The 461373-nt window shown below is 38.2% G+C and carries 433 protein-coding genes, 1 tRNA gene, 8 pseudogenes and 1 riboswitch (1 of these 443 only partly in view); of the genes and pseudogenes, 264 read left to right on the forward strand and 178 right to left on the reverse strand.

Going from position 1 to position 461373, the window contains the following annotated elements; translation table 11 throughout:
• Positions 1-34 precede the first annotated feature (34 nt).
• Complete coding sequence (locus J690_RS24785) at positions 35-904, reverse strand: IS3 family transposase (protein WP_106405999.1); 870 nt, start codon at positions 902-904, stop codon at positions 35-37.
• 5 nt (positions 905-909) lie between these two features.
• Positions 910-1419, reverse strand: a complete 510-nt coding sequence (locus tag J690_RS24790; RefSeq protein ID WP_002120495.1) for a helix-turn-helix domain-containing protein — start codon at positions 1417-1419, stop codon at positions 910-912.
• A 437-nt stretch (positions 1420-1856) separates the two neighbouring features.
• Here J690_RS24790 and J690_RS04890 point away from each other — a divergent pair, with 437 nt between their 5' ends.
• Positions 1857-2423, forward strand: a complete 567-nt coding sequence (locus tag J690_RS04890; protein ID WP_032034451.1) for a TetR/AcrR family transcriptional regulator — start codon at positions 1857-1859, stop codon at positions 2421-2423.
• A 51-nt stretch (positions 2424-2474) separates the two neighbouring features.
• On the opposite strand, the gene J690_RS04895 is transcribed toward J690_RS04890, so the two are convergent.
• Positions 2475-2906, reverse strand: a complete 432-nt coding sequence (locus tag J690_RS04895; protein ID WP_017481476.1) for an SRPBCC family protein — start codon at positions 2904-2906, stop codon at positions 2475-2477.
• Between the two features lie 128 nt (positions 2907-3034).
• A complete protein-coding gene (yddG, locus tag J690_RS04900) occupies positions 3035-3967 on the reverse strand; it encodes an aromatic amino acid DMT transporter YddG (protein ID WP_032034454.1) in 933 nt (310 codons plus the stop codon).
• A gap of 203 nt (positions 3968-4170) precedes the next feature.
• On the opposite strand from yddG, the gene J690_RS04905 reads away from it, so the two are divergent.
• The 5 genes from J690_RS04905 to uca all read left to right on the forward strand — a co-directional run bounded on the left by J690_RS04905 (position 4171) and on the right by uca (position 11854).
• Entirely contained in the window at positions 4171-5121 is a 951-nt protein-coding gene (locus J690_RS04905) for a 3-hydroxyacyl-CoA dehydrogenase NAD-binding domain-containing protein (protein WP_032034456.1), read from the forward strand.
• Between the two features lie 238 nt (positions 5122-5359).
• Positions 5360-6523, forward strand: a complete 1164-nt coding sequence (locus tag J690_RS04910) for a zinc-dependent alcohol dehydrogenase (RefSeq protein WP_032034458.1) — start codon at positions 5360-5362, stop codon at positions 6521-6523.
• Positions 6524-6712: 189 nt separating this feature from the next.
• Positions 6713-6808: riboswitch (guanidine-I (ykkC/yxkD leader) on the forward strand.
• Between the two features lie 28 nt (positions 6809-6836).
• Positions 6837-7577 (forward strand): urea amidolyase associated protein UAAP1, encoded by a 741-nt coding sequence (locus tag J690_RS04915; protein WP_032034460.1) that lies wholly within the window; start codon positions 6837-6839, stop codon positions 7575-7577.
• A 15-nt stretch (positions 7578-7592) separates the two neighbouring features.
• Positions 7593-8246: an urea amidolyase associated protein UAAP2 gene (locus J690_RS04920; protein WP_013198314.1), complete on the forward strand. Its 654-nt coding sequence runs from the start codon at positions 7593-7595 to the stop codon at positions 8244-8246.
• Between the two features lie 2 nt (positions 8247-8248).
• Entirely contained in the window at positions 8249-11854 is a 3606-nt protein-coding gene (uca, locus tag J690_RS04925) for an urea carboxylase (protein WP_032034462.1), read from the forward strand.
• A gap of 39 nt (positions 11855-11893) precedes the next feature.
• Here uca and J690_RS04930 read toward each other — a convergent pair whose 3' ends face one another.
• Positions 11894-12430, reverse strand: a complete 537-nt coding sequence (locus J690_RS04930) for an NAD(P)H-dependent oxidoreductase (RefSeq protein WP_032034465.1) — start codon at positions 12428-12430, stop codon at positions 11894-11896.
• A gap of 92 nt (positions 12431-12522) precedes the next feature.
• Between J690_RS04930 and J690_RS04935 the strand changes: the two genes are divergently transcribed.
• The 5 genes from J690_RS04935 (at position 12523) to J690_RS04955 (ending at position 16516) form a co-directional block, all read left to right on the forward strand.
• Positions 12523-12888, forward strand: coding sequence for a winged helix-turn-helix transcriptional regulator (locus tag J690_RS04935; protein WP_032034467.1), 366 nt, complete (start codon positions 12523-12525; stop codon positions 12886-12888).
• A gap of 220 nt (positions 12889-13108) precedes the next feature.
• The gene (locus J690_RS23575; protein ID WP_016144832.1) at positions 13109-13234 is read left to right on the forward strand and encodes a hypothetical protein; all 126 of its coding nucleotides are present in this window, start codon (positions 13109-13111) and stop codon (positions 13232-13234) included.
• 4 nt (positions 13235-13238) lie between these two features.
• Entirely contained in the window at positions 13239-13673 is a 435-nt protein-coding gene (locus tag J690_RS04945; protein WP_032034471.1) for a CopG family ribbon-helix-helix protein, read from the forward strand.
• Between the two features lie 12 nt (positions 13674-13685).
• Complete coding sequence (gene atzF, locus J690_RS04950; protein WP_032034472.1) at positions 13686-15497, forward strand: allophanate hydrolase; 1812 nt, start codon at positions 13686-13688, stop codon at positions 15495-15497.
• The gene (locus J690_RS04955) at positions 15494-16516 is read left to right on the forward strand and encodes an ABC transporter substrate-binding protein (protein ID WP_032034475.1); all 1023 of its coding nucleotides are present in this window, start codon (positions 15494-15496) and stop codon (positions 16514-16516) included. The genes atzF and J690_RS04955 overlap by 4 nt, the downstream gene beginning before the upstream one ends.
• Positions 16517-16567: 51 nt before the next feature.
• Here J690_RS04955 and J690_RS04960 read toward each other — a convergent pair whose 3' ends face one another.
• The 3 genes from J690_RS04960 to J690_RS04970 form a co-directional block, all read right to left on the reverse strand.
• Positions 16568-17449 (reverse strand): ABC transporter ATP-binding protein, encoded by an 882-nt coding sequence (locus tag J690_RS04960; protein ID WP_001000088.1) that lies wholly within the window; start codon positions 17447-17449, stop codon positions 16568-16570.
• Positions 17449-18393: an ABC transporter permease gene (locus J690_RS04965; RefSeq protein WP_009389057.1), complete on the reverse strand. Its 945-nt coding sequence runs from the start codon at positions 18391-18393 to the stop codon at positions 17449-17451. The genes J690_RS04960 and J690_RS04965 overlap by 1 nt, the downstream gene beginning before the upstream one ends.
• A 95-nt stretch (positions 18394-18488) precedes the next feature.
• Positions 18489-18887 (reverse strand): hypothetical protein, encoded by a 399-nt coding sequence (locus tag J690_RS04970; protein WP_032034477.1) that lies wholly within the window; start codon positions 18885-18887, stop codon positions 18489-18491.
• Positions 18888-19031: 144 nt separating this feature from the next.
• On the opposite strand from J690_RS04970, the gene J690_RS04975 reads away from it, so the two are divergent.
• From J690_RS04975 to J690_RS05010, 10 genes and pseudogenes are all read left to right on the forward strand, one after another.
• Entirely contained in the window at positions 19032-21866 is a 2835-nt protein-coding gene (locus J690_RS04975) for a type VI secretion system Vgr family protein (protein ID WP_370425423.1), read from the forward strand.
• Positions 21866-23554, forward strand: coding sequence for a polymorphic toxin type 15 domain-containing protein (locus tag J690_RS23540; RefSeq protein ID WP_068906684.1), 1689 nt, complete (start codon positions 21866-21868; stop codon positions 23552-23554). Before J690_RS04975 ends, J690_RS23540 begins: the two co-directional genes overlap by 1 nt.
• Entirely contained in the window at positions 23554-24258 is a 705-nt protein-coding gene (locus J690_RS04980; RefSeq protein ID WP_032034483.1) for a GAD-like domain-containing protein, read from the forward strand. The genes J690_RS23540 and J690_RS04980 overlap by 1 nt, the downstream gene beginning before the upstream one ends.
• Positions 24259-24484: 226 nt before the next feature.
• Positions 24485-25189, forward strand: coding sequence for a GAD-like domain-containing protein (locus tag J690_RS04985; protein WP_032034485.1), 705 nt, complete (start codon positions 24485-24487; stop codon positions 25187-25189).
• Positions 25190-25267: 78 nt separating this feature from the next.
• Positions 25268-25492 (forward strand): annotated as a pseudogene (locus tag J690_RS23580) (PoNe immunity protein domain-containing protein); the annotation flags it as partial.
• Between the two features lie 68 nt (positions 25493-25560).
• A pseudogene (locus tag J690_RS04990) lies at positions 25561-27360 on the forward strand (RHS repeat-associated core domain-containing protein); the annotation flags it as partial.
• A gap of 16 nt (positions 27361-27376) precedes the next feature.
• Positions 27377-27907: a hypothetical protein gene (locus tag J690_RS04995; RefSeq protein WP_032034488.1), complete on the forward strand. Its 531-nt coding sequence runs from the start codon at positions 27377-27379 to the stop codon at positions 27905-27907.
• A gap of 88 nt (positions 27908-27995) precedes the next feature.
• Positions 27996-28334, forward strand: a pseudogene (locus tag J690_RS05000) (hypothetical protein); the annotation flags it as partial.
• Between the two features lie 345 nt (positions 28335-28679).
• A complete protein-coding gene (locus tag J690_RS05005) occupies positions 28680-31466 on the forward strand; it encodes a type VI secretion system Vgr family protein (RefSeq protein ID WP_032034491.1) in 2787 nt (928 codons plus the stop codon).
• A complete protein-coding gene (locus J690_RS05010) occupies positions 31467-34436 on the forward strand; it encodes a hypothetical protein (RefSeq protein ID WP_032034493.1) in 2970 nt (989 codons plus the stop codon). It abuts the gene before it with no gap.
• 1 nt (position 34437) lies between these two features.
• Here J690_RS05010 and J690_RS05015 read toward each other — a convergent pair whose 3' ends face one another.
• Positions 34438-35442, reverse strand: coding sequence for a formylglycine-generating enzyme family protein (locus J690_RS05015; RefSeq protein WP_032034495.1), 1005 nt, complete (start codon positions 35440-35442; stop codon positions 34438-34440).
• A gap of 822 nt (positions 35443-36264) precedes the next feature.
• Here J690_RS05015 and J690_RS05020 point away from each other — a divergent pair.
• The 18 genes from J690_RS05020 (at position 36265) to J690_RS05105 (ending at position 57900) form a co-directional block, all read left to right on the forward strand.
• Positions 36265-36954: a hypothetical protein gene (locus J690_RS05020; protein WP_032034497.1), complete on the forward strand. Its 690-nt coding sequence runs from the start codon at positions 36265-36267 to the stop codon at positions 36952-36954.
• 16 nt (positions 36955-36970) lie between these two features.
• Complete coding sequence (gene tssB, locus J690_RS05025; RefSeq protein WP_005041656.1) at positions 36971-37474, forward strand: type VI secretion system contractile sheath small subunit; 504 nt, start codon at positions 36971-36973, stop codon at positions 37472-37474.
• Entirely contained in the window at positions 37467-38948 is a 1482-nt protein-coding gene (gene tssC / locus J690_RS05030) for a type VI secretion system contractile sheath large subunit (protein ID WP_032003316.1), read from the forward strand. The genes tssB and tssC overlap by 8 nt, the downstream gene beginning before the upstream one ends.
• A gap of 49 nt (positions 38949-38997) precedes the next feature.
• Positions 38998-39501, forward strand: coding sequence for an Hcp family type VI secretion system effector (locus tag J690_RS05035; RefSeq protein ID WP_000653195.1), 504 nt, complete (start codon positions 38998-39000; stop codon positions 39499-39501).
• Positions 39502-39579: 78 nt separating this feature from the next.
• Complete coding sequence (gene tssE / locus J690_RS05040; protein WP_002048404.1) at positions 39580-40056, forward strand: type VI secretion system baseplate subunit TssE; 477 nt, start codon at positions 39580-39582, stop codon at positions 40054-40056.
• A gap of 16 nt (positions 40057-40072) precedes the next feature.
• The gene (tssF, locus tag J690_RS05045) at positions 40073-41884 is read left to right on the forward strand and encodes a type VI secretion system baseplate subunit TssF (RefSeq protein ID WP_032034500.1); all 1812 of its coding nucleotides are present in this window, start codon (positions 40073-40075) and stop codon (positions 41882-41884) included.
• Positions 41848-42846: a type VI secretion system baseplate subunit TssG gene (gene tssG / locus J690_RS05050; protein WP_032034501.1), complete on the forward strand. Its 999-nt coding sequence runs from the start codon at positions 41848-41850 to the stop codon at positions 42844-42846. Before tssF ends, tssG begins: the two co-directional genes overlap by 37 nt.
• Entirely contained in the window at positions 42843-44252 is a 1410-nt protein-coding gene (locus tag J690_RS05055; protein ID WP_032034503.1) for a hypothetical protein, read from the forward strand. Before tssG ends, J690_RS05055 begins: the two co-directional genes overlap by 4 nt.
• A gap of 30 nt (positions 44253-44282) precedes the next feature.
• Positions 44283-48104 (forward strand): type VI secretion system membrane subunit TssM, encoded by a 3822-nt coding sequence (gene tssM / locus J690_RS05060; protein ID WP_032034505.1) that lies wholly within the window; start codon positions 44283-44285, stop codon positions 48102-48104.
• Between the two features lie 37 nt (positions 48105-48141).
• Positions 48142-49101, forward strand: a complete 960-nt coding sequence (gene tagF, locus J690_RS05065) for a type VI secretion system-associated protein TagF (RefSeq protein ID WP_014206363.1) — start codon at positions 48142-48144, stop codon at positions 49099-49101.
• A gap of 2 nt (positions 49102-49103) precedes the next feature.
• Entirely contained in the window at positions 49104-49871 is a 768-nt protein-coding gene (locus J690_RS05070) for an OmpA family protein (protein WP_017402891.1), read from the forward strand.
• A gap of 16 nt (positions 49872-49887) precedes the next feature.
• Positions 49888-50151, forward strand: coding sequence for a PAAR domain-containing protein (locus J690_RS05075; RefSeq protein WP_004793184.1), 264 nt, complete (start codon positions 49888-49890; stop codon positions 50149-50151).
• A gap of 148 nt (positions 50152-50299) precedes the next feature.
• Entirely contained in the window at positions 50300-52981 is a 2682-nt protein-coding gene (gene tssH, locus J690_RS05080) for a type VI secretion system ATPase TssH (protein WP_081311096.1), read from the forward strand.
• A 22-nt stretch (positions 52982-53003) separates the two neighbouring features.
• Complete coding sequence (gene tssA / locus J690_RS05085; RefSeq protein ID WP_017481494.1) at positions 53004-54098, forward strand: type VI secretion system protein TssA; 1095 nt, start codon at positions 53004-53006, stop codon at positions 54096-54098.
• A 16-nt stretch (positions 54099-54114) separates the two neighbouring features.
• Entirely contained in the window at positions 54115-55479 is a 1365-nt protein-coding gene (gene tssK / locus J690_RS05090) for a type VI secretion system baseplate subunit TssK (protein ID WP_005076735.1), read from the forward strand.
• Between the two features lie 17 nt (positions 55480-55496).
• Complete coding sequence (gene icmH / locus J690_RS05095) at positions 55497-56303, forward strand: type IVB secretion system protein IcmH/DotU (RefSeq protein WP_017481495.1); 807 nt, start codon at positions 55497-55499, stop codon at positions 56301-56303.
• A 12-nt stretch (positions 56304-56315) separates the two neighbouring features.
• Positions 56316-56939: a hypothetical protein gene (locus J690_RS05100; protein WP_032034510.1), complete on the forward strand. Its 624-nt coding sequence runs from the start codon at positions 56316-56318 to the stop codon at positions 56937-56939.
• 7 nt (positions 56940-56946) lie between these two features.
• Positions 56947-57900 carry a M15 family metallopeptidase gene (locus J690_RS05105; RefSeq protein WP_031945052.1) on the forward strand — a complete coding sequence of 318 codons (954 nt, stop codon included), beginning with the start codon at positions 56947-56949 and terminating at the stop codon, positions 57898-57900.
• On the opposite strand, the gene J690_RS05110 is transcribed toward J690_RS05105, so the two are convergent.
• A complete protein-coding gene (locus J690_RS05110; RefSeq protein WP_017481498.1) occupies positions 57897-58754 on the reverse strand; it encodes a LysR family transcriptional regulator in 858 nt (285 codons plus the stop codon). The genes J690_RS05105 and J690_RS05110 overlap by 4 nt on opposite strands.
• A gap of 147 nt (positions 58755-58901) precedes the next feature.
• Between J690_RS05110 and J690_RS05115 the strand changes: the two genes are divergently transcribed.
• From J690_RS05115 to J690_RS05130, 4 genes are all read left to right on the forward strand, one after another.
• Positions 58902-59570 (forward strand): ankyrin repeat domain-containing protein, encoded by a 669-nt coding sequence (locus tag J690_RS05115; protein WP_017481499.1) that lies wholly within the window; start codon positions 58902-58904, stop codon positions 59568-59570.
• Positions 59571-59586: 16 nt separating this feature from the next.
• Entirely contained in the window at positions 59587-60069 is a 483-nt protein-coding gene (locus J690_RS05120) for a nucleoside deaminase (RefSeq protein WP_017481500.1), read from the forward strand.
• The gene (locus J690_RS05125; protein ID WP_017481501.1) at positions 60069-61250 is read left to right on the forward strand and encodes a cyanate transporter; all 1182 of its coding nucleotides are present in this window, start codon (positions 60069-60071) and stop codon (positions 61248-61250) included. Before J690_RS05120 ends, J690_RS05125 begins: the two co-directional genes overlap by 1 nt.
• A 129-nt stretch (positions 61251-61379) precedes the next feature.
• Complete coding sequence (locus J690_RS05130; RefSeq protein ID WP_017481502.1) at positions 61380-62537, forward strand: winged helix-turn-helix domain-containing protein; 1158 nt, start codon at positions 61380-61382, stop codon at positions 62535-62537.
• Between the two features lie 38 nt (positions 62538-62575).
• On the opposite strand, the gene J690_RS05135 is transcribed toward J690_RS05130, so the two are convergent.
• Complete coding sequence (locus tag J690_RS05135; protein ID WP_032034511.1) at positions 62576-63031, reverse strand: GNAT family N-acetyltransferase; 456 nt, start codon at positions 63029-63031, stop codon at positions 62576-62578.
• Between the two features lie 112 nt (positions 63032-63143).
• On the opposite strand from J690_RS05135, the gene pdxR (J690_RS05140) reads away from it, so the two are divergent.
• The gene (gene pdxR / locus J690_RS05140) at positions 63144-64619 is read left to right on the forward strand and encodes a MocR-like pyridoxine biosynthesis transcription factor PdxR (protein WP_017481504.1); all 1476 of its coding nucleotides are present in this window, start codon (positions 63144-63146) and stop codon (positions 64617-64619) included.
• 274 nt (positions 64620-64893) lie between these two features.
• Here the strand turns inward: pdxR (J690_RS05140) and J690_RS05145 are convergent, their stop codons facing one another.
• Positions 64894-65553, reverse strand: a complete 660-nt coding sequence (locus tag J690_RS05145; protein ID WP_005070032.1) for an epoxyqueuosine reductase QueH — start codon at positions 65551-65553, stop codon at positions 64894-64896.
• Between the two features lie 453 nt (positions 65554-66006).
• On the opposite strand from J690_RS05145, the gene J690_RS0103950 reads away from it, so the two are divergent.
• The 3 genes from J690_RS0103950 to J690_RS05155 all read left to right on the forward strand — a co-directional run bounded on the left by J690_RS0103950 (position 66007) and on the right by J690_RS05155 (position 67557).
• Positions 66007-66300, forward strand: coding sequence for a hypothetical protein (locus J690_RS0103950; RefSeq protein WP_005070027.1), 294 nt, complete (start codon positions 66007-66009; stop codon positions 66298-66300).
• A gap of 194 nt (positions 66301-66494) precedes the next feature.
• The gene (gene soxR / locus J690_RS05150) at positions 66495-66959 is read left to right on the forward strand and encodes a redox-sensitive transcriptional activator SoxR (RefSeq protein ID WP_017385517.1); all 465 of its coding nucleotides are present in this window, start codon (positions 66495-66497) and stop codon (positions 66957-66959) included.
• A 163-nt stretch (positions 66960-67122) separates the two neighbouring features.
• Positions 67123-67557: an I78 family peptidase inhibitor gene (locus J690_RS05155; RefSeq protein ID WP_032034512.1), complete on the forward strand. Its 435-nt coding sequence runs from the start codon at positions 67123-67125 to the stop codon at positions 67555-67557.
• A gap of 71 nt (positions 67558-67628) precedes the next feature.
• Here the strand turns inward: J690_RS05155 and J690_RS05160 are convergent, their stop codons facing one another.
• Positions 67629-68252, reverse strand: coding sequence for a hypothetical protein (locus tag J690_RS05160; RefSeq protein ID WP_017481505.1), 624 nt, complete (start codon positions 68250-68252; stop codon positions 67629-67631).
• 470 nt (positions 68253-68722) lie between these two features.
• Here J690_RS05160 and J690_RS05165 point away from each other — a divergent pair, with 470 nt between their 5' ends.
• Positions 68723-70102 carry an L-serine ammonia-lyase gene (locus J690_RS05165; RefSeq protein ID WP_017481506.1) on the forward strand — a complete coding sequence of 460 codons (1380 nt, stop codon included), beginning with the start codon at positions 68723-68725 and terminating at the stop codon, positions 70100-70102.
• 43 nt (positions 70103-70145) lie between these two features.
• On the opposite strand, the gene paaZ is transcribed toward J690_RS05165, so the two are convergent.
• Positions 70146-72248 (reverse strand): phenylacetic acid degradation bifunctional protein PaaZ, encoded by a 2103-nt coding sequence (gene paaZ, locus J690_RS05170; RefSeq protein WP_032034513.1) that lies wholly within the window; start codon positions 72246-72248, stop codon positions 70146-70148.
• A 265-nt stretch (positions 72249-72513) separates the two neighbouring features.
• Between paaZ and paaA the strand changes: the two genes are divergently transcribed.
• The 13 genes from paaA to J690_RS05235 all read left to right on the forward strand — a co-directional run bounded on the left by paaA (position 72514) and on the right by J690_RS05235 (position 83882).
• The gene (gene paaA / locus J690_RS05175) at positions 72514-73452 is read left to right on the forward strand and encodes a 1,2-phenylacetyl-CoA epoxidase subunit PaaA (protein WP_014206395.1); all 939 of its coding nucleotides are present in this window, start codon (positions 72514-72516) and stop codon (positions 73450-73452) included.
• A 32-nt stretch (positions 73453-73484) separates the two neighbouring features.
• On the forward strand, positions 73485-73775 hold the full coding sequence (gene paaB / locus J690_RS05180; protein WP_000389648.1) for a 1,2-phenylacetyl-CoA epoxidase subunit PaaB: 291 nt from the start codon (positions 73485-73487) through the stop codon (positions 73773-73775).
• A 12-nt stretch (positions 73776-73787) separates the two neighbouring features.
• The gene (gene paaC / locus J690_RS05185) at positions 73788-74543 is read left to right on the forward strand and encodes a 1,2-phenylacetyl-CoA epoxidase subunit PaaC (protein WP_032034515.1); all 756 of its coding nucleotides are present in this window, start codon (positions 73788-73790) and stop codon (positions 74541-74543) included.
• A 16-nt stretch (positions 74544-74559) separates the two neighbouring features.
• Positions 74560-75060, forward strand: coding sequence for a 1,2-phenylacetyl-CoA epoxidase subunit PaaD (gene paaD, locus J690_RS05190; protein ID WP_001177938.1), 501 nt, complete (start codon positions 74560-74562; stop codon positions 75058-75060).
• A 23-nt stretch (positions 75061-75083) separates the two neighbouring features.
• Complete coding sequence (gene paaE / locus J690_RS05195; RefSeq protein ID WP_004709490.1) at positions 75084-76145, forward strand: 1,2-phenylacetyl-CoA epoxidase subunit PaaE; 1062 nt, start codon at positions 75084-75086, stop codon at positions 76143-76145.
• 8 nt (positions 76146-76153) lie between these two features.
• The gene (locus J690_RS05200; protein WP_032034517.1) at positions 76154-76927 is read left to right on the forward strand and encodes an enoyl-CoA hydratase-related protein; all 774 of its coding nucleotides are present in this window, start codon (positions 76154-76156) and stop codon (positions 76925-76927) included.
• Positions 76927-77718 (forward strand): 2-(1,2-epoxy-1,2-dihydrophenyl)acetyl-CoA isomerase PaaG, encoded by a 792-nt coding sequence (paaG, locus tag J690_RS05205; protein WP_032034519.1) that lies wholly within the window; start codon positions 76927-76929, stop codon positions 77716-77718. Before J690_RS05200 ends, paaG begins: the two co-directional genes overlap by 1 nt.
• Positions 77719-77720: 2 nt before the next feature.
• The gene (locus tag J690_RS05210; RefSeq protein ID WP_032034521.1) at positions 77721-79259 is read left to right on the forward strand and encodes a 3-hydroxyacyl-CoA dehydrogenase; all 1539 of its coding nucleotides are present in this window, start codon (positions 77721-77723) and stop codon (positions 79257-79259) included.
• A gap of 12 nt (positions 79260-79271) precedes the next feature.
• Positions 79272-80480 carry a 3-oxoadipyl-CoA thiolase gene (gene pcaF / locus J690_RS05215; RefSeq protein ID WP_000390396.1) on the forward strand — a complete coding sequence of 403 codons (1209 nt, stop codon included), beginning with the start codon at positions 79272-79274 and terminating at the stop codon, positions 80478-80480.
• A gap of 40 nt (positions 80481-80520) precedes the next feature.
• Positions 80521-81810 carry a phenylacetate--CoA ligase PaaK gene (gene paaK, locus J690_RS05220; RefSeq protein ID WP_017481515.1) on the forward strand — a complete coding sequence of 430 codons (1290 nt, stop codon included), beginning with the start codon at positions 80521-80523 and terminating at the stop codon, positions 81808-81810.
• A gap of 53 nt (positions 81811-81863) precedes the next feature.
• The gene (gene paaX / locus J690_RS05225) at positions 81864-82829 is read left to right on the forward strand and encodes a phenylacetic acid degradation operon negative regulatory protein PaaX (RefSeq protein ID WP_081404535.1); all 966 of its coding nucleotides are present in this window, start codon (positions 81864-81866) and stop codon (positions 82827-82829) included.
• Positions 82816-83421: a DapH/DapD/GlmU-related protein gene (locus J690_RS05230; RefSeq protein WP_032034523.1), complete on the forward strand. Its 606-nt coding sequence runs from the start codon at positions 82816-82818 to the stop codon at positions 83419-83421. The genes paaX and J690_RS05230 overlap by 14 nt, the downstream gene beginning before the upstream one ends.
• Positions 83422-83498: 77 nt before the next feature.
• Entirely contained in the window at positions 83499-83882 is a 384-nt protein-coding gene (locus J690_RS05235; RefSeq protein WP_032034525.1) for a PaaI family thioesterase, read from the forward strand.
• Positions 83883-84071: 189 nt separating this feature from the next.
• On the opposite strand, the gene J690_RS05240 is transcribed toward J690_RS05235, so the two are convergent.
• From J690_RS05240 to J690_RS05250, 4 genes and pseudogenes are all read right to left on the reverse strand, one after another.
• Complete coding sequence (locus J690_RS05240) at positions 84072-84506, reverse strand: hypothetical protein (RefSeq protein ID WP_032034527.1); 435 nt, start codon at positions 84504-84506, stop codon at positions 84072-84074.
• 1151 nt (positions 84507-85657) lie between these two features.
• Positions 85658-85954: pseudogene (locus J690_RS0103955) on the reverse strand (PAAR domain-containing protein); the annotation flags it as partial.
• Entirely contained in the window at positions 85947-86399 is a 453-nt protein-coding gene (locus J690_RS05245; protein WP_155762586.1) for a PAAR domain-containing protein, read from the reverse strand. The pseudogene J690_RS0103955 and the gene J690_RS05245, both read right to left, overlap by 8 nt.
• Positions 86400-86819: 420 nt before the next feature.
• Positions 86820-87293 carry a histidine phosphatase family protein gene (locus tag J690_RS05250; protein ID WP_228132991.1) on the reverse strand — a complete coding sequence of 158 codons (474 nt, stop codon included), beginning with the start codon at positions 87291-87293 and terminating at the stop codon, positions 86820-86822.
• A 248-nt stretch (positions 87294-87541) separates the two neighbouring features.
• Between J690_RS05250 and J690_RS0103960 the strand changes: the two genes are divergently transcribed.
• The 3 genes from J690_RS0103960 (at position 87542) to J690_RS05260 (ending at position 91072) form a co-directional block, all read left to right on the forward strand.
• Positions 87542-88990, forward strand: a complete 1449-nt coding sequence (locus tag J690_RS0103960) for a PIN-like domain-containing protein (protein ID WP_050688031.1) — start codon at positions 87542-87544, stop codon at positions 88988-88990.
• A gap of 662 nt (positions 88991-89652) precedes the next feature.
• Entirely contained in the window at positions 89653-90201 is a 549-nt protein-coding gene (locus tag J690_RS05255) for a TetR/AcrR family transcriptional regulator (RefSeq protein WP_032034537.1), read from the forward strand.
• Positions 90202-90427: 226 nt separating this feature from the next.
• Positions 90428-91072, forward strand: a complete 645-nt coding sequence (locus J690_RS05260) for a glutathione S-transferase family protein (protein ID WP_032034538.1) — start codon at positions 90428-90430, stop codon at positions 91070-91072.
• Positions 91073-91139: 67 nt separating this feature from the next.
• Here the strand turns inward: J690_RS05260 and J690_RS05265 are convergent, their stop codons facing one another.
• Positions 91140-91424, reverse strand: coding sequence for a DUF1330 domain-containing protein (locus tag J690_RS05265; RefSeq protein ID WP_001277474.1), 285 nt, complete (start codon positions 91422-91424; stop codon positions 91140-91142).
• 62 nt (positions 91425-91486) lie between these two features.
• The gene (locus tag J690_RS05270; protein WP_032034542.1) at positions 91487-92149 is read right to left on the reverse strand and encodes a GntR family transcriptional regulator; all 663 of its coding nucleotides are present in this window, start codon (positions 92147-92149) and stop codon (positions 91487-91489) included.
• A 152-nt stretch (positions 92150-92301) separates the two neighbouring features.
• Between J690_RS05270 and J690_RS05275 the strand changes: the two genes are divergently transcribed.
• The 10 genes from J690_RS05275 to J690_RS05315 all read left to right on the forward strand — a co-directional run bounded on the left by J690_RS05275 (position 92302) and on the right by J690_RS05315 (position 102030).
• Positions 92302-92904 carry an amino acid synthesis family protein gene (locus J690_RS05275; RefSeq protein WP_000420415.1) on the forward strand — a complete coding sequence of 201 codons (603 nt, stop codon included), beginning with the start codon at positions 92302-92304 and terminating at the stop codon, positions 92902-92904.
• On the forward strand, positions 92873-93664 hold the full coding sequence (locus J690_RS05280) for an alpha/beta fold hydrolase (protein ID WP_032034545.1): 792 nt from the start codon (positions 92873-92875) through the stop codon (positions 93662-93664). Before J690_RS05275 ends, J690_RS05280 begins: the two co-directional genes overlap by 32 nt.
• A gap of 30 nt (positions 93665-93694) precedes the next feature.
• Positions 93695-94627: a flavin-dependent trigonelline monooxygenase reductase component gene (gene tgnA / locus J690_RS05285; RefSeq protein ID WP_014206412.1), complete on the forward strand. Its 933-nt coding sequence runs from the start codon at positions 93695-93697 to the stop codon at positions 94625-94627.
• Between the two features lie 2 nt (positions 94628-94629).
• A complete protein-coding gene (tgnB, locus tag J690_RS05290) occupies positions 94630-95667 on the forward strand; it encodes a flavin-dependent trigonelline monooxygenase oxygenase component (protein WP_017385538.1) in 1038 nt (345 codons plus the stop codon).
• 11 nt (positions 95668-95678) lie between these two features.
• Complete coding sequence (tgnC, locus tag J690_RS05295) at positions 95679-97148, forward strand: (Z)-2-((N-methylformamido)methylene)-5-hydroxybutyrolactone dehydrogenase (protein ID WP_032034547.1); 1470 nt, start codon at positions 95679-95681, stop codon at positions 97146-97148.
• 122 nt (positions 97149-97270) lie between these two features.
• Positions 97271-97414, forward strand: coding sequence for a hypothetical protein (locus J690_RS23590; protein WP_080759758.1), 144 nt, complete (start codon positions 97271-97273; stop codon positions 97412-97414).
• 38 nt (positions 97415-97452) lie between these two features.
• A complete protein-coding gene (locus tag J690_RS05300) occupies positions 97453-98859 on the forward strand; it encodes a purine-cytosine permease family protein (RefSeq protein ID WP_032034549.1) in 1407 nt (468 codons plus the stop codon).
• 25 nt (positions 98860-98884) lie between these two features.
• Positions 98885-100054 carry a hypothetical protein gene (locus J690_RS05305; RefSeq protein WP_032034552.1) on the forward strand — a complete coding sequence of 390 codons (1170 nt, stop codon included), beginning with the start codon at positions 98885-98887 and terminating at the stop codon, positions 100052-100054.
• 138 nt (positions 100055-100192) lie between these two features.
• A complete protein-coding gene (locus tag J690_RS05310) occupies positions 100193-101650 on the forward strand; it encodes an NAD-dependent succinate-semialdehyde dehydrogenase (protein ID WP_032034553.1) in 1458 nt (485 codons plus the stop codon).
• The gene (locus tag J690_RS05315; protein WP_000064100.1) at positions 101647-102030 is read left to right on the forward strand and encodes a carboxymuconolactone decarboxylase family protein; all 384 of its coding nucleotides are present in this window, start codon (positions 101647-101649) and stop codon (positions 102028-102030) included. Before J690_RS05310 ends, J690_RS05315 begins: the two co-directional genes overlap by 4 nt.
• A 57-nt stretch (positions 102031-102087) precedes the next feature.
• On the opposite strand, the gene J690_RS05320 is transcribed toward J690_RS05315, so the two are convergent.
• Positions 102088-102999, reverse strand: coding sequence for a LysR family transcriptional regulator (locus J690_RS05320; protein WP_032034554.1), 912 nt, complete (start codon positions 102997-102999; stop codon positions 102088-102090).
• 98 nt (positions 103000-103097) lie between these two features.
• On the opposite strand from J690_RS05320, the gene J690_RS05325 reads away from it, so the two are divergent.
• Positions 103098-103694: an NAD(P)H-dependent oxidoreductase gene (locus J690_RS05325; protein WP_032034555.1), complete on the forward strand. Its 597-nt coding sequence runs from the start codon at positions 103098-103100 to the stop codon at positions 103692-103694.
• A 57-nt stretch (positions 103695-103751) separates the two neighbouring features.
• Here the strand turns inward: J690_RS05325 and pobR are convergent, their stop codons facing one another.
• Positions 103752-104567: an IclR family transcriptional regulator PobR gene (gene pobR, locus J690_RS05330; protein ID WP_005076648.1), complete on the reverse strand. Its 816-nt coding sequence runs from the start codon at positions 104565-104567 to the stop codon at positions 103752-103754.
• Positions 104568-104708: 141 nt separating this feature from the next.
• Between pobR and pobA the strand changes: the two genes are divergently transcribed.
• Positions 104709-105923 carry a 4-hydroxybenzoate 3-monooxygenase gene (pobA, locus tag J690_RS05335; RefSeq protein WP_016144900.1) on the forward strand — a complete coding sequence of 405 codons (1215 nt, stop codon included), beginning with the start codon at positions 104709-104711 and terminating at the stop codon, positions 105921-105923.
• A 148-nt stretch (positions 105924-106071) separates the two neighbouring features.
• Here the strand turns inward: pobA and alr are convergent, their stop codons facing one another.
• A complete protein-coding gene (gene alr / locus J690_RS05340; protein ID WP_032034557.1) occupies positions 106072-107364 on the reverse strand; it encodes an alanine racemase in 1293 nt (430 codons plus the stop codon).
• A gap of 1247 nt (positions 107365-108611) precedes the next feature.
• Between alr and J690_RS05345 the strand changes: the two genes are divergently transcribed.
• The 7 genes from J690_RS05345 (at position 108612) to phnX (ending at position 116711) form a co-directional block, all read left to right on the forward strand.
• Positions 108612-109334: a UTRA domain-containing protein gene (locus J690_RS05345; protein ID WP_032034559.1), complete on the forward strand. Its 723-nt coding sequence runs from the start codon at positions 108612-108614 to the stop codon at positions 109332-109334.
• Positions 109335-109425: 91 nt separating this feature from the next.
• Complete coding sequence (locus J690_RS05350) at positions 109426-110463, forward strand: putative 2-aminoethylphosphonate ABC transporter substrate-binding protein (RefSeq protein WP_032034562.1); 1038 nt, start codon at positions 109426-109428, stop codon at positions 110461-110463.
• Positions 110464-110485: 22 nt separating this feature from the next.
• Complete coding sequence (locus J690_RS05355) at positions 110486-111685, forward strand: ABC transporter ATP-binding protein (RefSeq protein WP_032034564.1); 1200 nt, start codon at positions 110486-110488, stop codon at positions 111683-111685.
• The gene (locus tag J690_RS05360) at positions 111679-113388 is read left to right on the forward strand and encodes a putative 2-aminoethylphosphonate ABC transporter permease subunit (protein ID WP_032034566.1); all 1710 of its coding nucleotides are present in this window, start codon (positions 111679-111681) and stop codon (positions 113386-113388) included. The genes J690_RS05355 and J690_RS05360 overlap by 7 nt, the downstream gene beginning before the upstream one ends.
• A gap of 102 nt (positions 113389-113490) precedes the next feature.
• Positions 113491-114645 (forward strand): TIGR03364 family FAD-dependent oxidoreductase, encoded by a 1155-nt coding sequence (locus J690_RS05365; RefSeq protein WP_032034568.1) that lies wholly within the window; start codon positions 113491-113493, stop codon positions 114643-114645.
• Positions 114646-114671: 26 nt separating this feature from the next.
• On the forward strand, positions 114672-115859 hold the full coding sequence (gene phnW, locus J690_RS05370) for a 2-aminoethylphosphonate--pyruvate transaminase (RefSeq protein ID WP_032034569.1): 1188 nt from the start codon (positions 114672-114674) through the stop codon (positions 115857-115859).
• Between the two features lie 36 nt (positions 115860-115895).
• Positions 115896-116711, forward strand: coding sequence for a phosphonoacetaldehyde hydrolase (phnX, locus tag J690_RS05375; RefSeq protein ID WP_032034571.1), 816 nt, complete (start codon positions 115896-115898; stop codon positions 116709-116711).
• 215 nt (positions 116712-116926) lie between these two features.
• Here phnX and J690_RS05380 read toward each other — a convergent pair whose 3' ends face one another.
• Together J690_RS05380 and J690_RS05385 are read right to left on the reverse strand one after the other, a co-directional pair.
• Positions 116927-118177, reverse strand: a complete 1251-nt coding sequence (locus tag J690_RS05380) for an MFS transporter (protein WP_032034574.1) — start codon at positions 118175-118177, stop codon at positions 116927-116929.
• Between the two features lie 61 nt (positions 118178-118238).
• Entirely contained in the window at positions 118239-119390 is a 1152-nt protein-coding gene (locus J690_RS05385; RefSeq protein WP_032034576.1) for an acyl-CoA dehydrogenase family protein, read from the reverse strand.
• A 331-nt stretch (positions 119391-119721) separates the two neighbouring features.
• Here J690_RS05385 and J690_RS05390 point away from each other — a divergent pair, with 331 nt between their 5' ends.
• Complete coding sequence (locus tag J690_RS05390) at positions 119722-120939, forward strand: CaiB/BaiF CoA transferase family protein (RefSeq protein WP_032034578.1); 1218 nt, start codon at positions 119722-119724, stop codon at positions 120937-120939.
• Between the two features lie 186 nt (positions 120940-121125).
• Positions 121126-121971 (forward strand): IclR family transcriptional regulator, encoded by an 846-nt coding sequence (locus J690_RS05395; protein WP_000996082.1) that lies wholly within the window; start codon positions 121126-121128, stop codon positions 121969-121971.
• Positions 121972-122035: 64 nt separating this feature from the next.
• Here the strand turns inward: J690_RS05395 and J690_RS05400 are convergent, their stop codons facing one another.
• The gene (locus tag J690_RS05400; RefSeq protein ID WP_032034581.1) at positions 122036-122845 is read right to left on the reverse strand and encodes an enoyl-CoA hydratase; all 810 of its coding nucleotides are present in this window, start codon (positions 122843-122845) and stop codon (positions 122036-122038) included.
• A 230-nt stretch (positions 122846-123075) separates the two neighbouring features.
• Here J690_RS05400 and J690_RS05405 point away from each other — a divergent pair, with 230 nt between their 5' ends.
• Positions 123076-124047, forward strand: a complete 972-nt coding sequence (locus tag J690_RS05405; RefSeq protein WP_005304164.1) for an NAD(P)H-dependent flavin oxidoreductase — start codon at positions 123076-123078, stop codon at positions 124045-124047.
• Between the two features lie 39 nt (positions 124048-124086).
• Here J690_RS05405 and J690_RS05410 read toward each other — a convergent pair whose 3' ends face one another.
• From J690_RS05410 to J690_RS05435, 6 genes are all read right to left on the reverse strand, one after another.
• The gene (locus tag J690_RS05410) at positions 124087-125259 is read right to left on the reverse strand and encodes an MFS transporter (RefSeq protein WP_032034584.1); all 1173 of its coding nucleotides are present in this window, start codon (positions 125257-125259) and stop codon (positions 124087-124089) included.
• A gap of 63 nt (positions 125260-125322) precedes the next feature.
• Complete coding sequence (locus tag J690_RS05415) at positions 125323-126165, reverse strand: IclR family transcriptional regulator (protein WP_032034586.1); 843 nt, start codon at positions 126163-126165, stop codon at positions 125323-125325.
• A 109-nt stretch (positions 126166-126274) separates the two neighbouring features.
• Positions 126275-127480, reverse strand: coding sequence for a 3-oxoadipyl-CoA thiolase (locus J690_RS05420; protein WP_032034588.1), 1206 nt, complete (start codon positions 127478-127480; stop codon positions 126275-126277).
• A 14-nt stretch (positions 127481-127494) separates the two neighbouring features.
• On the reverse strand, positions 127495-129018 hold the full coding sequence (locus tag J690_RS05425) for a 3-hydroxyacyl-CoA dehydrogenase (protein ID WP_032034590.1): 1524 nt from the start codon (positions 129016-129018) through the stop codon (positions 127495-127497).
• A 61-nt stretch (positions 129019-129079) separates the two neighbouring features.
• Positions 129080-129841 carry an SDR family oxidoreductase gene (locus J690_RS05430; protein ID WP_032034592.1) on the reverse strand — a complete coding sequence of 254 codons (762 nt, stop codon included), beginning with the start codon at positions 129839-129841 and terminating at the stop codon, positions 129080-129082.
• Positions 129842-129870: 29 nt separating this feature from the next.
• A complete protein-coding gene (locus J690_RS05435; protein WP_032034593.1) occupies positions 129871-130659 on the reverse strand; it encodes an enoyl-CoA hydratase in 789 nt (262 codons plus the stop codon).
• A 311-nt stretch (positions 130660-130970) separates the two neighbouring features.
• Between J690_RS05435 and J690_RS05440 the strand changes: the two genes are divergently transcribed.
• Genes J690_RS05440 through J690_RS05465 form a run of 6 tightly spaced genes read left to right on the forward strand, consistent with a single transcriptional unit; the run spans position 130971 to position 137425 of the window.
• Positions 130971-132125: an acyl-CoA dehydrogenase family protein gene (locus tag J690_RS05440; protein ID WP_000617391.1), complete on the forward strand. Its 1155-nt coding sequence runs from the start codon at positions 130971-130973 to the stop codon at positions 132123-132125.
• A 58-nt stretch (positions 132126-132183) separates the two neighbouring features.
• On the forward strand, positions 132184-133467 hold the full coding sequence (locus J690_RS05445; RefSeq protein WP_017481548.1) for an MFS transporter: 1284 nt from the start codon (positions 132184-132186) through the stop codon (positions 133465-133467).
• Positions 133468-133514: 47 nt separating this feature from the next.
• The gene (locus J690_RS05450; protein ID WP_032034595.1) at positions 133515-134183 is read left to right on the forward strand and encodes a 3-oxoacid CoA-transferase subunit A; all 669 of its coding nucleotides are present in this window, start codon (positions 133515-133517) and stop codon (positions 134181-134183) included.
• Complete coding sequence (locus J690_RS05455) at positions 134183-134836, forward strand: 3-oxoacid CoA-transferase subunit B (protein ID WP_021510325.1); 654 nt, start codon at positions 134183-134185, stop codon at positions 134834-134836. Before J690_RS05450 ends, J690_RS05455 begins: the two co-directional genes overlap by 1 nt.
• Positions 134837-134872: 36 nt before the next feature.
• Complete coding sequence (dcaP, locus tag J690_RS05460) at positions 134873-136189, forward strand: outer membrane trimeric porin-like protein DcaP (protein ID WP_031947998.1); 1317 nt, start codon at positions 134873-134875, stop codon at positions 136187-136189.
• A gap of 18 nt (positions 136190-136207) precedes the next feature.
• A complete protein-coding gene (locus J690_RS05465) occupies positions 136208-137425 on the forward strand; it encodes an MFS transporter (RefSeq protein ID WP_032034599.1) in 1218 nt (405 codons plus the stop codon).
• 20 nt (positions 137426-137445) lie between these two features.
• On the opposite strand, the gene J690_RS05470 is transcribed toward J690_RS05465, so the two are convergent.
• Entirely contained in the window at positions 137446-137895 is a 450-nt protein-coding gene (locus J690_RS05470; RefSeq protein WP_079284144.1) for a PaaI family thioesterase, read from the reverse strand.
• A 305-nt stretch (positions 137896-138200) separates the two neighbouring features.
• On the opposite strand from J690_RS05470, the gene J690_RS05475 reads away from it, so the two are divergent.
• Complete coding sequence (locus J690_RS05475; RefSeq protein ID WP_032034602.1) at positions 138201-140003, forward strand: acyl-CoA dehydrogenase C-terminal domain-containing protein; 1803 nt, start codon at positions 138201-138203, stop codon at positions 140001-140003.
• A gap of 196 nt (positions 140004-140199) precedes the next feature.
• Positions 140200-141003 (forward strand): thioesterase family protein, encoded by an 804-nt coding sequence (locus J690_RS05480; RefSeq protein ID WP_032034604.1) that lies wholly within the window; start codon positions 140200-140202, stop codon positions 141001-141003.
• Between the two features lie 59 nt (positions 141004-141062).
• Here J690_RS05480 and J690_RS05485 read toward each other — a convergent pair whose 3' ends face one another.
• Positions 141063-144545 carry an indolepyruvate ferredoxin oxidoreductase family protein gene (locus J690_RS05485; protein ID WP_032034606.1) on the reverse strand — a complete coding sequence of 1161 codons (3483 nt, stop codon included), beginning with the start codon at positions 144543-144545 and terminating at the stop codon, positions 141063-141065.
• Positions 144546-144749: 204 nt separating this feature from the next.
• Between J690_RS05485 and J690_RS05490 the strand changes: the two genes are divergently transcribed.
• Entirely contained in the window at positions 144750-145691 is a 942-nt protein-coding gene (locus J690_RS05490; RefSeq protein WP_005069913.1) for a LysR family transcriptional regulator, read from the forward strand.
• Positions 145692-145940: 249 nt separating this feature from the next.
• Here J690_RS05490 and J690_RS05495 read toward each other — a convergent pair whose 3' ends face one another.
• Genes J690_RS05495 through J690_RS05515 form a run of 5 tightly spaced genes read right to left on the reverse strand, consistent with a single transcriptional unit; the run spans position 145941 to position 152454 of the window.
• A complete protein-coding gene (locus J690_RS05495; protein WP_032034609.1) occupies positions 145941-146843 on the reverse strand; it encodes a hydroxymethylglutaryl-CoA lyase in 903 nt (300 codons plus the stop codon).
• Positions 146840-148831, reverse strand: coding sequence for an acetyl/propionyl/methylcrotonyl-CoA carboxylase subunit alpha (locus J690_RS05500; protein WP_032034610.1), 1992 nt, complete (start codon positions 148829-148831; stop codon positions 146840-146842). Before J690_RS05500 ends, J690_RS05495 begins: the two co-directional genes overlap by 4 nt.
• Before the next feature lie 11 nt (positions 148832-148842).
• On the reverse strand, positions 148843-149646 hold the full coding sequence (locus J690_RS05505) for an enoyl-CoA hydratase/isomerase family protein (protein WP_032034612.1): 804 nt from the start codon (positions 149644-149646) through the stop codon (positions 148843-148845).
• 9 nt (positions 149647-149655) lie between these two features.
• Positions 149656-151257, reverse strand: a complete 1602-nt coding sequence (locus tag J690_RS05510) for a carboxyl transferase domain-containing protein (protein ID WP_032034615.1) — start codon at positions 151255-151257, stop codon at positions 149656-149658.
• Between the two features lie 24 nt (positions 151258-151281).
• Positions 151282-152454, reverse strand: coding sequence for an isovaleryl-CoA dehydrogenase (locus J690_RS05515; RefSeq protein WP_029424157.1), 1173 nt, complete (start codon positions 152452-152454; stop codon positions 151282-151284).
• A gap of 144 nt (positions 152455-152598) precedes the next feature.
• Between J690_RS05515 and J690_RS05520 the strand changes: the two genes are divergently transcribed.
• The 5 genes from J690_RS05520 to J690_RS05540 all read left to right on the forward strand — a co-directional run bounded on the left by J690_RS05520 (position 152599) and on the right by J690_RS05540 (position 158780).
• On the forward strand, positions 152599-153216 hold the full coding sequence (locus J690_RS05520; RefSeq protein WP_032034619.1) for a TetR/AcrR family transcriptional regulator: 618 nt from the start codon (positions 152599-152601) through the stop codon (positions 153214-153216).
• A gap of 110 nt (positions 153217-153326) precedes the next feature.
• Positions 153327-155021 carry an AMP-binding protein gene (locus J690_RS05525; protein ID WP_032034620.1) on the forward strand — a complete coding sequence of 565 codons (1695 nt, stop codon included), beginning with the start codon at positions 153327-153329 and terminating at the stop codon, positions 155019-155021.
• Between the two features lie 71 nt (positions 155022-155092).
• Complete coding sequence (locus J690_RS05530) at positions 155093-155764, forward strand: class I SAM-dependent methyltransferase (protein ID WP_032034622.1); 672 nt, start codon at positions 155093-155095, stop codon at positions 155762-155764.
• Between the two features lie 276 nt (positions 155765-156040).
• The gene (locus J690_RS05535; RefSeq protein WP_081405091.1) at positions 156041-157324 is read left to right on the forward strand and encodes a DcaP family trimeric outer membrane transporter; all 1284 of its coding nucleotides are present in this window, start codon (positions 156041-156043) and stop codon (positions 157322-157324) included.
• A gap of 100 nt (positions 157325-157424) precedes the next feature.
• Positions 157425-158780: an MFS transporter gene (locus J690_RS05540; RefSeq protein WP_032034627.1), complete on the forward strand. Its 1356-nt coding sequence runs from the start codon at positions 157425-157427 to the stop codon at positions 158778-158780.
• Between the two features lie 49 nt (positions 158781-158829).
• On the opposite strand, the gene J690_RS05545 is transcribed toward J690_RS05540, so the two are convergent.
• Positions 158830-160068, reverse strand: coding sequence for an SGNH/GDSL hydrolase family protein (locus tag J690_RS05545; RefSeq protein ID WP_032034629.1), 1239 nt, complete (start codon positions 160066-160068; stop codon positions 158830-158832).
• 111 nt (positions 160069-160179) lie between these two features.
• Here J690_RS05545 and J690_RS05550 point away from each other — a divergent pair, with 111 nt between their 5' ends.
• Positions 160180-161085, forward strand: coding sequence for a LysR family transcriptional regulator (locus J690_RS05550; RefSeq protein ID WP_032034631.1), 906 nt, complete (start codon positions 160180-160182; stop codon positions 161083-161085).
• Here the strand turns inward: J690_RS05550 and J690_RS24530 are convergent.
• Complete coding sequence (locus tag J690_RS24530) at positions 161078-161380, reverse strand: hypothetical protein (protein WP_016806122.1); 303 nt, start codon at positions 161378-161380, stop codon at positions 161078-161080. The two genes, J690_RS05550 and J690_RS24530, sit on opposite strands and share 8 nt — an antisense overlap.
• Before the next feature lie 905 nt (positions 161381-162285).
• Here J690_RS24530 and J690_RS24365 point away from each other — a divergent pair.
• The 3 genes from J690_RS24365 (at position 162286) to J690_RS23605 (ending at position 163442) form a co-directional block, all read left to right on the forward strand.
• Positions 162286-162432, forward strand: a complete 147-nt coding sequence (locus tag J690_RS24365) for a hypothetical protein (protein ID WP_002114459.1) — start codon at positions 162286-162288, stop codon at positions 162430-162432.
• A 264-nt stretch (positions 162433-162696) separates the two neighbouring features.
• A complete protein-coding gene (locus tag J690_RS05560; RefSeq protein ID WP_032034632.1) occupies positions 162697-163125 on the forward strand; it encodes a hypothetical protein in 429 nt (142 codons plus the stop codon).
• Between the two features lie 95 nt (positions 163126-163220).
• The gene (locus tag J690_RS23605; RefSeq protein ID WP_002114549.1) at positions 163221-163442 is read left to right on the forward strand and encodes a hypothetical protein; all 222 of its coding nucleotides are present in this window, start codon (positions 163221-163223) and stop codon (positions 163440-163442) included.
• A gap of 84 nt (positions 163443-163526) precedes the next feature.
• Here the strand turns inward: J690_RS23605 and surA1 are convergent, their stop codons facing one another.
• From surA1 to J690_RS05575, 3 genes are all read right to left on the reverse strand, one after another.
• Positions 163527-163844 (reverse strand): surface antigen protein 1, encoded by a 318-nt coding sequence (gene surA1, locus J690_RS05565; RefSeq protein ID WP_000132045.1) that lies wholly within the window; start codon positions 163842-163844, stop codon positions 163527-163529.
• 115 nt (positions 163845-163959) lie between these two features.
• The gene (locus J690_RS05570; protein ID WP_016141364.1) at positions 163960-164187 is read right to left on the reverse strand and encodes a hypothetical protein; all 228 of its coding nucleotides are present in this window, start codon (positions 164185-164187) and stop codon (positions 163960-163962) included.
• Positions 164188-164466: 279 nt separating this feature from the next.
• Positions 164467-164943, reverse strand: coding sequence for a CinA family protein (locus tag J690_RS05575; protein WP_032034634.1), 477 nt, complete (start codon positions 164941-164943; stop codon positions 164467-164469).
• Positions 164944-165259: 316 nt separating this feature from the next.
• Here J690_RS05575 and J690_RS05580 point away from each other — a divergent pair, with 316 nt between their 5' ends.
• Both J690_RS05580 and katE read left to right on the forward strand, forming a co-directional pair.
• On the forward strand, positions 165260-166678 hold the full coding sequence (locus J690_RS05580; RefSeq protein WP_032034636.1) for an iron-containing redox enzyme family protein: 1419 nt from the start codon (positions 165260-165262) through the stop codon (positions 166676-166678).
• Between the two features lie 41 nt (positions 166679-166719).
• Positions 166720-168864, forward strand: a complete 2145-nt coding sequence (katE, locus tag J690_RS05585) for a catalase HPII (protein WP_081405069.1) — start codon at positions 166720-166722, stop codon at positions 168862-168864.
• A gap of 54 nt (positions 168865-168918) precedes the next feature.
• Here the strand turns inward: katE and J690_RS05590 are convergent, their stop codons facing one another.
• Together J690_RS05590 and J690_RS05595 are read right to left on the reverse strand one after the other, a co-directional pair.
• The gene (locus tag J690_RS05590) at positions 168919-169797 is read right to left on the reverse strand and encodes an SDR family oxidoreductase (RefSeq protein WP_032034641.1); all 879 of its coding nucleotides are present in this window, start codon (positions 169795-169797) and stop codon (positions 168919-168921) included.
• A 138-nt stretch (positions 169798-169935) separates the two neighbouring features.
• A complete protein-coding gene (locus J690_RS05595; protein WP_032034643.1) occupies positions 169936-170337 on the reverse strand; it encodes a DUF6367 family protein in 402 nt (133 codons plus the stop codon).
• 474 nt (positions 170338-170811) lie between these two features.
• Here J690_RS05595 and J690_RS24660 point away from each other — a divergent pair, with 474 nt between their 5' ends.
• A complete protein-coding gene (locus J690_RS24660) occupies positions 170812-172257 on the forward strand; it encodes a KGG domain-containing protein (protein WP_032034644.1) in 1446 nt (481 codons plus the stop codon).
• A 53-nt stretch (positions 172258-172310) separates the two neighbouring features.
• On the opposite strand, the gene J690_RS05605 is transcribed toward J690_RS24660, so the two are convergent.
• Positions 172311-172544 (reverse strand): hypothetical protein, encoded by a 234-nt coding sequence (locus J690_RS05605; RefSeq protein ID WP_002114518.1) that lies wholly within the window; start codon positions 172542-172544, stop codon positions 172311-172313.
• A 286-nt stretch (positions 172545-172830) separates the two neighbouring features.
• Here J690_RS05605 and J690_RS05610 point away from each other — a divergent pair, with 286 nt between their 5' ends.
• Positions 172831-173442 carry a LexA family protein gene (locus J690_RS05610; RefSeq protein WP_005069871.1) on the forward strand — a complete coding sequence of 204 codons (612 nt, stop codon included), beginning with the start codon at positions 172831-172833 and terminating at the stop codon, positions 173440-173442.
• 70 nt (positions 173443-173512) lie between these two features.
• On the opposite strand, the gene J690_RS05615 is transcribed toward J690_RS05610, so the two are convergent.
• The gene (locus J690_RS05615) at positions 173513-174124 is read right to left on the reverse strand and encodes a LysE family translocator (RefSeq protein ID WP_000885232.1); all 612 of its coding nucleotides are present in this window, start codon (positions 174122-174124) and stop codon (positions 173513-173515) included.
• Positions 174125-174280: 156 nt separating this feature from the next.
• On the opposite strand from J690_RS05615, the gene J690_RS05620 reads away from it, so the two are divergent.
• Positions 174281-174736: an Lrp/AsnC family transcriptional regulator gene (locus J690_RS05620; protein ID WP_032034647.1), complete on the forward strand. Its 456-nt coding sequence runs from the start codon at positions 174281-174283 to the stop codon at positions 174734-174736.
• Positions 174737-174793: 57 nt separating this feature from the next.
• On the opposite strand, the gene J690_RS05625 is transcribed toward J690_RS05620, so the two are convergent.
• Positions 174794-176410, reverse strand: coding sequence for a purine-cytosine permease family protein (locus tag J690_RS05625; RefSeq protein WP_032034649.1), 1617 nt, complete (start codon positions 176408-176410; stop codon positions 174794-174796).
• Positions 176411-176605: 195 nt separating this feature from the next.
• Between J690_RS05625 and J690_RS05630 the strand changes: the two genes are divergently transcribed.
• The 3 genes from J690_RS05630 (at position 176606) to J690_RS05640 (ending at position 181453) form a co-directional block, all read left to right on the forward strand.
• Positions 176606-180070, forward strand: a complete 3465-nt coding sequence (locus J690_RS05630; protein WP_032034651.1) for a hybrid sensor histidine kinase/response regulator — start codon at positions 176606-176608, stop codon at positions 180068-180070.
• Entirely contained in the window at positions 180067-181026 is a 960-nt protein-coding gene (locus J690_RS05635; RefSeq protein WP_032034652.1) for a response regulator transcription factor, read from the forward strand. Before J690_RS05630 ends, J690_RS05635 begins: the two co-directional genes overlap by 4 nt.
• A 142-nt stretch (positions 181027-181168) precedes the next feature.
• On the forward strand, positions 181169-181453 hold the full coding sequence (locus J690_RS05640; RefSeq protein ID WP_032034655.1) for a GNAT family N-acetyltransferase: 285 nt from the start codon (positions 181169-181171) through the stop codon (positions 181451-181453).
• 95 nt (positions 181454-181548) lie between these two features.
• On the opposite strand, the gene J690_RS23610 is transcribed toward J690_RS05640, so the two are convergent.
• A complete protein-coding gene (locus tag J690_RS23610) occupies positions 181549-181662 on the reverse strand; it encodes a hypothetical protein (RefSeq protein WP_080759637.1) in 114 nt (37 codons plus the stop codon).
• Between the two features lie 65 nt (positions 181663-181727).
• Between J690_RS23610 and J690_RS05645 the strand changes: the two genes are divergently transcribed.
• The 5 genes from J690_RS05645 to J690_RS05665 all read left to right on the forward strand — a co-directional run bounded on the left by J690_RS05645 (position 181728) and on the right by J690_RS05665 (position 185616).
• Positions 181728-182387: an amino acid ABC transporter permease gene (locus J690_RS05645; protein WP_002114214.1), complete on the forward strand. Its 660-nt coding sequence runs from the start codon at positions 181728-181730 to the stop codon at positions 182385-182387.
• Positions 182377-183042 (forward strand): amino acid ABC transporter permease, encoded by a 666-nt coding sequence (locus J690_RS05650; RefSeq protein WP_032034657.1) that lies wholly within the window; start codon positions 182377-182379, stop codon positions 183040-183042. The genes J690_RS05645 and J690_RS05650 overlap by 11 nt, the downstream gene beginning before the upstream one ends.
• A gap of 2 nt (positions 183043-183044) precedes the next feature.
• Entirely contained in the window at positions 183045-183776 is a 732-nt protein-coding gene (locus J690_RS05655; protein WP_001130360.1) for an amino acid ABC transporter ATP-binding protein, read from the forward strand.
• Between the two features lie 30 nt (positions 183777-183806).
• Complete coding sequence (locus J690_RS05660) at positions 183807-184667, forward strand: transporter substrate-binding domain-containing protein (protein ID WP_032034658.1); 861 nt, start codon at positions 183807-183809, stop codon at positions 184665-184667.
• 82 nt (positions 184668-184749) lie between these two features.
• Positions 184750-185616: a cysteine ABC transporter substrate-binding protein gene (locus J690_RS05665; RefSeq protein ID WP_032034661.1), complete on the forward strand. Its 867-nt coding sequence runs from the start codon at positions 184750-184752 to the stop codon at positions 185614-185616.
• Between the two features lie 48 nt (positions 185617-185664).
• Here J690_RS05665 and J690_RS05670 read toward each other — a convergent pair whose 3' ends face one another.
• Complete coding sequence (locus J690_RS05670; RefSeq protein ID WP_032018083.1) at positions 185665-186594, reverse strand: LysR family transcriptional regulator; 930 nt, start codon at positions 186592-186594, stop codon at positions 185665-185667.
• 91 nt (positions 186595-186685) lie between these two features.
• Between J690_RS05670 and J690_RS05675 the strand changes: the two genes are divergently transcribed.
• Complete coding sequence (locus J690_RS05675; protein WP_032034663.1) at positions 186686-187324, forward strand: LysE family translocator; 639 nt, start codon at positions 186686-186688, stop codon at positions 187322-187324.
• A 606-nt stretch (positions 187325-187930) separates the two neighbouring features.
• Here the strand turns inward: J690_RS05675 and J690_RS05680 are convergent.
• The 5 genes from J690_RS05680 to J690_RS05700 form a co-directional block, all read right to left on the reverse strand.
• Positions 187931-189892, reverse strand: coding sequence for a family 2A encapsulin nanocompartment cargo protein cysteine desulfurase (locus tag J690_RS05680; RefSeq protein ID WP_032034665.1), 1962 nt, complete (start codon positions 189890-189892; stop codon positions 187931-187933).
• The gene (locus J690_RS05685; RefSeq protein WP_001107594.1) at positions 189867-190799 is read right to left on the reverse strand and encodes a family 2A encapsulin nanocompartment shell protein; all 933 of its coding nucleotides are present in this window, start codon (positions 190797-190799) and stop codon (positions 189867-189869) included. Before J690_RS05685 ends, J690_RS05680 begins: the two co-directional genes overlap by 26 nt.
• Positions 190800-191039: 240 nt before the next feature.
• Complete coding sequence (gene epsC / locus J690_RS05690) at positions 191040-191981, reverse strand: serine O-acetyltransferase EpsC (RefSeq protein ID WP_081405070.1); 942 nt, start codon at positions 191979-191981, stop codon at positions 191040-191042.
• A gap of 18 nt (positions 191982-191999) precedes the next feature.
• Entirely contained in the window at positions 192000-192509 is a 510-nt protein-coding gene (locus J690_RS05695; RefSeq protein ID WP_032034668.1) for a rhodanese-like domain-containing protein, read from the reverse strand.
• Between the two features lie 237 nt (positions 192510-192746).
• Positions 192747-193484: an SDR family oxidoreductase gene (locus J690_RS05700; RefSeq protein WP_032034669.1), complete on the reverse strand. Its 738-nt coding sequence runs from the start codon at positions 193482-193484 to the stop codon at positions 192747-192749.
• A gap of 125 nt (positions 193485-193609) precedes the next feature.
• On the opposite strand from J690_RS05700, the gene J690_RS05705 reads away from it, so the two are divergent.
• Positions 193610-194512: a LysR family transcriptional regulator gene (locus J690_RS05705; RefSeq protein WP_032034671.1), complete on the forward strand. Its 903-nt coding sequence runs from the start codon at positions 193610-193612 to the stop codon at positions 194510-194512.
• Positions 194513-194571: 59 nt separating this feature from the next.
• On the forward strand, positions 194572-195390 hold the full coding sequence (locus J690_RS05710; protein WP_002114483.1) for an AraC family transcriptional regulator: 819 nt from the start codon (positions 194572-194574) through the stop codon (positions 195388-195390).
• Between the two features lie 38 nt (positions 195391-195428).
• Here the strand turns inward: J690_RS05710 and J690_RS05715 are convergent, their stop codons facing one another.
• Complete coding sequence (locus tag J690_RS05715; protein WP_002114301.1) at positions 195429-196031, reverse strand: LysE family translocator; 603 nt, start codon at positions 196029-196031, stop codon at positions 195429-195431.
• A gap of 155 nt (positions 196032-196186) precedes the next feature.
• Between J690_RS05715 and J690_RS05720 the strand changes: the two genes are divergently transcribed.
• The gene (locus tag J690_RS05720) at positions 196187-196594 is read left to right on the forward strand and encodes a DUF2000 domain-containing protein (protein WP_000460598.1); all 408 of its coding nucleotides are present in this window, start codon (positions 196187-196189) and stop codon (positions 196592-196594) included.
• Between the two features lie 67 nt (positions 196595-196661).
• On the opposite strand, the gene yghU is transcribed toward J690_RS05720, so the two are convergent.
• The 3 genes from yghU to J690_RS05735 all read right to left on the reverse strand — a co-directional run bounded on the left by yghU (position 196662) and on the right by J690_RS05735 (position 199188).
• Positions 196662-197510, reverse strand: coding sequence for a glutathione-dependent disulfide-bond oxidoreductase (gene yghU / locus J690_RS05725; RefSeq protein WP_005069831.1), 849 nt, complete (start codon positions 197508-197510; stop codon positions 196662-196664).
• Positions 197511-197542: 32 nt separating this feature from the next.
• On the reverse strand, positions 197543-198169 hold the full coding sequence (yfcF, locus tag J690_RS05730; RefSeq protein WP_032034672.1) for a glutathione transferase: 627 nt from the start codon (positions 198167-198169) through the stop codon (positions 197543-197545).
• A gap of 113 nt (positions 198170-198282) precedes the next feature.
• A complete protein-coding gene (locus tag J690_RS05735; RefSeq protein WP_032034675.1) occupies positions 198283-199188 on the reverse strand; it encodes a LysR family transcriptional regulator in 906 nt (301 codons plus the stop codon).
• Between the two features lie 110 nt (positions 199189-199298).
• Between J690_RS05735 and J690_RS05740 the strand changes: the two genes are divergently transcribed.
• Positions 199299-199730 (forward strand): CidA/LrgA family protein, encoded by a 432-nt coding sequence (locus J690_RS05740; protein ID WP_002114274.1) that lies wholly within the window; start codon positions 199299-199301, stop codon positions 199728-199730.
• A 13-nt stretch (positions 199731-199743) separates the two neighbouring features.
• Positions 199744-200433 (forward strand): LrgB family protein, encoded by a 690-nt coding sequence (locus J690_RS05745; RefSeq protein ID WP_002157453.1) that lies wholly within the window; start codon positions 199744-199746, stop codon positions 200431-200433.
• Between the two features lie 7 nt (positions 200434-200440).
• Here J690_RS05745 and pdxR (J690_RS05750) read toward each other — a convergent pair whose 3' ends face one another.
• Positions 200441-201931, reverse strand: coding sequence for a MocR-like pyridoxine biosynthesis transcription factor PdxR (pdxR, locus tag J690_RS05750; RefSeq protein ID WP_032034677.1), 1491 nt, complete (start codon positions 201929-201931; stop codon positions 200441-200443).
• Between the two features lie 115 nt (positions 201932-202046).
• Between pdxR (J690_RS05750) and J690_RS05755 the strand changes: the two genes are divergently transcribed.
• Positions 202047-202682: an FMN-binding negative transcriptional regulator gene (locus J690_RS05755; RefSeq protein ID WP_032034679.1), complete on the forward strand. Its 636-nt coding sequence runs from the start codon at positions 202047-202049 to the stop codon at positions 202680-202682.
• A gap of 42 nt (positions 202683-202724) precedes the next feature.
• Positions 202725-203318: a GNAT family N-acetyltransferase gene (locus J690_RS05760; RefSeq protein ID WP_032034682.1), complete on the forward strand. Its 594-nt coding sequence runs from the start codon at positions 202725-202727 to the stop codon at positions 203316-203318.
• 3 nt (positions 203319-203321) lie between these two features.
• Here the strand turns inward: J690_RS05760 and J690_RS05765 are convergent, their stop codons facing one another.
• Together J690_RS05765 and J690_RS05770 are read right to left on the reverse strand one after the other, a co-directional pair.
• The gene (locus tag J690_RS05765) at positions 203322-204314 is read right to left on the reverse strand and encodes an AraC family transcriptional regulator (protein WP_032034684.1); all 993 of its coding nucleotides are present in this window, start codon (positions 204312-204314) and stop codon (positions 203322-203324) included.
• 39 nt (positions 204315-204353) lie between these two features.
• The gene (locus J690_RS05770) at positions 204354-205184 is read right to left on the reverse strand and encodes an oxidoreductase (RefSeq protein ID WP_032034686.1); all 831 of its coding nucleotides are present in this window, start codon (positions 205182-205184) and stop codon (positions 204354-204356) included.
• 350 nt (positions 205185-205534) lie between these two features.
• On the opposite strand from J690_RS05770, the gene mdcA reads away from it, so the two are divergent.
• Genes mdcA through madM form a run of 9 tightly spaced genes read left to right on the forward strand, consistent with a single transcriptional unit; the run spans position 205535 to position 212876 of the window.
• Positions 205535-207214, forward strand: a complete 1680-nt coding sequence (gene mdcA / locus J690_RS05775) for a malonate decarboxylase subunit alpha (RefSeq protein ID WP_032034689.1) — start codon at positions 205535-205537, stop codon at positions 207212-207214.
• Positions 207214-208098, forward strand: coding sequence for a triphosphoribosyl-dephospho-CoA synthase (locus J690_RS05780; RefSeq protein ID WP_032034691.1), 885 nt, complete (start codon positions 207214-207216; stop codon positions 208096-208098). Before mdcA ends, J690_RS05780 begins: the two co-directional genes overlap by 1 nt.
• Positions 208099-208100: 2 nt before the next feature.
• Entirely contained in the window at positions 208101-208400 is a 300-nt protein-coding gene (locus J690_RS05785) for a malonate decarboxylase subunit delta (protein ID WP_005076487.1), read from the forward strand.
• Positions 208393-209238, forward strand: coding sequence for a biotin-independent malonate decarboxylase subunit beta (locus J690_RS05790; RefSeq protein ID WP_032034693.1), 846 nt, complete (start codon positions 208393-208395; stop codon positions 209236-209238). The genes J690_RS05785 and J690_RS05790 overlap by 8 nt, the downstream gene beginning before the upstream one ends.
• A gap of 2 nt (positions 209239-209240) precedes the next feature.
• A complete protein-coding gene (gene mdcE / locus J690_RS05795) occupies positions 209241-210068 on the forward strand; it encodes a biotin-independent malonate decarboxylase subunit gamma (RefSeq protein ID WP_032034696.1) in 828 nt (275 codons plus the stop codon).
• Positions 210059-210667 carry a malonate decarboxylase holo-ACP synthase gene (locus J690_RS05800; RefSeq protein WP_081405071.1) on the forward strand — a complete coding sequence of 203 codons (609 nt, stop codon included), beginning with the start codon at positions 210059-210061 and terminating at the stop codon, positions 210665-210667. The genes mdcE and J690_RS05800 overlap by 10 nt, the downstream gene beginning before the upstream one ends.
• A gap of 13 nt (positions 210668-210680) precedes the next feature.
• Complete coding sequence (gene mdcH / locus J690_RS05805; RefSeq protein ID WP_032034700.1) at positions 210681-211613, forward strand: malonate decarboxylase subunit epsilon; 933 nt, start codon at positions 210681-210683, stop codon at positions 211611-211613.
• A gap of 53 nt (positions 211614-211666) precedes the next feature.
• On the forward strand, positions 211667-212068 hold the full coding sequence (gene madL, locus J690_RS05810; RefSeq protein ID WP_000587901.1) for a malonate transporter subunit MadL: 402 nt from the start codon (positions 211667-211669) through the stop codon (positions 212066-212068).
• Positions 212069-212114: 46 nt separating this feature from the next.
• Positions 212115-212876: a malonate transporter subunit MadM gene (gene madM, locus J690_RS05815; RefSeq protein ID WP_000338775.1), complete on the forward strand. Its 762-nt coding sequence runs from the start codon at positions 212115-212117 to the stop codon at positions 212874-212876.
• A 54-nt stretch (positions 212877-212930) separates the two neighbouring features.
• Here madM and J690_RS05820 read toward each other — a convergent pair whose 3' ends face one another.
• From J690_RS05820 to J690_RS05835, 5 genes and pseudogenes are all read right to left on the reverse strand, one after another.
• Positions 212931-213848, reverse strand: a complete 918-nt coding sequence (locus tag J690_RS05820) for a LysR family transcriptional regulator (RefSeq protein ID WP_002114202.1) — start codon at positions 213846-213848, stop codon at positions 212931-212933.
• Between the two features lie 100 nt (positions 213849-213948).
• Positions 213949-215367 (reverse strand): aminotransferase-like domain-containing protein, encoded by a 1419-nt coding sequence (locus J690_RS05825; protein WP_032034702.1) that lies wholly within the window; start codon positions 215365-215367, stop codon positions 213949-213951.
• Between the two features lie 98 nt (positions 215368-215465).
• Positions 215466-215601, reverse strand: a pseudogene (locus tag J690_RS23615) (DUF2474 domain-containing protein).
• A 14-nt stretch (positions 215602-215615) separates the two neighbouring features.
• Positions 215616-216623 (reverse strand): cytochrome d ubiquinol oxidase subunit II, encoded by a 1008-nt coding sequence (cydB, locus tag J690_RS05830; protein WP_005076463.1) that lies wholly within the window; start codon positions 216621-216623, stop codon positions 215616-215618.
• The gene (locus J690_RS05835; protein WP_017386136.1) at positions 216616-218061 is read right to left on the reverse strand and encodes a cytochrome ubiquinol oxidase subunit I; all 1446 of its coding nucleotides are present in this window, start codon (positions 218059-218061) and stop codon (positions 216616-216618) included. The genes cydB and J690_RS05835 overlap by 8 nt, the downstream gene beginning before the upstream one ends.
• A gap of 644 nt (positions 218062-218705) precedes the next feature.
• Between J690_RS05835 and J690_RS05840 the strand changes: the two genes are divergently transcribed.
• The 4 genes from J690_RS05840 to J690_RS05855 all read left to right on the forward strand — a co-directional run bounded on the left by J690_RS05840 (position 218706) and on the right by J690_RS05855 (position 224183).
• Complete coding sequence (locus J690_RS05840) at positions 218706-219524, forward strand: hypothetical protein (RefSeq protein WP_032034704.1); 819 nt, start codon at positions 218706-218708, stop codon at positions 219522-219524.
• A gap of 134 nt (positions 219525-219658) precedes the next feature.
• Positions 219659-220954 carry an acyl-CoA dehydrogenase family protein gene (locus J690_RS05845; protein ID WP_032034706.1) on the forward strand — a complete coding sequence of 432 codons (1296 nt, stop codon included), beginning with the start codon at positions 219659-219661 and terminating at the stop codon, positions 220952-220954.
• 176 nt (positions 220955-221130) lie between these two features.
• On the forward strand, positions 221131-222522 hold the full coding sequence (locus tag J690_RS05850) for an LLM class flavin-dependent oxidoreductase (protein WP_000162425.1): 1392 nt from the start codon (positions 221131-221133) through the stop codon (positions 222520-222522).
• A gap of 194 nt (positions 222523-222716) precedes the next feature.
• Positions 222717-224183 carry an MFS transporter gene (locus tag J690_RS05855; RefSeq protein WP_005304407.1) on the forward strand — a complete coding sequence of 489 codons (1467 nt, stop codon included), beginning with the start codon at positions 222717-222719 and terminating at the stop codon, positions 224181-224183.
• 61 nt (positions 224184-224244) lie between these two features.
• On the opposite strand, the gene J690_RS05860 is transcribed toward J690_RS05855, so the two are convergent.
• Positions 224245-225429, reverse strand: a complete 1185-nt coding sequence (locus tag J690_RS05860; RefSeq protein WP_032034710.1) for a hypothetical protein — start codon at positions 225427-225429, stop codon at positions 224245-224247.
• A 441-nt stretch (positions 225430-225870) separates the two neighbouring features.
• Here J690_RS05860 and tauA point away from each other — a divergent pair, with 441 nt between their 5' ends.
• The 4 genes from tauA to tauD are packed head-to-tail and all read left to right on the forward strand — an operon-like array spanning position 225871 to position 229471.
• Positions 225871-226911 (forward strand): taurine ABC transporter substrate-binding protein, encoded by a 1041-nt coding sequence (gene tauA / locus J690_RS05865; protein WP_081405072.1) that lies wholly within the window; start codon positions 225871-225873, stop codon positions 226909-226911.
• 9 nt (positions 226912-226920) lie between these two features.
• The gene (locus J690_RS05870; RefSeq protein WP_032034715.1) at positions 226921-227715 is read left to right on the forward strand and encodes a taurine ABC transporter ATP-binding protein; all 795 of its coding nucleotides are present in this window, start codon (positions 226921-226923) and stop codon (positions 227713-227715) included.
• Positions 227712-228581 carry a taurine ABC transporter permease TauC gene (gene tauC / locus J690_RS05875; protein WP_017399075.1) on the forward strand — a complete coding sequence of 290 codons (870 nt, stop codon included), beginning with the start codon at positions 227712-227714 and terminating at the stop codon, positions 228579-228581. Before J690_RS05870 ends, tauC begins: the two co-directional genes overlap by 4 nt.
• 8 nt (positions 228582-228589) lie before the next feature.
• The gene (gene tauD / locus J690_RS05880) at positions 228590-229471 is read left to right on the forward strand and encodes a taurine dioxygenase (RefSeq protein WP_032034716.1); all 882 of its coding nucleotides are present in this window, start codon (positions 228590-228592) and stop codon (positions 229469-229471) included.
• Positions 229472-229541: 70 nt separating this feature from the next.
• Here tauD and J690_RS05885 read toward each other — a convergent pair whose 3' ends face one another.
• The gene (locus J690_RS05885) at positions 229542-230276 is read right to left on the reverse strand and encodes an aspartate/glutamate racemase family protein (protein WP_032034717.1); all 735 of its coding nucleotides are present in this window, start codon (positions 230274-230276) and stop codon (positions 229542-229544) included.
• Entirely contained in the window at positions 230273-231742 is a 1470-nt protein-coding gene (locus tag J690_RS05890; RefSeq protein WP_032034719.1) for an NCS1 family nucleobase:cation symporter-1, read from the reverse strand. Before J690_RS05890 ends, J690_RS05885 begins: the two co-directional genes overlap by 4 nt.
• 401 nt (positions 231743-232143) lie before the next feature.
• Here J690_RS05890 and J690_RS05895 point away from each other — a divergent pair, with 401 nt between their 5' ends.
• Positions 232144-232893, forward strand: a complete 750-nt coding sequence (locus J690_RS05895) for a GntR family transcriptional regulator (protein ID WP_081405073.1) — start codon at positions 232144-232146, stop codon at positions 232891-232893.
• Between the two features lie 40 nt (positions 232894-232933).
• Here J690_RS05895 and J690_RS05900 read toward each other — a convergent pair whose 3' ends face one another.
• Entirely contained in the window at positions 232934-233824 is an 891-nt protein-coding gene (locus J690_RS05900) for a LysR family transcriptional regulator (protein ID WP_005802433.1), read from the reverse strand.
• A 196-nt stretch (positions 233825-234020) separates the two neighbouring features.
• On the opposite strand from J690_RS05900, the gene J690_RS05905 reads away from it, so the two are divergent.
• From J690_RS05905 to J690_RS23625, 3 genes are all read left to right on the forward strand, one after another.
• Entirely contained in the window at positions 234021-234707 is a 687-nt protein-coding gene (locus J690_RS05905; RefSeq protein WP_001043290.1) for a hydrolase, read from the forward strand.
• 109 nt (positions 234708-234816) lie between these two features.
• Complete coding sequence (locus tag J690_RS05910) at positions 234817-236691, forward strand: amidohydrolase (RefSeq protein WP_032034722.1); 1875 nt, start codon at positions 234817-234819, stop codon at positions 236689-236691.
• A gap of 56 nt (positions 236692-236747) precedes the next feature.
• Positions 236748-236909 carry a DUF1427 family protein gene (locus J690_RS23625; protein ID WP_000784879.1) on the forward strand — a complete coding sequence of 54 codons (162 nt, stop codon included), beginning with the start codon at positions 236748-236750 and terminating at the stop codon, positions 236907-236909.
• A gap of 68 nt (positions 236910-236977) precedes the next feature.
• On the opposite strand, the gene arsC is transcribed toward J690_RS23625, so the two are convergent.
• Positions 236978-237406 carry an arsenate reductase (glutaredoxin) gene (arsC, locus tag J690_RS05920; RefSeq protein WP_032034724.1) on the reverse strand — a complete coding sequence of 143 codons (429 nt, stop codon included), beginning with the start codon at positions 237404-237406 and terminating at the stop codon, positions 236978-236980.
• Positions 237407-237490: 84 nt separating this feature from the next.
• Here arsC and J690_RS05925 point away from each other — a divergent pair, with 84 nt between their 5' ends.
• From J690_RS05925 to arsH, 4 genes are read left to right on the forward strand one after another with little or no spacing between them, the layout of a single operon-like run.
• A complete protein-coding gene (locus J690_RS05925) occupies positions 237491-237820 on the forward strand; it encodes a metalloregulator ArsR/SmtB family transcription factor (RefSeq protein WP_032034726.1) in 330 nt (109 codons plus the stop codon).
• Positions 237821-237824: 4 nt separating this feature from the next.
• Complete coding sequence (locus tag J690_RS05930) at positions 237825-238298, forward strand: arsenate reductase ArsC (RefSeq protein ID WP_032034728.1); 474 nt, start codon at positions 237825-237827, stop codon at positions 238296-238298.
• Positions 238299-238308: 10 nt separating this feature from the next.
• On the forward strand, positions 238309-239355 hold the full coding sequence (gene arsB / locus J690_RS05935; protein WP_032034731.1) for an ACR3 family arsenite efflux transporter: 1047 nt from the start codon (positions 238309-238311) through the stop codon (positions 239353-239355).
• Positions 239342-240055 (forward strand): arsenical resistance protein ArsH, encoded by a 714-nt coding sequence (gene arsH / locus J690_RS05940; RefSeq protein WP_032034734.1) that lies wholly within the window; start codon positions 239342-239344, stop codon positions 240053-240055. Before arsB ends, arsH begins: the two co-directional genes overlap by 14 nt.
• Positions 240056-240112: 57 nt before the next feature.
• Here arsH and J690_RS05945 read toward each other — a convergent pair whose 3' ends face one another.
• The gene (locus J690_RS05945) at positions 240113-241015 is read right to left on the reverse strand and encodes a LysR family transcriptional regulator (RefSeq protein ID WP_032034736.1); all 903 of its coding nucleotides are present in this window, start codon (positions 241013-241015) and stop codon (positions 240113-240115) included.
• A gap of 101 nt (positions 241016-241116) precedes the next feature.
• Between J690_RS05945 and J690_RS05950 the strand changes: the two genes are divergently transcribed.
• The 3 genes from J690_RS05950 (at position 241117) to ahpF (ending at position 243943) form a co-directional block, all read left to right on the forward strand.
• Complete coding sequence (locus J690_RS05950) at positions 241117-241677, forward strand: chromate transporter (RefSeq protein WP_013198158.1); 561 nt, start codon at positions 241117-241119, stop codon at positions 241675-241677.
• Positions 241677-242198 carry a chromate transporter gene (locus J690_RS05955; protein ID WP_009388239.1) on the forward strand — a complete coding sequence of 174 codons (522 nt, stop codon included), beginning with the start codon at positions 241677-241679 and terminating at the stop codon, positions 242196-242198. Before J690_RS05950 ends, J690_RS05955 begins: the two co-directional genes overlap by 1 nt.
• Before the next feature lie 179 nt (positions 242199-242377).
• Positions 242378-243943, forward strand: a complete 1566-nt coding sequence (ahpF, locus tag J690_RS05960; RefSeq protein WP_032034740.1) for an alkyl hydroperoxide reductase subunit F — start codon at positions 242378-242380, stop codon at positions 243941-243943.
• A gap of 53 nt (positions 243944-243996) precedes the next feature.
• Here the strand turns inward: ahpF and J690_RS05965 are convergent, their stop codons facing one another.
• The 8 genes from J690_RS05965 to J690_RS06000 form a co-directional block, all read right to left on the reverse strand.
• Positions 243997-246003 carry an esterase/lipase family protein gene (locus tag J690_RS05965; RefSeq protein WP_032034742.1) on the reverse strand — a complete coding sequence of 669 codons (2007 nt, stop codon included), beginning with the start codon at positions 246001-246003 and terminating at the stop codon, positions 243997-243999.
• Between the two features lie 116 nt (positions 246004-246119).
• Positions 246120-247058 carry an ABUW_2363 family tetratricopeptide repeat lipoprotein gene (locus J690_RS05970; RefSeq protein WP_032034744.1) on the reverse strand — a complete coding sequence of 313 codons (939 nt, stop codon included), beginning with the start codon at positions 247056-247058 and terminating at the stop codon, positions 246120-246122.
• A 105-nt stretch (positions 247059-247163) separates the two neighbouring features.
• Positions 247164-247976, reverse strand: a complete 813-nt coding sequence (gene cysE / locus J690_RS05975) for a serine O-acetyltransferase (protein WP_014206521.1) — start codon at positions 247974-247976, stop codon at positions 247164-247166.
• On the reverse strand, positions 247969-248808 hold the full coding sequence (locus J690_RS05980; RefSeq protein WP_005076414.1) for an RNA methyltransferase: 840 nt from the start codon (positions 248806-248808) through the stop codon (positions 247969-247971). Before J690_RS05980 ends, cysE begins: the two co-directional genes overlap by 8 nt.
• 14 nt (positions 248809-248822) lie before the next feature.
• Positions 248823-252386, reverse strand: a complete 3564-nt coding sequence (gene dnaE / locus J690_RS05985; protein ID WP_032034746.1) for a DNA polymerase III subunit alpha — start codon at positions 252384-252386, stop codon at positions 248823-248825.
• A gap of 198 nt (positions 252387-252584) precedes the next feature.
• Complete coding sequence (locus tag J690_RS05990) at positions 252585-253652, reverse strand: type II asparaginase (protein WP_014206524.1); 1068 nt, start codon at positions 253650-253652, stop codon at positions 252585-252587.
• Between the two features lie 670 nt (positions 253653-254322).
• Positions 254323-255630 (reverse strand): dicarboxylate/amino acid:cation symporter, encoded by a 1308-nt coding sequence (locus tag J690_RS05995; RefSeq protein WP_032034748.1) that lies wholly within the window; start codon positions 255628-255630, stop codon positions 254323-254325.
• A gap of 474 nt (positions 255631-256104) precedes the next feature.
• A complete protein-coding gene (locus J690_RS06000) occupies positions 256105-257535 on the reverse strand; it encodes a pyridoxal phosphate-dependent aminotransferase (RefSeq protein WP_014206525.1) in 1431 nt (476 codons plus the stop codon).
• 239 nt (positions 257536-257774) lie between these two features.
• Here J690_RS06000 and msrB point away from each other — a divergent pair, with 239 nt between their 5' ends.
• From msrB to J690_RS06015, 4 genes are all read left to right on the forward strand, one after another.
• Positions 257775-258194 (forward strand): peptide-methionine (R)-S-oxide reductase MsrB, encoded by a 420-nt coding sequence (gene msrB, locus J690_RS06005; protein ID WP_002114184.1) that lies wholly within the window; start codon positions 257775-257777, stop codon positions 258192-258194.
• Positions 258191-258676: a glutathione peroxidase gene (locus J690_RS06010; RefSeq protein WP_002114194.1), complete on the forward strand. Its 486-nt coding sequence runs from the start codon at positions 258191-258193 to the stop codon at positions 258674-258676. The genes msrB and J690_RS06010 overlap by 4 nt, the downstream gene beginning before the upstream one ends.
• 8 nt (positions 258677-258684) lie before the next feature.
• Complete coding sequence (locus J690_RS0103990; RefSeq protein ID WP_032034750.1) at positions 258685-259521, forward strand: AraC family transcriptional regulator; 837 nt, start codon at positions 258685-258687, stop codon at positions 259519-259521.
• A gap of 64 nt (positions 259522-259585) precedes the next feature.
• Positions 259586-260218, forward strand: a complete 633-nt coding sequence (locus J690_RS06015) for a LysE family translocator (protein WP_032034752.1) — start codon at positions 259586-259588, stop codon at positions 260216-260218.
• A gap of 54 nt (positions 260219-260272) precedes the next feature.
• Here J690_RS06015 and dapC read toward each other — a convergent pair whose 3' ends face one another.
• From dapC to J690_RS06045, 6 genes are all read right to left on the reverse strand, one after another.
• Complete coding sequence (dapC, locus tag J690_RS06020; RefSeq protein ID WP_032034754.1) at positions 260273-261442, reverse strand: succinyldiaminopimelate transaminase; 1170 nt, start codon at positions 261440-261442, stop codon at positions 260273-260275.
• A gap of 25 nt (positions 261443-261467) precedes the next feature.
• Entirely contained in the window at positions 261468-264131 is a 2664-nt protein-coding gene (gene glnD, locus J690_RS06025) for a [protein-PII] uridylyltransferase (protein ID WP_000608324.1), read from the reverse strand.
• Between the two features lie 27 nt (positions 264132-264158).
• Entirely contained in the window at positions 264159-265376 is a 1218-nt protein-coding gene (gene purT / locus J690_RS06030) for a formate-dependent phosphoribosylglycinamide formyltransferase (RefSeq protein WP_081405074.1), read from the reverse strand.
• Between the two features lie 103 nt (positions 265377-265479).
• Complete coding sequence (locus tag J690_RS06035) at positions 265480-265869, reverse strand: tautomerase family protein (protein WP_032034760.1); 390 nt, start codon at positions 265867-265869, stop codon at positions 265480-265482.
• A 131-nt stretch (positions 265870-266000) separates the two neighbouring features.
• Positions 266001-266342, reverse strand: coding sequence for an L-valine transporter subunit YgaH (gene ygaH, locus J690_RS06040; protein ID WP_001047275.1), 342 nt, complete (start codon positions 266340-266342; stop codon positions 266001-266003).
• 1 nt (position 266343) lies between these two features.
• Positions 266344-267066, reverse strand: coding sequence for an AzlC family ABC transporter permease (locus tag J690_RS06045; RefSeq protein ID WP_068906686.1), 723 nt, complete (start codon positions 267064-267066; stop codon positions 266344-266346).
• Between the two features lie 121 nt (positions 267067-267187).
• On the opposite strand from J690_RS06045, the gene J690_RS06050 reads away from it, so the two are divergent.
• Positions 267188-267658, forward strand: a complete 471-nt coding sequence (locus tag J690_RS06050) for a hypothetical protein (RefSeq protein WP_197672326.1) — start codon at positions 267188-267190, stop codon at positions 267656-267658.
• A gap of 75 nt (positions 267659-267733) precedes the next feature.
• Here J690_RS06050 and J690_RS06055 read toward each other — a convergent pair whose 3' ends face one another.
• The gene (locus J690_RS06055; protein WP_032006686.1) at positions 267734-268069 is read right to left on the reverse strand and encodes a hypothetical protein; all 336 of its coding nucleotides are present in this window, start codon (positions 268067-268069) and stop codon (positions 267734-267736) included.
• A 171-nt stretch (positions 268070-268240) separates the two neighbouring features.
• Entirely contained in the window at positions 268241-268948 is a 708-nt protein-coding gene (locus tag J690_RS06060) for a Crp/Fnr family transcriptional regulator (RefSeq protein WP_032034764.1), read from the reverse strand.
• A gap of 92 nt (positions 268949-269040) precedes the next feature.
• On the opposite strand from J690_RS06060, the gene J690_RS06065 reads away from it, so the two are divergent.
• Positions 269041-269562 (forward strand): Mpo1 family 2-hydroxy fatty acid dioxygenase, encoded by a 522-nt coding sequence (locus J690_RS06065; protein WP_032034766.1) that lies wholly within the window; start codon positions 269041-269043, stop codon positions 269560-269562.
• A 46-nt stretch (positions 269563-269608) separates the two neighbouring features.
• Here J690_RS06065 and ychF read toward each other — a convergent pair whose 3' ends face one another.
• The 8 genes and pseudogenes from ychF to J690_RS06105 all read right to left on the reverse strand — a co-directional run bounded on the left by ychF (position 269609) and on the right by J690_RS06105 (position 278091).
• A complete protein-coding gene (gene ychF / locus J690_RS06070) occupies positions 269609-270700 on the reverse strand; it encodes a redox-regulated ATPase YchF (RefSeq protein WP_004642544.1) in 1092 nt (363 codons plus the stop codon).
• A gap of 93 nt (positions 270701-270793) precedes the next feature.
• Positions 270794-271453, reverse strand: coding sequence for a methionine ABC transporter permease (locus tag J690_RS06075; protein WP_005069679.1), 660 nt, complete (start codon positions 271451-271453; stop codon positions 270794-270796).
• Positions 271434-272510 (reverse strand): methionine ABC transporter ATP-binding protein, encoded by a 1077-nt coding sequence (locus tag J690_RS06080; RefSeq protein WP_078220705.1) that lies wholly within the window; start codon positions 272508-272510, stop codon positions 271434-271436. The genes J690_RS06075 and J690_RS06080 overlap by 20 nt, the downstream gene beginning before the upstream one ends.
• A 5-nt stretch (positions 272511-272515) precedes the next feature.
• Positions 272516-273349 (reverse strand): MetQ/NlpA family ABC transporter substrate-binding protein, encoded by an 834-nt coding sequence (locus J690_RS06085; RefSeq protein ID WP_032034771.1) that lies wholly within the window; start codon positions 273347-273349, stop codon positions 272516-272518.
• A 13-nt stretch (positions 273350-273362) separates the two neighbouring features.
• Positions 273363-274193, reverse strand: a complete 831-nt coding sequence (locus J690_RS06090) for a MetQ/NlpA family ABC transporter substrate-binding protein (RefSeq protein WP_032034774.1) — start codon at positions 274191-274193, stop codon at positions 273363-273365.
• A 14-nt stretch (positions 274194-274207) separates the two neighbouring features.
• On the reverse strand, positions 274208-275620 hold the full coding sequence (locus J690_RS06095; RefSeq protein WP_032034776.1) for an LLM class flavin-dependent oxidoreductase: 1413 nt from the start codon (positions 275618-275620) through the stop codon (positions 274208-274210).
• Positions 275620-276843, reverse strand: a complete 1224-nt coding sequence (locus J690_RS06100; protein WP_032034778.1) for an SfnB family sulfur acquisition oxidoreductase — start codon at positions 276841-276843, stop codon at positions 275620-275622. Before J690_RS06100 ends, J690_RS06095 begins: the two co-directional genes overlap by 1 nt.
• 12 nt (positions 276844-276855) lie before the next feature.
• Positions 276856-278091, reverse strand: a pseudogene (locus J690_RS06105) (SfnB family sulfur acquisition oxidoreductase).
• Between the two features lie 345 nt (positions 278092-278436).
• Between J690_RS06105 and J690_RS06110 the strand changes: the two are divergent.
• The 5 genes from J690_RS06110 (at position 278437) to J690_RS06130 (ending at position 283002) form a co-directional block, all read left to right on the forward strand.
• A complete protein-coding gene (locus tag J690_RS06110; protein ID WP_005076380.1) occupies positions 278437-279201 on the forward strand; it encodes a glutathione S-transferase family protein in 765 nt (254 codons plus the stop codon).
• 533 nt (positions 279202-279734) lie between these two features.
• Complete coding sequence (locus tag J690_RS06115) at positions 279735-280628, forward strand: amino acid ABC transporter substrate-binding protein (protein WP_005076378.1); 894 nt, start codon at positions 279735-279737, stop codon at positions 280626-280628.
• 94 nt (positions 280629-280722) lie between these two features.
• Positions 280723-281565, forward strand: coding sequence for an amino acid ABC transporter permease (locus J690_RS06120; protein ID WP_002114400.1), 843 nt, complete (start codon positions 280723-280725; stop codon positions 281563-281565).
• Between the two features lie 2 nt (positions 281566-281567).
• Complete coding sequence (locus J690_RS06125; RefSeq protein ID WP_016145033.1) at positions 281568-282245, forward strand: amino acid ABC transporter permease; 678 nt, start codon at positions 281568-281570, stop codon at positions 282243-282245.
• Positions 282246-282258: 13 nt separating this feature from the next.
• On the forward strand, positions 282259-283002 hold the full coding sequence (locus J690_RS06130; protein WP_002114298.1) for an amino acid ABC transporter ATP-binding protein: 744 nt from the start codon (positions 282259-282261) through the stop codon (positions 283000-283002).
• A gap of 51 nt (positions 283003-283053) precedes the next feature.
• Here the strand turns inward: J690_RS06130 and J690_RS06135 are convergent, their stop codons facing one another.
• Positions 283054-284367 carry a DcaP family trimeric outer membrane transporter gene (locus tag J690_RS06135; RefSeq protein WP_212771360.1) on the reverse strand — a complete coding sequence of 438 codons (1314 nt, stop codon included), beginning with the start codon at positions 284365-284367 and terminating at the stop codon, positions 283054-283056.
• A 344-nt stretch (positions 284368-284711) separates the two neighbouring features.
• Here J690_RS06135 and J690_RS06140 point away from each other — a divergent pair, with 344 nt between their 5' ends.
• Positions 284712-285182 (forward strand): Lrp/AsnC family transcriptional regulator, encoded by a 471-nt coding sequence (locus J690_RS06140; protein ID WP_002050132.1) that lies wholly within the window; start codon positions 284712-284714, stop codon positions 285180-285182.
• 45 nt (positions 285183-285227) lie between these two features.
• Here J690_RS06140 and J690_RS06145 read toward each other — a convergent pair whose 3' ends face one another.
• From J690_RS06145 to J690_RS06155, 3 genes are all read right to left on the reverse strand, one after another.
• Positions 285228-285977: a YebC/PmpR family DNA-binding transcriptional regulator gene (locus J690_RS06145; RefSeq protein WP_002114471.1), complete on the reverse strand. Its 750-nt coding sequence runs from the start codon at positions 285975-285977 to the stop codon at positions 285228-285230.
• Positions 285978-286138: 161 nt separating this feature from the next.
• Positions 286139-286684: a 1-acyl-sn-glycerol-3-phosphate acyltransferase gene (locus J690_RS06150; RefSeq protein ID WP_032034782.1), complete on the reverse strand. Its 546-nt coding sequence runs from the start codon at positions 286682-286684 to the stop codon at positions 286139-286141.
• A gap of 186 nt (positions 286685-286870) precedes the next feature.
• Positions 286871-287443, reverse strand: coding sequence for a TetR/AcrR family transcriptional regulator (locus tag J690_RS06155; RefSeq protein ID WP_005076373.1), 573 nt, complete (start codon positions 287441-287443; stop codon positions 286871-286873).
• 278 nt (positions 287444-287721) lie between these two features.
• Here J690_RS06155 and J690_RS06160 point away from each other — a divergent pair, with 278 nt between their 5' ends.
• Positions 287722-288585, forward strand: a complete 864-nt coding sequence (locus J690_RS06160) for a heme oxygenase-like domain-containing protein (RefSeq protein WP_017481649.1) — start codon at positions 287722-287724, stop codon at positions 288583-288585.
• A 169-nt stretch (positions 288586-288754) separates the two neighbouring features.
• Here J690_RS06160 and J690_RS06165 read toward each other — a convergent pair.
• A tRNA-Ile gene (locus tag J690_RS06165) sits at positions 288755-288831 on the reverse strand.
• Positions 288832-289939: 1108 nt separating this feature from the next.
• On the reverse strand, positions 289940-290824 hold the full coding sequence (locus J690_RS06170; RefSeq protein WP_032034786.1) for a LysR family transcriptional regulator: 885 nt from the start codon (positions 290822-290824) through the stop codon (positions 289940-289942).
• An 89-nt stretch (positions 290825-290913) separates the two neighbouring features.
• Here J690_RS06170 and J690_RS06175 point away from each other — a divergent pair, with 89 nt between their 5' ends.
• Positions 290914-291351 (forward strand): PACE efflux transporter, encoded by a 438-nt coding sequence (locus J690_RS06175; RefSeq protein ID WP_032003483.1) that lies wholly within the window; start codon positions 290914-290916, stop codon positions 291349-291351.
• Between the two features lie 49 nt (positions 291352-291400).
• Here J690_RS06175 and J690_RS06180 read toward each other — a convergent pair whose 3' ends face one another.
• From J690_RS06180 to J690_RS06190, 3 genes are all read right to left on the reverse strand, one after another.
• A complete protein-coding gene (locus tag J690_RS06180; protein WP_032034789.1) occupies positions 291401-292816 on the reverse strand; it encodes a purine-cytosine permease family protein in 1416 nt (471 codons plus the stop codon).
• 241 nt (positions 292817-293057) lie between these two features.
• Positions 293058-293522, reverse strand: a complete 465-nt coding sequence (locus J690_RS06185) for a hypothetical protein (protein ID WP_014206549.1) — start codon at positions 293520-293522, stop codon at positions 293058-293060.
• Between the two features lie 234 nt (positions 293523-293756).
• The gene (locus J690_RS06190; RefSeq protein WP_032034791.1) at positions 293757-294677 is read right to left on the reverse strand and encodes a DMT family transporter; all 921 of its coding nucleotides are present in this window, start codon (positions 294675-294677) and stop codon (positions 293757-293759) included.
• Positions 294678-294771: 94 nt separating this feature from the next.
• Between J690_RS06190 and J690_RS06195 the strand changes: the two genes are divergently transcribed.
• Positions 294772-295623: a LysR family transcriptional regulator gene (locus tag J690_RS06195; protein ID WP_032034793.1), complete on the forward strand. Its 852-nt coding sequence runs from the start codon at positions 294772-294774 to the stop codon at positions 295621-295623.
• Between the two features lie 65 nt (positions 295624-295688).
• Here J690_RS06195 and J690_RS06200 read toward each other — a convergent pair whose 3' ends face one another.
• The 7 genes from J690_RS06200 to J690_RS06230 form a co-directional block, all read right to left on the reverse strand.
• A complete protein-coding gene (locus J690_RS06200) occupies positions 295689-296315 on the reverse strand; it encodes a sterol desaturase family protein (RefSeq protein WP_032034795.1) in 627 nt (208 codons plus the stop codon).
• 103 nt (positions 296316-296418) lie between these two features.
• A complete protein-coding gene (locus J690_RS06205) occupies positions 296419-297417 on the reverse strand; it encodes an AraC family transcriptional regulator (protein ID WP_032034797.1) in 999 nt (332 codons plus the stop codon).
• Between the two features lie 81 nt (positions 297418-297498).
• Positions 297499-297678 carry a hypothetical protein gene (locus J690_RS24440; RefSeq protein ID WP_002115975.1) on the reverse strand — a complete coding sequence of 60 codons (180 nt, stop codon included), beginning with the start codon at positions 297676-297678 and terminating at the stop codon, positions 297499-297501.
• A gap of 558 nt (positions 297679-298236) precedes the next feature.
• Positions 298237-299256, reverse strand: a complete 1020-nt coding sequence (locus J690_RS06215) for a fimbrial protein (RefSeq protein ID WP_032034798.1) — start codon at positions 299254-299256, stop codon at positions 298237-298239.
• Positions 299253-301793, reverse strand: a complete 2541-nt coding sequence (locus tag J690_RS06220) for a fimbria/pilus outer membrane usher protein (protein WP_032034799.1) — start codon at positions 301791-301793, stop codon at positions 299253-299255. The genes J690_RS06215 and J690_RS06220 overlap by 4 nt, the downstream gene beginning before the upstream one ends.
• Before the next feature lie 55 nt (positions 301794-301848).
• Positions 301849-302592 (reverse strand): fimbrial biogenesis chaperone, encoded by a 744-nt coding sequence (locus tag J690_RS06225; protein WP_032034801.1) that lies wholly within the window; start codon positions 302590-302592, stop codon positions 301849-301851.
• 73 nt (positions 302593-302665) lie between these two features.
• Positions 302666-303202 carry a fimbrial protein gene (locus tag J690_RS06230; protein WP_005802369.1) on the reverse strand — a complete coding sequence of 179 codons (537 nt, stop codon included), beginning with the start codon at positions 303200-303202 and terminating at the stop codon, positions 302666-302668.
• A 445-nt stretch (positions 303203-303647) separates the two neighbouring features.
• On the opposite strand from J690_RS06230, the gene J690_RS06235 reads away from it, so the two are divergent.
• Together J690_RS06235 and J690_RS06240 are read left to right on the forward strand one after the other, a co-directional pair.
• Complete coding sequence (locus J690_RS06235) at positions 303648-303998, forward strand: hypothetical protein (protein ID WP_017386793.1); 351 nt, start codon at positions 303648-303650, stop codon at positions 303996-303998.
• Positions 303999-304061: 63 nt separating this feature from the next.
• Positions 304062-304274 carry a hypothetical protein gene (locus tag J690_RS06240; protein ID WP_032034803.1) on the forward strand — a complete coding sequence of 71 codons (213 nt, stop codon included), beginning with the start codon at positions 304062-304064 and terminating at the stop codon, positions 304272-304274.
• Positions 304275-304322: 48 nt separating this feature from the next.
• On the opposite strand, the gene bioB is transcribed toward J690_RS06240, so the two are convergent.
• Entirely contained in the window at positions 304323-305312 is a 990-nt protein-coding gene (gene bioB, locus J690_RS06245; RefSeq protein WP_017386794.1) for a biotin synthase BioB, read from the reverse strand.
• 87 nt (positions 305313-305399) lie between these two features.
• Positions 305400-306500: a tRNA epoxyqueuosine(34) reductase QueG gene (queG, locus tag J690_RS06250; RefSeq protein WP_005069621.1), complete on the reverse strand. Its 1101-nt coding sequence runs from the start codon at positions 306498-306500 to the stop codon at positions 305400-305402.
• Positions 306501-306526: 26 nt separating this feature from the next.
• On the opposite strand from queG, the gene J690_RS06255 reads away from it, so the two are divergent.
• On the forward strand, positions 306527-307987 hold the full coding sequence (locus J690_RS06255) for a bifunctional ADP-dependent NAD(P)H-hydrate dehydratase/NAD(P)H-hydrate epimerase (protein WP_032034806.1): 1461 nt from the start codon (positions 306527-306529) through the stop codon (positions 307985-307987).
• Between the two features lie 4 nt (positions 307988-307991).
• On the opposite strand, the gene ruvC is transcribed toward J690_RS06255, so the two are convergent.
• Positions 307992-308537, reverse strand: coding sequence for a crossover junction endodeoxyribonuclease RuvC (gene ruvC / locus J690_RS06260; RefSeq protein ID WP_002121356.1), 546 nt, complete (start codon positions 308535-308537; stop codon positions 307992-307994).
• Positions 308538-308734: 197 nt separating this feature from the next.
• Between ruvC and J690_RS06265 the strand changes: the two genes are divergently transcribed.
• Both J690_RS06265 and J690_RS06270 read left to right on the forward strand, forming a co-directional pair.
• Positions 308735-309328 carry a helix-turn-helix domain-containing protein gene (locus J690_RS06265; RefSeq protein WP_017482298.1) on the forward strand — a complete coding sequence of 198 codons (594 nt, stop codon included), beginning with the start codon at positions 308735-308737 and terminating at the stop codon, positions 309326-309328.
• On the forward strand, positions 309325-309870 hold the full coding sequence (locus tag J690_RS06270) for a GNAT family N-acetyltransferase (protein ID WP_017482297.1): 546 nt from the start codon (positions 309325-309327) through the stop codon (positions 309868-309870). Before J690_RS06265 ends, J690_RS06270 begins: the two co-directional genes overlap by 4 nt.
• Positions 309871-309950: 80 nt before the next feature.
• Here the strand turns inward: J690_RS06270 and J690_RS06275 are convergent, their stop codons facing one another.
• On the reverse strand, positions 309951-310772 hold the full coding sequence (locus J690_RS06275) for an OXA-213 family carbapenem-hydrolyzing class D beta-lactamase OXA-1222 (protein ID WP_032034809.1): 822 nt from the start codon (positions 310770-310772) through the stop codon (positions 309951-309953).
• A gap of 416 nt (positions 310773-311188) precedes the next feature.
• Between J690_RS06275 and J690_RS06280 the strand changes: the two genes are divergently transcribed.
• Positions 311189-311755, forward strand: coding sequence for an FxsA family protein (locus J690_RS06280; protein WP_002121432.1), 567 nt, complete (start codon positions 311189-311191; stop codon positions 311753-311755).
• A gap of 66 nt (positions 311756-311821) precedes the next feature.
• On the opposite strand, the gene J690_RS06285 is transcribed toward J690_RS06280, so the two are convergent.
• Positions 311822-312013, reverse strand: coding sequence for a hypothetical protein (locus tag J690_RS06285; protein WP_032034812.1), 192 nt, complete (start codon positions 312011-312013; stop codon positions 311822-311824).
• A gap of 259 nt (positions 312014-312272) precedes the next feature.
• On the opposite strand from J690_RS06285, the gene J690_RS24445 reads away from it, so the two are divergent.
• Positions 312273-312521, forward strand: a complete 249-nt coding sequence (locus J690_RS24445) for a hypothetical protein (protein ID WP_002121448.1) — start codon at positions 312273-312275, stop codon at positions 312519-312521.
• A gap of 128 nt (positions 312522-312649) precedes the next feature.
• On the opposite strand, the gene metK is transcribed toward J690_RS24445, so the two are convergent.
• Complete coding sequence (metK, locus tag J690_RS06290) at positions 312650-313816, reverse strand: methionine adenosyltransferase (RefSeq protein ID WP_005069601.1); 1167 nt, start codon at positions 313814-313816, stop codon at positions 312650-312652.
• Between the two features lie 536 nt (positions 313817-314352).
• On the opposite strand from metK, the gene tkt reads away from it, so the two are divergent.
• Positions 314353-316341 (forward strand): transketolase, encoded by a 1989-nt coding sequence (tkt, locus tag J690_RS06295; RefSeq protein WP_005069597.1) that lies wholly within the window; start codon positions 314353-314355, stop codon positions 316339-316341.
• Between the two features lie 56 nt (positions 316342-316397).
• On the opposite strand, the gene J690_RS06300 is transcribed toward tkt, so the two are convergent.
• Complete coding sequence (locus J690_RS06300) at positions 316398-316805, reverse strand: OsmC family protein (protein ID WP_032034815.1); 408 nt, start codon at positions 316803-316805, stop codon at positions 316398-316400.
• Positions 316806-317018: 213 nt separating this feature from the next.
• On the opposite strand from J690_RS06300, the gene J690_RS06305 reads away from it, so the two are divergent.
• Positions 317019-317609, forward strand: coding sequence for a YceI family protein (locus J690_RS06305; RefSeq protein ID WP_002121395.1), 591 nt, complete (start codon positions 317019-317021; stop codon positions 317607-317609).
• A 45-nt stretch (positions 317610-317654) separates the two neighbouring features.
• On the opposite strand, the gene J690_RS06310 is transcribed toward J690_RS06305, so the two are convergent.
• Positions 317655-318245, reverse strand: a complete 591-nt coding sequence (locus J690_RS06310) for a lecithin retinol acyltransferase family protein (RefSeq protein WP_032034818.1) — start codon at positions 318243-318245, stop codon at positions 317655-317657.
• 193 nt (positions 318246-318438) lie between these two features.
• On the opposite strand from J690_RS06310, the gene J690_RS06315 reads away from it, so the two are divergent.
• Positions 318439-319185 (forward strand): phosphodiester glycosidase family protein, encoded by a 747-nt coding sequence (locus J690_RS06315; protein ID WP_032034820.1) that lies wholly within the window; start codon positions 318439-318441, stop codon positions 319183-319185.
• A 35-nt stretch (positions 319186-319220) separates the two neighbouring features.
• Here J690_RS06315 and J690_RS06320 read toward each other — a convergent pair whose 3' ends face one another.
• The 4 genes from J690_RS06320 to putA all read right to left on the reverse strand — a co-directional run bounded on the left by J690_RS06320 (position 319221) and on the right by putA (position 325224).
• Complete coding sequence (locus J690_RS06320; protein WP_000011679.1) at positions 319221-319451, reverse strand: hypothetical protein; 231 nt, start codon at positions 319449-319451, stop codon at positions 319221-319223.
• 248 nt (positions 319452-319699) lie between these two features.
• Positions 319700-320785, reverse strand: coding sequence for a tRNA (uridine(54)-C5)-methyltransferase TrmA (gene trmA, locus J690_RS06325; protein WP_032034823.1), 1086 nt, complete (start codon positions 320783-320785; stop codon positions 319700-319702).
• 107 nt (positions 320786-320892) lie between these two features.
• Positions 320893-321366 carry a GrpB family protein gene (locus J690_RS06330; RefSeq protein WP_032034825.1) on the reverse strand — a complete coding sequence of 158 codons (474 nt, stop codon included), beginning with the start codon at positions 321364-321366 and terminating at the stop codon, positions 320893-320895.
• A 105-nt stretch (positions 321367-321471) separates the two neighbouring features.
• Positions 321472-325224 (reverse strand): trifunctional transcriptional regulator/proline dehydrogenase/L-glutamate gamma-semialdehyde dehydrogenase, encoded by a 3753-nt coding sequence (gene putA / locus J690_RS06335; RefSeq protein WP_032034827.1) that lies wholly within the window; start codon positions 325222-325224, stop codon positions 321472-321474.
• Between the two features lie 124 nt (positions 325225-325348).
• Here putA and J690_RS06340 point away from each other — a divergent pair, with 124 nt between their 5' ends.
• A complete protein-coding gene (locus J690_RS06340; RefSeq protein ID WP_014206578.1) occupies positions 325349-325837 on the forward strand; it encodes an Lrp/AsnC ligand binding domain-containing protein in 489 nt (162 codons plus the stop codon).
• A 34-nt stretch (positions 325838-325871) separates the two neighbouring features.
• On the opposite strand, the gene putP is transcribed toward J690_RS06340, so the two are convergent.
• From putP to J690_RS06410, 14 genes are all read right to left on the reverse strand, one after another.
• Positions 325872-327362 carry a sodium/proline symporter PutP gene (gene putP / locus J690_RS06345; RefSeq protein WP_032034828.1) on the reverse strand — a complete coding sequence of 497 codons (1491 nt, stop codon included), beginning with the start codon at positions 327360-327362 and terminating at the stop codon, positions 325872-325874.
• 412 nt (positions 327363-327774) lie between these two features.
• On the reverse strand, positions 327775-328482 hold the full coding sequence (locus J690_RS06350) for an SIR2 family NAD-dependent protein deacylase (protein ID WP_081405077.1): 708 nt from the start codon (positions 328480-328482) through the stop codon (positions 327775-327777).
• Positions 328483-328584: 102 nt separating this feature from the next.
• Entirely contained in the window at positions 328585-328959 is a 375-nt protein-coding gene (gcvH, locus tag J690_RS06355; protein WP_032034831.1) for a glycine cleavage system protein GcvH, read from the reverse strand.
• A 37-nt stretch (positions 328960-328996) separates the two neighbouring features.
• The gene (locus J690_RS06360; protein ID WP_002121430.1) at positions 328997-330022 is read right to left on the reverse strand and encodes an AraC family transcriptional regulator; all 1026 of its coding nucleotides are present in this window, start codon (positions 330020-330022) and stop codon (positions 328997-328999) included.
• 108 nt (positions 330023-330130) lie between these two features.
• Positions 330131-330571 (reverse strand): MaoC family dehydratase, encoded by a 441-nt coding sequence (locus tag J690_RS06365; RefSeq protein WP_032034833.1) that lies wholly within the window; start codon positions 330569-330571, stop codon positions 330131-330133.
• The gene (locus J690_RS06370; protein ID WP_032034836.1) at positions 330571-332418 is read right to left on the reverse strand and encodes an ABC transporter ATP-binding protein; all 1848 of its coding nucleotides are present in this window, start codon (positions 332416-332418) and stop codon (positions 330571-330573) included. Before J690_RS06370 ends, J690_RS06365 begins: the two co-directional genes overlap by 1 nt.
• A 361-nt stretch (positions 332419-332779) precedes the next feature.
• Positions 332780-333316, reverse strand: a complete 537-nt coding sequence (locus tag J690_RS06375; RefSeq protein ID WP_002121466.1) for a DUF2058 domain-containing protein — start codon at positions 333314-333316, stop codon at positions 332780-332782.
• 3 nt (positions 333317-333319) lie between these two features.
• On the reverse strand, positions 333320-334000 hold the full coding sequence (locus J690_RS06380; RefSeq protein WP_002121399.1) for a YoaK family protein: 681 nt from the start codon (positions 333998-334000) through the stop codon (positions 333320-333322).
• 5 nt (positions 334001-334005) lie between these two features.
• Positions 334006-335208 carry a serine/threonine transporter SstT gene (sstT, locus tag J690_RS06385; RefSeq protein ID WP_032034838.1) on the reverse strand — a complete coding sequence of 401 codons (1203 nt, stop codon included), beginning with the start codon at positions 335206-335208 and terminating at the stop codon, positions 334006-334008.
• Between the two features lie 407 nt (positions 335209-335615).
• Positions 335616-335927, reverse strand: coding sequence for an ArsR/SmtB family transcription factor (locus J690_RS06390; RefSeq protein WP_002121379.1), 312 nt, complete (start codon positions 335925-335927; stop codon positions 335616-335618).
• 468 nt (positions 335928-336395) lie between these two features.
• Complete coding sequence (locus tag J690_RS06395; protein WP_002121343.1) at positions 336396-336959, reverse strand: TetR/AcrR family transcriptional regulator; 564 nt, start codon at positions 336957-336959, stop codon at positions 336396-336398.
• Between the two features lie 354 nt (positions 336960-337313).
• Positions 337314-338477: a ribosomal protein uL16 3-hydroxylase gene (locus J690_RS06400; protein ID WP_032034841.1), complete on the reverse strand. Its 1164-nt coding sequence runs from the start codon at positions 338475-338477 to the stop codon at positions 337314-337316.
• 30 nt (positions 338478-338507) lie between these two features.
• Complete coding sequence (locus J690_RS06405) at positions 338508-339101, reverse strand: Maf family protein (RefSeq protein WP_032003513.1); 594 nt, start codon at positions 339099-339101, stop codon at positions 338508-338510.
• Positions 339101-339484 carry a DUF2237 family protein gene (locus J690_RS06410; RefSeq protein ID WP_002121396.1) on the reverse strand — a complete coding sequence of 128 codons (384 nt, stop codon included), beginning with the start codon at positions 339482-339484 and terminating at the stop codon, positions 339101-339103. The genes J690_RS06405 and J690_RS06410 overlap by 1 nt, the downstream gene beginning before the upstream one ends.
• Before the next feature lie 138 nt (positions 339485-339622).
• On the opposite strand from J690_RS06410, the gene J690_RS06415 reads away from it, so the two are divergent.
• From J690_RS06415 to fba, 3 genes are all read left to right on the forward strand, one after another.
• The gene (locus tag J690_RS06415) at positions 339623-340810 is read left to right on the forward strand and encodes a phosphoglycerate kinase (RefSeq protein WP_032034844.1); all 1188 of its coding nucleotides are present in this window, start codon (positions 339623-339625) and stop codon (positions 340808-340810) included.
• A 123-nt stretch (positions 340811-340933) separates the two neighbouring features.
• Positions 340934-341179, forward strand: coding sequence for a hypothetical protein (locus J690_RS06420; protein ID WP_002121463.1), 246 nt, complete (start codon positions 340934-340936; stop codon positions 341177-341179).
• A gap of 121 nt (positions 341180-341300) precedes the next feature.
• Positions 341301-342338: a class II fructose-bisphosphate aldolase gene (gene fba / locus J690_RS06425; RefSeq protein WP_002121428.1), complete on the forward strand. Its 1038-nt coding sequence runs from the start codon at positions 341301-341303 to the stop codon at positions 342336-342338.
• A gap of 118 nt (positions 342339-342456) precedes the next feature.
• Here fba and J690_RS06430 read toward each other — a convergent pair whose 3' ends face one another.
• Positions 342457-343767 (reverse strand): peptidylprolyl isomerase, encoded by a 1311-nt coding sequence (locus J690_RS06430; RefSeq protein WP_032034845.1) that lies wholly within the window; start codon positions 343765-343767, stop codon positions 342457-342459.
• Positions 343767-346208 carry an LPS-assembly protein LptD gene (locus J690_RS06435; protein WP_017386818.1) on the reverse strand — a complete coding sequence of 814 codons (2442 nt, stop codon included), beginning with the start codon at positions 346206-346208 and terminating at the stop codon, positions 343767-343769. Before J690_RS06435 ends, J690_RS06430 begins: the two co-directional genes overlap by 1 nt.
• A gap of 120 nt (positions 346209-346328) precedes the next feature.
• Between J690_RS06435 and J690_RS06440 the strand changes: the two genes are divergently transcribed.
• The 28 genes and pseudogenes from J690_RS06440 (at position 346329) to pyrF (ending at position 368498) form a co-directional block, all read left to right on the forward strand.
• Positions 346329-347342, forward strand: coding sequence for an aminoglycoside phosphotransferase family protein (locus J690_RS06440; RefSeq protein ID WP_032034847.1), 1014 nt, complete (start codon positions 346329-346331; stop codon positions 347340-347342).
• Entirely contained in the window at positions 347342-348031 is a 690-nt protein-coding gene (murU, locus tag J690_RS06445) for an N-acetylmuramate alpha-1-phosphate uridylyltransferase MurU (RefSeq protein ID WP_032034848.1), read from the forward strand. Before J690_RS06440 ends, murU begins: the two co-directional genes overlap by 1 nt.
• 87 nt (positions 348032-348118) lie before the next feature.
• Positions 348119-348751 carry a 16S rRNA (guanine(527)-N(7))-methyltransferase RsmG gene (gene rsmG, locus J690_RS06450; RefSeq protein WP_002121443.1) on the forward strand — a complete coding sequence of 211 codons (633 nt, stop codon included), beginning with the start codon at positions 348119-348121 and terminating at the stop codon, positions 348749-348751.
• Between the two features lie 21 nt (positions 348752-348772).
• Positions 348773-349555, forward strand: a complete 783-nt coding sequence (locus J690_RS06455) for a ParA family protein (protein WP_002121458.1) — start codon at positions 348773-348775, stop codon at positions 349553-349555.
• Positions 349552-350439, forward strand: a complete 888-nt coding sequence (locus J690_RS06460) for a ParB/RepB/Spo0J family partition protein (protein ID WP_032034851.1) — start codon at positions 349552-349554, stop codon at positions 350437-350439. Before J690_RS06455 ends, J690_RS06460 begins: the two co-directional genes overlap by 4 nt.
• A gap of 50 nt (positions 350440-350489) precedes the next feature.
• Entirely contained in the window at positions 350490-351125 is a 636-nt protein-coding gene (locus J690_RS06465; protein ID WP_032034854.1) for a MotA/TolQ/ExbB proton channel family protein, read from the forward strand.
• A gap of 15 nt (positions 351126-351140) precedes the next feature.
• The gene (locus J690_RS06470) at positions 351141-351569 is read left to right on the forward strand and encodes an ExbD/TolR family protein (RefSeq protein ID WP_005069548.1); all 429 of its coding nucleotides are present in this window, start codon (positions 351141-351143) and stop codon (positions 351567-351569) included.
• A complete protein-coding gene (gene msbA, locus J690_RS06475; RefSeq protein ID WP_032034856.1) occupies positions 351566-353293 on the forward strand; it encodes a lipid A export permease/ATP-binding protein MsbA in 1728 nt (575 codons plus the stop codon). Before J690_RS06470 ends, msbA begins: the two co-directional genes overlap by 4 nt.
• A 2-nt stretch (positions 353294-353295) precedes the next feature.
• Positions 353296-354306: a tetraacyldisaccharide 4'-kinase gene (gene lpxK / locus J690_RS06480; RefSeq protein ID WP_032034859.1), complete on the forward strand. Its 1011-nt coding sequence runs from the start codon at positions 353296-353298 to the stop codon at positions 354304-354306.
• A 9-nt stretch (positions 354307-354315) separates the two neighbouring features.
• On the forward strand, positions 354316-355077 hold the full coding sequence (gene kdsB, locus J690_RS06485; RefSeq protein ID WP_032034862.1) for a 3-deoxy-manno-octulosonate cytidylyltransferase: 762 nt from the start codon (positions 354316-354318) through the stop codon (positions 355075-355077).
• A gap of 13 nt (positions 355078-355090) precedes the next feature.
• Positions 355091-356071, forward strand: a complete 981-nt coding sequence (locus J690_RS06490) for a DNA polymerase III subunit delta' (protein WP_032034864.1) — start codon at positions 355091-355093, stop codon at positions 356069-356071.
• Between the two features lie 10 nt (positions 356072-356081).
• Positions 356082-356423: a PilZ domain-containing protein gene (locus J690_RS06495; RefSeq protein WP_002121335.1), complete on the forward strand. Its 342-nt coding sequence runs from the start codon at positions 356082-356084 to the stop codon at positions 356421-356423.
• A gap of 17 nt (positions 356424-356440) precedes the next feature.
• Positions 356441-357214 (forward strand): TatD family hydrolase, encoded by a 774-nt coding sequence (locus tag J690_RS06500; RefSeq protein WP_032034866.1) that lies wholly within the window; start codon positions 356441-356443, stop codon positions 357212-357214.
• 36 nt (positions 357215-357250) lie between these two features.
• Positions 357251-357859 (forward strand): TetR/AcrR family transcriptional regulator, encoded by a 609-nt coding sequence (locus tag J690_RS06505; RefSeq protein ID WP_005069536.1) that lies wholly within the window; start codon positions 357251-357253, stop codon positions 357857-357859.
• Between the two features lie 6 nt (positions 357860-357865).
• Positions 357866-358420: a type II secretion system protein gene (locus tag J690_RS06510; protein ID WP_002121405.1), complete on the forward strand. Its 555-nt coding sequence runs from the start codon at positions 357866-357868 to the stop codon at positions 358418-358420.
• Positions 358410-358790, forward strand: a complete 381-nt coding sequence (gspI, locus tag J690_RS06515) for a type II secretion system minor pseudopilin GspI (RefSeq protein WP_002121425.1) — start codon at positions 358410-358412, stop codon at positions 358788-358790. The genes J690_RS06510 and gspI overlap by 11 nt, the downstream gene beginning before the upstream one ends.
• Positions 358790-359605, forward strand: coding sequence for a type II secretion system minor pseudopilin GspJ (gene gspJ / locus J690_RS06520; RefSeq protein ID WP_032034869.1), 816 nt, complete (start codon positions 358790-358792; stop codon positions 359603-359605). Before gspI ends, gspJ begins: the two co-directional genes overlap by 1 nt.
• Entirely contained in the window at positions 359606-360565 is a 960-nt protein-coding gene (gene gspK, locus J690_RS06525; RefSeq protein WP_032034871.1) for a type II secretion system minor pseudopilin GspK, read from the forward strand.
• A gap of 228 nt (positions 360566-360793) precedes the next feature.
• A complete protein-coding gene (locus J690_RS06530; protein ID WP_002121363.1) occupies positions 360794-361390 on the forward strand; it encodes a 6-pyruvoyl trahydropterin synthase family protein in 597 nt (198 codons plus the stop codon).
• A 53-nt stretch (positions 361391-361443) separates the two neighbouring features.
• Positions 361444-362157 (forward strand): uracil-DNA glycosylase, encoded by a 714-nt coding sequence (ung, locus tag J690_RS06535; RefSeq protein WP_005069527.1) that lies wholly within the window; start codon positions 361444-361446, stop codon positions 362155-362157.
• Positions 362154-363278 (forward strand): enoyl-CoA hydratase/isomerase family protein, encoded by a 1125-nt coding sequence (locus J690_RS06540; RefSeq protein WP_081405078.1) that lies wholly within the window; start codon positions 362154-362156, stop codon positions 363276-363278. Before ung ends, J690_RS06540 begins: the two co-directional genes overlap by 4 nt.
• A gap of 5 nt (positions 363279-363283) precedes the next feature.
• Positions 363284-363785: pseudogene (gene tadA / locus J690_RS06545) on the forward strand (tRNA adenosine(34) deaminase TadA).
• A 70-nt stretch (positions 363786-363855) separates the two neighbouring features.
• The gene (locus tag J690_RS06550; RefSeq protein ID WP_014206600.1) at positions 363856-364296 is read left to right on the forward strand and encodes an SRPBCC family protein; all 441 of its coding nucleotides are present in this window, start codon (positions 363856-363858) and stop codon (positions 364294-364296) included.
• Positions 364297-364306: 10 nt separating this feature from the next.
• Positions 364307-364987 carry a (d)CMP kinase gene (cmk, locus tag J690_RS06555; protein ID WP_032034876.1) on the forward strand — a complete coding sequence of 227 codons (681 nt, stop codon included), beginning with the start codon at positions 364307-364309 and terminating at the stop codon, positions 364985-364987.
• 111 nt (positions 364988-365098) lie between these two features.
• Complete coding sequence (gene rpsA, locus J690_RS06560) at positions 365099-366772, forward strand: 30S ribosomal protein S1 (RefSeq protein WP_002121348.1); 1674 nt, start codon at positions 365099-365101, stop codon at positions 366770-366772.
• 156 nt (positions 366773-366928) lie between these two features.
• Entirely contained in the window at positions 366929-367231 is a 303-nt protein-coding gene (locus J690_RS06565) for an integration host factor subunit beta (RefSeq protein WP_002121337.1), read from the forward strand.
• 25 nt (positions 367232-367256) lie between these two features.
• Entirely contained in the window at positions 367257-367622 is a 366-nt protein-coding gene (locus J690_RS06570) for a lipopolysaccharide assembly protein LapA domain-containing protein (RefSeq protein ID WP_002121360.1), read from the forward strand.
• Positions 367623-367799: 177 nt separating this feature from the next.
• The gene (gene pyrF / locus J690_RS06575) at positions 367800-368498 is read left to right on the forward strand and encodes an orotidine-5'-phosphate decarboxylase (protein ID WP_032034878.1); all 699 of its coding nucleotides are present in this window, start codon (positions 367800-367802) and stop codon (positions 368496-368498) included.
• On the opposite strand, the gene J690_RS06580 is transcribed toward pyrF, so the two are convergent.
• On the reverse strand, positions 368495-369406 hold the full coding sequence (locus J690_RS06580) for a LysO family transporter (RefSeq protein WP_032034880.1): 912 nt from the start codon (positions 369404-369406) through the stop codon (positions 368495-368497). The two genes, pyrF and J690_RS06580, sit on opposite strands and share 4 nt — an antisense overlap.
• Positions 369407-369467: 61 nt before the next feature.
• Entirely contained in the window at positions 369468-371000 is a 1533-nt protein-coding gene (locus tag J690_RS06585) for a flavin-containing monooxygenase (RefSeq protein WP_081405079.1), read from the reverse strand.
• Between the two features lie 121 nt (positions 371001-371121).
• On the opposite strand from J690_RS06585, the gene J690_RS06590 reads away from it, so the two are divergent.
• The 4 genes from J690_RS06590 to J690_RS06605 all read left to right on the forward strand — a co-directional run bounded on the left by J690_RS06590 (position 371122) and on the right by J690_RS06605 (position 376458).
• Positions 371122-372144: an AraC family transcriptional regulator gene (locus tag J690_RS06590; protein WP_032034887.1), complete on the forward strand. Its 1023-nt coding sequence runs from the start codon at positions 371122-371124 to the stop codon at positions 372142-372144.
• Between the two features lie 77 nt (positions 372145-372221).
• Positions 372222-373364 carry a cell division protein ZapE gene (zapE, locus tag J690_RS06595; RefSeq protein WP_002117902.1) on the forward strand — a complete coding sequence of 381 codons (1143 nt, stop codon included), beginning with the start codon at positions 372222-372224 and terminating at the stop codon, positions 373362-373364.
• Positions 373365-373732: 368 nt separating this feature from the next.
• Positions 373733-375898: a malate synthase G gene (locus tag J690_RS06600; RefSeq protein ID WP_002117981.1), complete on the forward strand. Its 2166-nt coding sequence runs from the start codon at positions 373733-373735 to the stop codon at positions 375896-375898.
• Between the two features lie 98 nt (positions 375899-375996).
• A complete protein-coding gene (locus tag J690_RS06605; protein WP_032034890.1) occupies positions 375997-376458 on the forward strand; it encodes a GNAT family N-acetyltransferase in 462 nt (153 codons plus the stop codon).
• Between the two features lie 56 nt (positions 376459-376514).
• Here the strand turns inward: J690_RS06605 and J690_RS06610 are convergent, their stop codons facing one another.
• From J690_RS06610 to J690_RS24240, 6 genes and pseudogenes are all read right to left on the reverse strand, one after another.
• Positions 376515-376928, reverse strand: coding sequence for an ExbD/TolR family protein (locus J690_RS06610; RefSeq protein ID WP_002117898.1), 414 nt, complete (start codon positions 376926-376928; stop codon positions 376515-376517).
• Between the two features lie 19 nt (positions 376929-376947).
• Positions 376948-377370, reverse strand: coding sequence for an ExbD/TolR family protein (locus J690_RS06615; protein ID WP_032034893.1), 423 nt, complete (start codon positions 377368-377370; stop codon positions 376948-376950).
• 15 nt (positions 377371-377385) lie between these two features.
• Positions 377386-378267, reverse strand: coding sequence for a MotA/TolQ/ExbB proton channel family protein (locus J690_RS06620; RefSeq protein ID WP_075382891.1), 882 nt, complete (start codon positions 378265-378267; stop codon positions 377386-377388).
• Between the two features lie 40 nt (positions 378268-378307).
• On the reverse strand, positions 378308-379021 hold the full coding sequence (locus J690_RS06625; RefSeq protein WP_005069504.1) for an energy transducer TonB: 714 nt from the start codon (positions 379019-379021) through the stop codon (positions 378308-378310).
• Between the two features lie 109 nt (positions 379022-379130).
• Positions 379131-381818, reverse strand: coding sequence for a TonB-dependent receptor (locus J690_RS06630; RefSeq protein WP_032034895.1), 2688 nt, complete (start codon positions 381816-381818; stop codon positions 379131-379133).
• A gap of 520 nt (positions 381819-382338) precedes the next feature.
• A pseudogene (locus tag J690_RS24240) lies at positions 382339-382460 on the reverse strand (hypothetical protein).
• A 131-nt stretch (positions 382461-382591) separates the two neighbouring features.
• Between J690_RS24240 and J690_RS06635 the strand changes: the two are divergent.
• From J690_RS06635 to J690_RS06665, 7 genes are all read left to right on the forward strand, one after another.
• Entirely contained in the window at positions 382592-384382 is a 1791-nt protein-coding gene (locus J690_RS06635; protein ID WP_081309145.1) for an ABC transporter substrate-binding protein, read from the forward strand.
• A gap of 15 nt (positions 384383-384397) precedes the next feature.
• On the forward strand, positions 384398-386221 hold the full coding sequence (locus J690_RS06640; RefSeq protein WP_081405080.1) for an ABC transporter substrate-binding protein: 1824 nt from the start codon (positions 384398-384400) through the stop codon (positions 386219-386221).
• Positions 386222-388255 carry a M3 family metallopeptidase gene (locus J690_RS06645; RefSeq protein ID WP_081405081.1) on the forward strand — a complete coding sequence of 678 codons (2034 nt, stop codon included), beginning with the start codon at positions 386222-386224 and terminating at the stop codon, positions 388253-388255.
• A gap of 12 nt (positions 388256-388267) precedes the next feature.
• On the forward strand, positions 388268-389206 hold the full coding sequence (locus tag J690_RS06650) for an ABC transporter permease (protein ID WP_000881922.1): 939 nt from the start codon (positions 388268-388270) through the stop codon (positions 389204-389206).
• 7 nt (positions 389207-389213) lie between these two features.
• The gene (locus tag J690_RS06655; RefSeq protein WP_032034902.1) at positions 389214-390356 is read left to right on the forward strand and encodes an ABC transporter permease; all 1143 of its coding nucleotides are present in this window, start codon (positions 389214-389216) and stop codon (positions 390354-390356) included.
• Positions 390357-390368: 12 nt separating this feature from the next.
• Positions 390369-392102 carry an ABC transporter ATP-binding protein gene (locus J690_RS06660; protein ID WP_032034904.1) on the forward strand — a complete coding sequence of 578 codons (1734 nt, stop codon included), beginning with the start codon at positions 390369-390371 and terminating at the stop codon, positions 392100-392102.
• 107 nt (positions 392103-392209) lie between these two features.
• The gene (locus tag J690_RS06665; RefSeq protein WP_032034906.1) at positions 392210-392869 is read left to right on the forward strand and encodes an SOS response-associated peptidase family protein; all 660 of its coding nucleotides are present in this window, start codon (positions 392210-392212) and stop codon (positions 392867-392869) included.
• A gap of 59 nt (positions 392870-392928) precedes the next feature.
• Here the strand turns inward: J690_RS06665 and J690_RS06670 are convergent, their stop codons facing one another.
• The gene (locus tag J690_RS06670) at positions 392929-393297 is read right to left on the reverse strand and encodes a hypothetical protein (RefSeq protein ID WP_017399519.1); all 369 of its coding nucleotides are present in this window, start codon (positions 393295-393297) and stop codon (positions 392929-392931) included.
• 294 nt (positions 393298-393591) lie between these two features.
• On the opposite strand from J690_RS06670, the gene J690_RS06675 reads away from it, so the two are divergent.
• Positions 393592-394449, forward strand: a complete 858-nt coding sequence (locus J690_RS06675) for a 3'(2'),5'-bisphosphate nucleotidase CysQ family protein (protein ID WP_032034908.1) — start codon at positions 393592-393594, stop codon at positions 394447-394449.
• Between the two features lie 57 nt (positions 394450-394506).
• Positions 394507-395241, forward strand: a complete 735-nt coding sequence (locus J690_RS06680) for a histidine phosphatase family protein (protein WP_002117975.1) — start codon at positions 394507-394509, stop codon at positions 395239-395241.
• A gap of 57 nt (positions 395242-395298) precedes the next feature.
• Here the strand turns inward: J690_RS06680 and rpsT are convergent, their stop codons facing one another.
• Positions 395299-395565, reverse strand: a complete 267-nt coding sequence (rpsT, locus tag J690_RS06685) for a 30S ribosomal protein S20 (RefSeq protein WP_002117906.1) — start codon at positions 395563-395565, stop codon at positions 395299-395301.
• Positions 395566-395777: 212 nt separating this feature from the next.
• Here rpsT and J690_RS06690 point away from each other — a divergent pair, with 212 nt between their 5' ends.
• The 8 genes from J690_RS06690 (at position 395778) to J690_RS06725 (ending at position 405035) form a co-directional block, all read left to right on the forward strand.
• Entirely contained in the window at positions 395778-396443 is a 666-nt protein-coding gene (locus J690_RS06690; protein WP_032034910.1) for an NAD(P)H-binding protein, read from the forward strand.
• Between the two features lie 12 nt (positions 396444-396455).
• Positions 396456-396962, forward strand: a complete 507-nt coding sequence (rraA, locus tag J690_RS06695) for a ribonuclease E activity regulator RraA (RefSeq protein WP_032034912.1) — start codon at positions 396456-396458, stop codon at positions 396960-396962.
• A gap of 24 nt (positions 396963-396986) precedes the next feature.
• Complete coding sequence (locus tag J690_RS06700) at positions 396987-397766, forward strand: glutathione S-transferase N-terminal domain-containing protein (RefSeq protein ID WP_032034915.1); 780 nt, start codon at positions 396987-396989, stop codon at positions 397764-397766.
• 143 nt (positions 397767-397909) lie between these two features.
• Positions 397910-398842 carry a Dyp-type peroxidase gene (locus J690_RS06705; RefSeq protein ID WP_081405093.1) on the forward strand — a complete coding sequence of 311 codons (933 nt, stop codon included), beginning with the start codon at positions 397910-397912 and terminating at the stop codon, positions 398840-398842.
• A gap of 81 nt (positions 398843-398923) precedes the next feature.
• Positions 398924-399280 (forward strand): hypothetical protein, encoded by a 357-nt coding sequence (locus J690_RS06710; RefSeq protein WP_005076223.1) that lies wholly within the window; start codon positions 398924-398926, stop codon positions 399278-399280.
• 134 nt (positions 399281-399414) lie between these two features.
• Positions 399415-402876, forward strand: a complete 3462-nt coding sequence (gene mfd, locus J690_RS06715; RefSeq protein WP_032034920.1) for a transcription-repair coupling factor — start codon at positions 399415-399417, stop codon at positions 402874-402876.
• Positions 402877-403077: 201 nt separating this feature from the next.
• Positions 403078-403512, forward strand: coding sequence for an HIT domain-containing protein (locus J690_RS06720; RefSeq protein ID WP_002117900.1), 435 nt, complete (start codon positions 403078-403080; stop codon positions 403510-403512).
• Between the two features lie 56 nt (positions 403513-403568).
• Positions 403569-405035 carry an adenylate/guanylate cyclase domain-containing protein gene (locus J690_RS06725; protein WP_005076219.1) on the forward strand — a complete coding sequence of 489 codons (1467 nt, stop codon included), beginning with the start codon at positions 403569-403571 and terminating at the stop codon, positions 405033-405035.
• A 54-nt stretch (positions 405036-405089) separates the two neighbouring features.
• Here the strand turns inward: J690_RS06725 and fdx are convergent, their stop codons facing one another.
• The 8 genes from fdx to J690_RS06765 all read right to left on the reverse strand — a co-directional run bounded on the left by fdx (position 405090) and on the right by J690_RS06765 (position 411205).
• On the reverse strand, positions 405090-405428 hold the full coding sequence (gene fdx / locus J690_RS06730) for an ISC system 2Fe-2S type ferredoxin (RefSeq protein WP_002117947.1): 339 nt from the start codon (positions 405426-405428) through the stop codon (positions 405090-405092).
• 17 nt (positions 405429-405445) lie between these two features.
• Entirely contained in the window at positions 405446-407305 is a 1860-nt protein-coding gene (gene hscA / locus J690_RS06735; RefSeq protein WP_032034922.1) for a Fe-S protein assembly chaperone HscA, read from the reverse strand.
• A 37-nt stretch (positions 407306-407342) separates the two neighbouring features.
• Entirely contained in the window at positions 407343-407861 is a 519-nt protein-coding gene (gene hscB / locus J690_RS06740; protein WP_002117921.1) for a Fe-S protein assembly co-chaperone HscB, read from the reverse strand.
• 90 nt (positions 407862-407951) lie between these two features.
• Complete coding sequence (gene iscA, locus J690_RS06745) at positions 407952-408272, reverse strand: iron-sulfur cluster assembly protein IscA (protein WP_002117986.1); 321 nt, start codon at positions 408270-408272, stop codon at positions 407952-407954.
• A 30-nt stretch (positions 408273-408302) separates the two neighbouring features.
• On the reverse strand, positions 408303-408689 hold the full coding sequence (iscU, locus tag J690_RS06750) for a Fe-S cluster assembly scaffold IscU (protein WP_002117907.1): 387 nt from the start codon (positions 408687-408689) through the stop codon (positions 408303-408305).
• A 66-nt stretch (positions 408690-408755) separates the two neighbouring features.
• A complete protein-coding gene (locus J690_RS06755) occupies positions 408756-409973 on the reverse strand; it encodes an IscS subfamily cysteine desulfurase (protein WP_032034924.1) in 1218 nt (405 codons plus the stop codon).
• Position 409974: 1 nt separating this feature from the next.
• Positions 409975-410448 carry an Rrf2 family transcriptional regulator gene (locus J690_RS06760; protein WP_002117915.1) on the reverse strand — a complete coding sequence of 158 codons (474 nt, stop codon included), beginning with the start codon at positions 410446-410448 and terminating at the stop codon, positions 409975-409977.
• A 109-nt stretch (positions 410449-410557) separates the two neighbouring features.
• On the reverse strand, positions 410558-411205 hold the full coding sequence (locus tag J690_RS06765; protein WP_005076210.1) for a hypothetical protein: 648 nt from the start codon (positions 411203-411205) through the stop codon (positions 410558-410560).
• Positions 411206-411413: 208 nt separating this feature from the next.
• On the opposite strand from J690_RS06765, the gene J690_RS06770 reads away from it, so the two are divergent.
• The 3 genes from J690_RS06770 to J690_RS06780 all read left to right on the forward strand — a co-directional run bounded on the left by J690_RS06770 (position 411414) and on the right by J690_RS06780 (position 414308).
• On the forward strand, positions 411414-411869 hold the full coding sequence (locus J690_RS06770) for a phasin family protein (protein WP_005069443.1): 456 nt from the start codon (positions 411414-411416) through the stop codon (positions 411867-411869).
• 169 nt (positions 411870-412038) lie between these two features.
• Positions 412039-412311 carry an HU family DNA-binding protein gene (locus tag J690_RS06775; RefSeq protein WP_001043034.1) on the forward strand — a complete coding sequence of 91 codons (273 nt, stop codon included), beginning with the start codon at positions 412039-412041 and terminating at the stop codon, positions 412309-412311.
• A gap of 131 nt (positions 412312-412442) precedes the next feature.
• Positions 412443-414308, forward strand: a complete 1866-nt coding sequence (locus tag J690_RS06780) for a SurA N-terminal domain-containing protein (protein ID WP_032034927.1) — start codon at positions 412443-412445, stop codon at positions 414306-414308.
• Between the two features lie 48 nt (positions 414309-414356).
• Here the strand turns inward: J690_RS06780 and J690_RS06785 are convergent, their stop codons facing one another.
• On the reverse strand, positions 414357-415301 hold the full coding sequence (locus J690_RS06785; RefSeq protein ID WP_016803370.1) for an AraC family transcriptional regulator: 945 nt from the start codon (positions 415299-415301) through the stop codon (positions 414357-414359).
• Between the two features lie 189 nt (positions 415302-415490).
• Between J690_RS06785 and J690_RS06790 the strand changes: the two genes are divergently transcribed.
• Entirely contained in the window at positions 415491-416702 is a 1212-nt protein-coding gene (locus J690_RS06790) for an alkane 1-monooxygenase (RefSeq protein ID WP_032034929.1), read from the forward strand.
• A gap of 125 nt (positions 416703-416827) precedes the next feature.
• Here the strand turns inward: J690_RS06790 and J690_RS06795 are convergent, their stop codons facing one another.
• From J690_RS06795 to J690_RS06810, 4 genes are all read right to left on the reverse strand, one after another.
• Complete coding sequence (locus J690_RS06795; RefSeq protein WP_032034931.1) at positions 416828-418033, reverse strand: acyl-CoA dehydrogenase family protein; 1206 nt, start codon at positions 418031-418033, stop codon at positions 416828-416830.
• Positions 418034-418056: 23 nt separating this feature from the next.
• Positions 418057-419340 (reverse strand): acyl-CoA dehydrogenase family protein, encoded by a 1284-nt coding sequence (locus J690_RS06800; RefSeq protein WP_171073722.1) that lies wholly within the window; start codon positions 419338-419340, stop codon positions 418057-418059.
• A gap of 229 nt (positions 419341-419569) precedes the next feature.
• The gene (locus J690_RS06805; RefSeq protein WP_032034936.1) at positions 419570-420943 is read right to left on the reverse strand and encodes an ABC1 kinase family protein; all 1374 of its coding nucleotides are present in this window, start codon (positions 420941-420943) and stop codon (positions 419570-419572) included.
• Between the two features lie 234 nt (positions 420944-421177).
• Positions 421178-421480: a hypothetical protein gene (locus tag J690_RS06810; RefSeq protein ID WP_005076193.1), complete on the reverse strand. Its 303-nt coding sequence runs from the start codon at positions 421478-421480 to the stop codon at positions 421178-421180.
• Positions 421481-421669: 189 nt separating this feature from the next.
• Between J690_RS06810 and ybaK the strand changes: the two genes are divergently transcribed.
• The 9 genes from ybaK to J690_RS06850 all read left to right on the forward strand — a co-directional run bounded on the left by ybaK (position 421670) and on the right by J690_RS06850 (position 432666).
• Positions 421670-422137, forward strand: a complete 468-nt coding sequence (gene ybaK / locus J690_RS06815) for a Cys-tRNA(Pro) deacylase (protein WP_005069426.1) — start codon at positions 421670-421672, stop codon at positions 422135-422137.
• 158 nt (positions 422138-422295) lie between these two features.
• Complete coding sequence (locus J690_RS06820; RefSeq protein WP_032034938.1) at positions 422296-424527, forward strand: TonB-dependent receptor; 2232 nt, start codon at positions 422296-422298, stop codon at positions 424525-424527.
• A 565-nt stretch (positions 424528-425092) separates the two neighbouring features.
• A complete protein-coding gene (mtlD, locus tag J690_RS0104005; RefSeq protein WP_032034942.1) occupies positions 425093-427240 on the forward strand; it encodes a bifunctional mannitol-1-phosphate dehydrogenase/phosphatase in 2148 nt (715 codons plus the stop codon).
• Between the two features lie 100 nt (positions 427241-427340).
• Positions 427341-427967 carry a 2'-5' RNA ligase family protein gene (locus J690_RS06825; protein ID WP_032034944.1) on the forward strand — a complete coding sequence of 209 codons (627 nt, stop codon included), beginning with the start codon at positions 427341-427343 and terminating at the stop codon, positions 427965-427967.
• Positions 427955-428473, forward strand: a complete 519-nt coding sequence (cobU, locus tag J690_RS06830; RefSeq protein ID WP_032034946.1) for a bifunctional adenosylcobinamide kinase/adenosylcobinamide-phosphate guanylyltransferase — start codon at positions 427955-427957, stop codon at positions 428471-428473. Before J690_RS06825 ends, cobU begins: the two co-directional genes overlap by 13 nt.
• 1 nt (position 428474) lies before the next feature.
• A complete protein-coding gene (gene cobT, locus J690_RS06835) occupies positions 428475-429530 on the forward strand; it encodes a nicotinate-nucleotide--dimethylbenzimidazole phosphoribosyltransferase (protein ID WP_032034947.1) in 1056 nt (351 codons plus the stop codon).
• Positions 429523-430122, forward strand: coding sequence for a histidine phosphatase family protein (locus J690_RS06840; protein WP_032034949.1), 600 nt, complete (start codon positions 429523-429525; stop codon positions 430120-430122). Before cobT ends, J690_RS06840 begins: the two co-directional genes overlap by 8 nt.
• 124 nt (positions 430123-430246) lie before the next feature.
• Entirely contained in the window at positions 430247-431815 is a 1569-nt protein-coding gene (locus J690_RS06845; protein ID WP_032034950.1) for a histidine-type phosphatase, read from the forward strand.
• 107 nt (positions 431816-431922) lie between these two features.
• Positions 431923-432666, forward strand: coding sequence for an adenosylcobinamide-GDP ribazoletransferase (locus J690_RS06850; RefSeq protein ID WP_032034953.1), 744 nt, complete (start codon positions 431923-431925; stop codon positions 432664-432666).
• Between the two features lie 71 nt (positions 432667-432737).
• Here J690_RS06850 and J690_RS06855 read toward each other — a convergent pair whose 3' ends face one another.
• Together J690_RS06855 and J690_RS06860 are read right to left on the reverse strand one after the other, a co-directional pair.
• A complete protein-coding gene (locus J690_RS06855) occupies positions 432738-433847 on the reverse strand; it encodes a 3-deoxy-7-phosphoheptulonate synthase (protein ID WP_079748383.1) in 1110 nt (369 codons plus the stop codon).
• A 96-nt stretch (positions 433848-433943) separates the two neighbouring features.
• Positions 433944-434831, reverse strand: a complete 888-nt coding sequence (locus J690_RS06860; protein ID WP_017386877.1) for a sulfite exporter TauE/SafE family protein — start codon at positions 434829-434831, stop codon at positions 433944-433946.
• A 61-nt stretch (positions 434832-434892) separates the two neighbouring features.
• Between J690_RS06860 and J690_RS23635 the strand changes: the two genes are divergently transcribed.
• Complete coding sequence (locus J690_RS23635) at positions 434893-435009, forward strand: hypothetical protein (protein WP_002122212.1); 117 nt, start codon at positions 434893-434895, stop codon at positions 435007-435009.
• On the opposite strand, the gene J690_RS0104010 is transcribed toward J690_RS23635, so the two are convergent.
• The 4 genes from J690_RS0104010 to J690_RS06875 form a co-directional block, all read right to left on the reverse strand.
• The gene (locus J690_RS0104010) at positions 434984-435265 is read right to left on the reverse strand and encodes a hypothetical protein (protein ID WP_032034956.1); all 282 of its coding nucleotides are present in this window, start codon (positions 435263-435265) and stop codon (positions 434984-434986) included. The genes J690_RS23635 and J690_RS0104010 overlap by 26 nt on opposite strands.
• Positions 435262-436818 carry a PepSY-associated TM helix domain-containing protein gene (locus J690_RS06865; RefSeq protein ID WP_032034959.1) on the reverse strand — a complete coding sequence of 519 codons (1557 nt, stop codon included), beginning with the start codon at positions 436816-436818 and terminating at the stop codon, positions 435262-435264. Before J690_RS06865 ends, J690_RS0104010 begins: the two co-directional genes overlap by 4 nt.
• Positions 436811-437110 carry a hypothetical protein gene (locus tag J690_RS06870; RefSeq protein WP_005802273.1) on the reverse strand — a complete coding sequence of 100 codons (300 nt, stop codon included), beginning with the start codon at positions 437108-437110 and terminating at the stop codon, positions 436811-436813. Before J690_RS06870 ends, J690_RS06865 begins: the two co-directional genes overlap by 8 nt.
• A 66-nt stretch (positions 437111-437176) precedes the next feature.
• A complete protein-coding gene (locus tag J690_RS06875) occupies positions 437177-439276 on the reverse strand; it encodes a TonB-dependent siderophore receptor (protein ID WP_032034961.1) in 2100 nt (699 codons plus the stop codon).
• A 220-nt stretch (positions 439277-439496) separates the two neighbouring features.
• On the opposite strand from J690_RS06875, the gene lpxB reads away from it, so the two are divergent.
• Complete coding sequence (gene lpxB, locus J690_RS06880) at positions 439497-440672, forward strand: lipid-A-disaccharide synthase (RefSeq protein ID WP_032034963.1); 1176 nt, start codon at positions 439497-439499, stop codon at positions 440670-440672.
• A gap of 34 nt (positions 440673-440706) precedes the next feature.
• Here lpxB and J690_RS06885 read toward each other — a convergent pair whose 3' ends face one another.
• Positions 440707-441576, reverse strand: coding sequence for a DUF2797 domain-containing protein (locus J690_RS06885; RefSeq protein WP_002049907.1), 870 nt, complete (start codon positions 441574-441576; stop codon positions 440707-440709).
• Positions 441577-441615: 39 nt separating this feature from the next.
• Here J690_RS06885 and J690_RS06890 point away from each other — a divergent pair, with 39 nt between their 5' ends.
• Both J690_RS06890 and J690_RS06895 read left to right on the forward strand, forming a co-directional pair.
• Positions 441616-442077, forward strand: a complete 462-nt coding sequence (locus J690_RS06890) for a DUF6231 family protein (RefSeq protein WP_005069394.1) — start codon at positions 441616-441618, stop codon at positions 442075-442077.
• Between the two features lie 99 nt (positions 442078-442176).
• Positions 442177-442767 carry a YidB family protein gene (locus J690_RS06895; RefSeq protein ID WP_032034966.1) on the forward strand — a complete coding sequence of 197 codons (591 nt, stop codon included), beginning with the start codon at positions 442177-442179 and terminating at the stop codon, positions 442765-442767.
• Between the two features lie 110 nt (positions 442768-442877).
• Here J690_RS06895 and J690_RS06900 read toward each other — a convergent pair whose 3' ends face one another.
• The 3 genes from J690_RS06900 to J690_RS06910 form a co-directional block, all read right to left on the reverse strand.
• The gene (locus J690_RS06900) at positions 442878-443984 is read right to left on the reverse strand and encodes a porin (protein WP_014206653.1); all 1107 of its coding nucleotides are present in this window, start codon (positions 443982-443984) and stop codon (positions 442878-442880) included.
• 255 nt (positions 443985-444239) lie between these two features.
• On the reverse strand, positions 444240-444653 hold the full coding sequence (locus tag J690_RS06905) for an HIT family protein (RefSeq protein ID WP_005069390.1): 414 nt from the start codon (positions 444651-444653) through the stop codon (positions 444240-444242).
• 17 nt (positions 444654-444670) lie between these two features.
• Complete coding sequence (locus J690_RS06910) at positions 444671-444940, reverse strand: YARHG domain-containing protein (protein ID WP_002122146.1); 270 nt, start codon at positions 444938-444940, stop codon at positions 444671-444673.
• Between the two features lie 861 nt (positions 444941-445801).
• Here J690_RS06910 and J690_RS06915 point away from each other — a divergent pair.
• Positions 445802-446266, forward strand: coding sequence for a hypothetical protein (locus tag J690_RS06915; protein ID WP_005076167.1), 465 nt, complete (start codon positions 445802-445804; stop codon positions 446264-446266).
• 113 nt (positions 446267-446379) lie between these two features.
• Here the strand turns inward: J690_RS06915 and J690_RS06920 are convergent, their stop codons facing one another.
• A complete protein-coding gene (locus J690_RS06920; RefSeq protein WP_032034968.1) occupies positions 446380-447465 on the reverse strand; it encodes an alpha/beta fold hydrolase in 1086 nt (361 codons plus the stop codon).
• A gap of 136 nt (positions 447466-447601) precedes the next feature.
• Between J690_RS06920 and J690_RS06925 the strand changes: the two genes are divergently transcribed.
• The 5 genes from J690_RS06925 (at position 447602) to J690_RS06945 (ending at position 451851) form a co-directional block, all read left to right on the forward strand.
• Complete coding sequence (locus J690_RS06925; protein WP_005069382.1) at positions 447602-448789, forward strand: O-succinylhomoserine sulfhydrylase; 1188 nt, start codon at positions 447602-447604, stop codon at positions 448787-448789.
• Between the two features lie 168 nt (positions 448790-448957).
• Entirely contained in the window at positions 448958-449194 is a 237-nt protein-coding gene (locus tag J690_RS06930; protein ID WP_005069381.1) for a hypothetical protein, read from the forward strand.
• A 264-nt stretch (positions 449195-449458) separates the two neighbouring features.
• Positions 449459-449788: a YbaB/EbfC family nucleoid-associated protein gene (locus J690_RS06935; protein WP_002113538.1), complete on the forward strand. Its 330-nt coding sequence runs from the start codon at positions 449459-449461 to the stop codon at positions 449786-449788.
• A 9-nt stretch (positions 449789-449797) separates the two neighbouring features.
• The gene (gene recR / locus J690_RS06940) at positions 449798-450394 is read left to right on the forward strand and encodes a recombination mediator RecR (protein WP_002113756.1); all 597 of its coding nucleotides are present in this window, start codon (positions 449798-449800) and stop codon (positions 450392-450394) included.
• 332 nt (positions 450395-450726) lie between these two features.
• Entirely contained in the window at positions 450727-451851 is a 1125-nt protein-coding gene (locus tag J690_RS06945) for a ribonuclease D (RefSeq protein ID WP_032034970.1), read from the forward strand.
• 458 nt (positions 451852-452309) lie between these two features.
• On the opposite strand, the gene J690_RS06950 is transcribed toward J690_RS06945, so the two are convergent.
• On the reverse strand, positions 452310-452984 hold the full coding sequence (locus tag J690_RS06950; protein WP_081405083.1) for an FMN-dependent NADH-azoreductase: 675 nt from the start codon (positions 452982-452984) through the stop codon (positions 452310-452312).
• A 118-nt stretch (positions 452985-453102) separates the two neighbouring features.
• Here J690_RS06950 and J690_RS06955 point away from each other — a divergent pair, with 118 nt between their 5' ends.
• The 3 genes from J690_RS06955 to J690_RS06965 all read left to right on the forward strand — a co-directional run bounded on the left by J690_RS06955 (position 453103) and on the right by J690_RS06965 (position 454832).
• Positions 453103-453954, forward strand: coding sequence for a LysR family transcriptional regulator (locus J690_RS06955; RefSeq protein ID WP_032034975.1), 852 nt, complete (start codon positions 453103-453105; stop codon positions 453952-453954).
• Between the two features lie 97 nt (positions 453955-454051).
• Positions 454052-454318 carry a hypothetical protein gene (locus J690_RS06960; RefSeq protein WP_005076149.1) on the forward strand — a complete coding sequence of 89 codons (267 nt, stop codon included), beginning with the start codon at positions 454052-454054 and terminating at the stop codon, positions 454316-454318.
• Between the two features lie 178 nt (positions 454319-454496).
• Entirely contained in the window at positions 454497-454832 is a 336-nt protein-coding gene (locus J690_RS06965; RefSeq protein ID WP_005076147.1) for a hypothetical protein, read from the forward strand.
• Positions 454833-454904: 72 nt separating this feature from the next.
• Here J690_RS06965 and J690_RS23640 read toward each other — a convergent pair whose 3' ends face one another.
• Positions 454905-455069 (reverse strand): hypothetical protein, encoded by a 165-nt coding sequence (locus tag J690_RS23640; RefSeq protein WP_002113596.1) that lies wholly within the window; start codon positions 455067-455069, stop codon positions 454905-454907.
• Positions 455070-455535: 466 nt separating this feature from the next.
• Between J690_RS23640 and J690_RS06975 the strand changes: the two genes are divergently transcribed.
• The 7 genes from J690_RS06975 to aroC all read left to right on the forward strand — a co-directional run.
• Positions 455536-455841, forward strand: a complete 306-nt coding sequence (locus J690_RS06975; RefSeq protein ID WP_005069366.1) for a YcgL domain-containing protein — start codon at positions 455536-455538, stop codon at positions 455839-455841.
• Positions 455834-456220 (forward strand): hypothetical protein, encoded by a 387-nt coding sequence (locus J690_RS06980; RefSeq protein WP_032034978.1) that lies wholly within the window; start codon positions 455834-455836, stop codon positions 456218-456220. Before J690_RS06975 ends, J690_RS06980 begins: the two co-directional genes overlap by 8 nt.
• A 29-nt stretch (positions 456221-456249) precedes the next feature.
• The gene (locus J690_RS06985; protein WP_032034980.1) at positions 456250-457101 is read left to right on the forward strand and encodes an AAA family ATPase; all 852 of its coding nucleotides are present in this window, start codon (positions 456250-456252) and stop codon (positions 457099-457101) included.
• Between the two features lie 15 nt (positions 457102-457116).
• A complete protein-coding gene (locus J690_RS06990; protein WP_002113937.1) occupies positions 457117-458304 on the forward strand; it encodes a vWA domain-containing protein in 1188 nt (395 codons plus the stop codon).
• 36 nt (positions 458305-458340) lie between these two features.
• A complete protein-coding gene (gene trpB / locus J690_RS06995; RefSeq protein WP_032034982.1) occupies positions 458341-459546 on the forward strand; it encodes a tryptophan synthase subunit beta in 1206 nt (401 codons plus the stop codon).
• Positions 459547-459782: 236 nt separating this feature from the next.
• The gene (gene prmB / locus J690_RS07000) at positions 459783-460790 is read left to right on the forward strand and encodes a 50S ribosomal protein L3 N(5)-glutamine methyltransferase (protein ID WP_002113580.1); all 1008 of its coding nucleotides are present in this window, start codon (positions 459783-459785) and stop codon (positions 460788-460790) included.
• A gap of 12 nt (positions 460791-460802) precedes the next feature.
• On the forward strand, positions 460803-461373 hold the 5' portion of the coding sequence (gene aroC, locus J690_RS07005) for a chorismate synthase (protein ID WP_032034983.1). It continues 521 nt past the right edge of the window; the window shows 571 of its 1092 coding nt (coding positions 1-571); the start codon lies at positions 460803-460805; its stop codon lies off the right edge, out of view.

The raw sequence follows: 461373 nt of genomic DNA on the forward strand, positions 1-461373 counted from the left end.
GGAATGATCTGACCCCATAAAGTTGGACAGTTAGTTAAGCAGTTTTTAAAAACTGGTTTCTATATTGTACAGGGGATAAACCTTGTAGCTTCACCTTGATTCTCTCATGATTATAATAATGAATGTACTCTCGTATAGTTTTCTCTAACTCATCAGTTGATTGAAATTTTTCACCATGAAAGCACTCCGATTTTAATATTCCAAAGAAGCTTTCTATTACAGCATTATCTAAGCAATTTCCTTTACGAGACATACTTTGAATTAAACCATGTTGCTTTAATTGCTGTTGATAATGAGCCATTTGATATTGCCATCCTTGATCTGAATGGAGAATTGGTTTCTCATGTCGCTTAAGTTTAGCTAAAGCATGAATGAGCATATCTTTCACTAACTCATAATTGAGTTTACGTTGGATCCGGAAGGTAATAATTTCCCCATTAAATAAATCTATAATTGGTGATAGATAAAGTTTTTCACCGTTAACATTAAATTCCGTCACATCAGTTGCCCATTTCTGGTTGGGACGGTTCGCTTTAAATTGCCGTTGCATAATGTTATCGGCCACCATCCCGACACAACCACTTTTATATGAGCGATATTTTAGTGCTCTGATACGTGATTTAAGTCCCATAGTTTTCATAAGACGATATACACATTTATGGTTGATTATTATTCCTGTACTTTTCAGAGCAAGAGTAATTCTACGATAGCCATAGCATCCCTTATGCTTGTGATATATGGACTTGATCTGCTGTTTTAACTCAGTATATTTATCCTTAGAGCGTACAGCTTTCATGTGATAGAAATAAGTACTACGAGCGATCTTGGCAATACTGAGTAAGAGCTTTAATGGATAAATTTGCCTTAATTCTGAAATAACTTGAACACTGTCTGCAGTAGAAATTGAATTTAGGTACGTTGCTTCAGTTTTAAGGCTTTTAGCTTTTTTAAAAAGGCAACCTCTGCTCGTAAAGCGGTCACTTCATCAATGAGCTCCTGCTGAGATTTATCTTTGTCATCTTTTACAGACTTGGTTATTTTAGTTTTATCTTGTTTAAGCATATTGGTATAAATCCTCGTGGTATTAAACCCAGCAATCCCTTCTTTATGATACTGAGCTAGCCACCTTCTTAAAATTGACGTCCCGCTCAGATTTAACCGTCTTCTAACTTCTCTTACCGGTATCTTATCAAGAAGCATTTGTACAGCCTTGATTTTAAATTCGGAAGAGTAGTAGGTTTTTTTAGTTTTAACATTCAGGCCATCTTCACCTTGTGCCTTATAGTTTTCAATCCATAAGCGGATGGTTTGGAGATCTACATTAAATTCTTGTGAAAGGATTTTATATCCTTTACTTCCCTCTAAATAAGCTTGAATGACTTTTAATTTTAACTCTTTTGAATGCTTCGGAATTGGCATAGAGCACACCTCATAAGTTTTAAAAGTCTAACTTATGGGGTGCAGTTCAGAACGGGAGGGGGACACCTCCGGGTGTGCTGATCTTTTGGGTATCAGTCTGTCAACCTTCTCTCGTTTCGCCACCATTATTTGACAGTAATGTGGTGAAGCTTCTTTATTACCCAAAGGAGTTCGCACATGCGTACTATTTCTTATTTATTGGCCTTCGCCAAATTCTCTCTATTTATACCGTTTAAACAATCTGTAAATCGGTTTAATCGACTCTAGGTTTTTACGCCTAAACATCGTTACGACTAAAACATAGCAACAATAAACCCGAGATAGGCGAGCACACCATTTTGTGCCGCTTTTGTATGCCTGTTTTTAGCACTCAATTTAAGAGTGACGGCATTTCTATCTCTTTTACATACAACAAAAAATTATTTTAAGCGGTATATATGAAAAATTTAGAATCTTCATTCAGAGCACTACGAGTGCTGCACACAGCAAAAGACTTATTTACTCAAAATGGGTTTAACAAGGTCGGAGTTGACCGAATTATTGCTGAGGCCAAAATTCCCAAAGCGACTTTCTATAACATCTTTCATTCAAAAGCACGACTGATCGAGATGTGTTTAACTTTTCAAACGGATGCGCTCAAAGTAAAAGTCCTTTCAATTATCAATTCATACAGCGAACTTATGGTGTTCGATAAACTCAAGCAAATTTACTTTTTACATGCCAATTTAGAAGGATTTTACCGTTTACCATTTAAAGCAATTTTTGAAATTGAAAAGTGTTATGCAACGGCTTATCGAGTGGTTGTTGATTATAGAAACTGGTTTATAAATGAGCTTTATAAGCTGCTTCTTACTGTCAAAACTACCGCTTCAATAAAAGATGCCCACATGTTTCTATTTGCAATTGATGGAGCAATGGTTCAGCTGTTAAGTGCCAATAGCGTAGATGAACGAGATAAATTATTAGCTTACTTTTTATTTATGCTATCTGAGCATTCAACTTAAATCTTAAAAACAAAAAGCCCGTGATTGGGCTTTTTCTTTTAGATGCGGCGATTAAAACTTAAGTTTTTTAAGCCCACGACTTACACCATTTTGTAGAGCGGCTTTAATGATAGGGCCAATAAATGGTACGCGACCTTTAAAGCTAATGGTGTAATCCAAACGACTACGATTATTTCCCAAGTCAGTAAATTTCATGACACCACGGTGGCCCTTAATTGGGCTAATCCCGCTCGTAATTGCATATTCGATCAGTTCATTTTCTTTGTAGACTAAATTGGTTTCTACAAATGAAGGGGTCAATGGAATAGACATTTTGCGCGCAGAGCCAACACCATTACGAGCGTCTTTTCCATTGCTAATGCGAGTCACTTTAGCAGGAGCGAAAAGTTTACTTAGGTTTTCATGCTCACTTAAAGTCGCAAAGACCTTGTCTACGGGTGCATCAAATTCTTGTACGATGTTGATTTTTTGAGTTTTTAACATCTTATTCCCTCTAGAAATTATTTTGACATTGGTAATTGTCAGAATTTGGATGTTAGCACGCTTTGGGCAATGGGGGAATTCTTCTTCGTCGGAGTTATCGCATACTTAAAAAATTCACTTTGGTACATCTACAATGCTTTTTGGTCTTTTCTTAATTTTTTAAAGAAAGGCTGAATCACAGACCAGTTGGTTGAAACCCAGCAAATAAAGGAACCCGCCGTCACCATTGCTGTTCCTTGCCAAAAGCTCATTGAAAGTTGAGTTTGTAAAACAAACATCGCCAAAATAGACGAAATGATCGGGGTGAAATAAGAGGCCACCACAAGCACGGTAATGTTTCCATGAATGATGCCAATATTCCACGCGGCATAACCAAAACCCATGGCAGCAGAAGCAACTAAAAGTGTCATGACTGTTGGAATATCCATTGAAGGAATAGCAAAGTGCCCCGATACAAGCAGCTTGAGCCAGAGAGTGAGCGCGACACCAACAAAAAAAATGGAAATTGGATTTTGCCCATTACTTAATTTTTTGGTGAGTACACAGTAAAAAGCCCAAATAATGGCACCTGCAAATGCCAAAATATAGCTCAGAGGGTTACTATGAAAATTATCGACAAGACTATTTAAACTAAAATCGCCGCTTCCAATTTGAATAAAAATAATGCCGAAAATTGAAAGCATTAGCCCTAAAATAATAAGGAAATTAAACTTTAATTCCTTAAAAATAACAAAAGCTAAAACCGTTAAACTCGGCCACAGATAGTTAACAATACTAATTTCAATTGCTTGCAGTGCTGTCTGAGAATAAGCAATCGCAAATGAAAAGCACACCTCATAAGCAACGAATAGAATTGTGCCAAATATTAAGTATTTTTTAGAGATCTGCTTAAAATCTGGAACTTTGAAAATAGCAAGCAACAATAGCGCACTTAAAGAATAAATAAAGGTAACACCTAGCTCAGGCCCAATGGCGGCACTGACTTGTTTCATTAAGCCCACCAGAGATGCCCACATGAGAATGGCGCTTAAACCAATCAATGTTGCTAGATTTTTTGACATAAAATTCAGTAAATAACGGTTAAAAAATGGTAAAAGATGAAGATATATGGATGAAAGGAATCAATTTTCAAGCTAAGGAATATAGGACAAATTATATAAAATATAAACAATTAAATTTATTGATTGGTTGAATCTGCTATGTTTATTTAGCATTCAATTGATTAACGAAATTTCGAATAAAACAACATTTGTACGAGGAAAATATGGAAGTCATTAAAACAGTTGGTGTTGTTGGAGCAGGTGTAATAGGTGCAAGTTGGACGGCCTTATTTTTATATAAAGGATTTAAAGTTAAGGTCTATGACCCATATCCTATAGATGAAGCGGTCTTTAAAAATAGAATATCTGCAAATTTAAATGATTTATTGGCTTTAGATCAAAATGCTGAACACAGTTATTCTCCGCAAGATGTACTGCTTCATCTGGAAATTTTTAATAATTTAAAAGATGCAGTTTCAGATGTAGATTTTATTCAAGAAAATGCCCCTGAACGTCTCGAGGTGAAACAAAAGCTATATCAAGAAATCACAGCATATTGTCCTGAACATACCATTATTGCTTCAAGCTCATCGGGCTTAAAAGTGTCTGATTTTCAAAAAGAGGCGCAACACCCAGAACGTATTTTATTAGGACATCCTTTTAATCCACCTCATCTTTTACCTTTGGTCGAGATCGTTGGTGGTAATTTGACAGATCCTCAAATTTTAAAACAGGCTTCTGAGTTCTATAAACAACTGGGTAAGAATCCAATTATTTTAAATAAAGAAGTAAAAGGGCATGTCGCAAACCGTTTGCAGGCTGCGCTATGGCGAGAAGCTTTTTCATTGGTTGAACAAGGCGTGTGCTCTGCCGAAGATGTCGATGTCGCGATTACCAGTGGGCCGGGTTTAAGATGGGCTCTCTTTGGCCCCTACATTAATATGCAGCTTGCCAACCAAAAGGGCTTTAAAGAAGCAATTCATCATTTAGGCCCACCAATGACAGAATGGTGGAATGATATGCACGCATTTCAACATTCAGACGAGACCACAGAGTTGTTGGAAGCACAAACCAACCAGCTACTAACACAATATAAAGATATCGATTTATACCAAACCAGAGATAAAGGTCTGGTCGATATCTTAAAGCTCAGACAGCAACTCAAGTTAGATTGAGTCAAATTTTGAAGACAAAGCCAGTCATTTTATTGCAGAGATGATTGGCTTTTTTTGTTGGAGCAAATAATAAAAACGTTCTTAGCCAAAATTATTGTGTATTCATTAAATGTTACTGAAATTCCTATCGCGTTGCATTTGAACTATATGCCTTACGTGAAAAGTAAGAATCGTTGCAAACCGTAAAGAAAGCCTCCTCATAATCAAAGGACATGATAGAAAATAGAGGAATAACAATATGCGCGCTTTAACTTACCACGGTGCAGAAGACGTTCGAGTAGAAACAGTAGCAGACCCTATTATTCAAGAACCAGATGACATTATTTTACGCGTGACTGCCACAGCGATATGTGGCTCTGATTTACATTTATACCGAGGCAAAATCCCTAGAACCGAACAGGGCGATATCTTTGGGCATGAATTTATGGGTGTGGTTGAAGAGGTCGGTCCAGCTGTCACCACAGTCAAAAAGGGTGATCGTGTCATTGTTCCTTTTGTGATTGCCTGTGGCGAATGTTTCTTTTGCCAACTTGACCTAACTGCTGCCTGCGAAACCACGAATACAGGGCGCGGCGCAATTATTAATAAAAAGCAGATTCCACCAGGCGCAGCTTTGTTTGGTTATAGCCATCTTTACGGTGGTGTACCGGGCGGACAAGCAGAATATGTGCGTGTACCAAAAGCCAATAAAGGCCCTTTTAAAGTGCCAACTTCACTGTCAGATGAAAAAGTACTTTTCTTGACTGATATTTTACCCACCGCTTGGCAAGCCGTGACCAATGCTCAGGTGAAACATGGCTCAACCGTTGCAATTTATGGTGCTGGTCCAGTCGGACTGTTAAGCGCTGCTTGTGCCAAGATGCTCGGTGCTGAAAAGATATTTATGGTCGATCACAATGACTATAGATTGAACTATGCAGCGGCAACATACGGTGCTATTCCGGTTAATTTTGATGAAGTCGATGCTGCCGAATTTATTATTCAACATACCGACAATTACCGCGGTGTCGATGCTGTGATTGATGCGATTGGCTTCGAGGCAAAAGGCAGTGTGATTGAAACAGTCCTGACCAATTTAAAGCTTGAAGGTTCAAGTGGTGCAGCACTGCGTCAATGTATTGCCGCGGTTCGCCGTGGTGGTGTGGTCAGCGTACCGGGTGTCTATGCAGGCCCGATTCATGGTTTCTTATTTGGCGATGCTTTTGATAAAGGACTAACTTTTAAAATGGGCCAAACCCATGTGCATCAATATTTACCGCAACTCTTAGAATTGATTGAGCGTGGTGAATTAACACCTGAAACGATTATTACCCACCGAATGAAATTAGAAGATGCCGCAGAGGGATATCGCATTTTTAATGAAAGAGAAGAGGACTGCCGTAAGGTGATTCTACTTCCTTAAGATTCTCAATCTTATAATTTAGTTTCAAGCCTCTTCGTAAAAGGGGCTTTTTTATTTTCAAGATGCGCAATTTTTAGTGCAGCTTTTTATTTTTGAACTTAAATCGCACCTAAACGGCTCAAGTTTAGTATTACTTTTAACCAAAACCGTAATACTAAGCTGGCATGTCCTTTGCATAGTCTTAAGTAATTAAAAGTGATCTAGGGTTCCGATACTTCATGTATGACTGGACCGAGAGTTCACGGTTCCTAGCGAACTACACGGAGGGATAAAAGCCCGGGAGGAAGTCTAAAACTATCCGACAGGAGTAGCTATGAACACTGCAAGTTATCATAACCATCAGGCGATTTGGACCGAACTTTTACCCGGCGGACATCACTGGTCGGGTCGTATTCAAAAAGGAACTATTCTTAGATTTACATCGCTTGGCGCTCAGGCAAATGTTTCTTTGTTTTGTGTAAATGCTGCCGATGTGCTTGAACGTTTTAACATGCCCGACAGTTTAAAAGGACAACATACCGCTTATTTAAAAGCTTCCAATGTGCTCTATTCAGACCTAGGCCGTGTGATGGCTTCCATTGTTCATGACGATCATGGTTGGAACGATGCACTTTGTGGTCCAAGTCGACCAGAACAAATTGAGAAGCAATTCGGCAATCGCACATTTCAAGATGCCCGCAATGATATGTACCAAAACGGCTTAGACAGTTTACTCATTGAAATGTGTAAATACGGACTTGCCAGCCAAGACCTGAGTGCCGCGGTTAACCTATTTTCTAAAGTTGTACCAGATGAAAACGGTGCTTTGTCATATGTCAGTTCTGACAATACTGATCAAACCATTGAACTGCGTTTTGAAATGGACTGCTTGATATTTTTATCTGCCGCGCCGCATGGTTTAGACACCAGCCCAAGCTATCAACCTGCTGATATTCAACTCAGTTTATTTAAAGCCAATTCACTAACAGACAGCGATATTTGTCGTGATGCGTGTTCGCAAAATCAGCGTGCGTTTCAAAACACAGCCCGCTACTACGCGCTTAGCAATATTTAAATCAGGAGAAGCATCATGACAGTTTTACAATCATTTGAAAAAGCAGTTTTAAATGAAGTTTGTCCTGCGGGCGAAGCGTGGATGTGCGAGGTTAAAAAGGGCCAATATTTTCGAATTATTGATCTTGAGGGAAACCAAGCGGTCGATACTTTGTTTATGAGTGCCGAAAATCCAACTGAGCGTTATAGCGCAATGGACACTTTGGCCATCAACCAACAAATATATCTAGAAAAGGGCACCAAGCTCTATAGCAACTTTGGCCGTCCAATTGCCGTTATTCATGATGATAACTGCGGGCGCCATGACACCATTGGCGGCGCCTGTTCATGTGAAAGTAATACGGTTCGTTATGCACATGAAACGTATCCCATGCATAGTTGCCGTAACAACTTTATGTATGCCTTGGCAAAACACCCTATTGCAAAAAAGCATGGATTAAATGTCCGTCATATCGGCCCAAACATTAATTTTTTTATGAATGTGCCTGTTACGTCAGATGGTCAGCTTAAATTTGATGACGGAATTTCAGCGCCGGGTAAATATGTTGAAGTTCGTGCAGAAATGGATTTAATTGTTTTAATTTCCAATTGTCCGCAGCTCAATAACCCATGTAACGCCTATAACCCAACCAAAATTCAGTTGGTTGTCCGTGAAGCGGAAGGGGTGTAAGCATGTTTAAAAAAGTTCTGATTGCTAACCGTGGTGCAATTGCCTGTCGCGTCATTCGCACTCTTAAAAAACTCGGGATCGCTTCGGTGGCAGTTTACTCCGAAGCCGACCGTGATTCTTTACACGTGACTTTGGCCGATGAAGCTTTCTTGATTGGACCTGCACCTGCGCATCAAAGTTATTTAAATATTGAAAAAATCCTTGAGGTTGCAAAACAGTCTGGCGCAGAAGCCATTCATCCCGGTTATGGTTTTTTGTCTGAAAATGCCGAGTTTTGTGATCTGTGCGAAAGCCAAGGTATTGCGTTTATTGGGCCAACTTCAAGCCAAATGCTCGATTTTGGTTTAAAACATACTGCACGTGAGCTGGCTATTAAAAGCAATGTACCTTTACTTCCGGGCAGTTCGCTACTTGCCGATGAAGCTGAGGCCTTAACTGAAGCGGCCCGTATTGGTTATCCAGTCATGCTGAAAAGTACCGCGGGCGGTGGTGGTATTGGCATGCGTTTGGTCTGGAATGAAACAGAGTTAAAAGATGCCTATCAAACAGTGTCTTATTTAGCGCAAGTCAATTTTAAAGATGCAGGTTTATATTTAGAAAAATTTGTACAACATGCACGCCACATCGAAGTGCAAATTTTTGGTGATGGAAAAGGGCAAGTTTTAGCGTTGGGTGAGCGAGATTGTTCGGTGCAACGCCGTAATCAGAAGGTGATTGAAGAAACACCCGCACCACACCTAAATGAACAGCAACGTGAGTATTTGCAAAAAGTTGCGGTTCAACTGATGCAGTCGGTGAACTACCGCTCGGCAGGCACAGTTGAGTTTGTCATGGACACCGAAACCCAAGAATTTTATTTCTTAGAGGTTAACACGCGCTTGCAAGTCGAGCACGGTGTGACCGAACAAGTGTTTGGTGTCGACTTGGTCGAGTGGATGGTTACCTTGGCAAGCGGTGACTGGTCAGCACCGACTGAAAAGTTAGAGCCAACAGGACATTCCATTCAGGTTCGTCTTTATGCTGAAGATCCGATTAAACAGTTCCAACCAAGTGCGGGCTTACTTACCCATGTTAAATTTGACCCGCAAGCACGAGTCGAAACATGGGTAGAAACAGGGTCAACGGTGTCGTCTTTTTATGACCCAATGATTGCCAAAATCATTGTGACTGCTGCAACACGGGACCAAGCCATACAGGCAATGAGTGCTAGTCTTGCCAACACGCAAGTCGCAGGCATTGAAACCAATTTAGAATATTTACAAAACATTATTGCTTGCGATGTGTTTGCTTTAGGTACTCAAACCACTCGATTTTTAAATACGTTTGAATGGAAAACTCAAAAAATTGAGGTGTTGCAGGCTGGTATTCAAACTGCCATTCAAGACGTAACAGGTCGATTAGGTTATTGGGATGTCGGTGTACCGCCATCTGGTGCGATCGATCCGCTCAGTTTAACTGTGGCAAACCAGCTTTTGGCCAATGAACCAAATACCGCAGGGCTTGAATGTACCTTGCAAGGGCCAACTTTAAAGTTTCACTGCGATAGCCAAATTGTGATTACTGGCGGCGATATGCCGTCAAAACTTGATGGTGAACTTGTGCCGATGTGGCAAACCATCAATGTAAAAAAAGGCCAAGTTTTAAAATGTGGCATCATTCGTTTAGGTTGCCGTAGCTATATAGGCGTGAAAGGTGGTTTCGATGTTCCTGAGTATTTAGGGTCACAGGCGACTTTCACTTTAGGGCAGTTTGGTGGGCATGCAGGCCGTAATTTATTAATTGGCGATATGCTGCCGATTACTGAATATTCCGCTCAATCGACTACAGCTTTAGCTCAAGCACAAATTCCTAGCTTTACCCAAAACTGGGAAATTGCAGTCATGTATGGCCCACATGGCGCACCAGATTTTTTCACCAAACAAGATATTGATACCTTCTTTTCCAACGAGTTTGAAATTCACTATAACTCAAGCCGTACAGGCATTCGCTTAATTGGTCCAAAACCTGAGTGGGCACGTGAAGATGGCGGTGAGGCAGGCTTACATCCATCTAATATTCACGACAACGCTTATGCGATTGGGGCAATTGATTTTACGGGTGATATGCCAATTATTTTGGGTCCAGATGGTCCGAGCTTAGGTGGCTTTGTCTGTCCTGCGGTAGTGATTCATTCCGAGCTTTGGAAAATTGGACAACTTAAAGCAGGCGATAAAGTCAAATTTGTACCAGTCAGTTATGCGCAAGCAAAAGCACTTGATCAAAAATATCATCAAAGCTTAACTGCGACCGATACAACTCAGATCAATTTTAATCCAGCTATTCAAGCAGAACCCGACACTTTAAAAGATGCCGTTTTAGCCACTTTAGATGGTGAAGCTGACTTACCAAGCGTGACCTATCGACCAGCAGGAAATAGCTATTTGTTGGTGGAATATGGTGAGTTAGTCCTCGACCTAAATTTACGTTTCCGTATTCATGCGCTCATGCAATGGGTCAAAGATCAAAACATTCAGGGTATTATCGACTTAACACCGGGTATTCGTTCACTACAAATTCATTTTGATTCAATTCAATTCGATCAACTGGAGCTTCTACAGAAACTTCAGCAAGCAGAAGCCGAGTTACCCGATATTCAAAATATGCAGGTACCTTCACGCACTGTCTATTTGCCTTTGGCTTGGGAAGATTCGCAGACTCAACTTGCAACTGAGCGCTACACACAAATTGTTCGACCAGATGCACCGTGGTGCCCAGATAACGTCGAGTTTATTCGCCGTATTAATGGCTTAGCTTCAAAGCAAGCGGTTAAAGATGTGGTCTATAGTGCGAACTATTTGGTGATGGGGTTAGGTGATGTGTATTTAGGTGCACCCGTTGCGACGCCGCTCGATCCACGCCAACGTTTAGTCACCACAAAATATAACCCTGCGCGAACTTGGACACCTGAAAATGCGGTCGGCATTGGCGGTGCGTATATGTGTGTGTACGGTATGGAAGGGCCGGGCGGCTATCAATTCGTTGGTCGTACCACTCAAATGTGGAGTCGTTACCGTAAAAATGCCGACTTCGAAGAAGGTAAACCATGGTTACTGCGCTTTTTTGACCAAGTTAAGTTTTATGAAGTTTCTGAGGCTGAACTTCTGCAAATGCGTGAAGACTTTAAGGCGGGTCGGCTACAACTTCGTATTGAAGATGGTGTGCTTAACTTAAAAGAATACAACGAGTTTTTAAAGACGCATCAAGACAGCATTCAAGCCTTTAAAGATACACAGCAAGCTAACTTTGAGGCTGAACGCCGCCGTTGGCACGAAGCGGGCCTGCAAGAATATATTTCTGAAAGCCTGGATGCTGTAGATGATGGCGAAACCGTGGTGATCCCTGAAGGAGGCTGTACAGTCGAATCACACATGCCGGGGTCAATCTGGAAAATTGAATGTGCATCGGGTGATATTGTTGAAGAAGGTGCAACCCTTGCGGTAATTGAGGCAATGAAAATTGAAATTCCAATTATTGCGCCGGAACGTATGAAGGTAGAAACCATTACCATTGAAAAAGGGCAAACCGTAAAAACAGGACAAGTGCTATTTACCTTAGCACCTGTCGCTTAAACCAAAAGAGGGCATCAATATTGATGCTCTCTTTTTTTATTATGCTTCGGTCAAATGCTTTAATACTTTATGACCATGTTCAACAGCTTCTAATTTAATTTTCGACTCTGGATTACCTGATAAAGGCGAAACGTTATAAAGCAAGTAAGTGGCGCTTAACTGCATTTGTGTATATTGAATTGAATATTGAACCGCTTTTAAAAAACTATTCGCTAAGTTTTCTCGGTCGTTCACCATATCGGCTTCTTTTTGCCCGACCGTCATACTAATAATGACTTTTTTATCTTTTAATTTGTCGCCTTGAGAGCCATAAGCAAACTGATAAGTAAAAACTTCATCAAACCATAACTTCAAAATTGCCGGCATATTAAACCAGAACATAGGATATTGCAGAATGATGGTGTCATGGCGTAGCAACGCTTCTTGTTCAGCACTTACATCAATTTTATAGTCTGGATAAAGCTGAAAAATATCTCGGACTTCAAGGTCCGGATAGGTTTTTATAAGTTCATTCACTATCGTTTTATTTGCAATTGATTGAGCGTAGTAGGGATGGGCCAAAATAAGTAAAGCCATAATAATGCCTTGTAGCTATAAAAATCATAGTCACTATAATTTTTATAGTATATGTGTACAATAACTATCAAAATTGATAGGTGGCATGAAAAATGGCAAATACTGAAAATAAATGTGAAATCACCATGAATGGAAAAACCTATCCATGTCATATCAGTATGGCTATGGATTTGGTGGGTGGAAAATGGAAAGGTGTTATTTTGTATTATCTAAAAGATGGGCCAAAACGTTTTAATGAAATCAATCAATTAATGCCCACCATCACAGAAATGACCTTAAGCCTTCAACTTAAACAATTAGAGCAAAGTGGCTTAATTTCTCGAACCGTTTATGGTGAAAAAGCACCAATTAAAGTGGTTTATGAAATGACAGATTTTGGAAAAACTTTTAGGCCAGTTTTAGATTCTTTATATGTCTGGGCTCATAGTTTGATTAATTTATCTGAGGTTTCAGAATAAAATTTCGATTCACAATTATTATAATTAATATAAAAGATTGATTTTTTAATGCTCGCTTCAATTAGCCCTATCCCTGTGCATAGGGCTTTTTTTTGCCCAAAAATCACTCATAAATTCCTACCAAGCCCATCAAAATCCTGCTTAAAAACTGGCACATTTTCTGCATCTCATATCAGTAATACAAAAATTGAATTTGGTAATACCAAGCTAGAGGTGCGATATGAACGATGTAAAACCTGTGGTTCAACCAAAGCCAACTTTAAAAGCCTTTTTAGTCGAATTGCTTAGCGTACGTGCAGGCGTATATATCAAACAAAACAAACAGGCGCCTAAAACAAAAGGATAAGACTGTGGCAAAACAAAAGTTAGCTCGAATCAGTATTACCGTACCTGAAACGACCCTTAACGCACTCGACCAAAAAATTGTCGAGCAGAACTATGAAAGTCGCTCGCAAGCCATTGTCGACATGATTAATAAACACCTGATTGCAGAGCAAGCACAGGCCAATGAAGTCATGGTGGGCACTTTGACGCTACTTTATGACGCTAGCCAAATGACCTTACGCAATCAATTGGTCGATTTACAACAACAGTTTTTAGCACAGGTGATTAGTTCACTTCATATTCAGCTCGACCAGCAAAAGATATTGCAAGTCATGTTAATGCAGGGTGCGAGTTCTGAACTCAGACAAATTAGCCAGCAATTTATTGTGCTGAAAGGGGTGATTAAAGGGCATTTAGAACTGATGGATGCCGCCATGCCGCCTATACAGCAAAATGACTAAATGAGGAGTAGCGTGTTGAAAAAATTATGGACTATCCAAGACTGGAAAACAGCATATCAAAATGGGCAAATCCATCTTGAAGATTTGATAGGTTACGTTGCAGAAATTAAAAATGATGACCATGCATGGATTGAAATTGCATCGAATAAACAGATTCAGGCACAAATTGATGTTTTCAAAGACCAGAATATTGCTGACTTACCACTATACGGTGTGCCATTTGCAGTTAAAGATAACATTGATGTTGCTGGTTTTCACACTACTGCCGCCTGTAAAGAAGTTGAATATTTAGCGACTCAAGATGCTGCCGTAGTTGCCAAACTAAAAAAAGCAGGGGCGATTGTGGTCGGTAAAACTAACCTCGATCAGTTTGCGACTGGGCTGGTTGGCGTTCGCTCTCCATACGGTGCAGTAAAAAATAGTTTTAACCCTGAATATATCAGTGGTGGTTCAAGCTCAGGTTCATCAGTGGTGGTTGCCAACGGTATTGTGCCTTTTAGTTTGGGGACAGACACGGCGGGGGCAGGGCGTGTACCTGCGGGCCATAACAATATTGTGGGCCTTAAACCGACAAAGGGCTGGTTTTCTACCACAGGTTTAATTCCTGCATGTCGGACTATTGATGTGATTTCTATTTTTGCACTGCATATTGATGACGCTTGGACCATTGCCAATTTAATGCAGGGCTACGATGAAACAGATGAATATTCACGAGTACATCCAGCCAATGTACCGACTCAGTTTTCTAAACAAAAAATTGCTATTCCAGCTCAGCTTGAGTTTTATGGTGATCTTGAATCTGAAAAAGCTTTTTTAGTTGCAGTCGAGCGCGTAAAAAAACTGGGTTATGAAATTGAGAATATTGATTTCAGTGCATTTAATGAGCTTGCTGCCGCACTGTATAACGATGCATGGGTGGCAGAAAGAACAGTCGCCGTTGAACGCATGACCACACGTGAAAAGGCTCATCCAGTCATTGCTCAAATTATTGCGCAGGCAGATAAATTCAAGGCAACAGATGCACTTCAAGCCGAATATAACCGTGCCGTTCTGGCTCGAAAAATTAATTTGGCATTACAACCTTTTGATGCATTGATGGTTCCGACAGCACCAACCATTTATACCATTGCCGAAGTTGAAGCCGACCCGTTGACTAAAAATGCACACATGGGGGCATATACCAACTTTGTCAATTTTGCTGATCTTTCGGCTTTAGCTTTACCTAACGTACTCCGTGAAGACGGCCTACCAAGCGGCGTAACCTTTATTGCACCAGCTTGGCACGATCAGGCACTCGTCAATTTTGCGCAGCTCTGGCAAACCGAAACATCGCTGAGTTTAGGTAAATCAACTCGACATTATCAAAAAAGTCTAGAGATTCAATTAAATCATTCAGTACAGCTAGCAGTTGTGGGAGCACATTTAACAGGCATGCCCCTTAATTTTCAGCTGACTAGTCGCAATGCCACTTTGCTTAAGAAAACCCAGACCGCAGAGACTTATAAGCTCTTTGCCTTAAAAAATACCACGCCGCCAAAGCCGGGGCTGCAATGTGATGCAGCAGGGACATCAATTGAAGTGGAAGTGTGGGATGTTCCTTTAGCAAATTTTGGAGCCATTGTGGCTGAAGTACCTGCACCACTTGGTATTGGGAACTTGAAACTAAAAGATGGAACATGGGTTAAAGGCTTTATTTGCGAAGCGTATGCCATTCAAGATGCAACCGATATTAGCCATTTTGGAGGCTGGCGAGCTTACATACAGTCACTCAATCAAACCGCTCAAAGTGTTGTTAGTAAAAATGTTGGGGAAGTTTCTATATGATTAAAAAAGCGTTGTTATCCGTATCTATTTTATCGGCAGTTGTATTGGGTGGGTGTGACAATACAGCTAAAGTGCCCGAGGCTAAACAAGATGCTCAGGCAGCCACCAATACAAAACCAATTACCATTGGCTATAGCGATTGGCCGGGCTGGGTGGCTTGGCAAGTAGCCATTGAAAAAGGCTGGTTAAAAGAAGCAGGGCTAAATGTAGAGTTTAAATGGTTTGATTATTCGGCTTCGCTTTCAGCCTTTTCGGCAAATCAGCTCGACGCTGTTTTGGTCACCAATGGCGATAACTTGGTAACTGCTTCGGGCGGTACGCAAGGCATGATGATCATGGCAACAGATTATTCTGCGGGCAATGATGCCATTATTGCAAAAGAGGGTATTAATACCATTCAAGACTTAAAAGGAAAATCAATCGGTGTCGAAAAAGGCTTGGTTGATCATCTTTTACTAGCAACAGCTTTAACTGACCATAACATTAAAGCGAATGAGGTAAAGCTGGTAAATTCAGCGACAAACCAATTACCTCAAGTGTTTAATAGCCCAGATATTTCTGCAATCGCTGTTTGGCAACCTGTTGCAGGTCAAGCATTAAAAGCAGTGGCAGGCTCTAAAATTATCTATACCTCTAAAGACAAGCCGGGTTTAATTTATGACACCTTAACAGTCAACATGAGCCACTTAACTGCTCATCAAGAAGAATGGAAAAAGATCATTCAGGTGTGGGACAAAACAGTTAAATATATTAATGACCCCGCAACACATGCCGATGCAGTTAAAATCATGGCAAACCGTTCAGGGGTCGACCCAAAACAATATGAATTAATGGTCAGTGGTACACATCTATTAGATATCAATGCCAATAAAAAAGTATTTGCTAAATCTCAAGGCTTTGACTCAATTTATGGCTCTAGCTATCACGTCAATAAATTTAATGTCGAAACTGGTATTTATAAAACTGAACAAAATGTAGATGGGCTGATTTATCCAACACTCATAGAACAACTTAAATAAACCCCATAAATAAAAAAGCCCAAGTTTAACTTGGGCTTTTTAATGTCTTTCTTATTTTTCTGTACTGACCTGAGTCATACGGGGGATTTTTGGTAAGTCTTGTAAAGCTGGGTCAAGCTCATCTTCTTCGGCGTGAACTAAATAATCAACCCGTGAACGGAGTTGTTTAAACTCAGGTGTGCTCATCAAGTCGAGTGAGCGTGGACGCGGCAAATTAACTTCAATAATTTCTTTAATTTCACCTGGGTTGGCTTTAAGTGCCACAATTCGGTCTGCCAGTAAAATAGCCTCATCCATATCGTGAGTGACAAAAATAATGGTGATATCAATGTTTTGCCATAAATCCATCAAGTGCTTTTGCATTTTTTGACGGGTGTGTGGGTCGAGTGCACCAAAAGGTTCATCCATGAGTAAAATTTTAGGTTGATTAACTAAAGCTCTAGCAATCGCAACGCGCTGTTTCATACCACCAGAAAGTTGGTGTGGATACTGATTTTCATATTTTTCTAAACCAATAATATTGATCCATTCGCGTGCTTGAGCTTCGGCTGTCATTTGACTAGCGCCGCGCATTTGCGGACCAAACATCACATTTTCTTTTACAGTTTTCCAAGGAAAAAGGGTATAACCCTGAAACACCATGCCGCGTTCAGGGCATGGACCCGTAATGCATTCGCCGTCTACTAAAACTTCTCCACTATGGTACGGGTCTAAACCTGCGATAACACGGCTCAGTGTCGATTTACCGCAGCCAGAAGGGCCAATTACACAAATAAATTCTCTTTTATGAATTTTTAAATCGAGCTTATTTAAAACGGTGCGTTCGCTTTGACCATGCTTAAAGACTTGGCTCAGTTGTTTAGCTTCTAAAATAACAGGACGTTCATAAATTTTTTGAAAGTATTCATGCGCGTTAAATGTTGAATCGTTCATTATTTTGCTCCTACTTTCCAAGTGAACATCCGCTCACCTAACTTCATTAATAACCAATCACAGACCAGACCAATCACACCAATAATCAAAATAGCCGCATAGACATTGTCAAAGTTTTGATAGCGTGCCTGTTGGGTGATAAACCATGTAATACCCGAGGTCGTACCAATCAACTCTGAAACAATTAAATAGGTCCAAGCCCAACCTAATAGCACGCGTAAATCACGGTAAATATCAGGTAAAGCTGCAGGAATCACCACGTGAAATAAACTTTTGAGCTTATTGGTACCAAGCGTATAGCCAGCTTCAATTAAGCTTCGATCTACCATTCGGGTGGTATTGGCAATAATGAGAATTTGCTGAAATAGCGTACCAATCACAATAATCGCAATTTTAGGCGCATCATTAATCCCTAAAATTGCTACTGCAAGTGCACCAAAGGCGGGAGCGGGTAAGTAACGGAAAAATTCGACAAACGGTTCTGTTAATAGGGATATCCGCTTAGAAAAACCACACAAAATACCCAGTGGAATTCCAATCAATGAAGAGATAAAAAAAGCTGAAAAAACCAGTTTGATACTGTGCCATAAACTTTGATGAAACCACGGTGAATCGGGTTGCTCTGGTGGCGTGGTAAATGCGGTGACCAAAGCCTTAGCGACTTCATGGGGAGCAGGTAAATAAATCGGATTGACCAAAATACCTTGTGGTGGTGCAGAATTTCGATTGACTGCATTTTGTGCTTCGAGATAGAACACATTTTTATCAATGCGACTTCCTACTTGTAAGTAAGAAACACTGCCTGAACTTGTGATTTGTACTTGAGGATGCCAAACAAAAGGTAAATAACTGATTGCGCACCAAAGACATATTGGAATCACGAAAGAACAAATACTGAGAATCAGCTTGTTCTTTCGCGTAAATTCCTTTGCAACATAACCCATATCGAGAGCTCCCCATTTTTATCAGTATTACGATTTTCATAAAACGTAATATTGTTAAGCAAAATAGGTGCCATCTTTAAAGTGCTCTAGATGACTTAAGACGAGGGAATTAAAGTTTCATGTAAATACACCCAATAACACTTTTTATCTTCTACTTTGATGCAGGCTGTGGATGTACGTACTGTCTCGGTTTCATCAGTTTGCTGATGTTCTTGGTATTGCACCCAGCAATAATTTTCAAATTCGTATAAAGCTGTACTCTTAATAATGGTGATTTTTAAAGAGGATTTCTTTCCAATATTTTGACTAAATAAGTTTTTAACTTCGGCTAAACCAATACTTTGACCTTGAACCGTAACCATCTTAAAATTTTGATCAAAGCTATCTAAAAGGGGACTCAGACTTTGTTCTGCATTTCGACCTGTAAATACATTTTCTATTAAAACATGTAAGTCAATGACACTTTGAATGGCCTGATCCATTTGATTAGACATGATTTTTCTCCTTTAATACCTTATCTTTCTTTTAGATAAACTAAAAAGTATGTAAGTTAGGGGAAGATAAGCTATTTTATATAAATAGACAATTCTGTCTGTTTTTTATAAAATATCGATGATTATGACTCAGTTTTTATAATAATGATGTCCCATAAAATATTTCAAATTTTAGATAGTTTAGGGTTGGTCGCACAGAACCGCGTTCTTCATGTGCAATTTTCCAACGCATCATTAAACAATCAAGTCTTCTTGCAACGCATTGAGGGTGAACATACGCTCAACCAAGGTAGCGTTGCTGAGTTACTGTGTCTGTCGACAAACGCGCACATTGCATTAAAACAATTTATTGGCTGTCAGGTTGCTGTCGATCAGGTCACCGATACAGGCCAGTTTTTTAGAACTACGGGCATTATTACAGAAGCGAGCCAAGGGCAAAGCGACGGCTCACTCACCATTTATAACCTCACCTTAAAAGATCCAACTGCACTCTGGCATAAACGTCGTAATAGTCGCGTATTTATGAACAAAAGCGTGCGCGATATTAGCGAAATTCTGTTTAAAGAATGGCAGGGTAAAAGCCCGTTATTTGCCGCAAGCTTAACCCTCGACACATCTGGGTTAACCAAAGACTACGATGTACGTCCATTTGTGATGCAGTCAAACGAAAGCGATTATGACTTTTTAACTCGTCTGTGGCGTAGTGAAGGAATTAACTGGCTGGTCGATGAATCACAGCTTTTTGTCGCTGACCCGAATGCGTCCATTCAGCCGCAAGTCTTACGTTTAATTGACGATAACCAAAATTATCAGGCGCTTGAACGCCGTAGCCTCCGCTACCAACGTAGCAGTGCCACAGAACAGTTTGATACCATTACCCAAGTCAAGGCAGAACGCCGCTTACAACCGACTTCGGTTCATGTGCAACGCTGGCAAGCTGATGCGCTGCAACAAGAAGAAGGTAGCGGTAGCGTACAAGGTAAGCAGCAGCACAGCGAACACTATGATAATGCGAGCCTAAACCTTGAAGATGCATGGCATGTTAGCCCAGCGTGGATGCAAGACTTAAAAGGCGAAGACCAAGCCACAGCTTCAGGCAATAGCCAGATTGAACAGCTTAACCAACATATTAATGCTTACCATCACCTGAGCTCGAAACAGTTTACCGTTTCGGGCAACGTCCGTGATGCACAGGTCGGTTACTGGTTTGAACTCAATGAACACCCAGAACTCGACCAACATGATAGTGCCGACAAAGAGTTCTTAATCTTAAGCAAGCACTACTACAACCAGAATAATTTACCGAAAGAATTACAACAGCAACTTGAGCGACTATTACCAAAAGACAAGCTCAAGGCAGCCGAACTCGACAGCCAAAATACTGAGCAGCGCCACTATGCTGAACTCAATGTCGTTCGACGCAACATACAAGCTGTACCTGAGTATAATCCGCTAGAGCACCGACCAGCCGCTTACCCGCAGCGTGCTAAAGTGGTGGGGTTAGAGGGCGAAAGCATTCATGTCGACCAGTGGGGACGTATTAAGGTCCGCTTCCTGTTTACCAGAACTGACGACCATAGCCATGACGGTGGAGCGGGAAGTAACGACAATGACACCGACTCGGCTTGGGTGGATGTGCTGACTCCGTGGGCAGGTGCAGGTTATGGCGCACGCTTCTTGCCACGTGTGGGAGAGATCGTGGTGATCGATTTCTTTGACGGCAACATTGACCGTCCATTTGTGGTGGGACGCATTCACGAAGCTGAACGTCACCCAACCCAGTTCGACCAGAAAGGTCATTTCCCCGACACTAAAAAACTCAGTGGTATCCGTTCAGAAGAAGTCGACGGTAAAGGCTTTAACCAGCTACGTTTTGATGACACCACAGGACAAATCAGTGCCCAGCTACAAAGTAGCCATGCGGCAAGCCAGCTCAACTTGGGTAACTTAAGCCATCCAAAAGACAAAGCTGAAAGTGATGGTCGTGGTGAAGGCTTCGAACTCAGAACTGACCAGTGGGGAGCGGTGCGAGCTGGCAGTGGTTTACTCGTTAGTACCCATAAACAGGACCAAGCCCAAGGCGTACACCTCGATGCAAATGAGGCCAAACAACAAATCGAAGGCGGTCTCGACAATGCCAAGGCACTCAGTGAAGTTGCCAAAAATCAGCAAACTGACCCATTGGAAATGCTTGAGAACCTAAAAACGTTCATAGAGCAAATTGAAGAAAAAGATCAAGACAAAGCTGCCGCTTTTAAGCAAGCCTTGATGATATTAACTGCACCTAACAGTATCGCTTTAGCCAGTAATGAAGACATTCACTTAAGTGCAGATGACCAGCTAAACCAAACTGCTGGAGACAGCATTAATCTGTCTACCCAAAAGAATTTAATCGCGCATGCCCAAAATAAAATTAGCCTTTTTGCAGCTCAAGAAGGGGCAAGACTTTATGCAGGCAAAGGCAAAGTCGAAATACAAGCGCAAGGCGATGGAGCCGATTTAATTGCCCGTAAAGCTGTTCAGATTATTTCAACAGAAGACAAAATTGAAATTAGTGCTTCTAAAGAAATCGTTATCACGGCAGGGGGGTCTCAAATCAAGATTAATGGCTCGGGAATTTTCCCTGTCACTGGTGGCAAGTTTGAGGTAAAAGCTGGGCAGCATTTATTTATGGGGGGAGGGAGCGTTCAGCCTAGCTTACCATCATTACCTGTTTTTGAACCCCAGCCGCAGGATTTATTTTTAGAATATTTTCATGCTGATGGTACGCCCGCAAAAGGTTCTAATTATACGGTAACACTCTCTGATGGTTCTAAAAGAACTGGATTTTTAGATGAAAAAGGGCAAGCTTTTATTCGAGATGTTCCTGTTGGAAAGGCACAAGTTCTTTATGAAACTGTATTTAGTGAAAATGAGAAATCAGATGCGGTTGATGACAGTTGGTTTTCTAACTTTATTCAAACCAAAGGTGTTAAGTAATGGTTGAGCAAAATAAAACACCTGAAACAGGAAATGAACAGTTTTGGCAAGGTTTAAGTGGTAAATCAGGATATATTCAACAAGAATTTATCCAATCTTCTGAGTTTCTAAGTCTTGCATTAGGTGAGTCTGAATATGGCGTAGCGAGACATGCACCTTTAGAAAAAAAAGATCAAACCCAATATGCTTATGTATCTAGTCATTTTTCAATTGAAGCATTACCTGAATCTGCAGGTTTTTTAGATAAGTTTCAACATGCGATACAACTTGCATTTGCTGTAAAAGTACAAACAGATATTAATCTTGCAAATAATATTAATAAGATAATTGATGAAAATATAGACGATATTCAATATATTTTTGGATTTATTAGTGGCGATTTTAATAAAGATCCTACAGTTGCCCAAGTGATTGTGGGTGGCCTCATCAGTATGATCCCTGTTGCTGATCAGATATGTGATATCCGGGATTTATTGGCCAGTGTTATTATTTTATCAGATGAAAAAGAAAGAACACCTGAAAACTGGATGAGTTTAGCCTTAGTAGGAATTGGTGTAATTCCATTTTTTGGTTCAGTTTTTAAAACGATTGCCAAGTTGATTACTAGTAAAGTTATTAAAACAAAAGATGAGTTATTTAAGGCAATTGAGCAGTTGGAATCTTATTGTCGAAAGCTTGGTTATAAACCATTTTGGGGAGATAACCCTGAAAGGTGGCTGAAAACCAAACCTTGGATAGAAATAGGTACAAATGCAAAACTAGTCCTTAATCAATATCTTGCAAAACTACAATCACTTTTACAAATGTATGGTAGTCGTAATACTGCTAAAATGACTGGGTTTGATGCTCTGGCAGATAAATATGCGGCTGCACTTAAAAGTATCATGGCTCAGATTGGGCGGTATATTGATGATCTATGTCGTCAGGTTGAGAATGCCTGTCATGAGATTATGGGACAACCAAAACTGAGTGTGGCTGGTGGACATGGTAATGGGATGGATATCCATATTGGTGGGAGTCCCAGTCAACCGACTCGAGCTAGCCATACACAGCCATCTAATAAAATTGCTTTTGCCAAGATGAAAGAGCATAAAGTCGGATGTTTTGATCCAGTAAATACTCCTAAAGCTCGAGCCAATGCACGTAAAAATATTGATTTAGGACATCCGCCACAAGCCAAGCGTGAAAATTGGTCAGAAGATCAATATTTAAAGTGGGAAACCGATCGCCAGTTAGAAATGCAACAGAATGCTTTAAATAGTATGACGGCAAAAGATTATGAGAAAGGTCGGGATCTTTTTAAGCAAAATGGGCGAGGGAATGGTCTGGATCAGGTGCAGACTAGAACCAAATATGAAAAAGACTTGAGAGAAAAGTATTTTAATGAATACAAAAACACCATGGATCCAATTGATGCTGATATTAAGGCAACAAAAGATGCTAAAAGTGTGATGACAACTATGGCAGCCTTACATAATCCTGATCAAATTACTGGAGGGATTGAAAGTAATGCAGCGATGGATATGGGTTTAAAAAATGTCAACTCCTCGATAGGGAGCGGTTGGGGAAATGTAGCAAAAAATGAAAAAGTCAGCCGTGTCCAATCAATTGATGATGCAGTCAGTGGAGTGGGGTTAAATGCCAAAGAAACAACTAAACTTAATGTGAAATTAGAGAGATGTAAATAATGTTGCCGATTAGCCAACAGGAAGAGATACAAAAGTACTTTGATTACTTTAATGTTAAGTTTTCTAAGATTGAAATAGGTAAAAAACCAACGCCTGAATTCATTGCTCAGCATCAACATACTTTTCCTGAATATCTATTTTATATTTGGGAAAAACTTGGTTTTGCATCGTTTGAAAATGGCGGCTTTTGGCTAGTCAATCCAGTAGATTATGAAGATATTTTAGAACTTTGTCTCAAAGATACTGACTTTCCTGAATATGATGAATTCTATATTCTTGGAAGAAGTGCTTTTGGAGAATTGCATGCTATAGGTAAAAATACGAGTTCAAAGTTGACAATAGATATGATCAATTTAAGAATTTACCCATCAATTAAAGATATCCAAGATACTGAAAATAATGATTTATTAGGCTCATTTTTATCTATGATTGTTACTAGAGCCAAGAATGAAGACATAGATGTTTATGATCAAAATGGCAAATTACTTTTTGATCGCTGCTTAACAAACTTAGGTGAACTTACCGAAGATCAAATCTATGCCTTTGAACCACCAGCAGTATTAGGTGGGCCACAAGTTATTGAGAATATGAAAAAAGTAGATTTATTCCAATACATTCCTTTTGTAGCTCAACTAGATAAGTTTCAAGTGATGTTGGATATTGCCAAAGAGGTTGATCGTTTAGGGATTAAGCCAAATCATTAAAAAGTAGTAAGTTATCAATTTTTTGAGTGGGAGTTTAACTCCTACTTTTTTATTGATCAAAAATAGCAATTAACAATATCTTTTGATTCATTAGGTTTAGTTGTGGCAATAAAGCAATTAGTGATTCTATAAGCCATGTAGGATCTACTGATGATGCTGTTAAAGGAATTGATCCACGTGTGAAAGATGCAACTAAACTTAATGTGAAATTAGAGAGATGTAAATAATGTTATCGGAAGTTGTGTTAAAGAAAATAAATGATCATCTAGACTTTTTTAATATTCGATTTGAAAATATTAAAATAGGTAAAAAGCCAACGCCTGAATTTATTGCTCAGCATCAACATACTTATCCTGAATATTTATTTTATATTTGGGAAAAATTAGGTTTCGCATCCTTTGAAAATGGCGGATTTTGGCTTGTTAATCCCTTGGATTATGAAGATATTTTAGAGCTTTGTTTAAAAGATACTGATTTCCCCCAATATGATGAATTTTATGTCATTGGTAGAAGTGCTTTTGGTGATTTACATGTAATAGGTAAAAGTACGAGTTCAAAGTTGACAATAGATATTATTAATTTAAGAATTTACCCATCAATTAAAGATATTCCAAACGTAGAAGATATAGACCATTTAATTTCATTTTTATCTACCATTGTCATGAAGGCGAAGAATGAAGATATAGATATTTATGATAAAAATGGCAAGTTTCTTTTTGATCGTTGCTTAACAAATTTAGGTGAAGTCAACGATAATGAAATCTATGCCTTTGAACCTCCAGTGGTATTGGGTGGACCACAAGTTATTGAGAATATGAAAAAAGTAGATTTATTCCAATATATTCCTTTTATAGCTCAGCTAGATAAGTTTCAAGTGATGTTGGATATTGCCAAAGAGGTTGATCGTTTGGGTATCAAACCGAAAGATTAATCTTGCCTAACAAAATATATGCTATGAGAGTAATTAGAAAAGGGAGCTAGGCTCCTTTTTCTATATATAAATTCTTCAAATTATGCTCGAAGCCAGTATACGGTTTTAGATGAACATGTAAATATAGAAGGAGAAGCTAATCGTTTACGTTGTGAAGCTGGTCAGCTTTGTCTACAAACCAGCGAATGGTATAGTCCAGCCAATGGCATGCAAAAGCGTCATTTTAATCAGAGCGAAATTATGCCAGAAATTAAAGATAACACTTGGGGTGAAACCATTTGGTATTTAGATCTAGAAAATTAATAATATTTTTATCTCTTTAATTCATTCTATTAGTATAAGAGGCCTATCCATTTGATAGGTTTTTTCATGTCTGGCAACATGTTTATGATGAATTAAATAATCGAACTACAACCATCCGACCTGATGGACAGAAAATAGATTGGCTGACTTATGGAAGTGGACATGTCTATGGTGTGGCTTTAAATAGTGAAGATGTTGTTAGCTTTGAACGTGATGATTTACATAGAGAGACATTACGCCACTATGCAAATGGTCTTAGCCAACAACAACGTTATGATGAAGTCGGGCGCTTAACTCAGCAATTAATGTTGAATGGGCATGACAAAGGCTATCAAGCCCAAACTCAAAATAATGCTATCCAGCATACCAATCAATTGATTGAACGCTTATATCACTACGATAAAACAGGTGAGTTAACGCTCATTAAGGATACTCGTCGTGGGGCTATTCATTATAAATATGATCCTGTTGGGCGTTTATTAGAAGCGACCAGTAAACTTGGGAAAGAGACTTTTAATTTTGACCCGGCAAGTAATATTTTAGATCGATATAACAGTACCAAAGAGCAATCCTCACAGCACAATGCCACTGAAAAGGGTCTTGGTTATAATCGCTTAGTAAATAACATCGTGCAGGAATATCTTGACCAACAATATCAATATGATGCTTTTGGACAGCTGATTCGACAAAAGTCATCACAAGGTGATTTAAATCTTGAGTGGGATGTATTGGGACGTCTTGTCCGTAGCCGAAATAATCAATATACGGCAGAATATCGCTATGATGCTTTAGGTCGATGTATTCAAAAAAGAAGTAAGCATCACCATACAGGTCAAAAGCAGAACACTATTTATGGGTGGGATGGTGATACTTTAGCGTATGAATCTAGTGCTGATTTAACAAAACACTATTTCTACGAAAAAGATAGTTTCGTGCCTTTGTTACAAGCGGGGTATCATCACCCCATTGAGCTACATCAAACCCAAGACTGGACAGAAAAAACATATAGCATTTATAAAGACCCTCTTTGGAATACTGCAAAACAAAGCCAAGGTTTTGATGATGTATGGTTCTATCACTGCGACCATTTAGGCACACCGCAAGAAATGAGTAACCAGACAGGCGCCATTATCTGGAAAGCTCAATATAAAGCTTGGGGTGAATGTAAGCTAGAACAGGCTAACTCAGATTTCTTTGAAAAGTCAGAAATTATTAGCAATAATATCCGTTTCCAAGGTCAATATTTTGATGAGGAAACAGGACTTCATTACAACCGTTATCGTTATTATTCGCCGTATGTAGGTCGATTTATTAGTAAAGACCCGATTGGATTATTGGGTGGGTTTAATGTTTATGCTTATACTGCGAACCCCGTACAATGGATCGATCCATATGGATTAGCACCATGTAGTCTAGTTAGATATAAGCCAGATAAGGTAACACCTCAAGCTGGAAGTCGACAAGATGCTATTGATAGAGCTTGGTCTCTTGAGAAGCAGCTAATACAAACAACTGGAACAGGTACTAGGGATTGGAGTCAAGCTGAACTGGATACGATTCTTAGAACGCCAAGTGGTAGTGGTAAAGGTCAGCTCTCATCTGTTATGTCAAATCTTGGCTATACTGGTCATCACATTAACAGTGTTAAAAATAATGGAGCATTAGGCGAAAGTTGGAAAGGAGATCCGCGGAATATTGTTTTCTTGGAAAACCCTAAACATCCAAATAGTAGTCCTATGCCTAATGCATATAATGAGCATTTTCATTCAAAGCAAGGTCATCGAGGAAGTACGACTAATGTCTCCAGAGGAAGATTGATTGATAGACAAGCAATGATTAATCAGTTTAATAAAGGTTGTAGTATCTAATATTAGGATAGGTATCATGAATTTTAATGATTTATTAAAGAAAGTTGATGAATGTAATGAAATAATTTATGGTGAAAGATTCCTTATTAATCAGGTTAATTCTGTTAATGATGATCTGTTTAAAAGCTATTTAAGTTGTATTCCTGAAAATGATTTTAATATTGATTTAGGAGGGAATATAAATGATTTTTTAGGAAAAGATTCGTTAGATAATATTCAATATATGTTTGAAGATATATTCGAGGGGGAAAGTGCTACAGTATTCTTAACGCAACATGATGTAAATATCGTATACATAAATCATAATAGTGGCGAGATAGGGGCATGTATTTCAGGCGATGAATTACATATCATTGCTAAAAATTTATTTGATTTTTTTTCACAAATTAATATTGTGCAGAATTTAATTATTGACCTATATGACTCTAACCCTAGAGGTGAAAATGGAGGGTATAAAATAGGTTTTTTAGAAGAGTTAAAGAAAATTCTTATAAATGAAAAAGTATTGTTAGATGTAGAGTATTTTATAGAATTTTTTTATGGTTAAAGTGTAAGTAATATTCAAAAATAAGTAGTATTTCTAGATGTTTGTTTAGAAGTACTACTTTGAAATAAGATGTTTTAAAGGTTGGTCTGTGAATTTTTATACAATTTATCCGTCTGAATATATTGATAGATATTTTTCTTTTGACTTGAAAGGGAAGCAAGAAATTATTGTTGATTATTTTAAATTTGATTTAAGTGATAAGTTTTTAAAAAATCCTAGAATAAGTTTAGATTGTGATAATATTTTTTCTGATCGATTAAATGAGATGTTAGAAACTGATTTTTATTATTCATCTTCTGGAATTTTACTATTTTCAAAAAGATTTTTTAATGAAGTGAAAGAAATTCTTGAAGATGATTGTGATTTCTATAAGTGCTCTGTGAGGAATGAAGAGGTAGATATTTATGCTATGTATATTAAGAGAAAAAACAATTTATTAGATGAGTATGACTTCATAAAAAAAGATCTTGTAACAGATGACTTTTTTATTGCTAGAGATACGGATAAACCTTATATCTATGTAGTAAGTCAAAAATTTGTGGATGCTATTAATAAATTTAAATTAAAAATGAATTTCTTAGAATACTAAAATATTAACAATTTTTAAAAGTGAATTAATAGCGTAAGTTTTTATTTCACTTTATATCTTTATTACGTTCATTATCATCATCCATTCTTGTATTCATATGGTTAAGTTTTCCTTTACAAAATAGACAGATGTTTCTGTATTTTATAAAATAATGCCAATCCTGACAAAGTTTTCATAAAAAAGATGTTATCTCATATACATAGAATTCTAGAAGATTTGGGTATCAGCTCGCAAAAGCGCGTGCTTCATGTTCAGTTTTCTAATCCATCGTTGAATACTCAAGTCTTTTTACAAAGTATTGAAGGACAGCATCAGCTAAATGAAGGACTGACTGCCGATTTATTTTGTCTTTCTACCAATGCCCATATTTCATTAAAACAATTTATTGGTTGTCAGGTTGCAGTCGATCAAGTCACTGATCAGGGGCAGCTATTTAGAACTACAGGAATTATTACAGAAGCCAGTCAGGGGCAGAGTGATGGTTCATTAACATTGTATAAACTGAGATTGCAAGATCCAACCGCACTATGGCATAAACGCCGCAATAGTCGTGTGTTTATGAATAAGAGTGTACGGGACATTACTGAAATTCTATTTACAGAATGGCAGAACAAAAGCCCCTTGTTTACTTCTGGTTTAACATTGGATTTAAAAGGTCTAACCGAAGACTACGATGTTCGACCTTTTATCATGCAAAGTAATGAAACGGATTATGAATTTTTAACCCGACTTTGGCGTAGTGAAGGTATTAACTGGTTAGTTGATGAAGCTCAGTTGTTTGTCACTAATAGCTCTGATGAGATTCAATCACAAAAGTTACGTCTAATTGATAATAATGAATCATATTTAGCATTAGACCGAAGAAATATCCGTTATCATCGCAGTAGCGCAGTTGAACAACAAGACAGTATGGCGAGTCTTGTGCCAACTCGAAGCTTGCAACCTACAGCCGTGTATGTGCAACGCTGGCAAGCTGATGTTTTAAGTCAAGAAGAAGGCATGGGCAGTGTTCAGTCAAAGCATGGTCATAGTGCTAATCAGGATAATGCGAGTTTAAGTCTAGAGCAGGCATGGCATGTCAGCCCTGCTTGGATGCAAGATTTAAAGGGTGAAGACCAAGCCACTGCATCGGGTCACCAGCAGCTAGAAAAACTCAACAATAATCTATCTGATTATTATGCGTCTCAATCAAAATATTTCCGTGCACAAACTACGGTACGTGATACGCAAGTTGGCTATTGGTTTGAATTGGATGAACATCCTGAAATAGATACCCATAGCGGATCAGACAAAGAATTTCTGATTATTGGTAAAAGCTTCTATTTACAAAATAATTTGCCCAAAGATTTACAACAGCAAATCAATCAACTTTTTAGCCAAAGCCAATGGCAAAAAGATCAATCCGAGTTAAATGATCAAACCGAGCGTCAGGGTAATGAGCTCATCTTATCGCGTAGAAATATAAAAACTGTTCCTGAGTATAACCCGTTTGAACATCGACCAGCCGCTTACCCGCAGCGCGCTAGAGTGGTTGGATTAGAGGGTGAAAGTATTCATGTTGACCAGTGGGGACGCATAAAAGTCCGCTTCCTGTTTACCCGAACAGATGACCACAGCCATGATGGTGGAGCAGGCAGTAATGACAATGACACTGACTCAGCTTGGGTTGATGTGCTGACCCCGTGGGCAGGTGAGGGTTATGGCGCACGTTTCTTGCCTCGCGTGGGCGAGATCGTGGTGATTGACTTCTTTGATGGCAACATTGACCGTCCATTTGTGGTGGGTCGTATTCATGAGGCTGAACGTCACCCAACGCAATTCGACCAAAAAGGCCAGTTACCCGACACTAAAAAACTCAGCGGCATCCGCTCAGAAGAAGTCGACGGTAAGGGCTTTAACCAGCTACGCTTTGATGACACCACAGGACAAATCAGTGCCCAGCTCCAAAGTAGTCATGCGGCCAGCCAACTAAACTTAGGTAACTTAAGCCATCCAAAAGACAAAGCAGAGAGTGAAGGTCGTGGAGAAGGGTTTGAACTTAGAACAGATCAGTGGGGCGCGGTTCGAGCTGGTAGTGGCTTACTCGTTAGTACTCACAAACAGGATCAGGCTCAAGGCGGACACCTTGATGCAAATGAGGCTAAACAGCAAATAGAAGGCAGCCTAAATAATGCTAAGGCACTTACTGAAGTAGCTAAAAATCAGCAAACTGACCCCTTAGATATGCTTGAGAATATTCAGACTTTTTTAGAAGTTCTTAAACAAGAAGACCCTAAAAAGGCTGCTGAGTTTCAATCAGCAGTGATGCTGCTAGCATCTCCAAAAAGTATTGCTGTAAGTAGTAATGAAGATATACACCTCAGTGCAAATGGTCAGCTCACTCAAAGTGCTGGAGATAGCATTAATATTAGTACGCAAAAGAATATAGTAAGTCATGCGAGTCAAAAAATAAGTCTATTTGCCGCCCAAGAAGGTGCTCGGATTTTTGCTGGCCAAGGCAAAGTAGAAATTCAGGCTCAAGGTGATGGCTTGGATGTCATTGCTCGAAAAGGCGTACAGATTACTTCAACCGAAGACACAGTTTATATTACTAGCCCAACTGAAATTAATCTGACAGCAAACGGATCTCAAGTTAAGTTGAATGGTTCAGGTATTTTCCCTGTTACGGGCGGTAAGCTTGAGGTGAAAGCAGGACAGCATTTGTTTATGGGGGGGGCTAAGGTGGCAACGCAAAGTCCTGAGTTGGCGATGTTACCTGACTACCATTTAACTTATATAGCGAAAGATTTGGATGGAAATCCTTTGAAAAATAAGAAGTATTTGATGATTTTACAAAATGGAGAAATGGTTAGTGGTGTAACGGATGATCAGGGTAAAACTCAGAAAATCACAACCAAAGGACCTCAGAAAATCCAGATTAGCTTAGAAGATCATGTTCATGATGGTTTTGTAACTTTTGAAGAAGAATAAATGATGAATAAGATTAAATTAAAACTATTTATTAACGTGTTGCCTGATAATGATGCGATTGCTTGTCATGGCATGCTTTATTCTGTAACGGAAAAGGGTAGAAGACCTGGTGAGGCAAATAAACTAGCTATAGCAATAGCGAGTACAAAAAGTCCTAAGCCTCTTGTGCAGCCATTGGATATGAAATCCATATATAAGAAGAACACTCCGATTTCTGGCCAGACAATAGCGCAAAATATGGCAAAGTATAAAGATACACAAGAAAGTATAACCCTCGTTCATAACAGAGAAGACAGAACTGATATGAAGGGTTTTACCAAAGAAATGTATTTGCCAGTTGGAGAATATGATCTTTGGATTAAGCGAAATGATTCTGAATGGGAAAAGGCAATCAATATAAATGGTGCGTCAGGCATTCAGATAAAACAAGAAAAGCAAGGAATAACCACGATAGAGTATCAGATTAAGCAATATTACCGCTATAAAATAGAAGGTTTTAGAGGCTCTAAATTATCTGATAATATTTCATTTGAAACTTTCACTTTTGACAAAGAGGGTAAAGAAAAGAAAATTAGTTTACCGAATGTCAAAGTGAAAATCGTAGATAAAAATGGTTTTACACCACCCCTGTATTCACCAAAAGGTGAAGTTATATTTGTAAAGTTTAAGTTTATAAATATGGATGTCCAGCCAGATAAAAAAGATATACAACATTTCACCACAATTAGTAAAAATAATTATGTCACCGTTCAATTAAAATCTGTCGCTAAAACCACTAAGCAAAAAGAGAATACGACAGTAATATTACAGGGAAATGGAAAACCTCCTGTTATTTTAAACATGCATAGAGAGGAAATGATTGTTCTTTCGGCAGAGGACTATGCTGAGTTTGAAAAAGAAAGTTCGAAATTAGATAAATTATTTGGTAATTCTTTTGATGCTAAAAATAAATTAGCAGAGGCAATAAAATCTGGTAGCGTTTCTAGTGTTAAAAAAGCAGAAGATGAAATAAAAGAAGCAGAGAAGAAAATTGAAGAGGAGCTAAATAAAAACTTCAAAAAAGCGGCTGACTTGACAGAGGTTATTACTTTTGAGGCACGCCAAAAGAAAAATCCAAGTGGTAACACGCAAGAGTTTGATTTCAGACGTCGATATTTACGTACTGATAGATATATGCAATTACAACAAAAGAAAAAGAATAAAGAAAGTTTTAAGGTTACAGTCTTAGGATCTGAATTAAAGAAGCTTAAAGATATAAAGCAAGACTTTAAGAAAATTAATGAACAGGCTATTCACAATGAGTTTAAAAAAGTCAGTCTAGATTTAGCTAAATATTCCAAGCAAACTGGAACAAAGGTTTGGGACTTCTCTGCTTTTAGTGCAGGTTTTGTTGAACAAATTAAACTTTCAGATAGTTTAACGGTAGATATTCAATCTCAATGGTTAAGATGTGTTGGTGGTGCTGGTTTCTCATCAAGTGCGAGTTGGAAACCTGAAAGTGGAGAAGTGAATGCTAAGGCAAATGTGAATGCCCAAGGTAAGCTGGTTTTATTTGAGGGGAAAGCAAAAACTACTTATGTTATTCCATGTGATAAAGGTTGGATGCTGAACTTTGAAGATATTGATTTAGGGGCATTCCGGTTTATTGTTGGCATGGAGCTCTATGGTTTTGCTGGTGCAAAAGTGGCCGCAGGAATTGGTTTAGAGATCAGCTACAGTAAAGATGGTCAACAACAATTAGCTGCCAATGGTAGGCGAAACCGAAATCCTTCACTCGCCAATAATATGGGAGAAAACCGTCCAAGATTTGTTCCAATGGATCGAGATGAAACCATCATTCCTGGTAGTGGTGCAAGTTCTGAGGGGCAAATTGAAGCTTTTGCTGGTGCAGAAGCGGGAATCAAACCATCTGGAGAGCTCCAGTGGCTTTCACCTGAAGCTAAAGATTTTAAACCTTTAGCGAGCTTAGCTGTCGATTTTGCTATAAGTGCAGGCTTGGGGGCGGGGGTAAATTTTAAATTATTTTACTGGGCTCAAAAGAGTCAATTTCGTTTTAGAGCAAAAGCTGCTTTATGTGTTGGATTGGGCGCAAAAGGGGCGCTAGATTTTGTAATTGATTTTAGCCAAGTTCTTGAAGTACTAAGATGGGTACATTATCAACTTACTCGTGCTCAATTTAAATTGTTGGGCTTTATTGCAGAGGGTGCTTTTAGAAATTTAAGCCGGTTAGCTGTAATTGCTTTAGGTAATGATTCAAGGATAACGCAGACTTTAAATGATATTACGGGCGAGTTTCAGAAATTTAATATGAAATATTCCATTGCAGAAAATGCAGTTGATTTAGCAAATAAAATTAAACGTCAACCAGAATGGTTGAAGTCCGCTACACCAGATGCGAAAGGAATGTTAATCTATCAAATGACTAGACATAACAGAGTTACACACTGGGTGGATAAACCATCTTCTCCAATTTCGCCATATTTACCGACTCATAAGCAGGCTGTGATTGCAATTTTTGAAACCATTGCAACAGAAGGAGAGTGGTTTAATGTACTCCAAAGAATTTCAATTGATGGTGCAAAGTCAGAAGTAAGTATTAAGTATTTAGAAAAACAACTTTTAGTTTTTTTACATGATGGGGCGTGGCAACAATTAACTGATATTGTAAAAGAATATACTTTTAATTCAGATACTGTTGGTCGTGGAAGTGAATATGTTGATCAATATGAAAAATTACGCTCTAAAATTGTAAAAACTATTCCTCTTCATGAAAAAGCACCAATGAATAATCCAAGGGAGTTGAAAAAGTTAAGAGAGAAAATGGCTGAAGACCCAAGTATTATTAATGCTGATAATTTAATTGCATTAAATACTGAAATAGTACCAACCATTGAAGTGGATGGTACTGATGCGGAACTGTTTATTGCTGCAAATTATGAACACGGCTCAGATGATTCGCATATGGCCTAAACTATTTTATAGGTTGTTGGATATTGGCGACACAACGTACTCCATACATACGGTAAGTCATTTTATTCTCTTCATTGGATTTGGGTTGAGCTTGTGCTCTTGCTATATTGAGTCCATCAGCCATCATTAAATCATCTGCACTCATTGCAGTTGTGCTACGCAAAACTTTTTGAGTCCCTGACTTAGGTCCCGTTGGGTTATCAGTAGGTGAGTGTTTATAATAATCTTTATCATACCAGTCATTCATCCATTCATAATTATTGGTTACCAGATCATAAAAACCCAATGGATTTGGAGGAGTTTTACCAAGTACTGGAATATCAAGTACTGAGTCAGGATTGTTAGTGTGCCTGTACGTATCGTATTGGTTTAATTTCCATAGATTTTTTTTGGGTTCTACTTTACCTGTATCTGTTGCAAAAACAACATATTGACCTCTATTTCGAGCAACATATTCCCATTGCGCTTCAGTGGGTAAGTCCATAGGGGTACCCACTTGTTGCCCTAGCCATTGACAGTAGTCTTTGGCTTGTTGCCAATCCATTCCTGTAGCAACTTCATGAATGATTTCTGGTGTATATAATCCATTGTAATAGCTTTTAGGTTGGCTTGTTGCCTCAGTAAAAGTATTAAAGTCTTCTAATGTTGTTTTATAAGCATTCATATTAAAGCTGCTCAGTGTAACTTTATGTAGAGTCTTATTATCATTTCCAGGTGAGAGAGGTTGGTTATCAGGATTTTCAGTATTACCCTTCGGGTTCTTCACTGCCATACTGTTTGGAACCATTTTTTCTAATTCTGGAGTTACTAGTCCAAAGTCACCCATTAGGTAGCTACCACCTTCAACAAAGATCATATTCTTTTTGGTTTTCTCAACCAATTTCTGAATTTTTTGTTGAAGTTCTGGTGAGGGCTTTGATGACTTATGATTTGTTTCAGTAGATTTAGCACAAGCGCTTAAAGCAAAACTTGAAAATAAAACAACAGCTATATTCCGTTTCATCATTTTTTAGGAAATCATTAGGTTGAATATTGATGAAGCTATTTTAGTGAGAGACTTGAAAGATATAAAGAGCGGTTTTGTTATTCAACTTAGCGAATAATCCTTATAGTTTATGAAGAATCAAAATGAACTTAGATATTTTATAACTGAAATGTAGATTAGATGCCCTTGGAGTAGAATTAAGCATGAAACTATTGGCTATTTAAAAGAGGAGTTTATAATTTTTTATCATACTTTTACAAAAAACAAACTTAATTTTTTTATTCTATTTTTTTGATAATTTGTCGAAAAGGCTTGCTTAGGGCAGGGTGTGGCAGTTTTAACCTTTAGCTAGAAAATTAAATTCATAGAAATAAGTATAATAGATAGACCGATTAGTCTTGACAATTTTATTTTTATTAATGTTGAGTTTCTACTTTCATAAATTAGAAATGTATCTTTTACAATCATTTAATTCGTTTATCTTTTAAATTAAATAAAATCTTTTTAAGAAAATGTTTCGTAAATCTTAACTAAGTGATATTTATGATAATTTTTAATTTAGTTTTAATTTTTATTTAATTTTTAAAATTCAATAACTTATTTTTAATTACAAAAAATAACAATATTATGTTTTTATAAGAATAACTTTATTAAGCTATATTTTATAAGCATCTTAACTATTTACTTTTAGTTTAAGTTGATATGATTTTTATATAAAATATGTTTGTTTATATGATAAACTGTACCTAAATTTTTTGAATATAAGGTTTTTAGACTGATTTTTTAATGTTTTAAGAATATTAACTTTTCGGTAAGGCCTTGAATAAATAAGAAAACAGAGGAATGAAAGTTGTGTTGAAACGAAGTATTTTGATACTTTTTTTGACTGGAAACATTATCGGTCTATCATATGCTCAAGCAGCAGAACTAGAGCCTGTAAAACTTAAAAAAAGTTGTATTAAGAAGAATCCTTTAGCGGAAGGTCAAAATGATCCTGAGCTATTGAATATTTTTAAACAAGTTTGTGATAGCGATAATACAACTCAAAAAAATGATTTATTAGCTAAAGCTGCTATGCGGTTTTATCAAACCAATCAACCAGTTAAAGCATTGAATTTAGCAAGTCAATTGCAAAGTCAAAATATACGCGGTTCATTAATAACAGATGTCTTGTTTTTATCTGGTGTGAGCATTGCAAATAACTCTTTACAGCAAATGCGTACTCAGGAACTGAGATATTTAAGCAATGATGTGACTTATCCCCCTGCAAAGCAGTTAATTGAAAATATTCATACTGCTATGCCTGCTCCTAATCCATCGAGCTTTAAAGCGAGTTCAGAAAGTAGCTCAGATGATAACGAAAAAAGAAGTTATAAAAAACAGTATGTAACGCGTAATAAAGCGAGTACTTCTAGAACGTCAAATAAACGAGTATCAAGCCCAGCAAAGACGACTACAGTAAAACCTAAAACTGCACCTGCAGCCACTGTTAATAAATCAAAAAGTTCGCCTTTTGACCCTTTAATTAAATAATCCGGAATAGAATCTTATGGCTAAGAGAGAGAGCGTACAAAAGAAGCTTCAGCGAATTCGACCTCCACGTGTTCAGCTTACATATGATGTCGAAATTGGTGATGCAAAAGAAGCGAAAGAACTACCATTCGTTGTGGGTGTGATGGGTGATTTTTCGGCTGCATCTGAGCTTGAGCGTACAAAATTAAAAGATAAAAAATTCATTAATGTTGATTTAGATAATATTGATGAAGTTATGGAGTCATTATCTCCAAGAGCTGCTTTCCAAGTAGACAATACCTTGACAGAAGAGGGCGGTAAGATCGCTGTTGATTTAACATTTAAGTCAATGGAAGATTTTCGTCCAGAAAATGTGGTTCAACAGGTTGATCCATTAAAGAAACTTGTTGAAGCTCGTGAGCGTTTAACTGACTTAAGAAACAAAATTTCTAACAGTGAACGTTTAGAAGACTTACTTGATGAAGTTCTTAAAAATACAGATCAGATTCGTAAATTAAGTGCGGAGGCTGATCATGAATAATACTCAATCTGCAGCAATGCCTCTTGTTGAAAATGAACAGGTTAATCTCTTAGACTCGATTGTTGAAGAAAGCCGTATTGCCCGAAATGAAGAAGAACATTCACGTGCAAAAAGCTTAATCGGTGAGCTTGCTAAAGAAGTAATGGCAGGAACAATTACCGTTTCTGAAAATATGACTTTATCAATTGATAAGCGTATTGCAGAAATTGATGCGCTGATTTCAAGTCAATTAAGTCAGATCATGCACAATGAACAATTCCAAAAAATTGAGTCAACTTGGCGTGGTCTTTATTATTTCTGTCAAGAGACACCATCTAACCCTCTTATTAAAATTCGTATGTTAAATACGACTAAGAAAGAGTTGGTAAAAGATTTCCAAGGCGCTACAGACTTCGATCAAAGCACCTTATTCAAAAAAATCTATGAGGAAGAATACGGATCTTTTGGTGGTGCACCATATTCAGCGCTTATTGGTGATTTTGAATTTGACCGTACGCCTTCTGATATGTATTTGCTTGAGCAAATCTCTCATGTTGCTGCAGCTGCTCATGCGCCATTTATTTCGGCCGCTAGCCCAAGCATTCTTGGTCTAGAGTCATTTACTGATATTGACCGTCCTAGAGATGTTTCAAAAATCTTTGAAACAGCTGAGTATGTTCAATGGCGTTCTTTCCGTGACAGTGAAGATGCTCGTTATGTCGCTTTAACATTGCCACATGTGCTAGGTCGTCTTCCTTATCATCCAAAGGAAGGAACAGCTACTGAAGGCTTCAACTTTGCTGAAGATGTTTCAGGCGCAAACCACAATGAATATTTGTGGATGAACGCTGCTTATGCTTTCGGTACTCGTTTAACAAATGCATTTGATATGCATGGTTGGTGTGCTGCAATTCGTGGTGTTGAGGGTGGTGGTTTAGTTGAAGGCTTGCCTGTACACACTTTTAAAACACAAGATGGTGAAGTGGTATTCAAATGCCCAACAGAAATTGCAATCACTGATCGTCGTGAAAAAGAATTAAGCGATTTAGGCTTTATTCCTTTGGTTCATTGTAAAAATACTGATTACGCTGCTTTCTTTGGCGCGCAATCAACTCAAAAACCTAAAAAATATGACAATGATACAGCAAATGCTAACTCTGCTTTATCGAGTCAAATTCAGTACATCATGGCCGTTTCACGCATTGCTCATTATTTAAAAGCAATGATGAGAGATAAAGTGGGTAGCTTTGCTTCTGCAGGAAATGTTGAAGCATTCTTAAATGAGTGGTTGTCACAGTATGTATTACTTGACGATGGCGCTTCTCAAGAAGCAAAAGCTCAATACCCTCTACGTGAAGCGTCTGTAAAAGTTGTAGAAGATCCTGCTCAACCAGGTCACTACAAATCTGTGGTTTTCTTGCGACCACACTTCCAGCTGGACGAGTTGTCAGTTTCTTTACGACTTGTCACTGAGTTACCTCAGTCCTCAAATTAATAAAGGTCAGCGAAAGAATAACTTTAAATTACAAATAGGAAAGTTCTAAATGAAAGATATATACGTTGAGTTTCGCGGTAAATATAAAGTTGATGGAGAGTCTCGTGACTCTGAGCACAAAGGCTGGTTAGAAGTTAACTCTTGGTCTCATAACATTCGTCAACCTAAATCTGCTACTTCAAGTAGTGTTGGTGGTCATACTGCTGAACGTGTTGAACATTCAGATATGGTTTTTGTTAAAGATCTAGATGCAACTAGCCCGAAATTATGGGAAGCATGTTCAGCTGGTTATACATTTGATGAAGTGCAAATCGACTTCTACCGTGCAAATGGTGATAAGCGCATCAAGTACTTACAAATCAAATTGAAGCATGTTCTAGTTTCTAGTGTAACTCCAACAGTTAATGAAGAAGGTGTTCCAACAGAAGCGTTTGGTTTGAAATACGCAGCTGTTGAATGGACTTACAATCAACAAGATATTAACGGTACTGCTAAAGGTGCTGTTACTAAGAAATGGTCACTTTCTAACAATACTGCTTCTTACGCAGCGTAATTGTTTAAGTGAATATTTGGTGGAGGCTGACTTAAAGTTAGCCTCTGCTGTCTTTAAGCATGCTTGTTGTGAACTCGAATGAATTTAGATCGGCTTTATCCATATGGATTTCGTTCAACTTTGTTTGACCGCTTAATTCCGGAAAGTGAAGATTATGCAAAAGGTCTTTCTATTCAGCAATTAAGAGAATCGGTAGCAAAAGATTTAGAAGACTTACTTAACAGTCGAGTCGCTAAATTGGATCATGTAGTTGATGATTACCCGCTAGTTAAAAAATCTATACTTCAGTTCGGTATTATTGATTTTGTGGGGCTTTCTACAGCCAATCCGCTAGATCGTGACAAGATTTGCCAATCTATTGAACAGTCAATTGCAGCTCATGAACCTCGTTTAAGACAAATACGGGTAGAGATGTTGTTGGATGGGCACAATATGGGGGCATTGTGTTTAAGCATTCAGGCGTATCTAAATATTCATCCACTGTATGAACCTGTCGTTTTTGATGCATTGTTAAAACCGACAACGCAGCAATATGTAATTTCAGCGAGAACCTAGGCATAGTGGGTGTGTTGTGATAGAAGAGCTTTTACCTTTTTACGAAAAACAACTACAGGAATTTGGTCAGCAATCTCGTGAATTTGCTCAAAAATATCCGAAAATTGCTCAGCGTTTATCTTTAAATCAAGAGCAGATTGATGACCCGCATATCGAACGTCTTATACAGGCATTTTCATTAATTTCTGCTCGTATTGATAAGAAACTTGCTGATAGTTATGATGTATTTACACGTTCTTTATTTGAGGTGATGTTCCCTCAATACTTACGTCATTTTCCGGCTTGTTCAGTAATAAGTTTTGAAGATATAAATAAAATAAAACAGCTCACAGAAGCGCATATTGTTCCTGCTCACACAGTCTTGAAGTCACGTAGCTTTAAAGGGGTACAGTGTGAGTTTAATACTACGCAAGAAGTCAAATTACTCCCTATAAATTTACAAGCGCTAGAGTTTAAAAGCACACCTAGTGCACACATGCATTTAAGTCAAAATGCGACTTTAACTTTTAAGTTCGAAATTTTTAATCATGCTCATATATGTTTAATAAATGAAAAACTACCTATTTATTTAGATGCAATTTCTAATTTTCCACTTCAAGTACTAGACAGTATTTTTAAGAAGGGAACAACTTTTGCCATTAAAATAGGGCAGAAAATTGTTGAACTGGATAAAAATCCATTTGAGTTAACAGGTTTTTCTGAGCAAGAAAGTCTATTGCCACTCGATCAGCATACTCATCATGCTTATCGTTTGCTGATGGAGTATTTTTGTTTCCCTGAAAAATTTAATTATCTAAAACTCGATTTAGGTTTTTTAAAGCGCTTATCTCTAGAAGATAGTAATTTTGAACTGCTTATACATTTTAAATTAAATTTAAATGATCAAGCTGTAGTTCGAAATTATTCGGAATTAAATGTCGCTAATTTTAAATTGTTTACTACCCCAGTTATTAATTTATTTGAAAAATATGCTGAACCACAAAAAATTGTACATAAGCAATTAGAATATCCGCTGATTACAGATGCTCATCATCCTGAGTTTTATCAGGTGTATTCAATACTTGACATGAATATGGTTCGTGAAAAAACGAGTCAAGAAGAAAGCTATGTTCCGGTGTTGCCTTTTTTTGCCATGAGTCATTATCATGCTGATACGGCACGTTTTTTCTATGCAGTGAACTATCAAAAGCTGCAGCCCAATTTTGTCGAAATGGGTTATTCAATTATTTCTAAAAATTTAAATCCTTCGTCAACACGTTCGGATTTTATTAGCACAAAACTATTATGCTCAAATCGTGATTTACCGCATGAAGCATTGGGGCAATCTAATAATATATTAAACCTTAATGATAGTAGTCTGGCTCGCCGCGCTATTGTTTTAAAAAGACCTACAAAACCTTATCAATTTGGTCAAAGCCAGAGTGAGCAGTGGCGTGTTATTTCACACCTTTCATTAAATAGTTTAGCTTTAATGAAAGGTGATGCGGTATCTCATATTAAAGAGTTACTTGCTTTATATAACTTACCTTTATCAAAAGAAAATTATCTAATTATTGAATCAATCAAACATCTGGAATTTTCACTTACTCACAAACTTGTAGATGGAAAACCATTCCCAATGTTTGTAAGAGGAGTAAAGGCAGAGTTACAAATCGATTCATCCGTATTTAGAGGTCATAGCCTATACATTTTTAGTCAGTTATTGAGTCGTGTTTTTAATTTAAAGGTTCAAATTAATAGTTTTGTTGATTTGGTGGTTAAGGATTATTCATCTCAGCAGGAGTTATACCAATGCAGTCAGAACGTTGGTGGCAAGACTCTTCTGTAACAGATGAGCTCTTTACAAAGCCAAAGTCTTTTGAGTTTATTCAGGCAACACGGCTATTAAGACACGATTCAAGTCGTACAGTTAGTTCATCTTGGAGTGATTATTTTAAGTTTGAGACATCCTTTAATTTAAATTTTCCTGCTACAGAGATTGAAAATTTAGAATTAACGGACGAGCGGATTTATATCACAAATTTAATCGTTGGTCTTACGGGCATACAAGGTGCTTTACCTTATACGTATACGAATAAGATTAAGCAAGCTCCGCGTCAGCAACGAGCTGAGACTAAAGAGTTTCTAAGCTTATTTAATCATAAGCTTACTGCTCAATATGTAGATTCTAGTATTACTTATAATCTACCGATTAGATATGAGATAGAACATAAAAATGACTATTTAGATATCCTACATGCTTTGAATGGTTATGTGCGTTCGCAGCATCAACAAGCTGATCTTGATGAATATTTTGCAGAATTTTCAGGATTAATGCAGTGGCAAAATAATACAGTTCATGCATTAAAAACGATGCTGTCGTGTATTTTTAAACATGAAATTACGATTAAAGAATTTGTACAAGAATCCTTTAAGTTAGCGAGTGATCAGTTAACAACTTTAGGTGGAAGTCAGCCGAGTCTACTTGGTGTTAATACTTTTTGTGGGGAAACCATTCAGCAGATTGACGGAAAAATTGAAATTCAAATTGGACCATTAAAACGTCAGCAATATCTCAGTTTCTTACCAAATCAAGAGTTAAGCTTAAAGCTCAAAAAACTTGTAGAAACATGGTGTAGTCCCACTTTATCAATAGATTTGCGGCTTATTTTGGATGAATCAGAAATACAACCTATTTGTCTCACTCATAAGAATCAGAGTGGGTTAGGCCAGGGTTCTTTTCTCATATCACGACAACCCAAAGTACATAGTCATGAAACCTGCTATAGCCTTATTGGAGAGACAATATGATTAAAAAAATATTACTCTCATTCATTGCTATTTTTTCAGTAGTTAGTGGAATTATTATTTTCTACTGGCGTGATGTTCAATATAATCCTGATAAAGGAGATTTTTTCCTTTATTTCTTAGTTTTACCAGCAATAATTACATTGGTGATTTTATCACCGTGGTTAATTTATAGCGCTTATACAACGTATAAAGACAAAAAAGAGCAAGCAATAAATCAAGATAAAGATGACGTTAACTCAAAACAAACTGCGGTAACTGATCAACCATTAGAACAGCTAGATTTCAATATTTATTCTGCTTTTGCTTTACATGCTTTTGGTGAGAACGAAAGCATTATTGAGCAGCTACAAAACTTTAAAAGTCCAGAGCTGGATAATCAATTGTTAAATTCTTACGGATTACCTCTTTTATCTTACCGTATTAAAGATTTTGATGAAGAGAATCATGAGGAGAGTGATTACTCATCTCCACGACAAGTTCGTATGATGTCATTAATAAGACAGCAACTCGAACAAAATATAGAAAATCTATATCTTCTAGCTGAGCATTTAAAGCGTTCAACTTTATTTTATGAGTCGCAGCAAGCCCTTGAATATCATATGCATCCGGCATGGGTAAATCCTGAGTCTGAATATGACGATGTAGAAATGCCGATCGTAGAAGTTTATCGCTTAAATCGCTTAAATCTACACATCCTTCTTTCAGAGGATTTGTTACATATCTGGAATGATGACCACAGTAATGAATTAATTTTAGAGTTTTTTTCTGAGATTGGTATTCCTGCTCAAAAAATACATATTGAATATCATTTTTTTGGAGAGCAACTGGCTTACCAAGAGTTAATGCATTTATTAAAGGGTATTCATAAAAGAGAGCATGAGATGTTCTTTTTGGTCGTGGCCGATTCGGAAATTGATCAAGATCTAATTGATGAAAAATCTTGGATGATTAAAGATTATATTCCTGCTGAATTTGCAGCAAGCTGTTTACTCGCAGATCCTTTAGTAAAAATTCAAGAATTAGAACCGACTAAAGCACTGAAAGTGGTAGTAGGTCAACAAGATACAGCGAAGCTTTTTAATAATTTTGAATTTAATGATTTACCTCAGCATGAAGGTGATGAGCCTTATGTACTGATTTTGTCAGATCAGACCGATATAAAAGTTTCGAAGAAATTGCAGCAACACTTTCTTCAAACGCCTGTAGAACCGCATCACTATATTTATGTGAAATCTTCATTAGGGCATACCCAAAATTTAGCTGATATTTATGGCTTTATGCTGAGCATGCATTTCCCTGAACATATCATTCCTTTTGTCTTTGGAGAAAATACGGTGTTAGCACATACGTTTGTGCAGAGTATCACTGAAAACTCAGAAGATGATGCGATGGTGTTGAATAACTAATTTAAACTTTGGACTTAGAACGAGAATAGAATGCATACAATTTTAGGCTACTTGTGGCAGTACATCACGAATCCTAAAGCAATTATCGCCTTGTCATTGTTCGTGGCATTGATGTCTTCATATACTTCAATTCCTCGTCATATATTCTGGGCTTTAGCAACTGCCTATGCTTTGGGTCTTATTGTTTATGGTATCTATTGGCTTATTCAACGAAGAAAGCATGCTGCTCAAGGTGAAGAGTTAGCTGAGGCAATCGAAAAAGATAACCAAGCTGAATATGGCAAAAATAAAGATAAAGAAGAGCTTCAGCTAGTTAGTCAACAAATGAAAGAATCAATTCAACTGATTCGTAAATCTAAGTTGGGTGATAAAAAAGGCAATGCTGCATTATATGAGCTTCCTTGGTATATGGTTATTGGTACCCCAGCCGCAGGTAAAAGTTCAGCTATCTATAACTCTGGTTTAAAGTTTCCTTTTGAAGAAACACATCAGAAAATGGTATCTGCTGGCTTAAGTGGTACTCGAAATTGTGACTGGTTCTTCTCTACAGAAGGTATTTTGCTCGATACAGCGGGCCGTTATTCTGTTTATAGCGAAGATCATTCTGAGTGGTTAGGTTTCTTAAATATTTTAAAAAAGAACCGCTCTAAAGCACCAGTTAATGGTTTGATTCTAATTGTTAGTATCGCTGAGCTAATTAGTCAAAGTCCTGAAAACTCATTAAAGCTTGCTAAAAATTTACGTGCTCGTATTCAAGATCTAACCGAACGTTTAGAAGTGGTTGTACCTGTTTATTTAGTTTTTTCAAAAATGGATTTGATTGCAGGTTTTACTGAGTTTTTTGAATTTTATGAAGCTCAAGAATATAACCAAGCTTGGGGAGCAACGCTTCCATATGAGCAAAATTCTTCTCATAACGCAGTAGATTTGTTCGAAAAACATTACACCATTCTTTACGATGGTCTAAAAGGGGTAAGTTCGACTCATTTAAGTCGCCGTCATTCGCAAAATATCTCACCAAGTGTAATGACTTTCCCATTAGAGTTTAAAACATTAAAACCAGCTCTAAAGAGCTTTATTGGTACACTTTTTGAAGATAACCCATATCAATTTCAACCTGTTTTCCGTGGGTTTTACTTCACCAGTGCTTTGCAGGAAGGTGTAATTGAAAGTCCAATGACTGAACAAATTGCACAAGAATTCCAGCTGACACAAATTGCTCAAAATGATTTAAAAGACCATACAAAAATTACTCCTAACCATGGCTATTTCTTAAATGGTCTATTTTCAGATGTTATTTTAAAAGATAAAGATCTCGTTAAGCAGCATGTAAATACGGGCATAAAACGTCAACGTTACATTGCATTTATTGGTGCTTTAGCGGGTGTTTCAATTATTTTGGGTGTATGGGTTTGGTCTTATCGTAATAACCAGCAATTAATTGGTGAAGTTCAAGCAGATTTAAATAAAGTCGTTCAATTAGAAAGAGCCTCTGGTCAGCAACTGTCTACCCAATTAGAAGCTTTGCTGATTCTTCAAAGACGTTTACAGCAGTTAGATGAGTTTGATGAAAATAGACCACTTAAGTTTAGTTTTGGTTTATATCAGGGCAATGAGCTTCGTGAAAAGTTAAAAGCTGAATATTTAAAAGGTGTTAAGCAGATTGTGTTAACACCAACACAGCAAAATATTGCTCAATATTTGCAACGTGTAAAAAATAATGAAGCAACATTAAAAGCAAACCACACGAATGTTGAGATCAAGCAAACTGCTCAATCTCAACAATATTTGGAACCTTCAGATACCAACCCTCAAGATGCTTATAATGCATTAAAAGCTTATTTAATGATGAGCAATCCGCAATATATGGATGCTAGTCATCTAAGCGATCAGGTTACGCGTTTCTGGCGTTCTTGGTTAGATGCAAATAAAGGCCAAATGCCGCGTGCAGATATGATTCAAGAAGCTGAACAGATCTTGTCGTATGCAATGACCTTAGCAAATGATAAACAATTCCCAGTTTTAGAAGCAGATTCGCAAATTGTTGATCAAACTCGTCAAGTGCTGCTCTCTGTTGTTCGAGGGATGCCAGCGCGTGATCGTGTTTATAACGAAATAAAAATGCGTGCTGCGGTACGTTTCCCAGCACTGACTGTAAGTCAGATTGTGGGTGAGGCAAATAAAAATATTGTATTGGGTAGTTATGCATTACCAGGCGTATTTACCCAAAAAGCTTGGAATGACTATGTAGAAAAAGCAATTGAGGAAGCTGCAGATAAGCCAACAGACAGTAAAGACTGGGTGTTAAATAGTCGCCAATCTGATGATTTAACTTTCTCAGGTAGTCCAGAGCAAATTAGAAAGCAGCTAACAGCGCTTTATAAGCAAGAATACATTGCGGAATGGAGAAAATTCTTAAGCGGTATTCACTATGCTAAAGCTGGCCAATTTGCTCAGCAAGTAAAAAATATTGATGTTTTAGGTGAACCGCAAAACTCTCCAATTAGAACATTAATTGAAAGAGTTGCAGTCGAAACAAATTGGGATAATCCGGTTGTTCAAGCTGAGCTTGCAGCTCCACAAAAAGGATTTATTGCATGGTTTAAACGTAAAGTTTTAAATCATGATGACAAGCAAGTTGCTAACCAAGTGGCAAACAATGCCCAAGGCGCTATTTCTCAAGAATACCAAATGTTCTACCAGTTGGTTCGCAAACGTGATGATCAACAAGGTAAGTCATTGCTTGATGAATATATGACAAATTTAGCACTCGTTCGTAGTAAGTTTAATGAGCTTAAAAATGCGGGCGAAATTGGGCCTAATGCAATGACATTAGTCAAACAGACCCTAAATGAGCAAACGTCTGTATTTAACCAAACTCAAAAAATTGTAGATGAAAAAATGGCGGTTGGTTTCAATGAAATTGATCAGCGTTTACTGCAAAAATTAGTAGTTAGCCCACTTACGCAAGCTTTTGAGAGTTTAATTACACCGACACAAGACGAAATTAATAAATTATGGGTAATGCAAGCCTATCAACCATTTACAGCAAATCTTGCTAAGAAATATCCATTTAACTCATCAGCTTCTTTACAAGCAACAAGTAGTGAAATTGGTCAAATCTTGGGTGAGAACGGTAGTATTTCTCGCTTTGTAAAAGAAAGTCTTGATCCATTTGTGATTCGTCGTGGCTATACGTTAACGTCTAAAACTTGGAAAGATTTAGGCATTAGTTTAAATCCTCAATTCGTTATGAATTTCCAAAGATATGTTGCCCCAGCCAATGGTATGGCGACAGGTGAGTTGAATGCTCAAGCGCAAGCTGCTCCAGCGACTAACCAATCTAACTTCCAGTTTTACCCAATTCCAAATCCACAATTGCTTTCATATACCGTTGATATTGATGGTCAGCGTATGACTTATGAAAACGGTGTTCAGCAATGGGTTAACTTCATTTGGCCAAACCAAGGCAGTATTCCAGGTGCTCGTATTACCGCTGTAGATTTACAAGGCCAAACCCACACGATTTTTGATGAGCCAGGTGAGTACGGTATTAACCGTTTAATTGATAGTGCTCAACGTAAGGAACAAAATGGCGGATTTGAAATGCTTTGGCGTAGTAAAACTGATCCATCATTATTTGTAAAAATGAATTTCCGTCTAATTAGCAGTAATTCAGGCAGTATCGGTTCAAGCCGTGGTTATGCAGGTATGCAACTGGTTGATAAAGTGACTGCTGATAAAGCTGCTCGTGTGGTATCTGCTCAGCAAGCACCAGCTCAAGCTGCTCCAGCAAGAACTGAAAATCCTGTTTCTGCACTTGCTCAGCCTTCTGCGGGAGTTAAACCATGACATGGAAAATAACCTCTATGCGAAAGGAGGAGCAATAATGCAAACATTAAAAACAACTCCTTTGTATTACGGCAAAAGTCCTGCACGAGGCGACTTTTTAAAAACAAAAGGTCAGAATGCTCTAATACAGTTGCTTGATCAGTGGATTACTGAAGCATTGGAATATGCAATGCAATCAGGCAGCTTTAAAGAAGCTTATAACACATTACCTTCACTGGATTTCTTTATTGCGAATCCCAAAGAAAATATGTTTTTAGCGGCGAACCTTCTCGCAAGTGAAGATAGTTCAGGTAGATCTTTTCCAATGGTACTGAGCCATTTATTAGAAATTGATTTACCGTATGATAATTTGTTGTATGCGCCCTATAGCTATAAACATGTACTCGTTGATTTATTTCAAAACAATCGTGCTTTAAAAGGAATTAAAGATTCAGATTTGTTACTTGGAAAATTAGGTCACTTACAAAATCAAATTCAGGTTTTAACTGAACGTGAATGTGTAGGTTTCTATGAAAATCATACGATGCACTCATTTGCACAGTTAATGAAGTTAAGTATTTATGAATTAGCTCAAAGTATGATTGGTTTGGGGTTATTGCTACAGCCAATTTTACAAAATGGAACCAGTAGATTAAATAAAGTTTTAATTTTACCTATTAACAATCCTGCTTACAGTTATGAAATAGCAGCATTTTGGGTCAGTATTATTTGCCGTTTTTTAAAAGAACATAATACTGAGGTGCTGATAGGTTTGCTACATCGAGAGCAACCCGTATTATTCTTCGGTTTTCAAGGAGCTGATATTTTAGCCCTTAGCGATATTTTTACTCAGAATATGGATAGTAAACACTGGGTTTCTTTAATAGAAGCACAATGGATTGATACTTATTTGGAGCAGAATGCTGGTTTAGCTACGCTAGAACAATCATTATGCCAACGCCAACTAAGTTTAAATCAAGGTTTAAAACTATTTAGACAGACTTTTTTGGGTGAATAATAATGAATCAACGATATCAAAGTAAACTTTCACAGCTCATAAAAGGCTGTTGTATCTATGCAATTGCTAACTATGCTTTAGCTCAGCCCATTGTCGTAGAAGGTGTGGTTCCTAACGAAGCGAGTAAACAGGCCATCTTATTAAAAATGCAATCTGTTTATGGTGCTGATCAGGTTGTAGATAAAATACAAGTGAGACCCGTAGCTGCTCCTAATGGTTGGAGTGACTCGGTAACTCGAGTGATTACGCCTGATCTTAAAAAGGTTTCACAAGGCAAATTAAGCGTAAATGGTACTCGGTTTGAGTTGAGTGGAAAAATGCTGAACCCAGCAGATATTCAGCCTACAATTCAATCTTTTCAAGGATTAGTGCAGCCACCGTACCAACTGTATTCACAGTTATCAGTCAATCAGGCTGAGCAGAAAATCATTGATGATGCACTTAAAAATCGAATTATTGAATTTGAATCTGGTAGTGCGGTTTTAACTGATGCGGGTCAAAAAATTCTTGACGAGATGGCTATTGCTTTAAATAAAGTTGGCGGTAAGAAGGTGAAAATTATTGGTCACACTGATAGTTCTGGTGATGCGACTAAAAACTTAAAACTTAGCCAAGACCGCGCATTAGCAGTTAAAAACTATTTGATTAGTAAGAGTATTCCTGCCGACCATTTATCTACAGAAGGTTTAGGTTCATCTAAGCCAGTTGCAGATAACACTTCTCCAGAAGGAAGAAAGAAAAACCGTCGGATTGAGTTTACTGTTCTATAAATATAAGGAGAAGAACATGGCTAGCCCTTACATTACGATTGGATGCCCAACAACTGGTGGAGGGCAAGTCATTTCAGGAAACAGTACATTTTTAATTGATGGAATTGCAATTGCCTGTGTAGGAGATAAGGCTACTTGTCCGTTACACAAAACGGTTTCTACGATTGTATCGGGAGACCCAAATATGCTTGTCATGGGAAAATCCGCAGCACGTGTAAATGATTCATTATCATGTGGCTGTAAATTATTACCAAAACAGAGTTTAGTTAATCAAGGATAAGGATAGAGATATTTTTATATAGATATAAATATCTACTAAAACATATTAACGCTTGAAATGATGAGTAGTTTGTCTCATAAAGCTGAATTTTGTTAATATACAGGCATTATGATTTTAAGCATTAAATTATTTAAAAATATTGAGAGTAATGATGAGTAATTTAAAAATTTTAATTACAAAACTTTCTGCAGTTGCACGAACTGCTTTGGAAAAATCGGCTAATGCTTGTGTTATTCAACAAAATTACGAAATTGAAATTGAGCATCTATTTTTAGAATTACTTAATCAATCTTTAGAGAATGATTTAAAAATTTTATTAAAGAAATATAAAATTTCATCTGAAGCTTTAGCTGATGATTTAAAAGAAACAATTTCTCAATTACCAAAAGGTAATACCCGAACTCCTATTTTTGCTAAATCTATTGTTCGTTTGTTTGAACAAGCTTGGTTATTAGCTTCGGCTGAACAAAATCCCGTTATTCGTAGTGGTCATTTATTAGTTGCATTATTAACTGCGCCTGATTTATATCAAATTGCAACAAGAGCTTCGAGTTTATTTGACCTTTTACCGATTGATTCAATGAAACACAAGTTTCTTGAAATTTGTGAGAAGAGTGTTGAACAACAAGATGAAACAAAAACACCACCTGATGAGGTGGATTCAACAGAGGCGACTGTAGCAAATACCAAAGTAGCTAAAACACCTGCACTTGATCAATATACGATTAATCTCACTGAAAAAGCGAAAAAAGGCGGTATAGATCCAGTTATTGGCCGTGAATATGAAATTCGCTTAATGCTCGATATTTTAATGCGTAGACGCCAAAACAATCCGATCTTAACCGGAGAGCCAGGTGTTGGTAAAACAGCTGTAGTGGAAGGTTTGGCTTTAAAAATTGCTCAAGGTTTAGTACCAAATGCCCTAAAAAATGTTCATTTGCATGTGTTAGATATGGGGCTGTTACAAGCAGGTGCAAGTGTTAAAGGCGAGTTTGAAAATCGTTTAAAACAGGTTATCCAAGAAGTTCAAGCTTCTACTCATCCTATTATTTTATTTATAGATGAAGCGCATACTTTAATTGGTGCAGGTGGACAAGCAGGGCAAAATGATGCTGCAAATCTTTTAAAACCAGCACTTGCACGTGGTGAGTTGCGTACGATTGCTGCGACAACTTGGGCAGAATATAAACAATATTTTGAAAAAGATGCTGCATTGAGCCGACGTTTTCAGGTTGTAAAAGTAGAAGAGCCGACCGAAGAAGTTGCGGTAGATATGTTGCGTGCGATGATTCCTGTCATGCAGCAGCATTTTAAATTGCAAATTGATGATGAGGCGATCGTTACTGCGGTTCATTCTTCACATCGATATATTAGTGGACGCCAACTTCCAGATAAAGCAATTAGTGTGCTTGATACGGCTGCAGCACGTGTTGCGTTGACCCAAAATGCTCAACCTGTAAAGCTTGATCAGTTAAAGGCCCAAGAACATAACTTAAAGCTTGAACAGCAAATTTTAGAAAATGAACATCGTCAGATTCCAATTCATCATGAACGCTTGGAAGCTTTAAAAGCTAATTTAGAATCTTTGCAAAAAGAGATCCAAGAAACCGAAGAGCAGTGGCAAAAAGAATTAGAACTTGTCCATAAAATTCAAGAGTTAGAAGCACAGAATCATGCTAATGAGTCTGAAGCTTTCGATCAGATTAATCTACTGCGTAAAGATCTTGCTGATATTCAAGGTCAGCAACCCTTAGTATTTGAAAGAGTAAACTCTCAAATCATTAATGAAATTATTTCTGATTGGACAGGTATTCCTGTTGGAAAAATGGTTAATGATGAAATTAAACAGATATTAACGCTTGAAGATAAATTGGGCGAGCGTGTAATGGGGCAAGATTATGCACTCACACAATTAGTTCAAGGCATTAAAACTTCAAAAGCAAAACTTGAAGATCCTAATAAGCCACAAGGTGTATTTCTTTTAGTGGGACCGAGTGGTGTAGGTAAAACTGAAACTGCATTAACTTTGGCAAATGAGTTATATGGTGGTGAGCAGCATTTAATCACTATTAATATGTCTGAATATCAAGAAGCGCATACGGTATCTTCATTGAAAGGTGCGCCTCCAGGATATGTCGGATATGGCCAAGGTGGGGTTTTAACAGAAGCTGTACGCCGTAACCCGTACAGTGTTGTGTTGCTTGATGAAATTGAAAAAGCTCATAGCGATGTTCAGGAACTGTTCTATCAAGTATTCGATAAAGGTACTTTAGAAGATGGTGAAGGACGAGTAATTGACTTTAAAAACACGACTATTTTGTTAACTTCAAATGCTGGTTCAAGTGCCATTATGCAGGCTTGCTTAAATAGACCTGTAGAAGAGTGGCCTACAGCTGAAGAGTTGATTGAGCACTTAAAACCAAGTTTATATAAACAATTTAAGCCTGCATTTTTAGGCCGAATGAGAGTTGTACCTTATTTCCCACTGCATGATGATCTACTTGTACGAATTATTAAACATAAGTTAGGCAAAATCACAGCAAGAATTGAGAAACAATATGGAACACAAGTCCAGTATTCTGATGATTTGGTAGAGCTCCTCTTAAGCCGTTGTACAGAAGTCGATAGTGGTGCGCGCAACGTTGATAATATTTTAAATTCTACAGTGTTACCTGCATTAGCTACAGAAATTTTGGTGGCTTTAGCAGAGCAAAAACTACCTAAAATTATCATGATTGATGCTAAAGATGACGAAATTCAATATGTACTAGACCCAGTTGTAAAAGCTGCTAAAAAAAGGACTAGTAAAAAATTGAAGTCAGAAGTTTAAAATTGAATAGAGCTAAAATTAGATGAATATTGATATTTCTGAACTACTCGAACCCATTAGTGATAGTTTGCCTTGTGGTGATGACTTTTCGTTTTCTAATGAATTTCATGAAATTAAAAAAGCCAAGACACAAGATGATTTATTACTAGATCAAGGTGATTGGGTTGCTGAGCGCAAACAAGCCGATTGGGACTTTGTAGCAAAGAACACGAGTGTTTTGCTAAAAGATAAAACGAAAGATATTCGTCTATTAACTTGGCTCTTAGAGGCTTGGACTCATCTTTATGGTTTTGAAGGTATGGCTAAAGGGTTAACTTTAAGCCATACCATGCTGAATCAATACTGGCAGGAAATTCACCCTGTTATTGAAGATGATGACTTAGATCAACGCATTGGTTTATTACAGGGTTTAATTAATCAGCTTCCGATGTTGTTAAAGAAAGTTTCTTTAACCAATACAGCTCCTTATTATAATTTGCTTGATTACGATAATTTTCTATATCACGAAAATGTTCGCCGTAAACAAACTGAAGAGTATGACAGCCAGTCAGGACCATCTGAATTAGAACAATTCGACCAAGCCATTTTTAATACTTCTAAAACTTTTCAATATTCTAATTATCAAGATTTTAGTTCAGTCTTAACCGAGTGGGATGTTTTAAAACAGACTCTTGATCATTTAATGGGATTAGATTCGCCGAGTTTTGCTGCTATTGATTCGGCATTTGAGACCATTCACAGCACATTACGTAAGATTTATAAAGCAGAAGCTTTTGGTACTGGGCTTACGCCAATCCAAGAACAGGCTACTGTTATCACGAGTTCATCTATGGAAAATCAAGGGCCTGTACAAGTTGTTTCAGATCAGCCAGCTTTTCAGCCTCAAGCACAAACGCACTTGGCTAACCGTGAACAAGCAATGAAAGTATTGCAAGAGATCGCAGATTACTTCCAAGCAAATGAACCTCATAGTCCTGTGAGCTATATGCTTCAAAAAACGATTAAATGGAGTCAAATGCCATTACACGAGTGGTTAGCGCAAGTTATTAAAGATGAGCATCCATTACAAATGGTTCAGGAAATGTTAGGTGTGCAGCCTAAAAATGAATATGAATAAAGATTGGTAAAGACATATGTTTAAAGCTGAAAAAGTCCTGTGGGGCGAAGGTTTATTTTTAAGACCTCAACATTTCCAAATTCAAGATACGTATCATGAACAACGCCTAAATCATACGGTTCGCGCAGTTGTACCTTTTTCATATGGTATTCAGAAGCTAAGTTTCGATGAAGCTCAATTGAGTACACATATTCTTGCTCTTGAGTCTGTAGAGATGATCTGGCAAGACGGTGAAATTTATCAGGCACCGGCATATGATCTATTGCCTGAACCAATTTTATTAGATGATCTTAATTTACGTGGTGAGATGCTAATCTATTTAGCATTGCCGCTTTTACAAGCAAATAAGCAAAATCTAATTGATCAAAACCAAGCGCAGAAGGGTAGATATCAATCTCACCTTGTTGAAACGCATGATTTGTTTACTAATGCTACAGAAGCAGATATTAGTTTGCTACGCCGACGTGCTGTTTTTAAATTATTAGATGTACATAGTAATCCAGACCATAATCTAGATGGTTTCTTATATCTGCCGATTGGAAAGATTAAGCGACAAAGCTCTGGCGCTTTTGAAATTGATCGGAAGTTTATTCCGCCAATTTTACACGTGGATGCCTCTGAATCACTCATTTCAAACTTAAAAAGAACACTGAATGTGATTAAGGCAAAAATTAAGACGATTCAAACCAATAACCGAGAAAATGAACAGAAGTTAATTGAATTCCGTTCAGGTGATATCGTTTCATTCTGGTTAGTAAATGCCTTAAACACAGCTCATGCTGGCCTGAATCATTTTGTGCAATATCCACAAATCCATCCAGAACGTTTGTTCTTCGAATTGTTACGTTTAGCAGGTTCTTTATTAACCTTCTCGACGGCTTATGATGTTGATCAGTTGCCTGCCTATAAACACCATAATTTACAAGAAAGTTTTTCGCAGTTAGACACGATTCTACGTGATTTACTCGATACGATTATTTCGAGTCGTTACATCAGTATTGCACTTAAAGAAATCCGCCCTTCATATTGGGTGGGAAGTCTTGAGACCGATAAGATTACTCGAGATACTCGACTTTATATTGCAGTATCAAGTAGTGCAATGCAGACACATGAGTTGATCCAGATCGTACCTTTACGATTCAAGATTGGTAGCACTTTAGATGTAGAGCAACGTGTAGTTGCTGCATTACCTGCAATTCCATTGCATCACTTGATTCAGGTTCCAACAGCGATCCCAGTACGTTCTGGTGTGAGCTATTTTGAAGTTGAACCGCATCATGAATTATACCAGCGCATGTTAGATTCAGAGACGATTTGTATTTATGTTCCGGCTGGCTTCCAAGATATCAGTATTGAACTGATTGCTGTTATGAACGCTTAAGGGTAAAGGAGAGAAAAATGTCACAATCCACTGGTGCTCCTTCTTTATTTGACGATGGGCAAATTGGAACGGGTGGGAACAATAATAGCCAGTCTCAGGCAAAGCTACAGGCAATCAATCTTATTGATTTATTGCATGATGGCTTTTATTTGGTTTTTTTGATTCGAAATCAGTATGTGCCGGCAGACGCTCAGCAGTTTCGTGAAAAAATCTTAAATTTACTCAATCAATTTGAGCAGCAAGCTAAAAAGTTGCAATTTTCAGCTGATGATATTCATGATGCTAAATATGCATTTTGTGCTTTGATTGATGAAACTATCGTAACGCAACAAGACCCAAGCTATTTTAATTTACAAAATGCTTGGTTAATTAGCCCATTGCAATTGAGCTTGTTTGGTTCTCAGTTAGCTGGGTATCGTTTCTTTGAAATTTTGGAGCAATTGCGAAGTCGTGGAAAAGAACGTCTAGCTGCGTTAGAGGTATTTCATTACTGCCTTTTGCTCGGTTTTCAGGGTAAGTACCGAATTGAATCTATTGAAAGTCTCAACCACCTAGTATCAAGAGTGGGTGATGAAATTGACTATTTAAAAGGGAAAAAAGTTGCGTTTTCGCCGTTCTCGGCAATTCCCGATCAAATACGAAATATTATTCATCGCGAAGTACCTTTCTTTTGGATTTTGATCTTTTTATTGATTTTTGCATTACTTACCTTTGCGGGTTTAAGATTTATGCTGAACAATCAAAATGATAAAGCATTATCTAACTATCAAAATGTGATTTCTGCTCCTCAAGAGCAAGCACATATTACAGTTTATTTACCTTGATGATGGAACGAAATGGCTCAGGAAAAACCAACTTCTATTCGAGTTTTACAATCGAATAAAAAAAAGCCGAAATCACCAGTACTTTATATTGTGATTGGTGTGATTGCAGGGGTGTTTGTCAGCATCTCGCTATTCCTGTTCTTGTCTCAACCGAATTCGCCTGAATCAGCAGCAATTGAGAGTAAATCAACGGAAGAGCAAATTTTAAATCAAGATGCTGTACATTCTTCAGATGAACAAAATCAGGTTGTTGTAAGTCAAGATAACGAGACGGACTCAATGAGTCGTGATGGCTTTGAACAGCCAAAAGATAATGAGTTAAGCAATATTTTTAAACCTGTTCCACATAAAGCTGTTGCTACGAATGAACAACGAGTTTCACCATTTGATGAGCAGCTAACAGGTGAAAAGAAAGTTCAGATTGTGCCTCAACTACAGACAGGTACAGCTAAAGCGACTCAACCTAAAATACAGCCAACTCAGCAAAAACCTGTGAGTAAGCCGCAGCAGCAACAAGTGGCGCAGGCTAAACCCGTAGTTGAGAGTAAAGCTCCAGCCGAACCAGAACCTGAGGTTGAGCCACCTAAGGCATCGGTAGATATTAAAATTACACGAAGTCCTTTTGCCGTGAATTAATGAACTGATGATGATCTTTCTCATTTTCTTTTGCTTTACATGTTTAGCAATTGGTTTAGCGTTTTTAATGTCTTATGAACTCAGGAGTAGAAGCAAAGATTTTGTTTTGTCATTACTGCCCCAAGGGCGTAAACAGCTTAATCAGGTTAGGCAATTTGCCCAAACCATGAATCAGGCAGCTGCTCCTGAAAAATTACAATCTCATTGGCATTTACAGCAATGGTGGATTGTAATTGCAGGCTTTTTCTTGTTTGCCAGTATATTAGTTTTTGCTTTTACTCGTCCAATTAGTTCAACCCGAATTGAAGCTGAATATCTGAAAAAAACAGATCCTCAAATTTATGCACTTTTAAATGGTGAAATATTATCGCCACCGCCAGAAGTAGATGAAAGCCTAATTGAAGCCGCAATTGTTGAGGCGACGCAGTTAGAGCAGCAATATTCGTCTCAAAATAGTGGAGCTATTAATTCTTCACCGATTGATAACGCCAGTTTCGATGGTCGAGCTATTCTGGACACAAATTTAGTTGATCGTAAATGGGACAAAATGAACCCACGCTATAAACAGCGTTTACTCATGGTCTTTAAAATCATGAAAGAACAGTATGGTTATGAGTTGGTTCTATTAGAAGGCTATCGTAGCCCAGCACGTCAAAATATGTTGGCGGGCAATCCAAATACGACTAGAGCAAGGGGGTATCAAAGCTATCACCAATTTGGTTTAGCAGCTGATGTAGCATTTAAGCGAAATGGAAAAGTGGTTATTTCTGAGCGAGATCCGTGGGCAATGCAAGGCTATCGATTATATGGTCAAGTCGCCGAATCGGTTGGTTTAACTTGGGGTGGACGTTGGAAATCTATCCAAGATTATGGGCATACTGAGTTCCGTATGCCGGGCTTAAGAAAAACTCAAGAAATGGCAGAAAAACTGATTGCTGAAAGTTCGAATGATATAAGTTAAATATTGATTGAGGATTGAAAACGTTCTTGTAAAACAGACGTCATTTTATCCACAAGCTGGGAAATTATCCCAGCTTTTTCCCATGTGTAAATTGAAACGGCCATAGGCGGCACAGCTCCTAATGAATCATATCGACGTACTCTCCGTCCATTGGTCGTAGCTACAGGTAATAAAGATAATCCTAATCCTGTTTCAACACTGACTAACACGCTTTCTAGGCTACTACCCGTAAAGGCAATATACCAACGTCGCCGTTCGCGCTCTAAGGTTGCGAACATCTCATCCCGATAAAGTCCGCCTTGAGGAAAGGTCACTAAACTCATGGGATCAGACCATTCAGTTGTTGAATTCGAACTTTCAAACCATGCCATTTCTTCTGGGAATGTAGCGTGGTGATCGGCACTAGCAGCAGGTTCTTTGACAATAATAATATCGAACTCACCATTCCGATAACGTTCTGTTAGGTTCCGACTTAAGCCAGAGGTTACATCTAAACGAATGGAGCGATGCTCTTTGGCAAATATACCGAAAACTTCAGCCATTGCAGGACTCATCATATCTTCTGGTAAACCAATACGAATGGGAATACTTCCTGCCGGATCTTTAAGTAGGGCCTCAGCTTCCTGTTGGAGAGTCAAAATCCTTTGCGCATAACCAATTAGATACTCTCCAGATGCCGTCAATTTGAAAGGTCTCGCTGTCCGATCTATAAGGGCATGACCTACAGATTCTTCAAGTCGTGCTAACTGCTGGCTAACTGTTGATTGAGTCAGGTGTAATCGATCGGCAGCTGTGGTAAAACCGCCAGTTTCAAAAATAGTGACGAAAGCACGTAAAAGGCGAGGATCAAACATATTAGGTACCGCCACACTTAAAAGCCGATAAGTTAAATATTTATAATCTTAATACTATCGATTCAATAATTTAATTTCCAAATACTTTTGGTCGTGTTTATTCTATTTGCAAAATGTTTTGCCATAAATTTCTATTGGGAGACCAGCATGCGTAAGTCACTAATATGGATGAATCTGATTGTTGTATTAGGGACTTCGGGTTTTACAAATATGACGAATGCAATGGGTGAGTATCCTTTACATCAGGCAGTGATAAATAATGACACACAATCTATTAAACGGATTTTATCTCAAAAAGCTTTAATTGATGAGAGAGATGAAACTGGTTCGACTGCTTTGATGGTCGCTACAAGAGCAAATAATGTACATGCTGCTCATATGCTGATAGAGGCTGGTGCCGATGTAAATGCAAAAGACAATATTCAAGACAGTCCATATTTATATGCTGGTGCACAGGGATATTTAAAAATTCTAAGAATGACACTCATGCATGGTGCCGATTTAAAAAGTATTAACCGTTACGGTGGAACTGCACTCATTCCTGCAGCGGAACGAGGCCATGTTGAAACAGTTCGTACATTAATTGCGGCCGGTGTAGATGTTAATCATGTCAATAATTTGGGGTGGACGGCATTACTTGAGGCCATCATTTTGGGAAATGGAGAACCTAAATATCAACACATTGTAGAGCTTTTATTAAAGGCAGGTGCTGATCCGAATTTGGCTGATAAAGACGGCATAACTCCCTTACACTATGCGCGGTCACGAGGATACCGTGAAATTGAAAAAAGACTTCTTGCAGCTGGTGCAAAATAGAAAGTGAGAGTATGTGATGGAAAAAGGTGAACAGTTTTTACGTAAGGCGATTGAGCTTGCCTATAACAATATTGAAAAAGGTGGCAGGCCATTTGGTGCTGTGGTTGTAAAGAATGGAGAAATTATTGCTTCAGGCGTAAATCAGATTCTGGTAACGAATGATCCAACCGCACATGCTGAATTACTGGCGATTCGTGCAGCCAGTCAAGTTTTAGGAACTGCCAATTTAGAAGGTTGTTCTGTGTATGCAAGTGGTCATCCATGCCCAATGTGTATGGCTGGAATGCGTATAGCAGGTATTAAGTCGGTGAGCTATGCATATTCTAATGAAGACGGAACACCATTTGGTTTGTCTACAGCCGAAATATATATAGAGCTTGCCAAGCCCTTTGCTGAGCAATCAATGAAAATTCAATATATACCGATCAGAGTTGAAAACCGCACTGATCTTTATGCGCATTGGAAGAGTTATCAAGCCAATCATTCAGGCTCAGAATAATGAAGCAGTCTGGAGCTTTTTTGACTCAGTCGATGCTCATTGTAACTGTGGCTTTGGTTGGGCTTAATTTAAGACCATTTATCACAAGTATTGGACCATTGATTGCCAATATTCGAACAGCCACTGGTTTAAGCTTACAAGGGATAGCACTACTTACTTTGCTACCGATGATGCTTATGGGAGTCATTGCATTTGTTGGCCCAATATTGCAGAACTATGTCGGCGAACGAAAAGCTATTCTTGGTGCATTGCTGGCCATTTGTGGAGGATGTGCTGTCCGATTTTTATTGCCTACATCCGAAGGATTAATTCTTAGTGCAATAGTAATTGGATTCGGAGTTGCGATGATACAAGCGGCATTTCCCGGCATGATCAAAAGAGAATTTAGCCAATATATTGGTCCGATGATGGGACTTTATTCGGCTATGCTCATGGGAGGAGGAGCACTAGGTGCATGGTTAGCTCCCATAATTTCAAATATAACGGGAGTCTGGTCGATTGGCCTAGCTTTTTTTACCATTCCAGCTTTATTTACATTTATATTGGCGCTTGTCTTTTTACCTATAAAAGTTAGTTCATCCATTCATCATCCGCCTGTACGCAAGTTGTTAAATCAACCTCGAACATGGTTATTAATGATGTGCTTTGGACTTGTAAATGGTGGCTACTCGTCAGTAGTAGCGTGGTTGGCACCTTCTTTTCAAGATCAGGGTTGGAGTGCAGCACAAAGTGGAAAATTACTCGCTTTGCTGGCCTTGAGCCAAGCAACTTCAGCGCTCATTTTGCCTGTTTTAGCTAGGAAATATAAAGATCGACGTCCATGGTTATGGTTTACGTTAGCAATGCAGCTAGTCGGTTTCTCTGGAATGGCTTTTATGCCTGATTTTGCCTCTATACTTTGGGCAATTTGTTTGGGCGTAGGTTTGGGAGGATGTTTTGCGTTAACGCTTATCGTTGCATTAGACCATTTTGATGATCCGATTCATGCAGGGGCTTTATCTGCATTGATGCAGGGTGGTGGTTTTTTACTGGCAGCAATCCCGCCGTGGATTATTGCAATTTTGCATGATCTTACGGGGGCTTACAAAGCAGGATGGCTTTTCCATTTAGCCAGTGTGATATTAGTAGTTGTTTTAGTAATTAGATTGAATCCCAAAAGTTATTTTAAAGTAAGTCTGTAAAACGTTGAGTTAGCCGAGATTCATTTTTTAAGAATTGTTGCTCCTATAATCACAAGCAAATGAGGAAATAGTGATAGGATAGAACTGAAAATTTCCTCTTTTAAATGAATACAACAATATTTGATTTCTATGACTTCTTCTTTGAAACAGCTCACTTTATTTAATCAAGGCCTAGGAAAAACCAGTCGATTTGCAAAAGGCATGGATGGAACTTTACAGGCTATTGAGCATTTAGGATATGTGCAGATCGATACCATATCGGTTGTAGAGCGAGCTCATCACCATATATTGTGGAGCCGAGTGCCTGATTATGAGCTAAGTCATCTCAATAGTTTGGTTCGTGAGCGCCAGATTTTTGAATATTGGTATCATGCCGCATCGTATCTTCCTATGAAAGATTATCGCTATGCATTGCCAGCCATGATGTCTGTCAGAAACGGAGAAAGCCGTTATTTCAATAAAGGTGATCAACACCTTATGAATGAAATTTTAGCCCGTGTTCGTGCTGAAGGAAAAATTCGCCTCCGTGATATTGATAAAAATAATAAAAAGAGTTTGGGAAACTGGTGGAATACCGGACCAGGCCGTCGTGCTTTTGAGCAGTTATATATGCAGGGTGACCTGATGATCTGTGAGCGCAACGGAATGGAAAAGGTCTTTGATTTGACCGAGCGCTGCTTGCCTGAAAATATTGATTTAAGTATGCCTACGCTTTATGAATATGCGCAGTATTTATTTAATAATACGCTTCGAGCACATGGTGCATTTACATGGAAACAATTAGTTCATCTAAAGAAAAATGATTTAAAAGAAACTATGCGTGTCGTTCTGAAAGAACATATTGATGCAGGTGTTGTATCAGCAATTAAGCTTGCGAAAGGTCAAATGCTATATGTGGAGGTCGCTGCATTAGAACAAAAGTTTAATACTGAGTTCGGTTTAAAAATACTTTCACCTTTTGATAATTCTCTTATTCATCGTGACCGTTTAGCTTCTTTATTTGAATTTGATTACCGCATTGAATGCTATGTACCAGCGGCCAAACGTGTATATGGTTATTTTTGTTTGCCGATTCTATATCAAGACGAGTTAGTCGGCCGACTAGATTGTAAAGCACATCGCTCTATCAAAGAGTTAGAAGTGATTAGCTTGCATTTAGAAAAAACAATCAAAGATAAAGAGCATTTCTCTTTTGAATTGGAGCAAGAGCTCAAACGTTTCACAGCGTTTAACCAATGTTTAACTGTTAATGACAAAGTGATTAAGCTTATTCGTACTAAAATTTAAACACCAAAAGCACTCCAGCTTTTGGTGTTTTCACTTTATTAGTTCAAGGACATACGATATTCAATAATCCCTGGTTTTTGTGCAATCCAGTCATAAAGCTTTTGTGCTGTTAGATTGGTTTCTTGAGTATGCCAATATAAACGGTCACAGTTGTGTTCAATTGCTTGCTTCTGCACATATTCAATAAGTTGCTTACCAATGTGTTGTCCACGAACTTCAGGTGAAACAAAGAGGTCTTCTAAATAAAAATAATTATTTTCTGCCCATGTTGAACGATGAATAACATAATGAACAATTCCCAAAACTTGCTCACCTTGTTTGGCAACAGCACAGTACATAGGTTCATTCTCATCGAAAAAACGTTCCCATGTTACTTTTGTGACATGAAGGGGTAAATTCACCTGATAAAAATTTTGGTAAGCAAGCCAATATTTTTCCCATTGTGAATAATCTTGCTGCTCAACAGGAACGATTTGAATACCTTGATTTTGCATAATAATTACACTCTGTTTTAAAGTAATAAAAAATCGACAACTAGAGTGTAGTTTTAATAGTGGTATTTTTATAAGATACACTTTTGATATTTTTCACAGTACCAGTTTTGATATGGCAGCTTCGATTTCTGCATCTTTTCCACATTTAATTTTGCCAAAAGGCCAGATTAAAGATGGGTTATATACGGCTTTGCGTGATGCGATTTTAGATGGAAGGCTAACTGCTGGAACAAAATTACCCTCAAGTCGTGCTTTGGCAGAGATGATGTCAATTTCAAGGAATTCTGTATTGGCGGCTCTTGAACGATTACTAGATGAGGGATATTTATTTACTAAACCAAGTTCGGGGACCTATGTTGCTGAGGTTGTGCCAGATCAGTTAATACACGTTCAAAAAAATTCAAAAGAAACGTCTAAAAATACTCATCGTTCCTTAAATATTAATCCGAATATTGAAGCTTTATTGGATTCATGGCGAAAGCAGTCATGGTTAAGTAAAAAGAAAAAGATGTTTCATGTAGGGGTAGGCTGTATTGATTTATTTCCTCATCAACTGTGGGGCAAGTTATTAACGCAAGCTTGGCGGCAGTCCTATTATCAACTTGGTCAATTTTACGACCCACGTGGCTATCTACCTTTGCGTCAGGCAATTTCTGAATATGTTCGCTCCACTCGAGGCCTGAACTGCAACGAAGAGCAAATTATTATCGTAAACGGAACGCAGCAGGCTATTCATTTAACAGCCTATGCATTACTTCAAGCAAATGATGAAGTGTGTTTGGATGAGCCGGGATATGATGCAGCTTTTAAGATTTTTCGAAGTTTTGGTGCACAGGTAAATTTGATCGAGAGTGATGAGGAGGGAATGCAAATCTCTGACATTACAGATCATTATTTCAAAAGCAAACTTGTTTATACGGCACCTTCACATCAGTTTCCTTTAGGAGGAACTTTAAGTTTAGCTCGCCGTTTTGCTTTATTAGATTGGGCAAACAAACAAGAAAAATGGATTTTTGAAGACGATTATAATAGTGAGTTTCGTTATGGCACGCACCCAATCCAAGCACTACAAGGTTTAGATCAGCAGCAAAGAGTCATTTATTCTGGAACTTTTACCAAGATGATGTTTCCGGAGTTTCGTTTAGGGTTCATGGCTGTACCTGAAGCATTGATTGAAACCTTTAGTGCAGCTAAATACTATACTGACGTGCGAAGTTCATATTTAGAGCAGGTCGCTTTAGCTTTATTCATTCAACAAGGCCACTATGCTCGACATGTACGTAAAGTTCGAAAAGCATGCTATGAGCGTCAACAAGTATTGATTAACGCTATTAATGAATACCTTTCAGATGTACTTAATGTTCAGCCAACAGATTCAGGCATTCATCTTATATGTTGGTTAAAAGCACCATGGACAGAGCATGAGTTTATTTCTCATTGCTCGGCATTGGATTTGGAGATTCAACCTCTATCAAGATATTGTCAACTTGAGTCAAAAAAAGCAGCAGTTTTGTTGGGCTATGCTGCACATCAACCTGAGGAAATGGTGGAAAATATTAAGAGACTAGCCATGAGTATCAAAAAGTAAAATAGCTAAACTTTTCAAAATTATATATGAATTTTAGAGGGATTTTATTTTTAATGAGAAGGACAAAATATTTATTCGATTTAAATATTTTGATGAAATATTAAAATATTTAAATTTAAAAGATTTATTAATCTTATTTTAAGATAACTTCATTATTCTAAAAACATCAAAGCTCAGTACAGTACACCTTTTGGCCACATTCTCCAGATGTGGCCTTTTTTTATTAGGAATAAATATAGCTTAGAATGAATTAATTTTTTAAGGAGAATAAGATTTAATCTTCTTCCATGGCATTACTATAAAATTTAACACCTAGTTTAATTCGGTCTCGACCATTACTCATACGCCAACGATTGGTGTCACGTAAAGAATATACACAGCCACAATATTCCTGTTGGTAGAATTCCTCTCGCTTACTGATTTCAATCATTCGACTAGAGCCACCATTTTTTCGCCAGTTATAATCCCAATATTGAATATCCGGATAATTGGATGCTGCCCGAATTCCGCAATCATTAATTTGAGCCATATTTTTCCAACGAGAAATTCCTAACGAACTACTGATGAGACTAAAGCCGTGTTCATGTGCATAAAGGGCAGTTCGCTCGAAACGCATATCGAAACACATGGTACAACGTATGCCGCGTTCTGGTTCATCTTCCATACCTTTAGCTCGAGCAAACCAATTATCCGTGTCATAATCTGCATCGATAAATGGAATATTATGCTTTTCTGCAAAACGAATATTTTCTTCCTTACGGATGAGATATTCTTTTACCGGATGAATATTAGGATTATAAAAAAATATTGAAAATTTAATTCCAGAATCAATTAATGCTTCCATAACTTCTCCTGAACAAGGAGCACAGCAAGAATGAAGTAATAATTGATCATGTCCAGATGGGAGTTCTAATTTTAAACGTTGAGTTGACATAATAAAAAATTAAATTGCAATTCTAATAATTATATATTTTTATTTTGTATAATGTGAACTGAATTATTTTCAATTAAACATGAAATTAATTTAATATCTTAAAATTTATTTATTACTTTATTTGTGGTTTAGTTGAATATAATGAAATAATTAGATTATTAAATATTAAAATTATTTATATCGGTACTTTTAAATTTATTAACCGAAATACTATATAGTAATATAAAATATAGATAAATTTAATATTTTTTAAAATAATAATATTAAAAGATAGCTAGGTAAGTGATTGATGTTTCTAAATATAATTTGAAATTTTTTATGTTTTATTGTGATGTGTGTCACAGATAAACCTTATTTTTTCAATTAAAATATTTCTTTAGATTTGTAGCTTTAATAAATCTATACTATAAAACTTGATATGTTTTTAAATTTAAGTGTGTGATTATTTGAGATATGAAAGATTGGCAATGTAAGTATTGTAATGGTTACATTATGGTTAATCATTCAAAGATCAGCGTAGGAGAAAAAGTTTACTTTTTGGTATATAAATTTGATGCAAAGAACGAACGAAAAAAATTATATAAAAAGGGAATTGTAGTTGCTCGCTACGATAATATACTTCACATTGAGTCACGTAAAAAAACTTATAAGATCGAACAAGCTAAGGTCTATCCATTAGGAGCACCGATGCCTTTCGTTTACAACATGTTTTGGGTTTGCGGGTGCCCATGTACCCTACAAAATTAATTTCTTAAATTTAAATGTCAGCAGCTCATTTTATAAATTTAATTGAATTAGTAATCGTATCAAATTTATTTTCTCAGCTTTTATAGAAAAGTTAAGAGCAATAAACTCAGAAAAATGACTTTGAGTGGTTGAATGATTGATTTGACAAAAACAATAGGCTCTCTTATAAACCTTGAGTAAAGTTGAGGTTAATCATGATAAGTGAAAATAAAAAAGCTGACTCTAGTCGAGTTTTGACTGTGGGGGAAGTTGCAAAAAGGAGTGGAGTTCCTGTCTCGACCCTACATTTTTATGAGGCGAAGGGGCTGATAAAAAGTATAAGAACCAATGGTAATCAGCGCCGCTTTCCATTAATTGTTTTAAGATATATTGCGATTATTAAAGTTGCTCAAAGAGTAGGAATTCCTTTAAATGAAATTAAAGAGGCTCTTAGCGCATATCCTATGGGAAGCAAATTAACAGCTAAACAGTGGAAAGAGTTATCAAGCCATTGGCGAAAAGATCTCGATGATCGTATTCAAAAATTAACGAGGTTACGGGATGAAATGGACTGGTGTATTGGCTGCGGTTGCTTATCGTTAGAGCAATGTCCGTTAAGAAATCCTGAAGATGTTTTGGGGCAAGAGGGATCTGGAGCACGAATTTTAGAAAGGCCATGATCGCAATATTTTGATAATTATTTTTAGAAAGGAAAATCTTAAATTCCAATCAATTAAAGAAATGGTGAGTAGAACTCACAAGTGAGTTTTTTATTGTAAACAAGACACATGGAACATGAATTTTTTTGATATCTTTAGTTTTTTTATTAAGAAGCAAAAATTTATGAAAAAAATTATCTTTCTTGGTTTAGCGCTTGTTTCGTTAACGGCTTTTTCATCTGTACAACATAAAAATCCAACTCCACCAAAAAATGGTTCACCAAACCCAGCTAGTCAATATTGTGTTGAACAAGGCGGGAAATTAGAAATTAGAAATGAAGCAAATGGTCAGGTTGGGTATTGTCACTTACCAAATGGCCAAGTCGTGGAAGAATGGAAATTATTCCGTGATAACCAAGCGAACTGTGTAGCAGAAGAAGCTCAAAAATTAGTGGGTCAATCTGGCCTTACTGATGATCAAATTAAACAAAAAACTAAATCAGAAATTGTGCGCAAAGTGGCTCCAGGTCAACCAATGACTATGGATTATCGTACAAACCGAGTTACAGTTACTATTGATCCTGCTTCTAAGAAAATTACTCAAGCAACCTGTGGTTAATGTGTGTAATTAAAGTTTGGTAAATCAAATTTTAAAGAAAAGAGCCTGCTGAAAATGCAGGCTTTTTTACTTTAATTTTCGGAATAATGGACAACCGGATACTCTTTTTGTTGTGGCAGCTTCTGTAAAGCCTGATTAATTTTGATGAGAAAAATATCCACTTTGTCTTGGCTTGGATTGTTGGTGTTGTATGAAGCTCTTTCTTGATAGTTAATTCCGCATCCAATAATTTTCATATTTGCAGGATTAAAGCTCCAGTCATTTTTATTTTTGATCGAGATATCTAAATCACTATCACATTCTTTCCAGAGTTTTAAAAATTGATTGGAATATACAGCGGGAGCTTCTTGTGCTCGGTAGGCTGTAAATCCTTGCATTTCAGAGTTAGCAAATTGAAGGAGATGATTGGTAGGCATTCCTCCCCAAAGTATAGCGGTGTCTTTCGGTAGCTTTATCCACGTTATATTCTCTTCTTTAAGAGGTGCAGTTTGCTCATCTTTCTGTTTGGACTTTTGAGATTTATAAACCAGTTTTGTTCCAACAGGAACCGTTACACCTTTGACTTGAGTGCTCTGTGTTGTATAGAAATACGGCGAATCATCACGGTTACAGCCTGTTGGGTTATAACAACCAATACAACCACTTAACAATAAAAGCGGACAACTTAAAATACTTAATTTGAAAACTCGATCCATTTTTCTTGTCTTTAATTATCTCTAGAAATTTAATATATCAGTATTTAAATCAATAATAAAAAAAGCCCCTAGCGGACTAGAGGCAGAAAAACATCAGATGCAAGAACAGGTGAATTATGCATCTGAGTTAAGTAGGTTGTATCAAACCATGTAGAGCACTTTACCAGCAAAAATGAATAAAAATAGGGAGGTGCGACTAATGGCTAATATTTGTAGTTTTTTATTTGTACAACTTCCTGTACTTGTTTTAAGGAAGGGGGCGCTAATACATTTATATTTGTTAATAAAAACTACAAAAGTTATGGCTGTGAACAAAGTTATTTATAGTGATTGTTCAACCGTTGTCTTTTTGTGCGACTACCCAAGAGTTATTCGTGATTTGTACTTGGCTTAATGATAATTTTAGAGTTATCCGAAAGGACACAATAATGACGAACATACGAATAATAATGAATCGAAGGTAGGACCACGTGTTTATTAGTGTATTTGATCTTTTTAAAATTGGCATCGGTCCATCTAGCTCCCATACAGTTGGACCCATGCGAGCGGCATACAGTTTTGTGGATGATTTATTGAAGCAAAACGATTTACAAGCAACAGCTAGAGTTCAGGTGAAGTTATACGGTTCGCTGTCGGCAACTGGTGTTGGTCATGCGACAGATAAGGCTGTTCTGTTAGGTTTAATGGGTTTTGACCCTGAACATATTGATACCCAATTAAGTACAAGCTTGATTGAAGATGTTCTTGAAAATAACGCCATCCAGCTTAATCAGCAAAAGACTATTTCTTTTGATTATAAGCATGATGTGCTTTTTCTAGATGAATCTTTGCCTTATCACCCCAATGCAATGGAGTTGATTGCCTATAACGAGGCTCAAGAAATTTTATATGCAGAAACTTACTATTCGGTTGGTGGCGGTTTTATTGTTAGCCAAAGGCAATTAGCAACAACTCAAACTGAAACAAACGACGTTAAGGTTCCATATCCATTTCACAGTGCGGCTGAACTTTTAAGCTTATGTAAGACTCATCATTTATCAGTGAGCGAGTTAATGCTTGAAAATGAAAAAAGCTGGCGTAGTGAAGCTGAGATTCGTAGCAAGATTATGGAAATCTGGAAAGTGATGCAGCAATGTATTCATAACGGATTAATTAATGACGGAATATTACCGGGCGGATTAAACGTAAAACGTCGGGCTAAAAAAATTCACGATAAGTTATTAAATAAGAAAAACTCAAACCTGATCGTGACGACTTTTCATGCGATGGAATGGGTCAATTTATTTGCCTTAGCGGTAAATGAAGAAAATGCTGCTGGTGGCCGCGTGGTGACGGCACCTACAAATGGTGCAGCAGGGATTATTCCAGCAGTTTTATATTACTACGTGACTTTTTCTAAAGACTTTTCCGAAGATAAAGTGGTTCGCTTTTTTCTAAGTGCGGCAGCCGTCGGCATTTTATGTAAACTCAATGCTTCTATTTCTGGTGCAGAAGTAGGGTGTCAGGGCGAAGTCGGCTCAGCATGTGCAATGGCTTCGGCGGGGTTAGCCGAAATTTTAGGTGGATCACCTGAGCAAGTGGAGCATGCGGCTGAAATTGGGCTTGAACATAATTTGGGTTTAACGTGTGACCCGATTGGTGGTTTGGTTCAGGTGCCTTGCATTGAACGAAATGCAATTGCAGCTGTAAAAGCCATTAATGCAGCCCAAATGGCACTTCATGATGACGATGAACACTTTGTCACGCTAGATAAAGTGATTCAGACCATGAAAGAAACTGGCAAAGATATGTCTGAGAAATATAAAGAGACTTCAAAAGGTGGCCTTGCTGTTAACGCCATTGAGTGCTAAAAAAATGAGATGGGGACGAGGTGACCCCATCTCATTTTAACCATTAAGCTTCGCGAGCAACTAAAGTTAAAATGTCATAAGTTGCGACAAGTTCACCACGTTGGTTTTTGACTTTAATATCCCACACCACAACGCCATGCGCAGGCTGAGACGGGTCTTTTTGTGGCTTAGGGGTTTTTTGTTTACAGGTGAGTTCAACTTGGATTGAGTCACCAATTTTAACCGGTTCAACAAAACGTAAGTTGTCCATACCGTAGTTGGCAATCACAGGACCTTGTGCTGCATCTACAAATAGACCTGCTGCAGCAGACACAATGAAGTAACCATGTGCCACACGCTCTCCAAAGAAAGACTCGGCAGCTGCAATTTTGTCGGTATGTGCATAGAAGTAGTCACCACTTAAACAAGCAAAATTGACAATATCAGCTTCGGTGACTGTACGACGCGCTGTTAATAAACGTTCACCAATCACTAACTCATCAAAAGACTTTTTAAATGGATGTACACGGTCTTCATTAACTTTTGAGCCAGCAGTCCATGAGTGGGTAATTTGTGTCAGACTATTTGGAGAACCCTGAATTGCGGTGCGCTGCATATAATGTTTAACCGCGCGAATACCACCTAACTCTTCACCGCCACCTGCACGGCCAGGGCCGCCGTGTACTAAATGTGGAAGTGGTGAACCATGTCCTGTACTTTCTTTTGCAGACTCTGCATCGAGTACATGCACACGGCCATGCCAAGGCGCAATTTTTTGAATAATCTGTTCAATATTCTCATCGTTATTTTTAACGACAGAAGCCACTAGGCTACCTTCACCACGTGAAATAAGGTCAGCTAGTTCTTCAATGTTTTGATATGGCATGAGTGTACATACCGGACCGAAAGCTTCTGTGGTATGAACATTCGTTGCTTGTAAAGGCTGTTCACACACCAATAAAGTTGGAGCGAAAAAAGCACCTTTTTCAGGATGGTCTGCATTAAATGTAAAGCTATCATTGCCACCAAAAACAATTTTTGCATCTTTGCTGAGTTCAGCAACTTTTTCTGCAACGTCATGTTTTTGTTTAATGCTCGCCAAAGCACCCATGGTAGTTTCTTCTTTTTGAGGGTCGCCCACCACAACTTTAGCAAGTTTGGCAGTTAGCTTTTCTTGCACAGTTGCTAACAAGTTTTCAGGAACAAATGCACGACGAATGGCAGTACATTTTTGGCCTGCTTTGGTGGTCATTTCACGGAAGACTTCACGCACAAATAAATCGACAGTTTCTTCATTTGCCTCAGGGCTTAAAATTGCGCTGTTTACCGAGTCGGCTTCCATGCTAAATGGAATCGAATATTTATTGAGGTGAGGGTGGTTACGTAGTTTTTGGCCTGTGTAGGCAGAACCTGTAAAGGTCACGCAGTCTTGAGGGCCTAAGTGGTCGAACAGGTCATAAGTCTGACCGCAAATGAGTTGTAGTGAGCCTTTCGGTAGCACATGTGCTTCTTCAATGGCTTTTACAACCGCTTGAGTTAATTGGGCACCATCAGTTGCTGGTTTCACAATACATGGCACGCCTGCAAGTAGCGTCGGTGCAATCTTTTCAAGCATTCCCCAAATTGGAAAGTTAAAAGCATTAATGTGAACGGCAACACCTGCTTTAGGGCTTAAAATGTGTTTAGCGCCGAAAGTCCCATTTTTAGATAATTGAATCCAGCTATCTTCAGTAATAATTTTTTCGTCATTGAGTTCACGGCGAACCAGACTCGAATAAGCAAATAATGTCTGGATGCCGCCTTCAATATCAATCCACGCATCTTTACGAGTTGCACCTGTTGCATAAGCAAGTTTGTAGAACTCTTCTTTGCGCTCAAGTAAATATTGGGCAATTTGTTTTAATGCATTGGCACGTTGGTGAAACGTCCAGTTAGCCAGTTCTGAACCATTTTGTTTGGCATATTGAACAACACGTTTCATATCAATGCCATGACTACTTACGGCATAAATCGCTTCACCTGTAATGGCATGATAAACAGGGCGTAGTTCTTCACCCGTCGAATGCCATGTTCCATAGACATAAGAAGCAAGATGAGGCAGTTGATGCTCAGACTGCTGAAAATCTGTGTCAGTTGAGGTTCCTTCTAGGTGTGCTTGTTCAAGCATGACCAAACTCCTTTTTTATTTGATACGTCAATTATAAAAATTGCAAAAATATGATTCATAATTTCAGATTAATTTGTCTAAAAGTCAACTTTATTTTGATTTGTAAAAGTAAAAAGGTTTTTTACAATTGGTTTAAATTTAATAATTTCAATAATTTGATGTGTTTTGCTATTGGTAATTTAATTTGATACTAAAAAAGTGATTGACTTTGTTTTTAGTGTATCGAAAAATAGATTTAAGGGTGATACCTACAGGGAATGAAAGAATGGAAAACAACTACCAGAAATTTGAACAAAATATTGCCAATGAAATTACGATCGAGGCTAAGGATCAAATGCCCGATGCCTATCGCAAAACATTGATTCGTCAAATCGGGCAACATGGCCATTCTGAAATTGTAGGTATGTTGCCTGAAGGAAACTGGATTACTCGCGCACCAACTTTAAAACGTAAAGCGGTTTTGCTTGCGAAAGTACAAGATGAAGCGGGTCATGGCTTATATCTGTATAGCGCAGCAGAAACCTTAGGTGCAGACCGTGATGACATGATGGAAAAATTAATTGATGGGAAAATGAAATACTCATCAATCTTTAACTATCCAACTTTGACTTGGGCAGATGTCGCTGCAATTGGCTGGCTTGTCGATGGGGCAGCCATTGTGAACCAAGTTGCGCTTTGCCGTACTTCATATGGGCCATATGCACGTGCAATGGTACGCATTTGTAAAGAAGAAAGTTTCCACCAACGTCAAGGTTTTGAAGCCATGATGGCTTTGGCAAACGGAACGCCAGAACAAAAACAGATGGCACAAGATGCAGTAAATCGCTACTGGTGGCCAGCGCTCATGATGTTTGGTCCAAGTGATGAGCATTCTCCAAACAGCGCACAAAGCATGGCGTGGAAAATCAAACGCTTTAGTAACGATGAATTACGTCAAAAGTTTGTTGATAACACCGTGCCACAAGTACTGCAACTTGGCTTGGAAGTACCGGACCCAGATTTAAAGTTCAATGAAGAAACAGGCCACTATGAGTTTGGCGAGATTGACTGGCACGAATTTAATGAAGTGATTGCCGGACGTGGACCATGTAATCACGAGCGTATCGAAGCACGCCGTAAAGCATGGGAAAACGGCAAATGGGTTCGTGATGCAGCAGTGGTCTACGCGAAAAAACAGCAGCTTGAAGCGAACAAAGTGGCTTAACAAGATTTATGGAAAAATTTGAGGAAATCAAAATGGAAGATAAAAATAACTGGTCGCTCTACGAAGTATTTGTACGTAGTAAACAAGGCTTAAGCCACCGTCATGTAGGCAGCTTAAGAGCACCTGATGATGAAATCGCATTGCAACATGCTCGTGATGTTTACACGCGCCGTAATGAAGGAATTAGCATTTGGGTGGTTCGTTCTGAACTGATTAAGTCATCACAGCCAGATGAAAAAGCTGAATTTTTCGATCCTTCTTTAGACAAGGTTTATCGTCATCCGACTTTTTACCATATCCCAGATGGCATTGAGCACATGTAAGGGGAATGGCAAATGAATCATTCAGTTTTATCTAAATTCTTATTACATATTGGCGACAGTCAACTGGTTTTATCTCAGCGTTTGGCTGAATGGTGCGGGCATGCACCTGAGCTAGAAATTGATATTGCCTTAGCAAATATCGGCTTGGGCTTGTTGGGGCAGGGAAGAAACTTTCTGACTTTGGCTGGTCAATATGATGAAGCTCAACGTGATGAAGACCAGCTTGCGTATTTCCGTACAGAACGTGAGTTTTTAAACCTCTTGTTGTGCGAACAACCCAATGGTGACTTTGCACAAACGATTGTACGCCAGTGGTTGATGGACCATTACCATCTTCATTTATTTACGGCTTTAGCGCAAAGCTCACTTCCTGAATTAAGTGCGCTTGCTGTGAAATCTTTAAAAGAAGTGAAGTATCACATCCGCTTTTCAACAAGCTGGATGGAACGTTTAAGTTTAAGCACAGATGAAGCACATCAACGTGTGCAAGACGGATTAAATAATTTATGGCGCTTTACCGCTGAATTATTTGAATTGAGTGCAGACGAAAAAGCATTGGTTGCAGAAGGCGTGATTCCAGATTTTTCAAATGAAAAAGAACAATGGAACCAAACCATTGCAGATGAGCTTAAGCGTTTTGAATTAAATGTTGCTGTGAACGGTGCTTATCGCCGTGGTGCGAAACAAGGATTGCATACTGAGCATTTAGGTTATTTGTTGGCTGAAATGCAATGTATTCAAAGAACTTATCCGGGAATGACCTGGTAAGACAAGGAGGTGAGCCATGCAAATGATTCGTCATTGCATCGACCAATGTTGGGATGTTCTACAAACGGTAAGTGACCCTGAAATTCCGGTTTTATCGGTTGTCGATTTAGGCATGATCCGCGGTGTAGAGATTAACGATCAACAAGAAATTATTGTTCGTCTAACTCCGACATATAGCGGATGCCCAGCAACAGATATGCTCAAAGCACAAATTGTTGAGGCATTTACCGCAGAAGCTTTGACACCGGTCAAAGTCATGGTCGATTTATCAGAAGCATGGACCACGGACTGGATGTCTGAAGCAGGGAAAAAGAAACTACAAGTTTATGGCATTGCACCACCTGAAGGGTTGGCGCATCAATGTGGAACTCACGTTCATTTAAATGATGGTGTCGAGTGCCCACGTTGTAAAAGCCGACATACCCGACTGTTAACAGAGTTTAGTTCCACCGCCTGTAAAGCACTTTATAAATGTCAGGACTGTCTTGAGCCTTTTGATTACTTCAAATGTATTTAAGTCTTTAGATAAGGAAATCAGCCATGAGCCAATTTGTACCATTAAAAGTAAAAAGTATTACGCCGCAAACCGATCAGGCAATTTGTATTGCATTTGACGTTGTACCTGAACAACAAGAACAATTTCAATTTCAACCGGGGCAACACTTAACCATTCGCCATTTAACCGAAGCGGGTGAAATCCGCCGTTGTTATTCAATTTGTAGCTATGCGGGCAAAGAAGACATCAGTATTGCGGTTAAAAAAATTGATCAGGGTCAATTTTCAAACTGGGCAAATGACCATTTGAAAGTGGGCGATGTGCTTGAAGTGATGCCACCACAAGGTGTGTTTTTTCAAAAAGCAGCCAAGATGGGCGGACAAAACTATTTAGGCGTTGCGGCAGGCAGTGGTATCACGCCAATTTTATCAATTATTAAACAAGTTTTATTTGAACAACCTGAAGCTAACTTTACCTTGCTCTATGGCAATCGTTCATGGAAACAAACCATGTTTGCCGAGCAAATTATGGATTTGAAAGATCAGTTTAAAGAACGCTTTCAACTCATCAATATTTTTTCTCGTGAGTTCAATGACAGTGAACTGATGAACGGTCGTATTGATGCAGAAAAGCTTAAGCAACTTTTTGATTATGAAGTGCTTGAAACAAACTTTGACCATGTGTTTGCCTGCGGCCCAGACGAAATGATGAATGCCGTAGAAAACACGTTGCCGAACTTTGGTATTGCCAAAGAGCGCATTCACACTGAACGTTTCCATACAGGACAAGCGCGTAAACGTAGTGTTGAAGCGGATGCAAACCGTAAAGAAGAAAAGGTCAATATCATTTTAGATGGTCGTGAACTGATTGTTTCTGTAGCTCAAGAAGATGAAAGTATTCTTGATGCGGCTTTACGTGCAGGTGCCGACTTACCGTATGCATGTAAAGGTGGGGTGTGTGCGACCTGTCGCTGTAAGGTGCTTTCAGGCGAAGTCGACATGTTCCTGAACTATAGTCTTGAAGAAGATGAAGTTGAAAAGGGCTATGTACTGAGCTGCCAGACCTTACCAAAAGGCTCAAATGTTCGCTTGAGTTTTGATGAATAGAGGCTGTTATGCAAGAGTTGATCAAAGCCAGTACAGCTGCTGACGGTGTTTTGTTATTAACCCTAAACCGTCCAGAAAAAAGAAATGCCTTAAACAATGCAACATTGCAGTGTTTGTGCGAATTGCTCGAAGAAGCTGAACACAATGCTCAAGTCAAAGCGGTGGTTTTAACGGGTAACTCACAATGTTTTGCGGCTGGAGCAGATCTTAGCGAATTAGCTGCAATGGACGCCGTGACTTTGCAACTCGATATTCGCCCGAAGCTTTGGCAAAAAATTGATGCATTTAGTAAGCCACTGATTAGTGCAGTGAATGGTTATGCCTTAGGCGCTGGGTTTGAGCTGGTTTTACATTCAGATATGGTAATTTGCGGTGAAAATGCCCGTTTTGCTTTACCTGAAATTACCTTGGGTATGTTGCCGGGTGCAGGCGGAACACAGCGTTTAGCGCGCTTGGTTGGACAACAACTCAGCATGCGCTGGGCCATGACAGGTGAGATGATTTCAGCAAAACAGGCGGAGCAACATGGCATTTGCAGTCAAGTGGTTCCGACCGAATTAACCGTTGAATATGCGGTTCAACTGGCAGCCAAAATTGCCAAACAAGCGCCTTTAGCGATTCGCGTGATTAAACAATCAATTAAAAGTATTCATGAAACAACGTTAAGTCAGGGACTCAAGTTTGAACGTCAAAACTTTGTCTGGCTGGCGGCTACAAAAGATCGAAACGAAGGGATTAATGCTTTCTTTGAAAAAAGAAAGCCAGTGTTTAGAGGTGAGTGATGGACTATCAAAATATTATTGCTAAAGAAAAAAATGGTGTTGGCTATCTGACATTTAACCGCCCAAAAGCACTGAATAGCTTTAACGTTGATATGCACCGCGAAGTGGCCGAGGTTTTAAACCAGTGGACCAAAAATCCGGATGTTCGCTGTGTGGTGATTAGTGGCGAAGGCCGCGGCTTTTGTGCAGGGCAAGATTTAGGTGATCGTGTAGTAGACCCAAATGCTGAAGCTCCAGATTTAGGATATTCCATTGAAACTTACTATAACCCGCTCATTAAAACGATTGTAAATATGCCAAAGCCTGTGATTTGCTCCGTAAATGGTGTGGCAGCAGGTGCAGGGGCAAATATTGCCTTGGCATGTGATTTGGTGATTGCAGCTAAATCGGCAAACTTCGTACAAGCATTTTGCCGTTTAGGTTTGGTTCCAGACTCGGCTGGTACATGGTTTTTACCACGTGCTGTAGGCCATGCGCGTGCTATGGGCTTAACTTTGTTAGGGGACAAGTTGCCGGCAGAAACCGCAAAAGAATGGGGCATGATTTGGGATGTGGTTGAAGACACCGAGCTTAAAACAAAGGTGACTGAACTCGCTGAACGTTTAGCGAAACAGCCTACATTTGGTTTATCTCTTATTAAAAAAGCCATTCATCAATCAAGCAATAACACCTTTGATGAGCAAATGCTGTTAGAGCGTGACTTACAACGTATTGCGGGTCGTTCAGAAGATTATCGTGAAGGTGTACAAGCCTTTATGAATAAACGTGAACCAAATTTTAAAGGGCGCTAAGCATGACAGATTTAGATTTATCTCGTGCCCGAATTGCCGTCATTGGTTCTGGCACCATGGGCATCGGCATTGCCCAGTTAGCCATCGTCAATGGGCACTCGACCGTTTTATATGATCTGGACGCTCAAAAAGCGCAACAAGCTGCTCAAGGCTTAGGGCAGACGTTTAAAAAGCTGGTTGAAAAGAGCAAGCTTACACAGCAGCAAGCTGATGAAGCCTTAGCGCGTTTGACTGTGGTGAATCAAGTTGAAGCATTACGTGATGCTGACTTGGTTATTGAGGCAGTCGTTGAGAAAAAAGAAGTTAAACAGCCTTTATTTAAGCAACTCGCTGAGATTTGTAGTGCGCAAACTATTTTTGCAAGCAATACATCTTCAATTTCAGTGACTGCAATTTCGGCTGGCATTCCTCACCCTGAGCGCGTGGTGGGTTTACACTTTTTTAATCCTGCACCAGTCATGAAACTGGTTGAAATTGTAAAAGGCTTAAAAACCCCAAACAGCTTATGTTTGGCTTTAAAAAACTTGATGCTCAGCTGGAAAAAAATTCCTGTACTCACCAAGTCGACTCCTGGATTTATTGTTAACCGAATTGCTCGTCCGTTTTATGCAGAAGGCTTTAGAGCATTGCAAGAACAAGTCACTAGCTATGACCAGCTAGACTATGCCTTAAAGCAATGCGGTGGTTTTGCGATGGGGCCGTGTGAACTTACCGACCTCATTGGGCAAGATGTTAACTTTTCGGTAACCCAAAGTGTTTACCAAGAGTTTTTTTACGAGCCGCGCTACCGCCCAAGTCTAATTCAAAAAGAACTGGTCGATGCAGGTGCTTGGGGGCGTAAGTCAAAACAGGGTTTCTATAGTTATAACGAAAAAAATCAGTACGAGACATTTCAGCCTCAAGCTGTGGTTGCCAAACCAGTCGATGCCCATATTCAGCTAAAAGGGACTTGGTCTCAGCTACCTGCTTTTGTAACGCGTTTGGGTTTAAAAAGCGGATCTGCGAGCGACGATAATATTCTTCAAATTGATGATATCGACTTACGTTTAAGCCAAGGTGAGTCAGCCAATATTCATTACCTTAGCCGTAAAGTGGTTTTAATGGATTGGCACCATGATTTTGAGCACGCAGAAGCTTTAGTACTCAGTCATAACGAACTTTCTGAAGCAAGTGATTTGGCTAAAGTTGAGGCTTACTTTGCCCAGTTTGGTATCAGCGTAATGTGGATTAAAGACCATCCGGCACTGTTAACCTTACGCACCATCGCTTTACTCATTAATGAAGCCTGTGAAGCAAGTCTACATGGTGTTGCGAGTCTGGAAGATATTGATAATGCCATGAAATATGGAGTGAATTATCCTAAAGGTCCTTACCAGTGGTTGACACAAATGGGCGGTGCTTATGTGCTCCAAACCTTAAATAACTTATATGCACTGTATGGAGAGGAAAAATATCGCGCGAGTATCTACCTCAAACAATATGTAGCAAAAACTCAAAACATTGCTACCCAATATTCACGCGATATGACCGAATTTGCATAATCAGGAGTCAACATGGAAGACGTTTTAATTTGCGATTTTATTCGTACCCCAATTGGACGATATGCAGGTGCCTTAAGTGCTGTACGTGCAGATGATTTAGCTGCATTGCCGATCAAATATTTAAAAGATAAACACCCGAACTTGCCGTGGAATACGGTAGACGAAGTATTTTTAGGATGTGCCAACCAAGCAGGTGAAGACAACCGTAACGTTGCACGTATGGCAACACTCTTGGCGGGCTTACCAGATACAGTTCCGGCCATGACGGTTAATCGCTTGTGTGCTTCTGGTTTAGATGCAGTAGGGCTTGCAGCACGCTCTATTAAAGCTGGCGAAGCGCAGTTTGTGTTGGCAGGTGGTGTAGAGTCAATGAGCCGTGCACCATTTGTACAAGCTAAACCAACCGAAGCGTTTAGCCGTACACCTGAAATTTACGACACCACCATTGGCTGGCGCTTTGTAAATAAACAACTTAAAGCACAATACGGCACCGACAGCATGCCTGAAACTGCCGAAAATGTAGCTGAAAAATACCAGATTAGTCGTGAAGACCAAGATGCGTTTGCATTGCGTAGCCAGCAAAAAACCGCTGCTGCACAACAAAACGGTTTCTTTAATGACGAGATTTTGCCTGTCGAGATTGTAGACCGTAAGAAAAACGTAGTTGTGGTGAACCGTGATGAACATCCGCGTGAAACGACACTTGAAGCACTCGCAAAACTAAAAGCGCCATTTAAAAAAGAAGGTGGCTCAGTGACTGCCGGAAATGCCTCTGGTGTAAATGATGGTGCTGCGTGTGTGTTAATTACCAACCGTGAATTTGCAGATACACATGGTTTAAAACCTTTAGCACGCGTGATAGGCATTGCAAGTGCAGGTGTTGAACCCAAGTATATGGGTATAGGTCCTGTTCCGGCTGTGCAGAAAATTTTAAAGCAGACAGGTTTAACGCTAGATCAGATGGATGTGATTGAGTTGAATGAAGCATTCGCAGCCCAATCTTTGGCTTGTATGCGTGAACTTGGTCTAAAAGATGACGATGAACGCGTGAACCCAAATGGCGGTGCGATTGCGTTAGGCCATCCGCTCGGTATGAGTGGTACTCGTTTAGTGATTACCGCAACACGTGAGCTAAAAAAACGCGGTGGACGCTATGCACTTTGCACGATGTGTGTAGGTGTTGGACAAGGCGTTGCACTGATTTTGGAAAACTTAAATTAATTCAGACGGTTTTAAAAATTACATAATGAGGAGAGAGGCGATGGACAGCCTTACAACGGATAATGTTGAGCAATTAACACTTGCAGAGCTTAGAGAGCTGCAAACTAAACGGTTAAAACAAACCCTGACTTTTGTATATGAAAATAGTCCGGTCTATAAGAAAAAGTTCGATGAGGCAGGTGTACATCCTGATGACTTCGTCACTTTAGACGATTTGGCAAAGTTTCCATTTACCACCAAACAGGATTTAAGAGACAACTATCCGTTTGGAATGTTTGCCGTACCGCAAGAGCAAATTGTGCGTTTACATGCATCATCGGGTACAACGGGTAAACCGACGGTGGTGGGCTATACCCAAAAAGATATTAATACTTGGTCGGACATTGTTGCGCGTTGTTTACGCATGGCAGGTTTAACCGCGAAAGACATGGTTCAGGTGGCTTATGGCTATGGACTATTTACAGGTGGTTTAGGTGCACATTATGGTGCCGAGCGCTTAGGTGCAACGGTTATTCCAATGTCTGGTGGGCAGACTGAAAAGCAAGTTCAGCTTATTCAAGACTTTAAACCTACCGCAATTATGGTTACGCCATCATATTGCGTGAGTATTATTGAAAAGCTCGAGCAACAATTTGGTACCGCACGTAATACGTCTTTAAAAGTCGGGATTTTTGGTGCCGAGCCGTGGACCAACGAACTGCGCCGTGAAATTGAGGAACGCCTCAATATTAAAGCACTCGATATTTATGGTTTGTCTGAGGTGATGGGACCGGGTGTTGCGATGCAGTGCTTAGGTGAGGGTGAAGGACTAACTATTTGGGAAGATCATTTCTACCCGGAAATTATTAACCCTGAAACAGGTGAAGTCTGCAAAGATGGCGAACTTGGCGAGCTAGTCTTTACCACCATTACCAAAGAAGGCTTGCCGATTATTCGTTACCGTACTCGTGATTTGACCCGTTTACTCGCTGGAGAAAATCTGGCAATGCGTAAAATGGATAAAATTGTGGGCCGTAGTGACGACATGCTGATTATTCGCGGCGTGAATGTTTTCCCGACTCAGATTGAAGAGCAAATTTTGCAAGTTCCACATTTAGTTCCAAATTATGAAATTTTGGTGACTAAAAAAGGCCATATGGATACTTTGCATATTCGTACAGAGATGTGTCATAACTGTACTATACAGGCCAATCAACTTGCTCAGGAGTTGATGAAACGCATTAAAACCATGATTGGGATTAGCGTTACTGTAGAAGTTGTGACAGAAGCGACCTTACCTCGTTCGGAAGGTAAGGCAAAGCGGGTAATCGATATGCGTCAGATTGCTTAACATCAAGATCATTCAGGGTATAGAATCTATACCCTGAAACTAAACGCCAAGACATGAGTATGAGTGCAAAAATACAGCAAATAATTGATTCTGTTGTAAAGAATGAAACCTTAAGTGGAACTTCGCTTATTTCGACAATTTTTGGAGATTCAGTACTTCATCGGGGTGGAAACATTAGTCTTGCAAGCCTGATTCAGTTATTAGAGCTATTTGGTTTTAATGATCGCGCTGTAAGAACCTCTGTTTTTCGTTTAGTTAAAAATGATTGGTTATGTTCAGACAAAATCGGCAGAACCAGTTTTTATCGAATTACCGATTCGAGCCGTTCGACTTATTTGCAAGCCGAGCAACGCATTTACAACGACCAGATGAAAGAGTGGGACCATTATTGGGATCTTATTCTGATGTCTAGCCTCGACACTGAAAATAAAGCGTTGTTAAAGAAAGAACTCGAATGGTTAGGATTTGCCAATATTTCGACAAACTTAATGGCTTATCCGGGTTGTAACCGTATTGAACTGCAACGCTTGTTGGTTGACTTAAATATGAGTGAGCAGGTGGTGGTGTTTAAAGCCGAAACATTGCAGCTTTTTAATAATTCGGTCGATACTATTGGTCGTATGCTCAGAACCAACTGGCCCATCGATGAATTACGCCAAAGATATCTACAGTTTCTCGATATTTTTAGAGAAATTGGCGTGTTGCTGATGCAGGAAAACGAACAACTCGAACCTGTTCAGGCCTTTCAGATTCGAACTTTGCTGATTCATTATTATCGACGGATTTTGTTGAAAGACCCAGCACTACCGCTTGAGTTATTGCCAACAGACTGGCCTGCGATTAGTGCACGAACTTTATCAATGAATATTTATAAAAAAGTATTTGACCCTGCCGATGAATACTTCTTGTCTGTTGCCGCAACAGCAGAAGGACCAATGCCAAATGCCACAGCACATTATTGGCGCCGTTTCGGAGGTTTGGTGGCGACAAATGAGAGGTTAAATCATGCCTTGTTATAGTATTGACGGTGTTATTCCAGTCGTTAGCCCAGAGGCTTTTGTACACCCAACCGCTGTTTTAATTGGTGATGTGATTATTGAAGCGGGTGTATATGTAGGGCCATTTGCTTCATTGCGTGCCGATTTTGGTCGTATTCACATTAAGCAAAATGCCAATATACAAGATAGCTGCACCGTACATGGCTTTCCGCAAAGCGTGACTTTAGTTGAGGAAATGGGGCACATTGGGCATGGGGCAATTTTGCATGGTTGCCGCATTGGAAAAAATGTTTTGGTTGGCATGAACAGCGTGATTTTGGACTATGCTGAAATTGGTGAAAACACCATTATTGGGGCAAATAGTCTGGTCAAAACCAAAGATGTTATTCCAGCAAATGTATTGGTAATGGGTAGTCCTGCCAAGGTTGCACGTGATTTATCAGAACAAGAAAAAAAGTGGAAAACCAGAGGCACGCAAGAATACATTGAGCTTGCACAGCGCTGCTTAAACTCAATGCAAGAAGTTCAGCCTTTAACATCAGAGGTGGATGACCGCCTGACCTATAAGGACTTTAGTTCTTCAAACTATCAGATTAAACAAGATAGTGTTTAACGGCTTTTAATCAGTCGATTTCAATACAGATAGATTCATAACATTTAGGGAATACTCGCACGAGTAGGGAGACGTTTGTGCAAAATATGGAAACTACAGCGGTTGATCAATTCGCGGAGTTATTGGGTGTACAAGTGCTACATCGCAGTTTTGATGAAGCACGTTGCAAGCTTAATGTGAAAGGCGAGCACATGAATGCCTTGGGCGGCGTGCATGGTGGAGTCATATTTTCTTTAGCCGATATCGCTTTTGCGATGGCTTGTAATGCAGGGGATGCGCCATATACTGGCCTACAGGCTGATATTCGCTATATGAGCGGTGCGAAAGATAAGGTGTTATTTGCAACTGCAACCAAGGTCGGAAGTAGTAAAAAATTCGCGCATTATGAAGTTCTAATAACAGACGGTTTGAATAATAGAGTCGCGTTGTTTACATCTACGTGTTACAGACTTGCGCCGTGATATGTATTTATGGGGCGAGGAGACTCAGAGCAGAAATTATTTAAATTAATAAAAGCGTTGAATAGGCTGGTTATGTTCCAAAGCTAAGTCATAGTTATCGTACTTAGCTTTGGTTTATTGAAAAGGGTGTGCTTTAGTTAGACTACATTAGCTACTCACCTCTTATACATAATGAGTCGTGAAGGGGCTTTATTTTTCAGGGTCTAGATAAACAACACCTAAATTAACTTTTTTATAAGGTCTGGATTCACCTTCATCAGCTTTTATTCTTTTATATTTCTCCTCAGAATAGTCTATATCCTTTACCTTAAACCCATCAAAACTAATATAAATTAAAGCAGCCATGTTAGAGTACTCATGCATGTCTGGTTTAAAAAGGTAATATTTTTTTGCAATAGGTTTTAATGTGAAACTACCATCTTTATTTAAAACAAGCTCGGGAGCATCATTTGGAGTTAAGCCATTGAATCCAATAAAGCCTTTTTGTTGTCTTAAAGGTTCTTTCGTAGCATTATTATAAATATAGCCTGTCACTTCTGGAGTAAGATAAATTTCTTTCTGCGAGCAAGCTGAAAGAGTTACTGTCATACAAAAAAAGAGTAGCAGTGTTATTATTTTTTTCATTGTTTTGAGATTCCTGAAATAAATAAAAGCCCAGTTACATCTTTTTTATTTGCAACCATATTTTTATCCCAATTTGGAATTGCTGTTAAATTACCTTTGGCATATTTCATCAAATCTATTTCTCCTGATGTAGGATAGCTTGTCCCAGATTTTGGAACTTGCCAAATCTCTGATGAACCATGATGCGTTATAGAATCCATGACTCCTCCATAAGCTTCTACAATAGCATGGCCTGTTTCATGAGCTATTGTTTCTTTAAATGATTTGTCCGATACCGTTTCTGGATAGAATCCCCACGTTGTTCTATCAAAATATAAATATCCAGTTATATATGCTGTTTTTCTTGATAGGGCTGAATTTGAACTTCTAAACATTGGGTCATTTGGATCAACATTGGTGACATATGTTAATTTCATTTCTGGCATAGCATTTACTTTAGAGATTTTTGCTTTTACAAAAACTTCATAGTTTTTGCCATCTAAAGAAATATTTTTACCCGTTGCATGGAATTGATTTCTACTCCAATAATAATTAATTCCATCAATTGATAATTGTAGAAGTTGTGAAAAATCCTTAGTTTGTGTTGAATAAGGTTGCACTCGACGTATTTTTATTTGACTTGCTGGGACCAAGTGTCCGTTATAAAGACCTTTAGCACCACCATCAACAAAATTAACTCTAAGGGTAATATCTACTTTTAATTTTTTTCTATTAATTACAACATCCATCCAGTCTTTATTAAAATATTTAAAATTAAAAGTTTTTTCATCTAAGGCTATAGCACTACCCCCATTAATACCTTTAACTCTAAACATGACACCACTTGAGCCTGTCATGAATTTACTATCATATATGTCCTGAATGAATCCATCCCATTGGATTTTAAATTCTTTAGTACCTTGAAATGCCCCCTCGATTCTTTTTACTTCTATAAATTTTCCATCTTTTTTAACTTCTAAGACGATAGCTTCAAATATTGCATTAATAGTTGAACCAGAGAAAATTAAATTGCTATTACTTGGAGAACCATCTGGCTTAGGTGCTCCTAAAGGTATAAATGGTTTAACCATTACATCTTTTAAAACAATTTTATTTTTCTTTATTGCATCATCCATAAAATTGTTTTTCTGTTGAGTATTGGTGGGCTGAAAACTAGAATTTGTGGTACTTGAGCTTCCACTACCACTTTCACCAACAACATGACTTTGTTGAGGTAGAATAGTTGCACCGCATGTTACCTTATCCCCAGCATAAGCTACTGGTTTGCCATCCATAATCACATGATCATGACTTTTAACCACTGTAGACCAACACTTACATTTAGGGCACATATGCCCATCGCCAGCTCTAACGAATAAATTACCTAGCTGTGAACTTCTAGATTGAGTTGATGGAATAATTCCGCCATGATCAGTAATAGCATTGTGAATAGCAAAACCTTTAGCCATGTTTGAATCCTCGAGAGTCATCATGGTTTAAAAAGTTTTTAGGAGTTGGTTGATCTTGAAAAATTCGGATAGCAACTGAAGTATTGGGACTATCAATAATTTCATCGCCATTTTCCAAGCGGCTTCCTACTAAAGCTACTGACTTTCCATTAACAATGCAGGAAACACCTGCACCTGAAATAATTTTAGAAGTGGTTCCATCGGTATATATAGCTTCATCGCCTATAGAGGCAATAGTAATACCACCAATATTATAGTTAGCATTTAAAGCTCTAACTAAGCCACCATTTCGCGTTTTTGAACCATTCATAGCAAGATAATACACAGTGTGTGGTTTGTTATGATAATAAAGCTGTTCTGCCTCTATAGCTTGAGTAATCTCTTCTTCAGATAATTTGAATAATTGCTCTACAGGTAATTCATTTAAAAACTTTGGTGTAGCCAAACTATAAGCCCTTTTTATTTTCATAAGTAGATTGAATAATAACAAATAAAAATATACAGATCTGTCTATTTTTTTGTAAATTCAAAGAATTCATATGATTGAAGAGTCACGAACCTATATGTTTAGGGGGGGCTTGTGTGGTTGTATTAATTATTTACTTTTCTAAGAAACATATTTAGGTTCGAATCGAAATATTCTTTTTTTGCTTGATTAAATAATTTTCTTGACCCTAAGTTTTCAAAATTTACATATAGTTTTTGTTCTTTAACGTTTTTATAAAAGACTGAATAGAGCTTATATGAAACTTATCTGTTCAATAAGTAAAAACCTGAGTATTTCTAATTGGCTGATAGACCAGATTGTATCTAAATTGCCGCATTAAATCTTTTGAAATTGGTTGAGGTTGTTGTATTTGCATCATCAAAAGCTGTAAAAACTGTCCATGACTAAACACAGCCAAATTCTTTTGGCATAAGTTTCAGTCAATACCTTTAACTTCTCATGGAAAGCTTGAACTCGAAAATACAGATCTTCAAAAGATTCGGCATCATCGGCATCTTTGTGCTGATAATCCATTTTCTCCCAATATGCATTTACCCAAGCTTTACGGTCATCCATATTGGTATTGGCACACTTACGCTCAGACAAATAGTTAAACTCATGCAAATGTTCATCTACTTCAAAAGTGAGATTATATTTTTCTAGTAGTGGGGCAGCGGTTTGATGTGTACGGAAATATTGAGAAACAATCACATGATCAATTTTAGGCAGTTTTAAACAGAGTTCTTGGGCTTGTTTATGTCCATTTTCACTTAAAGCAATTGAAGCATGTGAAAGGGTTTTTCCATTAATATTGGCTTCACTTTCAGCATGTCTGATCAGAAAAATACTCATATTGATTCCGTTGAATTCTTTATATTGATAGAGCTTATCAAAGGGGGTGTCTGGAATTTTTCGCTTATAGAGTGTGCAATATAAACTAAAAACAAAAACAATAAAAAGTAGAGAATTAATAGGAAAGGAAGTGTATTAATTATTTAAAAAATATTTTTTAATCTTAAAGACTAATGGTTTGAAAAACTCTGATTTTTTGTTTAATTAATAGTTATAATTAAGGAATTATAATTTTATTCATGATACCCATGCAAAATAAATTTTCTTGTTTTTATCATCCAACTGAAAACACTGAATTGAAAAATATTTGGGAAGATCCTGAGACAGTTTTCATTTTTGATACTAATGTTTTATTAAGTTTATATTCCTTTCAACCAGAGGGTCGTCAAGATTTTTTTAAAATTTTATCTAAGATAGAAAGCCGCATATGGATTCCTTTCCATGTTGGGTTAGAGTTTCAAAAAAACAGACTAAATGTTATAAAAAAAAGAAGGAATTCCTTCAATGACTTAAATAAAGAGATTGATAAACTAATAGATACAATAAAATTTGATAAAAAACCTTTTAGTACAATATCAAATGTTTTCTCATTAAAAAAGAATTATCAGCCAGTTCAAGAAAAGCTAGATACAACTTTATCTGAAATAAGTAAATTGTTTAAAGAGTTAGACAGTACTTTAAAATTTCATCTTAAAGAAATTAAAGATGAAGTTAAAGCCTTAGATAAAGATAGAATTTTTATAAATTCCGATGATTTTATTCGAAAAGAAATCGATAAATTATTTGATGAAAAAAAAGTGGGTTCTAATACATTTGATACACAGGAAAAATTAGAGAATTTATATAAAGAGGGAGAGCAACGTTATGAGAATGGTATCCCTCCTGGTTATAAAGATATTTCAAAAGAAGAGGAAGAATTTTTCTTTGATGGATTGAATTATAAAAGAAAATTTGGGGATCTAATTATTTTTAAACAAATAATTGAATTTTCTAAGGAAAGAAATATTAAAAATATTATTTTTGTTTCAGAAGATGTAAAAGAAGACTGGCGAAGTATAGAAGAATTTGAAGGCACTAAAATTTTAGGTGCAAGACCTGAATTAAAAAGAGAACTTAATAAGGAAGCTTCTGTTGAAAATTTTTTAATCTATCAAATAGAAGAGTTTATGCAAAAAACAAATGACTATTTAGATATAAAAATTGAATTAGATACATTAAAGAGTATTAAACTTTCTTTGGAAGAAGAGAAAAGAATGTATGACGAGCATTTAAGAATTCAACGCATGAATATAGAACAACTTAAAGCTCAAGAGGCATTAAGAGACCATGTTGCAGCTCAAAGAGTTGTCGGAAGAGAATATGAAGCATTGAGAGATCATATTGCAGCTCAGCAAATGGTTGGAAGCCAGTTAAAAGAACATGAAACATTGATGAGAGGCCATGTTGCAGCTCAACAAATGATTGGAAAAGAATATGAAGCATTGAGAAATTATATTGCAGCTCAGAGAATGGTTGGAAGCCAGTTAAAAGCACATGAAGCATTGAAAGGGCATGTTGCAGCTCAACAAATGATTGGAAAAGAATATGAAGCACTAAGAGATCATATTGCAGCTCAGCAAGCATTTGAAGATCAGATTAAAGCCCAAAGAAGTTATGATGAAAAATTTTTCGATGAACAAGATTTAGATGAAGAATAGTTTTGGGTTATCTAAAGCTCTCTCCAAAACAGCCTCTCAAGGCTGTTTTTTTATCCCCCTCTACAACCCCCACTTAACAATAACCCACTCATTATTTAGCCTTACTTTTCTAATGATTTAATTTAAAACAAATGGCATTTTGCATGCTTGACTGCAATAGGGTTGGGCACTATTCTTTGCCTGCTGGCCTACATTGCCAGACGGTCGTCGCGGACCGATTACAACAGCATCAGAATTATTCCTTTCTGAGGGATAATTTTGTGTGAGCATCTCCTCGTCTCCTCCCGTAGCGGTAGGACGGGAGAGGGACACCTTCGGGTGTGCTGGTTGTTGTACCAGTCCGCGAACCCTTTCTCGTTCTGCCACCATAATTTCTATTCATGTCGGCAGAACTCTCAATAAAAAGGAGTTGGCTTTGCACATCCATTATTTCTTGGCTCTCAATGCCAAAAGCTATAACGACACAGCTTAAAAATTAAAGCAGCTTGAACGCCCTAAGGTTTTCAGGCTTAAAGTCATTTTTATTTAAAACTTAGCAACAACAAAACTTGAGATGTGCCAAGCACAGTCTTTACGGCTTTGCTGTGCCTTTTTTTCTCCCAGAAAGGGCACAGGCTTTTTTATCTCATTTACAAACAACAAGAATTTATAACGGTAAAATTATGCCAAAGTTAGTGCTTTCTTCCCGTGCCATACAAGTCATCAACAAGTCGATTGATTTATTTCACCATCGTGGCTTTCATACCGTTGGGGTAGATCGAATCGTCAAAGAATGCGAAATTACCAAAGCGACTTTTTATAACTTTTTTCATTCAAAAGAGCGGTTTATTGAAATCTGTTTGATCGTGCAGAAAGAACGTTTAAAAGAAAAAGTGGTCTCAATTGTTGAGTATGCCCAAGACACAAACGCGGCTGATAAACTCAAACAGCTTTATTTCTTACATACCGATGTAGAGGGAATGTACTACCTATTATTTAAAGCCATGTTCGAAACGAAACTGAGCTATCCAAAAGCCTATATCACCGCAGTAAGATATCGCACATGGCTACTGAATGAAATTTATAGCCAGCTTATAAAACTAAAAACCGATACGACTTTTCAGGACGCAAAACTATTTTTATATATGATTGAAGGCGCAATCATTCAGCTTTTAAGCTCAGATGGGGCAATCGAGCGGGAAAAGGTACTAGATTGTTTTTTTGCAGTTTAGGTAGGTGATGTAATTTGATGCCGCAGAATGCGCTAGGCAATCGATAAAATTAAAAGCCAGTTTGACACCATATCTACGGATGTGGTTTTTATACTTTTAAGACATTTAGTTTATTGCTTAATCAGACAAATGCGTGGCTGATAACAAATAATATTAGACCGGTCGTCTATCAAGCTATATAGTTAGGCCTTACTTTGTTGACCTTCTAGTTTAAAAGAGAAAATTAATGTCTATTATTCTTCATCATTTAAATGCTTCACGCTCATTTCGCATTCTGTGGTTACTTGAAGAAATTAATCAACCGTATGAATTAAAAAGTTATTTCCGAGATAAAACTACAAATCTTGCACCTCAAGAATTAAAAAACATACATCCTTTAGGAAAATCACCTGTGATTGAGCTTAATGGAAAAGTAATTGCTGAATCAGGTGCCATTGTAGAAATTTTGATTGAAAAGTTTGCTCCTCAACTGATGCCCGCGAAAGATTCAGACAGTTATCTTGATTATTTACAATGGGTTCATTTTTCAGAAAGTTCGGCTATGGTTCCATATTTATTAAATATTTTTAATTCGATTGAGTTAAAAAATGGCACTCAATTAAAGTTCTTAGATCAATATGCGCAGACTGAGTTGGATAAAGTATTTTCATATTTAGATCAACAGTTAGTAGGCAAAAAATTCTTAGTAGGCGATTACTTAACGGGTGCCGATTTTATGATTGGTTTCGTAGTCTATGGTCTAATTAATTCTTTAAATATTCGGTCAAAATATCTCAATATTGAGCAATATGTAAAAGGTCTCGAAAACCTAGAAAGCTGGCAAAAAGCCATGTCTATAGAACAAAATCTTCATCACCAAACCAATGCCTAAAAACGAAATGGCCTTAAGCACTTAAAAATAGAATTGATTTCTCAAGCAGAGAAATCAATTCAGCAATTTAGATCCCTTCAACAAAACTCACCATAACATCACAGCAGCCTTGGCGTTTACTTTTTGCAAGCTGATATTCAGGTGAAAAATAACATTCACGTGCAGTTTCCATATCTGGAAATTCAATCACCACGTGACGTTCAAACTCTTGTCCTTCTAAAACTTCTGAGGCACCGCCACGCGCAAGGAACTTGGCGCCATACTTTTGAAAAGCTTGCGGAGCGGTGGTCATATATTGTTTATATTGTTCCATATCATGAATGGTGACATGAGCAATCCAGTAAGCAGACATATCGTATTTCCCTATAATTCATTCAATAAAGGTTTATTTACCTTTTCCTAAAACTTGTGATTTCAGGCATCCAAAATATTTTTTGCGACAGCAGCAGCTTCGGCAATATGTTCAGCAACCGCTTGTTTTGCCTTTTCAGGGTCTTTGTGAAGGTAGATAGCTTCACACATATTTTTAATACGTTGATAACCTGAAATTTCACGCTTTGTCGATTTCATGGTCATGGCGCGAAGACGGCTAATTCGGCCATTTAAGCGTTGAACAACTTCCCACGCAATATGGTGTTTTGCTGTAGTAAAGATGGTTTGATAAAGCTGGGTTGAGGTCTCAATAATCAGATTGATGTCATCGGCAGCAAATGCAGCTTTAAGATCTTCTAATAGAAGCTTTAATTTTTCAGCAGTTTTTTCATCTAGGTTTTTAGTGCAGTCAACCACAGCACTTTGCTCTAATAAAAGACGAATTTCATAAATCTGTGAAGCGATATCCCAGTTAAGTAGCGAAACGATAGGGCCTTTATTTGGCAAAATTTCAACTAAACCTTCTGCTTCCAAATAACGAATCACTTCGCGAACCACAGAACGGCTCACGCCAAGTTCTTCACATAACGTTCTTTCAACTAGTCTTTTTCCTGAAGGGAAATAGCCCGTAATAATGGCATTACGTACTTTATCTAAACACAGCTCTCGTAAAGTTACGGGCGGGTTTTCAATTTTAAGATTCATAAATAATTAAATTTTCCTGTTTTTTAACATGTTGAGTTTCATCACATGTTTTTCAATAAAAATTAGCATAGCAAACTCTTGCTTTTTTTTCAGTGTGTATTATGGTATACCATAATACGAATGACAAGATAATTTACTTGCAAGGAAGAGCAATGGAACTCATACGTAAAACAGTGCTTCATGTAGAAACCACTTATGTAGATGGCGGTAAAGAAGCAGCAAAGCCTTTAAAAATGGTGGCAGCCGCAGCGGTCATTAAAAACCCGTGGGCAGGGCAAGGTTATGTAGAAAACCTAACACCGGAAATTCGTCGTATCGCGCCAATCTTAAGCGAGCATTTAACCAAGCTTATTCTTGATGAAGTGGGTTCTGGTGAAGCCGTTGAAGCTTTTGGCAAAAGTGCAGTGGTGGGCTTAAATGGTGAACTTGAGCATGCATCAGCTTTAATCCACACCTTACATTTTGGTAATACTTACCGTAGTGCTGTCGGGGCGAAATCTTATTTGGCATTTAATAATACCCGTGGCCCAGCAAATGCGCCGATTTTAATTCCAATGATGGATAAAAATGACGAAGGCCGTCGTTCTCATTACTTAACATTGCAATTTGCAATTCCAGATGCACCTGCTGCCGATGAGCTGGTTGTTGTGATTGGTGCAGCAACAGGTGGTCGACCACATCACCGTATTGGTGATCGTTATAAAGATTTGGAAGAGTTAGGTCATGATGTCAAAAACCCTGCAGCTGTCAAATAACCGTATTGCTCACTATTTTGAGCAAGGCGAAGGAGAGCCTCTGGTTCTGATCCATGGAGTGGGAATGCAAGCTGCGGCATGGTATCCACAAATTGAATATTTTTCTAACCATTATCATGTAATTTCAGTGGATATGCCGGGACATGGTCAAAGCACCAAATTACCGGCAGAAGCAAAATTACAAGATTTTGTTGAATGGACCATCGAATTTATTACAGCCTTAAATTTAGGACCTGTAAATTTAGCGGGACATTCAATGGGATCACTGATTACGACAGGTGTCAGCGTTACCCGACCTGATTTGGTTAAACGTATGGCGGTGCTCAATGGAGTATATAAACGTACAACACAGGCACGTAATGCAGTCATCCAAAGAGCTGAAGAGTTAAAAACAGGCCGTATTGATGTCGAGACTCCGCTACAGCGCTGGTTTGGCGAAAGTGAAGTCGAGCGTATAGCAGCAGCCAAAGTAAAAACTTGGCTCGAAAATGTCGACTTGTCTGGCTATACCACTGCATATTCTGCTTTTGCGCAAGGCGATGAAACCTATGCAGATGACTGGTCAAAGATCACTTGTCCTGCTTTGGTATTGACCGGAACAGATGATCCGAACTCAACTGCAGAAATGGCTTTGCAAATGGCGAATCAGGCAAAGCATGGCACTGCAATAGTCATTGAAAATGAACGTCACATGGTGAACTTAACTGCACCTGACAAAGTGAATAATGCAATGCAAGCGTGGTTGGAAACCAGCGTTTAATTTGCCACACATTGCTGAAGGAATATAACAATGAGTGAAATGGATACTATCAATAAAATGCGTGAACTACGTGATGCTTTCGGGTCATTTATGACAGGCGTTACCGTGGTCACAACCTGTAAAGAAGATGGAACGCCACTTGGCTTTACAGCGAACTCTTTTGCTTCGGTGTCTTTGGACCCAGCTTTACTTCTAGTGAGTATTGCCAAGACATCAAGCAATTATCATAACTTTGCAAATGCCACACATTTTGCAATCAATATTTTGGCAGAAGAGCAAAAGGATGTTTCAAATACTTTTGCTCGTCCAAGCGAAGACCGTTTTGCAAATATTTCATGGTCAAAAAGCACTTGCCAAAATCCGCTGATCGATCATGTCAGTGCATGGTTTGACTGTACAACCTACCAAGTTGTCGATGCAGGCGACCATGCCATTTTAATTGGTAAAGTTGAAGATTTTGCTTCAACCGGTTTTGCAGGTCTTGGTTATTATCGTGGTGGATACTTCACACCAGCCAAACTTTCTGCCGAGGTTATCTCTGGTCCTAAAGTGGTAATGAGTGCCATTATTGGACATGAAAATACCATTTTGCTTGAAGAAACTGCCGATCATAAATGGACTATTCCACATGTCATGGTAGATAAAGACGGTGCAGATAAAGCGCTTGAGAAAATCTTTGCACAATATCAGCCAGATGCTTCTGCCAACTTCATTTACTCTGTATATGAAAACGTTGAAAACCAGCAGCAATATATTTCATTTTTATGCAACACACCCGTAGCTCAAGCCACCAAAGGTCAGTTTGTCGATTTAAATGACCTTGAAAAACTTGAGTTTGTAGACAGTGCTTTAGAAAGTATGCTGATGCGCTATCGCAAAGAAAACCATTTGAAAACTTATGGTGTTTATTACGGAAATCAGACAACAGGTACAGTTCGTCAAATCGTTAAAGAGGAAGTTTAATCATGCGTTTTTCATTATTTGTGCATATGGAACGTGTTTCTGATCAGCAAACCCAGAAGCAGCTTTATGATGAAATGATTGAGCTTTGTCAAATTGCAGACCGTGGCGGTATGCATGCAGTTTGGACAGGCGAACACCATGCCATGAACTTTACCATTGCACCAAACCCATTTTTAAATCTGGTCGATTTAGCCAATAAAACCAAAAATGTTCGTTTAGGTACGGGTACGGTGGTAGCGCCGTTCTGGCATCCGATTAAACTTGCAGGTGAAGCTGCAATGACCGACATTATTACCAATGGCCGTTTAGATATTGGTATTGCTCGCGGTGCTTATTCGTTTGAGTATGAACGTATGGTTCCTGGCATGGATGCATGGAGTGCAGGTCAGCGTTTACGTGAAATGATTCCCGCAATTAAAAACCTTTGGAAAGGCGATTATGAGCATAACGGGGAATTTTGGCAGTTTCCAAAAACCACTTCAGCACCTCAACCGCTTCAACAACCGCATCCACCAATTTGGGTTGCAGCCCGTGATCCTAATAGCCACGAATTTGCTGTACAAAATGGCTGTAATGTACAGGTAACGCCTTTGCATTTAGGTGATGAAGAAGTTGAAAAGCTCATGGAGCATTTCAATGCAGCTTGTAAAAAGTTCAATGAAGTTCAGCGTCCAGAAATTATGTTGCTCCGCCATACCTATGTGGCAGATAGTGAAGAAGATGCTCAACTTGCCGCAGATGAAATTAATACCTTCTACAACTATTTCGGCGCTTGGTTTAAAAATGAGCGCGAAATTAATCAAGGTTTAATTGCACCTTTAAGCCCTGAAGAAATTGCTGCACATCCTTTTTATACACCAGAAGCGATGCGCAAAAATAACGTGATTGGACAGGCCCAAGAAGTGATTGACCGCTTAAAAGCTTATGAAGCAATGGGCTATAACGAATATTCTTTCTGGATTGATACGGGCATGAGCTTTGAACGTAAAAAAGCATCATTAGAACGTATGATCAATGAAGTTATGCCGGCATTTGCATAGAGGCGAATATCATGACAGCAGACTTTCAGCTTTATATTAATGGTCAGTTTGAATCTGGTGCAGCGACTTTTGAAAGTATTAATCCTGCAACGGGTGAAGTCTGGGCACACATGCCGGAAGCTCGAACCGATGAAGTCAATCGGGCAGTTCAGGCGGCATCTCAGGCTTTAAAAGCACCGGCTTGGGCAGGTTTAACTGCCTCACAGCGCGGTAAATTGCTCTATAAACTGGCTGATCTAATTGAAAAAGCTGCACCGCAACTTGCCCAAATTGAAACCAGTGACACGGGCAAAATTATTCGTGAAACATCGAGCCAGATTGCCTATGTCGCTGAATATTATCGCTACTATGCAGGTATTGCCGACAAATTAGAGGGCAGTTTTCTACCGATTGATAAGGCAGACATGCAAGCATGGATTGTTCGTGAACCAGTAGGTGTGGTTGCTGCAATTGTCCCTTGGAATAGTCAGTTGTTTTTATCGGCAGTAAAGGTTGGCCCAGCTTTAGCGGCAGGTTGTACCGTCGTGCTAAAAGCCTCTGAAGACGGCCCTGGGCCATTATTAGCCTTTGCTAAATTGGTCCATGAGGCGGGGTTTCCAGCTGGAGTGGTCAATGTGATTACTGGTTTCGGGCCTGAATGTGGCGCCGTGTTGAGTAGTCATCCTGATGTTGCTCATGTTGCGTTTACAGGTGGTCCAGAAACCGCACGGCACATTGTGCGTAACTCGGCTGAAAATCTTGCAAAAGTTTCACTTGAATTAGGTGGCAAATCACCATTTATTGTATTCGCTGATGCAGATATTCAAAGTGCGGTAAATGCTCAGGTCGCTGCTATTTTTGCTGCTACTGGTCAGAGTTGTGTGGCAGGTTCGCGCTTACTTGTTGAAGAAAGCATTAAAGATGAATTTGTTCAGCGTTTGGTTGAGCGTGTACAAACCATAAAAATTGGTTTACCTCATGAGATGGCAACCGAGTTTGGACCACTTTGTACTTTACGCCAACGCCAAAAAATCGAGCAAGTCGTTGCAAGTTCAATCCAGCAAGGTGCAAAACTTCTTACTGGTGGTAAAAGCCTTGAGCAAGCAGGTTATTACTATCCACCGACCATTTTAGATTGTACTGATGCACCTCAAGCAGATTGCATTACAACGGAATTATTTGGTCCGGTGTTATCAGTAGATAGTTTCAAAGATGAAGCGGAAGCCGTACAAAAAGCCAATAGTACGCCTTATGGGTTGGCAGCAGGCGTTTTTACCACCAATTTAAGCCGTGCTCATCGCATGATGAAAGTGATTGGGTCGGGAATTGTTTGGCTAAACACTTACCGCGCTGTTTCTCCACTTGCACCTTTTGGTGGACATGGGCTTTCAGGACATGGTCGGGAAGGTGGCGCAAATGCTGTTTTAGATTACACCACCACCAAAACAGTTTGGTTACGTACCTCAGATGAGCCAATTGATGACCCATTTGTCATGAGATAAATCATGACTTGAGGCATGAAAATATATCGGGATTTTAATTTCAAGGATGAAAAAATGAATCAGTCAAACTTATCAATCGCCTAAAGCTTTAAATAGTTGAAAACGTAAAACTAGATGTATCGATGCTTAATCAAGTATTGATCGGACTGGCTTTACCTTTTTCTTGGCTAAAACAACACAAACAGAGTTATGAGCTGTTTGTAACAGGAAATAAAAAGATGAAGCCGAGTCATATAGAAATGACTTTGGCTGGGCAGATTTTTTGATGTTGAGGAAATGAATTCCTCAAAGAGAGATTAAGGATATGAGCCAAAACGAAAATAGCAATAATGCTTTCGCTATCGAAAGTCATTCCATTGATTATGTTGCTCCCTCTGAACGTAATGGAAAAGTTCGCGATCTATTCACATTATGGTTTTGTACCAATATTGCACCGCTTGCCGTCATTACGGGTGCAATGTCAATTTTAACTTTTAACCTCAATATCGTAAGTGCATTGCTTGCGATCTGCTGCGGACATTTTTTTGGTGCAGCGATTCTGGCCTTAACCTCTGCACAAGGTCCGCAGGTCGGCATTCCTCAAATGATTCAGAGCCGTGCGCAGTTTGGGCGTTATGGAGCATTGCTGGTTGTACTGTTCACGACCCTCATTTATTTAGGATTTTTCATCTCTAACATTATTTTGTCAGGTAAAACCCTGCATACCGTTGTTCCTGCCATTCCTGTGCCGACCGCGACCGTGATTGGCGCAATTGCAGCAACCACCATAGGCGTGATCGGTTACCACTTTATCCATAAGTTCAATAAAATTGGAACTTGGTTTATGGGTGGTTCGTTGCTCATCGGCCTCATGATTATGGTGCCGCATATTAATGCAGATGTACTCGCCAAAGGTTCTTTCAATATGAAAGGCTGGTTTGCCATGTTTGGTTTGTGTGCGGTATGGCAAATTAGTTTCTCGCCTTATACCTCAGACTATTCACGATATTTACCGAAGTCGATTGGTATTTATAAGCCATTTATCTTTACCTATTTGGGCGCATCGTTAGGAACTATTTTTGCGATGGCATTTGGGACGATTGCGGTCAGTATTGGCTCAACGGCAGATGCAATGGAAGCGGTAAAGACAGGTACTGGGTTATTCGGTTATGTCCTTATGATTTTGTTCTTATGCAATATCATTGGTCACAATGCCATGAACCTATACGGTGCGGTTCTGTCTTGTATTCCCTCTATTCAGACTTTTGCAGGGCAGTGGATGCCAAGCCGAAATATCCGAGTCGTGTTATCAATCATTGTATTAGTTCTAGCGACTTTAACGGCACTTTGGGCATCAAGTAACTTTATTAGTTTCTTCTTGAATGTGATTTTTGCTCTGTTATTTATTTTGGTGCCATGGGTGTCTATTAATTTACTAGATTTCTATGTCGTGAATAAAAAGTCTTATGACATTCAATCTATCTTTGCACGTGATGGTGGTATTTACGGCAAATTTAATGCAAAAGCGCTTACGGCTTATTTCATTGGGATTGCGGTACAAATTCCGTTCTTAAAAAATGCGTTTTTCACAGGTGCTCTGGCCGATGTAATTCCGGATGCGGATATTTCATGGGTGATTGGATTAGTGGTGAGTCTGGTGGTGTATTACGTCTTTAATCTAGGAAAGATTAAATGTTCTGCACCTGCATTAAACGCAAAATTACCTCAATAAGCATTGTAGTGAAAGGAATCCCACAATGAAAAAAAGCTACTTACAAGCGGCTCTAAGCACAGCATTGATGGCTGTAATCTATCCAAGTTACGCAGGTGTAAGTTTTGGAGATACTGATGGTGAATACGGCAAGCTCACCGTATCGGGCTATGTTCGCGCTAACTATCAAGATAAACACTATGGAGAGTCTGCTTCTGATCAAAAAATTCGTTTTGATGCTGCGCAGTTAAAACTGGACTACGAGCGTGGACCGTTATTTGGTCATGCAGAATATCGTTGTTATCAATATGACCGTCTATGTGATTTTTCTACGTTGGTTGATGGTTATGTAGGGTACAAATTAAATAAAACAGATCAGGTGGTGGCAGGTGTTCAGCCGATTCCATTTGGACCGGGACGTTTTTGGGGTAATAGCCTATATGGAAGTATGAGCACAACAGCAGGTTTAGAAGATGTTCATAATCTTGGTTTGAATTATCACTTTGAATTGCGGACAGCAACTAAGTTTGATGTGGCTTACTTTGCAGTAGATGGTGGAAACTACACAGGTTCTACCCAAGATTCAGGTCGCTACACTGCAAACTATGTGAGTTCAGACGATCTGAATAAAATCGATTTGCAAGAAAAGAACATGTGGGTAGGCCGAGTGACTCAAGATGTAAATCTTGGAATTAATGGTTTAACCACACAGCTCGGTGGTTCATATTGGACATCGGATATTGAAAATAAAGCCGCTTCGAGTGATGGGCGTCGTCATGCATGGGCACTTTTTGGTAAAGCCAATTATGGCAATTTTAATGTGACCCTTACAGGTGGTAAAAATGATGTAACTAATCAGGATCAGCTCAACCCTAATCAGTCACTTATGGGTTCCTACGACACTGAATATTATGTCGCGAATAAAGGAACGTTCTATACCGCAGATGTAGGCTACTCTTTCAAAAATGTTAAGCAGATCGGAAACATTACGCCGTACTTTATGTACAGTCAGTACGACAAAGATCAGGACAATATGAAAGATTCAATCCGTAATATTATTGGTGTGTCTATTGACCATAAACAGCTGTCTTTGGTGGCTGAATACATCATGAGTAAAAATGACCCATTTATTGGGGGAACTCAAGATTCATTGGCACAAGGGGATGATAACCAGTGGAATAAGTTGCTTAACTTAACGCTGTTTTATTATTTCTAAAAACATTTAAACATTCGGGCATACCGAAAATTTTTTTAAATTAATTTTTGGTATGCCATAATACAAAGTTGATGGTGAGCTATTTAATTTATCTATCGCTCTACTATCAATGCAGAAGATCTCAACAGGATAATGATCATGCAGCTTAATAAACTCGCTTTATTTCGTCAGCAAGCTTTTGTTGCTGGAAAGTGGTGCGATGCAGACCATCAACAAACATCCGAAATTTTAAATCCGGCGACATTAGAGATTATTGGTACTGTCCCTAATATGGGCAAAGCTGAAGCTGAACGTGCCATTGAAGCTGCAAAAGAAGCTTGGCCGCTATGGAAAAATAAAACAGCAAAAGATCGATCAATTATTTTAAAAAAATGGTTCGATTTAATCATTTCAAATGCAGATGACTTGGCTTTTATTTTGACGAGTGAGCAAGGAAAGCCTTTAGCTGAAGCCAAAGGTGAAATTTTATATGCTGCCAGTTTTATTGAATGGTTTGCCGAAGAAGCAAAACGAGTGTATGGCGATATTATTCCGAGTCCATATCCCGATGCTCGTATTGTCGTAAATAAACAGCCTATTGGTGTCGTTGCAGCCATTACGCCGTGGAATTTTCCCGCTGCCATGATTACGCGTAAGGTTGCTCCAGCCTTGGCGGCAGGTTGTCCTTGTATTGTAAAACCGGCACCTGAAACACCTTTTACTGCTTTGGCTTTAGTGGACTTAGCTGTGCAAGCGGGTGTACCTGCTGAAATTTTTAGTGTGATTACAGGCGATGCAGCTCATATTGGTGATGCGATTTTTGAAAGTGATGTCGTACGCAAGTTTACTTTTACTGGGTCAACACCAGTCGGCAAAATGCTGCTTGAGCGTTCAGCAAAAACCTTAAAAAAAGTTTCCTTAGAGTTGGGTGGCAATGCGCCGTTTATTGTATTTGATGATGCCGATTTAGATGCAGCAATTGAGGGAGCACTCATTGCTAAATTTAGAAATGCAGGGCAAACCTGTGTGTGCGTCAATCGATTTTTAGTGCAGGCAGGCATTTATGAAAAATTTATTGCTGCCTTAAGCCAAAAAATTCAAAACTTTAATATTGGTAATGGATTAGAAGCAGGGCATGACATTGGGCCATTAATTAATGCCAATGCGGTGAAAAAAGTTGAAACTCATATTCAAGATGCATTAGATAAAAATGGTCGTCTTGTGGTTGGTGGTAAAAAGCATAAAGCGGGTGAATTGTTTTTTGAACCGACACTGATTGCAGATGTTACCGCTGATATGGATGTGGCAACTCAAGAAACGTTTGGTCCACTAGCAGCCGTGTTTAAATTTGAAACCGAGCAACAAGCTGTTGAAATGGCCAACGCAACTGAATTTGGTTTAGCCGCATATTGTTATACCAAAGATTTAGGCCGTGCTTGGCGAATGAGTGAACAGCTTGAGTATGGCATGGTCGGAATTAATAAAGGCCTTATTTCAAATGAAGTTGCGCCTTTTGGTGGAATTAAACAGTCTGGTTTGGGACGTGAAGGTTCTAAATACGGTATTGAAGATTATCTGGAAATTAAATACACCTTGTTTGGAGGATTGAATATATGAGTAATGAAAAATTTGAAAAGGGTTTAGCAATCCGCAAACAAGTTCTTGGTGAAGAATATGTAAATAATTCAATCAACAATGCCGATGAATTTAATCTTCCTCTTCAAGAGTTAGTCACTGAATATTGCTGGGGAGCTGTTTGGGGGCGTGAAGAATTAAGTAAGCCTGAGCGTAGTTTAATTAATTTGGCAATGATTTCAGCTTTAAATCGTCCGCATGAATTAAAACTACATGTTAAAGGTGCACTTCGAAATGGTGTACCTAAAGAGAAAATTCGTGAAGTGCTTTTACAGGTTGCAATTTACTGTGGCGTGCCTGCTGCTGTAGATAGCTTTCGTATTGCTAAAGAGGCAATTAAAGAATTTGAATCTGAGCAATAAACGTTGCCTTTGAATAATTAAAAAAGCCTTGTTCAAGTGGGCAAGGCCTTATTTATTTTAAGCTTGTTTGTTCAGCTCAGGTGGTAAATGCTGCGCCAAATAATCAATTGCAAGGCGGGTTTTGAGTGGCATAAAAGGCAGCGTAGGCCATACCAGATGAATCGGAAAAGCAATGCTCGACATGGTTTCTAACACTTGTACCAGCTTACCTTCCTGTAATTCATTTTGAATGAGCCAGTCGGGTAGCCAAGCGATACCAGCTCCAGCAAGCGCTGCATTTTTAATAGCTTGTAAGTCATTTAAAAGAAGTTTTGCTTTGGGTTTTATAAATAAAGGCTCGTCATTTTCCTTTTGAAGTCGCCATTTTTGCATTTGACCAAAATGCGGATCGGCAATCGTGGCGTGATGGTCTAAGTCTTCAATATTTTGTAGAGGACCTGCTTTATTCAAATAGTCAGGTGAGGCACAAAGTAGCATTCGATGTTCACCAATCGGTTTGGCAACGAGCTGAGTGGTGTCAGGTAACGCTCCGATGCGGATGCATAAATCAAAACCTTCTTCGACCAAGTCTACATTTCGATCATTAAATGAAATTTCTAGCTGTAAGTCCGCATGTTGCTGAGCAAATTTAACCATGAGCGGAGCAGCAAAGAGTTGCCCGAACAGCACTGGCACAGACATTCTTAATCGGCCTGTTGCGTTAATTTTGCCTTGGTCTAATAACGCCGCCGCATTTTGTATTTCACTTAACGCTCGGCGGCTATGCTCATAAAACAAAGCACCTTCGTCAGTCATGCTGAGTGAACGTGTTGTTCTTTTAAATAAAGCAACGCCAAGCTGTTCTTCAAGCCGAGCAATATTTTTACTAATGGCTGAGCGAGTTAAATGCAATTGCTCGGCAGCTTTTACAAAACTTCCAGCTTCAACCACAGTCACAAATATAGATATTGCACTTAGCTCATGTTGCATGATTGTTGCCTAAAAGGAACCAATGATAAGAAATAATATCACCACTGTTGAATTTATTGTGGAGTTAATATGGCTTCATCAAAAAAGTGGAGATGGTCATGGCTAAAATATTGGTATTAAAATCCAGCATTATGGGTGAGGGTTCACAAACCAATCGCCTAATCGATGTCATGCTTGAACATCGAAAAGACCAAGGTTTGCAAGATGACATCACCATGCGTAATTTAGCTGAAATGAACCTGCCTGTATTAGATCTGGCAATTTTTCAGGCGCTGCGTGGGGCTGAAAATGTAAATCAAGACATTCAACAAATCGTTGCTTTGTCGGACGAATTAATTGCTGAATTAAAAAGTGCCGATTTATTGGTGATAGGCGCACCGATGTATAATTTAAATGTACCGACTCAACTCAAAAACTGGTTTGATTTAGTGGCACGCGCAAGACAAACATTCCGCTATACCGAAACCTATCCTCAAGGTTTGGTGGAAGGAGTAAAGGCCGTGGTGGTAAGTAGTCGGGGTGGTATGCATGTTGGCCAAGAAACTGAGGCAGTCACGCCTTATCTCAAAGCAGTGTTAGGGCTAATGGGCATTCATGACGTCGATTTCGTCTATGCGGAAGGTTTAGACATGCAAGCTTATCGCAGCAATGCATTAGACCTCGCAAACCAGCAAGTTAAAGAATTCACCCTTTAAAATCATGAGTTGAAACTCTTGTATTCATGTTTAGGAAACAAGAGTTTCTAAGCCTATTTAAATCACATTTCTAAGTTCATTTGCCGTGTTGCGCAGCAATGGCAAAATTTGCTGAACCAAATAGTCTTCTTGTACTCGGTTGGTTTGAGACATGCAGTTAAGCGCTGCTATGGCTTGACCTTGTGCGTTAAAAACGGGCACAGCAATCGCAATTACGCCAAGCTCATGCTCTTCTTTAGAAAGACAATAATCCGATAACGAAATACCTTTAAGCACTTCAAAAAACTTTGACTCATCTACAATGGTAAACGGGGTCAAACGCTTTAAACCATAATTTTTTACCCACGCGTGCTGAGCTTCTTCGGGCAGTGCTGCCAGCAATACTTTACCTGTAGACGTGGCATGGGCAGGGAGTCGGTTTCCTAAGTGCATGCCATAAGGGCTTACACGTAAATTATCTTGTTGTGGTAAATAGCTACGCGCAATTGGCACCACTTCGTTATCGTCTAACACCACAATTGAGAAAGTCAGCGATGTCTGCGCACACAAAAGATTTAGAAATGATTGAGCAACTTTAGGCAGATGGGCAGAGCTTAGATAAGAACTCGAAAAGCGCAGCACGCGATGAGTGAGCCAAAAGTAGTGTTCATCTGTTTCTAAATAGCCTAAGTATTTTAAAGTTTTAAGATAACGCCTTGCTGCTGTACGACTAATACCGGTTCGCTCAGCCACTTGTGTGACATTAAGCCGCTGGCGATCTGTTCCAAAAGCTTCCAGCAAAGCCAAGCCTTTTGCTAACCCTGCAATGTAATCTTCTTGACGAATTTTCTCATGCGAGTTCGGGTGCTCTAAAAAAGCATCGAGAGAAGGCATCCTTTCATTCCTGTTATTTTGGTTGTTTCTGTCCGCTATTCGGACAAACTAAATGATAAACGGTTATTTTCGTCTTGGATACATAGTGCACAAAACTTAAAGCCAGTAATTTAAAAGTCAGGATGAAACAAGGATGAAGTTATGGATATTTTAAAGACACAGGTTGCAATTATTGGTTCTGGACCAGCAGGGTTATTGCTTGGGCAACTTCTCTATAAAGCTGGCATCGACCATATTATTGTTGAGCAACGTAGTGCTGAATATGTGGCTTCACGGATTCGTGCAGGAATTTTAGAGCAAGTTTCAGTAGACTTACTGAAACAAGCAGGCGTTGACCAAAACTTAAAAGAAAAAGGATTACCACATTCGGGCATCGAAATCTTAACCAATGGTGAATTGCATCGCGTTGATTTGGCAGCACTCACGGGTGGCAAACAAGTAACCGTATACGGTCAGACCGAAGTGACTAAAGATTTAATGACTGCGCGTGAAGCAGAGCAGCTCACTTCATTTTATGAAGCTCAAAATGTACAAGTAAAAGATTTTTACACTGCACCCAAAGTTGAGTTTGAGTATCAAGGTAAAGCTTTTCAAATTCAGTGTGACTTTATTGCTGGTTGTGATGGCTACCATGGCGTCTGCCGTGCCAGCGTGCCAGAAGATAAAATTAAAACCTTTGAAAAAGTTTATCCGTTTGGCTGGTTAGGGGTGTTGGCCGATGTCCCACCTGTAGCCGATGAACTCATTTACGTACAGTCAGAGCGTGGATTTGCTTTATGTAGTATGCGTTCAGAAACACGTAGCCGTTATTATTTACAAGTTCCTTTAACAGATCACGTCGAAGATTGGTCAGATGAAAAGTTCTGGGATGAGCTAAAAAATCGTTTAGACCCTGAAAGCCGTGAAAAGTTAGTGACAGGACCTTCTATTGAAAAAAGTATCGCGCCGTTACGTAGCTTTGTGACCGAACCAATGCGTTTCGGAAAACTATTTTTAGCTGGCGATGCTGCGCATATTGTTCCACCGACAGGAGCAAAAGGCCTCAATCTCGCGGCTTCTGATATTGCTTATTTATCAAGTGCGCTAGTTGAATATTATGTCGAAGGTTCCGAGCAAGGTATAAATGAATACTCAGAAAAATGCCTACAACGTGTATGGAAAGCGGAGCGTTTTTCTTGGTGGATGACTCATTTATTGCATCGTTTTGAAACCGAAAGTGAGTTTGATCACAAGATTAAACAAGCTGAGCTAAGTTATGTGCTTGGCTCGATTGCAGGTAAAACCACATTGGCCGAAAACTATGTCGGTTTGCCTTATGAGATTAAGCAAATTGATAGTTTCAAGCACGCAAGCTAAAGACTAAGTAAAAATAAAAAGGGCATGCAAATGCTCTTTTTTTATGTAAAGAACTGGATGGAATAAAATCGCTTAAAAGATGTGATTCGGCTAAAAGTAGCCCCAATACTATTCAAAATATAGGGCTACCTATCAATTCACCTAAAGTTTAGTTGGCCTTTGCCGCAACTTTATTATTGGTTAATATTACTTGTTGCTGAGATTGAAGGGGTTTAACCACTTGTGGATTAGAGTTACTCCACGGGATATAGGCTTCTGTCAAAATATGGCCTGTAAGACTCGTTAAATCACTCGTTTTAACTTCTGCATTGCCTTGATGACCAAATAATACAACTTCATCACCTGCTTTTGCCTCTGGAATATCGGTTACATCAACCATAACAGTATTCATTGATACTCGACCAACTACTGGCGCTTTTTGTCCATTTATTAATACAAAATCTTTATTACTAAAACTACGACGGTAGCCATCCGAATAACCTACAGGGAGGTTTGCGAGTCTAGAGTCACGTTTCAAAGTATAGGTTTGGTCATAACCTACAGTTGAATCTTTCAGGTAATTATTAACCGCGGCAATTTGTGTTTTAAATGCCATCATGCCTTTAAATTCAGGGTGATTAGGAAAATCACCATATATAATTGCACCTGCACGAACCATATCTAAATGTGATTCAGGAACGTTTACAGTAGCAAATGAATTAGCTGTATGTAATGTTAATTCTTTACGATTCAGTTTGGCTTTTTTAATCAACCATGCGGTTTGTTCATTAAATTGCGCCAGACGCTCACGGACAAATTTTTCATCTTCTACGGCATAGTGGGTCATAATGCCATCAATTTTAAGATGGGGAAGTTTGGTGATCGCAACAGCTTGTTCTTTGCCTAGAGCCGTAGCCATTTCAAGACCATTACGGTCCATACCGCCTGAATTTAAAGCCAAGCTGTAATGAACAGTTGTATTGTTCGCTTCTGCCCATTTAGACATACGAGCAGCTTGGTCATAATTACCTAAAAGCTCTTCAATATTTAACGCCTGTGCATTGATAATTTCACTATCTGTGGCGGTACGTAAACGTGTAATTTTGCCTTTATAGCCATGCTTACGCACCATAGCCGCTTCAGCATTACTGGTAATGCCAATACAAGATACGTTTAACTTCATAACACTTGGCATAAGTAGATCAATACTATGGCCGTATGCATTAGCTTTCATGACTATACAAAGTTGAGTTTTGCCATTAAGTAACTGATTTGTCCTTTTAATATTATCTTCAAAAGCTTGAGTATCAATTTCTATCCATGCATTGGCTGTAGGAGCAGGACTTACTTCATTTGTAACATGGGGAGTAAGTAAGGGAGCTGCATGAGCAAATTGCACCGAACCGAATAATATTAATGCACAGCTATAAGCGAGATGAGAAAATTTTGTTTTAAGTTTCATGAGTTTTTAATCTTTCCTGGCTGAATATAATTTAACGCTGGGTGGATTTTTATGGTTAAGTACTGAAATATAATTAATTTAAAATGTCACATGATTTTGTCGCAATAATACTTTCTCCTTAAAATATTATAGTCGCTATTAAGTAAAGTTTAATTTTGCTTAAACTAAATTGAAAAAATAAAAATCTGATTTCAATTAATCTTAATTAAATCTAAATATACATTCATAAAAAAAACAAGAAGAAAAATTATTATAATTTTTTGAGTGTTATTTTTTTAATCTATTGGTTAGGGTTATTTTTAATAAAATTTTTTAAAATATAACATTTGGTAAATAATTAACTTTATTATTAAAAAAGATTTTTTTATTTCTTAAATACATTCGATTTTATTTTTTATCAGTTGGTAAAATATAAAAAATTGGAGGAATAAATATCCGCGATTTTATTCAATAGAATGTAAAAAATAAAAATAAATATATTTTTCATGGGTTTATTTGTTGTTGGTTAAAGCTGTTTAGAAATTGTGGATTATGCCGTGTCAATTTTTAAGCATCTAATGTCATGTTTAATAGTTTTTTATAAGTTAATTTAAATTTTATAAATGGAATATTAATTAGATTGAGTGAATAATTGGGTGTTATTTAACCTTGGGGTGTGGTCGTGGTTTTGTGTAATAAATAGGCTAGTATGTCTTATATTATTTTTTTAATTCGATTTATTGTTTAAGATTTTGGTTAAATTAAAAAAATTATGTTTGTTTTGAAGTCAAGTAATCTTCTTAATATTTTAGTTTTTATTAAATGAATAATTTTGTATTAAGACTTTATAAATATAAGATGATGAGTATGTTTTTTTAATTGCTCAGAATGGTTTGGCTTTTTCTTGATCATATTATTCTAATTCTACAAGGTTGTAATATAGGAGGGCTGATATTGATTTTTAGTGCAAACCATCAATTCCTGTGTAAGAGTCCGTACAGAAATATGAATTTTTATCTTAAAAAGTGTCTAACTAAATATGATGTAATGGCTAGGCCATGCCGATTTTTCTTGATGAACAAATGAGCTAAGGAAAGTTCTGCGAAGCCATTGTAGGCGTGAACACACGATTTTTTTATGAAAAAATGAATTGGGAAAAGCGGGGAATAGGACGCGTTTTGCTTAAAAGATCAGCATTAATAAAAGCTTTTGTCACATTTTTTCAGTATATTGCTATTAATTTCTTTATTTATAAATTCTAAGTTTGTATGGAACAGGACCAAGCTCGCATACCTAAATATATTCCTATTCGCGATGCAATTGCCCACGATATTGAATCTGGCGTATTAGAAGCCCACGCAAAACTCCCTTCGGAAAGAGTGCTTTCTGAACAATTCCAAACCACTCGCGTGGCTGCGCGTGAAGCTTTGCTGGCTTTGGAAACCGATGGTTTGATTTATCGTTTAGACCGCCGTGGTTGGTATGTTCGTTCTCCTCGTATTATTTATCACCCACAATCGACTAAAAACTTTAATCAGTTTGTGATTGAACAAGGCTATGAGCCTTCTACAGAAGTGATTTCAAGTGAGCTAACGACGGCCACTTCTTGGGATGCCAAGCATTTAAAAGTTGAAAAAGGGCATCCGATTTATTCGGTTTGGCGACGTCGTTGTATTAATGGACGACCTGTTTTGGTTGAGCATTTACGTGTGAATGCCGAGCTTTTTCCTGAGTTTTTAACTCATGATCTCAAGCAATCGATTACTTTACTGATGGCAAATCAATATAACTGCCATATTACCAGAGCTGACATTAACCTCTATCCAACAGCTTTATCCGACCAACAGGCTAAAGCATTGCATGTAAATACGGGCGCGCTGGGTTTATATATTTGCCGTAGCAATAGAAATGAAGAGGGCGTGATTACCGATGTTGACCAAGAATATTGGCTACATGATGTTTTAGATTTGCACTTCGAAGCGCGAGCATAAAAATAAAATCTGGTTTAAACCAGATTAATTAAACTGTCATATAAAGCTGTTGAAATACGATCATCAAATAATTGCATTCGATGGTTTGCAGATGAAACAGTATGTTCAACAGACAATTAAACTCGGCACTGCATCAGTTTTAGGTGTAGTGGTCGCTATTCAAATGGGATGTTCATCAGCAACATCAAAACAATCAGAAGAAATTACAGTCTATACGGCAGTGGAAGCCGACCAGCTTAAACAGTACCAAGAGGAATTACACAAAGCCTATCCAGAGCTAAAAGTAAAATGGGTACGTGATTCAACAGGGGTGATCACCGCTAAACTTTTGGCAGAGCAGAAAAACCCACAAGCAGATGTGGTTTTTGGTGTGGCTTTAACCAGTTTGCTGGTCATGGAAAAGAAAGACATGCTTGAGCCTTTTAAACCTGAAGGCATTGAAAATTTAAAACCAGAATTTATAAGCCAAAAAACTGTACCGACTTGGACTGGTATGGATGCATGGGAATCTGCAATCTGTGTAAATAAAGTTGAACTAGAAAAGCGTAAGTTACCAATTCCAAAAACTTGGAAAGATTTAACCAACCCCATTTATAAAAACCTGATTGTGATGCCAAATCCGGCTTCGAGTGGAACAGGCTATTTAGATGTCACAGCTTGGATGCAGATTTGGGGCGAAAAGCAGGCATGGGACTATATGCAAGCTTTGGATAAAAACATTTCCCAATATCCTCACTCGGGTTCAAAACCTTGCAAGATGGCAGCACAGGGCGAAATCCCAATTGGTGTTTCTTTCGGTTATCCTGCATTTAAATTAAAAGCAGAGGGCGCGCCTTTAGAAGTGGTTTATCCAACTGAAGGTTTAGGCTGGGAAATGGAAGCTTCAGCAATTATGAAAGGAACCAAGAAATTAAGTAGCGCGCAAAAATTTATAAATTGGTCGGTAAGCAAAGCGGCAAATGAAGCCTATGCCCATAACTTTTCAATGGTGGCTTATAAAGGCGTTGAAAATACCACTATGGACTTCCCAAAAAACCTTCCTCAAATGCTCGTGAAAAATGATTTTTATTGGGCGGCCGAGCAGCGTGAACGTATTTTGGCTGAATGGTCAAAGCGTTTTGAAAAGTGATCTTTTGGATAAGGGCCTCATTATGCAAATTCCTTCTTCATTGCAATCATCGCTGCTGGGTCAAAACCAAAAGGGCGAGTTAGCAGGGCATTTATTGTCGACATTAACGACCTATAAATATCCTGAACATGGTCCTTCAGTTTTAGAAGTGGTGGATATTCAAAAAAAGTTCCAACACTTTCAGGTTCTAACGCATATTAATTTAGACCTTAAAGCAGGCGAGTTCGTGAGCTTTTTAGGACCTTCTGGATGCGGTAAAACCACATTACTACGCATAATTGCGGGTCTAGAAAAACCTGATTATGGAAAGATTATAAAAAAGGGAACAGACATTACGTTGTTAAATGCTGAAAAGCGATACTGTGGTATTGTGTTTCAGAACTATGCGTTATTTCCAAACTTAAATGTAGAAGAAAATATTGCTTTTGGCTTAGATAAAAAAAAGTGGGATAAGGCACAGCGTAGCCAACGCGTTCAACAGTTATTAGAACTGATTGAATTACCCGATATTGCTAAAAAATATCCAAATCAATTGTCAGGCGGGCAGCAGCAACGTGTTGCGCTTGCTCGAGCAATTGCGCCGAAGCCTGATATTTTACTGCTCGATGAACCCTTGTCTGCACTCGATGCTCAGGTACGTTTAAACCTAAGACAAAAGATTCGCTCAATTCAATCACAGCTTAACTTGCCAACCATTATGGTCACGCACGACCAAGAAGAAGCTTTAAGCATTTCTGACCGAGTTGTAGTCATGAATCATGGCGTTATTGAGCAAATTGATACGCCGCACAATATTTACTACAAGCCACAAACCCAATTCGTTGCCAAGTTTATTGGCACCATGAACTTTTTTGTAGCCACTTGTTCAGTAGTTAATCAGCTCGAGGTTTTGGGTTTCATTCCTCTAACTTTGGAGCAGCAAAAACTTAAAGCAGGGGAAAAGTACAGTATTGGTTTTAGACCGGAAGCTGTCGAGTTGGTTGATGATTTTGGTAGTGATAAAGAGTCGTTGTATTTGCCGGTTAAAGTATTAAGTACTGAATTTTTAGGTGCTAAGCGTCGTTTATTTTGCACTATTCATATTGATGGAATTGAGCAGGCAAAACACCTTTTGCAAATTGAAATTGAAAATACCAAGTTCAATTTGCAAGAACTCATGTTTATAAAAGTGCCTAATCCGCTCATTCATGTCTTTGACGAACAAGGGTACGCACTATGTTAAATGAAGCTGCTTCAGCGGTTTTAAAAACACAGCCGCGTCGGAAAACTGAATATTCATTAAGATCAAATATTGCTTTGGCTATGGTCGCAATCGCTTTGACTTTAGCGATTATTGCACCTTTAATGATGCTGTTTGAAACCGCATTTTTTGATGAAAATCAAAGTTTTGTTGGTCTTGAAAATTTTTATAACTATTTTGCAAGTCCAGCTTTACTCAGCTCTGTATTTAACTCGGTGTGGGTTGCTTGTACTGCTACTGTCATTACAGTATTGCTTGCCAGTATTTATGCTTTTGCCCTGACCAATGTGAATATTAAAGGCAAAGGCTTCTTTAAAATAGTCGCTTTTTTACCGATTTTAGCGCCATCACTTTTGCCTTCTTTGGCATTGGTTTATTTATTTGGTAAGCAAGGTGTGTTTAAACCTTTGCTGGGCGATATACAAATTTATGGCCCAATCGGTATTTTAATCAGCTACTGCTTTTGGCTATTTCCGGCAATTTTGATGTTGATGATGGTGTCTTTTCGCAGTGTCGATCAGCGTTTAATTGAGGCATCTTTGTCGCTAGGTAAAAATATCTGGAAGACGCATTATCACGTCACATTACCTGCAATTCGGTATGGACTCATCAGCGCAAGTTTAGTGGCGTTTATTTATGTACTGACCGATTTTGGTATCCCCAAAGTCATTGGCGGTTCATTTAACATGATGGCGCTTGATGTCTATAAACAGATTATTGGTCAGCAAAACATGAGCATGGGTGCGGTAATTTCCATCTTGTTATTGCTACCAGCAGTGTTCGTCTTTATTTTCGATCGAATACAAAGCAAACGCCATGCACGGTTTCAAGCTTTTCAGGCTAAACCTTATGTTTCAGCATCGAATAAAAAGCTTGAAGTCGTTCTGAGCTTATTTTGTGGTTTAGTTTCAGGTGCGATTTTACTGATTATCTTTACGGCAGTGCTGGCTTCATTCATTCAGTCTTGGCCTTATGATTTGTCTTTGACCTTAGCACATTACAGTTTTGAATATGTCGATGGCGGCGGTTGGGCAGCGTACTTTAACTCGGTTCGCATGGCACTCTTTAGTACGGTTTTTGGAACAGCACTGATTTTTATGGTGGCGTTATTAACCGAACGTTTTAAGGCACATCCATTCATTAAAAATTATGTACAGGCTTTAGTTTTATTACCCCTTGCTGTGCCGGGGTTGGTGCTAGGTATTGCTTATATTTTGTTTTTTAACCAGCAAAGTAATCCGTTAAATGTGCTGTATGGAACTATGACCATTTTGGTGATTTCAACCATCGTGCATTATTACACCGTCCCACACCTGACTTTAACCAATGCCATTAAACAGATTCCGCTACAGCTCGATCAGGCAGCACAAACTCTAGGAACATCGAAGTGGAAAACCTTTTGGAAAGTATATTTGCCCATGTGTTTTCCAGCGCTATGTGATGTGTCGGTCTATGTTTTTGTGAATGCCATGACCACTGTGTCGGCTGCCATTTTCCTCTATTCACCAGACACCAGTTTAGCGGCGGTAGCCGTTTTAAATATGGATGATGCGGGAGACACGGTTGCTGCTGTTGCCATGAGCATTCTAATTTTAACCACCTCATGTGTTGTAAAACTCATTCACTGGTTATTTACCCGAAAAATTATGGCAAGAAGTCAGCAATGGCGTGAAAGCGCTCACTAAGTTTTAGGTAAACACAATTTTTATTTAACCGACTGAAATAAAAATGCTTTGTTCAACAAGGCAAGGGTTTATTCATCCTAAATTTCGCAAATTGGAAGTCTTATGAATAACGCACAGTTTGATTTAATTGTTGTCGGAGCCGGTATTTTAGGTCTATCCGCTGCCATACAGGCACAAGAGCAAGGTTTAAAAGTCTGTATCTTCGAGAAAAATGCCAAACCAGTGGGGGCAACTCGTCGTAATTTCGGCATGGTCGGAACTTCGACATTAACCCATCCAGAGCAACAGTGGCGAAAGTACGCGCTTGAAACGCGTTCTTTTTATCAGCGTATTCAAGCTGAAACCGATATTTCGTTTGCTCAACGACAAGGTGTTTATCTCGCAAACACTGCACTTGAATGGCAGGTTTTAAATGAGTTTGCCGAGCGTGCAAATAACTATCAAATTCCAATTCATTTGCTAAAGCATGAGGAACTGGTCACCCAATTTTCTTATTTAAACCCCGAGCAGCAGTTTCAAGGCGGCTTGGTTTTTGAAGAAGACTATTCGGTCGAACCGCATGTGATTGGGCAGCGACTATTGGCATATGCCGAAAGAAACGGTGTAGAGATTTATACCAATGCTTGTGTCGTTCAAACCCAATATCAACATGAAATTTGTCAGGTTCGCTTGGCAAGTGGCGAGGTATATCGGGCAAATAAAGTTTTGATCTGCCACGGTGAAGTTATCGATGTTTTATATCCAGAACTGCTGCAAAGTTTGAACTTGAAACGCTGTGGCTTACAAATGGCCCTGACTCAACGGTTTCACCAAAAATTAAATGCTTCTCTTTATTCAGGCTTATCTATTTCACGTTATCCGGCTTTTGAAATTTGCCCAAGTCATGCCGAGTTGGTTAAAGCATCACAACAGGGTTTCATTAAAGAATTCGGTATTCATATTCTGATTAAACAAAACGAATTTGGCGAACTGATTGTGGGTGATAGCCATGAATATCATTCGATTAATGAAGCGCCTCAGTTTGAGCAGCGTGAAGAGATTAATGAGTTTATTCAAACGTACTGCCACGAAAAACTAGGGCTGACTTTACCGCCGATTCAAAAACGTTGGAATGGTTATTACCTGACTCATGAACATGAGTTGGCCTGCGTCACTGAAGCTGAAAAAAATATCTTTCTGGTGAGTGCGATTGCTGGCAAAGGCATGACTACAGGGGCTGGCTTTATGAAAGAAATATTAGAACAAAATATTTATTAGTTTGTCATCTGGTTTAAACCAGTTTGATGTATATTGAAATGAACGCGAAAGAAATGAGTACCATTATGAACATGCAACCCCAACTCGATATGGATTTAGAGAACAAGTATTTGCTTCTCACACCAGGACCATTATCAACATCGGCAACAGTACGCCGTGCCATGCAAAAAGACTGGTGTACTTGGGACCAAGAATATAATTCGCTGGTACAAGATATCCGCTCTCGTCTAGTCAACTTGGCAACCAGTCAACCTGAAAAATATACGGCTGTGTTAATGCAAGGCAGTGGTAGTTTTGCAGTGGAGTCTGTGCTTGGTTCAGCTATTCCGCGTGATGGAAAAATCTTGATTATTAATAACGGTGCATACGGTGCACGTATGGTGCAAATGGCGCGTTGCTTAAATATTGAAGTTGTAGAACTGAACTATTTAGAAACCCAGACACCAGATTTACAAGAGATTGAACGCGTTTTAGAAGATAAAGCCATTAGCCATGTTGCTTGTGTGCACTGTGAAACCACCACAGGTATTTTAAACCCGATTCAAGACATTGGCCGTTTAGTTAAAGCAGCAGGAAAAATCTGGATTGTAGATGCCATGAGCTCATTTGGTGGTGTGCCTATGGATATTGCTGAGCTTGAAATTGATTTCCTGATTTCAAGTGCAAATAAATGTATTCAAGGTGTTCCGGGCTTTGGTTTTATTTTGGCAAAGCGTGATTGCCTAGAAGCATGTAAAGGTTTAGCTCGTTCGGTCAGCCTCGATTTGTATGATCAGTGGAACACGATGGAACAGCATAACGGCAAATGGCGCTTTACCTCACCAACCCATGTGGTGCGTGCTTTTTATCAAGCATTGCTTGAGCTTGAGGCAGAAGGCGGTGTTGCTGCACGTTATCAACGTTATTTACAAAACCAGCAAACCTTATCGCAAGGTATGCAACAACTGGGCTTTGAATTGGTACTCGGTGAAGAGTGTCCACAATCACCCATCATTACCACTTTTCTTTACCCAACAGCTAAGTCATTTAGCTTCCAGTCATTTTATGAAACGCTGAAAAAATCAGGCTATGTGATCTATCCGGGCAAAGTCACAGATCTCAACTGCTTCCGTATTGGCAATATTGGCGAAGTTTATATTCAAGACATTGAAGGGCTTCTTGCTGCGATTGCCAGTTACTGCGAAAGCCATCTCAATCAAGCTGTAACAGCATAACTTTTATTAAAACATTTGAATTAAAGGGAATACATCATGATGACCAACAATACACAAATTCAGGCTGTGGTTTTTGACTGGGCTGGCACAACTGTAGATTTTGGTTCACGCGCACCGATTTTGGCTTTTATGGCTTTATTTAAAGACAATAAAGTTGAAATTACGGTTGAAGAAGCTCGAGTGCCAATGGGTTTAGAAAAACGTGACCATATTGCAGCAGTTTTAAAAATGCCGCGTGTAGCGACGGCATGGCAAAAAGTATATGGGAAGCCTGCAACTGAAGCAGATATTGATCGTTTATATAAAGATTTTATTCCTTATCAATTAAAATCGATTCCAACATGTTCTGCTTTAATTCCAGGCGCATTAGAAACGTTTGAGAATATTAAAAAGCGTGGTGCAAAAATCGGCAGTAACACGGGTTATGCATCCATGATGATTGGCCGCTTGGTCAAAGATGCTGCCGATCAGGGTTACCGACCGGATTGTATTGTTACTGCCAGCGACGTGAAATATGGCCGTCCATATCCTGAAATGCTATGGAAGAACTTAATTCAACTCGATGTATCTGATATTAAAACTGTTGTAAAAGTAGATGATACCGTGGTGGGTATTGACGAAGGTTTAAACGCAGGGTGCTGGACAGTAGGACTTGCGATTAGTGGTAATGAAGTCGGTTTAAGCTATGAAGAGTGGAGTTCGCTATCGGCCGATGAACAGATTATTCTAAAAGATAAAGCATACCAAAAAATGAATGCGTCTGGCGCGCACTATGTGATTGATAGTGTTGCTGATTTGCCAAATGTTTTAGATGATATTGAACGCCGTTTGGGGCAGGGTGAACGACCTTAAATAAAGTTTAGGTCTATATATTTTTAAGCTTAGCTCCCTTGAGAGCTAAGCTTACCTAAAAAATTAAAATGAAGAGTAAATACACTCTACATATGTGAAAATAAGGATTAACTTTAATGAGTAAATTCCTTATTTTTGGCTAACGATTTAAAACACATGTTTCGATCGTTAGCACTATCAACCAGATAGGCATATGACCTATTTGATAGATCTATTTATGACTTTTGAGGGTCATATAATTTTTCTTTAATAAATAGGGCTGGTATCACGCCACAAATCAGGTAGGCAGCACCCATCACGACAAAACCTAAACCAATTGACCCGCCAGAGGCTAAGAAACCAATAGTTGCAGGGGCTAAAGCAGCACCTAAACGTCCAACGTTATAAGCACCGCCAATGGCTGTACCGCGAATAGCGGTCGCAAAGCTTTCAGTCATGTAGGTTGCATTTACGCCATACGGGATGCCGTAGAGGAAACCAAAGGTCACCAGTAAATATAGAATGTTGCTTGGCGAGTTATAAAAAACAATTAAAGGTAGGAAAATAGCAGTGCCGATTGCACCAAAGGCATAGGTAAAACGACGTCCTAATTTATCGGCCATCATGCCCGCAAGAACTTTACCTAAAATCATAGCGGTATATGTACCTACCATATAGGCGGTCATTTCCTTAAATTTCATACCCAGTTCACTTTCAAGGTATGACGGCATCCAGTTATTTACACCATAGTAGCCAAACTGTAAAAAGCCCGCTGTTAATGCCCATAAGATAAACATATTGCGGTTTCGTTTATCTTGGAAAATAAGCTTAAATGCTGAAGTTTTCGATGCATTTTGGGCCAAAACCGGTTGTTGTAAACGAGACTTTTGCCATGCTTCTGGTTCTGGTACCAGAATATGCATAAGGACAGCAATAATGACTGGAATAATCGCAACATAAAACAGCATGCGCCAGCCATAATCAGGAATAATCCAACCTGCAAGCAAAGTCGCAACAATATAGCCAACCGTCCAACCTGCTTGTAAAGTGCCCAGTACTGTGGTGCGATAACGGGTCGGGACATATTCGGCCATGAGGGTATTACAGGCGATATAAAGTGAACCTAAACCCAGTGATGCAAAAAATCTTAAAATACCAAACTGAAGAAAGCTTTGAGTGAAACCTAAGCCACAGGTGAGGAGCGAGAAAGTTAAAATAGAAATAACCACAATGCGCACACGACCAAATTTATCGCACGCCCATCCCCCAAAAATTCCACCAACAGCCATGCCTGCCAATGTGAAACTGCCAAGCATACCTGCTTGTACTGAACTTAATCCAAAATCTGCCTTAATACTATTTAAGCTATAAGACAGCATCATCAAATCTGCACCATCTACCAACAGTGCTAGAAAAGCAAAAGTAAAAGCTATTTTCCACGTATGAGGCTGTATACGAGAAAGACCTTCTTTGTAATTTGTAGCCATAATCCATTACCTACATTTGATAAAAAGCACTTCAAGTCGTTTTGAAGCGCTTAAAATTTGATTAAGACGCAGCGCGAATCATGTTTCGGGCAATAATCACTTGTTGAATTTGAGTGGTCCCTTCATAGAGACGGAACAAACGAACATCTCGATAAAAACGTTCAATGGCATATTCACTGATGTAACCCGCACCGCCGTGAATTTGTACGCAGCGATCAGCAACGCGGCCACACATTTCGGTTGCAAACATTTTTGCGCATGAGGCTTCAGTGCTAACGTTTTGTCCTGCATCGCGTAGGCGTGCAGCGTCTAAGACCATACATTTAGCGGCATAAATTTCAGCTTTTGAGTCGGCAAGCATGGCTTGAATGAGCTGGAATTCGGCAATCGGTTGTCCAAATTGCTTGCGTTCGATGGCGTAATTTAAAGAATCATCTAGCATTCGGGTTGCTGCTCCAACACTCAAAGCCGCAATATGCAAACGGCCTTTATCGAGTACTTTCATAGCAGTTTTAAAACCAACTCCTTCTACACCACCAATGAGTGCTGAGGCAGGAATACGACAATTTTCAAAAATAACGTCACAAGTATGGGCGCCTTTTTGCTCCATCTTTTTATCGCGTTTGCCAAGAAAAATACCGGGAGTTTGGCTATCGACAATAAACGCAGAAATACCACCAGCGCCTTTAATATCAAAGTTTGTACGTGCCATGACTGTAAATACGCCAGCATGAGGAGCATTGGTAATAAAACGTTTGGTGCCATTTAAAATATAAAAGTCACCATCTTTTACTGCGCTGGTTTTTAAAGAGGCAGCGTCAGAACCCGCATCCGGTTCGGTTAAGCAAAAAGAACTAATCACTTCACCACGTGCTAAACGAGGCAAGAAAAATGATTTTTGTGCTTCGGTTCCGTCAATAATCAGGCCACTTGAGCCAATGCCATTATTGGTTCCAATGAGAGAGCGAAAAGCAGGAGAGGTACGACCCAATTCAAAAGCCACATAGACCTCTTCTTCCATTGTCAGTCCAAGACCTTCGTACTCTTCAGGAATGGTTAAACCAAATAAACCGAGAGCTTTCATTTGCTCAATAATATCTTGAGGAATTTCATCCGTTTCAGCGACTTCATTCTCATGAGGAATTAATACACCTTCAATAAATTGTCGAATCATATCAACAAGTTGATCTAAGGTTTCCTGATCTCGAATCATAGTCTCGTCCTTTTACTACATGCAAAAAACATCAATGTGATGTTCGTAAAATCACCAATATTTGAAGCGATAGTAATCAAAGGATAAGCGTAAAACAATATATTTTGAAAATTAATTTCGCAATGCGGTACTTTGTTGTTGATTTATGTTTAGCTAATTTATTGATTTATTTGAGCTATATTTTCTTATAAAAAATCATTATTTTTAGTGGAAAATTAAAGTTTGATTTTTAAAAAGAGTTATGTATATTAAAAAAATATATCGCTATGCGAAATTTTAAATGGATAAGTTTTCCTATAGGAAATGAGTCACAAAATATAGTGGGATGAAGATGGGTGCTTTAAATGGAATTCGGGTGCTTGACTTAAGTCGGGTATTGGCTGGACCTTGGTGTGGGCAGATTCTTGCCGATTTAGGCGCAGAAGTCATCAAGATTGAACGACCGAAAGTCGGTGACGATACCCGTTCTTGGGGGCCGCCTTGGATGAAAGATGACTCAGGCCAAGACACTCAAGAAGCTGCGTATTATCAGTCGACCAACCGCAATAAACTATCGGTTGCCATCGACATTGCTAGCTCTGATGGCCAAGAATTGATTAAAGCCCTCATTCAAAACACCGATGTCGTGATTGAAAACTACAAAGCGGGTTCTTTGAAAAAATACGGTTTGGACTACGAGTCTTTATCTGAGATTAATCCTAAACTGGTGTATTGCTCAATTACAGGTTTTGGGCAAAACGGCCCAAGAGCAGAAGAGCCTGGTTATGACTTTATTATTCAGGGCATGGGCGGGCTTATGTCAGTCACGGGTGAGCGTGATGATTTGCCGGGGGGTGGTCCACAAAAAGTAGGGGTCGCATTTTCTGATTTAGCCACGGGACTTTATTCTACGATTGCCATACAGGCTGCTTTACTCAACCGCCATGTGACAGGTTTAGGCCAATACATTGATATGGCTTTGCTTGATGTTCAAATTGCCACAATGGCAAATCAGGGAATGAACTATCTTTCATCAGGAAATATCCCTAAGCGTTATGGCAATGCACACGCTAATATTGTGCCTTATCAAGTGTTCAAAGCTTCTGACCGTGATTTTATTATTGCATGTGGAAATGACACTCAGTTTATTCAACTCTGTCGAAGTATAGGTTTACCCGATTTACCAAATGATGCGCGTTTTGCCCGAAATGCGGACCGAATCAAGCATCGTGATGAAATTATCGGAATTTTACAAACACACTTTTTAACTAAAACGGCTGATGAATGGGTAGATGCAATCTATGCGGCTAAAGTTCCGGTAGGTGTGATTAATAACTTGGAACAAGCTTTTCAAGAGCCGCAAGTCATTGCCCGAGAAATGTTAGTCGAGATGAACCATCCTCAACGTGAAAAATTGAAGGTAATTGGGTCACCAATCAAACTTTCTAGAACGCCAGTTGAATACAAAACAGCTCCTCCGTTATTGGGAGAACATACGCAAGCCATTTTGGGCCGAGTGGTTTCTCCTGAAAAACTAGCTGAGCTCAAAGAAAAAGGTGTAATTGGGTAGGTGGCTTAAAAGCGGAAGGTTAAAATTATATTTAAAATCAGAAAATAAAATATTTAATCTTTCGCTTTAATGAGTTAAATGAAGTTATCTTTTAGTTGCAGACTCGGATGTTTGCTCTTTTGCTATTTATAGAAAAAATAGATTATAATTTTCGCAGTGCGAAACAAAATATGGATTGGTATGACAATGAATGATGCAGTAGATGCAGAACAGACAGAAAAATTATTAGCGCCTTTAAGGCATGAATTATTACATCCGATTGAAGACATGCAGGATGAAAATGATCGCCAATTTATTACTGCATTAGCACGTGGTTTAGAGCTATTACGTTGTTTTACGCCGAAGCATCAGCATTTGGGCAACCAAGAGCTTGCTCAAATGACCGGTTTGCCAAAACCAACCATTACTCGTCTTACACATACTTTGTCGCGTTTGGGCTATATCAAACAAGTACCTAACTCAAGCAAATTCCAGCTTTCAGTGGGTGTTCTTGCATTTGGTTATTCCATGCTGTCTAACGTGTCGATTCGTTCTATTGCTCATCCATATATGAAAAATTTGGCAGACTATGCTGGTGCTGCTGTAGCAATGGCAACACGCGATCGACTGAATATGATTTATCTTGATGTCGTTCAAGGCAAAGGCAATATGACCATGCGCCGTCAAGTCGGAACCTATTTACCGATCCATTTAAGTTCGATGGGACGTGCCTGTTTAGCTGCAATGCCTGAAGATGAAAGAGAGTTTTTACTTGATGCTATTCGTAGCAAGCACAAAGAAGACTGGATTAAAATTAACCGTGATCTAGACAAAGCGTTTAAAGACTACCAAGATTTTGGATACTGTTTTTCAATCGGTGAATGGCATAAAGATGTCAATTCGGTTGCTGTTCCTCTTATTCATGAACAACATGGTTTACTGGTGTTCAACTGTGGTGGTCCAAGTTTCATTATGAACCGTGAAAAACTCGAAGAAGATATTGCACCGCGTCTTTTACACATGGTGAATAATATTCGTACCGAGATTAGCTAAACTTATCTGATTCACTTAAAAAAGCCAGCTTTGATTTTCAATGCTGGCTTTTTAGTGGGTGTATCTAGACTGTTTGGCTGTGAAAGTTCGGTTTTCTTTTTTCTTTGAAAGCACTTAATGCTTCTTTAAACTCGGAACCCTGTAAACAGTGTGAGAAAATAGTCGACTCATGGTCAATACGATTGAGTAGATCATCGATTGGCATATCTCTTAGCAATTTTTTACTCAGTTGTAAGGCTTGACTTGGTTTATGAGCAAGTTTAATTGCCACATCTTCAACTACTTGATCTAGCTCAGTTGCTTCAAATATTTCATTCACCAAGCCATAATTTTTTGCTTTATCTGCCGAAAATTTTTCACCTAATAAAATAATTTCCGAAGCTCGAGCAAAGCCCAATAATCTTGGCAAGATGTAACTTGAACCCGCTTCAGGTACAAGTCCCAAATTCACAAAGGGAAACTGAAAAATAGAGCCTTGGCTTGCATACACAAGGTCACAATGTAGAAGCATAGTACTGCCAATACCAATTGCCACGCCATTTACTTTAGCAATAATCGGCTTTGGAAACGTTGCTAAGCTTTTTAAGAAAACAATCGAAGCGGGTGGTTCTGAACTTGATGCGTCGCGTTTTTCAAATGCATTGACATCATTACCACTGGTAAACGAAGAACCTTCACCAGCAAGCACAACGACATGAACCTCTTGATTAGTTGCAGCTTGATCTAATGCCTGACTTAAAGCTGCATACATTTCATAATTAATTGCATTCTTTTTGCTAGGGTTGCTCATGGTAAGCGTTAGTATATGTTTATCTAAACACTCATGGATTGTGCCTGTTTTTAGCTCATTTTGAGTTTTATTGTCCTGCTCCATCATTCATTCCTTTAAATAACTTTCTGTCTGAAAATTAAACTCATTAAAATAATGCTATCGAAAAATAATTCCGTTATCAATTATTTTGTTTTATATTGTGGTATATAATTTTGTATTGTGGAATTTTTAACTTAAATTACTTTAAATGCTGATAGGATTTATGAGTAAATAAGCATCTAGCTCTGCTAAGGAAATGAGAATCTAGCTATAGAACAGTGAGTGGAAAGAATATGAAGACCAAAATTACAGAACTATTTGAAATCGAGCATCCAATTATTCAAGGCGGTATGCATTATGTTGGTTTTGCAGAGCTTGCTGCTGCGGTTTCTAACGCAGGCGGGTTAGGTATTATTACTGGCTTAACTCAGCGTACACCTGAAAATCTAGCAAAAGAAATTGCACGTTGCCGTGAAATGACTGATAAGCCTTTTGGGGTAAATTTAACCTTTTTGCCTACGGTGAATACCCCTGATTATCCGGGTTTTGTAGAGGCAATTATTAAAGGTGGAGTCAAGGTTGTAGAAACAGCAGGGCGTAATCCTGAACAGGTGATGCCATATTTAAAGGCTGCTGGTATTAAAGTAATTCACAAATGTACTTCGGTTCGACATAGCTTAAAAGCTCAGCAAATTGGATGTGATGCGGTTTCTGTAGATGGTTTCGAGTGTGGTGGGCATCCTGGTGAGGATGACGTGCCAAATATGATTTTATTGCCTTTAGCAGCCGATGCATTAGAAATTCCGTTTGTTGCTTCAGGTGGAATGGCAGACGGACGCTCACTCGCTGCTGCATTAGCGATGGGAGCCGATGGAATTAACATGGGAACGCGTTTTATTGCGACTCAGGAAGCTCCCGTACATGCAAATGTGAAACAGGCGATTTTGAATGCAACCGAACGAGACACGCGTTTAATTATGCGTGCTTTGCGAAACACAGAACGTGTCATGAATAATGCTGCCGTAGAAAAAATCGTGGCAAAAGAAAAAGCACTCGGCGATAACATTAAATTTGAAGATATTATCGAAGAAGTTGCGGGCGTCTATCCCAAAGTCATGATTGATGGTGATGTCAATGCGGGCGCATGGTCATGTGGGTTGGTGGCAAGCTTGATTCATGATATTCCAACATGCGATGAACTGGTTAGCCGGATTGTCAAAGATGCAGAAGATATTATTCGTGGTCGGTTATTAGGGCTTTTATAACGAACCATTAGCCTACTTTATATAAGATCAGCACAAGCTTTAATTGTGCTGATTTTTTGCATCACGCACACAATAATAAAGACATAGCACGGCAAAAATTAAACCTAAAATACAGACACCTGTCCATCCGAAGTGTTTCCAAGCATAACTTCCTGCCGTTGTGCCTAAAGCGCCGCCAGCAAAGTAACCCGTCATATAAATCGCGTTAAAACGTGAGCGTAGTTCTTGATTAAGTTTAATTACAATACTTTGGTTGGTGACATGTACCGCAGAAAGAGAAGCGTAGAGAATGAGTAAGGCAATAATATAAAAGGCGAAATGGTAGGGTAAAAGTGAAAACAGAACCCAACTTAAAATAAGGCCAACGCCGCAATAAATTGAAATTTTATGAATATAGCCTTGGTCAATAAATTTGCCTGAAAAATTGGCAACGAAAGTTCCTAACACGCCAACAAAACCGAAAAGGCCAATGGTAAAGTCACTAAAAAAATAGGGCGCTGGAGCCAGAAGCAAAGACATGGTGGTAAAGGTTAAACTTACACAAGCAAATGTAAAACCACCAATATAAGTTCTGGTTCTTAACCGTCGATTTTGAATAAAAATCTGTGGAAGAGAGCGAATAGTTTTTACATAATTTTCAGATTTAGTCGGTGGAAATAACCCAATATTACGATGCAAAATAATGGCAATGATGAGTAACAGAAAACCACTGACCAGATAAATAATATTCCAAGCGAAAAGTGTAGACATCAGCCCAGAAAGGGAGCGGGCGAGTAAAACCCCCATCATCAGTCCACTCAGTAGAAAGCCAACGACACGGCCGCTTTGTTGAATTGGAACCAGACTTGCAGCAAGCGGTAACAACAGTTGGGCTGCACTAGAAAATAGGCCAGTAATGACAGTACCAAGCAGTAAAAGATAAATATTGTGCGAAACCCCGCTAATAATTAATCCGCTTGAAGCCAATAACATAAAGATAAATAGCAGCTTGCGCTTTTCTAATATGTCACCCAACGGCATTAAAAAGAGTAAGCCACATGCGTAGGTGATTTGGGCTAGAGTTGGCACCCACGCTGTAGTTGTTTCAGTTAAATCTAGGCTTACACTAATTGAATGAATAAGTGGCTGACTAAAATAATTTCCACCTGTACAAATGCCTGCGGCAATTGCCATTAAAATAATGGTTGGGGTATAGAGTGCGTTTTTCATCATGCCTTAGTCATAATGAAAGTGGAACTTTAATCAACACAACCATGACTGTTTTAAGCACGACTGTTAGTGCGTTTCATTCAAAGCATCTTGAATATTGTGCACCATGTGGATTAAACGTGGTCCAATTTCACCTTCAAGTTTTTCCAGATTTAAATGAAAACTTGGCGCACCACAGTTAAAAACATAAAGACCGTATTTCGAACTGACCAAAGGTACAGCCACCGAGTTCACTTCTTTATGCCACTCACCTAAAGACAAACAATATCCATAATCTTGGTAATCACGGAAAGCTCGTTCTAATGAGCGTTTTATGGCTGGCCAGGTTTCGGGGTTCTTTTGTTTCAACGCATCAAGTAGAAAGTTGCGCTCACGTTCAGGAGTCGCAGCCAAGCATGCTCGTCCCATAGAACTGCTATGCAGTGGTAAAGTCGAACCAATTGGACGGCGCATATTTAAGGCTGTTTCAATTTGCACAACATCGATATACACCATATTTAAGCGGTCACGCGTTGCCATCGCCACAGGAGCCTGAACATGCTGACTCAACTCTTCCATATATTGATGAGCAATATTACGAATCGAGATGTTAGATAGTGCTGCGTATCCTAAAGATAAAACACCAATATCTAATGTGTACTTGGTTGAGTTAGGCAATTGTTTTAAATAGCCTAATGACACAAGCGTATTGGTAATTCGTGCAATGGTCGGTTTAGGTAAACCTGTCATTTTTGCTAATTCTTGGTTGCCAAGCACCTGATTATTTGCAGAAAAGCATCTTAAAAGTTCTAAACCGCGTGCTAAAGAAGCAATAAATTGCGGGTTGTTTTCCCGATGTATATGCGAAATAGGATCTAAACGTATCTCATCAAAATTTATTGGTTTTTCAGTTTCCGTGTTTTGAGACATTCGATCCTCAAATATAATTAAAGCAATAGTTTTGCCATTATATTTCGCTCTGCAAAATAAATCCATTCATCACTGCGCTGTTGTGATGAATGGATATCTGGTTCAATGGTTATGAAACGTTTTCAATCACCATTGCAAGACCTTGGCCTACACCAATACATAGGCTCACCACGGCATATTTTTTCTTACGGCGTATTAGCTCACGAGCTACTGTTAACGCAAGACGAGCGCCAGATGCACCAAGTGGATGACCAACTGCAATCGCACCACCGTTCGGGTTCACACGTGGGTCATTAAAATCAACATTCAAACCTTTTAAACAAGATAAAACCTGTGAGGCAAAGGCTTCATTAATTTCAATAATATCCATGTCATCTAAAGTAAGGCCAGCACGAGTAACTGCTTTTTTAATGGCTTCGATCGGGCCTGCACCCATAATACGTGGTTCAATACCCGCAGCTGCCGCTGATAAAATTTTTGCCATTGGTTTTAGGCCATATTTTTGACCCGCAGCTTCTGAACCAATTAACAGGGCTGCTGCACCGTCATTAATACCTGAAGCATTACCAGCTGTAACCACGCCACCTTCAAAGAGTGGTTTTAACTTTGTGAGTGCTTCAACAGTTGAACTTGGGCGAGGGTGTTCATCTTCTGAAACGAGTTTAGGTGGCAATTTTTTGCCTTGGAAAACCTCAATTGGAGTAATTTCATCGGCAAAGAAACCTTCTTCTTTGGCTTTTTGATATTTAGCTTGTGATTGAGCGGCAAATAAGTCTGCTTGCTCACGGCTAATCCCAAACTCGGCAGCAACGTTATCACCTGTTTCAGGCATTGAATGTCCGCCGTACTGAGCAATAATTTTTTTATTTGGAAAACGAGAGCCAATTGTGGTGTCATAAATTTTTGCATCACGGCTATAAGCGCTTTCGGCTTTACCCATTACAAAGGGTGCACGTGACATACTTTCTACACCACCTGCAATATACAGTTCACCTTCACCACAAGTAATGGCACGTGCTGAGTCAATCACAGCGCCTAAACCACTAGCACATAGGCGGTTTACTGTCTGGCCCGGTACAGTAACAGGTAAACCGGCAAGTAATAATGCATTTCGTGCCACATTACGGCTATCTTCACCCGCTTGGTTTGTATCGCCTAAAATCACATCTTCAATATCAGCACCCGGAACACCAGTTTTTTCAAGTAACTTTTGAATAACGGTTGCTGCTAAATCATCAGGACGAATTGAGGCAAGTTCACCTGCATGACGGCCAAATGGACTACGTAAACCATCATAGATATATGCATTTAACATTGAGAAATTCCTTTTCAAGACTCGTGAGTAAAAGTAAGTGGTAAATGAAGTGCGACACGACGCTGTAACCACGGGCTAGGGCGGTAACGCGGGTCATGCGTAAGTGCGGTTATACGGTTTAGAATGAGTAAAACTTTTTCGCTGCCGACTTGATCGCCCCATTCAATTGGTCCAAATGGATAGCCTAAGCCAAGACGTACCGCGGCATTAATATCATCTACAGTGGCAATATTTTGTTGGGCAATATCACAGCCTAAATTAATGACCATTGCTAAAACGCGTTGCGCAACAAAGCCAATACTTTCAGCAATCATGCTCACCACATTTCCGTCTAAATTGAAAATTGAGTGAGCGGCTTGTCGGGATTTGGGTTTGGTAACAAGTGAAGGCATCAAGGTTCGATGCTTTGCAATGCCATAAAGGATGTCTATAGCAACAGCTTGTTCGGGGTTAACCCCTAGGCGGGTCGCCGCTTGGGTTGTGTCTTCACCGTAACAAGCGAGTAAACATAAGCTATCTGTTTGTGGTTCCGGCTGAGTGTCTAAGGCAATATTTTGCTGAGTTAAATAATCTTCGAGCTGTTTTTTATCATCTAAGAAATCGGCCGCAATCCAAACTTTTGGATATTGCGCTAAACGCTCTACAAATTTGGCAGGTTGTTCACCTGTTTTTGAACCGGTTTCATAATTATAAAAACCTTGATTGACTTTACGTCCAAGTTGTTTAGCATCTAGCATTTGTTTGGTGAGCGGGTTTGGTTTGTAGCGGGCTTCTTCATAGTACTGATGATAAATCGACTCCATAACTGGATGCGAAACATCAAGGCCTGTTAAATCGAGTAATTCAAAAGGACCCATTCTAAATCCTACGCCGTCACGTAAAATTCGATCAATTTCACTGATATCACAGACATTCTCATTTAAAATTTTGAGCGCTTCGGTGCCATAAGCTCGGCCCGCGTGATTAATAATAAATCCAGGGGTGTCCTTCGCTACAACAGGGCGATGACCAAATGCACGAGACAGATCGTTTAAAGCATCAATAATAAGTGGGTCTGTTTTTAAACCACGAATGACTTCGACCACTTTCATAAGTGGAACTGGGTTAAAAAAGTGATAACCCACAACACGCTCAGGCTTTTTGCAATTTGCAGCAATGGCTGTAATAGAAAGAGAAGAAGTGTTTGAGGCTAAAATAGTATTATCCGAAACAATATCTTCAAGCTGCTGCATCAAGCTTTGTTTGATATCAAGACGTTCAACAATTGCTTCTACAATGAGGTCGCAATTTTTTAAATCTTCAATTTGATGAGCAACAATTAAATGGTTATTTGCCGCTGCTGCTTGCTCAGATGTAATCTTATTTTTGTCGACTAACTTTTGAAATGTAGCAGCCAGTTTTTCTTTAGCCTGTTCTGCTGCACCTGCTTTGGCATCATATAAATAAGTGGTATGACCTGACTGTGCAGCAATTTGAGCAATACCACTGCCCATGACACCTACACCAATCACAGCCATGCTTTTAATATCATAAGTCATGTCGATCATCCTGATGATTAATCTATATTTGAAATTAAACGGAAAAATAGGGTTGGGTGATTTAGCTTAAGCATTGTTTATCACCATCAATGGGTAAGATTTGCCCTGAAATTGAGCGACCACTGTCTGACGCTAAAAATAGGCATAAATCTGCAATATGCTTTGGATTGACAAAATATTTGAGCGACTGATTTTTCAGTGCATTTTGAGTCACTTCTTCAAGTGAGGTATGCGCTACATCGGCACGGGCCTGTAATACGCGTTGAACCCGATCACCATCGACTGCACCCGGAAGAATAGCGTTAACTCGAATATTATCTGCACCGAGTTCCATAGAAAGCGTTTTGGTAAAACCAATCAGTCCCCATTTTGAAGTAGAATAGGCCAGTCGATATGGATAGCCTAAGCGTCCGGCAATAGATGACATATTTATAATCACGCCTGCCTGTGCTTGCTTTAAAGAGGGAATGGCTAACTGGGTAATTAAAAAAGTGCTATTCAGGTTTAAATTAATCACCGTGTTCCAATCTTCAAAACTTAGCTCATCTGCTGCAACGGTTGGGCCGGAGATGCCTGTGTTATTGATTAAAATATCAATACCGCCAAGTTTCTGAATGGCTTGACTAAACATGAGTTTAATTTGCTCATGATCAGCCAAATCACAGGTATATATATGTAGCTTTGGATAATCTTGTTGAAATTGTTCTAGGCTTTTAGCATTAATATCACAAACAAAAACTTCATCCTGATTGTTTAAAAATACCTCGGCAATGCATCGTCCAATCCCTGAACCACCTGCACTAATCAATACTTTCCTGGCCATTTTCATTCCTTTGTTATTATGGTTTTAAATTATTTACCTTGATACGACGGCTTACGCTTTTCGATAAAAGCTTGAACGCCTTCATTTTTATCTTCCGTAGAAAACAACAACTGGAATGCTTTTCGTTCTAGAGTTAAGCCTGCATTTAATGGAACATCCTCGCTCATCAACGCAACTTCTTTAATTTGTTGCAGGGCAATGGGCGGCATTTTTGCGAGGCTTTGTGCCATTTGAATTGCAGTTGGAATAGTTTGGTCATCTTCTGTGACTTGTGAAACAAGACCAATCAAATAAGCTTCTTCGGCTTTGACCATGGCGCCTGTCATAATCATGCGCATGGCATGGAATTTACCCACAGCACGGAATAAACGTTGTGTACCGCCAGCACCAGGCATTAAACCAACTTTAATTTCCGGCTGGCCAAAGGTTGCACCTTTACCTGCAATAATAATGTCAGCGTGCATTGCAAGTTCGCAGCCACCCCCTAATGCATAACCATTTACGGCAGCAATCACGGGTTTAGGGCACTGGGCAATCGCATTCCAATAACGTTCTGTATGACGCAATAACATTTCTGTGGAAGTTGCGGTTGCCATTTCTTTTAGATCTGCACCTGCAGCAAAGACTTCTTCACCGCCCGTGAGCACAACCGCATTGATCTCATCGTTAAAACTTAACTCGGTAAAAGCTTGAGCGAGTTGTTTGCGAACTTCACCGTTTAAAGCATTTTTTGCTTCTGGGCGGTTAATTTTAACAACCGCTATTTTTTGAATAGAAAAGTCGACTTCTACGAAATTATTCCCTATTGATATACTCATTTTTGAATTCCTTGTTTCGCACATCAAAACTATATTCCTTTTATGATGCTTATTTTGGAATTTATTTCAAGTCTTATTTAGTCCATTAGAGCAATTATGATTTATTAAATAAGCTAAGTGTTTGATATTGCGTAATGGTGTATTTTTAAATTTCGTTTAACGAAATTAATTTTCAAAAAAACTTGAAATTTGTATTTTTGTTCTCGTACTATGAAACACATCCGCAGTAAACAAGATTTAAAACATGGTATCCAGACAAGCTGGAGATGGCTGATGGGTGCGATGGAAATACATAAAAAGGGAGATCACAGATGATCCGTGATGAAGGCATGTTGGAGCAGTTACTTTCAACAATTCGAGATTTTGTAAAAAATGAATTGATCCCTCGTGAAAACGAAGTGGTAGAGAAAGACAAAATTCCGGATGACATTGTGCAGCAAATGCGTGAGCTTGGTTTGTTCGGTCTTACAATTCCCGAAGAATATGGTGGCCTAGGCATCACCATGGAAGAAGAGGTCAGAGTTGCATTTGAACTTGGACAAACTTCACCGGCTTTCCGTTCTTTAATTGGTACCAATAACGGGATTGGCTCAAGTGCAATTTTGATTGATGGCACAGAAGAGCAAAAGCAGAAATATTTACCGCGTTATGCAAGTGGCGAAATTATTGGTTCATTTTGTTTAACCGAGCCTGAATCTGGCTCTGACGCTGCCTCATTAAAAACCAGCGCAGTTAAGGACGGCGACTTTTATGTATTAAACGGCACCAAACGTTTTATTACCAATGCACCCCATGCTGCAACTTTTACTGTAATGGCTCGAACCAATCCTGAAATTAAAGGGTCTGGTGGTATTTCAGCTTTTTTAGTTGAGGCCAATACACCAGGGATTACGTTAGGCAAAATTGATCAAAAAATGGGTCAAAAGGGTTCACACACTTGTGATGTGATTTTTGAAAATTGCCGTGTGCCTGCTTCTGCATTGATTGGTGGGGTAGAAGGTGTCGGTTTTAAAACGGCCATGAAAGTGCTCGATAAAGGTCGTTTGCACATTGGTGCTTATAGCGTGGGTGTTGCCGAACGCATGTTAAACGACGCATTGCACTATGCGATTGAGCGTAAACAGTTTGGTCAACCTATTGCAAACTTCCAGTTGATTCAAGCCATGCTTGCCGACTCTAAAGCCGAGATTTATGCAGCTAAATGTATGGTCCTAGATGCAGCTCGCCGCCGTGATAATGGCGAAAACATTAGCACAGAAGCATCATGCGCAAAAATGTTTGCGACTGAAATGTGCGGACGCGTTGCTGACCGCTGTGTACAGATTCACGGTGGTGCAGGCTATATCAGTGAATATGCCATCGAGCGTTTTTATCGCGATGTGCGTTTGTTCCGTTTATATGAAGGAACCACGCAAGTTCAACAAATTATTATTGCCAAAAACATGATTAGGGAAGCTACAGCCTAATAAAAAATCAAATGCCATGAGGCATTGGATGCCTCATGTTCCTTCTGAGGATATGGACATGACAACAGAAACAGTTACCCAAAATACGGCTAGCAGTGAAGCTATCCAGACACCAAAAAAGATTTGGATTACCGCATTTATATTCGCTTTTTTAACATTGTTGTGTGATGGGGCAGACTTAGGTTTTTTGGCATTGAGCCTGACCAGTCTTAAAACAGAATTTCATTTAACGGGTGTACAAGCCGGAACATTAGGCAGCTTAACGCTTTTCGGATCGGCTGTGGGTGGTCTGATTGGCGGATGGGCTTGTGACCGTTTTGGGCGAGTACGCATTATTGTGTTCTTTATTGCTTATTCTTCAGTTTTAACCAGCGCACTGGGTTTTACTGATTCTTATATGCAATTTGCAGTTTTAAGAACTTTTGGAGCGATGGGTTTAGGTGCGCTCTATATTGCTTGTAATATTTTAATGTCTGAAATGGTGCCAACCAAACATCGCTCGACTGTTTTGGCTACTCTCATGACTGGTTATACACTGGGTTCTTTGCTCGCGACATTATTAGCTGGACATATTATTCCTGAACATGGCTGGCGTTTCCTTTACTGGATTGCAATTGCGCCTGTGGTGTTGTCAGTTTTGATGCACTTTTGTGTACCTGAACCTGAGTCTTGGAAAAAAGCCCGTCAATTAAAAGCGCTAGAAGTCGCTCAAAGTAATCAACCTAAAAAACGTCAAAATCCATATCTTGAGATTTTAAGAGATAAAAAACATGGCACCATGTTTGTGCTTTGGATTATTAGTACGGGTGCATTGCAGTTCGGTTATTACGGCGTAAGTAACTGGTTACCGGCTTATTTAGAGTCTGATCTGGGCATCAAATTTAAAGAAATGGCCATGTATATGGTCGGTACTTTCCTGATTATGATGTTTGCCAAAGTGATTGCAGGGATCGTTGCCGACAAATTAGGGCGCCGCGCTGTATTCGCTTTCGGAACCATTGGCACAGCTTTATTTATTCCGGTCATTGTCTATTTAAATACGCCTACGAATATTTTGTGGATGATGCTGTTCTTCGGTTTCCTTTACGGTATTCCATACGCAATTAATGCCACCTATATGACAGAAAGTTTCCCGACTTCTATTCGAGGCTCGGCAGTGGGTGGTGCTTATAATATTGGCAAAGTACTTTCTATTTTCTCTCCATTAACAATTGGTTTTCTATCGCAAAACGGTTCTATTGGCTTAGGGCTCTTGGTGATGGCTGCGGCTTATTTTATCTGCGGTGTAATCCCATTGTTATTTATTAAAGACCGACTATTTAACCCGCAAAAGGCAGAGTGACAGATCAATCTGTCACCTTAAATTAAGGATGAAAAGGGACAAGTGAGATGATAAATAAAATCACCAGTGACATTGAACCGATTTTAAAAGCTATTCCTGATGGGGCAACCATCATGACCGGCGGGGTTGGTGTGACGGGGCAACTTGCTGAATTAATTGAAGCCTTAATCGATTTAGGAAAAAAAGAACTTACCATTGTAAATAACAATGCGGCTTCTGGTGACCGTGGCCTAACCAAGCTCATTATTGCTGGCTGTGTTAAAAAAATGATTTGTTCATTTCCGAAATCTGCTGGATCAACCGTTTTTCAAGACTTATATAGAGCGGGAAAAATTGAGTTAGAACTGGTTCCACAAGGTAATTTGGCTTGTCGTATTCAGGCTGCTGGTGCAGGTTTGGGCGCTATTTTTACGCCGACTGGTTATGGCACTAAAGTTGCCGAGGGTAAAGAAACCCGCACCATCAACGGTAAAAACTATGTACTTGAATATCCACTTGAAGCTGATTTTGCACTGATTTATGCCGATAAAGCTGACCGCTGGGGCAATTTAACTTATCGCAAAGCAGCCCGCAATTTTGGGCCAATTATGGCAAAAGCCGCCAAGACCACGATTGTTCAAGTGAATGACACCGTAGAGCTAGGAACGCTTGACCCAGAGTGCATTATTACACCGGGAATTTTTGTTCAGCACGTTGTAAAAGTAGGAGATATCTAATGTCAGTTCAAAAGCGTTCTCGTGAAGATATTGCCAAACTCATTGCCAACGACATTCCTGAAGGTTCTTATGTCAATTTAGGTATTGGCTTACCAACCAACGTTGCTAAATTTTTGCCTAAAGACAAAGAAATCTTTCTACATTCGGAAAATGGGGTTTTAGCTTTTGGTCCACCACCACAACCTGGTGAAGAAGACCAAGATTTGGTTAATGCCGGAAAAGAACTTGTCACTTTGTTAGATGGTGGATGCTTTATGCATCATGGCGACTCGTTTGACATTATGCGTGGTGGCCATCTGGACATTTGTGTGATTGGTGCATTCCAAGTTGCGGTAAATGGAGACTTGGCAAACTGGCATACCGGTAAAGCAGATGATGTACCAGCAGTCGGCGGTGCTATGGACTTGGCGGTCGGCGCAAAAACGATTTATGTCTATATGGAACATGTCACTAAAAAAGGTGAGTCCAAAATTGTAAAAGAGCTGAGCTATCCAATGACGGGTGAGCAGTGTGTAGATCGTATTTATACCGATTTATGCATTATTGAACTCAAAGACCAAAAAGCTTATGTCACAGAAATGGTGGAAGGCTTAACTTTTGATGAGCTACAGGCAGTCACAGACTGTGAACTAATCGATGCACGTGTAGCCTAAATACACACGGAAAAACGCTTCTTTAAGGATTAAAAGATGAAAAAATTAATATTAGCTGCAGCTTGCGCTGCGGCTTCAGGGACTATTTTTGCAAATTCTTCAGATACGACAGAACAAAGAATTAATTTGCTAGAAACCGAGCTGCAAAAATTAAAAGCAGAACTTGCTGCTCAGAAACAAACTCAAAATAATTTACAGGTCAAACAGGTAAAGATTGAAGAAAACATTGAAAAAACTAAAGCAACGGTTACAGAGAAGCCTGTTGCTCCTTCATGGGTGACTTGGACAGATAATGTTAAGGTTTACGGTATTGCCCGTATTGATGCAGCGGTTGATTTTAAATCATCGCCTGATTCGGGGGGTAGAACGACCAGCAGCCTGTATCGAACACCTTTTGAAAGTGAAAAGCGTTCAAACCATGCACGCTCTGATGCCATGATTAATGCAAGCCGATTAGGCGTTTATTTTAATAGCCCAAATAAAGCAGTAACGGGAAATATTGAAGCCGATTTCTTTGATAGCTCTAACATGGGAACGGGAGATGGTAAATTCCGTATCCGTCATGCATTTTTTACCTATAAAGACTGGACCTTTGGTCAAACATGGTCACTCATGTCTAACATGGAAACCCGTACAGAAGCTGTTGATTACACCCAATTTGTGGGAACCTCTTATACGCGTACTCCTCAAATTCGCTATGACTGGAAAATTGATGCCAATAATGATTTAAAAGTAGCTTTGGAATATACAGGTTCGAGAGTCTCGGCATTTCCAACTTTAACGGGTCGCTATACCTTTAAACAGGGGCCTCTAACGGCACTTGCTCAAGGCTTTATTAATGAAAAGTCTACAGATGTCGCAACTGCCACGGTGAAGAAAGTAAGCTGGGGGGCAGGAGGCGGCTTAAAATATCAACTCACGCCACAACAATCGGTACAAGCAAATTATCAATATATTGTCGGTGATCAAAAATTTATGCCGTACACCACCCAAAGTGGGTTGGCAAATTCAGCAAGTTTAAATGCCGCGGGTGATTTTTCTTTAAACGAAGACAAAACAGATTTGGTTATGAATAAGTTGAATAGCATCAATATTGGTTATTCATATAAATTTAATGAGCAATGGCGTGCAAACTTATCGGCTTCAATGTTTGATTATGATGATGACACGGCTTATGCCAAACTTAACCCAGATGCCAACAAACGCCTAACTGACTATGCAGCTAACGTTTTCTATTCACCAATTGAGCAAATGGATATTGGTATGGAATATCATCAAGGCAAACGAGAAGTATTTGATGGCAGAACCGCTGATGTATCACGTGTAAACTTTGTATCGATGTATAAATTCTAAAATGGGACGTAGTTAAAAATGGAAAAAATAGTTGAGCCCAATGCAGAAAATATACTGTCAAAAAGCTTTATTTTTATCATGGCAATGACATGTGGCATTTGTGCGGGTTCAAACTATTATAACCAGCCCTTAATCTATTCAATTGCAGAAGCATTAAAAGTTAATGCCGATCAAGTCGCCTTAACTATTGTGATTAGCCAACTGTCATATGCAGTTGGCCTTTTTATATTGGTTCCCTTAGGCGACTTTTTTGAAAAGCGCAGTTATATTTGCTTGCTCATGTGTTGTACGGGGCTTGCACAAGTAGGGCTATCTTTAAGTCAAACCTTGCCAGCTTTATATGGCTTTACCTTTTTAGCGACATTCTTTTCGATTGCAACTCAAGTTTTGGTTCCTTTCGCCGCAGGTTTAGCCAGCCCGAAAAAAAGCCCTCAAGTTGTAGGCACTCTCATGAGTGGTTTGTTCTTAGGAATATTATTAGCGCGTTCCATTGCAGGCTTACTTTCTACAGTTTGGTCTTGGCATGCGGTTTATTTAATTAGTGGAATTGTCATTTTGGTGTTTGCTTGGGTGATGTGGGTGAAGTTGCCAGTTGCGCGTAAGTCTCACCAACTCAATATTCTACAGATTTATGGTTCACTATTTTCATTAGCTGTTCACCAGCCGCATTTATTACGCCGTGGTTTTGCTGGTGGAATTGGCTTTGGAATTTTAGCTCTGATTTTTACCACTATGACTTTTATTTTGGCGAATGAGCCTTATCACTTTAACGATTTCCAGATTGGTTTATTTGGGATTGTTGGATTGGCAGGGGTATTTGCGACTCCTTGGGCAGGGAAGAAAATTGCAGCGGGGCTTGAAAATAAAATTGCAGTGATTTGCATGGGGTTATTAATAAGTGCATGGATACCACTATTTTTTGCCCAGCAGTCTTTGGTTGCCTATGCTGTTGGTGTAATTATGGCGTACTTTGGTTTGTCGGCATTTCATGTACTCAACCAAAATTTGGTCTATCGAATTTCGGCTGAGGCGCGTTCTCGTATTAATTCAATTTATATGACTTTATATTTTGGTGGAGCCGCCTTAGGTTCTTTTATTGCGGTGTATGCTTGGAAACACTGGGGATGGGAAGCATGTGCTGCCTTAGGTTTAGTGATGGCATTGGTGAGTTTTACGATTGATCGCTTAGATTTTTATGAAATGAACAAGTTAGCAAAGCAAGAAAAAGCTCCATAAATAGGAGCTTCAATATTTTATTATTTGCGAATAATCATTAATGTTGCCGAGGCAAAAGCATACACTTTGCCGTTCTCATCTACGATTTTTCCTTCGGTACTAATAATATTACGGCCCGCATTAATCAATTCGGCTGTCGCATAGTACGAAGTATCAACTTGCATGGGACGGATCATTTTTACATTTAAATCAATGGTTCCATAACCAACGCCATGTTCAAGTAATGTATGAGCTGCGCTGCCTGTTGCCGTATCTAAAGCTGTGGCGCAAAAGCCGCCGTGTACACCGCCTTGTATATTTCTATGTTCTTTGCGAGGAGTAACTTTATAAGTTGCTTTACCTTCGGAAACTTCAACGAGTTCCATTGGTATGGTGTGAGCCATAGGTGATGGAGAAACTTCACCATTTTTTAAAGCGGTTAAAAATTCAAGACCTGTGTATTTCGGGCTTTCCATAAATCGTCCTTGCATGATTAAGCAGTCTAATCACCATACTATAAATTGATTTTTTACGGAATAAAATTTTGCAATACAAAATATAAATTTATTCTACTTAAAACGAGACTAATAACTTTTTATCTTATATTTGTATTTAAAACATATATCTATATTTTATTCCTATGGCTAAGTTACGATAATTTTATTAAATTAGTGAAAATATATTTTGCTATAAGAAATTTTTTGATATTTTGATGAGATTGAAACAATAAAAGTCCATTTTAAGGAAAAACGATATCTGCCCATAACACAGGCAGAGAGGTGAAAGGAAAAAAACTATGCCTTTATACAAAGCTCCATTACGCGATATGCAATTTGTGCTGCATGAAATGCTTCAAACAGAACAGAACTACCAAGGTTTAAGCAAATATCAGGAAAGCGTAAATCGAGAATTAATTGATCAATACTTAGAGGCAGCAGCAGATTTTTGTGAAAATGAATTGGCGCCCATAAATCAAAATGGCGATCAGGAAGGCTGTCATTTAAATCAAGGCGTAGTCATAACGCCGAAAGGTTTTAAAGAAGCCTACCAAAAATATACCGAGCTTGGGTTTACCTCGTTAACCGCCGACCCTGAATATGGTGGGCAAGGCTTACCAACATTGCTGCGGATTGCCATTTCTGAAATGTTATGTGGTTCTAATTGGGCGTGGGCAATGTATCCCGGCTTGTCTCATGGCGCAATGAGAACCATTGAGCATCATGGTACTGAGCAACAAAAACAGCAGTATTTGACTAAACTCATTAGCGGTGTCTGGACGGGAACAATGTGTTTAACCGAATCCCATGCAGGCTCAGACCTTGGGTTAATTAGAACGAAAGCCGAACCAAATCCGGATGGTAGTTACTCAATTACAGGCGAAAAGATTTTTATCTCGGCAGGAGAACACGATCTTTCTGAAAATATTATTCATATTGTTTTAGCCCGTTTACCTCAGGCACCCGCAGGGACTAAAGGTATTTCTTTATTTATTGTGCCTAAATTTAATGTGAGTGACGACGGTCAGGTGCTGGACCGTAATAACGTCGTTTGTAGCGCGATTGAACATAAAATGGGGATTCATGGTAATGCCACCTGCGTACTTAATTTTGATGGCGCCAAAGGTTATTTGATTGGTCCTGAAAATCGCGGGCTCAATTGTATGTTTACCTTTATGAATACCGCACGTATTGGAACGGCAGTTCAAGGGCTTGCTGCTTCTGAAATTTCATTTCAGGGCGCATTAAGTTATGCCAAAGAGCGACTCGCTATGCGTTCGTTATCTGGTCCTAAATATCCTGAGAAAAATGCCGACCCAATTATTGCGCATCCCGCTGTACGTTCAATGTTAATGACACAAAAAGCTTTTTCTGAAGGGGGCCGCGCACTGGCTTACTTTCTGGCTCAGCATGTCGATATTGTCGAAAGCTCAAACGATCAGGAACAGCAAAAACACTCCGATGAATTACTGGCTTTTTTAACACCTATTGCTAAGGCCTTTTTAACAGAGTCGGGTAATGAGTCTGCCAAGCATGGCGTTCAAGTATTTGGCGGTCATGGCTTTATTGTTGAGCATGGAATGGAGCAAATTGTACGTGATGCGCGTATCTCAACATTGTATGAAGGAACGACCGAAATTCAATCTTTAGATCTACTTGCACGTAAAGTCCTCAAGTCAGAAGGCAAACTTCTAAAAAATATGACTGACTTAATTGATCAATTTATTGGTCAACAGCAATCCAATGAAGTCTTGAAACCTTATTTAGAAAAATTAGCTGAGCTTAAGCAACAATGGTTGTCACTGACCAAAACTATTGCAGAGAAAGCCAAGCACAACCCAGAAGAAATAGGGGCAGCTTCAGTAGATTATCTTTATTTTTCCAGTTACGTTGTGTTCGCGTATTTGTGGGCTCGAATGGCACAAGTTGCCCATGAAAAATTAGAATCGGGTACACAAGAGGAAGATTTTTATAAAGCAAAATTAACGACAGCTAAGTTTTTCTATCAAAAGCTTTTGCATCGTACACAGAGCCATGCCGCTTCTATTGAGTCAGGAGCTGAATCTGTGATGGAGCTCGATCAAGATGCTTTTGCATTTTAGTGAATGATAAGTTCTAGAATCACTGGGTGAAATTGACATGCGAAATTTTACCTAGTGATTAAATTTGTAATTTTAGACTCATCAGTTTTTGGTAGGAAAAACCAGTTGAGCCAATGAAATAGAGGGTTAACATAAGCATTAAAACGTGAATTTTCATCAAATATTGAAGTTGTATAAGGACTAAGGAAAGAAAATCATGAATGCTTATTATCAATTACTGAATAGAACAATTGGTCCTCAAGGTGAAGTCATTGCTCATTATTGCTCAACTGTCCATGCACAAGGGGCTTGGAACCCTCATGAACAGCACATGGCGCCCGCAAGTGGTGTAATCGCAGCAGAGTTAGAGCAATTTTCACCACGACAAGATATGCGAATTGGTCGAATTAGTTTTGATATTTTTGGATTGATTGCTTTTGGTGAGTTTACGATTAAGACACATGTCATTCGTGCTGGTAAAACCATTGAACTGATTGAAGCAGAACTACAAGCACAAGGTAAAACCTGCATTGTGGCTAGGGCATGGCGCATGTGTACTCAAGATAGTTCCGATATTGCTGGGCTTGAAGATCAGCCAGTTCACCATCCAGATACTTTTACAGAATGGACGGGCATGAAAAGATGGCCGGGTGGCTTTATCCAGACACTCGTCACTAAAACGGATGATCAGCATCGCGCAGGTAAAGGCATTGTTTGGCTCAATAATGATAAAGAAATCGTGGAAGGGCAGCCGACCACAGATTTTGCGCATTTAATTGGCATGGTAGATGCGGCAAACGGGATTGTGCCAAGACAAGAAGGAGAATTTACTTGGGGCTTTCCAAATCTTGATTTGCAAGTTCACATGCACCGTTATCCGCAAGGGAAATGGCTAGGTTTGGAAACCGTTCAGCAATATGGTTCGGATGGTATTGGTTTAACCAGTGCAGTTTTACATGATGTGTATGGTCCATTTGGACGAAGCGAGCAGATTTTGACTTTACGTAAAATGACTAAATAAATTTTTGAGCCAATAAAAAAGTCATCCCTAAGGATGACTTTTTATTTTGAGATTTAATTTTAGTTACGGACTTTTAGCAGTGTTGGTGTAAGTTCATCCCAACGTTGTTTTGCAGCGTCCATTGCTTTCATTTTGATATGACCATAACCGCGGACTTCTGCTGGTAATTTTGCAATTTGCTCAGCAACTACCAAGTTATGATTGTCTGGTGCTTCAACAAGTGCTTCAACAAATGCGATGTAACGGTCACGCCAAGCTTGTTCGTGTTGACGTTCTTCTTGACGTGCAAATGGGTCAAGGAAAGTTTCACGAAGCCATTGTAAGCGAGCAAGCATCATCATTGGGAAGCGCATCCAGTAACCAAACGCACGTTTACGGACATTTTTCAGGCCACCAAGTAACGCTGGCGGAGCAAGGTGATACGTTAAATGTAGGCCTTTACCGAACTGTGTTTCAATCGATTCTTTGAAGCTTTTACCTGTTAAAAGACGTGCAACTTCATATTCATCTTTATATGCCATGACTCTATAAAGCTGAGTTGCAATCGTACCTGTTAACTCTTCTGGTAACTTTTTAGCAGCTAATTCTACAAGCGTACGGTATTTAGCTGCATAAGCTTCATTCCAATAGTCTGTTAGACGAGCAGAACGGTCTTCAACAAGTTCAGCTAAAGTTTGCGGAGTTTTGGTTTTTGGCATTGCCGCAACTAAACGTGCAGCTAAAGTTGGGTCACTTGCAAGATGACAACCCACGCGGAAAGCTTCGAGGTTCTTTTCAACAGCAGTACCATTTAAGCGAATTGCTTTTTCAATGCTTTCACGTAATAACGGAATACGTCCAGATTGCCATGCCATACCGAGTAATAACTGGTTGGTATAGATTGAATCACCTAGCAGTTGCGTTGCAATGCGAGCTGCTGGCAAAGAAACTAGTTGACCTTGACGAACACGACCACGAAGACGATCAATTAAATCGCTAATAGGTGCATACCAGTCACGAGATTTAATAAACTCAGAAGTAGGCGTACTGTCTTCATTCACAATAACTAAAGCATCATCTTTTAAGCGAGATAGAGCAGCGCTACCACCAGCGACTACCGCATCTGCACCAATCAATAATTCACATTGGCCCGCCGGAATTTTAGTAGAAGAAATTTGCTCATCACTTGCCGCAAGTTGAACGTATGAATAAACCGTACCACCTTTTTGAGCAAGACCTGCCATGTCCATAACACGTGTAGCTTTACCTTCTAGGTGAGCTGCTATACCAAGCAGTGCACCAATAGTCACAACACCTGTACCACCAATACCGCCAACCATAATACGACTTGGAACGTCATATAACTGAGGAATAACTGGTGATGTTGGCCAGCCTGCACCAATACCTTCAAATTTAGCCGGTCGTTTCATGTCACGTGTATGAACAGTCACAAAACTAGGGCAGAACCCTTCGGCACAAGTGAAGTCTTTGTTACAGCTACTTTGGTTAATTTGACGTTTAGTACCTAATGCTGTTTCTACTGGCTCAATAGATAAACAGTTTGATTTTTTCGAACAGTCGCCACAGCCCTCGCAAATATCACTATTAATGTATAAACGCTCAGCTGGGTCAGGGTACGCATCACGTTTGCGACGACGGCGTTTTTCGCTGGCACAGGTTTGTACATAAATTAAAGCGGTGACACCTGTAACTTCACGAAGCTCACGTTGAACTGTATCGAGTTCATTACGGTGGCGAATTTCGACACCCGGTGCAATGCCATCTTCTTCGTTTAATAGTTTAACTTCATCAGTAACAATAACTTGTTTTTTAATGCCTTCGGCAGCAAGCTGACGAGTTAACTGCGCAACGCTCAAATGACCATCTACATGCTGACCACCTGTCATAGCGACTGCATCGTTATAGAGGATTTTGTAGGTAATATTGGTTTTTGCAGCGATAGACTGACGAATTGCTAAGTAACCTGAGTGGAAGTAAGTTCCGTCACCAAGGTTGGCAAAAATGTGTTTTTCATTGGTAAATGGTGATGCACCCACCCAACTTACACCTTCACCGCCCATTTGAGAGAATGTTTCGGTACCGCGGTCAAGTGAAACTGCAATATAGTGACAACCGATACCGCCTAATGCACGGCTACCTTCAGGAACTACGGTTGAAGAGTTATGTGGGCAACCACTACAGAAATACGGTTTACGTTCAGCAAGATCAATAACACGTTTTGATTCTTGTTCTGCTTTTAGCAGTAAGTCGATTCTGCTTTGGATTTGTGTTTTTAAACTTTCAGGAATATCGAGTTTTAAGAAGCGAGCAGCTAGCATTTTTGCAATAGGTTCAGGCTGGTACTCATAGTGACCAATGAGCGGTGCTTCTTCAATAGAGGTACTCCATTCACCTTTGCCGTCAGTTGCTTTACCAATCACATGTGGACGTTTGCCATCAGGCAGTGAGTACAGCTCATCTTTAATTTGTGTTTCAATAATTGGACGTTTTTCTTCAATAACGATCAGTTCTTGTAAACCTTCGGCAAACTCACGAACACCTTGAGGTTCTAAAGGCCAAATCAGACCAACCTGATAAACACGTAGCCCAAGTTGTTGGGCAGTTTCATCTTCAATACCTAAAATACGTAAGGCTTCAATGGTATCTAAATAACCTTTACCACTTGCAGCAATACCGATACGGGCATTTTCACAAGGCCATGTAACGGTGTTGATTTTATTGGCACGGGCATAGGCCAAAACAGCAGGTAAGCGATATTTATAAAGGCGTTCTTCTTGCTGAATGCCATGATCTGGCCAACGAATATTGACGCCACCCTCTGGGAAATTGATATCTTCTGGTATAACCGGAGTAACACGGTCTAGGTCGACATGAACAGAAGCAGAAGTTTCTACAATTTCACTGACGAGCTTCATTGAAGACCAAAGGCCAGAAAAACGTGAAACAGCAATGGCGTGAACACCAAAGTCTAAAATTTGTTGAACGGATGTTGGGTAGAAAATTGGAATGCCACAACCAATCATGACATGTTCGGACTGGTGAGGGATTGTAGAAGATTTACATGAGTGGTCATCACCAAATAAAGCAACCACACCACCACGTTCAGAGGTACCAGCTAAGTTAGCATGGCGGAGTACGTCGCCTGAACGGTCAACACCCGGGCCTTTACCATACCACCAAGAAGACACTCCATCATATTTGCCTTGGCCTGAAAGGTTAACTTGTTGGGTACCCCAAATTGCGGTAGCAGCCAAGTCTTCATTTACACCAGGTTGAAACACAACATTATGGGATTTAAGTAATCCTTGAACTTGCCAAAGGAAACTATCATAGTTACCAACAGGAGAACCGCGATAACCAGAAATAAAACCAGCAGTATGATAACCATTAATCGCGTCACGGCGAGTTTGGGCAAGAGGCAACCGAACAAGTGCCTGAATGCCGGTCATATATGCTGTACCGTTATCACTTACATATTTATCTTCAAGTGACACATCCTTTGTTGCAATAATATTTGGAGTGACTTTTGTAGCTATATTCATTTATATCTCCTTAGAATTTTTAGTAGCTCGGACTACTTTCTTTTTTCAACATCCAGTTGAATATTTGGAGCAAGTGACATACGAAATAAAAAAAGATCGGTTCCTCTTCTTAAAAAGAATTAGTGCCAATGTATGTACATTTAGTCATTGTGGTTGATCTAAACTGGTGCAACAATCCGTAATTTAGGAAAACATATTTACGTTATGCGCAAAAATCTCGATGGTGGACTATTGCATGCAATGCATGCATTCCTGAAAGTGATTGATAGCGGGAGTTTCACAGCAGCAGCTGAGCAGATGGATCTGACCACAGCACAGGTTTCACGTCTTATCAGCGAGCTAGAAACACGCTTAGGTACAAAATTAATACAACGCTCAACGCGCCAGCAGGCACTGACCGATATTGGTGCGACTTACGCAGAGCGGTGTCGTCAAGTCATTTCAATGGTGGATGAAGCGGAGTCGGAAGTAACAGGAACAGCATCTAAACCCAAAGGCCGTTTACGTGTATTAAGCATGGGAAGCTTTGGGCATCATTATGTTTTTCCAGTGATGGCCGAGTTTTGTAAGCATTACCCTGAATTAACCGTGGAATATACGACTTCACAGTACGTTCCAGACTTGTTGGCAAAAGGGGTGGATGTCAGTCTTTATCTGACTGAATCATTAACAGATTCTCGGTTTGTTGCACGCAGAATTGGCACTATTTTTTCTGTTTTATGTGCTTCACCTGCTTACCTCGAAAAACATGGTATGCCAAAGTCCCCAGAAGACTTAAAAAATCATGCCTGTTTACGCTTGGTAAACCCGTCTATTACGCCAGATTGGCACTTATTAAATACAAGTGGTGAGTCTTACCAAATCGACATTGGCGGACAACTTATTGCAGATAACCCTGAGTTATTATTAGATGTAGTGCAACAGGATATGGGCATCGCGTTATTGCCGATGTTTTCAGCTTTAGATGCGGTTCAAAATGGAAGATTATGTCATATCTTGCCAGAGTGGCGTTCGCCCGATATAGGGGTTTATACCTTGTTGCCTTCACGCCATTTTATTGATGCCAAAACTCGTGCATGGTTAGATTGGGTGGAAGAATATATTTCCCCAAGAATTGAAATGGATGCATCTTATTTTTATAAATAATGAGATAATTTTTTTAAGGACTAAGATAGAAAAGGATGAAGAATAATACGGATTAGAATAAAAATAGGGTAGAGAATGCTTCTTTTGAAAGAGGCATTTAATACACAGATAAATAATAGATTTTAAAAAATTGCATGAGGGATTTAGTCCCAATTCCTGAACAGAATGAGATAAAGATTAGATAGGATGATCTGGTACTTTGCCTTATATTAAGCCTTATACCAGATGCTGACCTACTTTAATTTATGGTTAGGCACACTTGGTTTGCCAATAAGCATTTGCATAGTTCGACAAGCTTTTTCGGTTTAACACATTGCTAATATTTTGGCTGGCTTGCATCAGTTTTTCTAAGTCAATGCCAGTTTTAAAGCCCATGTGTGACAGCAAATAAAATAGATCTTCGGTCGATACATTGCCAGAAGCACCTTTGGCATAAGGGCAACCGCCAAGTCCTGCAAGAGATGAATCAAAAACACGAATACCTTGCTGTAAAGACTGATAAATATTGGCAATCGCCATGCCATAGGTATTGTGGAAATGTCCTGCCAAAACCTTGCTGTCGAGTTCAGCGAGGCATGCTTGCCAAACCTTTTGAACGCGATCTGGTGTTGCGGTACCAATAGTTTCACCTAAAGACACCTCATAGCAGCCCATATCATAGAGCCGTTTAACAACTTTTACCACTTGTTCAGGGGCAATTGCACCTTCATAAGGACAGTCGACAACACAAGAGACATAACCGCGCACACGGATGTTATGCGCTTTTGCCGCGCTCATGACATCGCTAAATTTTTCAAAGCTTTCATCAATAGAGCAGTTGATATTTTTGCGGGTAAAACTTTCAGAAGCTGCGGTAAACACCGCAACCTCTTTGCATCCTACCGCTTGAGCAGTTTCAAAACCTTTGATATTGGGGGTGAGCAGGCTAAATTGCACATCAGTTGTTTGGGGTAACAGCTTAAATAGCTCATCACTTTGAGCCATTTGAGGTACCCATTTTGCCGAAACGCATGAACCGACTTCAATCGATTTCAGACCTGCATTAATAAGGTCATTAATAAAGTTTAAGCGTTGTTCGACAGTCAAAGCCTGCTTTTCATTTTGGAGGCCGTCTCTGGGACCGACCTCCACGATTTTGACAAACTCACTCATGCAACTTCCTCCTGAGCAGGCTGAAATTCCACAAGCTCGTCGCCAGCTTTGACCTGATCACCGACTTGGAAATAGGAGTCTACAATCACGCCGTCTTTAGGGGCGCGGATGGTATATTCCATTTTCATTGCTTCAAGCGTCATTAAAATATCGTCTTTCTTCACGCTATGATTTGCACTCACCAGTACTTGCGTGACCACACCCGGCATTGGTGCTTTTAGGTGGCCTTCATCGGCTTGGCTATCTGCTTGATTAAAGTCTTGGCGAATATAAGCAAACTTATAGCTCTGTCCATTTTGGAATAAGGTAATGCCTTGCTGACTTTGGTTAAAAGACAGCTTTTGCTTAGACCCACCAATTTGAACAGACGCCGTATGCGCATCAATCAATTGACCTGAAATCGGGTAGCTTTGACCGTTATATTCTGCGGTGAAGCCATCTTCATTTGAGGCAAACTTAATTTGGATATTTTGGTTTAAATAATTCAGTTTAATACTATGCTGATAAGCAATATTTAAACGCCAAAGTGGTTGAGCCTGCCAAAGCTGTTTTTGACTTGAGCTGTTGTTATTAAGTTTACTTAGAAACTCAATAAATGCCGCTGCTACTATTAGTTCAGGTTTGATCTCTTCAGGACTAAACAAGAAGTTTTGTTCACGTTGAATCAGGTTGGTATCAAGCTTGGCTTGTTTAAAAGACTCACTGCGTACAATTTTTTCAAGAAAGGCAATGTTGTTACCTAAGCCATCCACATGAAATTGGCTTAAAGCGTGTTGCATTTGAATGAGCGCAGCTTCACGGTTTTTACCCCATACGATCAGTTTGGCAATCATTGGGTCGTAATAGGTCGTGATTTCATCGCCTTCAACGATACCGCTGTCTACACGCACATACTGGTTTTGAGTTGGGTAATGCAAATAGTCAATTTTACCAATGGCAGGTAAAAAGCCTTTTTCTGGTTCTTCGGCGTAAATACGTGCTTCAAGCGCATGTCCATGAATCTGCAATTCGTTTTGTAGTTTAGGCAAAGGTTCGCCATAAGCCACACGAAGTTGCCATTCAACCAAGTCTTCACCTGTAATCATTTCCGTGACAGGATGCTCGACTTGTAGGCGGGGATTCATTTCCATGAAATACGCCGTACCATCTTGTTCTACAATAAACTCAACCGTACCTGCGCCCACGTAATTTACCGCGCGTGCAGCATCAATTGCAGCTTGGCGCATTGCATCGAGCTTCTCGCTTGGCATTTGTGGAGCAGGGGCTTCTTCTAGCACTTTTTGGTGACGGCGTTGTACAGAGCAGTCACGTTCAAACAGATGCACATAGTTGCCATGTGTGTCGCCAAACACTTGAACTTCAATATGGCGAGGCTGAATCACATAACGCTCAATTAAGACATCATCATTACCAAAGCTCGATTTGGCTTCACGTTTACACGAAGCTAAGGCATGCAAAAAGTCTTCACTGCGTTCAACCAGACTCATGCCTTTACCACCGCCGCCAGCACTAGCTTTAATTAAAACAGGATAGCCAATTCGGTCTGCCTGCTGTTTTAAAAAGTCAGCATCTTGGTTGGTTCCGTGATAACCCGGTGTTAAAGGAACACCTGCTTTTTCCATTAAAGCTTTAGAGGTCGCTTTTAAGCCCATTGCTAAAATGGCATCTACTGGCGGGCCAATAAAGCAAATGTTGTGTTGTTGGCAAGCGAGTGCAAACTGGTCATTTTCAGAAAGGAAGCCGTAACCCGGATGAACCGCTTGACTGCCTGTATCGATCGCTGCTTGAATAATACGATCAACCTGTAAATAACTTTGCGTTGCAGGGGACTGACCAATATAAACCGCTTCATCTGCAAGTTTGACGTGTTGTGCATTTGCGTCTGCATCTGAGTAAACGGCAACCGTTGCTATCCCTAATTTTTTAGCTGTACGAATTACGCGGCATGCAATCTCGCCACGGTTCGCAATTAAAATCTTTTCAAACATGATGATCGTCCTTAATTGTTGTTATTCGAGTTAGAAACCCAAGCAGGCTGCTGTTTATTTAAAAAGGCACTCAGACCTTCTTTTGCCTCGCTGCCTTGACGAACTTGAGCAATATGATGTGCTGTCTTTTGCAGCAAGTCATTGCTCATGGTCTGGTTGCTCACCATTTGAATGAGTTGTTTTGATGCCGCTTGAGCATGCGGGCCACCGAGTAATAGAGCATCAACAATTTCTTGAACTTTTTTATCTAAGTCTTCCGCATCTGCCACTTCATGTGCCAAGCCAATGTGTTTGGCATCACGTGCTGAAATTCGCTCGGCAGTTAAGAAGTAACGAGAGGCTTGTCTTGCACCAATCGCACGGATCACATAGGGACTAATGGTAGATGGAGCAAGCCCTAAACGAACCTCAGATGTTGCAAATTTGGCGTCGGTGCTGGCAATACAAATATCACATGCCGATGCCAAACCCATGCCACCACCAAAAGCAATGCCATGCACACGAGCAATAGTCGGTTGTTTTAGCGTTGCAAGTGCATCCAACATTTGTGCAAGTTTTAATGCATCTACTTCATTTTCTGCTGAAGATGCCTGACCTGCCTGTTTCATCCAGTTGAGGTCGGCACCTGCCGAAAAGCTTTTGCCGCGACCAGCTAAAACCACAACACGAATGTCATCACGGGTATTAATTTGCTTAAAGCAAGCATGTAGTTCTTCAATGACTGTCGTATTAAAAGCATTGTGTAGTTCAGGGCGGTTCAGCCAAACATAGGCAACCTGACCTTGTTGTTCGAGTTGTAAAAATTGATAGCTCATATACACCTCTTACATGCGGAACACGCCAAATTTGGTTGGCTGGATTGGGGCGTTCATGGCCGCAGCCAAACTTAAACCAAGTACCTGACGAGTTTGCGCTGGATCAATTACGCCATCATCCCAAAGGCGAGCAGAAGCATAGTACGGATGGCCTTGACGTTCATATTGTTCACGAATCGGTTGTTTAAATTCATCTTCTTCTTGTGCTGACCACTCGGCACCTTTTTGCTCAATCTGATCACGTTTTAAAGTTGAGAGTACGCTTGCTGCTTGCTCGCCGCCCATCACTGAAATACGAGAGTTTGGCCAAGTCCATAAAAAGCGTGGTGAATAAGCACGGCCACACATACCGTAGTTACCTGCACCAAACGAACCACCAATAATCAAGGTGAGTTTTGGTACATTTGCGGTTGCAACTGCCATAACCAATTTAGCGCCGTTTTTTGCAATCCCTTCATTTTCATACTGGCGACCAACCATAAACCCAGTAATGTTTTGTAGGAATAACAATGGAATATTGCGCTGTGTGCATAGCTCAATAAAGTGCGCGCCTTTTTGTGCAGACTCTGAAAATAAAATTCCGTTATTGGCAATAATGCCGACTGACATGCCGTAGAGTGAAGCAAAACCGGTAATCAGTGTTGAACCAAAGCGTGCTTTAAACTCATCAAAACGCGAGCCGTCTACAATACGGGCAATCACTTCACGTACATCAAAAGGTTTACGTGCATCGCTTGGCACTACACCATAGAGTTCTGATGCATCAAACAATGGTTCATCAACTTGTTTATTTAAGTCATTTGGCTTTTTATTAAGGTTAGCGACAATGTTTCGTGCAATGGCAATCGCATGTTCATCATTTTCAGCTAAATGGTCAGCCACGCCTGAAAGACGTGTATGCACATCACCACCGCCTAAGTCTTCACTGCTCACCACTTCGCCAGTTGCAGCTTTTACCAGAGGAGGGCCACCTAAGAAAATCGTACCTTGATTACGGACAATAATCGTTTCATCCGACATGGCAGGTACATAAGCACCGCCAGCGGTACAGCTACCCATTACTACAGCAATTTGGGCAATACCTAGGCTCGACATGCGTGCCTGATTATAGAAAATACGTCCAAAGTGATCACGGTCTGGGAAGACTTCATCTTGCATTGGTAAATAGGCACCGCCTGAGTCCACCAAATAAATACAAGGCAAGTGATTTTGTTCGGCAATTTCTTGTGCGCGTAAATGCTTTTTAACCGTAAGTGGGTAATACGTTCCACCTTTAACCGTTGCATCGTTAGCAACGATCATGCAAGTGATGCCGTTGACCTGACCAATACCCGCGATCACCCCAGCAGCAGGAACATCATCTTCATAAACGTTGTACGCTGCCAATTGACCAATTTCTAAAAATGCCGTGCCGACGTCAATCAGTTGATCAATACGTTCACGAGGTAAAAGTTTACCTCGAGCCAAATGTTTTTGACGGGCATTTTCACCGCCGCCTAAAGCAATACGCTGGGCAACTTGTTTTAGATCTGTGACCAATGTTTGCATGGCTTGCTGGTTTGTTTTGAAGTCTTCACTTCGAACATTAATCTTGCTTTGTAATTGGTTCATAAGATGCGTCCTTATTTGTAATTATTATTTGGTTTCATTGAAGAGTTCGCGGCCAATCAGCATGCGGCGAATTTCAGAAGTTCCAGCACCAATTTCATAAAGTTTTGCATCGCGCCATAAGCGGCCGGCAGGGAATTCATTGATATAACCGTTGCCGCCTAAACTTTGAATTGCTTCTCCAGCCATCCATGTTGCTTTTTCGGCAGAATATAAAATGGCACTTGCAGCATCTTTGCGTAGGCTGCGGTCATGGTCAGCTTTGTCACAGGCAGCACCAACAGCGTAGACGAGGGCTTTACATGCCAACCAAGTTGAATACATATCGGCAAGTTTGCCTTGCATAAGCTGGAACTCACCTAATGCCTGACCAAACTGTTCACGTTGATGTAAATAAGGAATTACCACATCTAGGCAGGCATCCATAATGCCTAAAGGTCCAGCACTTAAAACTGCACGTTCATAGTCTAGGCCGCTCATCAGTACTTTTGTGCCGTTACCAACACCGCCGAGTACGTTTTCAGCAGGTACTTCTACATTGTCAAAAAACAGTGGGTAAGTGTTAGAGCCACGCATACCGAGTTTGTCTAAATGGTTGCCATGACTAAAGCCTTTCATGCCTTTTTCAATTAAAAAAGCAGTCATACCTTTTGCGCCAGCTTGTGGGTCAGTTTTAGCGTAAACCACGAGTACATCTGCATCACCGCCGTTAGTGATCCACATTTTTGAACCATTTAAAACGAAGTGATCACCTTTTTGTTCGGCACGTAATTTCATGCTAACGACATCTGAACCTGCATTTGGTTCAGACATTGCAAGGGCACCAACATATTCACCAGAAATGAGTTTTGGTAAATACTTTTGTTTTTGTTGTTCGTTACCGTTACGGTTAATTTGGTTTACACATAAATTAGAATGAGCACCATAAGACAAACCAATGGCTGCCGAAGCACGGGAAATTTCTTGCATGGCAATAATATGAGCTAAATAACCCATATTGGCACCGCCATATTCTTCAGAAACCGTCATACCTAAAAGGCCCATATCTCCGAATTTTTTCCAGAGATGTGCAGGGAATTTGTTGTCTTGATCAACTTGTTGGGCAATTGGTGCAATTTCCTTTGCACAAAATGCTGCCACTGAATCTTGAAGCGCAATTAAAGTTTCATCTAGACCGAAATTCAAGCTGCGTAGGTTCATGATATCTTCATCCTATTGGTTATATTTGTTGTCCATAAAATATTTTGTGGGTATTTGATAATTACCATACAATGATTTTTTAAAAAAGTGAATACTGATTCATAAAATGATTTACAATTCATTTTATTTGTTAGAGAATAAATTATGAGCTATAAACGATCATCTTTAATGCAAGAGCGGATGGAGCAAAATCGTAAGTCGATTTTGAGTTCAGCCAGAAAGTTAATTTCAGAGGGAGGGTTTAAAGACGCGCAAATACAAACAATTGCAGAGCAAGCGGGCGTATCAAGTGGTCTGGTTTATCGTTACTTTGACAATAAAAGCCAAGTGCTGATTGAAGTTTTGTCCGAAGCCATTAATACAGAACTATTGGTGATTGACTCAATTACCGAAAGTGACTTATCGGCAAAGCAGAAATTACATAAGGCTGTGGCAACCTTTGTAAAACGGGCACTGAATAGTCCTCAGCTTGCATATTCACTCATGTTTGAACCCGTCGATTCAACAGTTGAACATGAGCGTTTTCGTGTGAAGCAATTGATTAAGCAAAGTATTAAAAAAATACTTGCGGATGGAAATGCAAGTGGTGAGTTTGTCTTGGATGATTTAAATACAGCAGCACTCTGTGTTGTTGGTGCCATGACCTATGTGGTGGTTGAACCCCTAGACCCAGCTCAAAATACAAAGTTTGATCATGCGCACAAAGACTATTTTTCAAAACAGATTGCTGACTTTTGTGTGGATGCTGTGCAGAAAAAATAGGGCATATAAAGGATAAAACAACACAAAGAAGGCGGTTTAGAAAAGTAGTTGCAGTAACAACAATTAGATCAGGTATGAAGAGAATTAGAAGAATCAAGGAGAATGATTCAATGCAACAAGAACGGTTAAGTTACGCCTCGGGACCAAGCACGCAGCCCTTATTGGGTATGACCATTGGTGAACAATTTGATCAGGCCTGTCGGCAATATGCTGAAAAGGAAGCAATCGTTAGTTTCCACCAAAACAGACGATTAACCTATAAAGCTTTACAGGATGAAGTAAATGCTTTTGCTTGTAGCCTTTTAAAATTGGGATTAAAAAAAGGTGATCGATTAGCGATCTGGTCGCCTAACTGTGTGGAATGGACAGTTACTCAATTTGCAGCCTTTAAAGCAGGGATTATTTTAGTCAACCTGAATACAGCTTATAAAAGCCATGAACTTGAATATGTGTTGAATAAGGTCTCATGCAAAGGATTGATTATTGCTTCTCAATTCAAAACGACTGATTACCAAGAACTACTCACAAAAATTGCCCCTGAGTTAACGACCAGCCCAGATAAAGTGCTGAGTTCAGCACGACTACCACATTTAAAATTTGTTATTAAAATTGATGATCAGCAACATACAGGTATTCATCGCTTTAGTGATTTAGTCACTACACCAACTTCTGAACAGCTAGAACAATTAAAACTATTAACCAAGCAACTTCAATTTGATGAAACCATTAATATTCAATTTACCTCAGGTACAACAGGTAATCCTAAAGGGACCATGTTGACCCACCATAATATTTTAAATAATGGCTATTTTGTGGGTGAAGGCATCCGCTTAAGCCCTCAAGATAAAGTCTGTATTTCTGTGCCATTGTTTCATTGTTTTGGCATGGTGATGGGGAATTTGGCCTGCGTTGCACATGGGTCAACCATGGTCTATCCATCGGCTGTATTTAATCCTTTAGAAACTTTAAAAGCGATTCATCAAGAGCATTGTACGGCAGCGTATGGCGTGCCAACCATGTTTATTGCCACCTTAGAGCATGAACAGTTTAGTGAGTTTGATCTGTCGAGCTTAAGAACAGGCATTATGGCAGGGAGTCCTTGTCCAAGAGAAATTATGCAGCGTGTTATAGACCGAATGCATATGTCTGAAATCACCATTTGTTATGGCATGACCGAAACCTCGCCAGTGAGTGTACAAAGCTCGGTAAATGATTCGATTGATAAGCGAGTAAGTACAGTTGGACATGTTCATCCGCATGTTGAAATTAAAATTGTCGATTTAGAAGGGCAGATTGTTCCGCAAGGAACTTTGGGTGAGCTATGCGTTCGCGGTTATTCAGTGATGGCTGGCTATTGGGGTGAAGAAGAAAAGACCAAAGAGGTCATTGATGCTGCTGGTTGGATGCATACAGGTGATATTGCCGAAATGGATCAAGACGGTTTTATTAAAATTAAAGGCCGTATTAAAGATGTGGTGATTCGCGGTGGGGAAAATCTCTTTCCAAAAGAAATTGAAGACTTTTTATATACTCATCCAGATGTGAGCGATGTCCAAGTCATTGGTTTGCCAGATGCCAGATATGGTGAAGAACTCTGTGCTTGTATTATTTTGCATGAGCATCATCAAATTGATGAAGACAGCATTCGCCAATTCTGCAAAGAGCATATTTCTCATAATAAAGTGCCGCGCTATGTCCGATTCTTTAATGAGTTTCCAATGACAGCTTCAGGCAAAGCGCAGAAGTTTAAATTGCAGGAAATTATGCGAGCTGAACTTAACTTAACTGGAAATGTCTTTGACTAAAGAGGTTAAAAGTTTGGTCAAAGTGCAGCAAACTATAAGTTGAAAGGCAGCTTAAATAGAGGATAAGCAAAATGGCAAAAGACTTTAATAGCCCAAAGGTAGTCGAAGGATATGACGGACATATTCGTAAATTAATTCCGGGTTATGAAGTGATCCATCAACAGGTGGATGCCATTTTGCAATCAGTGTTGCCGCCAAATGCTCATATTTTAATTGTGGGTTGTGGCACGGGGTATGAACTCGAATATTTACTTAAACGTCATCCAAACTGGAAATTTACAGCAGTTGATCCATCTTTGACTATGCTGCAAAAAGCTCAGGAACAGGTTGAACTTTTAGATAAATCTTCTCAAGTCACCTTTGTTCACGGTGAAACGTCAGCTTTACCTCTTGAGAATTGCTTTGATGCTGCACTTTCTATTCTCGTGGCTCATTTTATTGCAGATGACATAAAACCTGTTTTTTTTAAGGGTATTTATGATCGCTTAAAAGAAAAAGCGATTTTACTGACCTACGATTTAATGACGTGTGTAAATCCACAGCATCTTCAAGCTTTACGTTATTTATGTTTGGCACAAGGCTTAACAGAAGAACAATGTCAAAAAATGTTAGAGCGTATGGCGCAAGACTTTTTTAGCCTAACCACTGAAGGATATATAAAACTTTTAGAAAAAACTGGTTTTGAAAGTGTGCAGTCTTATACGCAAATTTTGACGTATCAAGGGTTTATTGCAAAAAAATAATGGATTTTGGAAAGCGTTAATACGGATATAAAACCTGCATATTCTCAATGAGGAAGAGAATATAAAAACTGAAAAGAATTAGAAGATTTAGCTTTACTTAAAACAAATTAAAAGTGGTTTTCAGGCCGCTTTAGGGAGGTTTTGTCTAAAAAATATGATCGAAGGTTTTTCTTGTGAAAGAAAGACAAATTTTAAGCACCTATTTTAGATGGGTACATAACAAAAAGGATGTCGAGATCTTTAAGTGTAATTAAAGATCAAAAGGAAAATTTCATGATGAAAGTTTTAAATACAACGGTTCAAAAAAGCCTGTTGGCTGTTTCTGTGACCCTGTTTATGTCTTCCGCTTTTGCAGGTCAAACAGATCCTGAAATAGCACAACTTCGCCAAGAAGTGAAAGAACTTCGGGCTATGTTACAAGCTAATATGCAGGCGCAAAAATCTTTATCGCAAGGACGAGTGGAACTAGCAAATTCAGCGACTCCTCAAGCCGTATCACCAATACAGCAAGGTTTAACCAAGTCTGGTGCAGAATTTAACTTATATGGTTATATACGGGCAGATGCTTCTTATCAAATGAAGGGCGCATCTACCATGTATAACAATATTAGCGGTGTTCCACTTGAAAACACGCCAGAAGAATCTGCACAAAAAGACCAGTTGCACAGTACGGTTAATGTGACACGTTTCGGGTTGAATTTTAAAACCCCAACAGTCGCGGGTGATGTGGGCGGAAAGTTGGAAATGGACTTCTTTGGCGCAGCCACTCGTGATCAGTTTCGGATACGCCATGCTTATTTAACTTTTGATAAATGGCTTATTGGTCAAACGTGGTCAACATTTATCGCACCCGAATATTATCCGGAAACGATTGATGCGGGCACATTTGTAGGGAGTGCATTATTAAGATCGCCGCTAGTTCGCTATAGCGATAACTTAACGGCAAATACAAGCTTTGCAATATCGGTTGAAGATCCGAAATATACTGCGACCTCAGATCCAGATAATAAAATGCGTTTACCAGCCTTGGTAGGGCGCTTAAATCATAAATTTGCCAATGGCTCGATGTTGTCGGGGCGTAGTTTTGTTGCCGAAAAGAGAACTAATCATGATGAGGAAGTCGCTTGGGGCGTAGGCTTGGGCGGTAAATACCAAATTACGCCCGATACATTACTCAAAGCCGATTATTACCATGTCAAAGGAGATGGGCGTTTCCTGCTATGGAGTAACAGTGGCTATGCAATAGATGATCAAAACAATATGCATAGCAATGAATTTGATACTCTTTCTTTCGGTATTACTCATCAATTTACACCGCAAATTCGCTCGACTTTAGGCTACGGCTATATGAAAGCCAAAGATGATAACCGTTTTGCTGAATTACAACGTAATAGCACCACCCAAAATAAAGAGCTTTGGCAGGGCTGGGTGAATGCACTTTATAACCCATACAAACCAATTACCTTGGGCGTCGAATATGTGTATGGCGAACGAGAAACTTTTGATGGACGTAACGGAATTGATAACCGCTTCAATATGATGGCGAGTTATGACTTTTAATTTATTCAATAAAACCTTGAATAATCTGTTTTTTCTTTAGGGTGCAATATGTCGTTTTAAAAAATTGAATATGAATTTATCTCACAAAGGAGGTGAGTAAATGACAACATCTAAATTAAATGTAAATGAAGTTATTGATCAGGCCAGATTTACCCCTTTTCACTGGAGTATTTTACTTTGGTGTTTATTAATTATTATTTTTGATGGTTACGATCTGGTGATTTATGGCGTGGTATTGCCTTTGCTAATGCAAGAGTGGTCGTTAACAGCTGTACAGGCGTGGATGTTAGCAAGTACGGCACTATGTGGAATGATGTTTGGGGCGATGTTCTTTGGAACATTGGCAGACAAAATAGGCCGTAAAAAGGTAATTTTAATCTGTGTGACTTTTTTTAGTGGTTTCACCTTTTTAGGTGCTTTTGCATCAAGCCCACTTGAGTTTGGGATACTTCGGTTCTTGGCAGGATTAGGCATTGGTGGGGTTATGCCAAATTTAGTTGCACTTACATCAGAATATGCGCCTAAACGTATAAGAAGTACTTTGGTGGGGAGTATGTTTAGTGGTTATGCAATTGGGGGAATTCTTTCAGCATTGATCGGTAGCTATTTGGTTGAAAGTCAGGGGTGGCAAATTATGTTTTTAATTGCCGGTATTCCATTATTTTTATTACCTGTCATTTGGAAGTTTTTGCCTGAGTCTTTAACCTTTTTAGTTAAGACGGGTAAGACTGAGCAAGCACAGCGCATTATTCAAAAAATTTCACCTGAACAAAACCTAACGATTAATACTCACTTAGTGCTTAATGAAGATAATGTTCCAACAGGTAGTTCTGTAAAGGGATTATTTCAGCAAGGCCGTGCTTTCAATACACTCATGTTTTGGCTCGTATTCTTTATGTGCTTGCTCATGGTGTATGCCTTAAGTAGCTGGTTACCAAAACTCATGCTGGCAGCAGGCTATTCACTCGGAAAGAGTATTTTATTCTTGCTTGCTCTAAATGTTGGCGCAATGATCGGTTCAATCGGTGGTGGTATTTTGTCTGATAAATTCCATCTAAAACCTGTAATTATGGGAATGCTACTGGCGGGTGTTGTTGCTTTAGTCGGTTTAGGTTTTAAGTCACCAGCCTATGTTTTATATGGTTTGGTGACTGTGGCAGGAGCAGCAACGATTGGTACTTCAATTCTTCTTTATAGTTACGTTGCACAATATTATCCATTAAGTGTGCGTTCTACTGGAATTGGCTGTGCCTCTGGTGTAGGTCGAATTGGGGCTATTGTTGGACCTATCTTAACGGGCCTGTTATTAGGGTTGGAATTACCACATAAAATGAATTTTGTGATGATCGCAATTCCTGCAATTTTAGCGCTTTTCGCCGTCATGGTTTTAAGACGATATGCAGCTGAAAAACAGCCTATTACACCAAAACTTAATGTCGAGTTAGAGGGTAATTAATCCATATGGATACGGGTAGGAAACAAATTCCTATCCGTATCTGGACGTTTTATTGATTAACTAATTCGTTTAAATCAACCAGATTTGCCATTTGTTGATTCCCACGGTCATTCGGATGTAAATGATCTCCCGAATCATAAATTGGATTTAATCGGTCAGGATGCTTAGGGTCTTTTAAACCTTGTTCAAGATCAAGTACGTCGTCAAATGTATGGCTGGTTCTGATCCAGTGATTAATGCGCTGACGTAATTCATCTTTGTTAGGCTGATAATAGTTATCAAGAGGAGTATTTGGTAAAGCTCCCGAAAATGGTAATAAGGTTGCTCCAATCACTTGAATACCTTGGCGATGTGCTTCATCTACAACACGTTTATAACCTTGAGTGAGTGCTTCAAAACTCGGTATTTGTTGTTTAGGTGCAAAAGCAGTACCGGGCCATGAAATATCATTAATACCCACCAGAACAATTAATGTTTTCACACCTGAATATTGAAATACTTCTTTTTGTAAGCGTTCTAAAGCACTGTCACCCATACCGTCTGTAAGTAATCGATTCCCTGAAATTCCACTGTTAATGACTGCTATTTGATGTGGCGATAACCGTTTAGCTAAAAAGTCGGTCCATCTCGTATTTGCATCTAAAGTTGCAGTTGCACCGTCGGTAATTGAATCTCCAATGACTGCAACAACATGTGCTTTAAGCTTTGGTTTTACTTCTACAGCCGATAATAATAATCGTGCGGTTGTTTTTTTGGCACTGTTAGGCGTATTTAAGTTCGCGGTCTGGTTACCCGTAATGAGCCAACTGGTTTGTTTCGCATCCCAATGAAAAGTTTTAAATGTAGTTGGCCTTTGAATAAAGCTATTTACCATTAACTGTGCATGATCTGGAACAGGTAGTTGGATTGGATCACTAATCAATTGTTTGCCAGGTAAAATTTGTGCTTTAAGCTTTCCAGAGAAATAAACTGGATAAGCACTCTTAGCTTTTAGACTTTGTCCTTTGACTAGCCCCACAGTTGTTTTATCAATAGATAACGGTTGATCCCCATATTGATTGGTAAAAACGAGCCTAACAGCTTCACCACCTAAACTAATTTGACTAATTTGTTTAATGGTCTGATTAGATATTTGATCGGGAATATTGGTCGGGAAAACGAAATCTTTATTCCAGACTTTTTGTGGACTAGCTGCCCAAGTGGTAACCCACTGACTCTTTTGTACTTCTGCTTGTGCAAAGCTCGTAAATAAAACAAGAGAGAATAGGGCGGGTTGATAAAGTTTCATCTCGTGAACTCTTTAAAATAAATTAAAGTTATCTTGAAACAAATTACTAGCTTGTTATAGCAACATAAGCGGAATAAGATTTGTGAATGAGATTCATAAATAGATTTTGTTATGTCATATTTTGATATTAATCGGTCTGGTGAGTTGGCAATTTTTATTCGGGTAGTCGAGTTAGGAAGCTTTTCAGCAGTCGCAAGAGCTTGTGACATGACGCCGTCTGCTGTGAGTAAGTTAATTTCACGCTTAGAAAAAAGACTTGGCGTCAGACTACTGAACCGTTCAACACGCCAGTTTCAGCTTACCAGTGAAGGATGCCAATTTTATGAGCAAGGCATTCAAATCCTGAACGATCTAGACGAGCTTGAACAATCTGTTACTGCAAACCATATACCGCAAGGGCGAATTAGAATTCATACCAGTCTTTCATATTGGACGCATTTTTTATTGCCTTGTATTTCTCTATTTAACGAGCGCTACCCACAAATAGAATTAGAAGCTCATTTGAGTGATGAAGTCATTAATTTAGTTGAACAAAGAATTGATGTTGCAATTCGCACGGGACCTTTGAAAAGCTCAAATTTGGTTGCTCGTTCACTCGGAAGCACTCAGAAACATTATGTATGTTCACCTACCTATATTGAAAAGAATGGTTATCCGCAGCATCCAGAAGAGTTATACGAACATCAGCTTTTAGACGTAAGTTACCAACGTCAAAATAAAACGTGGCTTTTTAAAAAAGACGATCAAGAAATCACACTTGCTCCCACTAAGGTTTTAAGAATAAATCATGGAGAAGCCATCTTGCAGTTAGCGCTTGCAGGTGCTGGTATTGCACAGCTTAACCAATTCCAAGTCAAAAAAGCTTTAGAACAAAAACAGTTGGTCAAAATCCTTGAAGACTGGAATATCAAGGCTTCAGAAGAATTTCATGCTGTGTGGATAGGACATGATAAATATGTCCCTAAGCGCGTAAGGGCTTTTTTAGATTTCTTGGTAGAGCATGCAAAAGTTAGTTAATTGAGTCTTTTCTTGCGCTTAACTGACATTGGTGCATAGTTTCATTCATAGTTTCCACAAAGTGCATATTCGCATTAATATTTTGTAAGCTTACTTTGGGTAAGTTCTCTACAAACTGCGGCGAATAATGTTTTTCTAAAGAGTTATAAATACAGTTGCATTGTGAAAGTGCACGACCTGCCCAAACACAATGTGTATTAAATTCATTTTTACTGATAGACCTGCAACCTAATAAACTTATAGAACTTATTAATAGGGTGCAGATTAAAACAATACGATATAAAAAAAACATCATTATTGCTCTTCATTGGTTGTTGTTATTGTTAAGTCATGTTTATAGAAATTTTCTAGTCCTTATCGAGCGTTAAATATGGAAATATTTACTCTGAAAAGATAGGAAAGCAGAAACATAAAACTGTAGGATATTTTCTTGAAAATAGTTTCAGTTAAGTCGATAACGTGATGAAGAGTAGAAGAAAAAACACGATATAAAATAATAGTCATTAGAGACTCCTTGATGAAAGAAGTTGCGCCCAATCACTGCTATTAATTATGGTGGTGAAACGAAAGAGGGTTAGCAGACTGATACCTAAGAAACCAGCACACCCGAAGGTGTCCCACTCCCGTTCCTCCGTCAAAGGCACGAGGGGCTACACACCAAAAAACTTGTTTTTAGTGCGCTTAGGTAGACGGTCTGCTAAAACCGACTGACAAAATAGGTCAGCCGGAGCATCATAAGCTGAGCCTTAAAGCGGGTCAATTGCAAAAATAAAAGATTGGTTTATATAAACAAATATTAATATTTTTAAATTTTCATTAATAAAATAATGAGTTATTTAGAATTGAAAATATTGAATAATGGTTCAATAGAGGTTAAAAAATAATTTTTAATGTTTATATATCAAATATTTATTAATTGTTTATTTGTATAGTGTTTGCAAGTAATGACTTATTTCAACATAAGTCAAAAAAGAGCGGGAAATTTTGATTTTATGAATATCATGTGATTAAATAAATAGCCGTTGCCAAATTTTAATTAAAATATCAATTGCAAGAAAAGTAATTTTTTAACATTTATATTATTTAGATTTTTACAAAAGCTTGCACAACCTACAAAACTTAAGAGAACCACAGCGGTAGGCCAACATAAGATAATGTTATTCATAAGCCTACATCTTAAGATTTATAAGGGTGACCTCAATGTTAAGAATTTTTTGTGCAGTAAGTATGGTAGTTGCAATCGCAATGGGTATGAGTGCCTGCCAAGATCGAAATTCAACAGATGATGATGGAACACATGGCTCTAATGATCCAGCAACTACTCAACAAATGGATAAAAACTCATAATTATTTCACTTAAGAAAACTCACATTTATGTGGGTTTTCTTATCGTTATTTTCTATAAAATATGTAACATAATAAAAAAAGCAATTATATAAAAATATAAAATTAATCAATAAATTAGTGTGTTATAGCCTTTATATTAATTTGTTGTTATTGAATTGTTTCCTCCGTAAATTATAGTTTCAAAAAATTAATAAAATAAACACAATAAATACTTATATTCATCCAAAATTCATTTTAGAGAAAACAATTTTTAAAGGTAAGGATATGCCCCAGTACTTAAAATTAGCTGAGAAAATCTATCAAAATGTTAAGGAAAAAAAAGGGTTTGTAGATGATCCTATGGAAGATCTTAACAATTTAATGATTGAGCTTAGACATGAGATTAAGGGGACAAAACTTAAACTTTTATACAATTATATTGATTTTGCTGAATTGCTGATTAAGCCTCTTCAGGAATCTAAAATTAAATTAGATTTAAGTATTATTCCGAAGAGTAAAAACACACAAGAATTTGTATTGTGGCTTGCAGGTTTTATTGAGCGTATTACCACAGGTGGCCAAGAAAAGTTACCGACAATTCGCGATAAAGTTGCATTACCTGCATATGCTTATGAAGAAACATATCCTGCTAAAGAAACTCCTGTGAATAACGGGGAAGAAATTATTGAATACTTTAAGAAAAACCAAAACTGATATTTTGTTTACGTATGGCTCAAGTCTATTGTTAGGCTTTTGCGTTAAATAAATGGGAAAAACCAGTAACTTCAGTCAAGAAATAAGGTGGCGGTATATTTGTATATTTTACTGATGGAACTTGCATTAATGATTCTGAAATTTATGGTGTAAAAGCTAAGCAAGAACAAAACAGATATGTCGTAGAAGTTACGATCAAGCCAACACATACACTATCTACAACGCCAGATGTACAATTTAAAAAAGAAATTTTTGATGATCCGCACCAAGCCAATCAATATCTTAGTAATAATTTTAATATGCCGCCGTTTTTCTAATTTATAAATATTTCAAATAATAAAAAAGCTTATTTCCCAGGGCCAATAGGAAATAAGCTATATGCTTTGGACCAATTAAGGATGTTACATGTCATCCCATGCATCTTTAATGGCTTGTTTTGCATGTTCCCATTTTAATCGGGATTCAGCTTTGAGTTCTTCCCACTTTTGTTGCAAGCTACCTTCCATATCTTCAAACTGAGTTCCTTCTTTAGATTCTGAACGGGCACGGTGACCTAGTTCATAAGCAGCAGAAAAATCACGATCATAATCCAGATCTGGCGTAGTTAATTGAGCTTCTTGATAATAAGGTCGAGTAAGATAACTTTCTCGCCAGCGAGAGTCAGAATAATTATGGTCGCCAGCTACTAGTTGAGCATGGTCTGTATTTTGATCTGTCATCAGTTTTTCCTCATCTCTTATTTAATTTTATGCTTATGTTAAATTTAGGAAGGTGAGGGCACCTTCCTAAATAAAATGAATGACCGCATCAAATGACATTTAAGTCAGCAACGGATTAGCGTTGCTGATTGTTGTTATTTGAGTTTTGTTGGCCTGAATCTTTTTGATTCGAGCCTTGTTGTTGACGGCGGTTGTCATTTTGCTGTTGTTGCTGATTGTTTTGTTGCTGTTGATCGTTTTGCTGTTGGTTGCCTTGTTGCTGCTGGTTATTACGGTTGTCGTTTTGCTGTTGTTGTTGCTGTTGATTATCGCGTTGATTGCTTTGATTATTAGTAGTGCTCATCTTTAATTACCTCATATCATTTATGATGTGTGTTTTATCTGAGAGCTTCAGATAGGTTCATTTAAACATGAAATTTTTTAATGTGTAGCTTTGGGGTGTTACCCTATATTTAAATGTAAATTTAAAAATTAAATAAAACCTTGATTTCTATAAAATGTAATTTTAATGATTAAACATAATTAATATGAATATAGTTAAAATTACATTTGGGTACATAGAGGTTAAATAAAAGCTATGATCATTTCTAAATATGTATTTGTTATCTTTTATGAAGGAAAGCTATTTTTTATTATCTAATATTATATATTCTATATCTTGAGTAATGTAATAGAGCAGTTGTCTAAGTTTAAGATAGGGTAATCCTTTAAATATACGTCTGAAATTATAAAAATTATCTTTATAATAAATGGAATAAAAAAAGGTACCTACAGGCTTTTCTGGAGTTTCAGAACCTCCTTTTTTTAATAACCCGGTACAGGCAATATAAAGATCGGCATTCAAGAGTTCTTTACCTTTTTTGATCATCTCTACAGTGACTTGCATCGACTCAGGCGTATATTTTTCAATGAGTTCTGGTGAAATATGAAGAGTGTTTTCTTTAACACGTAAGTCATAGCTGACCAAGCTACCAATCAGAATATCACCTGAATAGGGACTTAAAGAGAAGCGATAAGCTAAATAACCTGCCGAAGCACTTTCAAAAAAAGCGATTTTAATTTTTTCTTGTGCGAGTAATTTACAACATGAGTTAAACATTTGTATTCTCCTTACAATTGTTTTTAATTTAGTTATAAGATTATTTTTAATTTCTTTTTGTTAAGTTTTTAGTCTTTATAATTTTAAAGGTAAGTTAATTGTAAATATAGTTTATTGTTTATATATTTTTTATAAAAACATATAGTTAAATTATTCTAAAGGTGAGAATGTAAGTTTATGTTATTTTTCATGTTGTTGAAATATAAAGTTTTTAAAATTATGGGTTGTTTATTAATAACGTAATATAACAAAGATAGGCTGGGATTATTGTTCAGTTAAAGTATGGTAATTTATATCTCACTAAAGGAGAATAGAAATGCCTGTTGTAGTGAAAAAAAGATTATTAGACTTATTACAAGATAATCAACAGAACTATTACGAATTATTTGTTTTTTTCCTTGATCCTGATATTTCTAGTTTTGAAAAAGAGAAGAAAGCAAGAGATTTTCTTAATGAAGAAATAGATAAAATAGATCAAAAGGAAATTGATTTTCCTGCAACTATAAATACAGTTAAAGAATGGTGTGAAAACGACAATAAACAAAATTGTGAGTTATTTCAGGCTTATCTAAACCGTAGACAAAGTGGGGGTGAGAGAGAGTATTTCCAGAATGTCGGACAGGCATTTGAATTTTTGATTAAGGTCTCTCCAACTAAAAAGGTCGACGGTGCATGGCTCTATAGCTCAGTTCACTACTGGAACGATCCGGTTTTTCATGACCTTATTATTACTTATCTAGAAGAGCTGGGACTCGGTGAGCCGAAAGCAAACCATGTCTGTATTTATGATGACTTATTACGTAGTCTGGGGCTTGATAGTTTTGATCTGCTTTTAGAAGATGAATACTATCATAATGCTGTGATTCAGCTGGCGCTTGGCTATGCTCCACCAGAGTTCATTCCCGAAATTGTCGGCTTCAATTTAGGTTATGAGCAACTGCCACTGCATCTACTCATCAGTAATTATGAACTTGCTGAACTGGGTATTGATTCTAAATATTTTAATTTGCACATCACTATCGATAACATTGATAACGGACATGCAGATAAAGCAATTAAAGTTATAGAAAATATTTATGATAAGTACAGAGATAAAGAAGCTTTCTTTAATAAATTAAAACGTGGTTTTGCTCTTAATAATCATGGTGTTTCTTCTTCAAAAATTATTAAAAATTTAAATCTTGAAGATTTAGTCCTTAAAATTTTAAAAAGAAAAGCGCTCGTGGGGCAGCTTATTCATAACGAAACTAGACAGTTTGGATGTAAAACCATTAACCAATGGTTATCAAACCCAGAAGACGTTAAAGGCTTGGTTACACATCTTATTGATCACAAATGGATTAAATTTAATACCGACCCTGAGCAGAGTGTGTTCTGGCGAATGATTAATGAAGAAAATGGAAAAATGTTTGGGGTATTTAACCCTGTAGAACGACAAATTATTCATGACTGGATTGCAGGTAGTGATCATTCTTCTAACTTCTTGGCTTATAGCAGGGAATTAAAGAATAGCCAGCGCATCCAAGATTATCTATTTAGCTATATTTCTGATGGCGAACTTGATGCGCTCCAAGAGCGTATACGTCATACACCTGATCTTGCCATAAAAATATGCAAGCTGACTCCGTTTTTGGCTCCAGATTCACACCATAAAAGCATTGGGCTTTGGAGCACACGTAAATATGTCGAGCTCCTTTTTCCATATTTAAGTTCCTTTAACAAAACTAACTCTTGAAGTTTTTAATTCACCCCACGTTTAACTTTAAAACATAGGTAATGAACATGACTGATAATGTTAAATCAACAAATAAAACAAGTGAAATGGCTGGTGCTGATGCTGCAAATAAAGCCAATACTACCAAAAAAACTGAACAATTAGACTCAGTCAGAGACGATGCAACCAATGAAGCATTAACCACAAATCAAGGGGTTAAAATTGCTGATAACCAGAATAGTTTAAGAGCAGGTATTCGAGGTTCGACACTATTAGAAGATTTTATTTTACGAGAAAAGATTACTCATTTTGACCATGAACGTATTCCTGAGCGTATTGTACATGCGCGTGGCGTGGGTGCTCATGGTTACTTTCAGGCTTATGAAGGAAATGAGCGCTTAACAAAAGCTGGTTTTTTGACTGACCCAACCATTCAAACTCCAATTTTTGTACGCTTCTCAACAGTGCAGGGCCCACGTGGTTCTGCTGATACGGTCCGTGATATTCGTGGTTTTGCCATTAAATTTTATACCCAAGAGGGTAATTTTGATTTAGTCGGCAACAATGCGCCTGTGTTTTTTGTGCAAGATGGGATTAAGTTTCCAGACTTTGTTCATGCAGTAAAACCTGAACCAGATACAGAAATACCAACAGGAGCAACTGCACACGATACTTTTTGGGATTTTGTGTCTTTAGTACCTGAGTCAGCACACGCGGTGATTTGGGCTATGTCAGACCGTGCAATTCCACGTAATTTACGCTCAATCCAAGGGTTTGGGGTTCATACATTCCGACTCATTAATGCCGAAGGAAAATCACATTTTGTGAAATTCCACTGGACCCCTAAACAAGGTTTAAGTGCGTTAGTTTGGGATGAAGCTCAAAAGCTTGCTGGTAAAGATCCAGATTTCCACCGTCGCGATCTTTATGAAGCCATTGAAAATGGGGTTTATCCTGAATGGGAACTCGGTGTACAAATTGTTGAAGAAGAGGACGAGATGAACTTTGACTTCGACTTATTGGACCCGACAAAAATTATTCCTGAAGAGTTGGTTCCAGTGACACCAATTGGCCGATTTGTTTTAAACAGAAATGTAGATAACTTCTTTGCAGAAACAGAGCAGGTGGCTTTCTGTCCGGGACATATTGTGCCAGGAATTGACTTTACAAATGACCCGCTTCTACAAGCACGTCTATTTTCATACACCGATACACAGTTAAGCCGTTTAGGTGGACCAAACTTCCATCAAATTCCGATCAATAAACCTGTGTGCCCATTCCACAATAATCAACGTGATGGTATTCACCAGCATACGATTCATAAAGGGCAGGCTTCATATCAACCAAACTCAATTGATAATGATTGGCCAGCCGAAACCCCACCTGCTGCTTCAAACGGAGGTTTTGAAAGCTATCCTGAACAGATTAGCGGACATAAACTTCGTCAAAGAAGCGAGACTTTTTCTGATCATTTTTCACAACCGCGCCTTTACTACAAGAGCCTTGCCCCTCATGAGCAAAAGCATGTGGTCGATGCCTATACTTTTGAATTAAGTAAAGTGCAACGAAAACACATCCGTGAGCGCCAAGTTCAACAAATTTTGGCAAATATTGATCTCGACTTAGCACGACAAGTAGGCGCTAATTTAGGAATTGAAGTGCCTGATTTAACGCTAGATTATAAAAAAACTGCAGTTGAAAAATCGGCTAAATTATCTTTCTTGGCTTTCCCGCCCCAAGATATTCAAGGTCGAAAAGTTGCAGTACTCATCCATAATTTAGTCAAATCTGATGCATTAGAAGCTATGAAAAACTGGGCAATTAAAGAAGGGGTGACTCTTCATTTATTAGCGCCAAGCTTAGCTCCTGTAAAAGATCATCAAGACAATATTATTACGGCTGATGGCATGCAAATGGCTGAACCGTCAATTGCGTATGATGCAGTGATTATTCCTGATGGCGATAACTTAAACGCTGTCATGCAAGACGGAGTGACTCGCCATTATCTATTAGAGGCTTACAAGCATTTAAAACCAATTGCGTTTTTAGGTAATAAATCTGATTTACTTGAACCGCTAGGTTTAGTTCCCGATGAAGGCACTCTAGTTGGAGATGAATTCCAGCCGATTGCTGAAAAGTTCAAAAACCTGATTATGGCACATCGTGTTTGGTCACGAGAACCAATAGCTGCCCACATACCAGCTTAAAAAACAAAAAGCCCTGCAAGCTTTAACTTTCAGGGCTTTTTTATAGCTTAGGGATTAGCCATTTACGATTTGACCACCATTTACATGAATGACCTGACCTGTAATATAACTTGCATCATCTGAGGCAAGAAAAAGATAGGCGGGAGCAACTTCACTTGGTTGTCCCATTCTTCCCATTGGGGGGTCTTTACCAAACTCTTTAACGGTTTCTGCATCGAAACTGCTTGGAATTAATGGTGTCCAGATGGGTCCTGGTGCAACACCATTTACACGAATTCCTTTTTTCTGTTTCATTAAATTGTTCGATAAGCTACGCGTAAAAGTCGTAATCGCACCTTTGGTACTTGCATAATCAATGAGCTCATCATGGCCTTGATAGCTGGTAATACTGGTGGTGTTAATAATACTGTCACCTTCTTCCATATAAGGAATGGCTTCTTTAGTAAGATAAAACATTGGGAAAATATTAGTTTTAAATGTCTTTTCTAATTGCTCATTACTAATACTTTCAATTTCTTTTTGTTGATATTGCACACCAGCGTTATTCACTAAAATATTAATTTTGCCGTAATGTTGTAGAACTTTATCAATATCGAGTTTTGCAACATCTGGGTCAGAAATATCACCTTTTAATAAAAGGCAATGTTGTCCTTCTCTTTCAACGAGTTGTTTAGTGATTTCGGCATCTTGATCTTCTTCGAGATAAAGTATCGCAATATTAGCGCCCTCACGAGCAAACAATACTGCGACAGAACGACCTATACCGCTATCGCCACCACTAATAACGGCAACTTTATCTTTTAGCTTATCGCTACCTTTATGGGTACTTTTTATTATCTCAGGTTCAGGATGCATTTTTTCCTGATCACCTGGTTGATGAGATTGAACTTGTGCGGGGGCAGATGTTGGATACTGGTTTGTTGAGTTTTCCATTTTAAATACCTCAGTTGTAATATCTAATTTTTATATAGTGAGTTGTTACCGCGTAAATGTGAGTAAAATGAATTTTTTAATAAGTTGTCTTTGTTATTTTATTTGTAAGGATGTAAAAAAATATTTTATATTTAAGGGCTAAATAATATCGATTAACTTGATTTTGTTTTTATCAATCATGCTTTCAATAATAGACCTATTTCCTGTATCCTCTAACCAGTTTTCTATCGGTATATTATTAGATAAGTCTAATATTTTTTTAATAATTTCTTTTGCTCCATCTATATTTTTTGAATTTTTATTATTTTTAATAGCTATATTATCTAGCAACAGTTTTATATCTTCATGTTCTATATTTTTTGATTTAATAATATATAAGTCTCTTTGGAAGGGATGACTTGCATGAGGTGGGTCTAATCTATAGCTCCATTCTTTGTCATAGTCCTGCCATGAGTTTTTGGACTTAATATGTCCTAGTAAAATTTCAGGGATAGAAATATGGATATATTGTAGAGCTGACTGTTGATTTTTTAATTGCATAGTTAAGTTACTCAAACCATCTTATTAAAAATAGTTTTAAATATTCATATTAATCTCTCAAGTAAATTAATTTTGAAAATGTAATGATATATGTTATTGTTTTTTAATTAAAATAATTGTTTGCTTGTTATTTTCTCAATAGATCTGATGTTGTGTTAGTTTACTGTTTTGTACATTTTGAAATTTTTTGTTATCAGTTAAAATATTTTAACTGTGTTTGTAAAAATATATTGTAGTGTGCCCTTAGGTAATAATGAGTATATCCAATATTTAAAGAGTAAAATTATTAATAATTAAAATTTTTAAAATATTTTAAAAATAATATGTTTATAAGAAATTTCATTTTTTGATTGATATACATTTAAAAGGATTGATACATCACTTGGGTGGGAAAATATTATAGATATTCTATTGTTATTAAATCCGTTAACTAAAAGCGGTAGTGACTATAATTAAATATAGGAAGATATAACTATGGCTAATACTAGATATGAAGATGATGATAACAATAGAACAGGTACTTCAAATCGTGGATTTGCAAGTATGGATCCTGAAAGAGTACGAGAAATAGCCAGCAAAGGTGGGCGAGCTGCTCACGCGAGTGGTAATGCACATGAGTTTACCTCTGAAGAAGCTCGTGAAGCTGGTCGAGCAGCCCATGCAAGTGGTAACGCTCATGAATTTACGTCTGAAGAAGCGCGTGAAGCGGGTGCATTAAGCCATAAAAATGATGGCCGTAATGGTCGTGGCCGCGGTCGTGATGATGACGACGAGGATGACGATCGCGGTAGCCGCTCAGGTGGTCGAGGCCGAAGCCGTTACGACGACGATGATGACGATGATCGCGGTGGCCGTTCAAGCGGACGAGGCCGTGGCCGCAGCCGTGATGACGACGATGATGATGACGATCGCGGTGGCCGTTCAGGTGGACGAGGTCGTGGCCGCAGCCGTGATGATGATGATGACGATCGCGGTGGCCGTTCAGGTGGACGAGGTCGTGGTCGCAGCCGCGATGACGATGATGATGACGATGATCGTGGTGGCCGTTCAGGCGGACGAGGCCGAGGTCGTAGCCGTGATGATGACGACGATGATGATCGCGGAGGCCGCTCAGGTGGTCGAGGCCGAGGTCGCAGCCGTGATGACGATGATGATGACGATCGCGGAGGCCGTTCAGGCGGACGAGGCCGAGGTCGTAGCCGTGATGATGACGACGATGATGATCGCGGAGGCCGCTCAGGTGGTCGAGGCCGAGGTCGCAGCCGTGATGACGATGATGATGACGATCGCGGAGGCCGTTCAGGCGGACGAGGCCGAGGTCGTAGCCGTGATGATGACGACGATGATGATCGCGGAGGCCGCTCAGGTGGTCGAGGCCGAGGTCGCAGCCGTGATGACGATGATGATGACGATCGCGGAGGCCGTTCAGGCGGACGAGGTCGTGGTCGCAGCCGTGATGACGACGATGATGACGATCGCGGAGGCCGTTCAGGCGGACGAGGTCGTGGCCGCAGCCGTGATGATGACGACGATGATGATCGCGGAGGCCGTTCAGGCGGACGAGGTCGTGGTCGCAGCCGTGATGACGATGATGATGACGATCGCGGAGGCCGTTCAGGCGGACGAGGCCGTGGCCGTAGCCGTGATGACGATGATGACGATGATGATGACGATCGCGGAGGCCGTTCAGGCGGACGAGGTCGTGGCCGCAGTCGTGATGACGATGATGATGATCGCGGAGGCCGTTCAGGCGGACGAGGCCGTGGTCGCAGCCGTGATGACGACGATGATGATGATCGCGGTGGTCGCTCAGGTGGTCGAGGCCGAGGTCGCAGCCGTGATGACGACGATGATTATGATGGTCGTGGTCAAAACTCTCGTAATCAAAAACGTGATGCCTACGGACGTTTTACGTCTTAAGCAGAATGTTTTAAAAACAAAGGAGGCTTTTGCCTCCTTTGTTTTTAGCTTACTTACTGAGGGAGAGGTTGTAGGCCTTTTACAATATCAAGGTATTCAGAACCGTTTAACCAAAAAGATTTTTTCAAAAAAAGTGTCGTCATAATACTTTCGGCTGCTTCGCTATCAGGATTTTCACAAAATAATCCGTAGCTTTCACCTAAAACCGCATCATTTTCAATTAGGCGGATATAGTAAGCATGTTGCTCATTTGCATAACCTAAAACCGCATCACGTTGATTTTTCATTTCGCATGTCTCCATACCAAAAACTGAATTTAACCAGAATGTTAAGTGTTCAGAATCTCATTTGATAAAAATCAAAAAACAGTCAGCGATAACGACTATTTCGAAATAGGTTTTGATTTTCTTCAAATTGCCATTTTGGTTAAAACATCCCTGTTAAAAACAAAATGGATTAAAATCTGATCATGAGATTTATTGTTATGCAAAAAAAATATTTCGTCAACTTGAAAATGTAACTTTTTCAAGTTACATTGTTTGTGTAGGATTTGAACAGTGGAATGGAGGCAATATGCCAAAGAAAAAAGAGTTCGAGCATGGCGGTGCACGAGAAAATGCCGGACGTAAAGCACAGTTCAATGAACCCACCAAAGTCATTCGTGTTCCTGAGTCTCAAGTTAACTTTATCAAAAATTGGTTACTGAATAATGTCAAAACCAATAACTTGACCGACTTTAACTCAAAACTTAATGTCCAACAGGTCCACCCGAATAACGATAAAATTTACCACATTCCTTTGGCAACTGAACGTGTTGCGGCAGGGTTTCCTTCGCCTGCACAAGATGATATTGAGCAAGCACTCGATTTAAATGAATATTTAATTAGAAATGAAAATGCAACGTTTATTGTCAAAGCCAACTCTTTGTCAATGTTAGATGCTGGAATTGATATTAATGATCCGCTTATTGTAGATCGTAGCATTCCCGCTAAATCGGGTGATATTGTGATTGCACTCATCGACAATGATTTCACTGTGAAGCGCTTAATGATTGATAGTCAATTTCATCCACCTAAAGTTTGGCTAAAAGCAGAAAATCCTGATTATCAGAATATTTATATTGAAGAGGGGCAAGAACTGGTTATTTGGGGAGTCGTGACGTATAACCTCAAACGAATGAGATAATTTTTTCTTATATTTATTATTTAAGTTACTGACCTGAAATCGAGGCCAGTAACTTTTTGCTGAATGACTTTTAAATTTGCCCAATCAATAGGCACGTTGCGATAACGACCATTAAACCACCTGAAAAACGGCCGACTAACTGTGCTGCTTGTGGTCTGGTTTTCAAAATAGCCTCTGAACCATAACCCACCATTAAGTAAATAATTGCGCAGCTAATCATGTGGACAACACCAAAGGCAAGAATTTGTGTCGTCACTGACCATGAAGCAGTGGTGTCAATAAATTGAGGAAGCAGGGCTAAAAAGAGCAAAAAAACTTTCGGGTTTAAGCCACTCACATAAACACCTTTGGTTGCCCAGCTCAACCATGACTGAGCTTTTTCAGAACCAGATTCGTTCGGAGTAGGAGGGGTAAGTAATAAATTTATACCCATCCATAACAAATAAGCAGAACCCGCAACAGTAAGAATCATTAGAGCAGTTGGATTATTTGCTACAAGCAGACCAACACCAGCTGCTACTAATAAAATCGTAATAAAGTGCCCAAATAGCATGCCTGCGACAGCGGGTACGACGACTTTGCCTTTAATCCCTGCCGAAATGGCATAGGCCCAGTCTGCCCCTGGCGTAATAATAAAAAGAATGGATACACTCCAAAATGCAATAAAAATGTTAAAAGCCATATGCTTATCTCGGCGAACTATTTTCCAAAGGTTTCACTCGTGGTTTAGAAAAAATCCCTATTTATTCGAGCTTGTTGAAAATAATATGCTCATGTATTTAGAATGTGCTTTTAAATGTTTGCTCATATCACACTCATTTGGGGTAAATTTTTCTAAATGGATCGCACAGATAAAAAGATTCTTGCTGAATTGCAATTAAATGGCCGATTATCTATTACTGAATTGGCAGAGAAAGTCGGTTTGAGCATTTCACCTTGTCATAGACGAGTGAAGGCTTTAGAAGAGTCAGGAGCTATCAAAGGTTATCGGGCAGAGCTCGACCCAAACTTAGTTGGATTTGAATTTTCAGCGATTGTTTTTATTACGCTTAAAGAAGGTGATAAACAGGCAGTCGAGAATTTTGAAAATGCCGTAATTGATATCCCGCAAATTATTCAGGCCCAGCGCTTGTTTGGTGAACCTGACTATTTGCTACATGTGGTGGCTAAAGATTTGCCTGCTTTTCAGCGTTTGTACGATGAAAAATTATCTGCTATTCCAAGTGTGCAACGACTCATCTCAACCATTGTAATGAAAGATGTGGTGCCTGAACGTTTATTCCCGATTGGCTAAGAATCATCAGATATAAAAAAGAAGCTTTAAAGCTTCTTTTTTAGTTGCTATAGAATTTTAAGCATCAAGTGTTTTACACAAAGAACAGATTGTACCGTTATGTTTGTGAGAGAACATAATATCTGGACGTTCATAACCTTGCTCACATACGCGGCAGTGATAGACGGTAGCAACAGGAGTACCTTCAGCATCGTAACGTGGTTCTTTAATACCGTCGTCGTGTGACTTGATGTAGTATTTTCCTTTGGTTAATAAGCCCATGATTGGTGTTAATACAAAGGCAAGTACAAGGGCGATAAGCGGTGAGTAAGGCGCCAAGAAACTACCGAGTAAGCCGAAGAATGCTGCAATTGATAAGCCTGCTGATACAAGGAACGCAACCATACCGACAGGGTTTACGTTGTATAGCATGTCACGGCGATATTCCGGTTCTTTCGGTGAAAGTTTTAATACATATTTGTTGATTGAAATGTCTGTTGCAACAACCACAACCCAAGCAATCGCAAAGTTTGAATAGAAACCTAAGATTTTACCCAGTACCGCAAACATGTTGCCTTCCATTAAAGCAAGCGCAATTGCCAAGTTTACGATCACAAAGACAATACGACCAGGATAATGTTTGCTAATACGTGTGTAGGCACTTGTCCATGCAAGGGAACCAGAGTAAGCATTGGTCACATTAATTTTAATTTGAGAAATAACCACCAAAATCACTGCAAGTGTTAAAGCAGCCCAACCCGGAAGCATGTCATGAAACGCCGCATTAAACTGTTGAACAGGTTCAGTACTGTTTACGCCCGGTATTTTAGTAAGTAAATAGAAACCTAAAAATGCCCCAATAATTTGTTTAATTGCCCCTAAAATCCCCCAACCCGGACCCGCGGAAATAACCGCAGCCCACCATGCTTTGCTATTTTCTTTTGTTTTAGCAGGCATGAAGCGTAGATAGTCAATTTGCTCACCGATTTGCATGATTAGCGATAAACATATACCAGCACCTAACATGATTGCAGCCATGTCTACAGTTGCAAAACCTTCGTTACCTGTGAAAGTTGCAAACTGGCTGACTAAGGTTGGTTCTTGATAAATCAGATAGGCCACAGGACCAATCATTAGAACGAGCCAAAGCGGGGTAGTCCAGACTTGTAATTTACTTAAGGCTTTCATACCGTAAATCACCAGCGGTATGACCATAACTGTTGAGATGAGATAACCTGCCCAAAGCGGAATACCTAAACCGAGCAATAATCCTTGCGCCATGATTGAACCTTCAAGGGCAAAGAAAATAAACGTGAAACTGGCGAAAATGATACTGGTCAGGACTGAGCCGATATAACCGAAACCTGCGCCGCGGGTAATCAAGTCAAGGTCGATGTTATAGCGCGCTGCGTAGTAGGCTAAAGGAATGCCAGTTAAGAAGATAATAATCGCTGCAAATAAAATGGAGAAAACAGCATTGGTTGTTCCGTAAGACATACCAATACTGGCGCCAATAGAAAAGTCAGCAAGATAGGCAATACCACCAAGTGCAGTAATAGCGACAACTTTGGGACTCCAGCGCCGAAAGCTGTGTGGAGCATAACGTAAAGTATAATCTTCTAAGGTTTCATTCACTGCTTTTTGTGAATCTGTACCTTGCACAGTGTCCAGATTTGGATGTTCAGATACACTCATAACATCAATCTCCCAATCATTTTCGGTCAATCAACACAAATATTGATCATTGTTTTTTGATGGTTTTGAGTGTGTGATTTTTGGGAAAAATTGAAAATACGTTATTTTGCGTATATGTGCGTATTAGAAAAAATCGCCATGATAAATGACTTTTGGCATAAGGATTGCTGGGTTTAATGCAGCCACATGCCAAACATGAGTGTTATGCCAGATTCTTCACGTCCCCAACAAGCGCCACAACGTGTGATCAAAACACGCCGTGAATATAATATTTGGGTGGCAGATGAAAGTATCGAAGACTATGCGCTCCGCTACGCACCCACCTCAGTACGAAAATGGTCGCCTTGGACGGTAACTAATACCGCAATTTCGACAGTTAGCTTTTTAGCGATGGAAGCCATTGGGGCGACCATGCTTTGGCAGTATGGCTTTAGCAATGCGTTATGGGCAGCAATTGTCGTATGTACCATCATATTTTTGACCAGTTGGCCGATTAGTTACTACGCCGCAAAATATAATGTAGATGTTGATCTGCTTACTCGTGGTGCAGGTTTTGGCTATATTGGCTCGACCATTACGTCTCTGATTTATGCCAGCTTTACCTTTATTTTGCTTGCGTTTGAAGCCGCAATTATGGCAATGGCACTTGAGCTTGCTTTAGGCATTCCGCAAGTTATTGGTTACTTAATTTCTGCCTTAGTGATTTTGCCTTTAGTAGTCAAAGGCATTGGTTTTATTAATAAAGTTCAGGCGATCACACAACCAATCTGGCTTTTATTGCTGTTATTACCATGGTTTTTTGTACTTTGGAAACAGCCACAAATTTTAAGTAGTAGCCTGCATTTTGTTGGTGCGGTTTCAAACTCGACCGATTTTAATCTGTATTACTTTGGTGCGGCGTGCACTCTTATTTTTTCATTTGTGATCCAAATTGGTGAGCAGGCCGACTATTTACGTTTCTTACCGCAAAAAGAAAAGAACAGAACCGCATGGTGTTTTGCCGTTTTGTTAGGTGGTCCATCTTGGATTATTTTCGGTTTTCTAAAAGTTTTGATGGGCATGCTGCTGATGATATTGGCTTTTCAGTTGTTTATTCCTGTCTCTGAACTAGACAATCCGACTTATCTGTATTGGGTTGCCTATCAGCAATTTATTCCAAATCCTCAACTAGCTTTAATATTGACTCTAGCACTGGTTTGCTTGGCGCAAATTAAAATTAATATGACTAATGCCTACGCTGGCTCATTGGCATGGTCAAACTTTTTTGCCCGTTTAACTCATAGCCATCCTGGGCGAATTGTCTGGCTTCTTTTTAACGTTTTTATTGCCATTGTTTTGATGGAAATGGGCATTAGCCATGCGGTTGAACGCATTTTGGGGCTATATAGCAATATCGCTTTGGCATGGATTGGTGCCGTTGTTGCCGATTTAATTATCTGTAAGCCTTTAGGTTTAAGCCCGAAGGGAATTGAATTTCGCCGTGCTTATTTATATGACATTAACCCCGTAGGTGTGGGTGCTTTACTAATTGCTTCAGTGTTATCGATACTGAGCTATTTGGGCTTTTTCGGACTCATGGCGAAAGGCTTGGCGAGTTTCATTGCTCTAGGGAGTGCGGTGTTATGTGTTCCTATTATTGCTTACTTAACCAAAGGCAAATATTACATCGCACGCCAGCCTGAAAAAATTCAGGCGACTTCGGTTGCTAACTGTGTGGTATGTGAAAGGGACTATGAACTTGCCGATATGGCGGGCTGTCCAGCCTATAACGGTACGATTTGCTCTCTATGCTGTTCACTTGAAGCACGCTGTCACGATTTATGTAAACCCGATGCACGTTGGTCGGTACAGCTCAAAAAAGCCATTTGGCACTATTTACCAGAACGTTGGGCTAGCCATTTAAATAGCAGGGTCAGTTTGTATTTATTACTGACTTTAGGGCTGTCGATCGTTTTGGCAGTAAGTTTAAGTCTGGTTTATATCCAAGAAAAAACCTATTTAGAAACAATCAATGCGGCAGCCGTTCCACAGCTCTTTACACTGTTTGTGAAAATTTACACCATTTTATTTTTATTGATGAGTGTTGCTGCATGGTGGTTAGTGTTAAACGATGAAAGCCGACGTAATGCCGAAATTGAGACACACCAACAAACAGCATTATTGATTGATGAAATTGCTGCCCATGAAGTCACTTCAAAAGACTTACAAGACGCCAGAATTTCAGCAGAACGAGCAAATGATGCAAAAAGCCGTTATGTCATTGGCATTAGTCACGAACTAAGAACGCCTCTAAATAGTATTTTAGGCTATAGCCAATTACTTCAAAAACAAGAGCAGCTTTCAGAACAAGGCAAAATGGCGCTTGGGGTGATTAGCCGTAGTGGGCAGCATTTGACTTCATTGATTGATGGTTTACTAGATTTAGCACGCATTGAAACAGGGAAGATTTCTTTAAATGTAGTGGACGTTCATTTCCCAAATTTTATTGAACAGATTATTCAAATGTTTCAGCCACAGTTTGAACAGAAGAATTTACAGTTTGTTTATGAAATTGGAGATAACCTGCCGCACTATGTCCGTACCGACAAAAAACGCTTAGAGCAAGTGCTCATCAATTTGCTGGGCAATGCTTTAAAGTTTACAACGAGCGGCACAATTACTTTGAAGGTTGAGTACCGTTTTCAAACGGCTTATTTTGAAATTAGAGATACGGGCTGTGGTATTGCAGAAGCAGATTTAGAGCGAATCTTTAACCCGTTTGAACGGGGTAGTAATGTGGTTCAAGGCGGATTTACCGGAACAGGGCTAGGCCTACCCATTGTAAAATTGTTGGTCGATTTACTCGGTGGACAGCTATCTGTGACTAGTCAGCTCAATCAGGGTTCACAATTTAAGATTAAGTTTTACTTACCTTCAAAAGAAGTAGTTCATCCAATTTCTAATATTTATTCCAACCAGATTACAGGCTATCAAGGTGAGCGTAAACGAATTTTGGTTGTCGATAATGAAGCGGTGGATCGAGGCCTAGTCGCTAATTTTCTCAAACCTTTAGGATTTATGATTGAAGAAGCCGAGTCGGGCATTGACTGTTTAAGACGTGTACCTATTTTTCATCCTAACCTGATTTTGATGGATTTAAATATGCCTTTGATGGGCGGGTGGGAAACAGCGCGATTATTACGTCAGAATAATATTACCAATGTGCCGATCTTAATTATTTCGGCCAATGCAGGCGAGCGTGAAGTCAATCCACAAGATGCAGTTTTAAGTGAAGACTTTATGTTAAAACCAATCGACCTGAATTTGTTGCTGAGTAAAATTGGGGACAAATTAGGTTTGATATGGATTGATTCCAAATCAGAGAAATCCATTGAAAATAATGATGTTCAAGCATTGGATGTAAAGGTGTTTAAGCAGGAGCAAGCTGCTGTTCATACATCAATCCAACAACCAGAAGATAATAATTTGCTCGATTTACCGCAAAGCCTGCAGCAATTAAATGATTTGATTGGACAGGGGTACATTCGTGGAATTCAACAGACTTTAACGCAATGCCGTCAGAATTTTCCGGAGCATAACGAGTTATGGGAACAGTTTGAACAGGCTATTCAAAAATTTGATTTAAAACACGCCCAACGATTAATTCAGGATAAGCAATGAGTAAGCAACATGTTTCTTTTCAGCAAGCTTCGTCAAACGAGCAGGCTGTTATTCTGATTGTGGATGATGTGCCGGAAAATTTAGGCTTGCTACATGAAAGTCTGGACCAGGCAGGTTATCGCGTGCTTGTCACAACCGATGGGTTAAGTGCTATTGAAATAGCACACCGATGCTTACCAGATATGATTTTACTTGATGGCAATATGCCACATATGGATGGTTTTGAAAGTTGTATACAACTTAAAGCGAGCCCAATTACACAGTTTATTCCCGTCATTTTTATGACAGGCTTGTCGGAAACAGAGCATATAGTGCGAGGTTTTCAGGTCGGTGGGGTGGACTATGTAACCAAGCCTTTGAATATTGAAGAAGTACTAGCAAGGGTAAAAACACATTTGGCACATGCCAAACTATTGCAGCAACAGAAACAGGTGATTGATGCGACGGAAACAGCCATTCTTGCGCTAGATGTTCAAGGTAAAATTGTTTGGAAAACCAAAAAAGCCAGTGATTTACTGAATCAATATTTACCTGAATTAGAGGGCTTTGAAGCAGGCTTAAAAGCTTGGTTTTCAGACTTAGAAAATGAAAAAGACCCTAAAAAATTAACCAGCTGTTCTTATTCAACGCCATCCCAGCAATTACAGCTTTTATTGCTTACGCCGTGGGAAACTGAACCAAGTGTGGCAAAAAATTATCTGATACAGATTAAGACTTCTACGCCGGCTTTGGAAATGGCTGATATTTTGAAATATTGCCCACAGTTGACTCAACGTGAGGCAGAAGTCATGCACTGGTTATTGTTAGGGAAAACCAATAAAGATATTGCAGAAATATTGGAGCTTAGCCCACGGACCGTGAACAAGCATTTAGAACATGTTTTTGAAAAACTTTGCGTTGAAAATCGAACTGCTGCCGTGGCGCACATTAATAGTCTGGTACAAGAGTTTCACTAATTTAATTGACGATTGTATTTAAAAAGCATACAGACTCACTGCTAAAAATAGTCTATTTTTTTACACTTAAATTTGTTCTTATAGATAAAGATATATAAAGTCATTTTTAAATAAATTTGAGCCATAATACGAGGAATTCATTGTGAATATTCAACAAAAAGATGATGCAAAACACGGCAGCTTTAGCTTACTTGATGGTGAAACCGTTGCGGGTGAAATGACTTATACATGGGCAGGCGAAGGCATGCTGATTATTGACGCTACAGATGTAAATGAAAATTATCGGGGACAAGGTGTAGGTCGCCAATTACTTGATGCTTTGGTGGCTTTTGTTCGTGAAAAAGACATAAAAGTAATTCCGCTTTGCCCATATGCTAAATCGGTTTTTGATAAAGACCCAAGCATTGGTGATGTACTTAGAAAGTAAGCAATAAATTAAAAATCATTTAATAGGAATCGGGCGTTAGTGTCCGATTTTTTTATTCATCTTTGTTTTAGTGAATATGTTTTAAGCGGTTGTCTTCAACTGATTTTAAGGTTTTCGATTGCCAGATCGAATTTATCAAACTTATAGAAAAGCTTATCTAATAAAAATAGTTTTAGACCAATTGGGAAAAAAATAAACTCGTTACACAAATATTTAATAGCTGATGAAAGCTAAATATTTATAGCGTTTTAATATTATTTTTTTGGAATTTTCCTTGAACTGGCAGTATATCCATAGTGTGTTGCCGCAATTTTTCTCTGCAACTTTGACCACGCTGAAAATTTCAATTATCAGCATTATTCTGGCAATTATTGTAGGGCTAATTTGCAGCATTTTAATCACATATCGCGTGCGGGTGCTAAATAGAATTGCCCAGTTCTATATTGAGTTATCTCGAAATACCCCTTTATTAATTCAACTGTTCTTTTTGTATTACGGTTTGCCAAAGCTTGGCATCAAAATCGATGGTTTTGCCTGTGGTGTGATCGGATTGACCTTTTTGGGTGGAAGCTATATGGCCGAAGCATTCCGAGCAGGTTTGCAGTCTGTTGCAAAAGGGCAGATTGACTCTGCAAAAAGTATTGGACTACAACCGATTCAAATTTTTAGATATGTCATTTTCCCTCAAGCACTGGCTATTTCAATTCCGGCAATAGGGGCAAATTGCCTATTTCTAATTAAAGAAAGTTCTGTGGTCAGTGCAATTGCTGTCGTTGAATTGCTTTTTGTCACCAAAGACTTAATTGGCATGGACTATAAAACCACAGAAGCTTTGTTCTTACTCATCATGGCTTATCTGATTATTTTATTGCCCGTGTCTATTTTAACCAGCTATCTGGAGCACAGAAGTCGGAAGGTGAGCCATGGAACTTGATTATCTATTTCAAGCGAGTCACCTCGAACGTTTAATGTGGGGACTTTGGGCAACTGCAAAAATTGCATTTATTTCAGTGTTTTTCTCTGCAATTTTCGGCACAGTTTTCGGCGTCATTATGACCTCTAAAAATATAGTCGTTAAATCGTTGTGCCGTCTGTATTTAGAAGCCATAAGAATCATTCCAATTTTAGTTTTGCTGTTTGTGTTTTATTTCGGCTTTGCAACATGGTTTAACTGGCAGTTTTCAGCAATGTGGGTATGTGTTGTTGTATTTGTTTTGTGGGGTACGGCCGAAATGGGCGATTTGGTTCGTGCAGCCATTACTTCGATTGATCAGCATCAACGCGATTCGGCCTATGCGCTCGGACTAACTCATGTTCAAGCCTTGGCGTATGTCATTTTTCCGCAAAGTCTAAAACGAGTAACACCAGGCGCAATTAACTTATTTACCCGAATGGTGAAAACCAGCTCTTTGGCAGTCCTGATTGGTGTGGTTGAGGTCATTAAAGTTGGCCAGCAAATTATTGAAAATTCGCTGTTAACCGTGCCAAGCGCTTCTCTTTGGATTTATGGCTTTATTTTTATTTTGTATTTTCTGATTTGCTATCCCTTATCGCGTTTGGCGGCACATTTAGAAAAGGTCTGGGAGTAATTATGCCTTTGTTATCGATACAACAATTACAGAAATCATTTGCACAAAGTCATATTTTACAGGGCATTGATCTAGATGTAGAACAAGGAGAGGTGGTTGTTATTTTAGGTCCATCGGGCTGCGGTAAAAGTACCTTATTGCGCTGTATTAACGGCTTAGAACCGATTCAGGGTGGTGAAATCCGTTTAACTGGCTCAGGTGTGCTTGGTAAAGATGTGGACTGGACTAATGCTCGTCAAAAAATTGGCATGGTTTTTCAGAACTATGAGTTATTTGGGCATATGAATGTCATTGACAATATTTTGCTTGGACCCCTCAAAGTACAAAAACGTCATCGTGATGAAGCTGAACAAGTAGCAGATGAGTTGTTAAAGCGAGTGGGGCTATTTGAGCGAAAACTTGATTATCCACGCCAGCTTTCAGGTGGACAAAAACAACGTATCGCTATTGTGCGTTCGCTAGTTATGCAACCTAAAGTCATTTTACTTGATGAAATTACCGCTGCGCTTGACCCAGAAATGGTCAGAGAAGTGCTCGATGTCGTACTCAAATTGGCGAATGAAGGAATGACCATGTTGATTGTGACACATGAGATGTCCTTTGCCCGCAAGGTTGCTGACCGCATTATTTTCATGGATAAGGGCAAGATTATTGAACAGGCTTCACCAGAAGAATTTTTTGAACAGCCGAAAACAGAACGAGCGAAAGCCTTTCTAAATATTTTGTCGTACTAAATTTTTATTATTTGAATCATGAGGAAGTGAATGTTTAAACGTAATTCAATAAAAATATTAAGCAGTCTTGCCGTTGCTGGGGTTTTATTAACTGCATGTAGTAAAACGCCATCAACTGAACAGGCAAACAATAGTCAAGAAGACCATTCTTTAGAACAAGTCAAAAAAAATGGGGTTCTACGCGTTGCTGTTTTTGCCGATGATCCGCCGTTTGGTTATGTAGATAGTGCGGGGAATAATCAGGGCTTCGATGTAGCTCTAGCAAAACGGGTGACTAAAGATTTGCTTGGTGATGAAAAGAAAGTTGAGTTTATTGTGACTGAAGCTTCAAATCGGGTGGAGTTTTTAAAATCAAATCGTGCCGATGTGGTGTTCGCGACATTTACAGTAACCCCTGAACGTAAGGAAGTTGTCGATTTTGCCGAGCCTTATTTAAAAGGGGCTTTTGGTATTGTCTCACCTAAAGCCAAGCCGATTACGGACATTGCCCAATTAGAAGGTAAGACCTTAATCGTAAACAAAGGCACAAGTTCAGATACCTACTTTACCAAGCATTATCCGAAAGTGAATTTACTTAAGTTTGAAAGAAACTCGGATGCGTTTAAAGCCTTAACCGACGGTCGTGGTGACGCAATTTCACAAGATAGTACGTATGCTTTGGCATGGGCCGCGAAGAACCCAAGTTATGTGGCGGGTATTCAGTCTATTGGTGATCAAGAGTTTATTGCACCAGCAGTTAAAAAGGGCAATACCCAATTATTGAATTGGCTCAATACTGAAATTAAGCAACTCAGAACAAGTGGTGAAATTAATAAAATTTATGATGAAACCTTGAAACCAATTTACGGTGACTCGGTCAATCCGAATGTGTTTTTAGATGTAGGCCAATAATTTTCGATATCGCTAGAGCAGTGTCTACCAAGAGGTGCTGCTGTTTTAAATAAGACTTTTACAAGAACGATAGGGTGAAATAATGACAACATTAACATTTCAAAACGTGAAGCATATTTTAGCTGCGTCTTTACTGAGTTTAGGTTTAGTTGCATGTGACAAAGGAACTCAGTCTACTGAAAAAACGGCAGATACCACACAAACTGTGTCGAGTATTGAACAGATCAAAAAGAATGGCGTGGTACGAATTGGCGTATTTAGTGATAAACCACCGTTTGGATATTTAGATGCTCAAGGTAAAAATCAGGGCTTTGATGTAGAAATTGCTAAGCATGTTGCTAAAGATCTGCTGGGTGATGAAAACAAAGTAGAGTTTGTTTTAACTGAAGCGGCTAACCGTGTCGAATACTTAAAAGCCAATAAAGTGGATATTATTTTTGCCAACTTTACCGTTACACCAGAACGTAAAGAAGTTGTCGATTTTGCTAAGCCTTACCTAAAAGTGGCACTAGGTGTGGTTTCTCCTAAAAGTCATCCGATTACTGATGTGGCTCAACTTAAAGATAAAATTTTACTGGTGAACAAAGGTACAACGGCTGATTCATTCTTCACCAAGACTCATCCTGAAATTAAACTACAAAAGTATGAGCAAAACACTGAAACTTTTGATGCTTTAAAAGATGGACGTGGTGCTGCGCTTGCCCATGATAACTTGCTGGTTTTAGCTTGGGCTAAAGAAAATCCAAATTACACTGTTGGCATTACTAATTTAGGTGAGCAGGACTTAATTGCACCAGCAGTGAAAAAAGGTGATAAAGAGTTGCTGGACTGGTTGAATCAAGATTTAGAGAAATTGGCAAAAGAAGGCGTGATTCATCAGGCTTATGAAAAGACGTTAAAACCAGTCTATGGCGATACGATTAATCCAAAAGATCTATTGGTTGAATAATTCTAATAAAGAGGATTCTAGACAGGATTTGCTCGAGTTAGGAGCCGACTAGATTTTTAAAGTCGGTTCTGCTGCTAATTTATCTGCCAAATATTGAATCAATACACTTAATTTAGGCGGGACATGCCTTGTCGGTGGATAAAGTAACCACAGCCCACCACTGTAATAGGTTTTAAAATACCAATCTGGTAAAACCTGAACTAAGGTACCTTGTTGTAGAGCATGGCGTGCAACGAAGTAAGGTAAGCTCGCAATACCTAAATGCTGTAATGCCGCACTCAAACGCACACCTGTATGGTTTGCTGCATAACGCCCACGCACAGCCACACTGATCGATTTGTTTCCTTGCTGAAATTTCCATTTTGAGTCACTGGCTTGTTCGCCCAAGTAAATACATTCATGCTGCTTTAAATCATGAGGGTGGTTCGGTGTACCGTGCTTGGACAAATATTCAGGTGTAGCACAAACCAAGTGATCAATATCAATCAGCTTTCGACCCATAAGGCCACCCGGTGGTTGCTCTGTAATTCGAAGTGCTAAATCTACTCCATCATCAATCAGGTCTACATAGCGATCTTCTAAAAGCATTTGTATATCAATTTTCGGGTAGCGTTCTAAAAACTCGGGTAAATGCGGATGAATCATAAAATGCCCCACAGCTTTCGGAACACTCATGCGAATAATACCTTCGGGTTCAACATGAAATTGACCCGAACTTTCCATGACTGCTTGTGCCGCATTCACCATATCTAAACAACGTTGATAAACCTGTTGTCCACTTTCACTTAAACGAAGTTTCCGTGTGGTCCGATAGAGTAAGCGAGTGCCTAAAGCACGTTCTAAACGAGCAATTGCACGACTAACAGCAGAAGGTGTTGTACCAAGCTGGCGGGCAGTTTCAGAAAAGCTTTCCGACTCGACAACCTTAACGAAAGTCGCCATTTCATTTAATAGAACCAGACTTTGATTTGTGCTCATGAGGCAAAAGTTATTTGGATTTTGATTGGATTATCGCGTCTAAAAAATCGCAATACAATCTTTTAGGTGATTTTCAGGAAACTAAATTGTTATGTGGCAGTTGTATGGACATGAGTTTTTAACGCTAGCTCTTATTCACTTTATGGCGGTGATTTTACCTGGACCAGATTTTGTGGTTACGGTAAGGCAAAGTGTACGTTATGGCTACTTGATTGGTTGCCTGACTGCAATTGGTATTGGTGTCGGGATTTCAGTGCATGTGTTTTATACACTTGTTGGTATTGGCTTTTTGATTCAGCAAAGTGAATGGCTCATGTCACTGATCAGAACAGCTGGGGCAGCTTACTTAGTGTATTTAGGATGGCAGTGTTTACGTAGCCAGCCGAATACCACTATTGAAATTAATGGCCAAGCAGGTAGTGACACGCCAAGTTTATTTAAAGCTTTTACTATGGGTTTTCTTACCAATGCGTTAAACCCAAAAGCCACTATCTTTTTTCTGGCAATTTTTACAACGATTGTAAGTACAACCACACCAATGAAAGTTCAGGTTTTTTATGGTGTGTGGATGTGTATGGTCAATGCCATCTGGTTTATGGTGGTGAGTGTACTGTTTGCACAGCCTATTGTACGTAAAAGATTTTTGGAGTTTGGGGTTTATTTTGAGAGGGTAATGGGAGCGTTATTAATTGGAATTGCATTGAGATTGATTTGGGGATTGTTTGTTTAAGTTGGTTGTATTTATAAGTGGATGGGGTAGCACGACGGAGTCTTACCGTTTATACGTCATAATAAAGTAGCTAATTCTGTTACTTTTTTTGGAAAAAGTAACCAAAAAACTTTGTCATCTACAGAACCTGTTCACTGTTTTTCATCTATCAGGAAATGTTGCAAAAACATTATTTTTATAAATTATGGGCAGGCTGTAGATGACTCTTAGCACGAGCCGAAGGCTAATTCAGAAATCGAATTTAAAATAACAAGACTCCGTAGTAATAACTACTTTGAGTTGTCCGAACTATTGATGACTCTTAATTCGAGCTAAAATCATCTGCAACCTGCGTGGTATTAAATAGTTTATGTTTCTGCGATATATCGATTAGATATAAGAAGAGGACAGGTTTTGCAGATGAAAATGCTTTTGCTTACTTTGGGCGAAACCAAAGTAAGTCTAGCCGAAGGCTAATTCAGAAATCGAATTTAAAATAATAAGACTCCACTGTAATAGCTACTTTGACTTGTTACTTCATATATAACTTTTGAGCTCAAGTAGTTTTAATAAATAATCCATAAAAAAGACCGCTCAAAAGCAGTCTTTTCTAGTCTAAAAATAGATTTAGTTGCTACGCCTATTACGCGTCAGTTGATGTAAAACCGACACCAATAAATCAATTTCTTCCGTCGTATTATAAAAAGCTAAAGACGGACGCACGGTCTGTTCTACACCAAAACGACGTAAAATTGGCTGTGCACAGTGGTGACCAGAACGTACGGCAATACCACGTTGATTTAAAGCTTTACCCACTTGTTCGGTTGAATAGCCTTGTAAGGTAAAGGACATAACACTGGCTTTATGATGTGCCGTTCCGATCAGACGTAAACCAGACACACTACTCAGTGCATTTTGACCATATTCGAGTAGATCATGTTCATAGCGAGCAATGTTATGAATACCTAGACTTTCTACATATTCAAGTGCAGCACCTAAGCCAGCAGCATCGGCAATATTTCCAGTTCCAGCTTCAAACTTGTTGGGTGCAGGTTGGTAAACTACTTGTTCGAAGGTCACATCTTGAATCATGTTGCCGCCGCCTTCCCAAACAGGCATGCTTTCAAGTAGTTCTGGTTTTGCATAGACCACACCAATACCCGTTGGACCAAATACTTTATGTCCAGAAAATACAAAAAAGTCTGCATCGAGAGCTTGTACATCGGTAGGGATGTGCGAAACAGATTGCGCGCCGTCAACTAAAACACGTACACCTTTGGCATGGGCAATTTTAATGACTTCAGCAACAGGTGTAACTGTGCCTAAAGCATTCGAAACTTGAGTAATTGACAGCAGTTTAGTGCGCTCATTAATCAGTTTTGGCAACTCTTCTAAAATAATCTGGCCCGTGTCATCCACAGGAATGACTCTTAATTTCGCTCCAGTTTTTTTACTGAGTTGATACCAAGGTACAATATTGGCATGGTGTTCTAAGTGAGAAACGATAATTTCATCACCTTCACCAATATTTTGCTCGCCCCATGTTTTTGCAATCAGGTTAATCCCTTCGGTTGTTCCTCGAACAAAGATAATTTCTTTAGAAGAGGGTGCACCAATAAATCGGGCAACTACATTTCTTGCATGCTCATAGGCATCAGTTGCACGAGCCGCTAACTCATGTGCAGCACGGTGAATATTTGAATTTTCATGCTGATAAAAATAAGCAATCCGGTCAATCACACGCTGCGGTTTTTGTGTGGTGGCAGCATTATCCAACCAAACTAGAGGTCGACCATTGACGCGTTCCTGTAAAATTGGAAAATCGCGACGTATGGCATGTACATCGAGTGGTTGAGCACTGCTTGCTACAAAGGTGGGTTGCGATGGTTGATAGTGACTATAACTTTGTCCAGTTTGAGGCAAGTCTAAAAAATAAAATGCAGAGCTTGCCGAACTTTGGGGAGGCGTGTTCGTTGCAAAACGATCTTCCGTCAGCAATGATTTCAGCTGATCACCATGTGGTAACTGAAAAGACTGTGCAACTGAATAATTATCTTCAACACCTTTAACAGACGGTTCTGCTGTATTAGGAGCAGAAAAATCATTTAAAAAATAATAAGGTGATTCACCTGCACCAGTGGGTAAGTTTGGTTCAATGCGTGGCACGTTGGGTTCACTATGAGCAGCTTGTGGCAAATGTGGTTCAAATGGTGGGCGTGGCAAATTAGCTCCACCAACCACAGGCGCAGACGCTACAATTCGGCGTTCAGGGTAGTCTGGCAAATTTGGAATATGCTCAGGATATTCCGGATTGAGACTTTTCTGAAAGGCGATATTGGGCGCACGACCACTGAGTGCAGAAAATGGTTCACCCGGTTGTGGTGGGTGCGGTGGTGCTCCGACAGGTAAGTCCAAGTTAAGGCCCGATGGAGAAGCTGAATTGCTTGAGCTTGGCACTGCTAAAAAAAACTCATTAGCAAGTCGAGCAATGGTGGACTCATCGGGGAAGTTGGCTGGTGGGTTAGCACCAGCCACTTCAGGCCCCGTTGAACTACCTTGCAGATTACTTGTAGTTAACTGGGTAGTCATGATATTTGTCCACCTCCACATCATCTAACACTGCCAAAGCATCGTCTGTTAATACTGCAAGTGAGCAATATAACGAGATTAGATATGAGGCAATCGCGTTACGGTTGATTCCCATAAAGCGTACTGAAAGCCCCGGTGACTGTTCACCCGCAAGACCCGGTTGGAACAAACCAACAATCCCTTGACGCTTTTCACCAACACGAAGCAGCAAGATTTTAGTTTTGCCATCTTCTACAGGAATTTTATTTGATGGAATAAGTGGAATTCCGCGCCATGTAATGAACTGCGAACCAAATAAGCTAACCGTTGGAGGCGGTACACCACGGCGTGTACATTCACGGCCAAATGCTGCAATCGCATCAGGGTGTGCTAGGAAAAATCCCGGTTCTTTCCAGACTTTACGTAGCAAATCATCAAGATCATCAGGAGTGGGTGGGCCATTTAAAGTCGAAATACGTTGGTCATCTGTCACACTTGCCAGTAAACCGTATTCAGGGTTATTGATAAGCTCACTTTCTTGACGTTCTTTAATGGTTTCAATGGTTAAGCGAAGCTGTTCTTTAATTTGGTCGTGTGGGCTGCTGTAAAGGTCGGCTACACGTGTATGTACATCTAAAACAGTAGATACACCATTTAAAAAGTATTCGCGTGGCTCTGGGTCATAATCAACAAAAGTTTGAGGTAAAGTTGCTTCATCACGTTGTGTGCAAGCTACTTGAATATCATCGGTATTATTGACACGGTTTAGGCGATAAATACCTGCTTCAACAGGAATCCATTGAAGTAAGTGAGTCAGCCAGCGGGGAGTAATTGTAGAAAGCTGGGGAGCTGTCTTGGTTGCATTGGCCAGTTGACGGGCCGCATGGTCCCCAAGTGCAAGTTGGGCTTTGTCTGTATTTTTCGCCATGAATCATTTTTCCTTATTACATTGGCTTTTCGAAAATAAAAATTCTAGGATGCATATAAACTAGAATTAGTTCTGGTTTTAAAATTAAAATCGCGTTATAAATTTTTTAAATACTGAGCTTATTAATGAGTTATCTATTTTCTAAATAAAAATATATTTAAACTAGAAATAAGCATTTTATTAATCTGCACGTTCTTTGTTTATTTATCTCCTTATCTATTTATTTCACATCTATAGTTTTTAACCGGCAATATGATTTTTTTGATAAGACTCATTCGGTGACTGTAAAATCTGGCTACCTGCAGCAACACTATGGGTTAGCCAGACATTTCCCCCAATGATTGATCCTCGGCCAATGGTAATACGACCTAAAATAGTGGCACCTGCATAGATCACGACATCATCTTCAACAATTGGATGGCGTGTATAGTCCTTTTTCAAACCACCATCATCATTGGTTTCAAAGCGTTTTGCTCCAAGGGTCACGGCCTGATAAATACGAACGCGTTCCCCAATCACACAAGTCTCACCAATCACCACACCCGTACCATGATCAATGAAAAATCCTTTACCGATTTGCGCACCCGGATGAATATCAATACCTGTTGCAGAGTGAGCCAACTCCGAAATAATGCGTGACAATAAAGGCACTTGAGCATAGAGCTGATGGGCAATTCGGTGATAGATAATCGCAAATATGCCCGGATAGCAGAGTAATACTTCATCTACACTATGTGCTGCCGGATCACCTTCATAAGCCGCTCGCACATCGCCGTCTAAAAGGCGCCGTATAGAGGGCAAAGTGTTGGCAAAATCCTGCACAATAGTTTGAGCAAGTTCTTGTGGCTGCTGCACTGGGCTTGAATGACTCAAATGTCGTTTTGCTTCATAATTTAAAGCCAGTTGTACTTGAGCATGTAAGGCGGTTAGCACCCGATTTAAAGTATAGGCAATATAAGAATCTTCAGTTTCCTGGCGTAAGTCAGCAGGGCCTAAACGCATTGGAAATAAAATCCCGCACAGGTCATCTAAAATGGCCTTTAAAGCTTCTTTAGATGGAAGTTCACGACCCCCAAATTCTTTGGTTCTGTGCTGCTGCTGACGCCAGTCATGCCTTGCTTGTTGTAAACCTTGTACAACCGCATTAATGTTCCATTGAGTCACAAGCTTTCCTTGATTCACTGAAAATTGATTGAAGTATTAGTCTTGTTGCCAAGGAAGTTGGTGGATGCGCCAGCCATTTTTCTGATTACGCTGTTGCTGTTCATTTAGATCACCTTCAAAGCCTTCAAGAACGTTATAAATGTGTTCAAAACCTGCATTAAATGCGGCTTCGGCAGCTTGTGCTGAACGGTTGCCACTACGGCATAACAAAAGAATGGTTTTGTCTTTACCAACTTTTGATTCAAGTTCTTTTAAAAAGCGTGGATTACGATTAAATGATGTGCCTGTTGCCCATGCAACATGAATACTTTCAGGGACATAACCCACAAATTTACGTTCTTCATTAGTACGCACATCAACTAAAACAGCTTCTCCTTGTTGTACAAGCTGCCATGCATCAACAGGTGATAAACCGCCACTAAAATTTAATTCGTGTTCTTGTGCATATTGCTGTGCTTTAGCAAGGATATCTTCGGCTGAAAAGGACGTATTTGAACCATTTGAGATAAAACTTTGTGGAGTTTCAGTATTTAATTTAGCGTTCATTGAATATATCCTTATCTGTGATTCAGATTGTTAAGGTTCAATTTACGCGGTTTTAAATATAAGCAAAAATAAGGAATATCTATTTATATATATTATTTTGATAAATAAGAGCGGTGAATATTTTATATAAAACAGTATGAGTTAATCTTATAAAGTTATTAAAATAAAATAAATTTAAGAAATTTTATTATTTAGTAAAAACCGTACAGATTAAAATAATCCGCACGGTTTTTAAAATTAAGCAAATCCACCATTTACACGAATGACTTGAGAGTTTACCCAGCCCCCATCTGGACCAGCCAGCATGGCCACTACGCAAGCAATTTCGTCAGGTGTCCCGATTCGTTCCAATGGAGCAAGTTTTGCAATAGCTGCCACTTGCTCTTCAGTTTTTCCATTGTAAAAAAGGTCAGTGCCTATCGGGCCGGGCGCAACAGCATTTACAGTAATATTCCGTCCGCGTAACTCATTTGCTAACACATGTACCAAACCTTCAACACCTGCTTTTGAAGCAATATAGGGGCCATATGCCGGAAAAGATTTGGCAATTACACTGGTTGAAAGCGCAATAATCCGGCCACCATCTGGCACTGTTTCGGCCGCATGCGCCAATATTAAAAACGCGCCACGTAAATTGGTATGAATCACTTTATCGAAATCTGGCAGGCTTTCAGGTGTAATTTTTGCCATAGGAATAATACCGGCACTATGAACTACCACATCTACTTGACCATTAATGGCCTTTGCCTCTTGAAATAAACGGCTCACCTCATGTTCATTTGCAACGTCCGCTTTAATAGCTGAGGCTTGACCACCTTGCTCAATAATATGATCTACAGTTGCTTGGGCATGAACCTTATTGCCAGCATAGTTAACAATGACATAAAAGCCATCTTGTGCTAAGCGTTCAGCAATAGCACGACCAATACCACGTGATGCGCCAGTAACCAGAGCTGTTTTTCTTGAAATATTCATTTTTAGATTGCCTGTTTGAGTAAGTATGGCTTATTTTAATAATATAGAAATATGGGATAAATCATCAGAATTGGATAAGATAATTCCATATAGATTAATAATTGGCAGAGTTAAAAGCGAGCACTATGGATAAATTTAATACCTTGCAACTTTTTACCCGCATCGTAGAGCTGGGTAGCTTTAGTCAGGCAGCCGATCAGCTAAATATCCCACGTGCTACTGCAAGTAATGCCATTAAGGAGTTAGAGAGTAATTTACAGTGCCGTTTGCTAGAACGGACGACTCGGCATGTAAGACCATCACTAGATGGACAGGCATTTTATGAGCGTTGTACACAAATATTATCGGAACTTGATGATGCCGAATCATCTTTACGCAATGTAATTGCTCAGCCCCGTGGTTTGCTACGTGTCGATTTATCCGGTGCGCATGCGACTAAAATTGTTTTACCCAATATCGATCAATTTCACGAGTTGTACCCCGACATTGAACTCGTAATTAGTACGGGTGATCGCTTGGTTGATCTGATTCGGGAAGGGATAGACTGTGTGGTGAGAGCAGGGCGTTTGGATGATTCCACTTTAATTGCTAGACATTTGGTCGATATGCCACAAGTCATTTGTGCAAGTCCTGACTATTTAAATAAATATAGAACACCACAACAACCAGAGGATTTGTTATCACATTATTGTGTCAATTTCTTTTCGACATCAGGCGGGCGGAATTATCCATTTGAATTGATGGTGAACGGCAAAAAACAAGATTATTTTTTGAAAAGCTGGATCGCGGTAAATGATGCTGAAAACTATGTATTATCTGCTTTACGTGGGGCAGGTTTAATTCAGGTCCCGCGCTATCATGTAGCGAATGAGTTAAAAGACGGGCAGTTGGTTGAGGTTTTATCTGAATGGCAAATCCCGAAGATGTCAGTTTCTGCTTTATATCCGCAGCATCGGCAGCTCTCGCCACGCGTACGCGTTTTTGTCGCTTGGCTGAGTGAGTTATATACAGGTTATTTTTCAAAATAACGATAGCATAAACGTATAGGTAGAATGCTCTCTAGCACATATAAAATTTTGGTGAATATGTGATTGAATTACCCAATGCAAATGATTGGATCGTCAGAAATTCTGACCCTAATAGTCTCGAACGAATCGAAGCCTTTTTTACCGATCATGCTTATGAGTCGCATCGCCACGATACTTTTGCCATTGGTCGAACATTAACAGGTGTTCAAAGCTTTCATTATCGTGGAGAGATGAAACATAGCTTGCCGGGTATGACGATGGTTTTGCATCCTGATGAAAAACATGATGGAGAGTCAGGTAGTCGAGACGGTTTTAGATATCGGATGGTGTATGTAGAACCTGCAACCCTACAGGAAATTATGAAGGGCAAACCTTTACCATTTTTTGAAAATGGCTTGAGTCAGGACCCTCGGTTATTTAAGGCAACCGATGTTCTATTACAAGGGATGGATCACCATATTGATCCATTAGAAAAACAAGATGCTTTATATGATCTTGCAACCACACTTTACGAAATTTCTGGTAATCATCAGCGAACCTCACATTCTTATGACTATATTGCAGCGGAGCGTGCTAGAGAATTTATACATGCCTCTTTATATGAAAATATCTCTTTAGATGATATTGAAAAAAATGTGGGACGAGACCGTTGGAGCCTTTCACGGGACTTCCGATTGCTATTTGGTACAAGTCCACATCGATATATGACTATGCGCAGACTGGAAGTTGTGAAGTCCTGTTTGATGTATGGAGAGTCCTTAACTCAAGCTTCATTGATTGCAGGATTTTTTGATCAAAGCCACATGACACGTCATTTTTTAAAAGCATTTGGATTGACTCCAGCCAGATGGCGGATGATCAATAAACTCTCTTCATAAACAAAAGCCAGCCTGTTTAGGCTGACATAGACTTTATCTTAAATTAGCTGCATACCTTTCAAAAAATCATAAAGCATAAATATGCCGGAAATGATTAGCATCAATCCCATGGCTCGGTTTATACGATTAAACCAGATTTTATTTTTAATTTTTTTACCTAACACAGCACCTGCCCAAGAGTAAAGGCAGGGCGCGCCAGCTGCACCCAGTGAAATGAGCAATGATACGAAGAAGATTTGTACACCAATGATATGTGCAGTAGGGTACATAATGGTTGTAACAGGCAAAATGACTAAAATCCCTTTGGGGTTTAAAGCTTGTATCCAAAAACCATTCCAGAACGAAAGCACCTGAACTTCAGTGGTCTCATTACTCAGATCGATATCTGACTTTAACATTTGGTATGAAAGATAAAACGTATAAAGTGCACCAAACAACGCAATATAGTGCAAGGCATTTTGTGGAATGATTGCAGCCCCAAGATATCCAAAAATCATGAATAACATCAGCATTGCACAACCAACGCCTATAAAAAAATAAATCGTTTTTTTGAATTGTCCGGTAAGCCCAGCATTTAGCCCCATAAAATTTACTGGACCGGGGCTATACATCACACTCAAGGTATAAAAAAAGATTTCCATAACGTATCTACTGAAACAAAAACAACCCAGCATAGTGACTCGTAAATTTAGGGTCTTGTACGTTTGTGATGGCTCTTGCACAAACGTACAAGACGAGAAAAATCCGAATGAGTCATGATGAGCGACCTAAAATAAATGATTCAGGAAAGAGATTTATGTTTGACACAAAAATTGCGCTGATTGTCCGTAATGATCTTGCGACGTGGCAGAGATTAAATGTGGTGGCTTTTTTGGCAACGGGGATTGCCTCTGCTGTACCTGAAATGTTGGGGAAACCTTATATCGATGCAAATGGCTATGAGTATGGCAACATGCTAGGGCAACCGATGTTGGTATTTGAGGGGGATTTATCTGGTCTACAAAAAGCACATCGCAAAGGAATAGAGCAAGATTTAACGATAATTCCTTATGTACATGCCATGTTTTCTACAGGCAATGATGAGGATAATCGAGCTGTATTTTTGGCCGAAGATGCGAATCAATTAAATTTGGTTGGGCTAGCATTAAGAGGACCTAAAAAAGCAGTTGATAAGGCAATTAAAGGACTTTCTTTGCATCAATAAGATTTTTATTGGAAGAATGATAAAACCCACTTTTTGAGCAAAAGTGGGTTTTATTTAAAAATAATAATTAAACTTTATCTTGAGTATTGGTCTCAAAATCACTCGCATCATGGCGTTCATGCAACTGCGTAGTTAAATCACCAAAAGTACGATTGACCATACGGCCACGTTGTACCGCAGGGCGCTCTAAAATCGCATCTGCCCAACGTTGAACATTTTTATATTGATCGACACCTAAAAACTCCGCGCCGTTATATACCCAGTTTTTAACAAGACCGCCATACCAAGGGAACGCTGCAATATCAGCGATGCTATATTCAGAACCAGCCAAATATTCGTTTTTTGCCAGATGCTGATCTAATACATCAAGTAAGCGTTTTGTTTCCATTGCAAAGCGGTTAATCGCATATTCAATTTTAACAGGGGCATAAGCATAAAAATGTCCAAAACCACCACCTAAGTAAGGTGCACTGCCCATTTGCCAGAATAACCAATTGAGGCATTCAGTACGTGCAGCAATATCAGTCGGAATAAACGCTTTAAACTTTTCAGCCAAGTAAAGCAAAATTGAGCCAGATTCAAATACTCTTAATGGCGGGTTTTGGCTATGGTCAACCAATGCTGGAATTTTAGAGTTGGGATTAATTTCTACAAAGCCACTGCCAAATTGCTGTCCTTCTCCGATTTTAATCAGCCAAGCATCATATTCAGCATCTTTATGTCCTAACGCTAAAAGCTCTTCAAGCAAAATAGTAACTTTTTGACCATTAGGCGTTGCTAAAGAGTAGAGTTGGAGCGGATGTTTTCCTACTGGAAGTGTATGCTCGTAACGCGCACCTGAGCTAGGTTGGTTTAAATCGGTTTTTTCTCCAGTCCATTGCCAAACTTGTGGAGGAATATAGTTTGAATCACTCATTTTTTATCTCATGTTTGGTGTAAATAAAAGGCTTAGTTATTTCGCAAGGCAAGCCATTTTTGTACGCTCGGACGTTGCCATTGCTGTAATGCATAGGTTTTTAAACGCTGTGGTACAGCATCACCATTTTGAATAAGGCGTTGCAACATCAGGGCAAGTTCAGCATCCACAATACTCCATGAACCAAAAAGAAATTCAGCATCAGACGCAAGAAGTTTTTCTGCAACAAAGAAAAGTTTCTCGGCTGCTTTTTTGCCTTCTTCTGAAAGTGGAGTGAAGGTGGGCTGAATAAAAATAACATCGGTTGGACGCTCAGTTCTTAATGCAACTAAGTCCGATCTGAGCCATGCCTGAATTTGTCTTGCTCTTGCGCGTGCTTGAATATCTTTTGGATAAATAGATGTGTTTGGATAAAGTTCTTCAAGATATTCCAAAATGGCAGAAGATTCTGATAAGGCAAAATCGTTATGTTCGAGTACAGGCACTTTGGCAGTTAATGACTTTTCTACATAAGATTTTTCAAACTGGCCTTGCTGGCCTAAGTTGATGGTCGCTATTTCAAATGGAATTTGTTTTTCATGTAGCCCTACAAAAACTGTAAATGCATAGGGACTTAGAAATTGTGAATCTGTATACAGCTTAAAATGCTCGTTATTCATTGTTATTGTCCATGTCATAAAACAATTGGATCTAGTCTAAGTGAGCTGATCCAAGATTGGGTAGCTTTTTTGTGGAAAAGCTTTATCGGTTTTTGAATTAAGCTATTTCAACGTTAGGGCTTAATGTGCTGAAAATGTTGACGGACAATGCTAAGCCAAGCTTGTACTGCTGGTGAAACAGGAAGATTTTTTTTCCAAGCCATGACTAAGTGCCATTGAATATTTGGTTTTTCGAGTGGCACTGCTGCAAATAAAGTCGGGTCAAGCATGTCGGTATAATATTGAGGAAGAAGCGCGATCCCCATACGTTGTAACACCATGTCTGCTAAGAGGTGCCATTGGCTGGTCCGGCACGCAATGGTTGGGTAGAAACCATGCTGCTTACATGCATTGAGAATAATACTGTTTAAAGAGAAATTTTCAGGAAACATTAAAAATGATTGGTGTTGTAGCTCTTCTAGATTTATTTTTTTACGGGTTGCCCAAGTCGCATCACGACGTAAAAGTACCATTAAAGGGTAGTTACATAACTCGATGCTATTAAAAGTTTGCTCATCAAAAGGCTGCAATAAAACGCCAACGTCCAACTCATTGTTAAGCAAAGCTTGCTCAATACCGCGTGAACCAACCTCCATAAAAGCCAATTCAATATCTGGCAATTGCTGATGATAATCAAACAGGGCAGTCGTCAGAAGCTGCGAACCTAAAGGTGGAACACCAAGTTTTAAAGTCCCAGTTTTTAATTGTTGGTAGTTTTCAATTTCAAGAAAAATGTTCTGTTCTGCCTGAAGAAGCTCGACCGCATGTTGATATATGCGCTCTCCAATTTCGGTTAATTCAATTTGTCTTTTTCGTCCATGATCGGGTTTAACCAAAAGCTGTACCTGAAGCTGCTCTTCAAGCTGCTGTAATATTTTACTAATGGTGGGCTGAGTCAGATATAACTCTTCAGCAGTATGGGTAAAACTTTTAGTTTTTACCAGCGTAACAAAGCACTGTAATGATTTTAGAGAAAGCATAATAAAGAATAAATTATTCCATTTTGGAATAATATTAACATGAATAATTCATATTTAGCAGGTCTAACCAAGCTAGCATAATAGTGTAGTTAACCATCTAATTTCGCAAAATGAGTACTGAATCTGCTTCTGGAACACCCAAACAACCTTCACTTTTAGTTTTAGTTAAACAAATTTTGATTTTGGCTGGATTTTGGTGGATCGGGTATCTTTTACATCAAAAGCTCGGTGTACCTGTCTCGGCAGGTATTTTAGGTATGTTTTTATTGCTTCTATGCCTGTTCTTTAAAATTATCAAAATGGATCAGGTGGCAATGGGAGCAACTGTGGTTTTAGGTGAGCTATTACTGTTTTTTGTGCCTGTAGTCGTTGCCGTAGTTCAGTATAAAACCTTGTTTATGACCGAAGGGTGGCAAATTGTCTTGAGCATTGCGGTTGGGACCATTTCGGTCATGCTCAGTACATGTCTGACGATTCACTATTACAATCGTTTGAAAGCTTATTTACAGGCTCGAAAACGTCTTCAACATAAGCATATCTAAAGAGCAAAACGACATGAATATTTGGTCAATTCTTTGTCTGATCTGGACTTTGGCAGCCTATGTTGTGGCAAAGCGAATCTATCAGAAAAATCCAAAACTTTGGTTGTCACCTGCGATTAGTGTGCCTGTACTCACCATTATTTTGATGACGATTTTTGGAATTTCATATCAAACTTATGCTGAAGATACACAGTGGATTGTTAATTTATTAGGACCAGCAACGGTTGCTTTCGCCGTACCGATTTATCGTTATCGGGAAACGATTCGTAAAAACCTTGGGGTCCTTTCGATTGCGATTATTGTCGGGATGAGTGTAGGTGTGATGTCTGCCTATGAAATGGCACAGTGGTTTCACTTTAGCCCTGAAGTCACCAATAGTTTGATGGCACGTTCTATTTCCACACCATTTGCCATGATTTTAGCGGAAGATATTCACGGTTCGGCAGCTTTGGTTTCACTATTTACCGTTATTACTGGTTTGGTCGGTATGATTTGCGGCGATGCGATTTTAGCGATTACTAAAATCCGTTCTAACGTAGCAAATGGGGCGGCCTTTGGTAATGCAGCCCATGGTTTTGGTACAGTCAGAGCACAGCAGCGCAATAGTGAAGAAGGGGTGATTGCCAGTTTAACCATGGTCATTGCAGGTATTTTAATGGTACTGATTGGGCCATTTGCGATTCATCTATGGCTGTTATTGTAGGCTTTGTCTAAGTCGGCTTGTCATATTGTTGAATAATCTTTGATAGTTTTTTTATGGCTTGTTGCATCAGTTCGGGTTCAAAATCGCCTAAGCCGACAATTAAACCCGAACGTTGCCGCTCTTTTGAAAATGTCGGCGAAATTGCTTTGATGGCAATGCCTGCATCGATTGCCGAACTTGCAACGTCAATATCATTAATATGGTGAGCAAGCCATAACACCATATGCATGCCTTGATCGCCCGGCTGTAACCAAGCCAGTTCTCGAGGTATGTATTTTTCAATCAAGCCAATAATGTATTCTCGAACTTCTGCATAGACATTTCGAGTGCGTCGAATATGCCGTTCTAAATAGCCTTCTTGAATAAAAGCAGCCAAAACGTGCTGGTCGGCAGCAGGAGGGTGTCGATCAATTAATACTCTGAGTCCACAAAATGGTGCCACCAATTCTTTAGGTAATACTGCATAGCCAAGTCTAAGGGAAGGAAATAGTACTTTGCTGAAAGTACCCAGATAAATGACTTGGTCGGGTGCCATGCCTTGTAAAGATGGGAAGGGCTGACCGTTATAACGGAGTTCGCTGTCATAGTCATCTTCAATGATCCATGCATTTTGCTGTTTTGCCCAAGCCAATAAAGCAGTGCGTCTTGCTAGACTCATCGGCATGCCAAGTGGATATTGGTGAGAGGGTGTCACGAAGGCGGCACGTGCATTTTTCGAAAGTCTAATTCCGGTTTCAACTTGAATACCTTCTTCATCGACAGGAACACGCACCATCCGAATGTTTTGTACAGCATGTTCAAAAATGGCTGTTGTACCCCGATAAGCTGGATCTTCAATCCAAACTTCATCTTTTGCTTCAAATAAAATCTGGCTGCAAATATAAAGTGACTGCTGAATACCTGGTGTAATCACAATTTGTTCAGGTTCGCAGTGGACAGAACGTGACCGTCGTACATAGTCTGCTATAGCAACTCTCAGCGATAATACACCTTGCGGTTCGCCATAACCCGAAGGGGCACCTGCACCTCGTGATCTATATTTATTACCAAACTTGCGCCAAATATCACTCGGTTGGGTGCGGGCAATCGGGACAGACACTGCAAAAGGGGCGCGAGGAAGTGGTTTAAACTCCTTAAGCACTTGGGCATAAGAACGTGCCGATTTGGTCAACGGTATTGAGCTGGGTGTGGTTTCTTTTTGAGAATGTTGCGGCGTAGTTTTTTTAGTTAAAGCATGAGACACATGGGTGCCAGTTCTTGCTTGAGAGTCAAAAACACCTTCAGCTAAAAGCTGATCGTAAGCTTCGATAATCGTTCCGCGAGCGACTCCGAGTGTTTGAGCCAGTTCTCGTGAAGAAGGCAACGGATCGCCAGGCTGTAAATCACCACTTTGTACAGCTTCACGCAAAGCTTGGGTCAGTTGAGCACTTATCTTTCCTTGGCTTTTATTAATCTTTGCAATCGACGGAAGTTCAACAACTTTTGCCATTCTTGCCATAATTCTGGTCTACTTAAAAAAATACAAAGTGGTTCTTTTTAATAAACCACAGAAACCAGAAAATTTACAACACAAAATATAAATAACCCTGATATTTACAGTGAGGTTTTGAGCCATGTATATCCCCGATGATTATGCAGAAAACCGTTTGGATGTATTGCATTCTCTTATTACCGAATATCCGTTTGGCGTGCTTTTTACGCATGGAAGTAATGGGTTAGATGCAAATCATCTTCCATTCGAATTACAGGCAAGCGAAGGGGGATTGGGTGTACTACGTGCGCATGTGTCTAGAGTTAATCCTGTCTGGCAGGACATTAAAAATGGAGATGAGGTACTAGTCGTATTTCAAGCGGGTGATGCTTATATTTCACCAAACTGGTACCCATCCAAACATGAACAGCACAGACAAGTACCGACATGGAACTATAGGGTTGTGCATGCTTATGGCAAAGTAACCATTCGAGATGATGAACGTTACGTCCGTGGTGTTGTGGCTCGTTTAACTCGTACCCACGAAGCATCTCAACCTGAACCATGGAAAATGTCCGATGCACCAAAGGACTATCTTGAACCGATGTTAAAAGCCATTGTAGGTATTGAGATTGAAATTACCAAGCTGCGAGGCAAATCAAAACTTGGGCAAAACAAAGAACGTCGAGACATTTTGGGCGCGGCAGATGGCCTATCGAAATCTGGTCATCAAACTATAGCGAATGCCATGTACAGTGTGGCTGAGTTAAATAAATAATTTTGAAAATATAAAAGCTTAATATCAATTGAGGAGATAAAGATGTCTTTGACTACACCTGTTGAGTTATTGGGTGAACACGTTATTTTAAAGCCGCTAGATGTAACTCAAGCTGAAGCGCTCAAAGAGGCCGTTTGTGATGGGGAACTCTATAATCTTTGGTATACCCGTGTGCCAAGACCTGAACAGATGACTGCTGAAATTGAAAGACGTCTCGGTTTACAAAAATCCGGCTCTATGTTGCCATTTTATATTGAAGACCGAAAAACGGGGCGAGCGTTGGGCATGACGACTTTAATGCATATTGAAGAAGCACATCGCCGTGTAGAAATTGGTTCGACGTGGTACAGAAAATCTGCACAGCGTTCACCTGTAAATACTGAGTGTAAAAAGCTATTGCTGGCCCACGCATTTGAGACTTTAAACTGTATTGCGGTTGAGTTACGCACATCTTCTTTAAATGTTCAAAGCCAAACTGCAATTCTTCGTTTGGGTGCAAAGTTGGACGGTGTACTCAGAAGTCATCAAATTGTGAAAGATGATATTTTGCGGGACACCCATGTTTATAGCATTTTGAAACATGAGTGGCCAGCAGTTCGCCAAAATCTGGAATGGATGTTGAATAAACCGCGTTAGGAATTAATGCATAAGTCTATATTCTTGCGGAGTATTACCTGTCCAGTTTTTAAATGCTCTGCTAAAAGAGTTGTGCTCTTGAAAGCCCAATAGAAATGAAATTTCACCCGTGCTCATTGATGATTTTTCTAAATAATGTTGGGCAAGAGATTGACGAGTCGCATCCAAAAGCGTTTTAAAATTAGTTTGCTCTTCTAAAAGTAGCCGTTGTAGCGTACGTTTGCTCATCGCGAGTCGTTGAGCAACATCTTCTATTGTACATAGTCCAGCAGGCAAGTTTTCTAAAAGTATTGCTTTAACTTTTTCGCTAACTGTTGCATCTTCATCAAGCTGTATAAGACTACGTTGCAAATTTGGCTCGAAAAAAGACCACATGGTCGGGTTGGCTGTTAAAAAAGGACGTTCAGCATCTTGGCGTGAAAAGACAATTGAAATGTGTTCACTTTTTTGTGGAAGTACGCCAAAAAATGTTTTGTACTCTGCCGGATTATTAGGTAAATCGGGCAGAGTAACTTTCAAAGGTATAACCTGATGTCTTGTACATATTCTTGCTAATTGAGCAAAAAAGACCAGTTCTGACATGGCAAGACTTTGCGGCGTTGGTGTAGATACATTATAAAATTTGAGTTCTAGCGTTGTTGTGTCGTTATCAATTTCTACTTGTAACTGCATTGGCCCAACGAGTCTTTTAAATTCAGATAGACGCTGTATCGCAATATTGAAGTTGGGACTACAAATACAGGCAAAAATCGCTGGATCAAAAAGCTCAACTGTAATCATTTGACCGATTTTTAAAGGTAAGTCATTTATTCCAGCAAGTTGTTCAATTGCGTGCCAAAAATTGAAATATTGAACGGGCGTAAGGCTTGCATCTTTACGATTAAACAAATCAAGCGGTAGAGATGCCAAACGTAATGCATCTTCAAGATTTATGCCTAGGTCGTTCAGTAATAACTTCCAGTTGGTATTTAGGGCAAAATTTGAAGCATATTTCATTTGAGCATCTCAACATTAAACTTATATGGGGCACTTCATTTATTTAATAACTGACATCACCATACGATCAAACACACGGTCGCCAAACCATTTACGTACAAATATCATCAGTTTTGCATATTTGCCACCCACATAACGTGTTTTAGGTGAGGATGCATGAACAGCTTTCATCAGCATATCAACGACAACTTGCACGTCTGAAAGTTCACCTTTTTCTACTGTAGTTTTTGTTGAGTTAGCAACTGCGGCTGCCATATGGCTATACGCACTTTGCCCTGAACGTTCCAGCATAGGTTGGATCATTACATCTGCAAATTCAGTTGCTATAGCACCGGGTTCAATGACAACAACATCAATATTAAATGATTTTAATTCTAAACGTAGACAGTCAGACCAACCTTCAACAGCATGTTTACTCGCATGATACCAACTACCAAGTGGTGTATAAATTTTCCCACCCATTGATGAAATGTTGATAATTCGACCCTGCATTTTTTTACGCATACTAGGCAGAACCTTTTGGGTTAAATAGGCCATACCAAATAGATTCACTTCAAATTGATAGCGTGCATCGGCAAGTGTCGTATCTTCCATAGCGCCATACATACCAAAGCCTGCGCAATTAACTAAAATATCAACACCATGGGTTTCTTTTTCAATAGTTTTCACAACTTGGTCGATATCATCCTGATTGGTAATATCCATTTTTAATGTATGAGCACCAAGTGCTTTTAGTTCTTGCATAGCATCAACGCGACGGGCAACGGCATAAACAGTTGCGCCTTCTTTGAGTAATGCTTTGGTAAATGCTTTTCCCATACCAGATGATGCGCCTGTGATGAGAACGATTTTTTCTTTAACTGTGTTCATATTCTGTCTCTCAACTAAAGTTTTAAAGAACTTGCTTTTCGATAGAGACATCATAGAAATTTGAACAGTATTTATCCAAATCGAATGGCGACAATGTGTAATCAAAGTGCGCCAAATTTTTAAAATATCATTTTCTGGAAATAAGAGCAGATACACAAAGTTAAATTAAAGCTTCTGGTCATCTTTTGCTTAACCATAGTAATGAGCATGCTGCAATTACTAGCCACGGGATTAAGCCATACTTAAATCATTAACCTGAGGTTAATAACCATTGATGTAGGTTGATTGATCGAAAGTCCATAAAGAGTTTTTATAGATTCAGAACAAAACTGCGATCTATAGGTAAACACATGGAAGGCTCAGTTCAGAATAAAGAGCGATTATGGACAAAGCGGCGTCATGCCAAACAACTAAAACTAGAGATGGCAAACCAATATACCGATGGTGTGGTGATTCCAACTCAAGACATTATTAAAGTTTTGGAAACCTTAATTACACCGGGTGACAAAGTTGTACTCGAAGGGAATAACCAAAAGCAGGCAGATTTTTTATCGCGCTCTTTGGCACAAACCAATCCAGATGTTTTACATGATTTACATATGATCATGCCAAGCGTCGGACGTTCGGAACATCTCGATCTGTTTGAAAAAGGCATTGCGCGTAAGCTCGATTTTTCTTTTGCTGGCCCACAAAGCTTACGTATTAGCCAGTTAATTGAAGATGGTTTACTAGAGATTGGTGCGATTCATACCTATATCGAGTTGTATTCACGTTTGGTGGTCGACCTCATTCCAAATGTGGTGCTCTCAGCGGGTTTTATGGCGGACCGTCAAGGCAATATCTATACAGGGCCAAGTACCGAAGATTCTCCAGCCCTTATTGAACCTGCGGCTTTTAGTGACGGTATTGTGATTGTTCAGGTCAATGAACTGGTCGATGACGTCTCAGAGTTACCACGTGTCGATATTCCTGCTTCTTGGGTTGATTATGTGGTGGTCGCAGATCAGCCATTTTATATCGAACCGTTATTTACCCGTGACCCGAAACACATCAAGCCAGTGCATGTGCTTATGGCCATGATGGCAATTCGCGGAATTTATGAAAAGCATAATGTGCAATCGTTAAACCATGGTATTGGTTTTAACACTGCGGCAATTGAATTGATTTTACCGACCTATGGTGAATCTTTAGGTTTAAAAGGAAAAATTTGCCGAAATTGGACACTAAATCCGCATCCAACCTTAATTCCAGCGATTGAAACAGGTTGGGTTGAAAGCGTGCATTGTTTTGGTACCGAACTCGGTATGGAAAAATATGTTGCAGCTCGTCCTGATGTTTTCTTTACAGGTCGTGATGGTGCTTTACGTTCTAACCGCATGATGTGTCAGCTTGCAGGTCAGTACGCCGTTGATCTATTTATTGGCGCAACTTTGCAAGTTGATGGTATGGGACATTCTTCGACTGTCACCAAAGGCCGTTTAGCTGGTTTCGGTGGTGCACCAAATATGGGACATGATCCACGCGGACGTCGTCACGATACGCCAGCATGGTTAGATATGTGTTTACAAGGTGCTAATGAAACAGAAACTTATTTGGCACGTGGTAAAAAACTCGTTGTGCAAATGGTGGAAACTTTCCAAGAGGGCGGTAAGCCGACTTTTGTGAATCGTCTCGATGCCATTGATGTTGCTAAAACAGCAGGCCTGCCTTTAGCACCAATCATGATTTATGGCGATGATGTCACCCATCTACTGACTGAAGAAGGCATTGCTTATCTATATAAAGCAAGCAGCCAAGAAGAGCGTCAAGCCATGATTGCTGCGGTGGCAGGCGTGACCAGTATTGGTTTAACTCAGGACCCTAAAACAACAGCACGTTTAAGAAGCGAAGGCTTGGTGGTATTCCCTGAAGATTTAGGTATTCGCCGCACCGATGCAACACGTGAGCTTTTAGCTGCAAAAAATATTGCCGACTTGGTGACATGGTCAGATGGTTTATATCAACCTCCTGCAAAATTTAGGAGTTGGTAATGATGGCACAATTTCAATATCAAACGCTCAGCGATAGTCAGCTTTTGGCAGATATGGCGGTCGAAGCGTTAATTGATGAAGTGAATCTAACGCCGAAGCCCGCCTTGGTTGATCGCCGTGGCAGTGGTGCACACAACGACCTGACTTTGGAATTAATGGAGCGCTCTGCAAAAAGTTTAAGGCCAATGTTTGAGGCAATGGCCCAAGCAGCCATACATCACGGAAAAGTCTGTTTAGCCTTACGTGAAGGTATTGGAGAAATTGGCCGCCAAGGTGAAAAGACCATGATGTTGGCAACAAATGGCGTAAATACACACCGCGGTTCAATTTGGGCCTTGGGTTTAATGGTTACGGCAGCAGCATTGTCGCGCACGAATCAACAGTACTTATCGGCTGTTGAGTTATGCCAGTTAGCGGGCCAGATTGCCCAGCTTGAAGATCGCTTTATTCCGAAGCAGGCTTTAAGCCATGGTCAACAAGTACAGAAAAAATTAGGCATCTTAGGTGCGAAAGAACAGGCACGACAAGGTTTTCCAACTATTGTGAATTTTGGTTTAAAGCAGCTTTACCAAAGTCGTAGTAAACCTATGAAAGAAGAGTTCGCTCGCTTAGATGCCTTACTTGCCATGATGACCGATCTGAACGATACATGTGTGCTTTATCGATCTGGAACAAATGGTTTAAAGCGTATGCAACAAGGTGCTCAGCAAGTTCTCGATTTGGGCGGTAGCTCAAGCTTGGAAGGTCGACGTGCTTTACATCTTTTAGAGATTGATCTGCTTCGGATGAAAGCTTCTGCTGGTGGTGGTGCAGATTTGTTGGCAGCAACCTTGTTTATAGATCGTGCTCAGCAGTCATCTTTAAAAAATAAAGAGGGATTTTGATGATGGAAACACTTCATTTTGAATTTGTGGCGACAAAGCCACCTGTAAAAAAAGCATTGGTAGGATGTGTTGGCTCGGGCGATTTAGAAATTTTGATGGAACCTGGTGAAACAGGAAAAACTTCTATTCAGGTAGTAACTTCGGTAGATGGCAGTGCAGCACGTTGGCACAATCTTTTTGAACGGATTTTTACCGCTCAAATACCACCAGCGGTCAATATTGATATTCATGACTTTGGTGCAACTCCCGGTGTCGTTCGCTTACGTCTGGAACAAGCATTAGAGGAGATTGCTCATGACTGATATCGAGAGCTTATTAAATAAACAAGATTTTATTGAACTCAGCGCAAGAGAACGTGCCAAAGCATTATTAGATGAAGGGACTTTTCGAGAGTTACTCGACCCATTTGCCCGTATTATGTCGCCTTGGCTCGTTAAGCAGAATATTGTGCCGCAAGCCGATGATGGTGTAGTGATTGCAAAGGGAACTATTCAAGAACAGCCAGTAGTTTTAATTTCTATTGAAGGTTTATTTCAAGGTGGCAGTTTAGGTGAGGTGGGTGGTGCCAAAATTGCGGGTGCCTTAGAACTTGCGGTTGAAGACAATCTTAAAGGCATTCCAACAGCTGCAATTTTATTGTTGGAAACGGGTGGCGTTCGCTTACAAGAAGCAAATCTAGGCTTGGCTGCAATTGCTGAAATTCAGGCTGGCATTGTGAACTTACGTCAGTATCAACCCGTCATTGCTGTAGTTGCAGGCAGTGTAGGGTGCTTCGGCGGTATGTCAATTGCGGCTGGCCTATGTAGCTACATTGTAATGACAAAAGAAGGACGTTTAGGCTTAAATGGCCCGCAAGTAATTGAACAAGAAGCTGGTGTACAAGAATATAACGCCAAAGATCGTCCATTTATATGGAGTATTGCTGGTGGTAATCAGCGTTACGCTAGTGGTTTGGCAGATGCTTATGTTGACGATGATCGCCAGAAAATTCGTGAGCAAGTCATCGATTATTTAACTCAAGGCGTGCCTCAGCAGCATCGTAGTTCAAATTATTCATTCTATTTAGTGAAGCTACAACAAGTCGATACTGCTGAGCAGATTACCCCAGCACAAGTTCAAGCTTTGTATCAAGGAGAGTAAGCATGAATATCGCCGTTGATACATTAAAAGCATCTACTCGTGGTGCACATTGGTTTAAAGCACTCACGCAAGGGTTTAAGACAGTTGATGGTTTTCCAGCTTCGATTTGGATGGCTGATGGTCAGATCGATCAGCAAGAGGTGCGTGTGATTGCAGTTGTGCAAGATACCAATAATCTGTTCCCACGGGCAAAACAAGGTGAAGTTGGACTACTAGAAGGCTGGAATTTAGCAAAAGCAGTTGATGACGTGATTCAAGCCGATATTCATTCGGAAACTAAACGCGGCATTTTATGTTTGGTTGATGTCCCAAGTCAGGCCTATGGGCGCCGTGAAGAATTATTAGGTATTCATCAAGCTTTAGCAGGTGCAGTAGATAGTTATGCCAGAGCCAGATTGGTAGGCCATCCTATTGTGAGTTTATTGGTTGGTAAGTCGATGTCGGGTGCTTTCTTGGCGCATGGATACCAAGCCAATCGTATTATTGCCTTAAAAGATTCAGGTGTTATGGTGCATGCGATGGGTAAGGAATCTGCTGCACGCGTTACCTTGCGATCGGTTGATGAGTTAGAGCAATTGGCCTCAAGCATTCCGCCAATGGCTTATGACATTGAAAGTTATGCAACTCTAGGTTTGTTATCTGAACTGTTATCTGTTGAAAACCCTGAACAACCAACAACCGATGATCTTTTGTCAGCGAAGCAGGTGATCGCTCAAGCGTTTAAAGAAATTAATGCTGATCAATCGAGAGGACTGGAACAACGACTTCACGGTCCAAACCGTCAGATGTCTAAAAGAGTCCGTGAATTATTGCGTGAGCAATGGTCATGAAACTTAAGCTTGAAGCCCATGATTTACTGTGGGGTATGACGGTCGATTGCTTGGCCGATGATGCTCCGCATTGGGTGAAAGAGGTATTGCAACGAGGTGATCCTGTTGTGGTTCGACGGGCAATTACTCCTGTAGATCAGGTGGCTGTGGGTATAAGAGGGCAATTTCGTCATCAACGATATGCAGCTCAAATGCCACGATCAGCGATTAGCAGACAGCTCAAGCCAGAAGCGCTGACTCGCATAGATACGCAACAGTTTGAGCACTTGGCAGAACGTTTACAAAGCATTTCTAGCATTATGAAAAACTTTTCAGGATGTTGGGGATATACAGGGAGTTTCGGATTTGAGTTGGCAACGGGCATTAAAATGGTAACTCAGCAAAGTGACATAGATTTGTTGATTCGAGCTGAACAGCCTTTTGCCAAAAAGCAGGCAATTGAATTACTCGAAAATTTTCAGCAAGCAGGACTCAATGTGGATATACAGCTACAACTTCCACAAGGCGGTTTGGCATTAAAAGAATGGGCTGGGAACAGTGGAAAAGTTCTATTGAAACGTCCTGATAGCGCTGTTTTAGTAGAAAACCCATGGAATTAGGGAAATAGATATCATGGCTTCAATTTGGGTATATCCAGGACAAGGTGTGCAACGAAGCAATATGTTGCACGACTTACCCCAAACCGCTCTGGTTAAAGAATACCTTGAGCGTGCATCGGATGCACTCAAAGAAGATGTCTTGATGCTAGATAGTCCGGCTGCATTGCAATCGACACGTGCAGTACAGCTTTGTTTACTGATTTCAGGTGTGGTGAGTTCAGCTTTATTAACAGCGGAAAACTTAACACCTGATTATGTGGCTGGTCTATCGATTGGTGCATGGTCGGCTGCAGTTGTAGCAGAAGTTTTAGCCTTTGAGGATGCCGTTCGTTTAGTTGCCTATCGCGGTGAGCTCATGCAAAACGCCTATCCAACTGGCTATAGTATGACCGCCTTGATTGGTACAGACCGTGCAGCTGTTGAAACATGGGTCAAACAAATTTATGAAATAACGCCAGAGGTGTTTGTCGCAAATATTAATGCATATAACCAGATCGTTATTTCAGGAGGCTTTGAAGCCATGAACCAAGTTGCTGTTTTGGCAAAGCAACAAGGCGTGGTGGCAAAAAAATTAGATGTATCGGTGCCATCGCACTGTGAATTATTAAGTCAGCAAGCAAAGCAACTTGCAGCGTCTATGGAGGGAGTGACTTTAAAGCAGCCTAAAATATGTTATTTAAGTGGTACAACGGCTCGTACGCTTGGCAGGCCAGAACAGATTGGTGATGATTTGGCTTTTAATATGAGTCGAACTGTAGATTGGGAAAGTACCATCCAAGCTGCATGGGAGCGAGGTGTAAGGTTGCAGATCGAAGCTTTGCCGGGAACGGTACTTACTACACTTGCACGTCGAACATTTAAAGAAGGAACTGTATTGTCATTTCAGGGAACACGTTTAGACAGCATTCAATTGGCAATGCAAAACGAAAATAATGCTTCTTTGTAATTACAATACAAATTAAAAATTGAGTAATAACCCAAGGATATGAGGGATTTACAATGATTATTTATGGAACAGCAATATTAGCGATCTGCCATTTATTAGGTGATTATCTTGGCAACACCTTAGGCATGGTATTAGGCGTTAAAGCCAATGTCGGTGGAGTGGCTATTTCGATGATTCTGTTAATCTTATCTAAAGAATTATTGGCAAAAAAAGGTTACTTACCTCAAGTCACACAATTTGGCGTCTTGTATTGGTCAGGCATGTACATTCCGATCGTAGTTGCGATGTCAGCAGGTCAAAATGTCGTTGCCGCTTTATCAGGTGGCATGTTAGGGCTGATTGTCTCTATTGCATCGTTGATCGGTACGGTTTTAGTCATCCGTTATTTAAATAGAATTAGTGGTGACTATGAAACTTATGAATGGACAATAGAAACCAAAGAAAAAATAGCCTAAGCAAACATAAACTACAAAAAAAGTTCAATCAAAAAGGATTTAAATGATGGACGCTATAATTGCTGTGTTATCAAAAAATGCATTAGTCACTGCTCTTGCCGTAACGGGTTTAATGATGTTTGTTTCCCATTTACTCTCAAAATATTTGACGAAGGGAAAACTACAAAGCTCTGCAATCGCGATTACTTTAGGTTTGGTTGTTGCTTACTTTGCAGGGGTTTATACGCAAGGAACCAAAGGCGTTTCTGACATTGCTATTTTTTCTGGTTTTGCGCTGTTGGGCGGAGCCATGATTCGTGATTTAGCTATCGCTTCAACTGCATTTGAAGTTGATGTGAAAGAAGTGAAGAAAGCAGGCAAAATTGGTCTAATTGCATTAATGCTTGGTTGCGTTGTGCCTTTTGCAATTGGTGTTCTGGTCGCATGGAGCATGGGGTATCGAGATCCAATTTCGATGACAACGATCGGTGCAGGCGCAATGACTTATATTGTTGGTCCGATTACAGGAACCGCAATTGGTGCAAGCTCTGATGTGATCGCACTTTCTATTGCAATTGGATTAATCAAGTCAGTTTTCTTTATGGTAGGGACGCCATTGCTTGCGAAATTTATGTATCTAAAAAGTCCGCGCTCTGCCATGGTCTTTGGCGGTTTGGCAGGAACAACCAGTGGTACAGCTGCTGGATTGGCAGGGACAGATGTACGATTGGTACCTTATGGCGCTTTAGTTGCAACCTTCTATACAGGACTTGGCTGTTTACTTGGACCTTCTGTCTTTTTCTTAACGGTTAATGCGATTTTTGGATAAATTTTTGAAAATCCTATAACGGCAACTCATTATTCTTTAATAAGTTGCCGATATTTATCTTTTAAAATTAGAGGCAAACATTCGACATTCAGCAATCAGAGCAAGTAAGTTTGGGTCGCGTTCTTTACTTTTTAGAAAGACCAAACCAATTTCTTGTTGCATATGATATTGCTGTTTTAGTGGAATAAGTTTTACTGAACTTTCATAAACTGCAGAAATACGACCGGGTAGTAGAGCAAAACCGACACCTGAGCTGACCATACTAATGAGGGTAAAAATATCATTGACCTGTAAAGCAACTTTTGGTGAAAAACCAGCTTTTTTAAAAATGATATCGCTGTCGTTATGAGTTGCAAACCCCTTAGTTAAAGTTAAAAAAGTTTCTTCTTTTAAAAGGCTTAAATCAATATCTTTAAAATCGGCATATTTTGAATCTTTATTGACTGCCAGAAAGATATCGTCTGAAAACATTGGCAAAATTTCAAAGTCATCATCTTGAGTAGTTTCATTTAAAGCCACAATAATGGCATCAAGCTCCGTGGCTTTCAGCTTTTTCACCAAATCCTGATTTGAACTCAGCAATAGTTGAATATCAAGCTCACTACGTCGGAGCTTAAGACCGCTAATCACATTTGGAATTGTATTTACAGTCAAAGAATAAAGAGAACCTAAATGTAAAACCTTAGCTGCAAAGCCAGCGGCTTCTCTGGTTTTATTTACGGTAATAAAAATGTCTTGTACGATTTTTTGTGCCCGTTCTTCAAAGACATAAGCACTTTTTAAAGGAATGAGATTACGACCTTCATTTTTAAAAAGAGGGCAACGTAAAGCACTTTCTAAAGAGTGTAAGGCTTTATGAACACTGACATTACTCAACTGCATTTCTGTGGCTGTTTTAGACAAATTCCCACAGCGCATAAAAGCTAAAAAAATCTGTATTTTTTTAAGGGTGAGTTCTTCATCAATTTCCATATTAATTCCTTGAACCAGTTTCCCTAAAAACTATAGATTTGAGCTATAAAGTTAGCACAAAATAAAGACTATAAAATTGTGCTTAGGTCGAAGCATATCTTTATAAACTTGCTTCAACTCTTTGTTGAATGGTTTTGATAACCTGATCTAATGCATTTTGAATTTTAGTGTTCCATTCAAAAGAGCAATTGATTCTTAAATAATATTGCTGTGCAGGTAAAACACTAAATAGAGGGCTTGGCGCAACGCCAATGTTTTGCTGAATCAACGCTTCATAAACTTGCATACTATCTAAAGTGCTAGGAAGTTTGACCCATAGAAAATAACCACTTGGGTAGTAATACACTTCACAAGAGTTAGGTAAATGTTGCTTCAAATAATGATAAAACTGCTTTTTATAACGCTCGAGGGAAAGTCTAAGGGTACGCAAGTGCTTTTCATAATGATGATGAGACAAAAACTCAACCAATGCATTTTGAATGAGTGCATTCACTGAAATAGTACTCATGAGCTGTAAGTGTTGAATATGGTCTGAAAATTTACCCGCATAGACCCAACCGACCCGAAAACCTGCACCTAATGTTTTAGAAAAAGACGAACAGTGCAGTACCAGATTTTGTTGATCAAAATACTTCATTGAAAGTGGTTTTTGCCCACCGTAATAAAGCTCTTCATAGACATCATCTTCAATTAAATAGATTTGATGTTCGTGAAGCAACTTAGCAATTTTATATTTAATGTCATCACTGACTGTAAAACCAATCGGATTGTGGGCATTCAGCATCAGCCAACACACCTTGATTGGATATGTTTGAATAACCTGTTCGAAAGCCTCTAGGTCAAAACCATGTTGAGGATGTTCAGGAATGGTAATCACTTTAAGTCCTAAACGCTCAGCGGCTTGCCAAGCCCCATAAAACACAGTTTGCTGCAATAAAATATAATCACCGGGTTGCGCGACTGCTTGTAGCGAAAGGTTTAGTGCATCTAAACCTCCAGATGTAATGACAATGTCATCTGGATCGGTCTGTATGCCTTGCATACAGTAGCGCTGAGCAATCAGTTTTCTCAAGACCAAATTACCAGGAGGCAAGCTTGTGGTCTGGTCATAACTTTGTCTTTGGCGCGCAAGTTGCCCCATAATTTGAATAAGTTTGGGGGCTGTTAAAAGCTGACTGTCTGGAAAAGCTGAACCAAAAGGTACGACGGACTCGTGTTGGATTGACTTAAGATATTTAAAAACTAAAGAATTAATTTCAATTTTAGAGTTTAGTGAAACAACTGAATATTGCTCGAGTGGCTTTAGTGCAATTTGCTCGGCAACGAAGTAACCAGATTTTTCTTTTGAATAGATCAGACCTTGTGATTCAAGCTCCTGATAAGCATTCATGACGGTCATTAAGCTAAAGCCCGAGCGTTGTACCTGATCTCTCAATGACGGTAATTTTTCATGTGCATTTAAAGTGCCGCTCTCAATGAGTTGGCGAATGCTATGAGCGAGTTGTTCTGATTTATACATGTATGAGCTGCACGAAATAACAAAATGAAAGAAGCACTTAATCAATAATAAATGCCGTTTGCAGAATCTACAAACGGCATTTATTTAGAACAATAGATTTACTTTAAGTAAGGGGCTGCATAAATCAAGATAACTTTAAACAATCCCGCAATCACAGCTAAGGCTAAAAAACCCACCGAGCCATAGCAAAATAAACCATTGGGTTTGATTGAGTTTAACGGATGACTTTTTCATAAAACCCTCCATACTTAATGATAGCCTTCATCACCTACACGGACTTTGTCTCTAAATACCCAGTAAGAGACAATGGTGTAAGCAATAATGATTGGAATCAAGATAAGTGCGCCAACCAGAGCAAACATTTGGCTTGAATGAGGTGCTGCAGCCTGCCAGATGGTGACTGATGGCGGAATAATATAAGGCCATAAACTAATTACAAAACCAGTAAATGCAAGGAAAACGAGGGCCAATGTATATGCAAATGGTTTAAGGTCGTGATCTTGCTTTTTACATGCTGATAAAATCAGACCAACAAATAACAAGACCAAAATTGGTACAGGGCTAAAATAGAACAGATTTGGTAAAGAGAACCAGCGATCTGCAATTTCAGGATGAGTCAGAGGCGTATATAAACTCACACCACCAAAAATAATGAGCAATGCAATAATCAGCTTTGGCATAAGCTCATACATACGTTGCTGCAAACCTTTTTCGGTTTTTAAAATCAGCCATCCACAGCCTAAAGTGGCATACATCGCAACTACGCCAATACCTGTAAAGATGGTAAATGGGGAAAGCCAATCAAAAGACCCACCAGCAAAAATACCATTTTCGGTTTTAATCCCTTGAATATAAGCACCCAAAATAATCCCTTGAAGGAAGCTGGTTAAAACTGAACCCCAAATAAAAGCCAAGTCCCAAAGGTGCTTGGTTCGATGAGCTTTAAAACGGAATTCAAAAGCAACTCCACGGAAAATCAGGGCAATCACCATGAAAATGATAGGCAGGTAGAGTGCTGATAAAACTGTTGAATAAACCAGCGGGAAGGCTGCATACAGACCAGCACCACCGAGAACCATCCAAGTTTCGTTACCATCCCAAACAGGAGCGACGGTATTCATCATGACGTCACGTTCTTGGCTGTTCTTAATAAACGGGAACATAATCCCGATCCCTAAGTCAAAACCATCCATGACCACGTAAATTAAAACACCTAAACCAATAATACCGACCCATATTAAAGAAAGATCAATCATGATGTTTCTCCCCAGATTTTTGATTATCGTCAATGTTTTCATCGACCGCACTGAGTGGACGCATTGGTGTTTTAAAGTGTCCAACACCACCAGATTCAATAGTTGGAGTATCGATAAATACAGGGCCTTTATTAATGAGTTTTAAGGTGTAGTAAATACCGCTACCAAAAACGATGGTGTATACCACCACAAAAATAAAGAGACTCAGGCCCACCTGATCTGCGGAAACCGTATGTGAAAGCCCGTCTTTAGTGCGCATAATCCCGTATACAACCCACGGTTGACGACCTACTTCGGTAGTAATCCAGCCAGCCAGCATTGCCACATAACCCGCAGGCCCCATCACTACAGCGAATTTATGAAACCATGATGTTTCATAGAGTTTTCCACGCTTACGTAACCAAAGCGCAATTAAAGACAGAGTGACCATGAGCACACCAAGACCCACCATCACACGGAAGCTCCAGAAAACGATGGTTGAATTTGGACGGTCTTCAGGTGCGAAATCTTTTAAACCTGTCACTTGGCCATCTAAGCTATGCGTTAAAATTAAGCTACCCAAATAAGGAACACCCACTTCGAAGTGGTTACGTTCTTCTTTCATATCTGGAATTGCAAATAGCAATAATGGCATAGGTTCATTGTGATTGGTTTCCCAGTGACCTTCCATTGCTGCAAGTTTGGCTGGTTGATGTTCACGGGTGTTTAAACCATGGTTATCGCCAATTACTACTTGTAAACATGAAGTCACAAGCACCATCCAGAGACCCATCGAGAACGATTTTTTCACCAACTCATCGCGACGGCCTTTTACTAAATGCCATGCAGATGTTCCGACGACCAATAATGATGAAACTAAGAAGGCCGCAGCACCCATGTGGGCAAAGCGGTAAGGGAAGGATGGGTTAAAGACAATTGCAAACCAGTCTTTGGGGACAATAATGCCATTTTCGATGGCAAAGCCTTGAGGTGTCTGCATCCAGCTATTAGAAGATAGAATCCAGAACATGGAAATACATGTTCCGATGGCCACCATAAGTGTTGCGAAGAAATGGGCTCGAGGACCAACCCGTCCCCAACCAAATAACATAATGCCTAAGAAACCTGCTTCTAAGAAGAAGGCACTCAAGACTTCATAGGTAAGTAAAGGACCAGTAATACTTCCGGCGACGCGTGAAAATTCACTCCAGTTAGTACCGAACTGGTAACTCATGACCACGCCCGAGACCACACCCATACCAAAGGCAACGGCAAAGATCTTAATCCAGTACTTAAATAGATCTTTATAAATCGGGTTTTGGGTTCTTAACCATTTCCACTCTAGCACTGCTAAAAAGCAGGCAAGACCGATGGAAGTGGCTGGAAAAATAATATGGAAGGATACTGTAAAAGCAAATTGTATTCGCGCTAATTCTAGAGCGGTTAGACCGAGGCTCATAAACTTTCCCCCTGTGAACTAGCTGATGATGGTTAAATGAGTTAAATACTTATTTTCAGGCAACAAAGTATTCTGACGATTAAACTTGCTTCTGTGATAAATGTTCTTAGCAAGTAAAATGCCAACAGGGTTAAGCAATATAATTGCTTGATATTTCAAGAGAATAGACTGATTGATTGTTCTCAATCTGTTAACAAAGTTTATGCTTGATGTTGCATTTGTAAAAATGCATGTTGCATTGAAACATTGATGAAATATCTGGCGATATGCAATAGATCGTCTCATGAAAACTACCTACCTTAAGAAGTTTCCTTAATCATGCACTTACTATTTTTGTATATGTAGATACAGAAATTTTTTATAAAACTATAACAGTCTGAAGCACTCATGAGGTGTGCTATAGTTTTTTTTCAAATATCTGTAGCTATGTATCCATTCTTCAAAAGTCCAAAATAAATGAACAAGATTTACGAATGGCCAAAATCACTTTCCAAAAACAGAGTAAATGCGACTTTGGGTAATAAGCGCAGAATAGTTTCTTCTCTTTTATTCCTTTGTTGTTTTAAGTGAGGTCTGGTTGTTACGTAGGTTATTAAAGACCTGATTTAAGTGTAGCTCTTCTAAAATAGCTTGGATGTTAAAAAATGTTTATTACTTCTCAACTCAATGTCCTGCATAAAATTATTAAAAATCAGCCTATTCCTGTATCTATATTGGCTCAATTAGAGCAAACCTACGTTAATTTTGAAGCTACTTTATTGAGAGCGAAAGTACTCAGAGACTTTTCTAAATCTGAAACAGTATATTTAATTCAATCTCATATTGAGGCACAGCAAAGTAGTGTGGCCTATCTATTTTCACCATTTATTTTTGCTAACTTAAACAAGGCAGCTATTTATACAACGCCTGCAACTGCGCCTGTGCTTTCTATTCTTAATAAATATTATCAAGCTGAGAAGAAAGTACTCTTTAAAGTAGATGATGTTTTAGAAAGTCTAAAAATTTATATAGATTTGGAACTTGCAGAGCTTAATGAAGTCGAATTTATTTATCTAAGCTTAATCAAGGCACTATGCCGAAGTGATATCTCTACCGTTTTTTTAATTACGAGTTTAGACGTAGATGTCGAGCATTTAAAAGCACTGGAGCAATTTTTAAAGGTCAAAATTTATTGGATTAAAACCACAAAAGATGATGACTTAAAAAATCTCAATAGCTTAGAAATGCGGAAATTATTATTCAAAAATAAAGATGAAACTTATGTAAAATTATGCGCGAAGTTTGCTCAAATGAACGCAGCGCTGGTTGGTTTATGCGACACCTTTACTGCTGGTCAAATGACACATTTAATTGATGATATGTTCTATTCAGAGCATATTTTCGAAAAATTATCTGTCTATTCAGAATATATACAAACACTTCTGCAAAGCCAGCAGAGCATTAGACAAAAAGAGCTATCCTAGGACTTGATAGATGAGCTTTTTATCTTTGTGTTTAGGTTCTTATATAAAGAATGAATACTGTTATAAAAAAATAATCGTTTTCATGTGAAATAAATATTTTATGGTAAAAGCAAAGCAATATTGGTTTTACTTACATGACAAATTTAAATTTTGAGCATCATCTCGGTTCACTAACACATGCAGTACTTAGTCAGGCCTCAATTATTTCTCGCGTGTGGGGTGAAGGGCCTTCAGAACGTTATGATGAATTGGCAAAAAATTTCAGACCGACTTTTGCCCGTATTAAAGAAGGGGCTTTAATCCGTGAACAGCAGCATATTTTGCCTTATGAACAACTTCAGTGGCTCAAAGATATTGGCTTTACACGGTTAAGACTTCCCAAAGTTCATGGTGGCTTTGATGCAACCATTCCTGAATTATTTGCATTACTTATTGAACTTGCAGAAGCGGACTCAAACTTACCGCAAGCTTTACGTGTGCATTTTGGTTTCACTGAAGATGTGTTGGTAAGTAAAGACAAAACGTTTCAACAGCGTTGGCTTAGCCGAATTGCAAATGGGGAAACAGTCGGTAGTGCATGGTCTGAAGGCGGGAAAGAGTCAATTGATCAGTTCGAAACACATTTATATCGAGACAGTGAAGGAAAAATTCGCGTTAAGGGTAAAAAATATTACACCACTGGTAGCCTATATGCAGACTGGGTGGATGTTGGTGTAACAGATTTAAACGGTGAATCTGGCTCGGTCGTTGTTCGCCGTGAAGATGAAGGTGTTGAAATTGTTGATGACTGGAATGGCTTTGGTCAGCAACTCACTGCAAGTGGTACAGCATATTTCCATGATGTATTGGTCGATGAAACTGAAATTTTACCTGATGATGACCGTTTTAAATATTCAGCGGCTTACTATCAACTGGTTCAACTGGCAATCATTACAGGTCTAGGACGTGCTGCAACCTATGATGTTTCTCAAGCTGTGGCAAAACGTACACGAAACTACACTCATGCAAATGCGCAATTTGTAAAACAGGATCCACAAATTTTACAAGTCGTAGGACAAATTCGTGGTGCGGCTTACAGTGCAGGGGCGATTGTTGAAAAAGTCGCACAAAGCTTACAACGTGCTTATTTGGCTGCATTTCAAAATAATGAGCAGCTTGAAGAAGAACAAAATGCACTTGCCGAGCTTGAAAGTGCACAATCTCAAACGGTCATTACCGATCTAATTTTAAATGCCTCTACAATTTTATTTGATGCTTTAGGTGCTTCTGCAACAGACAAAGATTTAGGCCTAGATCGATACTGGCGTAATGTACGAACTTTATCATCACACAACCCGAGAGTATTTAAAAACCGAATTGTAGGTGATTTTAGTGTAAACGGTACATTACCACCGTATCAATGGCGAATAGGGAATGTTGCTAAACAATAAATTATAGTTTTAGATATTAAGCTGCTATTTTAGTGGCTTAATATTATTTATGTTTTTAGAAATAAATTATAAAAAACTATTAGAATAAAATCATATTTTGTTTGGGGTTTATATTATAAAGAAAACCTAAAAATTGCTTTAGTATAAAAATTAAATAAAATGCTGGTTGATATTTTATGACTAAGAAAATTAGTTTTAATGCTTTTGAAATGAATTGTATTGCCCATCAATCTCCTGGATTATGGCGACATCCTCAAGATCGATCTGTTGAATATAAAGATCTAGAATATTGGACAGATTTAGCACAAATTCTTGAGCGTGGTTTTTTTGACGGTATTTTTATTGCAGATGTGCTTGGTATTTATGACGTTTATCATCAAAGTGCTGAACATGCCTTAACAGGTGCAGTACAAGTTCCAGTCAATGATCCGCTACAGATTGTGCCAGCGATGGCCGCAGTCACAAAGCACTTGGGTTTTGGTGTCACGACTTCTATTTCCTTTGAACATCCTTATCCTTTTGCTAGACGTATTAGCACGCTAGACCATTTAACCAAAGGGCGAGTTGGTTGGAATATCGTGACGTCTTATTTGGAAAGTGGTTCGAAAAACTTGGGCCTAAAAACTCAGGTTAATCATGACAATCGTTATGATATTGCTGATGAATATTTAGAAGTCCTTTACAAACTTTGGGAAGGGTCCTGGGAAGAAGGTTCGGTACTTCGTGACCGTGAAAGCGGTATCTTTGCTGACCATAAAAAAGTGCATCCAATTCAGCACGAGGGTAAATACTTTACTGTACCAGGTATCCATATTTGTGAACCATCACCGCAGCGCACACCAGTACTTTATCAAGCAGGTGCATCTTCACGCGGGCAGAAGTTTGCGAGTCAAAATGCCGAGTGTGTATTCATAGCAGCGCCGTCTAAAATTGCCACTAAAAAAGTGGTACAGGGTATTCGCCAAAAATTGGCTCAAGAAGGCCGTGACCCGTACTCAGTTAAAATTTATGCACTTTTGTCGATTGTCACTGATGAAACCGATGCAAAAGCACAGGCTAAGTTTAAAGAATATCAAAGCTATGGAAGCTATGATGGTGCTTTAACCTTGCTGTCTGGCTGGTCAGGTGTAGATTTTTCACAATACCAGCCAACGGATAAAGTTGAATATATTCAAACCAATGCCATTCAATCTTTATTAGATTCTTATGTAAATGCGGACCCAGAACGTGTTTGGACCATTGAAGAAATTGCAAACTGGAACAGCTTAGGTGGGAATGGACCTGTGTTAGTGGGTTCGGCAGAAACCGTTTCGGATGCTTTACAGCAATGGGTTGAAGATACCGATGTTGATGGCTTTAACCTTGCCTATATTTTGGCTCATCAAACCTTTGCCGATGTGGTTGAGTTTATTGTTCCGGAGTTGCAAAAACGAGGGGTATATCAAACTTCGTATGCACAAGGAACATTAAGAGAAAAATTATTTGGTGCTGGGCCATATTTGCCTGAAAATCACCGCGGTGCAAAATATCGTAATCTAAAGGAATTAAAACTTGCTGAGGCGAGTTAATATTTTGGAAAACCTTTAAATAAATAGCTGGTTAAATACCAGCTTTTATTTTGTCTTTTTATATCGGTTTTACTGCTGAGTTAATAATGAAAAGATAATTCTATAATTAAGATTAAAACATCAGATTAATTTGTTTTTATATGATGTGAATAATCATTACTTTGTTTCTGTGATTAAAATACAGGAATTATTAAGTGAGCACACAAGAACTCGATCATAACCATCGTTATGAAATTAAATCTCCCGATGATGTTTCACAATTAATTTCCAAGTTTGCAGGGAAGGGTAAATCGAATAAAGTTATTTGGTTGGCACTGATTGGGGTGTTTATTGACGCCTATGATTTAACAACGCTGTCCTTTGGTATTGAGCAAGTTATCTCAGAATTTTCCTTAAGCCCTGTGATGACTGGTGTAGTGGCTTCAGCAATTGTCTGCGGAACCATTGTGGGTAACCTGATTGGTGGTTGGCTGACAGATAAAATTGGCCGTTATCGGGTCTTCATGGCGGACATGGTGCTGTTTGTCATTGCGGCAATTGTCGCTGGTTTTGCTCCGAATGTATGGGTTTTGATTTTAGCCCGATTTATTATGGGAATTAGTGTTGGTATTGATCTGCCTGTGGCAATGTCATACTTATCTGAGTTTTCTAAATTTAACGGGAGTAGCAACAAGGCAGCGCGTTTAGCCGCATGGTGCCCAATGTGGTATGCCGCTTCTTCGGTCTGTTTTGGTCTAGTTCTGGCGCTTTATTTTCTTTTACCACCTGAGCATAGCAATTGGTTATGGCGAGCATCTTTAATTTTTGGAGCAGTGCCAGCGTTACTCATTATTTTTATTCGCGGTAAATATTTAACTGAATCACCCATTTGGCTTGCGAACCAAGGGGATTTAAAGGGGGCAGCTAAAGTTCTACAAGAATCCTATGCAATTAATGCAGTCGCTACAGTTGAAAAAGTAGAAAGAACTGCTGAAAAGAAAAAGCGCGAGGGTTTTGCAGTTTTATTTAATAAAACCTATTTACCAAGAACGATTGTGGCAATTGTGATTCACATTTCGGTGGCATTTCAGTACACGACCATTGCCTTCTTTTTACCTTCTATTTTAACGCGTTTCTTTCATACCGATGTCTTGACGACCATTACAACCACACTCGGACTTAATTTACTGTTTGCATTTACGGGCGGACTGTTAGGCGTATTTGTTGCTAGCAGATTTAAATCTCGTCATGTGTTGCTTACAGGCTTTTTACTCCAATTTATAGCCCTCATTGCCTTGGCATTCATTGGTGAACCGGGTAATAGCTTTTTACTCTACACCGCAATTGGCATGCTAGGTTTATGGCTTTTTGCCGAAGGCTTTGGGCCAGGGGCACAAATGATGGTTTATCCAACTATGGCTTATCCTGCTTCGATTCGTGGCGTTGGTGTTGGCTTTAACCGTGCTGTAACGGGTGTTGCTCAGGCAATTGCTTTGTTTGTTTTACCAATCTGGATGGCGGGATATAAAACTGATGTTTACCTGATTATTTCTATTTTTGCGTTTATTCCTTTAATTGTGATTGGGCTACTGATTAAGTTTGAGCCTACCGCCCAAGATGTCGATGTGATTGATGAAGATAAAACAGAACTTCCTCTCAATAATTCACCAGTAATCGATTAGAGTAAAAATAAATATCTAGATAAAAACAAAGGCCAACATCTGTTGGCCTTTGTTTTTGGAGTTAGAAGTAATAAGCAAAAATTACAAATGCTTTTTTATTCCATTTATCATTACTTCCACCAGCTGCAAGACCTTCACTATCTCCTAAATATGGATCATGTTTACCCATTAGTAACTCGGCTTGTACTGTCAATTTTTGATAGTTAAAGGCAATGCCGGGAATAAAACGGGTGGAGTCTTTAAACCCGTCTTGCTCTTTCCGATAAGAACTATAGTTTAGGTAAGGACGAACAGAAGTAATTGGTCCAAACTGCTGAGGAAATTGATAGCTCAGTTCGGCTGAATAAATCTGACCTTTGGTTGCCGAATTAAATGAATAATCGAAACCGCCCAAAGTCAGATGATCTTTATATTCATTGTCGGCATTATCAATGTCTTGATAACCAGCCAAAAGCTGTAAATTCCATTGGTTATAATTGGTATTGCTAAAAACTGAATAGACTTGGCGATCGCCATCTTGCCCTGAACGTTTATTTTCAATGGTGGAATACCATGCAGAGGCGCCCAGTTGGGTAGAGAAATTTTCTTGGCCTAATACATTCTTAAAGGTATGAGCACCACGAACAACAATGGAGTTCTTTTCTTTGGTATTGGTGCCTTCTGGTACTGAGTCATCTGCATTGACAGGGTTGATACTAAATCGACTCGAGTCTTTGCTTTTACCTCTATAGGTGCCACCATCGGTAGGATAAAAGGCGAGTTGTGCTTCATTGATTCCATCATTGAAATCATATTTCACCCCAAGGTTGTGTACATCTTCCCAACCAGCACTATTGGCAATGCCTAAATAATAAGTATTTCCCCAAAAGCGACCCAAGCCAAAAGGAACGGGGTTTAAGCCAGCAATAATTTTACTGTTGTCATTAATTTTATAACCCATCCATGCATCGGTGAGCCAATTGGCATCGCCTAAATGCCCGTAATATTCATAAATCCGATAATCTAAGCGGCCAATCCATTTCGAGGAGTTGTAATCTAGCCATAATACGGCGTCATTAAAAGAAAATTTACTGGTAGAGGGTTCAGAGTCAAAATCATAAACATATTTAGCCCGAACAGTACCACTTACTTTAAGTTCACCTTCTTCAGCATTGCCAAAGGTAAGCGCTGCATGACTTGAGAGGCTGAATGTAATTAAAGACGTTGTAATTAATGTTTTTTTCAAAATTTGAGAATGTTTAAACAAAAGAATTTTTCTCCTCTTAAAAATAAAAATTAAATTTGCGTCATGTATAAACCAGAAAAAGATTTGCCCAAATCTCAATATTTGCAGAAGATTTAAGATAAAAAGATAATAAAATCTGAACTTTATATAAAAGAATGAAAATTAATTAGATGCAAAACTCTGGATGCAATAAGCAAAAATAAAAATGATCAAATATGAGAGGATAAAATACTTAGAGGACATCTGTCAGGTTTTCCTAATCATATGATTTGTGAATATCATTTTTAATTATTGATATATAAGTATTTTAATTTTTATTTTAATCTGTAAGTTTACTTAGAATTTTCTTTTTACCAAAAGATAAAAACTTATAAGGAAAAGTTATTTATAAAAATTAGATAAGCAACTCATATTTTTTTATTTTTCATTATAAAGCCGGCTGCATACCATGGGCTTATATTATTGAAAGATCATGAAATTATGAGCACAAAGACCAAACCGTTGATTATCACGGCAATTGTGGTTGTAGCAATTGTTGCATTTATCGTATGGCAAAATAAGAAAGATAATAATACGGGTGCTTCAGTTCGTGACAACAAACCTGTCGTGATTGCTTATCAAACTGGGGTTGACCCAAGCAAAGTTGCACAGGCCAACGGAGATTATGAAAAACATAGTCAACGGACCATTCAATGGAAAAAATTTGATGCGGGTTCAGATGTAGTTAATGCACTTGCTTCAGGTGATGTGGTACTTGGCAATATTGGTTCAAGCCCACTTGCTGCTGCGGCAAGCCGTGATTTACCGATTGAAGTATTCTTAATTACTTCAAAACTTGGTGGGTCTGAAGCATTAGTGGTGAGTAATAAATCAGGCATTAAAACCCCTCAAGATTTAATTGGCAAAACCATTGCTGTACCTTTTGTTTCAACAACCCATTACAGCCTTTTGTCTGCACTTAAACATTGGAACATTCCAGAAGACAAAGTAAAAATTATCAACTTGCGTCCACCTGAAATTTCAGCTGCTTGGGAACGTGGTGATATTGATGCTGCCTATGTTTGGGAACCTGCTTTAAGTAAAGCCAAAGCATCTGGTACGGTTTTAACCGACTCGAAACAAGTGGGAGAATGGGGCGCTCCAACTTATGACTTATGGGTTGTGCGTAAAGATTTTGCAGAGAAAAATCCTGATTTCTTAAAAGCTTTTGTCCAAACCACGCTTGAGCAGCTTGAAAAATATAATCAAGACCCAGCTGCTTACGTTAAAGACGCCGATAACGTGCAAAAAATTGCGCAGCTTACAGGTTCTGATCCAAAAGATATCCCGCTTTTATTAAGTGGAAACATTTACCTTGACCATGCTCAGCAAAAACAAACGTTAGATGGTGAATTTGCGCAAAATATTTTTGATACAGCGAAATTCTTAAAAGGTCAGGGCAAAGTCGATCAACTTAAAGCCGATTATAAAGGCAATGTGAATTCTTCATTTTTGCAGCCTTAAGGAGTTGTCATGAGTGTACTTGAAGCCAAACATATTCATCTGACTTTTCCTAAACAGCAAAAGCCAGTTTTACAAGACATTAACCTAACCATTGAAGAAGGTTCTTTAACCGTGATTTTAGGTGAGTCGGGTTGTGGCAAAACAACTTTGCTTAATATCTTGGCAGGGTTTCAAAAGCCGAGTTCTGGTGATGTGCTTGTAAATCATGAAGTCGTAACTGGACCAGATGTAACTCGTGCTGTTGTATTTCAAGATCACGCCTTACTTCCTTGGTTGAATGTTGCAGATAATGTTGGCTTCGCTCTGCAGTTAAAAGGTTTAAAGCGTGCAGAGATTGAGAAACAAGTGAGTGCAATTTTAAAAATTGTGGGTTTAAGTCACGTTGAAAAAACCAATATCTGGGAACTTTCCGGTGGTATGAAACAACGTGTTGGTATTGCCAGAGCTTTGATCAGTCATGCGCCGTTTATTTTATTAGATGAACCTTTTGCTGCCTTAGATGCTTTTACGCGTGAAAACATGCAGCAGTTAGTGCTCGATTTATGGATTAAACAAAATAAAAGCTTCTTTTTAATTACACATGACATTGAAGAAGCATTATTGCTCAGCAATCAGTTAGTTCTGATGACGGCGCATCCAGGCAAAATTGTAGAAACTCTACATCTCGATTTTGCTCAACGATATCGTCAGGGCGAGCCTATTCGTTCGATTAAATCTGACCCTCAGTTTATTCAGCTCAGAGAACAGCTATTTGAAAGTTTAAGGGCTCAAAAACAAAGCGGTAAGGAGGCGTTACCTACATGAACACTAAAGATAACGTCTATGAATATGACAAAGCAGAGCTAAAACTTAAGCCAGATGTGCAAACAGAAAAAGCTTCATTTTTATCGTCATTTTTTGAGAAACATCGCACTTTGGCAGTTAGCATAATTAGTGTGGGAAGTGTGGTTGCACTCTGGTTCCTCATTACTGCTTTGCATGTCGTACCCGAACTGTTTTTACCAAGTCCACAGGCAGTCTGGCAAAAATTTATATCGGTCAGCCAAGAAGGCTTTATGAAGGCGACTTTGTGGCAACACTTGGCAGCCAGTATCTCACGTGTATTTTTAGCTTTGATTGCTGCCGTAGTGATTGGCGTTCCGCTAGGCTTATGGATGGGTCTGAACAAATGGGTTCGCGCTGTTCTAGATCCTTTGGTTGAATTATTACGTCCAATTCCACCGTTAGCTTATTTGCCGTTACTTGTTATTTGGTTCGGTATTGGCGAAACCACAAAAGTACTTTTGATTTTTTTCTCGATATTGGCGCCTGTCATTATTAGTAGTGCGCATGGTGTGTTAAGCCATCAGCTAAATCGTGAACGTGCGGCATTGTCATTAGGGGCAAGTCAGACACAAGTATTTTGGCATGTCATTTTACCAACAGCTTTACCTCATATTATTACCGGTATTCGTATTGGTCTCGGGGTGGGCTGGTCAACATTAGTTGCAGCAGAATTGGTTGCAGCGGACCGTGGTATTGGTTTTATGGTGCAATCGGCAGCACAGTTCTTAATTACCGATACGGTGATTCTGGGCATTATTGTGATTGCGATTGTCGCAGTTAGTTTTGAGCTGTTTTTACGTTGGTTACAAAAACAGTTTTCTCCTTGGTATGGTCAGCAGTTGTAGTAAAGAAGATGAATACAGTAGTAGCAAACTTAAATATTGAAGTGATCAAGCCTAGCATTGGCGCAATTATTCACGAAATTGATTTGAATGCGTTAAATGAACAGACAACGCAACAAATCCAGCAGGCTTTGCTTGATCATCAGGTCATTTTTTTTCGAAAGCAACAATTAGCACCGCAAGCACAAGCAGACTTGGCACGCAGTTTTGGTAGCTTACATGTGCACCCGATTTATCCTTCAATTGAAGATGTACCTGAAGTGATGGTACTCGATAGCTGGAAACAAGATTTGCGTGACAATGAACTTTGGCACACAGATGTGACTTTTAGTAAACCCCCGCCTTTAGGTTGTGTGTTGCAAGCCATTAAAATTCCACCTGTAGGCGGAGATACATTATGGTCGAGCAACACAGCAGCTTTTAAAGGGCTTCCGCTTGAGTTACAGCAAAAACTACGTGGCTTAACTGCAACCCACGATATTCGTAAGTCTTTTCCGCTTGAACGTTTTGCTCATAACGAAGAAGAACGTGAAAAGCTTTTGCAAACATTTAAGCGTAATCCACCAGTGGTTCACCCAGTGGTGCGTACCCATCCGGTTACAGGTGAGCCTTTGTTGTTTGTAAGCGAGGGTTTTACCACTCGCATTAATGAGTTACTTAAAAAAGAAAGTGAACAGTTACTTAATTTCTTGTTTGAACATGCGACTCAAGAGCAATTTCATTTGCGTTGGAAGTGGCAAGATGGTGATATCGCGATTTGGGATAACCGTTGTACGCAACATAAAGCATTATTTGATTATGGCGATGCTCATCGCATCATGCACCGTGCAACCATTAACGGTGATGTGCCATTTTATAAAGAAGAACAACAGCCAGAGTTAGCAGAGGCTTAATTCCTTTAATTATTCTTTGTTTCAATTCCAACGTAGCGTTTTGAGTTGGAATTGAAACAGTAAGTTATCTCTATTGTGCTCCAAAACCCGACAATATGCCTGTGTAGTTCTTTACAGGAGGTGAAGCCCAATCACCAATTTTGCTGGTTTTTAAATTTAACTGGACTAACATTTCAGCTTGTTTAACGGCTGCTGCAACGCCGTCAATAACGATTATACCTAACTCGTTTTGTAGCTTTAGACATAAATCACTCATACCTGCACAGCCCAAAACAATTGCATCGCTTTTATCTTCTACCAGTGCTTTTTTGCACTCCTCTCGTATGGTTCGATAAGCATCTGAGTCAGGAAGCTCCAATTCTTCAACTGCAATGTCACAAGCTCGAACATTTTTGCAAAATGGTGTAGCCCCATAGCGATGAGCCAGATGCCAACTCATATTCACTGTGCGTTGTAAGGTTGTGACCACACTAAAACCATTACTGACATAACTTGCAGTTCGCATAGCTGCTTCTGCAATCCCAATCACAGGCGCTGAAGTCATTTCACGGGCAGCATAAAGCGCAGGGTCACCAAAACAGGCAATAACATAAGCATCTACACCTAGAAGTTCACCTTGGTGAATTTCCTCCAGCACACCTACTGCACTTAATGCTTCATCATAATAACTTTCAATTGTTGCAGGGCCCATTTGAGGACTCACTGCAATAATTTGAGTACCAGAACTTGCAACTATCTTTGCTGATGCAGCAATTTTGTCAGTCATACTTTGGGTGGTATTGGGATTAATAATTTTTATTTTCATTGTACTTTTGCCTTAGTCAGTGCCGATTTAGCATGTGTAAGCGGTTGGTTAAGAAATCGGTAAATGACAAAACCGAATCCCATCCCAATAAACCATGTGAAATTAGCTAGCCCTGATAGTTGTGGTAAAAGTACGCAGAGAATAGGAATTAATGAAGCTGGAATTAAGGCATAAAAGGCAGAGTGGTTATAACCATTTTTGTACCAATACAAACCTTTGGTATCTAAGGTATATAAATCATCTACTACGATTTTTTGTTTTTTAACGAGGTAAAAATCAGCTAGCAATACGCCAAAAAGCGGACCGATAAATGCACCTAAAATATCAATGGTGTAATGGATCACTTGAGGGTTATTAAATAAATTCCATGGGGTAATGAAAATTGAACCTACTGCTGCGATCATTCCACCCATGCGCCAGCTAATTTTGCTCGGTGAAACATTGGAAAAATCAAAGGCAGGTGATACAAAGTTAGCGACAATATTAATCCCGATGGTGGCAATCATTAAGGTCAAACTACCTAAAATGACTACAAAGGTATTATCAAGTTTTCCAACCATCTCGACAGGGTCGGTAATGAGCTTACCGTAGACTGGAAGCGTTGCTGCAATACAAACTACAGTAAGTAAAGAAAAGCCTAAGAAGTTAATCGGTAGTCCAAGAAAGTTACCCATTTTAATCGCGTTAAAGCTTTTGCCATAACGAGAGAAGTCACCAAAGTTCAGCATAGGTCCTGAAAAATATGAAACAACAAGTGCAATAGCACCAATCATGACTGGTACAACCGCAAAACCGTCGTATTGAACACCGCTCAAGTTTAGATCAATATTTTGCCAGCCAGCTTTCCAGATGAGCCATACTGCCATCGCAAACATCACAACATAGACAGCTGGACCTGCCCAGTCAATGAATTTACGAATGCTGTCCATGCCAGACCAAAAAACAATCGCTTGTAGTAGCCAAAGCAGCATGAAGCCAACCCATCCTAAATAGGAAAGCCCAAGAAAGCCGTAAGTTGAAACATCAGCATAGGGTGACCATTCTGGAAAGAACTTTAAAATGACTAATAAGAATGCACTTGAGGCCAAATAGGTTTGAATGCCATACCACGCGACAGCGATAAGACCCCGAATAACAGCAGGAATATTTGCACCAAGCACACCGAAAGTGGCACGACAAATAACAGGATAGGGCGTGCCTGTTTGTTGGCTAGACTTGGCAATCAGATTTGTAAAAAACTGAACTATGGCAATGCCGATGAGTAAAGATAAAAGTCCCTGCCAGCTGTTCAGCCCGAGTGCAAAAAGGCTCCCAGCCATGACATAACCGCCGACACTATGAACATCAGACATCCAGAAAGCAAAAATATTATAAGCGCCCCATGTTTGCTTTTTTAAAGGAGCTAAGTCTTGATTTGTCAGTTTTGCATCATAAGAAGGTTTAATTATTGCTTCGGTATTATTCATCTTGAACACTCACTTCCCTTATGTTGGGCTGGCACGTTCTTCAGCAGCTTGAAATTCTGGCTAAAAGAATGAAATTAAAATTGTGCACAATGTGATATTTATATTGTGCACAATTTTAATTGAGCAAAAGTTATGCCAAATTTAAGAAGTAGCACTTATGAGTTATTTAAACTGGTATGAATTTTGGATATGAAGAGACAAATTTATAAAATGAGAAGTGCTTAATTTTTTATAAAAAGTAAGTAAAGTTAGGTGTATAAGTGGATATTTAGAAGTCTAATATTGAATTGTTTAGCTCAACATTAGTGTTTTGGAAATGAGAGCAATATTCCAAAACGCTTAAGTTAAACTTACACTACAGTTATTAGATAAAGTTTTAGAAAGAGGAGGCGTTAATAAAAATGGAGAAATCAATGCCATCAAATGCACCAAAAAAAGCCGTAGAAATGAGCAATGATGAAATTGATGACCATATATATAACGCTATTGTAGATGCTATTTTAAATCGACAACTCGTTCCTGGCGCACGTTTAGTTGAAGCACCTTTGTGTGAGGCATTTGGTGTAACGAGGGGAGTGTTAAGACGTGTTTTCGTGAAACTTGCCCATGATAAGGTCATCGAAATTCAGCCCAATCGTGGGGCACTCATCGCAAAACATAGCGCTCATGAAACAAAAGAGGTCTTTGAAGCACGCAGCATGCTTGAAATCGCCACTGTAAAAAAATTAGCTCAAAAGTCACATAACCTAGATTTTAGTGAGCTTCGAGGCTTAGTAGATCAAGAGTCTCATGAGCGTTTAGCTGGTAATTGGGCCGAGTGGATTAAGCTATCGGGGCAATTTCATTTAAAGCTGATTGAAGCAAATCAAAATACGATTATGACCAGTTATTTGCAGACGCTTATTGCAAGGACTTCATTATTAATTGGCTTATATGAAATTCCAAAACATAATAATTGTTCGGCAGATGAACACCGTGCAATTTTAGATGCGATTGAACAAGGCGATGAAAAACGAGCCACTCAATTGATGGAAGAGCATTTAGAAAACTACGCGACCACATTTATTGAACAAGACAGCACAGCATCAGCAGAACAAAATTTATTAAATTTATTTAAAAATAAGAAGATTGAAATCAGTCAAACTAACTGAAAATCATGGGCCAATTTCCTATGGAAAAGGCCCGGATTGGTTATTTTATAGGAACGATTTGACGTGTTAGAAAATCAATAAATAATTTTACTTTCTTCGATAAAATCTTACGGTTTGGCCATGTAACATATAGGTGAAGCGGCTGACTGGTGTAGTCCTCCAAACATTTTTGTAATTTACCTTCTTTATAATAAGGCTCTGCAATAAACTCTGGAAGAAAAACAATACCGTGATCTTTCAAGCACATATCTAATAATAATTCACCATTATTACAGGTCATCACAGGGAAGCAATTAAAGGACACTTCTTTTTGATCTTTTTGGAAGATCAACTTCTTATGTCGGCTATCCTGATAGTAAATTAGAAACTTGTGTTCTTTAAGTTCTTCTAATGAATCTGGCAATCCATGCTGATTAAAATACTCAGGTGTTGCATACAAATATCGTTGATAGGTATTTAATATTTTACTATTTGCCAAATTTGGAGGAGAGCCATCTACACGAATGGTTAAATCAAATTTATTATTATTCATGTCTAATAGCTGATCAGTCATGAATAAATCAATTTTTATGCTGGGATATTTCTCAATAAAGTCTGAAATGATATGTTGAAGAAAAATGTTGCTAAAAGACATTGGTGTATTGAGCTTGAGTTCGCCTTCAGGGTACTGCTGATTATAGCTAATTTCATATGCAGCCCATTCGAACTCACTTAAAATGACTTTGCTATGTTGATAAAACTTTTCCCCACAAGAGGTGAGGTTCATCTGTCTTGTTGTTCGAGTTAAAAGTGTGGTTCTGAGGTCGTTTTCGAGGTAGCAAACACGTTTGGCAACTAAGTCACGAGAAATATCGAGTGCTCTGGCTGCACTACTAAAATTCCCATGTTCTACAACACTTACAAAAGTGGAAATACAGTCTAATCGATCCATGGATAAGCGAAAGGTAACAAATATATATCAATGATTAAACTATAAAAATTAAAAAGCAATCATTGTTTTGATTGTATTCGTACAGAATACAGATTCGTGGTGATTTACTGTCTATGCTTTTACATTTTTATCTGTTTTCATAATAACCAGTAAGCAATTTTGATGCATTACTCATAAGGAATAATGGAGTTTACCCATGAATAAATCACTTTTAGAACAACTATCACCAACCAATTGTCAGGTTATTTTTATTGATCATCAGCCACAAATGGCTTTTGGGGTACAGTCAATAGATCGCCAAGTATTAAAGAATAATACTGTAGGATTAGCAAAAGCAGCTAAAACATTCAATATTCCTGTCACCATTACAACGGTTGAAACTGAAAGCTTCTCTGGTCATACCTATCCAGAACTTTTAGATGTATTTCCAGATGCTCCATTACTAGAACGTACTTCAATGAATTCGTGGGATGACCAAAAAGTACGTGATTCGCTTGCAAAAAATAATCGTAAAAAAGTGATTGTTTCAGGTTTGTGGACTGAAGTGTGTAATAACACCTTCGCTTTTGGTGCGATGCTTGAAGGGGATTATGAGATTTATATGGTCGCAGATGCTTCAGGTGGTACCTCGAAAGAGGCACATGACTATGCCATGCAACGTATGATTCAAGCTGGTGTTGTTCCGGTAACTTGGCAACAAGTATTACTTGAATGGCAGCGTGATTGGGCACACCGTGATACGTATGATGCAGTTATGGCAATTGTACGCGAGCATTCTGGTGCTTACGGTATGGGTGTGGATTATGCTTATACGATGGTACATAAGGCACCTGAGCGTACAACATCAAAACATGAAGTACTTGCACCAGTTCCTGCAAAATAAAACAGTACTGATTTAGGTAAAGGCATGTCTAGTATTCAATATTTAAGTGATATTAATACAGATATGCCTTTATTTTTTAGAACGATAATTCACAAGAATGGAGTTCAGAATGACCGAAATAAACCTCATACTCATAAACGGTAAAATCACAACACTAGATCCTCAGAACCCCGAAGTACAAGCAATTGCGATTGCAGACGGTAAAGTATTACGCACGGGTACAAATGATGAGGTAATGAAACTCGCAACTCCAACAAGTAAAGTTGTAGATTTAAATGGCCGTCGCGTTATACCAGGTCTAAACGACAGTCATTTGCATATTATTCGTGGTGGCCTAAATTACAATATGGAGCTGCGCTGGGAAGGTGTGCCATCTGTTGCCGATGCGTTACGCTTACTCAAAGAACAAGCAGACAATACTCCAGCTCCACAATGGGTTCGTGTCGTAGGCGGATGGACTGAATTCCAGTTTGCCGAAAAGCGTTTACCGACTTTAGAAGAAATTAATAAAGCTGCACCAGATACTCCTGTCTTTGTTTTACATCTATATGCCAGTGCTTTGTTGAACCGAGCTGCACTTGATGTATTGGGCTTTAACAAAGACACACCGGACCCACCTGGCGGCAAGATTGTACGAAATGAAAAAGGTGAGCCAACAGGTCTCTTGCTTGCTACGCCATCGGCTATGATTTTGTATTCGACCTTAGGGAAAGCACCGAAATTGCCAGTTGAAGATCAAGTCAATTCAACTCGACATTTCATGCGTGAATTGAACCGGTTAGGTATTACTTCAGCAATTGATGCGGGCGGTGGCGGTCAAAATTATCCTGAAGATTATGATGTGATTAAGCAATTACACGATCAAAATCAAATGACCGTACGTATTGCTTACAACCTATTTGCTCAAAAGGCAGGCCAAGAGCTTGATGATTATCGCCGTTGGACCGAAATGACATTTCCGGGCGATGGTGATGAGCTATTTAGAATGAATGGAGCAGGCGAGAATCTGACTTGGTCAGCGGGGGACTTTGAAGACTTCTATGAGCCACGTCCGGATTTACCAGAAAAAATGGAAGGTGAGCTCGAAGCTATTGTAGAGCACTTGGCTGAAAAGAAATGGCCATTCCGTATTCATGCAACTTATGATGAAAGTATTAATCGCTTACTGAATGTATTTGAGCGCGTCAATTCAAAACAACCATTTGCGACACGATTTATTATTGACCATGCCGAAACTGTATCTGAGCGTAATATCGAACGTATTGGTGCGTTGGGTGGTGGTATTGCCATTCAACACCGTATGGCATATCAAGGTGAGATTTTCGTAAAACGCTATGGTGCTGAGGCTGCTCAGGCAACGCCACCTGTTAAGAAAATGTTAGAACTCGGTGTTCCTGTGGGTGCGGGAACAGATGCGACTCGTGTTGCCTCTTATAACCCTTGGGTGTGTTTATATTGGTTGAGTACGGGTAAAACAGTGGGTGGATTACCTTTGTATGAGGAAAAAAATCTATTAGACCGTCAGACAGCACTCAAACTCTGGACTAAAGGTTCCGCTTGGTTCTCTGGTGAAAAAGATGTTAAGGGCTCACTCACAGCAGGAGAACTTGGTGATCTGGTGGTATTGTCTGATGACTACTTTAAAGTAGAAGCTGAGGATATCCAGTGGATTGAGTCTGTACTTACTGTCTTAGGTGGCAAAGTGGTCTATGCAGGGGCAGAGTTTAAGCAAGACGATCCGCCGTTACCGCCAGCATCTCCAACATGGTCGCCGGTAAAACGCTTCGGTGGTCAGTGGCGGTTATCTGAAAACCGTAATGCTCCTTCCAATCAATCATTACAGTCACAAAGTGCTTTGTGTGCATGTGCTAGCAGCTGTGGAATGCATGGACACAGTCACGCTTGGATGCTTGATCTTCCTGTAAATGATAAAGACAAAAAGTCTTTCTGGGGCGCACTTGGGTGCTCGTGTTTTGCATTTTAAATAAAACAGTATGGGAACCTGCTGATTAAATGGCTTGATTCTCTAAGGTATGTACGATGAAAATGTACTTGTTATCTTTGGCTGTAGGGTTGCTTGTTGGTGTCTTATATTATGTTTTAAATGTTAAGTCACCAGCTCCACCTCTTGTTGCATTAGTTGGTTTATTAGGCATGGTAATAGGAGAGCAACTGCTTCCTTTCATCAAGTCTTATTTTTAATCTGTTTCATTCAAAAAAGCTAAATGGTGCCATGCCATTTAGCTTTTTATATTAATAAATATCTTCAATTACTTTATACGACGACCTTGCTCATCAATGATCACTTCGCCATCTTCTTTTACAAAATAGCCTAAGTTTTCTACATCTAAAATATCCAATACAATCTCAGAAGGACGGCAAAGTCGTGTGCCTTTTGGTGTAACCACAAATGGGCGATTAATTAAAATTGGGTACTGAACCATAAAATCAGTTAACTGTTCATCGGTCCAATGATCTTGTTCTATCTCTAAATCTTTATAGGGATCAACATTTTTACGAATTGCTTCACGTACAGTTAAGCCTGAATCCTTAATGAGTTGAATCAATTCATCTTTACTTGGTGGTGTTTGCAAATATTCAATAACGATAGGCTCAAACCCAGCATGACGAATAAGCGCCAATGTATTGCGTGAGGTTCCGCAAGCAGGATTATGGTAAATTTTCACTAGCTCAGTCATGGTAAATTTATTATCAAATTAAGATATTGCATTTATATATGGATATCCGTATATTTACAATAACGAATATATTTTGTTGAAGATATGATCAACCAAATCGATTTCTTTAAATGTCTATCTGACCAAACTCGGTTAAACATTCTTAAGTTAGTTCTGAGCAAACAAAATATTTGTGTTTGTGAGCTAACAGAACAGCTTGAGTTGAGCCAACCGAAAATCTCCAGACATTTAGCTTTATTAAGAACTCATGGCATTTTACTTGATGCACGACAGGGGCAATGGGTGTATTACAGCGTCAATCCAGATTTACCAAATTGGGCTGTTGAAGTTTTGAAAACTATAGGAAACCAAGATGAAAGTTTAGTGAATCAATCATCTTCAAAGTTTTCTTCTATTTCTACCTATTGTGAGTAAGACCATGAAATTCTTATTTTTATGCACTGGAAACAGTTGTCGTAGCATTTTGTCAGAAGTTTTATTTAATAGTCGTGCACCAGAAAATTGGAAAGCGTATAGCGCAGGCAGTAAACCATCAGGGCAGGTGCATCCATTAACCATTGAAACACTTGAAAACTTAGGTCTTTCAACAGATGGGTTATGGAGTAAAACTATTGATGACTGCGAACAGTATCAACCAGATGTTGTGATTACAGTCTGTGATTCTGCTGCACAAGAAGCATGCCCACTTTATTTAGGTGGCGCAATCAAAGCACACTGGGGCTTAAGTGATCCATCTCATTTGGACTTGCCAAAAGAAGAAAAGCTTAAAGCATTCCAAGAGACTGTAGATCATATCAACCGTCGTTTAGATGCATTGTTTGCACTTGATGTTCCGAACTTAAGCCGTTCACATTTAATTGCTGAGATTAATGAAATCTCTCATATTGAGTGAGAGAGCCGAGATGACTAAGCAAAAGCTTTCTTTTTTAGATCGTAACCTGACGCTATGGATTTTTATTGCCATGGCTTTAGGTTTGGCAATTGGGGTGTTCTTTCCTCAAGCCTCGGTTTCTTTGAACAGAATGAGTGTAGATAACGTTAATATTCCGATCGCAATCGGCTTAATTTTGATGATGTATCCACCTTTAGCAAAGGTTGATTATGCTACGTTACCAGAAGTATTTAAAGATAAGAAAACCTTAACTTTATCGTTGGTACAGAACTGGATTATTGCTCCAGTTTTAATGTTCGTACTTGCTATAGTTTTCTTGCATAGTTATCCGGAATACATGACAGGCCTGATTTTGATTGGCTTGGCACGTTGTATCGCAATGGTTTTGGTTTGGAATGGTCTTGCTTGTGGTGATAACCAATACCTTGCAGCTTTGGTTGCCTTTAACAGTATTTTCCAAATTTTGTTCTTTAGTACCTACGCATGGCTTTTCTTAACTTTCTTACCTCCATATTTTGGTGTGGCAGGGCAAGTCATTGATGTAAATTTTTGGACCATTACACATGCGGTTTTGGTGTACTTAGGTATTCCATTCTTAATGGGGTTCTTGACGCGTTTGATTTTAGTCAAGTCGAAAGGTTTAGAATGGTATCAAACTAAATTTTTACCAAAAATCAGCCCGATTAGTTTAATTGCTTTACTTTTTACCATTGTGGCTATGTTTAGTCTAAAAGGTGGTGATGTGGTGAGCTTGCCTTTAGATGTATTACGTATTGCAATTCCACTGACGATTTACTTTGTGGTGATGTTCTTTATTAGCTTCTTTATGAGTAAACGTATGGGGAATAACTATCCACGTACCACTGCTATTTCGTTTACTGCGGCTGGTAACAATTTTGAGTTAGCTTTAGCGGTTGCCATTGCAACATTTGGTTTGGCATCACCTGTGGCATTTACCACAGTGATTGGACCATTGGTTGAAGTACCCGTTTTAATTTTACTCGTTACCGTTTCTCTTTGGTTAAAGAAAAAGTATTTCTCAGATGAACAGTCTTAATAATGATTTATCAAATGTAGCATTAGATCTTTTAGATAAACCTACATTTGAGCAAGTGCAAGCACAGCAGCTTGAGCATCCACCTCGCATTTTATTGCTATATGGTTCTAATCGTGAACGTTCTTATAGTCGTTTTGCTGTGCTGACTGCTGGTCGAATCCTTGAATACTTAGGTGCTGAAGTCAAAATCTTTCATCCTAAAGGTTTACCTTTACCTGAGGATGCAGGAACTGATCATCCGAAAGTGCAAGAGTTGCATGAGCTTTTAGCTTGGGCAGAAGGTATGGTGTGGTGCTCACCCGAACGTCATGGCGCGATGAGTTCAATTTTAAAAGCCCAGATTGACTGGATTCCTTTGGCAGCCGGAGCAATTCGTGCAACTCAAGGTAAAACCTTAGCAGTCATGCAAGTTAGTGGTGGTTCGCAGTCGTTTAATGCGGTCAATCAAATGCGTATTTTAGGCCGTTGGATGCGCATGATTACCATCCCAAATCAGTCTTCAGTTGCTAAAGCCTTTTTAGAGTTTGAAGAAGATGGCAGTATGAAACCATCCTCTTACTATGACCGAATCGTTGATGTTATGGAGGAGTTGTATAAGTTCACTTTATTAACTCGTGGGCAAAAACAATACCTGACAGATCGCTACTCTGAGCGTAAAGAGTCGGCAGAAGAGCTGGCAAAACGAGTAAATCAAAAATAAACAGTTTCATAAAAAAGTGCTCCACTCGGGGCACTTTTTATTGTTTAGCTTTTACATTCAGGCCATTGTGGGCAAAAGTTTTTGTAATAGTTCAATAAAGTTTGAAACTTTGGCAGAACTCTCATTTTCCCGAGTAATCAGGTAAAGAGGCGCATTTAGTTTCATTGAATTATCAAACTCGCGATATACAATTTCATGTTCCCAAAAGTTATGCATTGAGGCTGGCACAATCGTTATACCAATTCCAGCAGCGACTAAATTTAATGTTGCAGTAGGACGAGGTGCTTCCTGAATAATGCGTGGACTAAAGCCTGCTTGATAACAGCTATATAAAATATTGTCATATAAACCTTGTCCTGAAGAACGACGGTATAAAACAAAATTTTCATCTGATAAGTCATTTGAGCTAATTTTTTCTTTTTGTGTAAGTGGGTGGCCCATAGGCAATGCCACTACCATTGGCTCATCTAATATATGAAGATGCTTTAGCCCAATATCACGGCTGATTGGCGCTCTTAAAAAAGCGATATCAAGTTTCTCTGAGATTAATCGATCTAATTGTTTTTGGCTGCCTGCTTCTTCAAGTTTGGTTAGTACCTTTGGATATATTTCTCGATATGACCGTAATACTAATGAAATGAGCGGATGCAAACCTGCGGAACTTGTAAAACCAATATTGAGTTGTCCAGTTTTACCTTGACTAACATCTTGGACTAATTTTGGAATATGTTTGGCATGTTCTAATAAAAGTTGTGCTTCTTTAAATAATGCTAAACCCGCTTCAGTCGGTTCAATGCCACGAGGCTGGCGAATAAGTAACTGTGCACCGAGTTCTTCTTCAAGCTTTTTGAGTAAACGCGTCAAAGGCGGCTGTTGAATAAATAATCGGTTTGCGGCATGTGTGATATTTCTTTCTTCTACTACCACCACAAAGGCATGAAGCTTATGTAAATCTAGCATAGGAATACCTTTAGGGTATGGTTAGTGAAAATAAAAGCATTTGTAGATATATCATAAAAGTAGCATTCTATCTTGGTCAGATAAAGTGAAAAGTAACGAAAATGAACCATGTTGAGATTGCTGTGCAAAAGGAGACCGTACCGACTTGCACAGAACTGTTTTTAGGTTTTTTAACATTAGGTTTAATCGGATTTGGTGGTGTATTACCTTTGGCTCGTAAAGTTGTTGTAGAGCAACGACAGTGGCTAAGTCCTGAAAAATTCACTGAGTTACTGGGTCTGTGTCAATTTTTACCGGGCGGCAATATCATTAATTTATCTGTTGCGATTGGCATGGAGTTTCGCGGTGTTCGTGGGGCAGTGAGTTCACTGATTGGCTTGATCCTTGCGCCTACGATAATTGTTGTACTTTTACATTATGTCTATGAGCAGTTCCAAGACAACCTTATGGTTAAGCATCTTTTTGAAGGGTTAGGAGCAGCAGCAGCTGGGCTTCTGGTGGCAACTGGCTTAAAAATGTTGAAACCATTATTACGTAACCCAATAGCGATGTGTGTTGTTGTGGCAGCAATTGTTAGTATTGCTTTTCTAAAAATCTCTTTGCTTTTGACCATGCTGATTTTGTTGGCACTTTATTCAACTATTATTTGGAGACGTGTGTAATGGGTGCAGTTCTACTTACTTTAGCCATCATTTTTACTCAATTGTCTCTTATTGCATTTGGTGGCGGAAATACAATTTTACCTGAGATGCAACGCCAAGTCGTTGACATCCATCACTGGATGACAGCACAAGAATTTAGTGCATTATTTGCCATGGCTCAAGCAGCACCAGGTCCAAACATGATGATTGTACCGTTGGTAGGATGGCATGTAGCAGGGTTGTCAGGTCTACTGGTAACGTCTACAGCTAAATTTTTACCTTCATCAATTATTACTGTGTTTGTAATGAGAGGCTGGTCAAAATTTAAAGATAAGAAATGGCGCCGTGTTTTACAGCTTGCTTTACAACCTGTCACTGTGGGAACTGTGCTTGCCAGTGCGTGGATTATTTCTGAGGCAGCGGCAATAAATACTTTACTTGTCATTATGGTCGTCATTGCAACTTTATTGTCTTTAATTAAAAAAGTTCATCCCTTGCATGTATTGATTGCTGGAGCGGTATTTGGCGTGGTCTTACTTTAGTTTAACCAGTTTGCCGACCTGCGCTGGATGAGTTCAGGTTGGCTTTTTTTGATGAAGAAAATAACAATTAAATCTAAAAAACCGATTAAATATATAAAAACATACTGTTTCACCTATTCTGTGTTTTCACGTACTATGCATCTATTGAAAGAATTTGGATGCATTGGAGTAAAAAACAGATGTTAGATCAAAACATTAAAACTCAATTAAAAGCTTACTTAGAACGTCTAGAAAGTCCAATCGAATTAGTTGCTGCTTTAGATGAATCAGATAAAGCAGCTCAAATTAAAGAATTAGTAACTGAAATCGCTGAGCTTTCTGACAAGGTGACTGCCCGTTTTGACGGTAATAATACACGTCGTCCAAGCTTTGGTGTGGCTAAAGCAGGTGAACAGCCTCGTGTGTTCTTCGCAGGCTTACCAATGGGTCATGAGTTTACGTCTTTGATCTTGGCACTGTTGCAGGTGTCTGGCTATGCACCTAAAGTGTCAAATGAAGTGCTCAACCAGATTAAAGGTTTAAACCTCAAAGCAAACTTTGATGTGTTTGTATCACTCAGCTGTCATAACTGTCCTGATGTGGTACAGGCACTTAACCTGATCGCGATTTATAACCCGAACACCACGGCAACCATGATTGACGGTTCATTCTTCCAAGATGAAGTTGAGCAACGCAAAATCATGGCTGTACCGATGGTATTCCAAGACAATGAGCACATTGGCCAAGGTCGTATGACCCTTGAAGAGATTGTGGCGAAACTTGATACCAACTCAGCTGAAAAAGATGCAGCAGCACTGAATGCCAAAGATGCTTTTGATGTATTGGTGATTGGTGGTGGTCCTGCAGGGGCAACAGCAGCAATCTATGCGGCACGTAAAGGTATTAATACCGGTATCGTCGCTGAACGCTTTGGTGGTCAGGTCATGGACACCATGGACATTGAAAACTTCACATCTGTGCAAAAAACGCAAGGTCCTAAGTTTGCTGCCGAGATGGAAGCACATGTTCGTGAATATGATGTCGATATCATGAACCTGCAACGTGTCAGCAAAATCACAGGGGCCAACCAAACTGAAAATGGCTTGGTTGAAGTTGAACTTGAAAACGGTGCAAAACTTGAATCGAAAACTGTGATCCTTTCTACAGGTGCACGTTGGAGAGAGATGAATGTACCGGGTGAGCAAGAATACCGTACCCGTGGTGTTGCGTACTGCCCACACTGTGATGGCCCATTATTCAAAGGCAAACGTGTTGCCGTGATTGGTGGCGGTAACTCAGGTGTTGAAGCAGCGATTGACCTTGCAGGGATTGTTGAGCATGTAACTCTGGTTGAATTCGATACCAAGCTTCGTGCAGACCAAGTGTTGCAAAACAAATTGCATAGCTTGCCAAACACAACGGTGATTATGAATGCCTTAAGTACAGAAGTGTTAGGCGATGGTTCACAAGTGACTGGCCTTAAATATAAAGACCGTGCGACTGATGAAGAGCATGTAGTCGAGCTTGCAGGGATCTTTGTACAGATTGGTTTACTGCCAAACACTGACTTCTTGAAAGACAGTGAAGTTGAGTTAACCAACCGTGGCGAGATCATTGTGAATGACCGCAACGAAACCAATGTACAAGGTGTATTTGCTGCGGGTGACTGTACCACTGTACCTTACAAGCAAATCATTATTGCTACAGGTGAAGGTGCTAAAGCATCGCTCTCAGCGTTTGATTACATCATCCGTTCTGGGCAATAAAATTTAAGTCCAAAACGAAAGAGCCAAAGTATATCCTTTGGCTCTTTTTCTTTTTATGGTTTATATAAACCGTGTTCGACTAAATGCTCTCGTAAAATACGACGTAACTCTAATACAGCTTGTGGTGTCAGTTGGATTGAATGACCACCTGGAAGAACTTTCTCAGATTTTGCACCTTCTAAGTGAGCACTCTTATAAGGGACAATACCATCGGTAATCACATTTGGATCATCACTCTTGGTGATGTTACCCATAATAGAGTGGAAAACTAATCCTTGGTGTGGATTAATATCTTTTGTGAGTTCCATAAATTTAGATTGATGACTTAGATCGCTCGGTCCATTTTGAATCAAACCATTATCAATATTACTCAAGAAATCTTTAACATCTAAATTTTCGGTTGTCAGTGACGTGGCAACAGCTGACAGGAATGCACCGGGTAAACGAATAATTTTACGTGCCGCCAAGGTAAACCAACGATCCGCATAATCTGTACCGCGATGAGGGGAAGCCAAGAAAATTGCGCGATCAAAATTATTGATTGAATGCATTTGCAATCGTTCGGTAACCATTGGATGTTTTTTGAAGCGATTTTGCTGACGGATCGTCATTAACTCTAAGGCAGGCTTAGTAATATCTCCATCACTGACCAGTAAACGGCTGATAATACCTCCCATACTATGTCCAACAAGGACCGCATCATGCGCGGCAGGGTCACTTGGGTTTAATGAACCAAAAGCTTGTTTCAAGAGTGCATAAATCTGAAAACGACTTTCCAAAATTGGCATGTTGGTCGAATAGAAAACTTGCCAAACTTGGTAATTGTCTCTTAAAACCGTATCGCCCATAACATCATTGGTCAGCGCAATCCATGCCTCGGGGCTACTTGCCAAGCCATGCACCAACACGATAATTTTTTTGTTTGGATTATAAGGTTCGAGCATATATAAATGCGGCATAGTTAAATGCTGATCGCGGTCAATCAGAGTTAAATAAGCTGCAACTCCTAAATTGTTTTCGGCTAACCATAGGCCATAAGGTGCTGAAAAGTTAGCTGCTAGCGGATATTGCTTGCCTGCTACATTAATATTATCTGTCCGATATGGATCATAAACTCGAATCACGAATTCTGGATTATTAATAATTTCTTCGACAGTGGTCGCGTGTTTGGGTTCAGCTACAATAGTCGCAGCTAAGTAGCGTGCGTTATGAATATTTGGATTAACACCATTTTTATAATTATATTTAAGTGGATCTAAAATATATTCATTAATATCTTCATTTCCTGAACTCGGAAAAACAGCCACAAATTCGGAGCCAAAACCATCGCGGCGGTTAATGGTTCTTAAGCCAGAAAAATTCAGGTTATAACTTGAAATTAATTTCTCTAACTTTTGGCCTGATAGTTGTTTATGAAATTCAAAGTCTATTGAATAAACACTCTTACCAATATGGATTTGTGGCTCTACCACATTTTTTTTCGGGTATCTTAAATCATAAACACTGACCATTTTGGCGATTGCTTGATTATAGAAATCGCGAATTTGAACTTGTCTATTATCAAAAATACGGTCATTAGGCTTACGTTTTGTTGAAAATAGATAGGCATAGCTATAGCGAATACTTTTATCTAATAGGCTCAATTGTTGGTCTAAGCAATCATCATATCTATTCAGAATATTCTTTTGTTCTTCTTCAGATTTATGTTTAGTAAATCTACTTACTTTACAGTCAGATGTATCTGATAAAGCCATTGCTTTTGCGAGATACATCTCGCTTGCTGCTGATAAGAACTGTTCATCTAAAATTTGAGGAAGGTTTTTGAGTTGATTTACACAGGTTTTAGGTGTATCTGTACAAACTTTAGCTTCCTGACCAGACATTGATAAAACATTCAGACTCGCTTCGCTAAGTTTATCTTGGGTAAGAATACTATTACGTTCATTTGCAATCGTTACATTCAAAGCTTGCTGTTTAACATTTACGACCTGACAACCACTCAGAATTGAACCGAGTAGTATGACCGTCAACAGTGTTTTGCTTCTTTTTATTGAAAACATTATGGTCAAAATATAGTGGCTCAATGGTAGGTAAATCATACAAATTTTAAAATATTTTTCAAATGATCAAATATAAAAAAGGGCTGTCAAAACAGCCCTTTTTTATAGAATTAAGCTTATTTTTTAGGTGCAGCAGGAGTAGTTGCTGACATTGCTGGGTTAGTTAAAACTTGCCATACGTTCCAACGACCTTGTTTTTCAATTTCTTGAATTAAACGGTCAGCAATTTCCGCTTCATCTGGATATTTAACTTTATAGTTCTTTAGCGTCTGGATCGCGTTTTTCTTTTGCTCCATTGCAATATAGTTATTTGCAGCAGCTAAATATGCTTCTTGAACATTACCTTTAATGGCTTTGTCTAAGTATGGAATCGCTTCACGTTGACCGCCACCTTCAGATAAACCAAAACCGAACCAGAAATTTGTTTCCGCATCATCTGGATTAATTTTTAAAAGTCTTTGAGCATATTCTAAAGATTTAGTGGTATGAACAGTACCTAAATCAAGGTTACGTGCAAGAACACTTGCTTTAAAAGCACGAATTAAAATATCAAATGATGCATTTGGATTTGCAGCAAGTGTATCAAGTTGTTGTGTTACTTCTTTAAGTTTACTTTCAAAGCCTTTACGTTCTTGACGGTCAGTAAAGCGAGGTGGGTAGTGACGTGCTTTACCTTCCACTAACTGTAAGAAGTCATCAATAGTAGTCACGTCAATTTCATTTTCACCGGCTAAAACTGCGTATTTCATTGAACGTTGTGAATTATTGACAGTCGGAATGATCAGTTTATTGACGTCGAGAGTAAGCTGTTTGGTTGGATCATCTTGACGATTAACGACCATTTTGGTCACAGGCTGTGCAGCAGCGTCTTTTAATGCAACTTCAAATGCCGGTGGCTGATCATAGTTAAAAGGGTTTAGCGCATAAAAAGGAGGAGTAAGCTCTGGTTCCTTGAAAACAAAAGGCTCAATTTTTTGTTCTTTTACGGGTGCCATTGTACAAGCGGTTAAACTTGAGGTCGCAAGGATTATATATGCCAAAGGCTTAAAATTCATAGGATCTTCCGTTCATTTTAGTAAAGTCAGATTTGGTACAGGTAAGTCTAGGAAAAGCTAAACAGACATGCAAGGGTAAGCGTGTTACATTATGAATCAAGAATATTACGTTTTTGATGTCTTATCTTGCGCACCGCATTCACGACGAACTTCTTCAATAATTTTCAGTTCTTCATCACTAAAAGGCTGTTCATCCTGACTTTCTTTTTTGAAGCTCGGGTCTAGCTCTGATAAACGCTGGCATAAATTATTCATACGCGTTTCATTATGCTGAATACGATCAAGTAAAACGCGCATACCCTCTAAAATAGGGTCAGACTGATCAGCAGTTGTCGCATATGGAGCGAAACCAATACTTTGCGCATAATCACGGCGACGTTCTTCATCTTTATTCTTGTCAGGTGCATCTTTATAAATATAGCGAGCAGGGTTCCCTACAGCGGTCACGCCAGCAGGAACAGCTTTAGTTACCACAGCATTTGAACCGACTTTAGCACCTTTTCCTATGGTAAATGGACCTAAAATTTTTGCACCAGCACCAACAACCACACCATCTTCTAAAGTTGGGTGGCGTTTGCCAGTCTTCCATGTTGTACCACCTAAGGTCACACCATGATAAAGTGTAACATCATCGCCAATTTCAGCCGTTTCACCAATCACAACACCCATGCCATGATCAATAAAAAAACGTTTACCGATTTTAGCGCCAGGATGAATTTCAATTCCTGTTGCAAAACGACTAAATGAAGAAAGAAGGCGAGCAGCACCTTTACAATCTTTTTGCCATAACTCATGTGCGACACGATGCATCATAATCGCATGAATGCCAGGGTAGGTCGTGAGAACTTCGAGTGTATTGCGGGCAGCAGGATCTCGCGCAAATACAGCCTTTATATCTTCTTTCAGCTGTTTAAGCATTGGGTTGATCCTCCTTGTCAGATAATGCTTTTTTCCATTTACCACTAGTTAGGGCTTGTACACGACTAAAAATACCGCGAAGTAAATGATATTCCATACGATCTAATTGTATACGACCAAATAAACGACGCAAGCGTAAAGGTAACAAACGTGGATTATCTGGATCTAAAAATTCAATTTCGGTTAGCATTTTCTCTAGATGAGGATAAAACTCTTCCATTTGTTGTTGAGTCACCAATGGTTCATCCCATTGCATGCTTTGACCTTGCACTAATGGCATTTCTTCTGCATCTTGGTCCAAGTTTTGTTGCTCTAGAGCAGACATGCGAAGCTCGTAACATACAACTTGAATTGCTTGCGCAACATTTAATACGCCATAGTCCGGATTTACAGGAATTGTTAAATGATAATTTGCCAGTGCTAATTCTTCGTTGGTTAAACCACGATCTTCACGGCCAAAAACAATCGCAATTTGTTGCCCTTGAGTAGTGGCCTTAATAGCTTCTTTGGCAGCAGGTCGAACGTCAAGTAAAGGCCAAGGAATAGTACGGCTGCGTGCACTTGTTCCAAATACTAGATGGCAATCTTTAATAGCATCTTCTAAAGTATCGACAATCTCAAGATGTTCAAATAAATCCTGGGCACCAGCAGCAAGCGCTTGTATGTCTGGGTGAGGATATGTTTTAGGTGCAACAAGAACTAATTTAATTAGCCCCATTGTTTTCATGGCGCGTAAAGCACTGCCAATATTAGCTGGCAAGGTAGTGTTTACCATGACAATACGCACTTGTGCTAATTGTTTTGACACAGTGTTGTGATCAAACGAACTCATAAGATTTCCAGAAATTACGAATATTGAGAAACTTCGCTTTGGTATAAATCCAATGCATCGTCCATAGTCATGTCCGCAGGAGGGGAAGCAACGGTTTGCGGACGAACAGGTTCTGCTGCTTTAGCTGCTTTCGACTTTACTTGATATCCAATATAAATATTATCTTTACCAAAATAATCTCTGAGTTTAGCAAGTAATTCATCGAGAGGAGCAACTTTCCATTGCGGACCAAGTTGAAGCTCAGCTTGAGCATAAGGTTGATCAATCTGTAGCTGTAGAGTGATATGTTGATGCATATCTACATTGCAAAATGGCAAGATTATGTTTTGTAAATCTTTTGCCAAAGTGGCTTGCATAAACTCTTCTGCTAATTTGATCTGAATACTGTTAGCACGTTTTTGTCGTATTTCATTTAAAGTAAAAGCCTTGGTTAAACGGCCCATTGGACGTTCAAAGCCTTCTCTTTCATAAATTTCGCCTTCAAAGACGACAACACGCTCAACTTGGATAATATCTTTAAAACGTTGGAAACGTTCATGGTTGCAACTTACTTCAATACGAGCTGTACCATCATCTAGTACAATAACTACCCGATTCGGGAAGTTTGCGACGTCAATAACTAAACCTGCATACACTGTTGTAACACCGCGACGTGTAGCCGTAATTTCATTTAATTTTACCGGAATAAAAGCTTTAAGTTCTTGTCGGTAAACATCAATTGGGTGACCAGTGAGATATAGGCCAAGCGTGTCTTTTTCGCCTTTTAGACGAACTTCATCACTCCACGGTTTTACTGGTTTAGCTGGCTTACGCTGAACTTCTTCAACCTCACCAAATAAATCCATAATACCGCTTTCACGGTTACTTCGCGCTTGTTCAGCAGCTTGAACAGCTTCAGGCAATTGTGCCATTAAGCTTGCACGTTCAATTCCCAAGCAATCGAGTGCACCCGCACGAATTAAAGCTTCAAGAGTACGCTTATTGATTTTCTTCAAATCAATACGATGGCAAAAATCGAATAGATCTGTATAAGGACCAAATTGTCGACGAGAGTCAATAACTGACTGCATTGCTTGTTCGCCAACGCCTTTAATTGCACCTAAACCATACACAATAGTTTTATCATCGCTCGCATGGAAATGATAAGTCGACATATTGACTGATGGTGGTAAAACTTCTAGGCCATTATTTCGGCAGTCATCAATTAAAAATACAACACTGTCGGTGTTCTGCATTTCCGATGACATTACCGCTGCCATAAACTCAGCAGGATAATGAGCTTTTAACCATGCAGTATGGTAGGCAACGAGGGCATAAGCAGCGGCGTGAGATTTGTTGAAACCATAGCCTGCGAACTTTTCCATATAGTCAAAGATATGGTTGGCTGTACTTTCGTCAATCCCTTTTTCAGCAGCACCTGCTAAGAAAATTTGACGCTGCTTAACCATCTCCTCAGGTTTCTTTTTACCCATTGCACGACGTAGTAAGTCAGCGCCACCGAGAGTATAACCCGCACAGATTTGTGCTGTCTGCATTACCTGTTCTTGGTAAACCATAATCCCGTAAGTTGGTTCTAATACACCTTCAAGAAGGGGGTGAAGATATTCAAAATCCCCACCATGCATACGGTGAATAAAGTCAGGAATAAGATCCATTGGACCAGGACGGTACAATGATACGAACGCAATAATCTCTTCAAATTTACTTGGACGTGCTTCTTTAAGCATTCGTTTCATGCCGACGGATTCAAACTGGAATACCGCTGTTGTATTTGCATCGGCAAAGACAGAGTATGCTTTAGCATCATCAAGTGGAACATGCGAAATAATGAGCGGATCATTACTATCGCGATTTTTATTAATATTTTGAATTGCGTCTTCAATAACGGTTAAGTTACGTAAACCCAAGAAGTCGAATTTGACGAGACCAGCTGCTTCTACATCGTCTTTATCATATTGAGCAACACGGCTAGTTCCATCTTCATCACAAAGTACAGCCGAGAAATCGGTAATCTTACCGGGTGCAATAACAACACCACCGGCATGTTTACCAGTATTTCGGGTGATACCTTCTAGTTTTAATGCCATTTCCCAGATTTCACTCGCATCATCATTATCTGGGTTAGATGGGTTGGTAACGATATCTTTAAGCTGGGGTTCCATCTCAATAGCAGTGGCTAAGTCCACACCGAGCGGTTTAGTCGGTACCATTTTTGAGATACGGTCAGCTAAACCGTAAGACTTACCCAATACACGGGCAACGTCACGAATTGCACCTTTTGCCGCCATCGTACCGAAAGTTGCAATTTGCGACACGGCTTCACGGCCATAAGTACGGGAAACATAATCAATGACGCGGTCACGTCCGGCAATACAGAAGTCGACGTCAAAGTCGGGCATCGAAACACGTTCTGGGTTTAAGAAACGTTCGAAAAGTAGATCGTAACGAAGAGGATCAAGATCAGTAATTTTTAAGCTATAGGCAACGAGTGAACCCGCACCTGAACCACGGCCTGGACCGACAGGAACTCCATTATTTTTTGCCCACTGGATGAAGTCCATGACAATAAGGAAGTAACCCGGGAATCCCATTTTGAGGATAATGCCGACTTCGTAATCAATTCGTTCATCGTAAGGTTTACGAATCTCAGGCCAGTCTTCGCCACGTTTTTCGACAGGGTAGAGATAATCTAAACGTTCTTCTAGACCTACTTTTGACAAATGCTCAAAGTAAGTGTCAATGGTAAAGCCATCTGGAATTGGATAGTCAGGTAAAAAGTAGGTTCCTAGTTGTAGGCTAACATTACAGCGTTTTGCTATATTGTAGGTGTTTTCGATAGCACTTGGGATATCTGAAAACAACTCAATCATTTCATCGGAGGTTTTAAAGTGTTGTTCAGGACTATATAAGCGTGGACGACGGTCATCTGCTAATACATAGCCATCAGCAATACAAACACGTGCTTCATGAGCCTCAAAATCTTCTTTTTCTACAAAGTGCACATCATTATGCGCAACTACACCCACATTATATTGGGCAGCAAGTTTAGCGGCTTCTTGAATAAAGTCTTCTTCACCAGGACGATCGGTACGTGTTAAAGCCAGATAAACACGGTTACCAAATTTTTCGATCCATGCTTCTAAAAGCGGAGCTGCTTTTTGAGGGTTAGATGAGCAAAGCATCTGACCCACATCACTATGTTGGCCAAGTAAAACAATAATATCTTGATGCTGTTCAAGTACCCATTCTTTTTGTACACATGGAATACTAAGTTGTTGCCCTTCAATAAAACCGCGTGAAACGATTTCGGTGAGACTTTTCCAGCCTACATTACTCATTGCAAGTAAAGTTGCACGATGTTGAGCATCGTCAAGGCGAATTGTGCTACCTAAAAGCGGCTTAATCCCTTTTTTTAAACAAGAATTATAAAATTTTACTGCTGCATGAAGGTTTGAGAGATCGGTTAATGCCAGCGCAGGCATTTGGTCTTTAACCGCAGCGTTGACCAAGTCAGGTATGCGAACTATCGACTCTGTAATCGAAAATTCTGTATAAATACCGAGATGAACAAACTGCATAAACCAATCCTTAATACGACTGCAGCATAGTTTAGCACGCAAAGTTAAAACGAAATGCTTAATATTTTGGCAAACTGTTAAGGATTTTATTATTTAAGAAGAATGATTTGAATATCTATTGTACAGATTGAATATAAAAGAGCTTATTTTTAAGAAATAGGACCAACCCAAACTTTATGTTTGGGCTGGTTGAAAAACTTAGTACTGCCAGAACATGCGCTGAATTTCTTTCGTGTCATTAGTCTTAGTAAGAGCTAAAGCTGCAAGAAGACGCGCTTTTTGAGGGTTTAAATCATGTGCTGCTACCCAACCATATTTAGAGTCAGGTTGTTCTGCATCACGTAATACGAAACCTTGTGCGACACGTGATGAACGGATAATTTGAATACCGTTTTTGTCGTGAAGATTTTGTAAGGTTGGTACGATATATTTTGGTACAGAACCGTTACCAGTACCTGCATTAATGATCGCTTTAGCACCAGCTTTTGCATACGCTTCATATGCATCTGGAAGCATAGAGTCCGAACCATAAACGATCTGTACAGTTGGAAGTGCATCGCCTTTAATATTTTCAATATTAAACTCTGAAGCATTTGTATGACGCTTTACAGATTGTCTGAACCAGTAAGGCTTGCCTTCAACCAATGTACCTAAAGCGCCCCATTGGCTAACAAAAGCATTTGTATGAATGTTAATGCCTTTAGTTACATCACGTGCAGCAAAAATAGAGTCGTTCATGAGAACCATAACGCCTTTATTTTTCGCATCATCAGAAGCTGCTAAAGCAACTGCACTATAAAGGTTAAGTGGACCATCAGCTGAAAGAGCAGTTGAAGGACGCATTGAGCCAACAAGTACAATCGGTTTATCAGTATGAACAACCAAATTTAAGAAAAATGCTGTTTCTTCTAAAGTATCTGTACCGTGTGTAATTACGACACCATTAACAGATGGCTTTTTAACAAGCTCATTCACTTGACGAGCAATTTCTAATAATTCCTTGTCAGTAATACTCTCAGAAGCGATTTGTAATGCTTGAATACCAGTTACATTTGCCAAATCTTTGATTTGTGGAACTGCGTTAATTAGCGTATCAACAGGAACTTTTGCAGCAGTATAAGTTGCACTATTTGCCGAGCTTGCGCCAGCACCAGCGATAGTACCGCCAGTCGCAACTACAACAACATTATTTTTTGCATAAAGTGGGAGAGAGCAGGCTAATAAGCCCATCGCTAAACCTAAAGATTTAACAGTTTTAGTCAACATCGAAAATATCCTTATGAAGTGACGAAGTAAAAGTTTGTTGAATATGACTGCTTTTCCTAAGCAAAATACATACCATGTAAAACATATTCATAACTTGTTTGAATAAGAAGCATCCTTGAATAGCATTTTGTTTCATCAACAATTGCTTAGTCATTGCTTTTATTTAGCGCTAATAAATAACATGAATAAAATAAAAAATCTATTAAGTTTTTCTAATTTATCTTGATTTGTTTATTTTTTAATATAAATAAAGCAAATGATTTTTTTATCTGTATAAAACTAAAAAATAATAGATATGTTTGAGTAATTTTTTGCCATTTGATATTTTTATATTATTGATTTTTATTGTTATAATTTAATATTAAGATGATTTTAAATTTTTTAGTATGAATTGAAAAATAATTCCATTAATTTAATATAATTTAATTTTTGTAAATTGAATTAAAATTTAATCACTTGGTATTTATTTTTAAAAATATAAAATTTGTTTGAATCATTTTTATTCTATTTTTAAGGTTTGATTTAAGAAAATTTAATAGCAGTTTAAAGTCATTATTTAATATAAAAATATAGGTGAATTTCTGCCAGTAATTTTAAAATAAAAAAAGAGCAATTTTATAAGGTCATATAAAATTGCTCTTAAGTTGGGAGAGTGGGAGAAAAGAGAAACTTATGCGGTCGTTTGTTCTTGAGTTGATTTAATTAATACTGGCTCTGGTAGTTCTTCACTATCAGCCACTTTATCGCCTTCAAGCTTGGCAACAACTGCAGTAGCAATACTGTTACCTACTACGTTTGTTGCAGTACGGCCCATATCAAGGAACTGATCGATACCGAGTAATAAAAGGATGCCAGCTTCAGGTAAATGGAACATAGTGAGCGTTGCTGAAATAACTACAATAGAAGCTCGTGAAACACCTGCAATACCTTTACTTGTTACCATTAGAGTTAACAAAATTAAGATTTGTTGAGTGAAACTAAGATCAATATTGTAGGCCTGAGCAATAAAGAGCACTGCAAACGTGGTGTACATCATTGAACCATCAAGGTTGAATGAATAACCTAAAGGTAATACAAAGCTCGTTACTTTTTTAGGCACACCAAATTTATTTAGTGCATCCATTACTTTAGGATAGGCTGATTCACTTGAAGCTGTAGCAAAAGCAAGCGTTACAGGTTCACGAATTAATTTACCTAAACGGAAAATATCTTTTTTAAGTACGATTGCACCTACGGAGAATAAGATGATCCACAGTAATAAAAGACCGAAGTAGAACTCTGCGATTAAGATGCCATAATCAACAATCAAGCCTAAACCTTGTACTGTAATTGCTGAAGCGATTGCTGCAAATACTGCAACAGGTGCAAACATCATGACGTAATCAGTAATACGGAACATGATTTTGCTGAGTTCATCAGTCAAACGAATGATAACTGAATCTTTTTCTTTGCCTTGATTTACAAAAGCAAGGGCTGAGCCAAAGAAAATAGAGAAAACAAGTACTTGCAAAATATCATTGTTTGCCATTGCTTCGGCAATACTGCGTGGGAAAACATGGCTTAAAAATGATTGTAGAGTGAAGCCTGTAGTCGCTGGAGCAGAAGAGCTACTCAATTGTTGCGCAGTTGGTAATACTAAATCTAAAGCTGCACCTGGTTGGAAAAAGTTTGCCAGACCCATACCGATAGCAAGCGATACGAACGAAGCAGTAATAAACCAAGTCATTGATTTAAGGGTGATACTGCCGATTGATGTAGATTTCCCCATTGATACAATGCCTGAAACAATAGTGGCAAATACCAATGGAGCAATAATCATTTTGATAAGGCGTAAAAAGATATCTGTAGGTATGTTGAGATAAGAAGCGATTTGCTTCAATTGTTCACCCTCATTAAAGAAGTGGTGACAAATCCAACCTGTCAGTATGCCAAGTAAAATAGCAACAACAATATACTTGAGCAATTTCTTTTGCTTCATATGAACCTCTATCCATTTGATTCAATCATCCTTTGATGGGATTTGAATGATTGAAAGCTTTCCTTGTTAGTTCAGTTCGGTCGTTCTAACGATGTTATCTTCCTAGATCTGTATCTGTTTTAACCGAATCGAATATGGCGATGTTGTTATGGAGATGGATTGTTGCTCGATTTTGAAGCAGTGTGAAATGCAAAAAAATATTGATCCATGCATTTTTTGCATAATAAAGGTTAAGTAGATTGAAGGAAATCAAGTAATTTAAAACGTATGGTAAAAAATATATAAATCAAAAAATTAACTAATTTTTAAAGTTAAAAGAATTATAAAATTTATAAAAATAATTTAAATACAATAATTTATTTTGTGTTGGTAAAATTGTTATGTGGTTAGGAGATTATTCTTTTATAAAAATGAAAAAATAGAATTATAAAAAAGGCACCTATTTAGAGATGCCTTTTTTTGTTATGCATTTTTTTAACGGCGATTGGCTAAGAAACGACCTAGACGGGTAATTGCTTCACGTAATTCATTTTCAGCAGGTAAGAAAACCACGCGGAAATGGTCAGGTGTTGGCCAGTTAAAGCCTGTGCCTTGCACCAATAAAACTTTTTCTGCACGTAGCAAATCAAGCATTAACTTTTCATCATCTTCAATTGGGTAGATGTTCGGGTCAAGGCGCGGGAAACAGTACATTGCTCCATCTGGTTTTACACAACTTACGCCTGGAATTTCATTAAGCATTTCCCAAGCAATATTACGCTGTTCATATAAACGGCCACCAGGACGGATCAAGTCATTAATTGATTGATAACCGCCTAGGGCAGTTTGAATTGCATATTGAGCTTGAACGTTTGCACATAAGCGCATTGACGCTAACATGTCTAATCCTTCGATATAGTCGGCAGCACGGCTTTTATCACCCGTAATTGCCATCCAACCTGAACGGAAGCCTGCAATACGATAAGCTTTTGATAAACCATTAAAAGATACACAAAGCTGGTCGCCCGCTAATGACGCTACTGAAACATGTTCAATACCGTCATAAATAATTTTGTCGTAAATTTCATCAGCAAATAAAATTAGATCATATTTTTTTGCAATCGCTACAATCTGTTCAAGAATGTGGCGTGGATATACTGAACCCGTAGGATTGTTCGGGTTAATGATGACAATACCGCGAGTATTCGGAGTAATCTTACTTTCAATATCAGCAATATCTGGGTACCAGCTATTTTCTTCATCACATTTATAATGAATTGCTGTGCCGCCTGAAAGATTAACTGCTGCTGTCCAAAGTGGATAATCTGGCATTGGAATCAGCATTTCGTCTCCATCATCTAATAGGCCTTGCATAGCCATTACGATGAGTTCAGATACGCCATTACCAATATACACGTCATTGACATGCATATTGAGAATTCCTTTTTGCTGGTAATACTGACAAATTGCTTTGCGAGCAGGGAAGATACCTTTTGAGTCAACATAACCAATTGCGTTTGGTAAGTTTAAAGCAACATCGTTAATAATTTCTTGTGGTGCTTCAAATCCAAAAGGAGCTGGGTTACCAATATTCAACTTGATAATCTTATGTCCTTGCTCTTCCATTTCATTGGCGGCTCGTAAAACTGGCCCACGGATGTCATAACAAACATGCTCAAGCTTCGATGATTTTTTGATTTCTCGAGTAGATGGCATGGAATGGATGGTAGCAGTATTTTTAGACATAACGGGATTCACTTTTGCATATCGGTATAAATAACTTTTAAATGTTTTAACTGTTACCAAATTTAGATCATGTTGATCTTTCAATAGTTCAACAATTTTTTCATGGGTAAAACCCGATTGTTGATATTGTTTGATAATTGGTAGTAGTTGTTGGAAAACCACACTTTTTTTCTGAGACATGTTCTGTCCTATACAACCGTGCGCACTTAGAATAGCACTATGTTTGCTTGCTTTAAAGAAGATTAGTAATAAATTTGCTTACTTTTGATTTTGTATTTTGCTTACTTTTTGCTTTTTGTTCTTTATATGTTTAAATTCCAACAAATTTTACGTTCAGAGACTAGTGTTTTTGTGATGAATGGCGTAAATATAAAACTCGATCATCAGAAATGTTTACTTCAGAATAAAAGGTGTATGTCATGGGAAAAGTCAATAAAACAGACCGGGAATGGCAAAGAGAGTTATCACCAGAAGAGTATCGGATTACACGACAAAAAGGCACTGAACCTGCATTTACGGGGCAATACTGGAATACTAAGCAACATGGTACCTATGTTTGCCGTTGCTGCGGTGCGGAGTTATTCTCATCGGATACCAAATATGATAGCGGTTGCGGTTGGCCAAGTTTCTTCCGTCCGATCAATGGTGCTGTCATTGATGAACATGAAGATTTAACGCATGGTATGGTCAGAACTGAAATAGTTTGTCATGATTGCGAAGCTCATTTAGGGCATGTATTTGAAGATGGACCACAGCCGACAGGTTTGCGCTACTGTGTAAACTCGGCATCATTACAACTGAAAACAGAAGAAAAAAATGATGAGGAAACCTATCCATGAGTAATATTTATCAGTTTGAAGCTGAGCTGTTAGAGGGTGAAGTTAAGCAATTGGCTGATTACAAAGGTAAAGTTTTACTAATTGTAAACACTGCCAGTAAATGTGGTTTTACACCACAATTTGCTGGCCTCGAAAAACTTTATGAAAAATATAAAGATCAAGGATTAGAAGTTTTAGGTTTTCCCTGCAACCAGTTTGGTGGGCAAGATCCAGGAAGCAATAAAGAAATTGGTAGCTTCTGTCAGCGTAACTATGGGGTGAAATTTCCTATGTTTGCTAAAGTTGATGTAAAAGGCCCGGAAGCCCATGTGATTTTTAGATATTTAACACGTGAAGCTAAAGGTATTTTAGGTAGTAGTAGCATTAAATGGAACTTTACCAAATTTTTGGTAGGCAAAGATGGTGCTGTTTTAAATCGCTATGCACCTACGACTAAGCCAGAAGCTTTAGAAGCTGATATTGAAAAAGCATTAGCGAGTTAATCATTTAAATGAACGCTATTCCTCAAGCTTTTGAGTTTTGGCAAGATTGGCGAATGCCTTATGTTGAAACCAGAAGATCCTGTTTTAGCCGAACGTGTTATAAGTCTCATAGTCATCCAACGTTTTCTATCGGGGCTATAGACGAGGGGAATAGCGTTTTTCAAAGTTCATTTGGTACGCCCCAAAAGATTGATGCTGGTACTTTGGTGATCGTACCCGCACATATTGAGCATTCATGTAACCCTTTGCCAGATCAGGCTTGGAGCTACCAGATGCTACATTTGGATATAAGGTGGTTAAATCAGCTGTATTCAGAATTTCGAGAACATGGTTTAGATTTGCATCTGCCTCAGCATAAGCCGCTCATAATAAAAGAAGAAACTTTATATCAGGCTTTTTCTGATATGAATGAAACTTTATTCGATCCTGAAAAATTAATTATTGAAAAAGAACAGTCGCTAATCTATTGCCTTACCCAGCTGTTACTCCCTCATTTCGTATTAGAAGAAATAAAAAAAACTGAATATTTGTATGAAGATTTTTTGGACTTAATTCATATTATTAAATCGTCAGAACAATTTATTTCTCTTGAAGAGCTTGCAGAGCAGGTTGGACTTAGTCGATATGCAATCATTCGTTTATTCAAGGCCAATGTTGGTTTAACTCCACATGCATTTCAAATTAATTTAAAGATTAATCAAGCCAGAGCTCAATTAAAGCAAGGGATTTCACTCGCAGAGCTAGCTGTCAATTTAGGCTTTAGTGATCAAAGCCATTTTCATAAAGCTTTTAAAGCACATACAGGAATTACTCCTCGACAGTTTCAACTTGCAGCCGCGCAATAATTTACAAGAAATTATTTTTCTCTATTTTTAAGCTACTCCATACAATTTTAAAGATGAAATCGTTATGGAAGTTTTTTTGGTTATCGCCTTTACTCACTTTTTAGCACTACTATCTCCAGGTCCAGATTTTTTTCTTATTTTGACCAGTCTTTTGCAAAAAGGAGCGCGTTATACCTATGGCGTTATTCTGGGAATTACTTTGGGTAATGCTGTTATCTTAATGGTGTGTATATTTGGATTTATGGTGCTTGGCAATTTAAGCACAACGATTCTTTTAGTACTTAAATGGCTGGGGGCTGGATATTTAGTTTATTTGAGTTTTCTTTGTTTTAGAGCCACTCAAGGAACAAACTTAAATATTACTGTTGCTGAAAATAGTTTGGTTGAACAAGAGTCTACTTATAAGAGTAAAGTTAAAAGCTTAGTTCTGGGTTTGCAATCCAGTCTTCTTAATCCTAAAAATATTATGTTTTATAGTAGTTTAATGCTACTTATTCAACAGGAATTTAGCTTATTTCAAAAATTACTAATGAGTATATGGATGACAGGAGTAGTTTTTGGCTGGAATTTATTATTGGTTCGTTTATTGCGTCAAGAGCGGGTATTAGCACAGATTAAACGTTCTGCTAGAGGAATATATTATTGCTCTAGTTTGGCTTTCATTTTGTTCGCAGTGTTATTGGTTGTCTATAGTTAATGCAGATTGCATAGCCTCCTAAATAATACTGAAGGCTATGCAATTTTGCTGGGTTTAAAGAATCGCTTTTAAACGTTTAACGACTTCTTCACATTGTGCCAAATCTGCTACTAAAGCCATACGCACATGGTTGGCACCAGGGTTACCTTGTTCGGTATCACGAGATAGATAACGACCCGGTAAAACTTTAATATGTGCTTTTTCCATGAGCATTTTGGCAAAAGTTTCATCATTATCGACTTTTAACCAGTAATAAAAACCAGCATCAGGTTTTTGTAGTGGGAGCAGATGACCTAGCTCAGATTGGAATAAATCAAACTTTGCACGATATTGCTTACGGTTTTCTTCAACATGGTTTTCATCGTTCCACGCTGCGATTGAAGCAAGCTGGTGTTGTACTGGCATTGCAGCGCCGTGATAGGTGCGGTATTGCAAATATGGCTTTAACAGATCGGCATCACCCGCTACAAAACCTGAGCGCAGACCTGGTAAATTTGAGCGTTTTGAAAGTGAATGAAATACGATACAGTTTTTGTAGTCATAACGGCCAAGCTCAGCACACACTTCTAATAGACCAGTAGGTGCTTGATCAAACCAAAGCTCTGAATAGCATTCATCAGAAGCAATAACGAAATTATATTGATCAGATAGAGCAATTAGCTTTTTAAATTGTTCTTTAGAAAGCACAGTACCTGTTGGGTTACCCGGTGTACATACAAAAAGTAGGGCTGTTTTTTCCCAAACTTCTGCTGGTACTGCATCAAAATCACCTAAATAGCCATTTTCTTCCGTGCAATTAATGAAGTATGGCTTTGCACCTGCAAGTAAAGCTGCACCTTCATAAATTTGATAAAACGGGTTCGGCATCACCACATAAGGTGCATCTTCACGATTAATTAATGCCTGTACAAAAGAGAAAATGCCTTCACGTGTACCAGAGACAGGCAAGATGTGGTTTTCAGCACTAATGCTGTTAAGTTTAAAGCGCTTAGTTAACCAATCTGCAATGCTTTGGCGAAGCTCAGGTAAGCCTTTACTGTTTGGATAAGTTGATAGGTGGTTAAAGTTATCAATAATAGCCTGTTTAACAAACTCTGGTGCTGGATGCTTAGGTTCGCCAATTGATAGAGGAATCAAGGGAAGGTTAGCAGGAGTAGTATCCTTAAAAAGTTGGTTTAACTTTTCAAATGGATACGGGTGTAATAACGACAAGCTAGAGTTCATTAAACAGTTACCAAGTAGTTGAGTTTCAGTGCTGACAAATTTGATTAGATGCTTCATCTAATGCAGCTTTCAGTTTTTCCGAGAAGAGTTTGACCTCTTCGTTATTCAGCGGTTTTCCATCTTTTTTGGTGACAAAGAAAATATCTTCGGCACGTTCGCCTAAAGTTGCGATTCGGGCTGAATGGATGTCTAAACCTTGCATCATAAATAAACCACCGACGCGTGCAAGTAGGCCAGGGTGATCGAGTGTTGAAATTTCGACCATATTTTGCTGTAAGGCTTCATTTAATGTTACGTCGACTGTATTTTCAATATCGAAATGACGTAATTGACGTGGAATACGACGTTGCATGAGTCCCGGATATTGGTCTGGTTGGCTAAGGGCTTTCACTAATGCATTTTTAACGGTTTCTTCACGTTCTGGGTCGGTAAGCAATGTCCCGAAACGATCAAGTACAACATAAGTGTCTAAGCTAAATGCTGTACTTGCCGTGATAATTTTTGCGTCCTGAACGTCTAAGTTCATTCGGTCTAAAACGGCAACAGTGGTGGCAAATAGGTTAGGTTGATCGCGAGTATAAATAAAGATTTGCACCGCATCTTGAGCTGCTTTACGGTGAGCACGCAATAGGACTAATGGCTCTGGATTATCACCGTGTTTTAAAATTGCTTGTGTATGCCACGCAATTTCATCCGCCGATTCTTTAATGAAGTATTCATCACCTAGTTCTTGCCATACTTTTTCGACATCTGCCAATGCGAAGTTATTTACCAGCAATTCACTTGCTGCAAACTTGGTGTCTTCAATCAGCATTTGGTAGTCAACAGGACGGCCTAAACCTGTACGGATTACATCACGAGCGTGCGTATAAAGTTGACGCATGAGAGAAGCGCGCCATGTGTTCCATAGTTTTGGATTTGTCGCGTTAATATCGGCAACCGTTAAGGTATATAGATAATCAAGATGCTCCATATCGCCAAGTTTTTCGGCAAAATCTTTCACGACGTCTGGATCAGAAATATCTTTTTTCTGAGCTGTGAGTGACATGAGCAAATGATTTTGAATGAGCCATGCAATTAATTTGCATTCACGTTCTGTAAAGCCATGTGCACGGCCAAACTCAATTGCATCTTCTGCGCCGAGTTCGCTGTGGTCACCACCGCGACCTTTTGCGATGTCATGGAATAAAGCAGCAATAAAGACAATATCTTGACGGGCAAGACGTTGGAAAACTGAACTTACTACAGGGAATTCTTTAGCGAATTCAGGTTCTCTAAAACGATTTAAATTACGCAGCAATAATAATGTGTGAGCATCGACCGTATAGATATGGAACAAGTCATATTGCATAAGGCCCATAATTTGGCCAAAAGCAGGAATATAGTTTCCTAAAACACCATAACGTTTCATCGCAACCAAGGTATCGTATAAACGATATGGTGAGCGAATAATCGACATAAACAGTGCTTGATGCTCTGGATTATCGCGATAACTTTGGTTGATTCGTTTCGCCGCAAGAATAAGTAAGCGTAAAGTACGAGCGCGAATGCCTTCAATATCTGGTCGATTGGCTAAAATATAGAACAGCTCTAAAATTGCGCTTGGATGTTCTGCGAATATTTTATGATGCTGTACCGCAAGTTTATTATCGACAATTTTAAAGTGATCGTTAACGACTTCAATTTTGCGTTCATAGTTGGGCAGTCGAGGAGTAATCACTGACTCGCTAAAATACGCCAGCAACATTTCATTGAGTGTTGAAACCTGTTGCGCCGTACGGTAGTAGCGTTTCATGAATTGCTCAACACCATAATTTACAGGTTGACCTTCTTGACGCACATATCCAAATTTGGCGGCAATTTCCCTTTGATGGTCAAAGAGTAAACGGTTTTCATCACGTTTAGCTAAACGGTGTAAATGATGTCGAATTTCCCAAAGAAAACTTTCAGCTTCTTCTAAAACTGCCAATTCAAACTCTGAAATGAAACCTAAATGCACTAAGTCATAAATACGGTTTACGCGAAAGTGACGTTTAGCAATCCAGCCAATTTGGTTAATGTCACGAATACCGCCCGGTGCATTTTTTATGTCGGGTTCTAAATTACTTTCAGTATTGTTGTGTTGGTGGTAACGCTTGGCTTGTTCGGCCATTTTTGCGTCATAAAATGTTTTGTCTGTCCATGTCTGCGAAACAATACGGCGAGGCCATTTCGCAAGCTGACTATTGCCAGTAATTAACCGCGCCTCAATTAAAGTTGTTGCAACGGTTAAATCGGTAGCGGCCTGTTCAACACAGCTTTGAATCGTGCGAACACTAATGCCAGGTTTAAAGTTTCCAACGTCCCATAAAGAAGAAATAAATGTAGAGATACGTTTTTCGTTTTCTTCGTTAATTTCATGCTCCGATAGGATCATGATATCGACATCGGAATAGGGCAACATTTCACGGCGCCCATAACCGCCTACAGCAAAAAGGCCCAGTTCTGTTTGATCGAGTTCAGCATGTTTCCATAAAAAGATCAGTGCTTCATCTACTAAATCTGAACGGGCTTTAATGATTTCACGAATAGATTGCCCATTTTCATATGAATCTTGCAACTGCTTTTCTACATCCGTTCGCCATTGATTAATGGCTTTAATATCATGATGACTTGAGACATAGTTCAACAATGGCGATATATTGATCATGAAAATGGGTCTACCAATAAGTAAAAATTAAGAGTTTGTTTGAACGCTTACTTGATCAGCGGTTTCTTTCGCTAAAGTACGAGCAAGATCAGTATTTTCAGCACGAGCGGTTGCTACACCCATACGACGACGTTTGAAACCTTCTGGTTTGCCAAACAGGCGTAAATCGGTGTCTGGGTGTGTTAAAGCTACATTGAGATTGCTATAACTTAAATTGCTGGCATCAACTCCAGCATAAATTACTGCACTTGCTGCAACACTGTGGCGTGCTGTGTTTACAGGTAAACCTAAAATTGCACGTGCATGCAGTTCAAATTCACTTTGAAACTGAGATGCTAAAGTTACGAGTCCTGTATCGTGTGGGCGAGGTGAGACTTCACTAAACCAAACCTTGTCGCCTTTAATAAACAGTTCTACACCAAAAATACCACAGCCACCAAGTGCAGTTGTCACTTTATTTGCAATACGTTTTGCTTCTTCGAGTGCCGCCGTCGTCATTGGTTGAGGTTGCCAGCTTTCTACATAATCCCCGGCATCTTGGCGGTGACCAATTGGGTCACAGTAATGAGTTTCGATTTCACCAGTTTCAGGGTTTTTAGCGCGAACGGTAAGTAATGTAATTTCAAAATCAAAATCAATTTGAGATTCAATAATAACCGTGCCTTGGTTAACACGGCCACCTTGCATTGCATATTCCCAAGCTGCATCGACTTCATCGAAACTTTTTACACGAGACTGACCTTTACCTGAAGATGACATGACTGGTTTTACAAAGTTTGGATAACCAATGTCATCGCAAGCGGCGCGGAAGCTTTCGAGCGTATCAGCAAAACGATAAGCAGAAGTAGGTAGGCCAAGTTCTTCAGCCGCAAGACGGCGAATGCCTTCACGGTTCATTGTGAGGTTTACAGCTTTAGCAGAAGGGATGACAGTTGCTGTTTTGCTCGCTTCAATTTCAAGTAAAATTTCTGTCGCAATTGCTTCAATTTCTGGAACAATTAAATTTGGTTTAATTTTCTCGATGAGTTGTTTTAATTGGGCAGGATCTGCCATGTTTAACACATAAGAAAAATGTGCAACTTGCATTGCTGGTGCATGATCATAACGGTCGGCTGCATGTACTTCTACACCAAGGCGTTGTAAGGAAATTACAACTTCTTTGCCAAGCTCTCCTGAACCTAACAATAAAACTTTAAATGCAGAAGATTGAAGTGGGGTACCGAGTGTCACGCTCATGCGAATCATCCTGACAAAATTATTTTTTTAAGCATAGCAGAACTTATGGTGGAGTTAAGCCTTATCATGCATAAAAAAAGTAATTTTGTCGGACAATTAAAAAAAGTGGTTTTTAGATATTAACCTGATAGTTTAAAAGCAATTCATCCGCATTTTTACCACGGATGCCCCAATTTTCTTTAGGTGTTTCAAAAATAGTAATTTCAATGTCTTGTGGAGAAATTCTACATTGTTCTTGAATATTACGGAATAAGGTTTGGATAAGCTGCTTTTTAGTGGCTGCACTGCGGCCTGCAAACATTGAAAGTTCAATAATAATGTAATGCTGGATTCTGTCAGAAGGGTAAATGAAATTTCCTGGTTTAAGGCTAATAAAACGTTGAAACCTTTTCTCAACAGGATATTTCAATTCTTCAATAAGCGCTTGATGGATTGCATGAGAAAGTAATTCTCGGTACTGCATAATGGTTTGTTCATTTGCATAAATTTTAACTTGTGACATTTTTATCTCTATTAAGTAGCTAAGGTTATCTTTTTAATCAATTCAAAAATTAAATTTTCCAAGCCAGAAGTTTCAATCTTAAACGCCTCTGGCCAGATTTTATTTTATATAAGGAAGATAAGTTTATCTATTTATAAAGGTAAATAAGTATAGATCAGACCATAAACAATTGCGGCAGTTAAAGTTGCTGGTACGATTTTCTTAAATTTAAAATAAAGACCTGCTAAAACTAAAAAACCGATAAGCATTGCGAAACTCTTATTGGGAGTTTCAAGGAGAGGTGGAAGGGTAGCAACTACAAGCATGGCACTAATTGCAGATATTCCAATACTCCCTAAGGCAATTTTGATCCAGATTGAGCCGCGTCTTTGTTGGTTGCCCTGTAGTTTTTGTATTACGAAAAAAGGTCCAAAGCGTGAAGCAAAATTGGCTATACCCACAATAATGCCGACCAGAATAATTTCTAGGTTCATATTAAGCCTCAACCTCATCATGCTGTTTCAGCACATAATGTTTAAATAGACCAGCTAAAATTCCTGAAAAAATACCTATAAAAATAGCGGCTGATAAGTTAATCCAATAACACGCCAAAGCTGAAACTACTAAAGATACAGCAACAACAAGGCTATGCTTTCGTTCAAACGCCGCTAATAAAAAACTTAAGAATAAAGCTGGTAACAAGAAGTCTAAAGCTGCTTGTAAAAACTTTGGTAAATGAGCAACTTGATCGGCAAATAATCCGCCTAACAAAGAGCCAGTTGCCCAAGCCATCCAACTAAATAGACTTAAGCCTAACATCCAAGACTCGGACCATTGTTGTCTGCGCTGTGAAAGTTGGATCATTCCACTGGCAAAAACTTCATCCGTTAAGCCCCAAGCCCATACTGCCGTTTTCTTAAGATTTAATTTGTTTGGAATCAGGTTGTATAGAGCAGGTCCATAAAGGACATGGCGAATATCGAGGGCAATAACTGTTAATGCTGTTAGCCAAATGGATGAACCGCTAGCCAAAAGCGCGACAACCAAAAATTGGCTAGCGCCGGCATACATTGAACAAGATAGAAAAAAAGCTTCCCATGGTGTAAAACCAAACTGGGATGCAGAAACGCCAAAGGCAAAAGAAACGGGTAAATAAGTGAGTACGATAGCTTGGCTATCTTTGGCGCCTTGCCAAAAAGTTGCTGTTTGGGCAGGCATCAATTGTTGTTCGGACACAATACACCTTGGCAATAAACCAAATGATAAAAATACTTGAAAGATTGAGTATTGTAGCCGAATTTAATAGCATAGTGCCGAAATGTTTAATCGGCAGTTTGATATGTTCAAGGCAAAGATTCGTTTAGTTTATATCGCCATGATGAGTGCAGGTATTTTTACATTGCAGGGCTGTGATAATGGTAATCAGGGTGTAGAAAAAAAAGTAGAAATTAAGCCAGCACCGAAACTAACCAATGATGCAACTGTTTATGCTCAAAAAGCATGGACATTAATTAACACGGTTGAGCATTTAGTTTATGAAAAACAACTCAGCCAAATTGATGACAAAGTTCGTAAACCTTTACGTCAATTGAGTACAGACTGGCGCATTAATGTAAAAATGACGGATTCAGTGACAGAAGGGAAATATGCACTCTGTCGTAAAGCCCTGACAAGTTTAGATATATGGGCACGCGAAACGCTAGAAAACAATAGTTCAGTTGCCCAAAAGCAAGCGGACTATGAGCGAGATAAGGCTCAATGTAAGGATGCGATCGATACACCAAATCTTGGAAATACGTCGCCAAAATAAAACTAATGAATCTAAAAAAAGCGAGATGATCAATCTCGCTTTTTTTGCTTTTAAACGATAATGAGTGAATGTGAATTACGGTTTTGTGGCAGCTTTAGCGGTGTTGGCAGTTTTCACAGCATCTTGTTTCATTTGATGAGTCATTTGCTGTGATTCATGTTGAGCATGTGTCGCGCTGGTCATTGCATCATGTTTTTGAGTGCTTAAGTCTTTTTTAACATCCTGTTTAGTTTTAGTTACCTCTTTCTTGGCTTTTTGAGCTGTAGTTTTTCCATGTACCGCTACACATTTTCCACCTTTGTGATTCGGTCCTGTACCGCCTTGTAGTTGAGTCCCTTTTGGACATGCAAATGCCGAAACACTTAGCATAGCCAATACGCTTGCTGTAAGAATTGTTGATAATTTTTTCATGTTAATCAGCGCCTTGTTGAGTATTATTGCTCAGCTTGAGTGTAGGGTGAAAATATCTGCTTTAACACATTTATTTTGTGGAAATAGAGTTTGAACAATGTTTTGATTTGCAGTGTTATCTAATTTTTTAATTTAATTTTAAGTTTTTATTATTTAGCCGCTTTTAAAAAATTAGCATTGTGCTTGAGCAACTATTTTCAATTTCTCAATATCTAGAATCTCAATTTTTCTAAAAGCAATTTTGATGATTTTCTGTTTTTCGAGCAGGCTCAGCTCATGATTGATCGTCTGTCTAGATGTGGTCAGCATATTTGCCAATTGTTCTTGAGAAATATGGATGTGATGATCTTGAATAAGAATATGGTTGCCGTATCCTTCTAAAATGAATAGAAGACGCTGAGCCAGCCTTTGAGAAATACTACGTGTTTGGATAGCAATCTGTTCTAAGAAAACATACCTGAGTTTTTGGCTCGTTAAACGTGCAAAATAGTACCAATAATATGGATTTTCCTTGAGTAGATCATTTAATGGTTTTGCAGGAATATGTAAAACTGTACTTTTTTTCAATGCAATCGCATCGTGTGAGCGCGGTTCATCATCAATCAATGATATTTCACCAAACCACATGATTGGCTCAGCAATAGCAGAAAGAGCTTCATTACCATTTACATCGACATAACCCAAGCTAATCGAGCCTTCAAGTACGGTATAAATGCCATCAAATAGATCTTGAGCATGGAAAACATAGCTATTTTTCTCAAAAGTAATTTGCTTGCCATGTTCTAAAATAAAATTTTGGAATGTTTCCGGAAGCACACTAAACCATGTGTTTTCTTTTAGTCGGTTAATATAAATTAGGTCCAAAATTCGGTCATCCATGAAAAAATTCATTACTTTGTCAAACAGCTGACAACTTTAAGTTTTCCTTATTTGTACAGTATGACTATATGTAAGTGAATAGGGAATAACTCATGTCAAATTTGGAGCAACAGCTTAGCAAATATGCGGCTTACCACTTAAATCATAAAAATATTTTGACGCATTTTATCGGTATTCCGCTCATCGTGTTTTCAATTTTGTGTTTAACCGCAAGAGCTGGAGTCGATATTGGTAGTTTTAAACTGACTTTAGCTGTAGTCCTGATTGCAGCTAGTACGATCTATTATTTTATTTTAGATAAAGTATTTGGCTTACTCATGCTCATTATCTTGGTTGCTGTGTATCCACTGGCGAGCCAAATTGCTCAATTATCCTTAGGACAATGGTTAGCGGCAAGTATTGGTTTCTTTGTGGTGGGGTGGGTCTTTCAGTTTGTGGGACATTATTTCGAAAAGAAAAAACCAGCTTTTGTTGATGATGTGATAGGACTTGCGATAGGACCATTATTTGTATTGGCAGAATTTATATTTATGCTAGGTTTTAGAAAGCCTTTGCATACGCGTATTTTACAAGAGGCGCGTAGTAAACGAGAGACGATGGATTTAAGTCATTAAATGTAAAAAAGCCCCAACATATTGGGGCTTTTTCTTAAGCTTTAACTTAAACGTTAAAACGGAAGTGCATTACATCGCCGTCTTGAACAACGTAAGTTTTACCTTCTAAACGCCATTTACCAGCTTCTTTAGCGCCGTTTTCACCGTTGTATTGTACGAAGTCATCATATGCAACAACTTCAGCACGGATGAAGCCTTTTTCGAAGTCGGTATGAATCACACCAGCGGCTTGAGGAGCGGTTGCGCCAACTTTTACTGTCCATGCACGTACTTCTTGTACACCAGCAGTGAAATAAGTCTGTAAACCTAAAAGTGCATAACCTGCACGAATAACCACATTTAAGCCTGGTTCTTCCATGCCCATTGCTTCTAGGAACTCAGCACGATCTTCATCTTCTAATAATGAAATTTCAGCTTCGATCTGGTTGCAAAGAGGAACAACAATTGCGTTTTCTTCCGCAGCAAGTTTTTTTACTGCATCTAAATGCGGGTTATTTTCAAAACCATCTTCTGCAACGTTTGCAATATACATGGTTGGTTTTAAAGTCATTAAACCAAAACCACGAACTAATTTGCGTTCGTCATCAGATAAATCAGCTGCACGCGCTGGTTTACCTTCGTCAAGTAACGGTTGGATTTTTTCTAAAACTGCTTTAGTTGCTACAGCTTCTTTATCACCGCCTTTAGCAACTTTAGTTAAACGTAAAATTGCTTTTGCAACAGTTTCAAGATCGGCAAGTGCAAGTTCAGTATTGATAGTTGCGATGTCGTCTAATGGATCAATTTTGCCATTTACGTGAATCACGTTTTCGTCTTCGAAACAACGTACAACATGAGCGATTGCATCAGTTTCACGGATGTTAGCAAGGAATTGGTTACCTAAGCCTTCACCTTTTGACGCACCAGCAACAAGACCAGCAATGTCTACAAATTCCATGGTGGTAGGCAAAATACGCTGTGGTTTTACAATCGCAGCAAGTTTGTCTAAACGTGGATCTGGTACAGGAACAATACCTGTGTTTGGTTCAATGGTACAGAAAGGGAAGTTTTCCGCTGCAATCGCTGCTTTCGTTAATGCATTGAAAAGGGTAGATTTCCCTACGTTTGGCAGACCAACAATACCGCAATTAAAACCCATGAAAACCACTCACAAATGTGTAAATTAAAAATTGTCGCTGATTTTACATGAAAGCCATGACAAAGTCATGGCTAGAGCAGGGTTGTATTGCGTTTAAACTTTACGTTTATCAAGTTGCTGGGCTAATGCATCGCCAGTCGCTTGTACCAACATGACTAAAACAATGAGCACTAAAATTACAGCCAACATAATTTGCATATCAAAACGTTGATAGCCATAACGATAAGCAATGTCTCCTAGGCCACCTGCACCAATAGCACCAGCAATCGCAGAAGAGTTAATCATAGTCACAATAGTCACGGTAAAACCCGCCACAATACCTGGTAAAGCCTCTGGTAAAAGTACATGCCAGATAATTTGTTTACGGTTACAACCCATGGCCTGTGCAGCTTCAATTAAGCCTTGGTCGACTTCGCGTAAGCTGACTTCCGCAATACGAGCAAAGAAGGGAATTGCCGCAATCGTCAATGGAACAACGGCTGCCCAAACCCCATAACTTGTACCCACAATCCAGCGAGTAAGTGGAATAAGCGCAACCATTAAAATAAGAAAGGGTACAGAGCGAGTAATGTTAATGACCCAACCTAAAGCTTGATTAATCTTTTGTGACGGGTGAATGCCGTGCTCAGAAGTGCTGACTAAAACAACAGCAATCGGTAAGCCAATTAAAAAAGCAATAAACGCAGATGCACCTACCATGAGTAAGGTATCTACAGTTCCAGTAATTAATAAATCAATGAGCTGGTCGTGCATAGCCAAGTACCTCAAATTGTGCAATTGCAGTTAATGCGTCTTGTCGTATAGATGAAAGATCAATTTCTACGTTAGGAATACCGACTAAAAGTGAACCAATAATATGCCCTTGAATGGTATCGACCTGACTTTGATATAAATTGACAGGTGCTTTAAATCTAGCTAGTAGTTCTTGAATATCCGGAACCTGATGTGCTTCAGCCTCATATTTCAGTTTTACAATAATATGAGTCGAATCTTCATCGGGTAGAGGACTGATTTTAAAAGGCAGGGTAATTTGCTCAAGGTTTAACAATTCTTGAGTAATTTGTTGTTCTGGTCGTGAAAATACAGACCAGACTTGTCCAGCCTCTACTATCTCACCTTGATCAATCACCACCACTTGATCACAAATTTCTCGAATGACCTGCATTTCATGAGTGATGAGTACAATCGTTAGACCCAGTTCCTGATTAATCTTTTTAAGTAAAGCCAAAATAGTGGCGGTACTTTCTGGATCAAGTGCCGAGGTTGCCTCGTCACACAGTAAAATTTCTGGGTGGTGAACAAGTGCGCGTGCAATACCAACACGTTGCTTTTGTCCGCCAGAAAGTTGTGATGGATAATAGTTAGATTTATCTGCAAGACCTACGAGAGCTAGAACCTCATTTACACGTTGGTCGATATCTGCTTTGTTGTAATTGGAAACTTTTAAAGGCAATGCCACATTTTCCCAGACTGTTTTTGCAGACATTAAATTGAAATGTTGAAAAATCATTCCAATTCGTTGGCGAGTTTGAATAAGCTCGGCATGACTCAATTCAGCAATGTTTTGTTGATGAATATGAATACTGCCTGTATTTACTTGTTCTAAGCCATTTAAAGTGCGGAGTAGGGAAGATTTTCCCGCACCACTTTTACCAATAATGCCTAAAATCTTACCTTGAGGAATATCAAGGTTAATCTCTTTTAAAGCATGCAGCTTTTGACCCTGCGATTGATAAAACTTATTTAAACCACGAATTTTGATATGAGGTAGAGAAAAATCAACTTGTGATCCAAAACTCACCATTGTCATTCTCCTTATTTCCAGCCTTGAAACCACATACCTTGGCCAAAGTCTTTATCCAGAATATCTTGTGCTTGTTTTGAGTTCTGGAATGCTTTAACAAAGGATGCAAGTTTTTGGTTTTTATCTTGGTAATCGCGACGGGTCACAAACAAAATTGCATATTTTTTATCGATTGGATCTAAAAATAATGCGCTATGTGGGTCGGTTACTTTTGCCATATTTAAGTAGTGAGGGAAGCCGAAAATTAAATCGACATCGTTATATGCATGTGCTGTCTGTGGGCCTTCAACTTCAACAAAGCTCAGCTGTTTAGGATTAGCAATAATGTCTTGAGTGGTTGAAAGCTCATTATTAATGTCTTTAAGCTGAATTAAACCTGCACGATGTAATAAAATTAAAGCACGGGCTAAATTGACGGGATCGTTTGGAATAGCAACACGTGCATTTGAAGGTAAGTCTTCAAGTGATTTATATTTTTTTGAATATAAACCCACATGACTTCCTGAACCCACACCAAATGCGTGTAAGTCATAACCCGTTTCTTTAACAGCATTACGTAGAAATACGCTTTGCTGGAAAAAGTTTGCATCAATATCACCGTTTTTTACGGCAACATTGGGTGCTCGCCAATCAGAAAATTCAACGAGTTTGACATGAACACCTTGCTTTTCTACTTCATTGGCAACGCTTTGTAATAGCTCAGCATAAGGCGGGCTAATCCCGATCGTTAAAACATCATCGGCTTGTTTTTTTTTAATATAACGGTAACCGACGAGGCCCAGAACTACGATTAAAACCGTAATTCCGAGTAACCAAGGCTTATGCTGTTTGAACTGAATCGCCATAATCTTTCCGTTATTACTTCCAGCCAGGGAACCAAAGTTTTGGACCAATCTCAGCATCTAACACAGCTTTAACTTTTGGCGAGTTTTGATAGATCTCAACAAATTTCTTTAATTTGTCTCCCTTATCTTTGTAGTCATCACGCACTACAAACAAAATTGCATAACGTTTATTGGTATTGTCATCAAGTAAAAGTGCACTTTCAGGGTCAGCTGTTTTTGCTAAGCGTAGGTAATGCGGATAGCCAAAAGCCAAGTCAACATCATCTATTGCACGAGCAGTTTGTGGTCCTTCAACCTCTACGAATTGCAAATTTTTAGGGTTTGAAACAACATCTTTAAGTGCAGATAAATGATTGTTTGAATCTTTAAGCGTAATTAATTTAGCTTGCTGTAAAAGTAGCAGGGCACGACCTTGATTGACTGGATCATTTGGAATTACTACACGTGCGTTTTGCGGCAATTCATCAAGGCTTTTATATTTCTTTGAATAAAGTCCCACATGTGATGCTGCACCCACTGCAAATGCCTTTAATTTAAAGCCTGTTTCTTTAATTGCATTGTCTAAGAAAGGTTGGTGCTGGAAAAAGTTCGCATCAATATCCCCATGATTTAAAGTAATGTTTGGTGTATTCCAGTCAGAAAATTCGACCAGTTTTACATTTAAACCCTGTTTCTTTGCTTCATCGGCAGCAGTTTGTAAAGTTTTTGCAAATGGTGGGCTAATACCAATCACAAGTTCATTTGAGCCACTTTGACGATGTTTATTCCAAAAGAATAAAGCAACAATAAGGACTACAACGACTAAGCCTACGCCTAGCCATTTTTTTGAGGCTGTTTGAGCCATGTCTATCTCCAAATTTAAGCGGTTATTTCTTCAATTGTTGTTAAGTTTTTGCTGTTGTTATAGGGACTACATCGGAACGCTTGAACAGGGTGTTGTTTTGATAATTGGTCACCCCGATTAAAGATTTTGTTCCGCAGTGAACCCGTTTTATATGCAGTTTTATAGCGTCCACGCTGTTGTAGCTCAGGAATGACCAAGCGAATAAAGTCGTGGTGAGACTCTGGTGCAACTGTACGTGTCAAATTAAAGCCATCAATATCAGTCCCATCTAAAAGATGAATTAAATATTCAGCAACTTCTTCGCCACTACCCACAATGAGTGGGTAACGACCACCTAAAACATGCTGAGCTTTTAAGTCATTTTTCGTGATTTGTTGCTCTTTAAATTTTTCGGTAATCGAAACAATACTGTTACTTTTTTGGTAAGGAATCGCTTCATCGTCGGCAAATTTACTTAAGTCGATACCAGTTGAACTCGCATAATGTGCTAAGCCTGCTTCAGGACTTGCATATTGACGATATTCATTCAGTTTCTGTACGGCTAGATCATGTGTTTCGGCAACAACAACGGTTATACCGACAAAGACTTTAATATCATCCGCTGAACGGCCTTGCTGTTCTGCAAGAGCACGAATCTTTTTCACTTGTTCGCGTATTTTTTCGGGTTTGTCGCCGCCAATAAATACACACTCAGCATGACGAGTCGCAAACTGCATACCTTTGGGTGAAGCACCTGCTTGAAACAGTGTTGGGGTACGTTGCACAGAAGGAGACACCTGAAACACACCTTCGCTTTGGTAATATTTTCCGTGGTGGTGAATGGTGTGAACTTTAGATGGATCTGTAAAAACACGCCGTGCTTTATCTTTTTTAACTGCGTCGTTTTCCCATGAACCTTCCCAATATTTATAGCAAAGCTCTAAAAATTCTTCGGCTTGTTCATAGCGAGCATCGTGGTCTTTTAAACCTTTTTGGCCAATCAAGCGTTCTGCACTATCTAAATAGCCCGTCACGATATTCCAGCCAATACGACCTTGAGTTAAATGGTCGAGACTCGCAAAGCGGCGGGCAAATTGATACGGATGCTCATAGCTTAAGTTCACAGTGACCCCAAAACTTAAGTTTTGAGTGACTGCCGCCATTGCTGAAATGAGTGTAGACGGGTCATGGCTCGGAAGCTGAATGGACTCTTTTAAAGTCAGATCAATACCGTTTTGATAGACGTCATACACACCTGTAATGTCCGCAATAAATAAACCATCAAATAAACCACTTTCTAAGGTCTTGGCTTGTTCTGTCCAATAACTGAGTTCGTTAAAACGGTGTGATTCATCACGTGGATGTGTCCATAAGCCATGATTGATATGCCCAACACAGTTCATGTCAAAGGCGTTTAATAAAATCTCTTTTGCTTTGAAATCTGCCATTACAATGTCCCCCGACGAGGTGGAAGCACACCGTTAAGCACATAGTTCCCAATAAAGTAATATTTCCATCGTGCGGCATCATGCAATGTATGTACACGCGCATTACGCCAGAAACGGTCTAGGCCATCTTGAGACTGACTACCACGACTACCAGCAAGTTCAATCAGCTTAGACGATGCTTTTAGGGCGATATCTGTACTATGAGCACGCACTTTAGCCACATCAATTGAAGCTTTAGCAATGCTTTCAGGTGTGGTTTCAATTTTTGCAGCATCAATTGATTGCGCAGCTTGTTTTAATAACACTTCACTTGCTCGTACATCTACAGCAATGCGTCCTAGCTCATAAATCGTTAAAGGATCTTGGTTGGCCGTTTCTACATTTGAATCAATCCATGGGCGAGCTTGATGCACTCTTTGCAAACTTTCTTCAAAGGCTGCACGTGCAATACCTACCTCAATCGATGCATGCATAATTTGCGCAAAAGGACCCACTAAGGTCGGCTGTAAAAATGCAGTATCAAAAGGAATAACATCATCTGCATCGACAAAAACCTGATCAAACTTGACCGTGCCGCTGCCTGTAGTTTTTTGTCCAAAGCCAGACCAGTCATCAACAAGTTTTAATCCTTGTGAACCACTTTTTACAAAGGCTAGATATTCTCGACCCGCATCGTCTAAAACCAAGGTTGGAATACGGTGAGCAAATAAACTTCCTGTGCAGTAAAACTTTTCACCTTGAATCAGGTAGCCATTTCCGTGAGGACGGATATTGGTTTGTTTATGAGTTGAAGTTTTAGTTTTAAACTCAGCAAGTGCATTACCAAAGCGAGTGCCATTTAAAACTTCGCTATATAAACGTTGTTTTTGAGCTTCTGTGCCTGTATTGCGCAATACTTCTAAAGCATAAAAATGGTTTTGTGGAATTTGTCCGATTGAACCATCGGCACCGCTTAAAAGTGCAATCACTTTAGCAACTGTATGGCTTGAAACTTCGGCACCGCCATATTGCTTTGGCACTGTAATTGCCCAAAGACCAGATTGGCTCAAAGCATCGATTTCGGTATACGGTAAAATTCGTTTAGCGTCTCGCTCAACTGCGGTTTTTTTAAATTGCTCAGCAAATTGTTTGGCAACTTCTAATGCTTCAACATCATTTTGAATAATGTGCGCTTGGCCAGATGCCGATGTTTGTTTAGTTTGAACCGATTGATATGAAGTCATGACAATTTCTCCTTAAATCCAAGCATGGCGGGCAGGGAAATGACCATTAAGGTAATAATTGCCAATGGCATGTAATTTCCAGCGAACAGGGTCGTGTAAGGTATGTACACGGGCATTTCGCTAATGTTGATCTAAATTGTGTTGGCTTAAACTTGAACGACTACCGCCTAGCTCTAGTAGTTTTTCAGAGATTTGTAGAGCAGCATCATTGGCATAGACTTTCGCTTCTGCGACCAAAATTGAAGCTTTAGCTACTTGTTCATCAGTCACCGTTTGAAGGTGGTCAAGTTCATCCAAATATTCAGCAGCTTCATCAAGCAGTAAAATTGCAGCATCGAGCAAAATATTTAACTTACCTACTTCTTGTAGGGTGTAATGTTCAAAGCTAGCTTTTTCAACATTTGCATCAATAATTGGACGTGCTTTGTGTATGGTTGATAAAGTATCGTCAAATGCGGCTTCAGCGATGCCTACATCAATGGCAACTTGTAATAACTGTGAATAGGCACCGCGATAGGTTGGGGTTTGCGTCAATAATCGTTCATCAAAAATAAGTTCAGGATTAACTTCAACTTGATTTAATTTAACTGTACCGCTCGCTGTCGTACGTTGCCCAAATCCATTCCAGTCATTAATAACTTCAATACCTTGAGCGTCTCGGTTAACAATGACTAAAACCACATGGCCTTCGGGATGAATTGCTTTAATTGCGAGCCAATGCGCAAAGCTCGTACCTGTAGAATAAAACTTTTCGCCGTTTAAAATATATTTGCCGTTCTCAACAGTAAGAGTGGTTTTTAAGGTTTTTGAATCATGGGTATTACGTTCTGGCCCACCGTTAGCAAGACGTTTGCCTGCCAATATTTCTGAAAAGATAAATTGTTTTTGTTGTTCTGTGCCCATAATTTCGATCAGGTTTAAAAGGCTAATCTGATTTTGTGGAATCTGACCAACATTCGCATCACCTTTACTTAAAATACGGAAAACTTGAGCCAAAGTTTTATTGGAAACAAAAGCACCGCCGTATTTTTTTGCAATGCGAATTCCCCCTAAGCCTTTTTGACTAAAGTTTTCGATTTGCTCATGTGGTAATAAGCGTTGTTGATCACGTGTATTACGACCCTCTAAAGCATAATCCGCCACTTGATAAGCAGCATTAATCGCTTGTTGATCATTTTGAATGATTTGGACGTAGGCAGTCGTTTTTGATAGAGAATTAGACATAATGACACCTTGTATTGCTGTCATTACCTTACAAAAGAAATATTTTTCCACTAAACGAGGACTTATGCTCAGCTTATGAAATAAAGTGCAAAGCATTTTTTTTGCTTTTTAATGAAAAAATAGAGATATTAAAAGATTTTAAAAAACAATAGTTTAAGGTTATTATGTGGAAAAATAATAATAGAATTGGTTTTAATATGAAAAAGAGCAATAAGTACGGTAAAAAAAGATATAAAAAAAATAGACTTAAGTGTCAGTGAAAAATGAGCACAATATCCATTGTTTTAACTAAAAATAGCTTCTAAAGTATCTACTTACCGACGACCATTTTTGTACAAATAGTCAAATAAAAATAAACGTGGAGATTTTATGCGGGTTTTGTATCAGTTTCCTTTGTCCCATTATTGTGAAAAAGCTCGCTGGTTGTTAGACCATAAAGAACTTGATTATGTGGCTCATAACTTAATTCCAGGGTTTCATCGTGCTTTTGCACAACTCAAAACAGGCCAAAATTTATTGCCAATTTTGAAAGATGACCATCAATGGATTGCTGAATCAACCAAGATTGCACTTTATCTGGATGATACTTATCCGGAGCATTCACTGTTACGTCGTGATGAACAATTAAGACAGCAAACATTAAAAATAGATAGCTTGGCTGATGAGCTGGGTATTCATGTCCGTCGTTGGGCTCTAGCTCACACGTTGGCGCATGGAGACCATGCTTTAGAAATTATGATGGGTGAACAAGGCTATTTACGTCAGTTTGAAAAAATATCGAAGCCATTCCTCAAAACACTGGTAAAGAAGAACTATAAACTTGAAGAAGAGCTAGTCAACCAGTCAAAAGAGCGCATGGATGAACTCATAAATGAACTAAATAACTGCTTAATCGAAAATCAGGCACGTTATATGGTAGGCGATCGCTTAAGTCTTGCTGATATTTCTGTATGTTCTATGCTTGCTCCTTTATTAGAAATAAAGGGTACGCCGTGGGAGCGGGAAGAGGCTGAAGGTGTTTCGGAAGAATGGAATAACTATCAGCAAAATTTACTCGATTTACCTCTAGGTCAGTATGTTTTAAGAATATATCAAACTGAGCGTAATGCGCGAGTAGATTGGCGAGGAATTTAAAATTATAAAATGCCCTGAGAAAATCGGGGCTTATTTTTATCTTTGCTAGTTATTTTATTAATGTAGATATTACTATCAATTTTCTAAATGATTTTTATTAAGCCATTTGTTTATATTATTTTGATGCCAAGATTACTTTTTACAATATAAATTCCATTTTATCTAAATGACTAATAACTTTAATTTTTATGATTTTTTGGAAAATACAATTTTTCTAAATACTATTTTTAGCCAAAGTTAAGCCACTTTATTGTGCATGTGTTTACAATGTAATCAATAATTGCCACATTTAAGTGTAAATAGATGAGCTTAATAATAGACAGAAGATTAAAACATAGATTAAAGTAGAAACATGTGAGCAGTTTTAAAGGTATTAATTCTGCAAAACAGATTGAATAGAATAAGTGAAGCAAATGGATGGGTCCGACTTGGAAAAGTTGGCTCGATAATTGCATTTTAATAAAAAATCACTCTATTGCTCTATATGAATGATTCTATAGATAAATAGAGAGAATGATCATCAAGGAGTTCTTATGAAACGTTCTGCAACCTCTCTCATTATTTCAACAGTTATGCTTTGTACGGTTGGCGCTACTTCTCAAATTCAAGCAGCAGATACATTAGCTAAAATTAAAAGTACCGGAAAAATCGTAATTGGTCATCGAGAATCCTCAGATCCAATTTCATATGTTGTTGCAGGTAAACCAGTAGGTTATGCAGTCGATATCTGTAACCAGTTTGCAAATGACATTAAAAAAGAATTGAAAATGCCTGGCTTAAAAGTTGAGTATAAGGCAGTAACTTCATCAACACGTATTCCTGAGCTTTTGGCAGGCAATATCGATATGGAATGTGGTACCACTACAAACTCTAAACAACGTCAGCAACAAGTTGGGTTCTCAACTAACTACTATGCAACAGAAGTGCGCATGGCTGTTAAAGCAAACTCTGGCATTAAGAGTTTGGCGGACTTAAATGGTAAAGCAGTTGTTACTACTCAAGGCACTACATCTGACAAATACATCAAGATGAATGAAAAAGGTCAGGCAGTTAATGTTCAAAATATTTATGGTAAAGATCATGCTGACTCTTTTGCCATGATGGCATCTGGCCGTGCTGCTGCATTTGTAATGGATGATAATATTTTAGCAGGCTTGATTGCTAAGTCTTCTACACCTAAAGCTTTCGCAATTGTAGGTCCGGTACTTTCATCTGAACCTTATGGAATTATGCTTGCTAAAGATGATCCAAAATTTAAAGCGGTTGCAGACCGTACTGTAAATAACTTGTGGAAAACTGGTAAAATGGACGCTTTATATAAGAAGTGGTTCTTATCTCCAATTCCACCAAAAAACACGAATTTGAACATGCAACAAAGTTCATCTTATAAGAAATTAAAAGCTAACCCAACAGATGCAGGAATCTAACTGGATCTTTTTGTCCTAAATTTACTTGTGTAAGTGTAAAGATTCATTTGCACAAGTGGTCTATTTTCTAAAGATATTAATTTAAGGGGCAAACATGTCAGTCGGCTCGCTAAACTGGACTATATTCTGTGCGGAGTCTAATGAATATGGTGTCGATAAAGCCGCATGGGCAGAATCAGTTTGTAAAGCTATTGGTAGCTCAAGCTACAATGCTTATGCTGAGGCACCCACATGGTTACAAATGTTAGGTTCAGGCGTGTTCACTATGGTTTGGACAGCTATTATAGCCTTTCTTATCGCATTTTTATTAGGTTCTCTCCTAGGGGTAATTCGTACATTACCCAACAAACCTCTCGCATTTATCGGCAATTGTTACGTTGAAATTTTCCGTAATATTCCACTTATTGTGCAACTATTCTTCTGGGCTTTTGTTTTTCCCGAGTTTTTACCGGACAGCTTAAGTGCAGGTAGTGGGGATGTAGTTGCTGGTGGTTGGTGGAAAAATATTTTAAATCAGCAACCTGCGGTTATTGGTGTTTTTGCATTAGGTCTCTACACGGCTGCCCGTGTATCTGAGCACATACGTGCCGGAATTAATACCGTGTCTCGTGGACAGAAGTTCGCAGCTTCCGCTATGGGTTTTACTACTGCACAAAGCTATCGTTATGTCATTTTACCGGTTGCATATCGTACAGTATGGCCAACGATTACATCTGAAGCAATGAACGTTTTTAAAAACTCAGCTGTTTTATATGCGTTGAGTGTATTGAATTTCTTTGCTTACACGAAAACCATGCGTGAAGAAACTTCTCAGGACATTATCATTCTTATTCTCTCTACACCTGTTTATTTGATTATCACTTATAGCATTAAGTTTGTGATGGCATGGATTGAGAAACGAATGGCTGTACCTGGCTTAGGTTCAGGAGGGAAGTAATCATGGATTTTTCTTTATTACAAAACCCTGATGTGATCGCGGCACTCAAAGAAGGTTTCATTTTTACGCTTACCGTAACGGTATTAGCAATGATGGGCGGTATCTTAATTGGAACCCCATTGGCAATGATGCGTTTATCTAGCAATGCCATCGCAAGTAATTTTGCAAAATTTTATGTTGATCTGTTTCGTGGTATTCCACTGATTCAGGTGATCTTTATCTTCTACTTTTTGTTGCCGAAAATATTTGAGTTTCAATCTGATACCTATTGGGGACCATTATTTTCGAGTGTCGTGACCTTTGCTATTTTTGAAGCAGCTTTTTTCTCGGAAATTGTACGTTCTGGAATTCAGTCTATTTCAAAAGGTCAGGTACATGCAGGCTATGCGCTAGGTTTTACCTACGGTCAATCAATGCGCTACGTGGTATTACCTCAAGCCTTCCGTAATATGCTCCCAGTATTGTTAACTCAAACAATCATTCTATTTCAGGACATCTCTTTAGTTTATGTGATTAGTGCACCTGACTTTTTAGGCCGTGCAGATACATTGGCTAATACGTATGGACCTGAAACAAAAGCAACATTCTATTTAATCGTCGCTGTAGTGTATTTCTGTAGTTCGTTTGTGCTGTCGCATTTAGTCAAACGCTTACAGCAAAAAATTGCCATCATTCGCTAATTGGAGATTTTAAATGCCAATGATAGACATCCAACATATCTCTAAATGGTATGGTGATTTTCAGGTTTTAACAGATTGCACGACGAGTATTGAAAAAGGTGATGTCGTTGTTGTTTGCGGACCATCTGGTTCGGGAAAATCAACACTCATCAAAACAGTAAATGCTTTAGAACCATTTCAACAAGGTGACATTATTGTTGATGGAATTTCACTTAAAGATCCAAAAACAGATCTTGCTAAATTCCGTTCACGAGTGGGAATGGTCTTTCAGCACTTTGAGCTTTTTCCGCACATGACTGTTTTGGAAAATTTGACGATTGCTCAAGTTAAAGTGTTAAAGCGTTCAGTTGCAGATGCTCGTGCAAAAGGTTTGAAATATTTAGAGCGTGTAGGCTTACTTGCTCATAAAGATAAATTTCCGGGGCAGTTGTCGGGTGGTCAGCAGCAACGCGTAGCGATTGCACGTGGCTTGTCTATGGACCCAATCTGTATGTTGTTTGATGAACCAACTTCTGCACTTGATCCTGAAATGGTTGGTGAGGTTCTTGAAGTTATGGTGCAGCTCGCACATGAAGGCATGACCATGATGTGTGTTACTCATGAAATGGGCTTTGCTAAAAGAGTATCTAACCGTTTAATTTTTATGGATGAAGGTAAAATTTTAGAAGACTGCCCAACCCATGAGTTCTTTGATAATTTAGAAGCTCGTCATGAGCGTGCTAAACTTTTCTTAGAAAAAATTCAGGCGATGCACTAATAACTTTAATAAAAAAAGAGCCATTAAAGGCTCTTTTTTTATATCTAATTTTTAGAAGCTATACTTTGCTAGTAGGTTAATACGTGAATAATCACCCTTGTCACCTGCAAAAGTTTCACGTTGACCGTAAGTATATTCTGCTCCTAAATCAATATTTTTAACTGGGTTCCAGATTAAATTGACTAAAGCGTTGTAAATTTCTTTGTTATAGCTAGTATTGGTTAAATTGCTATTTGCATAGACATTATCATCTTTATATTGAATACCACCTACAGCAAAAGTAGAGCGGAGGATAGGGCTCCATTTCCGTTGATATCCAATTACTGCGCTATCGAATTCTCCTAAATTAATATCTTGTGTTGTTGTGTCATAGTTATAAGCCGAATTGCTATAAAGTAAGTAACGACCATCGCCTTTAACATGATAGTAATTAGCAACCACGCTATCTTGAGGCGTTAAATCATATTTACCACCAACACCGACACCCCAGCCAAATTTCTCTTCAGAAGTGCTATCTTTTGGAGCTACACGGTTTTCATGGGCAAGACCATGTAACTGTAATAGGCCTTTGTTATCCGTAGTTTTGAAATCATATCGAGCTGTTAAAGCAGGAAAACGGCTTCCACCAGCAGCATTACCAGCTTTTTCAACATCACCGCCTTCTAAGGCAACTAATATTTTTTGTTGTGCATTAATTGGCTGGGTGTATCTAACCTGTACTGTACGTGTAGTACCTGTACCAATAGCGCCATTAAAATCTACAGTTTCTGGTGATGTATCTGTGTTTACAAAGGGTGAGGTTGTTTGACCAGCTAACCATTTTCCTAAAGACATATAGGCATGACGAACACGGAAAGTACCATTGCCATTATCTCCATTGCCACCCATGAAATCGGCTTCAATTTTACCTGTTAAATCTCCATATTGAGTTGGACGAGAAATATCTAAGCCAATTCGTGAAGTTGCTGCAGATACATTTAGTGAGTCTTGTTTTGGATCATCTTTATTGAGTGGATAATTGGCACCATTTGAAATACTGCCATTTGAACCTTTAAAGTCATAGGTTGCATCTGCGCGAACACTACCATAAAGCTTGACTTGAGTTTGCCCATCGGCCATAGCCATCCAACCTGGTTTGGATGCAGGAGGTGTAGGGGTAGAAGGTGCTGCGGGAGTTGTTGCTGGAGCAGTGACAGTTAAAGCTGTTTTTTGTTGATCAGATAGTTTCTGGACGAGTTGTTTTAACTCCTTTACTTCATCACGTAAGGCGTTAACTTCAGCATCTGTAGCGGCATGCACAGGCATCGTCACGCTCATTGCACCTAAAGAACTCATTGCTAATACTAGTGTTTTGATTTTATTCACAGGAACTCCCCCGACATGGATAAAAATTTTCCTGCAAATACATAACAAAAATGATGCCAACTTTAAGAAACTTGAAAAATAGTCAAATTTTGATGATTACTTCCTTTTTAGCGTTAAATAGTAGTGAGAATAAGGAGTTTGCATCGATAAAACAGATTTAAGCATAAACCGACTCTCTAAAATGAATCGCCCCTGACACTATTTGCACGTTTAAAAGGCATAAAAGAATTAGGCTCTATAAAGGAAATAGAGTTTTACTGTTTATAAACCTTTGTATTTTCAATGCAGAGGTGGTGGTATAGGGTTATACTGTCTTTACTGTGAAATTCTGGCTGGAGATAAGAGTGGAGTTAGATCGTTTTGATAAACAAATTCTAGAAATTTTGTCTCATGAAGACTTAAATTTGAATGAACTTTCAGAACGGATCAATCTGTCAGTCAGTTCTGTACATCGCCGTATTAAGCACCTGATTGAAGCCAATATCATGGGGCAGCTTAAAAGGGAAATTAATTTTAGTAAGCTTGGTTTTACTTTACATATTTTATTGCAAGTTTCATTGAGTAAACATGATAGTGAAACATTTGATAAGTTTCTGTCTGAAATAGAAGCAATTCCAGAAGTAACTAATGCATTCTTGGTAACGGGGCAGAGTGCTGATTTTATTTTAGAGCTTGTAGCACGCAACATGGATGACTACAGTGAAATTTTATTAAGACGTATTGGAAAAATCGACAATGTAGTTGCTTTGCATTCTAGCTTTGTCATTAAAGAATATAATGTATTTAATTGCTATAACTTGCTGAACAAGCTATAAAAAAACGCACCAAATGGTGCGTTTTCTTTGATTCAAATGTTTGATTTAAGCATCAAGTTGAGCCAAAACCTCATCCGAGAATTCAACGTTAGTATAAACGTTTTGTACATCGTCAAGATCTTCAAACATATCAATCATTTTAAGAATTTGTTTTGCTTGGTCAACATCGGTAATTTCAGCTTTTGTAGATGGACTCATCACAACTTCTGCGTTATCAGATTTTAAACCAGCAGCAGTAAGGGCATCTTGTACTTCACCGAAAGTTTCTGGTGAAGTGATTACCAAAATTTCATCTTCTGAAACTTCAATATCTTCAGCGCCAGCTTCTAAAGCAACTTCCATGATTTTATCTTCTAAAGAAACATCTTCAAAAGTAATCTCACCACGTTTAGTAAATAGATAAGATACAGAACCCGCAGTTCCTAAGTTACCATTTGTTTTACTAAAACAGTGACGTACGTCTGGTACTGTACGGTTTAAGTTATCTGTCATTGTTTCAACAAGAACAGCAACCCCGCCAACCCCATAACCTTCATAAGTTACTTCTTTTAAATCATCATTATCTTCACCACCAGCACCACGTTGGATAGCACGGTTAATGGTGTCACGTGTCATATTAACTGAGAGAGCTTTTTCAACTACTGCACGCAGACGAGGGTTGCTAGCAGGATCTCCACCACCAAGTTTGGCAGCAGTCACAATTTCACGAATATATTTAGTAAAAACTTTACCGCGACTTGCATCTTGTTTAGCTTTACGATGCTTAATATTGGCCCATTTAGAATGACCCGCCATGGACGTGAACTCCAAAAAAAGAAAATGCAAAAGTGCTGGAATATTAGCATAGGCTTGGTTTTGTTGAAAACTGTTGCCCTGCGTTTTGTTAGCCAATTGAATAAGAACAATAAGCTTAAGACCTAATGAGTGAGATTAGGTCAAATCAAGTCCAATTTGATTTAGTTAATTTTTACATCTATACCAAATTGAGCGTACAGCTCTTTAATGGTTTCCAAGTCTTTTTGTAAATCAGTCGGGTAAATTTTACCTAAAATCCCACCTTGTTTACTTCGAGCATTGGCATACATTAAAACAATAGGAACATTGGCTGCTTTTGCAATATGCCAAAAACCTGTACGGATAGGCTTACGTTCAGAGCCATCTTTAGCACGTGTAGCTTCTGGAGCAATTACTAAATTAAATGTTTCATGGGTTTGAAATTGTTCAACCATTTGCGAAACGATATCTTTACTTCCTTTACGATCAACAGGAATGCCACCCAATTTTTCTAAAATTGGCTTAAGGGGGCCTTTGAAAAGTTCTTTCTTTATTAGAGTATGAATTTTGATGTCTAACATTTGGAAGAGGGCAATCGAGAGCACTGCATCTAGATTTGAGGTGTGTTCAAAGCCAATAATAACTTGTTTTTTCTCAAGAATTTGTGGGTCTACATTGTAGGTCCAACCAACGGCTTTAAAGATAGAGTTACCTAGAAATTTTTTCATAAATCAGTGCAAATTGATAAATTTTCAGGATTCTAATATGAGTTTGTAAAAAAGCCTAGAAAAATTATGAAAGCTAAAGTAGAGCACAAAAGTTAAGGATTATCTAAGTTCTAAAATAATTAAAAAGTTCTTTTTTTATTTTTCTCAAACTTCGTCTTAAAGTAATAAACCTAGATAATTTTAAAATTAAGATACTGGCTGTGGTATCTCTTCATTAATTAAATATTCAATATATTTCCAAATTTTTTCAGGGTTAATAAGGTTTTTATCGGTCGTTCCATCAATAATCATCCCATCAATAATAGAAATAATGATATGAACAAGGGGAGTTGGGTTTTCTATACCTAACTGAGTAAGTTTTTCATGTAACAGATTAGTCAACCATTTTGTATATTCATAAAATGGTTCACGAATTGAAGTATATTGTTTAGATACTTCAATAAATGCCTTTTTAAATAAACAGCCATTAAATGTTTCGCTATTGATCCATTCAATATACCAATTAAAAATAATATGAATTTGCTCAAGAGGACTAGCATCTTGATGTAAACTTAATTGTTCATTGATTGAGTTTTGAATATTTATATTTCGATGTTGCAAGCATTCCATAATTAAATTTTCCTTTGACGGAAAATATTTATAAAAAGTCATTTTTGCAACATTTGATTCAGCAATAATACGGTCAACACCAGTAGCATTGTACCCAATCTGATTAAATAAATTTAAAGCAGTATTTATAATATCTTCTTTTTTTGACATTACTATTCCATATAGTTAAAACTAATTATAACTTAATCTAAAATATTAAATTTTTAATACAAATTATGATAATAAAAAACTGATTTTGATTCAAGTTGAGATTGTGATAATGATTATCATTAATTGGAGTTTTTTTAAATTTTTTATTTGATTTCGTACGATTTTAATTCTAATATTAATCAATGAAGGAACATATTTAAATATTAATTTAAGTCATTGTTTTTATAATAAAATATGTAAAAATCGATCATGCTTCAATAAGTTTAATGAGAGCGGATATGCCTAAGAAATTTGAGAATTTTAATAATCCTAGAAAGAAAGCACTCGCAGGGATGAAACAAAGCATTTCAGCTGAACTATGGGAAAAAAATTCAAACTTTTTGACCCGATTAAGAGCAAAGATTGCGAAACATCCTGTATCTCATCATCCTGCAATCGATACTTTAAATAATGGCGAAATTAATAAAGAAGATTTAAAAAAAATTCATTTAGAGTATCGTCATGCAATTGTGCAAACTTTTACTGATGCATTGCTCATGGCCCAATTTCAAACTAAACAATTAGAGCCGAGATTGCATGCTGGTGCAAAAATGTTCCCGCGTTTTCTTTTGAGTTTAAATATTTTTGATGAGTTTGGATTTCGGCCAGGATTGGATAAAGACGGCTACTATCAGGGAAATCCTGAATATGCTCATTATCCTTTATTTGAAGATATATTGAATGATTTCGGTATTACAGAACAAGATCGTCTAACTTATCATCCGACTGAAATTGCAGATCAGGTTAGAGTATTTTTAGAAAATGCTTATGATGACTATAAAGCTGTTTCAGCCTTATTAGCAGTCGCAGAAGAAGAAGTCATTCTGTATAGTCCACCTTTACGTAGAGCTACTAAAGCAGTTGGTCTAGATGTGGAGGGTGGTGGTTATTATCATGTACATGGTATCTCTGAGGATGAAAGTGCTGAAGCAGCAGATGATGATCATGAAGAAGATTTATGGTATGTCTTGATGCAAGCTTGTACAGAAGAAGACTATAACTATATTGAAAAATTGTGCTTAGAGTATTGTGATTTATGGGAAAAGTTCTGGGATACACAATTAGATAATTCTGAGCCAATGCGAAAGCAAATCTTAGCTTAATAGATGAAAGATGGATATTTAGTACGGAACGTAAGTGTATTTTAAAACATCTAAAATTTAGGGATAAAATAAATTTAAATTTTGAGTATTTTTTATAAGAGTAAAGCATATTTTATTTGGATATATATTAAAAAACCCCATAAACTTTTTGTTTATGAGGTTCGGTATTTGGTGGGCCCACACAGACTTGAACTGTGGACCAACGGATTATGAGTCCGCTGCTCTAACCAACTGAGCTATAGGCCCTATAAGTCAGAAAAGCTTTTAATCTCAATGCTTTTCAGTGCGTGCAATACTAATCAATTTTTTAATTAAACACAAGTCATTTTCTGAAGTAGACGCAAACTAAACCCAAAAATATTGTGTCTTATTGGTTAATATTTCAAGCGATAGTGATTCTAGCTTATGTGTACTTCAAGAGTAAAGTGGGAGAAGTTATTTATCGATCAATTAGAATTTATTCCAACAATCTATTGTGACGATGACTTAATTGTATTTGTAGTTTGAGACATTAATTTATATAAAATAAATTTTGTTTAAAATATAAGCAGAAATTGTAGATGTGCTGTTTGTGTGTTGTGAAAATATAGAATTAGAAAAAGCTTATTTAAGATAAATATAAATGGTGATTAAAAATATTATATATTTTTATATTGTAATTAAGCTTTAGATATATGGTAGATTGCCTTTTTAATTATATATTTCGAAAAATAATAGTTACAATAATTCTATTAATAGAGTTCTAGCCTATATGTAGTAAAAAATATAGACTATTAGGGCCAAATTACTTAAGAAAATAGTATTATTAATTTTTAGATTAGCTTGAAATTTAAACTCAACTTAAAAAAGTAAACATTAAGATATAAAGTTAACAACTTTAATAATGAAACATAAAACTAACGAATAAACGGATTCAATTTTTTTTGATGCAAATAAATTTAATTAAAATATAATACTTTTTCTTAAGGTGTTTGTTGTGTTTTTCTAAAGAAGCTGTTAAGGGTGATAATAGAAATTTTTATCATTAAAATACCTTTCCGTCTCTAAAGTATTTTCTATATGAAACCTAAATTGTGATTGTCTTCACAACAATACAAATGTTTGTATCTTATAAACTTTATTCTTGACTAAAACACTTGGTTTTAATAAAGTATAAGTGTATTTTTTACAAAACAAAATATTATTGCTTAATCCTGAAATACAACAAGAGGCCTACTTTCTAAGTAGGCTTTTTGTTTTTAGTAGTATTTAGAGATATGGTACAGAGTAATGAGCTTAAGCTTTAAATAAACTAGATTTAACAAGAATCAAAATTATAAAAATCCTTAGACTTTCAGAACTAACCTATAAAGTTTTATAAATTTTCTTGAATAATTTGAATTAACTCTCTAGCTGCTTTAGGTAAAGGGCGGTCTTGGAGCCAAATTAAATAAATAGATAGAGGTAAATGATTTTTTGTATTTTTAAAATCTAAAAGGACTAAGTGACCTTGATCAATTTTATCTTGTACTAGTGATAATGGAAAGTTTCCCCAACCAAGTCCAGCTTCAACCATATTAATTGCTGTTTGTAGACTATTGGTTTTCCAGTACATTGCACCAATAATTGAACGGGGATCTTTCATTTCATGTTCACTACTCGCCACAACAATTTGTCTAATATTGATTAATTCTTCAATAGAAAACTGCTTTGTTCTATCTTGTAGAAGAGCGTGGTTAGAAGAAATCGCAGCCGCCACTGTTTCAGTCATTACCAATTGTAGATTCTCGCGCATTTTTATATTGAGGTCTGAACCCGCTAAGCAAAGACTGATTTGCTCCGTATAAAGTAAATTAACAATGTCGTCTTGGGGAGCAGTAATAACTTCTATGTTTAGTAAAGGGAATTTATCGGCTAGTTTCTTTATTGAATGGAATAATAATTTTGTATTTACATCGGAAACAACGCCAATACGCAATTTACTTTCAAGTCCTAAAGAAAGTTCATGTGCATGAGTGCTAAATAGCCTAAGTTGTTCAGAAATGATCCGTGCTTGAGGTTCCAAGGCTAATGCTGTAGCGGTAGGAATGACCTTTCGAGGAGTCCGTTCAAATAATATATAACCCAATTCTGCTTCTAAATTAGCAACGGCCATACTTACTGCTGAGGGGACTCGATTTAGTTTACGAGCAGCCGCAGAGAAAGAACCTGTATCGAGTACCGTTATGAAAAGTTCAATATTTTCACTGTTAAAATTCATTTTGATATCAGCTGAACTGAAAGCTATTAACTTTATATATGATTTTGACTGAAATTAAAATATAAGCAATTAAGCAGAGTTTAGTGATTATGCAAGGTATAAAGCGTCGAATTGTATATGTTTCTTCCTATGAAATAATCGGAATGGTTATTTCATCAGTAGGATTAGCGATTTTGGCAGGTGATAGTGTTGAACATACTGGACCACTATCTGTCATGATTACGACCATCGCTGTAACTTGGAATTTTATCTACAATATTTTATATGAGAAATGGGAAGCTAAACAAAGCAGTCATATCCGTACAGTTAAGCGTAGAGTTGGACATGCCATCGGTTTTCAGCTTACTTTGGTTCTGTTTTTAATTCCTCTTATTTCATGGTGGATGGATATTTCCTTGATTGCTGCTTTTTGGTTAGATGTGGCCTTTATTATCATTATTCCTATCTATACTTTTATATTTAATTGGAGTTTTGATAAGTTATTTGGATTGCCTATTTCGGCACAGGCTAAAGCGCTATCAGAATAACCGTAAAAAGCTATCAAGGTAATCGACGTTGATAGCTTATCTAGTTTCATTATTTGATTTGATCAATGACTAACTGTTTTGAAAACTTGAGTTGAGCTTTCTTGGCGAAAATGTAATAAATCAAAGCAGTAGAAATAAGACCTACGAGCCACGATAAATCGATTCCTCCTAGCATTGCCGCAATTTGTCCCGTATAAAATTTACTATCAATAAATGGCAGTTGAATCAAAATACCTAGAAAGTAGCAGGTAATTCCAATCCGATTCCAACGGCCATACTTACCATTTGGATCATAGAGTGCATCTACATCACATTCTTCTTTAGAGATAAAGTAGTAATCAACAAGATTAATGGCACTCCACGGAATAAAAAAGGTGAGTAAAAACAAAATAAATGCTTTAAAGGCGCTTAAAAAAGTATGTTCACCTATAATTGCAATAAAGGTTGAGACTACAACCATAGCAAGGACAATCAATAATCTTGTTATTTTTGAGATTTGATTTGTCGATTTGAAACTATTCCAAATCGTAGCAATACACATAAAACTGCCATAGGCATTTAAGGTTGTCAGAGTAACTTTCCCAAAAGCGATACTAAAATATAGAAAGGTCACGACAAGGGCAATTGGGTTCATACCAACAACATATTGAACTTCATTTCCGACAAAATTGCCGTTTGCAACCTGAGCGATTAAAACGCCTAAGCTCATAGAAATTTGTGAGCCAATTAAAGAACCTAAGCCGACAGCCCAAAAAACACGAGATGAAGATGTTTTAGTTGGAAGATATCGAGAATAATCTGCAACATAGGGGCCAAAAGAGATTTGCCAAGAAGCAGAAAGGGAAACTGCTAACAAGAATGAAGACCAGCTGAAATGACGTACTGCTAAGAGTTCAGAAAAATCAGAAAGTGCGAAGATCTGAGTCAAAATAATCACAAAAGCAATCAAACCAATAATACTGGCTACTTTGCCTACCAAATGGATTAAACGGTATCCAATCGTTGCGAATAAAATGATTAAACTTGCATAAATTAAGATACCAGTTGTATTGCTGACATGTGCCAAATGTGCAATTGCTTTACCCGCTAATACCTCTCCAGTTGCGGTAAAACCAATATACATAAGGCAAACGAGTATGATTGGAATACAAGCGCCATAAACCCCAAATTGCACACGGCTTGAAATCATTTGAGGGAGACCAAGTTTAGGACCTTGGGCAGCATGCAGTGCCATGACGGCAGCACCAAAACATTGTCCTACTAATAAGCCGATAATAGACCAAAAAACATCTCCGCCTAACACAACGGCTAGCGCGCCTGTCACAATGGCTGTGATTTGTAAGTTGGCACCGAACCATAGGGTGAATTGAGCAAATACTCCGCCATGTCTTTCATTTTCAGGAATAAAATCAATACTTCTATTTTCTATAAAACTACTATTAGGTTTCCCAGCCGATGAGTCCATTTCACTCTCCTTATCCTTTAAGAGCCATCCTATTCTTATTCATTCATATTTGTATAAGCAAATATAAACATGTATATACAAGTAATTTTGAGAAGAATCAAATATTTTTGAAGTATGGGACGTTAAAATTGAGTTAAATAATTCATAGATAAATAGAAAAAGTATTTGACTGATTTTATTTTTTTAAAGTTAAATGATAAAAAAATAATATATAAAAAAGCCCTCTGAAGAGGGCTCGATTTTATGCGTTTGCGTCTAAAACAAGTTGGAAATAAGTGGGAAGTTCAGAAAATTGTACCAGTTGGGTCTTATCTTCTTGCTTAAAATAATACTGATAATTGGGGGTGTCTAAATGGTTATCTAGATATTGGGTTGCATCTGTAAACTGTGCTTTTGCAATCGGCTTATCTTTCTTGCATTTAATAATAACAGGGTTTACGGAGTTTAATTTTACAGGAACGCCATTTTCAAATTTAGCAGTTTCAATCAATAAGGAAATTTTGAAATCACCGAAGGTTACACAGAAGTGACCTCCATTTTCAGTCTTAATTTCTCTGTCAGAGAAAAGATCTTTAAATAAATTCTTAAGGGATTCTCTGTGTTTATCTAAAGCAACTTGAAATTCATGATCACGTTGCTCGATCTTTTCTTGCTCTTCTTGTAGCAATTTGGCTTGCTTTTCAATTGTTGTAAAATCCAGCTTCATTTTAATATCTCCTTTGGTTGTTTTAAAACTATATATGGCAATCTTTTATTAAGTTTTAAAGAAACATACAGTATTTGTTACAACGGAATAATTAAGATGAGCTTTTGTACAAACCATCACAAATGTAAAAAATATTTTGAAAATATAAGAATTTAAAGAAATAATTTATATACTTGAAATGCTGCTACATATTAAGTATAGATTTTTAATGTAGCAGCATATTTCTTATTTTGTTCAATGTTTTGCCATAAGTGGAGTGCTTTTAATTTTAAAAAATCCTCCGCTACTCATTACACCAAGCATTACTAAAACTGTTCCTACTAATTGCCAGATATTGAGGGCTTGTCCAGTAAGTAGAGCAATTATCATACTGAACACTGGCACAAAGTTAAAAAAGACAGAAGCACGACCAGCACCTAACTTTTGTATGCCATTAAACCAGAATAGATAAGCAATCATGGTAGAGCAGATAACAACATATCCCATGGCTAAGTGCGCATTTATAGGGGCAGATGTAATCGCTGTAAGAGGATCTTCAAATATCACACTCAACAAACCAAGTGTTATTGCCCCGAACAGCATAGAAAAAGTTGTTGTTTCTAAGGGAGTAGCATTTTTTACATAACGGCGAGACAGTACATTTGCAAGACAAAATCCAAATGCGCCCAATAATATAAATAGATCTCCAATGTCTATTTTGAGGTGCAGCAAAGTCGTTATATGTCCCTGACTAATCACCAGTAACACGCCACTTAAGCCAAATAAAACGCCTAAGAATTTATTAGTAGTAAGTTTTTCACCATCTAAAAGGATTGTCATTAATAGAGTCATTAATGGCGTGGTTGCCATAATTAAAGCACCGTTAACAGCTGATGTGGTTTGAAGTCCATAAAAACAGCCAATGTTAAATCCCGCAATTCCGATAATACCAATAATCAGATAGATAGCTAGATTCTGTCTTAAGGCTGTCCATCTAAGCTGGCCTGTTATTGAAAAGATTAAGAGTAAGCCTAGACTTGCAATAAAAAAACGTTCAGACGCAGCAGATAACGGGGGCATATGTTGAATAATATAAGACATTGCATTAAATGCAGATCCCCAAAAAAACATCGTTAAGACAACACCAGCATAGGCATAAGCCACCGTTCTGTTCATGGACACGCTCCCATTAAGAAAGGTTTTATTCTCGACAAATCTATAAAGGTGTACAATTCCATATTAATACACTTCTAATGTGAAAATTTGCACAATGATTGATTGGGAAAATTTGCATTACTTTTCAGTTTTTACAGAAGAAAAGTCACTTTCTGCTGCTGCCAGAAAATTGGGAGTAGATCATGCAACTGTATCTAGAAGAATTGCCCAGCTAGAACAAAATTTAAAACTTAAATTAGTTGATCGTAGGCCACGGACATACATTCTGACTCCTGACGGAGAACGTCTTGCACAAGTAGTTGCTCGTATGATGGAAGAAACTTTTTCTATTGAACGTTTAACTCAAGCAGGTCAGCAAGAAGTAATGGGAAGTGTCTCTATTAGTATGCCTCCTTTAACTGCTGCACATCTCATCATGCCTCATTTGGGTAAATTTTATCGCCATTATCCGCAATTAAAATTACGGGTGCTCGGTGATGTTCATTATGTTTCTTTACAGCATAGTGAGGCCGATATTGCGGTACGATTTGGACGTCCTAAGGATGAAAATTTAGTTGCTCGAAAAGTAGGTGAAATACCTTTTGGAATATATGCAGGTCCAAATTATTTAGCTTCAACAGATCCTGAAAATTATGATTGGATTAGTGTAGAAGTGGGGGGAGTGCATGGTCAAAAACAGCAAAAGTTAAAAGAAAGGTTAAATCATAAAGAACCGATAATGGTTACCAATAATCCCGAGTTACAGTGGAGAGCTGCATGTGGAGAAATTGGTTTAGCGGTCTTACCAGATTTTTTAGGAGCTATTAGCAATTTGGTCAGATTACAAGATGATTATCCGATGAGTGCTGAAATATGGTTAGTCACACACGAAGATTTACGGCATAGCCCTGCAATACGACTAGTAATGGACTTTCTTATGTCTTGTTTTGAAGCTTTTAAGGTCTAATGTGTTAATGCTATCCATTTATATAAAAGCTACTAGAGTCCGCAGCTTTTATATTTGAATGAATTTTAAGCCAGACTGACTTCTATTCCTCTACGTAAATTAGATTGGTCCTGATCGGAGTTTAAATCAATTTTGGCATACGATTTGGCAAGTATGCGTCGAGCAGCAAAATTAATTGGTTTTTCTATCAACTTAGGTAATTTGATACCTAAGGGGTTGCTTTCGGTTTGAGATACCTCGGTTTTGATCCTAGTTCCCATAATATAGTCAAACCATGGTTTGGTAACGCACCAATTAGCATTTTGATTGCTTGTCATATGATGATCATAGTGCCAAGGGATGCGTTTCTTAGCATATTCAGGGTCTAAATGGGCTTTTGAATGTACACGCCAATAATTCCATAAGCCATAATAAAGCCCAGCTGTAAAAAAGGGTGCTACTGGTAAGAATACTGTTGCAGCACCAGCTAAACTAATTAATGCTGTTTTTTCATTATAAATTTCTGCATTTTTGAACATTGATTCTGCATAACCTTCATCATGAAAATTATTTAAGCGAGCACGTTTATGATGAGCAATATGAGTAAAAAAAGGGCTGTTACGATACTTAGTTGGATATTCGTGTAACCAAACTTTATGGAAGTACCATTCAAGGCCATTTGCAACAAAAATACCGACAGGAAACCCGAGCATACTAATTACTTCTCATGAATCATAATTTAAATGCATTGTAAAATAAGAAAGTTTTATCGCTTTGACTTTATAGGCAGTCCAAGAACTGCCTATAAAATCAATTTTATTGCTTTTGTTTGCGTTGGCGATATGCGCTTGGAGTTTCACCAGTCCAACGTTTAAAAGCTCGTGTAAATGCAGAGGGTTCAGAAAAGCCAGTTAAATAAACAATTTGATCAAGGGTTTCTTTGGTGTTTGCAAGTAAACGTCTTGCAAGCCTCTCTCGATGCTGGTTTAAAATTTTCTCGTAATTAGTATTAATTGCTTGTAAATCAGCTCGAAGGGTACGTGGGTTACGATTTAATTGTTCAGCAATAAATTTTTGATCGAATTGACCAGATTCAAGTAAACCATTGCTGAGCAAGCGCTCAATCGCATAAACAAGTTGATGCTTTTCTAAGTTTGATAGTTGCTGTTCAGCAATTGTTTCATGAATTTTTAATAATTCAGGTTCAGCAGCTGGTGATGCTTTATTCAATAATGTACTAGGAAAAATTATAGCGCCTTGTTTTTGGTTTAAAATTACCGGGCATTTCCAAGCTTCTTGATAATTATTAGCTGAAGCACCTTGTTGATAAGGTAATGTAATTTGGCTAGGCCTAAACTCGTTATTTGTAATATATTTAAAAAAATTAAGAAAAATACCGATACCACATTCAAGATAATGTCTTACAGGGTGTTCAAAACCTACTAATAACGCGATATCTTTTTCAACAATTAAAGAAAGATTAAATACATCGGTTAACAGGTCCTGATATCTTAAAGCACGTTGTAAACCTTCACCGAAAGTAGAACTACTTAAAAATAAATATTCAATAACTAAACCTCTGAAAGCAGGCATTTGACTACCTACATGCAAACCAATATCAGGATCTTCACTTATTTCTTCTGCCGCTGTCCAAAATCGCTGTTGAGTAGAATTGTCTCTACGAATATTTTTATCGGGCGGTTGATTGGGTAAATTTACACTTGCAAAAATAGATGCTGCATCTAATCCCATTTGCTGCATAGTTTGATAAGTCATCCATAAAAAAATTCCAGCATCGGAAGAATTTTTTGACATGTTTTTTATAAATATCCAGAAAGTTGTACAATGCATTCAATCATGAATTTATTGTTAATACGATATTCTTACCTATAAATTTCATTGATCAGAAAAAAAGCCTGCATCTTCACGTGCCTGTTTTAAAGCTAAAATAAAAGATATTAGTAAAAGTAGCCCTATGAGGAAAAGAAAAAGATCAATTTTACTGATCGCGTAACCTATACTTGTAGCTCCTAGACTTAGTAAAACAATACATAATATTTTCCAAAAAATGAGCATGTTACGTTCTGATAAAAGCCTAAGAATATTGTTTGTAATTGAAGGGGATTTCTAAATTTATTTATGTTTTTTTTATTATAGATTATGTAATTCTTTATAATTTTATAAAATTCGTTTTTTATTAAGCTTTTGAAAAATAAATAAATTATTTTTAGGCCATATAAATCAATTTTTTTCATTATTTCTTAAAATTAAGTTTTTATTAATTAATAGAATGATAATTCTTTAGAAACACTATAAAATAGGAATGTAAAAAATAAATTTAATTTTTTAATTAATATAAAACAATAGTTTACTGTGGTTATTTAAATTTTTTTTAAAAAAAAGACTTGATTTTTAAGCTAAATTTTGGAATTATAGTTATGCAAATTGTGATCTATTTCCCACAATTTGTATTTCAGGTTAAGTGGTTATCACTAATGCTCATTTGCTATTTTTGCTTATGAGCATTTTTTTATGTGACTTTTTAATATAACTACAAAATTTTTGAACCGTTAAATTTTAAGATTATTTAGCTGAGCTAAGCTTAATTATTTTTAATAAATTTTTAGAGATAAATTAATCATATTGAATAGTTACAGTTGCTGTTGCCGTAACCTCACCCGCGCTTACATTAGCCGCTGTTTGATAGTAACGAGCAGTTAAGGGGATATCGTACTCTATAGTCTGATTAGAGCTGACTGTGCCTATATTTTGTTTTATTGTTTTTTGAATTGGGGTAGTGGCACCATTCATATTCCATAATAGTTCTACACCCACACCATTGGCTTTGGTTGAGTTTGCTGCACTATTATTAATGACCTGATTATTTTTGGGATCAGAATTATAGTCAAAACTTAAGCTGATGGTGTTACTTGTTGCTATCCCCGAGTTGTTTTCGCCGCCGTTACATAAAATCGATAGATTAAAGCTCTGCTCGCCTTGTGTTGAACCAATCGCTTTAAAACCTGACTTTGTAACAGTCGGGAGTTGAATAGGTATATCTACACCATTTTGAATTTCACATGATGAAGACGCGATCAAAATAGGAGCATTACTTAATACTGTAGTAGTTAAAAATGGTCGGTTTTGTTGACCTGATACATAATAGGTGCTGTAACGTCCTGCTACTAATGCTCCTGAACCTGTGATCATGGATGTTTTAATAACTTCCATAACAAAATATCCCGGTGAAAGGGTATATGCAGTATTTGGGGTTAAAGTACGTCTATATGGGTAATACCCAGAAAAATCTGAAGCATCTGCTGCTTCACGATAAAGACGAATACCAATACCGGGAATATTGGTTGCATATACATTATTACCTATTGGGCTAACTGGATAATTTAAGGGGAGAGCCGCAATAATTTGATCACTAGCACGACTACATGTTGCAGTGGAATTATTGGGAGAAATCGTAAAAGTATTCCTTTGTAAGATAGTCCCTATAGGGTCAGTCGGTTTTACGACGATTTTACCAATATTCATCGGGATATCGACGGTGGTAAATCCCTTACTTAAATTACAATTTGCATTTGTATGGCTATAAGCAAATAGACTCGCTGCCAAAAATCCAATTTTTTTTAAAATCTTATTCATTTACAGACTGCCTTTGTCATAATAATTGATTGATTGTTATGCTTTATTTGATCCGTGATATCGTATTCAAGTTCGCATTTTTCAGTATTCCTTTCTCCCCATTTCACATATAGAAGGTCATGGGTTAAGGGGGTTCGTAAATAAATACGGCTGCCTTGCGCAACAATACCTATTACTTCGTTATTCTGGTTATATACCTGTGCGGCAAAAGGTAAATGTGAGCCATCTAAAGTGGTCGGGCTGATAAAAAGTGCGTAACCTTTTTTTGTTGTGAATTGAACTTTAGTGATTGAGCCTGCATAGGGAGCAATACGTAAGCTACTTTCAGCTAGCTCAACCTGTGTAGACATGTTTTGTGGGTCAAGGCTAATGTCATTCATATGGTAAGGCGTAACATATGGGATAACCGCATACCCCTTTTTGTTTATGCTGAGGCCTGGTGTATTACCGACTTGTGCTCCTGTTGCATCTGGTGCATAAACTAAAACCATTGTTTGAGCTTGATCTGGACCAAACAGAATTCCTTGGGAGTGAGTAACGATATTGCCACTCAAGTTAAGCATTTCTTGTTGATATGAGTCAGCGTAACTAAAAGAAGCACCTAATGTTGTGTAGTTTGTCTTATAGTTGCCATTGATATTGAGATTCGTTTGCCCATGGTTTTGACTGGAAATTGATGCGCCGTAATTCAACCGGTTTCCTGTAAAACCGCTAAAACTCAGAATTTGGCTATCTTCACTTATAAGACTATTAAAATTTAAAGAGCTTTTCTTAAAATCTAAGGGAAAGGATAGAGAAATGAGATATTGAGTATCTTGGTTAGCTCGCCCGCTAGCTTCAATAGTTTCACTATTAATTGCAGAGAAACTATAAGTTAAATCTTTAAATTGGTTGCTATAACCTAATTGGAATTGCTTATTAGTAGTAGACTGGTTCCAATAGTTTGTCCACGAACCTACTAAATAGAAATTTCCCCATTGGTTTGGAAGAGCTTGATTTAAATTAAGCTGGAATTCACTTTTTTGCTTACCTACCGAAAAACTATCAATGTTTTGCTCTTGTAAGTCCCGAATCAAAATTGCATCACGTAGTTTGAGATAGTTTTGTGTTGAATAACGATAAGTTGCTAGTGTTAAGTTAGTATGCGTTGGAGAAAATAACTTATTGTAACTTAGACGATAACTTTGCCCTGTCATTTTAGGTTGATAAGAAAAATTGGCATTTGAATGTGTTGCATCAAAAGAAATAGCGCCAATAGGCATTGAAAAAGCTGTACCTAACAATACAGAGAAATACTGCTGTGTTCCTTGAATTGCGCTATAAGTTGTAAGGTAATTATTGATTCCGCGTTGATATTTACCCTGTATTAGCCATGGAGTTAACTTAATGTTTGGGTCTCGAAATTGTCCTAAGGTGAATGAATATCGACTCATTTGAGGACGTAGCATTTCAATTACAGAAGCATATGGAATAGAATATTTTTGAACTACTCCATTAGATTCAAGTACCGAAACTTGTAACTCACCTCCAAATCCTGTGGGATAGAGATCATTAATTTCAAAGTTTCCTGGTGGGACTGTGGTTTGGTAAATTAAATTACCTTGTTGTCTAACTTCGACTTTTGCATTGGTTTTGGCATAACCTCGAACTCTTGGAGCATAACTGAGCATACTATTTGGAAGCATTCGGTCATCACTTGAAATATTCATTCCACGATAGGGCAAAGAGTCAATAAAATCGCTATTAGTAAAATATTCTCCTAAAGTCACAACACCATGGATATCTGGAAATGCCTTTTGTACATATGTATTTGTCGAGGTATAAGAAGAATTATTAGATTGAGAATTAGATTGGCTTTGCCATTTCCATTGTCCATTATGGCGAAACTGCCAACTTGCTAAATTTGCTCCAAGATTGGTTCCCATAAAAGCATAACTATTTGCATGTTGTTCATTGACTATTCGATATGCTGTGGCGTTATAGCTTAAAAAAGCTGCATTAATACCACGATCCCACAAATGTGGATCGATATAGCCTTGCGGATTTTTTTCTAAGACGACTTGCGGGATCGAAATATCAATTCTTAAACGGGAACTATCAAATACATAAAAAGCACTATCTATCCATGAAGCGAGCGCTTTACATGAAAGAGATGAATTAGAGTCATGTTGACTTAGAATATTAGCTTTTACCCCATATTCAAGCAACATGGCCTCTGTAAAACATGTTTCAGCATTTATGTTAGGGGCTGAGGCAGTAAATCGCATACGCCGTTTACCCAGCCATTGACCATTAATATAAACATCTAAGCTATATTCACCAGGCAAGATCGGGTTTCCGTATTTGAAGCGAGCTATATCAATTTTTTGTGCATTACCTACTAAGAAATTGCTATCAAATTCAGCCTTTGTAAAATGTGGAACATCAGTAGTATTTTCAGCATATATAGCCATAGACATGAATAGCGTAATACTTGAGACGACATACCAAGTAAAGGGGCTTTTTAAACATATATAAGGTATAAACCATTTAGACATAGTTCTAGAGCCTACTCATGATAGGTTTTAAATTTTCTTAAGAAATACAATGAGGTTAGAATTTTATAGGGTGCTCAACTCGTCCACCGTAATCATTGATATACACAAAGCTCATATCTGCTAAGTTTTTATTTTTTAGTTTAATTTTATCCTCTGAATAAGGGGCAATCATTAAGCCTTGTTGCAATAAGTCTGTTTTATGGCCTTCACTTCCTTGAAAAATGGAGGTAATAGTAAGAAAAAAAGGTGTCGGATTTTTTATCATTAGGTATTGATCATTTATTTTCCATTCGACTTTGTCACTTAATTGATCAATATTTTCTTTTAGATCTATAGGGCGGTAAAAAAATTTAATTCGCGAACGAACAGCGAGTTGCAAAAAATTGTTAGAGGTTGTTGTGGTTTGACCTTGTTGAGTTTTCCCTTCAGGTTTAGGAGGGATATCTAAAACATTAAGCCAAAAAATAGATTCTTGTTGTTGGCTTAGTTGAGATGTAGTAGGTAAAGCTGTAATCCTTAAGGTTTGCCCCTTAGTTGCCTCTACTCTTGAAATTGGTGGAGTAATAATGAAAGGTACATTTGTTTCATCTGGTGTTGACTTTGCATTTCCATCATCGATCCATGCTTGAACAAGAGACGGGGCAGTACCGTTATTACTCAGTTGTAATATGATCTCACGTGCATTTGAAGGATAAATGACACGAGTACCATGTAAAACAATTTCAGTATGGCCTGTAGTAGTGAGCGCTACTTGCAGACACACTAATCCCCAAAAAAATTTACGACCACGAAAAAGCATCAGTCATATTCTCAATAATAAATAATAGGAAGGAGATAGCTTCTATTCATGAATAGAAGCTTCATTTTTAAGTTTATTGATAAATGATCGTGTATTTTACTTGCGATGTTACCGTACCAGCAGTAGAAGCACCTGTAGCATAATATTCAGCATAATAGTTAAGATCAGCACTACCGCCTGCTGAAACATTTACCCATTGTGAATTCGTCTGAGTTTCATTTGTGCTTGTAGCAAGTAAAGGAATTACAGCGTTATTACTGCCAAGTAACTGAATATTTACATTTGTTGCTGCACCAGAAGTTGCTTGGTTTAATAAACGACCCGTATTAAAGTCAACGGTTGCGCCTGGTTCAAAATAAGTTGCGACTTTACCTGCAGCGGTACAGTTCGTTAGATTAATTTGAAAAGGTGTACGACCAGCTACATCACCAGCATTTTTTAAGGTTTGAGATGAAACAGTAGGCAAATTGATTGTTAAATTTTTATCTCCAGTATCAATAGTACAAGTATTATCCGTGACAAGACCATTAATAGTAATTGTGCCATCTGCTGCTTGTGCATTTGCTATATTTAAGAGAGAAACTGCCGCCACAAAAATAAATTTTTTCATAAAATCCCCAGAATAGCTTTTTAAAATAAAATCCATTACTTTTCAGTAAGTTTATTCTGATTAAGTAAGGCGAAGGAAATATATCACTTTTCAATCAAAAAACAAGGAAAACATTATATTTATATATATTTTGATCAATTGTTTTTATTAATAAAAATTAAATAAATTATTTTTTATCAGTTGGTAAAATAATTAGTTGGTTTTTATTTAAAATAGAATTTAAAAATTAGTAATATCTAAGTGATTGTATTGTATTGAATTAATTTAATTTTAAAATATTTAAGATAATAAATATCTAATATTTTTGATTAAGTTATTGTTTTTGAATGATAAAATTGTTTTGTGTATATCTTATAAATATATTTAATTTTTTAAGAATTTTTTAAGGTTCAATTCCTACTGTTTTAGTTGTAATTCAATAAAAGATAATCTGGAGTTCAGTTCCATGAATACTATGAAGTATAGCTATAAACCTAATTACTTTTTCTTTGCTCATAAATTAGTTTTATTTTTAAAGGATTATCTCATCAAGCATCCGACGGAGCAGCAAACAACGTTTAACTTGCAAACGATTTATGACATCTTTAGCCATGATCTTGCTTCAAGTACGACGAACCTTGAAGGTATCTTAAATATTGCAGATGAATATGTCTTTGAAACAGAAGATGGCTTACTTCCATTAATTAGTAAGCATTCAGTCAATCTCAAAAATCATGTGCTTTCTTTAGAATTTACACCTCAAGCCTTGGCAAGTCTATTGTCAGGTCATTCGTTAGTAAATCCTAAAGCAGCTTAGATTTTCTTTTAAGGTAGAGTGAACTCATATAAAATTCATAAAATTTATTTTTAAGAGTTATTTATGAGTAAAGACTTTAAGGCCTTAACTTATATTGTGGATGATAATGTAGCAGATACGGTGACTTGGCTTTTACATCATCAAGATGTTTTTGATTCTTTTAATTTTGATGTGTTGAGCCAAGAATTCACAGTAACGCATGCAGCAGGAAAAGATATTATTCGAGTTGGAACCTTTCTGAATGCTACTTACGGAATATTAGTAACTTCTATATAAATGAAAAAAGCCCTGAATCATCAGGGCTTTTAAATTTTTTAATTTGAGTTAAGCACTCATTGCATCTACTGATAAATCAGCAACTGTTGGCTTTGGTTTTTCAGCCGTTAAACCTAGTTTATTAAATAAAGCTTGGTCTTTACCTTCACCAGCATTTGGTGTGGTTAGTAGTTTATCACCAGAGAATAATGAGTTTGCACCCGCCATAAATGCTAATGCTTGGTCTGAATCACTTAATGATTCGCGGCCCGCAGAGAGACGGATATAGCTATGCGGCATGATAATACGCGCTACAGCAATAGTACGAATCCACTCAATAACATCAAGCTTTTCAACATCAGCTAAAGGTGTTCCTTCAATAGGAACAAGCATATTGATTGGCACAGATTCAGGATGAATTGGTAGGGTAGCTAGTTCATGTAATAAACCAATTCGGTCTTCACGAGTTTCGCCTAAACCCACAATACCGCCACTACAAACTTTCATACCGGCTTGACGAACATAATCAAGGGTATTTAAACGGTCATCAAAAGTACGAGTACTAATGATGTGAGAATAATACTCACGAGATGTATCTAAATTGTGGTTATAGTAATCTAAACCAGCAACTTTTAGGCGTTCTGCTTGAGATTGGTTAAGCATGCCTAAAGTCATACAGGTTTCCATACCTAATGCTTTAACTTCACGTACCATTTCTAACACATAAGGCATATCGCGCTCATGTGGGTTACGCCAAGCAGCACCCATACAAAAACGTGAAGAACCTGAATCTTTTGCAGCTTTTGCTTCACTAATCACTTTTTCAACAGCAATACGTTTTTCTGCTTCTAGTTTTGATTCGTAATGTGCCGATTGTGAGCAGTATTTGCAATCTTCAGGACATTTACCCGTTTTAATAGATAAAAGGGTACTGACCTGAATTGAATTGGCAGTGAAGTGCTCACGATGTACTTGCTGAGCCTTGAAAACTAAATCCAAAAAAGGTTGTTCATATAAAGCTTGGATTTCTTCACGATTCCAATCATTACGTAGAGTCATTGTCATATCCATGATGATGGCATTAATTCACTATACATAATCATACAGAATTCGTATTAAAGCTATAGGGCAAAAAACATCATTTTTTTAATTTGATAGCTGAAGTTGATTAAGTTGCTGTTCAATTGCCCAATCAATATGCACATTGACGATTTCGTCATGTAAATTTTTGCCATTTTGTAGTTGATCTACAATTTCTTTTGAATAAGGAGCATTTCCTAATCCGATTGCAATATTACGTTTAAATGATTGATAACCTGTCCGGCGGATAGGGCTACCTTCCGTATTGGCTAAAAAAGTGGCTTCATCCCACTGCCAGATATCAAGCAGACTAATATTATCTAACCCATGTCTAGGATTAAAATCAGAAATAGATGCTGTTTTGGCAAAGCTATTCCAAGGACAAATTAACTGGCAGTCATCACAACCAAATATTCGGTTTCCAATACCTGCACGTAATTCTTCAGCAATAATTCCTTTATATTCGATAGTTAAATAAGCGATACAACGTCTTGCATCTAACATATAAGGCTCGACAATTGCTTGCGTCGGGCAAATATCAATACAAGCGCTACAAGAACCACAATGTGCTGTTGCAGGCTCGTCGAAAGGTAAATCGAGTGATGTAAATAGCTCACCTAATACGAAAAAAGAACCTGACTTTTTATGAATGAGCAAAGTATGTTTACCTGTCCAACCCATTCCAGCACTTTCGGCTAATGATTTTTCAAAAATAGGCGCCGAATCTGCAAAAGGACGAGATTCAAAGTCACCAACTTTTTCACGAATTCGTGTTGCTAGCGTTTTCAATCTACCACGCATGACTTTATGGTAATCACGGCCACGTGCATAGCGGGCGATAATGGCAGAATTAGGCTCTAAAGGTACATATCGAGGCTTTGGAGATTCCACAAGATAATTCATGCGGACACAAATAATACTTTTTGTACCAGGCACTAATAGTGTTGGATCAGCTCGCTTTTCTAGATTTTCTTCTAAATAGGTCATGTCTGCATGATAACCACGTTCAAGATACTCTAAAAAACGTGGCATTTGCTCTTGAGCATCTGGTTTTGCGATGACACAATCAGCAAAACCCAAGTCTAATGCTTGAGCTTTGATCCATGCTTTTAATTCATGTGGATCAATTTGTTGCACTGCGATGCGTGATGTGTCGGAAGATGTCATAAACCAAAATGCAAGAGGATAATAATATGCAGGCGGTAGTTTACCATAGCGATGATATTCGAGCATGGGAGCGGCGCTGGTTTGCTGCGCAAAACTCCTCATTAGGTTTAATGCAGCAAGCGGCTTGGTCAATTGCACAGCAACTTATTGAGCTTTTTAAAGATCGGGCTATTAAGAATATTGCTATTTGGTGCGGACAAGGCAATAACGCAGGTGATGGTTACTTTATAGCAACTTATCTGAAACAAGCTGGATTTCATGTTGAAATCTTTGCAGCTCAATTGGGTGAGTCAACCGATTTACATTGTGCAGCGCAATTTGCTAGAGAAATGAAAGCCCAAATTCATCCAAATTTTGATATTAAAAGAACATTTGATTGTCATATTGATGCTTTATTTGGCATAGGTTTAAACCGAGAATTAAATATAGATTGGCAACAAGTAATTCAAAAGTTTAATGAACAATCTGGTCTAAAAATTTCAGTTGATATACCGAGTGGCTTACAAGCAAATACAGGGCAAGTCTTACCTTGCGCAGTGAGAGCTGATCATACTTTCACTGTTTTAGGTCTTAAAGCAGGATTGTTTACAGGACAAGGAAAAGAATATGCGGGGGAAATTCATTTAATTAATTTAATTCCTACAGACCACGAGTTGAAACCCTTAGCTTATTTGTCACCTACAAACATTAAACTTCCTCAGCGTATGGCATTTGGCCATAAGGGAAGTTATGGGCATGTTTTAGTGGTGGGTGGACATGAGCAAATGGGCGGTGCAGTTATTATGGCTGCTGAAGCTGCCTTTCATGCGGGTGCAGGCAAAGTGACAGTGGTTTGTCATCGCAACCACCATCAGGCCATTTTGTCGCGGGCACCTAATATTATGCTTCGTGATATTAATGCTTTAGATGAAAACAATATTAAAGAAATTCTATCTCAGGTCGATGCAGTCTGCTTTGGAATGGGATTAGGCCGTGACGATTGGGCAAAGCAGATTTACCAACAATGGTTTAATTTGTTAAATCAGAGTACACGCCTAGAAGTTGTTTTAGATGCAGATGCTTTATGGTTTCTGGCTAAGCAGCCTGAAAAGTTAAATACACATATTTATGCCACACCTCATCCTGGTGAAGCTGCTACTTTACTTAGTTGCTCTACAGCGCAAATTGAAAATGACCGAATTGCTGCAATTTATGCCTTACAACAAAAATATGCAGGCCAGTGGGTACTTAAAGGAGCGGGTAGCTTAATTTTAGAAGATAATTTGTATATCTGTACGCAAGGTAATGCTGGTATGGGAACCGGTGGAATGGGAGATGTGTTAGCAGGAATGCTTGCAAGCTTGAAAGCCCAATTCCACCAAGATATTGCGTTACATGAGATTGTTACCCTTCATGCACAAGCAGGAGACCTTTTAGCTAAAAATGGTATGCGTGGCTTGCAGGCTTTTGAGATGAATCAGGCAATTATTCAAGTCGTAAATCAATAAATTTTTAACGTCTGCGACTGCTAGAACGACTTCGCCCACGTGCCATACCACCTAAAGCATTTAAAACAGACAGTTTGCTCATACTTCCCGATGCATGAGCATGGCAAATGGCAGCAGCAAGAGCATCGGCTGCATCGGATTGAGGCTTAATCGTCAAATTAAGTAATCGCATGACCATCATTTGAACTTGTTCTTTATCGGCAGCGCCATAACCAACCACAGACTGCTTAATTTGACGGGCAGTATATTCTGCAACTTGTAAATCTAAATTCACTAATGCGGCTATGGCAGCACCACGGGCTTGTCCTAATTTTAAGGCAGAGTCTGGGTTTTGAGCCATAAAGACTTGCTCAACCGCAGCTTCAGTTGGACCATGGAATTTCACAATTCGCTCAACGCCAGCAAAAATACGTTTTAAGCGCTCTGGCATTTCTTGAGTTTCTGTTCGGATTGTACCGGCATCAACAAAACGCAGTTTACTACCATCTTTTTCAATGATTCCATAACCTGTTAAGCGTGAACCCGGATCAATACCAATAATCAATGCCATGTGAATACTTATATAAATAGTTTAGAGAGTATTGTTACATAGCCAAAAAGGTTCTGCATGCGTAATTTAAAGAATGCTGCGATGAATGGTTATTTTTCGGTTTTTATCGAACTAATTTATATCTTTAAAATCATTTGATGTAATTCTATTTTAATGGAATACTTATCTATAATTTTGGAATTAAAGTTTATCGGTAGATGGAAGATATTAATATCCGCATTGCGCAGCAAGTGCGTGAAATACGTCTAGCGCGTGGATATACCCTAGATATTCTTGCTAGTCGATGTCAGGTAAGCCGTTCTGCAATTTCACTCATTGAAAGAGGAGAAGCGAGCCCTACAGCTGTTGTTCTTGAAAAGCTAGCAAATGGTTTAGGGGTGCCTTTGACTCAGCTATTTGATTCGCCCCAGAATACTCAATCGCCTCAACCTATGGTACGGCGTACTCAACAAGCAGAATGGAAAGATCCAGAAACGGGATATATTCGCCGTCAAGTTTCGCCTCCAAATTGGAAATCTCCATTTCAGATCGTTGAAATTGAATTTCCAGCCCAGTCCCGAGTTACTTATGAAACAAGTACGAATTCTAAAGTTGTATTACAGCAAATTTGGGTAATAGAGGGGCAAATTGATATTCAATTGGGTGAAAACTTTTATGCTTTACAAGAGGGGGATTGTTTGGCGATGCAATTAGATCAACCGATCATATATAGCAATCCTTCTTCTAAAGCTGCTCGATATATTTTAGTTGTATGTAATGAGCTCGTCTCTATTCTTAAGGAATCTTCATGATTAAAAATCTTAATCCAAATTTACGTTTAATCGATTGTCATGAAGCTACACATGCAAAGGCTATATTAGATATTTTGAATGAAGCAATTATCAATTCTACCGCTTTGTATGACTATTTGCCGCGCTCTGAAGAGTCAATGAAAAACTGGTTCGCGGTTAAAAGAGAAAATGGTTTTCCTGTCATTGGTATTGTAGATGAGACAAACAAGTTATTAGGTTTTGCAAGTTGGGGAACTTTTAGAGCTTTTCCTGCCTACAAATATACGGTCGAACATAGTATTTATATTCATCATGAACATCGTGGCGGCGGATTAAGCAAAATTTTAATGCAAGAATTGATTAAGCGTGCTCAAGAGGCAGACTTACATGTATTGATAGGCTGTATTGATGCAACCAACCAAGCAAGTATTGGTTTGCATGAAAAAATGGGCTTTATTCATGCAGGTACTTTTAAGCAAGTCGGTTTTAAGTTTGGCCAATGGTTAGATGCTGCTTTCTATCAGTTAAATTTAAATACACCGCATACCCCAGTTGATGGATAAACAATAAAGCTTTCAAATTTCAAGTTTAAGCAATAGCCTGGTTTATAATGTGAAATATGAACCCGGCTAAAGAGTCTAAACTATAAAATACCTAGCTGCTCTAATCCTTTATAAGCAATTTCTTTTCGAATAGAACTAGGTATGCCTTTCTTCATTTCTAAATTAAGTGAGAAAGCTATAATTTCTCCCTGAGGTTGAACGATCCAGCCTGTAAACCAACCCACTTGAGGATCCACATCCCATCCCCAACCACTTTTGGCATAAATTTTTCGTCCATTTTTTTCTTCAATGAACAGCATAGATTGAACTTGTTCTTGTACATTATTGCTAAAGGGAAGAGTTTTGTTGGCTAATTTATAAGCAAACCGTACTTCTTGTTGAGGTGTAATTTTAAGTGGACCAACAAGCCAAAAATCATCTACTTTTGAACCAATATCAGCATTACCGAAACCAATGCGTTTTACCTCTTTAGACATAAGATCAAGGCCAATTCGTCGAGCTAGTTCCTGATAAACTGGAATAGCAGAAGCTTTCATAGCATCACCTAAGGTCATGTCTTTTTCCCAATCGGGAAATAAACGCTTTTGCCCATACCATTTAAACACTTCAGTTGGTGTTGCTTTATGATGCTCAAGTCCTATCAAAGCATTTAACATTTTAAAGGTAGAGGCGGGAACATATTCGGTTGATGATCTTTTAAGATCATTGCCATAGATTTCCTCTGTTTGCCCACGTTTTATAACTAAAACACCTTCAGTTTGTGCTTGTTCAAACAATGATTTAATTTTCTCTGAGTTTTTATTGGTAGAAATTGACTGTATTTGATGTTGTTGTACGGTATTAAAAGAACATGCCGACAAAAACATCGTACCAATGGCAAAGAAAAGAGCTTTTTTAGTCATGAGTTTATGTGGGTTTAAAAGAATTATTCTTTAATTTAACTTGAATAGAGGTACTTTTAGATAGAGAAAATGTAAGTGATTTAGGAAATTCTATATCTATGCACTACTTTTTAAAATTTTATAAAACAACTATATAAATAAAGGAATATATCCAATTTTTCTAAGAACCTAAGTTTTCAACTAGACTAAAAAACTGCTTTCTTGAAGGACTTTTCGTTTAACTAGAGTAAAAAAATTAAAATCTAATTGAAGTCGCACTTGATAAACTTGATACAGCACTCATTAATAATAAAGCATGTTTGTTTTTATCGAGTTAAAATCAAATGTACTCTAGTATTGCAGACTCTGGCTGTTTCGATAGGGTTGGGGCAAATAAACTGCAATGAATTTTCTTTTTGAGATAGATAAAGTTTTACATGAATTTACTTCTTATTGTAGTTCTGGGCGCGATTGTTGAAATTGCCGTATGGATTGGCGTAGCACAGTTCATCAGTGGATGGTATGTGTTCTTTTGGTTCATTCTTGCTTTCTTTATTGGTTTGGGGCTTATTCGCAGAAGTACTGCTGGTATTATGCCTCAATTACAGCAAATGCAGATGACTGGCCAACTCGGTAATGACCCAACAGTAACTAAAAAACTTGCTTATGCTTTTGCAGGTTTCTTATTAATGTTGCCAGGCCTTGTTTCTGATGTGTTAGCGGTTTTAATTTTGATCCCTGGTGTTCAAACTGCTTTCCGTAATATAGCCATGAGAACTCTTGCAAAACGCCAACAAGCTATGATGGATAAAATGATGGGTGGTATGGGCGGTAATATGGGTGGGCAAAATCCATTTGCTGATCTAATGCGCCAAATGCAAGATATGCAGAATCAACAAGGTGGTGGTAGCCAAGGTCAATACCGTGATTCAAGCATTATTGACGGAGAAGCGCGAGAAGTCACTCCAGATCACAAGAAAATTGAACATAAAAATAAGGATTAATAAATACCTTATCTAAAGGCCTAAACCTCTAAAGTTAAGGCCTTTTTTATTTTAAGAAAATATAAATTATTTAGTTAGATGTTCAGTCACAACAGAATCTGTTTGAGCCACTTCAGTTGGGCTTTCTTGTGGTTTTGTTTGAGGTTGGTATTTGTTTGAAGCTAAGGCTGTTTGCTTATTCTCAGATTGTTGATAACCTCGGCTTCGGTTGGCTCGTTCGCGAAAGCCACCTTTATTAATGAGCTTTGTATGTGACATGCATTTGCCTAAAATGTGAGATTATTCGCTTATTTTAACAAATTTGGCAAAATATCAAAATAAGAAAAATAGTCCTATAAAAATAATATTTAACTTATATATATGTTTTTAATTAATATTTTTTAATTGACTCAATTGTTCATCCAGATTGAATTATCTATTCATTTCACATAGGATAAATATAAAGGATGTATAAATTAAAAAATTTAGCAAACCTATTAAAACAACAACGGTTGAAATGAGGGAAGGAGGGTTACCTATGCTATATCAATACCATTGTGCGTGTTGCGACAAAGTTGTGGCATCAACTGATAAATCATGTCCATATTGTGGTTCACAACATATTCGAAGCCCGTATGGCTTATGGATGTTTTGTGTGATGGCTTGTCTAGCTGTTGTCGTTGTATTTAAAGTTGTCCATATTTATATCCAGAACCATCAAGATACTCCAACGCAGTCAACTTTACTGGATGTATTAAATCAGGATGATAAAACGACAAGACAATAGATTTTGATTACAACTACAAATGATATGGCGTCAAGGATGATTGCTAGAAGATTAAACCCTACATACCATAAAATTTGAACTATAAATAAAAAAGCCCGCTCAATGGCGGGCTTTTTTACGATTTTATTTTAGAGGCCAGCAGCATCTTTAAGGGCATCAACTTTATCAGTTTTTTCCCAAGTAAATGCAGAGTCAGAACCTTCGCGACCAAAATGACCATAAGCCGCGGTTTGTTTGTACATTGGTTGAAGAAGATCCAACATACGAGTAATACCAAACGGTCTTAAATCGAAATGATCACGTACAAGTTGAATAATCAACTCATCAGAAACTTTTGCTGTACCAAAGGTATTAATTGAAATCGAAGTAGGTTCTGCTACACCAATTGCGTAACTCACTTGAATTTCACATTTGTCAGCAAGACCAGCGGCTACAATATTTTTTGCAACATAACGACCAGCATAAGCAGCAGAACGGTCAACTTTAGATGGATCTTTACCAGAGAAAGCACCACCGCCGTGACGAGCCATACCGCCGTATGTATCAACAATAATTTTACGACCCGTTAAACCACAGTCACCTACAGGGCCGCCAATAACGAACATACCTGTTGGGTTAATGTGGAACTTAGTAGCTGCATGGAACATTTCAGCAGGGATGATCGGTTTGATAATTTCTTCAATAACTGCTTCTTTAAGCTGGCTTTGAGAAATTTCAGGATCGTGCTGAGTAGATAAAACAACAGCATCTAGACGTACAGGCTTGCCATTTTCATAGGCAAAAGTAACTTGGCTTTTTGCATCTGGGCGTAACCATGGAAGGGCACCTGAACGACGAAGTTCAGCTTGACGCTCCATTAAGCGGTGAGCATAAGAAATCGGCGCAGGCATAAGCACGTCTGTTTCACGGCTTGCATAACCGAACATTAGGCCTTGGTCACCAGCACCTTGATCTTCTGGTTTTTGACGGTCTACACCTTGAGCAATTTCAGGAGATTGTTTACCAATCATATTGATTACAGCACACGTTGATCCATCAAAGCCAAGATCAGAGTGGTGATAACCAATACCGTTAACAGTATTACGAACAACAGCTTCAACATCAATATTAGCAGTCGTTGTTACTTCACCAGCAAGTACAACAGCGCCTGTTTTTACCAGTGTTTCACAAGCAACACGTGCGTATGGGTCTTCTTTTAAGATTGCATCCAAAATAGCGTCGCTAATTTGGTCGGCCATTTTATCGGGATGACCTTCGCTTACAGATTCCGAGGTAAAAACAGCGTACTCGCGCATGAAAGTCCTATCTTGGTTATTTCAAAAGACATAATATGTTACATCGACTTGAGCTTGAGGACCAGTTCATACTGACTAAAAAGCATGAATTTATTTCATTTATAGTGTGTTTTAATTGATAAGTGTATTAGCAAAATTGATATAGAAAGCTTTAATTTAAAGTATTTATATTTTAACAACTTGTTGCTAGTGTGTTTTTTAAACATATAACTTAATAAAAAACTTAAATATCAGAATTTGAATTTTAAAGTAAAGAAATATGATCAACGCATACAAGATTAGCTAATTATTTTATCTATATATCAAAAGCTAACAAGATTAATGTGCTTACATTTAGTGATTGTACAGAAAAATGAACACTGTTTTGTATAACTTAAAGATTCAAATGTTTTTTGTGTAACCAAGAAACGGTTAAAAATAAAGAAATATATCGTGTTGGGGTTTACCCTAAGCCTTTTTTTTAAGACAATATAGCGGCATTGAATGGTTATTCATCTTCTTCTTTTCATCAATCTATTAAAATTGGATTCTGATCTATGACGACCCCTTTAAACGAACGTCGTATTGCAAATGCAATTCGTGTATTGGCAATGGATGCTGTGCAACAAGCAAACTCAGGGCATCCAGGTGCTCCAATGGGGATGGCAGATATTGCTGACGTCGTCTGGCGTGAGTTTTTAAATCACAACCCAACAAATCCACAATGGGCAAACCGTGACCGTTTCGTTTTATCAAATGGCCATGGCTCAATGTTGCAATACGCTTTGCTTCATTTAACAGGTTATGATCTTTCAATTGAAGATTTAAAACAGTTCCGTCAATTGCATTCTAGAACTCCTGGTCATCCTGAATATGGCTATGCACCGGGTGTAGAGACGACAACTGGTCCTTTAGGTCAAGGTATTGCTAATGCTGTTGGTTTTGCTTTAGCAGAAAAAACATTGGCTGCTCAATTTAATAAAGATGATTTAAAAGTTGTTGACCATTTCACTTACTGTTTCTTAGGTGATGGCTGTTTAATGGAAGGTATTTCTCACGAAGTATGTTCTTTAGCTGGCACATTACAACTTGGTAAATTGATTGCTTATTATGATGATAATGGCATTTCAATTGATGGTGAAGTAGAAGGCTGGTTCAGCGACGATACAGAAGAGCGTTTCAAAGCCTATGGTTGGCAAGTTCTTCGTGTAGATGGTCATGATACTGATGCGATTCGTCAAGCGACAATCGAAGCAAAAGCTGAAACTCAAAAACCAACAATCATTATGTGTAAAACGATTATTGGTTTAGGTTCACCAAATAAGCAGGGTAAAGAAGACTGTCATGGTGCGCCATTAGGTAAAGATGAGATTACTTTAACTCGTGAAGCATTAGGTTGGAACGAAGAAGCATTTGTTATTCCTGCTGACGTATATGCTGCATGGGATGCAAAAGCAAAAGGTAGTGAATCTGAAGCGGCTTGGAATGCTGTATTTGCACAATATCAAGCAAAATATCCAACTGAAGCGGCTGAGTTACTTCGTCGTATCAGTGGTGACTTACCAGCAGAATTTGCAGCGCAAGCAGATGCTTTCATTCGTGAAACAAATGCGAAAGGCGAGACAATCGCAACACGTAAAGCAAGCCAAAATACATTACAAGCATTTGGTCCTTTATTACCTGAATTGTTAGGTGGTTCTGCTGACTTGGCAGGTTCTAACTTAACACTTTGGAAAGGTTGCCAAGGTGTTCAAGAAAACCCAGCTGGTAACTATGTCTACTATGGCGTACGTGAATTCGGTATGACTGCAATCGCTAATGGTGTTGCATTACATGGCGGTTTCGTTCCTTACGTTGCAACATTCTTAATGTTTATGGAATATGCACGTAATGCAGTACGTATGTCTGCATTAATGAAACAACGTGTAATTCATGTTTATACACATGACTCAATCGGTCTGGGTGAAGATGGTCCAACTCACCAACCGATTGAACAAATTGCTTCATTACGTGGTACACCTAACTTAAATACATGGCGCCCTGCGGATACTGTAGAAACTGCAATTGCTTGGAAATCTGCTTTAGAACGTAAAGATGGTCCTACAGCACTTATTTTCTCTCGTCAAAACTTACCATTCCAAACACGTTCTGAAGAGCAAATTCAAAACGCTGCAAAAGGTGGTTATGTACTTGCTCAAGAAAAAGGCGAATTAAAAGCAATTATTATTGCAACTGGTTCTGAAATTTCTTTAGCAATGGAAGCTTATGCACAACTTGAAGGTGTGCGTGTAGTTTCTATGCCATGTGCAGAAGAGTTTATGAAGCAAGATGCTGCATACCGTGAAGCAGTATTACCAGCTCATATTCGTGCGCGTGTTGCTGTTGAAGCGGCTCATGTTGACTATTGGTGGAAGTTTGTTGGTCTTGATGGCAAAGTAATTGGTATGACAACTTATGGTGAGTCTGCACCAGCAAAAGATTTGTTCCAATTCTTTGGTATTACTACTGAAGCTGTTGTTGCAGCGGTAAAAGAATTAACTGCTTAAATATTAAAGTAGTGTAAAAAAGCGCTCTAGATAGAGCGCTTTTTTTATTTGAGAAGTTAAATAGTGAGTTCTGTTTGGATATTAATCTGAGAGGTTAATAACTTATGAATAGGGCAATTCTCTGCAACTTTTAGTAATCGCTTATGTTGGTCTTCAGTAAACTCGCCTTTGAGTGTGATTTTCCGTTCAATATTATTTTGGCCTTTTTCAGGTTCGCCATTAGGGTTTAATGCTAAATCCACTTGAACATGCTCAAGCTTAATACCTTTAAGATTCGCATACATTTCTAAAGTAATGGTGGTACAAGCTCCTAAAGCGGATAATAAAAGCTGAAACGGGTTCGGAGCTGTATCTTGTCCACCTTTATCAGTCGGTTCATCTGCAAACCATTGATGACCTGAAGGATCGGTAAGAGTTACTCGATATGGGGTAGAAGTACTTTGTGCTTGGGCTGTATCAACCATGTTTTACCTTGTTATTCATCAATAAAATCGTAATAAAAATTAATAAATCTGAAGCTTCGAATAGAAGAATATCTAAACTTTATAATATTAGTTTTAAATAATAACTGTAACGCTTTTATTGTTGCATGGATGAAACATATCGTTTTATAAAGAATGGTGAATTAAATTACTTGATGTATACACTAATGACTATATCAATAAAGGATACGAAAAATGCATCTTAAAACATTAAGCTTCGGTTTGGCAGTAGCATTGGCTAGTTCAGTTACTTTAGCTGCACCAGTAGACTACAAAATTGACCCAACACATACAGCTACTGTTTTCTCATGGAATCACTTTGGTTTCTCTACCCCAAGCGCCAATTTCTCGGATATCCAAGGTGTAATTAAAGTTGATAATGCTAAACCAGCAAACTCATCTGTAAATGTGACTATTCCTTTAAGCAGTGTAAATACAAACGTACCTGCTTTAGATAAAGAGTTCCAAGAAGAAGCTTGGTTTAATGCTGCTAAATATCCAAATATTACGTTTAAAAGTACTAAAGTTGAAACGAAAGACAAAAAGCACTTTAAAATTACTGGTGACTTAACTGTTAAAGGCGTAACTAAGCCAGTTGTACTTGACGCTGTTTTAAACAAGCAGGGCGAGCATCCAATGGCTAAAGTTCCAGCGATTGGTTTTAATGCTACAACTTCATTCAAGCGTTCTGACTTTGGTTTAGGAAGTTATGTACCGAACGTTGGTGATAAGATCACTGTAAACATTACGACAGAAGCAACTGCCGCTAATGCAGCTAAAAAATAAGTTATAAGTTTTCTAAAAAGCCCTCAAATATGAGGGCTTTTTTATTTAGACTGGCTCTTTTTTATCTGGATCTATAAATACTAAAGGCGCTGAAGGATCGATATTTCTTTTCTGCGATTTTTCTCTTAAAAACTGGTAAGTAGGAACTTTTCTTTTTGCCTGATCGCGCAGTTTCTTTTTAATATAAAGCACCAGAGCAAAACATGTAGTTGCAACGGTCAGCATCATACCATTCATATAGCTCATGATTGAGCTTACATAGCCAATAGTCGTTAAACGATGCATCATACGTTCAACTTGAGTGCTACTTTCAATACCGGTAATTGCCCAACTACATAGATGTTCACAGTTATTAATAATCAAATGATAGTGGTTTTCATGCATACGTGAACGCATTCGGCGAACCACAATCTTTCCTTTATAACGAGGTTTGTCATAAGAACGGATATGTATTTTTTTGCCATGCGAGAAAGCATCTATTGACGTGATTTCAATCGGGCGTTTTTTGATGAAATGAGCTAAGCCGGAATAATGGATAACTCGACCTCTCCCTGCATATATACCATGATGGCTATAGCCGAGATGCTTTACGATGAGGTGAGCCCCTAAAGGGTAGCGTTTATTCGGTTGTTGCATGCTTACGCTGATCCAATAAAGTGTAAATGGCTTTTATTGAAAAGCTGCTAAACATTATAACCAATATCAGCAATTTGGAGTGTATTGATTACGTCGAATGAAGGAATTTGATGCATATCTAATCTATTCATATTTCTTGTATATAATTTAAGAACTTAATATGAAGGGAAAATGTCATGTCAGGTGATGTTAAATGAAATGGGTCGTCGGGTGCTTAGCTTTATATGGGCTTTTGTTTCAGACTGCATATGCTATAGCGCATCAGCAGATTAAAACGGTGGAAGGTGACCAATACGATGTGATCTCGATCAGCGATTTTAAAGCATTACACTTGTTTTTAAAGAATCCTAATAATCAGCAATACTATAAAAGCTTTAACAATATTGAGGAACAATTAAAGCAGTGTGAGCAGCTTAGCTTTGCAATGAATGCGGGGATGTTTCATTTAGGATTTTCTCCAGTAGGGTTGTATATTGAACGAGCTAAGGTAGTTCAGCCCTTAAATGAGCATAAAGGATTGGGAAATTTCTTTTTACAGCCGAATGGGGTAGTAGCTTGGAATAAAAAACAGGCCTTTGTTTTAACTACGCCGCAATATAGCCTACAAAATTTGAAAGTTGATTATGCAACCCAATCTGGGCCAATGTTAGTTATTGATGGAAAGATAAACTCCCTTTTTTTACCAGACTCTCAATCAAAGAAAATTCGTAATGGAGTTGGTATTCGAGATAATAAACTCTACTTTGTGATATCTAAGAATCGTGTGAGTTTTTACAATTTTGCCAAGTTTTTTCAAAGAAATCTTAAAGTAGAGCAGGCTTTATATCTCGATGGTTCTATTTCTAGTTTATATATGCAAAAGAACAATCGGAACGATCAGCAATTTCAAATGGGACCAATGGTCGGTTGGGTAGATGAGTCCAATTGTGTAGTAAAGTGAAATATAAAAAAGCCAGTACAAGACTGGCTTTTTAATTAATGAATAGACGGTTTTTGAGTGAGTTCATTTAACTCTTTTCGGCTATAACCACGGGAAATAAGAACTTTTTTAATTCCCTTAATGACATCTTCATCTGTTGCTTGTGCAAGTGCACTTAGAAGTTGTTCATTAGTTTTACATGAGCAGTCATTTTCAACACAAGCAGTTTGGTTTTTATGCTCGTTATGCTGTTGATCTGCCAAGAACAGCTTTTGCCAAAAACTCATAGAGCCTTCATATACAACCTAACATAGCTCGAAATATAGCCAATTTAAAATAAAATACAAGACTCTATAAGTGATAAATCCACCACTTGAACTCGAGAATTTTCGATGGGAATGCTTGAGTTAAACGAAATTATGACGAATAGATGACTTGATATTTTTTGAAAATTTAAATACTTAGCTAATAAAACGTTAAAAAATAAGGAGGTATATAACCTCCTTATTTAAAACTTTACAATGAAAGATTTTGTTTAAATCTTCTCAAGTAAAACACCAGATTCTACATGATGTGTATAAGGGAACTGATCAAATAAGGCGAATTTAGTCAATCGATGAGTTTGACTGAGCGTTTTTAAATTTTCATATAGCGTGTCAGGGTTACATGAAATGTAGATAATATGTTCAAAACCTTGTAGAAGTTTTAAAGTCTCATCATCAATTCCTGCACGCGGTGGATCTACAAATACGGTGTCAAAGTCATAGCTTTGAATATCAATATTCGCTTCTTGTAGACGGCGGAATTCGCGCTCACCTTGATAAGCTTGAGTAAATTCTTCAGCCGAGAGACGTGCTACTTGAATATTATCGATTTGGTTTTGTTCAATGTTCCATTGAGCAGCATAAACAGATGATTTTGCAAGCTCAGTAGCCAATACTCGTTCGAACTTTAAAGAGAGTGGAAGTGTAAAATTACCATTACCACAATAAAGTTCTAATAAGTGTTTCTTTGATCCTTCAGCTGCGTCACATGCCCATTGCAGCATTTTTTTGCAAACTTGTGCATTAGGTTGAGTAAAGCTGCTTTCGATTTGTTTATATTTAAATGAACGATTTAAAAGTTCGAATTCTTCGACAACGAAATCATCGCCAATAACAATTTTCTGGCCACGACTACGGCCCATAATCTTAATATCTAATTTATCGGCAAGCGCTTTAGCGGCTTGTTCCCATTCTTGATCCAGTTTACGGTGATAAATGAGGGTAACCAACATTTCTCCGCTAAGTGTTGCGAGGAAATCAGCTTCAAATAAACGATTAGAAAGCTTAGGCTCAGCCTTAAGTTCTTCCAAGAGTTTTGGCATTAAATCATTGATGCTTTGATCTGCAATTGGAAACTCATCAATGCGTACAACGGTTTTTTGCTTGTCGTCATCGTTACGCTCAAACATGGCATAGAACATATCATTTTCTGTATGCCAGATACGAAATTCAGCACGCATACGGAAATGTTGTTCAGGTGATTCAAACACTTCTAATGTAGGTGGTGTAAATTCAGAAAATTGAGTAGTAATGCGTTCAATTTTAGCTTGAAGTTGTTGACGATAAGAAGAGGTCATAGACAAAGAAAATTTAGACAGAATCAAATAGTGAATGGTATCAAAAAAATTGAACTTACAGGAGCCAATTTTAACCAGATATGCATAAGAGAAAAGAGGTACCTGAACTAGAGATGATTTAAAACGCGATTAATAAAATCTGATTTTATTGTTCTATATTGATCGGGGTCTAAATGGCTACACTGTAATTTTAATTCATTATATTCATTAACCAACGTGGGTGAGTTTATAAGCTTATTTTTAAAGGCTAAGAAAAATGTGAATACTGAATCCGTGACTACAATTTGAAATGCTACATCATCATTGTTGAGTGATTCGAGCATACAAAGCTCATCTGTCCTTAATGTATTTTGTTTTTCGATAAAATTAAGTGTTTTTAATTGTTCTATTGCGAATTTGAATTGCTCAGGTATAACTTCAATATAAATATCTAAATCACCTTTTGAAATTGCATTCGGTATTGCAGATGAACCAATATGCTCAACTTTGGCAAATGGGAGAAGGGCGCAAATAGCTTTGTGATATGAATTAAAAAGTTGAGCGCATCTTTGTTGATATTTTTCTGGTTCTAAAAAGACCATTATTCGAATCTCGAATTGATAAAGTTTATATATTTAAGAATAGATTACTCGATTAAATAAAAAAGCCCAAATACTGAGATTTGGGCTTTTTTTGAAACTTAGGTATTAATCAGTCATTGTCATTAAGCTTGCGTTACCACCAGCTGCAGCTGTATTCACACTAATTGCACGTTCAATCACTAAACGCTCAAGTGGAATAGTTTCATTCGGCTCAACATGGGTAATACCGACAATTGCACCAGAACGAGTAGCAATCTCTTGCTGTAATGAGAAGATCTCTTCGCGATTACCATGATGTAAAACTGCATCAAAATCATCTGATACGATATTTTTAACTGTAGTAATTGCTGCAAGTACATCTTTTGGCAAAGTTTGTTTGTATTTTGCCAATAATGGGCTATTTGGCATTACTGCTGCTTGGCTACCTACTGCAAAAATTGCGAGCAATTGATGCAACTGATTCTGTTCTGTGTCAGCAATAGAAAGAACACGATGACGTGGCAAAATAATATATTGGTTACTTTCCCCAGTAGGGCCTTGTAACTCATAGAATTTACCAACACCAAATGGTTCGATATCACGATTTGCTTGCGGTAAATGCTGTTTCGCCCAATTTTGTAAGCTCTTATAAACCTCACGGTTAAAGCCTTCAAAAGCAGTTTGCTCATTCTTCATAGCAAATGGTGTTGCCAATACTTTGTTTGAACACTGCTGCATCAAGCGATACATGTAAAGCGGACCACCAGCTTTCGGGCCTGTACCAGATAAACCTTCACCACCGAATGGTTGTACACCAACGACAGCACCAACAATATTACGGTTGATATAAAGGTTACCAACTTCAGCATGTTGAATGACTGTTTGGATGGTTTCATCAATACGGGTATGCAGACCCATTGTTAAACCATAACCTTTGGCATTAATACGTGAGATCAACTGCTCAAGCTCGCCATACTTATAGGTAATGATGTGGAGAACTGGACCAAAAACTTCGCGCTGCAAATCATCCAGGTTAGGGAGTTCAATTGCTGTTGGTACAACAAAAGTTCCTTTATCCAGTTCATTCTGACTTGTTGCACCAAACATCAACTGATGTACTGGATAGCCTTTCGACTTCATTTTTTGGATGTGTTGATCAATCGTCTGTTTTGCTTCGTCATCAATAACAGGACCAATGTCAGTTTTTAAAATTGCAGGGTTACCTACAATTAACTGTTGCATTGCACCTTTAAGCATTTTAATAACGGTTGCAGCGCTGTCTTCTTGCACACATAAAATACGTAAAGCAGAGCAACGTTGACCCGCGCTATCAAAAGCGGAACTTACAACATCGAGTACGACTTGTTCAGTTAATGCAGATGAATCCACAATCATTGCATTTTGACCGCCAGTCTCTGCAATGAGAGGAATAGATTGACCATTTTCAGATAAACGTTTCGCAACAGTTTTCTGTAAAATTTTTGCAACTTCAGTCGAGCCAGTAAACATGATGCCATCAATACGGCTATCTTGGCTAAGCTGAGCACCTACAGTTTCACCGCGGCCAGGAAGTAACTGTACAGCACCATGTGGAATACCAGCTTCCCATAAAATCTGAACTGCTTGGGCTGCGATTAATGGAGTTTGTTCAGCTGGTTTGGCAATAACACAGTTACCACTGACTAATGCTGCAGCAATTTGACCTGAGAAAATTGCAAGAGGGAAGTTCCACGGGCTAATACAAAGTACAGTACCTAAAGGCTGAATAGCTGTATTTGCAGGAAGATTCTCAACTTGAGTTGCGTAGTAACGTAGGAAATCTACAGCTTCGCGAACTTCTGCAATCGCATTGGCATAAGTTTTACCGCTTTCACGGCAAAGCAAAACCATCAATTCTTGAATGCGACTTTCCATTAGGTCAGCTGCACGTTTTAAGTATTGAGCACGCTGTTCTTTAGGCGTATTTGACCATTCTGATTGAGCTTGTTCAGCTGCATTAAGCGCAATTTCAACATGCTTAAGATCAGCTTCTTGCACATAACCAACAATTTCATCATTTTGTGCTGGGTTTGTAATTGCAACAGAATGACCTTGCTCTAACGACTCGTTATTTGCCAATAATGGATGACTTTGCCAAATACGATTACGTAATTCTTGAGCTGTGCTATCTAAAGCTGCAAGTGGGGTGTCATTTGCTAAGTCATAACCTTTAGAGTTTTTACGAAGTGTTCCGTACATATCTAAAGGTAGAGGAATTGATGGATGTTTTAAACCAACTGAACCTTCAAGCTTAGCTGCGTGATGAATATCATAAATTGGAGACTGGATAAGATCTTCAACTTTAAGTGTTTTATCGGCAATACGGTTAACGAATGAAGTATTCGCGCCATTTTCGAGTAAACGACGAACTAAATAAGCTAACAAAGTTTCGTGGTTACCAACAGGAGCATAAATACGGCATGGTACGCCTAATTTATTTTGCTCGCGTGGACCAACAACTTGTTCATAAAGAGGTTCACCCATGCCATGTAAGCATTGGAATTCATATTGTCCAGCATAATATTTGCTTGGATCCGCTAAATGATAGATCGTTGCCAATGTTTGAGCATTATGAGTGGCAAATTGCGGATAGATGAACTCTGGCGTTGCAAGTAATTTTTTAGCACATGCGATATAAGATAAATCGGTATGTACTTTACGAGTAAAGACAGGGTAGTCATCCATACCTTCGATTTGCGCTTTCTTAATTTCGCTATCCCAATATGCACCTTTCACAAGACGAATCATGAGACGCTTTTGGCTGCGTTTAGCAAGGTCAATAATATAATCAACCACGAAGAAACAGCGTTTTTGATAAGCTTGAATTACGAAACCAATGCCTTTCCAGTTCGCAAGTTCCGGCTCGAAGCAAAGACGTTCAAGTAACTCAAGAGAAATTTCTAAACGTTCTGATTCTTCAGCATCGATATTTAAGCCAATATTGTACTTTTTAGCCAAACGAGCGAGTTCAAATACTTTGCCGTAAAGTTCTTGATGAACACGTTCAATTTGCGCGCGTTGATAACGAGGATGTAAAGCAGAAAGCTTAATTGAAATACCCGGACCATCATAAACACCTTTACCATTAGACGCTTTGCCAATTGCATGAATGGCTTGTGTATAATCGTTAAAGTAGCGTTCAGCATCATGTTCGGTTAAGGCTGCTTCACCTAACATATCGTAAGAATAGCGGAAACCTTTGTCTTCGAGTACTTTCGCATGATCTACAGCTTCTTCAATGGTTTCACCAGTTACAAACTGTTCACCCATCATACGCATTGCAACGTCAACAGCTTTACGAATGATGCCACGTCCACTGCGTGCTAAAAGGCCAGTAAGTACACTTGAAAGACTGGTTTGCTTAGGAGTTTCCATGAGCTTACCAGTTAACATGAGGCCCCATGCCGCAGCATTTACAAACATTAAGCTGCTTTGACCAACATGTTCTTTCCAGTTACCTTGATTGATCTTATCTCGAATAAGCAAATCACGTGTTGCTGAGTCTGGAATACGAAGCAAAGCTTCGGCTAGACACATGAGCGCCACGCCTTCTTGTGAAGAAAGAGAGAATTCTTGTAATAACCCTTGAACAATACCTGCTTTGCCCGAAGAGGTCTTACGTTCACGTAAATTATTGGCAAGATTAAAAGCTAGGTCATAAATTTTATGATCTAAATCATCAGATACCGCGGCAGCTTGTAATAGCTCTTCTACAGCTTCTGGTTCAGCACGTCGCCAAGCTGTATTGATGCGTTGTTCAAACTCACTTTTATCGTTAAATTCGGTGATATAGCCTTGGTGAGATTTATCCATTTGATGAAAAGTATCCATTGTGTTCATATCAGTTTCCGCCAAGCAACTCTCATACTCCCTTCTTGAGTAGAGAGGTTTAGATAATTTATCATTACAGAAGAAACACCGAATAACTCACTATATTTAGCCCATTTTTTAGAGGAAAATTCAGATGAATGGCCCAATATTAAGCCTTGACCGTACTGATTTAAAAATTTTGGATATTCTTCAAACAGATGGGCGAATTTCTAATAGTAAATTAGCCGAACTTGTTAACTTGTCGCCAACTGCTGTTATGGCTCGAGTGCAGAAGTTGACAAAGGATGATTTTATTTTGGGATATGAAGCGAAATTGAATCCAATCAAGTTAAATGCAAATTTTTTGGTGTTCGTAGAGGTGCTATTAGACAAGACAACACCCAATGTTTTAGATGAGTTTATTGATGCTGTTGTTCACTATCCTGAAATTGTTGAATGCCATATGGTGAGTGGCGGGTTTGATTTTTTAATTAAATTACGAAGTGGCAGCATGGAAGAGTTTAGGCGAATTGCGGGGAAGGTACTGTGGCAATTACCAGGGGTAAAAGAGACTCGTAGTTATCCAGTCATGCAAGTTGTAAAAGATACTTCAAAAATTAAAATCAAAACTAAAAATAAATAAAGGGGCCGAAGCCCCTTTGATTTATTTCAATAACTTATACGCTTTCTTTGTAGAGTTCATCTGCTTTTTCAAAGCGGCCAGTTACTGTCGTATTTGGCGCTTTAGTTAAGAGACTCACTACAATGATGCTGATAAATGCAAGGATAAAGCCTGGGATAATTTCGTAAACACCAGTGTCTGCGAAAAGATTTTTCCAGCCAATCACTACAACTGCACCAACGATCATACCTGCTAAAGCACCTTGTAAATTCATACGTTTCCAGAATAGTGACAAGATGATAAGCGGACCAAATGCAGCACCGAAACCAGCCCATGCATAAGCAACAAGGCCAAGAACTTTACTGTCTGGGTTACCAGCAAGAGCAATCGCAAGAACAGCAATCGCAAGAACCATAACACGGCCAACCCATACAAGCTCTTTCTGAGATGCATTCTTACGAATGAAACCTTTGTATAAATCTTCTGTTAATGCACTTGAACATACCAAAAGCTGACAGCTCAATGTACTCATCACGGCTGCTAAAATTGCAGCCAAAATGATACCTACAATCCATGGATTGAATAAGATTTTAGTCAATTCCATAAATACTGTTTCAGGGTTTTTGCTTACAACTGCTGCTAGTTCAGGGTGTTGCTCAAAGTAAGCAATACCGAAGAAACCAGCGCCGACAGCACCAACTAAACACAAGATCATCCAAGTCATGCCAATACGACGAGCAGCAGGAATTGATTTTACAGAGTCAGCAGCCATGAAACGCACAAGAATATGTGGCTGGCCAAAGTAACCTAAGCCCCATGCCATGGAGGAGAGAACCGCCACAACACTTAAATCTGAGATGATGTTAAACGCATGCGGACGAGCAGTTTCAATGAGCGTAACGAAATGAGTCGTATCGCCAATTGCAAGGTAAGTCACAATTGGTGTTAACAACAGAGCAAAAATCATTAAGCCAGCTTGGAACGTATCGGTCCAGCTAATTGCTAAGAATCCACCAATACAAACATAACTGATAGTCGCGATAGCACTGAGCCAAATAGCTGTGTTGTAAGACATCCCGAATAAATTTTCAAATAAACGGGCGCCTGCTACCATGCCTGAAGCACAATAAATTGCGAAGAAAACCAAGATGATAACGGCAGAGAAAATACGAAGTACTTTTTTCTGATCGTCAAAACGACTTGTAAAATAATCTGGCAACGTGAGTGCATTATTTTGGACTTCAGTATGAACGCGTAATCGACCAGCAACCAGTAGCCAGTTAAGCCAAGCACCGATAATCAGACCAATTGCAATCCACGCTTCAGATAAACCAGAAAGATAAATCGCGCCTGGTAAACCCATGAGCAGCCAACCACTCATGTCTGATGCGCCTGCGGATAATGCAGTTACGAAACTGCCTAAACTACGACCACCGAGAATATAATCTGAGAAGTCGCTTGTAGCACGGTAGGCAAATAAGCCGATAAGTACCATTGCTACGATGTACACCATAAACATGATGAGGGTGGGATCAAAATAACTCATAATGGATGTGTGTCCTTATATCCATAATCCGTGATTGTAACCTAATCCAGGTCGCTGTTTTCTTGTACGGCATCCAAGAGGTTGAGATTCAACCACAAAAGATTTTTTTTGCACTGTTATTTTTATATTGTACTTTTGTATCATTGTGTAACTTAAAATAAATTACTTTTAAAGATGTAAAATTATAATATTAATCATTAACTTATAATTTTTTAATATTTATTTTTTTAATTTTTTTCAGCAAAAAAATGTCATTTTCTAAAAAAATAAATCGATATAGAGTTATAAATAGACTATTGGTCAAAAAAAATTTATAGAAATTTAGAATAAAGTTAAAAAAATCGACAATTTTTTGTTCAATTAATAATTTTTTTTATTCAAGTTAGGCTTATTTAGTGTCTAAAAATAGCAATTAGCCTATTAAATTTTCAAAAAGTCTATGCATTCCTTGAGTCGCTGACATCTTTAACAATTCATATTGGTGAGGAACACGCAGATGATCCGCATTTGGATCTATATAGTAAGCTTTACATTGATTTGAAATTTCATGAACTAAAGCTGCAACCGGATATACGCTTAATGTCGAGCCGATCACAATAAAAATATCTGCACTCTGTACTAATTGAATTGCTTCTTCATAGGCAGGTACAGCTTCACCAAACCAGACAACATGTGGACGCAGCGGATAGCCATCTGGGCAAAAGTCTTGTTCTAAATCTAGCTTCCAACCATTAATATGGTAAAACTGTGTTGTAAATTGTGCATTCGGGCCAGAGCTTTTCGCTAAACGAATATTTCCATGCAAATGTAAAACTTTGGAACTTCCAGCCCGTTCATGTAAATCATCAATATTTTGAGTAATCACTTGTACGTCAAAGTAGTCTTGTAGTTTGGCAATATATTGATGAGCTTCGTTAGGTTCAGCCTCTAAAATATTTTTACGTCGCTCATTATAAAAGCGTTGAACTAGAGCAGGGTTCTTTTGCCATGCTTCAGGTGTGGCAACTTGTTGGATGTCGTAATTTTCCCATAGACCATTACTGTCACGAAAAGTGCTAATTCCACTTTCAGCACTCATGCCAGCGCCAGAGAATACAACAAGCTTTGTCATAGAAGTCACCGATTCGTAAAACTAAATTTGAATAGATTTTGAATAGATAAAGAAAAAACCAGTTTAAGACTAAACTGGTTTTTATTAAATATGAAAAGCTATAGCTATCTTTTATAAGCCAGCTTCATATTCTACATTTGTTAAAAGTTTTTCAACATCTGCAATATTGTCTGGTTTGATTTTATAAATCCAGCCTTTTCCATATGGATCGTCATTTACAAAATCAGGATCATCTTCAAGGTCAGTATTTACTTCTACTACAGTGCCTGAAACAGGAGCATGGATGTCAGAAGCAGTTTTTACTGATTCAACCACACCAGCTTGTTCGCCAGCAGTAACTTTACTCCCAACTTCCGGAGTTTCAACGTAAACCAAATCGCCAAGTTCATCTTGTGCATGATCGGTAATCCCTGTAATAACAAGATCACCCTCAATCTTTACCCACTCATGTGTACGTGCATACTTCAGTTCAGAAGGATGATTCATGGTAACTCCTTAAGCTTGTGTCCAATAGTTTTAAACATTATAAGTATGGGTCTTTACGCCAATTGCTTGGGCTACGGCCACTCCAGCGTTTAAAAGCACGGCTAAAATTTGCAACGTCTGAATAGCCAAGTTCATCTGCAATTTGTTCAAGACTGTAATCTGTACGTGAAAGTAGAGATGTTGCATGTCGATAGCGCACTTCATCAACCAATGTAGAAAATGAAGTTCCTTCAGCCGCTAATTGGCGCTTTAGTGTACGGTCTGACATGTGTAGACATTCAGCTACATTTTCAATGCTTAAATAATGTTGTTCAGAATTACTTAAAATATCACGAACTCGCATTGCTAAACGACGGCGCTCACCTAAAGCGGAAAGTTCGGCTTCGCACTGATTAATAGCAACCTGACTTGCGATAGGATCAGCATTAACTAACTTAATTCCTAAGTATTTTTTATCAAAACTTGAAATCAAATGTGGCTGGTTGAAGCGAATTGTGCTGCTTAGTTTATTTCTATACTTTTCAAAACCTTCTGGTTCAGGAAAGTCCAAATCTACATCACCAGCTAAATCTTCGATACCCGTAATCGCTTTGGCCATACTCATGATACCAATGGTCAAACCTAAAACAATTTCTGTTCTTAGAGGTTCAAGTTCGATGTCACACTGTAATTGTAAGGTAGCTTTTGGCCCAAACGTTGAAAAATAGAGTTGTAAAAAAGGTAGACGTAGTTGAATAAAGCGTGCTGCAAGGGCAATTGCTTCTGTAATATCTTTGGCTGTCATAATCGCATAGCCAATGAAGCCATGAATCGAAATACGCATTTGAGTACCAAGATGATACCCCAACGTGGTTTCACCAGTTAAATTAAGCGCGTGTTTAACTAGTTCATTTGCTACAGGTGTAGAAATACGATAATCAGGATCGGCCAGTTGCTCACTAGTAAGATGAAATGGAGCAAATAATGTTTCATCGTTATATCCCCAACGTGAAACAACATCTAATAGCAATAAGCCATAGACTCCCGGAATACCTTGATCTTGACGAGCTGAGGTAATTTTCATATGCGTTCCATTGCTCTCATCAATTTGTCACATGCATTTCTTACACATCTTGTCATGAAATATAATCTGAGTTTATAAAAACTGTTAGACAATCATATCAACCATGTTTTAAACATTCTTTTTAAAGACAACAATTTTTGTTGTTGAAATAAGTAATACGTCGCCATTTTGATTTAAGGCTTGCGTAACGTAACTTACAATACCACGATCTAATTTTGTTTTGGATGGTGTGATTGCTGAAATTTCTGCTTCCACATGAATTTTATCACCTGGTCGAGTGGGGCGTGGCCACCGTAAGCTAGACTCTGAACCAATTAGGCCGCCATGAATCGGCATACATTCCGTCCATAACCGCATAGTAATTGCAGAAGTATGCCAACCGCTAGCAGCAATTCCTTGAAAAATTGGATCGTGTTTAGCTTGTTCTTCATCTATATGGAAGGTTTGAGGGTCATAGGCGCTTGCGAATTTTTTGATTTCATCTAAGGTAATTTCATATTCACGGCTAATGAAACGATCACCAATTTTCAAATCTTCTAAATAAAGCATTAATCTTGACCCTGTAATACTTTTTGTTCAATTAGGAAACCGCCTGTTTGACGTTTCCATAACTGTGCGTATATACCATTTTGCGCAATTAACTCTTCATGAGTTCCTTGCTCAGCAATTCGACCTTCATCAAGAACGATTAAACGGTCCATTTGTGCAATAGTAGATAAACGGTGTGCAATTGCAATAACGGTTTTATCAACCATCAGGTCATTTAAACTTGACTGGATTGCTGCTTCAACTTCCGAGTCTAATGCACTAGTTGCTTCATCTAAAATAAGAATAGGAGCATCTTTTAAGAAAACACGTGCAATAGCAATACGCTGTCTTTGACCACCAGAAAGTTTAACACCACGTTCGCCTACTTGAGCGTTATAACCACTACGTCCTTTTAAATCAACTAATTGCGGAATAAATTCAGCAGCTTTGGCTTTATTTACAGCATTCTCCATGTCTGCATCAGAGGCATCTGGGCGACCATATTTAATATTTTCTGCAACTGAGCGATGTAATAAAGACGTATCTTGAGTAACTAAAGCAATATTAGCTCTTAGACTATCTTGAGTTACATCTTCGATGTTTTGGCCATCAATTAAAATAGCACCTTGCTTAAGATGGTAAAAATGTAAAAGCAACTGAATTAGCGTAGACTTTCCTGCGCCAGAACGGCCCACAATTCCTATTTTTTCGCCTGCTCTAATATGCAAGTTGAAGTGATCAATCACATTTTTATTGTTATAAGCAAAGCTTACATCTTTAAATACAATCTCACCTTTGGTCACTGCAAGTGATTTCGCATCTGGTTTGTCTTGAATATTGATTTTTTTACCTAATGTTTGCATACCATCTTGAATGGTTCCAACATTTTCAAATAAGGCTGACATATGCCACATCATAAATTCAGCCATACTATTAAGTTTTAAAATCATTGCAGTAGTTGCTGCGATTACACCTAATGCTGCTAAACCTTGGGTCCATAGCCAAACAGAGGTACCAATTACACCTACAAACAAAACAGCAGACAACATATTAATGCTGACTTCAAAGAGGGTACCTAAGCGCATTTGAGCATAGACTGTAGTCATAAACTCTTTCATAGATGCTTTTGCGTATTGGCTTTCACGACCAGCATGGGCAAATAGCTTTACCGTTTGGATGTTGGTGTATGCATCTGTTACACGGCCCGTCATGATTGCTCTAGCATCGGCTTGTTGCTGAGAAACTTTACTTAAGCGGGGGGTAAAGAACCATGCGCTTAATAAAAAAAGACTTAACCAAACTAAAAGTGGAATAAGTAAAATTGGTGAAATTGCGCCAAGTACAATGCTGACTGTAATGAAGTAAATGCTGACGTATGCCAACATGTCACCCAAAATAATCCAGAACTCACGGATTGCTAATGCTGTTTGCATAACCTTGGCAGAAAGTCGTCCTGCAAAGTCATTATGGAAAAAGTCCAAGCTTTGTTTCAATAAAAGGTTATGGAAACGCCAGCGCAAACGCATTGGGAAGGTACTATATAAAATTTGATGTTTGATAATAGATTGAATATTTACAAAAAAGATGTTGGTAAATAAAACACCAATCAAAATGAGTAAATCAGTAGCATGCTGACTTAAAAAGCTTTCTGGATGACTTTTACTTAACCAGTCTACGAGTTGTCCAATCTTTGAAAAAAGTAAGGCTTCAAAGCTTGCAGCACCTGCTGTAAAAAGAATAAGTAAGAATAAGTAAGGGCGTAGGCCTTCCGTAGCTTGCCAAACAAATGGAAAAAACCGAGTCGGTAAAGGTTCATCTAAACCTTTAGTTGGGTAGGGATCTACAAGTTTTTCAAACCACTTCAGCATGAATTACTACCTTTGACACAAAAGCCACTTAATTAAATCTTTGCAATTTAATTTGCAAAAAGTCAGTTAGATCAATATCACTTAGGGTTTCGATCTTGTGAATATATGCAAATACACATGAACTGATAATGTTGTACGTCTTAAATTAATACATGACGCAAAAATGGAGACTCGAAGAAATCTTCAAGAACGTCGCGAGGACTAAAAATATTATTCATTATATCGAGATTAATAGATAAAGGGTGAAGGAATTTATTCTTTAAGTATTTTTTATTAGTATTTTGAACATCTGTTAAATTATTACAGCTACACATATTAGAAAAGGCCTTTAGATTTGGGTCATAAAGGCCTAAGTATCGTATTACCACATTAAGTCATCTGGAATAACATATGCTGCATATGGATCTTCCTCATCAGTGGCTTGTTCGTTTTTCTCAGCATTATTAATCAAAATGAAGCCTTGCATTTTTTGATCAATTTTTTCACCTAAAGCTTTTGGAAGATAGGCGTATTGATCTTGATCTTTAGCAATAACTAGGCTACCTGCAACAAGTGCATTATAAACTTGCTGAGATAGATACACTTTTTTGATTTTATTTTCATCAATAAATTGATAAGCCACATCCCCAGCAAAATCAGTAATCTTGTGCTGCTTAATCATCTGAATGATTGATGCTTTAAGTGCTTTTTCTTCAAGCTGTTTCTGTTTTTCTAAATTTAAAGCCTGATCTTTAGCTAACTTTTCTTGTTGAGCTTTTTCAATATTTGCTTTGATTTCAGCTTCATTACTTAGCCCAAGACGTTGTTCGTGATGAGCTTGCTTTGTTAATTTTTTTGCTTTTTTATTATCAACTAAACCAGCTTTTAATAGCTGTGCTTGTAAGGCATTTTTAACCATGTCTTAGTCCTTTTGTGAAGTTGAAGTACTATAGAGATAAACTATCCAGTAAGAAATACTTAAGGCTAAGCTTAAAATTGCTGGCAATAAAAATGATTGTAGTTTCAAATATGGATGTACTGAGGCGGCAAGAATTCCACCCAGCAGGAAGCCAGCAAGAATAAGTAAATGTAAAACAATACGTCGATTTTCTACAATTAAGCCTCTGGCTTTATATCCAAGTGCTAAACCAATATCAGTCAGCACACCAGATAGATGAGTAGTGCGAATAATCGTTCCTTTGTAGTGGCTTACCATCGCATTTTGTAACCCCATTGCCGTACAAGCCCATAATAATCCATAGCGTGGAAAATAAGGAAGCAATAGCCAGCAAAGGAAAATGAATAAGGCAACAAGGCTCAAAGGTAAGCCATAACGACGACCTAGTCGAAAATGACTACTACCTAAAATAAAACCACTATAAAATGAACCGCAAACATAACAAATAATCACCAGAAGTAAAAAAATGATATGTTCTGGTTGCCACTCTACCAAACTCATCGCTAGCATACTAACGTTGCCAGTCATATGTGAAATAGATTGATGCAAAAGAGTAATTAACCCTAAGACATTAATCATTCCGGCATTAAATGCCAGCAAAAAGGCTCCAAGTTGGAACCAGTTTGGTAGACGTTGAAATGGCATTTTGTTTAAGACGCTTGCTTAGAGCGAATATCTACAGCTGCGGTAAATAATACATCTGTAGATGAGTTAAGGGCTGTTTCTGTAGAGTCTTGCAATACACTGATAATCATACCAACCGCTACAACTTGCATAGCAATTTCTGTTGAAATACCAAATAGACTACAAGCTACTGGAATCAGAAGTAAAGAACCGCCTGCAACACCAGAAGCACCACAAGCTGAAATTGTAGCAACAACTGATAAAATAACCATTGTCGCAAAATCAACATGAATGCCAAGCGTATGCACTGTAGCTAATGTCAGCACAGTAATCGTGCCTGCCGCCCCTGCCATATTTACTGTTGCGCCTAAAGGAATAGACACACTAGCTGTAGATGGGTTAACACCTAAACGCTCTGCTAAATCCAAGTTAACTGGGATGTTTGCTGCTGAGCTTCGAGTAAAGAAAGCTGTAATACCACTTTCTTTTAGACACTTAAATACGAGAGGGTATGGATTTCCACGTATAGTAAGGGCAACAAGAATAGGGTTGATAACTAATGCAACAAAGAACATGGTACCTAACAATACCACTAATAATTGTGCATAGCTTTCAAGTGTTGCAAGGCCCGCATCGGCAAAAGTCACTGCAACTAATCCGAAAATACCGACTGGTGCAAAAGCAATTACTTTATGAATAATAGCACTTACAGCATGTGAAACATCCTGCATCACTTGTTTTGTGGTGTCTGAGCTATGACGCATAGCTAAACCTAGGCCAATTGCCCAAGCTAAAATACCAATAAAGTTAGCTTCACTAATTGCTTGAACAGGGTTCGCAATAAAGCTTAAGAGCAAGTTTTTTAATATATCTGCGAGACTACCAGTCGCTTGTAAATCATTATGTGAAACTGTATTGAGGAATAATGTGCTTGGAAAAGAAAGACTGACAATCACAGCTGTGAAAGCTGCAAGCAACATACCTGCCACATATAGAATCATGATTGGGCGTAAATTGGCGCTATGACCCACTTGGAAGTTGGCAATTGAAGAAAGCACCAATACAAAAACTAAAATAGGGGCAACCGACTTTAAGGCTTTAATGAAAAGCTCACCAAATAAACTTAAGTAAGGCGTAACGTTCGGAAATAGTAATGCAACGCCTATCCCTAGAATAATGGCAATAATAATCTTAGTGACTAAGCTTAATCGAGAAAAGAATGCAAGCATATAAAGGCCTTATTAACCTAATCATGGCTAAAGGTTGAACAAGCGGAGTATTTTATACTTAAGTGATGTGAATCTTAAGCTTTTTTATAGCACCTATAAGTATTTATACTGAATGGTAATATTAAATATTTGTTTTTATTGGCCTTAATTTAATATTTTTAATTTTATAGTTGGTGGTTTTGCTTGTTAATTGCTCATTAAAAAACGAGGTATATCAAAAAGCTGTGAAAGCATGGAATAGGCTAAAGACAATATAGGGGCAAAAAGTTAAATATGGTTGAGCTTTTTAGAAAAGCTACGCGAATTTTCAAAACTTTGTGCTTGGATTGGACTCTAAGCTTTCAAGCTGAAAAATCGCATATTTCAGGAAGTTACTACTATTATTATAATTTATAATTTAAAAAATATTATTTACTTGCACAGTACAGCTGATGAAGCGTATTTAAAATTGAATGCATATTGTCATCCTTAATTGAATAAAAAATTTGCTTGCCATCACGACGGGTTGATACAACATCACTTTTGCGTAGCATCATAAGTTGTTGTGAAAGAGTGGGCTGGGTAATTTGGGTTTTCTCTTCAATTTGAGAAACATTTAACTCCTCATAAGCTAAGTGACATAAAATTAATAAACGATCTGTATTAGCCAAAGATTTAAGAATTCCAACGACTGAGTCAGCCGCATTTTTCATTTCTTCGATTTGGAGTCCATCTTTCATACTTTATACCTATATCAATATAGCGGGCATAGTATAGATTGATCTTATGAAAATGAATGTAGCAAAACTAATCAATCCAATTGTTTTTGTTGAAAAGCAATATAAGGGGAATTGATAAATAAGTAGTCTTTCTAATTAAAAACAACTATTTGTATTTCTTTTGTGTCTAAAATGTTGCTTTGTGTTATAAGTGTAATTGTTAAGTATAAGTGAAACGAAGTCAACCTAAAACAATTTCAATTTGCTTTCAATAAATAGTTAAATCTAATTTATCTTGAGACAAATCATAAAAAAGGATTGAGTTTTTATTTTTTAAATATATAATCTGTTTTGTACAGACAGGTCTGTATATTTTGGTTCGGTAAGGTCGAAAAAAACGTCTAATTGTGAACCAAAATGACTTTCAGACGCAGCGTGATACATAAGAAGAATCATTAAATATAAGAAGAAGAATATCACGCTTTATTTTTATGCTGCTCTTTCGAAATCGATTAATTTTTCTACTCGAGTCCAGTAATCATTAATTTTTATTGAACCATGTTCGACTTGAGCCTGTATGGTCATACCTTCCAAAATATTAACGAGTAGTAAAGATAGGGGAACTGGCTCTTTTACATCATACTGGTTAAGAAGATTTTGCATGAGTTGGGTCAACCAAGCTTTATACAAAGTGGCAGGTTGATGTGTTGAAGGATATTGTTTTAAAACCTCTTCCAAGGCTTTTTGAAACATGCAGCCATTAAAATCTTCACTATTAAACCAGTCGGAATACCATAAAAATACTGCTTTAATTCTCGCAAGAGGGTCTAACTCATCATGTTTTGATAAGGCAGAAGTAAGAGAGTTTTGTAGAAGCGTATTTCGAAGAAGTAGACACTCTTCAATTAATTTTTCTTTTGATGGAAAATGCTTATAGAAAGTCATTTTTGCAACGCCAGATTCATTAATGATGCGATCTACACCTATAGAATTATAGCTATACGAGTTAAAAAGTCTTAATGCGGTGTTAATAATGTCATCTTTTTTCGACATATTTTAGCCTCTCACAAATGAATTGCTATTAGCTTGAACGGTGATCTTTATCAATGAGAATCTAGATAATTTAATTTTACAAGGTATTGTTTGTTATTGATAGAAAAAAGATATTATTTTTTTAAACGCTGAAGTTTTACTTTTAGGGGAATGGCAAAGAGTTTTAGGCTATATATTTAAATAATCATACTTCCTTTTTCAAAATCTTTTAACTCCAATATTTTTGCGATAAGTCGATTTTAAAATTTAAAAAGGAAAATTAATAAACAAAAAAACAAATCTATTTTTGAATTTGTCGGCTAATTTAAAAGTGGACTTCCCGTTGCTTTGAAAAGTCCACTTTTATTAAGTTTCTTACTCTGAAGGTGGTAAAAGCATCAAAATAGATTCATTGAGTAAGTAAGCAACATTTTCAAGGATTTCAAGCTCATTAAATTCGCTATCGAAAGCTAAGCTTTCTCCATCAGCAATAGCTTTTAATTTTGGTGCGAAAGTTTCAGCTATACATAGCGCTTCGCCATTTCCCCAGAAGTTTAGAATTCCGTTATTTTCTGTATAAAGTAGGCGAGAGGCAGGTTCTAATAGAACTTCATAACCTTCATGTAAGATCTCTTGAAGATCATCGGCTTCGATCTCATCAGGTTCTGGAATATTATCTGGATATTTAGGTTCGCTCATATAAGACATGATTGCTGCATCAAGTGCTGCAGAGTCTTGCAACTGAGCTAAAACTAAGTCTTTTAGATAGCTTAGTTCAGTTGAGTTAATTTCACCAATTTGACTCATTTGTTTGCGTGCGATGTCTATAACAGGATTTTGAAGTAAAGTATTGGCTGAAAATTGATCGCTAATGCGTTCCATCATTCCTGCAATGTTTGGCATGCGAAAGCCAAATGAGAAAGTTAAGCAGTCATCTTCGGCAACCCCATAATGTGCCATTCCAGGTGGAACATAGAGTAAATCACCTGGTGCTAAAACTTCATCAAATTGCACATCTATTTCTGGCAAAAGTTTTAATGGTTGACTGGGTACAAATGTAGTATTTACATCGCACATTTGACCTAGCTGCCAGCGACGATGACCATGACCCTGAACTAAAAACACATCATAAAAATCGAAATGTTTCCCAACTGAACCACCCTTAGGTGCATAAGACACCATAATATCGTCGCGGCGCCATTGAGGAATAAAAGGAAATTTTTTCCAAAGTTCAGAAAGATCAAAAGAGTAGTGATCTACTGCCTGTACTAAAATTGACCATAATTTTGGTAGCTTTTGAAAATCACCTTTGGTTAAAGGTGAAGACTTTACGTGCCATTCATTTGGATTTTTATCTTTTTGGCGAATCAGTCTGGCACTTGCATGTTCTTCCAAGGCAAGTTCTTGCACATCCTGAGGTTGTAAAAGACCTATAATTTCTGGTAATCCGTTACGCACCAGTAAAGGTTTTTTCTGCCAATACTCTGCTAAAAATTGCTCGGCAGTAATACCGCCTAAAACTGTTAAAGGTTCTGTCATGGAAATAACCTATTTATAAAATATCTAGAATTAAGGAATTTGTAGATCAAGTTGCCTTAAAATATGGCAAAGTTGAATCATAGGGAGACCCATAAGTGTGGTCTGGTCTTGGCCTATCATTTTTTCAAACAAGCTAATTCCTAAACTTTCACACTTAAAGCTGCCAGCGCAATGTAGTGGCTGATCTAATAAAACGTATCGTTCAATTTCAGCTTGATTCAGGTTTCGAAATTTAACTTGATAATGTTCAACGAGCGTTTGTTCAAAGTTTCTATCGAGCCATTGCACGCTAAGCGCTGTACTAAAAAAAACAGTTCGACCAGAATTTTCGGCTAGTTGTGCTTTAGCATTTTCACTAGTCATCGGTTTGCCAATAAAGTCATGCGGAGCATGTTCTCGCCAAGCAACTTGATCTGAACCAATAACGATGGCTGATGGGTTCTGTTCAGCAATCACCTGAGCTTTTGTGAAAGCGAGCCTTTTTGCAAGTTCATCGGCATGGGTTTCATCGCGAGGACTTTCATCAATATCGGGACTAATACAAATATAATTAATTCCAAGACGGTCCATTAAGTCTTTGCGAGTTTGACTACTCGAAGCCAAAATAATTTGTGGCTGAACCATTACACTGCAAATTCCATTAATACATCTAAAGGTACATAGCTTAATACAGCTTGATGACATGCATGTATTTTAATAGGAGGGGCTTCACCCGCTTGATAAGCCTCTACCCAGCGAGTTACGCAGATACACCAGAAATCACCCGGTTTCAGACCAGGGAAACCTACTTCTGGCAAAGGAGTAATAAGATCATTACCAATTTTCTGAGAGAAATTTAAGAAATCAGAGGTCATTTGTGCACATACGGTATGCTGACCAAGGTCTGTTACTGCTGTGTGGCAGAAACCATTTCTAAAATAGCCTGTAATAGGGTCAAAGCAACAACTTGCTAAAGGTTCCCCTAAAACATTTAAGCGATTGATTTGTGGATCTGGATGAATAGACATAATGGGTGAAATATCAAATAACTACCTCTATCATAATCAAAACTGGGGCTTTCTACAGCTTTTATGCAAAAAAACTAACCTTTTTTGATGTAATCATTTAAAATTGGCGCGTTTTTAAAATCATAAAGAGAGCTTTACATGAATTTTCAGCGTATGACTGACCTTAACTTAACAGGCAAACGTGTCCTTATTCGTGAAGATTTAAACGTTCCTGTCAAAAATGGTGTGATCACTAGCGATGCTCGCTTACGTGCAGCATTACCAACTATTAAAGCTGCTTTAGATAAAGGTGCAGCAGTGATGGTATGTTCACATCTAGGTCGTCCTGTTGAAGGTGAACCAAAGCCAGAACAATCACTTGCACCAGTTGCTGCTTATTTAACAGAAGTATTGAGCCAAGAAGTTAAATTACTAACAGATTATCTAGAAGGCGTTGAAGTTGAAGCTGGTCAAGTTGTATTGCTTGAAAATGTACGCTTTAACCATGGCGAAAAGAAAAATAATCCAGAGCTCGCTCAAAAATATGCTGCATTATGTGACGTATTTGTTATGGATGCATTTGGTACTGCTCATCGTGCAGAAGCATCTACTGAAGGTGTAGCTCGTTTCGCTCCAGTTGCTGCTGCTGGTCCTTTGTTGGCTGCTGAGTTGGATGCACTAGGCCGTGCAATGCAAACTCCTGAAAAACCAATGGTTGCAATTGTTGCTGGTTCTAAAGTTTCAACTAAACTCGATGTTTTAAACTCACTTTCTAGTATCTGTGATCAACTGATCGTTGGTGGCGGTATTGCAAATACATTCTTAGCAGCTGCTGGCTTTAACGTTGGTAAATCATTATATGAAGCTGACTTGGTTGAAACTGCTAAACAAATTGCTGCTAAAGTAAGTGTTCCACTTCCTACAGATGTTGTAGTTGCTGATGCATCGCAAATTAATTTTGAAGATTTCTTAGGTTCTTTAGCAGCAGCTCAAGCTGTTGTGAAGAAAGTAGAAGATGTGACTGCAAATGATATGATTTTAGACGTTGGTCCAGAAACAGCTAAAGCATTTGCTGATATTTTAACAACATCAAAAACGATCCTTTGGAATGGTCCAGTAGGTGTATTTGAAGTAGATCAATTTGGTGAAGGTACCAAAGCGCTTTCTCTTGCTGTTGCTCAATCTGAAGGATTCTCGATTGCTGGTGGTGGAGATACATTAGCTGCGATTGATAAATATAACGTAGCTGACCAAATTGGTTATATTTCTACAGGTGGTGGTGCATTCCTTGAGTTTGTTGAAGGAAAAACATTGCCAGCAGTTGCTGTTTTGCTTGAACGTGCTTAATACTGTTATATAGAAATAAGAAGGGATTGGGTAACCAATCCCTTTTTCATTGATAAGTCATTAAACTGTCATATATTTGCAATAAAATGTCGAGTATTAAATCACCAACTGTGGAAAATAGTGATGAATTTAAAGCTTACATTTGCTGCTATGTTAATTGTACCGATGATGTTGACTGCTTGTGCTAAGAAAGATGAAGCATCTCAAGCGGGGCAAGAATCAGCTGCATCTACTGCTGTTTCTGAAAAAGTAACGCCTGAGCAACAAGCAGCAATTGATGCGATTGATAAGCCAGTTCTAGATGAAAAGAATACAGATGTGGTTGAAGGTAGTGCGCCAAGTGAGGCTGCTGCTTCAGAAACACATTAATTTGTTGTTTTTTGTTAAAAAATCCCTGCAAATGCGGGGATTTTTTTTGAAATACTGTGATTTGTTGCTGAATTGAAATAAATGACAGGGTAGAATAAGCCGCACTACCTGGGAGGATATTATGGCACTCATTTCAATGCGCCAGCTCTTGGATCACGCTGCTGAACATAACTACGGCGTACCAGCATTTAACGTAAATAACTTAGAACAAATGCGTGCAATTATGCTTGCCGCGGATGCAACCAATTCACCTGTAATTGTTCAAGCATCAGCTGGAGCTCGCAAATATGCAGGCGCTCCATTCTTACGCCATCTTATTTTGGCTGCAATTGAAGAATGGCCACATATTCCAGTGGTAATGCATCAAGACCATGGAACAAGCCCTGATATCTGTCAGCGTTCAATTCAGCTTGGCTTTAGCTCAGTGATGATGGACGGTTCATTAGGTACAGATGGTAAAACACCTACTTCTTACGAATACAACGTTGATGTAACTCGTAATGTTGTTGCTTTAGCACATGCATGTGGTGTTTCTGTCGAAGGTGAGATTGGCTGTTTAGGTAGCCTTGAAACTGGTATGGCTGGCGAAGAAGACGGTGTTGGTGCAGAAGGTGTACTTGATCACTCACAACTTCTTACTTCTGTTGAAGAAGCGACTCAGTTTGTTGCCGATACTAATGTAGATGCATTAGCGATTGCTGTAGGTACTTCACATGGTGCTTACAAGTTCACTCGTCCACCTACAGGTGATATCTTGGCAATTGACCGCATTAAAGAAATTCATGCAGCGTTACCAAATACTCATCTTGTTATGCATGGTTCAAGTTCTGTGCCGCAAGAGTGGTTGAAAGTAATCAATGAGTTTGGTGGTGATATTAAAGAGACTTATGGTGTACCTGTTGAACAGCTTGTAGAAGCAATTAAACATGGTGTGCGTAAGATCAATATCGATACAGACTTACGTTTAGCATCTACTGGTGCAATTCGTCAGTTTATGGCTGAAAACCCAGCTGAATTCGATCCACGTAAATACTTTGCTAAAACTGTAGATTCAATGAAGCAAATTTGTATTGATCGTTATGAAGCGTTTGGTACAGCTGGAAATGCTGACAAGATTCGCCCGATTTCTTTAGAGAAAATGGTTGATCGCTATAAATAATTCCCGTTAGGGTTTAATTTATAGAAACCGGTTATTTATATAACCGGTTTTTTATTATGTAAATTTCATGCATAAAAAAACCTGTGACAAACACAGGTTTTAATAAAGAGAAAAAGAGTTACTTTTGTAAGTTCTTTTTGTCTAGACTTGGATCTTTGATTTCTACATATGCATTTGCACGTACTTCACGTAACCAGCTATCAATCTCAGTGTTGAATTGGCGTTCACCTAAAATTTGACGTGCCATACGCTCTTGATATTCGTGCGTCATATCTTTTTCACGTTTATCTGTTACTTGTAAGATATGCCAGCCGAATTGAGTTTGGAACGGTTCGCTAATTTCACCTACAGGAATTTCCTGCATTTTTTTATCAAATTCAGGAACCATCATTCCAGGTGTTACCCAACCCAAACTTCCCCCATCACGTGCTGAACCTGTGTCATTTGAATAGGTTGCTGCAAGTGTTGCAAAATCTTGACCAGCTTTTAAGCGTTTATAGATGTTATCAATAATTTGCTTAGCATTCTCAAGAGTCACTACTTCAGATGGCTGAATGAGAATGTGGCGGGTTTGAAATTGAGGTACTAAAGCTTTTTGCTCATTTTGTTTGCGTTCAAGAAGCTTTAAAACATGTACACCATCACGTACTAAAACTAAGTCAGTCGTTTGCCCATCTTGTAATGGTGTAATACGAGCCGCAAGTTCAGCAGGAATATCAGACAGTGGGCGGAAACCCATATCAGCACCTTCAACTTTTACATTTGCAGTTGAAAGTTTTTTCAAAGCATTTATATCATTACTTTGAGCAAGCTTTGAACGCACTTCTTGAGCTACAGATTGAACTTCTTGTGCATTGTCACCAGAAATGCGCATATGAATTACATGTGCTTGATTACCTAACGCAGCTTGTCCCTGAGGTGATTTTAAGAAGTTTTCTACATCTTGATCACTAATTTTAATACGAGACATCACTTGTTGTTGGCGCAAACGACTAATCGCTAAATCCTCAGCGATTCGGCCACGTAAACTTTCATAAGTTCCTGGTGCCATAGCATCCAATTTTTGCTGGAAAGCTTCTAAACTTTTACTTCCAGATTGACTTGCTACTTTTAAGACTGCTTCATTTAAGCTTTTTTCATCAGGTTTGATGCCATATTTTTTAACTTGTTCAAGTTGTGCCTCACGCAAGATGAGTTGATCTAATACTTGAAACTGCAAGTATTGCTGAGGTGGCACTTCTTTTTTTTGAGCTTGAAGTTCATGAGCTGCTTCAGCCATACCTTGTTGAAGATCGCTTTTTAAAATTACGCTATTGTCCACAATTGCCACAACTTCATCAGCGGGTTGGGCAAAACTATGCATTGATGAAGAGATTAGGGCAGCAAGTGTAGTTGCTTTAAAAAACTGTTTAAGATGCTTTGTCTTCATTAACGTTGTGTCCAAGATTGATTAATTTTGTTAAAACCTAAAACGCGATTTTCAAGTAAAGACGCGAGTTTATTGTTTAAACCACCTAAACCTTTTAGTGTAATTTCGGCCATGATCGCGCGCTTTTCACTAACATCTGGAGATTTTGGATCGTCTAGATCGTTATAGTATGAACGGCCATAGACAGAAATACCCCAGCAACATGACTCATAGTTAACTCCTAACAAGAGTTCACGGGCAACATCATTGTCCATGTCATATTGTACGTGGCCCATAATACGCCAATTGTCTTTAATTGGTTGTATAAACGATGCAACAACTTGGTCATAAGTATCTTGACGACCAGGAATATCTTTACGATAGAAATAGCCTAGGTTATATAGATTTCCTTTATCACCTGTGTAGTAAAGTTGGAAGTCACGTTGAGCATTGTCACCATTCGACATCCAAGCTGAGTTGGCAGCAATGGTAAAGTTTTGGTTAAGCTGGCTTGATAGGCTCACAACAGGACCTGTGTTGCGTTCAGTATCAATTTCATCTTGTTGTCGTTGTAAGGTGACACGACGGTCTTCGAAATAGTAACTTTGACCTACACTTGCCCGTAAACGTTCTAAGCCTACTGTGTCAAAGAGGCTATAACTTACACCCAAGGATAAAAAGTTATTGTCTTCTAGGCGGTCATGACCATAAAAACGGTAAGGGTTAAATAATTGATCATAACTTACTGACGCAGTAGTTGAGTCAAAGTTAGGATAACCATCTTGATTTTTGTATGGCGCATATGCATAGAAAGCACGTGGTGTAAGTGTTTGTAAGTACTTACCATCACGTTCAAAGTTCAGTCCAGTGTCTAACGTGAATTGAGGTACAACGACTGATTTGTTTTCGGAACCACCATCTAGATTTTGAGATGCGATACTGTCCTTATCATAAAACGTTTGAATAGAACGTACAGAGACTTCAGGAATCACAAAAGCTGCCGGTGTACGGTAGTTATAACGCGTTGCGAACTGGTTATAAATACGTGTACCACTACTTTCTTGAGCAGAATCATCATTAATTGATTTCTTAAAGTAAGCAGTGTCGTTATTAAATTCGTATTGTAGTCCTAGTGGATTACCAGTGACGTAATTTAATAAGAATTGTGGTAAACGCGCGTATGGTTTATCTGCATCTGCAACTTCAGGATCAAGTGTCTGGAAATCTTCGACCTTAAGCTGTGCTTTTAAACCCGGAATACCATGTTGATAATTAAGTTCCCAAGCCCTACGTAAGTTAAGATCTGTTTTAGAGTTAGGACTGCTATCTAAGTCAGAGAAGTAATCTTTATCTGATGCATAGTTATATTCGAGGTTAGTAGACCACTGATCGTTGATATCCCAATTATGTAAAAAATGGAAATCTTTACGATCTTTGTCATCATAACCTTTGTCAGATGGCAAGATGCCACCCCACATTTCCCCAGCACCAAAGCCATCAGTTAAATATCTAAATTCACCTTTTAGCATTGCACCACGGTCTGCTAAATATCGCGGAGTAAGTGTCAGATCGTAGTTAGGTGCAAGATTTAAATAAACCGGAACAGAAAGCTCAACACCACCATCATTTGAGAAACCAAATTGTGGGTTGAGAATACCTGTAGTACGGCGGTCGTCAATCGGGAAGTTAAAATAGGGAACAGCTAGAACAGGAACGTCCTTAACATATAATTTTGTTCCACGAGTTACGCCGCGTCCAGTTTCCTGATTTAACTCAATTTTATTGGCTTGGATTTTCCAACCAGGTTTTTGGCCTGGTGGGCAAGTCGTATAGGTTGCATCATTAAGAACCATAACGTTTGGTGAGGTTCTTTCGATTTTTCCTGCATGACCATGAGCATGTTGCTGTTCAGAAATATAAAAACTATTGTCTAAATTCCCGGTTTGGGTTTTTAGGTTGTAATTAATTTCATCACTCTGTGAAAGTAACCCGCCTTGAGCTAACTGTACTCGACCTTGTGCATGCGCAAAGGTTTGGGTCTTATCAATCGTTACTTTGTCAGCACGAACTGTGCGTCCTTCTTGATCAATAACGACATCACCTTCTAAAACAGAATCACCCGCTGGATTGTAATGTCCGTAGTTAGCCGTAACGACAGAAGTCGCTTTGTCGGCGTCTAAAGCTTTGGTCTCAGGGTTAATCGGTGTAACCCATGTGCCTTGGCAAAATGCCGAGCTTAAATATTTATTGTCACGAAGCTGGGCTTCAGGTGCAGATTTATCAACATAATATTGCTGAAAGAATTCTTGACCTGGGTAAGCTTCCTTGATGCTCGCTTTAAGTTGATTATTGTCTATATTGGAGACAACATCAGTTGACTCAGCATAACTTGATTGTATGGAGCCACATAAGAGCGTAAAAATAGCTGTCGCTAAAGGATTAAATTTAAACTGATGCTTCATTGTCTCATTAACCAAGTATGCTAATTCACAATTAATTATTGTCGCATCATAGAGAAAAAGTTTATAAGTGGCTACACTTAACCCTTCAAAAATCTCAGCTTGTTTTAGATTTTATTGCAAATGAATACACAACGTGAACAATTGATATATACATGGCTTACATCTGTTCTGGAAAATGATCAATTTAAGATCGCTTTTTTGGCAGGTGATGCAAGCTTCCGCCGTTATGCGCGTATCCAGTTACAAAATAAAACGTATATGCTCATGGATGCCCCTCCAGAAAAAGAAGACTGTGTTCCGTTTGTGACCATTGACGAGTTTTTTGCGAGCCATGGCGTACGTGTGCCTCAGATTATCGCAAAAGATCTGACTCAAGGTTTTCTGTTATTGGAAGACTTTGGTGATGTACTTTTATCGACATTATTAACTGATGAGACAGTTGATAAATACTACGAGCAAAGTTTTAAGCAGCTTATTCACTTGCAGTCTATTGACGGGACCAATCAGTTCCCAGCTTATTCTTACGAAAAATTAATGTCGGAAATGCAGCTACTCACAGATTGGATGTTGCCATCGCTTTCTATTCAGCCGACTGCTGAACAGAAAAAAATGATTGATAATGCATTTGACTTCTTGGCTCGTGCTGCATTAGCCCAACCGCAAGTTATTGTACATCGAGATTTTCATAGTCGAAATTTGATGAAAATTACCGATGAGCAAGAATTAGGGGTAATCGACTTCCAAGATGCTGTTATTGGCGCTGATACATATGACCTAATTTCGATTACTCGTGATGCATATGTTCAATGGAACGCTGATCGTGTTTATCAATGGTTTAAAGTGTTTTATGACCTGTTACCAGCGTCGACTAAACAGAACCGTAGCTTTGATCAATTTAAACGTGATGCAGATTTAATGGCGATTCAACGCCATATTAAAATTCTAGGTATTTTTGTTCGCTTGTTTGAACGCGATGGTAAGTCAGGTTATTTGAAGGATTTACCACGTGTCATGTGGTATTTGCTTGAAGAAAGCCGTGGTTACGCTGAGCTTGAAGAGTTTATGGTATTTATGAATAACATCGTGATGCCTAAATTTATCGAGAAATATGGTAGCTATGAGGTAGCAGCATAATGAAAGCAATGATTCTTGCTGCTGGCTTGGGCAATCGTATGCGTCCACTTACGCTATATACACCAAAGCCTTTACTCGAGGTAGGCGGTAAGCCCCTAATTGTGTGGCATATTGAAAAACTTAAGAAAATTGGTGTGACTGAAATAGTCATCAATTCTGCATGGTTGGCAGATAAACTCATCAGTAGCTTAGGCGATGGTTCTCAATTCGGTGTTGATATCCGTTGGACACGAGAGGATGAAGGACTAGAAACAGCTGGTGGAATTATTAATGCTTTGCCACTGCTTGGAACAGATCCGTTTATTCTGGTGAATGGAGATGTATGGACCACAATGGATTTTGAAGCTCTCCGCCATATTAAGTTAAATGATGATTTAGCCCATCTTGTATTAGTTGATAACCCTAAACAGCATCCTGAAGGCGACTTTACATTATTGGATGGGCGCGCTTTTACATTCGATCAAGATGTGACGGGGGAAAACCTCACTTTTAGCGGTCTATCTGTTATTCATCCTAAACTTTTTGACGGATTGGAAGCGGGTAAGCGTCCTTTAGCTCCACTATTGAAGCAAGCGATGCATAATCAGAAAATATCTGGTGAAAAGCTTAAAGGTGCATGGGTAGATGTGGGAACGCCTGAGCGTTTAATGGAGCTGGATTTGCAAATTCGTGAAGGCTTCTACGATTAAGTGTGTAATCCCTAATCGTTAACTAGTGTTCCACGATGCATAAATGGGTATACTTTGTTTTAAATTTTACTTAGATGTTATCTGTTTATGCATCCGTTTTTTCAAGAGTTACAACAGGGTAGTCAAAAATTAGGTTTATCGCTTAGCGATGAAGCTTTGACATTATTGTTGAAGTATCAAGATGCTTTGGTACTTTGGAACAAAGCTTATAATCTAACAGCGATTCGTGATCCGAAAGAAATGTTAGTGAAGCATTTGTTAGATAGCCTAAGTATTTTGAAAGATTTGCCAACAGGCCGTTTGCTTGATGTAGGTACAGGTGGTGGTATGCCGGGCATGATCATTGCTTTATGTCAGCCGGAACGCTCATGTGTATTACTTGATTCAAATGGTAAGAAAATTCGTTTTTTGAAACAGTTTATTGCTGACCTTAAGTTAAAAAACGTAGTAGCCGTGCAAACACGTGTTGAAAATCAAGATACAATTGATGAGCTTGGTCAATTTGATGTGATTACAAGTCGCGCTTTTGCTTCTTTAACGGATTTTGTGGATGCAGCTCAGCCATACTTGCATCAGAGCAGTATAATTGCAGCAATGAAAGGAGTTGTGCCAGTTGAGGAAATTGAGCAACTTAAGCAGGACTTTTCATGTAAAGTGATTGAGCTGCGCGTACCAAGACTTGATGAACAACGTCATTTACTTTTACTTCAACGTATTTAAATAAAAAGTATTAGGGTTACCATGGCTCAAATTATTGCGATTGCAAACCAAAAGGGTGGTGTTGGTAAAACAACGACTGCAGTAAATCTTGCAGCGTCTCTAGCTGTATTAAAGAAACGTGTATTACTTGTAGATATGGATTCACAAGGTAATGCTACGATGGGGTCTGGTATTCAAAAGAACGATCTTTTGTATTCCATTACGGATGTTCTACTTGGTGAAGTACCAATTGAAACGGCCATTCAAAAAGCAGAAGTCGGATATAAAGTTTTAGGGTCTAATCGTGAACTTTCCGGTGTTGAGCTTGCTATTGCAGAACAAGAGGGCCGTGAATTCATTCTAAAAAATGCTTTGAATGAAATCCGAAACTCATTTGATTTTATCATTGTGGATTGTGCGCCAAGCTTGAGTTTGATTACTGTCAATGCTTTAGCAGCTGTAGATAGTGTAATCATTCCAATGCAATGCGAATATTATGCGCTAGAAGGTTTAGCTGATTTAACCCAGACTATAGATCGTATTCAAAAGGCATTAAATCCTGATTTAGAGATTATTGGCGTATTACGTACAATGTACGATGCACGAAATGCTTTAACACGTGATGTATCTGCTGAGTTAGAACAGTATTTCGGAAAAAAACTTTATGATACTGTCGTTCCACGTAATGTTCGCTTAGCAGAAGCGCCGGCGCATGGTTTGCCTGTTATCTATTTTGAGAAAAGTTCTAAAGGTGCAGTTGCATACTTAAATCTTGCAGCTGAGATGTTGAAGAAAAGTAAAGTGAAGAAAGGAAGTAAAGTATGAGCATCAAAAAACGCGGATTGGCTAAAGGACGTGGTTTAGATGCATTACTTGGTTCAATTCAAAAAGAAAAATTACAGCTGGAAGCACAGGCACTTGACCACGGACAGTTGAAACAAATTGATGTAAATTTATTGAAACGTGGTGAATATCAACCACGTCGCTTTATTCATGAGCATGATTTGCAAGAGCTAGCATCTTCTATTGAAAAACATGGAGTGATGCAACCTATTGTAATTCGTCCAGTTGATGATGAATCACATCCATACGAAATCATTGCTGGTGAACGACGCTGGCGTGCAGCGCAACTTGCGGGTTTAACTGAAATTCCTGCAATTGTTCGTGATTTAAATGATCAGGTTGCCATTGCATTAGCACTTATTGAGAATATTCAGCGTCAAGATTTAAATCCGATTGATCAGGCTATAGCCTTGCAGCGTTTTCATGATGAATTCGGTTTGAGCCATCAAGAAATTGCTGACACAGTAGGGAAAGCACGTACTACAGTAAGTAATTTACTTCGTTTGTTGAGTTTGGCGGATGAAATTAAAGATTTCATGCAGCAAGGCCAGCTTGATATGGGGCATGCTCGAGCTATCTTGACGTTAAAGGGTAAAGATCAATTAGACGTTGCTAAAATCGTAATTGAAAAAGGACTATCTGTTCGTCAAACAGAGCAATTGGTGCGTGATAGAAGTGAGCCAAAGCAGGAGAAGGAAAAAGCACCTGTAGCACCAGATATTGAACAATTGACACAAAAATTATCAGAGCGTTTTGGCGCTAATGTGAAAATTGATCATAATCAAAAAGGTAAGGGTAAGCTTGTTATTCATTACCATACCTTAGATGAGTTAGATGGCATTTTAAATATTTGTTTGCCTGATTAATTTACATTTGGGTCATATATTTCTAATTTTATATTCTTGGGGAAGAAGATATGTGGGAACTTGTGAGAGCGGGTGGCTGGTTGATGCTGCCTTTAATTCTATGCTCAATTTTAACTGTTGCGATCAGCATTGAACGTTTTGTTCGGTTAAGACGTTCACAAGTTCTACCCAAAGCATTAATTGATGATAGTTCGTTAAGAACTGAAGATATTGTGGAAAATTTGGAACAAAATGTAGATGTGCAAAACAGCGCATTGGCTCACATTTTAAAAGCAGGTTTTGATCATCGTGAGCATGGTGAGCAATTTGCACGTGCACAAATGGAAGTAGCCGCTTCTCAAGAAATTTCTTATTTAGAAAAAAATATTAATTTCTTGGGGACTTTGAGTGCTGTGGCGCCTTTATTAGGGCTGCTTGGTACAGTAGTTGGGATTATTGAGTCATTCCTTGTGATTGATTTTGGATCGGCAGGTAGTCCGAGTTTAATGATTCCGGGTATTTCTAAAGCGCTTATTACTACAGCTGTGGGAATGTTAATTGCGATTCCTGCTTTAGTTGCCTATCGCTATTTCCAAAGATTAGTACAAGATTATATTGCTGAACTAGAGCAGCAATCGACTTTATTTCACGCCTCATTGTTCTATAAACGTTCCTCGTCTATAGCAGAAAATCGTCGTGTTGGGTGATGGGTGAATAGCCAGATGAAATTTAAACGTTCTCAGGTTGAAGACATCCATATCAATTTAACGCCTATGATTGACTGTTTGTTGTTCATTTTGGTTTTTTTATTACTATCGACTACTTTTAATCAGCCAAGTCGCCTCAATTTAACGTTACCAGATGCACAAGGTGTTCCACCAAAACAGTACGATCACAAAATTGAAGTCGTGGTAGACTCTTCTGGTCATTATGCTGTAAATGGTCAGGCACTTTCGTCTAAAGAGGTTGCTGATCTGAGTACTGCGATTAAGCAAGTTGCTCAAGAGCGCCGTGATTTTATGTTCATCATTGCTGCGGATGCCAAAGCGTCTCATCAGGATGTAATTCGCGTTATGGATGTAGCAGGACAACTCGGTTTTGTTAACATCAATATTAGTACCAAAGTTCCTTCTAGAGGTTTTTCTGAGTGAATCAAGATTTTAAGGTTTATTTGCGTCTCATAGCCTATTTAAAACCTTATTGGGGCGTGGCCTTATTAGTTCTTATCGGGTTCGGTATTAACTCAGCAACAGAAGTCTCCGTTGCTAAATTGATTAAATTTATTATTGATGCAATCCAAAATGGCAGTAGAGGTGATTTGGATTGGTTCCCACTATTAATTATTTTATTGGTTTTTTTCCGTGGTTTAGGCCTTTTTATGGGAGGTTACTATACTGCGGTGATTTCACGTAGTTTAGTTTTTAGTATTCGCCAAGAAGTTTATGCCAAACTTTTAAGATTACCGGCACAATATTACCTAGATAATTCATCTGGCCATATTACTGCCAAGATTATGTATAACGTTGAGCAGCTAACGGCAGCTTCTTCGGAGTCATTAAGAACCATTGTTAGGGATGGGATGATTACTCTGGGACTGTTAGGCTACCTGTTTTATACCAATTGGCGTCTTACGCTATGTATTTTTGTATTTTTACCTGTAATTGGTGTATTGGTGCGTAAAGCTTCAAAACGTATGCGAAAACTCTCATTACAGGTTCAAGATACGATGGGTGACGTGAACCACGTTGTTCAAGAGAGTATCAATGGTAATGCTGTAGTAAAAACTTTTGCTGGTGAAGAGTCTGAACAAGAACGGTTCTATAAGTCATCGGAAGAAAACTTAAAACGCGGTTTAAAAATGGTAATTGTACAAAACCTGAATAGCCCTGTGGTTCAGGTAGTAATGGCTTGTGCGATGGCCCTTATTGTATGGTTAGCTTTACGACCACAGATTTTAGGTAATACTAGTGCTGGTGAGTTCGTGGCTTACCTCACAGCTGCTGGTCTATTAGCAAAACCAGTAAAAAACTTAACTGACGTTAATGAAAAGTTACAACGTGGTTTAGCAGCAGCTCATTCTGTTTTTGAACTATTGGATTTGCCTGAAGAGCAAAATAATGGTCAGTTGAAACCTAAACTAAATGGTGCGATTCGTTTTGATCATGTGGCATTAAATTATGCTGATGGCGTACAGGCTATTAAAGATTTTTCTTTAGATATTCTCCCTAGTCAAACTGTAGCATTAGTTGGGCGTTCAGGCGCTGGTAAAAGCTCATTAGTTAATATGTTGGTACGTTTCCAAGAAGTATCAAGTGGGCAAATTTACTTAGATGGTTTGCCAATTAATGACATTGATCTTTCTTGTTTGCGTACCCAAATCGCAATGGTAAATCAGCAAGTTGTATTATTTAATCGTACTGTTCGTGAAAACATTGCGTATGGTCAGTTGCAAGGCGCGTCAGATGAGGAAATTCATGCCGCTGCAAAAGCTGCATATGCACATGACTTCATTATGAATTTACCAAATGGTTACGATACTGTTTTAGGGGCACAGGGCCTAAACTTATCCGGTGGTCAGCGTCAGCGAATTGCTATTGCTCGAGCAATTTTAAAGAATGCTCCAATATTAATTTTAGATGAAGCTACAAGTGCTCTTGATAATGAATCTGAACATTTTATCCAGCAAGCATTTGATGAAGCGATGCAAGACCGCACTACGATTGTCATTGCTCACCGTTTATCAACAATTGAGAATGCTGACCGTATTGTAGTGATGGATCAAGGACAAATTGTTGAACAAGGTACTCATCAAGAACTCCTCGCAAAACATGGTGCTTATTATCAATTACATCAGCGTAATTTCGAGGATAACTAAGCATGTCATTAGCCCAGCTGATCCAGAATGCATGGAATAAACAATCGAGTTGGTTGATTGCTTTGCGTCCATTGTCTTGCTTGTATCGGGCTGGGTTTTTACTAAATCGTAATCTTTATAATTCAGGTTTTAAGCAAATTTATAAAGCGCCCGTACCTGTGATGGTTATAGGTAATATCACAGTAGGTGGAAGTGGAAAAACTCCCTTGCTAATACAACTGGTGAATTATCTACAGCAGCATAATGTAAAAGTAGGGGTAATTAGTCGGGGATATGGGGGTAATGGTCCTTTTCCACTGCTGGTTACCTCGGGCGGCCAAGTAGCTCAAGCTGGGGATGAGCCAGCATTAATTGTTCAGGCTACAAGTGTACCAATGGCAGTAGGCCCTAATAGGCAGGCAGCAATAGAGTTATTGCTTGAGTCATCAGAAATAGATTTGATTATTAGTGATGATGGGTTGCAGCATTGGGCATTAGATCGACAGATCGAGTGGATTGTTCTGGATCAAAATCGTGGTTTAGGGAATAAAAAACTATTCCCTGAAGGCTATCTGCGCGAGCCTGTGGAGCGTTTAGAAACAGGAACAGTGATTGAGCATGCTCATAAACCTGCTACAGAATTAAACATGCATCTCGAGACAGGACAGCCATATTTACTTAACTCTTTATCTAATTCTAAACCAAGCTTTAATCTTGAGAATAATTATCATGCTGTAGTTGGTATTGGCTTTCCTCAACGATTTTATCAAACCCTTAAAGATCTAGGGTTGAAGCAATTCCAAGAGCATGCATTTCGCGATCATCATGATTACACAATCAATGATTTAATTTTTAATGACGAGCTGCCACTTATTACAACTGAAAAAGATGCAGTTAAACTATTACCATTACTTGAAAAACATCCTGAATTTAAACAATCTATTTGGGTAGTTCCTGTTAAAGCTGTCCTGTCTACACAGTGTTATCAGGTTTTAAAAATGCAATTGCAAGAACTTGATATTCAATTATCTTAGGAAGAAAAAATGAAACACATCGTCATTCCAGCACGCTTCTCAAGTTCGCGTTTGCCAGGTAAACCATTGTTGCTTATTCATAATCGTCCTATGATTTTACGTGTAGTGGATCAGGCAAAAAAAGTCGAAGGTTTTGATGATTTATGCGTGGCAACAGATGACGAACGTATTGCTGAGATCTGCCGTGCAGATGGAATTGATGTAGTTCTTACCAGCGCGGATCATCCTTCAGGTACAGATCGTTTAAGTGAGGTTGCTCGCATTAAGGGCTGGGATACAGATGATATTATTGTAAATGTTCAAGGTGATGAACCTTTATTACCAGCTCAACTTGTTCAGCAAGTTGCAAAACTTTTGGTTGATAAACCAAATTGTTCAATGTCGACGTTGTGTGAGCCGATTCATACTTTAGATGAGTTTCAGCGTGACAGTATTGTAAAAGTAGTCATGTCTAAACAAAATGAAGCTTTATATTTTAGTCGGGCTACCATTCCTTATGATCGAGATGGGGCTAAACATGATGAACCGACTTTACATTCACAAGCATTTCGTCATTTAGGTTTATATGCTTATCGAGTGAACTTATTACAAGAATACGTAACATGGGATATGGGGAAGCTTGAAAAGTTGGAGAGCCTTGAACAATTACGTGTTTTGGAAAATGGTCATCGAATTGCAATTGCTGTAGCCGAAGCCAATTTGCCACCAGGTGTGGACACTCAAGCTGATCTTGATCGCTTAAATAGTATGCCTGTTGAATCTTTTGAATAAGCGTTAATTTTTAATGAATCCGAATGTAACTTCAAAGATCTATCCTTGGCAGCAAACAACATGGGACACCTTGACAACAAGGTTTCCCAATATTGGACATGGTCTCTTGTTTTACGGCAAGCAAGGTTGTGGAAAACATGCTTTTGCTAAGCAGTTTTTGGCATGGGTACTTTGTTTAAATAAGCAGCCGCAGGGCCCTTGTGGTGAATGTAGTAGTTGCCAATGGTTAAAATCAGACACTCATCCCAATTATGTTCATATCACAACGGATGAAGAAAATAAAAAACAGAATGCAAAAATTAAAATAGAAAAGATTCGTGACTTACTACCTTTCGTACAACAAACGGGAGAAGGTTGGCGCGTTATTGTGATTGAGCCTGCAGAAGCACTTAATTTGGCATCTTCAAATGCTTTGCTAAAGACTTTAGAAGAACCAGGCGAGCGTGTTGTTTTAATTTTATTAGCTGATCACTATCTTAAACTCCCGGCCACTATTCGTAGCCGATTGCAACATTTCGCTTTAGATCGTATTTCATATGAGCAAGCTACTTCTTATTTGAATGAGCATTTATCTGAACTTGCGGAAGTACAGCCTGATTTACTGCTTGGCTTATCTAATGATATGCCTTTACAAGCAATAGAAATTGCTCAAAGTGACTGGTTTGCGAAAAGGCAAGTTTTCTTAAATGATTGGCTTAAAATTGTTGCTCAAAAAAATATGCCTTTATTTTTCTCAGGCAAATGGCAAAAAGAATTAAGTTTTAATGATTTTATAATGCTTTTTGAATACTTGTTGGGTGATTTAATTTGTGTCAAGCTAAACCAACCACAGAAAAATACTGATTTAGATTTTGATCAGTTAAGCCCATATTATGATTTAGAAAGCTTATTTAATATTTATAGTGAATTACAGCAAGCAAAGAAGCTTGTTGAGCAAAATGTACAAAGCCAACTTATTATAGATCAATTATTTATAACGTTAATGAATATTTAAGGGGAAAACTATGCAGCCGCAAATGGGGGGGATTATTCAGGTAAATATTCCTGATAAAGCTACTTTGCAAGCAAGCTATATGGGATATGTGCAAGGTGGAGGCCTATTCGTACCATCAAAACAAAAGGTAAAGATGGGACAAGAAATTTTCATTTTAGCGACTTTGCCTGAGCAGTCTCAAAAAATTCCTCTAACAGGTAAGGTAATCTGGATCTCCCATAAGCAAAGTGGATTTAAACCTCAAGGTTTTGCTATTCAGTTAAGCGGAGATAAGGGAATTTACTATAAAACTGAGGCAGAACGAGTTTTGGCTGGTAGTATGTCTCTAGATCGTCCAAGTTATACGATGTAATTAAATAGGAAAGAAAAGTGTTTGTTGATACGCATTGCCATTTAACGATGTTAGATTTAACGCCTTATAACGGTGATCTGGACCTTGCGCTTGCAGCGGCGCGAGCAGAAGGAGTGTCTAAGTTTATGGCAATTTCCGTTGATCTCGATGACCATATTGCACTATCTGAGATTGCAAAGAAACATGCAGATGTTGGTTATACGGTAGGTGTACACCCTTGTGAGGATGTGGACACAATGGCACGTGCAACAACTGAATATTTGGTTGAATTGGCTCAATCAGAAAAAGTATGGGCTTTAGGTGAAACTGGACTGGACTATTATCACAGTACAGATTTTATTGAAGAGCAAAAGATGTGTTTTGCAAGACATATTCAAGCTTCAAAAATTGTAAAAAAACCAGTTGTCGTTCATACCCGATCAGCAAAGCATGATACGGTAGATATTATCCGTGCTGAACACTCAACACATGGGATTCTGCATTGTTTTACTGAAGATTGGGAAACTGCTAAAGCTGTGCTTGATTGTGGTTATTACATTTCTTTTTCCGGTATTGTGTCATTTAAAAATGCTCAAGATTTACGCGATGTAGCTAAACAGGTTCCACTAGATCGCCTTTTAATTGAAACAGATAGCCCGTATTTAGCACCTGTCCCATATCGTGGTAAAACAAATGAACCAAAATATGTGCCTTATGTAGCCAAAGCGCTCAGTGATGTATATGATAAATCGGTTGAGGAAATTGCAATGATCACCTCACAAAATTTTGAGAACTTGCTAAAAGCGATTTAGGTTATAGAAACTATATAAGAGAGTAATTGCGTGAAGATGGATCGTCAGGCTCAGTTCCGAGCAAGAGAAGTATTAATATTTCAGGTTGCGGAACAATTATTGCTAGAAAATGGCGAAGCCGGAATGACACTTGATGTCTTGGCTGCTGAGCTTGATCTAGCAAAAGGAACTTTGTACAAACACTTTCAAAGTAAAGATGAGTTGTACATGCTGTTGATCATTCGTAATGAGCGTATGTTACTTGAAATGGTTCAAGATACTGAAAAGGCCTTTCCGGAACATTTAGCCTTTTTCATGTTGCATCATTTACATCATCCTGAGCGAACAGTTTTATTCCATCAAATTGAGGAAAAACTCTCAATCACTGCTCAAGGCGTACATCATCTTTTTCACGAACTTTATCAAGTGCGTAAACAAAGATTGCGAATTATCATTCGCATGACAGACCACTACTTAGAATCTATTCAAAGCAGTATGCCTACACGAGATTATCTTGCTTCTATTTGGTCATTAACTCATGGTGCGGCAGCTATTCTCAATTCAAGTTTTTATCAACGATATTTAGGTTCAAGAGACACTTTAAGAGTGGCTTATATTGATCAGGCTTTAGCCTTACCTAAACAAGCTGTTGAGCAATATGCTTAGGTCGATATGAAATCTCAATCACCACTTAAATCCCAAAAAGGTTTTACTCTCATAGAAGTGATGGTGGTGATTGTTATTATGACGATTATGACCTCTCTAGTTGTACTCAACATAGGTGGGGTTGACCAAAAGAAAGCGATGCAAGCAAGAGAGTTATTTTTGCTTGATATGCATAAGATTGGTAAAGAGTCGCTTGATCAGTCTCGTGTTTTAGCTTTATCTACTCTCAGTGAAACAGATGTTTCACCATTTTCTTATGAATTGTATGAGTATCACGATCAGAGTAAATTACAGGTCCAAGATTTAAAAAATCGCTGGCAGAAATATTCTGAGTTTAATACACGTCAGTTGCCTAAACATGTATCGTTTACAATACAACCTTTAGATGAGCAAAACTATTCAAAAGCTACGAATACCGATTTAATTGGAGGGCAGGCTCCCCAGTTAATCTGGTTCGGTAACGGTGAAGCTAAAACTGTGAAAATACAGTTTTACTTTGAACAAAAACCAATTGGTTCAGAAATACAAATTGATCATTTGGGTAAAATAAATGAAATCTAAAGGTTTTACTCTATTAGAAGTAATGGTTGCTTTAGCAATTTTTGCAGTAGCGGCTGTCGCGTTAACTAAAGTAGCCATGCAATATACTCAATCTACCTCAAATGCAATTCTTAGAACAAAAGCTCAGTTTGTAGCAATGAATGAAATTGCTTTAATGGAGATAAATCAGGAATGGCTTGAAGGTACTCAAAGTAAGCAAGTTACTTCTCAAGGCGAAACATGGCAGATTGACAAATCTGCACAATCTACAATTAGCCCGAATGTTCAGAAAGTTGATTTGCAAATTAGCTTATATGATTCTGATAAGGGCAAAGTTCAAAATGGTATTACTCACTTGGTGTTTTTTAATTATCCAATGAAAGCAAAATAATGATAAAGAATAAATGTTTTCGCTATCCAAGCACCGCTTCACGTCTTGCGGCACGATCGGAGCAGATGATGAGGGGTTACTCCGAGCAAAGCTCTTCGTCTTGCGCTCAGACAAAGCTTCGCTTTAAAGACTCTCACACTCGAAACATAGTTTCTCATCTTGCGACACGATCGAGCAGTGCTCGATTAACTCGTGCCTCAGGATTTACTTTAGTTGAGCTTTTAGTTGCAATTGCAATTTTTGCTATTCTATCTTTGTTGGGTTGGAAGGTTTTTGACTATTTATTAAAAGTTCGCGATCGTAATACTCAACATGAAGTGCAGCTATTTGAATTACAAGATGCTTATCAACAAGTTTTGCGTGATACATTGCAGATTATACCTTTATCGGCTAATCAGGGCGGGCAATTGCGTCCAGCTTTAGAAGTTGATAATCAAGTTCTTCGCTTTAGTAAGGCGGGGGTTACTGATCCATTAAAGCAAGGATTATCACCTTTTGAGCGTATCGAATATCGATATGATCCTGATCAAAAAAAGCTTTATCGCCTAAAATATAGTAACTTAAATGCTTCAAATAGAGAGCAGCCTTTATCAAGTACGCTGTTGAGCCAAGTTGAACAATTTCAAATTATGGTTTTGACACCTCAAGAAGTAACAAAGTGGCCTGAAGTTAATATTGACCCTACAAAACCTGATGAATTTAGGAAGTTGCCAAAAGGAATAAAAATGCAACTCACGGTTGCAGGTGTAAGTTATGAGTGGATTTATAGCTTAAACCAAGGTGACTTATCGCTCTCCAAACAGGGAGGTCAATAAATGTTACTCTATAAAAAAAATCAGCAAGGTGTAGCGTTACTCACAATTTTGATAATGGTTGCTTTGGCTACAATTTTAGCTGCCTCTATCGCAAAGCATCAAACTAATACGATGGAAAATACGGGTTATTTGATGCGTCAAAATCAGTCGTTACTCTATGCAAAAAGTGCAGAAGCTTTTTTTTCTGAATTATTAATTCAAGATGCAAATAATGCTGGTGGCATCGATCATTTAAAGGAAAGCTGGGCTCAGCCAATGCCACCTTTCCCAATAGAAGATGGAGCCGTATCGGGGCGCTTACTAGATGAGTCAGGAAAATTTAATCTAAACAATTTAACGACCAATGAAGGCAAGGTAAACGAAGCTGCTAAAAATTGGTTTGAGCGATTGCTTGTGCGTGTAGGATTGCCAGCAGAGTTAAGTCAAGCAGTTATTGATTGGCAAGATCCAGATGATGAACCAAGCGGCCCTATGGGGGCAGAAAGTAACTATTATGAAGGACTTGACCCTGGCTATTTGGCTTCAAATGCTAAATTTCATCGTATAGAAGAGTTGAAATTGGTAAGAGGTTTCGAAGGCAAGAAATATGATTTAATCGCACCATACATTTCTGCATTACCTGAAAATACAAAAGTGAATATTAATACCGCATCACCATTAGTATTAGCGAGTATTGATCAAAAATTAGATTTAGGGACTATAGAAAAAGAACTTCAATTACGCCAACAGAATTTAAAATTCTTTCAAAATATTGATGAATTATGGCAATTGAATGCTTTTTCAGCAGTTGATGCGCAAAAGAAAACTGAAGTTAATAGCCTTTTAGATGTGAAGTCGAACTTTTTTCAAGCACAAATCGAGGTTGTGTTGAATAATAGAAAAAGACAGTTTACAAGTGCTTTAATGCGCAGTGATAAGCAGGTTTATGTATATTCTAGAAATATAGCGCCTTTTAACTAATTGAAAAATTATGATTTATTTATTTTAGATGTTTTTTGAAGTTTGTAATTATAAATTTTTCTGAAGTTAAATATTAAAGTAAATATAAACTTTCTATATGTTTATATTCAATATTTCTTCATCAGTCTTATCATACTTTTTGCTAATTGTTTCTAATTGAAAAGTGGTGCGAAATTTTCGTCTTTTGCTTTATAATAATGTTCTTAGAAGGAATGATCGATTTGGCACATGTTAATTCGTAAGTTATTTAAGTTTGAAAATGCACATGTTGTACGTAACTGTACATCAGATCGTTGTAAGCGATCAATTCATGGACATAGCTATAAAGTTGAGTTATTGCTTAAAGCTTCGAAATTAGATCATGGGCAAATGGTTTATGATTTTGGACTCCTAAAAGGAGTAATAAAAGACCTATTCGACAGCTTTGATCACGCAATCTGTTTTTGGGAAAAAGATGATTCTCAATATATTGATGCATGCCAGACTTTTAGTGCTCGTTGGATTTCTTTACCTGTTTCACCGTCGGCTGAACAGTTTTCACGTATTTTCTTTTATCTAGCTCAGCAAGTTTTACAATCAACAGTCACTCAAAACGGGGAAGGTGACGTTGAGGTATATTCTGTTATTGTTCATGAGACTGATACTGGATATGCTCAAAGCTTTATTGAAGATATTCAAAACGAACAAATGGGTATTTTAAGTCTTGATGGAATTGTTTTTTCAGAACAAATTCAGATAGAGTGGGCAAATCCACAAATGTATGAGGACTTGAAAAAAGGGATTAAATTTAATAATCCTCAAGTTGATTTGCAAGTCGAAGTATAAATCGAATTACTTATTTTATTTGTAGAATTGAAAATTGATCTAGGATGACATTAATGCAATTAACTGAGCAACAGCAAGATAAACTCAGTAAAGTTCAATTAGAAGAAAGTTGGAAAAGATCTTTAGCACCTTTTCTATTAAGTCCTCAGATGGATAGTTTGCGCGATTTCTTATTTCAACAGAAACAAGCTCAGAAAATAATATATCCACCTAGTAAACAGATCTTTAATGCTTTAAATACCACACCATTGGCTGATGTGAAAGTTGTGATTTTAGGACAAGACCCATATCACGGGCCAAATCAAGCGAATGGATTAAGTTTCTCTGTTCAAAAAGGTATTGCATTACCACCATCTTTACGCAATATTTTTCATGAATTACATACAGATTTGGGTATTCCGGCTCCTCGCCATGGTGACTTAACAAAATGGGCTACGCAAGGCGTGCTTTTACTCAATAGTGTGCTTACGGTTGAGGCTGGACAGCCGACTTCACATCAAAAGCAGGGTTGGGAAGCCTTTACTGATGAAGTTATTGATGTTCTAAATGAACAGAGACAACATATAGTATTTATTTTGTGGGGTGCTTATGCACAGCGCAAAGGACAACGTATAAATAGAGATAAACACTTGGTTTTAACAGCCGCACATCCATCACCTCTTGCTGCAAATAGAGGGGGGTTTTTTGGATGCAAAGTGTTTTCAAAAACAAATCAATATTTGAAACAACATGGCATTGAGCCCATAGACTGGCAATTGGACGCATGATGAACTCTCCCAATGTAAATAACTATCACCCGGACTTGGTGGTTGAAGAAGCAAAAAACGGCTGGCGTATAGTACGATTGAATCGTCCTAAATCGTTACATGCTTTAGACGAATCAATCGTAACGGCATTATTGCGTGTATTTGAAGATTTCCGTGACGATGAACAGGTTAAAGCAATTTGGTTAGACTCAACTACACCAAAAGCTTTTTGTGCAGGTGGTGATGTTAGAAAATTACGCCAACTTGTTATAAATCAAGAAGTCGATACCGCAAATAAGTTCTTCCAGCAGGAATATGCTTTAGATCTACTTTTACATAATTATGCTAAACCGGTTGTGGTTTGGGGAGAAGGTTATGTAATGGGCGGTGGTTTAGGCTTGTTTATGGCTGCACCATTCCGTCTAGTGACGCCATATTCACGTTTAGCAATGCCTGAAATTAATATTGGTTTATATCCTGACGTTGGTGCGAGCCGTTTCTTGGCAGATCGTGGTCCAATAGGTTTGTTTACGGGTTTAACCGGTTCAATCATGACTGCTGCTGGGGCGTATAGCATCGGTTGGGCAACACATATTTGTGAAGCTCAGCGTGATAATGTTTTGCAAAAAGTTTTAAATATTAATTGGGCTCATTATCCTGCAGGGGATTTCCGAGCAATTGATGATACTTTAAATAGTTTGCACCGTCCTGTTGCGGCAGGGCCATTGCAAAACTCACTTTATGTAATTCATAGCGTTTGCCGTGGTTTTAATTTTGAACAAGACTATCAAGCTATTGTTAGTTTGCGTGATGCGAGCAGTGATTGGTTACGTCAAGCGAGTGAGAATTTGCAAAAAGGATCTCCTAGTACCGCGGCAATTACTTGGTTACTGTGGCAATGGGGCAAACAAATCCACTCATGGGATGAGGTCTTTGATCTAGAGGCTCAGATTTCTGAGTGGAAAATCCGTCATCCTGACTTTGTGGAAGGTGTTCGTGCACGCTTAGTTGATAAAGATTTATCACCTGAATGGAAACCATGTGACGATCTAAGCTTGAGAGGTATATTGGCTGATTGTCCACCAGTAACTTCAATTGATAGCTGGAATGCCTTACTTAGACAACACGGTGTGATCACCTAAAATAAATGACTGAATATAGTGATGAATACTGGATGCAGCTTGCTTACGAGCAAGCTGAATTAGCTGCTCAGCAGGGTGAGATCCCCGTTGGCGCGGTTCTGGTGAGCCAAAATCGAGTAATTGGAGCTGGTTATAATGCTCCAATTACTTTATTAGATCCAACTGCACATGCAGAAATTCAAGCTATCCGTGCAGCGTGTTCCTCTTTAGAAAATTATCGATTACCTGAAGATACGACTTTATATGTCACTCTTGAGCCATGTACTATGTGTGTAGGTGCGCTCGTACATGCAAGAATTAAACATGTAGTTTTTGGTACGCCAGAACCTAAAGCAGGTTCTTTGGTGAGTGCACGTCAGTTATTACAGCAAGGTTATTATAATCATAGGTTTACATTTCAGAATGGTTGTCTACAAGAAAAATGTGCTCAACAGCTTAGCCATTTTTTTAAACAAAGACGTGAGCAAAAGAAACAAGAGAAACAACAAAACGTCCTTAAATGATTAAAAATTAACATGCTCTTATGGCAAACTAACCCAGTTTTAATGTCATGATTCTATTTAATAAGGACGATCCAATGCGTAATGTAATTACCGTAGAAAAAGAATTTAATGCTCCTCTTACTGATGTATTTAATTTGCTCTCTAAGCATTCAACTTACAATACTGCTTTTGCACCTTTACAAGTTGTGCGTGTTAAAGACTCCGCAGATTCTAAAAGACCTGATGGTTTAGGCTCAATTCGACGTATGGGATTTGGTCCAATTAAGCCACTTAAAGAAGAAATTACATTGTTGGAAGAAAATAAAAGTATTGAGTATAAATTAATAGACAATCCTTTGATTAAACACCATTTAGGCAGAATCGAGTTTTCTGAGATTACTCCATACATTACCTTAGTTACATACCGCATCGAGTTAACGGCAAAAGCGCCAGTGGTCAGTAAATTAATCCTTGCACAGCTAAAACTAGCCATTACACTAGGCTTTTCGAGATTAGCTAAAGCATTTGCTTCTTAGTGAGAGTTCAATGACAGTTCAAATTATTACTATTGATGGTCCGAGTGGTTCGGGTAAAGGAACATTAGCCGCAAAACTTGCAGCACATTATCAATATCATTTACTCGATTCGGGTGCCTTATATCGTTTATTAGGGTTGTCATTACATAAACACGATTTATTAGAGAAATTAGACAGTCAGCTTGATGAGTGTATCCAATATGCACGTCAACTGGACATTAAATTTGAAACATCTACCTCAGGGATTTTGGTCTTCTTGGATGGAGAAGATGTATCTCAAACAATCCGTACAGAGCGAGTTGGTGAGTACGCTTCAAAAGTTGCAGTGGTTCCAGAGCTTAGACAGGCACTATTTGAAAGACAAAGAGCTTTTGCGCAAAGTCCTGGTTTAGTTGCAGATGGCCGTGATATGGCAACATCTATCTTTCCAGAAGCTAATGCCAAAATTTATCTGACAGCTTCGGCTGAGTCACGTGCTGAGCGAAGAGTAAAACAGTTGCAGGGTATGGGGCTAGATGCTAAAATAAACGACATTTTAGCTAATATACAGGCACGAGACAAAAGAGATATGGAGCGAGAAGTCGCTCCACTCAAGCCAGCCAAAGATGCTTATATCATTGATAGTTCGGAATTAACGATCGATCAGGTATTTAAGTTAATGGTTGATTATGTCGATAGCCATACTATTTAGTAAATAGAATTATCAGTTGAAGCATAGCTTGATCAGTCTATAAAGACTATGTTGATACTTAACTAAACCGGCCTTGTCTGATCCAAGACCGCTGAATTTATCAGGTATATCATGACCGAATCTTTTGCAGCCCTCTTTGAAGAAAGTGAATTAAACCTCAACGTTGAAAAGGGTGCAGTCATCCAAGGTGTTGTTGTAAACATCGATAGCGACTGGGTAACTGTTGACACTGGCCTAAAGTCTGAAGGCATTGTTGACCGTGCTGAATTTTTAAATGAACAACGTGAACTTGAAGTTCAGGTTGGTGATACTGTTGACGTAGTTGTTGAAGCTCTTGACAACGGTATGGGTCAAACAGTTTTATCACGTGAAAAAGCTAAGCGTGCTGAAACTTGGACTAAACTTGAAAAAATCTTTGAAGATGGCGAAATCGTTACTGGTGTTATCTCTGGTAAAGTTAAAGGCGGTTTCACTGTTGACATCGGTCCTGTTCGTGCATTCTTACCAGGTTCATTAGTTGACACTCGTCCTATCCGTGACACTACTCACCTTGAAGGTAAAGAGTTAGAGTTCAAAGTAATTAAACTTGATGCTAAACGTAATAACGTTGTTGTATCTCGTCGTGCTGTTATGGAAGCTGAATCTTCTGCTGACCGTGAAGCATTACTTGCTCAACTTGAAGAAGGTCAAACAGTTACAGGTACAATCAAAAACCTTACTGATTACGGTGCATTCGTTGATCTTGGCGGTATTGATGGTCTTCTACATATCACAGATATGGCTTGGAAGCGTATCAAGCACCCTTCAGAAGTTGTTGAAGTTGGTCAAGAAGTTACTGTTAAAGTACTTAAATTTGACCGTGAACGTAACCGCGTATCTTTAGGCCTTAAACAATTAGGCGAAGATCCATGGTTAGCGATCATGAGCCGTTACCCTAAAGGTTCTATCGTTAAAGCTCGCGTAACTAACTTAACTGACTATGGTTGTTTCGCTGAAATCGCTGAAGGCGTTGAAGGTTTAGTTCACGTTTCTGAAATGGACCACACTAACAAAAACATCCACCCATCTAAAGTTGTTCAGATTGGTGATGAAGTTGATGTTATGGTTCTTGAAGTTGATGAAGAACGTCGTCGTATTAGCCTTGGTATCAAACAAACTCGTGCTAACCCATGGGAAGAGTTTGCTAAAGCTCATGAGAAAGGCGAAAAAGTATCTGGTACTATCAAGTCTATCACTGACTTTGGTATCTTCATTGGCTTGAATGGCGGTATCGACGGTTTAGTACACTTGTCTGATATTTCTTGGAACGAGCAAGGTGAAGAAGCTATTCGTCGTTACAAGAAAGGTGACACTGTTGAAGCTGTTATCTTGTCTGTAGACGCTGAAGGTAACCGTATCAGCCTTGGTATCAAGCAATTGAACAGCGATCCGTTCAATGACTTCTTAGCTGCTAACGAACGTGGTGCTTTAGTTAAAGGTACTGTAACTGCAGTTGATGCTCGTGGCGCAACTGTTAAGTTAGCTGACGAAGTTGAAGCAACTCTTAAAGCTTCTGAAATCAACCGTGACCGCGTAGAAGATGCGACTAAATTCTTAGAAGTTGGTCAAGAAGTTGAAGCGAAGATCATCAACGTTGATCGTAAATCTCGCTCTATCAACTTGTCTATCAAAGCGAAAGACGAAGCTGAAGAGAAAGAAGCAGTTGCTAGCTTGCGTACAGCAACTACAAGTCAAGACAATGGTCCTAAGACTATTGGTGACTTGATCAAAGCACAAATGAAGTAATAAGTTAACAAAGTACAGTTTCATGTAACGGAATTGTACTTTTTATACAAATTACTGTAAACGGTAGCCTAGTATTCAACATACTGCGCTACCGTTTTGTATTTAAACAGGTTATTATCGAACGACATAGAGTAGCAATAAATAACGAGGTCGTAGATGACTACTGAAGCTCTTAATAAGTCTGATTTGATTGAACGCATTGCGCTAAAAAACCCACACTTAGCTGAACCTTTGGTGGAAGAGGCGGTTAAAATTATGATTGATCAAATGATAGAAGCCCTATCAACTGATAATCGAATTGAAATCCGTGGTTTTGGTAGCTTTGCTTTACACCACCGTGATCCAAGAGTTGGTCGCAATCCTAAAACAGGAAAATCAGTTGAAGTTGCAGCTAAAGCTGTTCCACATTTTAAACCCGGAAAAGCCCTTCGTGATGCTGTAAACGAATCTGGGAAATAAATAAAATTTATAAGTCGGGGTGCCTATGCGTTATATTTTAATTGCATTGCTTATTGTTGTATTTGGCTATTCTTTAGCACTTGTTTTGCAGAATCCAACAGAACTTTCTGTTGATTTGTTATTTACCCAAGTTCCAGCTATGCGTTTAGGCTTATTATTGCTACTCACATTGGTACTAGGAACTGTGGTTGGTCTTTTATTAGGTGTGCAAGTTTTCAGAGTATTCCAAAAAGGTTGGGAAATTAAACGCCTGCGTAAAGATATTGACCATTTAAGAAAAGAACAAATCCAAAGTGCTCAATTAGCAGCAGCTGAAGCAGCTGCAAATGTAAGACATGAAAAAACCGTTGTAGATATTTATCCGCAAGATAAAAATTCTACTCCGCTATAATCCCCGTACTACTCTTTATTGATGAGTAAAGAGTAGTATCTCTCTAAATTTTATCTCTTCTTTTATTCTTCTAAATATAAACGCTTTTGTTCTTATCGCTTTAATTTTGGAAAGCAGTTCTCTACATTCCTTTATTCCTTCATGAGTTGTCTATTATAATAACGCTGATTTTATATGATGGAAGAAAGTCTCTTGAGTATCATTGTTGCGTTAGATGCAAAAAGCCAATATGACGCTTTAAAAATTGTTGAACAGCTTGACCCTGCTTTATGCCGCGTAAAAGTAGGTAAAGAGCTTTTTACTCATGAAGGCCCATCTGTTGTAAAAAAACTGCAAGAACAAAATTTTGAAGTTTTTCTTGATCTTAAATTTCATGATATTCCAAATACTACAGCTCAAGCAGTATGTGCAGCGGCTGATTTAGGTGTATGGATGGTAAATGTTCACGCTTCAGGTGGCCGTAAAATGATGGAAACTTGTGTGGAACGTTTAAAAGCAGGTAACTATCAAACCCAACTTATTGCTGTGACAGTACTCACATCAATGGGTCGTGAAGATTTAAAAGATATTGGTTTAGATGTTGAACCTGTAGAGCATGTAAAGCGCTTGGCTAATTTAACGAAAGAAAGTGGCTTGGGTGGGGGGGTTTGTTCAGCTCAAGAAGCTAAGATTCTTCGTGAATTAATTGGGCAAGACTTCTCTTTAGTAACACCTGGTATTCGTCCAGAAGGTTCTAATGCAGACGACCAAAAACGTATTGTAACTCCAAAGCAAGCTATGCTTGATGGCTCTACGCATCTGGTAATTGGTCGACCGATTACTAAAGCAGAAAAGCCAACAGAAATGTTGAAATCTATTCTTGCTTCGATTGCCTAAAAATTTAGGAATAAGCTAATTAATAACGGGGCGAGTAGGCTTAATAATAAGCCGCTCATCATGGCATGTGGTACATAATGTGTACCACATGACTGTTTTACCATTGCTAAGGTAACATCCATGGAGGTTGCACCCGCACTTGAGATAGCAGGGCGTGGAAAACGCCAACCCATGGTATACATTAGAAAAATAGCAACAATTTCTCTAAATAAGTCGGTTAATAAGGCGATTCCACCCAACTCTGCCGAATGTAATTGCGTAAATAAAATCCCCGACATTGAATACCAGCCATAGCCTTGTGCTAAAGCTAAAGTTTCATTAAGTGTAAAATGCTTGTTGAGCAAATAGTAATTCAAAAGGCCTGCTATACATGACCCTATAAAAGCGGCTAAGGGTACAATTAAAATTTTCCAGCTTAACCATGTGCGGTTAAAGTGGGTGAAGGCAAGTTCGATACCAATTAAAAAAATAAAAAGTAATAACAAATACCAGCTATTAAATGCGATATGTGAGGTGAATTGAGTAATGATAGCGCCGAATAAAACACCGACACCTAGTGCAAGAAAAGCCTTCGCAATATTCTTTAAAGCATTTACAAAAAGTTGTAGGGAAATTTTGCCTTTAACACTTTGTTTATCAAAAATTGTATAAGCAAATAAACACGTAAAGAACGAACCAAAAGAAGTGGTAAGAGCAATGATAATAGCGGGTGGGAGTATGGCAGAAGGATTCTCGATTTGATCAAGTGCCAAGGTTAATTCCAAAGCTACACTAGCTAAAAGAATATAAGAAAAATAGGGCAGTATTTTAAATATAAATTGTCGGATATTTAGAGATAGTTTGGGTGCTAGGAAATAACCGAAAGCCAGTGCTAAAAAAATTTGAATGATGAGATAAAAAGATTGCATATAATAGGTAGATTGTTATCAACCTACCTATTATGTCTTGAACATTTTAAGCTGCATAGCTTTATGAGCTTTTATTTAAAAGTAAGTAGTCTTTGGGCTTAACTTTACGTGTTTCTAACCAATACTTCCATGTGTAAGTTGGCCATAGTGAAAAGTTTCTACCATCGGCAGATTGATACCAACTACTACAGCCACCAGCTTGCCATACGGTTCCTTGCAGCTGCTTTTGGACACGTTCATTAAAGGCGTCTTGAATTTCAGACTTGATCTCAATTGCTTTTTGACCAGACTCTTCTACTAACTGAATAAGCTGTAAAATGTAATTCACTTGAGATTCAATCATAAAAATAATCGAATTATGACCTAGAACTGTATTAGGGCCTACCAGTTGAAATAGGTTGGGAAAGTTTTTAGTCATAATGCCGTAATAGCTTTCAGCACCATCTTTCCATGCTTGTTTTAACTCGATTTGATTACGTCCGATACATGTGAAATGTTTTAAATAAATACGTGGGTCAGTAATAAAACCTGTACCGTAAATTAAACAATCAATAGATCGTTCTCGACCATCTTTAGTAACAATACTGTTTTCTTTAATCTCTTGAATACTATCAGTTACTAGCTCAACATTTTTTCGGTTAAAGGTAGGAAAGTATTTATTTGAGATAAGAATACGTTTACATCCCATAACGAAGTCAGGTGTGAGTTTTTTTGCTAACTCTTTGTCTTTAACTTGTAAACGGATGAATGCTTCTGCCAATTTTTGGCCATACTTCATGATTTGAGGTTGAACAATGGGTACAACGCGAGATTCATTACTCCAGTAAAGACGACTACGATGAATCTGGCGATAAATATTAGAAGATTTGAATAATGCTTTACTTAAGCTTGAATATTTGCGCTCATCTCGTGGTATTACCCATGCAGCTGTTCTTTGAAATACATAGAGCTGTTTAACATCTTTGGCTATTTCAGGAATATATTGAATTGCGCTACCACCTGTACCAATAGATGCGACTGACTTTCCGTTTAAATCATAGTCATGTTCCCATTTTGAGGAATGAAATACTTTTCCTTTAAATTTTTCAATCCCTTTGATAGGAGGAATTTGTGGGATGTGTAGGGGACCAGATGCAAAAACTACAAATTGAGCTTCTATAGAAGGTTGGTCATTAAAATCTAGAGTCCAGACATGACGTGTTTCATCATATTGGACATGAGTTACGTCATGGTTAAACTTACAGTAATCTTTAATTTTATATTTCTGTGTAATGTCTTGAATATAATTAAAGATCTCTGGTCCCTCTGCATAGCGTTTTGTCCAATCTGTTTTTGGTGCAAAAGACAATGAATACATATGAGATTGAACATCACATGCTGCACCTGGATAACGATTTTCTCGCCAAGTTCCACCGACATCATTTGATTTTTCTAAAATAACAAAGTCTTGCTGTTGATTTTGTAGTAAACGGATTGCCATTGCTAGGCCACCAAAGCCAGCACCAATAATAGCAATTTTAGTTTTTTGAATAGCATCTTGCTTTGCGTTTAGCATTGGAAACCCTGCATAAGCTGAAAAGAGGATTGCACGCAAGACTAACGTTTTTTAATCAGTTTAAACATGATTGTATCGACGTGAAAATTGATAGATTCGGCAATTAATTTTCTTGCTTCTTTATAGTAAAACATTTCAGTCTAAGGAAATTGATAGAAGAATGAAACGGTCGATACTTGGTTTAATCTATTTAATTCAAGGAATGCGCAATGCTGGCATTGATGTCGACTCACGTTTGGCCGATATAGGTATTAAAGTCGATGCTTTAGACCCGACTTCCACAATTCATGATCGTCTTGAATGGGACATTCAACAAATAATTAGTAAAAATGTAGAGCCTGAAAAGGGTTTATTTATTGGACAGCATTACGCTTTAGCGGGTTACGGCCCATTGCTTATGCTACTTGTCACAAGTAATGATATTCAAACTGCTTTAAATAAGGGTATAAAATATCAAAAGCTTACGCATTTATTTGGTAGCTTAGCTTTATACGAAACTGATGAGCGGACGATTTTAAATTATTTGCCTGTTGATTTAAAAACGGAAATTGGCCAGTTACGGGCACAATGTGAAATCTCTGGAACTTATAAATTTATTCAAGATATTTATACGATGATGGGATTACAAATGCCTACGATGCGTATAGAACTTCCATTTGAAAAACCTACTGATATAGATACTTTGTCATGTTATTTTGCCTATTATGGCGAAGATGTGCATTTTAATGGTAAATATGCTGCATTTAGCCTAAGTAAGGATGTACTTGAAATCAAGATTCCTTCTGCCGATATCATCACACATCGTATTTATGAATCAAAATGTATTGCAGAAATAACAAGATTAAATCAACAAGATCATCAAACTCCACATATCATACAATGTGTGCAAGATTATCTTGAACTGCAACAAGGAATTATCCCGAGCATGGCGGAAACAGCTTTTGCATTGAAAATGCCTGAAAGGACATTAAGGCATCAACTGCAACAGCTAAATACGAGTTATAAGCAAATTCGTGAACAAATTATCAAGAATAAGGCATTGAAGCTTATGGAATATAGGGAATACTCAATAGAAGTTGTTGCCGAATTACTCGGCTATTCTGAACCGGCGGCATTTAATCATGCATTTAAACGATGGTTTGGACAGAGTCCTCGACAATATGCAAAAGAGTCATCGTCGTAACTCTTGATGCTAAAAGCTAATGTGGTTGAACAAAATGTTCGCTATACTCTCATCAGTTAAAATTGAAATAAAACGATATGTTAAATTTAAAATCTTCTCATAGTACTGCATTCACACCTTCTTCCCCAGCAGAACGCTATGCTGAGGCTTTAGCTTCAGGTCAATTTATGGCAGATGAAGCGCAAGCACAGGCAGTGCAAGAATTAGATCGCGTATGGAAAGAACTTTTAAACCGTTATAAAGCCTCAAAAAAAGCTTTCCGTCGTTTCCGTCGCCAAACTTCACCTAAAGGTGTATATATGTGGGGCGGAGTAGGCCGTGGAAAAACTTGGCTTATGGATCAATTTTATGAATCTGTGCCATTTCGCCGTAAAACGCGTATGCATTTTCATCATTTCATGCAACATGTTCATAAAGAGCTAAATAAGCTTTCAGGCCAACGTAATCCACTTGAAATCGTAGCTGACCAAATCTATAAAGATGCTGTCGTTATTTGTTTTGATGAATTCTTTGTCTCAAACGTAACAGATGCAATGATCTTAAGCGATTTATTCCAAAAATTATTTGTGCGTGGTGTGACATTAATTGCAACATCAAACATTGCACCAGATGGCTTATATAAAAACGGTATTCACCGTGATCGTTTCTTGCCAACCATTGAAATGGTTAAAAAGAACTGTGCTGTTTTAAATGTAGATGCAGGTGTGGACTATCGTTTGCGTGTACTAAAACAAGCTCAATTATTTAAATCGCCATTAACGAATGAAGCTCAAAGCTGGATGGCTGAACGTTTTAGTGCATTAACTCATACACAAGCTCATTCTCAAGAGCCGATTGTGATTAATAATCGTGTTGTCGAGACTTTGGGACATACAGAAGATGTGTTGTGGTGTGAGTTTTCTGAACTCTGCTTTAAACCACGTAGCCCAGCAGATTTTATTGAAATTGCAAATATTTATAATACGGTTCTAGTCAGTAATGTTCCTCATTTGACAGATTTCTTATCTGAAGGTACTCGTCGCTTTATTTATCTAGTCGATGAGTTTTACGATCGAGGTGTGAAATTACTTTTAACGTCTCAAGATAGTATTATTGATATTTATCAAGGTGAAAAATTAGCATTTGAAATTGAACGTACGCGCTCACGTTTGCTAGAAATGCAATCTGATGAATATTTACATTCTGAACATCGTCATATTGATGCTACTAAAACCTCTTAAATAAAATAGATATAAAAAGCGCTCTAAATTGGGCGCTTTTTTTACAACAAAAATTGATAAATTTAGTTAAATAGTGCTTTTTCACGCTGTAAAGTTTGATATAACTAAATACGCTTTAGAAAAACAAGATAGTGAAACTTTTTGTCTGTTAACAAAAAGTCTAGTTTCAGTATCTTTAAATATTGAATAAATTGATGGGAATTCTAGTTAGAATTTTAATATTTCCTTTATAGAAAAATTTATCTTTGTCAATAGTTTTGCAAGGGAAAATGCTTACTATTTAGGAATGTGATATTAGTATTCAGCTTAATTTAAATCGGTATACTAGGATTCTCTTGGTATAAAAAGTAGCAACTTCAGGAAAGACAATGACTGCACGTATTCAAAAAGGCAAGTTAGCGATTGCTAAAGAACTTTACGATTTTATCGAAAATGAAGCTTTACCAGGTTCTGGTTTAGATAGTGAAACTTACTGGAAGAACTTTGAGCAAGTTGTTGTCGATCTTAGCCCAAAAAATAAAGCATTATTGGCTAAGCGTGATGAATTACAAGCAAAAATTGATGAATGGCACCGTAACAACAAATTTGAATTAGGTGCTTATAAAGCGTTCTTAACTGAAATTGGTTATTTATTACCAGAAGTTGAAGATTTTCAAATTACTACTGAAAATGTAGATGAAGAAATTGCGTTGTTGGCAGGACCACAGTTAGTTGTACCTGTACGTAATGCACGTTATTGCTTAAATGCAGCAAATGCCCGTTGGGGTTCTTTATATGATGCACTTTATGGCTTCGATGTAATTTCTGAAGAAGGCGGAGCTGAAAAGGGTAAAGGATATAATCCTGTTCGTGGTGCAAAAGTTATTGAGTTCGCTAAGAATTTCTTAAATGAAGTTTTCCCGCTTGCTCAAGGTTCACATGCAGATGCAACAAAATATGCAATTGAGCAAAATAAACTCGTTGTAACTTTGAAAGATGGTTCAAAAACAGGTTTAGCTCATGAAGCTCAGTTTGTTGGTTTCAATGGTGAAGAAGCAAATCCTTCAGAAGTTGTACTTTTAAGTAATGGTCTTCATGTCATTATCGAAATTGATGCAAATAGCCCAATTGGACAAACTGATCCAGCGGGTGTTAAAGATTTAACATTTGAAGCGGCAGTAACCACAATTCAAGATTTGGAAGACTCTGTTGCGGCTGTCGATGCAGAAGAAAAAGTTGAAGGTTACCGTAATTGGTTAGGTTTAATGAAGGGTACACTTCAAGAATCTATTGAAAAGAATGGTAAAACGATTGTTCGTGATCTAAATAAAGATCGCGAAATTAAAAACTTAATTGGTGGTACAACAAAACTTCATGGTCGTTCACTTATGTTACTTCGTAACGTAGGTCACTTAATGACTAACCCAGCTATTTTGGTAGATGGTGAAGAAATTTTCGAAGGTATTATGGATGCATTGGTAACTCCATTGTTATCAATTGCTGATATCCGTAGTACAAACGAAAATAAAAACTCTCGTAAAGGTTCTATGTATATTGTTAAGCCAAAAATGCATGGTCCTGAAGAAGTTGCGTTTGCTGTAGAGTTATTTGAACGTGCTGAACAGGCGATTGGATTACCACCTAAATCGTTAAAAATCGGTATTATGGATGAAGAGCGCCGTACATCTGTAAACTTGAAAAACTGTATTGCTGCTGCTAAAGACCGTACGATCTTTATTAATACTGGCTTTATGGACCGTACGGGTGATGAAATCCATACTTCTATGGAAGCTGCACCTGTTGTTCGTAAAGAAGCGGTTAAAACACAAAAATGGATTGCTGCTTACGAAAACCGTAACGTTGCGATTGGCTTGAAATGTGGTTTACAAGGTAAAGCACAGATTGGTAAAGGCATGTGGCCAAAACCAGATAGCATGAAAGATATGTTAGCAACTAAAGCTGCACATCCAAATGCGGGTGCTTCATGTGCTTGGGTTCCATCTCCAACTGGTGCTGTTCTTCACGCGATGCATTACCATCAAGTAAATGTAAAAGCACGTCAAGATCAGTTAAAAGCTGAAGAAATGTTGTCATTAGATGACCTATTAACACCTCCATTTGCACCTGATACAAATTGGTCAGCGGAAGAGATTAACAATGAACTTGAAAATAACTGCCAAGGTATCTTAGGTTATGTTGTTCGTTGGGTTGACTTAGGTGTAGGTTGTTCGAAAGTTCCTGATATTAACAACGTGGGCTTAATGGAAGACCGTGCAACATTACGTATTTCTTCTCAACACGTTGCGAACTGGTTACGTCACGGTATTGTAACTCGTGAACAAGTTGAAGAAGTACTTAAACGCATGGCAAAAATTGTTGATGAGCAAAACGCGAATGACCCATTGTATAAACCAATGGCAGCTAACTTTGAAACAAATATTGCTTTCCAGGCAGCTTCTGATCTTATCTTCAAAGGTTGTGAACAGCCTTCTGGTTACACTGAGCCGTTACTTCATGCTGCTCGTTTGAAGTTAAAAGGTTATACAGGTGATTAATTTCATCCTGTTTTGAAAAAAGCCTCTTCGGAGGCTTTTTTATTTTCGGTATATTTTGTGCTTATAGAATATAGATTAATAGCTAAGAGGTTTTTAATTTGATTAGTCTAAAAGATCTTGATCGTGAGAATTGGATTCAATGTGCAAAGTTGTCGTTGGATGAATCTCAAAAAGATTATGTTGCACCAAATGTATATTCTATTGCTGAGTCTAAAGTGGAAGAACATTACTGTCCACGAGTGATTTGTTCAAATGATAGAGTCATTGGATTCTTAATGTACTGTGTCGAAGTTGACCCACCTGATGAGACATTATTTTGGTTGTTTCGTTTTATGATTGGCAAAGATCATCAAGCCAAAGGTTATGGTACCAAGGCATTGCAAATGGCAATTGATGAAATGGCTGCAAAAGGAGCTAAACGAATTCGAACGATGTATAAATCTTCTAATAACATTGCTGGAAAACTTTATAAAAAAATGGGTTTTATAGAAACTGGAGAATATGATGAGTGTGGAGATATTATTTTAGAGTTGAATATTTCGCTTCAAAAAAAACGCTAACTGAAGATTCAAGTTAGCGCAGGAGTTAATAGAGTTAAATATATTGAAAAGCAATATTAGTTACTGCTCACAATTCCAATTTTAGTGACACCTAAACGTTGTGCAGTAGCCATGACCATCGCTACATTCTTATATTCAGCCATCTGGTCTGGTTTGAGTTTGATCTGGTCTTGATCTTTTTTAGCAACAACACCTTGAAATAAAGTCTCTAGCGCCTTTCGGTCAGAAACCTCTTGGTTATTCCAAAATACTTTGCCTACCGCATCAATTCTTACATCAATCACTTCAGGTGGCTTTTCATTTGTTGGTGGCGGTGTGCCATTTGGCAAATTAATATTAATCGCGTTGTTTGGTGCAGGTATGGTAATAATAAACATAATAATGAGTACCAACATGACATCAATAAGAGGTGTCATGTTGACTTCCAACATCACATCGTCATCATTATTTGAACCGACATTCATACCCATAAAATTCTCCTTAAGTTAATTACGGGGAGGCTGGAGGGGTAGTAACAAAAGCAATTTTGCCAATACCAGCTTCTTTGGTCGTACTAATGACCTGATCTATCGCTTTAAAATGGGTAAGCTGATCACCCCGAATATGAACTTCTGGCTGAGGCCTTTTTTGTGCAACTGCTTGAAGTTTTGCCAGCAATATCTCTTTACTAGGCACATAACTTTCGTTCCAGAAAATATCGCCTTTCTTATTTACTGAGAGTTGAATATTTTCAGGCGTGGTTGCGTACGGCGTATTTTTTTCTTCTGGTAGTTTCACTGGAACCGTATGTGTGACTACGGGAATAGTAATAAGAAAAATAATAAGTAAAACCAACATGACATCAACCAGAGGTGTCGTGTTAATTGTGCCAATCATTTCGTCATCATCTTCAGAACCAACACTCATACCCATAATGTTTGCTCCTGATTATTTAATACTGCGATTAACTGAATTATTGGTATTAATTTCTCCACTTAATAAAACCGCGTGTAAATCTGAACCAAATGAACGGACATTTTCCATAACTGCTTTATTACGGCGTGTAAGCCAGTTATAACCAAGTACAGCAGGTACTGCGACTGCAAGACCAATCGCTGTCATAATCAGAGCTTCACCAACGGGGCCTGCAACTTTATCGATAGATGCTTGACCTGAGATACCAATGGCTGTTAATGCGTGATAAATTCCCCAAACCGTACCAAAAAGTCCAACAAATGGTGCAGTAGAACCTACCGTTGCTAAAAAGGCTAAACCACCACCTAAATGATTTTGTATTTTTTCAATTGCGCGTTGAATTGAAATGCTCACCCATGTATTAAAATCGATTCGTTCAAGTAAAGAACCGCCGTGTGATTTAGTTGAATTAATGCCTTTTTCAGCAATAAAACGATAAGCACTACTTTGTTCTAAACCTTCTGCAGCATTATCAAGGGAAGTCGCTTCCCAAAAGTGTTTTTCAGCTTCTTTGCCTTGGCGTTTGACTTTACCTTGCTGCAATAGTTTAGAGATGATGATGTACCAAGTTCCAATCGACATGAGTACTAATATAAATAAGGTAGACTTAGCAACTAAATCACCTTCGCGCCAAAGGGCTTCTAGACCATAAGGATTTTTGACAGTTTCGCTTGTTGCGGGTTTCGGTGGTGGAGTTGGAGTATTTGTACTTGACGTAGCTTCAGTAGTTGCTGTGGCCACAGGAGTATTACTTGTTTCTTCTGCGAAAACTGAGCTCAATGGAAGTAACGAGCAAGCTGCGATTAGACTTGCAGAAGCGAAACGAACTAAAGGTTGAGTTGATTTTTTCATCATATATCTCCAATATTTTTTAATTTCTTGCTAATTCAATTGTTTATTCAATTACAAATGGATATTCAATTTCATACCAATCTTGCTGAGGTACACCATCTTTCATTGCTGGTTTGAACGTACATAAGCTGTAAGCTTTAGTTGCCGCTTTATCTAAAATTTTGCTGCCACTCGATTTTTTTACTTTGGCATCAATAACCTTGCCGGAAGTATCAACTAAAACACGTATGCGCACCGTACCTTGTTCTTCATTCATAAGTGCTTCTCGTGGATATTCTGGTTTTTCACAGCCAGCAGAACCCTCTGAAACACCACGACTTACACCAGCTGGTTTTGGTGCCGGCGCAGCAGCCACTGGAGCAGGTGCGGCAACAGGGCTTGGAGATGGTGTACTAGGTGCCGCAGGAGCTGGGGTAGCCGCTTTAGTCGGTTGAGCCACTGGTGTCGTTTTTTGTACCGGTGTTGCTACTTTCTCTACTTGTTTAGGCGGCTCAGGAACCTTGGCAACTTTTTCTACCATTTTTGGTGGCTCAGGCGGTTTTTCCTTTGGTTTCGGTTCTTCCGGCTTTGGTGGAGGAGGTGGCTTAATATCCTGAATAATTTGTAATTCCACAGGTTTTTCTGCTGGTTTTTGAATATTGTTTGCTAAACCTGACATCAGAATATAGGCAACAAGAAGATGCAGAAAAATAACTGCAGCAATACCAATTAGGCGTTTGGCAGATTTATTTTCTATGTCTGTAAAAGTCATGCCCATAGTTACTCCTGAAACTGTAGACAAACAATTTTTAAAATGACTGTTTGGCTAAGAATGAGTATTTGTTCTGCAAACTAACCGTTGAGAGTTATATTTGCAGAACAACCATTTAGAACTTATATGTACCTCGTACAAAGTAAGTACGTCCTAAAGGATCTGCGTAACGTGGGTCATATCCCATTTGGAAGTTGTCGCCAACATTTGAAGCTGGTGGGTCTTCATCAAAGATATTCTTAATGCCCGCTGTAACTTCTAGATTTTTAAAGCCTTTGTATGTGCCTGAAATATTATAGGTTGTATAGTCGCTCACTTTGTGATTTCGATAGCCTGCCTTAACAGAAGAACTTGAATTTTGATCCTCATAACCGCGTGAAAAATTTTGTTGTAGGTTTAAAGCCCAATTCTCATAATTCCAATTTAGGTTTGCAGTATGTTTCCAGCGAAGAATAATAGCTTGGTAGTCTAGACCGCTATAAGTGCCTGCAACACTTTTCCATTCACCATTTTGCTCGGCTTGATATTTGTAATCCGTAATATATGTTCCATCAATATTGAAACCAAAACGACCTGTAGCAGTCATTGGAGAAACCCAACTTAAGCCCACATCGAAACCAGATGTTTTAATTCCACCTAAATTTTGTTGTGTTGTAATAATATAATCTAATGAGCCATCAGGATTACGTACAAATTTGTCTGCATATTTCACAGGGTCATCAAAAATAGCAGTTTCTGAAAGCGTAGCAATTTGCTTATCTACTTCAATATTGAAATAGTCGAGAGTCAAGGCTAAATTTTTAATTGGTTCAAATACTAAGCCAGCAGTAAAAGACTTTGACTCTTCCGGATCAAGACTTTTATTTCCCCCATTTTGTCTATCAAATTGCATATTACAATCACGTTCTCTTACACCACCTGGTTTTAAGACATTCCCTGGGCAGAGTACGGGATCATAATAGTATCCACCCGTATTGGTTACGGAGTTTGGTCCATTCACTTCCCAAAGTGTTGGAGCTCTGAAGCCCGTACTATAAGTCGTACGGAACATTAACTGTTTAATAGGTTCCCAACGAAGTGCAAATTTTGGATTAAACGTATCGCCAAAATCGTTGTAGTCATCATAACGAGCAGCGATTTGAGCTTCTAAAGTTTTATGAAGGGGGATATGAAATTCGGTAAATACCGATTTAATATTACGATCGCCAGTATTTACTGGCTCATCAGGATCGACACCTGTACTAGGTGCAACTCGGGCAACATCAGTAACGACTTTTGAAGTCCAATCTTCATAACGATAGCTTGCTCCAACTGCAAAAGCCACATCTCCTGCTGGTAATTTAAATATAGGTCTACTTGCAGTGAAATCAACAGTAGTTGTATCTAAGTTAGCTTTTAAATATTTACCTTCAACACCTAACTGGTTCCATACATTGGCATCTTCAGGACTTTGCGGTCCGAATGGATTTAAAATACCATTGTTTAAAGCTTCTTGTGTTTTGTCAAAGTTTAAATAGCCACTTACTACTGCATCCGATGCACTACTATGAGCATAGGTAACGCCGGAGTTAATGTCCCAACCATGAGTTTCACCCTCAATACCAGCAAATATTCTATGTGATTGATTAATACTATTACTTACACGATTACCTGATTGTGAACGCAAATATAGAGGGATAGTTCCAGTAGCGCCTGCTAAAGCTGGAGTAATACCTTTACCTGGATAATATTTACTACTAGGGTCAAGCGTCAAATCAAAAAATACATCTGGTGCGACTGACGTTGTAACTTCATTTCTTGCATATAAATATTCTGCAATCGCGTTAAAATTATCATTTAATTTAAAAGTAGCTCGGCCCATAGCTGAGATGTCTTCTGTCTTTGGAACAATACCAATTACTGCTTGGCTGTTATATTTACAAATTTGACCATCAGTCTCTACTAGAGGGTTATTACCACAACCTGTAGATGCATAGGGATTACCTAATCCAGGTACATTGGCAGGGAATGAACCACTACTAGTTTTATGGATTCCTAATTCAGGTAATATGCCTCCACGTCGACTAACTTTACGGTCTTTGGCCATGACATCGTCGCCTTTGCGATAGTCCACAACACCAAAAACATTGTAGCCATTTTCGTCTAAATCACCGAAGCCGCCAAAGATACTGTAGTCTTGTTGCTCACCGCCTTTTTGTTCTGGTTTTTGATAGCCAGCAGTCAGATTAAGTCCTGTAAACTGTTTTTTGGTAATGAAGTTAATTACCCCGCCAATTGCATCAGTGCCATAAATGGAAGAGGCACCATCTCGTAAAACCTCAATACGGTCTAACATTGCGAGTGGAATAATATTTAAGTTGGTAACGCCACTATCATAGGCGTTTGCAGCCAATCGACGGCCATTAAGTAAAACAAGTGTCTTATTGGCACCTAAGGCTCTAAGGTTCGCTGCTGAACCCACCGTCTTACTTGCGCCTACATTACTTGCAGTCACAAAGTTCGATTGGTTTGCACTGATCTTTGCTAATGCTTCCTCTGTTGTTGTTACCCCTTGTTTTAAGATTTCATCAACTTTTACGATGGTAATTGGCGAAGCACTTTGTGCTGCAACTCCTTTGATTGAAGAACCTGTAACGGCAACTTTTACGACTTTTGTTGGTTTTTCATCAGTACTTAATTGTTCAGTTTCTGCTGCCTGTGCCAGGGTAAGACACATCATACTTAAACTAAGGGTGCTTAATTTAAGAATTGTTTTGCTGATCTTGGGGGTTGCCTGAGATCGAACATTGTATTTTTTTTTCATCGTGGATTTGATCCCTTTTTGTTGTCGTTAGCGATATTGCTGGAAAGTTTTTAAGCAAAGCAAGTGCCAACTATATATTTTTCTTTTTTTAGTTTATGCAAAATATTGATATATATTGATTTTATTATGGTTCAGCACGAAGGTTCATCTTTTATTAAACAAAAATAAATTTTCCGTTTGGAAAATTTTTAAACGCTGGCCAAAAGTTTCAAATTTTTTTGTATAAAAAATATACATTGCTGGACTCTTCACATGCTTAATAAATAAAAATGTATCGTTTTAGAACCTTTTTATATGTAATGTTATACTATTTGTAATGCTGGGATTTGTTGTATTTTTTATTTTAAATCAATTGTTTATTTTATAATTATTTGTTAATTTGGCTTGTCTCAATATGAATCATAATGTTTCATTAATGTATTTTATTTGTGCATTTAAGGTATTGGATGATTAACATATGCAAATATAATATTTGGCAAAAAGTTACTTTTATTTATATAGTTCAAACCATTTTAAGTACCTAATAAAAATATGAATTTCTAATATTATTAATTATTTTGTGATGAATATTAATAAATGGCATGAAATTCGCTTTATTTTCAGTAGTTACAAAAGATTGGGTTTTTGACTTTGTTTTTCCATTTGTTCAAATAAAAATGCTCATAGAAAAGTAAAGAATTAAACCTAAATAGGCTTATCTGTTGAAAAAGAACTTTTCTTATGCAGATTTAGATGTTACTCAAAAGGATAATATCTTTTAAAAAACTAATTACGTGGGTATGAACTTGAAATTAAAATTTTTTAAGCTCGCCATTTTAAGTCTGGCTATTACATCTGTTCCTTGTGCTTACGCAATTACGCCAGCGCAACCAAATAAAATTTTGCATGTTGCCTATGAAGCTCCAGATGATGGCTTCGATATGGTTAAAACCACCAATTTCTATAGTGCTAATATTGCTGAGGCAATTTTTGAGCCTTTACTTAAATATGACTATCTGGCACGCCCATTACAGCTAGCTCCCTATACAGTAGAGAGCCTGCCTAAAGTGGAACAAGACGGTAAAGTTTATACTTTTAAAATTAAGCCAGGTATCTATTTTACCAATGATCCCGCTTTTAAAGGTAAACGCCGTGAACTAGTAGCCGAAGACTACGTCTATACAATTAAACGGATTCTAGATCCTAAAAATAGAGCACCGTCTGTTTCATTCATTGATGGTAAGTTACTAGGTGCCGATACGGTTGTAGCTCAAGCAAAGAAAACTGGAAAATTTGATTATGCTGCTCCAATTGCAGGAGTTAAAGCGCTTGATCGGTATACTTTACAATTTACCTTAACTCGCCAAGACTATAATTTTCCTTATATTCTTGCCTATATTACCTTTGGTGGAGTTGCTAAAGAGGTTGTTGATTATTACGGCGACCGTATTGGTATGCATCCCGTAGGTACAGGCCCTTACATGTTAAGTAAATATGTACCAAGAAGTAAGGTCGAGTTAGTTGCCAATCCTGATTATCGTGGTTTCGTCTGGAACTTTAAGTCGACAGGAACACCTTGGGATAATCAGCTTGTTAAGGAAATGTCTGGAAAGAAAATGCCACAAATTGGAAAGGTGGTGGTCAGTATTATTGAAGAACAACAGTCAAGATGGTTAGCTTTTCAGTCGGGACAATTAGATTTTGACAAACTTACAGCAGATGCTGTTCCTCAAGCTTTAGATGGAAATCAACTTAAAGCCTCTTTCAAGAAAAGAGGAATTAAACATTATCCAAATAAAGATCCTGAGATTACCTATACGATGATGAACATGCGTGATCCGGTGATTGGAGGTTTTAGTCCAGAAAAGATAGCTCTGCGTAGAGCAATTACTTTGTCTTATAACCAAAAAGAAAGTATAAAACAGGCTTATAAAGGGCAAGCTGTTCGGGCTGAAATGTTTATACCTGAAGGTGTGAATGGTTATAATCCAAAGTATAAAAGTAGCGTAGCGTACAACCCGCTGCTAGCAAATAAATTACTTGATTATTATGGTTATAAAAAAGGTGCTGATGGTTATAGAACCCAGCCAAACGGGAAACCTTTAATTTTAAAAATCAATACAGAAAATAGCTCAGCATCAGTTATCCACTCAGAACTCTGGAAAAAGAATTTAGATGCAATTGGCATTCGAGCTGACTTTAAGGTAAGTAATTTTGCAGATAACTTAAAAGCCGCAACTCAATGTAAATATATGATTTGGAGTGGGGCATGGATTGCTGACTATCCTGAAGGAGATAATTTTGCACAGTTGCTTTATGGACCAAATGCTGGACAGGGAAACCATGCTTGTTATCAGTCTAAAACATATGATGCTCTTTATACTCAGGCCATTCATTTACCACCGCAACAACGCCTACCATATTATGAAAAGCTCAATCGCCAGATTGAAGCTGATAACCCATGGATTGTTCATGTAACCCGTATTCGTAACTGGTTAGTACGGCCACAAGTTCAGGGTTTTAAACCCCATCCTATGATGAATACAAACTGGCAATATCTTGATATTACTCCTATTAAAAAATAATTTTAGATAAAGATCATGATGACTGAAAATTTAAAACAAAAGCTCAAGCATTGTAGTATCAGCTTGCTATTCGCTAGTATGGCCTTAACGGGATCTACAAGTATTTTTGCGAAAAGCCCAGCCGATCCGAATAAAGTTTTACGTTATGTATTTCCAACAGCTGAGACAGGTTTTGATCCGGCTTATATCCATGATTTATATTCGGCGCATGTAACCACATCGATATTTGAAACTCTATATACCTATGATTATTTAGCAAGGCCGGCAAAACTTATTCCGCAAATAGCAACCGCTATGCCAGAAGTCAGTGCTGATGGTTTGACCTATACCATTCGCATTAAAAAGGGAATTTATTTTACGCCAGACCCTGTTTTTAAAGGCAAACCTAGAGAATTAACAGCCAATGATTATGCGTACTCTTTTAAGCGTTTGTTGGACCCGAATCTGCGCTCTCCAAATAGCTGGCTATTAGAAGACAAAATTGAAGGTATGGATGCTTTAGTCAAAGCAGCTAATAAATCCGGAAAATTTAACTATGACCAAAAGGTAAGTGGTTTACAAACACCTGATAAATACACTTTGGTGATTCGTTTAGTTAAACCAGACCATAACTTTCCGTTATTACTGGCCCATGACCCGACAGGTGCTGTGGCACGTGAAGTTATCGAAAAGTATAAAGACAAAGCCGGTTATGTAATGGGCCACCCTGTAGGTACAGGTCCTTATGTGCTGAGCAAGTGGGTACCAGCATCGCGCATTGTTTTAAAAGCGAATCCTGATTATCGCGGCTTTACTTGGAACTTTACTGCCAGCAGTCCTGAAGATCAGGCAATTGTGAAGCGACTTAAAGGTAAAAAAATGCCCCAAATCGGCACAATTGATATTCAGGTGATGGAAGAAAACCAATCGCGGTGGCTAGCATTTCAGCGTGGTGAGATTGATATATTTCAGCTTGAAGGCCAGCTGGTCGCAAAAGCGGTTAAAGACGGCAAGTTAAGGCCTGAACTTGCTAAAGAAGGTGTGCAGTTATCTCGCATTGTTGACCCCGAAATTAGCTATATTTATTGGAATCTTAAAAATCCAGTTGTTGGGGGAATGAGTAAAGAAAAAATTGCTTTACGCCGTGCAATTGCGATGTCTCGTTCGATAGATCAAGAAATTAAACTAGTAAGAAATGATGATGCACAGCGTCTACATTTTCCAATTCCACCAGGTGTAGTGGGTAATGACCCTCAATACAGAACCAGTACCCCATATTCTGTGAAAGCAGCAAATTTACTATTAGATCGATATCACTATAAAAAAGATGCCTCAGGTTGGCGTACACAACCAGATGGGAAACCTCTGGTCATTGAATATATGGCGCGTAGTGACAGTATTGGGCAGCAAAGCGCTGAACTCTGGAAGAAAAATTTTGATAGTTTGAATATCCGTATGGTCTTTAAACCCATGCTTTTTGCAGATCTTATTCGTGCGCAAAAACAATGCGACGGGATGTTCGGGTCTTCTGCATGGATAGCCGATTATCCAGATGGGGATAATTTTATGCAGAATTTTTATGGACCTAATACACATATGACGAACTGGTCTTGTGGTTCTACACCAGAGTTTGATCAGTTGTATCGCCAAACGCAACAAATGCAAGCAGGTCCTGAGAGAGATGCACTTTATCGAAAAATGACACGGTTGTTAGAAGTTTATATGCCTGTTCAAATCTCATATGCACGCTACCGGAATATGCTGGCTCAACCAAAAATCATTGGATATAAGAAGCATCCAATTTTACATGCAGAGTGGATGTATTTTGATATTGATACAAATACTAAATCTAATCATTAAATGAAAAAAATTGGAGATACGATGAAAAATAATGCACTGAAAATGACAACTTTATGTATGTTGACCATAGGTGTAAGTCAGTTTGCAATGGCAGAGACAACACGTCCTACTTTGCCATTACTTAAAGCACAACAACTTCCAGCATGGTGTGATGCGAATTTAAAAAAGATTCAGAAAGAGATTTCAAATTTTGAAAAAACACCTGTTAAAGATAATGCAGCAGCGGCACCTATATTGGCAAAATGGGATAAAGTTTTTGCGCATTTTGAAGATTTCTCAGGTCCTATAAGTCTATATAGTAACGTAGACCCAGATGCAAAGTTACGTAAGGCAGCAGAAGACTGTGAAATCAAAATTAATCAGTTTCATACTGATATATTCCAAAATTCAAAATTATATAACGTCATTAAGAATACCAAAGCTAATGATCCGATAGATCAAAAATACCGTCAAGATATCTTAGATCAGTTTGAAGACACAGGTGTTCAACTTGAGCCAGTAAAGCGTGCACGAATGAAAGCTATTCTGGATGAGTTGACCAAACTCGAACAAGAATATGCGCGTAATGTCCGCGATAATCCGGAGAAACTTGAGTTTACTCCTGAAGAGATGAAAGGCTTACCTCAAAGTTATATTTCAGCATTAAAGAAAAATGCTAAAGGCAACTATTTATTAGGTTTTGAATATCCAGAGTATCGTCCTTTTATGGAGTTGGCAGATAATGATGATGCTCGAAAAAGATATCAAATTGCCTTTACTCGACGTGGTACTGAGCAAAATTTAAAACTACTCAAACAGGCAATTGATTTGCGTTATGAGCTTGCGCAGTTATTTGGAAAAGCAAGTTATGCAGATTGGGTTTTAAAAGACCGTATGGCTAAAACGCCTGAGGCTGTAAATCAATTTTTAGCAGAAGTCCAAAAAACAGTAGCACCACTTGAACGTAAAGAAGTAGAAGAACTCCGTGCATTTAAAGCACAAACTTTAAAAACGCCATTAGAAAAAACCGAGATTACACGTTGGAGTGAAGCTTACTGGAGTGAAAAACTTCGTAAGAGCAAATATCAGATTGATCAGGAAAAACTTCGTGATTATTTCCCAACTTTAGCTGCTCAAAAATGGTTGTTTGCCATTTCATCTGACCTTTATGGTATTGATTTTAAACCTGTCAAAGTTAAAGCATGGCAGGATGAAGTTGAATATTACGATGTGGTTGACAAAAAAACAGGAAAACTCCTTGGTGGCTTATATATGGATAAATTCCCTCGTGAAGGGAAGTATGGCCATGCCGCCGTTTGGGGAGTATATGGTGGTAGCACATTAACAAACCGCTTACCAGTTTCAGCCTTAGTCACGAACTTTAATCGTAAAGGGCTAAATAGCGATGAGCTTGAAACTTTTGTCCATGAGTTTGGTCATGCTTTACACGGCATTTTGTCAAATACACGTTATGCCAGTCAGTCTGGAACATCCGTAGAACGTGATTTTGTAGAAGCACCATCTCAAATGTATGAAGAGTGGGCACGCCGTAAAGAGACTTTATCTAAAGTGGCTGATTACTGTGATCCAGCATGTCCACGTGTTGATGACGAACTAATTGCCCGTTTAAAAGCTGTGCATAACTATGGTCGTGGTTTGCGTTATGCACGTCAGACTCTTTATGCACAGTACGATATGTCGTTGCATACCGCCGATGCATTAAAAGTAAAACCTTTAGAAAATTGGCAAAAAATGGAAGCAGCTACAGCCTTGGGATATGTACCAACAACAGAATTTCCTGGGCAGTTTGGGCATTTAATGGGTGGTTATCAAGCAGGTTATTATGGCTATATGTGGTCTGAGGTTTTAGCTTTAGACATGCTTTCTGCTTATGGGGACAACCTTAATAACCCGCAAGTAGGGCAACGTTACCGTCAAACGATCTTATCGCAAGGTAGCCAAAAACCAGCAGCTGAATTAGTTAAAGATTTCCTTGGCCGTGATCCTGACAATAAAGCATTCTTTAACGAAATTACCGGACAACGGGTTAAATAAGGAATTATCACTATGCTGGCATATGTTATTCGGCGGTTATGGCAGATGATTCCAACGATGTTGGGGGTAGTCTTACTTATTTTTATTCTTTTTAACTGGGTAGGTGGAGATCCTGCCTATATTTTAGCAGGCAAGATGTCTAATCCTGAGCAGATCGAAAACATTCGTAAGCAGCTAGGTGTAGATCAGCCTTATTACGTTCAGCTCTGGATTTTCATTAAACAAATACTGACTTTTGACTATGGTGCAAGTTGGAGTACTGGCGAACCTGTTTCTCAAATTATTTTAACTCGATTAGGGCCCTCGCTCACGCTTTTAATTCCACTGACTATTTTACAGACGGTTATTTCAATTATTTTGGCATTGGCTGTTGCCGCGGTACGTGGTTCTTTAACCGACCGTATGGTCATGATGCTATGTACTATTGGCATGTCGATCAGCATCTTAGTTTACATCATCGTTTTTCAATATGTTCTGGCTTATCAACTAAGTTGGTTTCCTGTACAAGGCTGGAGCGACACCTTTACTGATAATTTATTTAAGTTTGCCTTACTACCAATTTTAATCATGTTGGTGGTGAGTATTGCGCCGACTTTACGTTTATATCGTAGCTTTGTGCTTGATGAAATTAATCAGGACTATGTTCGAACAGCACGTGCTAAAGGTGTAGGTGAAAGCCGAATTTTAGGTGTACATGTACTGCGGAACGCTTCAATTCCTATTATTACCGATGTGATGTCAACTTTACCTGCATTGCTCATAGGCGCATTTTTAATTGAGCGTTTTTTTGGTATTCCCGGGATTGGTAGAGAGGTCATTATTGCAGTTGAGCGAAGTGATTTTCCTGTCATTAAAGCAATTACAGTTTACATCGCAGCTGCAACCATGATTTTTAACCTGATTGCCGATTTGGTCTACAAAGTGGTTGATCCACGTGTACAGTTGAAGTAGGTGGGCTATGCTGAGCGTTTTATCAAAAAGAAAACAACAAACAAAAGCCGAAGCTCATTCATCTGGCCTGTGGAAACTTGCCATGCGTCGTCTTCGGGCCGACAAGATCGCAATGTCATCGCTAGTGATTGTATTGCTTTATTTTATTATCTTGGTTCTATCAATGACGGGCGTGATTGCATCTGACTGGAATAAAGAGGTTGCAGTAAGTTATGCACCACCTACATTTATAGGCGCAGATAAGACAACAGATGCAGGGAAAAATTCAGCAGCAATTGAGGAGGAATTACCAGAAAATCCAGTTGATCCTTTAAAAGATGTGATTAACAAGCTTAAGGCTGAAATTAAACAAGAAAAGAGCTCTGGAAGCGCAATTGATTATTATGGTGTAGTTGACCCATTAGCCGATGATATGAAAGCGATCGATCAGCAACTTGGAGGACATTTACTTGATCAGCAAGCAGAACTGAAAAGTACCCTTGTGTTTGGAGCTGATAAATGGGGACAGGACGTTTTAAAGAAAACTATTAAAGGTGCTGAAACTTCAATTATTGTTGGGGTGATATCGGCTTTACTTGCAGTAGGAATTGGTACACTTTTAGGCGCAATTTCTGGATATTTCGGTGGTTGGGTTGATGATATTCTCAACTGGTTTTATAACATTTTTACCTCAATTCCATATTTGTTATTAGTTCTCGCGATTGCTGCAGTACTTCAACAAAAAGGTATTTTGTCTATTGTTCTGATTTTAGGTTTAACGGGCTGGACGGGTGTTTATCGATTAATTCGTGCAGAATATATGAAACACACTGCACGTGAATACGTTCTTGCTGCCAAAGCAATTGGTGTTGGTCACTTCCGCCGTATGTTCATTCATATTTTCCCAAATGTCAGCCATATCGCTTTGGTCCAAATGTCAATTTTAGTGGTTTCTTTTATTAAATCTGAAGTTATTTTGAGTTTCTTGGGCTTTGGTGTGCCTGTAGGCGTAGTGTCTTGGGGAAGCATGTTAAATGAAGCACAAAGTGAACTTCTTTTAGGTAAGTGGTGGCAGCTTGTCGCAGCCTCTGTCGCAATGGCTGTTTTGGTTACGGCATTTTCAATGTTTACTGACGCACTTCGTGATGCGTTAGATCCAAAGCTAAAATAAGAGGAAGGTCAAATGTTAGAACAAGAAAATAAGAATGCGCCGTTACTGCATGTTCAAAATTTACGAGTAAGTTTTAAAGGTGAAGATAAGCAATATATTGAAACCGTTAAAGGAATTACTTTTGATATTCCTGCAAATACTACGGTTGCTTTAGTGGGTGAGTCGGGTAGTGGTAAATCGGTTACTTCTTTGGCAACTATGGGATTACTGCCTGTAGGTCAAAGTAAAATTGATGAGCAAAGTAAAATTATATTTGAAGGTAAAGATTTGCTCAGCTTATCTCGTAAAGATATGCGCAAAATCTGTGGTAAAGACATAGCCATGATTTTTCAGGAGCCGATGTCATCATTAAATCCAGTTTTTACGGTTGGCAATCAAATTGCAGAAGTGTTGTGTTTGCACATGGGGTTGAGCCGTAAACAGGCTCGACAACGCGTTCTAGAGTTGCTTAAAGAAGTAGGTATTCCTTCACCTGAAACTAAAATTGATGCCTATCCAAATCAACTTTCGGGTGGTCAACAACAACGTGTCATGATTGCTATGGCGATTGCGTGTGAGCCTAAACTGCTCATTGCTGATGAACCGACTACGGCCCTTGATGTCACGATCCAAAAGCAAATTATTGATTTACTCGAGTCATTGCGTAAGCGCCGTCAAATGTCGATGCTTTTTATTACCCACGATTTAGCATTGGTCGGTGAAATTGCAGATAAAGTCATTGTAATGCGTCATGGCGAGATTAGAGAGCAAGGTGCTGCTGAAGAGGTCCTTGAACAGCCTAAAGATGTATATACGAGAGCTTTGTTATATTGCCGCCCGCAAATGTCACAAAGACCTTATCGTTTGCCTGTAACGAGCGATTTTATGCGTCAAGAAGACGATGTATTGGTCGAACAAAGTTTTGATGCTTTAGAAATTCCCGAGCGCAAACGTGGCTTAAATGGTGATGAGCAAATCATCTTAGAGGTAAAAGACCTGAAAAAAAGCTTTTATAGCCGTAAAGGTCTATTTGGCAAAGAAGAGTTTCAGGCCGTAAAAGGTGTTTCTTTTAAGCTGGCTAAGGGTAAAACTTTGGGTTTAGTCGGAGAGTCTGGATCAGGTAAAACGACTGTTGGGCTATTACTCATGCGCTTACATCAAGCATCTGGTGGGCAAGCTTTCATCGAAGGTAAAGATATTCTTTCATTAACTGAAAAAGAGTTTGCTAAATATCAACGGAAAATCCAGATCATCTTTCAAAATCCCTATGCGTCTCTTAATCCACGCTTTACCATTGGACAGATTTTATTAGAGCCTATGCAAATTCATAACATTGGTAAAGATGATGCAGAGCGTAAACAAATTGCCCTTGGACTGCTTGAGCGAGTCAATTTGCCTGAGCAGGCTTACTACCGATATCCGCATGAGTTTTCAGGTGGTCAACGTCAACGTATTGCCATTGCACGCTGTTTAACGCTGAAGCCTGAAATTTTGATTTGTGATGAATCTGTTTCTGCACTAGATGTTTCAGTTCAGGCACAAGTACTTAACTTATTACAAGATTTACAAGATGAGTTTGGGCTTAGTTATATATTTATTTCACATGACTTATCGGTTGTGAAATATATCTCTGATCAGGTCATGGTCATGAATCATGGCGAGGTTGTAGAAATAGCCAATTCAGATGAACTCTATGCACATCCTCAACATGATTATACTAAACGACTATTACAGGCGATTCCTCAAGGGATTCAACACGTTTCATGAGCGTAAAGTTATGTCGTTAAGGGCACTTTCGGGTGCCTTTTTATTTGGTTTATGTGGTAAATGCTTATAAAATAAAAGAAGTAAATGTAGAGTATTTTATTCTTGTTATGTGCGCTAATTTTAAACCTTTAACGCTTGCCCAATTACAGCAACTTCAGTTGCCTGTGGTCGGCTTTAGCTATGCCGAAGAGGTTTATCCTGCAGGAACAATGCCACTATTATTTAAATCACCACAAGGGCTTGAGTGGCGTGAAGTGATGTTTGGATTGGTTCCTAAATGGGCTGAAGATACAAATATAGCAAAACATACCTACAATGCCCGTCATGAGACTATTTTCCAAAAACCCAGCTTTCAAGAAGCCGCACTTAAATGTAAATTCGGTGTGATTCCAGTGTCCGAATTTTATGAAAGTAAGTATATAAATGATAAGCCAGAGCGGTGGGGTGTGCGCCGTAAAGATGGACAGGCTTTTTTTATTGCAGCAATCTATGAAATTTGCAAAATGAATGAAACGATTATTCGTTCTGCAAGCATGTTGACCATGGACGCTATAGACCATCCAATGATGAAAGACTTTCATGAGCCGGGTGATGTTAAACGATCAGTTATTGTGATTCCACATGACCGACTAGATGAATGGTTAAGTTTAGAATCACCAGATATTTCCAGCTTTATCGAAGGTTTTCCAGTTGAAGAGTTTGAATGCTCTCATGTCCCAAAAGAAAAAATTATAAAACCTACACCTCAGTTAAGCATGTTTGACTAATCTATCTAAAATTAAGATGAGGTTATTGATGTCAAATTTGAATCAATAACCTATATCACTTATTCAATATCTTTACTTAATGTTTGTACCTCGGAATCTTCAGCTAAATAGCTCAATTCAATCGGTGAAATCACAAAAGTTGTATTATCTGAGGTCTGTTTAAATACAAAACCATATTCAAAAGATTGGCTATTTTTACTTGGTAACCAGAATAGATAAGGGCAGCCTGTATAGCTACCATCCCAACCCATTTCTCTAGCGAGAGCCAGCGCTGTATCAGATTTCGCTATGATTTCTTTGAGTGATTCTTTATCTCGTGTTGAGACATCACCATCATCATCTGCAAATGTTTGTAGAAACTCATTTAAGGGCTTAAGGTCTTCCCAGTTATGTTCTATTGTTGAGAAATGATATCCATACAGCATCATGTGCGCTTTCTTCCATCTTGTTATTGTGTCCTTGAACATAACAAGAAATACATGAAAAGGAAATGGATAAATCTGATTTAAGTTGTTTATTTTTCATAACTTATAGATTGTTTTTTGTACGGAATAAAGACTTTTATAAATATTAAAATTATTTATATTACCTAAATAGCATAAGCGGAAAGCAACGGCCTAATGATTAAGATAAATTACTATTTTAGTAAATCAAACTGTTGGCGAATATAGAATTGTTCATAATTCACCTATAATAGAAGTGAAACTATGTAGAGCATATTTATGTTTATAACAACTACACGCCCACAAGATAATTTAATTAATCAACTTCTGCCTATTCTGGAACAGGCGAGTCAGATTTTACTAGAAGAATATCAAAACTATTCTGCGGGTTATGAGTTTACTATTCATGAAAAGCAAGATGATTCACCTGTAACCCAAGCAGATCTAAAGGTAAATAGATTTTTATTAAAGCATCTTGCAGAGATTACTCCAGAGTTGCCTGTATTGTCTGAAGAAAGTGATTATAGTGCCCGTCATGAATGGTCTACTTGTTGGATGTTAGATCCACTCGATGGAACCAAAGAATTTATACATGAACGTGATGAATTTACGATCAATCTAAGCTTGATCAACGGCAAAGAAACAGTTTTCTCAGTTATTGCTGTGCCATGTGAACAAGTTGTGTACTTAGGATATCTGCAAGATTTACCTTTTAAATATAGCTTTAGCCAACAACAATGGTATCAATATCAGGTTAGTTCAACTTCGCTAGATGCACCTATACAAATAGGACTTAGTCACGGTAGTAAAAATCCAAAATACCAAAAATTTATTCAACCTATTGAAAAAGAACATCGCATTATTCGACGAGAAGCAGGAAGTGCCTATAAGTTTTGCATGATGTTAGAAGGTGAAATAGATATTTACCCACGCTTTCATCCTACTTCTGAATGGGATACCAGTTCTGGTCAAGGTCTCTTAGAAAGTATAGGCGGTGGTTTACTTACTTTGGATGGAAAACCTTTTGAATATAACCAAAGAAACACAGTTTTAAATAAGGGCTTTATCGCTTTTCGTGATCAGGAAAGCAAAAAAATAGCATTTGAAGCATTAGCCCAATCAGGTGTTATAGATTGAGAGTTATGCCAGACATGTTATAGTGACAAAGTATTGAAAAAAGATGACAAGATAAAGATGGCACTCGATTTATTGCCTAAAAGTATGTTTGAAGCAATTGATTTATTGCCCGATGCTTCAACTCCTGTAACCTTATTTACGCGCCATTCTTTAAGAGAACTTGTAGATGGGCAGGGCTTGGCTGGTTATGATCTCCAACTTACTCCTCAAGGACGTGAGCTTGCGCAGGCATGGGGTAATTACTTAATTAAAAATACAGATCGTGTTATTCAGCATTGTATTTCAAGTCCAATACAACGCTGTGTCGATACAGCTGCGCTCATGATTGAGGGGGCTGACGATGTAAGTCCTCAATCAAATACTCATACAATTGAAATTATTGAGCAAGGGCTACTAGTTGAACCGGGTAGCTTTGTGTTGGATATACAACAAGCTGCTCCTTATTTTAAAAAGCAGGGTGCTTTAGGTTTTATTAATAGTTTTGTAAATAATGCATTACCTGGTATGAAACATCCCATTACTGGGGTTTTAGATGTACTAGAGCTTATTTACCGGACTCATCCAAAAACTAAAGGCGGTCTTAGTTTAGCAGTGAGTCATGACACAATTATTGCAGCAATTGTTGCTGTAATTTCTGGTGAGAATAAAATTAAGAAAGAAGACTGGCCGGAAATGATGGAAGGATTATTTGTCTGGTTTGAAGGTGAAGAGTTTCCAAATTGTAAATTAAAGTGGATTTGGAGAGGAAAGGCCTATGAGCTGAATGTAGCTAAATTTCATAAAGTGCTATAAGCTCAAAAATGATAGATAATAAAAAAAGCCCTATTGGGCTTTTTTTACATGTTCAAATTAGTTAGCTAACGCTTTAACTTGAGCATTTAAACGGCTCTTATGACGAGCAGCTTTATTTTTGTGGATGATGCCTTTATCAGCCATGCGGTCGATTACAGGAACAGCTTTTTTGTAAGCTTCTGTAGCAACAGCATAATCACCACCAGCGATTGCACTTAAAGTACGTTTGATGTAGGTACGAACCATAGAACGCAAGCTTGCGTTGTGTTTACGCGCTGTAACGTTTTGACGCGCACGTTTTTTAGCTTGAGCAGAGTTTGCCACTCTTGCACTCCTTGAAAATAAGTTGGTCTGGGCGGGCTGTGGTCAATTCAGTAAACTGGTGTAACCATCACCAGCCCGTAAACAAGTGCCATATTGTGATGAATCAACACCGTGAAGTCAAGCCTTGCGAGCATTTTAAGCGGTTTTAGGGGCTGCTAAAACGGTAAGAAAAGGTTAAATTTGATACAAACTTAAAGAGGGTTGGATAAAAAATGACTATAAGTACTAAAAAAGCAATTGTGATAGGTGCTACGGGACTTGTGGGTTTAGCGCTTGTCGAACAGCTTGAGCAAACACCAGAATTTGAAGCGATTACTGTTGTGGTGAGAAAAGAATCACAACTACTTAATACATATAAAAAAGTTACTCAACTCGTTATAGAGGATTTTTTATTACTCAATGATGAAGATGTGAATGGCCATACCCATGCATTTAGCTGTCTTGGAACAACATTAAAATTGGCAGGCTCAAAACAGGCTTTTTACGCTGTGGATTATGAAATCAATGCTCATTTAGCAGATTTAGTACAAGATAAACATATTCATCTATTGCTAGTGAGTGCCCTTGGAGCAAATGCAAATTCTCCAATTTTCTATAATAAAGTGAAAGGACAGTTAGAAGATTATATTGAGAGTTTAGAGCTCGAAAAACTATCAATTTTTAGACCGTCTTTACTGATTGGTAAACGCAGCGATGTACGGTTTATTGAAGACTTAGGGCAGAGTCTATTTAAGCTTATTGAGAATAAATTTCAAAAGCCATTCAAATATAAGCCAGTAACTGCCGAGCAATTGGCTCATACGATGGTCGTAGCGGCGCTAACGCAAATTGAAGCCTTTAAACGATATGATAATCTGAGCATACAACAAACTCGATAAGGGAGTATTAAAGTGTCGACAGTACCATTTGTAACATGTGATTTATTAGATGATAATCCTGAAAAAAACTTACAGGTTGTAATCCCATCAATGGATGGCAAGTTCTTTCAAAGTTATGGAGCACGTAAAACTTTTGGGGGACAGGTTGTAACAGTAAAGTGCTTTGAAGATAACTCACGTGTAAAAGAGTTATTGGCAACAGATGGTACAGGTAAAGTATTAGTTGTGGATGGTGGTGCATCTATGCGCTGTGCACTCATGGGTGATTTGATTGCTGAGTCAGCAGTTAAAAACAACTGGAATGGTGTAGTGATTTACGGTTGTGTACGAGATGTTGATGCACTTGCGACCTTAGATTTGGGAGTACATGCATTGGCTGCAATTCCGCAAAAAAGTAATCGTAAGGGCATTGGTGAGGTAGATATTAATTTGTATTTTGGTGGAGTCACAATTCAATCTGGTGATTTTATCTATGCTGATAATAATGGGATTGTGATAGCAAAAGAAAAATTAGTCTAATTCTCTAATATAAAGGAAGGCACGATGGTGATTCATCAAATTAAAGTACTTCAAGCAGTTGTATCTGCAATTGCTGAAGGTGGTAGAGGTGTTTCAGGAACAGCATTTCCCCAACAACCTGTAAAAGCTTTGAAACTATATGAATTTGAAGGTTCACCATTTTGCCGTCGTGTTCGTGAAGTGATTACACTTTTGAATCTGGACGTAGAAATTTATCCATGTCCTAAAGGTGGAACAAAGTATCGTTCAGTTGTAAAAGAAAAAGGCGGCAAATTACAGTTTCCATTTTTAATTGATGAAAATACTGGCGATCAGTTATACGAATCACAAGATATTATTCATCATTTATTTAAACACTATGGCAAAACAGGGAAAACACCTCAGAAATTTTCGAGTTACCCAAACATGCCTTATGTTGCATTTGCAGGAACTATCTTAAATGGTGCCCGTGGAGTTTGGATAAATAAAAAAATTGTTGATAGAGCTGCACCTGAACAAAAACTTGAGTTATGGAGTTTTGAAGCAAGTCCGTATTCACGAATTGTAAGAAGTCTACTCTCTGAACTTGAGCTTCCATATATTTTGCATAATGTGGCAAAAGAAAGATGGCAAGATATGGGACCTGCTATTCTTCGCTTAAAACCAGGTAAATATATACCTTTAGAAGGTGGAAAAAGAGAAAAGCTATTGCCGATTATGCAGGATAAAATGCAAGTACCATACTTAGTAGACCCAAATACGGGAGTGAAGATGTTTGAGTCGGCTCAAATCGTAAAGTATTTAAAAAAGCAATATGGACGTTGATTAAGCTTAATCTGAGTAAGAGTTTAAGGCGTTTTACTTAAGCTCTTATTAACATCAGATTTCTTAACAGGTTGTATGAAAAAAATATGAGTATGCTAAATTAATAAGCTTAAATACCTAAAAAGGCATATTTTATGGAATGTATGAGAATTCAACCTGTAACGAGTGCTCCTGGTGAAAATGCATTATTTATTGTATTGGGACTAGCTCAAGGTGATTCTGTAATAGAAAAAGTAAAAGATTTTGCTGCTAATTTTTCAGCACTAACCAGAAGTCTCTTTAATCGTTATCCAGATAGTAAATTTAATGCTACTTTAGGTTTTAGCTCCAATGCATGGGATATATTATTTCCAGAGCAATCCAAGCCTCAAGAGTTAGAGCCATTTCAAGAAATTAGAGGTCCGAAATACACGGCTGTCTCAACTCCAGGTGATTTATTTTTCCATATACGTGCTGATCGTCAGACTTTATGTTACGAGCTGGGCAATATAATTAATCAACAGCTTGGTAAAGTAACGTATCCAATTGATGAGGTTCATGGTTTTCGTTATTTTGACGGTCGTGCAATTATTGGCTTTGTAGATGGAACAGAGAACCCTGAACCTGTTATTGCAGCGCAGTGGGCGTTAGTAGGCGATGAAGACCCTGACTTTATCGGGGGAAGTTATGCTTTTATCCAGAAATATACACATGATATGGATAAATGGCGTTCATTAACTGACGAAGAACAAGAAAAAGTGATTGGCCGTAAAAAGTTCAATGATGTTGAGCTCGGCGAAGATGAAAAACCTTTAACTGCTCATAATGTCGTTAGTAAAGCTCATGATGCAGAAGGCAATGAGCTTAAAATTATGCGAGCTAATATGCCTTTTTCAAATCCTTCTAGAAATGAATATGGTACATTCTTTATTGGCTACTCGCGTAAATTTAGTACAACCCGACAAATGCTTGAGAACATGTTTTTAGGTAACGAGCATGGTAATCTGGATCGGTTACTTGACTTTAGTACTGCTCAAACAGGTACTTTATTTTTTGTACCGACTGTAGATTTTCTTGATGATTTAGGCGATGAATAGTCGTTAGTTTAGAAGACTCAAATGATGGGAGTGACTAGATTACTTCCATTATTTAAATTGAAATAAATATGATGTGATGAAATGTTTAAAAAGATAACGCAGCTTTTTCAAGGCTCAAAAGAAACGCCAGAACAACTTTACTTGCAAGAGAATCAATTAAAATTTGATTCTGAACGTGGGCCTATCATTAATGATGTAGTGATTAATCAGAAGTGGTCAGAGCATCTTGAATATTTCTCAAACCGTAAATTACAGAATTTTGATAATCTTCAAAAGTTATTTCAAATTACGCCACAAATTAATGAAAAGATTGATTTAGAAATCGCAACACAGCGCTATGTTGCAAGATTGGAAAATAATCAAGAAAAGCTACTTCAACTCAAAGCGATTATACAAATTTTAAATCAATATTACGTTTTGTTTTTGCGTGATAAATAATCATAGTTGATTGATTAAAAAATATAAAAAGTAGGGCCAACTAGTAGTTTGATTTTCAAAAAAATAACTCATTTCACTAAAAACATCATGCTACTATTGAGCTCATATCTTCTTAGCTGATAAAAGCCATATACATGTTTCAACAAGAAATCTCTCAATTGAATTTACAACAGCTCAAAGCCGGTGAAAAGCGTTGGGTAGGGTCGTTATTAGGTTCGTCTGCTGCATTATTATTCAAAGAAATTGCCGTTCAGCATTCATCTTTGCTCGTTGTAGTAGCTCGAAATAACCAACATGTTGCTCAGTTAGAAAGTGAACTTGAATTTTATGGCATAAAACCGACAATTTTCCCTGATTGGGAGATTTTGCCGTATGACCGCTTGTCACCTCATCAAGATATTGTTTCAGAGCGACTCGCGATTTTATCCAATATGCCGCAAAAAGGTGTATTGCTCATTTCAGCAAGCACTTTAGCTCAAAGAGTTGCACCATATTCTTGGGTTTTAGGGGAGCATTTTGATATACGTGTGGGGCAAAAATTTGATTTAGAACAACAAAAGCTACGTTTAGTACAAGCTGGGTATCATTTAGTAGATACGGTTTATGACCATGGTGAGTTTGCTGTACGTGGTAGCATTATGGATATTTTTGCATCTGGTCAGGATGCACCTATCCGTATTGACCTTTTTGATGATGAAATTGATACTTTAAAATTCTTTGATCCAGAAACGCAAAGAACCACAACTACTTTAAAAAGTTTTACCGTCTTACCAGCAAAAGAGTTCCCATTAAAAGAAGCTCGTTCAATTTTTAGAGACCGTTATTCTGAACTTTTTCCGACTGCAAATCCTAAGAAAAACCCAATTTATCAAGATGTTCTTGATGGAATTGCATCTCCAGGAATTGAGTTTTATTTACCGTTATTTTTTGATAAAACTTACATGCAATCTCAAAGTACACTTACAACGTACTTTCCAAAGAATTGCATTGTAATTACAAATAATGATGTGGATAGTGATTTAACCAGTTTTTGGAAAGAAGTTTTCCGTCGCTATGAAGATAGACGTCATAACGCAGACCAGCCAATTCTCCCACCTGATGAGTTATTTATTGCACCAAATAACTTACTAAGTGCTTTAAATCAGTTCCCACGTATGCTTGTGAGTGCTGAAGCAGTTGAAGAAAAAGTTGGGGCTCTAAATCTTAAGGTTGAGCAACCACCTAAGTTGCCAGTTGATCCGAAAAAAGACAAACCATTTGCCGTAGTTAAAAAATATATTGATGAAGCAAATCATCCTGTTTTATTGGTTGCAGAAAGCGCTGGTCGACGAGAAAGTTTAAGAGATGGTTTGCGTGCCAGTCTGGGAGATATTCCTAGTGTAGATAGTTTTGAGCAATTTCAGAAAAGTCAGTTTGCGATTGCGATTACGAATGCGCCATTAGACCGTGGTTTGCTTTTAACTGATGAATTGTCTGTTATTTCAGAAAATCAGTTATATGAGCATCGGGTAGTCCAACGTCGTCGTAAACGTCAGCAAGAAGTTTCAGAAGAATTCCTAATTCGTAGTTTGACCGAATTAAGCATAGGTGCTCCTGTTGTTCATATTGACCATGGTGTAGGGCGTTACGCTGGATTAATTACTTTGGCAATTGAAGGGCAAGACTATGAGTTCTTGCAACTAGACTATGCTGAAGAGGCAAAAGTTTACGTGCCTGTGACTAACTTACATCTCATTAGCCGCTATAGTGGCGGAGATCCAGATTTAGCACCATTACACAAAATTGGAACTGACGCGTGGAGTAAGGCTAAACGTAAAGCTTTAGAACAAATTCATGATGTTGCAGCAGAGTTGCTACATATACAGGCACGTCGTCAGTCAAAACCTGGTTTTGGCTTTGAAGTCGATCAGTCGCTTTATATGCAATTTGCGAGCGGATTTGCGTATGAAGAAACACTTGATCAAGCCAATGCTATTGAAGCGACACTTTATGATATGCAACAAGCTAAACCGATGGACCGACTTGTTTGTGGGGACGTTGGTTTTGGTAAAACAGAAGTTGCAATGCGAGCAGCATTTGTTGCGGTGCAAAATGGCAAACAGGTTGCTGTTTTAGTACCGACGACATTGCTTGCTCAACAACATTATGAGTCTTTTAAAGACCGCTTTGCCGACTGGCCTGTTCGTATTGAAGTATTATCACGCTTTGGTTCAAATAAAATGCATACGAAAAATATTGAAGACCTTGCTGAAGGCAAAGTCGATATTGTGGTGGGCACCCATAAACTTTTACAAGAAAATGTGCAGTTTAAAGATCTCGGGCTAATGGTGGTCGACGAAGAGCACCGTTTTGGGGTGCGTGATAAAGAGCGTATTAAAGCATTACGTGCAGATGTAGATATGTTAACGCTTACAGCTACACCAATTCCTCGTACACTTAATATGGCTTTTTCGGGAATGCGTGATTTATCCATCATTGCTACACCGCCAGCCCGTCGTTTAGCTGTTAAAACCTTTGTACAAGAACATACCGAAGCGTCTATTAAAGAAGCGATCTTGCGTGAGTTACTACGTGGTGGCCAAGTATATTTCTTACACAATGAAGTTGATACGATTGAGAGAGCAGCTGAAAATATTCGCGTGCTTGTTCCTGAAGCTCGTGTAGCAGTAGCTCATGGGCAAATGAGAGAAAGAGAACTTGAGCAAGTCATGCAGCAGTTCTATCACAAAGAATACAATGTATTGGTATGTTCAACCATTATTGAAACTGGAATTGATGTTCCAAATGCCAATACTATTTTGATAGAAAGGGCTGACAAACTTGGTTTAGCTCAACTACACCAATTACGTGGCCGTGTAGGACGTTCACACCACCAAGCCTATGCCTATTTATTGGTTCCTTCGATAAAGCATTTAAAAGGTGATGCTGAAAAACGTCTAGATGCAATTCAACGTGCTTCAACTCTTGGTGCTGGTTTTATGCTGGCTACAGAAGATTTAGAAATTCGAGGCGCAGGTGAGCTTTTAGGTGAGCAGCAAAGTGGCTCAATGCAGGCAATTGGATATAGCCTATATATGGAAATGCTGGAAAAAGCTACTAAAGCGATTCAGCAAGGTAAAACACCGAATTTTGATGCGCCTTTATCATTAACTGCAGAAATTAATTTACACATTCCTGCACTAATTCCAGATGAGTATCTAGGTGACGTGCATCAGCGTTTATTATTCTATAAGCGTATTAGTAATACAGATACCCAAGAAAAGCTCGACAATATCCGTATGGAGCTTATTGACCGTTTTGGAGTTCCACCGCAATCAGTTAAACACTTATTTAGTGTTCACCAAATTCGACTGAAAGCTGAACAGCTAGGGATTACTAAGATCGATATTAATACGCAAGGTGGCAATATTGAATTCTCGCCTGATACACCTGTTCAGGCCATTAGTATTATTCAACTCATGCAAAAGCATCCAACCTATTATCGTATGGAAGGTGGTCAACGTTTAAAGGTTATGGTTCAGCTTGAAGAACAGGAAAAGCGGATCCAATTTATTAATGATTTGTTAGCGAAATTATTGAATGAATTACATGCTTAAATAGTGTTTTAAATTGATTTTCATTCCATATAAATTATTTGTATGTTGATAACAGAGTTTTATGCACGATTTCTCGGTCTGTTGGGGTAATAAGTGCATAAAATCATTGTTATTTGTAATCAAACCAGACACTAGCAATACTCACATCAAAACTGATGTGATAGTATTAGCCATTATTGTTTATTGTCATTTATAAAAGATATGTTTAGTTTGCATCCACAACTTGCTCAAGATACTTTTTTTGTAGGCGATTTCCCGCTTTCAACATGTCGTTTAATGAATGATATGCAATTCCCTTGGCTGATTTTAATCCCTCGTGTGCCGGGAATCACAGAATTATATGAGTTGAGCCAAGCTGACCAAGAACAGTTTTTACGTGAATCAAGTTGGTTATCTAGCCAGCTATCTCGTGTATTCCGCGCTGATAAAATGAATGTTGCCGCTTTGGGAAATATGGTGCCTCAATTGCATTTCCATCATGTGGTACGTTATCAGAATGATGTTGCATGGCCTAAACCAGTATGGGGTACACCTGCGGTTCCTTATACAAATGATGTGCTGGCTCATATGCGTCAAACTCTTATGCTTGCGTTACGTGGTCAAGGTGATATGCCATTTGATTGGCGCATGGACTAAATCAATGCAATGCCACATTTATATGAATGTGGCTACATTGAGGTGTGGAGGATAGGGTGCAATTAGAGAGGTTTATTGATAGAGAGCCTAAGCAGTTTGCATATTTTCATCGCTTGATGGGATATTCAATTCTGTCATTAATTTTAGTGATTTATGCTTTTACCTCACCTAATACAAATTATCAGATCTATGTTCCACCTTTTTTCCTGTTCTTACTTTTTATTAGTTCGAAGTTAGAACACTGGCTTCAGTACCAATTCGATAAAAAAACTCAAAAAAGTGTTTTCTTTGCGATCGATGCAATTGTTGTAGCCGTTACCTTAGCAGGTCTGCATCTTAATTTGGTGCCTACATTTATTGCACTTTTTGCATTATTTTATTCAGCAATTAATAGTCGTATTTCTTTCGCAGTCATTTGTTTGACTAGCTTGTTAGGCGCGATTATTTTTTATTTAAGTACTTTCTTTTTATTTGGTTTTTATACATATTTTGAGCCTACTAGCCAAGAGTTGACTGTAATTACACTTCTTGGCTTGGTTATGTTTATTACTATCGGAAACTACTACCAGCATCGTTGGGTTAAAAAAATCAGTCAGCAGCGTCAACATTACTATGATCAAATGACCCGCTATATTGCTTTTGCTAATCAGTTAAGCCGTTATGCGCCATTACAGTTATGGCAGTCTATTATGCGCGGTGAAGCTGAAGCAAAGATTGAATATAAGCGTAAAAAAATGACGGTGTTTTTTTCTGATATTCAGGGTTTTACAGAGTTATCAGAAACTTTAATTCCAGATGATTTAGCATTCTTGCTTAATGATTATTTAAGTCATATGACGGAAATCGCTAAACAGTATGAGGCTACTGTCGATAAATTTATGGGGGATGCCATCCTCATATTTTTTGGTGATCCGAATTCACAAGGTGTGGAGCAAGATGCTAAAGCATGTGTAGAAATGGCAATCGCTATGCGTCAGCAAATGAAACTGCTGCGCGAGCGCTGGAAAAAAATGGGTTACTCAGCATTGCATATCCGAATGGGTATTAGTACAGGTTACTGCCACGTAGGAAATTATGGGGCAACCCATCGTATGGCTTATACGATTGTAGGTCGTGATGTGAATTTAGCGGCTCGTCTGCAATATGCTGCTGAAATAGATGAAATCTTAATTTCAGACGATACTTATCAATTAATTAAAAGTGATTTTCTGTGCGCACCTAAAACACCGATTTATCTAAAAGGTATTCAAGGTGCCGTAAAGACATGGCAAGTGATGGAGAAATATACAGGGAATAAGTCAGATCATCAGCAATGGTTTGATTATGAGTATAAAGGCTTTCACTTGGTACTTAATTTAGAAGAAGTACAAAACTATGAATATCCTGAATTAGTAGAAGTGCTTGAGAAAATGATTCAACGAATTAAAGTTCAACAAACTTTAGTGAATACTCAAGGTATAGCGCAGTTAAGACTTGAAGATGAAGTTAAACCTTTAGAAATAGACCAACAAAATCAAGTTTAGAGTTTATAAAATATAAAAAAAGCTGCTTTAAAAGCAGCTTTTTTATTAACATGATTAATGATTTTCTGAAGCATGGTTAATTGTATATTTAGGAATCTCAATTTCTAAATCTTCATCTACAACTTTTACTTGGCATGAAAGGCGAGAATCCGGTTCAAGACCCCAAGCGCGATCTAAAAGATCTGCTTCAACATCATCCATTTCTTCTAGGCTATCAAAACCTTTACGAACTACTACGTGACATGTTGTACAAGCGCATGACATGTCACATGCATGTTCGATTTTAATTCCTCGATCAAGCAAACTTTGGCAAAGATTTGCATTCTGTTCAACTTCAAATTCTGCACCTTCAGGACAAAATTGAGCGTGAGGAAGTACTTTAATGCGGGGCATATTGATCACCTATACCTTTAGTTTGAATTTGACCAATCTTCAAGTTTTGTACCTTTTAAGGCGTGGTCAATATGTCGATTCATACGTAGTGCAGCAAAAGCATCACTATGTACTTTAAGTTGTTCTACAGCTTTTTCAATTGCTTGAATATCATTGCCTTCAAGTTGTACTTTAAGCGAGTTTTCAGCGGCTTTAAGTGCTTCGAGCTGTTCATTATTGAGTAAATCAGCATCCACTTTCAAAGCTTGTTCTAATGCTTCAAGCTCGCGTTGGGCCTCAACTTTGGTTTCTTTTAAATGACGCAGATTTTTGTCTTCTTCTGCATGTTGGAAACCTTCAATTAACAAGCGTTCAGTGTCAGACTCTGATAAACCATAAGATGGTTTAATATCAATTTGAGCTTGTACACCTGAAGTTGTTTCACGAGCTGAAACAGTAAGCAAGCCGTCTGCATCTACCTGAAAGGTAACTTCAATACGTGCTTGACCAGCAGTCATTGGGGGAATGCCATGAAGAACGAATCTTCCTAACGATCGACAGTGTTCGACTAAATCTCTTTCACCTTGAACTACATGAATAAGCATGGCAGTTTGGCCATCTTGATAAGTAGTAAACTCTTGGCGGCGAGCAACTGGAATAGCTGTATTACGAGAAATAAGACGCTCTACTAATCCACCCATAGTTTCTAAGCCAAGAGAAAGAGGAGTAACATCTAAAAGTAGTGAGCCGTCTTGGCTGTTTCCAATTAATTGATTGGCTGTAATAGAAGCACCAATCGCTACTACTTCATCAGGATTAATTGTGCAAAGTGGTTCTTGGTTAAATACATTGCGAACTGCTTGCTGAACAGCATACGAACGGGTAGAACCACCTACTAAAACAACATTTTGAATATCTGATAATTCAAGTTTTGCATCACGTAAAACGCGTTTGCAAACACTAATTGTTTTGTCTAAAGCAACTTGAATAATGCTCTCAAAGGTTGAACGATCAAGTGTTAGTACATTTTCAAGTAGTTTTAACTGAACGGATTCTTGTGTAGAGAGTTGTTCTTTTGCTTGGCGAGCAGCAACAATAAATACTGCATAGTTTTCATCACTTAGCGTATCAATATTTAATTGTTTTTTAGCCCACTTAACAATGAGACGATCTAAATCATCACCGCCTAAAGCAGTATGACCACCTGTAGCTAATACTTCAAAGACACCTTGTGAAAAACGTAGGATTGATACGTCGAAAGTACCACCACCTAGGTCATAAATCACATAGTTATGATCTGTAGCTAAATTCGTTTCTTGATCTAAACCATAAGCCACAGCAGCAGCAGTTGGTTCATTTAATAGGCGTAATACATTCAAACCAGCCAGCTGTGCAGCATCGCGTGTTGCTTGACGTTGTGCTTCATCAAAATAAGCTGGAACAGTAATTACGGCTCCATTTACTGGGTTTTGTAAGCTAGATTCAGCACGCACTTTTAGTTGTTTTAAAATTTCAGCTGAAATTTCAACAGGCGTTTTACGACCAGAACGTGTTTCGAAAGCTGGCATCTCATTTTCAGAACCCACTAATTCATATGGGTGTTGAAATTTGATATCTGCTTTTGAGCGTCCCATGAAACGCTTTACAGAAACAATTGTATTTTTTGGATCAGCAATAATGAAAGGTTTTGCTTCTTCACCATAATGAGTGACATCATTTCCATAATGCACAATAGAAGGAAGAAGTCGTCTTTCTTTTTCGTCGTTAAGGACTTTTGGTTTGCCTGATAACACTGTCGCAACTAAAGAATGTGTTGTTCCTAGGTCGATACCAATCGCAATGCGGTGTTCATGTGGGGCACTGGATTGACCCGGTTCAGCAATTTGCAAAAGTGCCATGAGTTAAATCCTTTGAATATAAATTGGAAAAAGCAAATTAAAAATCATCGTCTAAATCAAAGTTGTCTTCATCATCCAACAGTTGATCTTCTGCTTTTTCAATATCGTTAAGAACGCGCTGAAAGAAACGTAATTTACGTACAGTATCTCGAGCTTCGCCCCAATCTTCATCTGAGTAGTCAATTTTAAATTCACGAACTAAGCCATCAATCCACTGAAAAACTTCTTGCTTAAGAGTACTTAAATGCTCTTGTGAAGTTGCTTCATCAAGTTGCTCACGAAGTTCTAGAGCTGATTGTAGGAACTCAAAATCACTGATGGATTGATCGAGGTGATGATCTTGCTTTTTTAACGCTAATAGATAAGCAGCGCGGCTATCTACTTGCGAAAGTACTTTAAAAGCTTGATTGATTTCACTTGATTTGATCAATGCCTGATCTTTATCTTCTGCTTTATCTGGGTGATATTGCTGTTGCAAACTTAAGAAACTAGATTTTAAGCTCGCCAAATCGATATCGAGTTCTACGGGTAAATTGAACAACTCAAAATGATTCATTAGAAAGGAGGTCCACGTTAATTAAATACATTAAAACAGTGCTATAAAAAGTCACTGTTTTAATGAAAAGGATGGAAGGAGAAGAGGGAGTTATACAGTGAAAGACTCACCGCAACCACATTCACCTTTTTTATTGGGATTGTTAAATTCGAACCCTTCGTTAAGGCCATTCTTTACGTAGTCCATTTCTAAGCCTTCTAAATAGACAAGACTTTTTGGATCTACAAAAACCTTAACGCCAAATTGTTCGAAAACTTGGTCATGTTCATCGACAGAATCAACAAATTCGAGAACATAAGCCAACCCAGAACAACCAGAAGTTTTCACACCCACGCGAATGCCTTCACCCTTACCTCGATTTTTAAGGTAATTGCTAATATGAGTCGCAGCATTTTCAGTTAAATGAATCATGAAAACTCCAACGTTTACAATGGTAACAAATTAAGCTTTAGATTTTTTACTGCGGTAATCATCAATCGCAGCTTTAATTGCATCTTCAGCTAGTACAGAGCAGTGAACTTTTACTGGAGGAAGAGCAAGCTCGGTTGCGATATCAATATTTTTGATCGCTTGAGCTTCATCAAGAGTCTTACCTTTTAACCATTCAGTTACAAGTGAGCTTGATGCAATTGCAGAACCACAACCATAAGTTTTGAAGCGTGCTTCTTCAATCACACCACTATCATTTACCTGAATTTGTAAACGCATCACGTCGCCACATGCAGGTGCACCCACCATGCCTGTACCAACATTTTCAGAGTTTTTATCTAAAACACCAACATTACGTGGGTTTTCGTAATGATCAATTACCTTTTCGCTATAAGCCATTTCGCTTCTCCAAACCTCGGGGTCAGCCTAATATTAATATGAGGGTTAAAACACTAATTTCAATAATTAGTGTTCTGCCCATTCAACTGTAGAAAGATCGATACCTTCTTTGTACATATCCCAAAGCGGAGAAAGTTCACGTAATTTCTCAACAGCGGCTTTGGTAATTGTAAGCACGTGGTCAATGTCTTCTTCAGTTGTGTATTTACCAAAACTAAAGCGGATTGAGCTGTGTGCTAGCTCATCAGATAAACCTAATGCGCGAAGAACATATGAAGGCTCTAAAGTTGCAGAAGTACAAGCAGAACCACTTGATACAGCAGCATCTTTAAGCGACATCATTAAAGATTCACCTTCAACAAAGTTGAAGCTAACGTTTAAATAGTTTGCAACGTTTTGAGTTGGGTGACCATTTAAGAACACTTGTTCAAGGTCTTGTAAACCGTTCCAAAGTTTGTCACGAAGTTTACGGAGACGCTCTTGTTCTGCATGCATTGTTTTGCCTGCAATTTCAAAAGCTTCACCCATACCAACGATTTGGTGAGTAGCCAAAGTGCCAGAACGCATACCACGCTCATGACCACCACCATGAATTTGTGCTTTTAGACGAACACGCGGGCTACGACGTACATATAATGCGCCGATACCTTTTGGACCATAAATTTTATGAGCAGAGAAACTCATAAGGTCAATTTTCATCGTAGATAAGTCGATATCAACTTTACCAGCTGCTTGCGCTGCATCTACGTGGAAAAATGTTTTGTTGGCACGTGTTAATTCACCAATCGCCGCTACATCTGTAACTGTACCGATTTCATTGTTTACCATCATAAGAGAAACAAGAATAGTATCTGGGCGAAGGGCAGCCTTAACCATTTGAGGAGTGATTAAACCTGTTTGTGGTTCTGGCTCTAAATAAGTAATTTCAAAACCTTGTTCTTCTAATTCACGACAAGGATCTAGAACAGCTTTGTGTTCAATTTTACTTGTAATGATATGTTTGCCTTTAGATGCATAGAATTGAGCTACACCTTTAAGGGCAAGGTTATCTGATTCAGTTGCACCAGAAGTCCAAACAATTTCACGTGGATCAGCTTTAATTAAATTTGCTACTTGCTCACGTGCATATTCAACTTTTTCTTCTGCCTGCCAGCCATAAGCGTGCGAACGAGACGCAGCATTACCAAAGGTACCGTCGAAAGTTAAACACTCCATCATACGTTCTGCAACTTGCGGATCTACTGGAGTGGTTGCTGCGTAATCAAGATAAATTGGACGTTTCATATCAAATACCTGTACCCGATAAAAGAGCTGAATCTGTGCCAGTCACATTTTGGCGTAATGCAACAGTTTGAACGTTGTCTCGGCTAATGAGGTCGGCAAGAGAGATTTTTGCTAAATAGTCGGCAATATGATGAGAGAGTTCTTGCCATAAATCATGAGTGAGACACATTGCACCATTTTGGCAGTTACCTTTATGGTCACAACGTGTTGCATCAACCGTTTCATTTACAGCTTCAATAATTTCTAACACAGTAATTTCATCAGCATTTCGAGCCAAATGGTAACCACCATTTGCACCACGAACACTAGAAACTAACCCATGACGCTTAAGTTTTGCGAATAACTGTTCTAAATAAGCAACTGAAATGGATTGGCGTGCGGCAATTTCGGCGAGCGTGATCGTTTGTTCAGTTGGCTGCAAAGCTAAATCAAGTAGAGCAGTCACTGCGTAGCGACCGCGAGTTGTAAGGCGCATGATTCGATACACATGTTAAGACTAGATAATAGGATTTTATGAATCCCGACTAAAATAGTCAAGTTTTTTTATTTTTAATTCAAGTGTAGGAACAAAATAGAAAAATAAATTAGGCAACCCACAAATTATATATGAAATAAACAATAAATATTAGGCTAATTATACCAAAGGAGAAGTTAATATTTCGTTGACGTCGTTGTAAGCGAGTAATTCGATTTTGATACTGTTTAATTTCCACGTGAAGGGAGTTGATCTCTGATCTTTGTTGATCAATTTTCTCAAGTAATGGAGCGATCCGTTTACGTGAAGCAAGGGTTTCAGCTTCATCATCTGAAGTGTTAAACCACTGTTTCCAGTCAACTAGCAATTTTGGAAGAGTTAAATGAGAAATTAAATCTAGAAGTTCCTTTTTCGTTTCCTCATCACCATCAATACGCATATTTTTAAGACTGCGTTGGTTAGAAAAACCAAAAATTTTAATTAAATCGATAAGCGTACTATTAATCTCAAGATCAATACGTCTATCAAAAGAATGAATATCGAATAACAAACCTTTTTCTGTAAATTGAACATAGAAGTCAAAGAAAGGTAAATAGCTATTAATACGAATCGTTGTTTTGTTCAAAATAAACTTTTTCGCTTGCAAGCGAAGGGCACCATCGTGGGTGAGAATAAATGAAAAAAAAGTTTCTAAAATAATTAGAACAATATTCAGCAACAGACGCGGATGTTTTTGTCTTTGTTGCGTTTCACTCATAAAAGTTTATCCTTAGAAATAGCAATTAACCGAAGAATGGGACATCCTATCCCAAACTTAACACAATGTCGTGTTAAATATATTTACATGACTTATTTGCTTTGTAGAACAGTTTTGTAAATGGATCAAGTCTTTACTTTGATATTATAGAAATATTTTGTGGTCAAATCAGTCATCATTTCTCTCATCTGATTAGGAGTTTAGATTAATGGATAATGCAAATACAGATACCCAGATAGAAGAGTCGGAAGAAAAAAATAAATTAAAATCAAAAAGTTCAAGAAAATCAGCTTTAGATTTTAGGAAGTATACTAAGCAAATTTGGCTAGCAGGACTTGGTGCTTTTTCACGTGCGGAAGAAGAGGGAAATAAGCTCTTTGATTCTTTGGTTAAAGTGGGTGAGGAGCTAGAATCAAAAACTGGAGACTTGGCAGACAATACTGTTGGCAAGGTCACAGAAAAAGCAAAAGAATCTGTATCTGAAACAAAAGACAGAGTAGAAAAGATTCTTGATACGAGTGTTAATCACTCTTTAAACCGTATTGGGTTGGTGACACCGAAGGATTTGCAACACATCGAACAGCTGCTCGTACAACTGCATATTAAGGTGGATGCTTTAATAGAAGAAAATCAACAGTTGAAAGCAAAATTGAATAAAAAGTAAAAAAATGTTGGGATTTAGCAAATATATAACAGTTTTTTAGCATTTATTTTTGCTAAAAGCCCTGCTCTAGTATTGCGTTTTCCCCTAAAGCATTGCTATAAAGGCGTCATGGCCTTTTAAACTATAGCCTTGGACCTTAAACAAACGATATTAAGAGGATGTTTTATTCATGAATAAATCAGAATTAATCGATGCAATTGCTGAAAAAGGGGGAGTATCTAAGACTGATGCAGGCAAGGCACTCGATGCGACAATTGCGTCAATTACTGAAGCACTTAAAAAAGGTGACACAGTAACTTTAGTTGGTTTTGGTACTTTCAGTGTTAAAGAACGTGCTGCACGCACTGGTCGTAACCCTAAAACTGGTGAAGAGCTTCAAATTAAAGCAACAAAAGTACCTAGCTTTAAAGCTGGTAAAGGTCTTAAAGATTCAGTAGCTTAATCTTTTAAGATGAATAAACGCGCCAATATAGGCGCGTTTTTTATTAAATATCTGAATTGACCAATATTGCTCATTCATTGATTGTGGTTTTTCAGTTAAAATTCTCCTCGAAATAAAATATTGGAATACTTATGGAATCGTTTCGTACAGTCATTAAGGGTTGGCTCGGCAAAGTCCTTCTAATTTTGTTTTTGACCCCTTTAGCACTTGTAGGTATTGAAGGATATTTTAATAGGGGAAACAAGGCTGATGTTGCTAAGACAGTAAATGGCCAAGAAATATCTAAAAAAGACCTTGAAACTTTAACTCAGTCTTACAAAGAACAATATTTAGCTGCTGTTAAAGGGGATGAAAGTTTACTTAATTTGCCTGTCATTCAGGCTAAGGCACTCGATATTTTGGTGTCACGTAATCTATTAATACAGCAAGCAGAAAAATTAGGTATCTCTTTGAGTGATGCTCAAATTGAGCAAATGTTAGCTCAGCAGCCTAGTTTGCAAGAGAATGGTCAATTCTCACAAAAACTCTATGAAAATTACTTACGTTCTATTGGCATGACGAGTCAGGGTTTAATAGCAAGCCTACGTCAAGATCATGCTTTGAAAATGTTAACGTCAACCTTTGCTGATTACTCTTTAGTAAGTAAAGTTGATCTAATGCAAATTGCGAATTTGCAAACTGAACAACGTACGTTACATTTAGCTAGTATTAAATTAGATGCTTACAAAACAGGTTTAACTGCATCTAATCAAGAAGCTACAGATTACTATAACAAGCATCAAAATGAATTTAAGCAACAGGCTTCGGTTGATGTTGATTATGTTGTCTTATCTCCATCAATGATGGCTAAACCAGCTCCTGCAACTGAAGCTGAACTTCAGCAAGCTTATGCAAAGTTTGTTGAAACTCAGAAAAAAGATGCTAAACGAACTGTAAAGCATATTTTAATTACTACTGATGCTCGTGATGATGCAACTGCACAAAAACTTGCAAAAGAAGTTTATGCAAAAATTCAGGGTGGTCTATCGTTTGCACAAGCTGCATCGCAGTTCTCTGAAGATCCTAGTTCAAAAGCAAAAGGTGGTTTAGTTGAAGCATATGCTCCAGGTGTTTTCTCGGATGCATTTGATAAAACTGTTTTAAGTTTGAAAAATGGACAAGTTTCGCAGCCAGTAAAAACACAATATGGTTATCATATTATTGAAGCAGAAACTCAAGCTAACCAAATCCCTTCATTTGAAGCTGAGAAAGCGCGTTTAACGGCTGAGGTTGAAAAGAATAAAGTTGCTACGGTTTATTCAGATGCTGTAAACAGTTTGAATGAAACAATTGTTGGTAATGATTCTTTAGAAGCTGTTGTACAAGAAGTAAAAGGTGCAAAAGTTGAATCATTGAATGGTGTAACTTTAGCAACTCAAAACCCATATTTAAGTGATCCAAGTGTCAAAATTAAGTTATTTAATGATGATGTGAAAAATGGTGACCGTAATGCATCATCTAATATTCAATTAGCAAATGGTGATACGGTATGGGTTAAAGTACGTGATTACCACGCAGCTGGTGTAAAACCATTAGCGCAAGCGATGAATGAAGCAAAAGCCAAAGTTATCGATGCAAAAGCGCGTAAAGCAGCCCAAGCAAAAATTGCTACCATGTTGACTGAGTTTAAAACTCAACCAGCAGAACAAGTAGTTGCTAAAAATAAAGTCGCATTTGAATCAGCAGGCGTATTTAGTCGTTCACAGGGTTTAAAGCGTGAAATTGAACGTGCAGCATTTAGTTTAGCTACCCCTAAACCGGGTATGTGGTCTGTTACAACAGCAAACTTACCAAATGAGCTGGTAGTCGTTGCAGTTTCAAATGTAAATTCATCAGCCGCTAATGCTATTCCTGCTGATCAATTACAACAGCTAAAACAACTTTATCGTCAATCTCGTGGCCAACAAATATTGGAAGATTACAGCCAATATTTAAAATCACATGCAAAAATTAAATAATAATTTGATCAAATAAAAAAAGCGCTTCGGCGCTTTTTTTATTTTCTATTAATCAAGATGATGTTCGATATATTGCTGTCGATATTGTTTAGGTGATAAATCAAAAATTCTTTTAAAGGCCTGACTAAAAGCAGTCTCGGATGAATAGCCGACTTTGTTTGATATTTGCTGAATTGAAAAATTACTTGTGCGTAAGTACTGACTTGCTAAACGAAAACGGTAATGTTGCAAATAAGTTAGAGGTGGTTCCCCAATAATACTATTAAATAGATTTGCGAATTTGGACCGTGACATACAGCATCGTTCTGCTAAAGATTCAACTGTCCAAGCGACTTCTGGTTGGCTATGAATAGCGGATAGGGCATTACTCAATTCAGGATGGGTTAACGCACTTAGCCAGTTTTGTTGATCAGTCATTTGTTGAACATGATCACGAATGCACTCAATGAGAAGAATACTGACTAAATGATCAATAATTTTGTCATGTCCCGGCCTGATTTTTTGAGTTTCAATTGCTAAAAAATAAAGCCCAATTTGTAGCCATTCTGGTGGGTTGGTTTGATTTTCGTGCTGAATATGCATGATAGAAGGCAATGCATTAATCAAAGGACCTGCCATATGAGTATCGATCTGACAGCGTAAACATAGTAATAATGTTTTATCTGGAGAAGAAGTACCAAACTCGATCGCGTCTTGTCTATGGCCATTAAAAAGTGAAGTAATATCTAGAGAATCTACTAATTTAGTTGCTGTTGATTTTGAGTCGGTGGCATTATGTGCTTTTCCAGAAGGAATTAAAATAATATCACCAGCTGTCGCAATTATTTTTTCTGACGCATTAAGTTGAATATATACTGAACCAGTTAAAACAATATAGGCAAGTAAAGCAGATTGATCTTGTGTTTTAAAAGCCCATTCTCCTTGTGCTTTTAAATAGATGTATTCAGACTTATTAAGGTGAATATCATCAAAAAATTTACTTAGTGCATCCATCTTTAAATGATCAATCATTATTTTAATAAAATTATAGTGAGCTATGAGAATAGATCAACATGTGTTTTTAGGACAAAAAAGTGGAAGAAAATGCCAAAGACTTTGAAATAGGTTTTTTGGACGGTTACTACTGTTAAGTAAGTACTATTTCTTTAACTATATAGATATATAGAAAAAGGAAATATGACTATGAATGCACCAGTAAATGTTCAGCAAGAACTTATGCCAGTGCCAGCGTCTATGCGTGAGATAGATCGTAAGCGCTATTTATGGATGATTAGTCCAGCTCTACCTGTAATTGGTTTAGGTATTTTAGCTGGTTACCATTTTGGTCCACGTCCATTAAAAAAAGTTTTCGCTTTAGGTGGTCCGCTTTTATTACATGTTGTGATCCCTGCAATTGATACTGTTATTGGGAAGGATGCACGTAATCCGACTGATGAAGAAATTAAGCTTTTAGAAAAAGATCCATATTACTCACGTCTTGTGAAAAGTTTTATTCCATTGCAATATGCTGCAAATGTTTATGCATGTTATTTAACAAGTCGTAAAACTACATCATTCATTGATAAAATTTTGCTCGGTGTTTCAATGGGGGCGATTAATGGTATTGCGATTAATACAGCCCATGAATTAAGTCATAAGCATGATCGTATTGATCATATTTTATCTCATCTTGCTTTGGTTCCTACAGGTTATAACCATTTCCGTATCGAACATCCTTATGGACACCATAAACGTGCAGCAACTCCTGAAGATCCGGCTTCTTCACGTATGGGCGAAACATTTTATGAGTTCTGGCCACGTACAGTTATGGGTTCTTTTAAGTCTGCAATTGAAATCGAGAAAAATCGTTTAAAACGTAAAGGAAAAGAGTTCTGGTCAGCAGATAATGAATTATTACAAGGCTGGGGAATGAGCGCTGCTTTCCATGCTTCTATGGTGGGAATTTTTGGTAAAAGCACAATTCCATATTTAGCGACACAAGCATTTTACGGCATTAGTCTTTTTGAAATTATTAACTATATTGAACATTATGGTTTACTACGTCAGAAAAAAGAAAATGGTCAATATGAGCGCACAATGCCAGAGCATAGCTGGAACAATAACAACGTAGTAACAAACTTATTTCTGTACCAGTTGCAGCGTCACTCAGATCATCATGCTTATCCGACTCGTCCATTCCAAGCATTACGTCATTTTGATGAGGCGCCAGAATTACCAAGTGGTTATGCAAGTATGTTATTACCTGCGTTAATTCCTTCGTTGTGGTTCAAAATAATGGATAAGCGAGTTTTTGATCACTATAAAGGTGATTTGAACAAAGCGAATATTTCACCAAAACGACGTGCAAAAATCTTCAAAAAATTTGGTGCAGTAGATAAATCATTAGAAGCATAAAAATTGAATAAATAATATATATTCCTGAAATACCAAACCCTCTAATCATGTGATTAGAGGGTTTTATCTTTTAGATAAATCTTAGAGTTATGAAGCAAGAGAGTTTAGATTCTCTTGCGTCTTTTTTATTTTAATTCACTGGAAGATTTACCAAGCTCACGACGCGCAATAATTAATTGTTGAATTTGCTGAGTACCTTCAAAAATATCAAGAATTTTTGAATCACGTGCCCATTTCTCAAGTAATTCATCTTCGTTATAGCCTAGACTTGCTGCTAACTCGACACATTTTAAAGTGATCTCGTTACCAACACGACCTGCTTTTGCTTTTGCAATAGAAGCTTCTTTAGAATTTGGCTTTTTATTATCAGCCATCCATGTTGCTTTTAACATGAGCAGACGAGCAGCTTCCCATTCAGCCTCCATGCGGTAGATTTGTGCTGCAAGGTTAGAAGCATGCAGATAGGGAGTCGAGTAGTCAGGATCAAGCTGATCTTTAAAAATCTCTTTAATACGCTCTAGTGAAGCTTTCGCACAACCGATTGCCATTGCTGCAACTAGAGGGCGTGTATTGTCAAAAGTTTCCATTACTCCGGCGAAACCTTTAGCAACATCCACTTCGGCATTACCCAAAAGGTTCTCTGCTGGTACACGGCAGTCAATAAAACTGATGACTGCTGTATCTGATGCTTTAATTCCTAATTTATGTTCGAGACGTTCGACCTTCATACCGGGCGTACCTTTAGGTACGACAAATGATTTAATTGCTGCACGGCCAAGTTTACGATCGAGTGTAGCCCAAACAACGACAGAGTCTGCACGTTCGCCTGAAGTTACAAAAATCTTTTCACCATTTAGAATGTAGTCATTGCCATCTTTGGTTGCTGTGGTACGGATAGCGGCAGAGTCGGAGCCACAACCAGGTTCTGTGATGGCCATTGCTGCCCATGTTCCTTTGAACCGTTCTAATTGCTCATCATTTGCGACAGCAGCAATTGCTGAGTTTCCAAGACCCTGACGAGGCATACTCAGTAATAAGCCTGTATCGCCATAACACATCTCAATAATTCCAAGAGCGGTCGACATGTTGGTTCCATTGCGAATACCTTCATTGTCGGTATCACCGCGCTTTCCAGCACCCGTAGCACCCGCATTAATTCCTTCACCACCTTCATTCATGCCATCAATGAGGGAGGCAAGCATATCAAGTTCTTTTGGATATGCATGTTCAGCTTTATCATATTTGCGAGAAATAGGGCGTAAAACATTGATCGCAACATCATGTGCCTGATCAATCATCATTTTGAATTTTTTAGGATTTTGTAAATTCATTAAAGTATCCTCTGATTGATCTTTTAAGCATGTAAGCCAGATTGTAAAATTGCAGTAGCCCGTAAATCGCGGTACCAACGTTCAACGGGATGTTCTTTTGTGAAACCATGTCCACCAAGAATTTGCACACCGTCTGTACCAATTTTCATGGATTTTTCAGCACAAAGTAGATGAGCTAAGTAAGCTTCGCGGTGAAATGGCTTGCCTGACTCTGCAAGGCTTGCTGCATTTAAAATCAACATACGCATTGCATCAATTTCAATTGCCATATCTGCAATCATGAAAGCGACACTTTGACGATGTGAAATAGGTTCACCGAATGCAGTTCGTTCATTGGCATATTTAATACAGTAAGCTTTTACAGCTTCACATGTACCTACAGCCATTGCACACCACATTAAGTTGCCCAAATCTAAAAAAGCAGTGTAATCAAAATCTGTTGCACCTAAACGTAGAGCAGGAGTGTGATTAAAGCGAAGAGTTGCTGTTTCTGTGGCTTTAAGGCCCATGGCCGGAGTGTTTTTTATTGAAATTGTTTCATTACACTGCACGACAAATACATCTGGTTTACCGTTAAAGTCTGCACTTACTAAAAATACATCAGCTAAATCGCCTAAAATCACTAATGTTTTTTCACCATCAATAAAAAACTTATCATTTTCAAGTGATGCTTTTGTTTTTAAAACATAAGGGTTAAATGCTGGAGTTGTTTCTTGAACAGCAAAAGTTGCTGTAATGTCTGAGTCTTCTGCAAAACATGGTAGGTACATCGACTGAACTTCAGCAGAACCCCAACGTGTGATTGCATTAATAACGCTAAATGTACTGAGTAATCCTGCTGTAAGGCTGAAATCACCTTCAGCTAGTTTTTCAGCAATTAACAAGTTACTAACGATATTTTGTTCGGCCGCTACTCCACCGAGTGCTTCTGGAAGTGCATAGTAGTTAAGTCCTAAATCTTCAACATATTGCCAAAGACTTTCAGGAAACTGAGCTTCCTGATCGGCATCATGAGCTAACCCCAATAAAACCTCTTGAGCAAATTGAGACATTGCTTCAGAAGTCATTTGTTGTTCTTCGGTTAGACTTAAATCAAATAAATTTTTTTGTTGGCGAGGTAAACGTTGTTGAGAGATTTGCTTGGGCTTAAACGCTTTTTGAGTCTGCGTTAATGCTCTAAAGCCAGCTTTTGAACCTTGATAAAGAGATTTTTCAACAAATTTACGCAACTTGAGTTGATCAAGTACATCGCTTCCAGCCAATCTGGTGATCAGCGATAAACCCAAACCCTGAGCTTTATTGATCATACTTGTCATGATTATGGTGTCCTAACACATTGTTATTGTTTTATGCTGACACGCCTTATATTAAAAAACTATGTCGTTACTGACATTCGAAAAATGAGTAGATAAATGGTAAATAGAAAATAAGAAAATTATAAGTTTTTGATTTTATTTATTTAAAATAATTTCAATATTGGGGGAGCCGAGAAGGATTGACTAGAATGACATGGAATCATTCTAGTCTTTCATTAAATCAAGCAAAGTTACGAATCATACGTCGCACATTGGTTTTTGCATCAATAACCGTCATAAATGTGTAGGCTCCAATGAATTTACGGCTAATAAACATAAACTCTTTTGGCGGAACTGAAAAATAACGTGAAGCCATTGATTTACTAGCTTGTTGCATAACACGGCTATGAAGCTGGCTTTTCTTCCAGTCATAACGTTCGTGTTCATCCATAAGACCAGCGGGCATATCTGGGTTATTTGCAGGAGTACTGAATGCTTCTGTTGCAAGTAAAAAGACATCAGCCATACCTGGTTTAATACTTTCAGGCATCGCATCAAAGAACTCGTAACCAGTCATGGCTTTGACCATTGCATCTTTATTATGGTGATAACCTGCCTGAATGAGTTGACGGGCAACTGATAGCAAGTGTTCATCAAACTGGCGAATAGCACCAAAATCTAATAATACAATTTTGTCTTGAATGTCTTGGCCATTACCTAAACGAACAAGGTAATTACCAAAGTTAGGGTCAGTTTGCATTTCACCCCATTCAAAAATTTCACGAACCGCAATCTCTAATGACGCTTCACCGAGTTGATTACGACGTTCCTGAGGTAATGACAACATCACAGGGCTATTAATTGGCACACCACGTTCAAAAGTCATGCAGAGCACTTGATTTGTGCAATATTCATCTACAATTGTAGGAACAATATAGCGCTCATCATCTTTTAAGCGTTCACCAAAGCGACGAGTAGTGGCAGCTTCAACATCATAGTCAACTTCACGATGCATCATTTCACGTACTTCATCAAACCACTGATCAAATTCACGGGTTTGTGGAACCATACGCGTCAGTTTAAGCATGTTTTTAAACAAGCTCATATCGGAGTCAATAGCATTTGCAACGCCCGGATATTGAATCTTTAAAACTAACTCTAAACCATCTGATTTACGCGTTGCACGGTGTACTTGTGCGAGAGAGGCCGTACCAATTGGCTCATGATCAATTGTTAAATCATTTAATTTAGCGCCCAATTGCTCTTGAAGGTGCGGCTTAATTGCAGGCCAATCTAAAGCAACTGTCTGGTTATTTAAGGTGTTTAGTGCTTGTGTAATTTCTTCAGGTAAAAAATGCTCACCATAAAGGGCCATCATTTGGCCAATCTTAACAATAGAACCCTTAAGTTTACCTATTTCAGAAACCAGATAATTAGCTTGCTCGCTCATCGCTTTTTTGCGTTTCTTTTCTTTTTCTTCCTCATTAGAAAATAAAGAAGAAGCACTTGCAGTTGCCCAACGTGTTCCTGCAAGTAAAGAAGCTTTCGCGATTGATAAGCGTCGATCCATGGAAGAAGTTTTTAAACTCTTAAGCTTATCTTTCTGATTTGACATGAAAATAGAATCCTATGCGCATCATGCAGCCAAACGCTGGTGATCTAAAATTGTAACGAATATTACATGTTTTGAGCGTATTAAAATAGTTCTCTCAGACTGAATGATCAGTCGAGATGGCTATCTTTATTTCATTAACTTTAAAATAGCCTAAGCAATTTTAAAATTTAAGAAACTTACAGCGTTCAGGTGAGTAAAACTAGGGTAAAAACGGATCTTTCACAAAAACTTAAATTACATTTTAAATTGGATCTTCAATTCAGACTTTTGCATTAAGTGAAGGCGATTGGACTGAATATGCTGTAATAACATTTGTTTGACTGAATCATGCATAAAACCAAGTGCATGAGCTTTTACAATAATAATGCTGGGTAAGGTATAGAAAAAATACTTAACATCCTCGAGTGTTGCGTTATTAAAGATGCCTTGTTCAATTAACGTCTGCTGTAAAAACTGCTTTTCATTTAAGACATAATCTGAAGATTCATCCCAAAAACGGTGACGCATAGCCATCAGATTGTTGTGTTTATAACTCATAAAATTGTCAGCTCAGACTTAAATCTAAATAAAATATATGGAGTCGAGCCATGAATATCAAGTTGAGATTATTTTTTATTCAGTTGCTGTTTGATTTTTTATGTAATTCTTGTAAATAGCCTAAGCAATTTTAAAAATTTTTCTAAAAAACCTATAATCCAAATAATTTCATCTATAACACTACTTATTATGACTCCTGCATGTAGACTGTTAAAAAGTAATAAAATCGAATTTTCTATTCATGAATACGAACATGATTCAAATGCTAAAAGTTTTGGATTAGAAGCAGCAGAAAAACTAAATTTAGATGTAAGGGAAGTATTCAAAACATTGATGGTTAGCGATGATAAGAATTTTTTTGTTGCAGTATTACCAGTTAATCACCAATTAAATTTAAAAAAAGTGGCTATGGCGTTTGGCTGTAAAAAATTGCAAATGGCTAATCCTAAAGACGCTGAACGTTTAACGGGGTATTTGGTCGGAGGGATTAGTCCTTTAGGTCAGAAGAAACGCTTAAAAACCGTTATTGATGCATCTGCACAAGAGTTCAGCAAAATCTATGTGAGTGGAGGGAAACGGGGACTAGATATTGGCTTAAACCCGAAAGATCTAGCACAACTCTTAAATGCTCAATTTGTTGATGTACTTGATGAGTAAAATAAATCTATTTCTTATCTCATTAAATTAACTAATTTTAAGATAGGTAGGATTAAATCAAGTTCTTTTAATAAAAACAATTCTCATTATTATTTATATTTAGTATTATTCCGAGCCTTATAACTATCTAATAACTTTTGGGTTTGGAGAAAGGGAAAATGCATCAAAACAAAAAGGTTGGGGTTAACTCGAATCATCTGATGTGCGCTGAATCACGGTATTTTAAATTAAAACCTTGTTGTATTGCTCTAGCAGCAATATTTGCGCAGCAGGTTTATGCAAATACAAATATTGAAAAGGCAGCCCTTAATAATCAACCGACACAAAAGCCTGTAGCTCAATTGCAAAAAATTATAGTGACGGCGACAAGGACGCCAAAAAATATTGCTGAAATTGCAGGCACAGTTCAAACGCTTGAAAAGCAGCAAATTGAACAACAGGCAACTGCTGGACGGAAAATTGCCGATATTCTGGCTCAGTTGGTTCCATCACTCGGGGTGAGTAGTGGAACGACTACCAACTATGGGCAAACAATGCGTGGTCGTGATGTCATGATTATGATTGATGGCGTATCGCAAAATGGCTCACGCGATGTTGCTCGGCAACTAAATAGTATTAGTCCAGGCATGATTGAACGTATTGAAGTTCTTTCAGGAGCTACAAGTATTTATGGATCAGGTTCTACCGGCGGGATTATTAATATTATTACGAAACGTGCTGATTCGACTAAACCAGTAAGTTTTGAAACTAAACTTGGTATTACGTCTTCCGATACATTTCGAAGTGATAGTCTAGCTTATGAAATTGGCCAATCTATTTCATTTAATAAAGATAATATAAATGGTTTCTTAGGGGCTAATTTCACTAGTCGCGGATCTCAGTTCGATAGCCATGGTGATCGTATTGCTATAGCACCTATGCAAGGTAGCCGTCCTGATACTGATACAATTGATATTAATAGTCGTATAAATATAGATTTAACTGATAACCAATCACTAAGTTTGGGTGCACAGTATTATAAGGATGAACAAGATACGAATTATGGTCCTGATTATGGGAAAAATTATATTTATGGAGGAGCGCCTAACTCATATATTGGGAAAAAGGGTTTAGAAATATCTAATCAGCCTTTTACAGAGCGCTATGCATTCAACACTCAATACCAAAATAAAGATATTTTAGGTCAGGTCTTAAATTTAGAAGGATATTACCGTAAAGAAGATGCTCGTTTCTTTCCAGTCTTTTTAGGAGGGGAAGGTACAGAAGCAAAACAATCTCAATCTGAAATCGAAGTGGCTGGTCTGCGCTCAACAGTACAAAGTGATTTAAATATTATGAATCGTGAGCTTAATCTAACTTATGGCTTAGATTATGAACATGAAAAAGATCATCAACACTACGAGCATTTCACAGCATTTAATACAGGTTTGACCTATAAACCTACAGGTAAAACTTCCGATGCCGGTCCAAATACAACAATTCAAAGTGCTGGCATTTTTATACAAGGTGATTACGCTTTAACAGACCGTATGAATGTCCAGGCTGGTACTCGTTACCAATATATCAAAGCTGAAACAGAACAGTACTCGACTAAAAATGGCATACAGCCAAGCGGATCTGTAAATGACGATGCTGTTTTATTCAATTTGGGAGCGATATATAAATTAACAGATGAGCAGCAAATATTTGCTAATTTCTCTCAAGGTTTTAGTTTTCCAGATGTACAACGGATGATGCGTGATGCATTTAATATCTCAACAGCGAATATCCAACCTATTAGTGTAAACAGCTATGAACTAGGCTGGCGTTTACAAGGGGAGCAAAGCCTAAATCTAGGTATAACGGGTTTCTATAATACCTCAGATAAAGTTGTTCAATTCTACAAGAACAGTAATAAAGAAACTGTTGCTGAGGTTATGGATAAAGACCAACGTGTATATGGTGCTGAACTAACGGCGACCTACCCATTTATGGAAGAGTTTAAAGTTGGGGGAACACTGGGTTATACGCGTGGTCAATATAAAGATACGGATGGTAAATGGAAAGAGTTGAATGCTTTTCAAGTTTCACCAATCAAAGGTACTGTTTTTGCCGAGTGGAACAGTGATGAGAGATATGGTGCTCGTGTGCAAATGCTTGCTATAAAAGGTACAAATGAAGCAGTAAAAGATGGCTCACTTTCAGCTGTAAAAATTAAAGGCTATAGCACGATGGATGTTTTGGCACATTTTCCAGCTTGGAAAGGACGTATAGATTTTGGTGTATATAATGTTTGGAATAGAGACTATCGAACTGTCTATAGTCAACAAGCAGAAAAAGTATATGGGCTGGTAGAGAGTATTCCAGCTGAAGGACGTACTTACGGCCTCAGTTATACATTTAATTATTAATATGAGGCAATAGAGGGAATATCTATAAATTATAGGTATTCCTTAATAAATATAAAAAAATAGCAAAATAAACTTGCATCAATAAATGAAAATGATTATCATTATCTATATTAAGAGTTAAGGAGGGTTCTAAAAAATTAATTATAGTGCATACCACTCTCTAACGTTAAGTTTTTAGTCGATTTAAAGTTATACCAGCGACTCCAATAATAATAACGCTGAAAGATGAGTTGATTTCTGGTATGTGAGCGCCTGCAAGATATTATAAAAACAGGCAGGTTCATCTAGCGGTAAATGGAACTAATAAAAATAAACATTATCAGCGCAACAAAAAGAACTAATCAAAAGCAACAGGAGAGGATGGCCTGTTGTTTTTGTATCTAAACTCAATTTCATAATTATTTATCTATTTCAACTCTTTTCATCTTTTAACTCTATTGAGTAACAGATGGATTATATTTTTGATTAAAAAATAACCACTAATGTTTCATTTATTAACATCCTGCCTTTTTAGGCATTTTTTTGTATACCCTGAATAAAACATGATCAAAAAAGAGGTAAAAACGTGCTTATTTTTCATGGAAAACCTGTTCATGGAGCTATCTTCGATATGGATGGGACAATGTTTGACACTGAGCGATTGCGGTTTCAAACATTGCAACAGGCATCTCAAGAAATCATTGGACAGGAATTTTCACACGAATATTTAATGCAATGTTTAGGCTTAAGTGCAACTACTGCTGAGCAACTGGCTCAACGATTATATGGCGTAAATGTTCCATATAAAGAAATTCGAAAAAAAGCTGATGAGATGGAACTCGAATATATTCGAAAACACGGCGTACCTATCAAAAAGGGTTTAGTTCAGGTTTTAGAGCGTTTACGAAAATCTGGTTTAAGAATGGCCGTTGCGACTTCAAGCCGTAGGGCAATTGCCGAAGAATATTTAATTAATGCGAATGTTTATAAATTTTTTGATGTGATTACCTGTGGTGATGAAGTAGAGCAAGGAAAGCCGCATCCAGAAATCTTTTTAAAAGCTGCTAGTCAACTTCACTTGGATGCTAACCAGTGTCTTATGTTTGAAGATTCTGAAAATGGTTTAACTTCAGCTCACACTTCAAAAGGTTTAACGATTTTATTAAAAGATATTAAAGAACCAAATGACGAAATGCTGGAAAAAGCACATTTTTATTATGATCAGATGTATGACTTTTTAACCGATCTCGATCAATTTATCCCTGTTATGGACATGCCAGAAATGCAGGAACCTTTTCCGCAAAGTCTGAATCAACTGACTGTGGGAATACATGGTTTCGGTGCTATTGGGGGTGGTTATATAGCGCAGATCTTGTCACATTGGGATGGATATACAAAGCCAAAACGTATTATTGCTTCTACAAGAAATAGTCTTTTTCGCGAAGCTGTGAATGCATTTGGAACATATAGCATTCGCTATGGGCAATTTTCTTATGATGAACGTATTGAGAATATGACCATTGTTGATTCTGAAAATGAACAACAAATGTTGGAGATGTATACCCATTCAAGTTTGATCGCACTGTGTTTACCCGAACAGGCCATCGAAGCTGAAGCAAAAATAATCGCAAAAGGATTATATGCTCGCTTTAACTCGCCACTTGAAACATGTATTGAACCACTAACTTTTCTAATTATTTTAAATAAAGTCGGCGCGAAATATTTAGTTATGAAGCATCTTAGAGAAGCTCTATTAGAATTGACCAACGATGAAGATGTGACTGAACATATTTTAAAAGAACATTACTTTTGCGATACCGTTGTAAATCGCATGGTTTCAAAATTATCTAATCAAAATTTATATCGCCAACTTCGTATTAAGCATAATTTCCTTGAACAGCATTTAGAAGATGTTGAACACGAAGAACAAATCGAAATTGAAGACTGTAATAAACTGACTCAAGACCAGCAAAACCAGGCATCTTTATATGTCGATAACATGCGCCGTAATTTCCAGCCAGGCCATATATTACAAAGCATGGACTTGATTCTGTTTCATAGCGAAACGGATATGCCAATTTATGTAGAAAAAGGCAGCCCTTTACTCGAAAAGTTGCGTCAAGTTGTTTTGGTTGAGCAGATTACTGATATCCAATTAATCAAAAACCGTCTATGGAATGGCGTGCATGCCATGCTTGCTTGGTACGCATCTTTACTAGGTTATGAGTCTATTGGTGTTGCCATGGGGGATCATTCAGTTAAAGCGTTTGCAGAAAACTTAATTAGAGAAGTAAAGCAAGGGCTTGCAATTGTATTACCTAATTATGCAAAAGATCTGGACCGCATGGCACAAAGTTTTCTAGACTCATGTGAATATGCATTTAAAGACCCTTGTCAAAGAGTGGCAAGAGATCCACTTCGCAAATTAACTCATAATGAAAGAGTAATTGCATCAATTGAGGTAAATATTAATTATGATTTGCCTTATAAAAACCTATTAAAAGGCGCTGCTTTAGGTTATGCCTATGCGATTCAATTTTTAGAAATTGAAGGGACTGATGCAATTAAACATTTACACGAGCAAGTTAAAAAACTGGATATGAGTGCTGCTCAAAAAGCACAACTTGAAGTTGAGTTAAAGCAATTAATTGAATATTTATTTTCTGAACACGGCAAACAGCCTTTAAACATGAATATTGTCAACTCAGAAAAAGCGCGTACTCAATATGCCTAAATCCTTTTAATTATGCTCTACAACTGAAAGGCAAACATGCTTTAATACAAGAATTGAATGATTTTGAATTAAAGCTTTGTTGCTAAAACCCTCGACGTTCATGGTGCCAACATCTATACGAGATTATCCTGAGTGGCATCTTGGACGGCAAAATTATGCATTGTGGTATTTAGAAATTAATAATCAAAAAACAGTTGATTATTTAGATGCCTTGCGCGCGCATTTTTCAGAATTCTTATTAGAACCCAATAGTCGTCAATATCATATCACACTGTTTATATGTGGATTTTTAGACTACGAAACCAGATTTTATAGTGATGACTTTAGTTTGAGTGAATTTGAGCAGCAAAGAGAAATCTTAAAAAAAGAAGATTTTGCTCCGTTTCATTTAAAAATTGGTTCAATCGATAGTTTTAGTAGTGCTCTATTTGTAGAAATAGGAGACACTGAAAATATCTTATTTCAGATACGCCAAAAGTTAGGTTTAGTTTCTAATGAAATTGCGGCTTTAGATTATTGCCCACACATCACTTTGGGGTTGTATAATACAGAATATAGTAGTGATTTGATTTTACAAAAAATTTCTGAATTACCTGTACAATATAAACAGGCTGAATTTGACCTTAAAGTTGAGCATTTAACATTTGGTTATTATCAAGCTCAAACTTTACAAGGTAAGTTATATCCGTATCAGCATTTGTTTTTAGGTGATGCATGTTGCAACTGATTTTGGGTGGAGCTCGTTCCGGCAAAAGCCGACTGGCTGAACAAACGGCAATAGATAGGCAATTAGCTGTCACTTATGTTGCAACGGCGCAAGCGCTAGATTTTGAAATGCAAAGCCGAATAACACATCATCAAAATCAGCGTCCTTCTCACTGGTCTTTGGTTGAAGAACCTTTATATTTAGCAAAGATTCTGCAAAAAATTGATCGACCTAATCAAATTATTCTGGTGGATTGTTTAACACTTTGGTTAACCAATTTATTACTTTTAGAAGATCAAAATGTTCAACAACTTGAGTGTGAGCAACTATTAAAAGTTTTACCCATGCTTCAGTCAGAAATTATTTTAGTAAGTAATGAAACGGGTTTAGGCGTTGTGCCACTCGGTGAGATTAGTCGTCGATTTGTCGATGAAGCAGGCAGACTGCATCAGAGTTTAGGGCAAATTGCAGATAAAGTTGTGTTTTGTGTGGCTGGTTTTCCAATGATTTTAAAAGGTGAGAAATAAAATGAACTGGTGGTTACAATCTGTACAGCAACCTGATGTGGACACAAAACAACAAGCTGAGCAACACCAGCTTCAACTGACCAAACCTACAGGTGCTTTAGGTGATCTAGAACTGATAGCAGTAAAACTTGCTAGTTTGCAATCAAATGCGCATCCACACATTAACCATCCATGGATTACAGTTTTTGCTGGCGATCATGGCGTGGTTGAAGAAAATATCTCTGCATATCCTCAAGCCGTTACCCGTCAAATGTTACAAAACTTCACGACTGGTGGTGCAGCAATTAGTGTCATTGCCAAATATCATCAAGCTCATTTACAAGTGATTGATTGCGGTACAGTTGGTGAAGCATATAAATATGCAGGGGTTGAACGTCATTGTATTCGTGCCGGCACAGCAAATTTTGCCAAACAAGCTGCAATGAATGCAGATGAATGTCGTGCTGCTTTAGAGTTAGGTAAAAACAGTGTAGACACGGCCAAATCTAAAGGTGCAGATATTTATATTGCTGGTGAAATGGGTATAGGAAATACCTGTTCTGCTTCTGCCTTAGCTTGTCTTTTATTAAATGATACTGCCGAGCAATTAACTGGAGTTGGTACAGGAATTGGTGCCGATCAATTAAGACATAAAATTGAAGTAATTGAAAAGGCAATTGAACTTCACCATAAACATGTTGTTGGTGATGCATTCAAAACATTATGTGCTGTAGGTGGTTTGGAAATTGCGGCAATTACGGGTGCTTATATCCGCTGTGCGCAGGTGGGCTTACCTATCATTGTGGATGGTTTTATTAGTTCGGTCGCTGCTTTATGCGCAGTGCGGATGAACTCTAAAGTGCGTGACTGGATGCTTTTTGGCCATCAATCGGCAGAATATGGCCACCAACGTATTTTACAAGAACTCAATGCTGAGCCGATTTTAAAAATGAATTTACGTTTAGGTGAAGGTAGTGGTGCTGGCGCTGCTTTGGCATTAGTTAGAATGGCATGTGTATTACACAACCAAATGGCTACCTTTGCTCAAGCTGCCGTAAGCGGGGATAAAATTGGGTAAATTTAGAATTGATTTGCTCAGACATGGCGAAAGTCAATATAGCCATACTTTACGTGGCCATTTAGATGATGAGTTAACAGCAAAAGGTTGGCAGCAAATGCAGTCAACCATTGAGCAAGTGGCTAATCAGCCATGGGATGTCATTATAAGTTCATCATTAAAGCGTTGCGCTTATTTCGCTGAGCAACTTGCTAAAACAACTGGACTCCCTTTACTTCTAAATCATGACTTAAAAGAAATGTATTTTGGTGATTGGGAAGGCGTCTCAACTCAGCAAATTTATGAAACCTCACCCGAATTACTGGCAAACTTTTGGCAAAAACCAACTCAATATTGTCCACCTCGCGCAGAAACATTAAACCAGTTTCAAACGAGGGTTCTTAAAGGTTTTCAGAATTTGCTGGAGCATAAGCAAAAACAAAATTTAGAGCATGCACTGGTTATAACTCATGGCGGTGTAATTAAGCTATTGGCTTGCTTAGCCAGACAACAACCTTTAGACGACTTACTTAAAATGCCAGCAGAGCTTGGAAAATTATATTCACTCGAATTTTCTGAAACAGATGGACAGTTAACTTTTATATTTAGATAGTAGTTTTATATTTTTATACACTTGTAAGTTATTATTTTTATAAAGATATTTAAGTCTATGTAATAGAACTGTCATTGCTAAAAACTAAGCTATTGGCATTTCTTATTAATCACACATCTGGCTTATGAATATTTTATTTAAAACAACTATACTCGCTGCATCACTATTACTCGTTGCGTGTAACGATAATGATGATCAAGGAGCTCAAACTACACCATCTACAAACCAATCAAAATATTATCAAACGAAAACGCCTTACCAACCTCAACAAGAAATAAAAAACTATGAACAAGCACCGAATGGATTCCAGCCAGTTTTTACAGAGCTAGTGGCGCGTCACGGTTCAAGAGGCCTTTCAAGTCTGAAATATGATTTGGCACTTTATAATTTATGGAAACAGGCAAAATCAGAAAATGCCTTAACACCTTTAGGTGAGCAATTAGGTGCTGATTTAGAAGCCATGATGAAGGCAAATATCTTATTAGGTTATGGCGTGGAAGGGATCCGCCAGTACGGTTATGGAAACGAAACCATGACTGGTATCTTAGAACACCGTGGCATTGCAGATCGTTTATTACAACGCTTACCAACTCTTTTAAATTCTCAAGCCTCTATATTGGTACAAAGTTCTGGGGTGGATCGTGCGGTAGATAGTGCTAAATTTTTCACTGCTGAACTTATAAAACAACAACCGCAACTGAAAGATAAAATTTTTCCATTGTCTTATACCAATTTATCAAGTGAGAGCGTGGCGAGTGTTGAAGATGGCGGCGTAGATCGTTTCAAACTCTATTTTCATAGTTTGAATGCAGACGAAGACTTAGTTCAACCCTTGAGTGCTAGCCAACAAAAAATTTATGATGCTAGTCAGGCCTATCAAGAGTTTGAAGAAAATAATAAAGATTTAGCACAAAAGTTAGATGAGTTATCAAAAAATTCAGAAGCTAAAAAAACAGCTCAAATAGTGCTCAGCCCGATTTTTAAAGCAGACTTTATTAAGAAACTTGGTACAAAAGGTTATAGTTTTAGCAACACTGGATCTTTTACAGTCACTTCACCTAAAGGTGAGCAAATTACAGAAAAAGGTAAGGGCAAAAATACGATTGCTAGTGCAGTAGATGCAGCAGCTTATATTTATGAGCTCTATTCAATTTCTGGTGGTATGAAAGATGAGTTGAAAGGTATTGATTTTGATAAATATATGCCGTTAGATGCTGCAAAATTTTATGCTGAATTTAATGATGCGAATGATTTTTATGAAAAAGGTCCAAGTTTCACAGAGTCAAATCAAGTCACAAGTGAAATTGCCCAAGGGCTCAAACAGGATCTGTTCCAACAAGTTGATGCTGTGGTGAATAAAGCTCAGGCTTACAAAGCAGTTTTACGGTTTGCCCATGCTGAAATTATTATTCCTTTGGCAACCAGCTTAGATTTACATAATATGATGCAGCCTTTACCACTACGTCAGACTTATAATTACTCAACCAGCGCATGGCGCGGTGAAGTAGTTTCACCTATGGCGGCAAATGTCCAATGGGATATTTACCAAAATAGCCAAGGCAATACTTTGGTTAAAATGCTTTATAACGAAAAAGAGACTTTATTTAAGTCCGCATGTAACTATGCACGTTATACACCAACTAGTTTTTACTACGACTACATTAAATTGAAACAGTGCTATCAAATGCAATAGATTTTCAGTTTTTTGGAGTCTTTAATGGGAATAGGGATTGCTATTCCCATTTTTATTTATTCATAATCCAATTTGTTTTTAAATATAGATCAGTTAGAGACTTGGATATGACACCTTTTTGGATTGCATTGCAATTTCTAACTGTTCTGCCTATTGAGTTAAAGACTATACCAACGGCGCAACAAAATGGTCGAGCTATTTTGTTTTATCCTCTAGTCGGTCTGATTATTGGCGGCATACTTTTTATTGTTGCCTGTCTTTTTGCCAAATTACCCGTTATTTTGCTTGCAACTATCATAATCACTTTATGGATTTGGCTAACAGGTGGGCTGCATTTAGACGGGCTAGCAGATACGGCAGATGCATGGGTAGGCGGTTTTGGTGATAAACAACGAACTTTACAAATCATGAAGGATCCAAGTTGTGGTCCAATTGGAGTCCTCAGCTTAGTTATCATATGTTTGCTCAAATTCGCATTGGTTTATGTATTGATTGAACAGCATCAAACGTTATTTTTAGTCTTTGTTCCTATCCTTGGGCGTGTGGTGCCATCTATTTTATTCTTAACTACACCATATGTACGTGAAAAAGGTTTAGGGCGTTCTTTGACTGATCATTTACCCAAAACAGTCTCATGGATAATAGCTGCGATAGTTTTGTTATTGGCTTTATATTGGGAATGGCAAGGGCTCATTGCCGTTATTGGCTTTTTAATCAGTCTGATTTATTTAAGACATCTGTTTATTAAAAGAATTGGTGGTATTACGGGGGATACTGTCGGTGCAGCGATTGAACTAAGTGAAACCGTGCTGCTCTTTGCTTTTATTGTGAGTTATTTTTATTTAGTTTGATTTTGAATTTCACCCAAAAATAAAAAAGCCCTCAAGAATGAGAGCTTAATTTTCAATCTTAAAAAGATGAATTAACGGTTTGGTAAAACATCTTTTAAAGCTTCATGCATTTCAAGCAATGTCTTTTCAGTAGTTTCCCAGTCAATACAGCCATCAGTTACTGATTTACCATATTCAAGGTCACAAAGATTTTCAGGAATATCTTGGCGGCCGCCTTTTAAGTGACTTTCGACCATAATACCTACGATTGACTTATTACCATCTAAAATTTGTTCAGTAATATTTTTAAGAACAAGCGGTTGTAAGTACGGGTCTTTATTTGAGTTAGCATGGCTCGCATCAATCATGATTTTGTTGCTCACTTTAGCTTTTGCTAAAGCATTTTCTGCTTCTGCAACAGAGCCTGCGTCATAGTTCGGTTTACCGTTACCACCACGTAATACAACGTGTGCATAAGGGTTACCACTGGTATTGATAATTGAAACTTGACCGTCTTCATTTAGACCTAAGAAACTATGGCCATATTTAACAGATTGCATCGCATTGGTTGCAACAGTTAAACCACCATCTGTACCATTTTTAAAACCGACTGGTGAAGATAGACCAGAAGACATTTCACGGTGAGTTTGACTCTCTGTTGTACGTGCGCCAATTGCAGACCATGAAATTAAGTCTTGGTAGTACTGTGGAGAGTTCGGGTCGAGTGCTTCTGTTGCACATGGCAAACCTTTTTCATTTAACTCAAGCAAAAGTTTACGGCCAATACGTAAACCTTTTTCGATATTAAATGAGTCATTCATATCAGGGTCATTGATTAGGCCTTTCCAACCAATTGTTGTACGTGGTTTTTCAAAATAAACACGCATAACTAGATATAGAGTATCTTTAACCTTTTCGCTTAGCGCTTTTAAGCGATCAGCATATTCGTGAGCAGCTTTTGGGTCGTGAATAGAGCAAGGACCAATAACAACAAACAAACGTTTATCTGAACCATCTAAAATATTACGAATAGTTTCGCGGCCTTTTAGAACAGTTTGCGAAGCAACATCAGATAAAGGAAGTTCTGACTTAAGCTCATTTGGTGTTACAAGAGTTTGAATGCTTTTAATATTAACGTCGTCGATATCTGGCTTTGAAACGGAATTTGAATGTGTAGTCATTGCTGTCACTGGTTCGATCATACTAAAGGTTGTTTTGTGTACTGAATATACCATGAAATAATTATGAAAATACTACATCTCATGGTATTTCAGATTGGAAAAATCCTATTGATTTTACTATCTTTCAGTCGAGTTGCCTGTTTTTTCAGCAACTACTGCTTGTTGTTGTACCACAGGTGCTTTCGGTTTTGCTTTGACTGGATGAACCATAAAGTTAACACCGAGGGCAAATAGGGTAATCCCTAGAATTTTTCGGATTAAACGTTCAGGCATACGAGAACTAATTAATGTTCCAATAATAATTGCTGGAATCGAACCCACCAATAACCACATCAGAAGAGTAAAGTCGACGTTACCAGCACTCATGTGTCCAAGGCCAGCCACCAAGGTAAGTAATACCGCATGTACAACATCCGACCCGATAATTCGGATCATTGGCAAGTTCGGGAACATAATCACAAGTGCCATGATCCCAAATGCACCCGCACCAACTGATGAAAGTGTTACGAATACACCTAAAATGATGCCCATAATCACGATAAAGCTACGTTTTTTATGGATTGCCAACTGCTCATTTTCAGTTTGAGTGACTTCTTTAGTTCTGAATTTATTAAAGAATTTCTCAATACGCGTACGGAAAATGATGGAAACACCAGTTAAGGTCAACATAAAGCCTAATACCATGGTGAGTACAGCTTTATAGTGTGTTGACTGGCTTAAATAATGCTCAAGTACCCATGAAGTAATGAAAGATGCAGGGATACTCCCTACTGCTAGCCATAAAACAATTGGCCAGACAATATTGAGCTTTCGAGCGTGAACCATTGATCCACAAAATTTTGAGATTGCAGCATAAAGTAAATCGGTACCAATCGCGATATGAGGTTCAATTCTAAAAAGGCTAATTAAAATTGGTGTCATTAATGATCCACCACCAACTCCTGTAATCCCTACACAGAAACCAACTAACATACCCGCTAAGATAAATTCAAAAGCACCAGACATCTTTATCGCCACTTATCACGAAACGCAGATATCTTATTCCTTTTAGAGATAAACAGTTGTCATGAATAATGATTTACTTATGCAAAAAAAAGCTAAGCAACGAAAATTTTGCTTAGCTTGTACTATTTTTCATCATTTTTTAAAGAAAATGATTATTTTGATGACTTTAGTGGGTTAATTAAAAGTATTAGAATAAAAGTTAATGGCGTTGCAAAGATCCACCAACTGACAAAACCAATTGAAAATTTATATTGTTGAATAAGAATAAATGCACATAAACCAAATAGCATGAACGCAACTATTTTAAAGTGCCGGTAATATTTTTGAGCTAATGATTTGAAATGACCTGTTGATTTCGGCGATCGATATTTCTCGCTCGCCATAAACAACATATACATCCCTAATAAAATTAAGATGAAAGCTATAAGAATCATGAGCTCACCTCAGTATTTAATTTATTCAGTTTTTTTTGAATTTTTTCTACGGCTTTATGCTGGATAGGTTGAATTTTGCAAAATATAAAAATGGCTAAAGCTGCAAATAGCCACAAAAATACATCTACACGTGCAAAGATCCAATAATCACTGAGGCTTTGAGCATACTCATGTTTAAGTAAATAAATTAGATTTAAGATTGGAAGTGCAAGACACAGCATAATAAAAACGCTAAGTTGAGTTCGCCACAAATGCTGCTTTTTAGTGATTAATGCAATGATCAAGCTGACTAACCAAACCAAGAAAAAGCTATAAATTTCATAATTGATCGTGGTTGAAGTGACTGTAAACAATCGATTGGCGCTTAAATAGGCGACAGTTGCACAAGGTAAGCCAACAAACGCTGCAACATTTAAACGGTCAACTAAATAGTGCCCGAAATGAAACTGACTACTTTTATTTTGAATTTGTCGTTTAAGACTCCAAAGTAACAAACCAGAGGCAATCATTACACAGCCTAAAATGCCTGAGAAAAAGAATCCTAAACGAAGTAAAGGCTGAGCAAATGTTGCCATGTGCAGGCCATAAACACCCGCATTTAGCGTGGCAATAGGACTATGATTACGTGTATCTGCCAAGACTTTGCCAGTTGAAGCATTTAATGTAATTTGAGGTTGATTACGAGTAATAGTGCGATCTTCTTTTTGAATAAATGTAATTTGAGCTTGATTGGTATTCGGGTTTTTTACACTCATTGTTGATAAGGGTTGGTTGCCCCAACTTTGTTGAACTTGGCTCAGCAGTTTCTCAATCGCTAAGTTTTGAGCAGGTTGAATCGATTGATCCTCAAGTACAGTCTTTGTACGTATTTCGGTAAAATATTGATAAGGGTTTTCAGGGTAAATCTTTTGCATTCCCCAAGGCAGATATAAATAAAAGAAAATAGCTAAGCCTGTAAATGTAATGGTTAAAAAGAAGGGCAGTGCAACGACTGAAGAAATATTGTGAAAGTCTAGCCACGAACGCTGAGACTTAAATGTACGTAAAGTAAAAAAGTCAGTGAATATTTTTTTATGGGTAATAATGCCTGAAACCAAAGCAATCAGCATAATAAATGCGGCAAGACATACGACTAATCGCCCAACTATTATTGGAATGCCAAAAAGTTGGTAATGGAAGCGGTAAAAAAAATCTCCGCCTAGGGTTGCCGAAAGTTGAAGTTCTTTTCCCGTGTTAGCATCAAGTGTGGCATTACCATAACCGCCGTCAGCTTTTTCCCAATACATGGTGTTGACGGGACTTTCTGGTGTAGCCACAGTTAAGTACCAAGATTTGGCGTCTGGAGCGTTTTCTTGTAAATATTGATATGCTGTTTTAATAGCAATATCTTGCTTTACCTCATATTGCGCAAGTGCAGGCTGCATCCATAAATTAATTTCGTGGCGGTAATAAGATAGGCTACCCATTAAGAAAATGGCAAACACGAGCCATCCAAAAATTAAGCCAGTCCATGAGTGTAGCCATGCCATAGATTGACGTATACCTTTATGCATAACCCACCGTCCGTGTCACAATAAAGAAAAGGGCAAATAGTGCGATTGATAAAATGGTCAGTCGTACTAATGATTGAATGCAGAAACCAACAATTACAAAGACTACGTAAAATAAAATCGATATAAATGCTGAAAGATAGATAGCCTCAGCTTTGTCCAGATTCAAAAGGAAAATTCCAGTGAGTCCAAGACTTAAATACGTCATACAGGCAAAGCCCATACCGAAAACTAGCAAGAATCGATAGAAAACTTTTATACGATATGACACAGGGAGATTTACAGTTTTGGACATCTTTACTGACACATAAACAAAGAATAATAAGTAAAGCCAATCCCTAAATTGGGATTGGCTACGGTATTAATATTTAAACTTTACAGCAACTGTATAATTTGCTGGAGCGCCATAGTAACCTTGGCCACCAGATAAACCTGTCAAATATTTTTCATTTGTCAGGTTGTTACCATTTACTTGGAACAGTACGTGTTCGTTTAAATCATAACTAGCCATAACGTTAAGTAATGCATACGCATCTTGTTTTACAGTTGAGTAAGAGGTGTCATGTATATCGTCCTGCCACTTAATGCTTGCACCAACTTTTAATTTTGGAATCTGTGGAACAGTATAAGAAGCTAAAACATTAAGTGTTTGAGTCGGGATATTAGGTCTGCCTCTTTCACCCGTTTCCATATTTTTTAGACTAAATGTTGAAAAACCAAAAACTAAATCTAAGTTATCAGTTAATTTTCCAGTTAATCCGACCTCAACACCTTGCGATCTAATTGTTCCGATTGGAGATGAGTATTTGTTATAAAGCGGATCCCATAATGGGTTTAGTGCAAAATTATCTTCATCTGTTCTAAAGATTGCGATATTTCCTGTTAAAGCCCCATCTAACCAAGCGCTTTTTACACCTAATTCATAGCTTTCACCCTCTACTGGTACAGCTGTTTGTTTAGTAGAAAGATCGATAACAGTTTGTGGTCTAAAAATAGAGGTGTAACTCATATAACCTGTGTATTCAGGAGTAAAGTTATATGTAATACCTGCATATGGAGAAACTTTATTCTTTTTATATTCTAAAGTATCGATTTCAGTGTAGTTGGCACCTAAGATAAATTTCAGATCCTCACCTAAATGAAGACGAGTAGCACCGTAAACGGACTTCATGGTTCTTTCTTCTGGATCAGCATAGGTAAAGTCTCCCCAAGTCGGTTCATCAGGTGTCCAGCTTGGTAAGTCTGTGGTAATAACACCTAAACTACTGCCATACGAATAAACACTTTGAGCACTATATTTTGACCAGTTATAACCAATATTTGCTTCGTGTTGCTGCCCTAATAAATTAAAAGTACCTTGAATGTCTGCATTCGCAGTAGTTTCTTTAAATTTTTGATTATAAATCTCTGGTAATAGTGAAATACCAGATGTATTGTCAGTAGCAGAAGGAAATCCATTGAGATAAAGCATTTTATCTTTAACATCTGATTTCTTAAGGTTATAGCCTAATCTTAACTTCCAGTCTCCCCATAATTTTTGTTCAATATTGGCAAAATAATTATCTATTTCCCAATCGTAGTATATCCATGACGGTGCATAATTATAGTTACGAGAATAACTTAATGGTTCACCTTTGGAATTAACCAAGGGTAGAGCACCCCATTGAGAACCATTAGCATATTGACGAGTTTTCGAATATCCTGCTGAAACATTAGTGGTGTCTGTAACGTCAGCTTCTAAAATTCCTTGAAATCCATTTTTTTCTTCTGAATAGCGGTCTAGATAAGAATCTCCTACTTTCTCATAACCTACAAGACGTCCTCGTACTCGTCCATCTTGTGTAAGAGAACCAGAGATATCCGCTTCATAACGTTGTGTATCCCATGAACCATAGCTCACCCCAGCATTTGCTTGGAATTCTTTAGTGGGACGTTTACGGATATAGTTAATTGTAGCGCCAGGATCTCCCAGAGCATTTGTTAAGGCATCAGCACCTTTGACAATTTCAACACGATCATAGAAATAACTATCTGCATCACTATTGTTATAATTATAGCTGTCAACTTGAGGGATACCGATTCCATCAACCAAAATATTTGAAATATCAAAACCACGAGCCGTATAAGTTGTTCGGTTGGTTTCTAATCCGGTTACAGTAACACCTGGTGTATTACTTAAAATATCTCGGGTACTGGTAAGTCCGAAATCTTCAATTTGCTGACGAGTAACGACGTTAATGGTTTGAGGAGTTTCTTTAGCCTCAATATTAAGCTTGGTTGCGCTACTCGAGTTCTTAACATTATATGCTTTGGTTTGTTCAGAAGACTGCTCAGCATTTGATGCTTTAACTTGAATCGTCTGTAAAGCTTGTACCTGTGCATCTTGGGCATAGGTGAGGTTTGCATAACAAATTGCGCAGGCGATTACGGTAAGCTTAAATGGTCGAGGTGGGATATTCATAAGATTAAAGATAATGTAAATAATTCTCATTTATTTTATTGTTTGTAAATGTAAGCTACAATTCAAATTGCATTGTTAATTTAGATTAAAAGATGGTGAATGAGTGTAATTTTAGATAGTTTGTGCTGTGGCTGCTCTTGGTTAGTACATATAGATCAAGTTCAAGATTGATAAACCTCTATGCTAGAATGCATTATTTCAAATTCTTGGGTAAATGACCTTGGCAAACCGAAAACTTAAAATAGGCATTGTAGTTGGGGAAGTTTCTGGAGATACGCTTGGTGTAAAACTTATGCGTAGTTTTCGAGAACAAGGAATCGATGCCGAATTTGAGGGAATCGGTGGTCCTCAAATGATTGCTGAAGGTTTTAACAGTTATTACCCAATGGAAACTCTATCTGTGATGGGGATTGTTGAGGTCTTAAAAGATTTAAAAAAATTATTCGCCGTGCGTGATGGTCTAATCAATCAATGGACTCAACATCCGGTTGATATTTTTATAGGTATTGATGCACCAGACTTTAACCTTAGACTTTCGAAAAGTATTAAAGAAAAGAATCTTCCAATAAAAACAGTTCAATATGTGAGCCCATCAGTTTGGGCGTGGCGCCAAGGACGTGTTCATGGCATCAAACAAAGTATAGATTTAGTACTTTGCTTATTTCCTTTTGAAAAAGTTTTTTATGAACAATATGAAGTTCCAGCAGCATTTGTAGGACATCCGCTAGCTAAACAATTGCCACTTGAGAATCCAATTCAAATTGCCAAACAGCAATTAGGTCTTAATGAAAATCAGAAGCATATTGCCTTGTTACCGGGTAGCCGCAAAGGTGAAGTAGAGCGTCTTCTTCCTATGTTACTGGGAGCTGCCAATATTTTGCATACCAAACATCCAGACATTCAATTTTTAATTCCCGCAATTAACGATGCACGAAAACAACAGATTGAGCAGGGTGTTGAGCAATTAGCGCCTCAATTAAAAGCAAAAATTCATATTTTAGAAAATACAGATAGTGAGTCTAAAGTTGGCCGTATGGTCATGAACGCGAGTGACGTTATTGCTTTAGCATCAGGAACGGCGACATTAGAAGCCATGCTGATGCATCGACCAATGGTCACATTCTATAAATTGCATTGGTTAACTTATTTAATTGCTAAATTCTTGGTCAAAATTCCTTATTACTCTTTGCCTAATATTATTGCCGGTAAAAAAGTAATTGAAGAGCTAATTCAAGCTGATGCCACACCTGAAAATTTAGCAGCGGAAATAGAAAAACTAATGAATGTTGAAACCGCTCAAATTCAGGTGATGCAGCACTTAACCATGCATAAACAGCTTATTTCTGGAAATACGGAAGACCCAGTTCAAGTCATCCTAAATGTACTAGAGAAGTAAAAAAAAGGCATTCATATAAGAATGCCTTTTCTATTTATGCACGTACAATCAGCTCGTACCCTGTATATTTACGAATGTTGATAACACCGATATCAAAAATTAAATATTGGCCTTTAATCCCTTGTAAGACACCACGAATTTTTGGTGTTTTATCTAAGTTTAGAGACTTAATTTTTTCAGGATATTGTTCAACTGGGTAAACAAACTCACGTGGCAATTCATTTTCTAGTAGTTCAACCGTTTCGTTAAATTCAAGGTTTTGACTAAATTCTTCACGAATAGTTTGAATTTTAGGGGCGAACTCTTCGATTAATTGATCACGTTGTTCAACCATATTTAAAGGTTCAGCTTCACCCTTGAGGAGTTTTCGCCAATCTGTTTTATCAGCAATTAAAGAACCAAACATGGTTTCAAGCTGACCAGATAAACGACGTGATCCAACTTTTAAAATAGGTAAGGCTTGAGTTGCACCTTGATCTAACCAACGACCTGGCATATGGCTAACACGCGTAATACCCACTTTTAAAGCACTAGAGTTTGCCAAATAGACAATATGTGGTTGGAAACAAACACTATGGGCAAAGTCATCTTCACGACATGTACCTAAATGATAGTGACATGTTTCAGGTTTCATAATGCAAAGATCACATTCTGCTTTGGTTTTAAAACATTTAAAGCAGTGGCCTTGAGAATAAGACTTCGGTGTTTTAGCGCCACAAGAGGTGCAATAAATATTACCTGTCCATTCGATTTCTAGTTCTTGTCCTAAATTAAAAGGAAGATCAATTTCTGAACGGTCTAATACAAATTTGTATTCAACATTTGCCTTGGTTGTCTGTTGATCAGTTACACTAGCATCTTTTAGGCCTGCATGCATTTTATGGCAAATGCCTTGTAGTTCCATAAAGTTTAAACTCACATCTTTCAATTAAGGGTTGCAGTTATGGCTGAACAAAATGTCATCACTTCTATGCTAGACGATTTATCAAACGAACAGCCCATTCATACTGCACTTTGTATTGGCCAGAAAATTGACCAGAATAACGCAATTCAATGGCACTATTTTACCGTAACTGAGCTTTTAAGTCTGCCTTTTACTCAGCGTTATGATTTGGGTTTTGTATTGTTTGATACTGACGAAATGCAGAACATCAGCGATGTGCAAAAATCACAATTATTAGTAAAGCTAAGAGATTTATTAGCGAAACGAATTGTAGTGGTAAGTAAACGCAGTGATGAGCAGTTATTACGTTCTTTAGGTTTTACTCAACTTATTGATAAAACTTCACATGATAGTGATTTTGCTTTATGGCAATTTAATATATTGACTTATAAACATGTTCCAGACTGGTTTAATTCAAAGTTCTGGGCGAACCCGGAAAACTGGAATAAATTCCGCTGGTAAAAGGGCCTTAAATCTCTTTCAAAATTTAACAATTTGGTTTTTGCTGTCTTAACAAGAATCCGCGTATGCTCATGTATAAACCATACATAAGAGTTACACATGACTAATTTAAGCAATATTGTAGAAGTTTTGGCTAAGCAGGCTTTAGGTGGGAATCAGCAAGCGTCAGGTCAAGGTGGTTTAGGTGGAATTTTAGGTTCAGTACTCGGACAAATGGGGGGCAATACTTCTTCTGGCGCTCAAAGTGGCCTTGGAGGAGTATTAGGTTCTGTATTAGGGCAAGTGACTGGCAATAACAATACACCTCAAACAGGTGGCGGCGTACAAAGTTTATTAATTGCAGTTGTGCCTTTAATTTTAGGTTGGGTACAGCAACAAGGTGGTTTACAAGCTGCATTAGAAAAGTTGAAAGGGGCTGGTTTAGGAAGTCAGGTTCAAAGTTGGGTTGATCCAAATCAAAGTAATAGCGAAGTTCCGACCCAACAGTTACAGAGCCTATTTAATCCGTCTGACATTGAACAAGTTGCCGAGCAAGCTCAAGCGCCCAAAGAACAAGTTTATGGTGCAATCGCTTCTGTCTTACCTCAGGTCATTGACTCTTTAACACCTCAAGGTGACAGTACCGATCATCAAGAAGCAAACCAAGATATTCAAAATGTCATTAATCTTGTAAGTGGTTTTTTAAAATAAGATATAAATCTTAAAAAAGCTGATAAGTTTTATATCGGCTTTTTTTACTCAGGACAAAAAATAAAAGGGCATAAGCCCTTTTATTTTAGATCTGAATCAAACATAACTGATTAGAAGTTATATTCGATACCAGTACCTACAACAGTTTGTTTGTCGTCTTCTTTAATCCAGTCGCGTTTTTGTTGAGCAACGATACCGTAGAAGCGAGCTTGTTTGTTGATTTGGTAATCAAGACCTAAACCGTACAAGTCGATTTTACGATCTGATTGGCCACTTACTTGTGTTTCAGCTGAAGCATATTCTGCTTTCACTTTAAGTTTAGTGTTAGGAATTTTATAAGCAGCTGTTACTGCATATGCTTCTTCTTCTAAACCACGGTAAGCTTTACCAGCTTTATCGATTGAACCATCTGATTTATATGATTGACCATATGCAGTCAAGTCATCAGTAGGTTCAGCGTGTTGCCATAAAGCACCTACAACAAAACCAGATTTAGCAATATCATAAGAACCAGTTACACGGTAAGCATCGGTATAAACATCTTTTAGACCGTAAGCTGCATATTTACCTTTAATACCAAAGTCACCAGCAGCAGCAATTGCTAAACCGATATCTTTGTTTTCGTAACCAAGCGATGTTGATACAGAGTCAAAGCTATCATTTTTGCTATCTTTACCAGTTTCACCCGGTTTGCTATCAGAGGTGCTTTCGCCAGTTTGAGCCATGATATTGAATGTTAAACCAGCTAATAATTTAGGGTCTAATTCAAAACCGATCACGTTGTCTAAACGGTTTTCACCGTACATGATATTAGTAATATCTAAACGTGTATCGTCATTAAAGATGTCTTGGTTACCACCAGCAGCTGTTTTGAAGTAAGAATCATACTTACCTACTTTTAATGTACCAACACCTTCAGTTTTTAAACCGATAAAACGGTTACGAGCACTAAGGTCAGTATCAGAACCTGAACCATCAGTAGAAATTGCCCATTCAGCTAAATAAACAGCAGATAACTTGTCAGTTAATTTCTCTTCGCCTTTTACCCCAATACGAGAAGAGTTTGAGTTAACTTCGGTAACGTCACTTTTACCATCGAAATTTTTATTATCAACTTGGTTAATAGAAACATTTAGTTTGCCATACAAAGTTGGCGCTGCTTGCACCGCGTTTACGCTCAAAGTTGCAACTGCGGCAGCGAGTAGCAATTTCTTCATTGAGATTTCTCCAAAAGGTATTTAAAAATGGCGTATGCCTAGCTAACTATTTATTTTGTAGTTGACTTATGTACAAAAAGTTACAAAAGCTCACCAACTTGCTAAGCAGTATCGGCAAATTTTGTGACAGGGAAGTGAAGAATAAATGACAGTTTTATGACGTTTAAAATTTAGAAATAAATTAGTTATTTTCATTTTTTATAGTTTTTAGACGAAAAAAAGCGGAGCCTAAACTCCGCTTTAACCATCTAAAAATCAAAGAGCTGCTTTAATTTTTTCAGCTAATTCTTTAATTTTTTCTTGATCTCCTAACTCAACAGCATGGCGTCCAAGATGATGCACATTTGTTGGAATTAGGTGAAAATGAACATGTGGAACAGTTTGTCCTGCTGCTGCTCCAGAAAGTTGCATCAATACAATACCTTCCAAATTGAGCGCTTTTTCCATTGCCTTAGCAATCTTTTGAACAATTTGTATAGTATAGGCTGCTGCTTCAGCAGGTAAGTCCAGCAGTGTTACAGCAGGTGTTTTTGGAATAACTAATGTATGACCATCGGCTTGAGGCATAATATCCATAAAAGCTAGAACTTGATCATCTTCATAGACTTTTATCGCTGGAAGTTCTCCACGTAAAATTTTTGCGAAGATATTTTGATCATCATATGCCATGTATTATTCCTTTAAAATTATTTACATTTCAATTCTTTTTGACGTTCTTTAATAGCGTCAAGACGTTGTTGCTCTTTGTCAGAAAACTTTGGTTTTGTCGTATGACAGTTTTCATTACCATATTTTTCTTTAGCATCAGGATCTTTAAAACAAAAGCCTTTTGACGCATAAATCAAATTGTAATCATCTTGCAATTTTTGGCATTCTTGCTCAGGTGTTGCAGCTTGTACGCCTAAACTAGCAATGCTCACCATGCCAGTAAAGACTGCAACCATAAATTTATTCATGAGCTTTTCCTCAGTTAAAGGTATGAACCTGTACTCAATATAAGGTTTCTTACCAATATTTCAATGACTATTAATTACTCAGGTGTCATTTTGGTTTGTATTTTGGGCAAAAAATTAATAAAATCTTTATATATCAATGTTTTAAAAATAAAAAATAAAAAATAAAAACAAAAACTTAACTAAATTTTTATATATCTTTCCATAATTTAACTACTATCTAATACCTTGTAATTGCTCATAATGAATGAAATAGGGGACTTGCTTCTATTAAATAAAAAATCAAAAAGTTCGTAGAAAAGCCATATTTATGACTCATCTTTTGCTGAAAAGACAGTTTTAGTTTGAATTTTGGTCAATGGAAAAGAAAGATATTAATGCCATGATCAAAGAACAAAGCGTGATAATTATCACATTTTGTATTTTAGGATTAGGTGGAATTCACTAGGCCCATTTATTTTAGACGGAAATGGGCTTCTCTTATTGAAACAGAGATAAAATTATTTTCGACTTTTATTTAAGATTAAAATTCACCTGAAAGATGCATTGATTTTACATATTTAAAGTCTTATTATATGCCCCATAATTGCTGCGTTTGATAGTTTTTGTTTTTTATAGCCCATTTCTCCAAATGAAATGGGCTTTTTTTATTAAAGTTATTTCGAATCATTAAAATTTAGTATTTTATATTGAGAATAATTTCGCCTTATATTTTGATTTTGTGACATAGTATAAATGTTGCTTTCATAATTGCCCTGATAGTTACTTTCTACCCTCATACCCTTACACATAGTAATAGTATATTCATCATACTTCCTTAAAGGATCAGTCGTTCGTTAAGACTAAATATTAAAGGAATAGGTGATGTCACAATTTTTACTAATTGCTGAAAAAGTTTATAAAAAGTTCGAAGAAGAAAAGCTTTTCTCCGAGGATGTAATTGGGCACTTGAATAGCTTAGTTAGTATTATACGGCAAGAGATAAAAGATACTTCATACAAACTAAAATATAACTTTATTGATTTTGAAGAATGTTTAAATAAACCTGCAAAGGAATGTTCAGTTAAACTCGATATCAGCTTAATGCCAATTTATAAGAATAAAAGTGAATACATTATGTGGTTAGCGAGTTTTATCGAAAAAATTACTCTAGGTGGAAGAGAAAAGTTTCCACCGCTTACAAATAGTTTACTTCCGAGCTGTATAGTGACCAATCCTTATGTAACAAAACTGGAGCAGGCCAAGGCCTCTTCTGAAAAAAGTGCACAGATGATTGTAAATTACTTTAAATCATCCGATTATAAAAAAGTTAATAAAGTGCCTTCATAGTGAAAATAATAATTTTCTATTAAAACAATAATATTATTGGTAAATGCATCATTACACGAGGGCTTATTGTAGCCAAGCCAATAAAAGTAATGGATTGAATTATGACCTCATTCTTAAATTTGCGTTGATCGTTCGGTGAGCCATTTTGCTAGTTGTGGCCAGAACTCCAATGCACTTGACTGACTCGACATGAGACCCAAATGTCCGCCAGGGATGAGAGTAAACGTAACATCTTGGCTACTGGTTAACTGGCTTAATGGTTGAGCTGCATCAGCGGTAACCAGTTGATCACTACGACCCGCGCCCACTAAGAGAGAGCAGTCGATATTTTTTAATTCAATTTTTTTATCTTTTAACTCAATAAAGCCGCGCTTCAATGGATTTTGCAACCAAACATTGAACAACATGTCCTGATTAATTCCACCCGGGTAATCAATCATATTATTTAAAAAGCTACTTAGAGTGGCATGCTCTTGTACGAACTGAAGATCATTAAGGTTTTTAAGTAATTGAATATGACCATCGAGCCAGCCTTTAGGGTCGAGAATTTTGAAACCTAAAGAATTTAAAATTCCTGGGCTATGAATCAGACGTTTTGGTAATCCGGAATAAATACGTTCTTGAATTTTTTTATTGCGACCAATCGCGTTGTTTATGGTTCGATAGAGTTTCCCAATATAGCCAGAAGCATAACTGTCTATTGGACTACCAAGTACTATAAGGTTTTTAACATAATTTGGATGATTATGCGCTGTATATAAAGTGACGAATATACCTGCCATACTCCATCCGTGAAGCGAGATTTTTTCACTTCCGGAGTGTGTTCTGACAAGTTGTATGGCTTTAGGAATAAAATCTTCAATAAATGATAAAAAGTTAAGATGTCTGTCCTTAAACTTTAAACGGCCCCAATCTACCAAATAAACATCAAAACCAGCATTTTGGAAGTATTTAATAAGAGAACGATAAGGGTATAAATCATATATCGCCATATTAATAGCGAGTGGAGCAACGAATACTAAAGGTTCTTTGAATTGTTTTTGAGTAGCTGCGTAATAACGTATACGGGTTTGATTAAATTCACCAATCACTTCGAACGGAGTGCTTTGTGACAATACTAATGTTTGAGGGCGAAATAGTCGGGTAGAGAGGTGCTTGATTTGACTTTGTTCAGAGACAAGGGACTTTAAGCGTTTCATCTTGCTTTTACCAACTATTTACTAAAGTTGAATAAAGTCTAAGCGATAATTTTAAGGTTTACCTTGACCTTAAATACCCTAGACACTCAAAATGATGATAGTTTTTTAGTACATGACCAGTAAAGGCGAACATTTAATGAACCAGTCTGATGATTTAGAATACCAACTTGATACTTTAGCCATTCGTACCGGACATACTCGTAGTTTTGAAGGCGAACATGGCGAACCGATTTTTTTGACTTCATCATTTGTATATGAAAATGCGGCTGAAGCTGCAGCAAAATTTTCTGGTCAGGTTCAAGGAAATATCTATTCTCGTTTTACTAATCCGACTGTATCGATGTTCGAAAAACGTTTAGCAGCTTTAGATGGTGCTGAACGTGCCGTGGCTACAAGCTCTGGAATGGGCGCGATTTTGTCAGTTGCTATGGCATACCTAAAAGCGGGTGATCATGTTATTTGCTCAAGAGCAGTTTTTGGTTCAGTTGTTGCTTTGTTTGAAAAATATATTGCCAAGTTTGGTGTAGACATTACATTTGTTGATTTATGTGATTTAGACGAATGGAAAAATGCTGTACGTCCTGAAACCAAACTTTTCTTTGTTGAGTCACCGTCTAACCCTTTAGCTGAGATTGCAGATATACAAGCGTTAGCAGATATCGCCCATGCGAATGGTGCATTACTTGCGGTTGATAACAGTTTCTGTACACCTGTTTTGCAGCAACCACTCAAGTTTGGTGCGGATCTTGTGATTTACTCTGCGACTAAATACTTAGATGGCCAAGGCCGTGCATTAGGTGGTGCTGTTGTTGGTAATCATCAGTTGTTAGAAGAAGTTTTTGGTGTTGTTCGTACGCTTGGACCATCAATGAGCCCATTTAATGCATGGGTTTTCTTAAAAGGTCTAGAAACTTTACGTTTACGTATGAAAGCACACTGTGAGAGTGCTCAAATTCTTGCAGAATGGTTATCTACTCATGAAAAGGTAGAGAAGGTTTACTACGCTGGTTTACCTGCTCATGAAGGTCATGAACTTGCTGCTAAACAACAAAATGGCTTTGGCGGTATTGTATCCTTCGTTGTTAAAGGCGAGCGTGAAGGTGCGTGGAAGGTTATTGATAATACTAAGTTTATCTCGATTACAGGTAATCTAGGTGATGTGAAATCGACGATTACCCATCCAGCAACCACAACTCATGGCAAACTTTCTGTTGAAGCAAAAGAAGCAGCTGGTATTCAAGAAGGTCTAATTCGTGTTTCTGTTGGTCTAGAAGATATTAATGACATTATTGGTGATATCTCACGTGGGTTAGATTTAATCTAATTAAATTTTGTTAGTTAGGGAAAAGTCACATTTATTTTAATGTGGCTTTTTTTGTTACTAATAAGCAACAATAGCAATAAAAAGTCTACGTTTTGTTATAAATCAGTCTAAAATTTCAACGTATAAAAGTTCTAAATTTAATAAAAATAACAAAGAGAGTCTTTAGTCATGCTTAAACCAATAATTATTTTAGTTGCGATAGGGGCAATTGGTCTGGTTGGATACAAAGTATTTGCCCAAAAAGATGAACCGACACAGATCAGTGAAACTGTATTATTAATTAATGATGCAAACAAATCTGTTCAAGATGCTGATCTTTCAATAGAAAAAGCCAATACCTCTTTCAAGGAAGTTCCCTTAAGTGAATATAAAACAAACAATAAAAGTCTACAGGCTGCACAGTAACTTTTCTAAATTTTACTTTTTTCTACTCATCAAAAGTTTTTTATATAAAAGCTTTATAGTGGATTGACCATAGAAAATAGTTTCATAGATACCAATAGAAAACATTGATTTATTGTGTCAGAATTACGGATTAATTTTGATTTAAACGTACTAACCTCAATGATCTTGATGATCTATAGGGGAATAGAAAGAGTTTAAGTTTTGCAGTGTTATGTGACTATCAATAATACTTGAAATATTTGATAGAGATACGGAGTTAGGTTTATGAATATCAATATGCTTATGCAGCAAGCGCAGCGCATGCAAAAAGATATGGAATCAAATATAAAAAAGGCTAAAGAAGAGCTTGCTCAAACTGAAGTACACGCTGAAGCGGGCGGTGGTTTAGTTAAAGTCACAATGACTGGCCGTTATATCGTAAAACGTATCGAAATTAATCCAGAATTACTTCAAGATGAACCAGACATGATTGAAGACTTAATTGCTGCTGCAGTAAATGATGCTGTGCGTCAAGCAGAAGTGATTTCTGAAGAAAAAATGCAAAAAGCAAATTCTGGTATGGGTTTACCACCTGGCTTAGCGGGCATGTTCTAAGGAAATTCAGTGTTTAGCGATAGATTTGAACAACTCGTTCAAGCTTTACGTATATTGCCAAGCGTTGGTCCGAAGTCGGCTCAACGTATGGCTTTACATCTTTTGATGAAAAACCGAGAAGGGGCATTTGCATTAGCGCATGCTTTACATGAGGCTTCAAGTTATATACATGAATGTAGTGTCTGCCATTCTCTGACTGAACATGAAATTTGTGATATTTGCGCCTCAACTGACAGAGATGATCAGTTATTGTGTGTGGTTGAATCACCAGCGGATGTGATGGCGATTGAGCAAAGCGGTAGCTTTCGTGGAAAATACCATGTTTTAGGTGGCCATCTTTCTCCATTAGATGGTATTGGTCCAGAAGAAATTGGTATTCCTTATCTCATTCAGCGTCTAAGCCAAGGTACTATTGAAGAAGTCATTTTGGCAACTAATGCGACTGTAGAAGGACAAGCGACAGCCCATTATTTGGTAGAGGCGACTAAACATTTACCAATACAAATGACGCGTATTGCTCAAGGTGTACCTCAGGGTGGTGAACTCGAATACGTAGATAGCCATACTTTAAGTCAGGCAGTGCATAACCGCATGAGAATGAAATAAGCATTCCGATGCTTATTTCATTAATGAATGTACTATCAATTTGATTAAATTTATTAATTAAATTCAGTTATTAAACATAAATATTATTCTGTCTTTTATTATTAAAGATAGTTTAAATAAAATATGAATATAAGCATGAAAAAGATCTTATAAATTTTAAATAAAGAACATTTGGAGATAAATTTAAAAAGTACAAATAAAAGATCAAAAAATTATCTATTTTCGAAAAATTGTTCAAAAATAGAGTATTCATAAAGGTTTAAGTGGCATTTTTCTGCTTCTATGTTATATATACCAGAGTTTAAAGCACTCTTTGCAATACTTGAGAAAGCATGTTTCAGTTTATCCAACAGCAAACCGAATTGGTTGATGTTCTACAAAAAATGGATCAATGTTCAATATATGGACTTGATACAGAATTTATTAAGGTTGACACACTCTGGCCTAAACTTGGAGTATGCCAAGTCAATGTAAATGGTGATGTCTATCTGTTGGATGGTGTTTCATTAGATCTAAGCCAGTTTTGGAAAAAGATCTTCCTCGCACAGCAAAACATTTTTCATGCATGTGGAGAAGATATTGATTTAATCTATCATTATGCTGATCAAGAAGATTTGCTTAATGTGTTTGATACTCAAGTGGGGCTTTCTTTTTTAGGTCATGGCCTGCAAGTGAGTTATCAAGGTGCTTTAAAACTTTGTCTTGATATTGATATTGAAAAAGATCAAACCAGATCTGATTGGTTAGCTAGACCTTTATCGCCTCAACAACTTTGTTATGCTGCTAACGATGTTTTGTATCTAATGAAGTTAGCTCATCATATTCAAGAGCAGCTTAAGCAGAAAGGGCTTTATAATTATGTTCTTGAGGACTGTAGTAGTCTAACTAAAGAAATCATTAGTGAAACCCCTAACGAATTACTATATACCGATGTGGGAAATTATCGTCACTCACGTCGTCAACTAATGCAGCTACAAAATTTAAGCGAATGGCGTGAATACATTGTGAAAGCAACGAATCAGCCACGTAGTTTTATTCTTAGAAATTCAACCATGATTGATATGGTTGAAAAGAACCCTCGCAATAGCTTTCAACTTTCGCAAGTTAAAGATATTCGTCCAAATGTGGTTCGCGAGTACGGCAAAACGATTTTAGAACTTCTTAAAGATTTGCCAGTCGAAAGCAGATGGCCATCAAAGATTGCAAAACCATTTAAGATTACGTCTAAAGAGACTTTAAATAAAATGGATATGGTGCTTGCTCATGCAATAAATGAGACTTCTATTCCTAAAGAAGTGTTGTTGAGAAAAAAATGGTTAAACGCCATTCATCAACATGTTCTATGTCAAGGGGATGAACAGGATTTACCCGACTATCTGTTAGGATGGCGTTATGAGTTATTAACGCAACCATTAATCCAGTTGTTTCAAGAGGAAAAACAAAGTTTATCTATTTAAAATGAATAAATAATTAGAAATTTAAAGGCTCATCATATGATGAGCCTTTTTAACTAAAGCATAATCATTCTGTTAAATTTTTAATTAATTATTAAAATGAGCTAATTATAATATCTAAGTATACAAAAAATAGATTTTCTGTAGTTTATCTAAATAATTATTTAGCCTGATAAAATTCATAAAATAATGTAATAAAGTAAATATAATTTGAAATTTCAATAATGAATTAAATTAACTTATATAATGAGAAAAATTCAATTGATTAAACATACAGGTCTGTATATTCTTGGATTTAAGAAAAACAACTTCATTTTATATAATATATAACTATAAGTTTGTTTCGGTGCAGAAATGAAAAGCCTACCCAATTGGGTAGGCTTTTTTATTTTTAATGATATGGATCAGTTAAAGTGACTTAATTTATGAAATTTAAAAATGAGTATTAAAATCTATAGATATTATCTCAATGAATCAGCAAGTTTAGACACAACTTCTTCAGTTTTTCGAAAAGCATTTTCCAATGACTCTCTATACCTTTGATCTCCAAACTCTTGATACTCACAAGTAATTTCATAAATTTTTTCTACGCCTAAATATTTGCTCAGTGTGCGAATGTGGGGTACAAGATGACTCATATCATGCCGAATCCCATCTTTCTCAAACCCAAATTCACCGCTGGAAGTAATAATAATTAAAATTTTTCCAGCTAAAAGAGGTTGTAAGGGAAAGTCTCCACGAGCTAGGTCAAAATCAAAGGTTTTATTGATACGAATAATTTGATCAAACCATGCTTTCAGTTGAGCAGGCATGCCGTAATTGTACATAGGTGAAGAAATTACAAGAATATCTGAGCTCGAAACTTCTGTTATTAATTGATCTGATATAGATAAAACATCACGTTGAGCTTCGGTCCTTTTATTGTCAGGTGTGAATACAGCATCAATCCAGTCTTGATTAATAAAGGGTGGTGGATTCATTCCTACGTCACGATAGATATACTCATCTATAGGCAATTGTTGTTTCCAAGAGTTGATCAAACGACTGGCAATATTTCTTGAAATAGAATTATGATTTGGATTAGCGTTAATCGCAGCTCTGACACTAGCATCTATATGTAATATTTTACTCATCATTAATTCCAGAAAGGTTAGGATTTAATTTATTTTGAGTTTTAAAACATAAGTAGACAAACGAGAAAACTACAATTATAGATGATTTTAATTCATTCATAAATGTAAATGGGGAGGAAGCATGCAAGTTTCTTTGCAAGCACTTAAAGCATTTGAATCAGCCGCTCGATTGGGTAGTTTTAAGTTGGCTGCTGAAGAACTTTCGCTTACACCGACTGCAATTTCACATCATGTTGCGAATCTAGAAAGCAGATTAAATATTGATTTATTTCATCGACAGGTAAGGAAAATAACGCTTACAACGACAGGGCAAAGACTTGCTGCAGCAATTTCTGAGGGGTTTCGTAAGATTGAAGATGCACTAGATGAAATAACAGTAAATGGAAACGTAGTGAGAGTCGCTAGTACCTCTTCACTAGCTGCAATGCTGCTAATTCCTTCAATAAATGAATTTTATCAATTGTACCCCGATATCTCTGTTGAGTTTTCTACAGGTGAAACTTTAGATAATCACTTATATACATTACCTATTCGATATGGCGACGTATCTTTGGTCCAGTCTCAAGATATCGTTAAATATGAGTCTTTTAATGTATTTGGTTCATCCAAACTTGATCTGCTTAAATGTTCTAGTGAACCAATAACTTTATTTACGACAGAATGGAAAAATAAGGCATTACCAAGCCCACCACTAGAGGCTTGGCTTGAGGAAAATGAATGGAATCCCCAAAGGATGACGATTAAGAAATTTGATCAGGAAATTTTTGGGATACACGAGGCTTTATCTGCCAATGGATTAGTATTTTGCTCTACTACACTTACCCAAAGGTTTGTTAAGGCGAATCTTTTACAGGAGTTTAAAACTAAAGCCGTTCAATCAAAGCTGTGTTACTACATTCCAAATAAGGAAGATCTTAAAAATAGAAATGCTAGAAAATTTATCGAATGGGTTGAAAGTTTATTTAATCAATAAACCTATATCTCTGATTGGTTTTAACTACACAACACTAAAACTTATATAGCGTTTTTATGATATAAAATTAGATAAATTAATAATTAGAGAGATAAATATGCTTAACAACTTTAATGCTGAACAAGCTCGTCAAAATGCTAAAAACTTTAAAATAAATCAAGACGTCATATTGGAAAAAATTTTGACTGGTACTGAGTCTGAATCTAAGGAGGGGAAACGAAAAGCAACTTTCTGGTTTCCTGTTGATGCTATAAGTCCTGATCATCTTACACTGGTTGAAGGGGAGCTTAGAAGCAGAGGTTTTAATGTCTCAACTGATATTGAACACTCTGGTACCACGATTACAATTGAAATAAGCTTCTAATGAATGATAGTTTTAACTAAACCACTCTTAAAAAGGAGTGGTTTTTTATTGCATGATTTATTGCGAGTTAAAAGAAACTAAATATAAATTTATTTACAATTAAATTTATATTAATCAGGATATTATTTGACAGGTTCTATCTTCTTCTGTAGCTTTACTTTTTAAGTGGAATATGGATATGAACTTCCAAACAATACTTTTATCTTTCAAAAATCAATCTACTGGTACAGATGCATTTAAAGACTTAAAAAATGCATGTGAGCAGTCTCTTAAAGAATCTCAAGATACAAAAGAAAAAGCAGCAGTTTACCTAATCTACGGTTTTGCACGTAGTTATGTAATCTTATATGAAGATGAAGCTGTAACGACCGAATTCGCCCATACTTCTAAAACCCAACTCATTGCTTATATGGAAAGTCTTAATGAAGCTTTATTAAGTCAAGATGATAGCGCTATTTTGAGTGCCTTAAATCAAGTAAGCGATGACTATATAAAAAGCACTCGCGTCTTTTAGAAAAAATTTAACACGTTCTTAAATAAGAAATACTTCTTTAGTTTGAGCTAAAGAAGTATTTATTTTTATATATTAATGGGACTTTTTCTTACCGCCACCATCTTGTTTGTTGACGGTAGACCATGCAATTCGTTCGGCTTCTTCTTGAGAATGGCCTCTATCAACTTCACTCTCAACAATATGTTTGGCCTGACGTTTTTGCTTTGCTGTATAAGCAGTTTTATCACCACGAGGCATAAGTTCATCCTCCACCATATCTATGAACAAGATACTTATTATTGAAACATATCTCGCTATTAAACGAGTTAAGTAACGTCTGGTGATGTGTAGTGAAGTAGTTAAAAGTTTTACTCAAGTGTGTATTCTTAAATAGGTGAAAAAGAAATTTATTATTTTGATAGATTAAGTATAAATCTTGCAAGAACACTATTATCAAATCTTTGATGATGAATACTTTTTTAAAATCGAAGAACTGCTTTTATTTTAATAAAATAGATTTTGTATTTTAATATTTAAAATCAAAAACTTATATTGTTTTTGTAAAATATAACTCATGTTTGGAACAAAGTTATTATCGACCTTAATCAATGTTGTAGGTTAATATTTCTCAAGAATTAAAAAAACGACTGATGCGTAAACAAACCTGCGTGTGTGTGTCGTTTTTTTTCATGTATGCTGTCCTTAGTTCAAGAGTTGATTTGAAATGCACTGTGATATTTATAGATCGAGCAAAAAAGATGAAATGTACATGTATATTGCTCGTCCAAACTATCCTGACAATACGGAACAAGCTGATCCGTTTGAAAATGTTCCTGAAGCTGTTTTACAAGCGTTTGGTCGTGCAACGTTTGTCATGCATTTAGAGTTGGCTCCAACACGTAAATTGGCGCGTGTTAATGTTTTACATGTTTTAGACTCATTACAAACAAAAGGTTTCTTTATTCAGATGCCGCCAGAAGGGTTAATTAACCCGAATGCAGTTGAACCAGAGGGCTTACGTGGTGCGTGAAGATCAAACTGGAATAATGAATCAATTATTCTCTTTTTTGGATGTTATTCCTGAAGGTGTTATTGCGTTAACAGCTTATGGAATAGGCGCTATTATTGCTTTGTGGTGTTGGTGGCGATTAATGCGCCGTCTTCCTACCACTTTTGGTGCAATTAGCTGGTTGATTGTATTTGCTATTTTAGTTACACCAACAGTGTCTGAAGGACCGAATGCATCTGTAGCACCTGCTATTTTTGGACTTCTTTTTGGTGTTTTAACTAAAGATAGTCCGTTAATTTGGTTAAATTTATCTTTAATTCTGTTTGTAGTTGGTCTAGGTTTGGTGATTGGATATTGTTGGTCAAAATATTCAACAAACAAAAACATGCGTTCCATCTAACCATTGAAATAGAAAAATAAGGTCTTTACATGTCTGCTGATACCCAACATTTTACCGGTACAGATCAATATATCGCGACTGATAGTCTTAAGCTTGCTGTAAAAGCAGCTCGTGCTTTGCAAAAGCCTTTACTAATTAAGGGTGAACCGGGCACGGGTAAAACTTTACTTGCTGAACAAGTATCACAAAGTTTAGGTTTAAAACTGATTACTTGGCATATCAAATCTACAACTAAAGCGCAGCAAGGATTGTATGAATATGATGCAGTTTCTCGTTTAAGAGACAGCCAGTTAGGTGATGACCGAGTTTACGATATTAAGAACTATATTAAACCTGGTAAATTGTGGGAAGCTTTCACCAGTGAAGAGCGTTGCGTATTATTAATTGATGAAATTGATAAGGCCGATATCGAGTTTCCAAATGACTTGTTGCATGAACTCGATAAAATGTCTTTTTATGTTTATGAAACGAGTGAAACAATTACGGCAACGCAACGCCCAATTGTAATTATTACTTCAAATAATGAAAAAGAATTACCGGATGCATTCTTGCGTCGTTGCTTCTTCCACTATATTGAGTTTCCAGATGAGGCCACAATGCGAGAAATCATTGCGGTTCATTTCCCAAATATCTCTGCAACACTAGTAAACGAAGCTTTACAGGTTTTCTTTAAACTACGTGAAATTCCTAATTTAAAGAAACCACCATCAACCTCTGAGTTAATTGATTGGTTAAGCTTACTCATGGCAGATGATATGCCTGAAGATGTATTACGTAATCGAGATACCTCTAAAGCTATTCCACCTTTATATGGTGCTCTCATCAAAAACGAGCAAGATGTACAACTTCTCGAACGCTTGGCTTTCATGTCTCGACGTTAAGGGAGGGAGTAACCCATGTTTGTGCGGTTATTTTACACCTTACGTAAATATGGTGTTCCAGTTACCACTCGTGAACTCATTGATCTAAACCGTGCGGTGAGTGAAGGTTTGGTTTTTGCTGACCAAGAAGAGTTCTATCAGCTTGCTAAAACTATTTTAGTTAAAGATGAGCGATTTTTTGATAAGTTTGATCGTGCCATGAAAGATTATTTTGATGGCATTGAAACTTTTGATATCGATGAGTTGCTTAAGCAAGTTCATAAATTACCAAAAGACTGGTTCGATTTAGAACTTCTCGAAAAGCATTTAACACCAGAGCAAAGAGCTGAACTTCAAAAAGCAGGTTCTTTAGAAGAACTGATGAAAATGCTAGAAGAGCGTTTACGCGAACAGCATAAGAAACACCAAGGTGGTAACCGTATGGTTGGCACAGGTGGAACTTCACCTTTTGGAGCTTTTGGTGACCATCCAGAAGGCGTCAGAATTGGTGGGCCAGGGCGTAAACGTTCGGCGGTTAAAGTCTGGGAACAGCGGAAATACCAAAATCTAGATGATGACCAAGTTCTTGGAACTCGTCAGATGCAAATTGCGTTACGACGTTTACGCAAATTTGCTCGCCAAGGCGCAGCTGAAGAGTTAGACGTTGATGGAACTATTCGAGAAACAGCCAAACAAGGTATTCTTGATGTTCAAATGGTGCCAGAGCGTCGTAATCGAATAAAAGTACTCATGTTGTTTGATGTGGGTGGTTCGATGGATGCGCACATTGCCCAGTGTGAAAAACTCTTTAGTGCTGCTAAAAGTGAGTTTAAGACACTCGAATACTTCTATTTCCATAATTGTCTCTATGACTATGTCTGGAAAGATAACTACCGCAGAACAGCCACCCGTATGAATACATGGGATCTATTTCACACCTATGGACGCGACTATCGTGTAATTGTAGTGGGCGATGCCAGTATGGCACCGTATGAGTTGAAATCGGTAGGTGGCTCGGTTGAATATATGAATGATGAAACAGGTGAGGTTTGGTTACGTCGCCTACGTCAACATTTTGATAAAACAGCATGGTTAAACCCTGAAACTGAAGGGTATTGGCATTACACTCAAACCATTGGTTGGATTAAAGAGATTTTTGAAAACCATATGTATCCAATGACCCTAAAAGGTATTGAGGATCTGACGCGTTACCTTTCTCGATAAACTTGATAACTTTAATAATTTAAAAAGAGGGATGATATGCAACATCAAATTAATGGTATTGCTTTGCCAAATGAACAGGGATTTTTTGGTGAATATGGAGGCCAATTTATTCCTCCGCATTTAAAAGAAGCAATGGATGAAATTAATGTTGCTTATGAAGAAATTCGCCATACACCAGAATTTCAAAATGAATTATCAGACCTCTTTTCAAATTATGTAGGTCGTCCAAGTCCTTTATTTCACGCAAAACGTCTTTCTGAACAGTTAGGTGGCGCACAAATTTACTTAAAACGTGAAGATTTGAACCACACGGGCGCCCACAAAATTAATCACTGCTTAGGTGAAGCTTTACTTGCTAAATATATGGGCAAAAAGAAAGTTATTGCTGAAACAGGTGCTGGTCAGCATGGGGTCGCTTTGGCAACCGCTTGTGCTTTAGTTGGTATTCCATGTGAAATTCACATGGGACAAGTAGATATTGAAAAAGAACACCCTAATGTGGTCAAAATGAAAATTTTGGGTGCTCATTTAGTTTCAGTAACACGTGGTACAGCCACCTTAAAAGATGCTGTAGATAGCGCGTTTGAAGAATATTTAAAAGACCCTAAAAACTTTATTTATGCAATTGGTTCTGTGGTTGGACCACATCCATTTCCAAAAATGGTTCGAGATTTTCAATCCATTATTGGCAATGAAATTAAAGAGCAGACGCATCATCGTTTTGGTAAAAACCCAGATTATGTTGTCGCATGTGTTGGTGGCGGTTCAAATGCAATCGGTGCCTTTACAGCATTTTTAAATGATTCGGATGTGAAATTGGTTGGGGTTGAACCAGCAGGACATGGTTTAGAAACTCACATGCATTCGGCAACTTTAAACTTAGGTAAACCAAGTCAAATTCATGGTATGGCGTGTTACGTGCTTGAAAATGAAGCTGGTGAACCGTTACCCGTGCATTCTATCGCATCAGGATTGGACTATCCTGGTGTTGGGCCACAGCATAGTTTCTTAAAAGATTTAGGCCGTGTGGAATATAGCACTGCAACTGACCAAGAATGTTTGGATGCTTTTATGACCTTATCTCGTGTAGAGGGAATTGTTCCCGCACTTGAAAGTTCACACGCTGTCGCATGGGCAATACGAGAAGCACCAAAGCTGTCGAAAGAAACCATGATTGTGGTTAATCTTTCTGGTCGTGGAGACAAAGATTCGGATTATGTGGCAGAAAAGCTTAAGCTTTAAACCGACTAAACACAAAAAGCGGTCGAACTTCAAAGACCGCTTTTTCATTTCATAGACTAAATCTATCCTTTCTTAAAAGTTCATTATTTCTTAATTAAAACAAAGTATTCTGATTTCAAGCTGTGATTGTTAGAGATAGGTGTGTAAAACACTGCTTCACAAGGCAAAGCGTTGCGTTGCTTTGTCTCACTCAGTAGAATAGTCACTTTGCAAAATTTGCCTTTGGAGACGCCTAAGTGGAGCGACCGACGATTAGCCCTGAACATTTACAGGAAGCTGCTGAAAATTTATCTACAATTCGAGATTTTATTCGCTTTGGGGTATCAGCATTACGTCAACATGATGCACATTTAGGACAAGGTACTGAAGATTATTTTGCAGAAAGTTCTGCATTAGTTTTACAAACCTTATCTCTTGAATGGTCAGCAGACTCAGAGATTTTAGATGCTAAGCTTTTGCCAAGTGAAAAAGCAGAATTCTTAAGTTTGTTAGAACGTCGTATTAATGACCGTATTCCGACTTCTTATTTATTAAATTTAGCTTACTTCTTTAATAAGCCATTTTATGTGGATGAGCGTGTACTTATTCCGCGTTCACCAATTGCAGAGTTAATTGAGCAACGTTTTGCACCATATTGCTTAGATGAAAATGGTCAAATGCGTGAAGCACTTAACAACCTGCCAGAAAATGCAAAACCTAAAACTCCACAACGTATTTTAGATATGTGTACAGGTTCTGGTTGTATTGCTGTAGCTTTGGCTTATGCATATCCAGATGCTGAAGTAGATGCAACGGACATCTCTAAAGAAGCCTTAGAAGTAGCATCGATTAATGTTGAACACCACAATAAACAATATCAAGTTGCTTTACTTGAATCTGATTTATTTGCCAAGATTCCAGCTGAAAACCAGTACGATTTAATTGTAAGTAACCCTCCATATGTTGATGCTGAAGACATGGCTGACTTACCGGAAGAGTTTTTACATGAACCTGAGCTTGCATTGGCAGCAGGCCAAGACGGTTTAGATCTCGTGCGTAAAATGCTTGCTCAAGCGGCAGATTATTTAACTGAAGATGGTTTAATTGTCATTGAAGTGGGTAACTCTGAATGGGCTATGCGCCAAAACTTCAATACTATTGATTTCAACTGGCTTACTTTCCAAAAAGGTGGTTCTGGCATTTTTGCTTTAACCGCAGAACAATGTCGTCGTTATAGAAAATTATTTGAACAGCAACAAGCATAAGGAGTTGTACATATGGCAGGGAACAGTATTGGACAACTCTTTCGTGTAACGACATGTGGCGAGTCTCATGGCGTTGGCTTAATGGCAATTGTTGATGGTGTGCCACCTGGTCTTGAGTTAACCGAAGAAGATCTACAAAAAGATCTGGACCGCCGTAAGCCGGGTACATCAAAATTTGCGACTCAGCGCAAAGAACCTGATCAGGTTGAAATTATTTCTGGTGTGTTTGAGGGCAAAACTACTGGTACGCCAATTGGTTTACTCATTCGTAATACTGACCAAAAATCGAAAGATTACGGCAATATTGCTCAGACTTTTAGACCGGGTCATGCGGACTACACCTATACACAAAAGTATGGTTTCCGTGATTATCGTGGTGGCGGTCGTTCGAGTGCACGTGAAACTGCTATGCGTGTTGCAGCGGGTGCTATTGCTAAAAAATATTTAGCAGAAAAATTTGGTGTATTGATTCGCGGTCACGTCACACAAATTGGTAATGAAGTTGCTGAAAAACTGGATTGGAATGAAGTTCCAAATAATCCATTTTTCTGTGGTGATGTAGATGCTGTTCCTCGTTTTGAAG

It is taken from the genome of Acinetobacter sp. 742879, assembly GCF_000588535.1.
GTDB lineage: Bacteria > Pseudomonadota > Gammaproteobacteria > Pseudomonadales > Moraxellaceae > Acinetobacter > Acinetobacter pittii.

Coding starts and splice junctions, on each gene's coding strand:
- J690_RS05705 (WP_032034671.1), top strand. CDS start 193,610: ATGGATAAATTTAATACCTTGCAACTTTTTACCCGCATCGTAGAGCTG.
- J690_RS05530 (WP_032034622.1), top strand. CDS start 155,093: ATGGCAAAAGACTTTAATAGCCCAAAGGTAGTCGAAGGATATGACGGA.
- J690_RS04970 (WP_032034477.1), bottom strand. CDS start 18,887: ATGTCTAATCAAATGGATCAGGCCATTCAAAGTGTCATTGACTTACAT.
- J690_RS04975 (WP_370425423.1), top strand. CDS start 19,032: ATGATGTCCCATAAAATATTTCAAATTTTAGATAGTTTAGGGTTGGTC.
- J690_RS06340 (WP_014206578.1), top strand. CDS start 325,349: ATGAATGGCCCAATATTAAGCCTTGACCGTACTGATTTAAAAATTTTG.
- tssH (WP_081311096.1), top strand. CDS start 50,300: ATGATGAGTAATTTAAAAATTTTAATTACAAAACTTTCTGCAGTTGCA.
- J690_RS05350 (WP_032034562.1), top strand. CDS start 109,426: ATGAAACAGTATGTTCAACAGACAATTAAACTCGGCACTGCATCAGTT.
- tssG (WP_032034501.1), top strand. CDS start 41,848: ATGCAGTCAGAACGTTGGTGGCAAGACTCTTCTGTAACAGATGAGCTC.
- J690_RS05900 (WP_005802433.1), bottom strand. CDS start 233,824: ATGGATCGATTAGACTGTATTTCCACTTTTGTAAGTGTTGTAGAACAT.
- J690_RS24445 (WP_002121448.1), top strand. CDS start 312,273: ATGCTATATCAATACCATTGTGCGTGTTGCGACAAAGTTGTGGCATCA.
- J690_RS06645 (WP_081405081.1), top strand. CDS start 386,222: ATGAAAAAAATTGGAGATACGATGAAAAATAATGCACTGAAAATGACA.
- J690_RS06160 (WP_017481649.1), top strand. CDS start 287,722: ATGCCTAAGAAATTTGAGAATTTTAATAATCCTAGAAAGAAAGCACTC.
- J690_RS05115 (WP_017481499.1), top strand. CDS start 58,902: ATGCGTAAGTCACTAATATGGATGAATCTGATTGTTGTATTAGGGACT.
- J690_RS06305 (WP_002121395.1), top strand. CDS start 317,019: ATGCATCTTAAAACATTAAGCTTCGGTTTGGCAGTAGCATTGGCTAGT.
- J690_RS06900 (WP_014206653.1), bottom strand. CDS start 443,984: ATGAAGAAATTGCTACTCGCTGCCGCAGTTGCAACTTTGAGCGTAAAC.
- J690_RS06760 (WP_002117915.1), bottom strand. CDS start 410,448: ATGCGCCTTACAACTCGCGGTCGCTACGCAGTGACTGCTCTACTTGAT.
- J690_RS05580 (WP_032034636.1), top strand. CDS start 165,260: ATGCCTGTTGTAGTGAAAAAAAGATTATTAGACTTATTACAAGATAAT.
- J690_RS06465 (WP_032034854.1), top strand. CDS start 350,490: ATGTGGGAACTTGTGAGAGCGGGTGGCTGGTTGATGCTGCCTTTAATT.
- J690_RS05265 (WP_001277474.1), bottom strand. CDS start 91,424: ATGTCTGCTTACTGGATTGCTCATGTCACCATTCATGATATGGAACAA.
- J690_RS06885 (WP_002049907.1), bottom strand. CDS start 441,576: ATGGAACTACAAGGCATTTGCCATAAAATGCATGCAGGCCTAAAAGAT.
- J690_RS05590 (WP_032034641.1), bottom strand. CDS start 169,797: ATGGAAAACTCAACAAACCAGTATCCAACATCTGCCCCCGCACAAGTT.
- paaB (WP_000389648.1), top strand. CDS start 73,485: ATGGAAGATAAAAATAACTGGTCGCTCTACGAAGTATTTGTACGTAGT.
- J690_RS05760 (WP_032034682.1), top strand. CDS start 202,725: ATGTCTTTGACTACACCTGTTGAGTTATTGGGTGAACACGTTATTTTA.
- J690_RS05100 (WP_032034510.1), top strand. CDS start 56,316: ATGGCTCAGGAAAAACCAACTTCTATTCGAGTTTTACAATCGAATAAA.
- J690_RS06765 (WP_005076210.1), bottom strand. CDS start 411,205: ATGAGTGAAACGCAACAAAGACAAAAACATCCGCGTCTGTTGCTGAAT.
- J690_RS06395 (WP_002121343.1), bottom strand. CDS start 336,959: ATGTCGAAAAAAGATGACATTATTAACACCGCATTAAGACTTTTTAAC.
- J690_RS24440 (WP_002115975.1), bottom strand. CDS start 297,678: ATGCTCATTTTTTGGAAAATATTATGTATTGTTTTACTAAGTCTAGGA.
- kdsB (WP_032034862.1), top strand. CDS start 354,316: ATGAAACACATCGTCATTCCAGCACGCTTCTCAAGTTCGCGTTTGCCA.
- J690_RS05500 (WP_032034610.1), bottom strand. CDS start 148,831: ATGTTTGAAAAGATTTTAATTGCGAACCGTGGCGAGATTGCATGCCGC.
- J690_RS05735 (WP_032034675.1), bottom strand. CDS start 199,188: ATGCTTTCTCTAAAATCATTACAGTGCTTTGTTACGCTGGTAAAAACT.
- J690_RS06285 (WP_032034812.1), bottom strand. CDS start 312,013: ATGTCACATACAAAGCTCATTAATAAAGGTGGCTTTCGCGAACGAGCC.
- J690_RS06055 (WP_032006686.1), bottom strand. CDS start 268,069: ATGAAAAAATTATCAACAATTCTTACAGCAAGCGTATTGGCTATGCTA.
- J690_RS06925 (WP_005069382.1), top strand. CDS start 447,602: ATGAACCAGTCTGATGATTTAGAATACCAACTTGATACTTTAGCCATT.
- J690_RS06220 (WP_032034799.1), bottom strand. CDS start 301,793: ATGTCTAAATGGTTTATACCTTATATATGTTTAAAAAGCCCCTTTACT.
- J690_RS06860 (WP_017386877.1), bottom strand. CDS start 434,831: ATGTCTGGTGCTTTTGAATTTATCTTAGCGGGTATGTTAGTTGGTTTC.
- J690_RS24365 (WP_002114459.1), top strand. CDS start 162,286: ATGTTAAGAATTTTTTGTGCAGTAAGTATGGTAGTTGCAATCGCAATG.
- J690_RS06415 (WP_032034844.1), top strand. CDS start 339,623: ATGAATTTTCAGCGTATGACTGACCTTAACTTAACAGGCAAACGTGTC.
- J690_RS06790 (WP_032034929.1), top strand. CDS start 415,491: ATGAATGCACCAGTAAATGTTCAGCAAGAACTTATGCCAGTGCCAGCG.
- J690_RS05770 (WP_032034686.1), bottom strand. CDS start 205,184: ATGAACACAGTTAAAGAAAAAATCGTTCTCATCACAGGCGCATCATCT.
- J690_RS06195 (WP_032034793.1), top strand. CDS start 294,772: ATGATTGATTGGGAAAATTTGCATTACTTTTCAGTTTTTACAGAAGAA.
- J690_RS05955 (WP_009388239.1), top strand. CDS start 241,677: ATGGGTGCAGTTCTACTTACTTTAGCCATCATTTTTACTCAATTGTCT.
- J690_RS06155 (WP_005076373.1), bottom strand. CDS start 287,443: ATGTCAAAAAAAGAAGATATTATAAATACTGCTTTAAATTTATTTAAT.
- fba (WP_002121428.1), top strand. CDS start 341,301: ATGGCACTCATTTCAATGCGCCAGCTCTTGGATCACGCTGCTGAACAT.
- J690_RS06540 (WP_081405078.1), top strand. CDS start 362,154: ATGATGAACTCTCCCAATGTAAATAACTATCACCCGGACTTGGTGGTT.
- J690_RS06870 (WP_005802273.1), bottom strand. CDS start 437,110: ATGTCCAAAACTGTAAATCTCCCTGTGTCATATCGTATAAAAGTTTTC.
- J690_RS06075 (WP_005069679.1), bottom strand. CDS start 271,453: ATGCACGACCAGCTCATTGATTTATTAATTACTGGAACTGTAGATACC.
- ahpF (WP_032034740.1), top strand. CDS start 242,378: ATGTTAGATCAAAACATTAAAACTCAATTAAAAGCTTACTTAGAACGT.
- J690_RS06915 (WP_005076167.1), top strand. CDS start 445,802: ATGTCACAATTTTTACTAATTGCTGAAAAAGTTTATAAAAAGTTCGAA.
- surA1 (WP_000132045.1), bottom strand. CDS start 163,844: ATGACAGATCAAAATACAGACCATGCTCAACTAGTAGCTGGCGACCAT.
- J690_RS06010 (WP_002114194.1), top strand. CDS start 258,191: ATGAGTAATATTTATCAGTTTGAAGCTGAGCTGTTAGAGGGTGAAGTT.
- J690_RS06175 (WP_032003483.1), top strand. CDS start 290,914: ATGCAAGGTATAAAGCGTCGAATTGTATATGTTTCTTCCTATGAAATA.
- J690_RS06855 (WP_079748383.1), bottom strand. CDS start 433,847: ATGATCGAACCAGTGACAGCAATGACTACACATTCAAATTCCGTTTCA.
- J690_RS06145 (WP_002114471.1), bottom strand. CDS start 285,977: ATGGCGGGTCATTCTAAATGGGCCAATATTAAGCATCGTAAAGCTAAA.
- iscU (WP_002117907.1), bottom strand. CDS start 408,689: ATGGCTTATAGCGAAAAGGTAATTGATCATTACGAAAACCCACGTAAT.
- J690_RS06205 (WP_032034797.1), bottom strand. CDS start 297,417: ATGTCAAAAAATTCTTCCGATGCTGGAATTTTTTTATGGATGACTTAT.
- J690_RS05355 (WP_032034564.1), top strand. CDS start 110,486: ATGCAAATTCCTTCTTCATTGCAATCATCGCTGCTGGGTCAAAACCAA.
- J690_RS06430 (WP_032034845.1), bottom strand. CDS start 343,767: ATGAAGACAAAGCATCTTAAACAGTTTTTTAAAGCAACTACACTTGCT.
- paaZ (WP_032034513.1), bottom strand. CDS start 72,248: ATGCTTGAACAAGCACACCTAGAAGGAACCTCAACTGACACAGATTTT.
- J690_RS05540 (WP_032034627.1), top strand. CDS start 157,425: ATGACAACATCTAAATTAAATGTAAATGAAGTTATTGATCAGGCCAGA.
- J690_RS05785 (WP_005076487.1), top strand. CDS start 208,101: ATGGAAACACTTCATTTTGAATTTGTGGCGACAAAGCCACCTGTAAAA.
- J690_RS04985 (WP_032034485.1), top strand. CDS start 24,485: ATGTTATCGGAAGTTGTGTTAAAGAAAATAAATGATCATCTAGACTTT.
- tssB (WP_005041656.1), top strand. CDS start 36,971: ATGGCTAAGAGAGAGAGCGTACAAAAGAAGCTTCAGCGAATTCGACCT.
- phnX (WP_032034571.1), top strand. CDS start 115,896: ATGATGACCAACAATACACAAATTCAGGCTGTGGTTTTTGACTGGGCT.
- J690_RS04935 (WP_032034467.1), top strand. CDS start 12,523: ATGGCAAATACTGAAAATAAATGTGAAATCACCATGAATGGAAAAACC.
- J690_RS05305 (WP_032034552.1), top strand. CDS start 98,885: ATGAAAAAAAGCTACTTACAAGCGGCTCTAAGCACAGCATTGATGGCT.
- J690_RS06375 (WP_002121466.1), bottom strand. CDS start 333,316: ATGGTTAAAAATGCCTTACAAGCACAGCTATTAAAAGCTGGTTTAGTT.
- J690_RS06000 (WP_014206525.1), bottom strand. CDS start 257,535: ATGTCTCAGAAAAAAAGTGTGGTTTTCCAACAACTACTACCAATTATC.
- J690_RS06865 (WP_032034959.1), bottom strand. CDS start 436,818: ATGCATAAAGGTATACGTCAATCTATGGCATGGCTACACTCATGGACT.
- J690_RS06130 (WP_002114298.1), top strand. CDS start 282,259: ATGCCAATGATAGACATCCAACATATCTCTAAATGGTATGGTGATTTT.
- J690_RS05275 (WP_000420415.1), top strand. CDS start 92,302: ATGGAACTCATACGTAAAACAGTGCTTCATGTAGAAACCACTTATGTA.
- J690_RS05480 (WP_032034604.1), top strand. CDS start 140,200: ATGAATGCTTATTATCAATTACTGAATAGAACAATTGGTCCTCAAGGT.
- J690_RS05425 (WP_032034590.1), bottom strand. CDS start 129,018: ATGACTTATGATATTAAAAGCATGGCTGTGATTGGTGTAGGTGTCATG.
- J690_RS23590 (WP_080759758.1), top strand. CDS start 97,271: ATGCTTAATCAAGTATTGATCGGACTGGCTTTACCTTTTTCTTGGCTA.
- J690_RS06080 (WP_078220705.1), bottom strand. CDS start 272,510: ATGACAATGGTGAGTTTTGGATCACAAGTTGATTTTTCTCTACCTCAT.
- trpB (WP_032034982.1), top strand. CDS start 458,341: ATGCAACATCAAATTAATGGTATTGCTTTGCCAAATGAACAGGGATTT.
- J690_RS06965 (WP_005076147.1), top strand. CDS start 454,497: ATGAACTTCCAAACAATACTTTTATCTTTCAAAAATCAATCTACTGGT.
- tssK (WP_005076735.1), top strand. CDS start 54,115: ATGTTTAAAGCTGAAAAAGTCCTGTGGGGCGAAGGTTTATTTTTAAGA.
- J690_RS04955 (WP_032034475.1), top strand. CDS start 15,494: ATGATTAAAAAAGCGTTGTTATCCGTATCTATTTTATCGGCAGTTGTA.
- J690_RS06755 (WP_032034924.1), bottom strand. CDS start 409,973: ATGAAACGTCCAATTTATCTTGATTACGCAGCAACCACTCCAGTAGAT.
- J690_RS06895 (WP_032034966.1), top strand. CDS start 442,177: ATGACTAATTTAAGCAATATTGTAGAAGTTTTGGCTAAGCAGGCTTTA.
- J690_RS05400 (WP_032034581.1), bottom strand. CDS start 122,845: ATGGAGCAGGACAATAAAACTCAAAATGAGCTAAAAACAGGCACAATC.
- hscB (WP_002117921.1), bottom strand. CDS start 407,861: ATGAATCATTTTGAGTTGTTCAATTTACCCGTAGAACTCGATATCGAT.
- J690_RS06905 (WP_005069390.1), bottom strand. CDS start 444,653: ATGGCATATGATGATCAAAATATCTTCGCAAAAATTTTACGTGGAGAA.
- cobT (WP_032034947.1), top strand. CDS start 428,475: ATGAACTGGTGGTTACAATCTGTACAGCAACCTGATGTGGACACAAAA.
- J690_RS05490 (WP_005069913.1), top strand. CDS start 144,750: ATGCGCAAAAATCTCGATGGTGGACTATTGCATGCAATGCATGCATTC.
- J690_RS06625 (WP_005069504.1), bottom strand. CDS start 379,021: ATGGGCATGACTTTTACAGACATAGAAAATAAATCTGCCAAACGCCTA.
- cobU (WP_032034946.1), top strand. CDS start 427,955: ATGTTGCAACTGATTTTGGGTGGAGCTCGTTCCGGCAAAAGCCGACTG.
- J690_RS06650 (WP_000881922.1), top strand. CDS start 388,268: ATGCTGGCATATGTTATTCGGCGGTTATGGCAGATGATTCCAACGATG.
- J690_RS05910 (WP_032034722.1), top strand. CDS start 234,817: ATGACCGAAATAAACCTCATACTCATAAACGGTAAAATCACAACACTA.
- J690_RS05110 (WP_017481498.1), bottom strand. CDS start 58,754: ATGTTTGATCCTCGCCTTTTACGTGCTTTCGTCACTATTTTTGAAACT.
- iscA (WP_002117986.1), bottom strand. CDS start 408,272: ATGATTCATTTAACTGAAAATGCTGCGACTCATATTAGCAATTACCTT.
- J690_RS24660 (WP_032034644.1), top strand. CDS start 170,812: ATGGCTAATACTAGATATGAAGATGATGATAACAATAGAACAGGTACT.
- J690_RS05155 (WP_032034512.1), top strand. CDS start 67,123: ATGAAAAAAATTATCTTTCTTGGTTTAGCGCTTGTTTCGTTAACGGCT.
- J690_RS04980 (WP_032034483.1), top strand. CDS start 23,554: ATGTTGCCGATTAGCCAACAGGAAGAGATACAAAAGTACTTTGATTAC.
- J690_RS05670 (WP_032018083.1), bottom strand. CDS start 186,594: ATGAGCACAAATCAAAGTCTGGTTCTATTAAATGAAATGGCGACTTTC.
- dcaP (WP_031947998.1), top strand. CDS start 134,873: ATGAAAAAATTAATATTAGCTGCAGCTTGCGCTGCGGCTTCAGGGACT.
- J690_RS04905 (WP_032034456.1), top strand. CDS start 4,171: ATGGAAGTCATTAAAACAGTTGGTGTTGTTGGAGCAGGTGTAATAGGT.
- J690_RS05200 (WP_032034517.1), top strand. CDS start 76,154: ATGCAAGAGTTGATCAAAGCCAGTACAGCTGCTGACGGTGTTTTGTTA.
- arsH (WP_032034734.1), top strand. CDS start 239,342: ATGAACAGTCTTAATAATGATTTATCAAATGTAGCATTAGATCTTTTA.
- paaC (WP_032034515.1), top strand. CDS start 73,788: ATGAATCATTCAGTTTTATCTAAATTCTTATTACATATTGGCGACAGT.
- J690_RS06820 (WP_032034938.1), top strand. CDS start 422,296: ATGCATCAAAACAAAAAGGTTGGGGTTAACTCGAATCATCTGATGTGC.
- J690_RS05280 (WP_032034545.1), top strand. CDS start 92,873: ATGATGTCAAAAACCCTGCAGCTGTCAAATAACCGTATTGCTCACTAT.
- madM (WP_000338775.1), top strand. CDS start 212,115: ATGGACGCTATAATTGCTGTGTTATCAAAAAATGCATTAGTCACTGCT.
- J690_RS06390 (WP_002121379.1), bottom strand. CDS start 335,927: ATGAAAGATGGACTCCAAATCGAAGAAATGAAAAATGCGGCTGACTCA.
- J690_RS06360 (WP_002121430.1), bottom strand. CDS start 330,022: ATGAAAATTACCTCAGCTCGTCAAGATCAAGGTATTCCGGGAGTCTAT.
- J690_RS05325 (WP_032034555.1), top strand. CDS start 103,098: ATGGCTAAAATATTGGTATTAAAATCCAGCATTATGGGTGAGGGTTCA.
- J690_RS05560 (WP_032034632.1), top strand. CDS start 162,697: ATGCCCCAGTACTTAAAATTAGCTGAGAAAATCTATCAAAATGTTAAG.
- queG (WP_005069621.1), bottom strand. CDS start 306,500: ATGACATCTTCCGACACATCACGCATCGCAGTGCAACAAATTGATCCA.
- J690_RS05020 (WP_032034497.1), top strand. CDS start 36,265: ATGAAAGTTGTGTTGAAACGAAGTATTTTGATACTTTTTTTGACTGGA.
- J690_RS06420 (WP_002121463.1), top strand. CDS start 340,934: ATGAATTTAAAGCTTACATTTGCTGCTATGTTAATTGTACCGATGATG.
- J690_RS06660 (WP_032034904.1), top strand. CDS start 390,369: ATGTTAGAACAAGAAAATAAGAATGCGCCGTTACTGCATGTTCAAAAT.
- J690_RS05845 (WP_032034706.1), top strand. CDS start 219,659: ATGACAAATTTAAATTTTGAGCATCATCTCGGTTCACTAACACATGCA.
- J690_RS06440 (WP_032034847.1), top strand. CDS start 346,329: ATGAATACACAACGTGAACAATTGATATATACATGGCTTACATCTGTT.
- J690_RS05505 (WP_032034612.1), bottom strand. CDS start 149,646: ATGAGCTATCAATTTTTACAACTCGAACAACAAGGTCAGGTTGCCTAT.
- J690_RS05345 (WP_032034559.1), top strand. CDS start 108,612: ATGGAACAGGACCAAGCTCGCATACCTAAATATATTCCTATTCGCGAT.
- J690_RS06985 (WP_032034980.1), top strand. CDS start 456,250: ATGTCTGCTGATACCCAACATTTTACCGGTACAGATCAATATATCGCG.
- soxR (WP_017385517.1), top strand. CDS start 66,495: ATGATAAGTGAAAATAAAAAAGCTGACTCTAGTCGAGTTTTGACTGTG.
- tssM (WP_032034505.1), top strand. CDS start 44,283: ATGCATACAATTTTAGGCTACTTGTGGCAGTACATCACGAATCCTAAA.
- J690_RS06185 (WP_014206549.1), bottom strand. CDS start 293,522: ATGAAGCTGGATTTTACAACAATTGAAAAGCAAGCCAAATTGCTACAA.
- pdxR (WP_032034677.1), bottom strand. CDS start 201,931: ATGGCAAGAATGGCAAAAGTTGTTGAACTTCCGTCGATTGCAAAGATT.
- J690_RS05135 (WP_032034511.1), bottom strand. CDS start 63,031: ATGCAAAATCAAGGTATTCAAATCGTTCCTGTTGAGCAGCAAGATTAT.
- J690_RS0103950 (WP_005070027.1), top strand. CDS start 66,007: ATGAAAGATTGGCAATGTAAGTATTGTAATGGTTACATTATGGTTAAT.
- paaA (WP_014206395.1), top strand. CDS start 72,514: ATGGAAAACAACTACCAGAAATTTGAACAAAATATTGCCAATGAAATT.
- J690_RS05420 (WP_032034588.1), bottom strand. CDS start 127,480: ATGTTAAATGCATATATCTATGATGGTTTACGTAGTCCATTTGGCCGT.
- J690_RS06510 (WP_002121405.1), top strand. CDS start 357,866: ATGAAATCTCAATCACCACTTAAATCCCAAAAAGGTTTTACTCTCATA.
- tgnA (WP_014206412.1), top strand. CDS start 93,695: ATGAGTGAAATGGATACTATCAATAAAATGCGTGAACTACGTGATGCT.
- J690_RS05070 (WP_017402891.1), top strand. CDS start 49,104: ATGAATCAACGATATCAAAGTAAACTTTCACAGCTCATAAAAGGCTGT.
- J690_RS05390 (WP_032034578.1), top strand. CDS start 119,722: ATGGGTGCTTTAAATGGAATTCGGGTGCTTGACTTAAGTCGGGTATTG.
- J690_RS05365 (WP_032034568.1), top strand. CDS start 113,491: ATGAATAACGCACAGTTTGATTTAATTGTTGTCGGAGCCGGTATTTTA.
- J690_RS05435 (WP_032034593.1), bottom strand. CDS start 130,659: ATGAGTATATCAATAGGGAATAATTTCGTAGAAGTCGACTTTTCTATT.
- J690_RS06280 (WP_002121432.1), top strand. CDS start 311,189: ATGAATTTACTTCTTATTGTAGTTCTGGGCGCGATTGTTGAAATTGCC.
- J690_RS06225 (WP_032034801.1), bottom strand. CDS start 302,592: ATGCTTTTTCGTGGTCGTAAATTTTTTTGGGGATTAGTGTGTCTGCAA.
- J690_RS05055 (WP_032034503.1), top strand. CDS start 42,843: ATGATTAAAAAAATATTACTCTCATTCATTGCTATTTTTTCAGTAGTT.
- J690_RS05720 (WP_000460598.1), top strand. CDS start 196,187: ATGTTTGACACAAAAATTGCGCTGATTGTCCGTAATGATCTTGCGACG.
- J690_RS06590 (WP_032034887.1), top strand. CDS start 371,122: ATGAAACGGTCGATACTTGGTTTAATCTATTTAATTCAAGGAATGCGC.
- tauC (WP_017399075.1), top strand. CDS start 227,712: ATGAACACTAAAGATAACGTCTATGAATATGACAAAGCAGAGCTAAAA.
- J690_RS23625 (WP_000784879.1), top strand. CDS start 236,748: ATGAAAATGTACTTGTTATCTTTGGCTGTAGGGTTGCTTGTTGGTGTC.
- J690_RS06805 (WP_032034936.1), bottom strand. CDS start 420,943: ATGTCAAATCAGAAAGATAAGCTTAAGAGTTTAAAAACTTCTTCCATG.
- mdcE (WP_032034696.1), top strand. CDS start 209,241: ATGAATATCGCCGTTGATACATTAAAAGCATCTACTCGTGGTGCACAT.
- J690_RS05850 (WP_000162425.1), top strand. CDS start 221,131: ATGACTAAGAAAATTAGTTTTAATGCTTTTGAAATGAATTGTATTGCC.
- J690_RS05475 (WP_032034602.1), top strand. CDS start 138,201: ATGCCTTTATACAAAGCTCCATTACGCGATATGCAATTTGTGCTGCAT.
- yghU (WP_005069831.1), bottom strand. CDS start 197,510: ATGAGTGATTCAAACTATATTCCTCCACAAGTTTGGCAATGGACTGGA.
- J690_RS05455 (WP_021510325.1), top strand. CDS start 134,183: ATGTCAGTTCAAAAGCGTTCTCGTGAAGATATTGCCAAACTCATTGCC.
- J690_RS05780 (WP_032034691.1), top strand. CDS start 207,214: ATGATGGCACAATTTCAATATCAAACGCTCAGCGATAGTCAGCTTTTG.
- J690_RS06845 (WP_032034950.1), top strand. CDS start 430,247: ATGAATATTTTATTTAAAACAACTATACTCGCTGCATCACTATTACTC.
- mdcA (WP_032034689.1), top strand. CDS start 205,535: ATGGAAGGCTCAGTTCAGAATAAAGAGCGATTATGGACAAAGCGGCGT.
- ygaH (WP_001047275.1), bottom strand. CDS start 266,342: ATGAACCTAGAAATTATTCTGGTCGGCATTATTGTGGGTATAGCCAAT.
- J690_RS06230 (WP_005802369.1), bottom strand. CDS start 303,202: ATGAAAAAATTTATTTTTGTGGCGGCAGTTTCTCTCTTAAATATAGCA.
- J690_RS05675 (WP_032034663.1), top strand. CDS start 186,686: ATGTGGCAGTTGTATGGACATGAGTTTTTAACGCTAGCTCTTATTCAC.
- J690_RS05980 (WP_005076414.1), bottom strand. CDS start 248,808: ATGAGTTCGTTTGATCACAACACTGTGTCAAAACAATTAGCACAAGTG.
- msrB (WP_002114184.1), top strand. CDS start 257,775: ATGGGAAAAGTCAATAAAACAGACCGGGAATGGCAAAGAGAGTTATCA.
- J690_RS05105 (WP_031945052.1), top strand. CDS start 56,947: ATGATGATCTTTCTCATTTTCTTTTGCTTTACATGTTTAGCAATTGGT.
- J690_RS06215 (WP_032034798.1), bottom strand. CDS start 299,256: ATGAATAAGATTTTAAAAAAAATTGGATTTTTGGCAGCGAGTCTATTT.
- J690_RS05610 (WP_005069871.1), top strand. CDS start 172,831: ATGCCAAAGAAAAAAGAGTTCGAGCATGGCGGTGCACGAGAAAATGCC.
- J690_RS06490 (WP_032034864.1), top strand. CDS start 355,091: ATGAATCCGAATGTAACTTCAAAGATCTATCCTTGGCAGCAAACAACA.
- J690_RS06100 (WP_032034778.1), bottom strand. CDS start 276,843: ATGACTTCATATCAATCGGTTCAAACTAAACAAACATCGGCATCTGGC.
- J690_RS06380 (WP_002121399.1), bottom strand. CDS start 334,000: ATGCCATTTCAACGTCTACCAAACTGGTTCCAACTTGGAGCCTTTTTG.
- J690_RS05755 (WP_032034679.1), top strand. CDS start 202,047: ATGTATATCCCCGATGATTATGCAGAAAACCGTTTGGATGTATTGCAT.
- J690_RS05930 (WP_032034728.1), top strand. CDS start 237,825: ATGAAATTCTTATTTTTATGCACTGGAAACAGTTGTCGTAGCATTTTG.
- J690_RS0104010 (WP_032034956.1), bottom strand. CDS start 435,265: ATGATTCTTATAGCTTTCATCTTAATTTTATTAGGGATGTATATGTTG.
- J690_RS05380 (WP_032034574.1), bottom strand. CDS start 118,177: ATGGCTACAAATTACAAAGAAGGTCTTTCTCGTATACAGCCTCATACG.
- J690_RS06800 (WP_171073722.1), bottom strand. CDS start 419,340: ATGATCAATAAAGCTCAGGGTTTGGGTTTATCGCTGATCACCAGATTG.
- J690_RS05495 (WP_032034609.1), bottom strand. CDS start 146,843: ATGAGTGAGTTTGTCAAAATCGTGGAGGTCGGTCCCAGAGACGGCCTC.
- J690_RS05765 (WP_032034684.1), bottom strand. CDS start 204,314: ATGAAATATGCTTCAAATTTTGCCCTAAATACCAACTGGAAGTTATTA.
- J690_RS05575 (WP_032034634.1), bottom strand. CDS start 164,943: ATGTTTAACTCATGTTGTAAATTACTCGCACAAGAAAAAATTAAAATC.
- bioB (WP_017386794.1), bottom strand. CDS start 305,312: ATGACTCTACGTAATGATTGGAATCGTGAAGAAATCCAAGCTTTATAT.
- J690_RS06180 (WP_032034789.1), bottom strand. CDS start 292,816: ATGGACTCATCGGCTGGGAAACCTAATAGTAGTTTTATAGAAAATAGA.
- J690_RS06460 (WP_032034851.1), top strand. CDS start 349,552: ATGAGCATCAAAAAACGCGGATTGGCTAAAGGACGTGGTTTAGATGCA.
- gcvH (WP_032034831.1), bottom strand. CDS start 328,959: ATGAATCATCCTTCTGAACTGAAGTATGCACGTACACATGAGTGGGTA.
- J690_RS05990 (WP_014206524.1), bottom strand. CDS start 253,652: ATGTTGACTAAAACTGTTAAATCTTTAGGTTTAGCGATGGGCTTATTA.
- J690_RS06530 (WP_002121363.1), top strand. CDS start 360,794: ATGTTAATTCGTAAGTTATTTAAGTTTGAAAATGCACATGTTGTACGT.
- arsB (WP_032034731.1), top strand. CDS start 238,309: ATGACTAAGCAAAAGCTTTCTTTTTTAGATCGTAACCTGACGCTATGG.
- murU (WP_032034848.1), top strand. CDS start 347,342: ATGAAAGCAATGATTCTTGCTGCTGGCTTGGGCAATCGTATGCGTCCA.
- pcaF (WP_000390396.1), top strand. CDS start 79,272: ATGGAAGACGTTTTAATTTGCGATTTTATTCGTACCCCAATTGGACGA.
- dnaE (WP_032034746.1), bottom strand. CDS start 252,386: ATGCAGTTTGTTCATCTCGGTATTTATACAGAATTTTCGATTACAGAG.
- J690_RS06785 (WP_016803370.1), bottom strand. CDS start 415,301: ATGGATGCACTAAGTAAATTTTTTGATGATATTCACCTTAATAAGTCT.
- J690_RS06655 (WP_032034902.1), top strand. CDS start 389,214: ATGCTGAGCGTTTTATCAAAAAGAAAACAACAAACAAAAGCCGAAGCT.
- zapE (WP_002117902.1), top strand. CDS start 372,222: ATGTTAAATTTAAAATCTTCTCATAGTACTGCATTCACACCTTCTTCC.
- paaX (WP_081404535.1), top strand. CDS start 81,864: ATGAGTATGAGTGCAAAAATACAGCAAATAATTGATTCTGTTGTAAAG.
- J690_RS05440 (WP_000617391.1), top strand. CDS start 130,971: ATGATCCGTGATGAAGGCATGTTGGAGCAGTTACTTTCAACAATTCGA.
- J690_RS05470 (WP_079284144.1), bottom strand. CDS start 137,895: ATGCAAGGACGATTTATGGAAAGCCCGAAATACACAGGTCTTGAATTT.
- gspJ (WP_032034869.1), top strand. CDS start 358,790: ATGATAAAGAATAAATGTTTTCGCTATCCAAGCACCGCTTCACGTCTT.
- pobA (WP_016144900.1), top strand. CDS start 104,709: ATGGATATTTTAAAGACACAGGTTGCAATTATTGGTTCTGGACCAGCA.
- J690_RS05790 (WP_032034693.1), top strand. CDS start 208,393: ATGACTGATATCGAGAGCTTATTAAATAAACAAGATTTTATTGAACTC.
- J690_RS06960 (WP_005076149.1), top strand. CDS start 454,052: ATGCTTAACAACTTTAATGCTGAACAAGCTCGTCAAAATGCTAAAAAC.
- metK (WP_005069601.1), bottom strand. CDS start 313,816: ATGCGCGAGTACGCTGTTTTTACCTCGGAATCTGTAAGCGAAGGTCAT.
- alr (WP_032034557.1), bottom strand. CDS start 107,364: ATGAAACTTAAAACAAAATTTTCTCATCTCGCTTATAGCTGTGCATTA.
- J690_RS05635 (WP_032034652.1), top strand. CDS start 180,067: ATGAGTAAGCAACATGTTTCTTTTCAGCAAGCTTCGTCAAACGAGCAG.
- mfd (WP_032034920.1), top strand. CDS start 399,415: ATGTTTCAACAAGAAATCTCTCAATTGAATTTACAACAGCTCAAAGCC.
- J690_RS06875 (WP_032034961.1), bottom strand. CDS start 439,276: ATGAATATCCCACCTCGACCATTTAAGCTTACCGTAATCGCCTGCGCA.
- J690_RS06610 (WP_002117898.1), bottom strand. CDS start 376,928: ATGGGTATGAATGTCGGTTCAAATAATGATGACGATGTGATGTTGGAA.
- yddG (WP_032034454.1), bottom strand. CDS start 3,967: ATGTCAAAAAATCTAGCAACATTGATTGGTTTAAGCGCCATTCTCATG.
- icmH (WP_017481495.1), top strand. CDS start 55,497: ATGTCACAATCCACTGGTGCTCCTTCTTTATTTGACGATGGGCAAATT.
- J690_RS23635 (WP_002122212.1), top strand. CDS start 434,893: ATGAATAATGATTTACTTATGCAAAAAAAAGCTAAGCAACGAAAATTT.
- J690_RS06090 (WP_032034774.1), bottom strand. CDS start 274,193: ATGGCTCAAACAGCCTCAAAAAAATGGCTAGGCGTAGGCTTAGTCGTT.
- J690_RS06455 (WP_002121458.1), top strand. CDS start 348,773: ATGGCTCAAATTATTGCGATTGCAAACCAAAAGGGTGGTGTTGGTAAA.
- J690_RS06170 (WP_032034786.1), bottom strand. CDS start 290,824: ATGAATTTTAACAGTGAAAATATTGAACTTTTCATAACGGTACTCGAT.
- J690_RS05905 (WP_001043290.1), top strand. CDS start 234,021: ATGAATAAATCACTTTTAGAACAACTATCACCAACCAATTGTCAGGTT.
- glnD (WP_000608324.1), bottom strand. CDS start 264,131: ATGATCAATATATCGCCATTGTTGAACTATGTCTCAAGTCATCATGAT.
- J690_RS05620 (WP_032034647.1), top strand. CDS start 174,281: ATGGATCGCACAGATAAAAAGATTCTTGCTGAATTGCAATTAAATGGC.
- J690_RS06600 (WP_002117981.1), top strand. CDS start 373,733: ATGACTGCACGTATTCAAAAAGGCAAGTTAGCGATTGCTAAAGAACTT.
- J690_RS05625 (WP_032034649.1), bottom strand. CDS start 176,410: ATGAGTGTATCTGAACATCCAAATCTGGACACTGTGCAAGGTACAGAT.
- J690_RS05395 (WP_000996082.1), top strand. CDS start 121,126: ATGAATGATGCAGTAGATGCAGAACAGACAGAAAAATTATTAGCGCCT.
- J690_RS05515 (WP_029424157.1), bottom strand. CDS start 152,454: ATGAACCTACGCAGCTTGAATTTCGGTCTAGATGAAACTTTAATTGCG.
- J690_RS06930 (WP_005069381.1), top strand. CDS start 448,958: ATGCTTAAACCAATAATTATTTTAGTTGCGATAGGGGCAATTGGTCTG.
- tssA (WP_017481494.1), top strand. CDS start 53,004: ATGAATATTGATATTTCTGAACTACTCGAACCCATTAGTGATAGTTTG.
- J690_RS05270 (WP_032034542.1), bottom strand. CDS start 92,149: ATGAATCTTAAAATTGAAAACCCGCCCGTAACTTTACGAGAGCTGTGT.
- putP (WP_032034828.1), bottom strand. CDS start 327,362: ATGAGTTATTTTGATCCCACCCTCATCATGTTTATGGTGTACATCGTA.
- J690_RS05965 (WP_032034742.1), bottom strand. CDS start 246,003: ATGTTTTCAATAAAAAGAAGCAAAACACTGTTGACGGTCATACTACTC.
- J690_RS06095 (WP_032034776.1), bottom strand. CDS start 275,620: ATGGCAGATTTCAAAGCAAAAGAGATTTTATTAAACGCCTTTGACATG.
- J690_RS05260 (WP_032034538.1), top strand. CDS start 90,428: ATGTCTATTATTCTTCATCATTTAAATGCTTCACGCTCATTTCGCATT.
- lpxK (WP_032034859.1), top strand. CDS start 353,296: ATGTCATTAGCCCAGCTGATCCAGAATGCATGGAATAAACAATCGAGT.
- J690_RS05430 (WP_032034592.1), bottom strand. CDS start 129,841: ATGGCCAGGAAAGTATTGATTAGTGCAGGTGGTTCAGGGATTGGACGA.
- mdcH (WP_032034700.1), top strand. CDS start 210,681: ATGGCTTCAATTTGGGTATATCCAGGACAAGGTGTGCAACGAAGCAAT.
- pyrF (WP_032034878.1), top strand. CDS start 367,800: ATGGAAGAAAGTCTCTTGAGTATCATTGTTGCGTTAGATGCAAAAAGC.
- J690_RS05210 (WP_032034521.1), top strand. CDS start 77,721: ATGACAGATTTAGATTTATCTCGTGCCCGAATTGCCGTCATTGGTTCT.
- J690_RS06410 (WP_002121396.1), bottom strand. CDS start 339,484: ATGTCTATTCATCCAGATCCACAAATCAATCGCTTAAATGTTTTAGGG.
- J690_RS06950 (WP_081405083.1), bottom strand. CDS start 452,984: ATGATGAGTAAAATATTACATATAGATGCTAGTGTCAGAGCTGCGATT.
- J690_RS06710 (WP_005076223.1), top strand. CDS start 398,924: ATGTTTAAAAAGATAACGCAGCTTTTTCAAGGCTCAAAAGAAACGCCA.
- J690_RS06045 (WP_068906686.1), bottom strand. CDS start 267,066: ATGCCTGCCCAAACAGCAACTTTTTGGCAAGGCGCCAAAGATAGCCAA.
- J690_RS06150 (WP_032034782.1), bottom strand. CDS start 286,684: ATGAAAAAATTTCTAGGTAACTCTATCTTTAAAGCCGTTGGTTGGACC.
- J690_RS06365 (WP_032034833.1), bottom strand. CDS start 330,571: ATGCTTTATTTAGAAGATTTGAAAATTGGTGATCGTTTCATTAGCCGT.
- J690_RS05310 (WP_032034553.1), top strand. CDS start 100,193: ATGCAGCTTAATAAACTCGCTTTATTTCGTCAGCAAGCTTTTGTTGCT.
- hscA (WP_032034922.1), bottom strand. CDS start 407,305: ATGGCACTTTTGCAAATTGCTGAACCGGGTCAATCCAGTGCCCCACAT.
- J690_RS06300 (WP_032034815.1), bottom strand. CDS start 316,805: ATGGTTGATACAGCCCAAGCACAAAGTACTTCTACCCCATATCGAGTA.
- J690_RS05685 (WP_001107594.1), bottom strand. CDS start 190,799: ATGGCGAAAAATACAGACAAAGCCCAACTTGCACTTGGGGACCATGCG.
- J690_RS05410 (WP_032034584.1), bottom strand. CDS start 125,259: ATGATGAAAAACGCACTCTATACCCCAACCATTATTTTAATGGCAATT.
- J690_RS05655 (WP_001130360.1), top strand. CDS start 183,045: ATGCCTTTGTTATCGATACAACAATTACAGAAATCATTTGCACAAAGT.
- J690_RS05550 (WP_032034631.1), top strand. CDS start 160,180: ATGTCATATTTTGATATTAATCGGTCTGGTGAGTTGGCAATTTTTATT.
- J690_RS05520 (WP_032034619.1), top strand. CDS start 152,599: ATGAGCTATAAACGATCATCTTTAATGCAAGAGCGGATGGAGCAAAAT.
- J690_RS05445 (WP_017481548.1), top strand. CDS start 132,184: ATGACAACAGAAACAGTTACCCAAAATACGGCTAGCAGTGAAGCTATC.
- J690_RS06065 (WP_032034766.1), top strand. CDS start 269,041: ATGTCAAATTTGGAGCAACAGCTTAGCAAATATGCGGCTTACCACTTA.
- J690_RS05680 (WP_032034665.1), bottom strand. CDS start 189,892: ATGACTACCCAGTTAACTACAAGTAATCTGCAAGGTAGTTCAACGGGG.
- katE (WP_081405069.1), top strand. CDS start 166,720: ATGAACATGACTGATAATGTTAAATCAACAAATAAAACAAGTGAAATG.
- cysE (WP_014206521.1), bottom strand. CDS start 247,976: ATGCTTAAACAGCTGAAAGAAGATATAAAGGCTGTATTTGCGCGAGAT.
- J690_RS06620 (WP_075382891.1), bottom strand. CDS start 378,267: ATGATGAAAAAATCAACTCAACCTTTAGTTCGTTTCGCTTCTGCAAGT.
- rpsA (WP_002121348.1), top strand. CDS start 365,099: ATGACCGAATCTTTTGCAGCCCTCTTTGAAGAAAGTGAATTAAACCTC.
- J690_RS05605 (WP_002114518.1), bottom strand. CDS start 172,544: ATGAAAAATCAACGTGATGCGGTTTTAGGTTATGCAAATGAGCAACAT.
- J690_RS05160 (WP_017481505.1), bottom strand. CDS start 68,252: ATGGATCGAGTTTTCAAATTAAGTATTTTAAGTTGTCCGCTTTTATTG.
- J690_RS05450 (WP_032034595.1), top strand. CDS start 133,515: ATGATAAATAAAATCACCAGTGACATTGAACCGATTTTAAAAGCTATT.
- J690_RS05740 (WP_002114274.1), top strand. CDS start 199,299: ATGAGTACTGAATCTGCTTCTGGAACACCCAAACAACCTTCACTTTTA.
- madL (WP_000587901.1), top strand. CDS start 211,667: ATGATTATTTATGGAACAGCAATATTAGCGATCTGCCATTTATTAGGT.
- J690_RS05800 (WP_081405071.1), top strand. CDS start 210,059: ATGGTCATGAAACTTAAGCTTGAAGCCCATGATTTACTGTGGGGTATG.
- phnW (WP_032034569.1), top strand. CDS start 114,672: ATGTATATTGAAATGAACGCGAAAGAAATGAGTACCATTATGAACATG.
- J690_RS05240 (WP_032034527.1), bottom strand. CDS start 84,506: ATGAAAAAAATAATAACACTGCTACTCTTTTTTTGTATGACAGTAACT.
- rsmG (WP_002121443.1), top strand. CDS start 348,119: ATGCATCCGTTTTTTCAAGAGTTACAACAGGGTAGTCAAAAATTAGGT.
- ung (WP_005069527.1), top strand. CDS start 361,444: ATGCAATTAACTGAGCAACAGCAAGATAAACTCAGTAAAGTTCAATTA.
- yfcF (WP_032034672.1), bottom strand. CDS start 198,169: ATGAATAACGAGCATTTTAAGCTGTATACAGATTCACAATTTCTAAGT.
- J690_RS04920 (WP_013198314.1), top strand. CDS start 7,593: ATGACAGTTTTACAATCATTTGAAAAAGCAGTTTTAAATGAAGTTTGT.
- J690_RS04995 (WP_032034488.1), top strand. CDS start 27,377: ATGAATTTTAATGATTTATTAAAGAAAGTTGATGAATGTAATGAAATA.
- J690_RS05075 (WP_004793184.1), top strand. CDS start 49,888: ATGGCTAGCCCTTACATTACGATTGGATGCCCAACAACTGGTGGAGGG.
- J690_RS06400 (WP_032034841.1), bottom strand. CDS start 338,477: ATGACAGAACCTTTAACAGTTTTAGGCGGTATTACTGCCGAGCAATTT.
- J690_RS0103960 (WP_050688031.1), top strand. CDS start 87,542: ATGCAAAATAAATTTTCTTGTTTTTATCATCCAACTGAAAACACTGAA.
- J690_RS05945 (WP_032034736.1), bottom strand. CDS start 241,015: ATGCTAGATTTACATAAGCTTCATGCCTTTGTGGTGGTAGTAGAAGAA.
- J690_RS06370 (WP_032034836.1), bottom strand. CDS start 332,418: ATGCTGAAGTGGTTTGAAAAACTTGTAGATCCCTACCCAACTAAAGGT.
- J690_RS05465 (WP_032034599.1), top strand. CDS start 136,208: ATGGAAAAAATAGTTGAGCCCAATGCAGAAAATATACTGTCAAAAAGC.
- J690_RS05535 (WP_081405091.1), top strand. CDS start 156,041: ATGAAAGTTTTAAATACAACGGTTCAAAAAAGCCTGTTGGCTGTTTCT.
- J690_RS04915 (WP_032034460.1), top strand. CDS start 6,837: ATGAACACTGCAAGTTATCATAACCATCAGGCGATTTGGACCGAACTT.
- J690_RS06310 (WP_032034818.1), bottom strand. CDS start 318,245: ATGCAACAACCGAATAAACGCTACCCTTTAGGGGCTCACCTCATCGTA.
- J690_RS05890 (WP_032034719.1), bottom strand. CDS start 231,742: ATGAATAATACCGAAGCAATAATTAAACCTTCTTATGATGCAAAACTG.
- J690_RS06275 (WP_032034809.1), bottom strand. CDS start 310,772: ATGACTAAAAAAGCTCTTTTCTTTGCCATTGGTACGATGTTTTTGTCG.
- J690_RS0103990 (WP_032034750.1), top strand. CDS start 258,685: ATGAACGCTATTCCTCAAGCTTTTGAGTTTTGGCAAGATTGGCGAATG.
- J690_RS06795 (WP_032034931.1), bottom strand. CDS start 418,033: ATGAATTTACAAAATCCTAAAAAATTCAAAATGATGATTGATCAGGCA.
- J690_RS05300 (WP_032034549.1), top strand. CDS start 97,453: ATGAGCCAAAACGAAAATAGCAATAATGCTTTCGCTATCGAAAGTCAT.
- tssC (WP_032003316.1), top strand. CDS start 37,467: ATGAATAATACTCAATCTGCAGCAATGCCTCTTGTTGAAAATGAACAG.
- J690_RS06405 (WP_032003513.1), bottom strand. CDS start 339,101: ATGGTTCAGCCACAAATTATTTTGGCTTCGAGTAGTCAAACTCGCAAA.
- J690_RS05895 (WP_081405073.1), top strand. CDS start 232,144: ATGGAGAAATCAATGCCATCAAATGCACCAAAAAAAGCCGTAGAAATG.
- J690_RS06015 (WP_032034752.1), top strand. CDS start 259,586: ATGGAAGTTTTTTTGGTTATCGCCTTTACTCACTTTTTAGCACTACTA.
- J690_RS04960 (WP_001000088.1), bottom strand. CDS start 17,449: ATGAACGATTCAACATTTAACGCGCATGAATACTTTCAAAAAATTTAT.
- J690_RS04965 (WP_009389057.1), bottom strand. CDS start 18,393: ATGGGTTATGTTGCAAAGGAATTTACGCGAAAGAACAAGCTGATTCTC.
- J690_RS04910 (WP_032034458.1), top strand. CDS start 5,360: ATGCGCGCTTTAACTTACCACGGTGCAGAAGACGTTCGAGTAGAAACA.
- ybaK (WP_005069426.1), top strand. CDS start 421,670: ATGACTCCTGCATGTAGACTGTTAAAAAGTAATAAAATCGAATTTTCT.
- J690_RS05360 (WP_032034566.1), top strand. CDS start 111,679: ATGTTAAATGAAGCTGCTTCAGCGGTTTTAAAAACACAGCCGCGTCGG.
- J690_RS06780 (WP_032034927.1), top strand. CDS start 412,443: ATGGAATCGTTTCGTACAGTCATTAAGGGTTGGCTCGGCAAAGTCCTT.
- J690_RS23575 (WP_016144832.1), top strand. CDS start 13,109: ATGAACGATGTAAAACCTGTGGTTCAACCAAAGCCAACTTTAAAAGCC.
- tgnC (WP_032034547.1), top strand. CDS start 95,679: ATGACAGCAGACTTTCAGCTTTATATTAATGGTCAGTTTGAATCTGGT.
- paaG (WP_032034519.1), top strand. CDS start 76,927: ATGGACTATCAAAATATTATTGCTAAAGAAAAAAATGGTGTTGGCTAT.
- J690_RS05415 (WP_032034586.1), bottom strand. CDS start 126,165: ATGTCTCAAAACACGGAAACTGAAAAACCAATAAATTTTGATGAGATA.
- J690_RS05010 (WP_032034493.1), top strand. CDS start 31,467: ATGATGAATAAGATTAAATTAAAACTATTTATTAACGTGTTGCCTGAT.
- cydB (WP_005076463.1), bottom strand. CDS start 216,623: ATGATTGATCTTTCTTTAATATGGGTCGGTATTATTGGTTTAGGTGTT.
- cmk (WP_032034876.1), top strand. CDS start 364,307: ATGACAGTTCAAATTATTACTATTGATGGTCCGAGTGGTTCGGGTAAA.
- J690_RS05885 (WP_032034717.1), bottom strand. CDS start 230,276: ATGAAAATAAAAATTATTAATCCCAATACCACCCAAAGTATGACTGAC.
- J690_RS05485 (WP_032034606.1), bottom strand. CDS start 144,545: ATGAATATAGCTACAAAAGTCACTCCAAATATTATTGCAACAAAGGAT.
- J690_RS05230 (WP_032034523.1), top strand. CDS start 82,816: ATGCCTTGTTATAGTATTGACGGTGTTATTCCAGTCGTTAGCCCAGAG.
- J690_RS05950 (WP_013198158.1), top strand. CDS start 241,117: ATGAACCATGTTGAGATTGCTGTGCAAAAGGAGACCGTACCGACTTGC.
- J690_RS06050 (WP_197672326.1), top strand. CDS start 267,188: ATGTTCAAGGCAAAGATTCGTTTAGTTTATATCGCCATGATGAGTGCA.
- gspK (WP_032034871.1), top strand. CDS start 359,606: ATGTTACTCTATAAAAAAAATCAGCAAGGTGTAGCGTTACTCACAATT.
- J690_RS06035 (WP_032034760.1), bottom strand. CDS start 265,869: ATGTCACAAGTTAAAATTTATGCAAATGAACAAACCATTATGCAGTAC.
- J690_RS04930 (WP_032034465.1), bottom strand. CDS start 12,430: ATGGCTTTACTTATTTTGGCCCATCCCTACTACGCTCAATCAATTGCA.
- J690_RS06255 (WP_032034806.1), top strand. CDS start 306,527: ATGCAGGCGGTAGTTTACCATAGCGATGATATTCGAGCATGGGAGCGG.
- J690_RS06570 (WP_002121360.1), top strand. CDS start 367,257: ATGCGTTATATTTTAATTGCATTGCTTATTGTTGTATTTGGCTATTCT.
- dapC (WP_032034754.1), bottom strand. CDS start 261,442: ATGAACTCTAGCTTGTCGTTATTACACCCGTATCCATTTGAAAAGTTA.
- J690_RS06435 (WP_017386818.1), bottom strand. CDS start 346,208: ATGAAGCATCAGTTTAAATTTAATCCTTTAGCGACAGCTATTTTTACG.
- J690_RS05510 (WP_032034615.1), bottom strand. CDS start 151,257: ATGAACCAATTACAAAGCAAGATTAATGTTCGAAGTGAAGACTTCAAA.
- paaD (WP_001177938.1), top strand. CDS start 74,560: ATGCAAATGATTCGTCATTGCATCGACCAATGTTGGGATGTTCTACAA.
- J690_RS24530 (WP_016806122.1), bottom strand. CDS start 161,380: ATGATGTTTTTTTTATATCGTATTGTTTTAATCTGCACCCTATTAATA.
- putA (WP_032034827.1), bottom strand. CDS start 325,224: ATGAACACAATGGATACTTTTCATCAAATGGATAAATCTCACCAAGGC.
- J690_RS06825 (WP_032034944.1), top strand. CDS start 427,341: ATGGTGCCAACATCTATACGAGATTATCCTGAGTGGCATCTTGGACGG.
- J690_RS05840 (WP_032034704.1), top strand. CDS start 218,706: ATGTTTATTACTTCTCAACTCAATGTCCTGCATAAAATTATTAAAAAT.
- J690_RS06945 (WP_032034970.1), top strand. CDS start 450,727: ATGTTTCAGTTTATCCAACAGCAAACCGAATTGGTTGATGTTCTACAA.
- J690_RS05525 (WP_032034620.1), top strand. CDS start 153,327: ATGCAACAAGAACGGTTAAGTTACGCCTCGGGACCAAGCACGCAGCCC.
- J690_RS05650 (WP_032034657.1), top strand. CDS start 182,377: ATGGAACTTGATTATCTATTTCAAGCGAGTCACCTCGAACGTTTAATG.
- J690_RS06705 (WP_081405093.1), top strand. CDS start 397,910: ATGAGAATTCAACCTGTAACGAGTGCTCCTGGTGAAAATGCATTATTT.
- J690_RS06700 (WP_032034915.1), top strand. CDS start 396,987: ATGGTGATTCATCAAATTAAAGTACTTCAAGCAGTTGTATCTGCAATT.
- J690_RS06615 (WP_032034893.1), bottom strand. CDS start 377,370: ATGGGTATGAGTGTTGGTTCTGAAGATGATGACGAAATGATTGGCACA.
- J690_RS06330 (WP_032034825.1), bottom strand. CDS start 321,366: ATGGTCTTTTTAGAACCAGAAAAATATCAACAAAGATGCGCTCAACTT.
- J690_RS05870 (WP_032034715.1), top strand. CDS start 226,921: ATGAGTGTACTTGAAGCCAAACATATTCATCTGACTTTTCCTAAACAG.
- J690_RS06235 (WP_017386793.1), top strand. CDS start 303,648: ATGAATACTATGAAGTATAGCTATAAACCTAATTACTTTTTCTTTGCT.
- J690_RS04890 (WP_032034451.1), top strand. CDS start 1,857: ATGAAAAATTTAGAATCTTCATTCAGAGCACTACGAGTGCTGCACACA.
- J690_RS06125 (WP_016145033.1), top strand. CDS start 281,568: ATGGATTTTTCTTTATTACAAAACCCTGATGTGATCGCGGCACTCAAA.
- J690_RS06110 (WP_005076380.1), top strand. CDS start 278,437: ATGCGGGTTTTGTATCAGTTTCCTTTGTCCCATTATTGTGAAAAAGCT.
- J690_RS06675 (WP_032034908.1), top strand. CDS start 393,592: ATGTTTATAACAACTACACGCCCACAAGATAATTTAATTAATCAACTT.
- J690_RS05970 (WP_032034744.1), bottom strand. CDS start 247,058: ATGAATTTTAAGCCTTTGGCATATATAATCCTTGCGACCTCAAGTTTA.
- J690_RS24790 (WP_002120495.1), bottom strand. CDS start 1,419: ATGCCAATTCCGAAGCATTCAAAAGAGTTAAAATTAAAAGTCATTCAA.
- J690_RS05120 (WP_017481500.1), top strand. CDS start 59,587: ATGGAAAAAGGTGAACAGTTTTTACGTAAGGCGATTGAGCTTGCCTAT.
- J690_RS05405 (WP_005304164.1), top strand. CDS start 123,076: ATGAAGACCAAAATTACAGAACTATTTGAAATCGAGCATCCAATTATT.
- J690_RS06120 (WP_002114400.1), top strand. CDS start 280,723: ATGTCAGTCGGCTCGCTAAACTGGACTATATTCTGTGCGGAGTCTAAT.
- J690_RS05005 (WP_032034491.1), top strand. CDS start 28,680: ATGTTATCTCATATACATAGAATTCTAGAAGATTTGGGTATCAGCTCG.
- J690_RS06470 (WP_005069548.1), top strand. CDS start 351,141: ATGAAATTTAAACGTTCTCAGGTTGAAGACATCCATATCAATTTAACG.
- paaK (WP_017481515.1), top strand. CDS start 80,521: ATGGACAGCCTTACAACGGATAATGTTGAGCAATTAACACTTGCAGAG.
- J690_RS05570 (WP_016141364.1), bottom strand. CDS start 164,187: ATGAGCACTACTAATAATCAAAGCAATCAACGCGATAATCAACAGCAA.
- J690_RS06720 (WP_002117900.1), top strand. CDS start 403,078: ATGTTTAGTTTGCATCCACAACTTGCTCAAGATACTTTTTTTGTAGGC.
- J690_RS06630 (WP_032034895.1), bottom strand. CDS start 381,818: ATGAAAAAAAAATACAATGTTCGATCTCAGGCAACCCCCAAGATCAGC.
- trmA (WP_032034823.1), bottom strand. CDS start 320,785: ATGACCTCTTCTTATCGTCAACAACTTCAAGCTAAAATTGAACGCATT.
- J690_RS05820 (WP_002114202.1), bottom strand. CDS start 213,848: ATGGAAATTGATGAAGAACTCACCCTTAAAAAAATACAGATTTTTTTA.
- J690_RS05630 (WP_032034651.1), top strand. CDS start 176,606: ATGAGTGTTATGCCAGATTCTTCACGTCCCCAACAAGCGCCACAACGT.
- J690_RS06770 (WP_005069443.1), top strand. CDS start 411,414: ATGGATAATGCAAATACAGATACCCAGATAGAAGAGTCGGAAGAAAAA.
- J690_RS05615 (WP_000885232.1), bottom strand. CDS start 174,124: ATGGCTTTTAACATTTTTATTGCATTTTGGAGTGTATCCATTCTTTTT.
- J690_RS05255 (WP_032034537.1), top strand. CDS start 89,653: ATGCCAAAGTTAGTGCTTTCTTCCCGTGCCATACAAGTCATCAACAAG.
- sstT (WP_032034838.1), bottom strand. CDS start 335,208: ATGCTTGCATTCTTTTCTCGATTAAGCTTAGTCACTAAGATTATTATT.
- J690_RS06975 (WP_005069366.1), top strand. CDS start 455,536: ATGCACTGTGATATTTATAGATCGAGCAAAAAAGATGAAATGTACATG.
- J690_RS06265 (WP_017482298.1), top strand. CDS start 308,735: ATGGAAGATATTAATATCCGCATTGCGCAGCAAGTGCGTGAAATACGT.
- J690_RS06775 (WP_001043034.1), top strand. CDS start 412,039: ATGAATAAATCAGAATTAATCGATGCAATTGCTGAAAAAGGGGGAGTA.
- J690_RS05835 (WP_017386136.1), bottom strand. CDS start 218,061: ATGAGCCTCGGTCTAACCGCTCTAGAATTAGCGCGAATACAATTTGCT.
- J690_RS05035 (WP_000653195.1), top strand. CDS start 38,998: ATGAAAGATATATACGTTGAGTTTCGCGGTAAATATAAAGTTGATGGA.
- J690_RS05385 (WP_032034576.1), bottom strand. CDS start 119,390: ATGATTCGAGATCAGGAAACCTTAGATCAACTTGTTGATATGATTCGA.
- J690_RS05545 (WP_032034629.1), bottom strand. CDS start 160,068: ATGAAACTTTATCAACCCGCCCTATTCTCTCTTGTTTTATTTACGAGC.
- J690_RS05595 (WP_032034643.1), bottom strand. CDS start 170,337: ATGCAATTAAAAAATCAACAGTCAGCTCTACAATATATCCATATTTCT.
- ychF (WP_004642544.1), bottom strand. CDS start 270,700: ATGGGTTTTAATTGCGGTATTGTTGGTCTGCCAAACGTAGGGAAATCT.
- J690_RS06060 (WP_032034764.1), bottom strand. CDS start 268,948: ATGGATGACCGAATTTTGGACCTAATTTATATTAACCGACTAAAAGAA.
- J690_RS05250 (WP_228132991.1), bottom strand. CDS start 87,293: ATGAGTATTTTTCTGATCAGACATGCTGAAAGTGAAGCCAATATTAAT.
- J690_RS06910 (WP_002122146.1), bottom strand. CDS start 444,940: ATGAATAAATTTATGGTTGCAGTCTTTACTGGCATGGTGAGCATTGCT.
- ruvC (WP_002121356.1), bottom strand. CDS start 308,537: ATGGCATTGATTATTGGTATTGATCCGGGTTCACGCTTAACAGGTTAT.
- J690_RS23640 (WP_002113596.1), bottom strand. CDS start 455,069: ATGCCTCGTGGTGATAAAACTGCTTATACAGCAAAGCAAAAACGTCAG.
- J690_RS05320 (WP_032034554.1), bottom strand. CDS start 102,999: ATGCAACATGAGCTAAGTGCAATATCTATATTTGTGACTGTGGTTGAA.
- J690_RS06665 (WP_032034906.1), top strand. CDS start 392,210: ATGTGCGCTAATTTTAAACCTTTAACGCTTGCCCAATTACAGCAACTT.
- J690_RS06920 (WP_032034968.1), bottom strand. CDS start 447,465: ATGAAACGCTTAAAGTCCCTTGTCTCTGAACAAAGTCAAATCAAGCAC.
- J690_RS06850 (WP_032034953.1), top strand. CDS start 431,923: ATGACACCTTTTTGGATTGCATTGCAATTTCTAACTGTTCTGCCTATT.
- gspI (WP_002121425.1), top strand. CDS start 358,410: ATGAAATCTAAAGGTTTTACTCTATTAGAAGTAATGGTTGCTTTAGCA.
- J690_RS05660 (WP_032034658.1), top strand. CDS start 183,807: ATGTTTAAACGTAATTCAATAAAAATATTAAGCAGTCTTGCCGTTGCT.
- J690_RS06640 (WP_081405080.1), top strand. CDS start 384,398: ATGATGACTGAAAATTTAAAACAAAAGCTCAAGCATTGTAGTATCAGC.
- J690_RS06550 (WP_014206600.1), top strand. CDS start 363,856: ATGCGTAATGTAATTACCGTAGAAAAAGAATTTAATGCTCCTCTTACT.
- J690_RS05125 (WP_017481501.1), top strand. CDS start 60,069: ATGAAGCAGTCTGGAGCTTTTTTGACTCAGTCGATGCTCATTGTAACT.
- J690_RS05145 (WP_005070032.1), bottom strand. CDS start 65,553: ATGTCAACTCAACGTTTAAAATTAGAACTCCCATCTGGACATGATCAA.
- J690_RS05825 (WP_032034702.1), bottom strand. CDS start 215,367: ATGTATAAATCAGAACAACTCGCTCATAGCATTCGCCAACTCATTGAG.
- uca (WP_032034462.1), top strand. CDS start 8,249: ATGTTTAAAAAAGTTCTGATTGCTAACCGTGGTGCAATTGCCTGTCGC.
- J690_RS06680 (WP_002117975.1), top strand. CDS start 394,507: ATGGCACTCGATTTATTGCCTAAAAGTATGTTTGAAGCAATTGATTTA.
- tgnB (WP_017385538.1), top strand. CDS start 94,630: ATGCGTTTTTCATTATTTGTGCATATGGAACGTGTTTCTGATCAGCAA.
- arsC (WP_032034724.1), bottom strand. CDS start 237,406: ATGACTGAGCTAGTGAAAATTTACCATAATCCTGCTTGCGGAACCTCA.
- J690_RS05745 (WP_002157453.1), top strand. CDS start 199,744: ATGAATATTTGGTCAATTCTTTGTCTGATCTGGACTTTGGCAGCCTAT.
- J690_RS05315 (WP_000064100.1), top strand. CDS start 101,647: ATGAGTAATGAAAAATTTGAAAAGGGTTTAGCAATCCGCAAACAAGTT.
- J690_RS05130 (WP_017481502.1), top strand. CDS start 61,380: ATGACTTCTTCTTTGAAACAGCTCACTTTATTTAATCAAGGCCTAGGA.
- J690_RS23540 (WP_068906684.1), top strand. CDS start 21,866: ATGGTTGAGCAAAATAAAACACCTGAAACAGGAAATGAACAGTTTTGG.
- J690_RS05015 (WP_032034495.1), bottom strand. CDS start 35,442: ATGATGAAACGGAATATAGCTGTTGTTTTATTTTCAAGTTTTGCTTTA.
- J690_RS06670 (WP_017399519.1), bottom strand. CDS start 393,297: ATGATGCTGTATGGATATCATTTCTCAACAATAGAACATAACTGGGAA.
- J690_RS05695 (WP_032034668.1), bottom strand. CDS start 192,509: ATGAACGCTAAATTAAATACTGAAACTCCACAAAGTTTTATCTCAAAT.
- tssE (WP_002048404.1), top strand. CDS start 39,580: ATGAATTTAGATCGGCTTTATCCATATGGATTTCGTTCAACTTTGTTT.
- J690_RS06190 (WP_032034791.1), bottom strand. CDS start 294,677: ATGAACAGAACGGTGGCTTATGCCTATGCTGGTGTTGTCTTAACGATG.
- J690_RS06810 (WP_005076193.1), bottom strand. CDS start 421,480: ATGAGTTATAAACACAACAATCTGATGGCTATGCGTCACCGTTTTTGG.
- J690_RS06200 (WP_032034795.1), bottom strand. CDS start 296,315: ATGCTCGGGTTTCCTGTCGGTATTTTTGTTGCAAATGGCCTTGAATGG.
- purT (WP_081405074.1), bottom strand. CDS start 265,376: ATGATTCGCATGAGCGTGACACTCGGTACCCCACTTCAATCTTCTGCA.
- J690_RS06565 (WP_002121337.1), top strand. CDS start 366,929: ATGACTACTGAAGCTCTTAATAAGTCTGATTTGATTGAACGCATTGCG.
- fdx (WP_002117947.1), bottom strand. CDS start 405,428: ATGCCCCGCATTAAAGTACTTCCTCACGCTCAATTTTGTCCTGAAGGT.
- J690_RS06315 (WP_032034820.1), top strand. CDS start 318,439: ATGAAATGGGTCGTCGGGTGCTTAGCTTTATATGGGCTTTTGTTTCAG.
- J690_RS06990 (WP_002113937.1), top strand. CDS start 457,117: ATGTTTGTGCGGTTATTTTACACCTTACGTAAATATGGTGTTCCAGTT.
- paaE (WP_004709490.1), top strand. CDS start 75,084: ATGAGCCAATTTGTACCATTAAAAGTAAAAAGTATTACGCCGCAAACC.
- tauD (WP_032034716.1), top strand. CDS start 228,590: ATGAATACAGTAGTAGCAAACTTAAATATTGAAGTGATCAAGCCTAGC.
- J690_RS05715 (WP_002114301.1), bottom strand. CDS start 196,031: ATGGAAATCTTTTTTTATACCTTGAGTGTGATGTATAGCCCCGGTCCA.
- J690_RS06505 (WP_005069536.1), top strand. CDS start 357,251: ATGGATCGTCAGGCTCAGTTCCGAGCAAGAGAAGTATTAATATTTCAG.
- J690_RS06085 (WP_032034771.1), bottom strand. CDS start 273,349: ATGGCGATTCAGTTCAAACAGCATAAGCCTTGGTTACTCGGAATTACG.
- J690_RS06115 (WP_005076378.1), top strand. CDS start 279,735: ATGAAACGTTCTGCAACCTCTCTCATTATTTCAACAGTTATGCTTTGT.
- J690_RS06240 (WP_032034803.1), top strand. CDS start 304,062: ATGAGTAAAGACTTTAAGGCCTTAACTTATATTGTGGATGATAATGTA.
- J690_RS06890 (WP_005069394.1), top strand. CDS start 441,616: ATGGCTGAACAAAATGTCATCACTTCTATGCTAGACGATTTATCAAAC.
- J690_RS06935 (WP_002113538.1), top strand. CDS start 449,459: ATGAATATCAATATGCTTATGCAGCAAGCGCAGCGCATGCAAAAAGAT.
- J690_RS06580 (WP_032034880.1), bottom strand. CDS start 369,406: ATGCAATCTTTTTATCTCATCATTCAAATTTTTTTAGCACTGGCTTTC.
- J690_RS04895 (WP_017481476.1), bottom strand. CDS start 2,906: ATGTTAAAAACTCAAAAAATCAACATCGTACAAGAATTTGATGCACCC.
- tkt (WP_005069597.1), top strand. CDS start 314,353: ATGACGACCCCTTTAAACGAACGTCGTATTGCAAATGCAATTCGTGTA.
- pdxR (WP_017481504.1), top strand. CDS start 63,144: ATGGCAGCTTCGATTTCTGCATCTTTTCCACATTTAATTTTGCCAAAA.
- J690_RS06270 (WP_017482297.1), top strand. CDS start 309,325: ATGATTAAAAATCTTAATCCAAATTTACGTTTAATCGATTGTCATGAA.
- J690_RS06320 (WP_000011679.1), bottom strand. CDS start 319,451: ATGAGTTTTTGGCAAAAGCTGTTCTTGGCAGATCAACAGCATAACGAG.
- J690_RS05925 (WP_032034726.1), top strand. CDS start 237,491: ATGATCAACCAAATCGATTTCTTTAAATGTCTATCTGACCAAACTCGG.
- J690_RS05665 (WP_032034661.1), top strand. CDS start 184,750: ATGACAACATTAACATTTCAAAACGTGAAGCATATTTTAGCTGCGTCT.
- J690_RS06690 (WP_032034910.1), top strand. CDS start 395,778: ATGACTATAAGTACTAAAAAAGCAATTGTGATAGGTGCTACGGGACTT.
- J690_RS05995 (WP_032034748.1), bottom strand. CDS start 255,630: ATGAAGCAAAAGAAATTGCTCAAGTATATTGTTGTTGCTATTTTACTT.
- J690_RS05700 (WP_032034669.1), bottom strand. CDS start 193,484: ATGAATATTTCAAGAAAAACAGCTCTGGTTACTGGCGCATCACGTGGT.
- tagF (WP_014206363.1), top strand. CDS start 48,142: ATGCAAACATTAAAAACAACTCCTTTGTATTACGGCAAAAGTCCTGCA.
- J690_RS06495 (WP_002121335.1), top strand. CDS start 356,082: ATGCAGCCGCAAATGGGGGGGATTATTCAGGTAAATATTCCTGATAAA.
- J690_RS06955 (WP_032034975.1), top strand. CDS start 453,103: ATGCAAGTTTCTTTGCAAGCACTTAAAGCATTTGAATCAGCCGCTCGA.
- pobR (WP_005076648.1), bottom strand. CDS start 104,567: ATGCCTTCTCTCGATGCTTTTTTAGAGCACCCGAACTCGCATGAGAAA.